422 protein-coding genes, 7 tRNA genes, 2 other RNA genes, 16 pseudogenes, 2 riboswitches and 1 other annotated feature (2 of these 450 cut by a window edge) are annotated in these 455044 nt (G+C 64.1%); of the genes and pseudogenes, 208 read left to right on the top strand and 239 right to left on the bottom strand.

Annotated elements, in window-relative coordinates; all coding sequences use genetic code 11:
• Positions 1 to 544, bottom strand: partial view of a gamma-glutamyltransferase gene (locus GWK63_RS02975; protein ID WP_034929007.1) — the beginning only. 878 nt of this gene lie to the left of the window's left edge; the window shows 544 of its 1422 coding nt (coding positions 1-544); it begins with the start codon at positions 542 to 544; its stop codon lies off the left edge, out of view.
• Between the two features lie 239 nt (positions 545 to 783).
• Here GWK63_RS02975 and GWK63_RS02970 point away from each other — a divergent pair, with 239 nt between their 5' ends.
• Positions 784 to 1572, top strand: coding sequence for a DsbA family protein (locus GWK63_RS02970; RefSeq protein ID WP_007399022.1), 789 nt, complete (start codon positions 784 to 786; stop codon positions 1570 to 1572).
• 85 nt (positions 1573 to 1657) lie between these two features.
• Here GWK63_RS02970 and hemA read toward each other — a convergent pair whose 3' ends face one another.
• On the bottom strand, positions 1658 to 2941 hold the full coding sequence (gene hemA, locus GWK63_RS02965) for a 5-aminolevulinate synthase (protein ID WP_007399021.1): 1284 nt from the start codon (positions 2939 to 2941) through the stop codon (positions 1658 to 1660).
• Between the two features lie 190 nt (positions 2942 to 3131).
• Complete coding sequence (locus GWK63_RS02960) at positions 3132 to 3596, bottom strand: hypothetical protein (RefSeq protein ID WP_034928999.1); 465 nt, start codon at positions 3594 to 3596, stop codon at positions 3132 to 3134.
• A gap of 133 nt (positions 3597 to 3729) precedes the next feature.
• Between GWK63_RS02960 and GWK63_RS02955 the strand changes: the two genes are divergently transcribed.
• The 3 genes from GWK63_RS02955 to GWK63_RS02945 are packed head-to-tail and all read left to right on the top strand — an operon-like array spanning position 3730 to position 7936.
• Positions 3730 to 5658: a transketolase-like TK C-terminal-containing protein gene (locus tag GWK63_RS02955; protein ID WP_007399018.1), complete on the top strand. Its 1929-nt coding sequence runs from the start codon at positions 3730 to 3732 to the stop codon at positions 5656 to 5658.
• Between the two features lie 32 nt (positions 5659 to 5690).
• Positions 5691 to 6713, top strand: a complete 1023-nt coding sequence (gene gap / locus GWK63_RS02950; RefSeq protein WP_034928996.1) for a type I glyceraldehyde-3-phosphate dehydrogenase — start codon at positions 5691 to 5693, stop codon at positions 6711 to 6713.
• On the top strand, positions 6713 to 7936 hold the full coding sequence (locus tag GWK63_RS02945; RefSeq protein WP_007399016.1) for a phosphoglycerate kinase: 1224 nt from the start codon (positions 6713 to 6715) through the stop codon (positions 7934 to 7936). Before gap ends, GWK63_RS02945 begins: the two co-directional genes overlap by 1 nt.
• A 213-nt stretch (positions 7937 to 8149) precedes the next feature.
• Here GWK63_RS02945 and GWK63_RS02940 read toward each other — a convergent pair whose 3' ends face one another.
• The 5 genes from GWK63_RS02940 to GWK63_RS02920 form a co-directional block, all read right to left on the bottom strand.
• On the bottom strand, positions 8150 to 8776 hold the full coding sequence (locus GWK63_RS02940) for a LysE family translocator (RefSeq protein WP_039999322.1): 627 nt from the start codon (positions 8774 to 8776) through the stop codon (positions 8150 to 8152).
• Positions 8777 to 8945: 169 nt separating this feature from the next.
• Positions 8946 to 9950: a signal recognition particle-docking protein FtsY gene (ftsY, locus tag GWK63_RS02935; protein ID WP_007399013.1), complete on the bottom strand. Its 1005-nt coding sequence runs from the start codon at positions 9948 to 9950 to the stop codon at positions 8946 to 8948.
• Position 9951: 1 nt separating this feature from the next.
• Positions 9952 to 11199 carry a tRNA (N(6)-L-threonylcarbamoyladenosine(37)-C(2))-methylthiotransferase MtaB gene (gene mtaB / locus GWK63_RS02930; RefSeq protein ID WP_099963267.1) on the bottom strand — a complete coding sequence of 416 codons (1248 nt, stop codon included), beginning with the start codon at positions 11197 to 11199 and terminating at the stop codon, positions 9952 to 9954.
• Positions 11196 to 12020 (bottom strand): diaminopimelate epimerase, encoded by an 825-nt coding sequence (dapF, locus tag GWK63_RS02925; protein WP_007399012.1) that lies wholly within the window; start codon positions 12018 to 12020, stop codon positions 11196 to 11198. The genes mtaB and dapF overlap by 4 nt, the downstream gene beginning before the upstream one ends.
• 73 nt (positions 12021 to 12093) lie before the next feature.
• Positions 12094 to 12495 (bottom strand): VOC family protein, encoded by a 402-nt coding sequence (locus GWK63_RS02920; RefSeq protein WP_007399011.1) that lies wholly within the window; start codon positions 12493 to 12495, stop codon positions 12094 to 12096.
• Between the two features lie 87 nt (positions 12496 to 12582).
• Here GWK63_RS02920 and GWK63_RS02915 point away from each other — a divergent pair, with 87 nt between their 5' ends.
• The 3 genes from GWK63_RS02915 to GWK63_RS02905 all read left to right on the top strand — a co-directional run bounded on the left by GWK63_RS02915 (position 12583) and on the right by GWK63_RS02905 (position 15760).
• On the top strand, positions 12583 to 13227 hold the full coding sequence (locus tag GWK63_RS02915) for a class I SAM-dependent methyltransferase (RefSeq protein WP_007399009.1): 645 nt from the start codon (positions 12583 to 12585) through the stop codon (positions 13225 to 13227).
• 174 nt (positions 13228 to 13401) lie between these two features.
• Positions 13402 to 15297: a hypothetical protein gene (locus tag GWK63_RS02910; protein ID WP_039999299.1), complete on the top strand. Its 1896-nt coding sequence runs from the start codon at positions 13402 to 13404 to the stop codon at positions 15295 to 15297.
• 115 nt (positions 15298 to 15412) lie between these two features.
• Complete coding sequence (locus GWK63_RS02905) at positions 15413 to 15760, top strand: hypothetical protein (RefSeq protein ID WP_007399006.1); 348 nt, start codon at positions 15413 to 15415, stop codon at positions 15758 to 15760.
• 218 nt (positions 15761 to 15978) lie between these two features.
• Here the strand turns inward: GWK63_RS02905 and GWK63_RS02900 are convergent, their stop codons facing one another.
• The 6 genes from GWK63_RS02900 to gcvT all read right to left on the bottom strand — a co-directional run bounded on the left by GWK63_RS02900 (position 15979) and on the right by gcvT (position 23327).
• Positions 15979 to 16713, bottom strand: coding sequence for an ABC transporter ATP-binding protein (locus GWK63_RS02900; protein WP_039999297.1), 735 nt, complete (start codon positions 16711 to 16713; stop codon positions 15979 to 15981).
• Positions 16710 to 17717, bottom strand: coding sequence for a FecCD family ABC transporter permease (locus GWK63_RS02895; RefSeq protein ID WP_007399004.1), 1008 nt, complete (start codon positions 17715 to 17717; stop codon positions 16710 to 16712). The genes GWK63_RS02900 and GWK63_RS02895 overlap by 4 nt, the downstream gene beginning before the upstream one ends.
• Entirely contained in the window at positions 17714 to 18781 is a 1068-nt protein-coding gene (locus tag GWK63_RS02890; RefSeq protein ID WP_112209877.1) for an ABC transporter substrate-binding protein, read from the bottom strand. Before GWK63_RS02890 ends, GWK63_RS02895 begins: the two co-directional genes overlap by 4 nt.
• 71 nt (positions 18782 to 18852) lie before the next feature.
• The gene (gene gcvP, locus GWK63_RS02885; RefSeq protein WP_007399001.1) at positions 18853 to 21747 is read right to left on the bottom strand and encodes an aminomethyl-transferring glycine dehydrogenase; all 2895 of its coding nucleotides are present in this window, start codon (positions 21745 to 21747) and stop codon (positions 18853 to 18855) included.
• 31 nt (positions 21748 to 21778) lie between these two features.
• Positions 21779 to 22144 carry a glycine cleavage system protein GcvH gene (gcvH, locus tag GWK63_RS02880; RefSeq protein WP_110581039.1) on the bottom strand — a complete coding sequence of 122 codons (366 nt, stop codon included), beginning with the start codon at positions 22142 to 22144 and terminating at the stop codon, positions 21779 to 21781.
• Positions 22145 to 22193: 49 nt separating this feature from the next.
• The gene (gene gcvT, locus GWK63_RS02875; protein WP_007398999.1) at positions 22194 to 23327 is read right to left on the bottom strand and encodes a glycine cleavage system aminomethyltransferase GcvT; all 1134 of its coding nucleotides are present in this window, start codon (positions 23325 to 23327) and stop codon (positions 22194 to 22196) included.
• A gap of 252 nt (positions 23328 to 23579) precedes the next feature.
• Positions 23580 to 23669: riboswitch (glycine riboswitch) on the bottom strand.
• A gap of 126 nt (positions 23670 to 23795) precedes the next feature.
• Here gcvT and GWK63_RS02870 point away from each other — a divergent pair.
• Positions 23796 to 24107 carry a putative quinol monooxygenase gene (locus tag GWK63_RS02870; RefSeq protein ID WP_034928965.1) on the top strand — a complete coding sequence of 104 codons (312 nt, stop codon included), beginning with the start codon at positions 23796 to 23798 and terminating at the stop codon, positions 24105 to 24107.
• A 166-nt stretch (positions 24108 to 24273) separates the two neighbouring features.
• Here GWK63_RS02870 and speE read toward each other — a convergent pair whose 3' ends face one another.
• From speE to uvrA, 3 genes are all read right to left on the bottom strand, one after another.
• Positions 24274 to 25146, bottom strand: coding sequence for a polyamine aminopropyltransferase (gene speE / locus GWK63_RS02865; RefSeq protein ID WP_007398996.1), 873 nt, complete (start codon positions 25144 to 25146; stop codon positions 24274 to 24276).
• 131 nt (positions 25147 to 25277) lie between these two features.
• Positions 25278 to 25742: an adenosylmethionine decarboxylase gene (speD, locus tag GWK63_RS02860; protein ID WP_034928959.1), complete on the bottom strand. Its 465-nt coding sequence runs from the start codon at positions 25740 to 25742 to the stop codon at positions 25278 to 25280.
• Between the two features lie 159 nt (positions 25743 to 25901).
• The gene (uvrA, locus tag GWK63_RS02855) at positions 25902 to 28931 is read right to left on the bottom strand and encodes an excinuclease ABC subunit UvrA (protein ID WP_039999308.1); all 3030 of its coding nucleotides are present in this window, start codon (positions 28929 to 28931) and stop codon (positions 25902 to 25904) included.
• A gap of 344 nt (positions 28932 to 29275) precedes the next feature.
• Here uvrA and ssb point away from each other — a divergent pair, with 344 nt between their 5' ends.
• The 7 genes from ssb to eda all read left to right on the top strand — a co-directional run bounded on the left by ssb (position 29276) and on the right by eda (position 37097).
• A complete protein-coding gene (gene ssb, locus GWK63_RS02850; RefSeq protein WP_007398992.1) occupies positions 29276 to 29830 on the top strand; it encodes a single-stranded DNA-binding protein in 555 nt (184 codons plus the stop codon).
• A 158-nt stretch (positions 29831 to 29988) separates the two neighbouring features.
• A complete protein-coding gene (gene gyrA, locus GWK63_RS02845) occupies positions 29989 to 32790 on the top strand; it encodes a DNA gyrase subunit A (RefSeq protein ID WP_007398991.1) in 2802 nt (933 codons plus the stop codon).
• Positions 32780 to 33295, top strand: a complete 516-nt coding sequence (gene coaD / locus GWK63_RS02840) for a pantetheine-phosphate adenylyltransferase (protein ID WP_172459700.1) — start codon at positions 32780 to 32782, stop codon at positions 33293 to 33295. The genes gyrA and coaD overlap by 11 nt, the downstream gene beginning before the upstream one ends.
• Positions 33296 to 33355: 60 nt before the next feature.
• Positions 33356 to 33847 (top strand): peptidylprolyl isomerase, encoded by a 492-nt coding sequence (locus GWK63_RS02835; RefSeq protein WP_007398989.1) that lies wholly within the window; start codon positions 33356 to 33358, stop codon positions 33845 to 33847.
• 216 nt (positions 33848 to 34063) lie between these two features.
• A tRNA-Lys gene (locus GWK63_RS02830) sits at positions 34064 to 34139 on the top strand.
• Between the two features lie 456 nt (positions 34140 to 34595).
• Positions 34596 to 36434, top strand: coding sequence for a phosphogluconate dehydratase (edd, locus tag GWK63_RS02825; protein ID WP_039999294.1), 1839 nt, complete (start codon positions 34596 to 34598; stop codon positions 36432 to 36434).
• Positions 36435 to 36482: 48 nt separating this feature from the next.
• Complete coding sequence (gene eda, locus GWK63_RS02820; RefSeq protein ID WP_007398984.1) at positions 36483 to 37097, top strand: bifunctional 4-hydroxy-2-oxoglutarate aldolase/2-dehydro-3-deoxy-phosphogluconate aldolase; 615 nt, start codon at positions 36483 to 36485, stop codon at positions 37095 to 37097.
• Between the two features lie 106 nt (positions 37098 to 37203).
• Here the strand turns inward: eda and alkB are convergent, their stop codons facing one another.
• Together alkB and GWK63_RS02810 are read right to left on the bottom strand one after the other, a co-directional pair.
• Complete coding sequence (alkB, locus tag GWK63_RS02815) at positions 37204 to 37860, bottom strand: DNA oxidative demethylase AlkB (RefSeq protein WP_007398983.1); 657 nt, start codon at positions 37858 to 37860, stop codon at positions 37204 to 37206.
• Between the two features lie 66 nt (positions 37861 to 37926).
• Positions 37927 to 38688: a DUF2076 domain-containing protein gene (locus GWK63_RS02810; protein WP_034928944.1), complete on the bottom strand. Its 762-nt coding sequence runs from the start codon at positions 38686 to 38688 to the stop codon at positions 37927 to 37929.
• 211 nt (positions 38689 to 38899) lie between these two features.
• On the opposite strand from GWK63_RS02810, the gene GWK63_RS02805 reads away from it, so the two are divergent.
• A complete protein-coding gene (locus tag GWK63_RS02805; RefSeq protein ID WP_007398981.1) occupies positions 38900 to 39790 on the top strand; it encodes a glycine--tRNA ligase subunit alpha in 891 nt (296 codons plus the stop codon).
• 6 nt (positions 39791 to 39796) lie between these two features.
• Positions 39797 to 41857, top strand: coding sequence for a glycine--tRNA ligase subunit beta (gene glyS, locus GWK63_RS02800; RefSeq protein WP_007398980.1), 2061 nt, complete (start codon positions 39797 to 39799; stop codon positions 41855 to 41857).
• A 216-nt stretch (positions 41858 to 42073) separates the two neighbouring features.
• On the opposite strand, the gene GWK63_RS02795 is transcribed toward glyS, so the two are convergent.
• The 6 genes from GWK63_RS02795 to GWK63_RS02770 all read right to left on the bottom strand — a co-directional run bounded on the left by GWK63_RS02795 (position 42074) and on the right by GWK63_RS02770 (position 48296).
• Positions 42074 to 42466: a DUF3293 domain-containing protein gene (locus tag GWK63_RS02795; protein WP_007398979.1), complete on the bottom strand. Its 393-nt coding sequence runs from the start codon at positions 42464 to 42466 to the stop codon at positions 42074 to 42076.
• Positions 42466 to 43623, bottom strand: coding sequence for a rod shape-determining protein RodA (gene rodA / locus GWK63_RS02790; protein ID WP_039999292.1), 1158 nt, complete (start codon positions 43621 to 43623; stop codon positions 42466 to 42468). The genes GWK63_RS02795 and rodA overlap by 1 nt, the downstream gene beginning before the upstream one ends.
• A 46-nt stretch (positions 43624 to 43669) precedes the next feature.
• Positions 43670 to 45589 (bottom strand): penicillin-binding protein 2, encoded by a 1920-nt coding sequence (mrdA, locus tag GWK63_RS02785; RefSeq protein WP_034928933.1) that lies wholly within the window; start codon positions 45587 to 45589, stop codon positions 43670 to 43672.
• Positions 45590 to 45625: 36 nt separating this feature from the next.
• A complete protein-coding gene (locus tag GWK63_RS02780; protein ID WP_007398976.1) occupies positions 45626 to 46192 on the bottom strand; it encodes a rod shape-determining protein MreD in 567 nt (188 codons plus the stop codon).
• Positions 46189 to 47106, bottom strand: a complete 918-nt coding sequence (mreC, locus tag GWK63_RS02775) for a rod shape-determining protein MreC (RefSeq protein WP_007398975.1) — start codon at positions 47104 to 47106, stop codon at positions 46189 to 46191. The genes GWK63_RS02780 and mreC overlap by 4 nt, the downstream gene beginning before the upstream one ends.
• Positions 47107 to 47249: 143 nt before the next feature.
• The gene (locus GWK63_RS02770) at positions 47250 to 48296 is read right to left on the bottom strand and encodes a rod shape-determining protein (RefSeq protein WP_007398974.1); all 1047 of its coding nucleotides are present in this window, start codon (positions 48294 to 48296) and stop codon (positions 47250 to 47252) included.
• Between the two features lie 305 nt (positions 48297 to 48601).
• Between GWK63_RS02770 and GWK63_RS02765 the strand changes: the two genes are divergently transcribed.
• Entirely contained in the window at positions 48602 to 49132 is a 531-nt protein-coding gene (locus GWK63_RS02765) for a hypothetical protein (RefSeq protein ID WP_083824470.1), read from the top strand.
• 179 nt (positions 49133 to 49311) lie between these two features.
• Here the strand turns inward: GWK63_RS02765 and GWK63_RS02760 are convergent, their stop codons facing one another.
• Positions 49312 to 50886: a 2-isopropylmalate synthase gene (locus tag GWK63_RS02760; protein WP_007398972.1), complete on the bottom strand. Its 1575-nt coding sequence runs from the start codon at positions 50884 to 50886 to the stop codon at positions 49312 to 49314.
• A gap of 305 nt (positions 50887 to 51191) precedes the next feature.
• Positions 51192 to 52112 carry an N-acetylmuramoyl-L-alanine amidase family protein gene (locus GWK63_RS02755; RefSeq protein ID WP_039999289.1) on the bottom strand — a complete coding sequence of 307 codons (921 nt, stop codon included), beginning with the start codon at positions 52110 to 52112 and terminating at the stop codon, positions 51192 to 51194.
• Positions 52113 to 52772: 660 nt separating this feature from the next.
• Between GWK63_RS02755 and GWK63_RS02750 the strand changes: the two genes are divergently transcribed.
• Entirely contained in the window at positions 52773 to 55763 is a 2991-nt protein-coding gene (locus GWK63_RS02750; RefSeq protein WP_007398966.1) for an Rne/Rng family ribonuclease, read from the top strand.
• 522 nt (positions 55764 to 56285) lie between these two features.
• Here GWK63_RS02750 and GWK63_RS02745 read toward each other — a convergent pair.
• The 4 genes from GWK63_RS02745 to GWK63_RS02730 form a co-directional block, all read right to left on the bottom strand.
• Positions 56286 to 57806, bottom strand: coding sequence for an ATP-binding protein (locus GWK63_RS02745; protein WP_007398964.1), 1521 nt, complete (start codon positions 57804 to 57806; stop codon positions 56286 to 56288).
• Positions 57803 to 59059 carry a BaiN/RdsA family NAD(P)/FAD-dependent oxidoreductase gene (locus tag GWK63_RS02740; protein ID WP_007398963.1) on the bottom strand — a complete coding sequence of 419 codons (1257 nt, stop codon included), beginning with the start codon at positions 59057 to 59059 and terminating at the stop codon, positions 57803 to 57805. Before GWK63_RS02740 ends, GWK63_RS02745 begins: the two co-directional genes overlap by 4 nt.
• Positions 59060 to 59062: 3 nt before the next feature.
• Entirely contained in the window at positions 59063 to 59872 is an 810-nt protein-coding gene (gene cysE / locus GWK63_RS02735; protein ID WP_007398962.1) for a serine O-acetyltransferase, read from the bottom strand.
• Between the two features lie 113 nt (positions 59873 to 59985).
• On the bottom strand, positions 59986 to 61218 hold the full coding sequence (locus GWK63_RS02730) for a UbiH/UbiF/VisC/COQ6 family ubiquinone biosynthesis hydroxylase (RefSeq protein ID WP_007398960.1): 1233 nt from the start codon (positions 61216 to 61218) through the stop codon (positions 59986 to 59988).
• A gap of 203 nt (positions 61219 to 61421) precedes the next feature.
• On the opposite strand from GWK63_RS02730, the gene GWK63_RS02725 reads away from it, so the two are divergent.
• Both GWK63_RS02725 and GWK63_RS02720 read left to right on the top strand, forming a co-directional pair.
• On the top strand, positions 61422 to 61760 hold the full coding sequence (locus tag GWK63_RS02725; protein ID WP_007398958.1) for a P-II family nitrogen regulator: 339 nt from the start codon (positions 61422 to 61424) through the stop codon (positions 61758 to 61760).
• A 40-nt stretch (positions 61761 to 61800) separates the two neighbouring features.
• Positions 61801 to 62280, top strand: coding sequence for a hypothetical protein (locus tag GWK63_RS02720; RefSeq protein WP_034928908.1), 480 nt, complete (start codon positions 61801 to 61803; stop codon positions 62278 to 62280).
• Between the two features lie 40 nt (positions 62281 to 62320).
• On the opposite strand, the gene GWK63_RS02715 is transcribed toward GWK63_RS02720, so the two are convergent.
• The 3 genes from GWK63_RS02715 to GWK63_RS02705 are packed head-to-tail and all read right to left on the bottom strand — an operon-like array spanning position 62321 to position 65232.
• Entirely contained in the window at positions 62321 to 63217 is an 897-nt protein-coding gene (locus GWK63_RS02715) for a retroviral-like aspartic protease family protein (protein WP_050800728.1), read from the bottom strand.
• Positions 63218 to 63273: 56 nt separating this feature from the next.
• Positions 63274 to 64230, bottom strand: a complete 957-nt coding sequence (gene pip, locus GWK63_RS02710; protein ID WP_007398954.1) for a prolyl aminopeptidase — start codon at positions 64228 to 64230, stop codon at positions 63274 to 63276.
• Between the two features lie 12 nt (positions 64231 to 64242).
• Complete coding sequence (locus GWK63_RS02705; protein ID WP_039999306.1) at positions 64243 to 65232, bottom strand: tyrosine recombinase XerC; 990 nt, start codon at positions 65230 to 65232, stop codon at positions 64243 to 64245.
• Between the two features lie 120 nt (positions 65233 to 65352).
• On the opposite strand from GWK63_RS02705, the gene GWK63_RS02700 reads away from it, so the two are divergent.
• Positions 65353 to 67599: a primosomal protein N' gene (locus GWK63_RS02700; protein ID WP_039999304.1), complete on the top strand. Its 2247-nt coding sequence runs from the start codon at positions 65353 to 65355 to the stop codon at positions 67597 to 67599.
• Between the two features lie 113 nt (positions 67600 to 67712).
• On the opposite strand, the gene GWK63_RS02695 is transcribed toward GWK63_RS02700, so the two are convergent.
• Entirely contained in the window at positions 67713 to 69398 is a 1686-nt protein-coding gene (locus GWK63_RS02695) for an NAD(P)/FAD-dependent oxidoreductase (RefSeq protein ID WP_007398951.1), read from the bottom strand.
• A 148-nt stretch (positions 69399 to 69546) separates the two neighbouring features.
• Here GWK63_RS02695 and GWK63_RS02690 point away from each other — a divergent pair, with 148 nt between their 5' ends.
• From GWK63_RS02690 to GWK63_RS02680, 3 genes are all read left to right on the top strand, one after another.
• Entirely contained in the window at positions 69547 to 70638 is a 1092-nt protein-coding gene (locus GWK63_RS02690; RefSeq protein ID WP_039999286.1) for a cation diffusion facilitator family transporter, read from the top strand.
• 22 nt (positions 70639 to 70660) lie between these two features.
• A complete protein-coding gene (locus GWK63_RS02685) occupies positions 70661 to 71563 on the top strand; it encodes a cation diffusion facilitator family transporter (protein ID WP_007398948.1) in 903 nt (300 codons plus the stop codon).
• A 168-nt stretch (positions 71564 to 71731) separates the two neighbouring features.
• Complete coding sequence (locus tag GWK63_RS02680; protein WP_007398947.1) at positions 71732 to 73087, top strand: chloride channel protein; 1356 nt, start codon at positions 71732 to 71734, stop codon at positions 73085 to 73087.
• Here the strand turns inward: GWK63_RS02680 and GWK63_RS02675 are convergent.
• From GWK63_RS02675 to GWK63_RS02635, 9 genes are all read right to left on the bottom strand, one after another.
• On the bottom strand, positions 73064 to 74107 hold the full coding sequence (locus GWK63_RS02675) for a glycosyltransferase (RefSeq protein WP_099963317.1): 1044 nt from the start codon (positions 74105 to 74107) through the stop codon (positions 73064 to 73066). The genes GWK63_RS02680 and GWK63_RS02675 overlap by 24 nt on opposite strands.
• Positions 74108 to 74142: 35 nt before the next feature.
• Positions 74143 to 75210, bottom strand: coding sequence for a WD40 repeat domain-containing protein (locus GWK63_RS02670; protein WP_039999245.1), 1068 nt, complete (start codon positions 75208 to 75210; stop codon positions 74143 to 74145).
• Positions 75207 to 76208: a CobW family GTP-binding protein gene (locus GWK63_RS02665; RefSeq protein WP_007398945.1), complete on the bottom strand. Its 1002-nt coding sequence runs from the start codon at positions 76206 to 76208 to the stop codon at positions 75207 to 75209. Before GWK63_RS02665 ends, GWK63_RS02670 begins: the two co-directional genes overlap by 4 nt.
• Positions 76209 to 76327: 119 nt before the next feature.
• Positions 76328 to 77425: a glycosyltransferase family 4 protein gene (locus GWK63_RS02660; protein ID WP_039999243.1), complete on the bottom strand. Its 1098-nt coding sequence runs from the start codon at positions 77423 to 77425 to the stop codon at positions 76328 to 76330.
• A gap of 14 nt (positions 77426 to 77439) precedes the next feature.
• On the bottom strand, positions 77440 to 78108 hold the full coding sequence (locus tag GWK63_RS02655) for a glutathione S-transferase family protein (protein WP_007398943.1): 669 nt from the start codon (positions 78106 to 78108) through the stop codon (positions 77440 to 77442).
• The gene (mnmA, locus tag GWK63_RS02650; RefSeq protein ID WP_039999242.1) at positions 78101 to 79201 is read right to left on the bottom strand and encodes a tRNA 2-thiouridine(34) synthase MnmA; all 1101 of its coding nucleotides are present in this window, start codon (positions 79199 to 79201) and stop codon (positions 78101 to 78103) included. Before mnmA ends, GWK63_RS02655 begins: the two co-directional genes overlap by 8 nt.
• Before the next feature lie 120 nt (positions 79202 to 79321).
• Positions 79322 to 79636: a ferredoxin family 2Fe-2S iron-sulfur cluster binding protein gene (locus GWK63_RS02645; RefSeq protein ID WP_034928884.1), complete on the bottom strand. Its 315-nt coding sequence runs from the start codon at positions 79634 to 79636 to the stop codon at positions 79322 to 79324.
• Positions 79637 to 79640: 4 nt separating this feature from the next.
• Positions 79641 to 80846, bottom strand: coding sequence for a cysteine desulfurase family protein (locus GWK63_RS02640; protein ID WP_039999240.1), 1206 nt, complete (start codon positions 80844 to 80846; stop codon positions 79641 to 79643).
• Complete coding sequence (locus GWK63_RS02635) at positions 80843 to 81979, bottom strand: cysteine desulfurase family protein (RefSeq protein WP_039999277.1); 1137 nt, start codon at positions 81977 to 81979, stop codon at positions 80843 to 80845. The genes GWK63_RS02640 and GWK63_RS02635 overlap by 4 nt, the downstream gene beginning before the upstream one ends.
• A gap of 583 nt (positions 81980 to 82562) precedes the next feature.
• Here GWK63_RS02635 and GWK63_RS02630 point away from each other — a divergent pair.
• The 3 genes from GWK63_RS02630 to GWK63_RS02620 all read left to right on the top strand — a co-directional run bounded on the left by GWK63_RS02630 (position 82563) and on the right by GWK63_RS02620 (position 85122).
• On the top strand, positions 82563 to 83228 hold the full coding sequence (locus GWK63_RS02630; protein ID WP_007398938.1) for an alpha/beta hydrolase: 666 nt from the start codon (positions 82563 to 82565) through the stop codon (positions 83226 to 83228).
• Positions 83229 to 83337: 109 nt separating this feature from the next.
• Complete coding sequence (gene tyrS, locus GWK63_RS02625) at positions 83338 to 84585, top strand: tyrosine--tRNA ligase (protein ID WP_039999275.1); 1248 nt, start codon at positions 83338 to 83340, stop codon at positions 84583 to 84585.
• Positions 84586 to 84600: 15 nt separating this feature from the next.
• Positions 84601 to 85122 (top strand): DUF4186 domain-containing protein, encoded by a 522-nt coding sequence (locus GWK63_RS02620; protein ID WP_007398935.1) that lies wholly within the window; start codon positions 84601 to 84603, stop codon positions 85120 to 85122.
• Here GWK63_RS02620 and GWK63_RS02615 read toward each other — a convergent pair.
• Positions 85091 to 85423 carry a Rieske (2Fe-2S) protein gene (locus tag GWK63_RS02615; RefSeq protein WP_034928881.1) on the bottom strand — a complete coding sequence of 111 codons (333 nt, stop codon included), beginning with the start codon at positions 85421 to 85423 and terminating at the stop codon, positions 85091 to 85093. The two genes, GWK63_RS02620 and GWK63_RS02615, sit on opposite strands and share 32 nt — an antisense overlap.
• Positions 85424 to 85544: 121 nt before the next feature.
• Between GWK63_RS02615 and GWK63_RS02610 the strand changes: the two genes are divergently transcribed.
• Positions 85545 to 86792 carry an aminopeptidase gene (locus tag GWK63_RS02610; protein ID WP_007398932.1) on the top strand — a complete coding sequence of 416 codons (1248 nt, stop codon included), beginning with the start codon at positions 85545 to 85547 and terminating at the stop codon, positions 86790 to 86792.
• The gene (locus GWK63_RS02605) at positions 86789 to 87370 is read left to right on the top strand and encodes a hypothetical protein (protein ID WP_039999238.1); all 582 of its coding nucleotides are present in this window, start codon (positions 86789 to 86791) and stop codon (positions 87368 to 87370) included. Before GWK63_RS02610 ends, GWK63_RS02605 begins: the two co-directional genes overlap by 4 nt.
• A 117-nt stretch (positions 87371 to 87487) precedes the next feature.
• Here the strand turns inward: GWK63_RS02605 and GWK63_RS02600 are convergent, their stop codons facing one another.
• From GWK63_RS02600 to GWK63_RS02585, 4 genes are all read right to left on the bottom strand, one after another.
• On the bottom strand, positions 87488 to 88606 hold the full coding sequence (locus GWK63_RS02600) for a glycosyltransferase family 4 protein (protein WP_007398930.1): 1119 nt from the start codon (positions 88604 to 88606) through the stop codon (positions 87488 to 87490).
• A complete protein-coding gene (locus GWK63_RS02595) occupies positions 88603 to 90297 on the bottom strand; it encodes a heparinase II/III family protein (protein ID WP_007398929.1) in 1695 nt (564 codons plus the stop codon). Before GWK63_RS02595 ends, GWK63_RS02600 begins: the two co-directional genes overlap by 4 nt.
• A 37-nt stretch (positions 90298 to 90334) precedes the next feature.
• Positions 90335 to 91012: a ribulose-phosphate 3-epimerase gene (rpe, locus tag GWK63_RS02590; RefSeq protein ID WP_007398928.1), complete on the bottom strand. Its 678-nt coding sequence runs from the start codon at positions 91010 to 91012 to the stop codon at positions 90335 to 90337.
• A 61-nt stretch (positions 91013 to 91073) separates the two neighbouring features.
• Positions 91074 to 92408 carry an RsmB/NOP family class I SAM-dependent RNA methyltransferase gene (locus tag GWK63_RS02585; RefSeq protein WP_034928869.1) on the bottom strand — a complete coding sequence of 445 codons (1335 nt, stop codon included), beginning with the start codon at positions 92406 to 92408 and terminating at the stop codon, positions 91074 to 91076.
• An 80-nt stretch (positions 92409 to 92488) separates the two neighbouring features.
• Between GWK63_RS02585 and GWK63_RS02580 the strand changes: the two genes are divergently transcribed.
• The 6 genes from GWK63_RS02580 to GWK63_RS02555 all read left to right on the top strand — a co-directional run bounded on the left by GWK63_RS02580 (position 92489) and on the right by GWK63_RS02555 (position 99226).
• Positions 92489 to 93196, top strand: coding sequence for a YggS family pyridoxal phosphate-dependent enzyme (locus GWK63_RS02580; RefSeq protein WP_034928866.1), 708 nt, complete (start codon positions 92489 to 92491; stop codon positions 93194 to 93196).
• 105 nt (positions 93197 to 93301) lie between these two features.
• Entirely contained in the window at positions 93302 to 95293 is a 1992-nt protein-coding gene (locus tag GWK63_RS02575) for a potassium transporter Kup (protein WP_112209874.1), read from the top strand.
• Between the two features lie 5 nt (positions 95294 to 95298).
• Entirely contained in the window at positions 95299 to 96489 is a 1191-nt protein-coding gene (gene hemW / locus GWK63_RS02570; protein ID WP_007398923.1) for a radical SAM family heme chaperone HemW, read from the top strand.
• Positions 96490 to 96541: 52 nt separating this feature from the next.
• The gene (locus tag GWK63_RS02565; RefSeq protein ID WP_007398922.1) at positions 96542 to 97669 is read left to right on the top strand and encodes a nucleoside hydrolase; all 1128 of its coding nucleotides are present in this window, start codon (positions 96542 to 96544) and stop codon (positions 97667 to 97669) included.
• 16 nt (positions 97670 to 97685) lie between these two features.
• Entirely contained in the window at positions 97686 to 98129 is a 444-nt protein-coding gene (locus GWK63_RS02560) for a DUF1489 family protein (protein ID WP_039999237.1), read from the top strand.
• A 32-nt stretch (positions 98130 to 98161) separates the two neighbouring features.
• The gene (locus tag GWK63_RS02555) at positions 98162 to 99226 is read left to right on the top strand and encodes a lytic transglycosylase domain-containing protein (RefSeq protein ID WP_039999236.1); all 1065 of its coding nucleotides are present in this window, start codon (positions 98162 to 98164) and stop codon (positions 99224 to 99226) included.
• Between the two features lie 21 nt (positions 99227 to 99247).
• On the opposite strand, the gene GWK63_RS02550 is transcribed toward GWK63_RS02555, so the two are convergent.
• Entirely contained in the window at positions 99248 to 101287 is a 2040-nt protein-coding gene (locus tag GWK63_RS02550) for a glycoside hydrolase family 3 protein (RefSeq protein ID WP_039999233.1), read from the bottom strand.
• Between the two features lie 228 nt (positions 101288 to 101515).
• On the opposite strand from GWK63_RS02550, the gene GWK63_RS02545 reads away from it, so the two are divergent.
• The 4 genes from GWK63_RS02545 to holA all read left to right on the top strand — a co-directional run bounded on the left by GWK63_RS02545 (position 101516) and on the right by holA (position 106675).
• Positions 101516 to 102061, top strand: coding sequence for a DUF3576 domain-containing protein (locus GWK63_RS02545; protein WP_007398916.1), 546 nt, complete (start codon positions 101516 to 101518; stop codon positions 102059 to 102061).
• A gap of 106 nt (positions 102062 to 102167) precedes the next feature.
• Complete coding sequence (gene leuS / locus GWK63_RS02540) at positions 102168 to 104801, top strand: leucine--tRNA ligase (protein ID WP_007398915.1); 2634 nt, start codon at positions 102168 to 102170, stop codon at positions 104799 to 104801.
• 3 nt (positions 104802 to 104804) lie between these two features.
• Entirely contained in the window at positions 104805 to 105656 is an 852-nt protein-coding gene (locus tag GWK63_RS02535) for an LPS assembly lipoprotein LptE (protein WP_007398914.1), read from the top strand.
• Complete coding sequence (gene holA, locus GWK63_RS02530; RefSeq protein ID WP_007398913.1) at positions 105653 to 106675, top strand: DNA polymerase III subunit delta; 1023 nt, start codon at positions 105653 to 105655, stop codon at positions 106673 to 106675. The genes GWK63_RS02535 and holA overlap by 4 nt, the downstream gene beginning before the upstream one ends.
• Before the next feature lie 775 nt (positions 106676 to 107450).
• Here holA and GWK63_RS02525 read toward each other — a convergent pair.
• Positions 107451 to 107603 carry a hypothetical protein gene (locus GWK63_RS02525; protein WP_157772014.1) on the bottom strand — a complete coding sequence of 51 codons (153 nt, stop codon included), beginning with the start codon at positions 107601 to 107603 and terminating at the stop codon, positions 107451 to 107453.
• A 527-nt stretch (positions 107604 to 108130) separates the two neighbouring features.
• Here GWK63_RS02525 and GWK63_RS02520 point away from each other — a divergent pair.
• Positions 108131 to 109351: an NAD(P)-binding domain-containing protein gene (locus GWK63_RS02520; protein WP_112209872.1), complete on the top strand. Its 1221-nt coding sequence runs from the start codon at positions 108131 to 108133 to the stop codon at positions 109349 to 109351.
• Positions 109352 to 109411: 60 nt separating this feature from the next.
• On the opposite strand, the gene istA (GWK63_RS02515) is transcribed toward GWK63_RS02520, so the two are convergent.
• Complete coding sequence (gene istA, locus GWK63_RS02515) at positions 109412 to 110596, bottom strand: IS21 family transposase (RefSeq protein WP_408885786.1); 1185 nt, start codon at positions 110594 to 110596, stop codon at positions 109412 to 109414.
• A 253-nt stretch (positions 110597 to 110849) separates the two neighbouring features.
• On the opposite strand from istA (GWK63_RS02515), the gene GWK63_RS02510 reads away from it, so the two are divergent.
• Entirely contained in the window at positions 110850 to 112196 is a 1347-nt protein-coding gene (locus GWK63_RS02510) for an ATP-grasp domain-containing protein (protein WP_007398906.1), read from the top strand.
• 201 nt (positions 112197 to 112397) lie between these two features.
• Here the strand turns inward: GWK63_RS02510 and pstS are convergent, their stop codons facing one another.
• The 3 genes from pstS to GWK63_RS02495 all read right to left on the bottom strand — a co-directional run bounded on the left by pstS (position 112398) and on the right by GWK63_RS02495 (position 115953).
• Positions 112398 to 113390 (bottom strand): phosphate ABC transporter substrate-binding protein PstS, encoded by a 993-nt coding sequence (pstS, locus tag GWK63_RS02505; RefSeq protein ID WP_034928845.1) that lies wholly within the window; start codon positions 113388 to 113390, stop codon positions 112398 to 112400.
• Positions 113391 to 113755: 365 nt separating this feature from the next.
• On the bottom strand, positions 113756 to 115213 hold the full coding sequence (locus GWK63_RS02500) for a mannose-1-phosphate guanylyltransferase/mannose-6-phosphate isomerase (protein ID WP_050800722.1): 1458 nt from the start codon (positions 115211 to 115213) through the stop codon (positions 113756 to 113758).
• Positions 115214 to 115284: 71 nt separating this feature from the next.
• Complete coding sequence (locus GWK63_RS02495; protein WP_007398900.1) at positions 115285 to 115953, bottom strand: hypothetical protein; 669 nt, start codon at positions 115951 to 115953, stop codon at positions 115285 to 115287.
• A 639-nt stretch (positions 115954 to 116592) separates the two neighbouring features.
• Here GWK63_RS02495 and GWK63_RS02490 point away from each other — a divergent pair.
• Genes GWK63_RS02490 through GWK63_RS02480 form a run of 3 tightly spaced genes read left to right on the top strand, consistent with a single transcriptional unit; the run spans position 116593 to position 119954 of the window.
• On the top strand, positions 116593 to 118161 hold the full coding sequence (locus GWK63_RS02490; protein ID WP_007398898.1) for a CgeB family protein: 1569 nt from the start codon (positions 116593 to 116595) through the stop codon (positions 118159 to 118161).
• Entirely contained in the window at positions 118158 to 118961 is an 804-nt protein-coding gene (locus tag GWK63_RS02485; RefSeq protein WP_039999229.1) for a glycosyltransferase family 2 protein, read from the top strand. Before GWK63_RS02490 ends, GWK63_RS02485 begins: the two co-directional genes overlap by 4 nt.
• Before the next feature lie 45 nt (positions 118962 to 119006).
• The gene (locus GWK63_RS02480; RefSeq protein ID WP_007398896.1) at positions 119007 to 119954 is read left to right on the top strand and encodes a hypothetical protein; all 948 of its coding nucleotides are present in this window, start codon (positions 119007 to 119009) and stop codon (positions 119952 to 119954) included.
• On the opposite strand, the gene GWK63_RS02475 is transcribed toward GWK63_RS02480, so the two are convergent.
• The 3 genes from GWK63_RS02475 to GWK63_RS02465 are packed head-to-tail and all read right to left on the bottom strand — an operon-like array spanning position 119928 to position 120698.
• On the bottom strand, positions 119928 to 120203 hold the full coding sequence (locus GWK63_RS02475) for a hypothetical protein (protein ID WP_007398895.1): 276 nt from the start codon (positions 120201 to 120203) through the stop codon (positions 119928 to 119930). The genes GWK63_RS02480 and GWK63_RS02475 overlap by 27 nt on opposite strands.
• 27 nt (positions 120204 to 120230) lie before the next feature.
• Positions 120231 to 120386: a hypothetical protein gene (locus GWK63_RS02470; RefSeq protein ID WP_007398894.1), complete on the bottom strand. Its 156-nt coding sequence runs from the start codon at positions 120384 to 120386 to the stop codon at positions 120231 to 120233.
• Between the two features lie 21 nt (positions 120387 to 120407).
• A complete protein-coding gene (locus GWK63_RS02465) occupies positions 120408 to 120698 on the bottom strand; it encodes a hypothetical protein (RefSeq protein WP_007398893.1) in 291 nt (96 codons plus the stop codon).
• A 127-nt stretch (positions 120699 to 120825) separates the two neighbouring features.
• Between GWK63_RS02465 and arfB the strand changes: the two genes are divergently transcribed.
• From arfB to GWK63_RS02450, 3 genes are all read left to right on the top strand, one after another.
• Entirely contained in the window at positions 120826 to 121233 is a 408-nt protein-coding gene (gene arfB / locus GWK63_RS02460) for an alternative ribosome rescue aminoacyl-tRNA hydrolase ArfB (protein WP_034928830.1), read from the top strand.
• A gap of 624 nt (positions 121234 to 121857) precedes the next feature.
• Positions 121858 to 123804 carry a hypothetical protein gene (locus tag GWK63_RS02455; RefSeq protein WP_166498124.1) on the top strand — a complete coding sequence of 649 codons (1947 nt, stop codon included), beginning with the start codon at positions 121858 to 121860 and terminating at the stop codon, positions 123802 to 123804.
• Positions 123758 to 124030: a hypothetical protein gene (locus tag GWK63_RS02450; protein WP_039999226.1), complete on the top strand. Its 273-nt coding sequence runs from the start codon at positions 123758 to 123760 to the stop codon at positions 124028 to 124030. The genes GWK63_RS02455 and GWK63_RS02450 overlap by 47 nt, the downstream gene beginning before the upstream one ends.
• Before the next feature lie 220 nt (positions 124031 to 124250).
• Here GWK63_RS02450 and GWK63_RS02445 read toward each other — a convergent pair whose 3' ends face one another.
• Genes GWK63_RS02445 through GWK63_RS02435 form a run of 3 tightly spaced genes read right to left on the bottom strand, consistent with a single transcriptional unit; the run spans position 124251 to position 130032 of the window.
• Positions 124251 to 125750, bottom strand: coding sequence for an efflux transporter outer membrane subunit (locus GWK63_RS02445; protein ID WP_007398887.1), 1500 nt, complete (start codon positions 125748 to 125750; stop codon positions 124251 to 124253).
• A 4-nt stretch (positions 125751 to 125754) separates the two neighbouring features.
• Positions 125755 to 128880 (bottom strand): efflux RND transporter permease subunit, encoded by a 3126-nt coding sequence (locus GWK63_RS02440; protein WP_112209868.1) that lies wholly within the window; start codon positions 128878 to 128880, stop codon positions 125755 to 125757.
• 6 nt (positions 128881 to 128886) lie between these two features.
• Positions 128887 to 130032, bottom strand: a complete 1146-nt coding sequence (locus GWK63_RS02435) for an efflux RND transporter periplasmic adaptor subunit (protein ID WP_034927676.1) — start codon at positions 130030 to 130032, stop codon at positions 128887 to 128889.
• A 189-nt stretch (positions 130033 to 130221) separates the two neighbouring features.
• On the opposite strand from GWK63_RS02435, the gene GWK63_RS02430 reads away from it, so the two are divergent.
• The 4 genes from GWK63_RS02430 to GWK63_RS02415 all read left to right on the top strand — a co-directional run bounded on the left by GWK63_RS02430 (position 130222) and on the right by GWK63_RS02415 (position 135595).
• The gene (locus GWK63_RS02430; RefSeq protein WP_007398883.1) at positions 130222 to 130917 is read left to right on the top strand and encodes a TetR/AcrR family transcriptional regulator; all 696 of its coding nucleotides are present in this window, start codon (positions 130222 to 130224) and stop codon (positions 130915 to 130917) included.
• Between the two features lie 1318 nt (positions 130918 to 132235).
• Entirely contained in the window at positions 132236 to 133765 is a 1530-nt protein-coding gene (locus GWK63_RS02425) for a recombinase family protein (protein ID WP_050800720.1), read from the top strand.
• On the top strand, positions 133765 to 134667 hold the full coding sequence (locus GWK63_RS02420) for a plasmid partitioning protein RepB C-terminal domain-containing protein (protein ID WP_007398877.1): 903 nt from the start codon (positions 133765 to 133767) through the stop codon (positions 134665 to 134667). Before GWK63_RS02425 ends, GWK63_RS02420 begins: the two co-directional genes overlap by 1 nt.
• Complete coding sequence (locus GWK63_RS02415) at positions 134657 to 135595, top strand: plasmid partitioning protein RepB C-terminal domain-containing protein (protein ID WP_034933861.1); 939 nt, start codon at positions 134657 to 134659, stop codon at positions 135593 to 135595. The genes GWK63_RS02420 and GWK63_RS02415 overlap by 11 nt, the downstream gene beginning before the upstream one ends.
• 136 nt (positions 135596 to 135731) lie before the next feature.
• Here the strand turns inward: GWK63_RS02415 and GWK63_RS02410 are convergent.
• A pseudogene (locus GWK63_RS02410) lies at positions 135732 to 136137 on the bottom strand (integrase core domain-containing protein); the annotation flags it as partial.
• A 46-nt stretch (positions 136138 to 136183) separates the two neighbouring features.
• Here GWK63_RS02410 and GWK63_RS02405 point away from each other — a divergent pair.
• Positions 136184 to 136993 (top strand): IS5 family transposase, encoded by an 810-nt coding sequence (locus GWK63_RS02405; protein WP_039999222.1) that lies wholly within the window; start codon positions 136184 to 136186, stop codon positions 136991 to 136993.
• A gap of 53 nt (positions 136994 to 137046) precedes the next feature.
• Here GWK63_RS02405 and GWK63_RS02400 read toward each other — a convergent pair whose 3' ends face one another.
• Positions 137047 to 138015 (bottom strand): HNH endonuclease, encoded by a 969-nt coding sequence (locus tag GWK63_RS02400; protein WP_083824464.1) that lies wholly within the window; start codon positions 138013 to 138015, stop codon positions 137047 to 137049.
• A 62-nt stretch (positions 138016 to 138077) separates the two neighbouring features.
• On the opposite strand from GWK63_RS02400, the pseudogene GWK63_RS02395 reads away from it, so the two are divergent.
• Positions 138078 to 138173: pseudogene (locus tag GWK63_RS02395) on the top strand (IS5/IS1182 family transposase); the annotation flags it as partial.
• Between the two features lie 29 nt (positions 138174 to 138202).
• On the opposite strand, the gene GWK63_RS02390 reads toward GWK63_RS02395, so the two are convergent.
• Both GWK63_RS02390 and GWK63_RS02385 read right to left on the bottom strand, forming a co-directional pair.
• Positions 138203 to 138472 carry a hypothetical protein gene (locus GWK63_RS02390; protein ID WP_130732960.1) on the bottom strand — a complete coding sequence of 90 codons (270 nt, stop codon included), beginning with the start codon at positions 138470 to 138472 and terminating at the stop codon, positions 138203 to 138205.
• Between the two features lie 64 nt (positions 138473 to 138536).
• The gene (locus GWK63_RS02385) at positions 138537 to 140153 is read right to left on the bottom strand and encodes a hypothetical protein (protein WP_223846623.1); all 1617 of its coding nucleotides are present in this window, start codon (positions 140151 to 140153) and stop codon (positions 138537 to 138539) included.
• 479 nt (positions 140154 to 140632) lie between these two features.
• Here GWK63_RS02385 and GWK63_RS02380 point away from each other — a divergent pair, with 479 nt between their 5' ends.
• The 5 genes and pseudogenes from GWK63_RS02380 (at position 140633) to GWK63_RS02360 (ending at position 145640) form a co-directional block, all read left to right on the top strand.
• A complete protein-coding gene (locus GWK63_RS02380) occupies positions 140633 to 141712 on the top strand; it encodes an IS5 family transposase (RefSeq protein ID WP_007396201.1) in 1080 nt (359 codons plus the stop codon).
• A gap of 122 nt (positions 141713 to 141834) precedes the next feature.
• Positions 141835 to 142566, top strand: a pseudogene (gene istA / locus GWK63_RS02375) (IS21 family transposase); the annotation flags it as partial.
• A gap of 8 nt (positions 142567 to 142574) precedes the next feature.
• Complete coding sequence (gene istB, locus GWK63_RS02370; protein WP_166498123.1) at positions 142575 to 143354, top strand: IS21-like element helper ATPase IstB; 780 nt, start codon at positions 142575 to 142577, stop codon at positions 143352 to 143354.
• A gap of 86 nt (positions 143355 to 143440) precedes the next feature.
• Positions 143441 to 144542 (top strand): annotated as a pseudogene (locus tag GWK63_RS02365) (IS91 family transposase); the annotation flags it as partial.
• A gap of 435 nt (positions 144543 to 144977) precedes the next feature.
• Complete coding sequence (locus GWK63_RS02360) at positions 144978 to 145640, top strand: tyrosine-type recombinase/integrase (protein ID WP_223846622.1); 663 nt, start codon at positions 144978 to 144980, stop codon at positions 145638 to 145640.
• A gap of 78 nt (positions 145641 to 145718) precedes the next feature.
• On the opposite strand, the gene istB (GWK63_RS02355) is transcribed toward GWK63_RS02360, so the two are convergent.
• Both istB (GWK63_RS02355) and istA (GWK63_RS02350) read right to left on the bottom strand, forming a co-directional pair.
• Positions 145719 to 146558: an IS21-like element helper ATPase IstB gene (istB, locus tag GWK63_RS02355; protein WP_166498122.1), complete on the bottom strand. Its 840-nt coding sequence runs from the start codon at positions 146556 to 146558 to the stop codon at positions 145719 to 145721.
• Positions 146555 to 148087 carry an IS21 family transposase gene (istA, locus tag GWK63_RS02350; RefSeq protein ID WP_456305973.1) on the bottom strand — a complete coding sequence of 511 codons (1533 nt, stop codon included), beginning with the start codon at positions 148085 to 148087 and terminating at the stop codon, positions 146555 to 146557. The genes istB (GWK63_RS02355) and istA (GWK63_RS02350) overlap by 4 nt, the downstream gene beginning before the upstream one ends.
• A 189-nt stretch (positions 148088 to 148276) precedes the next feature.
• Here istA (GWK63_RS02350) and GWK63_RS02345 point away from each other — a divergent pair, with 189 nt between their 5' ends.
• The gene (locus tag GWK63_RS02345; protein ID WP_276510565.1) at positions 148277 to 148528 is read left to right on the top strand and encodes a tyrosine-type recombinase/integrase; all 252 of its coding nucleotides are present in this window, start codon (positions 148277 to 148279) and stop codon (positions 148526 to 148528) included.
• Positions 148529 to 148547: 19 nt separating this feature from the next.
• Positions 148548 to 149738, top strand: a complete 1191-nt coding sequence (locus tag GWK63_RS02340) for an IS91 family transposase (protein ID WP_039906093.1) — start codon at positions 148548 to 148550, stop codon at positions 149736 to 149738.
• Positions 149739 to 150180: 442 nt separating this feature from the next.
• On the opposite strand, the gene fghA is transcribed toward GWK63_RS02340, so the two are convergent.
• From fghA to GWK63_RS02310, 6 genes and pseudogenes are all read right to left on the bottom strand, one after another.
• Positions 150181 to 151008, bottom strand: coding sequence for an S-formylglutathione hydrolase (fghA, locus tag GWK63_RS02335; RefSeq protein WP_166498121.1), 828 nt, complete (start codon positions 151006 to 151008; stop codon positions 150181 to 150183).
• Between the two features lie 24 nt (positions 151009 to 151032).
• Complete coding sequence (locus GWK63_RS02330) at positions 151033 to 151434, bottom strand: VOC family protein (protein ID WP_003618982.1); 402 nt, start codon at positions 151432 to 151434, stop codon at positions 151033 to 151035.
• Between the two features lie 59 nt (positions 151435 to 151493).
• Positions 151494 to 152602: pseudogene (locus tag GWK63_RS02325) on the bottom strand (S-(hydroxymethyl)glutathione dehydrogenase/class III alcohol dehydrogenase).
• A gap of 40 nt (positions 152603 to 152642) precedes the next feature.
• Positions 152643 to 152918, bottom strand: a complete 276-nt coding sequence (frmR, locus tag GWK63_RS02320; RefSeq protein ID WP_003626675.1) for a formaldehyde-responsive transcriptional repressor FrmR — start codon at positions 152916 to 152918, stop codon at positions 152643 to 152645.
• Between the two features lie 372 nt (positions 152919 to 153290).
• Complete coding sequence (locus GWK63_RS02315) at positions 153291 to 153791, bottom strand: hypothetical protein (protein ID WP_166498120.1); 501 nt, start codon at positions 153789 to 153791, stop codon at positions 153291 to 153293.
• A 158-nt stretch (positions 153792 to 153949) separates the two neighbouring features.
• Complete coding sequence (locus tag GWK63_RS02310; RefSeq protein ID WP_166498119.1) at positions 153950 to 154558, bottom strand: hypothetical protein; 609 nt, start codon at positions 154556 to 154558, stop codon at positions 153950 to 153952.
• A 294-nt stretch (positions 154559 to 154852) separates the two neighbouring features.
• On the opposite strand from GWK63_RS02310, the gene GWK63_RS02305 reads away from it, so the two are divergent.
• The 22 genes from GWK63_RS02305 to GWK63_RS02200 all read left to right on the top strand — a co-directional run bounded on the left by GWK63_RS02305 (position 154853) and on the right by GWK63_RS02200 (position 172188).
• The gene (locus GWK63_RS02305) at positions 154853 to 155572 is read left to right on the top strand and encodes a hypothetical protein (RefSeq protein ID WP_166498118.1); all 720 of its coding nucleotides are present in this window, start codon (positions 154853 to 154855) and stop codon (positions 155570 to 155572) included.
• Positions 155573 to 155673: 101 nt separating this feature from the next.
• Positions 155674 to 155931 carry a type II toxin-antitoxin system Phd/YefM family antitoxin gene (locus tag GWK63_RS02300; RefSeq protein ID WP_166498117.1) on the top strand — a complete coding sequence of 86 codons (258 nt, stop codon included), beginning with the start codon at positions 155674 to 155676 and terminating at the stop codon, positions 155929 to 155931.
• Positions 155928 to 156326, top strand: coding sequence for a type II toxin-antitoxin system VapC family toxin (locus GWK63_RS02295; RefSeq protein ID WP_166498116.1), 399 nt, complete (start codon positions 155928 to 155930; stop codon positions 156324 to 156326). The genes GWK63_RS02300 and GWK63_RS02295 overlap by 4 nt, the downstream gene beginning before the upstream one ends.
• Positions 156327 to 156349: 23 nt before the next feature.
• Entirely contained in the window at positions 156350 to 156619 is a 270-nt protein-coding gene (locus GWK63_RS02290) for a hypothetical protein (RefSeq protein ID WP_166498115.1), read from the top strand.
• Positions 156620 to 156991: 372 nt separating this feature from the next.
• The gene (locus tag GWK63_RS02285; RefSeq protein WP_223846621.1) at positions 156992 to 157312 is read left to right on the top strand and encodes an integrative conjugative element protein, RAQPRD family; all 321 of its coding nucleotides are present in this window, start codon (positions 156992 to 156994) and stop codon (positions 157310 to 157312) included.
• Entirely contained in the window at positions 157309 to 157548 is a 240-nt protein-coding gene (locus tag GWK63_RS02280) for a TIGR03758 family integrating conjugative element protein (RefSeq protein WP_166498113.1), read from the top strand. The genes GWK63_RS02285 and GWK63_RS02280 overlap by 4 nt, the downstream gene beginning before the upstream one ends.
• Before the next feature lie 23 nt (positions 157549 to 157571).
• A complete protein-coding gene (locus GWK63_RS02275) occupies positions 157572 to 157940 on the top strand; it encodes a TIGR03745 family integrating conjugative element membrane protein (RefSeq protein ID WP_166498112.1) in 369 nt (122 codons plus the stop codon).
• A 15-nt stretch (positions 157941 to 157955) separates the two neighbouring features.
• Entirely contained in the window at positions 157956 to 158387 is a 432-nt protein-coding gene (locus GWK63_RS02270; RefSeq protein WP_166498111.1) for a TIGR03750 family conjugal transfer protein, read from the top strand.
• On the top strand, positions 158384 to 159076 hold the full coding sequence (locus GWK63_RS02265) for a PFL_4703 family integrating conjugative element protein (RefSeq protein WP_166498110.1): 693 nt from the start codon (positions 158384 to 158386) through the stop codon (positions 159074 to 159076). Before GWK63_RS02270 ends, GWK63_RS02265 begins: the two co-directional genes overlap by 4 nt.
• On the top strand, positions 159073 to 159987 hold the full coding sequence (locus GWK63_RS02260; protein WP_166498109.1) for a TIGR03749 family integrating conjugative element protein: 915 nt from the start codon (positions 159073 to 159075) through the stop codon (positions 159985 to 159987). The genes GWK63_RS02265 and GWK63_RS02260 overlap by 4 nt, the downstream gene beginning before the upstream one ends.
• Entirely contained in the window at positions 159962 to 161428 is a 1467-nt protein-coding gene (locus GWK63_RS02255) for a TIGR03752 family integrating conjugative element protein (RefSeq protein ID WP_456305972.1), read from the top strand. Before GWK63_RS02260 ends, GWK63_RS02255 begins: the two co-directional genes overlap by 26 nt.
• A complete protein-coding gene (locus GWK63_RS02250) occupies positions 161409 to 161849 on the top strand; it encodes a TIGR03751 family conjugal transfer lipoprotein (protein WP_166498108.1) in 441 nt (146 codons plus the stop codon). Before GWK63_RS02255 ends, GWK63_RS02250 begins: the two co-directional genes overlap by 20 nt.
• Entirely contained in the window at positions 161849 to 164725 is a 2877-nt protein-coding gene (locus tag GWK63_RS02245; protein WP_166498107.1) for a conjugative transfer ATPase, read from the top strand. The genes GWK63_RS02250 and GWK63_RS02245 overlap by 1 nt, the downstream gene beginning before the upstream one ends.
• 9 nt (positions 164726 to 164734) lie before the next feature.
• Positions 164735 to 165481, top strand: coding sequence for a DsbA family protein (locus GWK63_RS02240; RefSeq protein ID WP_166498106.1), 747 nt, complete (start codon positions 164735 to 164737; stop codon positions 165479 to 165481).
• Positions 165482 to 165595: 114 nt separating this feature from the next.
• A complete protein-coding gene (locus GWK63_RS02235; RefSeq protein WP_166498105.1) occupies positions 165596 to 165829 on the top strand; it encodes an AbrB/MazE/SpoVT family DNA-binding domain-containing protein in 234 nt (77 codons plus the stop codon).
• A gap of 12 nt (positions 165830 to 165841) precedes the next feature.
• Complete coding sequence (locus GWK63_RS02230) at positions 165842 to 166237, top strand: type II toxin-antitoxin system VapC family toxin (RefSeq protein WP_240919164.1); 396 nt, start codon at positions 165842 to 165844, stop codon at positions 166235 to 166237.
• Between the two features lie 538 nt (positions 166238 to 166775).
• Positions 166776 to 167345 carry a hypothetical protein gene (locus tag GWK63_RS02225; RefSeq protein ID WP_166498103.1) on the top strand — a complete coding sequence of 190 codons (570 nt, stop codon included), beginning with the start codon at positions 166776 to 166778 and terminating at the stop codon, positions 167343 to 167345.
• Between the two features lie 188 nt (positions 167346 to 167533).
• Positions 167534 to 167929 (top strand): TIGR03757 family integrating conjugative element protein, encoded by a 396-nt coding sequence (locus GWK63_RS02220; RefSeq protein WP_223846620.1) that lies wholly within the window; start codon positions 167534 to 167536, stop codon positions 167927 to 167929.
• Entirely contained in the window at positions 167926 to 168876 is a 951-nt protein-coding gene (locus GWK63_RS02215) for a TIGR03756 family integrating conjugative element protein (protein WP_166498101.1), read from the top strand. The genes GWK63_RS02220 and GWK63_RS02215 overlap by 4 nt, the downstream gene beginning before the upstream one ends.
• Positions 168877 to 168929: 53 nt before the next feature.
• Positions 168930 to 170300, top strand: coding sequence for an integrating conjugative element protein (locus GWK63_RS02210; RefSeq protein WP_396415483.1), 1371 nt, complete (start codon positions 168930 to 168932; stop codon positions 170298 to 170300).
• Complete coding sequence (locus GWK63_RS02205; RefSeq protein WP_166498099.1) at positions 170297 to 170668, top strand: hypothetical protein; 372 nt, start codon at positions 170297 to 170299, stop codon at positions 170666 to 170668. The genes GWK63_RS02210 and GWK63_RS02205 overlap by 4 nt, the downstream gene beginning before the upstream one ends.
• Complete coding sequence (locus GWK63_RS02200) at positions 170665 to 172188, top strand: conjugal transfer protein TraG N-terminal domain-containing protein (RefSeq protein WP_166498098.1); 1524 nt, start codon at positions 170665 to 170667, stop codon at positions 172186 to 172188. The genes GWK63_RS02205 and GWK63_RS02200 overlap by 4 nt, the downstream gene beginning before the upstream one ends.
• Before the next feature lies 1 nt (position 172189).
• Here GWK63_RS02200 and GWK63_RS02195 read toward each other — a convergent pair whose 3' ends face one another.
• Positions 172190 to 172561, bottom strand: a complete 372-nt coding sequence (locus tag GWK63_RS02195; protein WP_166498097.1) for a DUF3742 family protein — start codon at positions 172559 to 172561, stop codon at positions 172190 to 172192.
• Positions 172562 to 172816: 255 nt separating this feature from the next.
• Here GWK63_RS02195 and mobH point away from each other — a divergent pair, with 255 nt between their 5' ends.
• Together mobH and GWK63_RS02185 are read left to right on the top strand one after the other, a co-directional pair.
• Positions 172817 to 174610, top strand: a complete 1794-nt coding sequence (gene mobH, locus GWK63_RS02190; protein ID WP_166498096.1) for a MobH family relaxase — start codon at positions 172817 to 172819, stop codon at positions 174608 to 174610.
• 192 nt (positions 174611 to 174802) lie between these two features.
• A pseudogene (locus tag GWK63_RS02185) lies at positions 174803 to 175457 on the top strand (Tn3 family transposase); the annotation flags it as partial.
• 135 nt (positions 175458 to 175592) lie between these two features.
• Here the strand turns inward: GWK63_RS02185 and GWK63_RS02180 are convergent.
• Positions 175593 to 176820: pseudogene (locus GWK63_RS02180) on the bottom strand (IS3 family transposase).
• Positions 176425 to 176539, bottom strand: a sequence feature (AL1L pseudoknot). It overlaps the preceding pseudogene by 115 nt.
• A gap of 298 nt (positions 176821 to 177118) precedes the next feature.
• Between GWK63_RS02180 and tnpB the strand changes: the two are divergent.
• On the top strand, positions 177119 to 177310 hold the full coding sequence (tnpB, locus tag GWK63_RS17520; protein ID WP_083824534.1) for an IS66 family insertion sequence element accessory protein TnpB: 192 nt from the start codon (positions 177119 to 177121) through the stop codon (positions 177308 to 177310).
• Positions 177311 to 177357: 47 nt separating this feature from the next.
• Here tnpB and GWK63_RS02170 read toward each other — a convergent pair whose 3' ends face one another.
• The 12 genes from GWK63_RS02170 to GWK63_RS17515 all read right to left on the bottom strand — a co-directional run bounded on the left by GWK63_RS02170 (position 177358) and on the right by GWK63_RS17515 (position 197656).
• A complete protein-coding gene (locus GWK63_RS02170; RefSeq protein WP_223846619.1) occupies positions 177358 to 178506 on the bottom strand; it encodes a hemagglutinin repeat-containing protein in 1149 nt (382 codons plus the stop codon).
• Positions 178507 to 178799: 293 nt separating this feature from the next.
• Positions 178800 to 179522 carry a hypothetical protein gene (locus GWK63_RS17170; RefSeq protein WP_223846618.1) on the bottom strand — a complete coding sequence of 241 codons (723 nt, stop codon included), beginning with the start codon at positions 179520 to 179522 and terminating at the stop codon, positions 178800 to 178802.
• Positions 179523 to 179531: 9 nt separating this feature from the next.
• Positions 179532 to 189398 carry a beta strand repeat-containing protein gene (locus GWK63_RS02160; RefSeq protein ID WP_166498095.1) on the bottom strand — a complete coding sequence of 3289 codons (9867 nt, stop codon included), beginning with the start codon at positions 189396 to 189398 and terminating at the stop codon, positions 179532 to 179534.
• On the bottom strand, positions 189395 to 191131 hold the full coding sequence (locus GWK63_RS02155; RefSeq protein ID WP_166498094.1) for a ShlB/FhaC/HecB family hemolysin secretion/activation protein: 1737 nt from the start codon (positions 191129 to 191131) through the stop codon (positions 189395 to 189397). Before GWK63_RS02155 ends, GWK63_RS02160 begins: the two co-directional genes overlap by 4 nt.
• Before the next feature lie 29 nt (positions 191132 to 191160).
• The gene (locus tag GWK63_RS02150) at positions 191161 to 191802 is read right to left on the bottom strand and encodes an invasion associated locus B family protein (protein WP_166498093.1); all 642 of its coding nucleotides are present in this window, start codon (positions 191800 to 191802) and stop codon (positions 191161 to 191163) included.
• 340 nt (positions 191803 to 192142) lie between these two features.
• A protein-coding gene (locus tag GWK63_RS02145) for an IS5 family transposase (protein ID WP_166498092.1) occupies positions 192143 to 192899 on the bottom strand; the annotation gives its coding sequence in 2 pieces (ribosomal slippage) (positions 192143 to 192574 and positions 192576 to 192899; 756 coding nt in all).
• Between the two features lie 236 nt (positions 192900 to 193135).
• Positions 193136 to 195352 (bottom strand): sensor domain-containing protein, encoded by a 2217-nt coding sequence (locus tag GWK63_RS02140; protein WP_166498091.1) that lies wholly within the window; start codon positions 195350 to 195352, stop codon positions 193136 to 193138.
• Between the two features lie 27 nt (positions 195353 to 195379).
• Complete coding sequence (locus GWK63_RS02135; RefSeq protein WP_166498090.1) at positions 195380 to 195802, bottom strand: hypothetical protein; 423 nt, start codon at positions 195800 to 195802, stop codon at positions 195380 to 195382.
• A gap of 274 nt (positions 195803 to 196076) precedes the next feature.
• Positions 196077 to 196421, bottom strand: a complete 345-nt coding sequence (locus GWK63_RS02130) for a type II toxin-antitoxin system RelE family toxin (RefSeq protein ID WP_006559873.1) — start codon at positions 196419 to 196421, stop codon at positions 196077 to 196079.
• Entirely contained in the window at positions 196414 to 196677 is a 264-nt protein-coding gene (locus GWK63_RS02125; protein WP_010511780.1) for a type II toxin-antitoxin system RelB/DinJ family antitoxin, read from the bottom strand. The genes GWK63_RS02130 and GWK63_RS02125 overlap by 8 nt, the downstream gene beginning before the upstream one ends.
• Positions 196678 to 196785: 108 nt before the next feature.
• The gene (locus GWK63_RS02120; RefSeq protein WP_010511782.1) at positions 196786 to 197034 is read right to left on the bottom strand and encodes a hypothetical protein; all 249 of its coding nucleotides are present in this window, start codon (positions 197032 to 197034) and stop codon (positions 196786 to 196788) included.
• 520 nt (positions 197035 to 197554) lie between these two features.
• A complete protein-coding gene (locus tag GWK63_RS17515; RefSeq protein WP_124296136.1) occupies positions 197555 to 197656 on the bottom strand; it encodes a YXWGXW repeat-containing protein in 102 nt (33 codons plus the stop codon).
• A gap of 160 nt (positions 197657 to 197816) precedes the next feature.
• Here GWK63_RS17515 and GWK63_RS02110 point away from each other — a divergent pair, with 160 nt between their 5' ends.
• Entirely contained in the window at positions 197817 to 198098 is a 282-nt protein-coding gene (locus GWK63_RS02110) for a hypothetical protein (RefSeq protein ID WP_112209841.1), read from the top strand.
• A gap of 35 nt (positions 198099 to 198133) precedes the next feature.
• Complete coding sequence (locus GWK63_RS02105) at positions 198134 to 198616, top strand: Hsp20 family protein (protein WP_112210156.1); 483 nt, start codon at positions 198134 to 198136, stop codon at positions 198614 to 198616.
• A gap of 465 nt (positions 198617 to 199081) precedes the next feature.
• On the opposite strand, the gene GWK63_RS02100 is transcribed toward GWK63_RS02105, so the two are convergent.
• Positions 199082 to 199639, bottom strand: coding sequence for a phosphate-starvation-inducible PsiE family protein (locus tag GWK63_RS02100; RefSeq protein WP_112209845.1), 558 nt, complete (start codon positions 199637 to 199639; stop codon positions 199082 to 199084).
• An 80-nt stretch (positions 199640 to 199719) separates the two neighbouring features.
• Here GWK63_RS02100 and GWK63_RS02095 point away from each other — a divergent pair, with 80 nt between their 5' ends.
• From GWK63_RS02095 to GWK63_RS02080, 4 genes and pseudogenes are all read left to right on the top strand, one after another.
• Positions 199720 to 199908, top strand: a complete 189-nt coding sequence (locus GWK63_RS02095; RefSeq protein WP_112209847.1) for a hypothetical protein — start codon at positions 199720 to 199722, stop codon at positions 199906 to 199908.
• 339 nt (positions 199909 to 200247) lie between these two features.
• Positions 200248 to 201269: pseudogene (locus tag GWK63_RS02090) on the top strand (IS110 family RNA-guided transposase).
• 267 nt (positions 201270 to 201536) lie between these two features.
• A pseudogene (locus tag GWK63_RS02085) lies at positions 201537 to 201920 on the top strand (integrase core domain-containing protein); the annotation flags it as partial.
• Between the two features lie 41 nt (positions 201921 to 201961).
• Positions 201962 to 203677, top strand: coding sequence for a molybdopterin-dependent oxidoreductase (locus GWK63_RS02080; RefSeq protein ID WP_276510564.1), 1716 nt, complete (start codon positions 201962 to 201964; stop codon positions 203675 to 203677).
• 258 nt (positions 203678 to 203935) lie between these two features.
• On the opposite strand, the gene GWK63_RS02075 is transcribed toward GWK63_RS02080, so the two are convergent.
• The 5 genes from GWK63_RS02075 to traA (GWK63_RS02055) form a co-directional block, all read right to left on the bottom strand.
• Positions 203936 to 204607: a DUF6118 family protein gene (locus GWK63_RS02075; protein WP_039998275.1), complete on the bottom strand. Its 672-nt coding sequence runs from the start codon at positions 204605 to 204607 to the stop codon at positions 203936 to 203938.
• A gap of 132 nt (positions 204608 to 204739) precedes the next feature.
• Positions 204740 to 204877 (bottom strand): hypothetical protein, encoded by a 138-nt coding sequence (locus GWK63_RS02070; protein WP_039998276.1) that lies wholly within the window; start codon positions 204875 to 204877, stop codon positions 204740 to 204742.
• 25 nt (positions 204878 to 204902) lie between these two features.
• A complete protein-coding gene (gene vapC / locus GWK63_RS02065; RefSeq protein WP_007396245.1) occupies positions 204903 to 205295 on the bottom strand; it encodes a type II toxin-antitoxin system VapC family toxin in 393 nt (130 codons plus the stop codon).
• On the bottom strand, positions 205292 to 205486 hold the full coding sequence (locus GWK63_RS02060) for a type II toxin-antitoxin system VapB family antitoxin (RefSeq protein ID WP_007396246.1): 195 nt from the start codon (positions 205484 to 205486) through the stop codon (positions 205292 to 205294). Before GWK63_RS02060 ends, vapC (GWK63_RS02065) begins: the two co-directional genes overlap by 4 nt.
• Before the next feature lie 54 nt (positions 205487 to 205540).
• Entirely contained in the window at positions 205541 to 208627 is a 3087-nt protein-coding gene (gene traA, locus GWK63_RS02055; RefSeq protein WP_166498089.1) for a Ti-type conjugative transfer relaxase TraA, read from the bottom strand.
• A 96-nt stretch (positions 208628 to 208723) separates the two neighbouring features.
• On the opposite strand from traA (GWK63_RS02055), the gene GWK63_RS02050 reads away from it, so the two are divergent.
• A complete protein-coding gene (locus tag GWK63_RS02050; protein ID WP_039998277.1) occupies positions 208724 to 209083 on the top strand; it encodes a conjugal transfer protein TraD in 360 nt (119 codons plus the stop codon).
• Between the two features lie 64 nt (positions 209084 to 209147).
• Positions 209148 to 209387 (top strand): conjugal transfer protein TraD, encoded by a 240-nt coding sequence (locus tag GWK63_RS02045; protein WP_007396251.1) that lies wholly within the window; start codon positions 209148 to 209150, stop codon positions 209385 to 209387.
• 96 nt (positions 209388 to 209483) lie between these two features.
• Here GWK63_RS02045 and GWK63_RS02040 read toward each other — a convergent pair whose 3' ends face one another.
• The 3 genes from GWK63_RS02040 to GWK63_RS02030 form a co-directional block, all read right to left on the bottom strand.
• Positions 209484 to 209738: a hypothetical protein gene (locus GWK63_RS02040; protein ID WP_007396253.1), complete on the bottom strand. Its 255-nt coding sequence runs from the start codon at positions 209736 to 209738 to the stop codon at positions 209484 to 209486.
• 85 nt (positions 209739 to 209823) lie between these two features.
• Positions 209824 to 210066, bottom strand: a complete 243-nt coding sequence (locus tag GWK63_RS02035; RefSeq protein ID WP_191011410.1) for a BrnA antitoxin family protein — start codon at positions 210064 to 210066, stop codon at positions 209824 to 209826.
• A 4-nt stretch (positions 210067 to 210070) separates the two neighbouring features.
• Positions 210071 to 210355: a BrnT family toxin gene (locus GWK63_RS02030; RefSeq protein WP_007396255.1), complete on the bottom strand. Its 285-nt coding sequence runs from the start codon at positions 210353 to 210355 to the stop codon at positions 210071 to 210073.
• A 778-nt stretch (positions 210356 to 211133) separates the two neighbouring features.
• On the opposite strand from GWK63_RS02030, the gene GWK63_RS02025 reads away from it, so the two are divergent.
• Positions 211134 to 212186 (top strand): replication initiator protein A, encoded by a 1053-nt coding sequence (locus GWK63_RS02025; RefSeq protein WP_039998278.1) that lies wholly within the window; start codon positions 211134 to 211136, stop codon positions 212184 to 212186.
• Here GWK63_RS02025 and GWK63_RS02020 read toward each other — a convergent pair.
• The 11 genes from GWK63_RS02020 to traA (GWK63_RS01970) form a co-directional block, all read right to left on the bottom strand.
• Positions 212183 to 212512, bottom strand: a complete 330-nt coding sequence (locus tag GWK63_RS02020) for a transposase (RefSeq protein ID WP_240919163.1) — start codon at positions 212510 to 212512, stop codon at positions 212183 to 212185. The two genes, GWK63_RS02025 and GWK63_RS02020, sit on opposite strands and share 4 nt — an antisense overlap.
• Positions 212513 to 212597: 85 nt before the next feature.
• On the bottom strand, positions 212598 to 213047 hold the full coding sequence (locus GWK63_RS02015; RefSeq protein ID WP_240919162.1) for a hypothetical protein: 450 nt from the start codon (positions 213045 to 213047) through the stop codon (positions 212598 to 212600).
• A 163-nt stretch (positions 213048 to 213210) separates the two neighbouring features.
• Positions 213211 to 213918: a Fic family protein gene (locus GWK63_RS02010; RefSeq protein WP_223846617.1), complete on the bottom strand. Its 708-nt coding sequence runs from the start codon at positions 213916 to 213918 to the stop codon at positions 213211 to 213213.
• A 314-nt stretch (positions 213919 to 214232) separates the two neighbouring features.
• Positions 214233 to 214901, bottom strand: a complete 669-nt coding sequence (locus GWK63_RS02005) for a DUF6118 family protein (RefSeq protein WP_025439951.1) — start codon at positions 214899 to 214901, stop codon at positions 214233 to 214235.
• Between the two features lie 292 nt (positions 214902 to 215193).
• Complete coding sequence (gene vapC / locus GWK63_RS02000) at positions 215194 to 215586, bottom strand: type II toxin-antitoxin system VapC family toxin (RefSeq protein ID WP_007396299.1); 393 nt, start codon at positions 215584 to 215586, stop codon at positions 215194 to 215196.
• Entirely contained in the window at positions 215583 to 215777 is a 195-nt protein-coding gene (locus GWK63_RS01995) for a type II toxin-antitoxin system VapB family antitoxin (protein ID WP_010512461.1), read from the bottom strand. Before GWK63_RS01995 ends, vapC (GWK63_RS02000) begins: the two co-directional genes overlap by 4 nt.
• Positions 215778 to 215841: 64 nt before the next feature.
• Positions 215842 to 216264: a type II toxin-antitoxin system VapC family toxin gene (locus tag GWK63_RS01990; protein ID WP_007396297.1), complete on the bottom strand. Its 423-nt coding sequence runs from the start codon at positions 216262 to 216264 to the stop codon at positions 215842 to 215844.
• Positions 216261 to 216512, bottom strand: coding sequence for a FitA-like ribbon-helix-helix domain-containing protein (locus GWK63_RS01985; protein WP_039733231.1), 252 nt, complete (start codon positions 216510 to 216512; stop codon positions 216261 to 216263). Before GWK63_RS01985 ends, GWK63_RS01990 begins: the two co-directional genes overlap by 4 nt.
• 86 nt (positions 216513 to 216598) lie before the next feature.
• The gene (locus GWK63_RS01980; protein ID WP_240471409.1) at positions 216599 to 216778 is read right to left on the bottom strand and encodes a toxin-antitoxin system HicB family antitoxin; all 180 of its coding nucleotides are present in this window, start codon (positions 216776 to 216778) and stop codon (positions 216599 to 216601) included.
• An 80-nt stretch (positions 216779 to 216858) separates the two neighbouring features.
• A complete protein-coding gene (locus GWK63_RS01975; RefSeq protein WP_007396294.1) occupies positions 216859 to 217281 on the bottom strand; it encodes a putative toxin-antitoxin system toxin component, PIN family in 423 nt (140 codons plus the stop codon).
• A 46-nt stretch (positions 217282 to 217327) separates the two neighbouring features.
• Positions 217328 to 220705, bottom strand: a complete 3378-nt coding sequence (traA, locus tag GWK63_RS01970) for a Ti-type conjugative transfer relaxase TraA (protein ID WP_166498088.1) — start codon at positions 220703 to 220705, stop codon at positions 217328 to 217330.
• Between the two features lie 96 nt (positions 220706 to 220801).
• Here traA (GWK63_RS01970) and GWK63_RS01965 point away from each other — a divergent pair, with 96 nt between their 5' ends.
• From GWK63_RS01965 to GWK63_RS01955, 3 genes and pseudogenes are all read left to right on the top strand, one after another.
• On the top strand, positions 220802 to 221161 hold the full coding sequence (locus GWK63_RS01965; RefSeq protein ID WP_191011408.1) for a conjugal transfer protein TraD: 360 nt from the start codon (positions 220802 to 220804) through the stop codon (positions 221159 to 221161).
• Positions 221162 to 221225: 64 nt separating this feature from the next.
• The gene (locus tag GWK63_RS01960) at positions 221226 to 221492 is read left to right on the top strand and encodes a conjugal transfer protein TraD (protein WP_053323887.1); all 267 of its coding nucleotides are present in this window, start codon (positions 221226 to 221228) and stop codon (positions 221490 to 221492) included.
• Positions 221485 to 221987, top strand: a pseudogene (locus GWK63_RS01955) (MucR family transcriptional regulator). Before GWK63_RS01960 ends, GWK63_RS01955 begins: the two are co-directional and overlap by 8 nt.
• A gap of 301 nt (positions 221988 to 222288) precedes the next feature.
• Here GWK63_RS01955 and GWK63_RS01950 read toward each other — a convergent pair.
• The 3 genes from GWK63_RS01950 to GWK63_RS01940 all read right to left on the bottom strand — a co-directional run bounded on the left by GWK63_RS01950 (position 222289) and on the right by GWK63_RS01940 (position 223361).
• Positions 222289 to 222630 (bottom strand): BrnA antitoxin family protein, encoded by a 342-nt coding sequence (locus GWK63_RS01950; RefSeq protein ID WP_007396313.1) that lies wholly within the window; start codon positions 222628 to 222630, stop codon positions 222289 to 222291.
• Entirely contained in the window at positions 222599 to 222895 is a 297-nt protein-coding gene (locus GWK63_RS01945) for a BrnT family toxin (protein WP_010518357.1), read from the bottom strand. Before GWK63_RS01945 ends, GWK63_RS01950 begins: the two co-directional genes overlap by 32 nt.
• Before the next feature lie 139 nt (positions 222896 to 223034).
• Complete coding sequence (locus GWK63_RS01940; RefSeq protein WP_139064245.1) at positions 223035 to 223361, bottom strand: hypothetical protein; 327 nt, start codon at positions 223359 to 223361, stop codon at positions 223035 to 223037.
• Here GWK63_RS01940 and GWK63_RS01935 point away from each other — a divergent pair.
• Positions 223360 to 223524 carry a hypothetical protein gene (locus GWK63_RS01935; RefSeq protein WP_166498087.1) on the top strand — a complete coding sequence of 55 codons (165 nt, stop codon included), beginning with the start codon at positions 223360 to 223362 and terminating at the stop codon, positions 223522 to 223524. The two genes, GWK63_RS01940 and GWK63_RS01935, sit on opposite strands and share 2 nt — an antisense overlap.
• 356 nt (positions 223525 to 223880) lie before the next feature.
• Here GWK63_RS01935 and GWK63_RS17390 read toward each other — a convergent pair whose 3' ends face one another.
• The 4 genes and pseudogenes from GWK63_RS17390 to GWK63_RS01920 all read right to left on the bottom strand — a co-directional run bounded on the left by GWK63_RS17390 (position 223881) and on the right by GWK63_RS01920 (position 225667).
• A complete protein-coding gene (locus GWK63_RS17390; RefSeq protein ID WP_317983811.1) occupies positions 223881 to 224645 on the bottom strand; it encodes an isopenicillin N synthase family dioxygenase in 765 nt (254 codons plus the stop codon).
• 73 nt (positions 224646 to 224718) lie between these two features.
• Positions 224719 to 224796, bottom strand: a pseudogene (locus tag GWK63_RS17445) (hypothetical protein); the annotation flags it as partial.
• Positions 224797 to 225030: 234 nt separating this feature from the next.
• The gene (locus tag GWK63_RS01925; RefSeq protein WP_007396285.1) at positions 225031 to 225435 is read right to left on the bottom strand and encodes a DUF2442 domain-containing protein; all 405 of its coding nucleotides are present in this window, start codon (positions 225433 to 225435) and stop codon (positions 225031 to 225033) included.
• Entirely contained in the window at positions 225419 to 225667 is a 249-nt protein-coding gene (locus GWK63_RS01920) for a DUF4160 domain-containing protein (RefSeq protein ID WP_223846616.1), read from the bottom strand. The genes GWK63_RS01925 and GWK63_RS01920 overlap by 17 nt, the downstream gene beginning before the upstream one ends.
• Positions 225668 to 225742: 75 nt before the next feature.
• On the opposite strand from GWK63_RS01920, the pseudogene GWK63_RS01915 reads away from it, so the two are divergent.
• Positions 225743 to 226144: pseudogene (locus GWK63_RS01915) on the top strand (transposase); the annotation flags it as partial.
• 422 nt (positions 226145 to 226566) lie between these two features.
• Here GWK63_RS01915 and GWK63_RS01910 read toward each other — a convergent pair.
• Together GWK63_RS01910 and GWK63_RS01905 are read right to left on the bottom strand one after the other, a co-directional pair.
• Entirely contained in the window at positions 226567 to 226974 is a 408-nt protein-coding gene (locus tag GWK63_RS01910) for a DUF2442 domain-containing protein (protein WP_007396288.1), read from the bottom strand.
• On the bottom strand, positions 226964 to 227200 hold the full coding sequence (locus GWK63_RS01905) for a DUF4160 domain-containing protein (RefSeq protein WP_083824341.1): 237 nt from the start codon (positions 227198 to 227200) through the stop codon (positions 226964 to 226966). Before GWK63_RS01905 ends, GWK63_RS01910 begins: the two co-directional genes overlap by 11 nt.
• Before the next feature lie 995 nt (positions 227201 to 228195).
• Between GWK63_RS01905 and GWK63_RS01900 the strand changes: the two genes are divergently transcribed.
• Entirely contained in the window at positions 228196 to 229296 is a 1101-nt protein-coding gene (locus tag GWK63_RS01900; protein ID WP_039998297.1) for a replication initiator protein A, read from the top strand.
• A gap of 61 nt (positions 229297 to 229357) precedes the next feature.
• Here GWK63_RS01900 and GWK63_RS01895 read toward each other — a convergent pair whose 3' ends face one another.
• From GWK63_RS01895 to GWK63_RS01885, 3 genes are all read right to left on the bottom strand, one after another.
• Positions 229358 to 229648, bottom strand: coding sequence for a ribbon-helix-helix domain-containing protein (locus GWK63_RS01895; protein ID WP_039998296.1), 291 nt, complete (start codon positions 229646 to 229648; stop codon positions 229358 to 229360).
• Positions 229645 to 230298, bottom strand: coding sequence for a ParA family partition ATPase (gene parA, locus GWK63_RS01890; RefSeq protein WP_082086140.1), 654 nt, complete (start codon positions 230296 to 230298; stop codon positions 229645 to 229647). The genes GWK63_RS01895 and parA overlap by 4 nt, the downstream gene beginning before the upstream one ends.
• Before the next feature lie 82 nt (positions 230299 to 230380).
• Positions 230381 to 230599 (bottom strand): tyrosine-type recombinase/integrase, encoded by a 219-nt coding sequence (locus GWK63_RS01885; RefSeq protein WP_240919161.1) that lies wholly within the window; start codon positions 230597 to 230599, stop codon positions 230381 to 230383.
• A 95-nt stretch (positions 230600 to 230694) separates the two neighbouring features.
• On the opposite strand from GWK63_RS01885, the gene GWK63_RS01880 reads away from it, so the two are divergent.
• Entirely contained in the window at positions 230695 to 232308 is a 1614-nt protein-coding gene (locus tag GWK63_RS01880; protein WP_166498086.1) for an ISL3 family transposase, read from the top strand.
• 187 nt (positions 232309 to 232495) lie between these two features.
• Here GWK63_RS01880 and GWK63_RS01875 read toward each other — a convergent pair whose 3' ends face one another.
• The 3 genes from GWK63_RS01875 to GWK63_RS01865 all read right to left on the bottom strand — a co-directional run bounded on the left by GWK63_RS01875 (position 232496) and on the right by GWK63_RS01865 (position 234155).
• The gene (locus tag GWK63_RS01875) at positions 232496 to 233008 is read right to left on the bottom strand and encodes a DUF192 domain-containing protein (protein ID WP_034927229.1); all 513 of its coding nucleotides are present in this window, start codon (positions 233006 to 233008) and stop codon (positions 232496 to 232498) included.
• A gap of 34 nt (positions 233009 to 233042) precedes the next feature.
• Positions 233043 to 233702, bottom strand: a complete 660-nt coding sequence (locus GWK63_RS01870; protein ID WP_007398846.1) for an MBL fold metallo-hydrolase — start codon at positions 233700 to 233702, stop codon at positions 233043 to 233045.
• Between the two features lie 72 nt (positions 233703 to 233774).
• Positions 233775 to 234155 carry a host attachment protein gene (locus tag GWK63_RS01865; protein WP_039999211.1) on the bottom strand — a complete coding sequence of 127 codons (381 nt, stop codon included), beginning with the start codon at positions 234153 to 234155 and terminating at the stop codon, positions 233775 to 233777.
• A 127-nt stretch (positions 234156 to 234282) separates the two neighbouring features.
• Here GWK63_RS01865 and GWK63_RS01860 point away from each other — a divergent pair, with 127 nt between their 5' ends.
• The 4 genes from GWK63_RS01860 (at position 234283) to GWK63_RS01845 (ending at position 237517) form a co-directional block, all read left to right on the top strand.
• A complete protein-coding gene (locus tag GWK63_RS01860; protein WP_039999208.1) occupies positions 234283 to 235371 on the top strand; it encodes an XdhC family protein in 1089 nt (362 codons plus the stop codon).
• Positions 235368 to 236003 (top strand): nucleotidyltransferase family protein, encoded by a 636-nt coding sequence (locus tag GWK63_RS01855; protein WP_007398842.1) that lies wholly within the window; start codon positions 235368 to 235370, stop codon positions 236001 to 236003. The genes GWK63_RS01860 and GWK63_RS01855 overlap by 4 nt, the downstream gene beginning before the upstream one ends.
• A gap of 81 nt (positions 236004 to 236084) precedes the next feature.
• On the top strand, positions 236085 to 236435 hold the full coding sequence (locus GWK63_RS01850) for a RidA family protein (protein WP_007398841.1): 351 nt from the start codon (positions 236085 to 236087) through the stop codon (positions 236433 to 236435).
• Between the two features lie 335 nt (positions 236436 to 236770).
• Entirely contained in the window at positions 236771 to 237517 is a 747-nt protein-coding gene (locus GWK63_RS01845; RefSeq protein ID WP_083824463.1) for a CHAP domain-containing protein, read from the top strand.
• 13 nt (positions 237518 to 237530) lie between these two features.
• Here the strand turns inward: GWK63_RS01845 and GWK63_RS01840 are convergent, their stop codons facing one another.
• The 14 genes from GWK63_RS01840 to rfaD all read right to left on the bottom strand — a co-directional run bounded on the left by GWK63_RS01840 (position 237531) and on the right by rfaD (position 249978).
• Positions 237531 to 237989: a 23S rRNA (pseudouridine(1915)-N(3))-methyltransferase RlmH gene (locus GWK63_RS01840; protein ID WP_039999206.1), complete on the bottom strand. Its 459-nt coding sequence runs from the start codon at positions 237987 to 237989 to the stop codon at positions 237531 to 237533.
• Between the two features lie 2 nt (positions 237990 to 237991).
• Positions 237992 to 238429 (bottom strand): ribosome silencing factor, encoded by a 438-nt coding sequence (gene rsfS, locus GWK63_RS01835; protein ID WP_034927312.1) that lies wholly within the window; start codon positions 238427 to 238429, stop codon positions 237992 to 237994.
• A gap of 107 nt (positions 238430 to 238536) precedes the next feature.
• On the bottom strand, positions 238537 to 239130 hold the full coding sequence (locus GWK63_RS01830) for a nicotinate-nucleotide adenylyltransferase (RefSeq protein WP_051671976.1): 594 nt from the start codon (positions 239128 to 239130) through the stop codon (positions 238537 to 238539).
• A gap of 53 nt (positions 239131 to 239183) precedes the next feature.
• Positions 239184 to 240467: a glutamate-5-semialdehyde dehydrogenase gene (locus GWK63_RS01825; protein ID WP_007398835.1), complete on the bottom strand. Its 1284-nt coding sequence runs from the start codon at positions 240465 to 240467 to the stop codon at positions 239184 to 239186.
• A 55-nt stretch (positions 240468 to 240522) separates the two neighbouring features.
• Positions 240523 to 241617: a redox-regulated ATPase YchF gene (gene ychF / locus GWK63_RS01820; protein WP_007398834.1), complete on the bottom strand. Its 1095-nt coding sequence runs from the start codon at positions 241615 to 241617 to the stop codon at positions 240523 to 240525.
• A 6-nt stretch (positions 241618 to 241623) separates the two neighbouring features.
• Positions 241624 to 242196 (bottom strand): aminoacyl-tRNA hydrolase, encoded by a 573-nt coding sequence (gene pth / locus GWK63_RS01815; protein WP_007398833.1) that lies wholly within the window; start codon positions 242194 to 242196, stop codon positions 241624 to 241626.
• A gap of 38 nt (positions 242197 to 242234) precedes the next feature.
• Complete coding sequence (locus GWK63_RS01810) at positions 242235 to 242852, bottom strand: 50S ribosomal protein L25/general stress protein Ctc (protein WP_007398832.1); 618 nt, start codon at positions 242850 to 242852, stop codon at positions 242235 to 242237.
• Between the two features lie 115 nt (positions 242853 to 242967).
• On the bottom strand, positions 242968 to 243558 hold the full coding sequence (locus tag GWK63_RS01805; RefSeq protein ID WP_007398831.1) for a histidine phosphatase family protein: 591 nt from the start codon (positions 243556 to 243558) through the stop codon (positions 242968 to 242970).
• Between the two features lie 67 nt (positions 243559 to 243625).
• The gene (locus GWK63_RS01800; RefSeq protein WP_034927308.1) at positions 243626 to 244615 is read right to left on the bottom strand and encodes a ribose-phosphate pyrophosphokinase; all 990 of its coding nucleotides are present in this window, start codon (positions 244613 to 244615) and stop codon (positions 243626 to 243628) included.
• Positions 244616 to 244714: 99 nt separating this feature from the next.
• A complete protein-coding gene (locus GWK63_RS01795; protein WP_007398829.1) occupies positions 244715 to 246223 on the bottom strand; it encodes a hypothetical protein in 1509 nt (502 codons plus the stop codon).
• A 7-nt stretch (positions 246224 to 246230) separates the two neighbouring features.
• Positions 246231 to 247025, bottom strand: coding sequence for a peptidoglycan editing factor PgeF (gene pgeF / locus GWK63_RS01790; RefSeq protein WP_007398828.1), 795 nt, complete (start codon positions 247023 to 247025; stop codon positions 246231 to 246233).
• The gene (locus GWK63_RS01785; RefSeq protein ID WP_039999248.1) at positions 247022 to 248041 is read right to left on the bottom strand and encodes a class I SAM-dependent methyltransferase; all 1020 of its coding nucleotides are present in this window, start codon (positions 248039 to 248041) and stop codon (positions 247022 to 247024) included. Before GWK63_RS01785 ends, pgeF begins: the two co-directional genes overlap by 4 nt.
• Before the next feature lie 29 nt (positions 248042 to 248070).
• The gene (gene lgt, locus GWK63_RS01780) at positions 248071 to 248937 is read right to left on the bottom strand and encodes a prolipoprotein diacylglyceryl transferase (RefSeq protein ID WP_007398826.1); all 867 of its coding nucleotides are present in this window, start codon (positions 248935 to 248937) and stop codon (positions 248071 to 248073) included.
• Between the two features lie 60 nt (positions 248938 to 248997).
• On the bottom strand, positions 248998 to 249978 hold the full coding sequence (gene rfaD, locus GWK63_RS01775) for an ADP-glyceromanno-heptose 6-epimerase (protein WP_007398825.1): 981 nt from the start codon (positions 249976 to 249978) through the stop codon (positions 248998 to 249000).
• A 168-nt stretch (positions 249979 to 250146) separates the two neighbouring features.
• Between rfaD and GWK63_RS01770 the strand changes: the two genes are divergently transcribed.
• From GWK63_RS01770 to GWK63_RS01750, 5 genes are all read left to right on the top strand, one after another.
• Positions 250147 to 250437 carry an accessory factor UbiK family protein gene (locus GWK63_RS01770; RefSeq protein ID WP_007398824.1) on the top strand — a complete coding sequence of 97 codons (291 nt, stop codon included), beginning with the start codon at positions 250147 to 250149 and terminating at the stop codon, positions 250435 to 250437.
• 164 nt (positions 250438 to 250601) lie between these two features.
• Positions 250602 to 251105 (top strand): type III secretion system chaperone family protein, encoded by a 504-nt coding sequence (locus tag GWK63_RS01765; RefSeq protein WP_014106114.1) that lies wholly within the window; start codon positions 250602 to 250604, stop codon positions 251103 to 251105.
• Positions 251105 to 251941 (top strand): pyrroline-5-carboxylate reductase, encoded by an 837-nt coding sequence (gene proC / locus GWK63_RS01760; RefSeq protein ID WP_007398822.1) that lies wholly within the window; start codon positions 251105 to 251107, stop codon positions 251939 to 251941. The genes GWK63_RS01765 and proC overlap by 1 nt, the downstream gene beginning before the upstream one ends.
• A 60-nt stretch (positions 251942 to 252001) precedes the next feature.
• A complete protein-coding gene (locus tag GWK63_RS01755) occupies positions 252002 to 252640 on the top strand; it encodes a hypothetical protein (protein ID WP_007398821.1) in 639 nt (212 codons plus the stop codon).
• Positions 252641 to 252732: 92 nt separating this feature from the next.
• Positions 252733 to 252807, top strand: a tRNA-Gln gene (locus GWK63_RS01750).
• Positions 252808 to 252936: 129 nt separating this feature from the next.
• Here GWK63_RS01750 and GWK63_RS01745 read toward each other — a convergent pair.
• Together GWK63_RS01745 and GWK63_RS01740 are read right to left on the bottom strand one after the other, a co-directional pair.
• The gene (locus GWK63_RS01745; RefSeq protein WP_034927193.1) at positions 252937 to 253959 is read right to left on the bottom strand and encodes an alpha-E domain-containing protein; all 1023 of its coding nucleotides are present in this window, start codon (positions 253957 to 253959) and stop codon (positions 252937 to 252939) included.
• A complete protein-coding gene (locus GWK63_RS01740) occupies positions 253941 to 255407 on the bottom strand; it encodes a circularly permuted type 2 ATP-grasp protein (RefSeq protein WP_007398819.1) in 1467 nt (488 codons plus the stop codon). The genes GWK63_RS01745 and GWK63_RS01740 overlap by 19 nt, the downstream gene beginning before the upstream one ends.
• 288 nt (positions 255408 to 255695) lie before the next feature.
• On the opposite strand from GWK63_RS01740, the gene GWK63_RS01735 reads away from it, so the two are divergent.
• The 3 genes from GWK63_RS01735 to GWK63_RS17025 all read left to right on the top strand — a co-directional run bounded on the left by GWK63_RS01735 (position 255696) and on the right by GWK63_RS17025 (position 258079).
• Positions 255696 to 256613 carry a transglutaminase family protein gene (locus GWK63_RS01735; protein WP_039999198.1) on the top strand — a complete coding sequence of 306 codons (918 nt, stop codon included), beginning with the start codon at positions 255696 to 255698 and terminating at the stop codon, positions 256611 to 256613.
• Positions 256610 to 257695 carry a zinc-binding metallopeptidase family protein gene (locus GWK63_RS01730; RefSeq protein WP_007398817.1) on the top strand — a complete coding sequence of 362 codons (1086 nt, stop codon included), beginning with the start codon at positions 256610 to 256612 and terminating at the stop codon, positions 257693 to 257695. The genes GWK63_RS01735 and GWK63_RS01730 overlap by 4 nt, the downstream gene beginning before the upstream one ends.
• A 114-nt stretch (positions 257696 to 257809) precedes the next feature.
• Entirely contained in the window at positions 257810 to 258079 is a 270-nt protein-coding gene (locus GWK63_RS17025; protein WP_172459697.1) for a hypothetical protein, read from the top strand.
• Between the two features lie 9 nt (positions 258080 to 258088).
• Here the strand turns inward: GWK63_RS17025 and GWK63_RS01720 are convergent.
• Both GWK63_RS01720 and GWK63_RS01715 read right to left on the bottom strand, forming a co-directional pair.
• A pseudogene (locus GWK63_RS01720) lies at positions 258089 to 258485 on the bottom strand (transposase).
• A 164-nt stretch (positions 258486 to 258649) separates the two neighbouring features.
• A complete protein-coding gene (locus GWK63_RS01715) occupies positions 258650 to 259597 on the bottom strand; it encodes a LysR family transcriptional regulator (protein WP_039999195.1) in 948 nt (315 codons plus the stop codon).
• A gap of 106 nt (positions 259598 to 259703) precedes the next feature.
• Here GWK63_RS01715 and GWK63_RS01710 point away from each other — a divergent pair, with 106 nt between their 5' ends.
• From GWK63_RS01710 to GWK63_RS01700, 3 genes are read left to right on the top strand one after another with little or no spacing between them, the layout of a single operon-like run.
• Positions 259704 to 260447, top strand: a complete 744-nt coding sequence (locus GWK63_RS01710; RefSeq protein WP_007398814.1) for a (Fe-S)-binding protein — start codon at positions 259704 to 259706, stop codon at positions 260445 to 260447.
• On the top strand, positions 260444 to 261853 hold the full coding sequence (locus GWK63_RS01705) for a lactate utilization protein B (RefSeq protein ID WP_007398813.1): 1410 nt from the start codon (positions 260444 to 260446) through the stop codon (positions 261851 to 261853). Before GWK63_RS01710 ends, GWK63_RS01705 begins: the two co-directional genes overlap by 4 nt.
• Positions 261850 to 262437, top strand: coding sequence for a LutC/YkgG family protein (locus GWK63_RS01700; RefSeq protein WP_034927182.1), 588 nt, complete (start codon positions 261850 to 261852; stop codon positions 262435 to 262437). The genes GWK63_RS01705 and GWK63_RS01700 overlap by 4 nt, the downstream gene beginning before the upstream one ends.
• A 44-nt stretch (positions 262438 to 262481) precedes the next feature.
• Here the strand turns inward: GWK63_RS01700 and GWK63_RS01695 are convergent, their stop codons facing one another.
• The 3 genes from GWK63_RS01695 to GWK63_RS01685 form a co-directional block, all read right to left on the bottom strand.
• Positions 262482 to 262751 carry an HU family DNA-binding protein gene (locus GWK63_RS01695; RefSeq protein WP_007398811.1) on the bottom strand — a complete coding sequence of 90 codons (270 nt, stop codon included), beginning with the start codon at positions 262749 to 262751 and terminating at the stop codon, positions 262482 to 262484.
• Positions 262752 to 263104: 353 nt separating this feature from the next.
• Complete coding sequence (locus GWK63_RS01690; RefSeq protein ID WP_007398809.1) at positions 263105 to 264529, bottom strand: calcium-binding protein; 1425 nt, start codon at positions 264527 to 264529, stop codon at positions 263105 to 263107.
• Between the two features lie 167 nt (positions 264530 to 264696).
• The gene (locus GWK63_RS01685) at positions 264697 to 266760 is read right to left on the bottom strand and encodes an NAD(+) synthase (RefSeq protein ID WP_039999192.1); all 2064 of its coding nucleotides are present in this window, start codon (positions 266758 to 266760) and stop codon (positions 264697 to 264699) included.
• 129 nt (positions 266761 to 266889) lie between these two features.
• On the opposite strand from GWK63_RS01685, the gene GWK63_RS01680 reads away from it, so the two are divergent.
• Positions 266890 to 267066, top strand: a complete 177-nt coding sequence (locus GWK63_RS01680) for a DUF1328 domain-containing protein (protein ID WP_007398807.1) — start codon at positions 266890 to 266892, stop codon at positions 267064 to 267066.
• Here the strand turns inward: GWK63_RS01680 and GWK63_RS01675 are convergent.
• From GWK63_RS01675 to GWK63_RS01645, 7 genes are all read right to left on the bottom strand, one after another.
• Complete coding sequence (locus GWK63_RS01675; RefSeq protein WP_007398806.1) at positions 267020 to 267508, bottom strand: disulfide bond formation protein B; 489 nt, start codon at positions 267506 to 267508, stop codon at positions 267020 to 267022. The genes GWK63_RS01680 and GWK63_RS01675 overlap by 47 nt on opposite strands.
• Before the next feature lie 26 nt (positions 267509 to 267534).
• On the bottom strand, positions 267535 to 268887 hold the full coding sequence (locus GWK63_RS01670; RefSeq protein WP_007398805.1) for an alpha,alpha-trehalose-phosphate synthase (UDP-forming): 1353 nt from the start codon (positions 268885 to 268887) through the stop codon (positions 267535 to 267537).
• Positions 268875 to 269630 carry a trehalose-phosphatase gene (otsB, locus tag GWK63_RS01665; RefSeq protein ID WP_007398804.1) on the bottom strand — a complete coding sequence of 252 codons (756 nt, stop codon included), beginning with the start codon at positions 269628 to 269630 and terminating at the stop codon, positions 268875 to 268877. The genes GWK63_RS01670 and otsB overlap by 13 nt, the downstream gene beginning before the upstream one ends.
• Positions 269631 to 269726: 96 nt before the next feature.
• Positions 269727 to 270383, bottom strand: coding sequence for a DUF2155 domain-containing protein (locus tag GWK63_RS01660; RefSeq protein ID WP_099963269.1), 657 nt, complete (start codon positions 270381 to 270383; stop codon positions 269727 to 269729).
• Positions 270380 to 270610 (bottom strand): hypothetical protein, encoded by a 231-nt coding sequence (locus tag GWK63_RS01655; RefSeq protein ID WP_007398803.1) that lies wholly within the window; start codon positions 270608 to 270610, stop codon positions 270380 to 270382. The genes GWK63_RS01660 and GWK63_RS01655 overlap by 4 nt, the downstream gene beginning before the upstream one ends.
• Positions 270607 to 271143 (bottom strand): outer membrane lipid asymmetry maintenance protein MlaD, encoded by a 537-nt coding sequence (mlaD, locus tag GWK63_RS01650; protein ID WP_039999183.1) that lies wholly within the window; start codon positions 271141 to 271143, stop codon positions 270607 to 270609. The genes GWK63_RS01655 and mlaD overlap by 4 nt, the downstream gene beginning before the upstream one ends.
• Before the next feature lie 59 nt (positions 271144 to 271202).
• Positions 271203 to 271571 carry an NADH-ubiquinone oxidoreductase subunit NDUFA12 family protein gene (locus GWK63_RS01645; protein WP_007398801.1) on the bottom strand — a complete coding sequence of 123 codons (369 nt, stop codon included), beginning with the start codon at positions 271569 to 271571 and terminating at the stop codon, positions 271203 to 271205.
• Positions 271572 to 271826: 255 nt separating this feature from the next.
• Here GWK63_RS01645 and GWK63_RS01640 point away from each other — a divergent pair, with 255 nt between their 5' ends.
• From GWK63_RS01640 to GWK63_RS01615, 6 genes are all read left to right on the top strand, one after another.
• A complete protein-coding gene (locus tag GWK63_RS01640; protein WP_172459696.1) occupies positions 271827 to 273386 on the top strand; it encodes a TSCPD domain-containing protein in 1560 nt (519 codons plus the stop codon).
• Positions 273387 to 273433: 47 nt separating this feature from the next.
• Positions 273434 to 273901 (top strand): RidA family protein, encoded by a 468-nt coding sequence (locus GWK63_RS01635; RefSeq protein ID WP_007398798.1) that lies wholly within the window; start codon positions 273434 to 273436, stop codon positions 273899 to 273901.
• Between the two features lie 79 nt (positions 273902 to 273980).
• Positions 273981 to 275135, top strand: coding sequence for a GNAT family N-acetyltransferase (locus GWK63_RS01630; protein WP_007398797.1), 1155 nt, complete (start codon positions 273981 to 273983; stop codon positions 275133 to 275135).
• An 86-nt stretch (positions 275136 to 275221) separates the two neighbouring features.
• Entirely contained in the window at positions 275222 to 276208 is a 987-nt protein-coding gene (locus GWK63_RS01625; RefSeq protein ID WP_039999180.1) for a zinc-dependent alcohol dehydrogenase family protein, read from the top strand.
• Positions 276209 to 276378: 170 nt separating this feature from the next.
• A complete protein-coding gene (locus tag GWK63_RS01620) occupies positions 276379 to 278151 on the top strand; it encodes a DEAD/DEAH box helicase (RefSeq protein WP_099963270.1) in 1773 nt (590 codons plus the stop codon).
• A gap of 87 nt (positions 278152 to 278238) precedes the next feature.
• Positions 278239 to 279006: a hypothetical protein gene (locus tag GWK63_RS01615; RefSeq protein ID WP_007398794.1), complete on the top strand. Its 768-nt coding sequence runs from the start codon at positions 278239 to 278241 to the stop codon at positions 279004 to 279006.
• 80 nt (positions 279007 to 279086) lie between these two features.
• Here the strand turns inward: GWK63_RS01615 and GWK63_RS01610 are convergent, their stop codons facing one another.
• Positions 279087 to 279593, bottom strand: coding sequence for a hypothetical protein (locus GWK63_RS01610; RefSeq protein ID WP_039999175.1), 507 nt, complete (start codon positions 279591 to 279593; stop codon positions 279087 to 279089).
• 307 nt (positions 279594 to 279900) lie between these two features.
• Between GWK63_RS01610 and GWK63_RS01605 the strand changes: the two genes are divergently transcribed.
• From GWK63_RS01605 to GWK63_RS01580, 7 genes and pseudogenes are all read left to right on the top strand, one after another.
• Positions 279901 to 280122 (top strand): hypothetical protein, encoded by a 222-nt coding sequence (locus tag GWK63_RS01605; protein WP_034927156.1) that lies wholly within the window; start codon positions 279901 to 279903, stop codon positions 280120 to 280122.
• Positions 280119 to 280790 carry a helix-turn-helix transcriptional regulator gene (locus GWK63_RS01600; RefSeq protein ID WP_007398789.1) on the top strand — a complete coding sequence of 224 codons (672 nt, stop codon included), beginning with the start codon at positions 280119 to 280121 and terminating at the stop codon, positions 280788 to 280790. Before GWK63_RS01605 ends, GWK63_RS01600 begins: the two co-directional genes overlap by 4 nt.
• Before the next feature lie 93 nt (positions 280791 to 280883).
• Positions 280884 to 282689: a translation elongation factor 4 gene (lepA, locus tag GWK63_RS01595; protein WP_007398788.1), complete on the top strand. Its 1806-nt coding sequence runs from the start codon at positions 280884 to 280886 to the stop codon at positions 282687 to 282689.
• A 144-nt stretch (positions 282690 to 282833) separates the two neighbouring features.
• Positions 282834 to 282924 (top strand) — tRNA-Ser (locus tag GWK63_RS01590).
• Positions 282925 to 283092: 168 nt separating this feature from the next.
• Positions 283093 to 283146: pseudogene (locus tag GWK63_RS17440) on the top strand (hypothetical protein); the annotation flags it as partial.
• Positions 283147 to 283212: 66 nt separating this feature from the next.
• Positions 283213 to 284661, top strand: coding sequence for a tyrosine-type recombinase/integrase (locus GWK63_RS01585; protein ID WP_007398786.1), 1449 nt, complete (start codon positions 283213 to 283215; stop codon positions 284659 to 284661).
• Positions 284662 to 284986: 325 nt separating this feature from the next.
• Entirely contained in the window at positions 284987 to 285418 is a 432-nt protein-coding gene (locus GWK63_RS01580) for a hypothetical protein (RefSeq protein ID WP_146750218.1), read from the top strand.
• Here the strand turns inward: GWK63_RS01580 and GWK63_RS01575 are convergent.
• The 3 genes and pseudogenes from GWK63_RS01575 to GWK63_RS01565 form a co-directional block, all read right to left on the bottom strand.
• Positions 285347 to 285508: pseudogene (locus GWK63_RS01575) on the bottom strand (transposase); the annotation flags it as partial. The gene GWK63_RS01580 and the pseudogene GWK63_RS01575 sit on opposite strands and share 72 nt — an antisense overlap.
• Positions 285480 to 285617 (bottom strand): annotated as a pseudogene (locus GWK63_RS17150) (helix-turn-helix domain-containing protein); the annotation flags it as partial. The pseudogenes GWK63_RS17150 and GWK63_RS01575, both read right to left, overlap by 29 nt.
• Before the next feature lie 337 nt (positions 285618 to 285954).
• On the bottom strand, positions 285955 to 286122 hold the full coding sequence (locus GWK63_RS01565; protein WP_157772020.1) for a hypothetical protein: 168 nt from the start codon (positions 286120 to 286122) through the stop codon (positions 285955 to 285957).
• A 253-nt stretch (positions 286123 to 286375) separates the two neighbouring features.
• Between GWK63_RS01565 and GWK63_RS01560 the strand changes: the two genes are divergently transcribed.
• Positions 286376 to 287149 carry an SDR family NAD(P)-dependent oxidoreductase gene (locus GWK63_RS01560; protein ID WP_223846613.1) on the top strand — a complete coding sequence of 258 codons (774 nt, stop codon included), beginning with the start codon at positions 286376 to 286378 and terminating at the stop codon, positions 287147 to 287149.
• 179 nt (positions 287150 to 287328) lie between these two features.
• On the opposite strand, the gene GWK63_RS01555 is transcribed toward GWK63_RS01560, so the two are convergent.
• Positions 287329 to 288693: an 8-oxoguanine deaminase gene (locus GWK63_RS01555; RefSeq protein WP_083824377.1), complete on the bottom strand. Its 1365-nt coding sequence runs from the start codon at positions 288691 to 288693 to the stop codon at positions 287329 to 287331.
• Between the two features lie 154 nt (positions 288694 to 288847).
• Here GWK63_RS01555 and GWK63_RS01550 point away from each other — a divergent pair, with 154 nt between their 5' ends.
• A complete protein-coding gene (locus tag GWK63_RS01550) occupies positions 288848 to 289405 on the top strand; it encodes a DsbA family protein (RefSeq protein WP_039998497.1) in 558 nt (185 codons plus the stop codon).
• A gap of 122 nt (positions 289406 to 289527) precedes the next feature.
• Here GWK63_RS01550 and GWK63_RS01545 read toward each other — a convergent pair.
• A tRNA-Thr gene (locus GWK63_RS01545) sits at positions 289528 to 289602 on the bottom strand.
• Positions 289603 to 289697: 95 nt separating this feature from the next.
• Positions 289698 to 291848, bottom strand: a complete 2151-nt coding sequence (locus tag GWK63_RS01540) for an AsmA family protein (protein ID WP_007396868.1) — start codon at positions 291846 to 291848, stop codon at positions 289698 to 289700.
• A gap of 206 nt (positions 291849 to 292054) precedes the next feature.
• On the opposite strand from GWK63_RS01540, the gene ilvD reads away from it, so the two are divergent.
• On the top strand, positions 292055 to 293917 hold the full coding sequence (ilvD, locus tag GWK63_RS01535; protein ID WP_039998473.1) for a dihydroxy-acid dehydratase: 1863 nt from the start codon (positions 292055 to 292057) through the stop codon (positions 293915 to 293917).
• Positions 293918 to 294143: 226 nt separating this feature from the next.
• Here the strand turns inward: ilvD and GWK63_RS01530 are convergent, their stop codons facing one another.
• Positions 294144 to 294356: a hypothetical protein gene (locus GWK63_RS01530; protein WP_007396870.1), complete on the bottom strand. Its 213-nt coding sequence runs from the start codon at positions 294354 to 294356 to the stop codon at positions 294144 to 294146.
• A gap of 408 nt (positions 294357 to 294764) precedes the next feature.
• On the opposite strand from GWK63_RS01530, the gene GWK63_RS01525 reads away from it, so the two are divergent.
• Positions 294765 to 295505: a hypothetical protein gene (locus GWK63_RS01525; RefSeq protein ID WP_223846612.1), complete on the top strand. Its 741-nt coding sequence runs from the start codon at positions 294765 to 294767 to the stop codon at positions 295503 to 295505.
• A 233-nt stretch (positions 295506 to 295738) separates the two neighbouring features.
• On the opposite strand, the gene GWK63_RS01520 is transcribed toward GWK63_RS01525, so the two are convergent.
• A complete protein-coding gene (locus GWK63_RS01520; RefSeq protein ID WP_166498085.1) occupies positions 295739 to 295912 on the bottom strand; it encodes a hypothetical protein in 174 nt (57 codons plus the stop codon).
• 66 nt (positions 295913 to 295978) lie between these two features.
• Here GWK63_RS01520 and GWK63_RS01515 point away from each other — a divergent pair, with 66 nt between their 5' ends.
• Positions 295979 to 296821 carry a DNA/RNA non-specific endonuclease gene (locus GWK63_RS01515; protein ID WP_007396876.1) on the top strand — a complete coding sequence of 281 codons (843 nt, stop codon included), beginning with the start codon at positions 295979 to 295981 and terminating at the stop codon, positions 296819 to 296821.
• Between the two features lie 29 nt (positions 296822 to 296850).
• A complete protein-coding gene (locus GWK63_RS01510; RefSeq protein WP_007396877.1) occupies positions 296851 to 297135 on the top strand; it encodes a hypothetical protein in 285 nt (94 codons plus the stop codon).
• A 183-nt stretch (positions 297136 to 297318) separates the two neighbouring features.
• Here the strand turns inward: GWK63_RS01510 and rpsI are convergent, their stop codons facing one another.
• Both rpsI and rplM read right to left on the bottom strand, forming a co-directional pair.
• Complete coding sequence (gene rpsI, locus GWK63_RS01505) at positions 297319 to 297822, bottom strand: 30S ribosomal protein S9 (protein WP_007396878.1); 504 nt, start codon at positions 297820 to 297822, stop codon at positions 297319 to 297321.
• Between the two features lie 5 nt (positions 297823 to 297827).
• Positions 297828 to 298310, bottom strand: a complete 483-nt coding sequence (gene rplM, locus GWK63_RS01500) for a 50S ribosomal protein L13 (protein ID WP_007396879.1) — start codon at positions 298308 to 298310, stop codon at positions 297828 to 297830.
• Between the two features lie 231 nt (positions 298311 to 298541).
• On the opposite strand from rplM, the gene GWK63_RS01495 reads away from it, so the two are divergent.
• Both GWK63_RS01495 and GWK63_RS01490 read left to right on the top strand, forming a co-directional pair.
• Positions 298542 to 299888, top strand: coding sequence for a hypothetical protein (locus GWK63_RS01495; protein ID WP_007396880.1), 1347 nt, complete (start codon positions 298542 to 298544; stop codon positions 299886 to 299888).
• Complete coding sequence (locus tag GWK63_RS01490; RefSeq protein ID WP_039998475.1) at positions 299888 to 300748, top strand: NAD(P)H-binding protein; 861 nt, start codon at positions 299888 to 299890, stop codon at positions 300746 to 300748. The genes GWK63_RS01495 and GWK63_RS01490 overlap by 1 nt, the downstream gene beginning before the upstream one ends.
• Before the next feature lie 21 nt (positions 300749 to 300769).
• Here GWK63_RS01490 and GWK63_RS01485 read toward each other — a convergent pair.
• Together GWK63_RS01485 and GWK63_RS01480 are read right to left on the bottom strand one after the other, a co-directional pair.
• A tRNA-His gene (locus GWK63_RS01485) sits at positions 300770 to 300845 on the bottom strand.
• 43 nt (positions 300846 to 300888) lie between these two features.
• On the bottom strand, positions 300889 to 302094 hold the full coding sequence (locus tag GWK63_RS01480; RefSeq protein ID WP_007396882.1) for an aminotransferase: 1206 nt from the start codon (positions 302092 to 302094) through the stop codon (positions 300889 to 300891).
• A gap of 159 nt (positions 302095 to 302253) precedes the next feature.
• On the opposite strand from GWK63_RS01480, the gene GWK63_RS01475 reads away from it, so the two are divergent.
• From GWK63_RS01475 to GWK63_RS01450, 6 genes are all read left to right on the top strand, one after another.
• A complete protein-coding gene (locus GWK63_RS01475; RefSeq protein WP_034927296.1) occupies positions 302254 to 302592 on the top strand; it encodes a P-II family nitrogen regulator in 339 nt (112 codons plus the stop codon).
• 121 nt (positions 302593 to 302713) lie between these two features.
• Positions 302714 to 304174, top strand: a complete 1461-nt coding sequence (glnA, locus tag GWK63_RS01470; RefSeq protein ID WP_007396884.1) for a type I glutamate--ammonia ligase — start codon at positions 302714 to 302716, stop codon at positions 304172 to 304174.
• Between the two features lie 227 nt (positions 304175 to 304401).
• On the top strand, positions 304402 to 305442 hold the full coding sequence (locus GWK63_RS01465) for an NAD(P)H-quinone oxidoreductase (protein WP_172459695.1): 1041 nt from the start codon (positions 304402 to 304404) through the stop codon (positions 305440 to 305442).
• Between the two features lie 15 nt (positions 305443 to 305457).
• On the top strand, positions 305458 to 306249 hold the full coding sequence (locus GWK63_RS01460) for an alpha/beta fold hydrolase (RefSeq protein WP_007396887.1): 792 nt from the start codon (positions 305458 to 305460) through the stop codon (positions 306247 to 306249).
• Between the two features lie 126 nt (positions 306250 to 306375).
• Positions 306376 to 307533, top strand: a complete 1158-nt coding sequence (locus GWK63_RS01455; RefSeq protein ID WP_039998476.1) for an energy transducer TonB — start codon at positions 306376 to 306378, stop codon at positions 307531 to 307533.
• A 29-nt stretch (positions 307534 to 307562) separates the two neighbouring features.
• Positions 307563 to 309017, top strand: a complete 1455-nt coding sequence (locus tag GWK63_RS01450; RefSeq protein WP_034927117.1) for an AMP nucleosidase — start codon at positions 307563 to 307565, stop codon at positions 309015 to 309017.
• Positions 309018 to 309113: 96 nt separating this feature from the next.
• On the opposite strand, the gene GWK63_RS01445 is transcribed toward GWK63_RS01450, so the two are convergent.
• From GWK63_RS01445 to GWK63_RS01425, 5 genes are all read right to left on the bottom strand, one after another.
• Positions 309114 to 309929 carry a TIGR00282 family metallophosphoesterase gene (locus GWK63_RS01445; protein ID WP_007396892.1) on the bottom strand — a complete coding sequence of 272 codons (816 nt, stop codon included), beginning with the start codon at positions 309927 to 309929 and terminating at the stop codon, positions 309114 to 309116.
• 14 nt (positions 309930 to 309943) lie between these two features.
• Positions 309944 to 310555, bottom strand: coding sequence for a 5-formyltetrahydrofolate cyclo-ligase (locus GWK63_RS01440; RefSeq protein WP_007396893.1), 612 nt, complete (start codon positions 310553 to 310555; stop codon positions 309944 to 309946).
• Between the two features lie 9 nt (positions 310556 to 310564).
• Positions 310565 to 310723, bottom strand: a non-coding RNA gene (ssrS, locus tag GWK63_RS01435) — 6S RNA.
• A gap of 9 nt (positions 310724 to 310732) precedes the next feature.
• Positions 310733 to 311074, bottom strand: a complete 342-nt coding sequence (locus GWK63_RS01430; protein WP_007396894.1) for a cell division protein ZapA — start codon at positions 311072 to 311074, stop codon at positions 310733 to 310735.
• A gap of 3 nt (positions 311075 to 311077) precedes the next feature.
• Positions 311078 to 311341 carry a hypothetical protein gene (locus GWK63_RS01425; protein WP_034927110.1) on the bottom strand — a complete coding sequence of 88 codons (264 nt, stop codon included), beginning with the start codon at positions 311339 to 311341 and terminating at the stop codon, positions 311078 to 311080.
• Between the two features lie 56 nt (positions 311342 to 311397).
• On the opposite strand from GWK63_RS01425, the gene GWK63_RS01420 reads away from it, so the two are divergent.
• Together GWK63_RS01420 and thiE are read left to right on the top strand one after the other, a co-directional pair.
• Positions 311398 to 311814 carry a hypothetical protein gene (locus GWK63_RS01420; protein WP_223846611.1) on the top strand — a complete coding sequence of 139 codons (417 nt, stop codon included), beginning with the start codon at positions 311398 to 311400 and terminating at the stop codon, positions 311812 to 311814.
• 62 nt (positions 311815 to 311876) lie between these two features.
• The gene (gene thiE, locus GWK63_RS01415; protein ID WP_007396898.1) at positions 311877 to 312512 is read left to right on the top strand and encodes a thiamine phosphate synthase; all 636 of its coding nucleotides are present in this window, start codon (positions 311877 to 311879) and stop codon (positions 312510 to 312512) included.
• A 123-nt stretch (positions 312513 to 312635) separates the two neighbouring features.
• Here thiE and epmA read toward each other — a convergent pair whose 3' ends face one another.
• Positions 312636 to 313655 (bottom strand): EF-P lysine aminoacylase EpmA, encoded by a 1020-nt coding sequence (gene epmA, locus GWK63_RS01410; RefSeq protein ID WP_007396899.1) that lies wholly within the window; start codon positions 313653 to 313655, stop codon positions 312636 to 312638.
• Between the two features lie 51 nt (positions 313656 to 313706).
• Here epmA and GWK63_RS01405 point away from each other — a divergent pair, with 51 nt between their 5' ends.
• From GWK63_RS01405 to GWK63_RS01380, 6 genes are all read left to right on the top strand, one after another.
• Positions 313707 to 314786, top strand: coding sequence for a lysine-2,3-aminomutase-like protein (locus GWK63_RS01405; protein ID WP_007396900.1), 1080 nt, complete (start codon positions 313707 to 313709; stop codon positions 314784 to 314786).
• An 86-nt stretch (positions 314787 to 314872) separates the two neighbouring features.
• Positions 314873 to 315439 carry an elongation factor P gene (gene efp, locus GWK63_RS01400; protein ID WP_007396901.1) on the top strand — a complete coding sequence of 189 codons (567 nt, stop codon included), beginning with the start codon at positions 314873 to 314875 and terminating at the stop codon, positions 315437 to 315439.
• 108 nt (positions 315440 to 315547) lie between these two features.
• Positions 315548 to 316369 (top strand): inositol monophosphatase family protein, encoded by an 822-nt coding sequence (locus GWK63_RS01395; RefSeq protein WP_039998477.1) that lies wholly within the window; start codon positions 315548 to 315550, stop codon positions 316367 to 316369.
• Between the two features lie 79 nt (positions 316370 to 316448).
• Positions 316449 to 317234, top strand: coding sequence for an OmpA family protein (locus GWK63_RS01390; protein WP_223846610.1), 786 nt, complete (start codon positions 316449 to 316451; stop codon positions 317232 to 317234).
• Positions 317235 to 317246: 12 nt separating this feature from the next.
• The gene (locus tag GWK63_RS01385; protein ID WP_007396905.1) at positions 317247 to 318293 is read left to right on the top strand and encodes a hypothetical protein; all 1047 of its coding nucleotides are present in this window, start codon (positions 317247 to 317249) and stop codon (positions 318291 to 318293) included.
• A gap of 26 nt (positions 318294 to 318319) precedes the next feature.
• On the top strand, positions 318320 to 319282 hold the full coding sequence (locus GWK63_RS01380) for a peptidoglycan -binding protein (RefSeq protein ID WP_007396906.1): 963 nt from the start codon (positions 318320 to 318322) through the stop codon (positions 319280 to 319282).
• Positions 319283 to 319449: 167 nt separating this feature from the next.
• Here the strand turns inward: GWK63_RS01380 and GWK63_RS01375 are convergent, their stop codons facing one another.
• The 3 genes from GWK63_RS01375 to GWK63_RS01365 all read right to left on the bottom strand — a co-directional run bounded on the left by GWK63_RS01375 (position 319450) and on the right by GWK63_RS01365 (position 321309).
• Positions 319450 to 320085 (bottom strand): tetratricopeptide repeat protein, encoded by a 636-nt coding sequence (locus GWK63_RS01375; protein ID WP_007396907.1) that lies wholly within the window; start codon positions 320083 to 320085, stop codon positions 319450 to 319452.
• A gap of 64 nt (positions 320086 to 320149) precedes the next feature.
• A complete protein-coding gene (gene ykgO / locus GWK63_RS01370; RefSeq protein ID WP_003617324.1) occupies positions 320150 to 320275 on the bottom strand; it encodes a type B 50S ribosomal protein L36 in 126 nt (41 codons plus the stop codon).
• A 98-nt stretch (positions 320276 to 320373) separates the two neighbouring features.
• Positions 320374 to 321309, bottom strand: coding sequence for a hydrogen peroxide-inducible genes activator (locus tag GWK63_RS01365; protein WP_007396909.1), 936 nt, complete (start codon positions 321307 to 321309; stop codon positions 320374 to 320376).
• 129 nt (positions 321310 to 321438) lie between these two features.
• Between GWK63_RS01365 and GWK63_RS01360 the strand changes: the two genes are divergently transcribed.
• The 3 genes from GWK63_RS01360 (at position 321439) to GWK63_RS01350 (ending at position 322852) form a co-directional block, all read left to right on the top strand.
• Entirely contained in the window at positions 321439 to 321981 is a 543-nt protein-coding gene (locus tag GWK63_RS01360; RefSeq protein ID WP_007396910.1) for a peroxiredoxin, read from the top strand.
• A 130-nt stretch (positions 321982 to 322111) separates the two neighbouring features.
• Positions 322112 to 322639, top strand: a complete 528-nt coding sequence (locus GWK63_RS01355; RefSeq protein WP_007396911.1) for a carboxymuconolactone decarboxylase family protein — start codon at positions 322112 to 322114, stop codon at positions 322637 to 322639.
• Between the two features lie 136 nt (positions 322640 to 322775).
• Positions 322776 to 322852: transfer RNA gene (locus GWK63_RS01350), tRNA-Asp, on the top strand.
• A 169-nt stretch (positions 322853 to 323021) separates the two neighbouring features.
• Here GWK63_RS01350 and GWK63_RS01345 read toward each other — a convergent pair.
• The 11 genes from GWK63_RS01345 to tkt form a co-directional block, all read right to left on the bottom strand.
• The gene (locus GWK63_RS01345) at positions 323022 to 323843 is read right to left on the bottom strand and encodes a fructosamine kinase family protein (protein ID WP_007396912.1); all 822 of its coding nucleotides are present in this window, start codon (positions 323841 to 323843) and stop codon (positions 323022 to 323024) included.
• Complete coding sequence (locus GWK63_RS01340) at positions 323840 to 324313, bottom strand: low molecular weight protein-tyrosine-phosphatase (RefSeq protein WP_039998478.1); 474 nt, start codon at positions 324311 to 324313, stop codon at positions 323840 to 323842. The genes GWK63_RS01345 and GWK63_RS01340 overlap by 4 nt, the downstream gene beginning before the upstream one ends.
• Before the next feature lie 153 nt (positions 324314 to 324466).
• Positions 324467 to 325018, bottom strand: a complete 552-nt coding sequence (locus GWK63_RS01335; protein ID WP_007396915.1) for a gluconokinase — start codon at positions 325016 to 325018, stop codon at positions 324467 to 324469.
• A complete protein-coding gene (gene rpiA / locus GWK63_RS01330) occupies positions 325015 to 325719 on the bottom strand; it encodes a ribose-5-phosphate isomerase RpiA (protein ID WP_007396916.1) in 705 nt (234 codons plus the stop codon). The genes GWK63_RS01335 and rpiA overlap by 4 nt, the downstream gene beginning before the upstream one ends.
• 95 nt (positions 325720 to 325814) lie before the next feature.
• The gene (gene pgl / locus GWK63_RS01325; protein ID WP_034927080.1) at positions 325815 to 326564 is read right to left on the bottom strand and encodes a 6-phosphogluconolactonase; all 750 of its coding nucleotides are present in this window, start codon (positions 326562 to 326564) and stop codon (positions 325815 to 325817) included.
• The gene (locus tag GWK63_RS01320) at positions 326557 to 327387 is read right to left on the bottom strand and encodes a Cof-type HAD-IIB family hydrolase (protein ID WP_039998502.1); all 831 of its coding nucleotides are present in this window, start codon (positions 327385 to 327387) and stop codon (positions 326557 to 326559) included. Before GWK63_RS01320 ends, pgl begins: the two co-directional genes overlap by 8 nt.
• 27 nt (positions 327388 to 327414) lie before the next feature.
• Positions 327415 to 328251: a Cof-type HAD-IIB family hydrolase gene (locus GWK63_RS01315; protein WP_034927074.1), complete on the bottom strand. Its 837-nt coding sequence runs from the start codon at positions 328249 to 328251 to the stop codon at positions 327415 to 327417.
• Positions 328248 to 329777 carry a glucose-6-phosphate dehydrogenase gene (gene zwf, locus GWK63_RS01310; RefSeq protein WP_007396920.1) on the bottom strand — a complete coding sequence of 510 codons (1530 nt, stop codon included), beginning with the start codon at positions 329775 to 329777 and terminating at the stop codon, positions 328248 to 328250. The genes GWK63_RS01315 and zwf (GWK63_RS01310) overlap by 4 nt, the downstream gene beginning before the upstream one ends.
• A 150-nt stretch (positions 329778 to 329927) precedes the next feature.
• Positions 329928 to 330926 carry a phosphogluconate dehydrogenase (NAD(+)-dependent, decarboxylating) gene (gene gnd, locus GWK63_RS01305; protein WP_039998479.1) on the bottom strand — a complete coding sequence of 333 codons (999 nt, stop codon included), beginning with the start codon at positions 330924 to 330926 and terminating at the stop codon, positions 329928 to 329930.
• Positions 330927 to 331047: 121 nt separating this feature from the next.
• Entirely contained in the window at positions 331048 to 333906 is a 2859-nt protein-coding gene (locus GWK63_RS01300; RefSeq protein WP_007396922.1) for a bifunctional transaldolase/phosoglucose isomerase, read from the bottom strand.
• A gap of 109 nt (positions 333907 to 334015) precedes the next feature.
• Positions 334016 to 336127, bottom strand: a complete 2112-nt coding sequence (tkt, locus tag GWK63_RS01295) for a transketolase (protein ID WP_007396923.1) — start codon at positions 336125 to 336127, stop codon at positions 334016 to 334018.
• 348 nt (positions 336128 to 336475) lie between these two features.
• Between tkt and GWK63_RS01290 the strand changes: the two genes are divergently transcribed.
• The 4 genes from GWK63_RS01290 (at position 336476) to GWK63_RS01275 (ending at position 339711) form a co-directional block, all read left to right on the top strand.
• Positions 336476 to 337483, top strand: coding sequence for an MBL fold metallo-hydrolase (locus GWK63_RS01290; RefSeq protein ID WP_007396924.1), 1008 nt, complete (start codon positions 336476 to 336478; stop codon positions 337481 to 337483).
• Between the two features lie 120 nt (positions 337484 to 337603).
• Positions 337604 to 338131: an ankyrin repeat domain-containing protein gene (locus GWK63_RS01285; RefSeq protein ID WP_007396926.1), complete on the top strand. Its 528-nt coding sequence runs from the start codon at positions 337604 to 337606 to the stop codon at positions 338129 to 338131.
• Between the two features lie 93 nt (positions 338132 to 338224).
• A complete protein-coding gene (gene hisC, locus GWK63_RS01280; RefSeq protein WP_039998480.1) occupies positions 338225 to 339295 on the top strand; it encodes a histidinol-phosphate transaminase in 1071 nt (356 codons plus the stop codon).
• 134 nt (positions 339296 to 339429) lie between these two features.
• Complete coding sequence (locus GWK63_RS01275; RefSeq protein ID WP_039998481.1) at positions 339430 to 339711, top strand: hypothetical protein; 282 nt, start codon at positions 339430 to 339432, stop codon at positions 339709 to 339711.
• A gap of 247 nt (positions 339712 to 339958) precedes the next feature.
• On the opposite strand, the gene GWK63_RS01270 is transcribed toward GWK63_RS01275, so the two are convergent.
• The gene (locus tag GWK63_RS01270; RefSeq protein ID WP_007396930.1) at positions 339959 to 341275 is read right to left on the bottom strand and encodes an MFS transporter; all 1317 of its coding nucleotides are present in this window, start codon (positions 341273 to 341275) and stop codon (positions 339959 to 339961) included.
• Between the two features lie 610 nt (positions 341276 to 341885).
• Between GWK63_RS01270 and GWK63_RS01265 the strand changes: the two genes are divergently transcribed.
• The gene (locus GWK63_RS01265; protein WP_223846609.1) at positions 341886 to 342482 is read left to right on the top strand and encodes a hypothetical protein; all 597 of its coding nucleotides are present in this window, start codon (positions 341886 to 341888) and stop codon (positions 342480 to 342482) included.
• A gap of 12 nt (positions 342483 to 342494) precedes the next feature.
• Here the strand turns inward: GWK63_RS01265 and mdoH are convergent, their stop codons facing one another.
• From mdoH to GWK63_RS01250, 3 genes are all read right to left on the bottom strand, one after another.
• The gene (mdoH, locus tag GWK63_RS01260) at positions 342495 to 344681 is read right to left on the bottom strand and encodes a glucans biosynthesis glucosyltransferase MdoH (RefSeq protein ID WP_007396934.1); all 2187 of its coding nucleotides are present in this window, start codon (positions 344679 to 344681) and stop codon (positions 342495 to 342497) included.
• Entirely contained in the window at positions 344669 to 346174 is a 1506-nt protein-coding gene (locus tag GWK63_RS01255) for a glucan biosynthesis protein (RefSeq protein WP_007396935.1), read from the bottom strand. Before GWK63_RS01255 ends, mdoH begins: the two co-directional genes overlap by 13 nt.
• A gap of 108 nt (positions 346175 to 346282) precedes the next feature.
• Entirely contained in the window at positions 346283 to 346648 is a 366-nt protein-coding gene (locus GWK63_RS01250) for a winged helix-turn-helix domain-containing protein (protein ID WP_039998482.1), read from the bottom strand.
• A gap of 81 nt (positions 346649 to 346729) precedes the next feature.
• Here GWK63_RS01250 and GWK63_RS01245 point away from each other — a divergent pair, with 81 nt between their 5' ends.
• Positions 346730 to 347278: a GNAT family N-acetyltransferase gene (locus tag GWK63_RS01245; RefSeq protein ID WP_050800537.1), complete on the top strand. Its 549-nt coding sequence runs from the start codon at positions 346730 to 346732 to the stop codon at positions 347276 to 347278.
• A 9-nt stretch (positions 347279 to 347287) separates the two neighbouring features.
• Here GWK63_RS01245 and GWK63_RS01240 read toward each other — a convergent pair whose 3' ends face one another.
• From GWK63_RS01240 to GWK63_RS01225, 4 genes are all read right to left on the bottom strand, one after another.
• Positions 347288 to 348751 (bottom strand): mannitol dehydrogenase family protein, encoded by a 1464-nt coding sequence (locus GWK63_RS01240; RefSeq protein WP_112209830.1) that lies wholly within the window; start codon positions 348749 to 348751, stop codon positions 347288 to 347290.
• Between the two features lie 43 nt (positions 348752 to 348794).
• Positions 348795 to 349910, bottom strand: a complete 1116-nt coding sequence (locus tag GWK63_RS01235) for an FUSC family protein (protein ID WP_007396940.1) — start codon at positions 349908 to 349910, stop codon at positions 348795 to 348797.
• A 5-nt stretch (positions 349911 to 349915) separates the two neighbouring features.
• Positions 349916 to 351487 (bottom strand): DegQ family serine endoprotease, encoded by a 1572-nt coding sequence (locus GWK63_RS01230; RefSeq protein WP_039998483.1) that lies wholly within the window; start codon positions 351485 to 351487, stop codon positions 349916 to 349918.
• Between the two features lie 78 nt (positions 351488 to 351565).
• Complete coding sequence (locus GWK63_RS01225) at positions 351566 to 352726, bottom strand: OpgC family protein (protein WP_039998503.1); 1161 nt, start codon at positions 352724 to 352726, stop codon at positions 351566 to 351568.
• A 246-nt stretch (positions 352727 to 352972) separates the two neighbouring features.
• Between GWK63_RS01225 and GWK63_RS01220 the strand changes: the two genes are divergently transcribed.
• On the top strand, positions 352973 to 354124 hold the full coding sequence (locus GWK63_RS01220; RefSeq protein ID WP_007396943.1) for an Mrp/NBP35 family ATP-binding protein: 1152 nt from the start codon (positions 352973 to 352975) through the stop codon (positions 354122 to 354124).
• A gap of 97 nt (positions 354125 to 354221) precedes the next feature.
• On the opposite strand, the gene GWK63_RS01215 is transcribed toward GWK63_RS01220, so the two are convergent.
• Genes GWK63_RS01215 through queA form a run of 5 tightly spaced genes read right to left on the bottom strand, consistent with a single transcriptional unit; the run spans position 354222 to position 358648 of the window.
• Positions 354222 to 355037, bottom strand: a complete 816-nt coding sequence (locus GWK63_RS01215; RefSeq protein WP_034927041.1) for a TerB family tellurite resistance protein — start codon at positions 355035 to 355037, stop codon at positions 354222 to 354224.
• A gap of 26 nt (positions 355038 to 355063) precedes the next feature.
• Complete coding sequence (locus GWK63_RS01210) at positions 355064 to 355363, bottom strand: ribbon-helix-helix domain-containing protein (protein ID WP_051671974.1); 300 nt, start codon at positions 355361 to 355363, stop codon at positions 355064 to 355066.
• Entirely contained in the window at positions 355360 to 356433 is a 1074-nt protein-coding gene (gene queG, locus GWK63_RS01205) for a tRNA epoxyqueuosine(34) reductase QueG (protein WP_034927038.1), read from the bottom strand. The genes GWK63_RS01210 and queG overlap by 4 nt, the downstream gene beginning before the upstream one ends.
• Positions 356433 to 357593, bottom strand: coding sequence for a tRNA guanosine(34) transglycosylase Tgt (tgt, locus tag GWK63_RS01200; protein WP_007396947.1), 1161 nt, complete (start codon positions 357591 to 357593; stop codon positions 356433 to 356435). The genes queG and tgt overlap by 1 nt, the downstream gene beginning before the upstream one ends.
• Positions 357590 to 358648, bottom strand: a complete 1059-nt coding sequence (queA, locus tag GWK63_RS01195) for a tRNA preQ1(34) S-adenosylmethionine ribosyltransferase-isomerase QueA (protein ID WP_034927285.1) — start codon at positions 358646 to 358648, stop codon at positions 357590 to 357592. The genes tgt and queA overlap by 4 nt, the downstream gene beginning before the upstream one ends.
• A gap of 180 nt (positions 358649 to 358828) precedes the next feature.
• Between queA and GWK63_RS01190 the strand changes: the two genes are divergently transcribed.
• Complete coding sequence (locus GWK63_RS01190) at positions 358829 to 359056, top strand: hypothetical protein (protein WP_007396949.1); 228 nt, start codon at positions 358829 to 358831, stop codon at positions 359054 to 359056.
• Positions 359057 to 359133: 77 nt separating this feature from the next.
• Complete coding sequence (locus GWK63_RS01185; protein ID WP_034927036.1) at positions 359134 to 359628, top strand: kinase inhibitor; 495 nt, start codon at positions 359134 to 359136, stop codon at positions 359626 to 359628.
• A gap of 138 nt (positions 359629 to 359766) precedes the next feature.
• Here the strand turns inward: GWK63_RS01185 and GWK63_RS01180 are convergent, their stop codons facing one another.
• The 4 genes from GWK63_RS01180 to ssrA all read right to left on the bottom strand — a co-directional run bounded on the left by GWK63_RS01180 (position 359767) and on the right by ssrA (position 363074).
• Entirely contained in the window at positions 359767 to 360159 is a 393-nt protein-coding gene (locus GWK63_RS01180) for a VOC family protein (RefSeq protein ID WP_007396951.1), read from the bottom strand.
• A gap of 69 nt (positions 360160 to 360228) precedes the next feature.
• Positions 360229 to 361881, bottom strand: a complete 1653-nt coding sequence (locus GWK63_RS01175) for a fumarate hydratase (RefSeq protein ID WP_034927033.1) — start codon at positions 361879 to 361881, stop codon at positions 360229 to 360231.
• A gap of 100 nt (positions 361882 to 361981) precedes the next feature.
• Positions 361982 to 362560: an SspB family protein gene (locus tag GWK63_RS01170; protein WP_034927030.1), complete on the bottom strand. Its 579-nt coding sequence runs from the start codon at positions 362558 to 362560 to the stop codon at positions 361982 to 361984.
• A gap of 191 nt (positions 362561 to 362751) precedes the next feature.
• Positions 362752 to 363074, bottom strand: a transfer-messenger RNA (tmRNA) gene (gene ssrA / locus GWK63_RS01165).
• Positions 363075 to 363412: 338 nt separating this feature from the next.
• Between ssrA and thyX the strand changes: the two genes are divergently transcribed.
• From thyX to GWK63_RS01150, 3 genes are all read left to right on the top strand, one after another.
• Positions 363413 to 364363 (top strand): FAD-dependent thymidylate synthase, encoded by a 951-nt coding sequence (gene thyX, locus GWK63_RS01160; RefSeq protein WP_039998484.1) that lies wholly within the window; start codon positions 363413 to 363415, stop codon positions 364361 to 364363.
• A gap of 400 nt (positions 364364 to 364763) precedes the next feature.
• On the top strand, positions 364764 to 365519 hold the full coding sequence (locus tag GWK63_RS01155) for an MlaA family lipoprotein (RefSeq protein WP_007396958.1): 756 nt from the start codon (positions 364764 to 364766) through the stop codon (positions 365517 to 365519).
• Between the two features lie 19 nt (positions 365520 to 365538).
• Complete coding sequence (locus GWK63_RS01150) at positions 365539 to 366156, top strand: MlaC/ttg2D family ABC transporter substrate-binding protein (RefSeq protein WP_007396959.1); 618 nt, start codon at positions 365539 to 365541, stop codon at positions 366154 to 366156.
• A gap of 213 nt (positions 366157 to 366369) precedes the next feature.
• Here the strand turns inward: GWK63_RS01150 and GWK63_RS01145 are convergent, their stop codons facing one another.
• From GWK63_RS01145 to GWK63_RS01135, 3 genes are all read right to left on the bottom strand, one after another.
• Positions 366370 to 366909: a GNAT family N-acetyltransferase gene (locus GWK63_RS01145; RefSeq protein WP_007396961.1), complete on the bottom strand. Its 540-nt coding sequence runs from the start codon at positions 366907 to 366909 to the stop codon at positions 366370 to 366372.
• 62 nt (positions 366910 to 366971) lie between these two features.
• Positions 366972 to 368651, bottom strand: a complete 1680-nt coding sequence (gene ettA, locus GWK63_RS01140; RefSeq protein WP_007396962.1) for an energy-dependent translational throttle protein EttA — start codon at positions 368649 to 368651, stop codon at positions 366972 to 366974.
• 92 nt (positions 368652 to 368743) lie between these two features.
• Positions 368744 to 368817, bottom strand: a tRNA-Ile gene (locus GWK63_RS01135).
• A gap of 262 nt (positions 368818 to 369079) precedes the next feature.
• Between GWK63_RS01135 and ppa the strand changes: the two genes are divergently transcribed.
• On the top strand, positions 369080 to 369607 hold the full coding sequence (ppa, locus tag GWK63_RS01130) for an inorganic diphosphatase (RefSeq protein ID WP_034927021.1): 528 nt from the start codon (positions 369080 to 369082) through the stop codon (positions 369605 to 369607).
• 167 nt (positions 369608 to 369774) lie between these two features.
• On the opposite strand, the gene GWK63_RS01125 is transcribed toward ppa, so the two are convergent.
• The 7 genes from GWK63_RS01125 to GWK63_RS01095 form a co-directional block, all read right to left on the bottom strand.
• Positions 369775 to 371028: a glycosyltransferase family 4 protein gene (locus tag GWK63_RS01125; RefSeq protein WP_007396966.1), complete on the bottom strand. Its 1254-nt coding sequence runs from the start codon at positions 371026 to 371028 to the stop codon at positions 369775 to 369777.
• A gap of 41 nt (positions 371029 to 371069) precedes the next feature.
• Positions 371070 to 372260 carry a hypothetical protein gene (locus tag GWK63_RS01120; protein WP_039998485.1) on the bottom strand — a complete coding sequence of 397 codons (1191 nt, stop codon included), beginning with the start codon at positions 372258 to 372260 and terminating at the stop codon, positions 371070 to 371072.
• Positions 372261 to 372343: 83 nt separating this feature from the next.
• On the bottom strand, positions 372344 to 375265 hold the full coding sequence (locus GWK63_RS01115; RefSeq protein WP_050800540.1) for a glycosyltransferase: 2922 nt from the start codon (positions 375263 to 375265) through the stop codon (positions 372344 to 372346).
• Positions 375258 to 377027 (bottom strand): tetratricopeptide repeat protein, encoded by a 1770-nt coding sequence (locus GWK63_RS01110; RefSeq protein WP_039998486.1) that lies wholly within the window; start codon positions 377025 to 377027, stop codon positions 375258 to 375260. The genes GWK63_RS01115 and GWK63_RS01110 overlap by 8 nt, the downstream gene beginning before the upstream one ends.
• A gap of 11 nt (positions 377028 to 377038) precedes the next feature.
• Complete coding sequence (locus GWK63_RS01105; RefSeq protein WP_007396970.1) at positions 377039 to 378493, bottom strand: HlyD family type I secretion periplasmic adaptor subunit; 1455 nt, start codon at positions 378491 to 378493, stop codon at positions 377039 to 377041.
• Positions 378490 to 380736: a peptidase domain-containing ABC transporter gene (locus GWK63_RS01100; protein ID WP_007396971.1), complete on the bottom strand. Its 2247-nt coding sequence runs from the start codon at positions 380734 to 380736 to the stop codon at positions 378490 to 378492. Before GWK63_RS01100 ends, GWK63_RS01105 begins: the two co-directional genes overlap by 4 nt.
• Positions 380737 to 380819: 83 nt before the next feature.
• Positions 380820 to 381200: a P-loop NTPase family protein gene (locus GWK63_RS01095; protein WP_007396972.1), complete on the bottom strand. Its 381-nt coding sequence runs from the start codon at positions 381198 to 381200 to the stop codon at positions 380820 to 380822.
• 195 nt (positions 381201 to 381395) lie between these two features.
• Here GWK63_RS01095 and metH point away from each other — a divergent pair, with 195 nt between their 5' ends.
• From metH to ybaK, 6 genes are all read left to right on the top strand, one after another.
• Positions 381396 to 384905 carry a methionine synthase gene (metH, locus tag GWK63_RS01090; protein WP_039998487.1) on the top strand — a complete coding sequence of 1170 codons (3510 nt, stop codon included), beginning with the start codon at positions 381396 to 381398 and terminating at the stop codon, positions 384903 to 384905.
• Between the two features lie 66 nt (positions 384906 to 384971).
• Entirely contained in the window at positions 384972 to 385376 is a 405-nt protein-coding gene (locus GWK63_RS01085; protein ID WP_034927005.1) for a phosphoribosyl-ATP pyrophosphatase, read from the top strand.
• Positions 385377 to 385510: 134 nt separating this feature from the next.
• Entirely contained in the window at positions 385511 to 386077 is a 567-nt protein-coding gene (locus tag GWK63_RS01080) for a CvpA family protein (RefSeq protein ID WP_007396975.1), read from the top strand.
• Between the two features lie 51 nt (positions 386078 to 386128).
• Positions 386129 to 387643: an amidophosphoribosyltransferase gene (gene purF / locus GWK63_RS01075; RefSeq protein ID WP_007396976.1), complete on the top strand. Its 1515-nt coding sequence runs from the start codon at positions 386129 to 386131 to the stop codon at positions 387641 to 387643.
• Positions 387640 to 388389 (top strand): SDR family NAD(P)-dependent oxidoreductase, encoded by a 750-nt coding sequence (locus tag GWK63_RS01070; RefSeq protein ID WP_007396977.1) that lies wholly within the window; start codon positions 387640 to 387642, stop codon positions 388387 to 388389. The genes purF and GWK63_RS01070 overlap by 4 nt, the downstream gene beginning before the upstream one ends.
• Entirely contained in the window at positions 388386 to 388859 is a 474-nt protein-coding gene (gene ybaK / locus GWK63_RS01065) for a Cys-tRNA(Pro) deacylase (RefSeq protein WP_007396978.1), read from the top strand. The genes GWK63_RS01070 and ybaK overlap by 4 nt, the downstream gene beginning before the upstream one ends.
• Positions 388860 to 388993: 134 nt before the next feature.
• On the opposite strand, the gene GWK63_RS01060 is transcribed toward ybaK, so the two are convergent.
• The 4 genes from GWK63_RS01060 to xseA form a co-directional block, all read right to left on the bottom strand.
• On the bottom strand, positions 388994 to 389716 hold the full coding sequence (locus GWK63_RS01060) for an OmpH family outer membrane protein (RefSeq protein ID WP_034926996.1): 723 nt from the start codon (positions 389714 to 389716) through the stop codon (positions 388994 to 388996).
• 126 nt (positions 389717 to 389842) lie between these two features.
• A complete protein-coding gene (locus tag GWK63_RS01055) occupies positions 389843 to 390250 on the bottom strand; it encodes a hypothetical protein (RefSeq protein ID WP_034927271.1) in 408 nt (135 codons plus the stop codon).
• 161 nt (positions 390251 to 390411) lie between these two features.
• On the bottom strand, positions 390412 to 390789 hold the full coding sequence (locus tag GWK63_RS01050; RefSeq protein ID WP_223846604.1) for a hypothetical protein: 378 nt from the start codon (positions 390787 to 390789) through the stop codon (positions 390412 to 390414).
• 20 nt (positions 390790 to 390809) lie between these two features.
• The gene (xseA, locus tag GWK63_RS01045; RefSeq protein ID WP_007396982.1) at positions 390810 to 392270 is read right to left on the bottom strand and encodes an exodeoxyribonuclease VII large subunit; all 1461 of its coding nucleotides are present in this window, start codon (positions 392268 to 392270) and stop codon (positions 390810 to 390812) included.
• Positions 392271 to 392337: 67 nt separating this feature from the next.
• Here xseA and purD point away from each other — a divergent pair, with 67 nt between their 5' ends.
• Positions 392338 to 393618, top strand: coding sequence for a phosphoribosylamine--glycine ligase (purD, locus tag GWK63_RS01040; protein ID WP_034926990.1), 1281 nt, complete (start codon positions 392338 to 392340; stop codon positions 393616 to 393618).
• A gap of 117 nt (positions 393619 to 393735) precedes the next feature.
• Positions 393736 to 395136 (top strand): MFS transporter, encoded by a 1401-nt coding sequence (locus GWK63_RS01035; protein ID WP_007396985.1) that lies wholly within the window; start codon positions 393736 to 393738, stop codon positions 395134 to 395136.
• Between the two features lie 81 nt (positions 395137 to 395217).
• On the opposite strand, the gene GWK63_RS01030 is transcribed toward GWK63_RS01035, so the two are convergent.
• From GWK63_RS01030 to ade, 9 genes are all read right to left on the bottom strand, one after another.
• Positions 395218 to 396585, bottom strand: a complete 1368-nt coding sequence (locus GWK63_RS01030) for a uracil-xanthine permease family protein (RefSeq protein WP_007396986.1) — start codon at positions 396583 to 396585, stop codon at positions 395218 to 395220.
• A 367-nt stretch (positions 396586 to 396952) separates the two neighbouring features.
• Positions 396953 to 397390, bottom strand: coding sequence for an ExbD/TolR family protein (locus GWK63_RS01025; protein WP_034926987.1), 438 nt, complete (start codon positions 397388 to 397390; stop codon positions 396953 to 396955).
• Positions 397391 to 397444: 54 nt separating this feature from the next.
• On the bottom strand, positions 397445 to 397867 hold the full coding sequence (locus tag GWK63_RS01020) for an ExbD/TolR family protein (protein ID WP_034926984.1): 423 nt from the start codon (positions 397865 to 397867) through the stop codon (positions 397445 to 397447).
• Positions 397868 to 397869: 2 nt separating this feature from the next.
• Positions 397870 to 398922: a MotA/TolQ/ExbB proton channel family protein gene (locus tag GWK63_RS01015; protein ID WP_007396991.1), complete on the bottom strand. Its 1053-nt coding sequence runs from the start codon at positions 398920 to 398922 to the stop codon at positions 397870 to 397872.
• An 87-nt stretch (positions 398923 to 399009) separates the two neighbouring features.
• Positions 399010 to 399678 carry an energy transducer TonB gene (locus tag GWK63_RS01010; protein WP_034926981.1) on the bottom strand — a complete coding sequence of 223 codons (669 nt, stop codon included), beginning with the start codon at positions 399676 to 399678 and terminating at the stop codon, positions 399010 to 399012.
• A 599-nt stretch (positions 399679 to 400277) separates the two neighbouring features.
• Complete coding sequence (locus tag GWK63_RS01005; protein WP_007396995.1) at positions 400278 to 401126, bottom strand: hypothetical protein; 849 nt, start codon at positions 401124 to 401126, stop codon at positions 400278 to 400280.
• Positions 401123 to 401827, bottom strand: a complete 705-nt coding sequence (locus GWK63_RS01000) for a hypothetical protein (protein ID WP_007396996.1) — start codon at positions 401825 to 401827, stop codon at positions 401123 to 401125. The genes GWK63_RS01005 and GWK63_RS01000 overlap by 4 nt, the downstream gene beginning before the upstream one ends.
• A complete protein-coding gene (locus GWK63_RS00995; RefSeq protein ID WP_007396997.1) occupies positions 401820 to 402695 on the bottom strand; it encodes a site-specific integrase in 876 nt (291 codons plus the stop codon). Before GWK63_RS00995 ends, GWK63_RS01000 begins: the two co-directional genes overlap by 8 nt.
• A 25-nt stretch (positions 402696 to 402720) precedes the next feature.
• A complete protein-coding gene (gene ade / locus GWK63_RS00990) occupies positions 402721 to 404421 on the bottom strand; it encodes an adenine deaminase (RefSeq protein WP_007396998.1) in 1701 nt (566 codons plus the stop codon).
• A gap of 394 nt (positions 404422 to 404815) precedes the next feature.
• On the opposite strand from ade, the gene thiC reads away from it, so the two are divergent.
• Positions 404816 to 406657, top strand: a complete 1842-nt coding sequence (gene thiC, locus GWK63_RS00985) for a phosphomethylpyrimidine synthase ThiC (protein WP_007397000.1) — start codon at positions 404816 to 404818, stop codon at positions 406655 to 406657.
• A gap of 164 nt (positions 406658 to 406821) precedes the next feature.
• On the opposite strand, the gene GWK63_RS00980 is transcribed toward thiC, so the two are convergent.
• The 3 genes from GWK63_RS00980 to GWK63_RS00970 form a co-directional block, all read right to left on the bottom strand.
• Positions 406822 to 407220, bottom strand: coding sequence for a hypothetical protein (locus GWK63_RS00980; RefSeq protein WP_007397002.1), 399 nt, complete (start codon positions 407218 to 407220; stop codon positions 406822 to 406824).
• Between the two features lie 176 nt (positions 407221 to 407396).
• Entirely contained in the window at positions 407397 to 408488 is a 1092-nt protein-coding gene (locus GWK63_RS00975) for a branched-chain amino acid aminotransferase (RefSeq protein ID WP_007397003.1), read from the bottom strand.
• Positions 408489 to 408628: 140 nt separating this feature from the next.
• Positions 408629 to 409489, bottom strand: coding sequence for a nitroreductase family protein (locus GWK63_RS00970; RefSeq protein ID WP_007397004.1), 861 nt, complete (start codon positions 409487 to 409489; stop codon positions 408629 to 408631).
• A gap of 327 nt (positions 409490 to 409816) precedes the next feature.
• Between GWK63_RS00970 and acuI the strand changes: the two genes are divergently transcribed.
• Entirely contained in the window at positions 409817 to 410797 is a 981-nt protein-coding gene (gene acuI, locus GWK63_RS00965; protein WP_034926962.1) for an acrylyl-CoA reductase (NADPH), read from the top strand.
• Positions 410798 to 410862: 65 nt separating this feature from the next.
• Here the strand turns inward: acuI and GWK63_RS00960 are convergent, their stop codons facing one another.
• A complete protein-coding gene (locus GWK63_RS00960; RefSeq protein ID WP_007397007.1) occupies positions 410863 to 411087 on the bottom strand; it encodes a CbtB domain-containing protein in 225 nt (74 codons plus the stop codon).
• Between the two features lie 166 nt (positions 411088 to 411253).
• Between GWK63_RS00960 and GWK63_RS00955 the strand changes: the two genes are divergently transcribed.
• The 9 genes from GWK63_RS00955 to cobJ all read left to right on the top strand — a co-directional run bounded on the left by GWK63_RS00955 (position 411254) and on the right by cobJ (position 420559).
• Positions 411254 to 411781, top strand: coding sequence for a histidine phosphatase family protein (locus tag GWK63_RS00955; RefSeq protein WP_007397009.1), 528 nt, complete (start codon positions 411254 to 411256; stop codon positions 411779 to 411781).
• 54 nt (positions 411782 to 411835) lie between these two features.
• Positions 411836 to 412069: riboswitch (cobalamin riboswitch) on the top strand.
• A 16-nt stretch (positions 412070 to 412085) separates the two neighbouring features.
• Complete coding sequence (locus tag GWK63_RS17385) at positions 412086 to 412214, top strand: hypothetical protein (RefSeq protein ID WP_258365819.1); 129 nt, start codon at positions 412086 to 412088, stop codon at positions 412212 to 412214.
• A 12-nt stretch (positions 412215 to 412226) separates the two neighbouring features.
• A complete protein-coding gene (locus GWK63_RS00950; protein ID WP_007397011.1) occupies positions 412227 to 412625 on the top strand; it encodes a DUF1636 domain-containing protein in 399 nt (132 codons plus the stop codon).
• A 5-nt stretch (positions 412626 to 412630) separates the two neighbouring features.
• Complete coding sequence (gene cobW / locus GWK63_RS00945; protein ID WP_007397012.1) at positions 412631 to 413677, top strand: cobalamin biosynthesis protein CobW; 1047 nt, start codon at positions 412631 to 412633, stop codon at positions 413675 to 413677.
• Between the two features lie 136 nt (positions 413678 to 413813).
• A complete protein-coding gene (gene cobN, locus GWK63_RS00940; protein WP_007397013.1) occupies positions 413814 to 417185 on the top strand; it encodes a cobaltochelatase subunit CobN in 3372 nt (1123 codons plus the stop codon).
• Positions 417182 to 418417: a precorrin-3B synthase gene (gene cobG, locus GWK63_RS00935; protein ID WP_007397014.1), complete on the top strand. Its 1236-nt coding sequence runs from the start codon at positions 417182 to 417184 to the stop codon at positions 418415 to 418417. The genes cobN and cobG overlap by 4 nt, the downstream gene beginning before the upstream one ends.
• A complete protein-coding gene (locus GWK63_RS00930; protein ID WP_007397015.1) occupies positions 418414 to 419055 on the top strand; it encodes a precorrin-8X methylmutase in 642 nt (213 codons plus the stop codon). Before cobG ends, GWK63_RS00930 begins: the two co-directional genes overlap by 4 nt.
• Positions 419052 to 419789 (top strand): precorrin-2 C(20)-methyltransferase, encoded by a 738-nt coding sequence (locus tag GWK63_RS00925; protein WP_007397016.1) that lies wholly within the window; start codon positions 419052 to 419054, stop codon positions 419787 to 419789. Before GWK63_RS00930 ends, GWK63_RS00925 begins: the two co-directional genes overlap by 4 nt.
• The gene (cobJ, locus tag GWK63_RS00920; protein ID WP_007397017.1) at positions 419786 to 420559 is read left to right on the top strand and encodes a precorrin-3B C(17)-methyltransferase; all 774 of its coding nucleotides are present in this window, start codon (positions 419786 to 419788) and stop codon (positions 420557 to 420559) included. Before GWK63_RS00925 ends, cobJ begins: the two co-directional genes overlap by 4 nt.
• Here cobJ and GWK63_RS00915 read toward each other — a convergent pair.
• Positions 420523 to 421293, bottom strand: a complete 771-nt coding sequence (locus tag GWK63_RS00915; protein ID WP_112209828.1) for a cobalt-precorrin-6A reductase — start codon at positions 421291 to 421293, stop codon at positions 420523 to 420525. The genes cobJ and GWK63_RS00915 overlap by 37 nt on opposite strands.
• 32 nt (positions 421294 to 421325) lie before the next feature.
• Here GWK63_RS00915 and GWK63_RS00910 point away from each other — a divergent pair, with 32 nt between their 5' ends.
• Genes GWK63_RS00910 through cobM form a run of 3 tightly spaced genes read left to right on the top strand, consistent with a single transcriptional unit; the run spans position 421326 to position 423693 of the window.
• Positions 421326 to 422573, top strand: coding sequence for a bifunctional cobalt-precorrin-7 (C(5))-methyltransferase/cobalt-precorrin-6B (C(15))-methyltransferase (locus tag GWK63_RS00910; protein ID WP_034926941.1), 1248 nt, complete (start codon positions 421326 to 421328; stop codon positions 422571 to 422573).
• The gene (locus GWK63_RS00905; RefSeq protein WP_034926939.1) at positions 422570 to 422944 is read left to right on the top strand and encodes a cobalamin biosynthesis protein; all 375 of its coding nucleotides are present in this window, start codon (positions 422570 to 422572) and stop codon (positions 422942 to 422944) included. The genes GWK63_RS00910 and GWK63_RS00905 overlap by 4 nt, the downstream gene beginning before the upstream one ends.
• Positions 422941 to 423693, top strand: a complete 753-nt coding sequence (gene cobM, locus GWK63_RS00900; protein ID WP_007397021.1) for a precorrin-4 C(11)-methyltransferase — start codon at positions 422941 to 422943, stop codon at positions 423691 to 423693. The genes GWK63_RS00905 and cobM overlap by 4 nt, the downstream gene beginning before the upstream one ends.
• A gap of 107 nt (positions 423694 to 423800) precedes the next feature.
• Here cobM and GWK63_RS00895 read toward each other — a convergent pair whose 3' ends face one another.
• A complete protein-coding gene (locus GWK63_RS00895; protein WP_034926937.1) occupies positions 423801 to 424892 on the bottom strand; it encodes a cobalt-precorrin-5B (C(1))-methyltransferase in 1092 nt (363 codons plus the stop codon).
• Positions 424893 to 424960: 68 nt separating this feature from the next.
• Between GWK63_RS00895 and GWK63_RS00890 the strand changes: the two genes are divergently transcribed.
• From GWK63_RS00890 to GWK63_RS00865, 6 genes are all read left to right on the top strand, one after another.
• Complete coding sequence (locus GWK63_RS00890; RefSeq protein WP_172459693.1) at positions 424961 to 426295, top strand: cobyrinate a,c-diamide synthase; 1335 nt, start codon at positions 424961 to 424963, stop codon at positions 426293 to 426295.
• 129 nt (positions 426296 to 426424) lie between these two features.
• The gene (locus GWK63_RS00885; RefSeq protein ID WP_034926933.1) at positions 426425 to 426673 is read left to right on the top strand and encodes a FeoA family protein; all 249 of its coding nucleotides are present in this window, start codon (positions 426425 to 426427) and stop codon (positions 426671 to 426673) included.
• On the top strand, positions 426670 to 428505 hold the full coding sequence (gene feoB, locus GWK63_RS00880) for a ferrous iron transport protein B (RefSeq protein ID WP_007397026.1): 1836 nt from the start codon (positions 426670 to 426672) through the stop codon (positions 428503 to 428505). Before GWK63_RS00885 ends, feoB begins: the two co-directional genes overlap by 4 nt.
• Before the next feature lie 14 nt (positions 428506 to 428519).
• Positions 428520 to 428762, top strand: coding sequence for a DUF6587 family protein (locus tag GWK63_RS00875; protein WP_223846603.1), 243 nt, complete (start codon positions 428520 to 428522; stop codon positions 428760 to 428762).
• 315 nt (positions 428763 to 429077) lie between these two features.
• Positions 429078 to 431300 carry an EAL domain-containing protein gene (locus tag GWK63_RS00870; protein WP_112209826.1) on the top strand — a complete coding sequence of 741 codons (2223 nt, stop codon included), beginning with the start codon at positions 429078 to 429080 and terminating at the stop codon, positions 431298 to 431300.
• A 50-nt stretch (positions 431301 to 431350) separates the two neighbouring features.
• A complete protein-coding gene (locus GWK63_RS00865; RefSeq protein WP_007397029.1) occupies positions 431351 to 433078 on the top strand; it encodes a putative bifunctional diguanylate cyclase/phosphodiesterase in 1728 nt (575 codons plus the stop codon).
• A 258-nt stretch (positions 433079 to 433336) separates the two neighbouring features.
• On the opposite strand, the gene lpdA is transcribed toward GWK63_RS00865, so the two are convergent.
• The 4 genes from lpdA to zapE all read right to left on the bottom strand — a co-directional run bounded on the left by lpdA (position 433337) and on the right by zapE (position 440942).
• Positions 433337 to 435070, bottom strand: coding sequence for a dihydrolipoyl dehydrogenase (gene lpdA / locus GWK63_RS00860; protein ID WP_039998490.1), 1734 nt, complete (start codon positions 435068 to 435070; stop codon positions 433337 to 433339).
• Between the two features lie 69 nt (positions 435071 to 435139).
• Positions 435140 to 436399 (bottom strand): 2-oxoglutarate dehydrogenase complex dihydrolipoyllysine-residue succinyltransferase, encoded by a 1260-nt coding sequence (gene odhB / locus GWK63_RS00855; protein WP_007397032.1) that lies wholly within the window; start codon positions 436397 to 436399, stop codon positions 435140 to 435142.
• A 123-nt stretch (positions 436400 to 436522) separates the two neighbouring features.
• The gene (locus GWK63_RS00850) at positions 436523 to 439396 is read right to left on the bottom strand and encodes a 2-oxoglutarate dehydrogenase E1 component (RefSeq protein WP_007397033.1); all 2874 of its coding nucleotides are present in this window, start codon (positions 439394 to 439396) and stop codon (positions 436523 to 436525) included.
• Between the two features lie 343 nt (positions 439397 to 439739).
• Entirely contained in the window at positions 439740 to 440942 is a 1203-nt protein-coding gene (zapE, locus tag GWK63_RS00845; RefSeq protein WP_039998491.1) for a cell division protein ZapE, read from the bottom strand.
• Between the two features lie 120 nt (positions 440943 to 441062).
• Here zapE and GWK63_RS00840 point away from each other — a divergent pair, with 120 nt between their 5' ends.
• From GWK63_RS00840 to GWK63_RS00825, 4 genes are all read left to right on the top strand, one after another.
• Positions 441063 to 441401, top strand: a complete 339-nt coding sequence (locus GWK63_RS00840) for a carboxymuconolactone decarboxylase family protein (protein ID WP_039998492.1) — start codon at positions 441063 to 441065, stop codon at positions 441399 to 441401.
• Positions 441402 to 441481: 80 nt separating this feature from the next.
• Positions 441482 to 442129 carry a 2OG-Fe(II) oxygenase gene (locus GWK63_RS00835; RefSeq protein WP_034926912.1) on the top strand — a complete coding sequence of 216 codons (648 nt, stop codon included), beginning with the start codon at positions 441482 to 441484 and terminating at the stop codon, positions 442127 to 442129.
• A gap of 86 nt (positions 442130 to 442215) precedes the next feature.
• Entirely contained in the window at positions 442216 to 442551 is a 336-nt protein-coding gene (locus tag GWK63_RS17380; RefSeq protein ID WP_099963272.1) for a hypothetical protein, read from the top strand.
• A 58-nt stretch (positions 442552 to 442609) separates the two neighbouring features.
• On the top strand, positions 442610 to 443146 hold the full coding sequence (locus GWK63_RS00825; protein WP_007397039.1) for a Spy/CpxP family protein refolding chaperone: 537 nt from the start codon (positions 442610 to 442612) through the stop codon (positions 443144 to 443146).
• Between the two features lie 224 nt (positions 443147 to 443370).
• Here GWK63_RS00825 and zwf (GWK63_RS00820) read toward each other — a convergent pair whose 3' ends face one another.
• Complete coding sequence (zwf, locus tag GWK63_RS00820; RefSeq protein ID WP_034926906.1) at positions 443371 to 444921, bottom strand: glucose-6-phosphate dehydrogenase; 1551 nt, start codon at positions 444919 to 444921, stop codon at positions 443371 to 443373.
• Between the two features lie 281 nt (positions 444922 to 445202).
• On the opposite strand from zwf (GWK63_RS00820), the gene GWK63_RS00815 reads away from it, so the two are divergent.
• From GWK63_RS00815 to GWK63_RS00790, 6 genes are all read left to right on the top strand, one after another.
• Entirely contained in the window at positions 445203 to 446222 is a 1020-nt protein-coding gene (locus GWK63_RS00815; RefSeq protein WP_007397043.1) for an aspartate-semialdehyde dehydrogenase, read from the top strand.
• A 253-nt stretch (positions 446223 to 446475) separates the two neighbouring features.
• Positions 446476 to 446868: a succinate dehydrogenase, cytochrome b556 subunit gene (gene sdhC, locus GWK63_RS00810; protein WP_007397044.1), complete on the top strand. Its 393-nt coding sequence runs from the start codon at positions 446476 to 446478 to the stop codon at positions 446866 to 446868.
• Between the two features lie 2 nt (positions 446869 to 446870).
• Entirely contained in the window at positions 446871 to 447302 is a 432-nt protein-coding gene (gene sdhD, locus GWK63_RS00805; RefSeq protein ID WP_007397045.1) for a succinate dehydrogenase, hydrophobic membrane anchor protein, read from the top strand.
• A 100-nt stretch (positions 447303 to 447402) separates the two neighbouring features.
• Positions 447403 to 449214: a succinate dehydrogenase flavoprotein subunit gene (sdhA, locus tag GWK63_RS00800; protein ID WP_112209822.1), complete on the top strand. Its 1812-nt coding sequence runs from the start codon at positions 447403 to 447405 to the stop codon at positions 449212 to 449214.
• A gap of 26 nt (positions 449215 to 449240) precedes the next feature.
• Positions 449241 to 450023, top strand: a complete 783-nt coding sequence (locus GWK63_RS00795) for a succinate dehydrogenase iron-sulfur subunit (protein ID WP_007397047.1) — start codon at positions 449241 to 449243, stop codon at positions 450021 to 450023.
• 94 nt (positions 450024 to 450117) lie between these two features.
• Positions 450118 to 450780 (top strand): tyrosine-protein phosphatase, encoded by a 663-nt coding sequence (locus GWK63_RS00790; protein ID WP_007397048.1) that lies wholly within the window; start codon positions 450118 to 450120, stop codon positions 450778 to 450780.
• 10 nt (positions 450781 to 450790) lie between these two features.
• On the opposite strand, the gene GWK63_RS00785 is transcribed toward GWK63_RS00790, so the two are convergent.
• The 5 genes from GWK63_RS00785 to GWK63_RS00765 all read right to left on the bottom strand — a co-directional run bounded on the left by GWK63_RS00785 (position 450791) and on the right by GWK63_RS00765 (position 454902).
• Positions 450791 to 451255: a helix-turn-helix domain-containing protein gene (locus GWK63_RS00785; protein WP_034926898.1), complete on the bottom strand. Its 465-nt coding sequence runs from the start codon at positions 451253 to 451255 to the stop codon at positions 450791 to 450793.
• A gap of 245 nt (positions 451256 to 451500) precedes the next feature.
• A complete protein-coding gene (gene lnt, locus GWK63_RS00780) occupies positions 451501 to 453063 on the bottom strand; it encodes an apolipoprotein N-acyltransferase (protein WP_039998510.1) in 1563 nt (520 codons plus the stop codon).
• 39 nt (positions 453064 to 453102) lie between these two features.
• Complete coding sequence (locus GWK63_RS00775; protein WP_007397052.1) at positions 453103 to 453948, bottom strand: GNAT family N-acetyltransferase; 846 nt, start codon at positions 453946 to 453948, stop codon at positions 453103 to 453105.
• The gene (locus GWK63_RS00770) at positions 453945 to 454436 is read right to left on the bottom strand and encodes a Fur family transcriptional regulator (protein ID WP_034926890.1); all 492 of its coding nucleotides are present in this window, start codon (positions 454434 to 454436) and stop codon (positions 453945 to 453947) included. The genes GWK63_RS00775 and GWK63_RS00770 overlap by 4 nt, the downstream gene beginning before the upstream one ends.
• 58 nt (positions 454437 to 454494) lie before the next feature.
• Positions 454495 to 454902 (bottom strand): MucR family transcriptional regulator, encoded by a 408-nt coding sequence (locus GWK63_RS00765; RefSeq protein ID WP_034926887.1) that lies wholly within the window; start codon positions 454900 to 454902, stop codon positions 454495 to 454497.
• Positions 454903 to 454995: 93 nt separating this feature from the next.
• Here GWK63_RS00765 and GWK63_RS00760 point away from each other — a divergent pair, with 93 nt between their 5' ends.
• Positions 454996 to 455044, top strand: the start of a protein-coding gene (locus GWK63_RS00760) for a sulfurtransferase TusA family protein (protein ID WP_007397055.1). 191 nt of this gene lie beyond the right edge of the window; the window shows 49 of its 240 coding nt (coding positions 1-49); its start codon is at positions 454996 to 454998; its stop codon lies off the right edge, out of view.

Genomic DNA, 455044 nt, shown 5'->3' with positions numbered 1-455044 from the left:
CATCGGCCAGCAGCGGCACCTGCACGGCCGCAAGGTCGCCCGCAAGCTGGCGGCTGACGTTGATGCCGTTGGAAGCCAGCGTGATCGCGCCGGGCAGCAGTTCGGAAAAGGCGACCGACCCGTATTGCAGATGCATGAGATACAGCCCGCGCGCCATCATCGGGACGGCTGCCGGACGGTCGGCGCGCGGCATGCCCGTGGCCGCCACCGTGCCCGCGACAGGCAGGAACATGAACGCCCGGCCGCCATTCTGGTCACCCGGCCTGTAGGCCAGGCAGGCCCCGCCCGCGCCAAGCGAGGCGCGCGAGGGCAGCGTGACCGAAAGTGCCATGCCCATGGCCGTCGCCGCATCCGCGGCATTGCCGCCACGCTGGAGAATGTCGCGGCCCACCAGTGTCGCCTGCGGCTCATCAGCCGAGACCGTGCCGATCAGCGCCCCGGGTGAAGGACCGAACATGTGCGACACGATCTTCACGGGGGAATACTTGTTGAGGGAACACCCCGTAACCGAAATGGCCAGCACCGCCGAGACTGCATGACGCATGTACCGGCGGGCGACAGGTGTTATCGAATGCTCAGGCACGCAACGCTTCTCCAATGGCAGGTCGGCTTGAATTCATTGAACGGCTCGTACCACGGCCACGCGATCGCCGCAGACCCGTTACGACTTAGCGGCCTTGGGGGCCATGGGCAACAGGCATGCCAGCCACCATGACCCATTCCTTTCCCGTGCCCGATCCTTTACAGAAGCACCCTATCGCGACATGACAACGGAGCAAACCCGTGACATTCATTTCCCCCCGCCGGTACCGTCCGCGCCTGCTGCCCATCCTGCTGGCCACGGGGGCCGTCATGATCGCCCGCCCCGGCACGGGCCATGCCGCCGATCCCGCCGCGACCTTCACCCCCGCCCAGCGGCAGGAAATCGTGGAGATCATGCGCAACGCCCTGAAAACCGATCCCACCATCCTGTCCGATGCCATTGCCGCCCTGCGCAGCACCGCCAATGCGGCCCAGCAGAACGCGGCCCGCAGCGCGCTGGAAAGCCACCGCGCCGACCTGCTCACACCCGCTGCCAGCGACGCCATACTGGGCAACCCGCAGGGGCACACCACAGTGGTGGAATTCTATGACCCGCGCTGCCCCTATTGCCGCAAGGTGCTGCCCGACCTGGACCGCCTTGCGCGGGAGGACAGGGACCTGCGCATTGTGGAGAAGGTCATTCCCGTACTGGGCCAGGGCAGCCTGATCACCTCGCAGGCGTTGGTGGCGGCCTTCGTGCAGGGGGGACAGGCCGCCTATTTCCGCATGCAGGCGGCGGTGATGGGGGATTCCGCCGCCCCCACGGCTGAACGCATGCGCACGCTGGCCACCCAGTCGGGCCTGAACGCCGCAACACTGGCCACGGACATGAATGGCGCCAGGGTCACCGCCATCCTGCAGGCCAACATGGAACTGGCCCGCGCCATCGGGCTGGACGGCACGCCCACCTTCGTGTTCAACGCCCGCCAGATCATTCCCGGCGCCGTGGGCTATGACGACCTGAAGAAAGCCATTGCCCAGAGCCGCTGAGGGCCGGTCATGCCCCACATGAAATAAGGCCGGTCGCACACAGCGACCGGCCTTTTTCATCAGGAGCGGCCTGCCTGTCCCGCAATCAGGCCATGGCCGCGACGGGCGGTGCCTCCGTCAGGTCATTGAGGCGCAGCAGATGCGTCAGCGCCGCCACCATGTCGTCCATCATCTGGTCGGTATGGTACGGCCCCGGCGTCAGGCGCAGGCGCTCGGTGCCACGGGGCACGGTGGGATAGTTGATGGGGGTGGCATAGATCCCGTAATCATTGAGCAGCCTGTCGCTCAGTTCACGGCAGCGCTCGGCATTGCCCACCGGGATCGGCACGATATGGCTCGGCGTCATGGTAAAGGGCACGCCCGCCCGGCGCAGCTTGTCACGGAAGGTATTGACACGTTCGAACATGCGCTCGCGCCGCCAGCCATCCTTGCGCACCTGCTGCACGCTGGCCAGCGCCGCGGCCACCACCGCGGGCGGCAGCGACGTGGTGAAGATGAAACCCGAGGCGGACAGGCGCAGGTATTCCACGATGTCGCTGGACGCGGTGATGTAGCCGCCATGCACGCCAAAGCCCTTGGCCAGCGTGCCCTCGATGATGTCCACCTGCTCCGCGACCCCGTCGCGCTGCGATACGCCACCGCCCTGCGCGCCATACAGGCCCACGGCATGGACTTCATCAAGATAGGTCATGGCGCCATATTTGCGGGCCAGCGCGCAGGTGGCGGCAATGTCGGAAATGTCGCCATCCATGGAATACACGCTCTCGAACGCGATAAGCTTGGGCGCATCGGCGGGGGCTGCGGCCAGCTTGGCTTCCAGGTCGGCCAGGTCGTTATGTTCGTAGATGACGGTGGTGGACCCGCGCGCGCCCTTGATGCCCGCGATCATGGAGGCATGGTTCAGCCGGTCGGAAAAGCAGATCCAGCCCGGCATGCTGGTCAGGATGGTCTGCAGCGATGCCTGGTTGGACACGTAGCCCGATACGAACAGCAGGCCCGCTTCCTTGCCATGCAGGTCGGCCAGTTCCGCCTCCAGCGCGGTATGGACGGGGCTGGTACCCGCGATGTTGCGCGTGCCGCCGGCACCCGCGCCATGTTCATGGATGGCCTGGATGGCGGCCTCGACCACAACGGGGTCAACGCCCATGCCAAGGTAATCGTTGGAAGACCAGACCACCACTTCCCGGTCCCGCGGGCAGGCGGGGGTGGCGGGGGTGGCCGCTGCTTCGGGCTGTTCGTAAAGCGGATACCGCTCGGCCTGGCGTGCCAGTGGGGTGAACTGCCGGTATCGTCCCTGTGCGCGGATATTTTCCAGTGCCGTGCGGCAGAACCGGAAGAACGGATGCCCATCCACATGATTACTGGACACTGCTGCTTTTCTCCATGCACACCACCCGCCTGTTGTGCGCGGGGGCTTCATTCATTACGGCCATGCACTGGCATGGCCCTTCACGCGGGGGCGTGTTTTCCCCGTCACGTGGCGCTGTCGCTGGCGGTTAACCACCGGCGGGCCAGCCTTTATGGCATGAGGGAGGCGGTAATTGCAAAACCGCATTCGGCTACTCGACGTAGATGCAGACCTGCATTGCACTGCCGGAGGAGATGGTACGGGCATCCATCTCGGTCTGGCTGCCCCCCGCACCCGCATCCATGACCGCCTGGAGCACCGGCTGGCCGCTGGCCGCCACCACGCCGCTCAGGTCGCCCGGCGTGCCGTCCGCCCTGTCGGGCACGTTGACGACAATGGTGAACAGGGCATTGGGCTTGCGCGCCAGCGCATCGGTCACGGCGGCCATAACCGCCGGGCGCCACTGGCTTTGTGGCGTACCGGCCACGATGGTCACCAGCGCCGGACGGTCCATGCCCGGCACGGGCGGCGGTGGCGCCTGGGGCAGGCGGGGCGGGTCGCCCGCATGGCGGTTGAAGGTTTTCTGGCTGACCAGCGCGCACCCGCCCAGCACCGGCAGGCACAGGGCGGCGGCAAGAAGGGCACGGCGGGCGGGGCGGGCGCGGGGAGGGTGCATGGCCCGCTACAGATACAGTATCGCCCCCGCCGGGCATAGTGGGCAGCGCTGCAATGTTGCCGCCATGCGCGCGGCGCAGTAGTACAGGCCAGGCGGCTCCAAGCGATCCTGCCCCGACATATGGACGATGCCGATGCCAGAAGATCAAGCCTGTGCTTCCCTGCCCGATGGTGGCCCCCCGGCCGCCCCCAGCATGCCCGAACGCCTGATAACGGCAATCCGCCACGCCATTGGCGTACATGAACCCGACCGGCGCTATGCCCCGCATGCGCGGGTCATGGCCGGTTTCTGCGCTGTGCTGTGGAGTCGCTTCCTGCGCTTCGACCCCGCAAGCCCGGAATGGCCGGACCGCGACCGCTTTGTCGTCTCCTCCCCGCGCTACCGCGTGCTGCCCACCATCATGGCCGAACTGTCCGGGCAGGCCCCCCTGCCCCCGCACGGCGCCCACCCCGACACCCCGCCCCATGAACGCCAGGCCTGCGGCCCCAACGGGCAGGGGCTGGGGGCGGCCATCGGCATGGCGCTGGCCGAACACAGGCTGGCGGCCCGTTTTGGCCGCTCGCTGGTCAACCACCGCATCTGGGCGCTGGGATGCTGGACGGAACTCTCCACCGGGGTGGCGCTGGAAACGGCGGCGCTGGCGGGGGAAATGACGCTGGACCGCGTGACACTGGTGGTGGGCCTGTGGCACAGCGAACGCGAACAGGTGGACGCCATCCTGCCACGCTACAGTGCATCGGGCTGGTCCGTGCGCAAGGTGGATGCGGGCAATCCCGAACAGATCGCAACCGCCATCGCTTCTTCCCAACGCACGCACAAACCCTGCCTGATCGCCTGCATCGCCACCGCCGAAACCGGGCCACAGCCCCCCTTTGTCGATGATCCGGGCCTGTGGGCGGGTGCCGCGCGGCGCGGCGCCAGCGCCCGGCGTTCGTGGCTGCGGCGGCTGCTCAAGGACCGGCAGAAGGCGGAATTCGAGCGCATGGCCCGCAACCAGCGCCCCGCCTTCTGGCAACCCGACTGGCAGCGTACCTGGCGCGAGGAAGGGACGGCCATTGCCCGGGTTTCCCCCGCCTTCGCCGCGCGGCGCGGACTCGAGACACTGCATGAACTCCTGCCCGAACTGATCTGCCTGCGTTCACGCCAGGGCATGCTGGCCGACCTGTCGGCCCACCGGCGCAGCAGTGGCGAGGCAGAGCTGAACTGCGGCACCCAGGTCCATGGCATGGCGGCCCTGCTGAATGGTATTGCGCTGCATGGCGGGCTGCTGGCCTTCGGGGCATCCACCATCATCGCGGTGGACCGCATGCGCCCCGCCCTGCGCTACGCCGCCATGACCGACCAGCAGGTGATCTACCTGCTGACCGATGACAACATGCTCAGCGGCGACAACACGGGCGGCTGGCGCCCGGTGGAACAGCTTGCCAGCCTGCGCGCCATGCCCAATATGGCGGTTTTCCGTCCCGCCGACCACCGCGAGACCATGGAATGCCTGGAACTGGCGCTGCGCCGCACCACCGGGCCAAGCCTGCTGACGCTGGAATCCACCCCCATCCTGTCCGCCCCCGCGCCCGAGCGCGAACTGCACGGGCTAACCAACCTGTGCGCGCGCGGCGGCTATGTGCTGGCCGAGGCACAGGGACCACGGCAGGTAACGCTGGTCGCCACGGGGCATGAGGCGATCATGGCGCTGGCCGCGCGCAAACTGCTGAAGGAAGCGGGGATTGCCGCGGCTGTCGTATCCCTTCCATGCTGGGAACTGTTCGCCGCCCAAAAAATGACGTATCGTGCTGCCGTGCTGGGAACGGCACCCCGGATCGGGATAGAGGCCGCATCGGGGTTTGGATGGGAACGCTGGCTTGGCGCAGACGGAATTTTCGTTGGCATTGACGGGTTCGGGGCATCCCCGGACCAGCCCGGCAGCCCGGCTGACATCACGCCGGAACGGATCTGCCGCGATGCCATGCGGCTGCTCGCCCCCCTGTCCGACACCCTGCCTGGAACCGCGGGAGGAAACGGCGCGCCTCCACCCGGAATGGCATCGGTCGATGCCAGTGTGTGAACATGTCTGACCCTTACGGAGAAAATAAGAAAATGGCTGTTAAAGTCGCAATAAACGGTTTTGGTCGCATTGGTCGCCTCGTGCTGCGTGGCATTATCGAAAGCGGGCGCACGGATGTCGTGCCCGTTGCCATCAATGACCTCGGCAGCGTGGAAGACAACGCACACCTGCTGTCCTATGACAGCGTGCACGGCCGGTTCCCCGCCGATGTGAAGGTGAATGGCAACCAGATCATCATCACCGCCAATGGCCGCACCTACGCCCCCATCACCGTCTCGGCCGAGGCCGACCCGACAAAGGTCCCCTTCCAGGGCGTTGATGTGGCCATGGAATGCACCGGCCGCTTCACGGACAAGGAAAAGGCCGCCCAGCTGATCAAGGCGGGCGCGCGCAAGGTAATCGTCTCCGCCCCCGCGTCGGGCGTGGATGCCACCATCGTGTTCGGCGTGAACCAGGACGTGCTGACACCGGACATGACCGTCATCTCCAATGCCTCGTGCACCACCAACTGCCTGGCCCCGGTGGCCAAGGTGCTGGATGACGCATTCGGCATCGAATGCGGCTACATGGTCACCATCCATTCCTATACCGGCGACCAGCGCACGGTGGACACCCTGCACAAGGACCTGCGCCGCGCACGCGGGGCGGCGCTGAACATGATCCCGACCTCCACCGGGGCCGCGCGCGCCGTGGGGCTGGTGCTGCCGCACCTCAAGGGCAAGCTGGACGGCACCGCCATCCGCGTGCCCACGCCCAATGTCTCGCTCGTCTCGCTGGACTTCGTGCCCAAGACCGCCCCCGCTTCCGTCGAGGCGGTGAACGAAGCCGTGCGCAAGGCGTCCGAATCCGGGCCGCTCAAGGGCATCCTTGCCTACAACACGGCACCGCTGGTCAGCACGGATTTCAACCACTCCATCGCGTCCTCCACCTTTGATGCCACCCAGACGGCGGTGATCGATGGGGGCCGGCTGGTGCGCATCTGCAGCTGGTATGACAACGAATGGGGCTTCTCCAACCGCATGGCCGACACGGCCGCCGTGTTCGGGGCACTGTAATGGCCGCCGCTTCATTCAAGACGCTGGACAGCCTTGATGCCACCGGCAAGAAGGTACTCCTGCGCGCCGACCTGAACGTGCCCGTGCGCAACCGGCAGATCACCGATGCGACACGGATCATCCGCCTGCTGCCCACCATACAGGAACTGGCGCAGAAGGGTGCCAGGGTGATCGTGGTCAGTCACTTCGACCGCCCGAAGGGCCAGCGCGTGCCCGAAATGTCGCTTGGCCCCATTGCCGACGCGCTGGGTGACGCGCTGGGCCGCCCGGTCACCTTTGTCGATGACTGCATCGGCCCCAAGGCGCAGCAGGCCGTGGACGCCATGCAGGACGGTGACGTGGTGGTGCTGGAAAACACCCGCTTCTACCCCGGTGAGGAGCAGAACGATCCCGAACTGGCCAAGGGGTTCGCGGCCCTGGCCGATTACTACGTGAACGATGCCTTCTCGGCCGCCCACCGTGCCCATGCCTCGACCGAGGGCGTGGCCCGCCTGCTGCCGTCCTTTGCCGGGCGACTTATGGAGACGGAACTCAACGCGCTCAACATCGCGCTGGAAAACCCCGCGCGCCCGGTGGGCGCGATCGTGGGGGGGGCCAAGATCTCGACCAAGCTCGACCTGATCGGCAACCTGCTTGAAAAAGTGGACATGCTGATCATCGGCGGGGCCATGGCCAACACCTTCCTTGCCGCACAGGGCGTGAATGTCGGCCGTTCGCTGCAGGAAGCGGACATGCACGACACCGCGCGCGCCATCATGGCCAAGGCAAGGGAAAAGGGCTGCGAGATCGTACTGCCGGTCGATGCCGTGACCGCGACCGACTTCCAGGCCAATGTGCCGACCCGCACGGTAGCCATCAGCGCCATCCCGGCCGATGCGATGGTACTGGACGTAGGGCCGGAGACGGTGATGCTGATCAACCAGAAGATCACCACCCTGAAGACCCTGGTCTGGAACGGCCCGCTGGGTGCGTTCGAGATCCCGCCCTTCGATACCGCGACCAATGCCGTGGCAAAGGAAGTGGCAAGGCTGACCGATGCGGGCGTGCTGAAAAGCATTGCCGGTGGCGGGGACACGGTCTCCGCCCTGCGCCATGCGGGGGTGGAAAAGCACATCTCCTACATCTCCAGCGCTGGCGGTGCCTTTCTGGAGTGGCTGGAAGGCAAGACCCTGCCGGGTATCATGGCGCTGGAAAGCGTGTTTGACCGCGCCATGCCGATCTGACCTGCGGCAGGCCGCCACGGTCCGGAGGAAAAGGGATCACCCCCAGGTGGTCCCTTTTTTCATGGCCAGTGTTCATGCCCTCGGGGAGGGTCCGCCATAAGGGCGTCCTGGGTGAGGCTTTTTTCAGAAAGCCTCAGGAAACGTTGCCTTTTTTCAAAAAGCTGGCACCAAAAATCTTCATTTCCCATCAATGCGCTTCATTTCATCAGTTTCTCAGCCGCGTGAAAGGCCGAGCCTGAGACCGAAGCCTATGAACACGCATCCGGTCAACCGGTCCATGGCCCGCATGATGGACGCGCGCCGCAGCAGGCGGCCAAGGGAATGGCCGGTAAACGCTACCAGGACCAGCCATCCGCAGCTCAGGGCCGCCTGCAGGCCCGAAAGCAGGAAAAGGTAAGGCCCTGCCTGCACGTTGCCGGGCACGAACTGCGGCAGGAAGGAAATATAGAAAACCCCCACCTTGGGGTTGAGCAGGTTCTGCAGCATCCCGCGCAGGAAATAACCATGCCGCCCGCCATCCGGCACCGCGCCAGCCAGCTGGCTGCCATCACGGCGGGGAAACAGGAGCATCCTGCCCCCGGCCCATAACAGATAGGCCGCACCCGTTATCCTGATGGCATCAAATGCCGGGCGGGAAGCCGCCAGCAGCGCCCCCAGCCCGGTGGCCACCGCCACACCCCATGCAAGGCAGCCACATACCACGCCAAGGGCCGCCAGCACCGCTTTTTCCCGCCCTGCCGTAGTGGCCGTGCGCAGCACCAGCGCGGTATCCAGTCCCGGCGTAATGGCCATGACAAACGCGGTGAGCGCGAAGGAAAGAAGGGATTGCGATATCGTCATGATCATGCCTCCAGACCTGCCTGTCAGGGTGCGCGGATACGGAACAAAGGTTTCCGGGCGCCACTTTTCCCCAAAAAGGCGGCGTTCCCCGAAGCTTTTTGAAAAAAGCTTCGCCAAAAACTTCCCTCTGCCCTGCCACGCACTTCTGGGCGCGCTGTCAGGCCGACCCTCAGCCCTGATGCGCGGGGGGCTGCTCGCTGCCCGCCGCCTGTCCGTCGGGTGCGGACTGCGCGTCATCACGCTCGATGACTTTTATGCTGTCGCCCACCAGTCCCCTGGCAAACGCCTCGGCGGAGAAGGGACGCAGGTCGTCCGCCTGCTCGCCCACGCCCACCAGATGCACCGGCAGGCCGAACGCATCGGCCAGCGCCACCACAATACCGCCGCGGGCCGAGCCATCCAGCTTGGTCACGACCAGCCCGGTCACGTTGACCAGTTCCTTGAACACCCGCACCTGTTCCACCGCGTTCTGCCCGGTGGTGGCATCCAGCACCAGCAGCACGGAATGGGGTGCTGTTTCGTCAAACTTGCGCATGACGCGGATGATCTTGGCCAGTTCCTCCATCAGCGCGCTCTTGTTGTGCAGGCGGCCGGCCGTATCAACCAGCAGCAGGTCGGCCTGTTCCGCGGTGGCGCGCTTGAGCGCCTCGAACGCCAGCCCCGCCGCATCGGCATTGGGCCTGCCCGCGATCACGGGCGCCCCCGTGCGCTCGCCCCATACCTGTAACTGCTCGACGGCTGCGGCGCGGAAGGTATCGCCCGCCACCATCATCACCTTCTTGCCCTGCTCCCCATAAAAGCGGGCCATCTTGCCGATGGTGGTGGTCTTGCCCGTGCCGTTCACCCCCACCACAAGCACCACATGCGGCTTGTGCTTCGGATCAGGTTCAAACGGAATGGCGACGGGCTGGAGGATATTGGCAATCTCCTCCGCCAGGGCGGCGCGCACTTCCTCATCCGTCACTTCCTTGCCGAATTTGGCGCGGCGGAAGGAGTCGATCACCTTTTCGGCCACGCTGGGACCCAGGTCGGCGGAGATCAGCAGGTCCTCAAGTTCCTCCAGCGCCTCGTCATCCAGCTTGCGCCGGGTGAACACGGCGGTAATGCCGCCGCTGAGTTTCTGGGTGGAGCGGGACAGTCCCGCCTTGAGCCGTGAGAAGAAGCCAAGAGCCATATCAGAGAATTTCCGCAACCAGTCCGTTATCGTCAACCGCCACCGGCCGCACCGTCTCGATGCGCCCGGCCACGGACACCGCGTCGTCCACCAGCCTGACGGGGGCAAATTCCTCGGAATGGCCCGCCGTGTCCGTTTCCATCAATACGCGCAGGGATTGCCCCAGCAGGCGAGTATGGAAGGCCCGCGCCGCCTCCGCCCCCGCGGCCCGCAGCCGGGCCGCGCGTTCCCTGCGCGCGGGCACCGCAATGGCGGGCATGCGGGCCGCGGGCGTGCCCGGCCGCTCACTATAGGGAAAGACATGCAGGTAGGGCAGTGCGTTGTCCCGTACAAAAGCGAGTGTCTGCGCGAACAGTTCCTCATCCTCGGTCGGGAAACCGGCGATGATGTCCGCCCCGATGCCAATATCGGGCCGCAGCGCCCGCGCCCGCGCCACCACACCTGCCGCATCCGCTGTCAGATGCCGGCGCTTCATGCGCTTGAGGATGATGTCACTCCCCGCCTGCAGCGACAGGTGCAGATAGGGCATGAAGCGCGGCTCGGCTTCCAGCAGCTTCCAGATATCCTCATCAATTTCCACCGGATCGACCGAGGACAGGCGCAGCCGCTCCAGTTCCGGCACCAGGGCAAGCAGCCTGCGGCACAGCTGCCCCAGCAGCGGCCTGCCCGGCAGGTCGCCGCCCCATGAGGTGATGTCCACCCCCGTCAGCACCACTTCGCGGTAGCCGGACTGCACAAGGGCGCGCACCTGTTCCACCACCGCACCGACCGGCACCGAGCGTGACGGCCCGCGCCCGAAGGGGATGATGCAGAAGGTGCAGCGATGGTCACAGCCCTGCTGCACCTCCACGAACGCACGGGTGCGGCCCGCGAACTCGGTCACCAGATGGGGTGCTGTCTCGCGCGCGGCCATGATGTCGGACACGGCATTGCCCTGCCCCAGCGCCATCTCGCTCCAGCTTGCGGCCTCCAGCTTTTCACGGTTGCCCAGCACGCGGGTCACACCGGGCAGGGCCGCCCAGCGTTCGGGGTCGATCTGGGCGGCGCAGCCGGTTACCACAATGCGCGCGTCAGGGCGTTCGCGATGGGCGCGGCGCACGGCCTGGCGCGCCTGTCGCTCCGCCTCGCCCGTCACCGCGCAGGTGTTCACGATCACCACATTGTCCAGCCCTGCGGCATGGCTGCGCATCACCTCGCTCTCATAGGTGTTGAGGCGGCAGCCGAAGGTCAGGATTTCCGGCTTCTTCATCGGGGGTAGTCTTCCGGGCTGAACGTGCCGGTAAAGCTGGTGGTGGCCGGGCCGGTCATGAGCACATGGCCATCATCGCCACGCCATGTGATTTCCAGTTTGCCCCCATCCATTTCCACCGTGCAGGTACGGTCCACCAGCCCGCGCCGCACGGCGTTGACCACGGCGGCGCACGCGCCCGAACCGCAGGCCCGCGTCAGCCCGCTGCCGCGTTCCCACACCCGCAGGCGCATGGACCCGCGCGACGTGACATGCGCAAAGCCAATGTTGGCGCGCTGGGGGAACAGGGGGTGGTGTTCCAGTTCCGGCCCCGCAACACACGGGTCCATGCCGTCGGGCGCGGGCAGGAAGAACGTGGCGTGCGGGTTGCCCATGGAGACGGCCGCCGGGTCACCCGCCATGGGCAGGTGAAGCGTATCCATGGCTTCGGCCAGCGGCACATCGGCCCAGCCCTGCGCGGGCACGCCCATGTCCACCGTTACCACGCCCGGGCGCACAAGGGTGGCGGACAGCACGCCCGCGCGCGTCTGCAACCCGACCTGCGCCCGCCCGCTCTCCCGCGCCACAAGGTCGGCCACGCAGCGTGAGGCATTGCCACACGCGCCGGATTCCGAACCATCGGCATTGAAGAAGCGTACGAACACATCCGCCCCTTCGGCGCAGGCCGGGCGCAGGGTCACGAACTGGTCACAGCCAATGCCCGTATGCCGGTCACACAGGGCGGCGATACGCGCGGGTGTAAGATCATGGCGATGGGTGCGTTCATCCACCACCACGAAGTCATTGCCAAGCCCGTGCATCTTGAGAAAACCGGTCATCATCCGTCCTGTATAAGGCCAAGCCGCCCCCGTTTGCGAGCGGGATGGCACCACAGGCGCCCGCTTGCAAGCCCGATCAGACAAAACGCCCCGGCCTGCCGCGCTGCAGGACCTCGATCCGGTAGCCGTCGGGGTCGGTCACGAAGAAGAACCGGCCCACGAACCGCTCCCCGCACGACATGTCCTTCACCGCAAGCGGTGACAGGCCCGCGGCGGTAAGGCGTGCATGTTCCGCGTCCACATCCGCAACCGACACCGCCAGATGGCCATAGCCATCCCCCAGGTCATAGGGCGCGGTCCGGTCGTGGTTTACGGTCAGTTCCAGTTCGAATGTCTGTTCGTCATTGGACAGGTAGATAAGGGTAAAGGTGTCAAAAACAAGCCGGTCGGCCACCGTCAGGCCAAAGGCCGTTTCATAAAAGGCAAGGCTTGCCGCCGCGTCACGCACGCGGATCATGGAATGGATCATGCGGGCCATCTGTTTTTCTCCTGTCACACATGCGCGGGCGCATGATAATACGCCCCCCAATCGGGCGTTGTTTCATCTGTACTGTCTGGCACATCCATGAATGACCTGCACGGGTTCCACCCGCAATCCTTTACTGCCGCATCGGGGGAATCCGACACGGCATTCTATTCGCGCAGACCCGCCGGCCCCATGCTGGACCAGGGCGCGCAGGCCGCCATCACCGCGCTGTACCGCACCCTGCTGCCCGAGGGCGGCGACATCCTTGACCTTATGGCCGGTCCCGACAGCCACCTGCCGCCCGATATGGAATTCGGCAGCGTGATCGGCATTGGCGTGAATGCCCAGGCGCTGGACAGCAACACCCGCCTGACCGACCGCGTGGTGGAAGACCTGAACGAGACCCCCGAGCTGCCGCTGGCCGATGAAAGCATGGATGCCGTGCTGCTGTGCGACGTGGCCCCCTACCTGCGCCAGCCCGTGGCCCTGCTGCGCGAGGCAGCCCGCGTGCTGCAGCCCGGCGGCCTGATCATCCTGACATCCGGCACGCGCTTCATACCGCACAAGGCCACCGCCCTGTGGCAGGCGCTGGATGAAACCGACCGCCGCCGCATGCTGGAAACCCTGCTGGCGCGCGCGGGTTTTGGCCCGGTGGACAACGGCACCGTCACCCCCGCGCCAGAGGACCTGTTCTGGCACGACGCGGTCCATGCCATGACCGCCCGCCGCCCGGATGTCGTGTAACACCACGTCATGTAACGCCACCACGCGGGGCTGCCCACGGCCCCGGACAGGAAGAATGGACGGGACGGGCCATGGACCCGGGCATTCTTAAAAGAAAATATTATTTACCTGTTTATCCGGAAATGTTTTGACATATATAGTCTGAAACCTAACCGTGGGGCCTCCTGACCTTAAATGCGGATTCCGTCCTTTTCCATGCATCGGCGCGCCAGCATTGCAGGCATGCTGATGGTGTGTTCCTTCCTGGCACCCGCATGCGCGGCATGGGCCGATGATGATCCGGAATCGCTGGATATCATGGAACGCCAGATGGAACATCTGCAGCAGCAGCAGATGGCGCTCCAGAACGATCTCATGGCCATGCGCCAGCAGATCGCCCGTCACCGCGCCCAGATGGGGGGCAGCAGCGCGGCCACGGGCCATCCGCTGCAGGTCACCGGGTCGGGCGGGCATGTGCGTGGCGGCTGGGTACCCAGCGAAGGCCATGCCACCGCCATGAGTGTGGCCGGCACCGGGGCGGAGATGGAAACACGCGGGCGCATGCCGCATATCGGTGGCCGTTCCGCCCCCGCCACGTTCGAACCCGTTGACCAGCCGACGCTGGAATCCGTCGTGGCCCACCGGGAGGAAGACCTGATCTCCCACATGGCCAACAACAATGTCGGCCCCCACAACCGCGAGACGGTGGGCGCGCAGTCCGCCGGCGCGCTGGGCAGCAAGGTGTTCCACCTTGGTCCCGTCTCCATCATCCTGGGCGGGTTCTTCGATGCGGCGGCGCTGGTGGAAAACCGGCAGGTCTCGTCTGGCATATTCAATTACTGGAACGCCATTCCCTTCCGTGACAGCTCGAACTTCCACACCACGAACTTCAATGGGGATGCGCGGTATTCGCGCTTCTCGCTCATGGCGCGCGGGCAGCTCAATCCGCACCTGACCGTAGCGGGATTCGTGGAAACCGATTTTGGCGCCAGTGCCGAGACCACCAACCCGTATGAGAGCAATTCCTATGTGCCCCGCCTGCGGCAGGCCTATCTGACACTGGATGATTCGCGCGCGAACACGCATTTCCTGATCGGTCAGGCCTGGACCATGCTCACGCCTGACCGCGTGGGCATCGTGCCCCGTCAGGAAAGCCTGCCCGAAACCATCGAATCCTCCATCCTGGCGGGCCAGACCTGGTCGCGGCAGTGGCAGGTGCGCATTGTCAAGGACTACCTGCAGCACCGGCTGTGGACGGGCCTGTCCATCGAGAATCCGGCCACGATCTATGACACCACCGGCTTTGGCGATGACCTGGGCAATGGTGAATACGCCCTGCCCAACGGGGGGTATGCCAAGATCGGGTCCAACGGCGTGGGGCTGAGCAGCGCCACCACCAACTATTCCAACGAAATAGCGCCCGACGTGATCGGCAAACTGGCATGGGACCCCCACTGGGGCCATTACGAAGTGGAAGGCGTGGTCCACTTCCCGCATGACCGTTCGGTCATAAACGGCGTGGGTGAAAACCATACCGCCGTTGCCTGGGGCGTTGGCGGATCGATGATCCTGCCGGTCATCCCGCACCGGCTGGAAGTGCGGCTGGCGGGGCTTACGGGGCGGGGCATCGGGCGCTATGGTTCGGTGCTGCTGCCCGATGCGACACTGCGTGCCAACGGCGCGCCGGCCCTGCTGTCCTCGGCCCAGACCACGGCTGGCGTGATCGCGCACCCCAACAAGATGCTCGACGTATACGGCTATTTCGGCATGCAGCGTTCGGGCCGCAGCTATTTTGACGAAGGCGGCAATGCCTATGGCTATGGCAACCCGCTGGCGGACAATACCGGGTGCATGACGGAGGGCTCGGACCTCAACACCGCGGCACTGGGCGGCTGCACCGCCAACATCCGCTCGGTGGAGGAGTTTACCATCGGTGCCTGGTACCGCTTCATCCACGGGCAGTACGGCACGGTGCAGGCGGGCACGCAGCTGGCCTATTCGCGCGTGCATACATGGGGTGGCATGGGGGGCGCGCCCACCACCAGCCTGAGCGAGATCTTCTTCGACTTCCGCTACCTGCCCTTCCAGTAAGGGCATCCCGCGCCGGGGCGGGATATTGCGTCGCGCCGGGAAAAGGAGGATGGTGACCCCGCTATGGGGAACGAAGGAAGGGCCTGCGCTCATGTCAATCAGGTTGCGGCGGTGGATGGTGTGGGGGTGGCTGTGCGTGGGCCTGATGCCCGGCGTAGCACTGGCTGAAGGTGGCCATGCCGACGCAGGCAACGAAGACCCCGGCGAGGCCTCGCAGCGCCATGCCTCCATGCACCAGCTTTCCAAGCGGCCGCCCCTGCCCCGGCTGCACATGGATTACAGCCAGTACCGTTATATTCCGCACGGCGACAGGATAAAGGAACAGCCGGACCTGAACCGCCTGCTGTTCTGGACACCCACGGGGGAACCGGATGGCTATGCCGAAAAACGCGGCACCGCCATCCTGTATTATGACCGCACGGGCAAGGCCGTGCGCGTCGACACCAACCCCATGGGGCGCTAGGCGCGCCAGTCCGGCCGCCTGATGAAAAACGATAAAAGTTTCTGGGTGCCGCCTTTTTTCGAAGCTTTTGCAAAAAGCTTCACCAGAAACTTCCTTTTCTTTTAAAGCGCCATCATGCGCTGACTTATCAGACAGTCTCTAGACGTTTCTGATTACCGTCTTTTTTCAACAGGGCGGCATGCCTTGAAGCTTCCTGAAAAAGCGTCCCCGGATGATTTTCAGATCGGGGCATAAAGCCGCTCCAGCATGGCGGGGCCAAGCAGGGCGGCCGCCGGGCCATCCGCCATGACGTGCCCATGGCGCAGCAGGATGGCGCGGTCAAATACACAGGCTGCCTGGATCGGGTCATGCGTGGTGGCGATAACGGCATGCCCCTGTCCCGCCAGCCTGCGCAGCAGGGCATACAGCCGCTGCTTCTGCCCGTAATCCAGCCCGGTTTCCGGTTCATCCAGCACAAGGATGGCCGCCCCCTGCGCCAGGGCGCGCGCCAGCAGCACGGCCTGCCGCTCGCCCCCCGAAAGGTCGGTATAGGCCCGGTCCGCCAGATGGGCAATGGCCAGTGCCCCCAGCGCATGGGCCACCGCATCACGATCGGCTTCCCGCAGGCGGGGGGCAAAGGGGGTTTCCGCCAACCGCCCCATGCCCACGATGTCCCGCACGCTGTAGGGAAACAGCGGCACATGCCCCTGCGGCACATAGGCGATACGGCGCGCGATCTCGCGCCGCGACCAGGTGGCCATGGGCCGGCCTTCCAGCCAGACCTGCCCGCTGCCGGGCGGCACAAGGCCCAGCAGCAGGCGCAGGAGCGTGGTCTTGCCCGCGCCATTCGGCCCCAGCAGGGCCACAAGTTCACCCCGTTTTATGGAAAAGGACAGATCATGCAGCACTCCCCGCCTGCCACGGTGAAAGCCCGCATGGTCCATACGCAGCAGGGCACCGGCCCCGCCGCTCATGCCCGCCACCCCCGCCGCAGCAGCGGCAGCACCGCCATGAACACCACCACCCCCAGCAGGTCGGCAATCAGGCCCACGGGGATTTCCTCGGCCGAGAGGGTGCGCGCCAGGTCATCGCAGGCCAGCAGGAACATCGCGCCAATACACGCGCTGACCGGCAGCACCCGCATGTTGCACGGCCCCACCAGCAGGCGCGCCACATGCGGCACCACCAGGCCAACCCAGCCAATCATGCCCGCGACCGATACGGTCAGCGCCGCCAGCACCGTGGCGCCACCAATCACCCCATAACGCAGCGCCACGACCGGAATGCCCAGCGTGCGCGCTTCCTCATCCCCCATGGCCAGCCCGTCCAGCATCCGGCCACAGGCGGACAGCAGCACGATTCCCGCCACCACCGGCCCGGCCAGCACGCCCAATGCCCCCGGTGTGACCTGTGTCAGGCTGCCCAGCAGCCAGAACACGATATCGGGCAGCTGGTTCTGCGGGTCCGCCACGTATTTGAGCAGCGACAGCAATGCGGTGAACAGCGCCGAACTGATCAGCCCGCCAAAGACCAGCATCATCATCGAGGTCGCATCGAAGACCTGCGCAATCCCCACGCCCACGCCCACGGCCACCAGCCCGCCAAGGAAGGACAGACCGACCACACCCCCATGCCCCAGATTCCACACAATGCCCAGCGCGGCCCCGGTGCCTGCCCCCGCCAGCACGCCCAGCAGCCCGGGCGAGACCAGCGGGTTGCGGAACACGGCCTGATACGCCGCCCCCGCCACCGACAGTGCCGCCCCCACGCACACCGCCCCGCCAATACGCGGCAGGCGCGCGCCGAACAGGATGGTATGCACCATCTCCGCCCCGCCGCCAGTGGCCTGCGGGGCCAGCAGTGCCTGCAGCACCTGCCCCGCAGGCAGCGCAAGCCGCCCGACACAGGCCGAAACCAGCACCAGGACCAGCAGCCCCCCGCTGCACAGCCCCCCCACCAGCAGCGCGCGCAGGCTCACGGATGCGTACCGGACGGGGCCTGCGGCAGGGGTTGGGGCGGTTGGGCGGCAAGGATCTGCTGCGCCTGTGCCGTGCTCAGGTCATAATGGAACCAGGTGCGGTAGAAATCCCGCGTCATGCCAACGGGATCAAGATCGGTAAACAGTTCGGGATGCAGGGTCTTTGCCGCCCAGCGGATCTGGAGCGGCAGTTCGCTGCCATACCGGTCCCATGTAAACACACCGGAGGGGTTCTGGTGCACATGCCCCGCCCGCACCGCGCGCAGGTGCTGCCATGTCGCCTGCATGCCGGCATCAGGCTGGCCGCTATCGGGGCCAAGGATGATCACATCCGGGTCCCATGCCGCCACCTGTTCGATGGAGACGGGCTTCATGTTCCCGCTCACACCCGTTGCCGCATTGCGGCCACCGGCAAGCGTGATCCATTCATCCACAATACTGTCCGCCCCATCCACACGCAGCGGGTGGAGCGACTGCACATGCAGCACACGGGGCCGTGCCGCCGCCGTGACATGCGCAAGGGGGTCGCGCACGTCATTGACGGTCTGCATCATCATCTGGCGGTAACGGGTGGCGGTATCGTGCGCCTGCGGGGTGCCCAGCGCCGTTGCGGTCATATCCACCACCCGCAGCAGCCCGTCCACATCACGGAACGAAGCGACAAGGGTCGGCACGCCTACACCACGGAAAGCCGTGATGGTGGCCGTGGCATCCGGCACGAAGACCAGATCGACCCTGTCCTGCAACAGGGCCTCGGCATTGACCTGTGGCCCGTTGACGGCACGCGCCTGAAACAGCGCGGGAAAGACGGTATACATCCACGGCCGCGCCTGCGGGCGGTCCACGGTCATGACAACCTGGCCCGCGCCCCCCAGCATGAGCACCAGCTCGTTATGGGCAAACCACAGATCGGCAATCCGTGCCGGGTGGTCCGGCACGGACTGGGTGGTGCCCGCCATGTCGGTCACGTCCCGTGCCATGGCCGGCGGGATGGCGGCCATACCCGCCGCAAGGAAGCAGGCCAGCGCCCCGATTCCCGCACGCCCCTTGACCCAGTCCACCATGCTGCCCCCCCTATTGGTCCATATTATATCGTGTCAGATATATACATGAACCACGGGGGCGCAATCAGTCCCTAGTCGGCATAGGTACTCATATCGGGGCATGAGCAGACAAGATTGCGATCACCATAGGCATTATCCAGCCGGTTGACGGGCGACCAGTATTTGCTGGCGGGGTGCACGCCGTCCGGCAGGCAGGCGGCCGCGCGGTCATAGGACCGTGACCAGTCCGGGTCGGTCAGATCGCGCACGGTGTGCGGGGCGTGGCGCAGCGGGCTGTCCTCAATGGTCAGCGCGCCTTTTTCCACCGCGTCGATTTCCGCGCGGATGGCGATCATCGCATCACAGAAACGGTCCAGCTCGGCCCGGCTTTCGGATTCCGTCGGCTCGATCATGAACGTGCCCGCAACGGGAAAGCTGACGGTAGGCGCATGGAAACCATGGTCGATCAGGCGCTTGGCAATATCATCCACCGTCACCCCGGTCGCATCCTTGAGCGGCCGCAGGTCCAGGATGCATTCATGCGCCACCCGCCCGTTCGCCCCCCGGTAGAGCACCGGGTAATGATCCGACAGGCGGGCGGCAATGTAGTTGGAGTTCAGGATCGCGACCTCGGTCGCGCGCTTCAGCCCCGCATCGCCCATCATGACCATGTACATCCATGAGATGGGCAGCACATCGGCGGAGCCGAAGGGGGCTGCGGAAATGGCATTGTTCCCCCCAAGCTGCGGCGCGCCCGGCAGGTAGGGCGCCAGATGCGCGCCCACACCGATCGGCCCCATGCCGGGACCACCGCCACCATGGGGAATGCAGAAGGTCTTGTGCAGGTTGAAGTGGCTGACATCGCCGCCATACACGCCCGGCTGCGCAAGGCCGACCTGCGCGTTCAGGTTGGCGCCATCCACGTAAACCTGCCCGCCCGCCGCGTGCACCAGTTCACAGATCTCGCGCACGTTCTCCTCGAACACGCCGTGGGTGGAGGGATAGGTAATCATGATGGCGGCAAGCTGGTCGGCGTGTTTCGCAATCCTGGCCTTTAGGTCCGCCACATCCACGTTGCCCTGCGCGTCACATGCCACAACCACCACCTTCATCCCCGCCATCTGGGCGGAAGCGGGGTTGGTGCCGTGCGCGGAAGCCGGGATCAGGCACACGTCACGCCCCATGTCACCACGCGCGCGATGGTAGCCGCGAATGGCCATAAGCCCCGCGAATTCCCCCTGCGCACCGGAATTGGGCTGGAGCGAGACCGCCGCATACCCGCTGATCCGGCACAGCATGCGCTCCAGATCGGCAAACAGGCGGGTATAGCCGCGCATCTGGTCGACCGGGGCAAAGGGATGGATGTCACAGAATTCGGGCCAGGTGATCGGCAGCATTTCCGCCGTGGCGTTGAGCTTCATGGTGCATGAACCCAGCGGGATCATGGAACGGTCCAGCGCCAGGTCACGATCGGCCAGGCGGCGCAGGTAGCGCAGCATATCGGTCTCGGACCGGCAGGCGGAAAAGACCGGCTGCGCCAGCAGGCCGCCGGTACGGGCCAGATCGGCGGGAATGGTGCCGGCCACATCCCCAAGGCCAGATTCGATGGCCGGCACACGCGCGGCATCACCACTCACGCTGGCCCATACGGCGCGGACGGTTTCAGGCGTGGTGGTCTCGTCAAGGCTTATGCCCACATGGGCATCATCCACCCGGCGCAGGTTCATGCCCGCCGCCAGCGCCCGCGCCATGACCGCATCGGTACCGGCACCCGTGTTGAGCGTAATCGTGTCAAAAAACGCCTGTGTCACCACATCCACACCCAGCGCACGCAGCCCGGCGGCAAGGATGCAGGCCAGCCGGTGCACGCGGGTTGCGATGGCCTTCAGCCCCACCGGCCCGTGATAGAGCGCATACATGGAAGAGACGATGGCCGGCAGCGCCTGGGCGGTGCAGATGTTCGAGGTCGCCTTCTCGCGCCGTATGTGCTGCTCGCGCGTCTGGAGCGCCAGGCGGTAGGCGGGCCTGCCGCGCGAATCGATGGACACGCCCACGATCCGGCCGGGAATGTTGCGGCGGAACGCATCGCGCACCGCCATATAGGCCGCATGCGGCCCGCCCGCCCCCATGGGCATGCCGTAACGCTGCATGGAACCCACCGCAATATCCGCCCCCAGTGCGCCGGGGCTTTGCAGCAGCATGAGCGCCAGCGGGTCGGCGCACAGGGCGGCCACCGCACCGGCAGCGTGCAGTGCCGCGATCCAGTCACGCGGGTCACGGATCTGACCTGATGAGCCGGGATACTGGAACACCGCGCCAAACACGGCCGCCGCATCCAGATCGGTCGCGGGGTCGCCCACCACGACCTGCCAGCCCATCGGCTCGGCCCGGGTGCGGATGACCGCGATGGTCTGCGGATGGCAGTCGGCATCGACAAAGAAGGCGCTGGCCTTGCTCTTTGCCACGCGGCGCGCCATGGCCATGGCCTCGGCGGCGGCCGTGCCTTCATCCAGCAGGGACGCGTTGGCCACGTCCAGCCCGGTCAGTTCGATGACCAGTGTCTGGAAATTGAGCAGCGCTTCCAGCCGCCCCTGGCTGATCTCGGGCTGATAGGGGGTATAGGCCGTGTACCAGGCCGGGTTTTCCAGCACGTTGCGCTGGATCACGCCGGGCAGGATGGTGCCGTAATAGCCCTGCCCGATAAGGGAGGTCAGCACCCGGTTCCCGCGCGCGATGGCCCGCAGGCGCTCCAGCGCCACGGATTCGGACACGCCCGCGCCCAGACCCATCGCACCATTCAGGCGGATGCTGCCCGGCACGGTCTGCGCCATCAGGCCGTCAAGCGTGTCGGCCCCCACCACGCGCAGCATGTCGGCCACGTCACGCGCATCGGGGCCGACATGCCGGGTACAGAACGCCCCGCCATCATCACCCACATCATGCCACAGGGAAGAAGAACCACGGGAGGAAGACGTCACGGCCAGCATACTCCGTAAAGGCGGGACAGAAGGGAAAAGATCAGCCAACCAGCGCGATATAGGTGGCGTGGTCCAGCAGGCCCTCAAGCTGGGCGGCATCGGCCACGGTCATGCGCACGATCCAGCCCTCGCCTTCGGGGTCACGGTTGACCAGCGCCGCGTCATCGGTCAGCGCATCATTGAAGGCCAGCACATCACCCGTGACCGGGGCATAGATGTCCGACGCCGCCTTGACGGATTCAACCACGGCAACACTGTCGCCCTGCTCCACCGTGGTGCCGGGGTCACGGGCTTCGGCAAAGACCAGTTCGCCCAGTTCATTCGCCGCATGCGCCGTAATGCCCACCACCGCGACATCACCTTCGACGCGCAGCCACTCATGTTCCTTCGTGTAATAGACAGTCATTTCATTTCCTCCATTGTGCCTGAATTGCGGGCTGAAAAACGGGACGCCCCTAGCGTTTGAACGTGGGGGCCACAAACGGCAGGGCACTGACCTGCACGGGCAGCAGCCGCCCGCGCACGGCGGCAAAAAGCCGCGTGCCCACACCCGCGTGGTCGGCCGCGACATACCCCATGGCCACGGGACCGCCCGCGCTGGGACCGAACGCGCCAGAGGTGACGCGGCCCACGGGCTGCGCGCCGGCTTCATCGGCAAACAGGTCGGTGCCGCCCCGCACCGGTGCACGGCCTTCGGCGCGCAGGCCCACGCGGCGGCGCGTGGTGCCATCGGCCAGCTGGTCAGCCACGATGGCGGCACCGGGATACCCCCCCGCGCGCACGCCGCCGGGTTTGCGGCTTTTCTGGATGGACCATTCAAGGGCGGCCTCGACCGGGGTCGTGGTCAGGTCGATATCGGCCCCATACAGGCACAGCCCGGCCTCCAGCCGCAGGCTGTCACGCGCGCCAAGACCGGCGGGGGCGACATCGGGGCAGGCCAGCAGGGCGCGGGCCACCGTGAGGGCATCGCCACTGGCCATGCCGATCTCGTAACCATCTTCCCCCGTGTAACCCGAGCGCGAGATGATGCAGGCCATACCTGCAAGCTCCATCTCCACCACATCCATGAAACGCATTCCGGCGGCCCTGGGGTTGAGGCTGGCAAGGGCTACCTCCGCCGCCGGTCCCTGCAGTGCCATCAGCGCACGGCCATCCAGCATCTCCACCGTGCAGGTCTGTGCAAGGGCTGCATGCACATGGGCGAAATCCGCCTGCTTGCAGGCGGCATTGACCACCAGCAGCAGCCATTCCCCCATATTGGCGACCATCAGGTCATCGCTTATGCCGCCATCGGGCGTGGTGAACAGGGCATAGCGCTGGCGGCCGGGCCTGAGCGCCACGATATCGGCGGGCACCAGCGTTTCCAGCGCGCGGGCGGCATCCGTGTTCCGGCCGGATTTCGGGCGGATGCGGACCTGACCCATGTGCGAGACATCGAACAGCCCCGCTTTGGCACGGGTATGCAGGTGCTCGGCCATGACGCCGGCGGGATACTGCACCGGCATGTCGTAGCCTGCGAATGGCACCATACGGGCGCCAAGTTCAATGTGCAGGTCGTATAACGGGGTACGCAGCAATGGCTGGTTCATGCGGGCAGGGCCTTGTGCGGGTCCGCATGCGCGCAGGCAGCCCCACATGCAGGGCACGCGGGCGACATGGCACGATACGCGCCAGCGGAACGGGGGTGGGGAAACACGGGCGGTACGGGGGCAGGCAACAGCGTGGACATGCGGGACTCCTGTCGAATCCGTAAGGACCCTGAAGTGCCCCTTCTGTCGCATGTGCCTGAGATCGCTATCCCGTCGGCGGGCATCCCTTGCGGGCTGCCTCTTTCCAGAAGTCTTGTTCGACCGGTCCTTTGGCCTGAGAGTTTCCGGGGCGGTTGCTCCTTCGGCGCCAGCGCTGGGCTGGTCTCTCCCGTATCGACACTCCCGACTTGACATGACCCGCCGGGCCAAGTCAATCCATGAAAAGCGCCCCACGGCACAACGGCATGGCCCGTGCCCCACCGGCAATACGTTCTGACGACGCAACACAAACCCGAGGATGATCCAGCCATGACCACAAGCCCGCTGACCATCGTGGCCGAATTCCGCATTCCGGCCGGAAACCGCGCGCATTTCCTTGAACTCTGCGCCTATGACAGCGCGCATTCCGTAGCGGATGAGAAAGGCTGCCAGCGCTTTGAGGCCATAAGCCCGCTGGATGATCCGCAGACCGTCATCCTGGTGGAAGTATATGATGACGAAGAGGCGTTCGAGGCGCATCTCGCCACCCCGCATTTCAAGGTTTTCGAAACCGGGGTGAAGGAACTGGACGCTGAACTGGTCAGCCTGCGCAAGGCCGCGCGCATGGCGCCCGTTGCCTGAACGGCCGGATCACGACAGATGCCAGAAAGGCCGGGGAGCGGACTGCCCCCCGGCCTTTTTCATGCCGTCCTGTCTGGTGCCCCATGCCGGGGCCGTGTGGAACAGCCCGCCCGGAAGGCTTGCGGGAACGCCGCCTTACTGAAAAAAGGGCGGCACCCCAAAACCCTTATTCCTTATCAGCCTGCGGCAGGTTGCGGGCAATGTAGGGCGGCAGGACGAAGGCTGCGGCATGCATCTCCGGCGTCCAGTAGCGTGTATCCTTTATGCCCGCCTTTTCCGCGCGCGCACGGATCACATCCACCGCCTGCCGGCCCGGCACGCAGCCCTTGGCGGCAACGCCCAGCGTCATGAAACCACCAACATAGGTGGGCACCGCCGCGACATAGGCGGATACATGGTCAAAGAACCGCGCGCGCCGCACGCTGGTGTCGCGCAGTTCATCGGCCTGCATGAAGGGCACGCCGCACTGGTTCACGATAATGCCGCGGGCGCTGAGGATGCGCGCGCAGTTTTCGTAAAACGAGTCGGTAAACAGCACCTCCCCCACGCCAATCGGGTCGGTGCTGTCCACGATGATCACGTCAAACGACCCATCGGCGGCGTTGGTGACGTATTCAATCCCGTCGCCCACGATCACTTCGGCACGCGGGTTGGTCCAGGCATCGCCCGCAATGGCGGGCAGGAACTTCTTGGACAGGTCGATCACGTCGCCATCGATCTCGACCATCACCGCCTTTTCCACCGTGGCGTGTTCCAGCACGCGGCGCAGCACGCCACCATCACCGGCCCCGATGATCAGCACGCGCCTGGCATCGCCATGCTCCAGCAGGGGCACATGGGTCAGCATTTCCTGATAGACGAATTCATCACGTTCCGTGATCTGGACCACGCCATCAAGCATCAGCACGCGGCCAAGATCGACGTTCTCGAACACGGCAATATCCTGGAACGCGCTTTTGGTGCGCGCCAGCATCCGGTCCACACGCAGTTCCTGCCGCCAGCCTTCGTACAGGCCCTCGCTGATCCACTCACGGGACATTGCGATCCCCTTTCCGTCCTAATCAGTGCACATGAAAAAGCACGGGCCGGAAATCAATCCGGCCCGATACTTCGTATACCTTGTAAAAGACAGGCCGGGACGCCACATGGCCATGCCCCGGCCACAGCTGCCTAAAGCTGCACGCGCCCGCGGCGCTGTTCATCCACCTCGATCCGGCCCGCCTGGAACAGGCGCTGCATGACCGGGATCGCAAGATGCGGATCACAGGCGCCACACATGAAAATATCCACGGCGGCAAAGTTGCGCTCGGGCCATGTGTGGATGGAAATATGGCTTTCCGCCAGCACCACAACACCCGACACGCCGCCATTGGGCGTGAAATGATGGAAGTGGCTGTGCAGGATCGTAGCCCCGGCCGTCACGGCGGCCTCACACAGGGTACGGTCGATCTGCGCGGGATCATCAAGATTCCGGGCATCCCAAAGATCGACAAGAAGATGCGTTCCCGCAAACTTCATCCCGTCTTTTTCGACAAAATAATCTTTCCGGTCGTCCTCGGACGAAAACGGCGCTGAAGAGATCTGGTTATTGCTCGGGTGTTCCGAGACCATCCCCAGTTGAGCAAGTGCGTTCATCACGTACCCCCAAACCAGTAGACAGCCTGTTGGGCAAGATTGCCCCCTTGGGCCAAGAAAAGCGCTGATAGAGCCAGTGGCCCGCGCAGTGCAAGTGTTTTCAGCATGATGGGACAAGTTTTTTTGCCCCCCTCATGCCACCTCGGCGCAAACTGGCGTCTATTTTGCCCCTTTACGGCCGGTTTTCGCGGCTTTCGCCGGTTTTGCGGGCTTTTTCGCGCTGGCGGCCGCCCTGGGTGCCGTGGCTTTTTTGCGGCGGGGCGCGGGCGGGGCCGGGTCCGGCACCAGCGGCCGGTTTTCCAGCAGCGGGCGCAGGAATCGCCCGGTGTGGCTGTCCGGGCTTGCCGCCACGTCCTCCGGCGTGCCGCAGGCGACAATCCGGCCACCGCCGTCCCCCCCTTCCGGCCCCATGTCGATGACCCAGTCCGCCGTCTTGATGACCTCGAGGTTATGCTCGATCACCACGACCGTGTTGCCCTGGTCCACCAGCGCATGCAGCACTTCCAGCAGCTTGCGCACATCCTCGGTATGCAGGCCGGTGGTGGGTTCATCAAGGATGTAGAGCGTGCGGCCCGTGGCCCGGCGCGCCAGTTCCTTGGACAGCTTGACACGCTGCGCCTCACCCCCCGACAGCGTGGTCGCCTGCTGGCCAAGGGCCACGTAACCCAGCCCCACCTTCTGCAATATGGCCAGCCGGTCACGGATGCGCGGCACGGCGGAGAAATAGGGCAGCGCCTCATCCACCGACATGGCCAGCACATCGGCAATCGACTTGCCCCGGAACTTCACGTCCAGCGTCTCGCGGTTGTAGCGGGCCCCCTTGCAGGTATCGCAGGTGACGAACACGTCGGGCAGGAAGTGCATCTCGATCTTCAGCACCCCGTCACCCTGACACGCCTCGCACCGCCCCCCCTTGACGTTGAAGGAAAAGCGGCCCGGCCTGTAGCCGCGCGCCTTGCTTTCGGGCAGTTCGGCAAACCAGTCCCGGATGGGGCCGAACAGGTCGGTATAGGTGGCGGGATTGGAACGCGGCGTGCGGCCGATGGGGGACTGGTCGATGTCGATGATCTTGTCCAGCTGCTCCAGCCCGTCGATGGCCACATAGGGTGCCGGGTTCTGCCCCGACCCCATAAGCCGGCGCGACAGGGCCTTGTACAGCGTGTCGATCACCAGCGTGGACTTGCCGCCACCCGAAACCCCGGTAACACAGGTAAAGGTGCCCAGCGGGAATCGGGCCGTCACGTCCTTGAGGTTGTTGCCCGTTGCCCCGCGCAGCACCAGTTCGCGCTCCGGGTCGATTTTCCGGCGTTTTTCCGGAACGGGAATGCACCTGCGACCCGACAGGTAATCCCCCGTCAGGCTGTCGGGATTGGCCGCGACTTCCGCGGGCGTGCCCGCCGCGACAACATTGCCGCCATTCACGCCCGCCCCCGGCCCCATGTCGATCAGCCAGTCGGCGGCGCGGATCGCGTCCTCGTCATGCTCGACCACGATCAGGGTGTTGCCCAGCTTCTTCAGCCGGTCCAGCGTACCCAGCAGGCGTTCGTTATCGCGCTGGTGCAGCCCAATGGAAGGCTCGTCCAGCACATACAGCACGCCGGTCAGGCCGGACCCGATCTGGCTGGCCAGGCGGATGCGCTGGCTCTCGCCCCCCGAAAGCGTGGCCGACCCGCGTGAGAGCGTGAGGTAATCCAGCCCCACATCATCAAGGAAGCGCAGCCGGTCCAGAATCTCACGCAATATGCGGTGCGCGATTTCGGCACGCTGGGGGGTGAGCGTCGCCTCCACCGTGCCAAACCAGTCCAGCGCCCTGCGAATCGGCATGTCGGATGCCTGGGCGATGTTCAGCCCCGCGACCTTTACCGAAAGCGCCTCCGGCCGCAGGCGCGCGCCATGGCAGACATGGCAGGGCTTTTCCGACTGGTAGCGCGAGAGTTCCTCGCGCACCCATACGCTGTCGGTTTCCGCCATGCGGCGGCGCAGGTTGGTCACTACGCCCTCGAACGGCTTGGTCAGGCTGTAGGCGCGCCGGTCGTCACGGTACGTGAACTCGATCGGGTCCCTGCCCCCCTCAAGGATCACGTCGCGCACGCCTTCGGGCAGGTCTTCCCACGGTGTGTCCATCGACACGCCGTAATGCTTCGCTATGGAAGCCAGAGTCTGGGTGTAGTACGGGCTCTGGCTGTTGCGCCATGGCGCGATGGCCCCGGCACCCAGCGAGAGCGAGTCGTCGGGCACGATCAGGCGCGGGTCGAAAAAGGTTTCCTGCCCGATCCCGTCACAGGCCGGGCACGCGCCCTGCGGCGCGTTGAAGGAGAACAGGCGGGGTTCCACCTCCTCCAGCGTAAAGCCGCTGACCGGGCAGGCGAAGCGGGAGGAAAAGACCGTGCGCGGTGCCTCCCCGCCCTCGAGCAGGGTCTTCACCACCTCTTCGGCATAGACCAGCCCGTCGGACAGGCCGAGTGCGGTCTCGAAGCTGTCGGCCAGCCGGCTTTCAATGCCTTCCTTGACCACGATGCGGTCCACCACCGCTTCCACCGTGTGGCGCAGGCGGCGGTTGAGTTCGGGTACCTCGTCAATCGTGTACAGCGTGCCGTCCACCTTGGCGCGGGTGAAGCCCCTGCGCTGGAGTTCGGCCAGTTCCTTCTTGCATTCGCCCTTGCGGTCGCGCAGCACCGGGGCCAGCAGCATCAGCCGCGTGCCCTCGGGCATGGCCATGACACGATCGACCATCTGGCTGATCGTCTGCGCCTCGATCGGCAGGCCGGTGGCGGGTGAATACGGCACGCCCGCGCGCGCCCAGAGCAGGCGCATGTAGTCATGCACCTCCGTCACCGTGCCGACGGTGGAGCGGGGATTCTTCGATGTGGTCTTCTGCTCGATGGAGATGGCAGGCGACAGCCCCTCGATCGAATCGACGTCCGGCTTGCCCATCAGTTCAAGGAACTGCCGGGCATAGGCCGACAGGCTTTCCACATAGCGGCGCTGGCCTTCGGCATAGATGGTATCGAACGCAAGCGACGACTTGCCCGAACCCGACAGGCCGGTCATGACCGTCAGCGCATCGCGCGGGATGTCCACATCCACATTTTTCAGGTTATGCGCACGCGCGCCCCGCACGCGGATGGACTGCTGGCTGACATGCTGGCCCGCCGGAACCTTCTGCCCCGGACGTGAAGAAACGTTCATGAACTCTCCCTGTTCCGCCCCCGCGCGGGGGAGCCGGATGCCGGCCGCCATTGTCGGCCTGTCCTGATATCTGGTCCCGTCCGTCCATGACGACAAGGGTTGCACGGCCGGCCCGCATACCGTCCTGACACAACGCACCCTGTGCGGGTAGCGGCATTTTTGGGGCCGGATTGCCCCATCCCGCGCAGACTGCCTTTGAGGGCTATGCATTTCAGGGGCCAATCCGGTAAGATCGCCACATCTAATTTCGCCACGGCAGCCCACAGGCGGCCATCGTGGCACCCGGCAGGGGCTTCCGGCCCGCATTCTGCCGGTCCCATACTCGAACTGCAGCAGGACAGCACATGGCGGGCAGCGTCAACAAGGTCATTCTGGTCGGCAACCTGGGCAAGGACCCCGAAATCCGCAACAGCCAGAACGGGGCGAAAATCGTCTCGCTGACATTGGCCACAAGCGACACATGGAATGACCGCGCATCGGGCGAGCGGCGCGAGCGGACGGAATGGCACCGGGTTGTCATCTTCAATGAACGTCTGGGCGACGTGGCCGAGCGCTTCCTGCGCAAGGGCCGCAAGGTCTATCTGGAAGGCTCGCTCCAGACCCGCAAATGGACCGACCAGAGCGGACAGGACCGTTACACGACCGAGGTGGTGGTCGACCGCTTCCGTGGCGAACTGGTGCTGCTGGACAGCAACCGGGGCGGTGACGCCGGTGGCGATGACGCCGGCGGCGGTTACGGTGGTGGCTATGGCGGTGGCAGCGGCGGTGGTGGCGGATACGGCGCGCCCGCACGCCAGCAGCCCCAGCGCAGCGAGCGCCCGGCGACCGGCGGCGGTAGCGGCGGTGGCTGGGACGCGCCGGGTGGCGGCAGCGACCTGGACGACGAAATTCCGTTCTGACCCGCCGCCTTCCCCGGCGCCCGTACTTCGCGCCGGGGGGCAAGCCATGCTATTGTACAGGCAGTGACATGATGCCCCCGCGCGCTGCCTGCCTTCCGTCCCGTCCATGCGCCAGCGCGGCCGCGTGGGCAGGATAACCCTGACATGACGGAACTGCCTTGACCGAGATACCCGACGATCCCCTGCCCCCGTCCGACATGCTGCCGGTCACGATCGAGGAGGAGATGCGTTCCTCCTACCTCGCCTATGCCATGTCCGTCATTGTCAGCCGCGCCCTGCCGGACGTGCGCGACGGGCTGAAGCCGGTGCATCGCCGCATCCTGTATTCCATGCGCGAAAGCGGCTTCACCCACGACAAGCCCTACCGCAAATCGGCCCGCGCGGTGGGTGACGTGATGGGTAAATACCATCCGCATGGCGATTCCTCGATCTATGACGCCATGGTCCGCATGGCGCAGTCGTGGTCGATGCGGGTGAAGCTGATCGACGGGCAGGGCAATTTCGGCTCGGTGGATGGCGATTCCCCCGCCGCCATGCGTTATACCGAAGCGCGTCTGGCCAAGGCCGCGTCCTTCCTGCTGGATGACATTGACCGCGACACGGTCGACTTCCAGCCCAACTACGATGAAAGCGAGCAGGAACCCAAGATCCTGCCCGCCGCCTTCCCCAACCTGCTGGTCAATGGCGCATCCGGCATCGCGGTGGGCATGGCGACCAACATCCCGCCGCACAATCCCGGCGAGATCATCGACGCCACCCTGGCCATGATCGAACGCCCGGACATGACGCTGGATGACCTGCTGGACTACGTGCCCGGCCCGGACTTCCCGACCGGTGGCACCATCCTGGGGCGCGCGGGCATCCGCAGCGCGTTCGAGACGGGACGTGGTTCGGTCATCATCCGCGCGAAGGCCGAGATCGAGGAGATCCGCAAGGACCGCAGGGCGATCATCGTGACCGAGATCCCCTACCAGGTGAACAAGGCCACGCTGCAGGAACGCATTGCCGACCTGGTGCGCACCAAGCAGGTGGAAGGCATTTCCGACATCCGTGACGAAAGCGACCGCTCGGGCATGCGCATCGTCATCGAGATCAAGCGCGAGGCGACGCCGGAGGTGGTGCTCAACCAGCTCTACCGCTTCACCCAGCTCCAGACCTCGTTTGGCGTGAACATGCTGGCCCTTGATGGCGGGCAGCCACGGCTGATGGGGCTGAAGGACGTGCTGGAAGCGTTCATCCGCTTCCGTGAGGACGTGATCCTGCGCCGCGCGCGCTTTGACCTGAACAAGGCGCGTGACCGGGCGCACCTGCTGGTTGGCCTGGTCATTGCGGTGGCCAATATCGATGCGGTCATTGCCCTGATCCGCGCGGCACCCGACACCGCCGCCGCGCGTGCGGCACTTATGGCGCGCGGGTGGGATGCCGCCGACGTGGCGCCGCTGCTGGAACTGATCCATGACGAGGGCAATGTCATCGTGGACGGCAAGGTCCACCTGACCGAGGCACAGGCACGCGGCATACTGGAACTGCGCCTGCAGCGCCTGACCGGGCTGGAGCGCGACAAGATCCAGCAGGAACTTTCCGAAGTGGCGGTGCGCATCAACGACCTGCTGGAGATCATCGCCAGCCGCCCCCGCCGCATGGAGGTCATGCGCAACGAACTGGTTTCCATCCGTGCCGAACTGGCCACCCCGCGCGCGACCGACATTGCCGACTACGCGGGCGACCAGACCGATGAAAGCCTGATCGAGCCGGGGCAGATGGTGGTCACCATCACGCGCGAGGGCTTCATCAAGCGCACGCCGCTGGACGTGTTCCGCGCCCAGAACCGTGGTGGACGCGGCCGCACGGCGGCCGGGCGGCGGGGGGATGACATCATCGTCCGCTCGTTCAACGCGCATACCCACCAGTGGGTGCTGTTCTTCTCGTCCGGGGGCAAGGCGTATCGGGAAAAGGTCTGGCGCCTGCCCGAGGCCAGCCCCACCGCCAAGGGCCGCGCGCTGGTCAACCTGCTGCCCGACCTGGGCAGCGACACGATCACCGCCGTGCTGCCCCTGCCGCAGGATGAGGATCTGTGGGAAAACCTGCACCTTGTCTTTGCCACGGCATCGGGCAGCGTGCGGCGCAACCGGCTGAGTGATTTCCGCAACATCCGCGCATCCGGCCTGATCGCCATGAAGCTGGAGGGCGATGACCGCCTGATCGGCGTCGCCACCTGCCGCGAGGGGCAGGACGTGTTCCTGGGCACGCGCAATGCGCGCTGCATCCGCTTCCAGATCACCGATGACACGCTGCGCGTCTTCGCGGGGCGGGGCAGTTCGGGCGTGCGCGGCATCAGGCTGGCCGAAGGCGACAGCGTGAACAGCCTGTGCGTGCTCAACCATGTTGACGCCACGGTGGAGGAACGCGCCGCCTACCTGCGCATGGCCAATGCCCGCCGCCGCGCGGAAGCCGCGCAGGAAGACGAGGAGACGGACGAGATAACGGCGGGGGATGACGCCGAAATCCCGGCCGATGACCTGCCGCTCACCCCCGAGCGCTTTGCCGAACTGGAAGCGGCGGAAGAGGTGCTGCTGATCGTCAGCAACGCGGGCTTCGGCCGCCGTTCCTCGGCCTATGACTACCGTGTCAGCGGGCGTGGCGGGCAGGGCATCAACAACATGACCTTCTCCGCCAACAAGCGCGGCAACGCGGTGGTGGCGACCCTGCCGGTGCTGGAGGGCACCGATGTCATGCTGGTGACCGATGCGGGCCGCCTGATCCGCCTGCCCATCGGGCAGGTGCGCATCATGTCCCGCCAGGCCAGCGGCGTCACCCTGTTCCGCCTGAACGACACCGAGGAAGTGACCAGCGTCTTCCCCGTGATGGATGACGGCGAGGACGGTGGCGAGGACAGCGACATGGGCGGCACGGACGCCACCGGCGCAGCCCCCTCCACCGATGCAGGCCATGATGACTGACACCCCCGCCCCCCGCACCGGGTTCTATCCGGGCACGTTCGACCCCGTGACCAGCGGGCACATGGATATTATCGAACGGGCGGCGGGGCTGGTGGACCGGCTGGTGATCGGCGTTGCCGAAAACCGGGAGAAGCACCCGCTCCTCCCGCTGGAAGAACGGCTGTTATGCCTGCGCACCGATATCGAGCCGCTCAATATCGGCCGCGCCACCCCCATTACCGTGGTCGGGTTTACCGGGCTGGTGGTACATGCGGCGCGTACGCATGGGGCGCATGCAATCATTCGCGGGCTGCGGGCGGTTGCGGATTTCGAGTATGAGAACCAGATGTTCGGTATGAACCAGCATATGGCACCGGACATTGACGCGCTCTTCCTCATGGCGCGGGAGGGGCATCAGTACATCTCCTCCCGGCTGGTGAAGGAGATCGCGCGGCTGGATGGGGACATTTCCGGTTTTGTCCCCCCCTTTACCCGCAGGCACATCCTCGCGCGCCTGCGCGGCTGACGGGGCGGGGCGTACGCGCGCCCTACCTCTCCCACACCCCAATTTACGAAACGGATCACGATGTCTGCTACAGAAAACAAGTCCGACCTGATCAATGTCGATCTCAAGACAGGACGGGTGGTGATCCGCCTGCGTCCCGATCTGGCGCCGCTGGCGGCCGAACGCATCCGCACGCTGGCGGCGGAAGGCTTTTATGACAACACGCCCTTCCACCGCGTGATCCATGGCTTCATGGCGCAGGGCGGCGACCCGACGGGCACCGGCACGTCGGGCAGCAAGCTGCCGGACCTGAAGGCCGAGTTCACCAACAAGGCGAAGTTCGAACGCGGCACGGTGGGCATGGCGCGGACCATGAACCCGGACAGCGCGAACAGCCAGTTCTTCATCATGTTCGAACCCTCCCCGCACCTTGACGGCCAGTACACCATCGTGGGCCAGGTGATCGAGGGCATGGACCATATCGACCAGATCAAGCGCGGCGCGGGCCAGAGCGGCATGGTGCAGGACCCCGACCGCATCATCAAGATGCGCCCGGCCGACGCGCAAGCCTGATCCCATGCCGGCCGGATGGTGCCCGCGGGCCACCATCCGGCCGGGCATGGCGGCATGCGGGCGGCCCGCCCGCCCCACGGGGCGGACACCGCCCGTGACACCCGCACCGGGACACGCACCGGTTGACACTCCCGCCCCGTATGTTTAGAGACCTGCCCAAGGCGCCATGCCGCAGGCCACAGGCCTGTCAGGCCGGCCCCTTGATACGGATGATGTGAGCCGGTAGCTCAGTCGGTAGAGCATTCGACTTTTAATCGAATGGTCGTGGGTTCGAATCCCACCCGGCTCACCATTTCCCGTCCTTTCCCATGCCACGCCCCCATATGCCCGCCCCGCGACGGGGAACCGTCAGGCCCCCGCAGGTCACGACTGGCATATTCGCACGCCCTGCGGCGAACCTTCGGCATGCCGCATCCCTTCCTGCATGATGACAGACGCCAGCCACCCTTTCCTGCCATTCCCCTGGCGGACAGGACCGGGGAACAGGCACCCCGTGGCAGGCAAACCGGGGCGGATCTGGCGCGTTCATACGCAGGGGAATATTCGGTATAATAATTATGTTATACTATTTATATTTTTTTTATAATTTTATGTCTTGATCTGGACGTATTTTTTACAATAGATGACCGGGTGCCCTGCGGTCACAGGATAATCGCACATCCGGCCGCTTTCAAACCCGCTGTCGTTTGCAAACGGATGGCGGCCCCACCCCGCTGCGGGGCGGGGCATATAATGTCTGTGAGTGTTCATGAGCCTGCACCCCGTCCTGACCGCCGTGACCGAACGGGTCATCACCCGTTCGGCCCGTAGCCGCCGTACCTACCTGGACCTGATTGCCCGCGAGCGTGAAAACGGCATAAGCCGCCCCCGCCTGGCCTGCGGCAACCTGGCCCACGCCATCGCGGCATCGGATGGGGACAAGGCGGGCCTGCGCGCGGCATCCGGCATGAATGTGGGCATCATCACGTCCTATAACGACATGCTTTCCGCCCATCAGCCCTATGGCCGCTATCCCGACCAGATCAAGCTCTTCGCGCGTGAGGTGGGGAGCACAGCACAGGTGGCGGGGGGCACGCCCGCCATGTGCGACGGCGTGACCCAGGGCCAGCCGGGCATGGAAATCTCGCTGTTCAGCCGCGATGTCATCGCGCTGTCCACGGCAGTGGGGCTGAGCCATGGCATGTACGAAGGCGTGGCCATGCTGGGCATATGCGACAAGATCGTGCCCGGCCTGCTGATCGGCGCGCTGCGCTTTGGCCATCTGCCTGCCATCCTCATTCCCTCCGGCCCCATGCCCTCGGGCCTGCCCAACAGCGAGAAGCAGCGCATCCGCCAGCTCTATGCCGAAGGCAAGGTGGGCAAGGACAGGCTGATGGATGCGGAATCCGAATCCTACCACGCCGCGGGCACCTGCACCTTCTACGGCACGGCCAACACAAACCAGATGCTGATGGAAGTGATGGGGCTGCACCTGCCCGGCTCTTCCTTCGTGCCCCCCAATACGCAGTTGCGGCAGGAACTGACCCGTGCGGCCATCCACCGCCTGAGCGAGATCGGCGCACGCGGCGACGATTACCGCCCGCTGGGCCTGTGCGTGGACGAGCGCGCCATCGTGAATGCCGCGGTCGGCCTGCTGGCCACCGGCGGGTCCACCAACCTTGCCATTCACCTGCCCGCCATGGCGCGGGCGGCGGGCATTGTGATCGACTGGAACGATCTGGACCAGCTTTCCGCCATCGTGCCGCAACTGACGCGCGTCTATCCCAACGGATCGGAAGACGTGAACGCCTTCCATGCCGTGGGCGGCATGCCCAGCCTGATCGGCTCGCTGCTTGATGCGGGGCTGCTGCATCCCGATATCCTGTCCGTCGCCCGTGGCGGCTTTGCGGAATACCGCAAGAAGCCCGCGCTGCAGGACGGCGCACTGGTATGGGAAGAAGCCGGTCCCTCCACCAACGAGACCATCCTGCGCGCGCCCGCCAACCCCTTCCGCGCCGATGGCGGGATGAAGGTGATGGAGGGCAATCTGGGGCGCGGCATCTACAAGACCAGTTCCGTCGCCCCCGAGCGCTGGACCATCGAGGCCCCGGCCGCCGTATTCGACCATCAGGAAGACGTGCTGCACGCCTTCCGGGACGGGAAACTGGACCGCGACGTGGTAGTTGTGGTGCGCTTCCAGGGGCCTGCCGCCAATGGCATGCCGGAACTGCACAAGCTGACCCCCACCCTTGCGGTGCTGCAGGACCGTGGGCACAAGGTGGCGCTGGTGACCGATGGCCGCATGTCGGGTGCGTCAGGCAAGGTGCCCGCCGCCATCCATATCGGTCCCGAAGCCTATGTGGGTGGCCCGCTTTCGCTGCTGCGCGATGGGGATATGGTGCGCGTGTGCGCCCGCACCGGCCGGATCGAGGCGATGGTGCCACAGGCCACGCTGGCCGACCGTACCCCTGCCCGCCCCCCCGCGCCGCAGTCCGGCACCGGGCGGGAACTGTTCGCGCTCATGCGCGGGGGGGTGGATACACCCGAGCGTGGGGCATCGGCCATCCTTGCCGCCATGGACCATATGGCGGCACAAGAGAGCGCATGAACACGGCCACACGCCGCCCGAAAAGCCATACAGGACAGGAAGCCAGCCATGGCCCAGATTGAAGACATCATGACGATAGCCCCGGTCATCCCGGTGCTGATCATCAACGACCCCGCCCATGCCCGCCCGGTGGCGGAAGCCCTGGTGGCCGGTGGCCTGCGCGCGCTGGAAGTCACGCTGCGCACGCCGTGCGCGCTGGACGTGATTGCCGAAATGGCCAAGGTGGAAGGCGCCGTTGTGGGTGCGGGCACCGTGCTGAACGGCGATGACCTGAAGCGCTCGGTCGATGCCGGTGCGCGCTTTATCGTAAGCCCCGGCCTGACCGCCAACGTGGCCCATGCCGCGCGTGCCGCCGATGTGCCGCTGCTGCCCGGCACCGCCAATGCCAGTGACATCATGCGCGGGCTGGATCTGGGGCTGACGCATTTCAAGTTCTTCCCCGCCGTTGCGGCAGGGGGCATCCCGGCGCTCAAGGCCCTGTCCGCCCCGTTCGGGCAGGCCCGGTTCTGCCCCACCGGCGGCATCAAGGCCGAGACGGCGGCCGACTGGCTGGCGCTGCCTTCCGTACTGTGTGTGGGCGGATCGTGGCTGGTTCCCGCCGGCACGCCGGATGTGGCGGCCATTACCGCGCGCGCCCGGCAGGCTACAGCCGGCAGATCATAAAGAAGTTTTGGGTGAAGCTTGTTCCAGAAAGCTTCAGGGGACGCCGCCTTTTTGAAAAAAGGCGGCACCCGGAACCTCTTGCCCCCTGTCCAGATACGCCAGTGCCCTACCACACCCGCCGGAATGTCAGGTTATAGCGGCACGGCCCCGTAACCGGGTGCTGGCCCGCACGCAGCGGGGCAATGCCGTGGAACACCAGCCGCGACGGGCCACCCCACACCACAACATCCCCATGCAGCAGGGGAATGCGGCGTAGCGGGTCCCCCCGTTGCAGGCCGCCCCACTGGAAGATTGCGGGTAGCCCGAAGGAAAGCGAAACCACCGGCGCGTCCAGCCGCTCGCCCCGGTCCTGATGCAGGCCCATGCGCGCGCCGGGCCGGTAGCCGTTGATCAGGCAGACATCGGGCACGAACCCCGCATACCCCGCGCACGCGGCCACATGGGTGGCAAGGTCACGCCACATATCCGGCAGCGGCGGCCATGGCTGGCCCGTGCGCGGGTCATGCGCCACGTAACGGTAGCCATCCGCATCGCTACACCATCCGCCCGCCCCACAGCATGTCATGGCAACCGACATCATGCCGCCGCCGGGTGTGGGCATGCGGCGGAACGGGGCGGCGCGCGCAATCCGCCTTATGCCCCCGATCATCTCCACCGCATGACCGGCCGCATGGCCCCGCAGCACGCAGGCCCCCGTATCCAGCCATTCCGGTGCGGTGGAAGCCGGTTGCGACGCGTCCAGTGCGAATTCCTGCTGCGCCATCTCCCCGCCTCATGAAAAAAGGGGCATCCGTGACGGATGCCCCTGCCGCGCCGTCCGTGCGGATGATCAGAAGCTGTTGTCGTCGCCCGCGTCAAACCCGCCGCCGTCAAACCCGCCCGAATCGCCACCGCCGGCATCAAAACCGGAATCGGCGCTGGTGCCGCCACCCGCAAACGGGTCGGCGCCGCCGGTCCCGGCGGTGCTGTCGCCGTAGTTGTTGTTGATGATGGTCTCGCCCCCGGCCTGCGGCATGCCACTGGCAAAGCCGCCGCCCGCAGCATCATGATGTCCGCTGAACAGGTCGGTCAGCGCATTGCCCACCATCATGCCACCCGCCACACCGGCCGCCGTGGTCAGCGCGGAACCAAGGAAGCCCGAACCACGCGCGGGGAACATGCCTGGCTGCATGCCCTGCGGGTAGACCGGCTGCGGCGGCGGAGCAGACGGGGCGGCCCCACCCCAGCCCGGCGGCGGGGCCGCCTGCGCACGCTGGCCACCACCGAACATGCCGCTGAAGAAACCGCCGCCGCCGCTGGGCTGCTGGGGGGCGGCCTGCTGCTGCTGGAGCTGCTGCTGCGCCTGCTGGAGCTGCCACTGGAGCTGGCGAATCCGGTTCTGTGCCTCGGCCAGAGCCGCCTCCTGCACCACGGCCATCTGGGTGATGCGGTAGCGGGCTTCAGGATATTTCTGGAACATCTGCCCGATATACTGATCGGCCTGCGGGTCGATCGGCGGAAGGGAAGATGTCGTCTGCGGCACGCTGCCTGTGGTGGTGCCACCCACACGGGCAAAAAACTGTGTGATCAGATCACGTTCCTGGTCATTCATCCTGTCTGTCCTGCCTTGGGCTGGGGATACCGTCTCCCCTGCCGATGTGGCCCGTAAGAGTGCAATGCGCAAGGCCCACCCCCGCCATGCGGGGCGGATTTGGGCCATGGGCACGCCCTCCCTTCCGGTCGGGGCGGCATAACGGTATGCTGCCGCGCGATTTTGCGCCAGATGGTGCATACCTGACCCCGTTTAGCGGAGCATCCCGTTCATGGACCCGGCCCCCGTGCCCCGATCACCCACATCCCCGCGCCCCCTATCGTTCCAGGGCCTGATCCTCAAGCTGCACCAGTTCTGGTCCGACCAAGGCTGCGCCATTCTCCAGCCCTATGATACGGAAGTGGGGGCGGGCACGCTCTCGCCGCACACCACGCTGCGCGCGCTGGGCAAAAAGCCGTGGAAGGCCGCCTACGTGCAGCCCTGCCGCCGCCCGTCCGATGGCCGCTATGGCGAGAACCCGAACCGCCTGCAGCATTATTACCAGTATCAGGTACTGCTCAAGCCCACGCCGGAAGACAGCCAGAAACTGCTGCTGGACAGCTACCGCGCCATTGGCATCGACCCGCTGGAACACGACATCCGCTTTGTTGAAGATGACTGGGAAAATCCCACCATCGGCGCCTGGGGCCTGGGGTGGGAAGTCTGGTGCGACGGGATGGAAGTAACCCAGTTCACCTACTTCCAGCAGGTGGGCGGCATTCCCACCGTCATGCCCTCGACCGAACTGACCTACGGGCTGGAACGGCTGGCGATGTACGTGCAGGGGATCGAGAATGTCTATGACCTCGACTTCAATGGCCAGGGCCTGAAATACGGCGATGTGTTCCTGCGCGCGGAACAGGACTACTCCCGCCACAATTTTGAAGTCGCGGATGTGGAGATGCTGCACCGCCACTTCATCGATGCCGAGCACGAATCCATCGCCCTGGCCGAAGCGGGCCTGGCCCAGCCCGCCTATGACCAGTGCCTGAAGGCCAGCCACCTGTTCAACCTGCTCGACGCGCGTGGCGTGATCAGCGTAAGCGAGCGCGCCTCCTATATCGGCCGCGTGCGCGCACTGGCAAAACGCTGCTGCGAAACGTGGCTGGCGGGCGAGGAATAAGAGATCATGCCCGAACTTCTGATCGAACTCTTCTCCGAGGAAATTCCCGCCCGCATGCAGGCGCGCGCGGCCTCCGACCTGGAACGCCTGCTCTGCGAGGCGCTTGCCCCGCTCAAACCGCGCGATGCCACTGCCTATGCCGGCCCGCGCCGCATCGCGCTTGCACTGACGGTGGATGCCACGGTGCCCGGCGGCACGGTGGATGAACGTGGCCCGCGGGAAAGTGCCCCGGAAAAGGCGCTGGCAGGCTTCATGCGCAAGCATGGCGTGGAGCGTGACGCGCTGGTGCTGGAAAACGGCTTCTGGGTCCTGCACCGCACCATCCCGCCCGTGGATGCGGCAAAACAGATAGCCGATATCCTGCCCGGCCTGCTGCGCCGCTTCCCCTGGCCCAAATCCATGCGCTGGGGTGTGGGCAGCGCCTTTACATGGGTGCGCCCGCTGCGCCGCATCGTATGCCTGCTTGATGGGAAAGTGGTCGATTTCACGCTGGCGGAAGGCGAGGATAACGGCCACGGCCTGAAATCGGCCAACCTGACCGAAGGCCACCGCTTTACCGCGCCCGGCGCCTTTGCCGTGACCGGCCGGCAGGACTGGCTGGACGGCCTGCGCGCCCGGCAGGTGGAACCTGACGCGGCCGCCCGCCGCACCACCATTGCCGAAGGCGTTGCCCGCCTTGCGCGTGAGGAAGGGCTGAACGTGGTGGCCGATCCCGGCCTGATTGACGAGGTGGCGGGGCTGACCGAATGGCCGGTTCCCTTCCTGGGCCAGATCGATGACGCGTTCATGACCCTGCCGCCCGAGGTGATGCAGGTTTCCATGCGCGTGAACCAGCGCTACTTCGCGCTGCGCAATGCCGATGGCTCGGCCGCACCCCGCTTTGCGTTTGTTGCCAACCTGCTGCCCGACGATGGCGGGGCGCTGACCATTGCGGGCAACGAGCGCGTGCTGCGCGCCCGCTTTGCCGATGCCCGCCATTTCTGGGACCTGGACCGCGCCCGCACGCTGGCAGGCCGCGTGCCCGGGCTTGACCGGATCGTCTTCCACGCATCCCTTGGCAGCCAGGGCGCACGGGTACAGCGCCTTGTCCGCCTTGCTGGCGTGCTGGCGGGCATGACCGGGGCTGACGTGGCGCAGGCGGAACGCGCGGCCCTGCTGTGCAAGGCCGACCTGACCACCGGCATGGTGGGCGAGTTCCCCGAGCTTCAGGGCATCATGGGGGCCTATTACGCCCGCCATGACGGGGAGCCGGACGCGGTGGCCGATGCCATTGGCGCGCATTACATGCCACGCGGGCCGCAGGATGACGTGCCCACGGCCCCGGTATCGGTTGCCGTGGCGCTGGCTGACAAGATCGACATGCTGGTCGCCTTCTTCGCGGTGGGTGAAAAGCCGGGCGGGTCGGGCGACCCGTATGCCCTGCGGCGTGCGGCGCTGGGCGTGATCCGCATCATCCGTGAAAACGGGCTGCGGCTGGATCTGGCAAAAGTGCTGTGGGACGCGGCACAGGGCCTGCCCGAAGCCCTGCGCCTTGCGCCCGATCTGGACGTACTGCCCGAATTCATTGCCGAGCGCCTGCGCGTGCAGCTACGTGGCGAGGGCGCGCGCCATGACATCCTGGCCGCCGTATCGGTGGGCAATACCGATACCGACATCGTGCGCCTGCTGGCGCGTGCCACGGCCATTGCCGACATGCTGGCCACCGATGACGGGCGCAACATGCTGGCGGCGACCAAGCGCGCGGCCAACATCCTGCGCATCGAGGACCGCAAGGACGGCCCGCATGAGGGCACGCCCAACCCCGCGCTGTACACCCAGCCCGAGGAAAAGGCGCTGGCCGATGCACTGGAAAAGACCACGCCGGAAGTGGAACAGGCCACCGCGCAGGAACGCTATGCCGATGCCATGCGGGACGTGGCCAGCCTGCGCCCCGTGCTGGACCGCTTTTTCGAGAAGGTCACGGTCAACGACCCCGATCCGGCGGTCCGTGCCAACCGCCTGCGCCTGCTGTCCGAACTGCGCCGCATGACGGTGCTGATTGCGGATTTCAGCCAGATTGAAGGCTAGAAGACCGTTTAAAAAACAATAGAAGGTTCTGGGTGCCGCCTTTTTTCAAAAAGGCGGCATTCTTTTTAAGGTTTCCAAAAAGCTACCCGGCAAACGGCCTGTAATCATACAAAAGTTTCTGGTGAAGCTTTTTTCAAAAAGCTGCTGAATACGTCACCTTTTTGAAAAAAGGCGACACCCAAAAACGTCTTTCCGGTTATCCGGTTTTTTTCAGAATCAGGCCAGATATACCAGCCGCGCGGGCCTGTTGCCGTGCAGCACGACCACGGCGTTCTGCCGGAACCGCCGCGCCAGCACGAGCCCGCGCGCCAGCGGCACCCGGACAGCATAAAGCGGTTCGGACCACCGCCCCAGCCGTCCTTCCCCCAATACATGCGGCAGCCCGGCCAGAGCGCTGGCCAGCCGCCGCATCATGCGCCGGTTCCAGCCATCGGCGCGCCGCCTGCCACCGGGATTGCAGGCACTGAGCAGGACAATATCACCCCGTGGCACCATCCCCCGCCAGTGCGGCCTGTGGCCAATATGCACAACCGGCAGGCCGGGCACATGGTAGGTGCTGAGCCGATAGGAACGATGCACCGCAGGCGTTGGCGGCAGGATGGCCGCCATCAGTCCTCCTCCCCCGGTGTCGTCTCCCCGAAGGTGGCGTTGCGATGCACCCATGCGGACATGAGCAGCCCGAAGCCGAACATGACCATGAGCATGGCCGACCCGCCATAGGAAATGAGTGGCAGCGGCACACCCCCCACCGGGATCGCCCCCATCACCATGGACAGGTTGACCGCGCAGTACAGGAAGAAGTTCATCGAAATGCCCAGTCCCAGCAGGCGGCCGAACTGGTTGCGGCTGCGCATGGCGATCAGCATGCCGCCAAAGACCAGCAGCAGCAGCATGCCGATAACGGTAATCCCCCCCACGTAGCCCCATTCCTCGGCAATCATGGTGAAGATGAAGTCCGTCTGCTTTTCAGGCAGGAAGTTGAGCTGCCCCTGCGTGCCATGCAGGTAGCCCTGCCCCCACATGCCACCCGACCCCAGTGCGATCTTGGACTGGATGATGTTGTAGCCCGCCCCCAGCGGGTCACTCTCGGGGTGCAGGAATGTGGTGACCCGCGCCTTCTGGTAGTCATGCAGGTGGCTGTAGGCGACCTTGGCCAGCATGGGTACCGGCAGGATGAGCAGCGCGATCTGCCACAGCCGCATGCCCGCGCCAAAGAACATGCTCGCCCCCACCGTGCCGATGATGACGGCGGTACCCAGATTGGGCTCCTTGAGCACAAGGGCCACGGGGGCAAGCACCATCAGCGCCGGCGGGACCAGCAGCAGCGGGTTGCCCATGCTGCGGTAGCTGATCTTGTGAAACCACGCCGCCAGCATCAGCACCAGCGCGATCTTGGCCAGTTCCGACGGCTGGACCTGCATGCCACCCAGCATGAGCCACCGCTCCGCCCCCTTGCCCACATGCCCCATGCGCAGTACCGCCACCAGCAGGATGAGCGAGAAAATATAGAGCGGCCATGCCATGCGTACCAGAATGGCCGGGCTCATCAGTGCAATCCCCAGCATCATGACCACGCCAAAGCAGAAGCGGATGGACTGTGGCCCGGCAAACGGGCGCGACGTGCCGCCGCCTGCGGAATACAGCGCGACATACCCCACCACCGCCAGCGCGCAGATCAGGATGACATACAGCCAGTTGACCTGCCACAGCTTGGTCAGGATCTGGAAATTGGGTTCGGCGCGCAGCAGACGCTTCTGGAATTTCATTCCATTCTCCACAACAGGCATGGCAGGGCGCGGGCCACGGGGGTGTTCAGTCCACCTCGGCCTGCGCCACTTCCTGCCCCGGCGGTTCACGGTGGTTGACCGGGTCACGACGCAGGGTATCGGTCATGATGTCACGCGCAAGGGGCGCGGCCACATCCGCACCCGCATTGCCGTGCTCGATCACCACCGCCGTGGCGTAGCGCGGCGCGTCATACGGCGCGTAGCATATGAACAGCGCATGGGGGCGATATTCCCACGGCAGGTTGGCGGAATTGAAGTGCCCGCTCTCACGCATCGCGCGCGAGACACGGCGCACCTGCGCCGAGCCGGTCTTGCCCGCCATCTGCACGCCCGGAATATCCAGCCGGGCCTTGGGCGCGGTGCCCCCTTCCTCGTTCACCACGGCGTACATGCCCGCGCGGATGTCTTCAAAGAAATTCTCGGGCATGTCCATGCCCGTCGCGTGGCCCAGGTCGGTCAGCCCCGCAAGGCGCCCGGCCACCGAGCGGATCAGGTGCGGCTGCACGTTGCGCCCCGTTGCGATGCGCGAGGCATAGGTGGCCAGCTGCAGCGGCGTCACCTGCACGAATCCCTGCCCGATGCCGCTGACAATGGTGTCGCCCCCATTCCAGTGGTGACCATGCGCGCGCCGCCATGTGGGGGTGGGAATAAGGCCCTGACGCACATGCGGCAGTTCGATCTCGGGCAGTTTCGCACCCAGACCGAACAGTTCGGATGTGGCGGCGATCACATCCATGCCCGTACGGCGCGCGACTTCGTAGAAGAACACGTCACACGAATATTTCAGCCCCTGGCGCAGGTTGATCGAACCATGCCCGTAGCGCGACCAGCAGTGGAAGCGCGTGCCGCCCACGTCGATATAGCCCGGGCAGCTGATCCGGTCGCTGGGCGAAAGCGTGCCCGCGCGCAGCGCCGCCATGGCCACGGCGGGCTTGAAGGTGGAACCGGGCGGATACAGCCCCGATACCGCCTTGTTGATCAGCGGTGTCTGGCTGTTGTTGGTCCATTCGATCCACTGCGCCTGACTGACACCGCTGTCGAACAGCGAGGGATCGAAGGAGGGATTGCTGACCATGGCCAGCACCTCGCCATTGCGGCAGTCCATCACCACGGCGCTGGCCGACTGGTCGGCAATGCGGCCCAGCACCTGCTGCTGCAGGCCGCTGTCGATGGTCAGTGCGATCTCGTCACCCGCCAGCCCCTCATCACGGTCCAGCTCGGCCATGACGCGGCCCACGGCATTGACCTCCATCTCCACCGAACCGACCTGCCCGCGCAGGCTCGCATCCTGTGTCTGCTCGATGCCCGAGCGGCCAACGCGCATGCCCGGCAGGGCCAGTTCGGCATTATGCACCACGTCCTTTTCCGCAGGCGGGGCAACATAGCCCACCACATGCGCCAGCAGCGGGCCAAAGGGGTAGACCCGCGTGGTGCCCACATCAATCAGCACGCCCGGCAGGGACGGCATGTTGAGTTCCAGCCGCGCCATGTCATCCCATGACAGGAAATCACGCAGCATGATGGGAATGAACCGCCGTTTGTGGCGCAGTTCATGTTCGATGCGCGTGGTATCGCGCGGCTCCAGCGGCACAAGCTGGGCAAAACGCTCCAGCGTGCCGGGAATGTCGCTGGTTTCCTCGGCCAGCAGCAGGGCACGCCAGTTCACGCGGTTGGCCGCGACCGAAATGCCGAAACGGTCGGTAATCCGCCCGCGTGGCGGCGCGAAGAAGCGTTTGCTCAGCCGGTTGTTTTCCGCAAGCTTCGCATAATGACTGCCGTTGAGAACCTGAAGCCCGTACAGACGTTCACCCAATGCACCCAGTACCGCCCCCTGGGCCGCCATAAGCAGCAGGGCACGACGGGTAAAGACACCACGGGAGGGATTCTTGCCTTCCTCGGGGCGGGACATGAGCCGGGCGCCGGATTTCTTCTTACGCAACTTCATGCACTCATCCGGCACGGACGCACGACAACACCCGCTTCAGGATCGGTCCGTGTTATTGACGACAAAACGGTAGGTCCAGACAAACCCTGCATACAGGACAGGAAAACTGCCAAAGGACAGGACTGTCTCGAAAACAAAAGGCAGAAACTCCACAATATGCAAGGCCAGTGCGGAACACAGCACCCATTGTAGCGCCGTAACCCCCACCATCACCACGCCAAACACAAGCCAGAGTACAAAAAAATTAACCCGTGCCAGCGTATAACGTCCCGACAGGGCCACGCCATGCACGATCAGCATCATGAGCAGCATGACACCGGCCGGCCCGAAACTGAGCACATCCGCCCACAGCCCCAGCACGAACACCGCGATGGAGGGCATGAGCGCGGGCACGAAAACCGACCACAGGAACACCGTGCCCATGACCAGCGCGGGCATGAGTTCAACCTGCCCCGGCAGGTTGAGCGGCGCGGACAGCACAAGGGTTGCAAAGAACACGAACAGGCATGGCGCCGCGCTGCGCACCCCGTGGTCGATGCGGTAACCCAGCCCGGTACGGGGGTGGATGCCGGGACGGATGGGGGGCGGGGTGAAATTCTTCATCCATGCAGCCCCTGGTCCGCATGCGGCTGGAACTGCGCCGGCAGGGACAGCGTGCCCCCCACGGGGGGCGGCAGGGGCACACGGCCCGGCGCGTCGGGCGGGGCCACGCTGTCGGCATAATCGAATATGCGCAGGATATCGACATGGTCCAGCGCCGCGGCGGGCACCACCACGGGCTGGCCGGGGCGCACATAGTGCACATGCCCCACCGGCAGGCCGGCGGGCAGGCTCTCGATCTCGCCATTGGTCACGACGCGCTCCCCTTCGATCGGCACATTGTCCTGCGGATAGAAGATGATACGCGGCAGGGGTGAATTGTCGCCCGCCATGATGGCGGCGGCATGGCTGGATTCCAGCGTCACGGGCAGGCGGCTGGACGAGTCGGTAATCAGCAGCACACGCGCCGAGCGCTTGCCCACCTCGGTCACACGCCCGACCAGTCCCGCGCCATCAAGTGCTATGCCCCCCTTGCGCACCGATGTATCGGCATTGATCGCCAGCAGCACCGCGCGCGCGTACAGCCCGCTTGTATCGCGCACCACGCGGCCACTGACGAAGGTGGGCGCGTTATCGGGAATCCAGTGCAGGTTGGCTTTCAGCGTGCCGTTTTCATCCGCCAGCGCCGCCGCCACGTCATACCAGTGGCGCAGCGACTCGTTTTCGGCACGCAGGCGGATGTTCTCGGCTTCAAGGTTGCGGATATCCTGCAGGTTGCCCGACAGCCAGCGCAGCTTGGCCTGCGGCCACGCCACCAGACTGTAGGCGGGGGCCAGCAGGTCGGCCGTCTGCATGCGCAGGCGTTCAACCAGCGCGCGATCCGCCTTGCCCAGCAGGATGACGCCACAGGCCACAAGGATCAGCGCGGGCAGGACCAGCTTGCCCAGCGCCTGACGGAACTGGATGGATACAGGCATCAGTCCGCCGCTCCAGTCGTGACGCTGGCGTCACGCCTGCCGGGTTGTCCAATACTGCCTGGTCGCCGGACCTGCATCGTCCTGCGTCTCCCCTTCGGCACGCTGCCCTCCACACGCAGCAGGCAGCGTATCTGTCCCGTCCGTCAGTACATACTTGTCAGTACATTGCGCAGGCGCTTCATTTCCTCAAGCGCCCGCCCCGTGCCCATCGCCACACAGGACAGCGCATCCTCCCCCACCGTAACCGGCAGGCCCGTCGCGCGCCGCAGTACCTCATCCAGCCGATACAGCAGGGCGCCGCCGCCGGTCAGGACAATGCCCTTGTCCACGATGTCGGCCGCCAGTTCCGGCGGCGTGTTTTCCAGGGCGGTGGTCACCGCATCCAGGATCTGGCTGACCGGCTCGGCCAGGCTTTCGGCAATCTGCGCCTGCGAGACCACGACCTCACGCGGGACGCCGTTGATCAGGTCACGCCCCTTGACCTCACGCCATGGCCCCGGGTCCTCGGGGTCATCAGGCGGCATGGCGGAGCCAAGGTGGATCTTGATCTGCTCGGCCGAGCTTTCACCGATCAGCAGGTTATGGTTGCGGCGGATGTAGGAGATGATCGCCTCGTCCATCTTGTCACCGCCCACCCGCACCGAGCGGGCATAGACAATGCCACCCAGCGAGATGACCGCAACTTCCGTCGTGCCCCCGCCGATATCGACGATCATGCTGCCCGAAGGCTCGGTTACCGGCAGGCCGGCACCTATGGCCGCGGCCATGGGTTCCTCGATCAGGAAGACCTTGCGCGCGCCGGCACTCTCGGCACTTTCCTGAATGGCGCGCCGCTCGACCGCGGTGGAGCCGGAGGGCACACACACGATAATGAGGGGGCTTGCAAACATGCGGCGATTATGCACCTTGCGGATGAAATGCTTGATCATTTCCTCCGCAACCTCAAAATCGGCAATCACGCCATCGCGCAGCGGACGGATGGCCGTAATGTTGCCCGGCGTGCGGCCAACCATCTGCTTGGCTTCCTCACCCACCGCGAGCACCTGCTTCTTGCCCCGTACCTCTGCCAGCGCGACGACCGAAGGTTCATTCAGGACGATACCCCGTCCCTTGACGTAAACCAGCGTATTCGCCGTGCCGAGGTCGATCGCCATGTCAGCGGAAAGCAGACCCAGTACACGAGCAAACATCCAGAACTCCCGACAGTAACACCAGACCGGACCGTCCTACATCCCGACCGGCACCGCATGCCCTCATGACATGCCTGCGTACTGTCGGGAACCGTCTGGGTAAGCCCGAGGGATTACCGGCGCAGGCAGGCAGGGGCAAGAGGCCAGATGATTTTAATTCATTAAAATCTCCACGGCAGGGATGATTGTTACAAATTGCCCCTCTTTGGCCATGGCCAAACCGGATCTGGCATACCATCTTACCTTCATTCACCCGCCCGTGATGCCCACCGGGCATTCACGGCGCAAGAGCGGAAAAAACCTGTATGAAAACATCATTCCCCCGCATGCCCATCCGCCCCGCCGTCCTGCTGGCCGCCGGGCTGTGCCTTGGGCTGGGTGCGTGCGAGAACACCCGTGATCCCGGCCAGCGCGCCATTGGCGGCGGACTGCTGGGCGCGGGTGGCGGTGCCCTGATCGGCGGGCTGGCTGGCGGTGGCCAGGGAGCGGCCATCGGCGCGCTGGCCGGTGCGGCTGGCGGTGCGGCCATCGGCGCGGCCACGACACCTTCCCGCCGCCCGAGGGGGGAAGGCGCTTCCACCATCTGTCCCGATGGCCGCGTGCTACCGCAGGGCTACCCGCCACAGAGCTGCCAGCAGGCGGCAGGCGGCGGCCGCGCGGCCTATCCGCAGCAGCAGGGCTATGCCCAGCCCAGCTATCCCCGGCAGGGCGGCTATTATGGGCAGGACAGTGGCTATTATTCCCAGCAGCCCTATGGCTATGGCCAGAGTGGCTACGGACAGGGCGAATACCCGCAGCAGGAAGGCGCCTATCCCGAAGGGTATGGCGGCTACTGAAAACCGCCCCCGCCTGAATGCACCACACCCCACGGACAGAAACCTGACCGTGGGGTGTGGCACAAGATACCGGCAGGCAGCCAGACAGGGCCTGCGGGGCCGCCCCTTTCCCGAAAAGGCGGCGTTCTTTCAGACGTGCCGCGAAAGCCTCGCCCTAAACCGCTTCCGCTTTCTGGCCGTCAGGCGTCCAGCGCGGCGGGTTCGGCACGATCGCGCTTGACCAGCAGCTTGTTCAGCGCATGCACGTAGGCCCGCACGGCAGAGACCAGCGTATCCGCATCAGCACCCTGCCCGTCCACCAGCTTGCCATCTTCCTCCAGCCGGACCGAGGTACGGGCCTGCGCGTCGCTGCCTTCGGTCACGGCCCCCACGGAATACAGCTGCAACGTCGCGTCATGCGCAACAATGGCGCGGATGGCGTTGAACGCGGCATCGACCGGCCCCTGCCCTTCGGCGTGGCCTTCCCTGCGCGCGCCATCGACATCCAGCACCAGGTCGGCGGTAGCGGGGCGGCGGGAACCCGCGGTCACATCCAGCGCCACGAAGCGGATGCGCGCATGGTCGCGCACTTCGTCATCCACCAGCGCCACCAGATCCTCGTCGTAGATGACCTTCTTGCGGTCGGCCAGATCCTTGAAGCGGCTGAAGGCTTCGTTGAACTGGGCTTCTTCGAGGTTTTCGTACCCCATCGCCTTCAGCTTGTCGCGGAAGGCCGCGCGCCCCGAATGCTTGCCCAGTACCAGTGAGGTACGGTTCCAGCCCACGCTTTCGGGCGTCATGATCTCGTAGGTCGCGGCGTTTTTCAGGATCCCGTCCTGATGGATGCCGCTTTCATGCGCAAAGGCATTGCGGCCGACAATGGCCTTGTTGGGCTGCACATCGAAGCCGGTGATGGTGGACAGCATGCGCGAGGTACGCAGCAGGCGTTCGGTATGGATGCCGGTGGTATAGGGCAGCACGTCATGGCGCGTGCGCAGCACCATGATGATTTCCTCCAGCGCCGCATTGCCCGCGCGCTCGCCAATGCCGTTGATGGTGCATTCCACCTGCCGCGCGCCCGCATTCAGCGCCGCCACCGTGTTGGCCACAGCCAGGCCCAGGTCATTGTGGTTGTGGGTGGAGAAGATCACCCGGTCCGCCCCCGGCACGCGGGTGCGCAGGTCGGTGAAGATGCGGGCCATGTCCTCGGGCGTGGAATAGCCGACCGTATCGGGGATGTTGATGGTGGTGGCCCCCGCGCGGATGGCGGTCTCGACACAGCGGCACAGGAAATCGGGGTCGGTGCGCGAGCCGTCCTCGGCCGACCATTCCACGTCATCGGTGAACTGGCGCGAGGCGCGGTTGCCCGCCTCGATCAGTTCCAGAACCGTCTCCGGCTCCATGCGCAGCTTGTATTTCATGTGCAGCGGCGAGGTGGAGATGAAGTTGTGGATACGCCCGCGCTTCGCGGGCCTGATCGCCTCGCCCGCGCTGGTGATGTCATTCCTGCCGCCGCTGCGCGCCAGTGCGCACACGACGGTGTTCCTGACCTTCTGCGCGATCTGGTGGACGCTGTCGAAATCCCCTTTCGACGCCACGGGAAAGCCCGCTTCCATCACGTCCACGCCCAGTTCTTCCAGTGCTTCGGCCATGCGCAGCTTTTCCGCCAGGTTCATGGAAAAACCGGGGGACTGCTCGCCATCACGCAGCGTGGTGTCAAAGATGATGACGCGGTTGGGGTCAATCCGGCCAAAGGAAGGGTGGTCGATGCTCATGGTAGTAACCTCGGGACTTGGGTCCTGTGTGGGAGGCGGCACAAAGGCGTGCGCCCGTCATTCGTGTTCGCGAACCGGCAGGGCCGGTCCGATCAATCCCCTGGGCGCGCCGGCACGCAGCCGGCCCTGATCGCTCAGGGGCGGGTAAGTCGAAGACGAAGAAGCCCCGCACCGGCACATGCGCGCGCGGACGGATGCGCGCATGCGCCCGATCCAATCCCCACGATGTGCGCTGTCGTTACCATGCCGCGCACAATACAGGCAGCCGCCCTGATTGCAACCGCTAAAACACCCGGGCCGCCCCTTCAGCCGGTGGCATGGGTCACCATGCTGTCGGTGGCGAAATAGCGGTCGATCGCCTGCACCATGGCACCCGCCACCACCATGCGGTGGGCGGCCTGGCGCAGGGCGGCTTCATCCATGTGGTTGGACATGAATCCCATCTCCACCAGCACGGAGGGGATATCGGCCGATTTGAGCACCACGAAGGAGGCATGGCGCGCGGGATGCGGCAGAAGCCCGATGCGCGGGCGAAAGGAGGAAACGATGCTGCTGGCCATGTGGGCGGCACCATGGCGTGTCTCCTCGGTAACGAGGCTGGCCAGGATTTCCTGCACTTCCGGCGAATCCGCATGCACCTGCGGGCCGCCAAAGCGGTCGGCGCTGTTTTCGGTACGGGCCAGCATGGCGGTCTGCCGGTCCGACGCCTTTGCCGCGAGCGTGTAAACACTGGCACCCCGCACCCCCCGGTCCACCAGCGCATCGGCATGCATGGAAATGAACAGCGCGGCCTTGTGGCTGTGGGCGATGTCCACCCGCCCCTCCAACGGGATGAAGCGGTCATCGGCGCGGGTCATGGCCACGCGGTAGCGGCCACTGGCCTCAAGCTGGCGCTGCAGTTCGCTGGCGGCGGCTTCGGCCACATGTTTTTCATACGTGCCGGACACGCCAATGGCGCCGGGGTCCTTGCCCCCGTGCCCCGGGTCCAGTATGATCAGTGGCCTGGGCTGTGCCGCGCGCCCCACGATGGCGGGCGCGTGCAGCACGGGATGCGCCGCGTGGGCCGTGGCGTGGTGGGCCACCGCCGCATGGGCAGCCGGGTGCGCGGGCGTGCGGGCCATGCCGGTTGCGGGCACCAGCAGGCCAAGGCCGCCCAGCACGGTGCGGCGGCCAGGCCCGCGGCCAGCGGGGACCACGTCGTTTCCATCAGGCCGGGATGGGGGCATGCGTGTTGCTTCCGGTCATAACAGTTGGGGGCATACCCGTTCCCATTACCACCATATGGGCGGCGCGTCAGCGGGATAAACACACGCGGGCCTTGCAGGAAGGGCTACATTGCGTCATGCTGCCCAGCCGTGATGGACCATGCCAGATCCGGCTGCCATGAAGGCAGGCCAGACTGGCGGGATGCCCGCAGGGCATGATTTTCTCCATCCGGCATGCATCATGCATGCGCGGCATACGCTGACCGGCCCTTTTTTCCGGCCACGCCACGGCGTGGGAGCACATGCGGCGCACGACCTGAAGCTGCCGCGCCGGTGTTCCCCATCGACAGGAAACCGGATGGCATACCCGTCGATACGGAGGCCCCGCCCCGGCAATCAGGCCGGCCGGCACCTCCCCAGCCATGACCGAGGATGGATTGGACACCACGCGGACCTTCTTCCGCACATGCGATGACACCATGCCTGACCGTGGGCGGCCGCTGCAGGCTGCATCCGGTCGCCATGCATGGCCTGTCCGCCCGCGCGCCGCGCGGTGGTGTCCCGTCCGGGTCCGGTCGCGTTATTTTTAATATTTCCGTCCGTTCCTCCCGCTCCCTCCTGCCGCCACATGGTGCGCGCAGCCCGGATGCCGGAACGTGACACACCGGAGTGCGCCTATTTATGAGCAAACGCATGCTGATCGACACGACCCACGCGGAAGAAACCCGCGTGGTCGTGATGGATGGTCACCACCTTGAGGATTACGATGTCGAGGCCGCTTCCAAGAAGCAGCTCAAGGGCAACATCTACCTTGCCAAGGTCATCCGCGTGGAGCCAAGCCTCCAGGCCGCGTTCGTGGATTACGGCGGGAACCGCCACGGCTTCCTGGCCTTCAGTGAAATCCACCCCGACTATTACCAGATCCCCGTAGCCGACCGCGAAAAACTGCTGGCGCTTCAGGAAGAGGAACGCCGCGCCGAGGAAGAACGCCGCGCGCGTGACGACGAGGAAGAAGACGCCCCCGCCGCCGCCACGGCCGAGGAAGGCGAGGAGGCCGCCGAAGACGACGAGCCCGAGACCGTGGGCGGCGAGAACGACACCGGCGACGAGGCCCAGGCCCAGCGCCGCATCGCGCGCTTCCTGCGCAACTACAAGATCCAGGAAGTCATCCGCCGCCGCCAGATCCTGCTGGTGCAGGTGGTCAAGGAAGAGCGCGGCAACAAGGGTGCCGCGCTGACCACCTATGTCTCGCTGGCGGGTCGCTACTGCGTGCTCATGCCCAACTCGCTGCGTGGGGGCGGTGTCTCGCGCAAGATCACGTCGGTGGCCGACCGCCGCCGCCTGCGCGACATCATTACCGAACTGCAGATCCCGCGCGGCATGGCCATGATCGTGCGCACCGCCGGCGCCCAGCGCCCGCGCGCCGAGATCATGCGCGACTGCGAATACCTGCTGCGCCTGTGGGACGACATCCGCCAGCACACGCTGGAATCCGTCGCCCCCGCCCTGATCTATGAGGAAGCGAGCCTGATCAAGCGCGCCATCCGCGACATCTACACGCGCGAGGTGAGCGAGATCCTGATCGATGGCGAGCCGGGCTGGAAGTCCGCGCGCGAGTTCATGCGCATGCTCATGCCGCAGAACGCGCAGAAGGTGCGCCTGTGGCAGGACCACGAGCAGACCCTGTTCTCGCACTACAAGGTGGAGGGGCTGCTGGATTCCATGCTCTCGCCTTCCGTACAGCTCAAGTCCGGTGGCTATCTGGTCATCAACCAGACCGAGGCGCTGGTCGCGATCGACGTGAACTCGGGCCGCGCCACGCGTGAGCGCAATATCGAGGAAACGGCGCTGCGCACCAACCTGGAAGCGGCCGAGGAAGTCGCCCGCCAGCTGCGCCTGCGTGACCTGGCCGGGCTGATCGTGATCGACTTCATCGACATGGAAAGCCGCAAGCACAACGGCATGGTCGAGCGCAAGCTCAAGGACGCGCTGCGCAACGACCGCGCGCGCATCCAGGTTGGCCAGATCTCGCATTTCGGCCTGCTGGAAATGTCGCGCCAGCGCCTGCGCCCCTCCATTGCCGAATCCGCCTTCATGCCCTGCCCGCACTGCCAGGGCACCGGCATCGTGCGCGGGATCGAAAGCTCGGCGCTGCACGTACTGCGCGCGATCGAGGACGAAGGCATGCAGCGCAAGGCCGCCGAGATCTCGGTTGCCGTCGCGCCGGAAATCGCGTTCTACATCCTCAACAACAAGCGTAGCTGGCTTGGCGAGATCGAGGCCCGGCACAAGATGCATGTCGTCTTTGCCCCCGATGCCGCCCTGCAGCCGCAGGACTGCACCATCGAGCGCGTGCGCCCGCAGACGGCCCGCTTCGAGGCCCCGGTCATCGAACATGCCCCGGCCGAGGGCAGCCATGTGCGCGAAATCCAGATCCAGGCCGAGCCGCCTGCCGCCGAGGCCACCCCCGACGAGCACGCCACCGGCACGGAGGAGGACGAGGACATCGCATCGGGGACCGACCACCGCCGCCGCCGTCGCCGCCGTCGCCGCCGTGGCGGTTCCCAGACCGGCCAGACGGCCGCGCAGGAAGGCACGGAAGACACAACGCAGGCCGCAGCGGACACGGACATCGTGGCTCCCGTACCGGCAGCCCCCGCGCCAGAGGCCTATCGTGGCCCGACCCCGGCCGACCCGTATGGGGATGCGATCATCGACATCTTCGATGTGATCGAACAGACCACCGCCCCCGCCGAACAGGTGGTGGAAGATGTGGTGGAAGCCGATCCCGTCGTGGTTGAGGTGGTGGAAACCCCCGATGCGGTCGTGGCGGAAGATGCCGCGCCCAGGCCGCGCCGTTCGCGCCGCCGTTCACGCCGCCGCACCCCGTCCGAAAGCAGCGTGACGGAAACCGGTGCCGTGGAAAGCAAGGCCGCACCCGCCGCATCCGCAGAGGTGGCCCCGGCCCCCGCAGCGACGCCGGTGGCCGAAACGGCACCAGAACCGGAAGCCGCACCGGCACCGGCCGAAACCGTGGAGGAAGCGCCCAGGCCGCGCCGCCGCCGTGCCACCAGCACGACGACCGCACGCCGCAGCACCGCCAGCCGTAGCAAGGCGGCCACTGAAACGGCGGAAGCAACCCCGGCCCCGGTCGCCGAGGCACCCGCTGCGGAAGCACCGGCCGAGGAGCCAGCCGCCAAAACGGAAGCCAAGCCTGCCCGCAAGCGCGCCAGCAGCAAGGCCACGGGCACGACGGCCACCACACGCCGCCGCACCACCCGCAAGACGGCCAAGGCGGACGAACCCGCCGAAGCCGTGGCGGAAGCACCGGCCCCGACCCCGGACGCCGAAGCTACGGAAGAAGCCCCCAAGCGCCGCCGTGTGACGCGCCGCAAGAAGGCTGAACCCGAAGCCGAGGCGCCTGTGGCGGAAACCGTAGCCGAAACGGTGGACACGGCAGCTGAAGCCGCGCCGAAGCCCGCGCCGCGCAAACGGGCCACCACCCGCAAGACGGCAACGGCCACGCCCGCAGCCGCCACCCGTGCCCGCCGCCGCAAGAAAGCGGATGAAACAGCGGAAACGGCCGCGGATGACACGGCACAGCCTGCCGCATCAGCCGAAGCGGACGCCACACCGGCACCCCGCCGCCGCACGGGCTGGTGGAAGCGCTGAAGCGCAGGTCCATAGCCTGACCAGTAAAAAACCTGCCTTCGCAAGAAGGCAGGTTTTTTCATGCCCGCGACCCGATGCAGCGTGAGGCACCTGCCCTGCCTGCAATATCCGCCTTTCTGGAACCCGGCCTTCTGGGCCGTCCATGATGCCATGCTGTTTTACACGGACGTGCCGCCGTCCCATCGATGACGATGCAGGATGCGGGGAAGAACGGGACCCTGGCACAATCCGGCCAGACGCAATCCGGCAGGTTCCCGGTCGCCCCGGACGATTGAAGGTTCACCCGACAAGGGCTGGTTGCCAGATCAGCGGTTCCTTCCGCACGACCCATGAAGGCCGGCACCGGCCGCGCCCGGCCCCAATCCGATCGAACAGGTCCTTGCCGCACCCAGGACCCTGCTGCGAAAAGCGGCAGAACGATCCGTCGAGGCGACATGGAAACGCATCGGCTCGCCCCTCAATTACCTGTCACCACACGAATGTGCCAGTTACCTCAGGAACTCAGGGCATGCGGCCATCTCATCACGGAACATTCTGGCCGCCATTGCCACCATCGGGCATGGCGGGCGCGGTCTCCCAGCCGGGGCCGATAATGGCGGCACTGCGGCGGCCCAGACCGTCATGGCGGAGCACGATCATGTTCTGCTCCTCCAGATAGGTCAGCTGGCGGCGGGCCCGGCCCAGGGAATGGGTGCCGTAAGTGCGCGCGATCAGGCTGTCCGACGGGCAGGGCTGCCCCTGCAGTGCGGCACGCGCGATGAGCAGGAAGATGCCCTGCACGTCATCGGGCAGCACGGCGGCCATCTGCTCGGCCTGCTGCCACTGGCCGGTTTCCGCCGTCCGGGCATCCACGCCCGCACGCGCCACCGCCAGCAGGCGGCGGAAGCGCGGCATGTCCAGCGCATCGCGGCCCATGCCCTCTATGCGGCAGCGCACCAGAAAATCCTGATAGAGCACATGCACGGGGCGGAACCCCGCATCCTCATCGCGCAATATGTCGGTCAGGATTTCCAGAAAGCGCTGTTTCTGGGCAGCCGCATCCACCGGGGGTGCCTCTTCCATTTCCGCCGTCCCGGCCTCCACCGCCGCGGTCCCGGCATGGGCGGCAAGCTGGGCCAGGATATCGGGCGGCGGGCTGAAGCTGCGTGGCGGGCGGGGGGCCATCTCACGTTCGGGCACCGGGGTCAGGATCAGTTCACGGATTTCCTCCCCCACCGCCGCCGGTTCGAACGGCATGAGGGTGGGACCCGCCGAGCGGCTTTCGGTCTCGACCGGGCCGATCTTCACCGCCAGCGGCCTGCGCGATACGGCGGGGCCAAGGGCCACGAAATACCCCCGCTCCAGATCACGGAAGCTTTCGGCCTGCCTGCGCTCCATGCCCAGCAGGTCGGCCGCGCGCATCATGTCGATATCGAGAAAGGTCCGGCCCATGAGGAAATTGGACGCTTCGGCGGCCACATTCTTGGCCAGCTTGGCCAGGCGCTGGGTGGCGATCACACCCGCAAGCCCGCGCTTGCGGCCACGGCACATGAGGTTGGTCATGGCCCCCAGCGCGGCCCGGCGCGCCTCATCCGAGACCTCGCCCGCCGCCGCAGGCGCGAAAAGCTGGGCTTCATCCACCACCACCAGCACGGGGTACCAGTAGTCGCGCGGTACCTCGAACATGCCGCCCAGAAAGGCTGCGGCGCGGCGCATCTGCACCTCCGCATCCACGCCCTCAAGGTTCAGCACGACGGAAGCCCGATGCATGCGCATGCGCTCGCCCGCCGCCTGCAGGGCAGCCTCGGTATGTTCGGCGGCATCAATGACCAGATGGCCGAAGCGGTCTGCCAGGCTTACAAAATCGCCTTCGGGGTCAATGATCGCCTGCTGCACCATGCGGGCCGACTGTTCCAGCAGGCGGCGCAGCAGGTGCGACTTGCCGGAACCGGAATTGCCCTGCACCAGCAGGCGGGTGGACAGCAGTTCGGCCAGATCCATGGTTACCGGGGCATCGCCCGCCACGGCCCCGCGCCGGTCCCCGATCGTGATTGCAACACTCATGGCGCTGACGGATACCGCCCGCGCAGCGAGTCCCGCAACCATTCCCATGCGCCCTCACCCGCCAGCCGGCCGGTGGCCATGCAGCCCTGCAGCAGATAACCGCCGGTAGGCGCTTCCCAATCCAGCATCTCGCCCCCGGCAAACACACCGGGCCGCGCGCGCAGCATGAGCCGTTCGTCCAGCGCGGACCATGCAATCCCGCCTGCAACCGATATGGCGCGGTCCAGCGCAGCGGGCGCACGCAGCACGACCGGCACGGCCTTGACCCGCCGGGCCAGGGCTGTCGGGTCGCGTGGCGGCGGTCCATCACCGCCTTCGCGCAGCAGGGCAATGGCTTCCGGTGTAAGCCGCAGTGCCTTGCGCAGGGTATTGGACAGGCTTTCGCGCGCCCGCACGCGGGCCAGACGGGTGGCGATATCCGCCACATCCAGCGCGGGCCGCAGGTCAACATGAACCAGCGCGTGCCCATCACGGGCAATCCGGTCACGAATCGCAGCCGACAGGGCATAGACCGCACCGCCTTCAATCCCCGCCTGTGTCACCACCGCCTCACCACGCACGGATGGGCCGCCTTCCAGCGCAAGGCTTATGCCGCGCAGGGGCGTGCCCGCGAACCGGGTGGTGAAATCCGTGCCCCAGTCGGTCACGAAGCCACAATTGGCGGGGGCAAAAGGCGTAACATCCACACCCAGCCCCAGCAGACGCTCACGCCACGCACCATCCGACCCCAGTCGCGCCCAGCTTGCGCCCCCCATGGCCAGCACGGTGGCGTTGACCCGCCAGCAGGCCGGGCCACCGGGGCCGGTGACGCGCAGCCTGCCCGCCGCGTCCCATCCTTCCCAGCGGTGGCGGGTCAGCAGGCGCACGCCCCGCCCCGCCAGCCGCGCCAGCCATGCGCGCAGCAGGGGGGATGCCTTCATGGCGCGCGGGAACACCCGCCCGCTGCTGCCGGTAAAGCAGGGCTGGCCCAGCCCTTCGGCCCAGGCCACCATGTCCTGCGGGGTGAAGGCGGCCAGGGCGCGCGCCAGCATGGGCCGTGCCGCGCCGTAGCGGGTGGCGAACCGTTCGGCCGCCTCGCCATGGGTCAGGTTCAGCCCGCCACGCCCGGCCATGAGCAGCTTGCGGCCCATGGTGGGCATCTGCTCCACCACGCTGACAGCACACCCCCGGGCGGACAGGATCTCGGCACAGGCAAGCCCGGCGGGGCCGCCACCAATAACCGCGACATGCGGCCTGAAAACGAATTCGGTCATACGTCAGATAATATAGTCAATGGGCGGCAGCATCTGGTCCATGGTGAAGGCGGGCAGGCCGGAATGCCGCGTGCCCACCGGCCGGGCCGGGTTGCCCACCACCGTGGTGTAGGGGGAGACGGATTCCAGCACGATGGACCCTGCCCCCACCTTTGCCCCCTCGCCAATCTCGATATTGCCCAGGATCTTGGCCCCCGCCCCGATCAGCACGCCACGGCGCACCTTGGGGTGGCGGTCGCCCACGTTCTTGCCGGTGCCGCCCAGCGTCACCCCCTGCAGCAGCGAGACATCATCCTCCAGCACCGAGGTCTCGCCAATCACGATCCCCGTGCCATGGTCCAGCAGGATGCGCCGCCCCAGCCGGGCGGCGGGGTGGATATCCACCGCGAACAGTTCGGAACACCGGCTCTGCAGGTGCAGGGCAAGGTAGCCCCGCCCGTTATGCCACAGCCAGTGCGCCACGCGGTAGCTCTGCACGGCGTGGTAGCCCTTGAAGAACAGGAATGGCGTGACGTATTCCGCCGTGGCGGGATCGCGCTCACGGATGGCCACAAGATCGGCGGCGGCAGCCGACACGATATCGGGGTCCGCGTCGAATACTTCCGTCACCAGTTCGGCCAGCGCGTCATCCGCCACCGAACGGTCACCCAGCTTGCGCCCGATCAGGGCCGCCAGCGCGCCACGGAACGAGCCATGGTTGCGGATGCCGGTAGCCAGCAGCCCCTTGACCAGCGGGTCATTGCAGCCACACGCGCCACTGACGATTTCCTGCCACAGGGCATGGGGGTCCACATGCCCCAGCGTTGGCGGCATGACGGGCTGCCGGCGAGGCGGCATGGAAAGGGCAGCGGGCTGCTTTTCAGACATGACAGATCCGTTCCGGCCATTTGGCCCAGTTGAATACGTGCGGGCGGTGTGGCTGGCGCCTACAGCCCCATAGCGTGGCGGGCAAAGCTGCGGCGCAGCGGCGTGATGCGGTTGACGGCCGCAAGCCCCACGTCGCGCGCCAGCCGCAGCACGGGGTTGTCATTGCCAAACAACCGCTCCAGCGCATCGGTTGCGGCCAGCATGAGCATGTTGGCCGGCCGGCAGCGCGCCTGATAGGCCCGCAGCACGTCGGGCGCGCCCACATCGCCCCCGCGTGCATGCACGTCCATCAGGATATCGGCCATGGCAATGACATCGCGGAAGCCAAGGTTAAGCCCCTGCCCCGCAATGGGGTGAATGCCATGCGCCGCATCCCCCACCAGCGCCAGCCGGACATCAGTATAACGCTGCGCGTACTGCGCGGAAAGCGGATACACCCAGCGCTGCCCCACGGGGGTGACGGCGCCCAGCCATTCATCGCCCATGCGGCGACGGATTTCATGGGCAAAGGCTTCATGCGGCAGTTCGGCCAGACGATGGGCCACCTTCTCGCCCTCGGTCCAGACCAGGGCGGACAGGTTGGGATATTCCGCCGTGCCCGCCATGGGCAGCTGGGCAAAGGGGCCGGCGGGCAGGAAATGCTCCAGCGCGCGCCCGCCATGCGGGCGTTCATGCGCCACGGCGCACACGATGCCGCACTGGTTATAGGGCAGGCGGGTGACGGCAATGCGCGCCTGTTCACGCAGCGGGCTGCGCCGCCCTTCGGCCGCGACCACAAGGCGGGCATGGATCACACGCCCGCTGGCGGTGCGGATTTCCGCCCCTTCGGGCCTGCGGGTCACGGTCCCTTCATCGGGGGCGAATACATGCACGCCGGGCGTGGCATACAGGCTGGCATTCAGCGCCACGCGCAGGGCACGCGCCTCGATCATGGCGCCAAAGGGCTGGTCGGCATCATCGGGGCCGAATTCAAGGAACAGGCGTGAGGGCGGCCGCCCCGGCCTGCCATCGGTCACGCGGATTTCGCGTATGTCGCACGACTCCATGGGCAGGCGCTGCCACACGCCCGCTTCCTCCAGCAGGCGGCGCGAGCCTGCGGCAATGGCATAGGCCCGGCCATCAAAGGCCGGATGTTCCATGGGGGGCAGGGCCGCACGGTCGATAATGGCAACCTGCAGCCCCGCCGCCGCCAGGCGGCAGGCCAGTGTCGCCCCCACGGGCCCGGCCCCCACAATGCAGACATCGACCCCGATGGCCCCGGATGCGGTGGAGGATGGCGTGTTCGCGTTCATGTCGTTTCCTGTTCTGGACCCAGTGCGGGCGGCAAGCCCACCGGATTTACTCCCCCCCGGTGGCAGCGCACAAGCATGGCCGCCTGCCCGGACGGTGCGAAGGCGGATGACATACATCATCCGATCAGGGTATAGACGGAGCGGTTACCCTATCCTTCACACACGGTCAGCCGGCCGGTACAGCAAAATGGAGACCCGGTGCGATGAAGCTTGTCACAGCCATCATCAAGCCTTTCAAGCTCGACGACGTGCGTGAGGCCCTGACCCCCCTGGGGATACAGGGACTGACCGTATCGGAAGTCAAGGGCTTTGGCCGCCAGAAGGGACAGACCGAGATCTATCGCGGCGCGGAATATCATGTAAGCTTCCTGCCCAAGATCAAGATCGAGGTTGCCGTAACCGACGAAATGGTCGAACAGGCCGTGGAAACGATTCTGGAAGCCGCCCATACCGGCAAGATCGGCGATGGCAAGATCTTCATCTCCCCGCTGGACAGCGTCATCCGCATCCGCACGCGCGAGACGGGTGACAGCGCACTTTGAGCCTTCTTTTTTTCCGTCATTTCAGGATTGATACCGCATCATGACTTCATCCCTCCGCTTCAAGATCGCAGCCGCGTCGGTTCTGGCGCTGACCCTTTCCGCCGGTGCGGCGCAGGCCCGCGATACATCCAAGGCCTGCCACCAGAAATTCGTGGCCGCCCGCACCGCGGGCAGCCTGAATGGCCAGAGCTACAAGGAATTCAAGACCGCCCAGTGCGGTGACACCGCCAGCGCCGACACCACCGCCAAGCCGGCCGAAGCCCCTGCCGCGGCCCCGAGCGCCCCGGCCGCCAAGCCTGCCGCACCCGTAGCGGCAGCAGCGCCCGCCACAGCGACAAACGCCACCATGCCCAGCGCCATTGCCGAGAAATACAGCAAGGAATCGGCAGGCAAGGCCCGCATGCACACCTGCCTTGACCAGTACAACGCCAACAAGGCCACCAACGCCAATGGCGGCCTGCGCTGGATTCAGGCAGGCGGCGGCTACTACAGCGTGTGCAACGCGAAGCTCAAGGGCTGAACGGCCTTTCATCCGGCCCCATGACCCCGGGCCGGACGGGTCAGCCGCCCGGCCTGCGCGCGGGGCGGACGAAGGCCTGGTTCGTGGCATAGGAGATCCAGACCCTGTGGCCCGCGAACCAGTCCGAGCCGAGCAGCATTTCCAGATGCTCGCGCAGCGGGGCCACGGTCAGCGTGACATTGCGCTCAAGCTCGTGGCCGACCTGCAGGGTGGCAAAACGGTGCCAGTGATAGATATCCTGATGCCCGTCCACCCCCGCCGTGACCCCGCCGGGGTCACGCGCAAGTTCCGACTGGGTGATACCCGCGCGATGCGCGATTTCGGGCGAGACGATGCGTGAACGCGCGCCACTGTCCAGCAGGGCCGTGACCGGCCGGCCCGCAAGCTGGACTTCCAGCAGGAAGCGGTTGTCCTGCCTGCGCAGCGGCAGCGTTTCATACGGCCCGTCCCATGCCGGCAGCCGCGCGCAGGCGACTGACGCGTGCCGGATGTCCCAAAGCGCCAGCGTGCCGCCCGCCACATCCATGTCCAGGTCGAAGCGCGACAGGATATCCCCCCCCAGCAGCCCCGCGACCGGCGGGTGGATCATCGGCTGGCCCGGCAGTTCGCCCACCGGCACGGAGCGCGCGCCAAAATCCACGCCGCCCACCCGCAGGTCGGGCACGATGGCATTGGGAGTGGCCTGCGCGACACCGCCGGTTCCGTGCACGACCGTCTCGTGCTCGGGGTCCAGCCTCAGGCGCAGGTAACCCACCATTTCCGGTGTAAGCAGGCCGCCATCGGAACCCGTATCCACCAGCGCGCTCAGGCTGTGGCCCGCAATACTGACCACGATGGACAGGTACCCCCCGTCATCGCGCAGCGGCACCTGGGCCACACGTTCGTGGCTGCACAGACGCGGCGCCTCCTGCGCCATGGCACTGGCCATGCACAGCATGCCGCCCGCCAGCAGGGCCAGCAGGCGGCAGGAAAACCGGGCGGGGGCACCTGCCATCAGGCAAGACGCCGGGCCATGGCATCCGTCGCCGCCAGCAGGGCGGACTGGATGCCGGGTTCGGTCATGGCATGGCCCGCGTCCTCCACAAGCTGGAAATCCGCCTCCGGCCAGGCACGGTGCAGGTCCCATGCGGTCCGCACCGGGGTGGCCACATCATAGCGCCCCTGCACGATCACGGCGGGAACATGCCGGATGCGCGCCACGTCACGGATCAGCTGGCCTTCCGCCAGCCAGCCGGCATTGACGAAGTAGTGGTTCTCGATGCGCGAGAACGCCAGCGCGTAACGCGGGTCGGCATGGCGCGTGAGCGTGCCCTCGACCGTACGCAGGGTTATGGTGCGCCCTTCCCACATGCTCCAGGCGATGGCCGCCTTCATCTGCTCATCCGCGTCATGCCCGGTCAGGCGGCGGCTGTAGGCTGCCATCAGGTCGGCACGTTCTTCGGGCGGGATGGGGGCCACGAACTGCTCCCACAGGTCGGGGAACAGCCATGACGCGCCATCCTGATAGTACCACAGCAGTTCCGACCGCCGCAGGGTGAAGATGCCGCGCATGACCAGTGCCGTCACCCGCCGCGGGTGCGCCTGCGCATAGGCCAGCGCCAGCGTGGACCCCCATGAACCGCCAAAGACCATCCATGACCCGGCCCCCGTCAGTTCGCGCAGCCGCTCGATATCGGCCACGAGATGCCATGTGGTGTTGTTCTCAAGCGATGCATGCGGGGTGGAACGCCCGCAGCCACGCTGGTCGAACAGCAGGATACGGTAGCGCGCGGGGTCGAACATCTGGCGCTGGAAGGCCGAACACCCGCCGCCGGGGCCGCCATGCAGGAACACGACCGGAATGCCGTCGGGATTGCCGCACAGTTCCCAGTACACGCGATGCCCCTCACCCGTATCAAGCCAGCCATGGTCATATGGGTCGATCGGGGGATAGGCGAACCGCTGGGCCATGGGCATTCCTGTTCAACGTACTGTATCGGGCGGGGTATCGGTGGCATGGGGATGGGCGCGTGTCCAGACATCCATGAGCCGCGCCTCATCGGCAAGGGTATAGCGCTGGGTGGTGGACAGGCTGGCATGGCCCAGCAGGTCCTGTATCACCCGCAGGTCAGCCCCCCCTTCCATCAGGTGGGTGGCGAATGAATGCCGCAGGGCGTGCGGGGTTGCATGCTCCGGCAGGCCCGCCATGTGCCGCCAGGTGCGCATGGCGCGCTGGGCAATGCCCGCCTGCAGCCGCCCGCCGCGCACGCCCACGAACAGCGGCGCATCCGCCTGCGGCAGCGGATGGACACCGCGCCAGCGCCGGAGCGCCGCCATGACCTGCGGCAGCACCGGCACCATGCGCTCACGCCCGCCCTTGCCCTGGATGCGCAGCACGCCATCGCCCTTTGTGCCTTCCCCCAGCGCCTGCGCCCGGTCAAGATCGCGCACGTCCAGTCCCAGCGCCTCCGAAATACGCAGCCCGCAGCCGTACAGCAGCATGAACAGCGCGCCATCGCGCACGCGGGCAAGCGGGGTATGGGCAATGTCGGCAACACCTTCGGGCACGTCCAGCGCCTGCGCGGTTGGCAGCGGGCGTGGCAGCGGGCGGCGCGTGCGCGGGGTTGCCAGCAGGCCGGGGGCCGGATTGTCCACCCCATGGTAGCGGGCAAGGTAGCGGTAGAAAGACCGCAGGGCCGAAACCCGGCGCGCGCGCGTGCGGGCCGCGCGGTCCTGCGTGGTGGCGCGGCGGCCGCTCAGGGCGGCGGCATGTTCATGCGCAAGCCATGCCCGCAGGTCGGCCAGCGACAGGCCGGCCAGTGCCGCAAGATCCGGCCCGGCCCCCAGGTGCCCGACCAGAAAGGCAAGGAAACGGTCCAGGTCACCCCGATAGGCCGCAAGCGTAAGGGGGGAAGCCCGGCGTTCGGTTTCCATCCAGTGCAGAAAGGCGTCCCGCGCGCCGGTTGCCATCATGTCTGCCATTGCCTGCCCGATCCCCGTTTTCATGCCCCTGTCACGGACTGCCGGGGCCATGTGCGCGCCACACATGACCAATGGACAAGACACGGGCGACGCATGACGGTAGAAAAACGCATGCCCGACCGCAATCCCATACAGACGGACCTGCTGCCCCCCCCTGGCGGAAGCGCGCGCGTGCGGGTCATGCTGACCCTGCCCTTTGCCGGGCCGCTGGACTATACGCTGCCGCCCCGGCTGGCGGGGGCGATGCCGGGGGATATTGTTACCGTGCCGCTGGGCCGCCGCACGGAAACGGGGGTGATATGGGACGCCACATCCCGCCTGCCGCCGGAATTCACGCCGCCCCCACAAAAGGACGTGCCCACCAGCCGCCTCAAGCCCGTGGCCGCACGGCTTGACCTGCCGCCGCTACCTGCCCAGCTGCGCCGGTTCGTGGACTGGGTGGCGGCCTATACCCTCTCGCCGCCGGGCATGGTGCTGGCCATGGCGCTGCGGGCCAATGCACTCGCACCGCTGCCCAGACCGGCCACGGGCTGGATCGCCGCCCCCACCGTGCCGTCCGGGCTGCGCCTGACCCCTGCGCGCCAGAAGGTGCTGGAACTGGCCACCACCGCCCTGCCCACGGCGGAACTGGCGCGCCGTGCCGGGGTCGGGGCCGCGGTGATTCGCGGGCTTGCGCAGGCCGGGGCACTGACGGCGGTGGAAATCCTGCCCCCTCCCCCCTTCGCCCTGCCCGATCCCGCCCACTGCCCCCCGCAACTGGAGGGCGAGCAGGCCGAGGTCGCAGCCCAGCTGCGCGCACGGGTGGACGAAAACGGTTTTTCCATCACCCTGCTCGAAGGGGTAACGGGATCAGGCAAGACCGAAATCTACATGGAGGCGATTGCCGCCTGTGTGGCGGCAGGGCGACAGGCGCTGGTGCTGCTGCCTGAAATCGCCCTTTCCGCCCAGTGGACGGGCCGCTTCGCCCGCCGTTTTGGCGCGGAACCGGCCCTGTGGCATTCCGATCTGGGCGCACGCCTGCGCAGGGTGACGTGGCGGGCGGTGGCCGATGGTACGGCGCGCGTGGTGGTGGGCGCGCGCTCGGCGCTGTTCCTGCCGTTTGACCAGCTTGGCCTGATCATTGTGGATGAGGAACACGAAACCGCCTTCAAGCAGGAAGATGGCGTAACCTATCATGCCCGCGACATGGCGGTGGTGCGCGCGCGCATGAGCCAGGCGCCCATCGTGCTGGTTTCGGCCACCCCCAGCCTTGAAAGCCTGGCCAATGTGGGCGCGGGCCGATACCGGCACCTGAAGCTGAACGCCCGCCATGGCAACGCCAGCATGCCGGATGTGGAAACGCTGGACATGCGCGCCGACCCGCCCGAGCGCGGGCTGTTCCTCTCCCCCATGCTGACCGGCGCGATCAATGACGCGATCGGGCGCGGCGAACAGGCCATGCTGTTCCTCAACCGCCGGGGCTATGCGCCGCTTACGCTGTGCCGCACCTGCGGCCACCGCATGCAATGCCCCAACTGCACCGCGTGGCTGGTGGAACACCGCGCGCGCCATATCCTGACCTGCCACCATTGCGGGTATGACGAACCCATTCCCCAGACCTGCCCCAAATGCGCCGATGCCGACAGCCTGACCCCCATCGGCCCCGGCGTGGAACGCATAACCGAGGAAGCACGCGCCACCTTCCCCGATGCGCGGATACTGGTCATGGCCAGTGACACCCTGAATGGTCCCGCCGCCACCGCCGCTGCCGTGGAGCGCATAGCCCGGCGTGAGATCGACCTTGTGATCGGCACCCAGATCGTGGCCAAGGGCTGGCATTTCCCGCATCTGACACTGGTGGGCATCGTGGATGCGGACCTTGGGCTGGGCGGTGGCGACCTGCGGGCATCCGAGCGCACGGTGCAGCTGCTCCACCAGGTGGCGGGCCGCGCGGGGCGGGCGGAGGCGCCGGGGCGCGTGCTGTTGCAGAGCTACGTGCCCGACCACCCGGTCATGCAGGCGCTGGTATCGGGCGACTTTGCCAGTTTCATGCAGCAGGAGGCCGAACAGCGCCGCCCCGGCTTCTGGCCCCCTTATGGCCGGCTGGCCGCCGTGATTGTCAGTGCGGAGGCACCGGATGCGGCCGACCTGACCGCCCGCGCGCTGGGCCAGAACGCGCCCCGGCTGGATGGCGTGCAGGTGCTTGGCCCCGCACCCGCGCCGCTGGCCATCCTGCGCGGGCGGCACCGCTTCCGCCTGCTGCTGCGCGCGCGGCGCAACATTGCGGTGCAGCCGATCATGCGCGAATGGCTCTCACGCGTGAAACCCGAGCGCGGGGCGCGGATTGATGTGGATATCGACCCGGTCTCGTTCCTGTAAGAAACCAGACGATTTAAAATACAAAAGTTTCCGGGTGCCGCCTTTTTTCAAGAAGGCGGTGTTCTTCGAAGCTTTTTGAAAAAAGCTTCACCAAAAACTTTTATCCGTTTTCATTACTGCGCTTCCGTCGCGTGCGTCATGCCGCGCTGGAGCGCCTGTTCCACCTTGCGGCCCGCAAGCGACAGGGCCACGGCCTCGGCAATGCGGATGCCGTCAATCCCGGCGGACAGGATGCCACCGGCATAACCCGCCCCCTCACCCGCCGGGAACAGGCCGCGCACGTTGATGCCCTGCCCATCCGCCCCGCGCGGAATGCGCAGCGGCGAGGAGGTGCGCGTCTCCACCCCGGTCATGACCGCATCGCGCATGGAAAAACCGGCCAGTTTGCGATCAAAATGGGGCAGGGCCTCGCGTATGGCATCGATGGCAAAACCGGGCAGGCAGCGCGCAAGGTCGGTGGGGGTGACACCGGGGCGATAGGACGGCACGACATCCCCCAGTGCGGTGGACGGCCTGCCATCAAGGAAATCCCCCACCGTCTGGGCCGGGGCGAAATAGGCGCCGCCACCGGCTTCATACGCCTTGCGTTCCCACTCGCGCTGGAAGGCAATGCCCGCCAACGGGCCGCCGGGGTAATCCTGTTCCGGTGTCACGCCCACCACGATGCCCGCATTGGCATTGCGCTCGGCACGGGAATACTGGCTCATGCCGTTGGTCACCACCTGCCCCGGCTCGGACGTGGCGGCCACCACCGTGCCGCCGGGGCACATGCAGAAGGAATAGACTGCGCGGCCATTGCCGGCATGGTGCACCAGCTTGTAATCGGCCGCCCCCAGCAGGGGAATCGGCTCGGGCTGGCTGTAGCGCGCGGTATTGATGACGGATTGCGGATGCTCGATCCGCACCCCGATCGAGAACGGCTTGGCCACCATGGCCACCCCCGCCGCATGCAGCGACTCAAACGTATCCCGCGCGCTGTGGCCTATGGCCAGCACCACATGGCCGGTCACGATTTCCGCCCCGTCCGCCAGCCGCAGGGCGGCGATGCGCTGGCCGCCCGCCCCGTCATCGCGCATCACGAAGTCACGCACATGCGCGCCAAAGCGGTATTCGCCACCAAGGGATTCAATCTCGGCCCGGATATGCTCCACCATCGAGACCAGCCGGAACGTGCCGATATGCGGGCGGGAGAGGTATTCAATTTCCTCCGGCGCGCCGGCACGCACGAATTCGGCCAGCACCTTGCGCCCGTAATGGCGCGGGTCACTGACCTGGCTGTACAGCTTGCCATCCGAGAAGGTACCCGCCCCCCCTTCGCCAAACTGCACGTTGCTTTCCGGTGTCAGGATGGATCTGCGCCACAGGGCAAAGGTATCGACCGTGCGCTCACGCACCACCTTGCCGCGTTCCAGCACCAGCGGGCGCAGGCCCATCTGCGCCAGCACCAGGGCTGCCATCAGCCCGCACGGCCCGGCCCCGATCACCACCGGCCGCGTAAAACCGGGCCGGGCGGCGATCCGCGCGCCATCATCGATGACGAAGCGGTAGGCGGTATCGGGGGCCGGCATGATATCCCGCGCGCCGCCATGGGCGGCCAGGACAGTGGCCTCGTCCCGCACGGTACAGTCAACGGTATAGACCAGCATGATCCGCCCCCGCCTGCGGGCATCGTGCCCCCGGCGGAATATGGTGATCTGCCCCACGTCCTCCACCGCCACGCCCAGCCGTCCGGCCACGGCGCCACGCAGCGCGTCCTCCGCATGGCCAAGGGGCAGGCGCAGTTCGGTCAGTCGGATCATGGGGCGTGTCCTTGCTGGCAGGAGGCGGGTGGAGGTGACTTATCACGCCCCCGCCCCGCGCAAAACGTGCTAAGTGGTGGTGACAGGGCCTGACCTTCTGCTAGGAAGGCACGCGACCCTTGTCTTCCCTGCAGACGGACACAGCCCCATGGGCGAATGCCAACACAATCATGGCCCTGACGGCCATGCCCACATGGCCGCGCACAACCACGCGCATGACGGCCACGCGGCCCATGGCCATACGGGGCACGACCATGACGGGCATGAGGGGGACAGCCACAACCATGCGGGCCATGACTGCGGGCATGACCACGGCCATGGCGGGCTGTTCGGCCACCACCATGTGCACACGCCTGAGTCCTACGGGCGGGCATTCGCCATCGGCATCGCCCTCAACCTTGTCTATGTCATCGGGGAAGCGGCATGGGGCGTGCGCAGCCATGCGCTCTCGCTGCTGGCGGATGCGGGGCACAACCTGTCCGACGTGCTGGCGCTGGGGGCGGCATGGCTGGCCGAAGCGCTCTCACGCCGCGCGCCCACCACCAATTTCACCTACGGGCTGCGCCGGTCCTCCATCCTGGCCGCCCTTGGCAACGCCATCGCCCTGCTGGTGGTGACGGGGGGCATCATGTGGGAAGCCGTGCTGCGCCTGATCCACCCGCACCCGGTGGCCGGGGTGGCGGTCATGGTGGTGGCGGGCATCGGGATCGTGGTGAATGGCGCAACCGCGCTGCTGTTCGCCAGCGGGGGCAGGAAGGACCTCAACCTGCATGGCGCGTTCCTGCACATGGCGTCGGACGCGGTGATGTCACTGGCGGTGGTGGCGGGCGGTGGCGTGATCCTGCTGACGGGATGGCTGCGAATCGACCCTGTCATCTGTCTTGTCGTCTCGCTGTCCATCATCCTGGCCACATGGTCGCTTCTGCGGGATTCACTGGACATGGCGCTGGACCGCGTGCCGCGCGGCATCGACCCGGCACAGGTGGCCGCCTTCCTGCGCACGCTGCCCGGCGTGTGCGACCTGCATGACCTGCATATCTGGCCGATCAGCACGACCGAGACGGCGCTGACCGTCCATCTGGTGCGTGACGCGCGTGAAAGCGGCCACCCGGCCGAAGGGCTGCTGAACCTGGCCGCGCGCGAACTGGACGCACGCTTTGGCATCGTGCATCCCACTTTCCAGATCGAGACCCTGAGCGATGCCGACAGCTGCATCCTTGCCAGTGCCCACACCATCTGAGAACAAGGACCGCCCGGCCGGCATGTCAGCAGAACCCGATACCAAGATCCTGGCTGCATGGTGCAGCGTTGCCATAAGCCTTGTGGCCCTGGGCATGAAATACGCGGCGTGGCGGGTGACGGATTCCATCGCGCTGTATTCCGACGCGGTGGAGACGATCATCAACGTGGTTTCCGCCGTGGCGGGACTATGGGCGCTGCGGGTGGCCAGCCTGCCGCCCGACCACAACCACACCTATGGCCATTACAAGGCCGAATACCTGTCCGCCGTGGCCGAAGGGGTGCTGGTTGTCATCACCTCCATCACCATCGCGCATGAGGCATGGATCGGCTTTGCCCACATGCACGCGCCCGAGGATTCGCTGCTGGGCATAAGCCTTAATGGCGGGGCGGGAGTGCTCAACCTGGGGTGGGGGCTGGTGCTGCTGCGCCTTGGGCGCGCGCACCATTCGCCAGCCCTGGTGGCAAGCGGGCACCATGTCCTGTCCGATGTATGGACATCCGCCGTGCTGATCTGCGGGTTCATCCTGATCCCGCTGACCGGCTGGCTGTGGCTTGACCCGCTGCTGGCGGCCATGATCTCGCTCAACGTGCTGCGCACGGGGTGGGACATGATGCGCACCTCCATCGCGGGGCTTATGGATGAAGCCCCCAATTCCGAGACCCTGGCCGAGATCCGTTCCATCATCTCCCACACCGCCACCGGCGCGATGGAAGCCCATGACATCCGCGCGCGCATCGTGGGGGCGATGACCTTCATCGAATTCCATCTTGTCGTGCCCGGCACGATGAGCGTGGAGGACGCCCACCACATCTGTGACCGTGTGGAGGAAGGGCTGCGCGCGGGCGTGGGGGACGCATTGATCAACATCCACGTCGAACCCGAACGCAAGGCCAAGCATACCGGCGTGCTGGTCCTGCCCTGAACCTGCGGCCGACCCGGCCGCCATTATGAAAATGCCCGGCTGGCCTGCGATAAAAACCCCCCTTGTCGCGCAACCGGGCTGCTACCCCCCGGTTTACCAGTCAGTGCTGTTGCTGAAAGTTCCCTGCCGGTCATGCGAACCGACCTAACCGAGATCCGCCGACGGCACATGCGCCACCTGCGCCGTTCCGCCCGCATCACCACCGAACAGTGGCGGCGCAAGCTTGCCTGCTGGGCGGCCGCCGTGGTGGTGGGGGTGGTGGCCGTGGGCTTTGCCATGGCGGCCGATGCCGCGGCCACCGTGCGCGGCCATATCATTGCCGTAAGCCCATGGATCATGCTGGGCCTTACCCCTGCGGGGCTGGCGCTTTCCACATGGCTGACCCGCACATGGTTCCGCGGCGCGCAGGGCAGCGGCATACCGCAGACCATCGCCACCCTGCACCTTGAAAACTTCGCCATCATCGACCGGCTGCTCTCGCTGCGGGTGGCGGCGGGCAAGATCGTGCTGACCACGCTGGGGCTGGTGGCCGGTGGCTCCATCGGGCGTGAGGGGCCGAGCGTGCAGATTGGCGCCGCCATCATGCATGCCTGCGGGCGGTGGCTCAACCTGTCCACCGTCAGCATGCGGCGCGGGCTGATCCTGGCGGGGGGCGCATCCGGCGTGTCGGCGGCATTCAACACGCCGCTGGCCGGAATCGTCTTTGCCATCGAGGAACTGAGCCACTCGTTCGAGCAGCGCACCAGCGGCACCATGCTGACCGGCGTGATCCTGTCGGGTGTGACCGCCATCGCGCTGGTGGGCAATTACAGTTATTTCGGCCACACCGACGTGGTGGTGCCCATTGGCATAAGCTGGATCGCGGTACCGACCTGCGGCATTCTGGGCGGGATTGGCGGCGGGGTGTTCTCCGCCATCCTGATCCGCGCGACCCGTGGGCTGCCGGGGGGACTGGGCCGGTTCGCGCGCGGCAGGCCGGTGGCGTTCGCCGCCACCTGCGGGCTGCTGCTGGCCGTGATCGGCATTGCGTCGGATGGCATCACCTACGGCACGGGCTACGAACAGGCGCATGAAATCATAGATGGCAGGACGCACTATCCTGCGTCTTTCTTCATCCTGAAGTTCATCGCCACCATCATTTCCTACTGTTCGGGCATACCGGGGGGGCTGTTCGCGCCCTCGCTGGCCATTGGCGCGGGTTTCGGGGGATGGGTGGCGCAGTTCCTGCCGCATACCACGCCCGGCGCGGTGGTGCTGCTGGGCACGGTGGCCTATTTCTCCGCCGTGGTGCAGTCACCGCTTACCGCATCGGTCATCGTGATGGAAATGTGCGATAACCAGCAGGTCACACTCGCGCTGCTGGCCACGTCGTTCCTGGCCTATGGCGTCTCGCGCATGATCTGCTCGCAGCCGCTTTATGCCGCGCTGGCCGAAGCCTTCCTGGATGGCATGGCCACGGCACCGCGCGCGCCTGCGGCCGCGCCGCCGCCTGCCCCGCCGCTACCGGCCCCCGCCGCGCGCTGACAGCACGCGGTCGTACAGCGCCAGCCACTGGCGGGTCACCGCCTGCGGGGTGAAACCCGCATCATACTCCCGCCTGCCGCCCGCCACGATGCGCGCGGCAAGCGCCGGGTCATCCAGCACCCGCCGCAGGGCGGCCGCCAGCGCCGGTGCATCGTCAATGGGCACCAGCATGCCGTTTTCCCCGTCACGCACATGGGCGCGCGGGCCTGCGGCGGCACAGGCCACCAGCGGCACATCCATCGACCAGGCATCCAGGATGACGGTGCCAAACGGTTCGTAACGCGAGGGCAGGACACAGATGTCGGCCGCCGCCAGCAAGGCCCCCCGATCCGTGCGCCAGCCCAGGAAATGCACCCGCCCCGCCACCCCCAGCCTTGCCGCCCGCGCCGCAAGGGCCGCATGCAGTTCCCCTTCGCCCGCCAGCCAGACATGGCAGTCCGGCAGGTCCGGCAGGGCATCGAGCAGCGTTTCCAGCCCCTTGGCCGGATGCAGGCGCGAGAGCACCAGCAGCACGCGGGCATCGGGCGGGGTATCAAGGGCGTGCCGCGTCACCGGCGCCGCCGGTGTGACGGAGGAAAAGGTGGGCACATAGGCCACCCGGTCCGCCGGGGCGCCGCGTTCGCGCATGGACTGCGCCATGTCCGGCGTGCAGCCGACAAACCAGTCACAATGCGCGAAGGGGCGCAGGTCCTTGTAATTGCCAAACCAGCCAATGACCGGCACGCCGGTATGGGCGGGCACCAGTTCCGCCGCGCGGCGCAGCCAGCAATGGATCAGGTCGGGCCGCATGCGCGTGATCAGCTGGCGCATGGCGTGGCGGGCCAGCGGCCGGAAGGGAAGGCGCAGCGGCAGGGTATCCACCGCCACGCCCCCGGCGCGCATTTCCGCCAGCCGGGGGGCGGCGGGGTGCAGCACGGCGCATTGCGCAGGCCCGGCCTGCTGCAGGCCCAGCATGGCATCGGTGGCGTAAAGCTCCGCCCCGCCATTGCCGCGTGCCGCCATGACATGGAGTACCCGCATGACCGTGTTTTCCCCTTCCGCGTGGCGGGGCACCTTCAGCGCGCCGAAAGGTCCACCACGCTCGCACGGCCGTCTTCCGTGCCGAAGGCAAGAGCGCAGCCATCGGGGCTGAAGGCCAGTGCGGAAACCGCCTCCCCGCCCCCCATGCACACCGGCAGGATGCGCTGCGCCCCGGTATCGGCCATGAGCACCGAGCCATCGGCAAAGCCCGCCGCCACGATATCATGCACCGGATGGCAGGCCACGCGGGTGCACATCACGCCGGGAATGCCGCCAGCCTCCGCCGGGGGCTTGCCCATCGGGCCGCCACCGAAGAACGGCCACATGACAATCGTGTCCGCCCCGCTGGTCACCAGCCATTTGCCATTGCGGGTGAACGCCATGGACTGCACCTTGGACGGGTAGCCGCTCATGCGCATGTTGTGCCCGTCCGACAGCCGCCAGCCATGCAGTTCCGATTCCTGCATGGACGTGACCAGCGCCTCGCCGCCCGGGTGGATGGCAATGCCGATATGGCTGCCCTTCCATTCCAGCGGGCGCACGGTATCCACCTTTGCCTGCACGAACCACATCGACGCGCCGTTGTAGTGCGAGGCCGCGATGCGCTTGCCCTTGGCATCGAACACGATGCCGCTGACGGTGGAAGGGTGCTCCAGCACCTTGAGCGTCCCGTGGCCACCCGCATCCCGCAGTTCGACCTGCCTGCCGGATGCAAACGCGATCACCCCGCCCTTGCCCTTGTCGTCGCACCATGTGGTGACGTGCTCGATCCAGCGGCGGCCGCGCACAAGGTCGCTTACGCTGCCATCAGCCGCCATCCGGCGCAGGGTATTGTCATCCCCGCCGGTCAGGAAGCCGGTCGGCGCGGCATCGGGGGCCACGGCCAGGATCGCGCCGTCATGCACGGTCTGGACAGTCCATGCATCCCCGCGGCCCCAGTCCGCCCGGTCGGCCAGCACCACGTCCCCTTCCGCCGTAACAAAGGCAACCTGCTGGCTGTCACGCGCAATGGCGCAGCCGGTCACATGGCCTTCAAGCTGGCGGATGGCCCCACGGCGTTCAAGCAGGGTGGGGCCCATGGCATCATTCACGGTATCGCTCATTTCGCACGGCAGCTTTCAAAACCACGGCGCAGTTGCGGGCGGTTGAGGTTGCGGCCAATGAATACAAGACGCGAGGCACGCGGCTCGCCTTCCTTCCACGGGCCGATAAAGCCGCCATCGGCCATCATGTGCACGGCCTGGAAGGCAAAGCGCTGGTCCTCGCCCGCATAGTTCAGGATGCCCTTGGCGCGCAGGATATCGGCCCCCTGCTCCTGCAGCACGGCACCGATCCATGCCTGGAACTTGGCGGCATCCAGCGGTTCCTCCACCTCATAGGACAGGGAGGTCACGTCCGCCTCATGCGAATGGCTGGTGTCCTCAAGGAAATGCGGCGCATGTTCAAGCGCGCGCTGCAGGTCAAAGCCGCCCTGGTCCAGCACATCGGACAGCTTCACATCCCCGCGCCGCGCGCGGTGGAGGCGGGCGACGGCATTGATGGAACGGATGCGCTTTTCTATCGCCTCAAGGCCCGCTTCATCGACAAGGTCGGTCTTGTTGAGGATGATGACATCGGCAAAGGCGATCTGGTTGACCGCCTCGGGGCTTTCCTCAAGCGTCTGGATGACGTTGTAGGCATCCACCACCGTGACAACGGCATCGAGCCGGGTCCTGCCGCGCACGTCCTCGTCCACGAAGAAGGTCTGGGCCACGGGGGCGGGATCGGCCAGGCCCGTGGTCTCGACAATGATGCCATCGAATTTGGCGCGCCGCTTCATCAGGTTGCCAAGGATGCGGATCAGGTCGCCACGCACGGTGCAGCAGATGCAGCCGTTGTTCATCTCGAACACTTCCTCGTCGGCATCCACCACAAGGTCGTTATCCACGCCAAGTTCACCGAACTCGTTCACCACCACCGCGTATTTGCGGCCATGCTGGGCGGTCAGGATGTGGTTGAGCAGCGTGGTCTTGCCCGCACCCAGAAAGCCCGTCAGCACCGTAACCGGCACAAGGGCGTTCTGGGCTGCGGCATCGGGCGCTGCCTGGGCGGTATCGGACATGGGGCCTCCGGTCTTTCAGTGTTATCTGGCAACTGTGCAGGATGCTGGCGTAAGCCGTGTTCCGACCAGATATAGGGCCATGGGCCGGCCTGTCCCATACCCGACGGTGCAGAAAAATGTCAGCCGGGGTGGCGGTGCAGGCATGCCATGCGCAATGCGGCGCGGTGGGCACGGGCGTGGGCCATGCCAAAACGCGCGGCCTGCTGGCGCCCGCGCGCGGCAAGGGCCGCGCGGGCGTCCGGGTCCGCCATCAGCCCGCCCACCACCCGCGCAAGCCCGGATGCGGGTTCTGGCGGGCACAGCATGCCCCCTTCGCCCACCACTTCGGGCAGGCCGCCATGGGGGGCGGCCACAAGGGCCGCGCCTGCCGCCATGGCCTCCAGCGCGGTCATGCCAAAGGGTTCGGGCCAGCGGCTGGGCACGACCACAATGGCGGCCCGTCCCATGGCCGCCAGCACATCCGCGTGCGGGCGGTAGCCTGTCATGTCCACCCCTGCCGCGCGGGCCTGCGGCAAAAGGCCGGTCACAAAGGGGGTGGGCTGTGCATCGGGGCGGAATCGGTCGGCCCCGATCATGCCAAAGCGCCAGCCCGGATGGGCCGGGGCCAGCAGCCCGCAGGCGGCCACGAACAGGTCCGCCCCCTTATCCGCCACCACACGGCCCGCAAACAGCACGTACGGGTCACGCTGCGCCATGGGCGTGACCCGTTCGGGCAGCGCAACCCCGTTGGGCGAGACGCCAACCCGTTGCGCGCACGCGGCCGGCAGGCCATCCAGGAACCGCGCCCTGAGCCAGCCCGACACACAGGCCACATCCATCACCCGCAGCAGGTCACGCCGCAATGCGGGCGTGTCGGCCCCACGCATGCCCTGCGGGTCGTTATGCAGCACCAGCAGCACGCGCTGGCCGGGCCTGCGGCGGGCAATGTAGTGGGCGGTATCGGGGCGGTTATGCACCTCCACCACGGCGGGGCCGATGCTGGCCACGGCACGCAGGGCGGCCGCGGCATAACGCAGGCTGCGGCTGCCCGGGGGCCACAGGCCGGGCTGGATGGCGCGGTATTCATGGTCGGGCAGCAGGGAAGGCCCCGCAGGCGGCGGCCCCACGATCACATCCTGCGCCCCGGCAAGGGCCGCCACCTGCAGGCCGATCGCGCCAACCGCGCCGGGGCTGAACCCCTCACGCGCGGGCAGCACCACGGCCACGCGCCATGGCATGGGCGCGGGCGGGTTCAGGCGATATCCTCAAAGCGGGACTGCTGCCAGGCTACCGGCTCGTCCGCCGCCTGCGCGTACCACTGCGCCACCAGCGGATGGGCGCGCACGGCGGCCATGTAAGCCTGCGCGGGCGCGGACGGGCTGACCCCATAGGACAGGAAGCGCGAGACGATGGGCGCGAACATGGCATCCGCCATGCCGAATTCCGCACCGAACAGGAAATCCCCCCCCTTGCCGAAATCCAGCCGCGCCTCGGTCCAGATGGCGTCGATGCGGGTGATGTCGGCATCGATATCGGGTGTGGTGCCACCTGCCAGCGGGCGGTTGTCACGCCCGGTATTCATGGGCATGGCCTGACGCAGGGCACGGAAGCCCGCATGCATCTCGGATGCGATGCTGCGGGCATAGGCACGCGCGCGCGCATCGGCGGGCCACAGGCCGGGGGCCTGCTCGGCGCAGTATTCGCACAGGGCAAGGCTTTCCCATACCGCAATGCCGTTGTGCTCCAGATAGGGCACCTTGCCATTGGGCGAGAGGGTCGCGATGGCCGCCGTCTGCCCGTTATCGGCCAGCGGGATCAGCTGTTCCCGTACATCCAGCCCCGCCAGCCTGACGGCAAGCCAGCCCCGCAGTGACCATGAGGAATACCGCCGCGTGCCGATCACCAGCATGCCATCACGCATCCGACACGCCCTTTTCTTCACTGTCGGGCCGGCGGATGAAACCGCCGCCCAGCACCCTGCTGCCATCGTACAGGACACAGGCCTGCCCCGGCGCGGGCACGGCCCCTTCATCCAGTTCCACCCGCGCGCCCCCATTCCCGGCCTGCCATATGGTGGCCGGGCGCGCGGCCTCCCGCGCGCGGATCTGGACCGCGCAGCGCAGGCCATCCGGCCCCGGCGGGGACACAAGCCAGTTCATGTCGCGCAGCATGAGCGTGCGCGTGACCGCCTGCGCGCGCGGGCCGATCACGACCCGCCTGCTGGCGGGCTGGATACCCACCACCATCTGGCGCGCGCCATCACGCATGGCGGCGTTGCCCAGCCGCCTGCTCTGGCCCACGGTATAGCGGGTCACACCTTCATGCCGGCCGACCACCTGGCCCGACTGGTCCACGATCTCACCCGCCCCCGTCACATCAGGGCGCAGTTTCTCCACCAGCCCGGCATAGGACCCGTCGGTCACGAAGCACAGGTCCTGGCTGTCGGGCTTGGCGGCAACAGCCAGGCCAAAGCGCTCGGCCTCCGCCCGCACGGCCGCCTTGTCGGGCATGTCGCCCAGCGGGAAACGCAGGAAATCAAGCTGGTCACGGGTCGTGGCGAACAGGAACCATGACTGGTCACGCCCGGCATCGACCGGGCGGTGCATCTCGGGGCCATCGGGGCCTTCCACGCGGCGCACGTAATGCCCGGTGGCCATGGCATCCACCCCCAGCTCGCGCGCCATGCCCAGAAGGTCGGTAAACTTCACGCCCTGATTGCAGGCCACGCAGGGCACGGGGGTTTCACCCGCCGCATAGGCATCGGCGAAGGTGCCGATCACGCTGTCATGGAAACGGCGCTCGGCATCGATCACATAATGTGGGATGCCCAGCCGGTCGGCCACGCGGCGGGCATCGTGAATGTCACGACCCGCGCAGCACGCGCCCTTTTTCGTGCTTTCGCGTGAATCATAAAGCTGGAGGGTCGCACCGATCACCTCGTGCCCCTCGTCCACCAGACGGGCGGCAACGACGGAACTGTCCACCCCGCCGGACATGGCCACAAGAATGCGCATGGCTTGGTTCCACTTCCCGATGACAGGCAATGCCCGCAGGACTATCCGCCCCCGGGCATCGCACGTCAAACATCATGTTGCGCGCACGTCACGACGCGCGGTGTATCATGGCGACTGCCGTCAGGACGTGCGCGGCAGGCGCACCACCAGGCCGTCCAGCGCCTCGGTCATCACGATCTGGCAGCCCAGGCGCGATGTCTTTTCCAGCCCGAAGGCCAGGTCGAGCATGTCTTCCTCGTCCTCGGTCGGCGGCGTGAGCCTGGGTGCCCATTCCGGGTCCACCACCACATGGCAGGTGGCGCAGGCCAGCGAGCCTTCGCACGCGCCTTCAAGGTCGATCCCGTTTTTATGAGCGATTTCCAGAACGGACAGGCCCAGCGGGGCCGCGACTTCGCGGCGGCTGCCGTCACGCTCGATGAATGTTATATGCGCCATCTTTTCATCCTGCCTGTGCTGTTTGCCCGTCATGGGGCGAAACACTGCCTTGCGCGCGGCACCGTGCCACGGCCTGGCACAGGATCGCCGCCGCGCGCTCCACATCGGCGGGTGACGTATAGCGTCCGACGGCCAGACGCAAGCCTTCCGCCGCCGCGGCACCGTCCAGCCCCATGGCCGTCAGCACGTAGGAGGGCACCACATCGGCCGAGGAACAGGCCGACCCGGTGGACAGGCACAACTGCGGCACCGCCGCCAGCAGGTCCATCGCCCGCACCCCCGCAAAACGCAGGTTGAGGTTGCCCGCAAGCCGTCCCTCCATGCGCCCGTGCACCTGCACGCCGCCGCAACCCGCCCGCAATGCCGCGAGCATCCGGTCACGCAGGCCCGCAATGCGCGCGCGTTCCGCCGCCCCTTCGGCCCGGGCAATGCGGCACGCCGCGCCAAAGCCGATGATCAGGGGCGCAGGCAACGTGCCTGAACGCAGCCCGCGCTCCTGCCCGCCCCCCGAGAACAGCGGGGCCAGCCGCACCCGGGGCCTGCGGCGCACGAACAGCGCACCCACCCCCTTGGGCCCATACAGCTTGTGGGCGGAGACGGAAGCCAGGTCCAGATCCCACGCCCTTACGTCCACATCCACCTTGCCCGCCGCCTGCGCCAGGTCACTGTGCAGCAGCGCGCCCGCACGGCGGACAAGGGGCGCGAGGGCGGCGATGTCCTGCAGCACGCCCGTCTCGTTATTGGCGGCCATGATGCTGACCAGCAGGGTGGGCACGTCCAGCGCGCGGGCCAGCACGTCCGGGTCCAGCGTGCCATCGGGGCGGACGGGCAGGATCACCGGCTCACAGCCCTCACTGGCCAGGTCGCGCACCGATTCCAGCACGCATTTATGCTCGGTTGCCAGCGTGATGACCCGCCTGCGCGCATCGCCGCGCGCCAGCAGGTGACGGACCGCGCCCTTGATGGCCAGGTTGTTGGCCTCGGTCGCACCCGAGGTGAACACGATCTCACGCGCTTCCGCCCCCAGCAGGGCGGCGACTTCGGCGCGGGCGTGCTCCACCGCCTCATGCACGGCGCGGCCGGCCGCGTGGTCAAGGCTGTGCGGATTGGCGAAGCTTTGGGTGAACCACGGCAGCATCTCCGCCATCACGCGCGGGTCACAGGGCGTGGTGGCCTGATAGTCGAGATAGATCAGGTCGGTCCCGCTCATGCCACGACTCCGGGCCGGGCGGGCAGGCGGGCCACCATGGCGGCATAGGCGGCGATGAACCCGTCCACGTCCGCCTCTGTGACCGACCACGGCAGGGAAACGCGGATGGCGCAGCCCGCGCCTTCCCCCAGCCCCATGGCATCCAGCACATGCGAGCGCGCGACCTTGCCCGATGAACAGGCCGAACCGGCCGATACGCCATATCCGGCCATGTCAAGCGCGATCAGCTGGGTCTGCGCGCGCCGCCCGGGCAGCAGCAGGCAGGTCGTATTGGCCAGCCGGGGGGCGGCCGCACCACACACCACGGCCCCGAGGGGGGTTGCGGCGCGCTCGATCCGGTCACGCAGCACGCCCAGCCTTGCGGCCTGTACGGACTGGGCCGCCAGCGCGGCACGGGCGGCGGCGACCATGCCGGCAATGGCGGGCAGGGCCGGCGTGCCGCCACGGCGCCCCTGTTCCTGCCCACCGCCCGCCAGCAGCGGCGTGAGCGCGCGGAACCGCTCCCCCGCCAGCAACAATGCCCCCGCCCCCTTTGGCCCGCCGAATTTATGGCCCGAAAGCGCGATGCTGTCGGCCCCCAGCCCCGCCATGTCAAAGCCGATCCGCCCTGCCGCCTGCACCGCATCAACATGCAGCAGCGCGCCATGGGCGTGGCACAAATCGGCAATTTCGCGCACGGGGCTGATCACGCCGGTCTCGTTATTGGCCAGCATGACACACACCAGCGCCGGGGCCGCGCCCGGCACCGCCAGCAGGCGTTCAAGTGCCGCCCCGTCGACCACGCCATCGGCCGTTACGGGAATGGTCTGGCCGGGTGCCGCCTGCCGCACGGCATCATGCTCGGTCGCCCCCACCATGATGCGCCTGCCCTGCCCCTGCCCGGTTATGGCCAGCACATTGGCTTCCGTCCCGCCGGAAGTGAAAATGCAGTTTTCGGCCTGCACGCCAAAAATGGTGGCCAGATCTTCCCGCGCGGTTTCAAGCAGCGCCCGCGCGGCGCGCCCCGCACGGTGCACGGATGCGGGATTACCCACCGCTTCGGCCGCATCCGTCATGGCCGCCAGCGCCTGCGGCCGGATCGGTTCGGAGGCGTTCGCGTCAAGATATGTAAAACGGTCGCGTGCAGTACTCATGCTGTCCAGCCATATGGGTTGCGCCAAGTCAATTTGCGATGGGAATTACGATTTATCTGGCATTTTGTGAATCCACACCGCTATAAGGCAGCGCAACACAATATTTATTGCAACGTGTTATGGGAACGCCTGCACCGTTTCCATGCCGTGGCCGTAATGTCGCCAGGCCCGCCTGCGGGCATGGCAAGGAGAGCGAACCAGCACGACAGCGCCCGCCCTGGCAGGAAAACCGCCAGCCCCCGATGGCGGGCCGACCCGTCCACCCATCCCATATCTGCCCCCCACGCAGGGCACGCCTGCCGAAGATGCACTGCTATCCGGTAGGCGGAATGCCCATTATCAGGCGGGTTGGTATGGGTTTACTTTCGGCTTGGCACGCCAGACCGGATCAGTTCTGTCTTTCGTGCCATCCTGACCGGATGAATACAGGAGCACTTCGTGCATCCGGTGGGGCGGTGCCGAAAAAACAGTGTTTTCTCCGCCTGCCGACCTGACGGGGCATCGCCGGTCAGGCAGGCTGTTACAGTAACCGTTCCCGATGCAATGCCTGGAATGCACGGGGAGATGCAAATGCGGGATACCTATGCCTGAGGTCATGTTTGCCGGCCCTGATGGCCGCCTGGAAGGTCGATACCACCACTCAAGCGCGCCCAACGCGCCGCTTGCGCTGGTGCTCCATCCCCACCCGCTGCATGGCGGGACCATGAACAACCGCATCACCTACGCGATGTACCGTGCGTTCGAGAAGATGGGCTTTTCGGTCATGCGCTACAATTCGCGCGGCGTCGGGCGCTCGCAGGGGCGCTATGATGGGGGCATTGGCGAGATTTCGGATGCCGCCGCCGCCCTTGACTGGATGCAGATGATCAACCCCAATGCCAGCGGGCTGTGGATTGCGGGCTATTCCTTCGGTGCGTTCGTGGGCATGCAGCTGCTCATGCGCCGGCCCGAAATCACGGGCTGGATCAGTGTCGCCCCGCCCGCCAACCATTATGATTTCGGCTTCCTGGCCCCGTGTCCGTGTGGCGGGCTGATGATTGCGGGGGAGAACGACGAACTCGTGCCCGAACCCGCCGTGCGCAAGCTGGTGGACAAGCTGAACACCCAGAAGGGCGTGAGCGTGGATTACCGCATCTTCAAGGGTGCCGACCACGTCTTCGCCAATCAGGCCGAACAGGTGGCCGAGGCGCTGGAAGACCATGTCAGCACGGTCATGAACCGCAAGACACTGGCGCTGGCCGCCGACTGACCAGTCCGCCCGCCGCCGGGTGGTTCCCTGCCGCGCCGTGAACATGCTAGAGGCTGGTCCGCGCCGGGGAAACCCGGCCAGCCAGGCCCATCACAGCGCGGAACAGATCATGCCCAAGAGCGAATTCCTCCGGGAGGCCGAAGCACGCGGCTTCATATTCCAGTGCACCGACATGGAGGCGCTGGACACCGCCATGCAGGCCGGGCCGGTCGGGGGCTATATCGGGTTTGATCCCACGGCGGACAGCCTGCATGTGGGCAGCCTGATCCAGATCATGCTGCTGCGGCTCATGCACCGCCATGGCCACCGCCCGGTTGCCCTGATGGGCGGCGGCACGGCAAGGATCGGTGACCCCTCCTTCCGTGAGGAAGCCCGCAGGCTGATGACGGCAGAGACCATTGCCACCAACCTGCGCGGGGTGGAAGGCTGCCTGCGGCAGTTCCTGCCGCTGGGCACTGGCCCGTCGGACCCGCTGCTGGCCAACAATGCCGACTGGCTGGACCGGCTGTCCTACATCGACCTGCTGCGCGATGTGGGCATCCATTTTTCCGTCAACCGCATGCTGTCGTTCGACTCGGTGCGCTCGCGGCTTGAACGTGAACAGGGGCTGACGTTCCTGGAGTTCAATTACTCCATCCTCCAGTCCTACGATTTCCGTGAACTCAATCTCCGTCATGGCGTGACCCTTCAGATGGGGGGATCGGACCAGTGGGGCAACATCGTATCGGGGATTGACCTGGTGCGCCGGATGAACGGCGCGCAGGTCTTTGGCCTGACAACGCCGCTGCTCACCACCAGTTCCGGCGCCAAGATGGGCAAGACGGCGCAGGGCGCGGTCTGGCTTTCGGCCGCCCGGCTGCCGGTTTTCGATTACTGGCAGTTCTGGCGCAATGTGGAGGATGCGGATGTGGGCCGCTTCCTCCGGCTGTTCACCGAACTGCCGCTTGCGGAATGTGACCGGCTGGCCGCCCTTGGCGGTGCCGAGATCAACGAGGCGAAAAAGGTGCTGGCCACCGAGGCCACTTCCCTGTGCCATGGCCGCGCGGCGGCACAGGAAGCCGCCGACGCCGCCCGCCGCACGTTCGAGGAAGGCGCCGTGACCGCCGCCGCCCTGCCCACCGTGCAGGTGCCCGCCGCCCTGCTGGCCGAAGGCGTGCCCGCCTTCCGCCTGTTTGTCGAAGCCGGTTTTGCCGCCAGCAATGGCGAAGCCCGCCGCCTGATCCGTGGCGGGGGCGCACGGGTGAATGACGTGGTCGTCGGGGATGAGGCGCAGGTCGTCTCCACGGCGGACCTGATTGATGGCGCGCTCAAGCTCTCCTCGGGCCGCAAGCGCCACATCCTGGTCCAGCCGGGCTGAACGGACAGCAGCCCCATGCCCCCCAGGCGCGCGGGCAGGAAGCCTGCCCCCCACCAGCAGGCGGATCTGTTCGCGCCCCCGCAGCTGCCCGCTGCAACCACGCCGAAGCCCGCCGCACGGGTGGCCCCGGCCCTGCCGCCGCTACCCGCCGTGCCGCCAGAGTTATGGGAACGGCTGGGCTATTCGCGGTTCCGCGCCCGGTTCCATCTGGGGGCGAAGGAGCGCGCCTATCTGGATGCGCGTGGCCTGCCGGAAGTCATGGCGCATGCGGCCGATTTCGTGGCGACACGGCTGGCCCCGGCCCAGCCGGACAGGGATGGCCGGCAGACACCATGGCGCGGCCACCCGGTTTTCATTGCCCAGCATGCCACGGGCACCTGCTGCCGGGGCTGCATTGCCAAATGGCATGCCATGCCCGCGGGCCAGAAGCTGGACGCGGCGCAGCAGGCCCATATCCTTGCGGTGATACAGGAATGGCTGAAGCGCGAGGACAGCCGCCCCGCGCCTACACCCGCGCCCAGACCTGATCCCCGCTGATCCAGCAGTCATAGGCGCGCGGGGCGGGGCCTGCCGCCTCGGTCCGGCCGCCGGGGGCCTGCGCGCGCCCGTCGGGGCCGAATGTCCACATATGCAGCGGGCAGACAATCCGGCCATACAGCACGTAACCGGCGGAAAGCCGGGCATTGCCGTGGGGGCAGCGGTCATCGATCACGCCTGGCCGATCCTCATCCACCATCCACACCACCAGCGCCCGGCCATCGCACAGCACGCGCTGCGGGGCTTCGCGCGCGGCTTCCAGCGCGCACAGGGCACGGGAACCTGAGGGCACCTGTTTCATTGACTGCATGCTCCCGCCGGGTTTCGGTTATCATCTTACCTAAAGGGGGCGTGTCGTCTATCCTGCACCAACCCCGCGGGCATGCGGCACATGGCCCGCTTCTTACAGGATATGATGACGCATGGCTCTTTCCCCCCAGCATGAACATCTTCTGGACCGCCTGGCTGAAGTGGCCGTGCGCGTTGGCGTGAACATCGCCCATGGCCAGCAGCTTCTCATCACCGCACCACTGGACGCCGTGCCGCTGGTACGCCGGATTACGGAACATGCCTACCGGGCCGGTGCCTCGCTGGTCACGCCCTTCTATGCCGATGACGCGGCAACCCTGGCCCGCTTCCACCACGCCGCCGACGACACGCTTGATACCGCCGCCGACTGGCTGCAGGACGGCATGGCCACCGCCTATCGCAAGGGGGCGGCCCGCATGGCGATTACCGGCGGCAACCCCGTGCTGCTGGCCAATGAGGACCCCGAGCGCGTCTCCCGCGTGGCGCGCGCGGCCTCCCGCGCGGGGCGCCCGGCGATGGAACTGATCACGCGCTTTGCCATCAACTGGAACATCGTGGCCTTTGCCACCCCCGCATGGGCGGCGCAGGTCTTTCCCGACATGCCGGAAGATGAAGCCGTCAGCCGCCTGTGGGATGCAATCTTCCAGGCATCGCGCGTGATGGTGGATGACCCGGTGGCGGAATGGGAATCCCATAATGCCCGCCTGCACAGGCGCGCGACATGGCTCAATGACCGCCGTTTCGCCGCCCTGCACTTTACCGGGCCGGATACGGACCTGACCGTGGGGCTGGCCGATGGCCATGCCTGGGCGGGCGGGGCCGAGCCTGCGGGCAACGGCATTGTCTGCAACCCCAACATCCCCACCGAGGAAGTGTTCACCACCCCCCATGCCCGCAAGGTCAGCGGCACGGTGCGCGCGACCAAGCCGCTGTTCCATCAGGGCACGCTGATTGACGACATTGCCGTACGCTTCGAGGAAGGCCGCATTGTCGAAGCCCGTGCCAGCAGCGGGCAGGCGGTGCTGGAACGCATCCTTGATACCGATGAAGGCGCGCGCAGGCTGGGTGAAGTGGCGCTTGTGCCCGCCTCCTCCCCCATTTCCGAAAGCGGCATCCTGTTCCGCAACACCCTGTTTGACGAGAACGCGGCCAGCCACATCGCGCTGGGCCAGTCCTATGCCAAGTGCATGCTTGATACCGACAGCCTGACCGAGGCGCATCTGGCCCGGCAGGGTGCCAACAGCAGTTTCATCCATATTGACTGGATGATCGGGTCCGGCAAGATCGATGTGGATGCCATAAACCATGATGGCACCCGCGAACCCCTGATGCGACAGGGCGAATGGAGTCACCAGCCATGAATGCTTCCTTCCTCCGCACGGCGCTTGCCGCCTCCACCTGCGCGCTGGCACTGGCCTGCCTGCCCGCGGCCCTGACCCCGGCGCGGGCACAGGACCAGCAGCCCGCCACCACCCAGCAGCAGGCCCCCAGCGCCGCCCAGCAGGCCGCAATCCAGCGCGACATGCAGACAGTGGCGCAATACAGGCTTCCCAAGGACTTCTTCACGCGCATGACGCCCGTGATCGAGCAGATCCGCGAGTCGCGCATCTCGCCGCCCGAAACCCCCAACATGTCGCTGGAGGACACCATCAAGCGCACGGAAGCCATGCCGCAGCTCCAGCCGATCCTGAAGAAATATGGCATGTCGGCGCGTGAGTTCGTGATGGGCATCACCACATTCGGCATGACCACCGCCATCATGCAGCACCCGGCACAGGACAGCCGCTCCATGCCCCCGCTCAACCCCGACAATGTCCGGCTGATCAAGGCGCATGAAGCCCAGACCCAGGCGCTGATCCAGGCCATGGGGGGCGAAGGCGGTGGCAGCCAGACCGTGGAACAGCCCGAAATGCAGCCCCAGGCCACGCCGCATCGCTAATGGCGCCTGGCAGAACAACGCATTGACGAAAAAAACAGAAGTTTCCCGGTGCCGCCTTTTTTCAGAAAGGCGGCGTTCCCTGAAGCTTTTTGAAAAAAGCTTCACCAGAAACTTCTTTTATTTGCGGGCGGTGAGCAGGGCGACCGTGCGGGCCATGACGGCAGCCTGCGTATAGCGCGCCAGCGCCCGCGCCCGGCCAGCGGCCCCCATGCGCCGGCGCAGGGTGCCATCCCTTACCAGCCGGCCGAGTGCCACCGCCAGGTCGGGCACGTTGGCAGGGGGCACCAGCAGCCCGGTTTCCCCCGCCACTACCTGTTCACGCGGGCCGGAAATATCGGTGGAGATCACGGGCAGGCCACACAGCATGGCCTCGATCACGCTCATCGGCAGGCCCTCGAAATGACTGGGCAGCACGAACATGTCCGCCGCCGCCATGATCGCCGCCACGTCCTCACGATAGCCCAGGAAAACCAGCCTTGGCCCCAGAGCCGCGCGGGCGGCGGCAAAGCATGGCGCCAGATCCGCGCCCCGGTCACTGGGCAAGCGCGTGCCCACAATCCACAGCACCGCATTGCCCGGCACCGCGCGCATGGCTTCCAGCAGTTCGGGATAGCCCTTGCTGCGCACCAGACGGGAGACCGCCAGAATGACCACCTGCCCCTCGCCCACCCCCTGTTGCGCGCGCAGGCGGGCACGGGCGGCGGGATCGGGGTGGAAAGTGGCGGGGTCACGCCCGTTGCCAATGCCGGTGGCGTGGCGGTGGATGCCCAGCCTGCGGGCATCGCGGGCCTCTTCCTCCGACACGGTCAGGTAGATATCCGTCACTTTCCCCGCCAGCCATTCCAGCACCAGGGCCGCGACCCGCCGCAGCCGCGACCCGGGCTGGTTGAACAGAAAGCCGTGGCAGGTATAGGCCACGCACGGCACCCCGCAACGCCAGGCGGCAAACCGCCCCAGCAGGCCGCTTATGGGCATGTGGGCATGCACAAGATCGGGTTTTTCCGCCCGGATCAGGCGCACGAGCGCCCGCCACGCCCGCCATTGCGCGCGCGGGGAAAGGGTGCGCGACAGGGGCACCCCCACCACGCGCAGCCCGTCCGCGCGCATGGCATCCAGCAGCGGGCCTTCGGCGCAGGCCCCCGTTACGTCATGCCCCTGTTCGCGCAGCGCCTGCATGAGTGGAAAGAGAAACTGCCGCATCGAGAAATCGACATTGGTGATTTCAAGTATCTTCATGCCAGCAGCAGCAGCTTTTCACGCCTTAGTGCCCAGCGCACCACCTGCCGCACCCGGCCCGGCGTTCCCGCGCCGCGCAGCGTGACATCGTGCGTGTCCGCCCCCTCCGCTGGCGGTGCGGTGGCATCCTGCCCCCCCGCCCGCGCCGCCGGGTCCACCCGCACCACAATCTGCAGCGCGCGGCGGGGGGCCGGACCGCCGTGGTATACGCTTTCCTCTATCCCCACCGTGCCGCCCATGGCACGGAAGCGCCAGTGCTGCTCACCCGCTTCCAGCAGGATCGAACCGTCAGGCCCTTCCACGGCGGTGACGGATGGATGCAGGTGCAGGCGCAGCACGAAGGCCAGTTCCCGCTCGCCTTCCAGCATTTCCTCCCCGCGCAGGATCTCGCCATCGCCACCAAGGTAGAGCCTGCGGTAATACGTGACCCCGGCAGAGGCATGATAGCCGTCATGGGACAGGTTGAGCCAGTGCGCCCCCTCGGCCACGGCATGTTCCACCCCCACATGCGTGGGCCTGCGGCGCACCGAACCGTCTTCCCCGAATTCGGAGGAGGACATCCCCTCCACCACCACAACGGAATGGGCCGCCGTCTGCCGCAGGGCCTCTTTCCAGATGGGCAGCACCCCACCACCGCAATTGACGATCAGGCGCTGACGCGCGCAGGAAAACTCGAACGCCAGCGTGCCGGCATGCGCATCGCGGTCATGGCCGGCCGGGGCGGGAACACCCACATCCACCAGCATGAGCGAACGCCCGGCCTGCACGCGCACGAATCCTCCGTCGGGCATGCTGCTTGCCACCACCCGCGTGCGCGTGGCCTGGGAGAGTACCATCTCGACCAGCGCCGCACTGCGCTCGTGGCTGCCATTGAACAGGGCAAGCCCCCCATCGCCATGGCGCATGGCGCGCAGCACCGGACTCATCTTGTCCAGCGCCAGCGCCACCGAATGGGGCAGCGCATGCTGGACCGCCTGCATCATGGCCCGCATTTCCGCCAGTTCCCGCAGGGCGCGCAGCTGCACCTCCGGGCTGCGCTCGACATGCCAGCCATCAGGCAGGATCTGGCTTTCCACCACGCTGTCGATATAGCGGCGATAGCGGGCCAGAAAACCGGTATATTCCGGCATGGCCACCGCCACCGCCAGCAGCCCCTTCAGGGCGGCCAGCGCCTGCCAGCCATGCTGTTCGGGCGGCATCAGGGCCGCGATCGTGCGTCCTTCCACCAGAATGCGGGCCATAAGGCGCTGGCGGAAGGCGTCGCTGGCGGATGCGGCAAAGAAATCGTAATGCCCCAGCCATGCCGCGACACGCGCGCCAATCACCCCGCATTCCAGTGCCTGCGGACTCTGGGCGGGGTGATGCAGCCAGTCATCAACCAGCGCGCGCGCCTTCAGCCGCGCGGCATCGGTGCCCACCGCACGCAGGTCGCGCAACCAGCGGAAACCGAGCAGCCCCTCACGGAAAGCCGGTTCGAATTCGGGCGAATCCCACATTCCCGGCCCAACGGGGTGGGTATAGCCCGCCCAGGTCAGGCTGCCACGGGCAAGCTGGGCACCTGCCGCCGGGTCACCCGGCCACAGGTCGCGCACATTATGGACCGGCGACGGCGGCAGGCGCCTGCCACCACCCAGTAGCGGCAGCCGCGCCAGGGACAGCCGCGCCCCGCGTTTCAGGCGCTTCAGCGGCATGACGCATCACCCCTGCGCTGTATCGGGGGGCCATCCCTCACGCCGGGATATGCGCCCCGCTCCGTAAATCCCTTATGGCGGCGGCATAGTCATCCTGCCCGTAGACGGACGTGCCCGCGATCAGCACATCCGCGCCCGCCGCCACCGCCAGCGGCGCGGTGTGGGCGGTAATGCCGCCATCCACCCCGATGCGGATGTCACGCCCGGTGGCATCCGCCATGCGGCGCAGGGTGGTGATCTTGCGCAGCTGGCTGGTCAGGAATTTCTGGCCGCCAAAACCGGGGTTGACCGTCATGACCAGAATCATGTCCACCAGGTCCAGCACTTCCCCCACCGCTTCAGGCGGGGTGGCGGGGCAGATGGCGATGCCGGGCTTGACCCCATGGTCACGCACATGCTGGAGCGAACGGTGCGTGTGCGGCCCCGCCTCCACATGCAGGTGGATATGGTCGGCCCCCGCCTTTGCGAAGGCTTCGATATACGGGTCGACCGGCGCGATCATGAGATGCACGTCAAACGCCAGCTTAGACTTCGGCCGCAGCGCCTGGACCAGTTGCGGCCCCATGGACAGGTTGGGCACGAAATGCCCGTCCATGACATCCAGGTGCAGCCAGTCGGCGCCGCCACGTTCGACGGCGGCGACTTCATCTGCCGCGCGTGAGAAATCCGCAGCCAGCAGGCTCGGTGCGATGAGGGGGGTCTTGAGAGCAGCCATGCCTGTTTTTTAACAGAAGTCCATGACTTGCGCCAATATTTCCTGAAACCCCCGCCCCGTATCAGGCCCGGCGGAAACGGGCGGCGAAAAACCCGTCCATGCCCCCCCGTGCCCCCAGCATGCCGGGATGGGTGCGCAGCCAGCCCTCCGGCGTGCGGGCCTGCGGCAGGAAGGCCAGTTCATCTGGCGTGAAGGGATCGGCAATCAGGCCCAGCGCTTCGGCCGCGCGGGCACGCTGCTCGCCTTCCTCGGGCTGGAGCGAGCACACGGCATAGACCAGCCGCCCGCCGGGACGCAGCATGTCGCGTGCTGCCGCCAGCAGGCGGTCCTGCCCTTCGGTCATGGTGGCAATGTCACGCAGGCGCTTGATCCACATGGCATCGGGATGACGGCGGATGGTGCCGGTGGCCGAGCACGGGGCATCAAGCAGGATCGCGTCCAGCGGCATTTCGGGCCGCCATGTGGCGGCATCCGCATGGATCACATGTACGCCACCCAGCCCCAGCCGGGCCAGATTGGCGCGCAGGCGCTCGATCCGCCTGCCTTCGCGCTCGATGGCGAAGACCTCCGCCCCCGCGCAGGCCAGCTGGGCGGTCTTGCCACCCGGCGCCGCGCACAGGTCGGCCACGCGCTCACCCGGTTTCACGTCCAGCAGGCGCGCGGGCAGGCTGGCCGCCATGTCCTGCACCCACCATGCCCCCTCGGCAAAGCCGGGCAGGTCGGCAACCTTTGCCGTACCTGCCGCAAAGCGCACGCTGCCACCGGGCATCAGTTCGCCCCCCGGCGGCGGTTCGCCGCCGGGGCGGATGGTCAGGTCAAGCGGCGGTTCATGGCCAAGGGCGGTGGCGATGGGCCGCGCCAGCCGCCCCCAGGACTGCCACAGCCATGGCGGCACATCGAGGCGTGGCTGGTCCAGCCCCTCAAGCGCCTGCGCGCCGCCCGCGGCCACGCGGCGCAGCACGGCGTTGACCAGCCCCGCGAACGGCACCAGCCCCCGCCTGCGTGCCAGGGCCACGGATGTGGCCACGGCGGCATGCGGCGGCGTATCAAGGAACAGGAGCTGCGCCACCCCGATCAGCAGCACCACGCGCACCGGCTCGGGCGGTTCACGCTTGAGGAAGGGGGCCAGCACTTCATTCGCCGTGCCCATGTGGCGCAGCACGGTGGCGGCCAGCCTGTGGGCGGCGGCACGGTCACGCGGTTCGGCCGTGCGGGCGGCGGCGGAGTGTTCAAGCGATGTATCGAGCATGCGCCGGTGCGCGATCACCCCCTCGACAATATCAAAGGCGATATCGCGCGTGGGGTCCGCGCTGGCGCCCTGACGGTCCGGGCGGCCCGCGGGGCGGCCAGTCCTGGCCCTGCGGCCTGTGGGGGAAGGTGATGGGGAAGACTTCATGTAATCCTGACCTGAAAACTGCGGCACGCACGGGCACACGGGGGCTTGACCGGGGAGGTATTCATGCCAAGCCTAGAGCCATGTCAACATCATCCTCCATAGCACAGGCCCTGACGGGCATCCGCACCCGTATCGAAGCCAGCGCCCGGGCGGCGGGAAGACCCGCTTCCGGCGTGGACCTGGTGGCCGTATCCAAATTCCATCCGCAGGCCAGCGTCATCGCGGCGCTGGAAGCGGGGCAGCGCCTGTTCGGTGAGAACCGGGTGCAGGAGGCGGCGGCCAAATTCCCCGCCCTGCGCACCCGCTGGCCCGACCTGCGGCTGCACATCATTGGCGGGTTGCAGACCAACAAGGCGCTGGAGGCGGTGCGCATTGCCGACATGATCGAAAGCCTCGACCGCCCCGCCCTGTCCGACGCCCTTGCGCGCGCGGCGGACAGGGCGGGCCGGCTGCCCGGCCTGCTGGTGCAGGTCAATACCGGTGATGAAGGCCAGAAATCCGGTGTGCGGCTGGAAGAGGCGGATGCCTTCATCAACGCAAGCCTGGAGCGCTTCGGCCCCGCCGTCGTGCGCGGGCTGATGTGCATCCCGCCGCATGACCGGGACCCGACGCCGCATTTCCGCACGCTGGCCACCATGGCGCACAGGCACGGGCTGGATGTCGTATCGATGGGCATGTCGGCCGATTTCGAGCGCGCCATTGCCTGCGGCGCCACGCTGGTACGGGTGGGCAGCGCCATTTTCGGGGCGCGCCCGGCAACGCCACAGACCGCACCGAATGGCACCTGAGCGGATACGGGCCTTGCTGCGCATGGGGCGAGGCGGTAATGCGGAACTATCCGGCCGCGACGAAATGCCGGTTTTCAGTCTTCATTGCCGCGGAGCCATCACGACATGACGCAACCCACGGGGCCCGATGCCCCCGGACCCTCGACGACCCCGGATGGCAGCACCCATGCCGGCCCTGCCACCAGCACGCCCCCCAAGATTACCGAATACGGGGCGGACCAGCACGAACACGCGGCCAACCCCGTAGGCTTCGCGGCCCTGCTGGGGGTGCTGGGGGTGGTGTTTGGCGATATCGGCACAAGCCCGATCTACGCCCTGCGCTCGACCATCATGGTGGTCTCGCAGCATCACCGGATCGAACCGTGGGAGGTGCTGGGCGTCCTGAGCCTGATCATCTGGTCGCTGCTGCTGATCGTGACGGTCAAATACGTCATCCTGATCATGCGCGCCGACCATAATGGCGAAGGCGGCATCATCTCGCTCATGTCACTGGCCCAGCGCGTCGCACCCAGCAACCGCATGCGCATTGCCCTGGGCATGGTGGGAATCGGGGGGGCCTGCCTGTTCTTTGGCGATGGCATGATCACGCCCGCCATTTCCGTGCTCTCGGCGGTGGAGGGGCTGGAAGTCAGCTTCCCCGCCGCGCGCGACCTGGTCATTCCCATAGCACTTCTGGTGCTGGTGGGCCTGTTCTCGGTGCAGAGCTACGGCACGGGCAAGGTCGGCACCATATTCGGGCCGATCATGCTGGTCTGGTTCAGCCTGCTGGGCATACTGGGGGGGCTGCAGATACTGCATCACCCCGCCGTGCTGCTGGCCATATCGCCCACCTATGCGGTGCAGTTCATCATCTTCCATGGCTGGCTTTCGTTCATCGCGCTGGGTTCGGTCGTGCTGTCGGTTACGGGGGCGGAAGCGCTTTATGCCGATATGGGGCATTTCGGCCGCCAGCCCATCCGCTATGCGTGGCTGTTCTGCGTGCTGCCGTGCCTTGCGCTCAACTACCTTGGTCAGGGCGCCCTGATCATTGCCGACCCCAAGGCGCTGGAAAACCCGTTCTTCCTGCTCGGGCCGCACTGGTTGCAGGTACCGATGATCATCCTGTCCACCATGGCGACCGTCATTGCCAGCCAGGCGTGCATTTCGGGCGGGTTCTCGCTGTGCCGCCAGATCATCCAGCTGGGCTACCTGCCGCGCATGCGCGTGACCCATACGAACGCGGAGGAGGAAGGCCAGATCTACCTGCCCGAATTCAACCGCTTCCTTATGGTGGGCGCGCTGCTGCTGGTGCTGGCCTTCCGCAGTTCGGATGCGCTGGCTTCGGCCTACGGCATTGCGGTGACGGGCACGTTCATGTGCACCTGCGTGCTGGCGATGGTGGTCTTCCGCAGGCTGTACCACTGGTCGCGCCCCGCGGCGATCGCGACGTTTGGCGGCTTCTTCCTGCTTGATACGACGTTCTTTGCCTCCAACGCGCTCAAGATCCCGCAGGGCGGCTGGGTGCCGGTGCTGCTGGGCATCGTGCTGACACTGATGATGACGACGTGGAAAAAGGGCCGCCAGCTGATCATGAACCGGCAGAAGCAGGACAGCATGCCGATGAACTCGTTCCTGGCGCGCCTGCCGCAGTCCCGCATCATCCGCGTGCCGGGCACGGCGGTGTACATGACCGGCAACCCCGATTTCGTGCCTGCCTGCCTGCTGCACAACCTCAAGCACAACAAGGTGCTGCATGACCATGTGCTGTTCGTGACCGTGCAGACGCTGGACCAGCCCGAAGCCGACCATGGCCACCGCGTGGCGCTGCAGGAACTGGCGCCCGACATCTACCGTATCATCCTGCGCTACGGCTTCATGGAAATGCCCAACCTGCCGCGCGCGCTGGAGGACCTGAAGGCCAACGGCCTTGATTTCGATGCCTTGCAGGCCTCCTACTTCACCAGCCGCGAACTGCTGGTCCGCTCCTCGGTGCCCAAGCTGTCGCGCTGGCGGATGTCGCTGTTCCTGTTCATGGCGCGCAATGCCACACCGGCGACCGAGTTCTTCCGCATCCCGCCCGACCGGGCGGTTGAACTGGGTGTGCGGCTGGGGATCTGACCCCCATGCACCCGGACACGGGCAGGGCAGAACCGCTGGCACTGTACGTGCACTGGCCGTTCTGCCTGTCCAAATGCCCGTACTGTGACTTCAACAGCCATGTGCGCGACGTGATCCCGCGCGCGCGCTTTGGCGCGGCACTCAGGCGCGAGCTGGCGTTCGAGGCCGCGCGCATGGGCGACAGCCCGGCCGAGCGGCCCCGCATCGGCTCGATCTTCTTTGGCGGCGGCACGCCCTCCCTCATGGCGCCGGAAACCGTGGCGGGGCTGATTGCCGATGCGCGCACGCTGTTCGGCCTGACGGACACGGCTGAAATCACGCTGGAAGCCAATCCCACCAGTGTGGAAACCGGGCTGCTGCGCGCCTTCCGTGACGCCGGGGTCAACCGCATTTCGGTCGGTGTGCAGAGCCTTGATGCCGAGGCCCTGCGCTTCCTGGGCCGCGAACATGACGCAGGCCAGGCCATTGCCGCGCTGGAGACGGCGCGCGGCCTGTTCGATCGCATTTCATTCGACCTGATCTATGCCCGGCCGGGGCAGGATGCGCGTGCCTGGCGGGCAGAGCTTGAGGCGGCCCTTGCGCTGGTGTCCGACCATCTCTCGCTGTACCAGCTGACCATCGAACCCGGCACCCGCTTCGAGGGCCTGTACCGCCAGGGCCGCTTCCGCCTGCCCGATGGCGATGACGCGGCGCAGCTGTATGAACTGACCGCCGAAGTGGCGGCCCGGCATGGGCTGCTGGGCTACGAGATTTCGAACTACGCCCGCCCCGGCGCCGAAAGCCGCCATAACCTGACCTACTGGCGCTATGGCGACTATATGGGCATCGGTCCCGGCGCGCATGGGCGGCTGACCTGCAACGGGGTCACGTCGGCCACCCGCCGCCACCGGGCACCCGAGCCATGGGCCGAGCGCGTGGAGCGCACCGGCACCGGCGCCCACCCCGATGAACCGCTGGACAACCGCGACCGCGCGCGTGAGATGCTGCTGATGGGCCTGCGGCTGGCAGAGGGCATTGCCACCCCCCGCTTTGCCCGGCGCACCGGCATGACCATTACGGAGGCCACGGACCCCGCCACGATGCGGGCAGCGGTGGAGGAAGGCTATCTGGTCCACGATACCACGCGCCAGACCCTGCGCGCCACGGCGGAAGGCCGCCTGCGGCTGGAAAGCCTGCTTGCCGCGCTGGTGCTTTAGGAATTTAGGCAATACGATGGCGCCACGGCATTCATGGCAAGGAGCATGCTGCGTGTTTTCATCCGTTCTTTCGCTGTCCCGCCGGCTTGCAGCATGCGCCGCGGGCCTGACACTTCTGGCCACCACCGCCCATGCGGCCCCTGCACCGGCCCCCGCCACGGCCGGGCCGGAACTGGTGATCGAGGATAACGACTTTCTGGGCCCCGGCGGGTCGGACCAGCTTTCCATCATCCCGCTCCTGTTCAACCCACATGTGCGCGTGCTGGGCTTTACCGTAGCCAGCGGCGACGGGTGGGAAAATGCCGAATCGGCCCATCTGCGCCGCCTGCTGGAAATCATCGGCCGCACGGACGTGCCGGTAGCCGATGGCGCGGTCTACCCGCTGGTCAACACCCGCGCCGAGATGCGCCTGCATGAGATGCAGTACGGCACCATACCGTGGAAGGGGGCGTGGGGCGGCCTTGGTTCGATCGACAGGGCAACGGACACCCAGCCCGCCATCGGCCCGATGAAGGAAGGCATGCCCCACACGGCCCCGGTGGCGCAGAGTGCGGCGCAGTTCCTGATCGAGCAGGTGCATGCCCACCCGCACCAGGTCACGATCGTGGCGGCCGGGCCGCTGACCAACCTGGCCCTGGCCATCCGGCAGGACCCGACCTTTGCCGAGACGGCCAAGCAGCTCATCTTCATGGGCGGCATGCTGGACACCAGCATGATGTCGGTTACCGGCAACGCGGATTTCGCCTCCGACTTCAACATGATCTTCGACCCCGAAGCCGCCCACATCACCCTGACCGCGCCATGGAAGGCGATCACGGTGGTGGGCAGCGTCTCGAACGATCTCATGCTGTCGCGTGAATACCTGGCGAAGCTGACGGACCGGAAAACGCCACTGACCAGCTATATCGGCAGCTATTACGATCCGCTGCCCATGTGGGATGAAATGACGACGGCCATCGCGGCGGACCCCACGCTCATCACCTCGGCGGTGGATGCGCATCTGGATATCGACACCAGCCGTGGCCCGCATTACGGCCATGCCTTCGTGGTGCCGGACGCCCTCGTGCCCCATGACAGCCCGATGCAGCGCATGCATATCGTGCGCAGCATTGACGAACAGCGCTTCCGGGACACCTTCGCGCAGGAAGCCCGGAGCGACCTGCCCGCGCACGGGCAGTAAGCGGGCCGCGCGCTTCATGCTGCATATGGTCAAACTGGCGGTTGGCATCGGGTCCATCGAGGACCTGGCCCGCCGCCAGTCCCACCAGACCCCGCCGGTCGATGACCTGGATGGCACGGACCCCACGGGCCTGCCATGGTTCCGCACCCGCATGTATCCCCGGCGGGCGGCCGAAATACTGGATGGGGGTTCGATCTACCGCGTGATTGGCGGCCGCATCCTGTGCCGCCAGCGCATTACCGCCATACAGCCCGACACGCGGGAGGACGGGACCCCCTGCGCGCTGGTGGTCATGGCGCCCGAAATCATTCCCGTAAGCCCGCGGGCCATGCGCCCCTTCCAGGGCTGGCGCTACCTCCGCCCCGAGGACGCGCCCCCCGACCTGCGGGCCAGCAGCCACGGTGGCGACGTGCTGCCCGAGGCCCTGCGCAACAAACTGGCGGAACTGTGCCTGATCTGAACAAACGACCAAGCCTGCCCACACGCGCCGACATGGCGCGCCTTTTCATGCTGGGGGTCGTGGGACTGGGACTGGCCGCCTGTGCCGGTTCCGGCGGCGGGGGGGGAAGTGCCTCCCACTACAATCGCTATTATCAGGGCAAGGCCGCCTACCGCCCGCCGGGACCGGCCAGTGACCCGTGGCAGCCCTACATTGCCGATGCCTCCGCCCGCTTCGCCGTGCCACAGCAGTGGATCCGGGCGGTCATCCAGAAGGAATCGGGCGGCAATGAATATATTGACGGCCACCTGACCCGTTCGGCCAGCGGGGCGATCGGGCTCATGCAGCTCATGCCGCCCACCTATGCCGACATGCGGCGCCGCAACCATCTCGGCTCCGATCCGTATGACCCGCACAACAATATCCTCGCGGGCACCGCCTATATCCGCATCCTGTACGGGCTATATGGCGCGCCGGGCTTCCTGGCCGCCTACAATGCGGGCACCCTGCGCGTGAACGACTATCTGGAAAACGGCCGCCCCCTGCCCAGCCAGACCGTGCGCTACCTGCGCATCATCACCCCCAACCTGGGCAACGAAGTGGCACTTAGCGGGCCGCTGGCGGTCTATGGCTCCTCTAGCCAGCGCGTGAGCGCCACGCCACCGCCGCTAGGCACGGGCAGCCCCACCCCCACCATCCAGCCGGGGCATACCTATGTCCAGTACGCCACCCTCAACCCGCCGGCCCCCGTGCAGCGCCGCACCGCCTGCGTGCAGGACGTCAACGCGGCCTACGACCCGACCGGCACCACCTGCCGCACCGATACCCGTACCACGGCGGCCCCCGCCACCAGCGCCGGGACAGGGTACGGGGCCTGGATGGTGCAGGTGGGCGCCTTCTCGGCGGAAGGGCAGGCCCGGTTCGCCAATTCCATGGCGCGGCAGGGTGATTTCGCGGCCCTGCAGGGCGCGCGCAGCATGGTCATTCCGGTCAGCAGGCCCACGGGCGTGATCTATCGGGCGCGTCTGGCCGGCCTGTCACAGGCGGCCGCGACAGGGGCCTGCGCCACACTCAAGGAACAGGGGCTGCCCTGCACGGTCATACGGCCGGGCCAGTAGCCACCGCCCGGGCATGGGGCATCAGTCTGCCGCCATGTCCAGCGCGGCGGGCAGGTGCATGGCGGGCAGGCGCACATCCGCATGCCGCACCAGCATGACCGACGAAAACCCGAGCGAGAACGCATAATCCCCCGCCGCCACCGCCCAGTTGGCGGCCGGTGCGTTCCACTGCGCCAGCAGCCGCAGGCTGACCGGCAGGGTCAGCCGCAGCGTATGCCCCGGCGCCACCATGATGCTGCGCCACGCGGCCAGCCTGCGCGGCGCCGCCTGATCGGATGACGGGCTGACATAAAGCTGCGGTATGGCCCGCACGGCGGTACCGTCGGGGTTGGTTACCGAAAAGCTGGCATTCAGATGCGTGCCCTCGCGCACCACATGCAGGTCGCTCAGCGTCAGGTGCCCGCGTGCCGACAGGCCATAGCCGAAGGGAAACAGTGGCGCGACATGCGCGCGTTCAAAGGCGCGGTAATCCGCATCCACCATGCCGGGCGGATAGAAACCGCCGGTCAGGGTCACGGGCAGGTGGCCCGAAAACTCCTGCTGCCCGGACAGCAGCGCCGCAAGCGGGCGGGCATGCGCGTCACGCCAGGCCCAGGCCTGCACCACGCTGTCCACCATATCAAGCCAGGGCATCTGCCGGTCCGGGTCATCGCCAGTCAGCACCACGACAACATGGCCACCCAGATCCGCCAGGGTGGAAATCATCCGGTTGTCCGCATCCGTGCCGCTGAGCACCAGCGTGCGCGCGGCCTGCGCCGTGGCAGGCGGCAGGGTGCCCGGCGCGTTCGCGCCATCCGCCGCCACCACCACACTGACGCCAAGCCCCGCATGACGCAGTTCATCGGCCAGCAGGTCCGCCGCGTGCCGCATGGGCGCCCGCACCAGCACCAGCACCGGGCCAAGGGCGGGATCGAACGGCAGGACCCGGTTTTCATTCTGCAGCAGGACCGCCCCTTCCGCTTCCACATCGCTGACCAGCGTATCGGCCACCGGCGGCGACGCGGCCGCGTGCGCGGGGGTAAAGGCCGGCGGATGGTCAAGACTTCCGGCCATGTAGAAGGAGGCAAGGACATGCATGCCCATGGCCTGAAGCTGGGCGGGCCTGACGGCGCCATCCCTGACCGCCTGCCGCAGGGGGGCGCCGAACATGTCGTGGCCGCCTTCCCGGCTGGAAACCTGTTCCATATCCACGCCCGTGCCCAGAGCGCCGGGCAGCAGGGAGGCGTCATCGGGGCGTGCCGGGCCCAGGCCGCCGGGCGTCGCCATGACCATGCCGGGGAAATGCCAGGCATCATGCACCATGGCCCCCAGCCCCGTCACCGTCTGGCAGACCGCCAGGCCACCGCACAGCAGGGCGCCGCCATGCGCGACCTCAAGCGCCATGGCCACGCCCAGCAGGCTGCCATCGGCCAGCCACGCGGCGGGGACCGGCGCGGTGCGTCCGGGCACGGCCCCATCGGCACGGGCCTGTTCATCGCCCGCGACCGAACCGAACACCGGCAGCACATGGCCCGACAGCAGGCCCGCGCCGATCATGCCCGCCATGGTACCCGCAAGCACCTGGTCCTCGCCAGCCTGCAGGCGGCCCGACGGCAGCAGGTCAATCCCCCCCACCCGCACCACGGCACGCCCCTGTTCCCATTCGGCACGGGCACGCGCGCCGCCCGCGCGGCGGGCAAGGTCAGGGTCCCATGTCGCGGCCAGCGCCAGCCACGGCAGCATGGGATGCCCCCCTTCGTCGGCGGGCCGGGCCGGGCTGGAAAAATCGGGCATGCGCAGCGCGGGCAGGCCCAGCCGGGCCACGCCCGGCCAGGCCAGCAGGCCATCCGCCGCAGCCTGCGTGGCGCCCTCCCCACCCCCGATGGGACGGGCCTGCAGCACGGCCTGCTGCTCGGCGGGCTGCATGCGGGCCGCCATGTCCGCCGCATGGGCGGACCCCGCACTGCCCCCCGCCGCGGCCCGGGCCTGCACGGGCAGAGCGGACAGGACCAGTCCCCCCATGCACAGGGCGATCAGGCAACGGAGCGCGGACAGTCCATACCGGAGGCTTGCGTATTTCATCACGATCCATTGCTGTGGCGGGAAGGGGGTATTTTTGCGCCCTAATGCCCGGATTGTCACGCAAGGCAGGGTAAAGTGCCCGTGCGACTTGGCGGGACAGGCCGGGCGCGATATGAAGAACGGACAACGCGACAGGCCGCAACGCCCCCTGCCCGGCACCACCGGCGGATCGGGCGCGTGGCCGGATTACCACCTGCGGGGGCCATCCCCGGCGTCCATAGAGGCATCATGACCCTTCGCCCGCCCAATCCAGTCCCCTCCGCCGCGTCCCTGGCCACAGCGCCCCCGGGCCGTCCCCTGCTGCCGCGCGCGACCCTTGCCCTGCTGGCCGCCGGCCTGCTGGCGGGCTGCGGCAGCGCGCCGCAGCATGACAGAAGCGGGCTGGCCATTCCGCAGAATCGCCTGCTCAAGGAAGACCGTGGGGCCAATGGTGGCTCGACACCGCTGGAAAGCAACGGGGTCAATGCCTTCCTGTGGCGCGGTGCGCTGGATACGCTGTCCTTCATGCCGTTTGCCTCCGCCGATGCCGTGGCGGGCGTGATCCTGACGGACTGGTACACGCCCCCCGCCACCAAGGACGAACGCTTCAAGATCACCTGCTTCATCCTTTCGCGCAGCCTGCGCTCGGATGCGGTGCGGGTATCGGTCTTCCGCCAGGCCTATGAGGATAACCAGTGGGTCGATACCCCCGTCGCGGCCAATACGGTATCCGACATCACGGCCCGCATCCTGACCCGCGCGCGCCAGCTGCGTACCGATAGCGGCCAGCACTAGCACCGCCCAGCCCGATCCTTTTTTCCGCCCGCCGGGTGGCACCAGCCGCCCGCGCCCCCTGTCCGCAGGCCCCAGCCGCCTGCCCCGCACACCGAACCAGAAGAAGATGACCGAAACCAGCACCCCACCGGACAGCGCCCTTCCCGCCTATGATTTCAGCACGGCAGAACCGCAGTGGCAGGAACGCTGGGCCGCGTCCGGCATCTTCGACGTTCCCGACGTGCCGCCCGCCGACCGGCCCAAATACTATGTGCTGGAAATGTTTCCCTACCCGTCAGGGCAGCTGCACATGGGCCATGTGCGCAACTATACGCTGGGTGACGTGGTGGCGCGTTACAAGCGCGCGCGCGGCTTCAGCGTGCTGCACCCGATGGGGTGGGATGCCTTTGGCCTGCCGGCGGAAAATGCTGCGCGTGAACGCGGCGTGCATCCCGGCCAGTGGACGATGGACAACATCGCCGCCATGCGGACCACGCTCAAGCGGCTGGGCTTTTCCTTCAACTGGGACCGCGAGATCGCGACCTGCCTGCCCGAATATTATGGCAGGCAGCAGAAGCTGTTCCTGGACATGCTCAGGGGCGGGCTGGTCGAGCGGCGGGAAAGCTGGGTCAACTGGGACCCCGTGGACAACACCGTGCTGGCCAACGAACAGGTGGTGGACGGGCGCGGCTGGCGCTCGGGCGCGCTGATCGAGCAGAAAAAGCTGTCGCAGTGGTTCCTGAAAATCACGAAATTCGCGCCGCAACTGCTTGATGGCCTGTCCACCCTGCCGCGCTGGCCCGAACGCGTGCGCACCATGCAGGAGCGCTGGATCGGCCGGTCCGAAGGGGCGAAGGTCCGCTTCGGCCTGCATGAACCGCCTGCCGGTTTCGATACCGACCTTGATTCGGTGGAGGTGTTCACCACCCGTCCCGACACGCTGTTCGGCATGTCCTTCCTCGCCATTGCCGCCGACCATCCGCTGGCGGCCAAGGTTGCGGCGAAAAACGCGGCGGCAGGCGAATTCATTGCCGAATGCCAGCGCCTGGGCACATCGGAAGAAGCGATTGAAACGGCGGAAAAGCGCGGGTTCGATACCGGGCTGCGGGTCACCCACCCGTTCATGCCCGATAAGTCCTTCCCGGTCTGGATCGCGAATTTCGTGCTGATGGATTATGGCACGGGGGCGGTGTTCGGCTGCCCGTGCGGGGACCAGCGCGACCTTGATTTCGCGCGCAGGTACAACCTGCCCGTCACCCCCGTCATCCTGCCGCCGGGGGCGGAGGCCGCCACCTTCACCATGACCGACAGGGCCTGTGACGGCCACGGCACGCTGTTCAATTCCGGCTTCCTGGACGGGCTGGATACGGAGGCCGCGAAGAAGGAAGCCATCACCCGGCTGGAAGGCATGGGAATTGGCCGGGGCGTGGTCAACTGGCGGCTGCGCGACTGGGGCATTTCGCGCCAGCGCTACTGGGGCTGCCCCATTCCCGTCATCCACTGCACCGATTGCGGCGCCCAGCCCGTGCCCGATGACCAGCTGCCCGTAAAACTGCCCGAGGACGTAACCTTCGACCGCCCCGGCAACCCGCTGGAACATCACCCGACATGGAAGCACGTGGCCTGCCCGAAATGCGGCAAGGCCGCCCTGCGCGAGACCGATACCTGCGACACGTTTGTGGACAGTTCATGGTATTTCGCCCGCTTCACCGCGCCCCATGCCGACCAGCCCACGCTTCCCGCCGCCGCCGATGGCTGGCTGCCGGTTGACCAGTATATCGGCGGCATCGAGCACGCGATCTTGCACCTGCTCTATGCCCGCTTCTTCACCCGCGCCATGCACGAGACCGGGCACCTGCATGTGGACGAACCCTTTGACGGGCTGTTCACCCAGGGCATGGTCAACCACGAAAGCTACCGTGACGCGCAGGGCAACTGGCTCTACCCCGAGGAAGTCGAGCGCCGGGGCGACAGTGCCGTGCGCCGCGACAACGGTCAGGCCGTGACCATCGGGCGTGTGGAAAAGATGTCCAAGTCCAAGCGCAACACGGTGGCGCCCGTCGCCATCATCGAGCGCTTCGGCGCGGATACGGCACGGTGGTTCGTGCTGTCCGACAGCCCGCCCGAACGCGACATGGAATGGACGGAATCCGGCGTGGCGGCTGCCGCCCGCTTCCTCCAGCGCGTGTTCCGCATTGTCCGCACGGTGGCCGAGCAGGTCCCGGCTGGCACGGCATGCCCCGCAACGCTGTCACGCAGCGCGGATGCGCTGCGCCGCGCCACCCACCGGACCATCGCCGCCGTGACCGAAGCGCTGGAAAGCTTCAGCGCCAACGTGGCGGTAGCCCGCCTGCACGAACTGACCTCCGCCCTGGCCGATGCCGAGAAGGCGGCGGGAGAAGATGGCATGGACTTTGCCCGGCGCGAGGCTGCTACCATCATCTCCCTGCTGGTCGCCCCCATGGTCCCCCATCAGGCCGAAGCGATGATGGCGCTGCTGGAACCCGGCGGCCAGCCGGTGGTGGAGCGTGCATGGCCCACCGCCACCCCCGAACTGCTCAAGGCCAGTGAACTGACCATTGCGGTGCAGATCATGGGCAAGCTGCGCGGCACGATCGCGGTCGCGCCCGACCTGCCGGCGGATCAGGTCATTGCCATGGCGGAAGCCGAGCCGAACGTGGCCCGCCTGCTGGAAGGGGCGCGGATTGTAAAGCGTATCCATGTGCCGGGCCGGATCGTCAATTTCGTGGTGGCGAAATAGGCCATGGCCTATCCCGTCCGCCATACCGCCGTGCTGTGCGGCCTGCTTGTGCTGGCGGGATGTGGCTTTTCACCCATGTACAAGACAACGGGCACCCATATCGGCGCGGACGGGCAGCCCACCGTATCGAACGTGCTGGCCGAACTGAAGCAGGTCTATGTCCCGCTCATCCCCGAGCGGTACGGCCAGCAGCTACGGCAGTTCCTGCAGCAGGACCTGAGCGGGGCGGGGCCGGAAAAACCGACCCGCTACGCGCTGCAGATCAAAAGCTACATCATGAACGAGGCAGTGGACATCCACGCGGACAATACCTCCGGCCGCACGCGCACCACCGCCTTTGCCCACTGGCAGCTCTATACGCTGGGTGACAGCCCGCAGCTTCTGGCCGGTGGCGATGCCTCGGTTGTGGATGGGGTGAACAATACATACGAACAGTATTTTGCGCTGACCCTGAACCTGGAGACCGTGCGCGGCCGCGTGGCTAAGAACCTGGCCGAACAGATCACCCAGCAGGTGGCCGTATGGTTCCGCACCCATGCCAAGCCCGCGGTGGACGGATCGGTCGCGGGGCAGAACCAGCCGCGCTATACCGACCCCAACAGCATCGTCAATCCCAACAACCAGCTGCCCGCCCAGATGCCCGGTGCCGATGGCATGCCCGCCATGGCCACGGGCCGGACCGATTCGCAGTTGAACGAACAGAACCACGGCGGGGATGACACGGCGCCGGAAAGCAGCCCGATCGACAATATTCCCGCCTCCACCTCCCGCTATGTCCAGCCTGATGCGAAAAAGAGTGACGGCACCACGGACGACATGTCCGGCATCAGCATCGGGGGACAGGGCAGCCAGTGAAAGTCAGCCCGCGCAATATCGGCGCCACGCTTCAGGCACCGGGCAACCTGCGTGTCATCATGCTGCACGGCGATGATGTGGGGCTGATCCGCGAACGCGCCACGACGGCGGCAAAGGCCATCTGCCCCGACCTGCACGACCCCTTCCGCGTGGCCATGCTGGGGCGTGCGGACCATGCCCGGCTGGAGGAGGAGATGACCGCCCTCTCCCTGACCGGCGGCAGGCGCGTGATCTGGCTGCGCGAGGGTACGGATGAGGGCCTGCTGGAAGCGCTGAAGCGCGGTCTGGCGCAACAGTCCGATGCGCTGGTGATCGTGGAGGCACCGGGGCTTGACTCCCGCTCCAGGCTGCGTGGCTTTGTGGAAAAGGACGCGCAGTGCGCCCTGATCGGCTGCTACCCCGAGGAGGGGCGCGCGCTGGAAGGGGCCATCCGCCAGATGCTGGCCGCGCAGGATGTGGGCATAGACCCCGATGCGCTGGGCTGGATGGTCGAACGCGCGGGCCCCGACCGGGCCGCGACCCGCAGCGAGGTGGAAAAACTGGCCCTGTTCGCAGGCCGTGGCGGGCGGCTGGGGCTGGAGGACGTGCGGGCCTGCGTCGGGGATGCGGCCGGTGTCTCGATGGAGGACGCGGCCTTTGCCGCCATGGCGGGCCAGCGCCGGGAAGCCGATGCCGCCGCCCAGCGCGCGCTGACGGTGGATGGCAGCAGCCCCTCCAACCTGACCCGCGCCCTGATGTCCCACATTCACCGCCTGCGCCGCGCGCGGCTGGCCATGGATGCGGGCATGAGCCGGGCCGATGCCATGCGCCAGCTGCAGCCGCCGGTCTTTTTCAAGCGCACGGACAGTTTTGGCCAGGCGCTGGGCCTGTGGCCGGCCGATGCCCTGCTGCGCGCGGCACAGGACACACAGACCCTGGAACTGGCATGCAGGCAGACCGGCAGCCCTGACATCGTTCTGTGCCTGCGCCATGTCGCCCGCCTGTGCGGCCTGGCACAGCAGGCGCGCAGGCGGCGCTGACCGGTAAAATATTCCCCCCGGCCCACAGGAAACACCCTTGCCGCGACGCGTGGGCTCGGTTACAAAACCCCGGTGTGTCCGCGTAGCTCAGCCGGATAGAGCACAGGATTCCTGGTTTTCAATTGGGCGCCACGATGGGAAACCGCGTGGCGGATCTGCTCAAATTCGGGGAACGCTCTGGCAATCCGTTGCCGTGCCAATCCCGAGCCAAGGCCGGCCTGACCGGCAAGGTGTAGAGACTGGATGGGCAGCACCTGTCAACCGCGCGCGGTTTATGGTGAAGGGACAGTCCAGACCACGAACGTCATGCCCGGCATGGCGGCGGTGAAAGCCGAAGTGGTATGAATCCTGGGGCCGTGGGTTCGAATCCCGCCGCGGACACCAGCACACAGGCCCGATCGGTTCCAGGGAACCGGCTGGCCCTCGCAGGCAATCATAATACAGGGCCCCTGATACCGCTTCTGGCGGCAGGCCCTGGGGGTACCCGCCTTTTTGAAAAAAGGCTTCACCCCTACTGACGGCGTGTGGCCTGCCGGAAGAACCGGGCTTATGACCACGCGGGCCGCAGGGCCACCAACCGCATCAACATCCCTGATCCCCCAGATGGGGCCGCTCCTGTGGCAGTGGCATGCCGGTCGTGGCTGGCACCGTGCCACGGGCTTCGGCAGCAGGCCCCTTTCATGGTCCGGCCTGCCGCACCCGGCGTCAGGTCATCCTCGCGGCACACAGGTGGCCGCAACCGTGCCCCTGAAGCAGCGTTCGGCCATGGCGGCATTCACCCCCCTATCCCCCCACCGCAGATACCCGATACGCCCATGCGGCTTTCATCAATAAAGCCAAAGGATATCAGGCCACCGGCGGCGTGACGGAAATCCTCGACACGCAGAGGCGGCGCTTCCAGATAGCGGCCCTCCGGCACAATCCGCATTGCCACCCCACCCGACGCGCCGCATGACTATGATGTTTATTTTGTATGAAACGAACGGGCATAGCCTAAATGAAACGGACTGAAATACTTTGAAAATAAAGGCACGACGAACTATACCCGGACGAATTCGCCAGAACCGTGCAATAAATAAACAGATTCAACCACAACGTGTCCTGAATGATTTCCATATGGATGAAAAAGTTCCATGCCTTTTTGATATTGATCAAACATAGATCGTCTTCTGAAAACAAATATCAAACCACATGAAGGAAACTGTGTGATTCTTGCAAGATAACGCCACCAACATCACGACTGTTTTTTTTGTGATTGCTGTCAGACCAAAGGTAAATGTATGGTTAACATGTGGCAGGATGACGCATCCATCCCCCCTGTTTCCTCAATTCCTGATTGGTATGGAGCAAGCAACATGTGTGGATTCAGTTAAAACCCTGAATGAATAACCGTGTGTTTCCTTAATATCATTAAATAAAGCGCCGTCTCATGACGTGCTGGCTGGTGGATTTCGCATGAATACCGACATAGCCATTATCGGGGCCGGCCCCTACGGTCTTTCCCTTGCAGCCCATCTGCGTGAAAAAGGGGTGGATTTCCGTATTTTCGGGCGACCGATGGCCTTCTGGCGTGACCATGTTCCAGATGAACTGCGCCTGAAGGCGGAAGGTTTTGCCATGAACCTGTTCGACCCGAAGCAGCGCTTCACCCTCCAGCAGTTCTGCGCGGAACGGGGCTATCCATACGCCCATACTGGCGTGCCCATTCCCGCCCATGTGTTCAGGGAATATGGCGAGGCCTTCCAGAAAGCCCACGTGCCCCAGATCCAGCCCGACCGGGTGACCGGACTTTCGCGCACAGCAGACGGATTTGCCCTGGAACTGGAAAACGGCGGGCGCGTGATGGCGCGCAAGGTGGTCATGGCAATCGGGATCGGGGATTTTGCCCATGTTCCCCCCGCCATGCGCACCCTGCCCCCCGAACGGGTCAGCCATACATTTGATGAAACCGCCTTCACCCGCTTCGCGGGCAGGCGGGTGGCGGTGATCGGGGCGGGGTCCTCGGCGGTGGATACGGCCTGTTTCCTGCATGAAGTGGGGGCGGAAACCTTTATCTGCACCCGTCGGCCCAAGATATGGATCAACCACCCGCCACGCACGCTCCCGCCGCTCAAACTGCTGCTGACGCGCATCAGAAAGCCCCTGTCCGGGCTGGGCACGGGCTGGCGCTCACGCATGGCGTGTGATTTGCCCGATGTCTTTCACATGCTGCCGGCACGCCTGCGTCTGCGCATAACGCGGGGTCATCTGGGGCCGGCGGCAGGATGGGTGACCGGGCAGGTGGTGCGTGAGAAAGTACCCATCTGCCTTAATCTCGACCTGCAGCGCGCCAGCATGCGCCAGCAGGCCATCCATCTGGAATTCCTTGAGACCAGCACGGGTGAAATGCGGGAGATGGATGTGGACCACGTATTCCTGGGCACCGGGGTACAGGTTGACGTGGCACGCATCCCGTTTGTGGACCCTGCATTGGCGCGCGACATCCATACAGAAGGCAACATGCCCGCGCTGTCGCGCCACTTCGAATCAAGCGTGCCGGGGCTCTATTTCATCGGGCCGCTGGCAGCAGGCAGCTTTGGCCCCCTGCTACGCTTTGCGTTCGGTGCACGCTTTGCCGCACGCCGCCTGTCGGCACGGTTGCGGCGGCAGACGGCCGCCGTGCGGCAGCCCCTGTAAATGCTGTTTCAAAATTCCCCACATGTGCTGTCGGAAAATTCCCCAGCACGGATATGGTGATCAGCCATTGAGGTGATCGATAGCTCCATGCTTTGGGGGCCTACCGCGGCGCTTTGGCGCTGCCGGTGGCATCAGATTGGCGTGGGCCCGTGTATGCTCGGGGATCAGATCGGCATGCTGGCGCAGGCGATAGCTGGCACCTTCGATGTGGACGACGACAGCATTGAAGATCAGGACTTCATGTGTATGGTGCTGGATCTCGACCACGCGACGGCGGGCAGTGTCAGGCACACTGTAATAATTGCCGGCCACCGCCACCATCCCCTCGCGGCTGATCCGCCGCTCGACGCTCAGAACAGCATCGTAGCGCAGGGCAGGCAATGGATGCAGATGGGGCTGCTCCTGTGCAAAATGCTCCTGCACGATCCGCCCGGTGGTGGCATGTGCCCGCGCGTTGGCGATATCCGCGCGCCAGACGTCGAACTGGGCGTTGAGGTCATCGAGATCATGGAAGCTGCGGCCAAGGAAGAAGTCCTGACGGATGTAGCGGAAGGGTCGCTCGACCTTGCCCTTGGTCTTGGCGCGATAGGGCTGGCAGGCTCTGGGGGCGCTGCCATAATGGGCCAGAAGCGCCACCAGCGAGGCATTGTAGGTCACCACGCCCGCATCATCCTCACCGATGACAGCGGTCTTCATGCGATCGTAGAGAATTTCCGTGCAGCAGCCCGCCATCGCCTCGAAGGCGGCGATGTGGCAACGCATCACTGTTTCCAGACCCTGGTTCGGGCAGAAACGTCCCCACAGCCAGCGACTGTGCCCCAGCACCATGCTGAACAACCAGACCTTGCGCACGATGCCTGGCTCGCCGGTGAAGACTGTCTGGAATTCCGCAAAATCGACCTGCGCCTGAACGCCGGCTCCGGTCTCGAAGCGCCGCTCATAAGGCCTGGGCAGCGGGGGGCGGATTTGCCGGAGATATTCCGTCAGCGATGAATAGGCACCGTCATATCCCATGTCGCGAATTTCACGATGCAGCCTGCGCGATGAAAGTCCGGGATAACTTGCCATCCGCTCCAACAGATAGGTTCGATAAGGTTCTGCTGCGCTGGCCACCGGTTTACGCGGTGCATAGGCTGGAGTCTCCAGCCCATTGGCCAGATACTTCTTCACTGTCTTGCGATCGAGCCCTGTCTGGCGCGCGATGGCGCTGATGCTGAGCCCCTGTCTTTTGAGTTCCTGGATCAAAACGACCTCCCTGAGTCCTATCACCTGCTCGCCCTTCCTTTGGCATCAGCAGGGATAAATGTGCCGCGTGATCGTCATGGGGGCATGCCCCCATGACGATCACGCACAGTCCTCAAACTGGGGAATTTTCAACCAGCACATTTGGGGAGATTACAACCAGCACTCACAGCCCCGGTCCCAGCCCGCTTTCGCTCAGTGAATATTCCGCCGGTCATGGTGTGACAGCCAGACCTGAACTGGAAAGTCCCTACCCATGAAAAATGATTTTACAGTTCTCATCATCTCCTCGGTCTGGTGGTCGGCCATTACACGGGCGGCACTGGAGTTTCTGGAAAGCGGGGTCAGGGTGCATGCAATCTGCCCGCCCGGGCATTCGCTTCGCTGCATCCGGGGACTGGACTCCCTGCGCAGCTACCCCTGCGTTGCCGCCATTTCCACATTGTCCACCATCATTACGGAAATCAGGCCGGACCTGATCGTACCTGCCGATGACCGGGTCGTGGGTGCCCTGCATCAGGTCCATGACGCTGCCGACCCCACGACGCAGGCGGGCCGGGCGTGCCAAGCCATCATCAAAACCTCACTGGGCCAGCCGGACTGCTTTGCCTATGCCCGGACCCGGCTCAGGCTGATCGATGCGCTTCGCGCGCGCGGTATCCCGACCCCGGCCGCCGCCAGCATGGCCACGGTGGAAGATGTGCGGCAATGGTGCGCGACCACGCCCGGTCCGTGGGTGCTCAAGCGTGACCGCAGCTGGGGCGGTTCCGGCGTGGTCATTGCCGATACGGTGCGGGAAGCCGAAAGCAGCTTCCGCCGCCTGTCGCAGCCGGTCCGGATGGCCTGCGCGCTGCGTGTGCTGCTGGCGGACCGTGACATCTATTCCTTCATGGAAGCCACGGCACGCCAGTCCATGCCGGTCATTGCGCAGGCCCATATAAGTGGCATGCCCGCCAATATCATGGTCGCCTGCTGGAAGGGGGAAGTGATTGGCACGCTGGGGGTGGATGTCGTGTCCTACCAGGGGCGGACGGGGGCGGCGACGGTGGTCGAGATCACCCGCTCCGCCGATATGGAGCGCGCGGCACGGGTGACCTGTGCTGCGCTGAACCTGTCGGGCTTCTTCGGGCTGGATTTTGTCCGCTGCGCGCGCACCGGCACCTATCATTTCATAGAAATGAACCCGCGCCTGACCCAGATCGGCCATCTGTGCCATGGCGGCACGACCCTGATCCGCCGCCTGCTGCAACATGTGCAGGGAAGCGCCCTGGCCACACGCCCCCATCCGGGCCAGGAAGTGGGCGAGCGCAGCGTGATTGCCCTGTTCCCGCAGATCCTGCGCGCCGATGCCGCCAGCCTGCACAATGCGGGCGCATGGATCGACATCCCCTGGCGCTACCCCGAACTGGTGGAGGAACTGCTGCGCCGCCCCTGGCCACGCCGTGGTTCCGTGGCCCGGCTGGAGGAACGGCTGCGACCCAACATGCCCTATGGCAAATCGGTGGACCGGGGCGAAGCCCTGGGCAAGCTGTCCACCCTGCTGCAGGGCGGCATGATGACGGACAGTTCGCCCATGGCGGCGTTACGGACCAGCCATATATAAAAGGGGCCTGAATTACCCTGCAATCATAGGGAAGTTTTTGGAGAAGCTTTTTTCAAGAAGCTTCAAGGAACGCCGCCTTTTTGAAAAAAGGCGACACCCAGAAACTTTTATTTTTTCAAAGCATTGTTTCAAAAATATGCTCTTAAAAAAGCCGCCCGGAAAGCCGGGCGGCCCTGTCATGCCCTTACGCGGGGCAATGGATTATTTCGCGCTATCCCACTGCTGCAGGATATCGGCCTTCACGCTGGCGGGCACCGGCACGTAATCAAGGCGATAGGCTGCGGCATCACCGCTTTTAAGCGCATAGCCAAAGAACCTGCGCACATCCGCGCCATGGGCGGTCTTGCCCGTCGGCACGGGAACCAGCACATAGGTGGGGGACATGATCGGCCACGCACCCGCACCGGCGGTATCCAGCAGGTCAACCGCGAAATGGGACGCATCCTTCCAGTCCGCTGCCGCGGCGGCGCTGTTGAAGCTGTCCATGTTGGGGGCCACAAAGGCACCGCTATGGTTCTTCAGCTTGACGGTAATCATGTGCGCGTTGGCGGCAAAGGCGTATTCAACATAACCGATCGCGCCTTCGGTATTGCGCACGGAAGCCGCCACGCCGTCATTGCCACGCGCGCCAATGCCACCGGGCCATGCGATGGAAGCCCCCGCACCCTGCCCTTCGCGCCATTCAGGCGAGACATGGGCCAGATAACCGGTGAAAACCGCCGTCGTGCCCGACCCATCGGCACGATGCACGGTGGCAATCGCGGTATCGGGCAGCTTCAGGCCGGGGTTGAGGGCCGCGATGCGGGGGTTGTTCCACTGGTCGATCTCACCCCGGTAGATGGCGGCAAGCGTGGGACCATCAAGCTGGATCTGGTTGGCGGCAATGCCGGGCAGATTGATGACGGGCACGATCCCGCCCATGACAGTGGGAAACTGGAACAGATGCGCCGATTCCAGCTTCTGGCGTTCCATCGGCACATCGGATGCACCAAAATCAACCGTACCGGCCAGGATCTGGTTCTGGCCCGCGCTGGAACCCACGGTCTGATAATTCAGGTTAACGCCAGCCGCACTCCGACCGTCTGCCCCCCAGGCTCCATAAATGGGCGCGGCAAAGCTGGAACCGGCACCCGTGATATCAGCAGCATGCGCCATGACCGGCAGGGCGGTTGCCAACAGGGCACATGTAAGCATTCGAGCAGGAAAGTACATAATACTCATGTTCTCCGACATGAAAATACAGACGCGTCTGGCCGTGAAGCCGACAGGCCAGACAATAAAAAAATGACCGTGTAAAATAAAATGATAAGTCCATGACAGTTTTATGAAGGAAATATGAATTCTTCCCGACTCTGTCCGGATGCCTGCGCCGGATAAATCCCAAAGGCGTTTCCGGCGACGCCTTTTCCCAAAACCGCGCAGACACTGCCTTTGTAAAAAAAGGCGGCACCCGGGTCCTTTTATCTTTTTTTACCAATCCGTTGTTTTGCAACGCGCCCAATAAAAAAGGGCGCGGTGTGTGCAACACCACGCCCCGATAACACGCCCCTGCCGTCGGGTCAGGCACGGCTGTAGATGTCTTCCACACGCACGATGTCATCTTCCCCCAGATAGGGACCGGACTGGACTTCGATCAGGGTCAGGGGAATACGGCCGGGATTTTCCAGCCGGTGCAGGGCACCAAGCGGCAGGTAGACACTCTCGTTCTCACGCACAAGGATCTTCTCCTCATTGCGAGTGACCTGTGCCGTGCCTTCCACCACAACCCAGTGCTCGGCGCGATGGTAATGCTTCTGCAGTGACAGCTTCCCGCCCGGGTCCACCACGATGCGCTTGACCTGGAAGCGGCTGCCCTCGATCAGGCTCTCGTAAAAGCCCCACGGACGATAGCACCGTGTATGGCTTGCCGCCTCCTTGCGCCCGGCCTTCTTGAGCAGGGAGACAATGGCCTTCACATCCTGCGCATGCTGGCGGTGCGTAACCAGGACCGCGTCATCATTGACCACGACCAGCAGGTCCTCCACCCCGGTCACGGCGGTCAGGACGCCGTCGCTGCGCACGTAGCTGCCCGATGTATTATGCATGAACACATCGCCAATGCTGACATTGCCCGCGCTGTCCTTGGGGCTGAGTTCCCACAACGCATCCCAACTGCCCACATCGGACCAGCCGAAATCACCGGGAATGACGGTCATGAGCGTGGTCCGTTCCGCCACGGCATAGTCAATCGAGATATCGGGGCAGGCATCGAAGGCCGCTTCGTCCAGCCGTTCGAAATCAATGTCGGAACGCCGCTCGCGCACGGCCTGCGTCACGGCGGCGATGATGGCGGGTTCAAACTTTTCCATCTCGGCCAGCATGGTGCGGGCGGTAAAGACGAACATGCCCGAATTCCACAGGAACCGGCCCGATTCGAACATGCGCGTGGCATTTTCGGCATCCGGCTTTTCAACGAATTTGGCAACGGAAAAGGCACCCGCGTACCCATCCAGCGCCGCGCCCTTTTCAATATAGCCATAGCCGGTTTCCGCCTTGGTTGGCGTCATGCCGAAGGTCACGATGCGGCCCGCGCGCGCGACCTGGGCCGCAATGGCCAGGGCGGGGGCGATATTCTCGGGCTTCTGCATCGCGGCATCGGCCGCCATGACCCACAAGACCGCATCGGGATCGGTTTCGGCCGCAAGCAGGGCCGCCGCGGCGATGGCGGGTGCCGAATTGCGCCCCACCGGCTCAAGCAGGATGCGCGCCTGCGTGATCCCCACTTCCTTCAGCTGCTCGGCCATGATGAAGCGGTGCTCGTTGTTGCACACCACGATCGGGGCGCTGAAGCCCGGTCCGTGGCTGCGCAGGGCGGTTTCCTGCACCATCGTATGCTTCGTGACCAGTGGCCAGAACTGCTTGGGATAGGAACTGCGCGAGACAGGCCACAGCCGGCTGCCACTTCCACCCGACAGGATAACCGGAACCACGGGAATCTGCCCCGGCTGCTGCGCTGTATGCGTCATGGAAGTGCCCATCGTAACTCCTTGGAAAAAACCGCCATCTACGTGAAGCGGCATGAATGAACCTGTTTTTCCATTCTGTCGCGCTAATGTAGCTTCTGCGTGGCCTGCCGCAAGACGTCGAGCGAGGCGCGAAGCTGCATCGTCTTCTCGTAATCACTGATCTGCTGGTGATAGGCGGCGAACAGGATGGCATCGACACGGATGACCAGCTTGCGCAGCCGCCAGAACTGTTCGGAATCGATGATCAGCGTGCGCGAGGTGTCCTCCAGCGCGCCAACCTGGACATATTTCAGGTTACGGACGGGGTCATCGTGCAGTTCCTCCACGAAGATGGGGATGAAGCACAAGGGACCGGGACAGGGGGCGGGCACATAGGGACGTGTCTCATGCCCGTCATACAGTTTCACGCGGCTGATATCGAATTTCTGGTATTCCCTGACCAGCCATGCCATCTGCGCGGGTGGCGCGACACGCGCGAAATCCGCGCGCGTGATATCCAGAAAGACACGACGGTTCTGTATGATCGTCGCGTCATATTCGGCAAGCTGGCGGGCATAGGCCGCTTCTTCCTGCGAATGCTTCATAAGCACATTGTGGCGGGCAAATCGGGCATCACTGTGGTTGTTCCAGCTCAGGTATCCCGCAATGCTGCCCAGCAGGGCCAGCAGCACCGGCAGCGCCATGCAGGCCCAGCGATGCCGCCTGATAAAGCCTGGTACATCCGTATGCCCGTAAATATGGACCGGATACATGCGACGCCTCCCAATCCGCGCGCCGTCTGCCACGCGCCCTCTTCATCCATGATGGAAAGGCTCCAGGCCAGCGGGGCGTGCCCCTCCCCCTGCGCGAAACCCGTTCCGGAGCTCCACCCTAACAGAGACCCCACATTTCCGCCATGCATGCCCCCCCAGGCCACCCATCCGTGACCGGGGCCAAGGCGCTGCTTCAGGCACACATGGGCAGTCCGCCTGCCGCCGCCTGACCGGCCGGCAGAAATGAAGCCCTGCCGCGTGCGGGTATCCGCCATCCGGCATTCCGCCCCCGAAGGCATGGCTACGGATGCGCGCAGCAGTGCGGGGGGGCACCTTCCGGCATGAACATTATATGCATCATGATTGATAATATCATTATTCCGGCCCATGGACGGGCGGGCGGCAATGCCGGGCCGCCGTGCGACAGGATGTCAGGGGACAGACCGCGCCATCCCGGACGGAAATTTATGATGATCCGGTACAGCATATGCCCGGCATCCCGCACAAAGCCGCGAATTCCCGGTCGGAAATAAACGGCTGGAATAATCAATTATTAATTGATCTGCCTTAGCCGGAAAGCAGTGCGGTCCATCGAAGCATCGGTCCGCTCCGTGCCAAGCCCCAGCCAAGGTAAAGACATTGTCCGCGGACCTGCTCCTGACACTGACCCCTACGGAACAACAGGATATCAAGATCATCCGGGAATCCGGCCAGTTCGACACGGAATTCTACCTTGCCACCAATCAGGACATAGCCGGGTCGGGCTATGAGCCGCTGGTGCATTATGTCAAATACGGCTTCCGTGAAGGGCGGCGGCCCAACCGCAATTTCCGCCCCGCCCTGTACGTGGCGCAGCACCCTGATGCCGGGCTGGACAGCCGCAACCCGTTCATCCACTTCCTGCAGACCCATAATGGCTGCCATATCGCCCATCACGGGCTGCTGACACGCTTCCGGCTGGAGGACCTCAGCCTTGGGGTCAGGACACTTGAGCAGCTGCCCTTCTTTGAAGCCGGGGACTATCACGACCTGAACCGCGACGTGGCGCGTGATACGACCGACCTTGCCGAACATGCACTGCTGTATGGCGTGCCGGAGGGGCGGCGCCTGTTCAAGGCCCTGCGCGTGTCCGAAACACTGGGCACGCTGTGTATCGGCACCGAGCCAGATCATGCCACCCAGACGCTGCCCGATGGGCCGGTGCCTGACAGTATCGGCATTTTCTATAATTCAGGTGGCAATGTCTTCATTCATGAAATCGCGGCCGACCTGCACCGCACCCTGACGGAAGCGGGGCTGAACTGTGTCCTGCTGGATGAAAACACCGATCCCGACCAGCGCCCCGACCTGTGCATCTTCGTTGCCCCGCATGAATTCTTCCATATCGGGCGCGGGCAGGTCTGGGCCACGGGCAGCATCATCCAGGATGCCATCATGTTCAATACCGAGCAGCCACAGACCCTGTGGTTCGAGCGCGGCATCCCCTTCCTGCTCATGTCCGCCGGTGTGATCGACATCTGCCACCAGATGGCCCGGAGCTTCCATCAGGCCGGGATGCCCGCCATCCATTTCACGCCCAATATCGACACCACGCGCGGCTACCTGCTCAAGGAGGACATGACCCACCCCATGGTGCGCGTCCTGCCGCCTGCCTGCCGCAAGCGGCCCGACCCGCTTGCCCCCTTTGCCCGGCGGCCACTGGACATCAGTTTTTTTGGCGGCAGTTCCGCCCACCGCGAGAAGTTCTTTGCCCGCAATGCCGGTTTCCTCGCGCAGTACCGCAATTACTTCTACTACCGCAAATTCACCACACCGATCGACAGCAGCCCGCGCGACAGGCTGCTCTCCCGCCTTGCCGCCCATGTAGCGGGGCATTCGCGCATCGCGCTGAACATCCACCGCGATGAATACGGTTTTTTTGAATGGCACCGCATCGTCAAGGGCGCGATGGCCAATGGCAGCGTGGTGGTGTCCGAACCCTGCCTGCCGCACCCGGTGTTCCGTCCCGGTATCCATTTCCTGGAGGAAACCGGCCGCCACATCCCCAACCTGATCGAATGGCTGCTGCACACGCCCGATGGCCAGGCGCGGGCGGAAGAAATCCGCACGGCCACATGGCAGCTGATCGGCACCTCCGCCGGAAACCGCGCCCGCTGCGCGCGAATCCGTGGATTCATCTCGTATGTATGGAGCACGCCGGAAGCATGAGCCTCAACGCCCCATGGATGGCCACCGGCCAGTCCGCCCGCACGTTCAAAAGCCGCCGCAAGAAGCCGACCGACCTGATCAGCATATGCCTGACCAACTACAATTACGGCTGCTACATCATCGATGCACTGGACTCCATTGCCGCCCAGACCCATACGGCCCTGGACCTGGTGGTGGTGGACGACCATTCCACGAAGGACGGGTCGGTTGACCTGATCACCGCCTGGATGGAAGCCAACCAGAAGCGGTTCTGGCGCGCCAGCCTGATCGTGCATGCGCGCAACCTGGGTCCCTCCGCCGCGCGCAACACGGCCTTCGGGCATGCCATGGGCACGTTCGTATTCGTAATGGATGCGGACAACACCATCTATCCCCGCGCCCTTGCCCGCCTGCACGAAGCCGCGCGGGATGGCGGGTTTGACGCCACGTACAGCCAGATCGAGTTCTTCGGCCGCGAGCAGCGCCTTGGCCTGGCCGACATATGGGACCCGATGCAGATGGCGCGCGAGAACTATGTGGATGTCATGGCGCTGGTCCGCCGGCAGGCCTGGATGGATGTGGATGGCTACAGCCATATTGACGCAGGATGGGAAGATTACGATTTCTGGCTGAAATTCATGGATCATGGGCTGGAAGCGGGCTACGTGCCCGAAATCCTGTGCCGCTACCGCGTGCATGGCGATTCCCGCACCACGAACGATGCCTGGGCCGCGCATGAAAGCCTGCGTGCCATCATGGCCTTCCGCCACCCCGAACTGACCGCCCGCGCCCGCATGGCCACACAGGTGGTGAAAGCATGACCGGGACATATTTCCGCCAGCGCCCCCTGCCCCTATGATGGGAGCATGACAGCACCCGCTTCCCCTGCCACACAGACATGCACGGACCACCGGATCATCGTGACCGGTTGCGACAGCACATATTTCGTACTGGTGGCGGAACTGGTCGCCTCCATCCGCGCGTACAGGCCCACCCCCATCGGGGTGATCGACTGCGGCATGACGCCAGACCAGCGCGCCACGCTGCACGCGCAGGGCATACGGGTCCTGCCCCCCTTTATTCCCGATTACGCACCCCGCCGCGCGCTACGCCGCCGCCCCAGCCTGGGCATCAACATATCCAAGCTGTGGCTGGACCGGATGCTGCCGGAATTCGACCTGATCCTGTGGCTGGACGCCGATACATGGGTGCAGGACGGCATGGCGGTCGAACGCCTGTTTGCCGCGGCACGCAGCGGCACACTGGCCATCGTGCCCGAAATCGGGGCCAAGCGGGCCGACCTGCTGGGCGTGCGCTGGATCTGCCCCGGCTGGATGCAGATCCGTTCGTTTCTGTACAAGAACGCGGCCCGTGCGCGCCTGCCCTTTTCCATACGCAGGCGCATTGGCGCGAAGCCCCTGCTCAATGCTGGCGTGTTCTGCCTGCACCGCCAGGCGCCGATCTGGCCTGTCCTGCGGCGCTGGCAGGCACTGATCCTGCCCCGGCGCAACATGGCCTTCACGCAGGACCAGCTCTGCATGGCGCTGGCGGTCTATATCGACGGGCTGCCGGTCACATTCCTGGACAACAGCCACAACTACCTTGGCCCCTGGCTGCTGGATGAGGCTACGGGCCAGCTGGCCAACCTGTTCTTTCCCCACGCGCCTGTCGGCATCGTACACATGGCCTCGCAGAAGGCCATGCGCGCGGCACTGGACAACACCATGCCCGTGCCCACCGTGCAGGGCGGGCAGGTGGCGCTCAACCTGCGTTACGGCGCCATGCGCCTATGCCGGACGGCGGCTGTCGGGTGATGCGGGAGCAGCCTTTGCAGCACGGGCGGCCTGCACCTTCCCGGCGGCTGCGGTCAGCTGCCGGGCAAGGTTGAGGGCAAGCTCCGGCGGCAGCACGGTCACGACCCGCCTGTCACCCTTTGGCATATGTTCGGGTGCAGTGGCCATGAACAGGTCCATGACCACAATGGAATCCTGCACCGCTTCCGCCCCGCAGCTTACGGTGGGATAGACCACGGCGCGGCCGGTGGCGTCACGTTCTTCTGTCATGATCGTGTATTTCCTGTCATATGGACCCTAGCGCGTGGTGGGCGTACGGGCCTGTTCACGCCGCAGCTTGAGGTTCAGGTCCTGTATGGTCTTGCGGGCGACCGTCAGTTCGTCGCGCACACGCGCAAGTTCCGTCCTGAGTGCGGCGATTTCAGCCCGAAGGGCAGGAGGATGATCAGCCATCTGCATACATTCCTTACACTATCAGGCGGTTCGGGCCGCGGCGGCAAAGCGGGTCCGCACCTGCTCGAACAGCGTGCGCGCCGCCATGTCCCTGGGGTCGGTATGCTCCATGTGGTGACGCATGCGGGCCGCGATCTCGTCGGCATGCAGCACCTTTGCCTCCACCAGCATCTGCATGAGATCCATGACCACAAGCTGCTGGGCCGCAATCATCTTCACGACAGGCATGACCTTGGCCTGCGCCGCATCACCCGCCGCCTGTGCAAGCGCCTTGCGCAACTGGTCGGTTATCGCCTGTTCGGTCATGAGCATGCTACTCCATTCCTGTCATCATGTGGCATACATGGTGATGGCAAACCACCAGCACAGCAATGCTGCCCACGCAGGGCGGGCCATGAGCCTGCGCCATATCTCCCCCATCCCAGGACCGTAAACCGCCATGTCGCCGCCCGTCATTCCCGATGATGAATTACATGTGACCTATATCCTGGCCTCCGGCCCGGGGGGGCAGAACGTCAACAAGGTGGCAACGGCGGCCCAGTTGCGCTTTGACGTGCGCAATTCCCCCTCCCTGCCACCACGCACCAAGCACAGGCTGGTTGCGGTGGCGGGCAGCCGGATGACGGGCGATGGCGTGATCGTGCTGACCGCGCGCCGCTTCCGCAGCCAGACCCGCAACCGCGAGGATGCCATCAACCGCCTGCATGAAATGATCGGGGAAGCCAGCACGGTGCAGGCCCATCGCGTACCCACCCGCCCGTCACGCAGCCAGCGCCGCAGGCGGCTGGACAACAAGCAGCACCGCAGTCGCATCAAGCAGGGACGCAGCGGCCGCTTTACGGACTGAGGGCGCACGCCCGACGCCAGCAGTACCTCATGCCAGCCCCCACGGCCATGATCCCGGCCCCGTACACTGACGGCCATGCGGGCCATCGGGTCCTCCGGCATTGCAGCCGCCGCCCTGAGTGCATCAGGTGTCGCACCGCATGACACAGGTAATGCTTACCAGCACTCTGGTGTGACTTCATACGGATAATATGCCTGCACCAAGGCCTATTGGTAAACATGTGGTAATCAGTCTATCATCTGCCAGCGTCCATCGCAGATCCGATTTGATATTACCTATTAATAAATCTGATATGAAGGCTATATAATTATGAATGAAAAGGTCCGCCTTGTTGTTTGGGATCTTGATGAGACATTCTGGCGTGGAACCCTGACGGAAGGCGGAATAGATTATCTGCCGGAGCACCATAATATTGTAATCGAACTGGCCAGACGCGGGATAGTCTCATCAATCTGCTCGCGCAACGACCATCAGACCATTGAGAATTTATTAAAGGAAAAGGGCCTCTGGGACTATTTTGTATTCCCGAGCATTGACTGGACCGCAAAGGGACCGCGCCTGCAGGCACTGGTTCAGGCATCCCAGTTACGGGCACCGACCGTTCTTTTCATAGATGACAACCCCATGAACCTGGCTGAAGCCCAGGCCTTCGTGGAGGGAATACAGGTTGCCGATCCGTCAGTTATCAAGGGCATGCTGGACAATCCCCTGCTTCAGGGCAAGGACGACCACGATCTTTCCCGCCTGAAGCATTACCAGATTCTCGAACGCCGCGCCGGTGAGATGTCCCATGCCGCCGATCCTGCTGATTTCCTGCGCGGGAGCGATATTCAGGTTGCAATAGATTATGATATCGAACCCCATATCGACCGGGCCATCGAACTGATCAACCGTACGAACCAGCTTAACTTTACCAAGGTACGGCTGTCCGAAAACATGGAAGACGCAAGGCGGGAATTAAGAAGCCTGCTGGCCGACCCGGCAAACGCGGCCGGACTGGTACATGTCAGGGACCGTTATGGCGATTACGGCCATGTCGGGTTTTATGTCCTTTCCCAGGGATTTAATGGGCCGCCTGCCTTGCATCACTACTGCTTTTCATGCCGGACACTCGGCATGCAGGTGGAAACATGGCTTTACCAGAGACTGGGCCGCCCCGATATCACCATTGCGGGGAATGTTGTGACCGATATCCTGGCTGAAACACCCATTGACTGGATTCATTCGGGTCATCAGGTCACGGTTGACAATGCAGACGCAGGATCGAAGCAGGTTTCCCGCATTGTCCTGCGCGGCGGTTGCGAAATGGTGGCGTTATCACACTATTTCCGTGAAATATCAGATACAGTCATTGAAGAGACAGCCAATGTCCGTGACGGGATGGTGTTCCGTCCCGACGCGCCCGAGATGGCGCATCTGGCCCTGTCCTCCCTGTCCCAACCCATGCTGGAAAGCCTGCTCCGGCTTGGATACCAGCCATCCCATTTCGAGACCGCGCTGAGCGGGGAACATTCCGGTCCACAGGTCTGGGTTCTGTCTTTCTGGCATGTGATGGATTACTGGAAGCACAGGGATTTTGATATCAGGGTCAACATCCACTTCCCTGACCTGCTCGGGGTTCCGGATATCTGGCCGTCCCACCTGCCAGTGCTCGATCCTTCAGATTACGCGCCCCGGGCGGCCACGGCCATTTCTGAACTGCAGGCACATTATGACCACGTTCCGCAGACCAGCCACCGCCGGAGCCTGGAAGCCGCCCTGCGAATCCTGCGCCTGCTGCCGCGCGACAGCCATGCCTTTGTCCTGGGCCTGTCAACCAGGATACTGGGGAAGGACGGAACCGTAACGGTGTGCCAGGAGCGTGTGGCCTACAACAACGCCATGCGTGTGATTACGGATGCGTATGACAATGTTTCCTTCATTCTGGTCGATGATTACGTGTTTGACGACCTGCGGGAACGTGAACATGATCCCAACCACTTCAACCGGATCGTCTATTTCCGTGTATTCGATGAGATCCGGCGCCAGATCAACGCGCTGGATCTGACACTGGCCGGCCCCAGTCCCACAGACCATGACCATGGCGAATCCCGCCTGCTTCATAATTTTGACATGGCCAACCCGCAGGCATGGCTGGTGCGGGGGGAACTTGCCCTGATCAACAAAAAACCCGACGAAGCCGAACAGGCTTTCGGTCAGGCACTCAGGCTGGCTCCCGATGACCAGTGGGTTTCCTGCCGCTTTTTCAGTACGTTCCGTTTCAATGCCGCCTACTGGCAACGCCTGCCCGCGGTCAGGGGGGGTGGGAAAAGGAACGGCGTGCCGCATGCGGACACGCCCCTTCACTGGCATTTCACCGCGGATAATCCTGCCCTGCTGACTGACTGCGCCACGCGTGTCGATGGCGTTCTTCGGGTCACCGGGCAGAAGGGATGCGCGCTTTTCGGTCCTTACATAGACCTGCCAGCCGGGCATTATACGGTCACGGTCATCCTGTCAGGAAAGACACTCAGGCAGGGTACGGATGGATATATCCGCAGATCAGGGCAACAGGGTGATTGCCGCGCGTGACTTCAATCTGTCCACCACTTGGAAAAGAAAACTCGTTCTCTGCGCGGACGTGGCTGAAGATATCAGTCTTTTTGAAGTCCGCCTGTTTACCGATACCGGGGCCCGGCTTGATATTGCAGCCATCAGGATCACCATCACGCGCCCCCCATTGAAAATGGCCACCAGGTTCAGGGCCATGCTCGGGAAGGGCATGACATATTCTGGCGCAGGCATCACGAGCGCATGAATAACGCGATACCGTAGGGGCCTTCTGACCACCTGCGACAGGACAGGCCATGGCGCATCGTCCTGATGACAGCGCAGAACGGCTGAGTTTTACCCCCGGACGGCCCCGGCCGCCGTCCCCCCCAATCCGGGACAGGAGGTGGCGGGAGAAGGGACGGGCAGCCCCTGTCCAGACACCCGTACCGCCCATTTGTACGCCCCCATGGCCTGGCAAAACTGGCCTACCCCCTGCGGGTTGCGGTTTTCTGCCCCCCGGCGGCCGGGGGCTGCGGCGTATGCTCGGTCCAGCCACCACCCAGCGCGCGATAGAGCGTGACAAGGTTCTGGTAGCGCGAGACCGCGATGCTGATCTGCCACTGCTGCGCCTGCAGGTAATTCCGCTGCGAGACCAGCGCGGTCAGGTACGAATCCGTCCCCGCCCTGTAGCGCATCATTGCCAGGCGGTAGGCATCTCCGGTGGTCGAGACATACCTGTCCATCTGTCCCGTCTCGTCACGATAGGTATCGCGCGCGGCCAGTGCATCCGCCACTTCGCGGAAGGCGGACTGCACCGTCTTTTCATACGCCGCCGCCTTGGAGGCCCGCATGGCGCGCGAGGCCTTCAGGTTGCCGCTGTTCTGCCCCCAGTTGAGCAGGGGCACCTGCAGCTGGGGCGAGACACCCCATGTCGTCGCGGCCGATGTGAACAGCCTGTGCGGCTGCAGGCTGCTGATCCCGTCCGATGCCGTAAGGGTAATGCGTGGATAGAAGGCGGCCTTGGCGGCACCGATATCGGCATTGGCAGCCAGCAGGTCATGCTCGGCGGACATGATGTCGGGCCGGTGTTCCAGCACCTCGGCCGGCAGGCCCGGCGGCAGGTCCTGCATGATGGTCTGTTCCCCCAGCGGGCGGGCGGGGGGCAGGTTGTCGGGGATTGGCTGACCGATCAGCAGCGTGATCAGGTTTTCATCCTGTGCGACATGCCGGCGCGATTCATCGCGGAAGGCGCCGCTCTGCGCCACCTGTGTCTCGGTCTGGCGCACGGTCATCTCATCCGTCTCGCCATGGGCGAAACGGGCCTTGACCATATCCAGCGTGGCCTGCTGGGAGGCCATGGTCTCGTCGGACAGACGCAGCGCGGCTTGGTCCCCCAGCCATGAGATATAGGCCGTGGCCACCTGCGAGATGATGCTGATCAGCATGGAACGCGCATTCTCGCGCTGCATCAGCGCATGTTCCGCCGCCTCACGCGACAGGCTGCGGATGCGGCCGAACAGGTCGATCTCGTAGGAGGAGACACCAACCCCCATCTGGAAATACTTGAACATGGGCGGGTTGCCGGTATCCAGACCCGGCGCGAAGCTCAGGCCCGCCGCACCCGATGGCCCCTGGAACATCGCCTCGCCCCCGCCACCGATGGCGGGGAACAGGCCGGCATGCTGGATATCGAATTGCCCCTGCGCACGGCGGATATCGGCCGCGGCCTGACGCAGGTCGCGGTTCTCACGGATGGCAATGGCAATCAGCGCGCGAAGCCGGGGGTCGGTAAAGAACTCCGCCCAGCCCAGATCCGCCGCCAGCGGGTTTTCAATGACCGGCTGCCCGGTATTGGCATAGGCAGGCCAGGTTCTGGCCAGCGGCGGCGTGGGGCGCTTGTAATGCGGGATCATGGTGCAGCCCGCCAGCAGCATCATGGCCATGCCGGCGGTACCGGCCCGCCTGACTGTGGAGAGAAGGGTCATCGGATTACTCTCCCTTTGCCCGTTCGGACAGGCGCTTCACCCGGAACAGGCGCAGGACCACTACAAAGAACAGCGGCACGAAATACACGGCCAGCAGGGTTGCCGTCACCATGCCCCCCACCACGGCGGTGCCGATGGCCACACGCGCGGCGGAACCCGCCCCCGTGGCGATGGCCAGCGGAAACACACCCACCACGAAGGCGATGGATGTCATGAGGATGGGCCGCAGGCGCTCACGCCCGGCTTCCAGCACCGATTCCTCCAGCGTGGCCCCGTTCTCGAAAAACGCCTTGGCGAATTCCACGATCAGGATGGCGTTCTTCACCGCCAGCCCCACCGTGGTCAGCAGGCCGACCTGGAAATACACGTCATTGGCCAGCCCGCGCCCCAATGTGGCGACAATCGCCCCCAGCACGCCCAGCGGAATGACCAGCAGCACGGCAAACGGGATGGCCCAGCTTTCATACAGCGCCGCCAGACAGAACAGGATGACAATCAGCGCCAGCGCATAGAGCGGGCCGGTGGCGGCGCCGGATGCCATCTGCTCATAGGACAGGCCGGTCCATTCATACCCGACACCCGCGGGCAGCTTGGCCAGCACATCCTTGATGGCGGCTATGGAATCGCCCGAACTGTAGCCTGCGGCGGGCTGGCCCAGGATTTCATAGGCGTTGAGGCCGTTATAGTCCTCCACCTTCTGCGGCCCCATGATCCACTGCCCGGATACGAAGGCGTTGAACGGCACCATCCCGCCAGTCGCGTTGCGGATGTACCATTTGTTCAGGTCATCGGGGATCATGCGCGCATCGGGTTCGCCCTGGATATAGACCTGCTTCACACGGTCATCGCGCAGGAACTGGTTGACATAGATCGACCCCAGCGCGCCCTCGATGGTGGTGTTGATATCGGCAATGGTAATGCCAAGGGCATTGGCCTTCTCACGGTCGATATCCAGATGGAACTGCGGCGCGTCCTCCATGCCGTTGGGGCGCACGGCGGTCAGCCGATGGTCCTTTGCCGCAAGGCCCAGCACCATGTTGCGCGCTTCCAGCATCCTGGCATGGCCAAGATGCCCACGGTCTTCCAGTTCCACGTCAAAACCCGTGGCGTTACCCAGTTCCAGCACGGCGGGCGGGTTGATGGCAAAGATCTGGGCGACGGGATTCATCCAGAAATGCATCATGATGCGCATGGCGATCGCGGCCGATGTCTGGCTGGCGGCGGGGCGGTCATCCCAGTCCTTGAGCCGGATGAAGAAGGCGCCCGCACTCTGCCCCTGGCCCGCGAAGTTGAAGCCGTTCATGGAATAGACGGATTCAACATTCCTGCCTTCGGTCTTGAGGATATAGTCCGCCACCATGTGGTTGACGTCCGCCGTCTGCTCCAGGGTGGCGCTGGGCGGCATGGTGACCTGGCCAAAGATCAGGCCCTGGTCCTCATCAGGCAGGAAGCCCGCGGGCAGGCGCATGAACAGGAAGCCCACACCCGCCGTAATCACCACGAATACCAGCATGGACAGGCCGGTATGGCCCAGCACGCGGGTCACCCCCTTCTGGTAGCCATTGGTCAGGCGGGTGAAGTGGCGGTTGAACCAGCCCGCGGCCCCGGTTGTCTTTTCATGCGTGCCGGGCTTGAGCATGGTGGCGCACAGGGCCGGTGTCATGACCATGGCCACCAGCACCGAAAGCCACATGGCCGCGACAATGGTGATGGAGAACTGGCGGTAGATCACCCCCGTGGAGCCACCAAAGGCGGCCATGGGCAGGAACACCGCCGTCAGCACCAGCACGATGCCGACCAGAGCACCCGAGATTTCATCCATCGACTGACGGGCGGCCTCGGCCGGGGAGAGCTTCTTCTCCGTCATCACGCGCTCGACATTCTCGACCACGACAATGGCGTCATCCACCAGCAGGCCCACCGCCAGCACCATGGCCAGCATGGTCAGCGTGTTGATGGAAAAGCCAAGGACGGCCAGGATGCCGAACGTGCCCAGCAGGACCACCGGCACGGCGATGGTGGGAATGAGCGTCGCGCGGAAGTTCTGCAAGAAGACCAGCATCACCAGGAACACCAGCACGATCGCTTCCGCCAGCGTGATGACCACTTCCTTGATCGACAGGACGATGAACGGCTCGGTATCCAGCGGATAGACCGTCTTCAGCCCCGGCGGGAAGAACTGCTCCAGTTCCTTGATCTGCGCGCGCACCGCCGTTTCGGTCTGGAGCTGGTTCGCACCCGGCGCCAGCTTCAGCGCCATGCCCGAAGCCGGCATGTTGTTATAGAAGGAATGGGTATTGTAGGTCTGCGGCCCCAGTTCCACGCGGGCCACGTCACGAATGCGCACCTGCGAGCCATCCTGCTGCACCTTGAGCAGGATCCTGCCGAATTCCTCGGGCGAATGCAGGCGGGTCGGGCCGATGATGGTGGCATCCAGCCGCGCGCCCTTCACTGCGGGAACGCCCCCCAGTTCACCCGACGAGACCTGGATGTTCTGTGTCTGGATGGCGGTCTGCACGTCGCCCACCGTCAGGCTGTATTTGTACAGCTTCGAGGGGTCGAGCCAGATGCGCATGGCATATTCCGCGCCGAACAGCGTATGATCGCCCACGCCGGTCACGCGGCTGAGCGGGTCGGAGATGTTCGAGGCCACGTAATCGGCAATATCAGCACCCGTCATGCTGTTATCGGTCGAGATGAAGGCAATGACCATCATGAAGTTCTTGACGGCCTTGGTAATGCTCAGGCCCTGCGCCGTGACTTCCTGCGGCAGCTTGGGCTGGGCCAGCTGCAGCTTGTTCTGCACCTGCACCTGCGCGATGTCGGGGTTGGTACCCTGCGCGAAGGTCAGGTCGATTTCCATCTGCCCCGAGGCATAGGACTGCGCGGAAATATACTCCAGATGGTCAAGACCGAACATCTGCTGCAGGATGGGCCGGACGACCGTGTCATTCACCGTATCGGCGGACGCACCGGGATAGGTGACCGTTATGGCGATCTGTGGCGGCGCGATGGAGGGATACTGCGCAATGGGCAGCCGGAAGATGGAAACCCCGCCCACCAGCATGATGATCAGCCCGATCACCCATGCAAAGACAGGCCGGTCGATAAAGAAGCGCGACAGTGACATGGGGTATTATCCTGCCTTGGCCGGAGGCGCGGCGGCATCGACCGGGGCCACCGTGTCGCCTGCGTGAATTTTCAGCACCCCTTCCACCACCACGCGCTCGCCGTTCTTCAGCCCGCCCGTCACCAGCCAGCTGGTGCCGATGGCCTGGCCCACGGTCACGGGGCGGAGAGCGACCCTGTTATCGGCATCCACCACCCAGACCTGCGGGTCCCCGTGGGAATTGCGCTGCACCCCTTCCTGCGGCACCAGCATGGCGTTGGGGTCCGTGCCTTCGGCCAGCTGGGCATGCACGTACATGCCCGGCAGCAGCAGCCGGTCGGGATTGGGCATGACCGCCCGCACCACGACGGTTGCGGTCGCCTCATCCACATTGACTTCGGAGAATTCCATGCGCCCGGTGTGTTCGTATGTCGTGCCGTCCTCCAGCGCTATGGTGATGCTGGCCGCGTTGTCACCCGCACGGGTCAGCCGCCCTTCCGCCAGTTCGCGCCTGAAGCGCAGCAGTTCGGTCGCGGGCAGGTTCACATCGACATAAATCGGGTCCAGCCGGGTCACGATCGCCACGTTGTTGGTCTGGTTGGCCGTGACCAGCGCGCCCACGGTCAGGATCGAACGGCCGATCCGGCCGGTAATGGGCGCGTTCATGTGGGTATAGCCCAGGTCGACCATCGCGCGTTCAAGCTGGCCCTTTGCCGACTCGATATCACCCTGCGCCGCGCGTTCGGTGGCCAGGGCGTCATCATATTCCTGCTGGCTTACGGCATGGGCCTTGAGCAGCGGCCCGTAGCGGTTGAGCTTGGCGCGGGCCGTGACCTCGCTGGCCTGGGCGTGCAGCAGCTGGCCCTGCGCCGTATCCACGGCGGCCTGATAGATGCCGGGGTCGATCTGGTACAGCTGCTGGCCGGCCTGTACGTCCGTGCCTTCCTGGAACAGGCGCTTCTGGATCACGCCGCTGACCTGCGGGCGCACCTGCGCGATCTCGAACGCCTCCGTACGGCCGGGCAGCAGGGTCGTGATCCGTACCGGCTGGGCCTGGAGCGTCACGACCCTGACCGGCTGCGGCGGCAGCTTGGGGGCTGCGGCGTGCCGCTGGCAGGCCGCGAGAGACAGTATCAGCGCCGCCGGGGCTACGATACGGGAGTAATGCATCATGGTCACCAACCGGCCTGTCCGCCGCTATGTAGTATGTTTCCGAACAACGTCCGTGTCGTTTGCCGCACATGGCCGCCATAAGAAAGCCAAATAACGAAACCATTTGGTTTTCAATGAATAGAAAACTATATCGTCTCCATAAGGCGGTCAAGCTGGGCTTCCGTGCAAAATGGTCGGAGCATGTTACGAATGAGTAAGAATGGACATGAAGTGCAACTGTCCGCCGCCACCGGATGCGACAGCCGCAGGCGTGGTCCGGGCCGGCCGCCGGAAATGGAGGAATGTGAACGCCGTGAACGGATACTGGACGCGGCCAGCACGGTGCTGCAGGAATGCGGCTACCATGCCGCATCCATGGACAAGGTGGCGCAGCATTCCGCCATGTCCAAGCGCACGCTGTACCAGATGTTCAATTCCAAGCAGGACCTGTTCCACACCCTGGTCAGCAGCAGGCTGTTCAATGTGACGGCCCCGTTCTGCCATGACATAACCGACCCGGCGCGGGAGCTGACGGACCTGCTGCTTGCACTGGGGGAGATCATTCTCCGCCCCGACCGGATGAGCCTGATCCGGGCGCTGATCACCGAATCACAGGAATCGGCCGACATCCGCCAGATCCTGACCAGCCTGCGCTGTGGCGGCCGGGACAATGTACTGACCAGCTGGCTGTCGTGCTACGTGCACCGCGAGGGATATGTGGTCGAAGATGTCGCGATGTATGGCAACATGCTGTTCGGCATGACGATCGGGGACCTGATGCTGCAAAGCCTGGCCTGTGCGTCGGAAGCATCATGGATCGAGCGCATGATGCGCCCGCGCTTTGAATGCGCGGTGCGGATTTTCCTTGCGGGTTTCGGGCAGGCGGAAGCCACGCCGGGCGGGTAAGGCCCCGGCCGTGAGCATGCGGTCGGAAGCCGCCCGGGATGCGGGGCCGTCCGCTTTCCATCCAACCCAGACCCCTGGAAAACAGCCCGGCAGGTCACTGGCCGTGCGCCATCATGGCGCAGGCCCGTGGGAACAGGCCTTCTACCTGTTCAGATGGGGGCTGCTGTCAAAATCCCTGCGCCCGGGGCACTGCGCACGGAATTATACACCCTGACGCGCACGGCCCGCCCCCATCAAGCGCTGTCATATGTGCCCTTCATGCTGGCCGGTCCGGTGCCTCTCCACCCGGGGCCTGACTGCCATGTCCTGTCGAACCGATGCGTTGCCCGGGTCTGGCAAATGCTGGCATGCGTAACGCTGATCGACAGTTCAGCCCCCCGTCCGGCAATAATGGTCCCAACGTCCTGCGCCAGCCGTTCCGTCCCACGCAGTCTGCCGACGCGAAACCTGGTTGCGACCTTCATGGCCAAAGCCATGCTTACGGCAGTGACGCTGGTTTCATCCGCCATGACTTCTTGGCGGCGGCTCATGCCTTTGCTTTCCGATAATATCTCCCTTTCCTGCATGATCCGACATACTCTACAAGTTGCGCTTTCTGAAGACCTCCAATGTCCCTGCGTGCGGTCTTCAGGCTTACATTCCATACAGCCATGATGTCTGTGGCTCTGCATCTGCTTCCTCGCTCGAGTCGTAGCAGGAACCACCGTTGCCGTTCATTCAGTTCCCAATGATCAGGGACAGTTGCAGGGTCATGTTCAGGGACATGTCCACGATCATTCACCCTTGCAGGCATAGCCTGTCCGCCACCTGCCGCCACGCCAAGCCGATAAGCCTCTCTGGCTGCAGTGAGTGAGGAACATTCTGTCGACCGTATCGTGATATCAACCTCAAGCCCGCCGGCCAGCCCGTAAACGAATGCCCGGATGACCGGCGACGAAACAACAAGACGCAGGAAATATATCGTATCCGGTCCATGCCGCGCTGAAAGCCAGTGTTTGACACTTTTTTCACTGGCACCTGTCTGCCGCATAAGTCTCTTGATCACACCGTGGCTGTTTTCATGCTCTCCGCGCAACAGTTCGGAAACCGCCCTGGCATAGTTTTCACGATGTCCGAGAACGCCTTTCCACAGAGGTAATGTCCTACCCTTTTTCGGCAACATCTTCCGGTTCTTCCGCTGCTAGAATAATCCCGTTTCAGAATGACGGAACAGACTCGTTCTCACTGCGGGGAAAGATGTCCGGGCCTCCGTTATCGGCCTGGGAAAGGGCAAAACGTGACAAGCCGGAAATGCTACGATGATGATCGTACCGAGCCGATGGAACGCATCGTTCGGGCTGCCGAATACGTCCGGATGTCAACGGATCTTCAGAAATATTCGACAGAAAATCAGTCGGAAGCGATCAGGAATTATGCCGGGGAGCGCGGGATCGGAATTGTTCGAACTTATGCCGATTCTGGAAAAAGTGGCCTGAAAATTGACGGGCGCAACGCCCTCAAACAACTTATTGAGGACGTTGAGACAGGAAACACTGATTTCACATTGGTTCTTGTTTACGACATCAGCCGTTGGGGACGATTCCAGGATGCGGATGAGAGCGCTTACTACGAATATATCTGCCGCCGCGCGGGCATTTCGGTCGAATATTGCGCCGAACAGTTCGAGAATGATGGAAGTCCCGTATCAACCATCGTCAAGGGCGTCAAGCGTGCCATGGCTGGTGAATACAGCCGCGAACTTTCCACCAAAGTATTCGCAGGCCAGGGAAGGCTGATCGAGAAGGGCTATCGTCAGGGAGGGCAGGCTGGATTCGGCTTACGTCGCACCCTGATCGACGAGAACGGCGCCATCAAGGGCATTCTTGGGCGGGGCGAACATAAAAGCATCCAGACCGACCGCGTTATCCTGACACCCGGCCCCGCTGATGAAATCAACCTGGTCCGCACCATCTATCAGTCTTTCGTTCATCAGGGACGTAGCGAGAACGAAATTGCCGCCGATCTCAACAGACGTGGCATTTTGACAGATCTCGGACGTCTCTGGACCAGAGGAACAGTACATCAATTACTGATCAATGAGAAATACGTTGGTGACAACGTGTGGAATCGTTGTTCCTTCAAGCTAAAAAAGAAACGTGTCCGCAATGAACCAGAAATGTGGATCAAAGCGCGCAATGCATTCGAGGCCATCGTTGAGCGAGAGCTATTCGAATCTGCAAGGCACATCATCCATGCGCGCTCTTCCCGTCTGACTGATGAAGAAATGCTGCATTCCCTGAAGGAACTCTATCATCAGAAGGGCCTATTATCGGGTATAATCATTGATGAATGTGATGACTTGCCCTCCAGCGGCGCCTATAGCGCCCGTTTCGGCAGCTTGCTTCGCGCCTATCATCTTGTCGGGTTCAGGCCGGATCGTGACTATCGTTACATCACGATAAACCGTCAGCTACGCAGGCTTCATCCGGAAATCATTCGACAAATAATCACTGAATTGCGGACTAATGGTAGTGATGTATGGCAGGCCCCTCAGGACGACCGTATCATCGTCAATGACGAATTCAGTCTTTCCGTAACGATTGCACGCTGCGTTGAAACACCTACCGGCCTGCTGCGCTGGAAGATGCATTTCGATACCTCGCTCATACCTGACATCACGGTCGTCGTGCGTATGAACGCCACAAATCGTACACCGCTGGACTACTATCTATTTCCACGCATCGACATGATGTCCGGGAAACTCCGCCTGTCCGAGGACAACGGCCTTGCTCTTGATGCCTATCGTTTCGACAATCTTGAACTCCTGTACGACATCGTTACTCCTATTTCCATCGCAGAGGTCGCCTGATGTCTGTCATTCGTCCGGGCAGGATCGAAATGATCCCGATCAGCCAGATTACAGTCGTAAATCCACGCGCCCGCAACAAGCGCCAGCATCGGGAAATTGTTAACAACATCAAAGCCATCGGTCTGAAACGACCCATCACCGTAAGGCGCCGTGATACGGCCGATGGACCCGGATATGACCTCGTTTGTGGCGAAGGGCGGCTGGAAGCCTTTCAGATACTGGGCCAGCCAGAGATCCCGGCAGTCGTCATCAAGGCGAGCGAGAGCGAGTGCCTCGTGATGAGCCTGGTCGAAAACATCGCCCGACGCATACCGCGCCCCATTGATCTCATGCGCGAGGTCGGCGCCTTACGATCACGCGGTTATAGTGATGCGGCTATCGGTACGAAAATCGGTGTCGGGGCCTCCTGGGTCAACATGGTCGCGTCCCTTCTTGATCGGGGTGAGGAACGGCTGCTCGCCGCCGTCGAAACCGGCCTTATTCCGATTACCCTAGCGATGGAAATTTCCAGGGCCGAAACGGAAGAAGCCCAGAACCTGCTCCTTGATGCCTATGAAACCGGCAGGCTGAGGGGCAAGAAGCTTGCAGCGGCCCGGCGGATGCTCGAGATGCGCTTGCAAAGCCAGCGTAAAGGTCCACCTGCAGGGCGTTTGGGACGCAAAACGAACACCCGGAGAATGACGGCCGCCGATCTGATGCAGGTCTACCAACGTGAGGCCGAAAAGCAGCGCCTTCTGGTCAAGAAATCGGATTTCACCCAGGCACGACTGCTTTTCATCGTTGAAGCCCTGAAGGATCTGCTCACGAACGACGGCTTTATAAACCTGCTCAGGGCTGAGGGACTGGCGACCATGCCTCGCGCCCTTGCAGTCAGGGTATCAGGAAACAATCATGACCGATGAAGTGAACAATCGGGGACATAGCCGTATTCATATGGCTTTCGGCATGGATTTCCTCACGGTTCCTGTAGCATCAGTCATTCCACTCAAGACATTGCCGCCCGATATCAGATCGAGCCGCACCTACTGCCAGATATTGACCTCCATAAAAGCGATCGGACAGCCGATCGAATCACCGGTCGTGACGGCTGATACGACGAACGCGGAACGATGGTTCCTGCTTGACGGTCATTTAAGAATTGAAGCCCTGAAAGACCTTGGCTTTACAGAAGTCGAATGTCTTCTGGCTCCTGACGATGATACCTATACCTACAATAAACGGGTCAATCGTATCCCACCGATCCAGGAGCATCGGATGATCGCACGCGCCATGGAGCGCGGGGTTTCGTCGGCTGATATCGCTACCGCACTCAATATTCAGGTAGAAGCGGTATTGAGACGTTTCCGGCTACTGGATGGTATCAGTACCGAAGCAGCTGAAATGCTTAAAGATACCCCCTGCTCCATGAAGGTATTCGATATCCTGCGCCAGATGACGGCCGTACGACAGATCGAATCCGCCGACCTCATGATCGGCCAGAACAACTTCACGGTCATGTTTGCCCGCGCCTTGCGGGCCGCAACGTCAGAAAATCAGCTTGTACCGAACAGGAGAGGAAAAAAGGAAGGTAGAACGACACCATCAGGTCAGCAGATTGCCCGCATGGAACGAGAACTCGCCGCACTTCAGACGCAGGTCAAATCTGTCGAGGAAACCTACGGCATTGATAATCTGCATCTGACCGTGGCACGCAGCTATATCGCCAAACTCCTTGCAAACAAACGGATAGCCCGATGGATGGCCACCCATCAGCAGGATTACCTGGGTGAATTCCAGAAGATCGCCGAAATCGACCCCCTTGGCTCGATTGGCGCGGAAACGAACACCTGAACTAAAAAGAGAAATCCGATAAGCGTGGGGACCATGGAACAAGCAGCCGCTCCGTGAAGCGGATCAAGCCTGATGGGGGCTATGGCAGCAAACCCGTGGCCCAGCGCCTGACCCTGCCCCGAACATGCCCTCAGATTTAAGTTAGGGTCTGTGGGTTGTTGTATGCCGTTTTGGCGTGTTGAGCGAAAGCCTCTGGCGTCATGCCATTGAGGCTGGTGTGGGCCTAAAACAGCGTTGTAGTCGGCCCGCCAGGCGTCGATGACCGTCCGAGCGTGGGCGATGTTGCGGAACAGGTGTTCGTTGAGACATTCGTCATGGAACCGGCTGTTGAAGCTCTCGACGAACCCGTTCTGCTGCGGCTTGCCTGGTGCGATGTAGTGCCACAGCACCGACCGTTTTTCCTGCCAGGCCAGGATCGCGTCCGAGGTCATCTCGGTGCCATTGTCGCTGACGATCATCACGAGAAAGCCGCGATGTTCCCCGATCCGGTCGAGTTCGCGGCCGAGCCGTTCACCTGACAGCGACGTATCCACCACCAGGCTAGAGGGTGTTATGTACCTTCGTGCGTGATTGGTTCAGTAATGCTGAATGACGCAAGTTCGGAAGCCGTATCCCTCTGACGTATCAGACGAAGAATGGTCGTTGATTGTCCCGTATCTGGTTCTGATGCGAGAGGACGCGGAACAGCGGCGGCATGATCTGCGCGAACTGTTCAACGGGTTGCGCTACGTGATCCGCTACGGGATTGCCTGGCGCGCCATGCCGAACGATCTGCTGCCCTGGTCGGCGGTCTATCAGCAATCCCGTCGCTGGATGGAGGCAGGCTGCTTCGAGGCACTGGCATCTGACCTGCGGGCTGTGCTGCGCATGGCCTCCGGCCGCAAGGCGGAACCCACGGCGGCCATCCTCGACAGCCGAACCTTGCGTTCGACACCAGAGAGCGGACCGCGCGCTGGATATGATGGAGCCAAACGCAAAAAAGGCTCAAAACTGCATATGGCCGTGGACACATTTGGCTATCTGCTGGCCCTGCACGTCACGCCAGCCAGTCGGGATTATCGCGCCGAGGTCGGACGCCTCGCTGCCGCCATTCAGGAGGTGACGGACGAAAGCGTCGAACTGGCCTATGTCGATCAGGGATACACGGGCGAGAGGCCGGCCGAGGCAGCCCGCACCCACGGTAGCATGCTTGAAGTCGTCAAGTTGCCCGAAGCCAAGCGCGGCTTTGTCCTGCTGCCTCGCCGATGGGTCGTAGAACGGTCTTTCGCATGGGCCACACGATGCCGCAGACTCGTTAAGGATTACGAGCGCTACGCTTCAACGCTCGCAAGTCTTCATGTCGTCGCTTTCGCATGCTTCATGCTTAGAAACGCCGCCATACTTACTCAAGGTGCATAACACCCTCTAGCAACATGCTGACATCATCATTACATTAGGAAATAAAAACTTTTTTATCTATTATTTTTAATAATTTTATTTTCCAGAACTTTCAATTCTTCATTAAAGGTATTTTCCCAACCATTAGGTAGATCAAAGACAAGAGATAGATGATGCTGCCCGGAGAGATCATCTTTACAAAATATATCATTCATAAATGAGGAGACTTTCGACATTTCATCAATGACTCTCCCCACAATCCCAAATAATAGCCCCTGACATTTCTCAAACAGATTATCAACAACACAAAATCGAACACTCTCCTCCCAAGCTAACGCCCGACTGCAAGCTTCTGCAACCAAACGACATGTTGCAACAATCGCCTTGTCATCCCCCGGCACCCCTGCTTCTCCCCATGCCCTCACAAACTCAAAGTTTGCCAGGGTAGAAAGTGAATGGATGATTTTCATCATTTCCGAAAATTTCATATGTATCCATGACATAAATTCCTCTTCTGGAATTTTTGTTAACGCCCTTGTATAAAGTCCCCTCTGAAGAGCGCTCCATCTTTGTGTAACAGGCCCCATTTCATAACGAAGTACCTCACATGTGAGTCTATATTCCCACAAATCCCCTTTCTCTAAAATAATTCTCTCTGAAAGATAACTGAGCTTTCCGAACTCTTCTAAATGTCTCCGCTCGTATCTTTGTCGGACTACTGCACCAGCTTTTCCTATTTGAGCAGAAACCACAGACTCGTGATCTTTCTGCCATTCGAATAGTAAGCCCGCTGGATAACGCAAAGGATCGTCATCAACCAATTTATGGCAATTCGAGCATAGCCAGATTGCGTTTGTAATATCCGCACGTTCTGCCGATGTCATCTGTGCATCAAAGCGAGCGGAACCAGGATTCGCTCCATATATATGAGCGGCTTCTCCAACATTCACAGACGAAGTTCTGCAAGCAGCCGGACCACTTGTAGTCGCCCCGCAGTCAGGATTGGAGCAACGGTACGCGGCACGCTTTGCCAACGTCGTCACTGTATTTTTCTTAGTGTCTGACCGAAAATGAGTTGAGTGATTTCAGTGGATTATGATTCATGGATTGGGAACAATCCATTGCGTCCTCAACCGCATGGACATTGATCGCCTCGATCCGAATGCTCACACGACGGACTGCAAAGCATTGTCAGGGTTAAAGAACTTTCGAATCAGGCTCTAAAAAATATTATGCATTCCCTTCTGGATAGGATTTTTTCAATATTTCCATTTCCATTAATTCTGAAAATTTTCTAGTTCCAGATTTTGCTATTTCGCTACCTATTTCAGCGAATTTTTCTTTCATCCATGGTTTTTCTGTGAATAAAGAAAAACATATGGCGTAAGCCGCACCAGCTAAATATAAATCTAAATCATCGATATTTCTGTTTTCAAGAAAACATTGGTGGGCCACTTGCTCACCAATATAAGAAATATCTATTTTTACTCTTATTTTCATAGCGCCCTAATATGAATTTAATTTTTATTAATGTAATAAATTATATTTTTTGTAAATTAAAAAATTATTGAAATGGCAGATATCGAAGGGATAAGAAAGCCATATTATCGTCTGTATGCGGCGTTCCTCCATATCCTGAGAATCCAGCAACATCGGTGTGAGAGAATTGTGCGCCAAATGATAATGTGCCATAATCTCCCTGAAAGTAACGCCACCAAAAACCTATTGTTCCTTGAGAAACTCGACGAATGTTGGCATTACAGGCCATAGCGCTTGGAGCATTTTCAATTTGGCATCCTGAGACATTGTACCCTATATTACCATAGCCATATGGAGTTCCATTAACATTGTAAGAACTGCGAGAAAGTATATTTTCCATACCACCGTATGCATATATATCAACTGATTTATATGGGTGTCCGATCAACCCTATTAATACTTGAGCTTCAGGGAGTAGGGCTGGAGATCCATGAATATTAGTTGTGGCATCAGGTAAATTTGTTGTTCCATAACGACCTATTCCGTAACCAGCCAACCCAGATGCTTGAAAGTCGAAATACTTTTTCACAACAGGAATAACCATTCCGCCGCCACCACCACCAGCGAATTTGGTATGACTTTTTCCTGTTCCAATGTAACTGACCCGATCATGTATGAATCTACCAATTCCGAAAGCTTCAAAATGACCAAATTTGGGATCTGCTGATCCTTTTAAAATAATGTCGGGCGCGACATCATCTGAATAAGTTGTGGAAACATTTTCAACTTGTCCACCAGAATTGTTGTATGTTATTTTTTCTTCACTTGGAGTGTATATTGTTCCTCCCCATACCGATTGCGGGTTTTCTAGGGATAGACCAATATGATATTCATGATTATGGAATCCTTTTACAATACGAATTCCTGTATTTCGTGTCCATGTAAAACCAGGAACATATTGAGCATCAATAACAAGTGGTATTTGCTCACTTCTTGTATCCATACCCTTCTTAAAAAGAGTGGCTAAGGACCATGACTGTCCTCCCATAATATAAAAATCATCTATTTTATTTTCAAATTCGCCATACATTACTCGTGATCTTAAAACATAGCTATTGCTTTGTCGTGAGTTTGATGCAGATCCAGCCCCTTGAAAATCGACTTCTGTATAACCAGATACATGCCACTTATCGGTGATATCTGCACCAACTAGTGCTGAGAACCTACTTTGCCTTTCTGTTTCATGGAATTCATTCATATGCGCATTTGGCGAGTTCATCCATGGTATAGAAGAGAAATTTGAACTAATATCAGCGGTTTCATTTCTCGATCTAAATATACCTGCCATTTCTACATATCCACCCAAAATAATAGATATGCGGCCTACATTAAATTGACCTTTGTGGAACAGTCCATTTGTGGTATTCCCAGAAGGAGAAACTGGCATTCCTGTTATTTGACCATAGGTTGTGGGTTCACTCCGAGGGTCTGTTCCTCCAATTGTAATCCATGGACGATTTATTGCATAATTATCTGCATTAGGATTGCCAATTATAATTGGCCTATTATAGGCAGGATCTGTCGATATTTTCTCACGATTCAAAGCAGTTTCTTTAACTAAACGAACTTCATTATCTTGTTTAACCTGCTGAATTTTCATATATTGAATTTGTTTCTGTAAATAATTGATTTGTTTTTCCATTATGCTTATTTGCCTTGACGCTGTTTGTGAATGAGCGCTATGTAAACAAAATGAATACACACAAGAAAAAGCGCCTGACATCAATAGCATATTTTTTGCATACATAGACACAGGAATATCCTAACAATATTATTTATAGATAATATTTAATACATGCTGTGATAATCGCCTAAAGAACTTATTATGAATCTTATATGAATCTTATATGAATTTATGAAAATATCAGTGGAAGTTCATAAACTGGAGGGTTCGAAGAACCCCTGATTGATGTGCTTGGCCGGTAATTTCTGGGTTTTGGCGATTTGATTGACGGTTTGGAATTGGGACGGATCATCGAGACGGCGGAAACCGGGATTGAGCCTCTGGTCGTGGAGACGGCCCGCATCTATCTCGATCAGATGGAGGGTTCGAAAAACCCTTTGGCTCCGAGCTGTTCTGTGTGATTCCATTTCTTCGGCGTTGATTGGGGATGGTGGAAGATGAAGCAGCCTGGTTTCTTTGACGTTGAAGAGCGGCTTGCCCGATTGAGCGGGCTTGGCGATCAGCTCGAAGCGTTTTCCCGGACTGTGGATTTTGAAGTCTTCCGCCCTGATCTGGAGCAGGCTTTGGCGTATTCAGACGGCAGTAAAGGCGGGCGTCCGCCGTTTGATCCGGTACTGATGTTCAAGATCCTGATGATCCAGACGCTGAACAATTTGTCTGATGAGCGGACAGAGTATCTGATCAATGACCGCCTGTCGTTCATGCGTTTCCTTGGCCTGGGGCTGTCGGACCGTGTGCCGGATGCCAAAACGGTCTGGCTGTTCCGTGAACGCCTGACCCAGGCGGGAGCCATTGAAAGACTGTTTGGCCGGTTTGATGCAACTCTGCGGAACGCCGGTTATCTCCCGATGTCCGGCCAGATCCTGGATGCCACACTGGTGGCTGCTCCCAAGCAACGCAATACGAACGCTGAGAAAGCCGATCTTCGGGAAGGGCGTATTCCTGAAGACTGGCAGGACAAACCCGCAAAGCTGTCGCACAAGGACCGTCATGCGCGCTGGACACTGAAGTTCACCAAAGCAAAGCGGCAGGATGATGGAACCATGCCATCCAGCGATCTCGCCATCCCGTTCTTTGGCTATAAATCGCACATTTCCATCGATCGGAAATTCCGGTTCATCCGAAAATGGAAGACGACGGATGCCGCCGCCAGTGATGGTGCGCGATTGAGAGAAGGGCTGCTGGATAAAACCAATACGGCCTCAAGCGTTTGGGCCGACACGGCGTACCGCTCCAAAGCCAACGAAGACTTCATGGAAAAGCAGGGTTTTGTCTCAAAGGTTCACAGAAAAAAGCCGCATCTCAAGCCTATGCCCCAACATATCCAGAAATCGAATGCTGGAAAGTCGGTCATCCGCTCGCGTGTCGAGCATGTCTTTGCCGATCAGAAATCGCAAATGGGTTTGTTCGTCCGAACTATCGGTATCACCCGGGCCACCATGAGGATCGGCCTGGCCAATATCGTCTATAATATGCGCCGCTTCCTCTTCTTGGAGCGGATGAACGCGAGCGCGTAGTCATCCAGCCGGACAGCAGTCCCCGATCTGCTCAAAGCGCAGATCAAAAGCCAACCAAAAACCATCAATCAAAGCGCCAAAAGCCTTAAATCACCAGCCAAGAACATCAATCAACGGTTCTTCGATCCCTCCACCTTGTGGCGCTGGGTTATGATGGCTCCTACGGACGGGTGGCCGCTTTTATCCGGCAATGGAAACACGAACAGCACCAGGCACGCCAGACAACGGGTCGAGGTGTTTTTGTCCCCCTGCGCTTCCAGCCCGGAGAAGCCTTCCAGTTCGACTGGGGTGAGGACTGGGCGGTGATTGCCGGGCATCGCGTCAAGCTGCAGGTTGCCCACACCAAACTGTCCTTTAGCCGGGCCTTCATACTCAGGGCCTATCCCCTGCAGACCCACGAAATGCTTTTCGATGCGCTTACCGAGGCCTTCCGCGTGCTCGGTGGTGTTCCGCGGCGGGGTATTTTTGACAACATGAAGACCGCCGTGGACCGGATTGGGTCAGGCAAGGCACGTCAGGTCAATCTGCGCTTCATGGCTCTGGCCAGCCATTATCTGTTCGAAGCGACTTTTTGCAATCCGGCAGCGGGATGGGAGAAAGGGCAGATTGAGAAGACCGTGCAGGATGCCCGGCGCCATATCTGGCAGGATCTGCCTGCCTTTGCGGATCTGGGGGCGCTGAATGCCTGGCTGGAAGCCCGCTGCCTGGACTGCTGGGAACGGCTGCAGCATATCGAACTGGCCCGGACCATCGCCGAGGTCCATGCCAGTGAGCGTCCACACCTCATGGTCCCGGGGCGTCCCTTTGACGGTTTTGTCGAACAGACCAAGCGCGTCTCGCCAACCTGCCTGATCCAGCCGTCATGCGTCATGATCCTGCAGCCGCTTCACTTGTCATCATGCTCCGTGGACTGCGGATGTATGGCATGGCCCAGGCTACGGCTGACCTCATAGAGCAGGGCGCGCCAGCTTTTGAGGCGGCCATCCCCATCCTCTCGCAACTTCTGAAGGCGGAGCTGGCCGAACGCGAAGTGCGCTCCATCGCCTACCAGACAAAGACAGCCTGGTTCCCTGCCTACAAAGACCTGTCCGGGTTCTCTTTTGCCGATACGCAGATCAACGAGCCCATGGTCCGCCAGCTCCATGGCGGGGACTTCATCGAGCGTGCTGAAAATGTCGTGCTGATCGGCGGTCCGGGAACCGGGAAAACCCACCTGGCGACCGCGCTGGCCATCCAGGCGATCACCCATCACCGCAAGAAGGCACGCTTCTGGTCAACGGTTGACCTCGTCAATGCGCTCGAACAGGAAAAGGCCGCCAATCGGGCCGGGCAGATTGCCGACAGGCTGCTCCGCCTGGATCTCGTGATCCTTGATGAACTCGGTTATCTCCCCTTCAGCGCGTCTGGGGGCGCCCTGCTGTTCCATCTGCTCAGCCGCCTCTATGAGCGCACCAGTGTCATCATCACAACCAATCTGAGCTTCAGTGAATGGGGAGACGTCTTTGGTGACCCGAAGATGACGACGGCGCTCCTCGATCGGCTGACCCATCACTGTCATATCCTCGAGACAGGAAATGACAGCTACAGGTTCCGCGCCAGCACCGCCGCGTCAAAAAACAGGAAGGACAGATCTCCTTCTTGACCGCCCGCATAACTATACCTGAAATAGCATCTGGCTGGGTCAATTCCTGATGAAAAACCCGGGTCAGTTCTCAGTGAAAATCAACAATGTCGGCAATCGAACACTGTCGCACCGCAGCCCTTGGTGGTCATGTCGCAGCGTGCGGGGACTGTGGACACAGGCGGATCGCCTATAACAGTTGCCGCAACCGTCATTGTCCGCGCTGTCAGGGGAACGCCGCACGGACATGGCTGGCCGAACGTGAGGCCGATCTGCTGCCGGTCGGGTATTTCCATGTCGTCTTCACCCTGCCGGCGCGGATCGCCGACATCGCGCTGCAGAACAAGGCCGTTCTCTACGCCCTGCTGTTCCAGGCGGCCTCGGAGACGATGATGACGATCGCCGCCGATCGCCGCCGATCCCCGGCATCTGGGTGCCCGCATCGGCATCACCGCCGTGCTGCACAGTTGGGGTTCGGCGCTGACCCACCATCCCCATGTGCACATGATCGTGCCAGGTGGCGGGCTCTCGCCCGATGCCCAGCGCTGGATCTCGTCGCGCCCGGCTTTCCTGCTGCCCGTCCGGGTGCTGGGCAAGCTGTTCCGCCGTCTGTTCCTCACCCGGCTTCTGGCATTTTTCGACGCCGACCGGCTGGCCTTTCGGGGCCAGCTTGCTTTCCTGGCAGACCGCCGTGCCTTTCTGCGGTATCTGGCCCCCGTGCGCAGCCGACGCTGGGTTGTCTACGCCAAACCACCTTTTGCGGGTCCCAAAGCGGTGCTGGCCTACCTGTCGCGCTATACCCACCGCGTTGCCATCTCGAACCGTCGCCTTCTGGCGTTCAACGAAAACGGCGTGACGTTTCGCTACAAGGACTACCGACGGGACACGGCCCACCAGCAGCAGGTCATGACACTCGCCACGGATGAGTTCATCCGCCGTTTCATGCTGCATGTCCTGCCACGGGGATTTCATCGCATCCGCCATTATGGCCTGCTGGCCAGTTCCAATCGCAAGGCCAGCCTCGCTCGGGTGCGGGACCTGCTGAAGGTCATACCCATGCCAGCACCAGAAGTCACGGAACCCGAACCGGTCATGCCACCGCCCTGCCCATGCTGTGGTGGTCCGATGGTCGTCATCCCGATCCTTCCCCGCTGGTGCCAGCCCAGAGGACCGCCACGGACGACTGATCTGGCCGGGAGATCAGCATGATGATCGGCAGACATGACCCTATAACCCGATGCCTGCCGGAACCGTCTCGTTCCGGCGCACCGACAGGCTTACGTAAAACGCGAAAAAACGACGGAAAGCGCGCACCTGGCCCTGAAGATCCTGTCATCTTCATGTGTAGGATCAGCGGGAAACACCCTTTGTCGCGTCACGAATGTCGCCACGTGACCCCGCTCAGAGGCGCCTCAGGGCAGCGCCAGTTGCAAATTCCCCATAACTGAGTCTCGGTGTCGCGGGTTCGGTCTTCCCAGACTTTCGTACGCCTCGCGGCGCCCGAAACCCTTCAGGAAGAACGAACCCGCTACGCGGGATTGGTGCGGTGTGCAGGTCTGTCACCACGGCGTGAGCGATCTGTTTTATTTGGAACTGTCCTGATCGGGCCAAGCACTCTGGCTTCTTCCCACTAGAAGGAGCCAGATGATGACAGAGTCCCTGTGCATTGCTGCAATCAGTCCCCTTCGCCAGCGCCTGCTTGATGACATGGCGGTGCGGCGGTTCTCCCGGGAGACGCAGCGCAATTACCTTCGAGATGTCGGCCGTTTCGCCACGTTTCTGGGCCGCTCACCCCACACGGCAACAGTCGAGGATGTGCGCCAGTTCCAGATTGCTCAGAACGCGGCTGGCATGCCGACACCGACCATGAATGCCATCGTGTCGGCGCTGCGGTTTTTCTTCACCCAGACGCTCGACCGCCCCGACCTTGCACGCAAGCTGGTCCGGGTAGCGCAGCCCCGCAACCTGCCCGTCGTGCTGAGCCGTGATGAAGTTGCCCGGTTGCTCAACGCGACCGTATGCCTCAAGCATCAGGCCGCCCTGTCGGTCGCCTATGGGGCAGGCCTGCGGGTGGCCGAGGTCGCAGCTCTCAAGATCAGCGATATCGACAGCGAGCGCATGCTGCTCAGGGTCGAACGGGGCAAAGGGGGACGATATCGCAACGCCATGCTTCCGGCAGACCTTCTGCCCCTGCTGCGGGAGTGGTGGAAGGCCGGACGCCAGCAGGGCGTGATGCATTCCGGTGGCTGGCTTTTTCCCGGGCAGGACACCATGAGGCCCATCAGTGTAGCGCGACAATCTGGATGAGGGGGCGCGACAATCAAGGTGAGAATGGATTGTCGTGGCGCGACAATCAGAGCGCGGTTTGATTGTCGCTGGCAAGGGTTATGTACTGGTCTGATTGTCGGTTGCGACGAGGTCGCGCTCGTGAGGGGTCATTCTGGCGGGCGGTCGGCCTGATTTTCGCTTTCGTTCCAGGGCTGCGCGCCGTCGGTAGCTTTCGACGTTCATCTCGAGGATGTTGGCGTGGTGGACGAGACGATCGACGGCGGCGAGCGTCATGGCGGGGTCGGGGAAGACCTTGTTCCATTCGGCGAAAGGCTGGTTGGCGGTGATGAGGATGGATCTTCGCTCATATCGCGCGGAGATCAGCTCGAAGAGAACGGCGGTCTCGGCCTGATCCTTGGTGACGTAGGCGAGATCGTCGAGGATGAGCAGGTGATAGCGATCCAGCCTGTTGATGGCGGCTTCCAGTGCGAGTTCGCGGCGGGCGATCTGGAGTTTCTGGACGAGATCGGAGGTGCGGGTGAAGAGGACGCGCCAGCCGCGCTCGACCAGGGCGAGGCCGATGGCCGCCGCGAGATGGGACTTTCCGCCGCCTGGCGGTCCGAACATGATCAGGTTGGCGCTGCTGGTCAGCCAGGTATCGCCTGAGCACAGCGCCATGATCTGGGCTTTGGAGATCATGGGCACGGCGTCGAAATCGAAATTGTCGATTGTTTTTCCGGGCGGCAGGCGGGCCTCGGTGAGATGGCGCTCGATGCGGCGCCTGTCACGCTCGGCAAGTTCGTGTTCGGCCAGAGCCGCGAGCAGGCGCGCCGCAGGCCAGCCCTCCTTGTCCGCGCGTTGCGCGAACTGGGGCCAGAACTGCCGGATGGCCGGCAGGCGGAGTTCGTTGAGGATGAGGTCGAGCCGGGCGGCGTCGATGCTGGTTTGCGGGGTCATGCGCCGCACTCCGCGGCTGTGGCCGTCCCTGTGGCAGGGGTGTCGAGCAGGAGCTGGTAATCGGCGAGGGGAACGGTACGGACATGGACATCGGGCAGGCTGGCGCTACGGGGGGCGAAACGCGCACGCAGGATATCGAGGTCGGGCAGGCGTTTGGCTCGCAGATCGTCGTCGAGAGCCTGTGCGAGTTCGGCCTCGCAGGCGTGCTCGTGCGCCAGGACCAGGAGGGCGACGGTGATCTTGCAGGCCTGCCGCTCGGCGAGCTTGCCACAGAGCAACTCGAACATGCGTCGATAGGCCTCGCGCGGGAAGAGCTGATCACGATAGACGAGGCGCGCGAGCGCTGCGGGCTTGCGGCGCAGTGCATGGATGACGTGGCGATAATCGACGACATGGCCGTGCTTGTCGTGTGATTTGGGCCGGCCACGCGGCAGCGTCATCAGCAGGGTTCCGCCGAGGAAGAGGTCGAGTCGGTCGTCGAACAGCCTGGCGCGCAGCCGGTGGCCGATCAGGCGGGACGGCACGGTGTAGAAGACGCGCTTGAGGGTGAAACCGCCCGCCGACGTGACGGTGACGACATGATCCTCCCCATCGCCGGAACGGCGGGCGGGCAGCTTGAGGAGCGTTGCGCGCTCGACGTCGATGCGCTTTGCATGATGGGCGTTATGCCGCGCCGCATTCTCGTCGATGAAGCGGCGATAGTCCGCGATCGTTGGGAAATCCCGGTTGCCGCGCAGGAGCAGCGCATCGGCGAGGCGACTCTTGAAATGGCCGTGGGCGCTCTCGATCGAGCCATTCTCGTGCGCCTCGCCGGGATTGTTGCGTGATGGGGTCATGCCGTAATGCGCGCAGAGGGCCTCGTATCGGCGGGTCAGATCCTCGCGCATCGGCGCGTCAAGGTTGCGGAAGGCCGCCGACAGGCTGTCGGTGCGGTGCTCGCCCGGCGCGCCGCCCAGCGCCCAGAGCGCGTTTTGCATTCCCTCCGCCAGAGCGACGAAGCTCTCGCCGCCGAGGATGACATGAGCATGCTCGTAACCGGAGAAGGGCAGCCGGAAATGATAGAGCCGGTGCGAAAGCGCCTCGCCCGCGACCGTGACGGCGAGATCGTCCATGACGGTGAAATCGGACAGCCCGATCCGGCCGGGCTCATGCTCCTGGCGGAAGATCACGTCCCGCTCGGGGCCGTGCAGCGCGCGCCAGGAACGGATCCGCCGCTCCAGCGTGCGGCGGATGCCCTCGGGCAGATCGGGATGACGCCGCCGCATCTCGGCATAGATCGCGATCGGCCGCAGACCGGGCGATGCGTGCAGTAGCGGGACGACCTCCGTGTCGAAAATATCGGCCAGAGGATCGGGCCGCCGCCGACTGCGCGGCACGGTCTTCTCCGAAGGCAGGCGTCGATCGCGCTCGAGACGATAGGCGCTGGCCACGCTGATCGCGGCCTTTGCAGCGGAAGCGGCAATGGAAAACTGGCGTCGGGAGTTCATGAAGAGCCTCACCTGATGATCGTTGATGTGACGCCCCGGCACCGGAACCTCCCCGCGAGGGAAAAATCCCAGTATCGGCGCGGCCACGATCCCCGGCCAAAAGAAGGCCACCGGCTGGGCGGTGCTGCGGGCTACGCCCTCCGCACCGCCCAGCCGGAATTCTCACCCTGATCGACGCCGATTCTTACCCAGATTGTCGCGCAGCACATCAGCACACGGCAGCTCCATCGTGTGGTTGTCGATGCCGCGCGGGCTGCTTCGATCACCAGACGTGTGGGGCCTCATACCCTGCGGCACAGCTTTGCCACGCACCTGCTTGAGGATGGTGTTGATGTCCGCGTGATCCAGGTTCTGCTGGGTCATTCCCGCCTGGAGACCACGGCCCTTTATACAAAAGTTGCGACACGGACCGTGCGGGCCGTCATCAGTCCGCTCGACAGACTGGGCATGCTGGCGACAACGCAGGCGAGGCCCGACGGCTGATCCCCGGGCGGGGGCGGTCATGTCCGCCTCCCTCGAACTGGGGGACATCTTCCGGGCTGCCGGCCCTGCCTGGCGGTCAGCCCATGCCGGCCGTCTCCCCCTGCAGCAGCTCAAGGTCATGTCGGCGATCGAACACTGTCGCACGGCGGCCCTTGGTGGTCATGTCGCGGCCTGCGGGGACTGTGGACACTGGCGGATCGCCTATAACAGCTGTCGCAACCGTCATTGTCCGCGCTGTCAGGGAAACGCCGCGCGGACATGGCTGGCCGAGCGGGAGGCCGATCTGCTGCCGGTCGGGTATTTTCATGTCGTCTTCACCCTGCCTGCGCGGATCGCCGACATCGCGCTCCAGAACAAGGCCGTTCTCTACGCCCTGCTGTTCCAGGCCGCCTCGGAGACGATGATGACGATCGCCGCCGATCCCCGGCATCTGGGGGCGCGCATCGGCATCACCGCCGTGCTGCACAGCTGGGGTTCGGCGCTGACCCACCATCCCCATGTGCACATGATCGTGCCGGGTGGCGGTCTCTCGCCCGATGGCCAGCGCTGGATCTCATCGCGACCGGCTTTCCTGCTGCCCGTTCGCGTGCTGGGCAAACTGTTCCGCCGCCTGTTCCTGACCCGGCTGCGCGCACTTTTCGATGCCGACCGGCTGGCCTTTCGGGGGCAGCTTGCCCCTCTGGCAGACCGCCGTGCCTTTATGCGGTATCTGGCCCCTGTGCGCAGCACGCGCTGGGTCGTCTACGCCAAACCGCCTTTTGCCGGTCCTAAAGCAGTGCTGGCCTACCTGTCGCGCTATACCCACCGTGTCGCCATCTCGAACCGCCGCCTCCTGGCGTTCAACGAAAACGGCGTGACGTTCCGCTACAAGGACTACCGGCGGGACACGGCCCACCAGCAGCAGGTCATGACACTCGCCACGGATGAGTTCATCCGCCGCTTCATGCTGCATGTCCTGCCACGGGGATTTCATCGCATCCGCCATTATGGCCTACTGGCCAGTTCCAGCCGCAAGGCCAGCCTCGCCCGGGTGCGGGAACTGCTGAATGTCATATCCACACCAGCGCCAGAAGTCCCGGAAGCCGAACCGGTCACGCCACCGCCGTGCCCATGCTGTGGTGGTCCGATGGTCGTCATCCAGATCCTTCCCCGATGGTGCCAGCCCCGAGGGCCGCCACAGGCGAGTGATCCAACCAAGGGATCACCATGACAGCCCGCAGATACGACAGCATGACCGATCCCGATGTCGGAGTGGCTCCGCGCCGGCAAACCGAGGCTCCTGTACGCATCACTGAAAAAATCGGGAAAATTGCTGCCTGCACCGCCAGTTCTGACATCGCGTCATGCAGATCCGGTCACAAAAACCCGTTCCAGTTCCACAAACGCACCTGTATGCTCTGGCTCAGGCTCTCCCACGGGGTGGCGCCAGTTGCAAATTCTCCATAACTGAGTCCCGGTGTCGCGGGTTCGGTCTTCCCAGACTTTCGTACGCCTCGCGGCGCCCGAAACCCTTCAGGCAAACGGAATGTCTGCTTCCGGACAAAAGATGCAGAAAGCCGCCAGTTAATTCCACAGTTTCCAAGACGCCCCTAACAGATTTCGTCTCCACCCGAAGCCAGAAAAGCGCGGATCCAAAAAATCTGACAATCTGTTCATCCTAGTTTACTCACGAAATGTCTGAGATGATCTGCAATGAAACTGGCTATAAAATAATAACTGTGATCGTAATCAGGACGAAGATTCAGAATGAGTTCCTGCCCTGCGTTCTGTGCGGCTGCCTGGAACAGTTGTGGCCTGAGTTGTTCTTTCAGAAATTGATCTGCCAAACCCTGATCTATCAGGACAGGCAGTCTTTCCGTTGCTGTCCGCACAAGTTCAAGCGGATCATAGGCCGCCCAACTGGCACGATCCGGACCAAGATAAGCGCTGAACGCTTTTTCACCCCATGGTACCTGCGTTGGCGCCACAATGGGTGAAAAGGCTGACACAGAACGATAGCGGCCAGGATTACGCAGCGCGATCATGATGGCGCCAAATCCACCCATCGAATGTCCCGCAATGCCTCGCTGCTGCGTAACCGGAAAGCTCGCCTCAATCAGCGCAGGAAGTTCCGTGACGACGTAATCATACATCCGATAATGCGCAGCCCACGGCTCCTGCGTCGCATTGAGGTAAAATCCGGCACCCTGTCCAAGATCGTACGCATCGTCATCAGCCACACCCACGCCCCGTGGACTGGTATCCGACGCGACAATGGCGATGCCCAGTTCTGCGGCCACGCGTTGCGCGCCAGCCTTGCCAATGAAATTCTGCTCCGTACATGTCAGACCGGAGAGCCAGTAAAGAACGGGAACCTTTTCAGTTTTTGCCTGCGGCGGCAGGTAGATCGCGAAGTTTGATTCCACACCCAACGACACGGACTTGTGTCGCCAGACTTCCTGCACCCCCCCAAAAGAGGCGTGTGTTTCCTTGCGTTCCATGGCTCTCACTGCCTTTTGCGCATGTCAGTTACCGTCCGTGAAGGTATAACTGCAGATCTTGTTCCCTGCCGGATCCCGGAGATAGGCAGCGTAAGCGCCCGGTAAGTGGCTTCGCGGGCCGGGTGCGCCTTCATCGGTTCCCCCATTGGCAAGACCTGCGGCATGAAAAGCCTCCACTTCGGCGGGTGTCGCTGCTGCAAAACCGATGGTGACACCGTTGCTTGAGGGCGCTTCACCGTTGCCTGGACGTGCAATGATGAAGGCTGGCTTTTCGCGGCCATACAGAATCCACCCATGCCCGAACGGCCCCAGGTTTTTTATGCCCAGAGCCGCAAGCGCGGCGTCATAGAATTTCGCGGATACCGCAGTATCCACTGCCCCAAGAAAAACGTGAGAGAAAACACCGTCACCGGAAATAACTGCCATGATCGTTCTCCTGTAATTTCCAACCATTGGAAATGATGTTGCGCGGTGAGACGCAGACCTTAGAAATGAATGACGGAACGGATGGATTTTCCTTCATGCATCAGATCGAAGGCCGTATTGATGTCTTCGAGCGGCATGGTGTGGGTTACGAAAGGCGCAAGTTCGATATCGCCACGCATGGCATCTTCGACCATGCCGGGAAGCTGGCTGCGTCCCTTGACCCCACCGAAAGCCGAGCCGCGCCACGAACGCCCCGTCACAAGCTGGAAGGGACGGGTCGAAATTTCCTGACCGGCCCCTGCCACCCCGATGACGATCGACTGCCCCCACCCACGATGCGCGGCTTCTAACGCCGCGCGCATGACGTTGACGTTTCCGATACATTCAAATGTATGATCAATACCCCAGCCGGTCATTTCCACAAGAACCTGCTGAATCGGTTTGTCATAATCCTCGGATTAAGGAACTCCGTGGCGCCGAACGCCCTGGCAAGTTCAAATTTTTCCGGATTGGTATCAATAGCGAAAATCCGGCCAGCCTTTGCTTGTCGCGCTCCCTGAATCACCGCTAGACCGATCCCGCCCAGTCCGAAGACGGCAACCGTATCTCCCGGCTGTACCTTGGCCGTGTTGTGTACCGCACCGATCCCGGTGGTGACGCCACATCCCAGCAAACAGACATGCTCTGGATTGGATGCGGAGTTGATTTTAGCCAAAGAAACCTCGGCGACAACCGTGTATTCGCTAAACGTCGAACACCCCATGTAATGATGGATCGGCTGACCTTTGTAGGAAAAACGCGTCGTACCATCCGGCATCACACCCTTACCCTGTGTGGCGCGCACTGAAATGCAGAGATTGGTTTTTCCAGACTTACAGAACAGACATTCACCACATTCAGCCGTGTAAAGCGGAATGACGTGGTCGCCGGGGGCAACGCTGGTCACCCCTTCCCCGACCTCGATCACAATTCCCGCGCCTTCGTGACCCAAAACGACCGGGAACAGTCCTTCGGGATCATCCCCTGACAGAGTAAACGCATCGGTGTGGCAGACACCCGTATGTGTGATCTGCACGAGCACCTCACCCGCACGAGGAGGCGCTACGTCGATCTCGACAATCTCAAGGGGCTTACCCGCCTCGAAAGCAACTGCGGCCCGTGATTTCATGATTTTTCTCCAAATAACCTGTCAGTCAGCGTCGTGAGCATTACCGGAGATAGGATCGAACGAGTGACACCACATTCTCGATCGAACCACTGGCAGCATCACGATCACCGGCGCATTCAACAAATTCTTCCCGCAGGTGGCTTTCAAGAACACCGGCCATTAATCCGTTGATCGCTCCTCGGATAGCCGCAACCTGTTGCAGTACCGGACCGCAATCAGCCCCCTTCTCCAGAGCCTGTTCCAGCGCATCAAGTTGCCCGCGAATACGGCGCACGCGGGTCAGAACGCGCTTTTTCTCAGCTGGTGTGTGCGGCACGAAACGTTTACTCCGAATATACTGCCCTTGAGTATCCTTTCATACTATGGGGCAGTATGACAAGGATACATACTATGGGGCAGTATGACAAGGATATAAGGATGTGCTTGTCATATGATCCGATCAAAAGTCCGTATCGCCGAAATTTTCACCGTAACGTCCATGGGGGGACTGCCTGTGTCTTGGAATCATTCAATAGGTGTAATCAGTGAAATCCAGACAAGCTCTACAACGAGGCTTTGAAGCGCTGATGTCCGCTATTTGACAAATAATCTTGTGGTCCAAACGACCGAGATGAAGGCGAAAGCTGCCTTTCTGCTTGGCGTACGCCAACTCTCCCTCTCTAACGAGAAGGAGAGCCGGTTCATCAGTCTACCCGTTTTGAACTTTCACCCAAAAGCGTTCTGTAGCTGACCGCCGTGGCTCCCATCCAGCCTCTTTGAGCTGAAGAGGCAACTCCTTTTCGGCGGCATCAGGGACGGCCTTCAGGATTTCGCCGATTGTCGTCCGGTTTCGCCCCGCAAGATAGGTATCGAGTGCTGAGAACGAAGGCATCGGGATTTCCTCAATCTGGATGCATTCCTTCTCCTCCAGATACTCTGCCACCCTGTGTAAGCCAAGGAATTTTACTCCGGCCAACCGGTCCTCAGCATAGAAGCCCGCCCCTGCCGCGTCGGCGAACATGTCCCAAAGCCTCTCCACCACCAGGGGTGGAAGATGCTGGAGCATGGTGAGCCGGTTGATCGGCTCCCACCGGAGAAGTTCATCCGGCGCACCGACGATCACTTCAATCCGATCTGTGGCTACATTAAACCGGATCCGGCCCTTCATTCGGGCACGGATTTCCTCGCGCATTTCCTGATCTTCAGACATTGTCTGGTTTCCTTCGATGAATATTGAACAAACGATCGGAGAAACCGGTTGAGGCGGCCCTGTGGACCATGGCATGATGAAGACGCACGAGATCGCCCGACCCTCTTTTGAGGGTCGGGACGTGTTTAAGTGTCTGATAAGCCCGTATTTCATGGCGATCAGACGTCGATTTGTAGGGATTTATGATAGAAGTGGTTGCGGGGGCTCCCCATGTCACACAGAATTAAAGGTTCCCTCGAGACCGCCCGGCCTTGCGGATGGCTCTCCCAGGCCGCCCGGCCACGCAGTCGCGCCGCGCATCCCCCGGCAGTGACGATTTCCTGTTCGAGTGCATCGCTGGTCCAGCCTGCCACGGCCTCGGCGACCATTTCGCGCGTCGCGCTGCACCCGAGCACAGCCAAAGCCGCGCGTTTATGACGTGCGGCATTGGTGTGGAGTTTGATCCAGCCATCGCGTGCGCGGTAATCACCGGCGATGGCGTCCCACGCAGCCGGAAGCGTCCAGCCCTGCGGCCGGATCGAAAACCGGAACCAGAGCGACGCCAGGCGATGATCGACCGCCACCGGCAATGACAAACCGTCCGCCTCCAGAAGGTCCGCGACAGCGCGACAAGCCGCCCCGATCGTCGCCGCCGCGAGTTGCGTCACCGGAAAGCAGGAGGGCAGACGATCATTCCCTGTGAACACCACCCGATCGGCCACCTCGGGAGCGAGCCCGATCGAAGCGGCAATGTCCTTGAGCAGAAGCCGGGATATGTTCCGCGTCATGCAATGATTTCCTGTCGACGGATGAGGTCGGGACGCACGATCAACATTGGTTCCGACACCTCGATACCCCCCGGTGCGGCGACGGCGAGTGCGCCCGGAGGGGCTTCGACCCGTGAGCATGGGAAAATCCGTCGGGCCTGCCAACTGGATCAGTGTCCACTCGCAGGCATCTGTGGAGCGCATGTTCGCGCTGAACGGCAGACCGGACATATAACCCGCGAGCGGCTTCTCCATGTCGGAATTTCTGGAAATCTCCGCCGGTCGCTGACAGTATAAGTGACGGGAGGATTCGACATGAGCGAAACATCTGTCCCCACGCGCCCCGCTGAAATCATCGTGACCGATAGTGAACCTCTGGTCCATCTTGCCCGTCACGACAGGCTCGATCGCCTCTATCTGATGGGCCAGCAGGTCGTCATGCCGGACATGGCCCTTGTCTCCGTCCGCGAACAGGCTCCACGCCGGGAAGCGCGCATCATCAACCAGTGGATCACGGACCAGCGCTATCCGAACGGCGCACAGACTGTCAGGGTCGAACCGACGAGCGTCGGCCGTGCCTTCAAACTGGCGCGGAAAGCGTCCACGGGATTCCAGTGGCCCGAAGCCTCCGATCTGGCGATCGTTGAATGGCTTCCGGTCCAGTTCAGCCGGATCAGGGAACCGACCCTGTTTCTGTATTCAAGCAACAAGGCCCGCGCGCTGGGGCGCTTCGCTTCGCCAAGCCACGCCTTTCGGACGGCCAGCGCCTACATCGAGATGACCGCGACGCCGGAACTTTGCGAAAGCCAGCTTGCCGGCGTCAGCCGAACACGTCAGACGAACCCGGACACCCGTTATGTCCGTGGTCTGCCTATCCCGGCATGGGATACGCCCGGATGGGAACTGACCATGATGCTGCCACCTGACATATGCGCCGAACTGGACAAGATGGTCGACGAACTCGGAGAAGACGCGGACCCCGAGGCGTTATACGACCAGATTATCGGTAATGCCCGACCACCGACAACCCATTGACGAAAGCCATTCACGTCATCCACCCCAAGAGAATGGACCATTGAATGGTCCATTTCATTCGACTATAGTTCCCCTGTCACACCAGCAAGGGAATTCCGCTCATGCAGATTTCCGTCACGGAAGCCAAAGGTCAGCTGACCGAACTGGTCCGCCGCGCCGAAGAAGGTGACGAGGTCATCCTGACCCGTCACGGACGCGCTATTGTGCGTCTCTCTCCCATACGCCCCAGATCCAGCCCTGACACACGGCGTGCCTTGATGGAGCGACTTGCGGCTGCTGGTGCCGCAAAGACAGCGTCCGGTCCGGATGCCGCGCGCAGCCAGGATTTTCTCTATGGCGATGACGGCATGCCGGAATGATTGCCGTCGATACATCCGCGCTGGTAGCCATTGCCCTCAATGAGTCCGCCGCCAGCCGCTGTCGCACCGTTCTCGAAACCGAAGCCGACCTCCTGATTGCCGCGCCCACCGTCACCGAAACCCTGATCGTTGCGGATCGGCGCGGGTTCGGCGCGGAAATGCGTGCGCTGATCGATAATTTCGGTTTCACCGTGGTCAGCTTCACCGACGCTGACGCGAAGAAAGTGGCACACGCCTATGGGATGTGGGGGAAAGGCATGCACCCTGCCGGATTGAATTTCGGTGACTGTTTTTCCTATGTCATCGCCCGCGACCATGAATGTCCGCTCCTGTTCGTCGGCGATGATTTCAGCCAGACCGATATCCAGGCAGCATTTCCCGCTCCGTCCGAATAGACCTTCCTCCGAAAGACATGAACATGGACCATGATCCCGACATCATCACGTCCGGACTGTCCGGCCCCTTCACACGGGACGGCGAGACCGTGGAGGTGCAGATTTACCGGATCGAGACGGACCCTCAATGGGTGCTGGAGGTCATCAACAGGAACGGGACCTCGATCGTGTGGGAGGACCATTTCGAGACAGCCGAAGACGCAAGGGCGGCCTTTGACGCGACCATCGACAGCGAAGGTATCGGCACCTTCCTGGACACGACGAATATTGTTCCCTTCCCGACACGGCACTGAAAACCCGCCGGTATAAAGAGAAAAGCCGGACTTTCACGCTCGGGCGAACGAAGGTTCGCCGCGACGTGCTTTCGTGAGGCAGCGCCACCGACCGGCAGGGATTCCGCTGAGAGCAATCCGGTGCTTCAGCACCAAGAGCATCCCGCGGGCGTCTGACACCTCCACCGAATGCCGGTGAGGGCCCGAGGGCTGACCGGCCGACCGCCGCGCACTGTCCGAATTCGCGGGACAACAATCAGGGCGCGTCATACGCCGCGTTGTCAGCGGCGCAGGCGCGTCCGCTTTTGCAACGTTCGCCATCCCGTTCTTCTCTGCGGAGAAAACCCGATGGCATGCACCGTCTGTCCCGGTCCACCAGCATATCTTTCTGTCATGACTGCGCTGCTGGCGCTCTTCAGTGCATCGTCGGCCGTGGCGGCGGATGCGCCTGCGGAGCGCGAGCAGCTTGCGGGGGTCATCCGCCAATTGGAACTGGCGGATCGGCTCGCCGCCCAGGCCGCCCATGTCACGCCTGACGGGCGTACACGGTATCATTTCGATTTTCAGCGCCTGGACACGGATCTCAAAGCCGTCCGTGTGGGCATCGCCGATTACCTGACGCCCCAGCGGGCACAGCCGCGTGATCCGCTCCGCCTGAACGGCGACTATGCGCGTGAGGGATCGGCAACCCCGACGGGCGCGCGCAATCCATGACGCTGTCCTCCGATCAGAGCACCGCCTTCCAGGCCAATGCCGGCTTTACGCCGGCCAGCGTGTCAACGGCTGCGACCGGCATGGTCTTCGCCGTACTCCTTCTCTGGGGCGCGTGGGCCACCCATGCCGCCTGGGCGGGCTGGGCCGGACGCAAACTGACGGAGCGCCAGTTCCTGGGCGTGATCACGCGCTTCGTCGCGATGTACCTGGCGCTCGGTGTCCTCCTCCTTTCCTGACTCAAACCACGGGCATGACGATCATGAAGACCATTTCGCGCTCCCGCCCTGTTCCCACATGGCCTGTCGTCTCCTGTGCGGCGCTGACGGCCGCCCTGGCACCGGCCAGCGCGTTCGCCGTCGGCCTTCCGACCATGGAAGACCCGTCACGCGGGACCGGCAGCGGGATCATCCAGACCCTGCAAAATTACGGTTATGACATCGTGACCCTGATCGCGCTGCTGGTGATCGCGTCGATGTTCATCGGTGTCTGCTACCACGCCTACACACGCTATTCGGAGATCCATACCGGGCGCGCGACCTGGGGCCAGTTCGGCCTGACCGTCTCCGTCGGCGCCGTGCTGCTGGTGATCGGCATCTGGCTCCTCACCAAGGCCACCGGCATCCTCTAATCCCGGCACCCGGCCATGACCGCTCCGAACACCCCTCATGAACCACAGAACGGGCTCGTGACGTTCCTGCCACATCGCCTGAACCGGCAGCCTGTCGTCGTGCGTGGCCTCACCGCCGACGAGCTGTGGATCTGCGCCGGCCTGTCCGGTGTCGCCGGTCTGCTGCTCGGGATCCCGCTCGCGGGCGTCACCCACAGCATCGCCATGATTCCGACCATGGCCGTGCTCGGCATCACGACGGGCATCTTCGCGGGCGGCGGTTTCCTGCGCCGCCAGAAGCGGGGACGGCCCGACACCTGGCTGCACCGGCAGATCCAGTGGTGGCTGGCCGTCCGCCATCCGTCGCTTGGAGCGGCTCTGGGCGCCCGCGCCCTGATCACCCGCACAGGGGTCTGGAACACGCGGCGTCCGGCCCGAAAGACCATGCCGTCGCAGGGTGGATCATGAGCCGCTTTCGCAATGAGGTCGCGCATCTTCAGGCGCATGTCCGGTCACTGCGCCTGGCGGCCGGCGCCTTGTTCGTCATCGTGCTGCTGCTCTCGTTCGGCTGGTGGAGCGCACCGCGCAATCTGACCATTCATGTACCGCCCGATCTGCGCTCGGGCAGCACGCGCCGCTGGTGGGATGTGCCACCGGAGAGCGTGTACACCTTCGCCTTCTACGTCTGGCAGCAGATCCAGCGCTGGCCCTCGGACGGAGAAGCCGACTATGCGCGCAACCTCCGCACCCTTTCGCCCTACCTGACGCCGAGTTGCCTCGCGTTCCTGCAACAGGACGACCTCTACCGGGCGCGGAACGGCGAGCTCCGGAAACGGGTACGCGGGATCTACGAGATTCCGGGTCGCGGCTACGGCGAGGATCCGACATTGCGCGTCAGGACGGTCTCGAACGACGAATGGGTGGTCACACTCGACGTCACCGCCGATGAATATTACGGCGCCGAGCAGGTCAAACGCGCCTTCGTGCGCTATCCGCTCAAGGTCGTGCGTATGGATGTCGATCCCGAACACAACCCGTTCGGCCTCGCGCTCGACTGCTACGCCGGCACACCGCAACGGATCGAGGTCGCCCCCGTGGCTCCCGCCGCCAATCCGTCCGGCGGCAATCCCCTCAAGTCGCAGGGAGACGCCCCGTGAAACGGTTTGTCGTGCCGGCCCTGTCCGGCCTCGCCCTTGCCGTCGGGCTGGCGCCCGAGAGCCGAGCCGTCGAGATCCTGCACTGGGCACGCCTGCCGCTCGCCGTCCCGCTGGTCGTCGGTCAGGAGCGGGTGGTCTTCGTCGATCGCAACGTCCGGGTCGGCGTCCCGCCGGCCATCGCCGATCATCTGCGTGTGCAGAGCGCCGGGGGCGCCATCTATCTGCGTGCCAGCGATCCGATCGCACCGACACGGCTGCAAGTGCAGGACGTGGCGACCGGGACGCTGATCCTGATCGATATCGCCGCCCAGCCCGCGAAGGACAGCCAGCCGCCGTTGGAGCCGGTGCGCATCGTGGAGGACGAGATGCCCGCGCCCCGTTATGGCGAAACGGACGGCGCCACCACCGCCGGTCCCGGCATCGCCTCCGGCGAAGCGAGCACCGCCGCGCGTGAGACGCCCGTTGCCGTCGTGCTGACCCGCTATGCCGCGCAAAGCCTATATGCGCCCCTGCGCACCATCGAACCGGTGGCGGGGATCGGCCGCGCGACGCTCCGTCCTGACCTTTCGCTCGGAATGCTGCTGCCGACGCTGCCCGTTCATGCGCATGCCCTGGCCGCCTGGCGTCTGGACGACCAATGGGTGACCGCGATCCGGCTCACCAACCTGTCCGGCAATTGGCTGGACCTCGACCCCCGCGCGCTGCAGGGCGATTTCGTGGCGGCGGCCTTCCAGCATCCGAACCTTGGCCCGGCGGGACAATCCACGGACACGACGGTGGTCTATCTGGTCACCCGCGGTCACGGCCTGGCCGAATCACTGCTCCCGGCGATCGCGCCCATCGATCCGGTCGTGAACCTGCCCCCCGCCGGGGCGGCCGGCCAGCGTGGGGGAGGCCACGGTGAAAAGTAACGGTCTGCTCAAATGGCTGATGATCCCGATGGCGCTCGCCGTGCTGTTCGTCGCGATCCGCCTGTTCTCCGGTCACTCCGCCCCTTCGGCCGGGTCGCAGAACACCAGCCAGCTCACCCCGGAAGAGATGAAGGCGCTGGGCATTGAAGGCGATACGCCGCGCGACACGGTGGCGACGCTGGTCGCGCAGGTGAAGCAACTGCGCAATGAATTGCAGACCGCGCTGAACGACAACACAAACGCCAAGGCGGAGAACGACCGCCTGCGGGCACGGGAGAGCACCATCGACCAGCGCATCCAGGGCGCAATCGACGGCGAGCGCGACCATCTGCGTGAGGAGCGCGATCAGGTCAGCAGCGACCACCAACAGACCCAGACCCTGCTGCAGGATCTGCAAAAGCGCCTCGACGGGCTGAGCGGCAAGCCAGGCCAGAGCGATCTTCCGGTCGGCCTCGGGCTCCAGGACGGCGATGGCAAGAGCTTCGACAGCACCCGCTGGGTCGAGCCGGACGATCCACGCCCCGACGACAGGAAGGGGAACGGCGCAAGTGCCGGGACGCACGCCTTCGCCACCAGTTTCGGTCCCGCGCAGACGACGCTGACGGGTCCCGCCGCGGATACCGCCGCCAATAGCGGCACGCCATCCCGGAACAGCGGGACGCCGGTCTATACGGTGCCGGCGAACGCGACCCTCATGGGATCCGTCGCCATGACCGCGCTGATCGGACGCGTGCCCATCGACGGCACCGTCAACGATCCCTATCCCTTCAAAGTACTGATCGGCCCGGACAATCTGACCGCCAACGGCATCGACTTGCCGGACGTGGCCGGCGCCGTCGTCAGCGGCACGGCGTCGGGCGACTGGACCCTGTCCTGCGTGCGCGGACAGATCCGCAGCGTCACCTTCGTCTTTCAGGATGGCACGATCCGCACCATGCCGGAGGACAGAGGGGACGCGAATGGCAATACGAGCAACACGACGACCTCCACAGGACAGAACGGCAACACCAACGCCATCCAGGGCGGGCTTGGCTGGATCAGCGATCCCTTCGGCATTCCCTGCGTGGCCGGCGAGCGGCACAGCAACGCCGAGCAATATCTCGGCTCACAGCTGCTCATCACGGCAGCCGGTGCCGGAGCCGCATCGCTGATCCCCAAGGGCGACAATGACTATTCGTTCGTCAACGGCGCCAATGGCTCGACCATCGGCACGGTCGGCATCACCGGCAATCAGGCCATGGGCCGTATCCTCGCCGGCGGCGTGCAGGAAATGTCGCAATGGGTGGACAAGCTATACGGCCAGGCCTTTGCCGCGATCTACGTGCCGCCGGGCGCCAAGGTGGCGGTCCATATCGATCACCCGCTCAACATCGACTACGATCCGAAAGGACGCCGGGTCAACCATCGTATCGGAGAAGCCCATGCGTCCGACCTGGACTGACGCCAGCTTCCTGCTCGCCGCCTCGCTGCTCGTCGCCCTCGGCGGCTGCTCGACCAGCAAGGACGCGGTGCTGCCGCATGGCGACAGCACGATGCTCGACATCTGGAATCAGGAAACCGGCGGTGGCGCGAGCAGCAGTCAGGCGTCGCGGCGGTTGCTGGACGCGCGCCAGAGCCTGCGCCGTCCCCTCACCGAGGGCGATATCCGCGCCGAGCAGGCCGTGAACAGCACCTACACCCGTACGGCGGCCAATGAGATCTATCGGCAGTTCCACCGGCTGCCCAATCCGGATCTGGTGATGTACGTCTTCCCGCATCTTGCCGGCACCGACCCCGCGCCTGTCCCCGGCTACACGACCGTCTTTCCCCTGTATCAGCGAGTCCAGTACGCCATGCCAGGCGAGCGGCTGGAAGCATATTGATGGCGTGGTCATTCCCCTGGTCGGCTCCGGGCGCACTGCCCGCAAGCGGTGAGGCCGATGCGCCAGATGCATGGGATCGCTATGTCTCGGCCCTGACGGGATCTGGTATTCCATCGCCGGGCGAGGTCCTGCGTCGCGGCAAACGAAAACCGGCGACCCAGGCGGATGCCGAGGCGCTCTACGACGTCGCGCCGTCCTTCGTCGAACTGCTGCCCTGGGCCGAATATCTGCCCGCCTCGCAGAGCCTGCTGCTCGAAGACGGCCGCTCGGTCGCCGCCTTCTTCGAATTGACGCCCGTGGGCACCGAGGGGCGCGAGATGGCGTGGCTGTGGCATGCCCGCGACGTGGTCGAGAACGCGCTTCAGGATTCGTTCGATGAATTCGACGAGCATCCCTGGGTGGTGCAGTTCTATGCCCAGGACGAACCGAGCTTCGACGACTACCTGCACGGCCTACGCGACTACATCCGGCCGCGCGCACAAGACAGCGCGTTCACGGAGTTCTACCTGCGCTTTTTCGCCCATCATCTGAACGCCGTCGCCAAGCCGGGCGGCCTGTTCGAGGACAGGACCGTGACGCGCCTGGCCTGGCGCGGGCAGGAGCGGCGCGTCCGTATGGTCGTCTACCGGCGCACGCCAGCCGGCGCGAGTGTCCGTCGCGGCCAGTCTCCCGAACAGACGCTGACCACGATCTGCGACCGGCTGACAGGCGGCCTGGCCAACGCGGGCGTACGGACCCGCCGCCTTGACGCCGCCGCCATCCACGCCTGGCTGCTCCGCTGGTTCAACCCGGCCCCGACGCATCTCGGCAGCACAGCCGAGGACCGCGAACGCTTCTACGCGCTGACCCGCTATCCTGACGGCGAGGAGGACGGCGCACTCGAACTGGCCAGCGGTGTCGATTTCGCGCAGCGCCTGTTCTTCGCGCCGCCGCGCTCGGACGTTACGCACGGCACCTGGATCTTCGATGGCATGCCTCATCGCGTCGTCGTCATGGACCGGCTGCGCACGCCGCCCTCAACCGGACATCTGACCGGCGAGACCCGCAAGGGCGACGCGCTCAATGCACTGCTCGACCAGATGCCCGAGGATACGGTGCTGTGCCTGACCATGGTCGCCACGCCGCAGGATGTGCTGGAGGCGCATCTCAATCATCTGAGCCGGAAGTCGGTCGGCGAGACGCTGGCCTCGGAGCAGACCCGGCAGGACGTGCAGCAGGCCCGCCAGTTGATCGGCAGCGCGCACAAGCTCTATCGCGGAGCGGTGGCCTTCTATCTCCGTGGCCGCGATCAGGAGGAGCTGGACGCGCGCGGCCTGCACCTGACCAATGTGATGCTCAACGCCGGCGTGCAGCCCGTGCGCGAGGACGACGAGGTGGCCCCGCTCAACAGCTATCTCCGCTGGCTCCCCGCCACCTTCGATCCGGCGGCCGACAGGCGGCAATGGTACACGCAGCTGATGTTCGCCCAGCATGTCGCGAACCTCGCTCCGGTCTGGGGGCGCAGCCGTGGCACCGGCCATCCCGGCTTCACCCTGTTCAATCGCGGCGGCGGCACCATCACCTTCGATCCGCTGAATCGCCTGGACCGGCAGATGAATGCACATCTGTTCCTGTTCGGCCCGACCGGCTCCGGCAAAAGCGCCACGCTCAACAACCTGCTCAACCAGCTGGTGGCGATCTACCGCCCGCGGCTGTTCATCGTCGAGGCGGGCAATTCCTTCGGTCTGTTCGGGGATTTCGCCGGCCGCCTCGGTCTTTCCGTGCATCGTGTCAAGCTCTCCCCCGGCTCGGGTGTCAGCCTGGCGCCCTTCGCGGATGCGTGGCGCCTGGTCGCAACACCCGGTCAGGTGCAGACCCTCGACGCCGACGTTCTGGACGAACCGCAGGACACCAGCGCCGCCGATGGAGACGAGCAGCGTGATGTGCTCGGCGAGCTGGAAATCACCGCGCGGCTGATGATCACCGGCGGCGAGGACAAGGAGGAAGCGCGGATGACCCGCGCCGACCGTAGCCTGATCCGCCAGTGCATCCTTGATGCGGCCCGGCGCTGCGTGACCGACAATCGTCCCGTCCTGACCCGGGATGTCCGCGACGCGCTGCGCGAGCGTGGCGGCGACGCGACCCTGCCGGAGATCCGGCGCGGCCGCCTGCTGGAAATGGCCGATGCGATGACCCTGTTCTGCCAGGGTGTCGACGGCGAGATGTTCGACCGCCCCGGCACCCCCTGGCCGGAGGCGGATATCACCATCGTGGATCTGGCGACCTTCGCGCGAGAGGGCTACAGCGCGCAGCTCTCGATCGCCTACATCTCGCTCATCAACACCGTGAACAATATCGCCGAGCGCGACCAGTTTCTCGGCCGGCCAATCGTCAACGTCACCGATGAAGGCCATATCATCACCAAGAATCCGCTGCTGGCGCCCTATGTCGTCAAGATCACCAAGATGTGGCGCAAGCTCGGGGCCTGGTACTGGCTGGCAACGCAGAATGTCGACGATCTCCCCAGAGCGGCCGAGCCGATGCTCAACATGATCGAATGGTGGATCTGCCTGAACATGCCGCCGGACGAGGTCGAGAAGATCGCGCGCTTCCGCGAACTCACCCCCGCTCAGAAGGCGCTGATGCTCTCTGCCCGCAAGGAGGCCGGGAAATTCAGCGAGGGCGTGATCCTGTCGAAATCCATGGAGCTGCTGTTCAGGGCCGTGCCGCCGAGCCTGTATCTCGCGATGGCGATGACCGAGCCTGAAGAGAAGGCCGAGCGCTACCAGCTGATGCAGCAATACGGCATCAGCGAGCTGGATGCGGCCTTCAAGGTGGCCGAGAAGATCGATCGCGCACGCGGCATCACGCCGCTGGCCATGGATCTGCCGGAGTAAGGGGAAGCGATGCGCTCGCCCTGGTCCGCTGCGATCGCGCGCCGCCTTCTTCTGTGGATCCTGGCGATTGCGCCGGTCCTTGGAGGCGGTGGGTGGCTCGCCCTCCATGCGCGGCCCCATGCGGCGCCGCAAGACGCCCCGTCCATGGCAGAAAGTCCATCGAAAGCAGGGCCGCCATGGATTTACGGCCGCCGTGATGCACGCTTCACGGTGATCGAATACGCCGATCTGGAATGCCCGTATTGCCGGGCATATTTCCCGGTGCTCAGGCGTTGGATCGGCGCCCATCCCGATGTGGATTGGCAATGGCGGCACCTGCCGCTGCCCATGCACCAGCCGGCGGCACTCGATGAGGCGCGCCTCGCCGAATGCGCCGGGGAAGTCGGCGGGGTTGCCGCGTTCTGGAACGCGGTGGCCTGGATTTACGGGCACACGCGGGGCGATGGCCAGGGCCTTCCCTCGGACGCGCGGCTACCATTTTCCGGAGCCGCGATTCAACGCTGCCTCAGCAGCGCCCGCCCAGACGGGTTCATCCGCGAACAAGCTGCAGAGGCGGCACGAGCCGGGATCGCCGCGACGCCGACGCTGCGCCTTCTGGACAGGCGGACCGGAAGGATGCTCCTGTTGCCCGGCCCGGTTGACGGCGACGCCCTGCTCTCGGCCATCGATCTGCTCTCGGAACGCGACATACGTCATACCGCCGGGGGATTGTCTTCTCCGTCGCCGGCCACGCTTCCAAACGATACATCCAGATAGCTCACAATCTTCCCCATCGGGGTCGCGTTGCACCACCACGCACCCGACCCAAGACGCCCTTGCGGAAGAGCGCCAGATTTCTTACTCTTACCCGTAAGAGATGGAGATCCGATCATGCGCATTACCTCCAAGGGGCAGGTCACCATTCCGGCCGGAATTCGCGAGAAAGCCGGGCTACTGCCGCATACCGACGTCGATTTCGAGTTCGACGGCGAGGTCGTACGTCTGATACGCGCCACGCCTCGCCACGGCGACACACGCGGCGCGAGGCTTGTCGCGCATCTGCGTGGCCGCGGTGACGTGTCCATGAGCACCGACGCCATAATGGCTCTGACCCGGCACGACTGAATGACATCGGTCTTGGTCGATGCCAACGTCCTGCTCGACATCATGACGGAGGACGAACATTGGCTTGAATGGTCGGCCGACGCTGTTGCGCGTGCCGCCGATCGCTCGCGTCTCGTCATCAACCCGATTGTCTATGCCGAGGTCTCAATCCGCTATTCCCGTATTGAAGACCTCGAAGCCGCCCTCCCCCGGACACTGTTCGACCGGGAGGACGTTCCCTACGAAGCGGCTTTTCTCGCGGGCAAGTCCTTCCTCGCCTATAAGCGGCGTGGCGGCGCGAGGCATTCCCCCTTGCCGGATTTCTTCATTGGGGCCCACGCCGCCATCGCCGGATACGAATTGCTGACCCGCGATGTGGCGCGCTACCGTACATATTTCCCGACACTGAGACTGATCGCCCCGGCGTGAGCATTCTGGCATAGGACTGAGCGCCACCGCCGTCGAAATGTTCGCGCCGCCTGAACGACCGCAAGGCCCCACAGTCGGGTGCGGCAACAACCGTAGGACGCTGGGCTCCGTTCTCCAATGATCGGCCCACCGAGCTGGGATGCCAAGCGCCCGGCTCGTAGTGCTTGATCCAGGCACAACGGATCGCATACAAATTTCAACAGGCTCATCGTCTTTGACGATGCCCCGCCGGTCCTGTCGGCGAGATGCCCAGGTGGCCTATGATCTTCAAGGCCACGGCGCGACGCCATCGCGTTGATCGAGCCGCTCGCATCGCATCCCCCGGCGAGCAACCATCCTGCGTGATGGCGGATGCTATCTTCCTCATGTCGTCTGACCGTCCGTAAAGAGCCCCCCTCTCCCGGACAGTCTGCATCTTGAGACACCCCCCGCCATCACGGCGGCTTTCCCGAAAATCTTCCTCCTCAACCCGCGTGGGTCACCATGACCCGACGGGTCTGCTGTGGCTCCGCGCATGTTCCTTGCCCAGGAGTCCACCATGTCAGAGCCCAAGATCCATCTGTTCGATGGTATTCCCTTCGTCGCATCTCCGTACGAGAGAGGCCTTGTTCGTCACGACGTGTTCTCGTCCCAGTTCCGAATCATCTGCCAGGGTCTGCTCGAATTTCCGGAGGATGACCCGGCCTATGGAACGTGGTGGACAGCCGCCACCTTGCTGCTGGGTGAATGCGGTCTGATCGAAGAAGCCGTACAACTCGCCCAGGACCTGGTGTCGAACCACACATTCGACCTCGATCAAGCCAGCGGAGAGCTTGATTTTGTTCCCCAAGTGATTCGCATCCGCGACCGGCATGACCGGCTCGTTCTTGCCGGTGACGCCAGGTGCCGCACTATATCCTGGTTTGCGCCGGTCGGCTCGGACGAGGAAGCGGCCACCATCGCCACGCAGGCCCGCACATTGCACGATGAAGGCAGTGTCGAGCAGGGGTGGGACAACTACGAGACCGCCAAGGGTCTGTGGCTGCAAGCCGATCTTCTCCGAGGGCGACTGGTCGACCCGCTTTGGCGCGAACACGCGCGCAGGGCGATCACAGTCCCTTCCACCTGAAATCGTTCGCGGGAGCTTCGGCTCCTGCTTCTTTCTTCATCCGGCAACAAAGCGGCATTCACGCAGTGCGGCTTCCTGGTCGCTACGACGCGCCCGAGACGATCAAGTGGCTAACCCGATCGACTCCCGGAACCCCTGACATGCGGAATTCTCCTCACCAGCGCCTTCGACGCCGTGCAACAGCGATTATGATGCTCGCCGTGCTCGCAAGCGTCGCGGTTTGGAGCCCCAGCGGCCGCGCCGAAGTGCTGGTCGTCACCGACAGCCACCATCCGGTCGAACCGACTGCCAACGCCACCGTGGTGGAACTGGACGCGCCGACATGGATCGAAGACGAACTCGCAGAACGCCTGCCCGGGGATCCCGAGCAAGCCGCCACGCTTGTCCGCCAGCGTCTGCACGACGGTGGCCCGGCATTGCAGCAGCGTTTCGAACAGGCCTACCAGGGCGTCGGCATGGCATTCGGACTGGGCGTCGCAAGGATTCCCGCAGTCGTCGTCGACCATCGCTACGTCGTTTACGGCGACCCCGATGTCGCACGTGCCGTGACACGCATCGAGCGCTTTCGGGGCAGCCGGCCATGAACCGCCGCCGGGTCGCACGGGCCACGCGCCTGCGGCTCGCCGCCGCGGTCATGCTCCTGGCCGGCTCCGCCTCGGCATCCACCCTGAGCACCGCCACCATCACCATGTCGGCTCTCTCGCCGGACTGCCTCGACTACCGTATCGTCGGGATTTGCTACTGGCTCCATTGCTCCTGGTATGGCTGCTCGGTACGCACGTCGGTGAAGATCCGGCACTACGTTCCGGATGCGGTGGTTTCAAGCTATGCGAACACTGGTGCGAATCCGTGGATCGATGTCCGGCCCCTAAGCCTGCCCAACCCCACGGCGCAGGCCGGCGGCGACGGCACGACCAGCCACAGCAACGAGAACGACATCGCGCGGTTCAAGAACGCCGATGTGATCGGCGACCCCGCCGGTGTGCTGTTCAGCCGCTTCGCCGGCGGTTTCGGATTTGCCTGTTCGGGCTCCGCCACGCCGCTGATGCCGTATCTGCTCAGCACGCTCGACACCGTAGCGTGGCGCTACAACATTCCCGAATCGGTCTATCCGGAGGCGCTGATTCCGGGGATACGGGAGATCGGCAGCCGCGCCGCGCTCGACCTTTGGGGCAACGTCTATCCGCGGGGCGGCTTCCTGCACGAGACCGACGATTACATGACAGGCGCCGTTGTGGCCCAGCGGGCCGGGGACATCGTGACACGCCGCGGGCAGTTGCATGTCTACCAGCCTCTCCTCGCGACGGCCCACGACGGCTACTGGCCGGCCGGCGCCCTCAAGGAAGGCGATGCCTCCACGGGCAAGTGGCAGGAGCTGACGCCAACCCTCTCGTCCCATTGTGCCGTCTTTCCCAACAGCGAGACGCACTTACAGGCCACAGACGGCGCCTATGCCTGGGCCCTCTGGCGCCCCTATACCTGCTGCAAACGCATGGGCGAGATCTTCCTCGGCAGCACCGATTTCAACTGAGCGAGGCGCCGATGCGGTATCCGTCTTTCTACGTCCTTGGCGGTGCCATGTTCATGAGATTGGTCCTCGCAAGCGCCTGTCTGCTCCTCAGCGGCAATGCGGCTCAGGCACAGCAAGTTCACCTGGACAGCAATGGCGCCAGCATCCAGGGCAGCGTGATCGGAGATGACGTGCTCTACAGCATCGGCGGCGGGCGGGCCGTCTCGATGGGCAGCGCCAGCAACATGCAGAGCATCGGCGTGGGCCTTGGATGGAACAGCAACCTGATCTGCGGGAACATGAATCTGGCGACGACGCTGCAAAACCAGCTGAACGGCGTCACCAACGGCTTCCAGACCATCATGTCCTCTGTCATCCAGAGCGCCACCAGTGCGGTCGCGTCACTACCCGCCCTGATCCTGCAACGGGCCGATCCCGGGCTCTACAATCTGCTGACCAACGGCATCCTGCAGGCGCGACTGGACTTCGACCGCTCGAAACTGACCTGCCGGAATATCGCCAATCGTATGGCCGACGTCGCAGGAGGCCAGGTGAGCTGGGATCAGCTTGCCGAAGGCATGACCCTGAAAAACGTGCTCGGCACCGGGAATGGAGACGCTGTCTCGGCGGTCAGCCAGGCCGAGTCCAGCCACGGCAATAATGGTGTGCCGTGGGTCGGCGGCAGCAACGCCGGCGGCAGCGGCCAGTCCGCGATCAAGGTCGTGAGTGATGTGACCCGCGCCGGCTACAACCTCCTCAACGGCCGCGGCGTCACCGATACCTCGTCGATCGACAGTTCAACCTGCGGCAACCGCCTGACCTGCCAGACATGGGCGTCGCCGCAGGCGGCCTCGGACTGGGCGACGCGGGTGCTGGGCGAGCGCGAACAACAGACCTGCGAGAGCTGCACCAAGACGCAGACCACACCGGGCGTGGGCCTGACTCCGGTCATCCAGGAAGAATACGAAACCAAACTCAAGGCCTTGCAGGATTTGGTGACCGGCGCCAAGCCGACGACCACCGCCAATCTCGAAGCGGCGGGCAGCGACGCGCTGCCGGTTACCCGCGGCGTGGTCGAAGCCCTGCGCGACGAGCAGGACCAGGACCTGCTGGGACAGCGCCTGGCCTCGGAAGTGGCGTTGTCCAGCGTGCTGGAGAAGGCGCTCCTGTTGCAACGCACGATGCTGACCGGCGCGAAGGAGCCCAACGTCGCCGCGAACGATCTGGCCGCGAAGGCGGTCGACCAGGAAAATACCACGCTGGAGCAGGAGATCAGCAACCTCAAGACCGAACTGGAACTGCGACGGGAACTGGCGGGCGATTCAGCGATGACCCTCATCGGACGGCACAACGCACGGGCCGACGGTTCACGCGGCATCTTCCAGGGAGATGCCGTACCGGATCGCCTTGATCAGATCCAGAAAGCGCGGAGCGGCACGCCATGACGCCGCTCCCCTGGCGGCGAATCGCCTGGCTCATCAACCGCCGTATCGGCCTATCGCTCGCATGGTGCGGACTGATCGCCGGCGCCGCGGTAGCCGCCAACGTCGCCGGCGTCCGGGTTGTCGGAGACGTCGCCGGGTGGGAGCGCTGGATGCGGGTACATGCGGGTGTCTTTCTGGCGTGGCGGCTCTGCCTTTACGCCATCACCGCGCGCGGGTGGTGGTGGATGCGCCAGCGTGTGCTGATGCGCGAGCCGTCCGCAGAAACGCGCCAACGCTTCGTGCGCATCGAAATCGCAGCCGTCGCGGCCATCGGCCTCATGGAAGGCAGCGCCTGGCTGCAAGACGGCCAAGGCGGCCACCAGCCATGACCCTCTACACGACCGATTACCTGGACTATTACCTGACTCTGGTCGGCTGGCTCGTCAGCAATGGCATCTGGAATACGCTCGTCACTAGCGGCGTGTTCGCCCTGCCCTTTCTGAGCATCATTATCCAGGAATGGCTGCGCGCGCGAGCCGAGGGCGCGGATGAGGGCAACAAGGGCGTGCTGTCCTCCATGCGTATCGAGAACCGGGTGTTCGTCGCGATCGTGGTCATCATGTTCGCCGGCATCCCGTTCATCCCGGTGAGCCTGTCAACGATCCAGTTCGACACGACCCGTTCGCAGCAATGCCAGGTCAGCACCCCACAGCCGGCCAGCACCGGTTGGACGACGTCCTTTACCGCGCTCAACAACCAGAGCGCCCTGGTTCCGGTCTGGTGGTTCTTCATGCACGCGATTTCCAAGGCGATCACCGGGGCGGCCGTCGCGGCGATCCCCTGCGGAACGGACCTCCAGCAGATCCGGATGGATGTGAACGCCACCCGCATCAATGATCCGGTGCTGGCGCAGGAGGTCGCGGACTTCACGCATGACTGCTACGGTCCGGCGCGAGCCAAGCTGTTCATGAACCGTCCCACGCTGTCCGACAGCCAGATGAATGATGTTACCTGGATCGGCTCCAGCTACTTCACCAGCACCAGCGGTTTTTACGACAGCTATCATTCCGAGACACCCCGGACCGCCTGGCCCTATGATTCGACCCGCGATGCGGGGCTGGCTCAGGTGAGCAGCGACGGCGGCTATCCCACCTGCAAGCAGTGGTGGTCGGATGGCAGCCAGGGACTGCGCGGCCGGATTCTGGCCCAGGTCGATCCTGGTCTGTTGTCGCGCATCGGCAAATGGGCCGGCTTCCTGTCGCAGGACGACGTCAACAACTCGGTCATCCGGACGGTCGTCTCGCCCCGGCAGCAGATCATGAACCAGGGGCAGGTCTATTCCGACTATGGCGGACAGATCGGCATGACCTTGCCGAATGTCGTCTCACGGGGCGTTGGCGATGTCGGGCTGACCGTGGGGGCGACGGGCTTTTTCCCGGCCATGGATGCCGTGCGCCAAGCCCTTCCAATGGTGCTTTCCATGCTCAAGATGGCGCTGGTGATTTGCATCCCGCTGGTGCTGGTGGTCGGAACCTATGAACTGAAGGCGGTCATGGCCGTCAGCTGCGTGGAGTTCGCGCTCTTCTTCGTCGAGTTCTGGTTCCAGCTCGCACGCTGGATCGACAGCACGATTCTCGACGCACTCTACGGGTCAGGGATCTCCGCAACGAGTCCTCATGTCAATTTCGATCCGCTGATCGGCCTCAGCAACGCATTCGGGGACATGCTGCTGAACTTCGTCATGGCGACGATGTTCATCGTGCTGCCGACGTTCTGGGTTTCAGCGCTAGGCTGGGTTGGCGTCCGCGCAGGAACAGCGCTCCAAGGGTTGGCAGCAGGTACGAAAGACGTTCAGACCGCCGGAGCCAAAGGGACAGATTCCATCATGAAGGCGGTAAAGCAGATATAATCTAATCCTGCTCTTCATCTGGATCATGCGGATCCACTCGATATCCATCGTATGTGTATAGTCCATGCCCCAGCGGACCGTATCGCCACTCGGTTCCCGTGGGCTCGTCCTGACAGGTGTCGCTAGTCGAGATCATCCCTGCCGCGACCAGCCCGAAAACGAGTAGCAGTGTCAGCCAGAATGCCACATGGCACAGCATCGCAAGAACGCCCAGCCTGACGATCCACGACGACGCGATAACAACACCCGAAGGCAGCCCATGAGCCTTCAGCCACGCCATAGTCTGCCGCTCGCGACGCGCATAGGCGCGCCACACTTTGCCCAGCCATCGGCCCATCCGCTCCGCGTTGTTGCTCTGGGTTTTCGGTGTCATGGTGAGTATTGTGCCATAGATGCATTCGTCGGTTCCACATTTCTTGTGGCCGCCAACCGTCTTGGTGCAGTCCGTTTTCTAAACACGGAACTGTCCTCTCCCTTATTGGCTACCGGAATTTTTCTGCCGCTCGCCCTAAGCTCAAAAGGTTAGGGCAAAAGGGCCAGGAAGGGGCAAGGGAATGGAGGTCAAGGGGAAAGGCCCTACCTGAAAAGGCCAAAAGGCTCGCCTCCTCGCCGATCTTCGGGATACACCATGCTCCTGCCATTCCGACGCAAAGGCGTCTTCACCAACCTTACATCGTCCGCTCGGCCAGAAACGGACAAAGGGCTGCTGATGCCCCTGCCGGCCTCTAGGCTGCTGGCCACACCGCGCAGGCAAATCCTGATCGAGCATATTTGGCAGCGCACCTCGCTCTCGCGGCAGCAGTTCGGAAAACTCTACCGCGGTCCCATCGAGCGCTATGCGGAACTGGTCCAGCAAATCCCGGCCTCTGAAAGTCATCATCATGCCTATGCTGGCGGCATGCTGGATCACGGCCTCGAAATCGTCGCATATGCGCTGAAGCTGCGCCAGTCACACCTTCTGCCCGCCGGCGCCACGCCCGAAACCCAGGCCGAACAATCCGAAGCATGGACCGCTGGCATCGCTTATGCGGCTCTTCTGCACGATCTCGGTAAGATCGCCGTCGATCTGGATGTGGAAGACGATACAGGTCGTGTCTGGCACCCGTGGAATGGCCCGCTACAATCTCCCTACCGTTTCCGCTACCGAAAGGACCGTGACTACCATCTGCACGGTGCCGCCACCGGCTTGCTTTACACGCGCGTGATCGATCCCATCCATCTGGATTGGCTCAGTGGATACGCTGAACTTTGGGCTGCCTTGCTGTTCGTGCTGGCGGGGCAGTACGAACGGGCCGGCATGATCGGCGAACTGGTCACGAAGGCAGACCAGGCTTCGGTCGCCCAGGCGCTCGGCGGCGACCCGGCCAAGGCGACCACGGCCCCCCAACACGCGCTGCAACGTAAGTTGCTCGACGGCCTGCGGTACCTCGTGCGGGAGGAACTCAAGCTGAACCAGCCAGAGGCGTCCGATGGCTGGCTGACGCAGGATGCCTTGTGGCTGGTCAGTAAAACCGTGTCCGACAAGCTGCGGGCCTATCTGCTGGGACAGGGCATCGATGGTATTCCCGCCAACAATACGGCCGTCTTCAATGTCCTTCAGGACCATGGCGTCGCGCAGCCCTCAGCGGACGGCAAAGCCATCTGGAAGGCCACCGTAGCGAGCGACACTGGCTGGTCGCACAGCTTCACTTTCCTGAAGCTCTCCCCAGCCATGGTCTGGTCGTCAGCCGAGCGACCGGAACCGTTCGCCGGAACAGTGACAGCCGACGAACCGTCTGCGGAGCACACGTCATCCGCAGCCGCACCTCCGGTATCTGATATCGCGTCCTCTTCGAATGTCGAGTTCGCCCAGGACGCCGTATCCGATCTGCTATCAATGCTTGGCGGAGCCGCCGAACTCGAGCCGCAGCCCCAACCGGCTGAAGAACCATCCGTGCTACCTGGCGAGCCGCCGTTTGTCTCCACTCCGGTCTCCCCGGCTCAGACACCAGCCCCCTCTCCGGACGGCTCCTCCCCGTCAGGAGAGCATTTTGTTTGCTGGCTCAGAAACAGCATTCTGTCGCACCGCCTTATCATCAATGACGCGAAGGCCGTCGTTCATACCGTGGCAGGTACCATCTATCTGGTCAGTCCTGGCGTGTTTCAGCGGTACGCCCAGGAACACCCTGACCTATCGGCGCTTGCCAAACTGAGTCAGCTTCCCGACTGGCAATGCGTACAAAAGGCCTTCGAAAAGCTTCATCTCCATCGTAAGCAAACAAATGGATTGAATATTTGGACCTGCGAGGTTCAAGGGCCTAGAAAAACCAAGCGTCTACATGGATATCTTTTGGTCGACGCGACTCTCATCATTGCGCAACCATTTACGGACAACCCTTACGTAAAGCTCACGGAAGAGAGCGTTGTGGGAAAGAGACCTTGATTCCATCTCGACCCGGCCACGGCGCAGCAATTCATCCCAAGCCGCAGAGGCTTCGACGGCATCACCATTTGGCCTACTCTGCACCACTCAAATTCACTACAAGAATACGCTGCTGGCTCGGTATATCCGCCGGTAAACTACGCCATGTCCTGGGACGGGGTTCGGTTATGACCACGGGCGATCCCATAACGCCTGCCGGCCATCGGAATCACCGATCTGCTGGCCGACGTGGATCGCTGGACGGGATTTGCCGACTGCTTCACGCATTTGACTACCGGCCGGGCCCACGATGATCCCCGCGCGATCCTTACCGCCGTTCTTGCCGATGCGACCAATCTCGGCCACGCCCGCATGGCCGAGGCCTGTGGGTTGGTAACTCGGCGTCAGCTCGGCTGGCTCTCGGCCTGGCACCTTGCGCGAGGATAGTTACGGCGCGGCGCTGGCGAGGCTGGTCGAGGCGCAGCATCGGCTGCCGCTTGCCGCCTTGTTCGGCGACGGCACCGCGTCCCGCTCGGACGGGCAGCACTTCCCGCTCGATCGGCCTGCGCAGGCGACCGGCGCCGTCAATCCGCACAAGGGCAGCGAACCCGCCATCTCCTTCTACACCCATGTCTCCGATCGCTACGCGCCGTTCCATTCTACAGTCATCTCCGCCGGTGCCAGCGAGGCCGCGCATGTACTCGACGGCCTGCTCCATCATGGCGCCGACCTTGCGATCGAGCGTCACCATACCGATGGCGGGGGCGTTTCGGATCATGTGTTCGCCCTATGCCATCTCCTCGGTTTCCGTTTCGCCCCGCGCATCCCCAACATCGGTAACAGACGCCTGCATCTGTTCGGTGGGGTGGTGCACCGTTTTCTGAGACATCGCGGAGCGCTACGAACCTTGTGTGTCAATCGGCATTGAACTTTGACCCCCCACAAGAACGGACGATCGAGACCGTGAAGCGTCCCGGGTTTTCCGGAGGCTGTTTGGTTTGAGTCACGCAGCCATATCGATGTTCTCAAGGGCTGCATAGTAGTTGGCTTCAGCCTCGGCGGGTGGGATATAGCCGATGGGGCCGAAGAGGCGGTGGTTGTTGAACCAATCGACCCAGCGCAGCGTTGCCATTTCTACGGCCGATACCCCCGGCCAAGAGCGCTGCCGCCAGATGACCTCGGCCTTGTAGAGGCCGTTGATGGTCTCGGCCAAGGCGTTGTCGTAGGAATCACCGACGCTGCCGACCGAGGGCACCAGATTGGCCTCGGCCAGGCGTTGGGTGTAGTTCATGGCGAGGTATTGAACGCCCCTGTCGCTGTGGTGGATCAGGCCATCCTCGGGGCCGGGCCTGCGAGCATGGATTGCTTGCTCCAGGGCGTCCAGCACGAACCCGGCGGTGGCGCTGGTGCTGACCTTCCAGCCCACGATGCGCCGGGCATAGGCGTCGATCACGAAGGCGACGTAGACGAAGCCGCTCCACGTGTGGACGTAGGTAAAATCGACCACCCACAGGGCATTCGGTCGGCTCACGCGGAATTCGCGGTTCACCTTGTCCAGCGGGCATGAGGCCTTGGGATTGCTGATGGTCGTGACCGTCTTCTTCCCTCGCCGAATGCCAGCCAAACCCATAGCGCGCATCAGGCGTTCCACGGTGCACTTGGCCACCTGAATGCCTTCACGGCGCATCTGATGCCAGACTTTGCGAGTCCCATAGAGCCTCGAACTGGCCTCATACACCCGCTGATCTCGTCCTTCAGTTCGGCATCGCGCCGGGCACGGGCAGGCCGCCTGCCAGGATCGACAAGGCGTCGGGCATGCTCGTGATAGGAAGACGGGGCGATCGCCAGTTCGCGGCAGATCGGCTCGATACCCAAGTCCTCGCGATGGGCGTCTATGAACGCCATCATCATTTCCCGTGGCGGTCGAGCTCCGCCATCGCAAAATACGCCGACGCCTTGCGCAGGATCTCGTTGGCCCGCCGCAATTCCTTTACCTCGCGCTCAAGCTCCTTGAGCCGAACGCGGTCGTCCCCGGTTTGCGCCGCGGGACCCGCTCGCCGGCTCGCCTCCTCGCGGCACCAACGGCGCAAAGTCTCGGCCGTGCAGCCGATCTTGGCAGAAATCGAGGTCATCGCGGCCCACTCCGAGCCGTAATCGACGCGATGCTCGCCAACCATACGGACAGCACGCTCCCGGATCTCAGGCGAAAACTTCTTGGTCATGTTGTTCATGGTAGCTCCTTCTCACAGATAGGAGCCTCCGGAAAACCCGGGACGCTTCAATCCATCCAAGTCTGGTGTTTCGCTGGCGGCGAGAGGCTCGGGCCAAAGCGCAAGCCAAAGGCGGGACATCGTTCATACCTGTCATGGTGGCCCCGGTCCCCGAGCCGCCGCCATTGGAGCGTCGGAGAGAACAGGGAACGCTGTCCGGCCGAGCCGTCAGCCTGGTCTTTCCGGACGGTGTGCGGCTGGAGTTCGACACAGGGCTGTCCGCTGATCGTCTGCGTGAGATTGTGGGCGCACTGCGGTCATGATCCCGCTTCCTTCCACGCTGAGGATATGGCTGGCGGCCGGCGTGACCGATATGCGCTTGGGGATGCCCGGACTGGCGTTGAAGGTCCAGGAAGCACTGGGTCGTGACCCTTTCGCGGGTGACGTCTATGCCTTCAGATTCCATGAGGAGTGGATAGCGAGCCGCGCCGTGTCAGAGTGTGCTTGCTGAACTGGGGAATTTTCAACCAGCACATTTGGGGAGATTACAACCAGCACTCACACCATTCCCCCGACCTGTCCCACGACCTGCGATCCGACCTGCTGGATCTGCAGGTCGTTCTGCATCTGCTGGGCATCAAAGGTGTTGGTCAGCGGATGGCTGGACGTGGAGGGCGAGCGGGAGAGGTCGCCATTGGTGCTGCCGGCTGCGATCTGCACGTTCGACCCGATCGCCGACTGCGTGACCGAACTGGCGTCCTGATGGGTCGCGGCCCCCAGCAGGCCACCGGCATTAGCCGCCATGCCCGCGCCGATCGCCGTCATCGTCCCGCCCGTGCCACCGCCCGTAGCCCCTTCGGGATTCATGACGTTGGCCTGGTAGCCCATCGTCTTCGCCGTGGCGTCGGCATGGTTGGCGATGTCATTGGCCACCAGCGTGCCCGTGGACAGCTGGTTGAGCGCGGCCGCCGCCGTACTCTCGATCACGCCCCCGTTCAGGGTCGTCGTGCCGCTCGCCGTGACATCAAGACCGCCACTGCCCGCATACAGCCCGGACTGGGTCGCCTCGGTCGAGGCATAGCTGTCCTTGACGGTCGTGTGACTGAAACTCGCGCTGCCCCCGATGTCACCCGCGCCCCAGACCGGCACCGAGAAGCTGGCGTCGATGCCCGTGGTCTTCGAATTGTAGCCCGACGTGTCCTGCGCCGTGGTGATGGTCAGGTCTTTCGTCGCGACATCAATCGACCCGCCGCTGATCTCCGCCCCGTTCAGGGTCGTCGTGCCGGTCGCGTTGGCAATGGTGACATTGTCCGTGCCGCTGACCGTGCTGTCCACCGCCGTGCTGGACGCGGCATTGGTGTTGGTCTTCGAGGCGCCGAATTCGCCTTCGATGCTGACACCGGCCCCTTTCGTGCCGATGCTGGCCGAGGCCCCCACGCTCGCCTCGATCGATTTCGAGCTGGCGACCTCGTGCGTCGTGTCATACCCCGCCTGCAGCGTCACCTGCCCCGGCGCGGTCAGGGTCACGTCCTGGCCCGAAAGCTGGGACGCCGTCGCCACGATATTGCCCGACTGGCTGTCGGTCGGCACGCCGCCTGTCGCGGTCACGGCCAGCGTGTTGCCAGCCGCCGCCGTCGAACCCTGCACCGTGCCCGTCGTCAGCGTCGTGCTCGACTTCTCGAGGTCAAAGCCGATATTCGACTGCACCGCAATCAGGTCGATATTGCCCTCGGGAGTATCGCCTTTCTCGAACAGGCTGGAAACGGACTCGACCTACCGTGACGCCTGCGGCAACCCCAGCCGTCACGCCCGTTGTCGATGCCTGTGCATCACCACCGAAGCCAACTGGTTACGTTTTTGTCACTCGGATGAGCGGTACGTCTACGCCGCCAAACCAAAAGCCAAAACCAAGAGGGCAATATTTATGTAGGCACTCTGCAATTTGTGCCTAATTGTGTGTATTTCCATTAACGACTGCTACGTTATGTTAAAAAGCAACCTCAAACGGAGACGTAACCTTTTTCCTGCCATGATTTTTCCATCTGAGGAAGGCACGCTATGATTTTATCTAAATCTTCTGTCATTTTTGGAAATATAGTCTTATATTCATTGCTTCGATAACGCTTAACAAATTCGAAGTCACCAAGGATACACCGAACGATACAAAGCATAACTCCACGCTCTTGCTCGTATTCTTTATACCCTCCAGACGCTGTTACAGCATACCGCGCAGGAAGTTCTTCGAGCATGTCTTTTTCGCTATTAAAATTATAATGACTTTCAAAGAATGCAATGCCTTGAAGAAATATTCTTTTAATCACATCTTTAAATTCGTTTGCGTCGCGCCAATACGGCTTATCCAGCCCGCCGGCTTCTATAAACATCGCTCTATTTTGAATAAACCGTGGCGTAGATTGCAAAAATTCTGGCAACATGTTTAGCGAGCCTCTGATATCCGAAAACGTTACGCGCGATGTATGGACAGATGTTCCTAATATTTTTTTATATAACCGCATTGTTTTTTTATTATCTAGAAATAGCACAGGAAAAGGCATTACTTCTCCAAAGGGCCCAACCCGGTCAAATCGGAGTCCTGGCTCGACGATTAAAGTCGTATGTTTTAGAGATTTATTCTTAAACTGGTCGGATACGAATTCCCAACCGTCATACCCTTCAACAGCCTCTTGGCATAATGCTAGGATATCATTCTTAAATACTGACATTTTATAACCTCATGGTGCACGTAATACGATAACAGGTACAGCAGTCTTTTTTCCATTAATCCCTGCAGCCCCAGCACGTTTTTCACCCACTGCGGTCGCACTGCCTTGCGCCACCTTCGGATACACCAAATTCTGTCCCCTGGTAAGTTCGGCCTTCCCCGTTTTGATCTCTACAACAAGCCGACCGTTTGCATCTAAAGTCAGGATACTAACTGGGTTACCGTGAAAATCCAGCAACCGATTCCCTTGCAAGTCCTCTACAACGAACCCGGATGGAACGTTTACATTTTGATTAGGTTGGCCGTTAACGATTGTACAGTCCGCTACACAACGGGTTCCATTTTCGTCTTTGAATGTAATACTGGGAACAACTTCGAGTCCTTGTTTTTGAAGATCGTCGATCACCTCGGCTTCTGCAGCTTTCCCGGTCGCAAAATTCGTACGAATCTGGAAATTCGACGGATCAAGATTTTTTTCTACACTGCCCTCAGCATGAACGCTCTTAACTGTAGTGACCGCCAGACCACTTGCGCCTTCATCATTTGCGGGTTCCTGCTGTGCATAATGCCAATCAGACTCTGAATTCAGCAATGAACTTTTTAGATGAAAAGGGTCGTTATCATGATTGTACTGTTCGACACCCGAAGCCGCGTCGGCGGCGGACAGGGCATTGACGGACATATCGCCCTGCCCTGATATCGCACCGCCAATAATGCCGCCCAATGCCCCTTCCCCTGAAGCCAGGCCGTTGGTCAGGACGCCGGCGAAAGTCTTCTGGGCATCGGGATCATCCGGAAACAGGCTGTTCGCCATCGAAGCAGCGATCGGATCGGTCAGTCTATATAAAGATCCAGACAACGCGGTACCAACCGCCGCTCCCAGAACATTGCCATTTCCTAATGCGGCGACGACGGCGTTACCTGCGGCTTCAAGCCCAGCCCGGCCCACGCCCCCTTCTCCAAAAGCGTTTTTGTCAACGGACTCCAGGCCGGTCGAGACCATATCCCCGACCTGTCCCACGACCTGCGATCCGACCTGCTGTATCTGCAGGTCGTTCTGCATCTGCTGGGCATCGAAGGTATTGGTCAGCGGATGGCTGGACGTGGAGGGCGAGCGGGAGAGGTCGCCACTGGTGCTGCTGGCTGCAACCTGCACGTTCGACCCGATCGCCGACTGCGTGACCGAGCTGGCATCCTCATGGGTCGCGGCGCCCAGCAGGCCACCGGCATTGGCCGCCATGCCCGCACCGATCGCAGTGGCGAAGCTGCCTGTGCCACCGCCCGTAGCCCCTTCGGGATTCATGACGTTGGCCTGGTAGCCCATCGTCTTCGCCGTGGCGTCGGCATGGTTGGCGATGTCATTGGCCACCAGCGTGCCCGTGGACAGCTGGTTGAGCGCGGCCGCCGCCGTGCTCTCGATCACGCCCCCGTTCAGGGTCGTCGTCCCGCTCGCCGTGACATCAAGACCGCCACTGCCCGCATACAGCCCGGACTGCGTCGCCTCGGTCGAGGCATAGCTGTCCTTGACGGTCGTGTGACTGAAACTCGCGCTGCCCCCGATGTCACCCGCGCCCCAGACCGGCACCGAGAAGCTGGCGTCGATGCCCGTGGTCTTCGAATTGTAGCCCGACGTGTCCTGCGCCGTGGTGATGGTCAGGTCTTTCGTCGCGACATCAATCGACCCGCCGCTGATCTCTGCCCCGTTCAGGGTTGTCGTGCCGGTCGCGTTGGCGATGGTGACGTTGTCCGTGCCGCTGACCGTGCTGTCCACCGCCGTGCTGGACGCGGCATTGGTGTTGGTCTTCGAGGCGCCGAATTCGCCCTCGATGCTGACGCCGGCCCCCTTCGTGCCGATGCTGGCCGAAGCCCCGACGCTCGCCTCGATCGATTTCGAACTGGCGACCTCGTGCGTCGTGTCATACCCCGCCTGCAGCGTCACCTGCCCTGGCGCGGTCAGGGTCACGTCCTGGCCCGAAAGCTGGGACGCCGTCGCCACGATATTGCCCGACTGGCTGTCGGTCGGCACGCCGCCTGTCGCGGTCACGGCCAGCGTGTTGCCAGCCGCCGCCGTCGAACCCTGCACCGTGCCCGTCGTCAGTGTCGTGCTCGACTTCTCGAGGTCAAAGCCGATATTCGACTGCACCGCAATCAGGTCGATGTTGCCTTTTGGGGTCTTGCCTTCCTCGAACAGGCTCGACAGGGATTTCACCTGTGTAATCCCGCCCTTCATGCTAGCCATGACCCCGGTCGAGACGCCCGTCATCGCCGCCTGCGCACCATCCAGGGCCGCAAGCTTCCCACTATCCTTGCCACTCGCCTGGGAGGCGGACAGGGCGATATCCACCATCTGTCCCACCACCGAGTTCGGGTTGAGCCCCGTGGTATCGCCGATGAACAGCGACTTGTGCGTCTGGGTCTGGGTGGCGACATCCTCAAGCGCATTGAATGACACCGACGATCCCGTGACCGTCGCATCCTTCGCCGCCCCGAGGTCGGATCCGTTGATCGTGACCGGCCCGTTCGCGGTAATGCTCAGATTGCCGCCGGTCGACGCGATCTCGCTGGGGGTCCAGCTGGTCTGGGAATAGGTGTCGGTATCGGTCGTCTTGCCAAAGCCGATCTTGGCCGAAGCCCCGCTGGTGCCAAGGAACAGTCCGGACGATTTCTGCTCATAGAAGGCGTTGGCCGTATCCTTCAGGGCGTTTTCGGTGAACTTTCCACCTGCCTGGAGCGTGACGTTGCCGCCGCCTGCAACCGTACCCGCCACGGACATATCCCCGCCCGAGACCATGGTGACATTGTCATTGGCCGCCACCGTGCTGCCGACCTGGTCGGTGGAACTCTCGCTCGAGGTCGTGGTGGTCTTGTTCAGGAAGCCGTGCTCGACGGTACGGGTATAGGAGGACTGGCTGTCGGTGACCGCGTTGAGGTTCACGTTGCCCGTCGCCATCAGCGTGGCCGACTTCCCGGCCGCGACCGTGGCGCCCGCCAGGGTGAGGTCGCCGCCGAGGGCGGCCGCCGTCAGGTTCCCGCCCGTGCTGATCGACGCCCCGAAATTCTCCGTCTCGGCCGCGCGGTGGCTGTAATCATGCTGCTCGATGTCCTGCGACGCGCTCGCCGCAACCGAACCCAGCGTGATCCCCTGCCCTGCCACAAGCGTGGTATCACCCAGCGCGCTGAGCGACCCGCCATCAAACGTGATGTCCTTCGCCGCATAGATCTGCGCATCGCCCCCCGAGGTGATGGTGCCCTGCGCGCCCAGAGACTGCGCCTTCCCGCCATCGACCATGAAGGTGTTGAGCTGGTCCTCGTTGACGACCGAGCCGTTCAGCGCCGCCAGCGCCACGCTGCCGCCCGACAGCGTCCCGCCCGCATTGACGATATCCCCGCTGGTCGCGGTCAGCGACAGCGCGTTGCTGGCGTTGATCGTGCCGGTATTGTTGATGCTCGAGCCGGTCAGCGACACGTTGGTCGCCGAGATCTCCGCCCCGTCCGTAAGCGTCGCCTGGCCCGGCGCCAGATACAGCTTCGGCGCCAGCACACTGCGCCCGTCCACCGTCTCGGGCACATACCAGACAATGTTCTGCGTCAGCGCCGCCTGCTGGCTGGCCGTCAGCGCCACGCCAAAGGTCAGGTCAAGCGCATTGGATTCCGAGACCGCGTTGTTGAGCAGCAGTTCCATCTGCTCGTTGGCCGTCTCGTAGCTGCTGCCAAGGAAGGTCTGGCCCGTCGACGCCACGATCTGCTGCTGGATGAACTCGGTATCGAAATACGAATCCCCCAGGAACTCGTAATCCGCCGTGTTGTCACCCAGCCGGTTGACCAGGTACTGCGAGCCGTAGAAGCCGCTGAAGGTCGCGTATTTCGGGTTGGTCTCGATCAGGTAATGCGCGCTGGGGTCCGGATCGGCGATGAACAGCGCGCTGCCGCCCGGAATGGCCGAGATCACCGTCGGGATGGTCGGGTCGCTGCTGGTGGCAAAGCCCGGCAGCGTCATCGCGGCTTCCTGGGCCGTGGCCGACGCCTTCACCTGCGCGGTCTCGACCCCCTGATAGGCCAGGGAGCCACCCGCCGTGGCGGGCGCCGCCGCACTGCTCCGCGTGCCGGCCGCCCCCGCGACCCCGGTGCTCACATCCGCCAGGGCCGCCATCGCCCCGCCGTTCAGCGCGGCGTCAGCCGCAACCCCGGACGCAGACGAAGCCGCAGCCACCGGAGACAGGCCGCCCGGCGTCTCGCCGGTATAGCTGGTATATTCACTGGAACTCGCATTGGCGATTTCCGTCTGGTTGTTGATCGTGCCCGTGAAGGTGCCCGTGATATTGTCTTTGGCAACGATGGTGCCGGTCGGGCCGTAATAGGTTTCGGTCGCGCCCCACTGTTCCGGGTTCTCAGGTGCCTGGGTCCAGTAGTGACCGATCGTAATGGGGCCAAGCTTCTTCTTGTGCCTTACGGCAGACGTCGGACCGCCCGTGAAGGCCGGGTCGGACTGACTGGTCCAGCTACAGCCATAGAACGCCTTGCAGGTTACATAAAAGGCATGCTGGACCGCATAGCCGATATTGTCGAGGCTGCCCCCGCTGAGATTGATGTCGCGCCCTGCCGCGATATGACTGGCATCGTTGATGATGCCACCTGTGGTTGTAATATCCACATCACGCCCGGCCGAGATCAGGGAGGCGGCGTTGTTGAGCGTGGCGCGCCCCCCATCTTCCTGCACATAGATCGTGCCCCCCTGGGAATGACCGACAAGCTGGCCCGTGCCCTGTGCGCCGGTCACGGTATCCAGCAGGCCAGCCGGGACGGGAATATCGACATTGCTGCCGCCGCCATAACTATGGCTCCACAGAACGGTACTGGCGACAACCGTCACCCCACCCAGGACATCATTGGTGACCGTGCCAGCGTTGATCAGGACATCCCCGCTGGCGCTGTCAGCAACAATTTCGCCGGAACGGTTGAACACGGCGGTGGCCGCCCCGCTGGCGCCATTGCCGATCCCGATCGACCCGTTATCCGAAAGGATGGCCCCGAGCTGGTTGGTCAGGGTGCCGGGCAGGTCCAGGGCCACACCGGCCACACCATCAATGAGGCCGGTATTGGTGATTGCTCCGCCCGAGGAGACGTCCAGGACGCCGCCTTCGGCCATCAGGGCGCCGTTATTGGTGACCGATGCCGCCGTGATGGTGGCATTGCCCCCGGCCAGCACGCCGCCACCGGCCTCGGCCGTATAGTCGCCCCCGACCCGCAGCAGCGTATCGCCACCGGACTGGAACAGCATGCCACTGTCGAGGTCCCCCGTGAGCGTCACGGCCAGCGCGTTCCCCGCGACCAGCTGCGCAGCACCACCGAGCGAGGTCGCATCAAGCGAGAGATTGCCCGCCGCCTGCACCACGCCGTCCGTATCGCTGAACCCGGTCATGGCGCCGCCGCCGGCATTTGCAAGCGACAGGGTATTCTGGCCGGTGCGTTCGATCACGCTGCCGCCGTCATTGTCCAGCCCGCCCGCCACCAGGGTCAGGTCGCCCCATGACTGCAGCGTGCCGCCCGCGTTATTGATGCTGGCGGCAGCCTGCGTGCCGCCGGCGGAGACCAGCAGGCTGCCATCGGCCGCGTTGACCAGGCCGCCCGACCCGTTGGTCAGGCTGTCGGCAACCAGCGTGATATCCTGGCCCGCCTGAAGCGCGCCGCCATCATTGGCAAGCTGCGCCATCGCACCGCCGCCTGCATTGCGGACATCCAGCGTGCCGCCGGTGCTGACGATCCGGCCGGCGCTGGTGTTATCGAGCGATGCCGCCGCCAGCACGACATTGCCCGCACCCTGGATCGCACCGCCTTCATTGCCCACCGCGCCGGTCGTGGTGACGCTCACGGTGCCCGCACCCGAGATGACCGCGCCGGATGTGTTGGTCAGGCTGGCCCCCGAAAGGGCGACCGCGCCATTGCCCCCGATCCGTCCATCGGTATCGTCGATCGCGCCGCCACTCTTCAGTGTCACGCCCTGCGTGCCGTAGACCAGGCCGGAATTCGACACGGAGCCGGACAGGGTCGCGTTCATCTGGTCGGACGCCACCAGCGTCCCGGTATTGGCAAGGGAGGCCGCGTTGAGGTCCACCAGGCCAGCCAGCGCACCGATCTCGCCGCTATTGGTCACGCCCTGCGCCGCAAGGGTGACATCCCCCTGCGAGACGAGCGTGCCACCATTGGCCAGGGCCGCCTGCGTCGTGACGTCAAGGGTGGCGCCACGGCCTTCGGCCTCGATCCGCCCGACATTGGACAGGCCATCACCGCTGCCCGTTCCGGTCAGGACGAGGGCGAGCACGCCGTTTTCGGTCGCCACCAACCCGCTGGAGGCGGTCGTCAGGCCAGCGGCCGTAAGGCCCAGCCCCTGCCCGCCCACCAGCGTGCCCGCAACACCCATGTCGCCCGCCGCCACCACGGACAGGTCCTGCCCGGCACTCATGACGCCCGTGGCATCATCGGACCAGGTCCCCGTCACCAGCGACAGGTTTCCGGCCGCCTTGACCGCGCCACCGGCGTTCGAGAAGGCCAGGGCGGATGCGGGTGCGCTGTCGGCATCCAGCGCGATGTTGCCATCGAGTGCGAGGATGCGGCCATTGTCATTGCCGATCGTCTCGGCCGCGACCGAGACACTCCCGGCCGCCTGGATGATGCCACCCGACGTATTGTCCAGCGTCGCCATCAATGTGGCGGGAGCCCCGGCGGAGAGCGTCACGTTGCCGCCCACGCTGACCAGGGTGCCGGCGGTGTTGGCGAGGCTGGCCGCCGCAATGGTCAGGGTGCCGCCCGCCTGCACCGCGCCGCTGCGGTTATCAAGGGCGGTCAGCGGCGTCGTGGCATCGCCATTGCGGATCCCGATGGCGCCTCCCGCGAGGATCGTGCCGGCTTCGTTATCGAGGCCTGTGGCGGAAAGCGCGAGGCTGGTCCCGGCCTGGATCGTGCCATTGTCATTGGCGACCTGTGCCGCCGTCATGGCCAGCGCGCCCGCAGCCCCCGTGCCGATGGTCCCGCCCTGATTGGACGTTGTGCCCCCTGACCCAAGCGTCAGTCCGGTCGCGCCATACAGCGTGCCGGTATTGATCAGGTCATCCGTCGTGGACACGTCAAGCCCTGCCGCAGTTGCGATCAGGCCGCTATTGGTCAGGTCGGTCGCCACAAGCGCGCTACTTCCCCCGAGGGAAGCAATCTCACCGCCATTGAGCATGAGGCCGTCGGCGTCGACGCTCTGGTTCCCCTGCGAGATGATCGTACCCGTGTTGGCGAGCGACGTCGCATCAACCTTCAGGATACCGGCCGCATCCGCGTCCTCGATGGCGCCAGCGTTGGACAGGGCGGGCGATGCCGCATTCCCATGGACGGCAATCATCGTGTCACCGGCGAGGGCGCCAATGGTGCCCTTCGCGCCATTGACCAGGCTGGCCGCCGAAAGGCTTAGCCCGTCACCTGCCGTGATCGCCCCTTCGTTATCGGCCGCCCCCGTGACCGACAGGCCAAGCGCGGTTCCTGCCTGAAGGGCAGCAGATGTGTTGCTGGCATACTGGCCGGTCGCAAGCGTCAGCGCGCCACCCGCCTGGACCGCGCCATCCGTATTGGTGAACCGCCCCTGCCCCGACCCGTTATCGGTGATGGCAACAGAACCGGTTTTCCCGACCAGGCCACCGGATGTATTGTCAACGCTCACCGCGCTGATCGTGAGGTCATTGCTGGCCTCGACCAGGCCCGATGCGTTCGTCAGGTGGTCAAGGGCCGCACCCGTCGCATCGCGGGCAAGGGTGACGGATGTCCCGCCCAGCACTGTCCCGCCGGTATTGTCGAGGGCGGTCGTCACGATGGACATGAGGGCGGCTGCCTGCAGCCAGCCGTTATTGTTGGCGACACTGGCGGCATCGATGTTCAGGCCACCATCCGTCGCGATGATTTTGCCCCCGGTATTGTCGAGGCTGGCGGCGGCAAGCTGCACCACGCCGGTATCACTGCCAAGCTGCCCGCCCCTGTTGGACAGGGCGCCACCCGCAGCAAGGCTCAGGCCGCCTGCCCCATATAACGTACCCGTATTGGTCACCGTACCCGCCGTGCGCACGCCAAGCGTGCCGGCGGCAAGGATGCTATCACTGTTGGCCAGCGTGGCGGCGTCGATCGTCAGGCTGCCCAATGCCGACTGGGATTTTATGATCCCCGTATTGGCCAGGCCACCAGTCCCCGCCGCGTTGAGGGTAAGGTTGCCCGCGGTTGCAACCAGCAGGGCGGATGCCCCGTTGGCGATGTGGTCCGCCGTCACGCTCACGCCCGTGCCGCCACCCAGCGTGCCTTCGTTATCGACCGCCCCCGTGGCGGTGACGGCAAGGGCCTGCTGCGCCGTCAGCGAAGCCGTGGTGTCGGATGTATAGCTGGCCAGTGCAGCAGTCAGGCTGCCCCCACCCTGGATGGCCCCGCCATTATTGGTGACGGCCTGCGCCGACAGCGTCATGTCACCCGACTGGTCGAGGATCTTCCCGCCCGTATTATCCAACGCCCCCACGGCGGCAATCGAGGCCAGACCGGTCGTGCTCGATATCTGGCCACCGGCATTGGACAGCGTGCTGGCGCTGGCCAGCGTCAGCCCCGCCTGGGCTGCGATCGTGCCGGTATTGGCGAGCGACCCTGCCCGGGCGGACAGGGCGCCACCGGATGCGCCGATGCCGCCACTGTTATCGAGCACACCGGTCGCAGAAAGCGACAGCGCGCCAGCCCCGGCCGTCACCGTCCCGCTATTGCCGATCGCAGCCGCCCGGGCGGCCAGGGTCGTACCGCCGCCAATGGTCCCGCTGTTATTCAGGGCGCCGCCTGCCGCCAGCTGCATCCCGCCACCTGACTGCAGCGTCCCGGCATTGCTGACCTGCCCGCCCACCTGCGCCTGCAGGTCGCCCGAAGCCGCCATGGAACCGTTGAGCACAAGGTCGCCGGCATCGGTCAGCGTCATGTCGCCTGCATTGGCCGCCATGGTGCCGTCAACCCGCACGCCGGCGCCGGCCTCGTTGACCACCATGTAGATCCGGTTGGCGTACATCCCGCCAAGGGCCGCCGTATCAATCGCGAATTCCGGGGCGGCCGTGCCGTCGGACGCCAGCGGATGGGCCGCGTTGGTGCCGTAATCGACCCGGTTGCGCCCGGCCACGATAGTGGCCGTCTCCGCATTGACCTGCGCCTTGAGCGTCACCGAGCGCGACAGGATGTCGAGCACCGGCACGGTGGTGAAGTCCCCGCCCTTCCCCTCGAAGGTGATGTTGCCGCCCCGGACGACGATGTCCTTCAGGTTGCCGCTGGCATCCATCTCCGGCGTGCCGGTGGCAAGGGTCACATGGGCGGTGTTGATGAACCCGCATCCCGCACAGGTGATGCCGTTGGGGTTGGCCACCACCACCGAGGCCTGGTGCCCCGCCACTTCCGTATAGCCCAACATCTGTGTCGGCAGGTTGCCGGTCACCTCGTTGAGGATCAGGCTGGCGGCATGGCCGTCAAGATTGGTGTTGCCATACACCACGCCCCCGATCTTCGTCTCGGTCGCCGTAGTGGCGTTGTTCAGGATCACGCCGCTTTCGGGCACGCCATACTGGATGAAGTCATTATGCGACACGCCCGCCGCGTTGGGGGTGGCGATATTGACCTGGTCGATGCCGTTCTGGGTCTTGTCCAGCGTCGGCTCGGGGCCGCCGGCATGGGGATCGACCACGATCTGCGGCTCCGCCTGCTGGGCGGATGCGGCGGACACGGTCGAGGCCAGGAACAGGGAGACGGCGGCAAAGACATGCACGCAGCGCTGAAGACGTGACGGACCCGGAATGATATCGGGTGCGGCAACCCTGCGGGGCGTCTTCATCATATCTTCGCTCCAACCTGAAACAGCGGGATCAGCCCTTCCGAGGGAAGCGGGCCGGTATACATGGAATGGGTCAGGGAGACGTTCCAGAAGAACGGCCCCGTGGTCTTGCGCAGCCCCAGGCCGCCGCCCGCCATCTCGCCGCCCTTCAGCGCAGGCGGCGTGGAGGACGAGGCGAAGCCCGCGCGCACGACGCCGACATCAAGGGCGGCGTAAAGCTGGGTGCCCTCGATGACCTGGTGGCAGATGAAGGCGAACTTCCCGCACTTCAGGCCCTTTGTGGGCAGCTGCCACGAGAAGTCGTTGCGCATGTAGCCGCCGTCATTGCCCAGCAGGATCTGTTCGAGGAAGCCGCGCACTGAATAGGGGCCGCCTACCTGCAGTTCATTGGTGGGGAACTGGTCGCGCGTGCTGTATTCGCCGTGCAGCGTGGTATGCCACAGCACGCCGCGCGCAAGCGGCTTGTAGCCGTCAATGTCGAGCGAGGGCTTGAGGTAGGACGAGTGCGGGTCCTGCCAGCCGGGACGGGTGAAGTTCGACCACGTGCCCGCGCCATCCACCGCAACCTTGAGGCCGCCGGTGATGTACCACACCCCGCCCCAGCCCTTGAGCGATTCACTGACCTGCACGTTGACGAAGGCCTGCCGCGCCGTCTCGGTGTCGATCACCGTATGGTTGATCTCCGAGCCGAACGACTTGCGCTCGTAGCTGGCCTGGAAGGTGGTCACGCCAATGCGGTTGCGCAGCAGCACGCGCGAGATGCCAAGGCGCCAGTCACGACGGCTGCCGCCCAGGTGGTAGACATCGGTCAGGGCCAGCAGGGGATAGTCGTCCTGCGAGCGCCACCAAGACCCGAACACGGTCCAGTAGCCGAACGGGATCGACCCGTTGACAGACAGGTAGGACGTGCCGCGCTGCCCGGCATGGCCGACAAGCGAATGGTCGTATTCCACCGACCACAGGTCCAGCAGCCCCAGCGGGTTTTCCGCCGTGAGCATGGCATGGCCCGTCTCCTGGCCGGTAATCTGCTGGCCGTAATTATCGAACCAGACCTGGCCGTGCAGCACGCCACGCTTTGGCGCGGTGACCACCACGGTGGACGCCCCTGCCCTGCCGCCGGGGGCGATGCGCATGCGCGCGCCCCAGTGGCTCAGCCGGTTCATGTCCTCGATCCCCTGTTCCAGGTCCCGCAGGTTGAGGATCTTCCCGTGCAGCCCGGGGAAGGCCATGACGGTCGCCAGCCGGGCCGGGCGGCCCTGTAACTGGACACCCGCCAGTTTCCCTTCGATCACCACGATCCGCAGGTGCCCGCTGGAGAGCTTCTGCTCGGGCAGGTAGGCCCGCGAGGTGATGAAACCCTGGCGGATATAGGCGGCATTGAGCGCGTTGATCAGTCCGTTGAGATCGCGCACCGACATGCAGGTGCCGACATGGGGACCGGTGATCGCATCCGTCGTCGCGCGCGACAGGTGCTGCGCACCTTCGACCGTGATGTCATGCACCGTAACACAGGTTTTTGATGCCTGTGGCAGGGCGGACGGCCTCTGGATCTGGATGTCGTTTGACGGTGGCGGCAGCGCGTCAAGCTGCTCCTGGTGCTGCTCGAAGCGCTGGAACTGGTCCTGCGACGAGCCCGGCCCCGCCGGCATCACGCCGCCGGGCAGGCCCGGCACCTGGGCCATTGCCACACCGGGCAGCGCCATCATGGCCGCCGCCGCCCCAACCTGCCAGCGCATCACGCGCATTCCGGACTATGCGGCCGGCTTCAGGCAGGCGCTTTCTGGCTGGACCAGGTCTCGATTGCGCCAAAGGCGTCGGAGAAATGACTCATGTCATAATTGATCGTGACCGTGCCGCCGCCCTGCGCGGGCACGCGGCTGACGCGGATGTGGCCGGTCTTGCCCGCCTTCAGTGCCGTGATCATGGCGGGCGTCGCCTGCAGCGTCGACAGGCAGCCCGATGCGTTGCACACCAGATAGGGCAGGCTGACCGGCTTGCCGTTATCCATCGACAGGGTCGCAGGCTTCGTGAGGTCGAAGCCCAGCGGGGTCATGACGCTCAGCTCGTAGGGACGCGCGGTAATCGCCACCTTGTCCGTCGCGGCCCGGGCGACGATCACCATGCCCAGCGGCACGGCCTTGCCCTGCTGCTGCATGCTCAGCTGCTGGGCCGCCACGCACAGCGAAGCCGCGCGTGTCGCGGGCGCATAGGTGCAGTTGGCCTGCCAGGCGCCAAAAGTCTGCTGCGTGGTGATCGGCGAGGGCTGGGCCGGGGCCTGCGGAGAAGCAGGGGCCCCTTTTGCGGGCGATGGCGCGGCAGACTGGGCCGCTGCCGTTCCTGCAGCATGGGATACGCCCGTCAGGGCCGCAGAAAAAAGAAAAGCACACGCCACGGCCCTGAACTGCATCAGTAACCCCCCGAACGGTCAGCCTGACCGGCGATCACCGGTCGGTCCTGTATTGAATGGAACGTCGCCTTTAAAACGACATATTTCGTTATTCATGGATACAGTTTGACATGGAAGGCAGCAACAGAAGAATTCCGATGTCTCTGGTGGCATGGTCCAATTCCAGTAATAAGGCCAATCTGAAATTTGCCCAATTCCACTGGATGATTTGAGAATACTCAATTATTCATAAATTATATACATATAATATATTCTATTTGAAAATATATTACGTAGCCACGCACAATTGTCCTGCCCAATAAAGCCGCCCATAAGTTGTATCGTCGGTTAGGGCGTGTCGTCAGTTAATTCCGATGATGGCGGAGACGAGTTGCACTGCTGCGCGGAATGTTGACTTCAGCTTGTCGTAGCGTGTTGCAATGCCCCTGAACTGCTTCAGCCTGGCGAAGAAGCGTTCAATGATGTTTCTGTTTTTGTAGAGCTGAAAGCTGATTTTTCGTGGATTGCATCGGTTTTTCCTTGAAGGGATAACCGATGTGATCTGCCGTTCTTCGATCTTTTCGATAAGCGGATCGGCATCATAAGCCTTGTCCGCGATAAAGGCTTTGGGATCGACTTCATCCAGCAGGGAGGCTGCTTCCGTGATGTCCGCTCTCTGCCCGGGCGTCAGGGACAGGGCGACCGCCTTTCCTGCGGCATCGACAATGGCGTGGATTTTCGAAGTCAGTCCGCCACGGGACCGCCCGATGGCCTGATCCGCGCGCCCTTTTTTTACGGGCACCCGCACTGTGCTGGCGAGCCCGGACAATCGTGCTGTCGATCATCATGTATTCGTTGTCGCGATCGGCGGCCAGATGCCGGAAAATCCGTTCGATCACGCCATCTTCGCACCAGCGACGCAGTCGCCGATGGACGTTTTTCCAGTCACCAAAACGGACAGGCAGGTCACGCCAGGGAATGCCGGCACGGTAACGATACAGAACCGCTTCCACAAACGGACGGTTATCGGCAGCCGTTCTGCCGACATGGCCTTCACGACCCGGGAGAAGATCTTTTATCCGTTCCCACTGGCTGTCACTCAGGCCATATCGTCGCATTCATTCTCTCCCTGAAAACAGGGAGAAAACATCACAGATCAAACGGAAGTACAAGCCTCATAGCGCCAGATGCCAACTGACGACACGCCCTAGAAAACTCGGGGCTATTCAGTCAGGCTGCCGCTCTTGCCAGCCTCGCCCCGATCACCCGCCGGTCAGTCCGGAACATGGAGGGGAAGAAGCTTCATTCAGGGCGGCAAGGTGCCTCATTGCCATCGGGGGACGTTACTCCTTTACTATTGGGCGCCGTCTTTTTTCATGGCGGGCATCAACTTGCGTGGCTTGCGATACCATGTTTCCAGATCGGCAGCCGACATCGGTTTTGCGAACAGATATCCCTGCAGCACATCGCAATGAAGCCTCTCCAGCAGGTCATACTGGGCTTCCGTTTCCACCCCTTCGGTCACGACCGTCATGCCCAGCCGATTGCCGATGCCGATCACGGCGGTGGTCACGGCCTGGGCATTCGCATCATGCTCAAGATTCATGATGAAACTACGGTCAATCTTGATTTCTGTCAGGGGCAGGCGTGTCAGCCGCGACAGGCTGGAAAAGCCCGTGCCGAAATCATCCATGGACAGCCCCACACCCAGCTTGCGAATGGCGGAGAGGACGTTCATCGTCTCATCACTCTCATCCATCATGACGCTTTCGGTAATCTCCACCGTCAGCCGCTCGGGCGCAAGTCCGTATTTGCGTAGCAGATCCGCAATCATCGGCACCAGGCTGCGGTTATGGAAATGACCGGCAGACAGGTTGACCGACACAACCGGGATGTGCACGCCGTCGCGTTCCCACTGTGTGATCTGGCGACACGACTCTTCGAGTGACCATCGGCCGATCGCCTCGATCTGTCCTGTTTCCTCCGCTACGGCAATAAAGCGGGAGGGAAAGATATTGCCAAGGGTGGGATGGTTCCAGCGTGAGAGGGCCTCCACGCCATAGATCTCGCCCGTCCTGGCTTCGATCTGTGGCTGGTAATGCAGGTTGAGCAGTCCCTTGGACAGGGAGTCCCGCAACGCGCTGCCCAGTACGAGCCGCTCCTGCGCTTCCTTCGTGTCGATCGTGCTGACCAGACGGTAGCTGCCGCGCGCTTCCTTCTTGGCCTGCCGCATGGCCACTTCCGCATGACTTATCAGGGATTCCCCGTCCGGACCATTCTCGGGGAAGGTGGCAATCCCGGTACTGAACGACGCGGAAAGATGATTGCCGGCGACCTCAAGCGGACGCTGCATGGCGTCCGTCACGGTTTTTATGAAATCGACTGCAACTTCAGGTGTGGCATTGGGAATGACAACAACGAAATCATCACCACCAGACCGGCTGAGGATATAGTTACTGCGGCAGAGTGTCTTCAGGCGCTCGGCAATGGCTTTGAGGAATGTATCCCCCTGGATGTGACCCAGTGCGTCATTGATGTCCCGAAACCGATCCAGATCCAGAAGCAGCACGGCGAAACGGTTATCGCCTGGTTGGCTGATCATGGTCTTGAGGACCTTGTGAAGCGACGAACGATTGAGGAAGCCTGTCAGCGGATCATAATTGGCCAGTTGCGAAATATGCTGCCTGGCTTCGTACTGCTCGATCACGACGCCGCAGAACGGAACGGCCCCTGAGACGATCTTCCTGGGCCAGTCCGCCACCTTGTGCTGGTTGCGTGAGTAGAGTGCTAGAATGCCCGATATCTTGCCATTGGGTGCCTTGATCGCCGAGGCCCAGCAGTCGTGCAGGCCCAGCGAGATCCCGACCGACCGATAGCTTTCCCACACAATGGAACTGGCTTCGTCCAGATCATTCGCCAGCGCCGTAAGGTCAGCTTCCGTCAGGGTCATTGCCTCCAACGCCGAAACAAACCGGCGCGGCATGCCCGACCCTGACAGAACCTGCAGGTGATGCTCTGGTGTGAGCAGCATCAGAACGGCTACCGAGTTGGGTACGAATTCTTCGACGCCGTTGCAAACCAGATCCGCCACGTCCTGGATCAGCATGTCCCCTGAGAGGGAGCGGAAAACCGTGTTCTGCAGGTCCAGCAGTTTCTTGCGGTGGCTTTCGTCCGTTATGCTCTTGATACTGGCCAGATAGTATTTTTCTCCGTCAGGAGGCATCTCGACCGCGGATATCGCCAGCTCAGCGGGAATAAGTTTTCCAGCCCTGTCCTGGAACATGATTTCACGTGATGTTCCGACGATCGTATTGACGCCGGTCTGCCGATTGCGGCTGATGAATGCGTCGTGTTCGGATCTCATGCCGCTCGGCAGCAGCATGGCAACATTATGCCCGATAACGTCAGCCTGCTGGTAGCCCCACAACGCCTCGGCCGCAGCGTTGAAGAACACGATATTGTTCCGGGTGTCGATGACAACGGTCCCGTCCGAGACGCCCTGAAGCAGGTGCAGGGCGTGGTCTCCCGAAAAGGCCACTTCCGGCGCGGGAAGAAGAAGCTGTTTATTCATAAAGTATATTTCACAATATTGTTTATATTATTGTTTTTTTCTTATGGTTATATATGTATCTTCTGAATTTTTCGCTATGAAACCATGCATATACAACTCGGAACGTCCGTCATCGCTCATGATGAGTTCGCTGTTTTCTGGTGAAAGTCCGCAGACATTTCCGGGCAACCGCACAACAGACCAGACATTCCGATCCAGACCGGACACCCCGTTCCCCAGCAGGCCAATCAGGGTTACGTTCGCAATACCGTCATAGGTTGCGGTAACGCGAGTAACCTGCCTGAATACAATCTCAAGCTGTATTCGTGTAAGATCGGCATGAAATGTCAGGTCCACCAGAAGTAATCCGGCGTCTGGAGTCCTACGTCCCAGGACCAAAGTACCCCCAGGCTCTTCCACACCCACGCGCGTCCAGAGCACGTGCAGCGGCCCCTTGCTGTCAAACTCCATTGTCCCACCGCGCAGGATATAGTCCCGCTCGGGGACTGCCCGAGTTCCTGCACACTCGCGCGCAGCCACGAACCAGGCCCGGCGACCAATCGTGCCACAGCCCCACCCTGACCCGGCTGCCGCGACAGGGAGGCACCCTGAGCCACGCCGACCAGGGCATGCGCAAGCACGAAGAACCCGCCCCGGATCTCGGTCTCCAGCGGATTGCTGGTCAGACCCGGCAGATTGTCGGTCCGGCATCCCATGATCTCATCACCTCAATTTCGCAAAACTCTTACCTTTTGCGACTTTTGCCGCTGGGCTGTTTTATCCGGTCGGCTGGCGTCTCCGGGATGCGCCCGGTTGCCGTCGTGTAGATTTCGCTGTCCTCACGGCGTCCGACCGCGATGACAAAAATGACGATCCGCTGTTCCACGACCTGATAGACGAGGCGGTAGCCGTCCTGGCGCAGTTTGATCTTGTAGAATCCCGCGAGATCGCCGTGCAGTTCGTTACCGGGAGAATGCGGGTTCAGAACCAGTTTTTCGAGCTTTTTCTCGAACTTCCTGCGAATGCTGCCGTCAAGCCCGTCCCATTCCCGAAGTGCGCGATCATCGAATTCGATCGCGTATTCAGTCATCCGGATGGCGGGCCTTGAGTTCCGCCAGCGTCATGCGGTGGCGGGGGGCGGGATCGGCGAGGCGTTCTCGGACGATTTCGATCAGCCTTGCATCTTCGTCGGTCACAAGCCGCCGCTTGACCGGTGGCTGGCCGGTCTCGGCGATATAGGCCAGGGTATCGCGCAGGACGTCGGAGAGAGACAGGCCGTGCGCGGAGAGTTTGGCGACAGCGGCGGATTTGAGGGCGTCATCGACACGGAACGTCACGGCGGACATGGCTTCCTCCTGATTGCATGACAAACGTAATACATTTGTACGAATAGAGGAAGCGCAAAAGTGGGTGATACCGGCCTCCCTGAAATGGTCCCATGGATAGGACAGGCATCATTCATCCGGTTCCTCCCGACTTGCCGTACTGCGGCCCGACGGATCGTTGTCGTTGGCGGTGTCAATCTCACCCAGCCGCCGTTCGAATTCCTCGCGGGCGATCTGGCGTCCCAACATCCTGGCGAGGATGAATACCAGTTCGTCCATCCGCGCTTTCATCGCCGGATCGGATGAGGTTCCCGATGGGTTGTTATCATTGGCCGGCGCGATCGGCCCAGTCGTCGCCGTGCGATCCTTGTCCGTCATCGTCCTGCCTTTTCCGTCTGGAGAGAACCAGATCATGGGGCATAAAAAACGAATACTTCAAGGCGAGCACATTGTACTTTTGAGGTGGGACAATAGTACTGGTGTCGGCAATTGTCGGCGTGTGCGTACTCTGGCGTATCCGGGCGTAATCCGGCGGACGACAAAAGCAGAACATTCGGTGATATGATGAATAACTATTAATTATTCTGAGGGTTTTGTGAATGAGGTGAGGCGTCAGAAGCACGGAATCGTCAGTTGAGCGCCGCGTAATTCACGGCGTTGCTACACCTGCTTTTACCATCGGGCCGGATCGTGACGGGGCAGGTAAGCCCCTTGGTTTTTCTGCCCCAAAACGCCGCCTGGAGACCAGGTGAGCCGAGCGCCGTGCTGGGCGTGGCCCAACTTGCACGCGATGTGGTCGCTCGCGTTGGTAGAGGTTCCCCTCCGTTACGCGAGGCTCTTTATCACGGAAAGCATGCAAGAGTTCAACGGGTCTTCGCGACATCATAGACGGCAGAGTTCACCAGCGCCGCCACCAGCCTCTCCGCCAGATGTAGCCGCGCGGAGTCCAGAACCAGCGGCCCGGCTCCCAGACATAGCCTCGGCGTGGCAATGGCACCATTTCGTAGGGTGGCACCGGTGGTGGGGGGCGAATGATCGTGAGGGGAGGCGGTGCAATCACGACAGGCGGAGGTGGCGGCGCGACCACGACTGGTGGTGGAACGACAACTGGAGGTCCAGCATAAATCCACGGCCTGGCCTCCGCCGGAGCGGCACTCAGCATGGTCGCGGCGAAAGCCGCGGCCCGCAACTTCCATCTGATGCTATCAGGCATTGTCCTGGTCCACTCTGAACACGCGATGATGCTTTATAGCACGATGCTCGTGAAACGGGCATGGGTCCGTCTCACTCGCGAAGACGCGCAGGCAATGAAAACGCGAACGATAGAGGACGCCCAAACCAGCCTTTCTGCATTTTTGATGCCTCTTGACACCATGCACGGAGTTCCCAGATTGAATTTGCCGGCCGCCGAAGGGGTCGGCAGACAGAACTATCAGTTTTGATCTTGTGTCCATGTTGCTCAAAGGAGGATATGGCTATGAGAGCCACCGTTGATTTTGCTCCCCTGTTCCGTTCGAGCGTGGGTTTTGACAGAATGCTCAATGCCCTTGATCTCGCCAGCCGGATTCCGACGGTCGATAACTGGCCGCCTTACGATATCGTCAAGACCGGTGAGGATGATTACCGGATCGACATGGCGGTTGCCGGACTTGCCGAGAATGACCTTACGATCACACAGGAGCGTAATACTCTTGTCGTGACAGGACGAAAGGCGCTGGAGCCGCAAAGCGCCGCCGAATATCTCCATCGGGGTATTGCGGGCAGAGAATTCGAACGCCGCTTCGATCTGGCCGAGCATATGAAAGTCACCGGTGCGCACTTCGAGAACGGACTTCTGTCCATTACCCTGAAACGTGAGATACCCGAAGCGATGAAGCCGCGTCGTATCGCGATTACGTCCTCTACAACACGTGCGGAGGAAGCCGTGCCCCAGATCGAGGTGCGGAAAGAGGCAGCCTGATGGCGTGACGAAAACTCTTCCCCGGCCATTCATCCGGCCGGGGAAGAATCTCGAAAGGTCATGAGCATGAAGAGGATGAAAATATCTCTGTCGTGCGCTGCTCTGGGCTTGTCTCTACTGAGCCAGTCGGTCGCACATGCTGGTGATATTGTCCGGACGGCTGCAACATCGTTCGATGCGAGGGCGACTGAGGGAACGTCCACAATCCCCAAAACCGGGGCTCGCACTCATTACGAAGACGGCACAGGTGATATGCTGGTCGACAGCTTGAACGCAAGCCAGTTGGATCAGAACTACAAGGGGCCGGTCTATTATCCCGGACAACCCATTCCGCCGTTCCGGCCCATCGACACAGATCATCTGGCACCGTCAGGGTCAGAGACGGCGAAGAAGACGTCCTCATCGCACGGGACGTAGTGGGGATTGAGTAAAGGCGGCGTTATAGACCGCCTTTACCTCGATTCTTCAGGATGAAGACCGTTCAGGCTCATAGCCGGCCGCAGGATTATCTTCGAGATGGGCCTGTTCCCTGGCATCGCGCGCGACACGCGCATCCTGCTCGCGGACCAGCCAGTAGACGACGCCCAGCGCCAGAACAGCCGCCGAGAGAGCGAACAGTTCCATGGCAGTCACATCATGCAGATCCAGCAGGATGAATTTGCGGGCAATCGCCAGGAGGGCGATCAGGACGATGGTCCGCACCCGGATGACGTTCTCATGCTGGGCAAGAACGACCAGCAGGGAGTGTTTGAACTCAAGAGCGATGATAACAGTAAAGATCGCGCCAAAAATCGCCTGGAAGACCGTCTGGTTGATCGGATCGATTCCGACATCGACGACCAGATGCCATACCGCGCCGATCAGATGAATCGTCGCGATGGCGGTGACCAGCATGATGAGCGCAATCAGGGTCAGAATGACCGCCTGTTCAAAACGCTCGTAGAATGTCAGGCCCCTGAACAGCTTGATGAAACGAGACCAGTCCCTGCTCTGCCAGGAACGTTTCATGGAGAGGTCTTCCATAGCCGTTTTCCCATCTATGAATTGAGTTATAGTTCCCACGTCCTGGGTCTGATTTTTCTTTCCGTGATGGAGAATACCCCATGCAGGATACGTTACAGATCATGGGCGCTCACCGCCCGTTCGAACCGCCTCCGCTTCCTTCTCCGGAGAAGGAACAGCGCCCGCGTCCGGCGCCTGACGAAGAGGAGCCACCAATTGATCCGGACAAGGAAAGACTGGTCGAACCGCTCGATCCCTCGGATGTGGATGCGGACCCCCATGCGGATTGAATCAGTGTCCGGAAGGGCTCGTGGCCCTTCCGGCGCACATCCGGTTCAAAGCCGCTGCCAGCGTGGCAGGCGACAGGACAATGTTCTGGCATGATCTCGCACGGCCTTTGGCAAGGCCGATGTCAGCTGGTTTTCGAGGTCTCCCAACGACCAGCCCAGGGCCTTGGCCATGTGCGTGCGGTCAGCGACAGGCAGGAGTCTTCTGACCACGGCGACGGTCGTCGCTTCCGGATATGACGCGGTTCTCCAGCGAGATGGGGTGGTTGCCGTCCTCCCCGCACGGCATCGCAATGTGCCAGAATGGTCGTTGGAAGAAACGACTGCGCGAAAGGACGGCAGATGAAGGATACAGTGATAGGCGTTGATCTGGCAAAGAACATTTTCCAGGTTCATGGAGCTTCGCGTGCGGGCGAGGTGATGTTTCGCAAAAAGCTGCGTCGTCAGCAGTTTATGCAGTTCATGGCCACGCAGCCGCCTGCTCTGGTCGTTCTTGAAGCGTGCGGGAGCGCGCATTACTGGGCTCGCGAACTGGCAGGAGCTGGTCACGAGGTCAGACTGATCGCTCCGCAGTATGTGAAGCCTTTCGTGAAGCGCCAGAAGAACGATGCTGCTGATGCGGAAGCGATCGTCATTGCGGCCCGTCAGCCGGAAATGCGCTTTGTCGAACCACGCACTGAAGCGCAGCAGGCGCGTGGCGTTCTTTTCCGGGCCCGGCAGCGTCTGGTGCACCAGCGCACGGAACTGGTGAATGCCCTGCGTGCCGTTCTGTATGAATTCGGTCTCGTCGTGCCACAGGGGATTGCGCATATCAGACACATTGAAGCCATGCTGGATGAGGCGGTTCTGCCAGAGGCTGTGAAGCAGGAATGCCTTGATCTGCTGCGACAGATTTCGGAGCAGAGTGTGCGGATTGATGTCAGAACAAAGAAGATCAGGATGCTTGCCCAGGAAAGTGAAAACACCTGCAGATTGCAGAGCATGCCTGGAGTGGGTCCTCTGACCGCTCTTGCGATTGAAGCTTTTGCGCCTGACCTGCAGAGCTTCCGGCGCGGGCGCGACTTTGCTGCGTGGCTGGGGCTGGTGCCCCGTCAGTTCTCATCTGGCGGAAAGGAAAGGCTGGGGAAGATATCAAAAGCCGGGCAGGCTGATATCCGCAGGCTTCTCATCATGGGCGCCATGACCCAGGTGAACTGGGCCAGCCGTAAGGCCCCTGCACCGGGAAGCTGGCTGGCACGGATGCTGGCCCGCAAGCCCGTATGCTGGTAGCCATTGCGCTGGCCAACAGGATGGCACGAGCCATCTGGGCCATGGCAACAAAACAGGAGGATTATCGGGATCCGGCCCTGTCCCTGGCAGCCTGAGCGATGGCTCGGCTCCCGCGGATGGAACCGGTAGGGGTGTGAGAGGGCGATGACCTGAATGGGCGCATGATCGTCTGATCCGGATCGGAAAAACCAGTGGATTTCTCTGTGCTTTAAAGCACGCCTGTGAGATTTGGATCTGATCCGCTGATCACCATACTGGCCAGTGGCTTCTGAAAGGCCACATCAACAGGCCTTACAGAAGACCGCACACGATCACACGTCAATATGGGTCAGAAAACTCTTGCATAACGGACGGCAACCACAGAAGAAATCCGCGTCGAGGTTGATTTTTCCCTGCCGGCCTGTCGGGTTGTCCGCTGCCTGGAACAGGTTATGGAGTGGCGTGGCAGGCCAGAAGCCATCCGAATGGATAATGGCCCTGAATATGTCAGTCATACGTTGGTTTCATGGGCCGAAAAACAGGGGATTACCCTGATCTATACGCAACCGGGTAATCCGCAGCAGAACGCCTATATTGAACGCTACAACAGAACTGTCCGGCAGGAATGGCTGGAGCAGTATTTGTTTGAAAGCATTCAGGACGTGCAGGAGGTCGCAACACAATGGCTCTGGACATATAACCATGACAGACCCAACATGGGGAACAGCGGGCTAACCCCCGCCCAGAAACTAAAAACAGCTGCCTGAATTCTCATTCAACGCCCGACTAAAAATGGGGGGATTACCCTATGAGCCAACTCATCGACAGACTTCTCTTTTTCAAAAAATATCAAGGTAAGTTTGCGGGTGGCCATGGCGTCAATACAGATGAAAGCCGGGCATGGGAGGATACCTACCGGTCCCGGTGGGAGAGTGAGAAAATTGTCCGGTCAACGCATGGCGTGAACTGCACCGGCAGTTGCAGTTGGAAGATCTATGTTAAAAGTGGTCTGGTCACGTGGGAAACACAACAGACCGATTACCCGCGCACGCGACCAGATATGCCCAACCACGAACCACGTGGCTGCCCGCGTGGCGCAAGCTACTCATGGTATCTGTATAGCAGTAACCGTATTCGCTACCCGCTGGTGCGCAAACGGCTGGTTGAGTTGTGGCGCGAAAAACGTAAGACGCTGGATGCGGTCTCAGCTTGGGCAGCCATCCAAAACGACCCGGTCGCCCGTCAGAGTTATCAGGCACAGCGTGGGCTGGGGGGCTTTGTTCGGGTGTCTTGGGATGAGGCAAACGAACTGATTGCCGCAGCAAATATCCATACCATCAAAACATGGGGGCCTGACAGGCTTGTGGGCTTTTCGCCCATTCCAGCCATGTCTATGCTGAGTTACGCTGCCGGAACACGCTATTTAAGCCTTCTTGGCGGAACATGCCTGTCTTTTTATGACTGGTATTGTGACCTACCTCCCGCGTCCCCTCAGACATTTGGTGACCAGACAGACGTGCCAGAAAGTCTTGACTGGTATAATTCGGGCTATCTGCTGGTCTGGGGCTCCAATGTGTCCATGACCCGCACACCCGATGCTCATTTTTATACAGAAGCACGGTATCGGGGCGCAAAAAGTGTAGTCATTGCTCCGGACTATGTTGAAGTCGCTAAATTTGCAGATTTATGGCTGCACCCTCGCCAAGGAACGGACTCTGCACTGGCATTGGCCATGGTGCATGTCATTCTTCGTGAGTTCTATCTTGAACGTCAGGTCCCTTATTTTCAGGACTATGCAACCCGGTACACAGACCTTCCATTTCTGGTGATCCTGGACCCCAGCGATGCAGGTCAGAAACCCGGCAGGCTGCTCCGCGCGGCTGATCTGGCGGATGACCGGTACCACACCACAGAAGCTGACTGGAAGCCTCTGGTTTGGGACCGGGAACAGGCCTGCCCTGCTATGCCGCGCGGGTCTGCCGGTTTTCGGTGGGAAAACGAGGGGAAATGGAACCTTGAACCATTTGATGCCGTAACAGGTGCGCCCTTAACACCGTCTCTTTCTCTGGGTGAGAGTGGAGAGATGGCCACAGTACTGTTTCCATATTTTGGTGGAGACGGGCGCTTTGGTTTGAATGAGGCCGAGCCAGTTCATGCCCGTAAGGTTCCGGTACGAAGCATAGCCCTGAAAACAGGCGAGCATGTCCAGTGCGCCACTGTTTTTGATTTAATGACCGCACATTATGGGCTTTCTGCGGACGCTACCGCGTTGCCGGATTATGAGAGTAATGTGCCCGGTACGCCCGCTTGGCAGGAGGCCATTACCGGTGTGCCGCGTGAAAGATGTATTGCTGTAGCACGCGGCTTTGCCCGAAATGCGGAAGCTACGCAGGGGCGCTCCATGGTTATTCTGGGGGCAGGCCTCAACCATTGGTACAATATGGACATGACGTACCGTGCTATTCTGAACATGCTCATGCTGTGTGGGTGCATAGGGCAGAACGGCGGCGGCTGGGCGCACTGAGGTGGACCCGTCCGTTCGGACAGTTTTGTGGGCTTGATAAGCTATACCCGGTTCCGCAGAGTTCTGCGAAAAATCAATCAAACCGCTTTCTGATTCAGGCTCTGAGGCGGCAAAGGCCGAATAAGGTAGGTTGGCGTTAACATGACATCCCAACGTGGTAGCGATATGCGTTTTTTCTAACACGTCCGGATAATCCGTCAAAGAAATCCGGTTTCTTTGACACGTCATATTCTGCTATCGGCTTTTATCCCCTCAGAACTATTCCTGTTGTGCCGGAACAGTGATGATACAGGGTTTCTGAGTTTTTTCCTGACCCGATGCCGCTTTCTGGCAAGCTGCAATCCTGTCTCTGTTGGTCTCAACCAGCTGGCTGTCCTCACGTACACGTTGCCAGCCTTCAGGATTGCTGATCGCCATCATCATGGCCCCTGAGTTCCAGCGATCTTTCTCCCCAACGATAAAGGATGCCACCCGCGTCCCGACAGAAGAAGGCAGGAGATAAGCCAGCACAGGCGACAACCCGATCCCTACAACAAGACAGGCAAGACCCACCCCTAACAGCCACCAGTTCTGACGGTCCTGATGACGGGACTGACCAATAATATGAGCAAGCTTCTGACGCTCACCCTGAACCTCACCTATCGCTTCCTGAAACGCTGCCTGTATCTCCTGACTGGCAGAAAGCCCTGCCTGACGTATTCCCTGCCCATACGCCTGAGGCGTCATTTTCAGCGTTGGAGTGTCCTCGATCGCCTTCATCCGCGTACTAACCGCGTTCATGGCTTTTACAACGCGGGCCAGATCCTCCGTGTAATCCGGCGGCCGGTTCTCCCGCCACGCCTGCGGCAATGCTTCCATACTGCGCCGGAGCACCGATATTTCAGCACGCAGATCATCAAACGCGCGCTGCGCCGAACCTTCCTCTGACATCAGACGTCCTCCCATGGATTAAAAACCCGCACATCGGCTGCCTCGAAAGGCGACACGTCGTGGCTGGCAGAACACGCGGCTCCGGGACAGGCCTCCACGTCTCCAGGATCACGTTGGTATCAAGCAGCAGGATCATTCGAAGGACATTGCCTCGGCCGGGGTCTGATCGCGGGTCTGCAAGACCGCGACATCCTGATCACGCACACCGACCTCACGACCGATGGCCCCCAGAAGTGATCCCAGCCGAACGGCCGCTTCTTTTTTCTGCATGTCCTCTCCAGTCACCACGCTGAAATCAGACAACCCGCTCCAGCCCCAGATGTACCACAAACGGATCAAAGTCCCGGTCACTATAGAGAAGCCGATACCCACTTACGATGCATCGCGTGGCAATCAGGGTATCAATGGTCTTCCGGATGGTGATGCCTCTGCCGCGCAGATCACGGAAATATCGTGCCGCTTCGATCATGACGTCACGCCCCCCGATCTCGACCAGATCCAGAGCACCAAGCAGTCTCCGCGCCTTGTTGAAATCCCGTTCGCTCGCAAATCCCTGAAGAACTTCCGTCATCATCAGATCACCAATGGCGACCAGTTCCTCTCCCAGAAACCGGTCCAGAGCATCAACCTGTGGCGTCGCCGTACCCCGGAAAAAATCGATCCAGACCGATGAATCGACCAGAATCATGCGTCGGAACGCATGGCGTCGAGATCACCCTGCCACTCCAGCCTGCCCTTCATGGAACGCAGTTGCCGCTGCTGATTCAACCTGATCAGCGTCCGCAATCCGAGTTCGACGGCTTCTTTCTTGGTTTTGACCCCAGACGCCTTCAGCGCATCTGTCATGAGGGTATCGTCAATAATGATGTTGGTTCGCATGATGTGTATCTCCAGTGAAAATTATACACATCAACGTAGCCTCTCTCAAGCAGATTACATCCCCATATCCATACCGCGCGACCTGGACCGCGACAGGGAGTGCTCCCGCTGATGGGGATGCAGCCCGTGATCGAGCGTCGATCCCTTCCGGATGCCCAGCTCGCGACTTTTCTCCCGCAGGATGGACTCAAGCTGCACGTCCCGCTTCAGCTCCTTCAGCGCCACACCCTGCTGCTCGCGGCTCAGCTCGTCCCACGTCTTCACAAACCGCGCCGCCCGCAATTCCGGACTCTTCCGCACCCTGTCCTCATGCTCCAGCCCCTCGACCAGCCTGCGCGCCCGCGCCGGCCCTTCCAGACCATACAACGCCTGCCGGATCTCCGGCTGATGCTTCAGCGCCGCCCGCAGATCCGCCTCACCGCCACGCCGGACCCGCTCCAGATCCCGCCCGGCTTCAAATAGCGCCTTCTTCTGATGCTCCAGCACCGGCAGCTCCTGACGCACCATGCGCTCGGCATCCACCCAGGCCCGCGCATATCGCTCCACCGCCTGGTGAAGCGGATCACTCCCCGGCACAAACCCGTCCAGACCAGCCGGCACCGGCCCACGCTGCACACGTGGCAACCTCAAACCCGCAAAGGGAGAGGCCGGAGCCTCACGCTCAACCTCACCCCTCTCCTTCCCGGCCTCAGCCTCCTGCCCGGCCGATACGTCTTTCTCCGCCGCACGACGCCCCGGCCGCACGGACAGGTCCAGCCCGTCGAACATCCCGCGCGTCCGCTGCGCCGGTGCCGGATCTGGCGTACGGACCGCTTCGGTCTGCCTGTCCTTCTGGGGGCCAGAGGCCGCCTTGCCACGCCCCACCACGATCTCGCTCTCGGGGACAGACAGCCCGCGCCGCCGCGCGAACCCGGCACCCCGATCCCGGATCTGCGGGTAATCCAGCGTGGTATCCTTCAGGCGCTCGCGCGACAGCCGCTTCACCAGCCCGTCCCGGTCACCCACATCATCCCGGCCCCAATGGACGGCCACACTCTCCCGATGCCTTGAGAGCGCCACATACGCCCCGTGCCGGTCCATGCTGCCCGTCGCCAGCACATGCGCACGGTCCACCGTCACACCCTGCGATTTATGGATGGTGGCCGCATAGCCATGATCCAGTGCGTCATAATCCGCCACTGACACGGACACGACCCGGCCACGCCCGGCACCACCTGCCCCGTCGAGCTGCACCGACAGTGACAGATCTCCGGCCTCGACCGACCCCACGATGCCCCGCACCGTACCCAACGTGCCGTTCTTCACCCCCAGCTCCCGGTCATTGCGCAGGAAGTAGACACGTTCCCCGTCCGCAAACACCCGCTCGCCCTGCGCGGTCGGCACCAGCACGTCCTCGCCCAGCTCACCCGCGTCCCTGCGGATCTCGCGCGCCGCCTCGTTCAGCGCCCGCATATCGACACGCCGGTGCGCCAGCATGATCTGGCTTTCCTCTGGCGCGGCCTGACGGGCTTCATCCCACCCCGCCACCACCCCGGCCCGCGCCTCTTCCAGGGTCTCATGCCCGCGCACAAGGCCAGCCGCCTCATAACGCCCTAGCGCCTCACCGGTGCGCCCGGTCGCCAGCTCCTTCGTGGCCGCCTGCTGCCAGCCTTCACGCTGCCGGCGTACGGTTGTGATCTCCACCGACCCGACACGCTCGGCCACTGCCCGGAACGCACCACCCGCCTCGATCGCCTGCAACTGCTCGGGATCGCCCACCAGCACCACCTTGGCTCCGGCATCGCGTGCGACTGACAGCACCCGCTCCATCTGCCGTGACCCCACCATGCCGGCCTCGTCCACCACCAGCACGTCCCCGCGTTCCAGCAGGTCGAACCCACGTTCCCACGCGCGCTCCAGGGAGGCGAGCGTCCGGCTCTCGATCCCGGACCCGGCCTCCAGACCTTCCGCCGCAATCCCCGACAGCGCCGCTCCACGCACCCGATACCCGGCCTCTTCCCACGCCTCACGGGCCACACCCAGCATGGTGCTCTTCCCCGTCCCGGCATAGCCCACCACCACGGACAGGTCGCGGGACTTCGTGACCTCGCCCACCGCCAGCGCCTGCTCGTCACCCAACCCTTCCCGTGCCATTGCCGCCCGACGCACCGCCAGCGGCACCGCATGCCCCTGGGACTGCCCCATCGCAAGCGATGCTTCTTCCAGACGCTGCTCGACCCCGATCATCTCCCGCGTAGAGAACCGCTCCCGCCCATGACCGTCTTTCCCGAGGGCGACCAGTTCCGGACACGCCTCCACCCGCACCATGACCGCACTGAACTGTTCAGCATCCGCCGTATGCCGGTCCAAGAACCGCGCCAGGTCCTGCCGGGTAAACGTGCTCTGCTGCCGCGTCAGCGCCTCCAGCGCCACATGCGGTTCCGCCAGCAGCCTCTCGCCATTGCGCCGCGCGATCTCCAGATGATCGGCAGCCCGTTCCGCGTCCTCGCCCCGCTCCTCCCGGCGCATCCCGGCCGGACCGATCTTGTTCTGCGGCTCAAGGTCGATCCCCTGCGCGGCAAATGACCGATGATCGATCCGCACATCCAGATCCAGCTCAGCCAGCCGTTCATTAGCAAGCGACGCCCATCGCTCACGCCACGTCAGCAGGAGTTCCCTGTCGTTCCACGAGCGTTCTTTCGCACCAAACCCGTTCTCGTCCACTAACCGCGTGGATAGCATCACATGCGCATGGGGCTTCGCCTGTCCGTCTTCGCCAATATCCCAATGCACATTGAGATCGGCCACCATGCCGCGTTCCACGAACTGCTCCCGCACGAAATCCTGTGCCAGCGCAATCCCCTGTGCCTGGGTCATTTCGCGCGGGATTGAAAACTCCACCTCGCGGGCAAGCTGGGCATCCTTACGCTTCTCGATCTCCTCGAGCTCGTTCCACAGAATAGACCGATCAAGAAACCGCTCCGGCGCACCATCGGGCAGCAGGATCTCGGAATGCACCACGCCGCTCTTGTTCGTGAAGTCATGGGAGCGATCAAGGCGGTCGTCATGCAGGCGCGAGGCCGAGCGATAGGCCGCCGCTGCCACCGCGCTCCGGCCGGTGGCACGGCTGATGACCTTTGCATGCAGGTGATAGATCGCCATGAGCGCGATCCTATCACACCACTTAAGCGCACGTCACGAAGTGACGTATAAGCGCGCACTTACATTTTACTGCGCTACAAGGATTGATCTGTCCGGATGAGTGACGCGGTTCTCTCCTGTGTGGTAGAGTATGGCACAGATTGCGAAAGCAGGGGACCAGAAATGCGCAGGCCACGGGACATTGATGCGGAACTGAAGGCTCTTCAGGAAAAGACGAAGCAACTTAAGGTGCAACGGACCATCCAGCTCGGTGAACTGGTTGAGGCAACGGGAGCCGATACCCTGTCGATCGAGGCTCTGGCCGGTGTACTGCTGGCGGCTGTTGAACAGGCGGATGGCAAACCCGAAGCCGTCGTGAGGTGGACCGAACGGGGGACGGCGTTCTTTCAGACAGGCGGAAAAAAGGGTAGCCGGAAAGGAACTGGAAACGATCAAAACGGAGCTTCTGACGCTTGAAAGACGGATCAGGAAGCAGGCAGCCCTGATCTATCGCCATCAGGCACGAAAGGCACGCACCGACATGCGCGACTGGGCAAAAGCGCGACGGGAACGCACCCATCATCTGATCGAACTGGGTGGGCTGGTCCAGAAGGCGGGACTGGTCGATCTGACCGATGATGACCGCGCCACCCTGCTCGGGGCGTTTCTGGATATTGCGGGGCAGATTCAGGGAAAAAATGATACCGCTTCGACTGACCTGAAAACACGCTGGAGACGTGCGGGGCTTCATGTTTTCGATGCAGACCGTGAGCATGATTGATGAGGGTGTTGGTGTCGAGAACGATCATCCCCCGAAATCCACGTCCCTGATGGCCTCGCGGGACACGGGAACGAAAGATCGTTCCCGTGCTGAAGATTACCAGTAATATTCATGGGGGCGCCGGGTTCCGGTATACGGAAAGACCGCTTCGAGAGGATCAAGGTCGCCCTTGATGATCAGGTGGGCAACATGCCTGTCATGATGACGGCCAGGACGGATATCGTGCAGATGGCTGTACCAGTTGGGGGATTCAGAGGCATCACGTGAGCCTCCATAGCCACAGCGATCCGGCCGGCTGGCCCAGCGATGGTCCCGGCCGTGTTTGCGGCTGTGATGATAGGTGCGAGACATGGGAGCTTTCCCTCCATGACGCGCGGAGTGATTTCCGAGCGTACCTACATCGCCCGATCTCCTCTGTTCTGGTCGGAATACAGCTTTACCGCGCCTGAGCGACATCGGTCTCCAGCAGCATCCGGACATAGCGTGTGTAAGGGATGCCCTTTGCCTTCGCCCTGGCTTTCACGGCGTCCAGCAGAGACGCTGGCAGGCGCATGTTGAGGGCAGCCGCCTTGGGTTCGATTTCAAAGCGCATCGGCTTGAAGCCGGACAGGTCATATTGGGTCAGATCGGCTGTCGCGACGAAATCCTCAGCCGCTTTGTCACTGTTCAGCGAGGGCATGGACCTATGTTTGCTGCTCATAGTGATCGATCTCCTTCTGATGCATGTAACGGGCACTGATGGGACGTAACCGGGTCTGGTTGCTGATCGTTCTGAACATGAAGACCAGAAAGACGTGACGCCCGGCTTCAGTTTTGCCAATGGCCCGCATCCGGGGCTCACCTGGATGCGGATCAGCCATGACGGCAGGTTCTCCCAGCAGGACCTGCTCGATTTCCGCACGGGAGACACCATGCTTGCCACATTTCGGCCAGTTGCCGTCATCCCAGTCGAAACCCGCAATCTTCATGTAGGTAAGATAGGCATTTGTCTACACAGATGCAACACAATTAGAACCCAATGGTCCCCGTTCCGTTCCCACAGTGTTCCCTTTGAATTTCGCGCTGGAATACATCCATGATGGCGGCAAACCCTCTGGGAGGAGCTTACAAGACGCAATTCCTGTTATGGGACAACCAACCAGCCACCACGCATGATAACGCCTGTACGGCCATTCTGTGCCGTCTGGAGGGCATGTTGCGACACGTGAGCTGCCGAAAGATCGCCGAAACTCTGATGTGTCTTGAGCAGATTACGGTCTTGCCCGGTTCTTCTGGTGTTGCAGGCGTCGGGCGAGCGCGGAGCGGGAGCCCCGTAGGGCGCCAAAGGCGCCGACGCGGGAGAGGAAGATGCTGGTGGAAAGACGATGCGGAATGCATCGTCAGATTATGATTTCACGCCGTAGGCGTGTCCGTTTAGCGCAGCCCTGAAAGGGCGAGCAGGGGGATGCCGGGTGGCAGATCGTGCTATGCACGATCGGGGCGGCCGTAGGCCGCGAGCCGGCGGGGGCGGAGCCCCCAAGAGGCGGTGCTTGGGTTCAATTTTCCTGGAAATTTTAGGGAATAAAAAGTTATCCACAGATTAGATGGTCAAAGAAGGTGTTAAATAGGTGTCAGATTCTGTGTTAAGCGATTTTAGTATCCATTTAACACATTGATATAAAATAGAAATTTCTCATTTTTTTTCCAGTTTGGTATTTAAAACCCCGAATCACTTGACGCAAGTATGTAAAACCCCGAACTTGAGGCATGGTATCTGAAACCCCGAATCTGCCTGTTATCCATGAGGCTCTCCTGCCGGAGCGTCATCCGCAGCATGACTTATTCATCTGCGACGTGGCAGATGCCGTGCTTAAGGACGTGATGCCGCAAATGGAGCATCCGTTCTATTCCTTATCGAAAAAACCCGAGACTTCCGTTCGTCGCTATGAACATAATGGGCAATGGCTGGAAATCACGCCAAGCGTGAAGGGCCTTGCTACAATCTACGATAAAGATATTCTGATCTACTGTATTTCGCAGATTATGGCGAAACTAAAGGCCGGGGAAAAAGTATCGCAACGGGTACGGATCAGCAGCCGTGACTTACTCATTTTCACCAATCGCGGGACGGCAGGTAAGGACTACAAAGCCCTTATCGAAGCCCTCGACCGCCTTGAAGGCACACGTATCCGCACTAACATTGTCACAGGCGACGAAGAACAGGTAGACGGTTTTGGCCTGATCGACGCTTCATCCATCCGCCGCAAACTTGGCCTCGACGGTCGCCTGTTGCATTGCGAGATCAAGCTGTCGGATTGGGTCTTTAATGCAATTAAGAGTAATGATGTTCTGACACTGAATCGTGATTATTTCCGGCTACGCAAACCGCTGGAACGACGCGTTTACGAACTAGCCCGCAAACATTGCGGTCAGCAAGTGGCATGGAAAGCCTCTCTTGAGATCCTACTGAAAAAATCAGGCTCTCAAAGCCCAGAAAAATTGTTCCGACAGATGATAAAGAACCTCGCTGCAAGCGATCATCTACCGGATTACCGTGTCGAATTCGATCCTCAGAAAGACATGGTAACATTCATCAATCGCGGCACAATGAAAGCTGCCGAACCAGCAACCGAGGCTTGGATGGGGGCGCTTGATCCTGATATTTACGGGGACGCTCGGAACATCGCGCCAGGGTGGGATGTGCATCATCTCGAAAGAGAATGGCGCATGTGGCTGGGTGATAACGAGATCGCTCCGAAGAATCCTGAGCGACATTTTATCAAATTCTGCGAGACGTGGTTTGCTAGCAACTGTGTTTAAGCGGCGGAGCTAATGCGCCATGGCAGGCCTGTTTTGAGGACAGCATTTGCGATTGTGATGAGACGCCGTGCGATAGCGACGATCACCAGTTTATGTGGCTTACCCCGCTGTTTCATGCGTTTGGCGACAGCTTTCAGAACAGGATTATGGGAGGCAGCTGCCAATCCTGCTTGGAACAGGACGTGACGGAGAGATCTTCTTCCCCCTGAAATGACACGTTTCCCCCGCATCGCGCCACTATCGTGAGCCATTGGTGCAAGTCCGGCCATGGCAGCAGCTTCTGTCGCCGTCATACGGCCGAGTTCCGGCATTTCTGCGAGAAGCATGGAGACTGATACCGGGCCGATACCAGGAATGGAGCGGAGAAGTTCTGCTTTCGCGGAGAGTTCTTCTGCCTCTGCGATAACGCTTTCAATCCGTTGTTCGAGCTTGCCCCAGCACCATGCTGAACAACCAGACCTTGCGCACGATGCCTGGCTCGCCGGTGAAGACTGTCTGGAATTCCGCAAAATCGACCTGCGCCTGAACGCCGGCTCCGGTCTCGAAGCGCCGCTCATAAGGCCTGGGCAGCGGGGGGCGGATTTGCCGGAGATATTCCGTCAGCGATGAATAGGCACCGTCATATCCCATGTCGCGAATTTCACGATGCAGCCTGCGCGATGAAAGTCCGGGATAACTTGCCATCCGCTCCAACAGATAGGTTCGATAAGGTTCTGCTGCGCTGGCCACCGGTTTACGCGGTGCATAGGCTGGAGTCTCCAGCCCATTGGCCAGATACTTCTTCACTGTCTTGCGATCGAGCCCTGTCTGGCGCGCGATGGCGCTGATGCTGAGCCCCTGTCTTTTGAGTTCCTGGATCAAAACGACCTCCCTGAGTCCTATCACCTGCTCGCCCTTCCTTTGGCATCAGCAGGGATAAATGTGCCGCGTGATCGTCATGGGGGCATGCCCCCATGACGATCACGCACAGTCCTCAAACTGGGGAATTTTCAACCAGCACATTTGGGGAGATTACAACCAGCACTCACAACTTATGACGGGTGATGTAGCGCGACAGATAGAGGATCGGGATATCTAGAAGTTCTGTCCGGGTCAGATACAGCACGTTCAGGATCCGTCCGATCCGGCCATTTCCGTCCGGAAAGGGATGGATACTCTCAAACTGATGGTGGATCAGGGCCATCTTGATGAGGGGATCCAGATCACACAGCCCGTCATCATTCACGAACCGCTCCAGATCCGACATGTACCGGATGATTTCCCGGGCATCCTGGGGTGGCACAAACACAACTTCACCCGTCCGTTCGTTCTTCAGGGCTGTTCCTGGCGTGGTCCGAAATCCATCTTCCCGTCTCTTGAGCATCTGGAAAATCGCGATCAGCCCCGTGTTCAGAAGCAGACCGTCCGTCACCTTCAACTGCCGGAAGCCCAGATGCAGGGCATCGCGATACAGGGCGACTTCCTTGGCCGCGACAGAGTCCGGTCCTTCAGGAAACAGTTCCGCCTGAAAGAGCTCATCCTGGGTCGTGACGATGTTCTCCACCTCGGATGACGCCTTTGCTTCCTGCAAGGCCAGCGTATCGATCAGGATCCCCTGATTGGGAATGGTCGCAGCCCGTCCCTTCAGTTCTGCTAGCGCCCGGTTAGCCTTGGCCAAGGCCTTGAGGACTGGAACCGTTTCCAGATCCACCTGAGGTGGCAAGCGATGAATCTCGTAGGTGGGCGTTAACATGATCATTCTTACGTGTTAGAAAAACAGGTAATTAATAACACGTTTTCCTGCCATGTAAAAGAAACCGAAGTTCCTTTAACGCGACATTTCTCCGCCATTCCATTGTTGCAACCTGGGTTATGGCTAAAGGGGCTCGGGTTTTCGCAGCCCCTTTCCTGCATGCCCGTACCAACGGTGCAATGATGTATGAAGACCAGATATTTATGGGTAGGCGTAGTGTCGGTTCCGGGTATGTCTATGAGTCGTAGTCGAGAAGACCGTCAGGTCGCAAAACGGTTGGTCTGTCCAATACGGTTGTCAGGGCCACGTTCGTCCTACGACCCACCCGGCCGGATGGTCAGGACACAGGGCTGATCCACCTTCGTCTCGTTGGCTGTTTTCTGGCAGGCGGCGATCCGGTCCTGACTGGCATCCACAAGCCGGTTGGCCCGGACCATATGCCGCAGGCTTTCGGGATTGTCGGCCTCCATCATCAACGCACCGGATTCCCACCGATCCTGCCCGCCCACGATAAAGGAGGCCACGCGCGTCCCCAGTGATGACGGCAGGAGATAGGTCAGGATAGGCGAGAACCCGATCCCGACAGCCAGACAGGCCAGCCCGACCTTCAGCACCCACCAGTTCTGACGGTCCTGGGTGCGCGCCTGCCCGACAATGTCGGTCAGCTGCTGCCGCTCCACCTGCACCGCACGGATCGCGGTATGAAAGGCAGCCTGCATGTCCTGACTGACAGAAAGCCCTGCCTGGCGTACCCCCTGCCCATAGGCCTGCGGCGTCATCTTCAGCGTCGGACTGGCCTCGATCGCCTTCATGCGCGCGCCCACTTCATTCAGGGCTTTCACCAGTCTGGCCAGGTCCGGTGTGTAGTCTGGCGGCCGGTTGTCCCGCCATGCCTGGGGCAGCGCTTCCACGCTGCGCCGGAGCACCGTCATTTCGGCGCACAGATCCTCAAAGGCGCGCGCGGCCGGATCCGTCTCGCTCATGATGGAAAGCCCCCTCATCCAGATTCAGTTTTCCGGCACGTCCAGACGATCATCATCCTGACCAGCCTCTTGCGTTCCGGCCCTTTCCTGCTTCCCGAAAAGCAGCCGCCTTCGCCCTTCTTCCATTGCCAGGAGCGTAAGCCTGTTTGGCCGACTGTCTGAAGCCGCGTTCTGAATAGTCCGTCGCAATCTTTCCGCATTACGCGGACTACTCAGAAGATGCGCTGTCTCCTGACAAACGGCTTGTTCTTCTTCCTGCACAACATCCCTCCCCCGGTAGCCTGCCCCCCGATCAGGCAGCCCGTTCCAGCCCCAGATGTGTCACAAACGGATCAAAGTCCCGGTCACTGTAAAGAAGCCGATACCCGCTTACGATGCATCGTGTGGCAATCAGGGTATCAATGGTCTTCCGGATGGTGATGCCTCTGCCGCGCAGGTCACGAAAATATCGTGCCGCCTCGATCATGACATCACGTCCCCCGATCTCCACCAGATCCAGGGCACCAAGCATCCGCCGTGCCGTGTTGAAATCCCGCTCACTCGCAAATCCCTGGAGAACTTCCGTCATCATCAGATCCCCAATGGCGACAGGTTCTTCTCCCAGAAGCCGGTCCAGAACATCAACCTGTGGCGTCACCGTACCCCGGAAAAAATCGATCCAGACCGAGGAATCCACCAGGATCATGCGTCGGAACGCATGGCATCCAGATCACCCTGCCAGTCGAGCTTCCCCCGCAAGGTACGGAGTTCCCGCTGCTGCTTCAGCCTGATCAGCGTCCGCAACCCGAGTTCGACCGCTTCCTTCTTGGTTTTGACACCAGACGCCTTCAGCGCATCTGTCATGAGGGCATCGTCAATGATGATGTTTGTTCGCATGATGTGTATCTCCAATAGAAATCATACACATTAAATCATCCGCTCTCAAGCATGCCGCAGGACATCAGGTATCCTCCCACGGATTGAGAACCCGCACACCAGCCGCCTCGAAAGGAGACACGTCGCGGCTGGCCACGACATAACCCCGGGATGCAGCGGTTGCTGCAATATAGCCATCTGCCTTGCCAATCGCCCGACCTTCTGACCTGGCCCGCACCATCAGTTCGGCATAGGCCTGGGACGCCGCCAGATCGAACGACAGGACACGCCCCGCGAACAAGGGCAATACCTCCTGTTCCAGCCGCTCATGCAGTACAGAACGCCGCCGACCAGACGGCATCGCCCCGATCCCGAAACGCAGTTCCGCCACCGTGACGGCAGACAGAAAAAGCGTCTCGATCGCCTGTCCATCGATCCAGGCCAGAACACGCTGCTCCGGGACGGGCTTCCACGGCTCCGAGATCACATTTGTATCGAGCAGGATCATTCGAAGGACATCGGCTCGGCCGGGGTCTGATCGCGGCTCTGCAAGGCCGCAATATCCTGATCACACACACCGGCCTCCCGACCGATGGACGCCAGAAGCGATCCCAGCCGGACCCGCTGCGGCGGCCGGACGGCCGCTTCCAGAATGGTCCGGATCTCCGCTTCCGTACTGCGTCCATGCAGCATGGCCTGCGCCTTCAGCGCCCGATGCGTCTCTTCCGGAAGATTACGAATAACCACAGAAGACATGACAGGACTCCTCATTTCTCAAGATTGATATCATAAATATCATTTCGATATTTTTCCAGAAAAACCCTATATCCCCTCATCCAGATTCAGTTTTCCGGCACGTCCAGACGATCATCGTCCCTGATCTGCCCCTTTGTTCCGATCCGCTCCAGAAGCGCTTTGGCACGAGCAGGCGTGGTCCGTGTCGCCCGTGCGGAAAAATACCGTTCCGCTTCTGCCTGCCCACCCAGCCGGGCCGCGACAGCCGTCGCAACAAAAAGGTTCATGCTGACACCTGAAAGCGCCGCCTGACGCGTTGCGGCTTCCCGCATATCTTCCGGAAGCCGAAGCTGGATTTTACTGCTACTCATCCTCTCATCCTTCGCAAAAGAACACCTGGCCGCACTGCTGGAATACCGAACCGTGATACGGCCCGCTGCATGTCTTTCAGATTGAACGTGGCGATCGCATCCGCATTCCCGTTGATCGCTGTCTCAACCACAAGTTCATCATCACCATGCGCACCTGTCGGTCGCCACCTGTAATCAAAAGAAACCGGCACGCAGCACCCTGCAAGTCCATCAAGAACCTCCAGAACTTCATCCCCCTGAACGCCCATTCGGAAAAGATTTTCAGAGCGACGCAACACCGCCTCGTATTCGACCAGGAGGGTCGTGGAGAGCAGCAGACTGAAATTCCCATCCAAGGCCCCCAGCAAAAGCTGCCGGGACGCTCCGTCCGGTGACATGAATCCCGAAAGAACAACATCCGTATCAAGAACAACGCGCATAGTGACATCATATATGACGTCACTGGTTAACGTAAATCAAAATCTCCTACATCCCCATATCCATATCCCGCCCCCTGGAGCGCGACAGCGAGCGCGTGCGCTGCGGCTGCAATCCATGATCGAGCGTCGATCCCTTCCGGACGCCCAGTTCGTGCCCCTTCTGCCGCAGGAGGGACTCAAGCGGCGCGTCCCGCTGCAGCTCCTTAAGCGCCACACCCTGCTGCTCGCGGCTCAGCCCGTCCCACGCCTTCACGAACCGCGCAGCCCGCAACTCGGGGGAATGCCGCACCTTGTCCTCGTGCTCCAGCCCCTCGACCAGCCTGCGCGCCCGTGCCGGCCCTTCCAGCCCGTACAGGGCCTGCCGGATCTCCGGCTCATGCTTCACGGCGGTTTCCAGAGCGATCACCGCCCCGGGCCGTAGCCGTTCCAGGGCCGTGCTGGCGTCAAGCCATGCCTTCTTCTGGTGCTCCAGCACCGGCAGGTCCTGCTCCACCATGCGCCCGATGTCCCGCACCGCCCGCGCATACTGCTCCACCGCCTGGTGGAGCGGATCACCACCCGGCACAAACCCGCCCAGCCCGGCAGGCACCTGCGCGCGCTGCACACGCGGCAGCCGCAACCCGGCAAAGGGCGAGGCGGGAGCTTCACGCTCAACCCCACTTTCCCCCTTACTGGCCCCGGCATTCATCCCGGCCGACACGTCTTTTTCCGATGTGCGACGACCAAGCCTCACGGACAGGTCCAGCCCGTCGAACATCCCACGCTTCCGCTGTGCCGGTGCCGGATCTGGCGTACGGACAGCTTCGGCCTGCCTGTCCTTCTGGGGGCCAGAGGCAGCCTTCTCACGCTCCACCACGATCTCGCTCTCGGGGACATGCAGCTCGCGTCGTCGCGCAAACCCGGCATCCCGATCCCGGACATGCAGGTAATCCAGCGTGGTATCCTTCAGCCGCTCGCGCGACAGCCGCCGCACCAGCCCGTCCCGGTCGCCGACATCATCCCGGCCCCAATGAACGGACACGCTCTCCCGGTGGCGCGACAGCGCCACATAGGCCCCGTGCCGGTCCAGGCTCCCCGTCGCCAGCACATGCGCCCGGTCCACCGTCACACCCTGCGATTTGTGAATGGTGGCCGCATAGCCATGATCCAGCGCGTCATAATCAGCCACCGACACGGACACGACCCGGCCAGTCCCGGCACCACCCGGCCCGTCGAGCTGCACCGACAGCACGAGATCCCCGGCCTCGACCGACCCCGTGATGCCCCGCACCGTGCCCAGCGTGCCGTTCTTCACCCCCAGCGCCCGGTCATTGCGCAGGAAGTAGATACGCTCCCCGTCCGCGAACACCCGCTCGCCCTGGGCGGTCGGCACCAGCACATCATCACCCAGTTCACCCGCGTCCCGCCGGATCTCCCGCGCCGCCTCGTTCAGCGCCCGCACATCGACACGCCGATGCGCCAGCATGATCTGGCTTTCCTCTGGCGCGGCCTGACGCGCTTCATCCCACCCGGCCACTACCCCGGCCCGCGCCTCTTCCAGCGTGTCATGCCCGCACACCAGGCCGGCCGCCTCATAGCGCTCCAGCGCCCTATCCGTCCGCCCGGTTGCAAGCTCTTTCGTGGCCGCCTGCTGCCAGCCTTCACGCTGCCGGCGCACCGTCGTGATTTCCACAGACCCGACCCGCTCGGCTACCGCCCGGAACGCACCACCAGCCTCGATCGCCTGCAACTGCTCGGGATCACCCACCAGCACCACCTTGGCCCCGGCACCACGCGCGGCCGACAGCACCCGCTCCATCTGCCGTGACCCCACCATGCCGGCCTCATCCACCACCAGCACATCCCCGCGCTCCAGCAGGTCGAACCCACGCGCCCACGCACGCTCCAGGGAGGCCAGCGTCCGGCTCTCGATCCCGGACCCGGATTCCAGCCCTTCCGCTGCAATCCCCGACAGCGCTGCCCCGCGCACCCGATACCCGGCCTCTTCCCATGCCGCGCGGGCGACACCCAGCATGGTGCTCTTCCCCGTCCCGGCATACCCGACCACCACGGACAGGTCGCGGGACTTCGTGACCTCGCCCACCGCCAGCGCCTGCTCGTCCCCAAGCCCGTCCCGCGCCATCGCCGCCCGACGCACCGCCAGCGGCACCGCATGACCCTGGGACTGTCCCATCGCGAGCGATGCCTCTTCCAGACGCTGCTCGACCCCGATCATCTCCCATGTGGAGAACCGTTCCCGCCCATGACCATCTTTCCCGAGCGCGACCAACTCTGGACACGCCTCCACCCGAACCATGACAGCACTGAACTGTTCTGCGTCTGCCGTATGCCGGTCCACGAACCGCGCCAGGTCCCGCCGGGTAAACGTGCTCTGCTGTCGCGTCAGCGCCTCCAGCGCCACATGCGGCTCGGCCAGCAACCTTTCCCCATTGCGCCGCGCGATCTCCAGATGATCGGCAACCCGCTCCGCGTCCTCGCCCCGCTCTTCCCGGCGCATCCCGGCCGGACCGATCTTGTTCTGTGGCTCAAGGTCGATCCCCTGTGCGGCGAACGACCGATGGTCGATCCGCACATCGAGGTCCAGCTCGGCCAGCCGTTCATTGGCGAGCGACGCCCACCGCTCCCGCCATGTCAGCAGCAGATCCCTGTCATTCCATGAACGCTCTTTCGCACCGAACCCGATGGAAGGCTGATCCTGCGCCAGCCCCAGGCCTTCATGCCGCAACCGTGCCGCAGCAATCAGTCGCGCTGTTCTTCCAGCCGCTGCAAGCGCTTCTCCAGCGTCGAGAGCTTCAGCAGGATGCCGCGCTGCGTCTCCCGAATTTCCGTCAGCAGACGGATCATGAGCTTGAGTGGATCGTCCTCCCCTTTCTGCTCCATCAGGTCCAGGATCCGGCGTGATGTCGTATGCGCCCCCGCCGCCTCGTTCAGGATGCGGGATTCCGTCTCGTCTTCCATGCACAGCCTCTCCGGTTCTGACTTCGATCCGCCGCGTGGACAGCATCACATGGGCATGGGGCTTCGCCTGTCCGTCTTCGCCAATATCCCAATGCACATTGAGATCGGCCACCATGCCGCGTTCCACGAACTGCTCCCGCACGAAATCCCGTGCCAGCGCGATCCCCTGCGCCTGGGTCATTTCGCGCGGGATTGAAAACTCTACTTCGCGGGCAAGCTGGGCATCCCTGCGCTTCTCGATCGCCTCGACCTCGTTCCATAGGGTCGCACGATCAAGAAACCGTTCCGGCGCGCCATCGGGCAGCAGGATCTCGGAATGCACCACGCCGCTCTTGTTGGAAAAGTCATGGTCGCGATCTAGCCGCAAATCATGCAGGCGGGACGCTGCACGATAGGCTGCCGCCGCCACGGCGCTCCGGCCGGTGGCACGGCTGATGACCTTTGCATGCAGGTGATAGATCGCCATGGACGCGATCTTATCACATCCTTTAAGCGCATGTCACGAAGTGACATATAAGCGCGCACTCACATTTTACTGTGCCACAAGGGTTGATTGCTCTGGATGAGTGACGCGGTTCTCGCCTGTGTGATAGAGTATGGCACAGACCAGCAGGACAGAGGACCGGAAATGCGCAGGCCACGGGACATTGATGCGGAACTGAAGGCGCTTCAGGAAAAGACCAGGCAGCTTAAGGCGCAAAAAACCCTCCAGCTCGGTGAACTGGTCGAGGCGACGGGAGCCGATACCCTGTCCATCGAGGCGCTGGCCGGGGTGCTGCTTGCGGCTGTCGAACAGGCGGACGGCAAACCCGAAGCCGTCGCGAGGTGGACCGAACGGGGGACGGCGTTCTTTCAGGCCTGTGCAAAAAAGGGCGGCCGGAAAGGAACCGGAAACGATCAGAACGGAGCTTCTGGCGCTTGAAAGACGGATCAGGAAGCAGGAAGCCCTGATCCATCGCTATCAGGCACGAAAGGCACGCACCGACATGCGCGACTGGGCGAAGGCGCGACGGGAACGCACCCATCATCTGATCGAACTGGGCGGCCTGGTCCAGAAGGCGGGACTGGTCGATCTGACCGATGATGACCGCGCCACCCTGCTCGGGGCTTTTCTGGATATTGCAGGACAGCTCCAGGGCAGCAATGATACTGCTCCGGTTGACCTGAAAGCACGCTGGAGACGTGCGGGGCTTCATGCCTTCGACAGGGACCGGGAACATGACAGGACAACAGGCAGACGTGACCATGACTGACCACGAGACACGATCATCCGAAGCTGACACGCTGCGGGAGCTTACGACCCGGATTGTCGCTGCCTATGTCAGCAGCAATACGGTTCCGGCGGATACCCTGCCAGGCCTCATCGCCTCGGTATTTCAGGCGCTTGGCGGTCCGGGACAGGCGACGACCGGAACACCGGATATGGTGCCGGCCGTACCTGTGAAAAAATCCGTGTTTCCAGACTACATTGTCTGTCTGGAGGACGGGAAAAAAATGAAGATGCTCAAGCGCCATCTTCGTACTGTCTATGGCATGACACCCGAGCAGTATCGGGAAAAATGGGGCCTGCCTGAAAGCTACCCGATGACCCCCCATCCTACGCAGCCCGACGCTCTGCCCTGGCACAGGAGATTGGACTAGGGCGGGTCATCAAGGCGACACCGGCCCCTTCGGAAACATCAGGAACTGGGGTGCCGGTCACACGCCTGCCAGAGAAGAAACGCGGACGCAGGCCAAAACTGGCCTGAAGGTCCAGACCGGGAGAAACGGGACATGAAGGCATGGGCCGCCAGCCTCGGCAGGGATAACCCGCTCCCCCTGCCACAACCCGGGCAATAAGGGGGACGCTCTCGCACACCGCAGGAAGGTAACGAGGCGTACATTGGTCACGGCTATCCGTCAGGTCATACCGGATCAGATCGGTGGTTACGACGAAATCCTCGGCCGCTTCGTCACTGTGCAGCGAGGGCATGGACCTGTTTTTGCTGCTCATGGTGGTCGATCTCCTTCTCGTGCAGGAAAGTGGGCAAAGAAAGGCCACAGCCACTCTTATGCGTGTACCGTCTTCCCGCGCCGTGAAGATCGTGCAGATCCCGCGTCTGTTTTCGTGGGCGCCTTACGTAAGGCGCGATTCATAATTTCACGCAGCGCATCATTCATACGTGTCTGATAGCCAGGCCCGTCCTTCTCGAAGAAAGCCACGACATCAGCGTCAAACCGCACGGTTTTCTGCACTTTACGGGGTCGATAGAAGCGCCCCCGTTCCGCATGTGACCAGTCACGAATTTCTGGGGCTTCATCATCCGTCACAATCTGATTGTCAGGCATGGCCTCCACAGCCCGTAACGCCTGAAGCAGTTCAGAGTCCATTTTCGTATGCTTTGCGCTCATGGGCAGTTGCCTTTCTTACGCTGATAATACGACCGTATTCTTCGCCATCCTCCTCGTCTTCCACGGGTTCTGTATGAACGACGAAGAGAGTTGTGATGCCCCGTATCTTCCCTATGGTTCGCCACCTGTCCCCATCTGGATGGGGATCAGGGACAGACAATGCGAGCGGATCGCCGTCGAGAACAAACCTGCCGGTTTCCAGAGGTAGCTTATGCTTCTCCCTGTTTTTTGAATCCTTTTCAGGATCCCATACCCATATGGTCACAATCCGCTCCAGTAGTTACGGAATTGTAGTTACAACAGTATGATTTTTCAAGCCCGCATTCCTGCAACGGATTAACTCAATTCCCGATGACAGGATTCTACCACAGGCTCCCAATGTTCTCTGCCGAAGCAAGAAAAACTCAGTCTTCCTGTTGAGATATCAGCCGGATCTGGGCGATCATTTCATCGGCTGTGATCTCTCCGCACTGGCGGGCATCCATGATTGCGGTGAGCGAGCGTATATCTGTGCCCACCTTATGTAACGATAACGTAATAATTATCTGCGGGTTTCCTGTGGCCGGAAAACTCATATCCCTCCCTTCCCCTGCTTCAGCGAAACGTCCTGATCCCATCGAACATGGACATTGTCGATGACGCACAGGGTTCTCGGGCGCTGCGGTCACCAGAAACACGTGGACACAGACCGGAACGGGCCTGATGATCCGGCCTGGGAGGAACACCATCATGGAAACAGGTCATTCCGATCGGGAAGCCGAAAAGAACGAAGCGACACGCCAGGCACTGGCCCAGGCGGATGCCGGATTGTTCATCAGTGGTGAAGCGGTGAAGGCATGGGCGGCCAGCCTCGGGACCGATCATCCCCTTCCCCTGCCTGAACCCGGGCAATAAGGCGGTCGGAGTTCCGTAGAAGGGTGAATGTGACGGTCTATCGCAGGCCGGTGACAAGGACCGCTGCGCCTGGCGCCAGGGCAGCTGTCGGTTTTCTGGATCCTGACCCTTCGATTTCGTCCTCCCAATTATGGAAAATCATTGGAAAGCCGCCATTGTCAGTGTCGCTAATCGGACCCCCCTTTAATATGTCTGTCCATGGCCTACACCTTTCTCCAGTCCCGGCACCCCACAACGGTCGGGCGGGAAAAAAGAGTCACTGGCCCACCTCCACAGACCAGTCTGCCAGCCTTACGACAGACCATTCCTGATCGCATCCCACGGACCACCCACCCGCACGATGGAAGCCTTCTGCCTCAGTGGCGCTGGTTTTTGTGCCCGTATGTCGCTTGCAGTCTTTCCTGCAGGTAGTCATGCCCGGTGACAGGCGGATAATGCGCATGCTCGCCGGAACGGGTTACGATCGGCTCGACCAATGCATCCGCATCGGGATCGAGGAAGAAAGCGATCGAATACCGCTCGCCTGCAGGGCGCAATACCCGATGCGGGGTCGAGACATACACATCATTGCTCCACCGCATCAGGCAGTCACCGATATTGCAGATGAACGTGCTGGGAATCAGCGGGGCGTCTGTCCAGTCGCTACCGCGCGGACGTACCTGCAGACCCGATACGCCATTAACCGCAAGGATCGTGACATTGCCGTAATCGGTATGGGCACCCGCCCCCGGTGCCGTGCTGGCCTGTTGCGCGGGCGGATAGCGCAGCAGGCGTAGCGTGGCCATGGGATGCCTGAATTTATCGACAAAGAAATCCTCATCTACCCCCAGATCACGGGCAAAACCGCGATGCAGTGCCGCGCCGATATCGAGGCAGGTGGCGAAATATGCCATCATCAGATCCTGCCATCCCGGTAGAGCAGGCCATGCGTCCTGGCCACCAGGCTGGTTAGGGCTGATGTTGAAGGCCTCCTTACGGTCGGGCAGGGAAGTCGTATCAAGCCGTTCGACCCCCAGCCCCACATAGCCCCGATTCCGGCCCACGCGGCTCATGGCCACGGCTTCCTTGGCGGCGGCGGGCTGGGCGAAGAACGTGTGCGAGGCCTCGAAGAGCTTCGCTATCTATCGTATCGGGAGATACCCCGTGGCCGGTAATGTAGAAAAAGCCGGTCTCGCGGCAGGCCCTGCCGATGGCGCTGGCCACGGCCTCCCGCTCCGCATCGTTACCCTGGCGCAGGGGGGCAATGTCGATAACAGGAATGTTATGGGTCATGGGACTGCTCCTATTTACCTCAGGACCGGCACAAAACCGTTACAGGTCCAAAATGCATAAGAGTATTTTTTTAAATCTTACATAATGGAATTTTAAATGTATACATTCGTTATTTATATATCTTTTAGTAATTTTTGCTATTTTTTTGGTGTCTGTGAACTTTGGTCTTGTATTGATACATTTTAATTGTGTGGTATTTTAAAAAAATAATTTATTATTACCTCAATATGTGAGTTATGCGACCTTTCTTGGTCGGCCGCCTTTGACACCATTTCGACGTGCCGCTGCGGCTTTTGCTGGCGATGCCTGTCGGCCTGCCTTTGCCGCCATGTAAGCACGGGACCCAAACAGGCCCGCCATCAGTTCCGGCACCAGTAGGTCAGCATCCAGTGCCTCCCAGTGCAGGCCGTAGCCACCCATGATTTCGACCTGGGCCAGTTGCTCTGGCGTTGCTCTCTCAAGGCCCTGAGCCTGTGAGGCAGGGAATTCAAAGCGGGTGCCATTGGACAGCTCAACGGTTACGCGCCCTGTCGTGGCATCGTACCCAGCAGCAATCGCCTGGGGCACTGTCTCACGCCGAATGCGACCACGTTCATAAGCGGCATCCATCTGCTTTTCGATGTCATGATCGTTGCGCATCAATCGTCCTCCATGCGGCCAATAGGGCTTCGCGTTGTTCCACCGCGATCCTGAACGCTTCGCGTACGTCTGCTCGCTTCACGCCGGGGGCAATCTCCCGGATCGTTGCCTCGGTTTCCCCAAGGTTGATGATGATTTCACGGCCATCATAGAACACATGGATATGGGCCGGATCATGGTCATTTGCATAGATCATGAACCTGAAGCGACCCACTCGGTGAACTGTTGGCATGGTCACATCCTACCACAAAACCCAACACGATGGGTATTTTTATTATGACCAGGGTAGGGATCGGTACATAGAACGGGCACAGATATACGCTGTGTCGTCACCAACCTGCGTGGCGGGAATGCCGGATGGCTTTACGACACCCTCTACTGCGCCCGGGGACAGGTGGGAAACCTGATCAGGCTGCACAAGGGGCAACTGGCCTCAGACCGGACAGGCTGTCGCTCGTCTCGCGCAAATCAGGTCCGCCTCGTGTTGCACACCGCCGCCTACTGGCTGATGCTGACGGTGCGCGAGGCCATCCCCAGACCCCAGCCGCTCGCTACGGCCGAATTCACCACGTTACGCATGCGCCTGATCAAGGTCGCCGGCCGGGTTATCGAGACCGCAACCCGGGTTCGCATCGCATTCGCCGCAGCATGCCCCGAAGCCGCACTCTGCGCCGGTATCGCCCGGGGTCTGCAACCCGTCGGACCGTGACAGGCGGGGCTGTCGCCCCCGAACCCGCCCCAGCCCGCCAACTCAAGCGCCGACCAATCCTCACTCTGAAATCAGCCTCCAGGATCGCGTAGACCCCGCGCGTCCAGAATCAGGAAACCTCAAAAAGTCACAACCCGTGAATAAGACGGGCTAGTCACTGCATACCCTCTCTTGGCACTGTCTCGGCCCCGTTCTGGTACCTGACTGACACCGCATTCGGGGCTGCATTGGACCCGGCCTACTAGGGGCTCTTCATACACCATTGCACCGTTGGTGCGGGCATGCCCAAAGGGCTTGGAAAACCCGAGCCCCTTCAGCCAAAGGGTAGACCGATACGGTCCACCCTTTCGGCAAGAATGGTCGTTGCAGCGAGCAGACGTGATACGACAGTTCCCCCTACCGCCTGAAAAGCGGTGACTATCTTACGCGACGTTCCTTGGCCGACCGCCTTTAGCACCATTCCGGCGTGCCGCCGCCGCCTTTGCCTGGCTGGCGGACGATCCGCCCACGCGTCCCATCTGTGCAGCCATCCAGCTTCGGGAACCGTAGATACCGTGGATCAGACCTTCGACCAGAACATCGGCGTCGAGACGGGGCCAGTGAAGGCCATTACCCAGCGGAGTGATCTCGATCTCGGCCAGATCATTCAGGGAAGCGTCCTGCAGATCTTGTATCAGACCCACAGGCACGCTCATCTCAACACCGTTGGAGAGCGTGACGTGAAGAGCGCGGCGAGCACGGATAAACCGTGCGGAGACCGCATGAGGAATTGCCGCTCTATGAAGCGCGTCTGCTTCACGAGCGGCCTGATAGTTCATGTCATTCGCCATGTATCTTCTCCCATGCTTCAGCCAACATCTCAGCGTGGTCCTGCACGATGACAAGGGCTTCCTGTATGACCCTATCTTTCATGCCACCTGCTCGTATCAGTCGGGCTTTCCTGCCAATTTCAATCACCGCTTCTCCATCCGCGCTTATGACGTGAACGTGCATTGGCACATGATCTGCCGTGTAAATCACGACACGAAATCCATTGATGCGTAGAAGCGTCGGCATAATGCACCATATCCCTAACGCTTGGGTTTTTCAATCAGAACCATCCCGCTGAAAGTCAGGAGGAGGATATCTGGACGGACGAACAGGAAATGGCCAGCCCATCAATCCCTGACAAAGCCAGCAGAGCGCCTTGGGAGGCCGCACAAAGCGCAATTCCCGTTACCGCTCACAAACTAGCCACCACACGCGGTAATGCCTGTACGGCCACCCTGTGGCGTCTGATGGGCATGCTGCGACACGTGAGCTGCTGAATGATCGCCTGAACACCGGTGCGCCTTGAGCAGATTACGGTCTTGTGTAACCGGCCGCTCTGGGCCGCCTTGATTATGCGGCCTGTCTGTGCAGTGTATTAAGTTACCAGTCACAATCCTCAATCATAAGGCGGCCTCAAACGGCCGGTTACGTCTTGTCCGGTTTTTCTGGTGTTGCAGGCGTCGGGCGAGCGCAGAGCGGGAGCCCTGTAGGGCGTCGAAGGCGCCGACGCAGGAGAGGAAGATGCTGGTGGAGAGACGATGCGTTACCGCATCGTCAGATTATGATTTCGCGCCGTAGGCGTGTCTGCGTAGCGCAGCCCGGAAAGGACGAGCAGGGGGATGCCAGGTGGGAAATCGCGCAAAGCGCGATTGGGCCGGCCGTAGGCCGCGAGCCGGCGGGGGCGTAGCCCCCAAGAGGCGGTGCTTGGTGGCAGTTTGGCTGTAAATTTCAGGAAATAAAAAGTTATCCACAACATTAGAGTGTTTAAGTAGGTGTTTAAATGGTGTTACGGATTTTTATAGTCCAAATAACATACTGAATAATAAAGGTTTTATCGAGAGATTCTATCGTCCTGTGAATCCACTATGACGATAAACTGAATCCACTATGACGATAAACTGAATCTAATATGACGATAGCAAGTATGCGTAATTGAAATGACGATAAGCTCAGCCTGAATCTAAAATGACGATAATTGGCTTGCGTATGTGAAGTGACGATAGTAGCTGTCTGTAATTGAAATGACGATAGAATCTTCTCCTTCCTTGTTCGACATTGCGCCTTCTCTGACTGTGGAAGGTGATGATCGCACGCCCCTCCTTCCAGTCCGCCATCCAAATCAGGATCTATTCATCTGTGACGTGCTCGATGCCATTCCCAAAGATGATATGGCGTCAATGGAGCATCCAGTTTTTTCGCTCTCGACCAAGCCAGACAACCGGATGCGACGCTATGAACACAATGGGAATATCATAGAGATCATCCCGTCTGGCAAAGGGCTGGCAACGATCCATGACAAGGATATCCTAATCTACTGCATCTCTCAGCTCGTTGCGAAAATGAATCACGGCGAACAACCTGGCCGAACACTCCGCCTTCAAGCCTATGACATGCTGGTCGCTACCAATCGTCAAACCAGCGGAGCAGGCTATAGGCTACTGACCGACGCGTTGACACGCTTGCGCGGAACAACCGTGCGAACCAACATTCAAACAGGCGGCATTGAAGAAACTCGAATTTTCGGTTTGATCGAAGAAGCTAGAATCACCCGTAAGACGTTTGACGGCCGAATGCTTGATCTTGAAATCACTCTGTCAGATTGGGTCTATCGTTCAGTCATCAGCAAGAATGTCCTCACACTTCACCGAGACTATTTCCGACTTCGTAAACCGTTCGAACGACGCATGTACGAACTAGCCCGCAAACACTGCGGTATGAAAGATGAATGGAAGATCGGATTAGAGCTGCTGCAAAAAAAATGTGGCTCAAATAGCCCGCTTCGCGTCTTTCGATCCTTGGTTAAGAAAGTTTGTGCGCATGACACCAGTCATGCTCATTTTCCTGACTATGCCATCACAATGGCCGACGACATCATTCTATTTCGCAACCGTTTGAGCCTTAAAACAAAGGTCGATGTTATCGCCCCCATGAGGGATGCTCCCTACATCGACCCCGAAACCATGCATGACGCTAAAACCGTTGCGCCAGGATATGACATCTATGCTCTCCATGACGAATGGGTTTCATGGTGGCACGACATGGGAAAACCAGAGCTTAAAAGCCCTGCCGGAGCCTTTATTGGCTTTTGTAAAAAACGGCACGAACGCAACCCAATACGCTGATTCCGGCATACGCCAGCAAGTGTACATGCTTACATGCAAACATGACCGCACGTAAACATGCCTACTTGCCCACAGGACTTTCTCCCATCTTGCGTAGCCAGTCGTTAAACGCGTCGGCCATCGCATCCTGTAAACTCATCCCATGCTTTCTGGCGGTCATGTGCATAGCAAATGACATTTCCGGACTAAAATAGCCGGTCATGGCTTTCTTGCCCTGACGGCTCGGCGCAACCTGCTTGCTGGCTGTACCAACAACATTGGTAGCAGCAACCTTGCCTTCTGATGCAACTGCAACCGGCGATATTGCGGAATCACGATCCCGCAACGACAGTAGAGACCCCTTCCGGCTCATGCACTAGCTCTCCGCTTCCTTGATGATTGCATGTTTACATGCTTGCATGTCCACTTGTAAAGCAGCCTTACCTCATCAGACGCCTTGCCTTTAGGCTCTACTTCCATTGCAGTTTTTCCTTCCGCCGCAGCATGACGGAAAACTGCACGATCAGCGATAATATGTGGACATGCGTTCAGTCCGTAACTTTGTACGAGTTGTGTGGCCTCCTCATACATACGTGGAGCAGTCGGACTTCCCGCTGTAAAAACGACGAAGGCTGGTTTGCCACGCATTTTTATAAGGCTGGCAGTCGTTTTGATTGCTGCCAGATCGAACGCACTCGGCCGACATGGAATTAATACCAAATCGGCGACTTCAACGGCAGCACTAGCCGCACTATCAGCGTGAGGCGGAGTATCAATCACGATGAACTCAGCACCCTGACTCATTGCCTGTCCGATCTTAGCCGCGAGACGAGGCGGAGCACTGTCAATTACAACCGGCGGAGCATCCTTACGCCATGCGGCCCATTGGCTCGCCGTCGCCTGTGGGTCCACATCAATCACCAATGCTGTATGGCCAGCATCCTCAGCCGCAGCAGCCAGATGCAAGGCCAGAGTGGTTTTTCCAGCCCCACCCTTCTGGCTGATAATCGCTATTGTTGGCATGCGAACGTCCTTACATGACCTCATGTTTGCATGTGGTCATACGTGAAAATCTGCTCTATCTACAAGAGAGAATGACAGAAAATCACTCCCACATTTTCCGTGCGATATCCTGCTCCTCGGCGCCGACGGCATCGGCGTAGATGGCGGTGGTGGAGAGCTGGGCGTGGCCGAGCCATTTCTGCACCATGTTGAGGGGGATGCCGCTGGAGACGGCGGCGACGCCGAAGGCATGGCGCAGGCCCTTGGGGGACGCGGCCGGGCCGGACAGGCCGGCCCCCTTGCAAGACAGAGCCGTCCACATATGGGTTCTTCCGCACTTTTCGTGATGGGTATCTTGTACTGTGGTTCTGGAACTGGGAAATCCTGAAAGTCGCCCACTTTCATGGATATTCCCCAGTGTCACGCCTTCGGATCCCTGATCTTCCCCGTTCCCTCGTCGTTCGTCGTGTTGTTGCACTGGACAACAGAGTGGAGATCGAAGTCGGTCTGCGCAAGCGGAGTGTACTGTGTCCGGACTGTCAGTGCCCGACACAACGCATTCACAGCTTCTATCAGAGAAAACTTGCGGATCTTCCATGGCAGGGCCGTCCGGCCACGCTGATCGTTTCTGTACCACGCTTTTTCTGTCAGGCTGCGGTCTGTCCACGTCGGACCTTTGTGATGCCCCTTGACGGGATAACCGTGCGTCATGGCAGACAGACCACGCGTCTTACCGATCTTCATTATTATATCGCCCATACCCTGGGCGGTTCCGCTGGTGCACGAATGACCGTGCGCCTGTGTTGCCCCATCAGCCCGGACACTCTCATTCGCCGCCTCCTGTCCCGGGTACGGAACACCAGGAAAGACACGCCCCCTACACGCGTGGTAGGGGTGGATGACTGGGCATGGCGACGGGGACATCACTATGGAACGATTGTGGTCGATCTTGAGAAAAATGATGTCATTGACCTCCTGCCAGATCGGGAGGCTGCGACCCTGGCCCAATGGCTGCAGGCCCACCCCGGTGTTGAAATCATTGCCAGAGACCGTGCTGGTGCTTATGCAGATGGATGCCACAGAGGCGCGCCATCAGCTCTTCAGGTGACGGACCGCTGGCATCTGCTGAAGAACCTGTCAGAGGCTTTTGTCAGCATACTGGGCCGTTTCACGACAACAGTCAGAACCCTGACACGACAGATGAACGTATCAACGGTCGTAAGCAAAATATCTGAAACAATCAGAGCGCATCCAGAAGAGGCGCAGGCGGTCGTCAGGTCAGCCTCTGGGGAACGGCGTGACATTCTTTTCAAGGAAGCTCTTGCCCTGAAAGCAGCGGGACACAGCATTCAGGCTATCGCCACAACGATCGGGGTAGAGAGAAAAACCGTGCGGCGCTGGTTTCAGCGGGGCCATGCACCACCATGGAAAAGAACGGTTCCGTCACGCAGCATACTCGTGCCTTACACAGCCCACCTGGAAAAGAGATGGTCCGAAGGATGTCGCAATAGTCGTCAGCTATGGCGGGAACTCCTGGAGCAGGGCTTTGCAGGACAATATGGCACCGTCTGGAAATGGGTGGCGACGCGACAGGGATGTTCCGCGAAACCCGTTCCTTCCGCGCATGTCGTTGCACCTCGGGGACGCAAACTTGCGCGGCTTCTCCTCGCAGAGGATCCGTTATCTGCCGGACAGGAGGGACTGCTGGTTCCTGCCCTTCTGGAAGCTGAACCGCACCTTGCCGTCACACTCTGCTGGCTCAGGAAAATGCAGACCCTGCTCTGTAAAAGGGGTGACACCTGCACGGGAGGCGATCTGAAGGCTCTGCTGGAAGAAGGAAAGACGACGCTGCTGTCACGTCTGATTCCCGCGCTTGAACGGGATGCGGCTGCCATTGAAGCGTCTCTTGTCACACCTTGGACAACCAGCCCGGTTGAAGGACAGATCAGCCGACTGAAAATGATCAAGCGAACCATGTTCGGAAGAGCAGGCTTCGAACTCCTCAGGGCGCGTGTCCTTCAGCCCGCATAATCAAAAAACATCATCACGAAAAGTACGGAAGAACCCATATGTGGACGGCTCTGTCTTGCAAGGGGGCGCCGCCGGTGAGTGCGGATATAGGTCCCACCCCCAAAACCGTCAATCAGAAAATACACCTAAAAGGAAAAATATCTCAGGGAAAAATCAAAAAACGGCAGGAAACCAACAAATATTAGACTTACTTGGATGATGGTCCATTGTTCAGCACGGCCGAATCCACCCGGTCTCCCACCACGATTCCCAGCTTTTCGGTAATACCGGCCTGCAATTCCAGCGTTGCGCGCACGGGACCGTGACTGCTGATTCGGGCCAGACTGAGGGGGACGGCGTTCTCGACAATGGAGGAAACGCGATTATCGGCGCCGATAAAAACGATATCGAGCGAAGCCCTGGTGTTTTCCATCCACATGTCGCTCTGGCGCGGGTACGGCCAGACAAAGATCATGCCCCCGTCAGCCGGGACGGACGGGCGGAACATCTCGCCCACCTGCTGTTCACGCGGGGTCATCGCCTTTTCCACCGTAAAGGCGTGTTTCGTACCATTGGCCGACGTGATGGTCAGCGCCACGGTGGGCAGCGGGGCCTGGGCGTGGGTGGGTTCCCCCGTTTCTTCCGCTGCCATGGCGGGAACGGAAACGGCGGCCATGCATGCGGCCAGAGCCAGCCACCGGCCGGGCTTGAGGGACATCATAAGCTGTTTTTCTCCTGCACCCTGTTATCCATGGTCACGTCAGGAAGGGATTGCCTGCACGTTCAGCACCGATTGTCGTTGCCGGGCCATGACCGGGCAGGATCGTGACATCATCGCCCAGCGGAAGCAATTGGTCACGGATGGCCGCGATCAGCTGGTCATGGTCACCATAGGGGAAATCCGTCCGCCCCACGCCGCCACGGAACAGCGTATCCCCCACAAAGGCAAAGCGGGATGCGGGATCATAAAATATGACATGCCCCGGCGTATGACCGGGCACATGGCGGACCTCGAAACTGTGGCCCAGTGCCTCCAGCGTTTCACCATGGCTGACAAATCGGTCAGGCCGCACGCTTTCCAGGCCCGTCACGCCAAACAGCGCCGCCTGCTGCGGGATGGCGGACAGCAGCGGCTCATCCGCCCTGTCCGGCCCGATCACGGGCACGGCCTTTCCCTGCCGGGCCGTCAGTTCCCGCCGCAGGGCATCCGCCCCGCCGGCATGGTCCAGATGGCCATGGGTCAGCCATATGGAGTCCACCACCAGGTCCTTCGCGGCAATGAACGCCATGATGCGCGGCACATCCCCACCCGGATCGACCACCACGGCGTGAAGTGTGGCGGGATTCCATAAGATGGAACAGTTCTGCCCGAATGCGGTAACGGGCACGATTTCGAGCGACAGGGGAGCCTGCATGGAATGACCCTAACTCTAATAAAAATGCGCCCCACGTTACCGCAGGGCGCATCAACCGGCCAGTGAAGCGGATCAGCGCTCCTTGGCCAGCGGCCAGCCGGTGGCCGGAATATCAAAATGCGATGCAAGGTTATGGTCGGGGGTGTTGGTCAGGTCGTGCTCGACCTCCTTTACCACCAGCGGGCGGGCTTGCACATCCAGATGGGTGCGGATCTGGTGCATCACCTCCCCCGGTGCCGCAATGGCCAGACCCGGCGTTTCCTTCGCACGCACGGCCCTGTTCAGGAATTCGGCAATGACCTTGCCATAAGCCCCATTGCGCGGGGCATCCATGCCCCTCGCATCATCGCTCTTGAGATGGGTGAAGGTGGCCAGCCCATGTTCACCATGCTTGAGGATACGGGCATGAATGCTATCGGCAACAACATACCAGACGGGATCCACATAACTCATTTCATTACTCCATTCATGCACCGGCCCGATGCGGGGCGGCAGCGTGTTGTGACACAACATGGGGTGGCGGCCCGCGCATGTCTACCGGCTGGCATGCCTGCATGCGTGCTGATAGAGTAGCCCTGCCATGACAAAGATTTCATCCCTGCAGGATCCGCTGGATCTGCTGATCGACTGGGCACGGGCGGGACAGCCCTGCGCCATGGCGACAGTAACCTCGACATGGGGCAGTTCCCCCCGCCCGGCCGGCAGCATGATGGCCGTATGCGCCAATGGCCGCATAGAAGGGTCGGTCAGCGGGGGATGCGTTGAAGGCGCCGTGATCGAGGAAGCCCGCACCGTAATGGACACGGGCCGGCCCGTCGCCCTGTCCTATGGCGTATCCAGCGACGAGGCGTGGGCGGTCGGCCTTGCGTGTGGCGGACTGCTGGATGTGTACGTGACCGCCATCCGCACCCCCGGACATCCGCAGGGCACGCTGGATCTGGAGTTGCTGGAAACGGTGGCCGCAAAACGCCACGCGCGCGTACCGGTCATCATGGCGACCGAACTGGCAACAGGCCGCACGCGGCTGCTGTACCGGGATGCCGCCCCACCCGGACCGCAGCCGGACAACGGGCTGGAGACGAAACTCCACGCCCGGGCGGCGGAAGTCTTTGCAACCGGCCGCAGCCTGCGGCTGGAGGACGATACGGGGCAGGCCCTGTGGTTCCTCCACCTTGTGCCCATGCAGCCCCGCCTGCTGGTTGTGGGCGCCGTGCATATTGCACAGGTGCTGGCACCCATGGCGCAGACGACCGGCTTTGACGTAACGGTGGTTGACCCCCGCACCCAGCTTGCGACAGCCGAGCGTTTTCCCGGCATCACACTGCACACCGACTGGCCGGATGAGGCTATGGCGCAGATGGGGGTCGATAACCAGACCGCCATCGTGACCCTGACCCACGACGCCAAGCTTGATGACCCGACACTGCACTACGCGCTGGGCAGTGATGCTTTTTATATTGGCGCGCTGGGTTCGCGCAAAACCCAGGCTTCCCGCGTGAAACGGCTGGGGGATGCCGGTTTCACGCCCGCGCAGATCGCCCGCATCCATGGCCCCGTGGGGCTTGCCATCGGCGCGGTGGGAGCAGCCGAGATTGCCCTTTCCATCCTGGCCGAAATCGTGGCCGTGCGCCATGACAGGCCGCTGGGGCGCGTATCGGGCTGGGCGTGAGCAGGGCCGGCCCCCGTGTCGCGGCCATTGTGCTGGCGGCGGGGGCCTCCAGCCGCACGGCGCCCGCGCACAAGCTGCTGGCCCCCGATGCAACCGGCCTGCCCATGATCGCCCGCACGCTGCGCGCGGTAGCCGCCTGCCAGGCCGATCCGCTTGTGATCGTGTTCGGACATCGCAGCACCGAAATCCAGGCCGCCGCCCTGCGGGGCATCCCGCCAGAGCGCATGCCGCTATGCATCAGCGCGCGCGACCATGAAGCCGGGCTTTCGCGCACGCTGGCCGCCGGCATGGCGGTGGCGGCACAGCACGACGTGACGGGCACGCTGATCTGCCTGGGGGACATGCCCCTGATTTCCTCCACCCTGCTGGACCGCATGATCGCTGCCTTTGCCGCCCATCCGGCCTGTCCGGGCGTGATGCCGGTGCACGCGGGACGGCGCGGAAACCCGATCCTGTGGAGCCGCCGCCTGTTCCCCGCCCTGATGACGCAGGCGGGCGACAGGGGGGCACGCGCATTGCTGGACCGGTACGGGGCGGACATGCCGCAGGTCGCGGCCGGCCCGGAAATAACCGAGGATTTCGATACCCCTGCCCGGCTGGCTGATTACGCACGTCTTTTTGCAGGCGGTTGACCTTGGCCCGGACCGGCGCAAAGAGAGAGGGCAGCACATGCGGCATGCCCGCATGCCTGCCAACCAACTAGGACCAATGACATGAGCAAGATCATCCGCACCGAGCCCAACGCCATCCTGTCCAAGGTTGTGGAATATCATGGCTTCCTGTTCACGCAGGGATTCGTGGCCCGCGACCTGTCCGCCGACATCACGGCGCAGACCAGGGACATCCTGACCCAGATCGATGAGGCGCTGGAACTGCACGGCACCGACAACACCCGCCTGCTGCAGGCCCAGATCTGGCTGAAGGACATCAACGACCGTGATGCCATGAACGCCGTATGGAGCCCCTGGCTGCCCAAGGGCGGCGCCCCTGCCCGCGCCTGCGTGGAAGCCAAGATGGCCCATCCGGACGTACTGGTCGAAATCATGGTGATCGCCACCAAATAAGACATATGGGAAGACAGGTGGGGCAGTGCAAAACATGTCACATTTTTGCAACTTTCCTGTCTTCCCAGAATCATTCCACTTCTGTTCTCACTGACTGTTTACGGCCTTTTTATGCCCAAAAAACAGGGGCTGACTGGTCCGAATAAAGAATTTATTCCTATTTTTTTGTTAAGGTGCCCTTTTTAGGGGAAATCTGTCCTGTTGCTGTTCATCCTTCACAGCGCAGGCTTGTCAGACTTGCAACGGGCTTGCTACTCGATGAACACGATGTGAGCCAGTTATTAAAGAATCACCCCAATGCGGTGGAGAGATTGTAGAAAATGTGGATCAGAAACATGAAGCGTGGCCTCCTGCTTTCCGTCCTTGGCGCCACGTTCGGATTCATGTTTTCGGAACAGGGGCAGGCCCATACAACCCGGCATGCCAGCCACATCCATCCCGCCGCAGCCACCGCCACGCACGGCCATGCCATTCACCATGCAGCCCTGCGCCGCGGGCACGGACATGAGCGGGGTCATGTGATCCAGTGCGTGGCCTTTGCCAAATCGGCATCGGATGTCGAAATCCGCGGCAACGCGGTCGACTGGTGGTATAACGCAGCCGGGCGCTACGCCCGTGGCAGCGCGCCCGAGGAAGGCAGCGTACTCAACTTCCGTGGCACGCGCCGCATGCCGCTGGGCCATGTAGCCGTGGTGCGGCAGCTGGTCAACAGCCGCACGATCATCATTGATCAGTCGCATTGGGGCCAGGGCGGCATCAGCCGCGCGGTTCCTGTCATTGACGTTTCCCCCAACAATGACTGGTCGGCCGTGCGCGTGGCACTGAACAACCATAGCGGCGGGTTTGGCAGCATCTATCCCACCTACGGCTTCATTTACGCCCGCCCGGCCGCAGGTTCGGACGTGATGCTGACCACGTATCAGAAAGCCATGCACAGCAACCCCACCGTGATGGCGCAGGCGCAGCCCCGTACCCGCCACAACAGCACGGAAGTGGCGGAAGCGCCCGAGGGCATTGCCGCGGGCCGTGCAACGTCTTCACTGGCCTATACGGATGACGTGCCGAATCGTTCCCTGCGCTAGGGTCTAAAAAACGTCAGGGCCGACCAGCCCGATGATAGGGATGGCCGGCCGAAATGGCGCGGGCGCGATAGAGCTGTTCGGCCAGCATGCCGCGCACCAGCATGTGCGGCCAGGTCATCCTGCCAAGCGACAGTGTATGATCGGCGCGCTGTACGACGGGGGCATCAAGCCCCTCGGCTCCACCAATCACGAAACATAATGGCCTTGGGGTTTCGACCCACTGCTCCACCGCGCGTGAAAAGGCCAGACTGTCATAGGTCCGGCCCCCTTCGTCCATGGCAACAACCAGTGCGCGTTCGGGCAGCGCCGCAAGAATGGCCTGTCCTTCGCGGCGCTTGATCTCATTGGATGCCCCACGCCCTTCCGCCAGTTCGGTCAGCCTGATGCGGGGGGAAAGCCGGGTGGCATAGCGTTCAAACAGGTCACGCTCCACCCGGTCCTTCATACGGCCTACGGCAATCAGGTGAAACAAGATTATTCCACCGGGGTGGCTGGCGCATCCGGCGGCACATCCAGGTCAGCGCCCCACATCCGCTCCAGCCCGTACAGTGCACGCGCTTCGGCCTTGAACAGATGCACCACGATGTCACCCGCATCCAGCAGCACCCAGTCGGAACCGCCTGCCCCTTCGGTGCGGATGCGCTTCAGCCCCGCTTCCCCCAGCTTACGGTCGATATGGGCGGCCATGGCCGCGATCTGCCGGTCCGCAAGGCCGGTTGCGATCACCATCCGGTCAGCGAAGGAAGCCCGTCCGGTCAGGTCGATCACCACGATATCCTCGGCCTTGTCATCTTCCAGGCTGGTGGTGATGATTTCCAGAAACTGGTCGACACGGGGGTCGGGTTCGCGCGTCCGGGTGGCGGTGGGACCAGCCACGGCTGCCTTCTTGCGTGGCGTGCCCGGCACCTGCATGGCGCTGCCCAGCGCGCCTGTGGTCACGCGCGGCTGCCCGGCGGAGAGGGGGCTGCCGGTGCGGTGCCTGGCGCTGCCCTCGGCTGTAGGCTTTCTGGTTATGGCTGTTACTCCCGTCGGTGGCCGGACCCGGCCTGCGATGCACGTATTTCTGTAGCTGATATAGCGTTCTGTGGCGCGGGAAGAAAGACCCATGCCGGTGGCGTGCACAGGGCAAGCCTTCCCGCTTCCCGCGCGGGGCGGCGCCAGGGTGCCATGATATGGGCGATCTGCCCGTGCAGTGCCGGGCCATTATAACCCGGTCGTGGCAGAACCGCGAGCGGAACCATGCGGACCAGATCGGTCCAGCGCCGCCACCGCCCCATCTGGGCCAGCCCGTCCGCCCCCATGAGCCAGACAAACCGCACATGCGGGAAAAGCCGTTTCAGGCGCGCCAGCGTATCGACCGTATAGCGTGTGCCGATATGGCGCTCGATATCGGTTGCAACCAGCCTGCGCGTGCCCAGCCCCCGCAGGCGCGCCCGCACCCCGGCCAGCCGCTGCGCCAGCGGCGCCATGCCCGCCGCGGGCTTGAGCGGATTGCCCGGCGAGACCAGGAACCAGACCTGATCAAGCCGGAGCTGGCGCAACGCCCGGCAGGCCAGCTGGATATGGCCTTCATGCACCGGGTTGAACGATCCCCCCAGCAGGCCCACGCGCATGGACCGCCCGTCCCCCCGGACCGACGGGACTGCCCCCGTGCCGCGCAACAGGCTCAGGCCCGGACCTGTCCGGTGCCGATCACTTCGTAGCGGTAGGTGGTCAGCTGCTCCAGCCCGACCGGCCCACGGGCATGGAAACGCCCGGTGGCTATGCCGATCTCGGCCCCGAAACCGAACTCTCCCCCATCACAGAACTGGGTGGAGGCATTCCACATGACCACCGCGCTGTCCGTTCCGTTCAGGAACGTCGTGGCCGCGGTTTCGTCTTCCGTCACGATGGCCTCGGTATGCGCGCTGCCGTAGCGGGCGATATGCGCCAGCGCATCCTCCACGCCATCCACCACACCAACGGACAGGACCGCGTCCAGCCATTCGGTGGCAAAATCCGCATCCGTCGCGGCGGGAAGGTCGGGCACGACCGCGCGCGCGCGCTCATCGGCACGGAAGGTGCAGCCACGGGTGGCCAGATCCTCGATCAGGCCGGGCAGGATCCTGGGCGCGATCGCCTGATCCACCAGCAGCGTCTCGGTCGCACCGCATATGCCCGGCCGGCGCAGCTTGGCGTTCAGCACGATGCGCCGCGCCATTTCCAGATCGGCGGCGGCATGGACATAGGTGTGGCACAGCCCTTCGGCATGGGCCAGTACCGGCACGCGGGCCTCGGCACAGACCCGTTCGACCAGCGACTTGCCGCCACGGGGAATGATCAGGTCGATCAGCCCCGCCGCCCCCAGCATGGCGGCCACATGCGCGCGATCCGCATCGGGCGGGATCTGCACGCAGTCCACCGGCAAGCCGGCGGCCTTCAGCCCGGCCTGCATGGCAGTATGGATGACGCGCGCGCTGTTCAGGCTGTCCGATCCGCCCCGCAGGATGACCGCGTTGCCGGACTTGATGCACAGCGCCGCCGCGTCCGCGCCCACGTTGGGACGGCTTTCATAGATCATGCCGATGACACCCACCGGGGTGGCGACCCGACGGATACGCAGCCCGTTGGGCCGGTCCCATTCCGCCATGACATGGCCCACCGGGTCCGGCAGGCCGGCCACCTGCTCCAGCCCCAGCGCCATGGCCTCGACCCGTTCGGGGTTGAGCGTCAGCCGGTCACGGAACGCACTGGCGCCGGTAAAGGCGGCAAGGTCACGCGCATTGGCCGCCAGCAGTTCAGGCTGGGCCGCACGCAGCGCCTGGGCCGCGGCCATCAGGGCGGCGTTGCGGGTGGTGGTGCTGCTGCGGGCCAGCACACGCCCGGCCTGGCGCGCGGCAAGGGCCATGGCGCGGATCACGTCCGGCTGCGGTGCATCAGCCCGCGCGGGGGTTGCAACAGCCTTGTCCATGATCCGTTACTCCTTGCATGATGGCCAACCGGGACATCCCGTATCGGCCCCTGTATCAGACGTTGAAGCGGAACAGCAGGACATCCCCGTCCTGCACCACGTAATCCCGCCCCTCGATGCGCAGCCTGCCCGCCTCACGCGCGCCCGCTTCGCCATTGCAGGCAATGTAATCATCATATGCAATGGTCTCGCAGGCAATGAAGCCACGCTCGAAATCATTGTGAATGATGGCGGCCGCCTGCGGGGCCCTGGTACCTTCGGTAATGGTCCAGGCCCGCGTTTCCTTGGGGCCTACCGTAAAGTAGGTGTTCAGCCCCAGCAGGCGGTAGCCCGCCGCGATCACCCGGTCCAGCCCGCTATCCTTCAGGCCCAGGCCCTCAAGGAATTCCACGCGGTCTTCCGCCCCAAGCTGGCTGACCTCGGCCTCGATCGCGGCGGAGACGACAACCATCGCCGCCCCTTCCGCTTCGGCGCGGGCGCGGACGCGCTCGGAAAATTCGTTGCCCGTTGCCGCCGATGCCTCATCGACATTGCAGACATACAGCACCGGCTTCGATGTCATGAGCTGGAGGCGGCGCACCGCTTCCTCCTGCCCCGCCGGGATCGCCTCACGCGCGGGGCGGCCTTCGCGCAGGGCCGCGATCAGCGGTTCCATCAGTTCGACCTGGGCCGCCGCCTCACGATCATTGCCGCGCGCCTTCTTCTGCAGCGCCACGATCCGCTTTTCCAGCGATTCAAGGTCGGCCAGCATGAGTTCGGTCTCGATGATCTCCGCATCGCGGATGGGATCAACACCGCCTTCGACATGGGTGATGTCGTCATCCTCGAAGCAGCGCAGCACATGGATGATCGCATCCACCTCGCGGATATTGGCCAGGAACTGGTTGCCCAGGCCTTCCCCGCGTGACGCGCCGCGCACCAGGCCCGCGATATCGACGAATTCAAGGCTGGTGGGCAGGATCTTCTGCGACTTGCCGATACGCGCCAGATTGGCCAGCCGCGCATCGGGCACCGCCACGCGCCCGACATTGGGCTCGATGGTGCAGAACGGATAGTTCGCGGCCTGCGCCGAAGCGGTCTCGGTCAGGGCGTTGAACAGCGTCGATTTGCCGACATTCGGCAGGCCCACGATGCCACAGTTGAAGCCCATACGCCCTTACTCCCCGGCCTGCGCGGCCATTCTTGTCATGAACAGTTCCGGCTTCCCGTCCGCAAGCAGCGTGGCCTCATCGGCCAGCGTATCCAGCATCGGGTCAAGCCACTCGTGGTCCGCGCGGGAAAAGTCACCCAGCACATGACCCGTCACACGCTCACGGCTGCCCGGATGACCGATGCCCAGCCGCACGCGCCAGTATTCTTTCGTGCCCAGCATGCGGTCCATCGACCGCAGGCCGTTATGGCCCGCCGCCCCGCCGCCACGCTTCACGCGGATGCGCCCGGGGTCCAGGTCCAGTTCATCATGGAACGCCGTGATGGATTCGGCTGGCAGTTTATAGAAGGCGGCCGCCTGCTGAACACTCTCCCCCGAGAGGTTCATGTAGGTCATGGGCCTGAGCAGCAGCACCTTGTGCCGCCCCACCATGCCTTCGGCCACCTCGCCACGGAAGCGCCTGCGCCACGGGGCGAACCCGTGGCGCGCGGCAATCCGGTCCACCGCCATGAACCCGACATTGTGACGATTCCGGCTCATCCCCGGCTCGGGGTTACCAAGACCGGTCCAGAGCAGCATCGTTCATCTCCTGTCGTGTATCCGGGCGGTGGGGGGGATCAGCCCTCGGTGGTGGCTTCGGCTTCAGCGGCCTCGGCGTCCTCGTCAATGCTCGGGGGGGCCACGTTGGCGATGACGAAGTTGTTGTCATGCTGCACGGGGGTCACGTTCTCCGTGCCCTTCAGGTCTTCCCAGCGCACGTTGTCGTGGAAGTCGAGCTTGGACAGGTCGGCGGTAAAGAACTCGGGGATGTTGGCCGGATCGACCACCACGTCCACCGTGTGGCGAACAATGTTCATCACGCCACCACGCTTGACACCGGGGGAGACTTCTTCACCCTCGAAGCGGATTTCCACTTCCACATGCACCTTGTGGCCAGCAGCCAGGCGCTGGTAGTCCACATGGATCGGCGCGTCGGACACGGGGTGCAGCTGCACTTCACGCAGCAGGGCATGCACGGAGGCGCCCTTCTCCACCGAGATGTCATAGATGCGCGAGCGCCAGCCGGACTTGTGCAGTTCACGGTAGACGATGCGGGGGTCAAGCGCGATCAGGACGGGTTCCTGGCCTGCGCCATAGATGACACCGGGCACCAGCCCGGCACGCCTCGTTGCACGCGCTGCCCCCTTACCAGCCTTCGCGCGCGAAGAGACTTCGATTTTCGTGAATTTGGTCACTTGTTTGCTCCTGAAACACAAGCGCGCGGGCCTCCAGGGGTGCCAGCGCGTGCGCGGCCTTTAACGGAAAACCGCGTCCGATGCAATCACCCAGGCCTTACCCGTGCCCGGTTTTTCAGGAAAGGGCGCTCAGGCTCCAGACCGGCGTGGGGCCGGGTTCGACCCACATGGGGGTGGCATTGGGCAGGCGCACATTGGGCTTGAGATGCATGGCCGCGCGCAGGGCACGGAACATGGCGCCATGGCAGACGATCAGCGGCACGCCCTCATGCTCCAGCGCACGGTTGACGGCCGATACCGCGCGCGCGCGGAGGTCGGCGAAGCTTTCGCCATTGGCGGGCGTGTAGTCCCCTGCGATCCAGCTGTCGTACCATGTGCCCATCGGCTTGCCTTCCTCGTCCCCGAAGCAGACTTCCTTCAGCCCGTCATCCACCGCCACGTCAAAACGGGGGGCGCCATGGGCGGCAAGCTGGTCAGCCACGATTTCAGCCGTGCGGCGCGCGCGCACCAGCGGCGAGGATACGATGCGCACGATCGGCGCATGGTCACGCCAGTGCCGCGCCAGAAGCAGGCCCGCCGCCTCCGCCTGCGCAATGCCGGTGGCATTGAGCGGGATATCCGTGCGCCCCTGTGACCGGCCCTGTGCATTCCAGTCGGTTTCCCCATGGCGCAGATACCAGTAGGGCCGGGAAATCAGGTCGGTCATGGGGCGTTCCTTCTTGATACAACCCCTTGGGGGTAACGCCCCGCGCCAGCCATGGTCAATGCCACCGTCAGTCAAACAGCGAGGAAACCGAACTTTCATCCGAGATGGCCTGCATCGCGCGCGAGATCAGGCCCGCCGTGCTGATCTGGCGGATATTGGCCGATTCCTTGACCGCCTCGGTCGCCATGATGCTGTCGGTCAGGGTCAGCATCCCCAGCGGGGACTGGCCCACGCGGCTGACCGCGCTGCCGGTCAGCACACCATGGGTCACGTAGGCTTCCACCGCGGCCGCACCATGCTTCATCAGCGCTTCCGCCGCGTTGCACAGCGAACCGCCGCTATCGACGATATCATCCACCAGAATACAGTAGCGGCCGCGCACGTCACCGATCACGTTCATGACTTCGGACACACCGGCGCGCTCACGCCGCTTGTCGATGATGGCCAGATCCACGTTCAGCCGCTGCGCCAGCTGGCGCGCACGCACCACGCCGCCCACGTCGGGCGAGACGATCATGAGATTGTGCGGCCCGCCGGGAATGTCCATCGGCGGCGCGTCATAGGGCAGCGGCGGCTCGCCCTGAAGCTTCATGCGGCCCCGGATGTCGCGCGTGAACAGGGGGGCTGCGTACAGGTTGTCCACCGGGATATCGAAGAAGCCCTGGATCTGCATGGCGTGCAGGTCCATGGTCAGCAGGCGGTTGGCGCCGGCCTCGACCAGGATGTTGGCGACCAGCTTGGCGCTGATGGGTGTGCGGGGGCCGGATTTGCGGTCCTGCCGGGCATAGCCGAAATACGGCATGACCGCCGTGATGCGCCGTGCCGACCCGCGACGCAGCGCGTCAAGCATGATCAGCAGTTCCATCAGGTTGTCATTGGTGGGGGAACAGGTGCTCTGGATGACAAACACGTCCTCGCCACGCACGTTCTCATGAATCTCGACAAAGATTTCCATATCGGCAAAACGCCGCACGGTCGCATTGCAGAGCGGCAACCCCAGTTCCATCGCGACCTTTTCGGCCAGAGGCAGGTTGCTGTTACAGGCGACAATTTTCATCGTATGGCGCTCCCGGGCGGCGATACTGGCGATGGGGCAGGCATTTTTCCGCACCCCCGTTCTTTATGTGCCGCCTTCTAACAACCGGCACATAACCTGTCACCTGTCTATGGCGGGCGGCAGCCGCACACCAGCCCGTCGTTGCTGATCCGTCACACCGGCGCCAGTTGGCGGCAGGACCACACCGGGGAAGGGATGCGGCGCCACCGGACGTGCCACCGTTACGGGCGTGCCACTGATTTCATGCACGGTGGCCGTGCCCGCATCGGGGACGGGGGTGGCGGTAGCACTGGGCATGGGTGGCCACAGATCCGGCTGCCGCAGGGCGGGAGCCGCGGGTTTTGCCACCGGCCGGGGGACGGATGCCGGAGGCCTGGCGGCCACCGGCGCCGTGGCAGGAACCACCGGGGTGGCGACAGGCCCGGCCGCCATTGCAGGTGCTACAGCAGGGCGTGACGTGGGTACCGTCACGGCAGGGGCCACGGGAACGGCAACGGGAGCCGCCACCGGGGTCACCACTGGCGCAGGCGGCACGACGGCGACCACCGGTGCAGGCGTGCCAGCCGCTACGGGAACAGGCACAGAGGGAACGGCCGGCGTGCCGGGCGCAGGTGCCACGGTGGCGGCCGGCGGCGCCCCCCTTCCCCCCGCCGCCAGCCGGGACGGGACAGGCTGCTGCGGCGCGGCCAGCGTGCCATCCGCCGCCAGCGGCGCATTCGCCCGGCCGGAATAACGGGTTATGATCTGCCGGGCGGCCCCTGCCGCCTCATCGGCGGCCGATACCGCGACCGCTCCCCATTTCCTGTCCAGGGAATGGGCCGCGATGTCATGGATCTGGGTGGCGGCCCCTGCTTCCTTGCCCTGCGCGTCAACCACCTGCCATGTCAGCACGATATGCTGCTGGCGGGTGAGCGATGTCGTGGTCACGGCATCATTGAGCACTACGGTGCACCCCACGGTGTAATCAGCCCCCGCCGCCGTATGCCGGATATCCTCATGCGCATCGGGGAAGGCCGCGATGAAGGCCTGCGCCAGGGCATGGTCCCCATCGCCCGGCGCGCCACGCACGCCTGCGAAATACACATGCGCCGGACGGTTCTTGAGGCTGTTGGGGTCCTTCTGCATCTGTGCCGCCTGAATCCCGGTCAGCAGTTCGGCCACGCCGGGTGCCGCCACCTGTGCCGAACGGGCGGCGGCCTGTCCATCCGCCGCCTGCCACTGGGCCGCGGGAACGGGCGCGCCCGCCATATGGCCACGTTCCTCGCCCTTGGGGGTCATGACGGCATAGATGGGCACGATCGCGCCATTGCTGGTGGTGGCCGTCATCTTCAGCCACCAGTCACCGGGGCGCACGGGCTGGGCCATGGCGGGCACGGACTGCGCCAGCAGGGCATCGACCATGGCATGCTGCCAGACCTGTGCCGCCGCCGCGTCCGTGCCCGACCCGGTCGAGACCGGCACCGCCAGCCGCGCGGTCGGTGCCTGCGCCACACTGCCCGCGCCCGTGGGGCGGAAAGGATGCGGCATGTTCACGCAGCCACCAAGGGCGCCAAGCGCGGCGACGGCTGACATCATGACCAGCCGCCGGGCAAAAACTTCTGACATCATGATCCTTCTATATCGCCCGGCAGGCAATAACGGAAATCTGGTGGCCAATCGGGCCACCGCCGGCCAGCGTGCGGCGGCGATGGCTGAAAAACCGGGCTTCATCATGCAATGTGTCGAGTCCCACCGCCACGGCCCGCCCCACACCGCAACGCGCCAGCCGCCCGACACAGTAGCCGGGCAGGTCGAACATGAAATGCCCCTGCCGGCTGGCCGGCGTGAAAAAGCGGGCGGCGGATGCATCCCATGCCAGCACGGCATCACGCATGTCCGGTCCCACCTCATAACTGTTGGGGGCGATGCAGGGCCCGACCACCGCGCTGATCCCGTCCGCCGCGCAGCCCAGCGCGCCCATGGCGGCCACCACCGACTCCACAATACCCCCACATGCCCCGCGCCAGCCCGCATGCGCGGCCCCCACCACCGTGCCCTGTGCGTTGCTGAACAGGATGGGCGCGCAATCGGCGGTAATCACACCCAGCGCAAGGCCCGGCTGGCTGGTCACCAGCCCGTCCCCCTCCGGCCCGGCACCTGTCGGCCATGGGCTGGTCACGGTCAGGGTGCGCGCGCCATGCACCTGCGTCAGGCCCAGCAGGTTCCCCGGCGGCACATCCATGTACTGCGCCACGCGGCGGCGGTTCTCACGCAGCGCTTCGGGCGCATCGGCCGAGCGGGTGGAACAGTTCAGGCTGGCATACGGGCCGGTCGAAACACCCCCCTGCCGGGTAAAGAACCCGTGCCGGGCGGCTGCCAGAAGCGGTGCGCGCACGACCTGTGCATCCGTAATGGCGCTGTCCGTCATCATCGTGTTCCCCCGTTGGGTGTTGTCCCGTCGTCATCCATGCGTCGGCCCGCAAAGCCCGGCAGGTCACCCGCAAGCCCCGCCGCAAGCCCGAGCACGCGAAAAAGCTGGCCCATGCGCTCCGGCGCCGCAAGCCTTGCCGCCGCGTCACGGGTTGCCGCCGCCTGGTCCGGGGCCGCGCGTTCAAGCCGCGCGCACCGCGCCGCAAGCCCCAGCGCGGACAAAAACCGCCCCTGCGGCACGCTGCCCCATACATCCACGCCATGCGCGGCCTGTGCGATGGAGCGGAAATCAACATGCGCGGTCAGGTCCGCCGTGCCGGGATCGCGCAACAGGTCCGCCGGGCGGCCATCACGCAGGGCCTGCAGGCTGTCCCCCCACGCGGGCGCGTCATAACCATAATCGATCAGCAGTGCCGCACCCGACCATCGCCGCAGCCGAGCGGCAAGGGCCTGCGTGAAATCCAGCGCGGGCTGGCAGGTTTCCAGCACCGCCCCCTCCGGCACCGCCCGCCCGCGGGCGGGATGGGTGGCGGGAAAGGATGCGGGCGCCCCCACGAACGCGCCATGATGCACAAACCGTTCCTCCCACCCCCCTGCCCGCCTTGTGAACTGGCGGATGGGCAGCGCATCAAGGAATTCGTTGGCCAGCAGGATCATCGGGCCATCCGGCACGGTGGCAAGGCTGTCATGCCAGCAGGGCGGAAGCAGGGTGCCCCCCTCCAGCGCATGCGCCTGCACGCCGCGCAGGCGCGGTGATGTCTCGATCAGGTGAAGCCGCACGGCCCGGTGGCAGGCCGGGGCGACACGGCGCACAAGGCGCAGCGCATCGGCCATGAGCGTGCCCCGGCCCGGCCCGGCCTCCACCAGCATGAACGGGTCCGGGCTGCCAAGCTGCCCCCATGCAACGGCAACCCACGCCCCCAGCAGTTCACCAAACATCTGCGATATTTCAGGTGACGTGATGAAATCGGCAAACGGGTCGCAGCCCGCGTAATAGGCGGCATTGGCCCGGGCCATGAAATGGTCCAGGCGTTCCGCCCCGTCCCTCACCGCGCTGCTCCGCCATCCACGGCTTTCGGCTCCGGTTCCGGCGCGGCCATGACGGATGTGCGCGCCGGCCGCAGGCAGGCATTGAGCATGAGCCCCGCCCCGCCAATGGCCATGGGCACGCACAGCACCTGCCCCATGGTCACGCCAAAGGGCAGGAAGCCGATGAAGGCATCAGGCTCGCGGAAGCATTCGCACACCGTGCGCGCCACGGCATAACCGAACAGGAACAGCCCCGCGATGAACCCCGGATGCTGCCGCGCGCGCAGGCTGCGCGAGACGCACCACAGCACGGTGAACAGCACCAGCCCCTCGGCAAAGGCCTCGTACAGTTCGGACGGGTGGCGTGGTTCCGGCCCGGCGTCGGGAAAGATCATGGCCCATGGCAGGGAGGACGGCGCGGGACGCCCCCACAGTTCGCCATTGATGAAATTGGCAATGCGCCCCAGCCCCAGCCCGATGGGCACCACCGTCGTGATGCGGTCCGAAAAGGCAAGGAAGCTCAACCCGTTGAGGCGTGTGAACACGATCAGCGCGATGATCACCCCCGCCGCCCCCCCATGGAACGACATGCCGCCATGCCAGACCTGCAGGATATTGAGCGGATGGGCCAGGTAATAGCCCGGCTGGTAGAACAGGATGTAGCCAAGCCGCCCCCCCAGCACCACGCCCAGCGTGGCCCATGTCAGGAAGTCATCCACCTGCACCGTGGTCGCGGCCCGTGGTGGCAGGGCCACCAGATGGCGCGCGATCCGCCACCCCGCCACCAGTGCGACAATATAGGCCATGGCGTACCAGCGGATGGCGAACGGCCCGAAATGGACCATTACCGGATCGAACTGCGGAAAGATCAGGACAGGCAGCATCGGCCCACTTTCATGTCAGGGTTGCGGCGGCACCAGGCAGGACGCCCACGGGCAGGGTACCTAAAGATAGGGGTCGGGGCGGGCAAGATAGTCCTGCACGTAGCGGCGCACGCCATCCTCCAGCGTGGTGAAGGGGCGGCTGTAGCCCGCGGCGCGCAACCTGCGCATGTCCGCGCAGGTAAAGGACTGGTACTGGCCGCGCAGGCTTTCGGGCATGTCGATGAATTCGATCTGGCGGGCGACACCCGCCGCGTCACACACCGCATGCGCCAGATCGGCATAGGTACGCGCCACCCCCGTGCCGCAGTTGAACAGCCCGCTGACATGCCCGTGGTCCAGCAGCCAGAGCATGACATCGACCACGTCTCCCACCCATATGAAGTCGCGCGCCTGCGCCCCGTCGGCCAGGCCCGGCACGTCGGAGCGGAACAGGCGCAGCGGCTGGCCCGCGCGGGCTTCGTCATACTTGACCCTGACCACCGAGATCATGCGGCCCTTATGGTATTCGTTGGGACCATAGACATTGAAAAACTTCAGCCCCGCCCAGGACAGGCCGGGCAGTTCCCCCTTTTCCAGCCGGTGCAGCAGGCCAGTGTCGAATGCCTGCTTGGACCAGCCATACAGGTTGAGCGGGCTGAGGTGGTCCAGCGCCCCCGGGTCATCGCTGAACTGCTCCACCCGGTCGGCGGCCCCATAGGTGGCGGCGGACGAGGCATAGATGAAGCGCACGCCCGCATGCGCGCACCATGACGCCAGACGGTGGGACAGGTCCACGTTGGTGCGCCATACCAGATCCCCGTCCGTGGCCGTGGTCTCGCTTATGGCGCCAAGATGGATCACGGCCCCCACATCCGGCCCGCTGGCCAGCCATGCGTCAAGCGCCTCGGGGGCGATGATCCGGCCGGGGGCGTGATGGCGCAGGTTGCGCCACTTGCCCGCGCTGCCCAGCCAGTCCACCACCACCGTCTCCACGCCACGCGCATGAAGGGCCTGCTGCATGCACGAACCGATAAAGCCCGCGCCACCCGTAATCACGATCACTGTCCCGCACCCCGCCTGTTGCCGCCTGGAAGTCGGTGGCGCGGCCCATGCGCGCCCATGACTATCGTGCGGATAGCCCTGAGGCGGCAATGTGTCTATAGTGGCGGCTTTCATCCCGCCCGTGGCCTGACAGAAGACGCGGCGCGGTCCGTTCATGGAGTACCCATTATGTCCGACAGGCCCCGCATTCTTGATGACCTTGCCGGTGTGGCCGGTGGGGCGTTTTCCGCCCTTGCCGGCGTGCGTGAGGAAATCGGCGCCATCGTCCGCGCCCGTGTGGACGAGACGCTGGGCAGCCTGAACCTCGTGCGCCGCGACGAATTCGAGGTGGTGCGCGAAGTGGCCACCCGCGCCCGGCTGGCCCAGTCCGAAATGGAAAACCGGATTGCCCGGCTGGAAGAACGCGTATCCGACCTGGAAGCCAGCCTGACCGCGCCCACCCCCCGGCCGCACGCCTGATCACCCCGCCCCAGCACAACGCTTGCAGCCGGTGCCCGCGCGCCATAGGGTATCAGGACGGTCCGCGCCCTGATTCCCCGCAACAGGACACGGACCGGGTTGCAGAGACACGGAATCCGGCCAGCACGCCGGATTTCCTCCACGACGGCTTCGGGGAGTGCCACATGCCTGCTCTGACTCAGACAACACGCACACGCAATACGAATCCACTCGATCTGATGGAACAGATCGTGGGCGGATACGACTGGAATTTCGAACGCCGCAGCGATTCGGAAATGGCTGCCGAGGCACCGGGCAAATGGTGCGATTACGGGCTGTTCTTCTGCTGGTCGGAAGAAGTCAGCGCCATGCATTTTACCTGCACGTTCGACCTCAAGGTCCCCGCCGAGCAGCGCCAGAACCTGTTCGAACTGGTGGCCCTGGCCAATGAGCGGCTGTGGATCGGCCATTTCGGCATGGATCTGGAGCATGGCACCCCGGTCTTCCGCCATGCCGTGCTGCTGCGCGGATCACGCGGGGCCTCCATGGAAAGCCTGGAGGACATGATCGACATCGCCCTGACGGAATGCGAACGCTTCTACCCCGCCTTCCAGTTCGTGCTGTGGGGCGGCAAGAAACCCGCCGAGGCGCTGGAAGCCGCCATGCTGGACTGCGCGGGCATGGCCTGATGGCGGACATGCTTCCCCCCGTGCTGCTTGTCGGCTGCGGCAACATGGGTGGCGCCATGCTTGATGGATGGCTGAAGGAAGGGCTTGCCCCTTCCTTCATCATCGACCGGCACCGCCCTTCCGTCCCCGCCCCGCACCATCTGGTGCGCAGCGCGGACGAGGTTCCCGACAGCTTCCATCCCGGCATGATCGTACTGGCCACCAAACCGCAGAAGGTGGACGCCGTCATGTCCGCCATCGCCCCCTTCGCGCTGCGCGCGCCGGTGCTGTCGGTTCTGGCGGGCCGCCGGTCGGGCGACCTGGCCGACCGGCTGACCGATGCCCTGCCCGCGGGCAGCCCGATGCCGGTGGTGATCCGCGCCATGCCCAACACGCCCAGCAGCATTGGCCAGGGCATGAGCGTATGCTACGCCCTCCCCGCCGCGACACCCACGCAGCGTGCCCTGTGCACGCGCCTGCTGCGCGCGGTGGGCGACGTGGCCTGGATAGACCATGAAGACCAGATGGACGTGGTGACCGCCATATCCGGCAGTGGACCGGCCTATGTCTTCCTGCTGGCCGAACTGCTGGAGGAAACCGGCGTGGCCCAGGGCCTTCCCCCCGCCCTGGCCCGCCAGATCGCCCGCCAGACGGTGGCGGGCGCGGGCGCGCTCATGATACAGGGCGGCATGGACGCCGCCACCCTGCGCCGCAACGTGACCAGTCCCGGCGGCACCACACAGCAGGCGCTTGAGGTGCTGATGGCCCCGGACGCCTGGCCTGCCGCCCTTGCCACCGCCGTACGGGCGGCGGCGCGCCGGTCACGCGAACTGTCGGGCGCATCACCCGTTTCATGACCATGCGTGCCCGCATGGTTTGCCCTTGCTGAACCCCCAACCCGGAAGACCAGGCCCTCTATGGATAACGACCAGTTTGACGCCACCCTTCTCCGCTCCGCCCTGGAACGTGCCGCCCTGCACGGCTGGCGCCGCACGACGGTCGTGGACGCCGCGCGCGAGGCGGGGCTGAGCCTGGATACCGCACGCAAGCGTTTTGGGTGCAAGACCATGCTCCTGCTGACACTGGGGCGGCTGGCCGATGAGGCGGCCCTGGTCGAGGACGGGTCCGAAGGCAGCGTGCGCGAAAAGCTGTTCGACATGATCATGCGCCGCCTTGATGTATTCCAGCAGTACCGCGAGGGCGTGCGCGCCGTCCTGCGCGCCGTGCCGCTGGACCCGCCGCTCGCACTCCTGCTGGGCGGGGCCACGATGGAAAGCATGAAGTGGCTTGCGGATGCCGCGGGGCTGGACACGGCGGGCCTTGCCGGTGTGGTGCGCCTGCAGGCGCTGCTGGGTGTATGGACCCTGACCCTGCGTGCCTGGGACAGGGATGACAGTCAGGACATGGGCCTGACCATGGCCGCCCTGGATCAGGCGCTGGACCGCGCGGCCCGCTTTACCGGACTGGCGCCCGTCACCCCGCAATCCCCCGCCGGCACCACCCCGGACGCGGGCACCGACCCGATGGTCGACCTGCCGCTGGAACCTTCCGCCTGAATGATGGTACCGGGTGCTGCCCCCTTTACGGCACCGCCCTTTAGACATTAGAAGATCCCCGGATCATGCGAATCGCGTGATCCGTGATCTGGTGGGGCGTAGCCAAGTGGTAAGGCAGCGGATTTTGATTCCGCCATGCGGAGGTTCGAACCCTCCCGCCCCAGCCAGTTTCCGGCATCTGGAAATTACAGACGTTTCGGACGAAGCTTTTCCCGCAAAGCGCCGGGAACTGCCGCCTTCCTGAAATAAAGGCGGCATCCGGAAATGTTCATCCGGTCCCGACAGACGGCGCGGCCCTATGCCTGCACGGACACAACCGGCGGCCAGAAGGCATTGGCAATATCGTTCTGGATCTGCCTGAGCTGGCGCTGGATCCAGTCCATGTATTCATGCAGGCCACGCATGATGATGTCCTCCACCGTCTGCTCGACCAGTGTCACGCGCAGTTCCTCCACCCGCTCCTGGCTTGGGCTGCAATGGCGCAGCCGGTATTCCCCCGCAAGGGAGGCCAGCGCGCAGTCCACACTGCGCAGGCTGGCGGAAAGCGAGCGTGGGAATCCGTCGTTCTTGAGCATGAAGCCCACGATATTGGCTGGCGTCATGCCTTCGGGCAGCACCCGGCGGAAGGCATGATAGGCCGCCGCCGAACGCAGGACCGATGTCCACTGGCTCATGTCGATATCCGACCCCACGCCCGCCCCACTGGGCAGCAGGGTATGGTATTTTATGTCGATCAGCCGGGTGATCTGGTCCGCGCGTTCCAGGTTCTTGCCCAGAATGTAGAACAGCCATGCCTGGTCACGGTACAGCGTGCCTTCGGTAATGCCGAAATGGGTCTGGCAGTCCTGCTTGAGCCGGGTGCACAGGGTGGACAGGTATCCCGCGCCAGTATCATCCGGCCCCAGTTCCATGACCCAGCGGGTAAAAACGTTGAGATGCATCCACATCTCCGTCGAGATCAGCGGGCGCAGCACGCGGGCATTCTCACGCGCGCAACGCGCCATGGACACGATGGAGTCCGGGTTGTCGCGGTCGGTAATGTAGAAGGACACCACGCTGCGCTCGGTCACGCTCTTGTGGTGCTGGAAGAACAGCGCATCATCGGCATTGATGCGGATGACGCTGTCCCACCCCGCATCCATGTTGCTGGCCTGCACGGATGTGCTGGTCACCTCGATCAGGCGCGCCATGTTCTCGATGCGCTCCATGTAGCGCGCCAGCCACATCGTGCTTTCGGCATAGCGTGAAAGCAGGTTGCGCAGGCCCGGCAGCACCGGGGGGGGAAAGGCTGAAACCTGTGTCATGATGCCAGAACCCATGTATCCTTTGCCCCGCCACCCTGCGAGGAATTGACCACCAGCGACCCCTTGCGCAGCGCGACCCGCGACAGGCCACCGGGCAGGACCCATGTATCGCGCCCGGTCACGGCAAAGGGCCGCAGGTCCACATGCCGCCCCTCCACCCCCGCCGGGCACAGCGTGGGCGAGACGGACAGGCTGATGACGGGCTGGCTGATGTAATTGGCCGGGTCGGCACGCAGCAGCGTGCGGAATTCATCCAGCTGCGCCTGTGTCGCATGCGGGCCGATCAGCAGCCCGTAGCCACCGGATTCACCCACCGGCTTGACCACCAGATGCTCCAGGTTGGCCAGCGTGTAGGCCAGCCCCTCGGGCTCGCCACATATATGGGTTTCCACATTGGTCAGGATCGGCTCCTGGTCCAGGTAGTAGCGGATGATGCGCGGCATGTAGGCATAGACCGCCTTGTCATCGGCAACGCCGGTGCCAAGGGCGTTGGCCAGCGTCACGTTGCCCCGGCGGTAGGCATCCACCAGTCCCGGCACGCCCAGCAGGCTGTCGGGGTTGAAGACCAGCGGGTCAAGGAAGTCGTCATTGAGCCTGCGGTAGATGGAATGGACCGGCCGCGGGCCGCCCACCGTGCGCATGTAGACGCGCCCGTCCTCCACCATGAGGTCGCGGCCCTCGACAAGCGGAATGCCCATCTCGCGCGCCAGGAACACATGTTCGAAATACGCGGCGTTGTAGATGCCCGGCGAAAGCAGGACCACCTGCGGGTCCGCAACGCCCGTGGGGGCGACCTCCGCCAGCGCGCGGTGCAGGCGGGGGCCGTATTCATCCACCGGGCGAATGTCCAGCCCGGTGGCAAGGTCGGGCATGAGGCGCAGCATCATCTGCCGGTCCTCCAGCACGTAGGACACACCCGAGGGGGTGCGGGCATTGTCCTCCAGCACCAGGAAACGGCCATCGCGGTCGCGCACAAGGTCGGTGCCATTGATGTGCACGTAAACCCCGCCGGGCACATCCAGCCCCACCATGGCCTGACAGTAATTGGAATTGCCCAGCACCAGATCCGCCGGCACCACGTTATCACGCAGGATATGGCGGTCGTGATAGATGTCATGCAGGAACAGGTTGATCGCCTGCACGCGCTGCTGCACGCCGCGTTCCACATGATCCCACTCGGCCGCGGTCAGCACGCGGGGGATGACGTCGAAGGGCAGGACGCGGTCGATCGCCTCGCGGTCGGAATAGACGGTAAAGGTAATGCCCAGGCGGTAGAACTGGGCTTCCACCGCCGCCGCCCTGCGGCGCAGTTCAGCCAGATCGAAACGCGCCAGGCGCTCGCGCACCAGTTGCAGGCCGGGGGGCGGGATGTCCCTACGGTTGAGCAGTTCACAGAAAAAATCCGGAACGTCATACGTCGCGAACAGCCCGGCCGCCTGTGCCGCCATTTTCATGTCATTCATGCCCTACCCCCGCTGGAATGGAGGTGGATCAGGGGCGAAGGAATCATATCCACCCACCTGCCGTTAATCATTTCGATCCATGACTACGGGAGCAAGAAAATCGTCTCTTGCCAAGAACGAATCTTGCCCGACCTTCCCTTTCGGGCGCAAATCGCTGAAAAATACGATATTGCTGCCACCGCCAATCCTGATAGCGTGGGGGCGGCACACTGCAACCATGTCCGAACCGTACCATCGTCGGGTCTCGATGGCAGGCATGCGGGACTGTTTTCCGGGGCTCAAGAGTACATGAACGCGCATGCCATGCTGGTCCACCACACACGCTACCGCTACGACCGGCCCGTTCACCTTGGTCCCCAGACAATCCGCCTGCATCCCGTGCCCGACTGTCCGGGCGTGCTGTCCTACAGCATGGACATAAGCCCCACACCGCACGGCTGTACATGGGAGCACGATCCTTTCGGCAACCGGATCGCCCGCGTCACCTTTACCCGGCGGGTCACGCATTTCGACATTACCATCCGCCTTGCCACGGACCAGACGCCCACCAATCCCTTCCATTTCACCATCGCCCCGGCGGCCCGCCTGTGGCCCGCGCCGGCACCGGACAGGGGTGCTGACCCCGCCCTGGCCCCCTACCTGCAGCCCGCCTGCCCGCCCGGCAGCCCCACCCCGCTGCTGGATGCGCTGGTACGGACGTGGCGCGCCACCCTGCCGCGCCCCACGCTGGAGATGCTGGTGGAACTGACGCGCGCCATCGCCACCCGCGTCACCTACCGCATCCGGCTTGAGGCGGGCGTATGGTCACCGGAGGAAACCCTGCGCAACGGTGCCGGTTCATGCCGGGACAGTGCATGGCTGCTGATCGCGGTACTGCGCGGGCTGGGCGTTGCCGCACGCTTCGTGTCCGGCTACCTGCTCCAGCCGCGTGCCGGTGCGCCGGGGCAGTATGGCGGTGAACTGCATGCCTGGGCGCAGGCATACGTGCCCGGCGCGGGATGGATCGGGCTGGATACGACATCGGGCCTGCTGGCGGCACAGGGCCATGTACCCCTGGCCGTGGCGGCCGCCCCCCATCAGGCCGCCCCCGTAAGCGGGCTGCTGGACCACTGCGTGGCCACATTCGAGGCGGTGATGGAAACCATTCCCCTGCCCCCCGCTACCAATGCCCGCCCCCCCCTGCGGCGAACCCATATCTCCTCATGAAGCTGTTTTTCTGCCAGTCGTGCGAACAGGTCCTGTTTTTCGAGAATACGGCCTGCGAACGCTGTGGCCATACGCTGGGCTACCTGCCACAGGATACCGAACTGTATGCACTGGATGCGATGGGCGACGGGCTGTGGCGGCCGCTGGGCGCGGGTGCGCACCACACACCCCGCGCCCTGTGCGCCAACAATGCCCATAGCGCGTGCAACTGGCTGGCCGAGCCGGGGCAGGTCTACTGTATTGCGTGCAGCTTCAACCGCACCATTCCCAACCTGTCGGTGCCGGGCAACATCGCGCGGTGGCAGAAGCTGGAAGTGGCCAAGCACCGGCTGTTCTATACCCTGCTGCGTCTGGGCCTGCCCATGCGCAACCGGCGCGAAGACCCGGCAAACGGACTGGCCTTCGACTTTCTGGACAGCCTGCCCGATGGCACGCCCGCCATGACCGGCCACATGAATGGCATCATCACCATCGCCATGAACGAGACGGATGATGCCCAGCGCGAGAAAATGCGCCAGGAAATGGGGGAATACTACCGCACCCTGCTGGGCCATTTCCGCCACGAGATCGGGCATTATTACTGGAACGTCCTGATCCGCGATGCCAGGCCGGACCGGCTGGACGCCTGCCGCGCGGTGTTTGGCGATGAACGACAGGACTACGCCGCAAGCCTGCAGGCCCATTACAATACGCCGTCCAGCACCGACTGGCGTGGCCGCTATGTCAGCCACTACGCCACATCCCACCCGTGGGAGGACTTTGCCGAGACATGGGCGCATTACCTGCACATCATCTCGACACTGGAAACCGCATGGGCCTACCGCATTTCCATTGATGCGGCGGGCGCGCATGCCCCGCCGCTATCCACCAGCATCCGGCGTGACCCCTATACCGAAATGTCCTTTGACGAAATCACGCAGGGCTGGCTGCCGCTGACCTATGCGGTCAACAGCCTCAACCGCTCCATGGGGCTGCCGGATTTCTATCCCTTCGTGCTGACGCCCGAGATCCTGCGCAAGCTGTCCTTCATCCATGACCTGATCCGCGAAAGCCGCGTGGCACAGGCGCCTGCCGGGGCCTGATCGACTGTCAGAATTTTATAATTTTAAAAATGTCCATTTTGGTTTATATTAAGATTTCGATGAATATCTATGTTAAAATTTCTAGCATAAAAAGTATTTACGAAAAGAGATAAAATGGGAATAGCCATACTTTCTTCTGAAGCAATATTTGCTTTTTTACTTGTATTTCTGGGCCTTTTCATTCCATTTTTATTCAGAATTATTGTGTATACAATCCGTTTTACATATCATATTTTCATATATTTCATCAGCGGTGAATATAAAAAAGATATGGCAAAAATAGATCAGGAAGATGCAGAAAAAGCCAAGGCCGAAGCCGCAAAAAGGAAGAAACCGAACAGTCGTGGCTTTGAAGACGAGTTAAGAAAACAATATAACCTCTAAGAGCCTGAATCAGAAAGCGGTTTGATTGATTTTTCGCAGAACTCTGCGGATATGGGCAATCATCAACCACGCGTGGGATGAAGAGATTGTTGCCTCGACATCCTTCGTGAGGCGACGGCAGCGTCCGAGCCATGCAAAGCTGCGCTCCACGATCCAGCGTTTGGGCAGGACGACGAAGCCTTCGGCCCGATCGCTACGCTTGACGATCTCGATCGTCCATCGGCCGAGTTCAGCCAGCGCACCACGCAACTTCTCGCCGGCATAAATCCGTACGTCGTGGTCTCCCCAGTCGTTTCTTCTCGGGCATCAAAGGCGCAATCAGCGCCCACTCCGCATCGCGAAGGTCGCTTGCATACTCCAGGTCGTCCCGGCGATACTGCGCGCGGGTGATTTCAGTCCAGGCCATCTTGATCTCATCAGGTTATCGCAAACCCATGAATCATAATCCACTGAAATCACTCAACTCATTTTCGGTCAGACACTAAGGCCCCGGCGTCACGTCAGCACACTGCATGGCCCGCAAGGCCAAGCCCGAAAACCTGTGGCATTTCCGTATAATGGGTGGGGCAGCTAAGCTTCTTCCTCCCCCTGATCCCCCCTGGAAAGGTCGGCCTGCGCGCCCGCATGCATGTCACGGCAGCAGGCCCGCAGGGTCGAGATGAAATTGGACAGCAGCGGCACATGCTGGCCTGCCCGCATGGCAATGGCCAGTTCCGCGCGCGGCGCCTTCGCCCCCAGTGAATGATAGGTCACGCCACCGGAATGGATCTGGTGTAGTGAACGCGGCACGACCGATACCCCAAGCCCGGCTGCCACCAGCGGCACGGTGGAGGCGATCTGCGGCGCCTGCTGGCCCATGCGCGGCGTAAAGCCGGCATTATGGCAGGCGGACAGGATGGCATCATGAAAGCCCGGCCCCAGTTCACGCGGGAAGATGATGAAGGGCTCATCCGCCAGCATGTCCAGTTCCAGATGCCGGTGGATAGCCAGCTTGTGCCCCTTGGGCAGGGCCACAACCGTCTCCTCCTCCAGCAGGGGAGAAACCAGCAGCCCCGCACCATCGGGCACGGGGGGGCGGACGATGGCAATGTCGATGGCGCGGTCATGCAGCCCCTTGCGCAGGGCGGGGGTGTTGCTTTCCTCAAGATAGATCGTGACATCGGGCCAGAGTTCGCGGAACCGCCGCACGGTCAGCGGGATCATGGGCAGCAGCGATACCGCACCGGCCAGCCCCACGCGGATATGCCCCTTCTCGCCACGCGCCAGACCATGGGCTGTGGCCACGAACTGCTGCTGCATGCCCAGCAGGGCGCGCGCCTGGTCCAGCAGTACCAGCCCCACATCGGTCAGCCGGACCCCGCGCGTCAGCCGCTGGAACAGCAGTACACCCAGTTCATTTTCCAGATGCTTGATCTGCTGGCTCAGAGGGGGCTGTTCTATGCCTAGCTGCTCTGCAGCACGCGTGAAGCTTCCGTTCTCGGCAACGGCCACAAAATAACGTAAATGCCTTAGATCCATGCCGCATATAAATTATATATGGGATCGTCTTTCAATATATATTTGACGAAATAACATAGCTTGCGCCACGTTTCGCGCCAATCGTGCTGAGGATGAGTGCCCAACAATGAAAATCGGCCTGTTCGTTCCATGTTATATCGACGCATTCTACCCCGAGGCAGGAATTGCCACGCTGGAACTGCTGGAAAAGCTGGGGCAGGATGTTGAATATCCGCTGGACCAGACCTGCTGTGGCCAGCCCATGGGCAATTCCGGGTGCAATTCGGATGCGGCGGCGGCGGAAGCCCTGTTTGTCCGCAACTTTGCCAAATACGACAAGATCGTCATGCCCTCGGGCAGCTGCACGCATCATGTCCGCGACAATTTCGATGCGATCGAGCAGACGGATGAAGTCCGCCATGTGCGCGAGAATACCTTCGAACTGGTGGAATTCCTCCATGACATCCTGAAGGTCGATGCCTTTCCATGGGCCGAGTTCAACCACACCGTGGGCCTGCACAACAGCTGCGGCACGCTGCGCGCGCTGCGCACGGCCAGCATGTCCGAACTGGGGGAAAAGCCCTTCTCCAAGCCGATGGACCTGCTGGGCAAGGTCAGGGGCATCCGCTTCGTCACCCCCAGGCGGCCGGATGAATGCTGTGGCTTCGGTGGCACCTTCTCGGTCACGGAAGAGGCCGTGTCCTCGCAGATGGGTCTGGACAAGGTGCGCGATCACCACGAGGCGGGAGCGGAATACATCGTCTCGGCCGATTCCTCGTGCATGATGCACCAGCAGGGCTGCGCGGAACGCGCGGGCGTACCCATCCGCTTCATCCATATCGCACAGATCCTGAACGGAGCAGCGCAATGAGCGAACGGCCCGTCAATCACGCCAGGGCGGCGGAACACTTCCTGGAAGACAAGCCCCACCTGCAGTTCCATGATGAACGCCTGTGGGACATGCGCCAGAAGCGCGATGCCCAGATGCACATCCTGCCCGAATGGCAGGAACTGCGCGAGGAGGCTTCGCGCATCAAGGAACACACGCTCTCCCGCCTGCCCGAATACCTTGAGCAGTTCGAGGAAAACGCGAAGAAGAACGGCATCCATGTCCACTGGGCGCGCGACGGGGCGGAGCACAACCGCATCGTAGGCGAGATCCTGAAGGCCCATGGCGCGCACAACCTGATCAAGAGCAAGTCCATGGTCACCGAGGAATGTGACATGCGGCCCTATCTTGAAAAACAGGGCGTGCGCGTGACCGAGACGGATCTGGGCGAACGCATCCAGCAGCTTGATGACCAGCTGCCCAGCCACATCGTGGTGCCCGCCGTACACAAGCTGACATCGGACGTGGCGAAGATATTCGCCAAGGACTACAACACCGACCCGAACATCCGGGACCCGCACCTGCTGGCCGAAGCCCAGCGCCAGGCCGCGCGCCCGGTCATACTGGGCGCCGATTCGGGCATGACCGGCGGCAATTTCGTGGTGGCGGAGACCGGCACCTTTGTCGTGTGCACCAACGAAGGCAATGCCGACCTGAGTGCGACGGTGCCCAACCTGCACATCGCCACCATCGGCATCGAACGCCTCGTGCCGCGCATGGCCGATCTGGGCGTGTTCGTGCGCCTGCTTTCCCGCAGTGCGCTGGGTTCCCCCATCACGCAGTACACCACCCATTTCCGTGGCCCGCAGAAGGGGGGCGAGATGCATGTGGTGCTGGTGGACAATGGCCGTTCCGCCCGCCTGGGGATGGAAGATTTCTGGACCTCGCTCAAATGCATCCGCTGTGGCGCGTGCATGAATACGTGCCCGGTCTACCGCCGCTCTGGCGGGCTGTCCTATGGCGCGGTGTATTCCGGCCCGATCGGCGCGATCATCGACCCCACCTTCAACGAGCGCAAATACAGCACGCTTCCCTACGCCTCCACGCTGAACGGAAGCTGCACCAATGTCTGCCCGGTCAAGATCAACATTCACGAGCAGCTTTACAAATGGCGCCGCGTGCTGGTGCAGCACCATGAAATGCCCTTCGTCAAGCGTGAGATCATGCACATGGCGGGCAAGCTCATGGGCCAGCCCAAGCTGTACCGCGCCGCCATCAAGGCGACCGAGGTATCACTCAGCACCATGCCGCGCTTCGTGCTGTATAACTGGCTGAACCCGTGGGGCAGGCACCGCGAAAACCCCCATCCGGTCAAGCAGACCTTCAATGACTGGTACCGCAAGAACCGCAAGCCCGGCAAAGAGGGTACACCGGAGGCCAAGAAATGAGCGCACGCGACGAGATCCTGCAGGCGTTGCGGGCCAATCGCCCCACGCCCGAAAACCATCCGCTGCCACCGGTCGCAACACTGGGCGACATGGATGCCAGCCGGGAACGCTTCATTGCCAGCCTGAAGATACTGGGCGGCGATGTGCTGGAACCGGCAACACCGGGCGAGACGCTGGATGAAGCCATCGCGCGCCGCCATCCCGATGCGAAGATCATCTGCTCCAACGTGCCCGAAGCCCGTGGCACCCTGCCGGTGGAGAAGATCAGGACGCCGCAGGACGCGGCCATGATTGACGTGACCGTGGTGCGCGCGCCCTTCGGCATTGCGGAGATGGGGTCCATTTTCCTGAGCGAGGCCCAGCTGCCGATCAATTCATTCGCGCATCTGGGGCAGCATATCGTGGTGCTGCTGTCCGCCAGTGAACTGACGGCCAACATGCACACCGCCTACCAGCAGCGGCCGGAATTCCGGTCCGCCAATTATGGCGTGCTGATGAGCGGTCCCTCCGCCACGGCGGATATCCAGGGCGTGCTGATCCGTGGCGCACAGGGCGTGCGCTCACTTTCGGTCTGGTTCACCTGACCCGATGGGCTGCCCGGCATGATGGCCGGGCGGCCTTACCCTATTCAGACCGCCTTTTTCAGGTTCGGACTGGCCTTGAAGCGTACCGTCTTGCCGGCCTTGACCTTAACCGGCTCACCCGTGCGGGGGTTGAGTGCCTGACGCGCCTTGGTTTTCTTGACGGTAAACGTGCCGAATGATGGCAGCGTGAAACCACCCTCACGCTTGAGTTCCTTGACAATGGCCTGAATCAGGTCAGCAGCAGCCTGATTGGCAGCGACGCCGGTACAATCGATCGAATCCTGTATAACGGCTGCAATGAAGGCTTTACTCATCGGAACGGCCTGCTCCCTGCTGGCTAAAAACGACTCTCGAAAATATCCGTGACCCGCATTGGACAAGGGCTTGTGCCATCCTCCGGGCGGGATGGACGCGGCTTGTAACCCGCTGATCGGGGTTAGACCAGCAATTTTTTGTTATCACATAAAAATTCTTGTTGATGTCATCAGCAAGAACGCCATCCATGACAGAAATGCCCGTATGGATGGGCAGAAATGGCCAGTACGGAAAATTCATATCGGAATTGAATCTTTCCGCCTAACAGGCCCGTTCCCCGCCATCAGGCCATCATGACGGGCGGCGTCCCATCCCTGCACGCAGGCAGGGGACGTACCGCCTGCCTGTCTTTTCAGCTCTTGAAATTCTGTACTTTCAGGTCCGTAACACCCACAAAGGTGATTTTGGTGCTGTCACCCAGGCTTATGGTCGTATTGCCCCCGGCAATGGTTGCGTTATCCAGCATGGACTGGATGGTGGCCGGAGTCGCATCAAAGCCGGACAGGTTGACGACATTGGCGGCCGACTTGCCAAAATCCTGGATCAGGTCATTGCCCCCGTCCTTGCCCTTGATGAAGTCGAATTCCGTCGTACCGCTACCGGCCTTGAGCAGGTCGTTCCCCGTTCCCGCCTGAAGCGTGTCCTGCCCGCTGCCTCCAACCAGCGTGTCATTCCCGCTACCGGCCACCGCATAGAGCCTGCCCGTGGACAGGCCGCCATCAAGCGTCTCGTTGCCGCTACTGGCATAATAGGTGGTGGTGCCGGAGGTACTGGCAGTCAGGTCCAGTCCCGCCGTGCCAAAAATGGTGGCATTGCCCCCGGTCACGGTATCGGCAATGCCACTGGCCCCGTTGATGAACTGCAGCGTGCCCGGCACACTGACTGAAATCGTGCTGTCATCCACGCCGGACAGCAGGGCGGAGGCACTGGCCGAAATCGTGTCCCCGCTGCCCCCGGTCACACTCAGGCCGCTATCCGCCGTAATGGAACTGCCGCTGACCGATTCCACCGCCAGGGCCCCGTCACCATTGATGGTATCGGCCAGGCCATCCTGGATGATGTTGACCTGGGCGCCCTCATCTTCAAAAAACGTGGTGTTGACAAAGGCATTGATGGTGGAATGGCTGATATCCTGAACCACTTCGCCATCAATGGCGGTAAGGGTCGTGCCCGCACCGTTAAAGAGCGCCGTGGTACTGCCCGCCGCATCCCAGTCCCCCGTGACCGTGGGCGTGCTGTCAAAGGCATAGACGGTATCGGACCCGGCCATCAGGTTGACGTCATCACTGGGCCTGCCGCTGAAGAACAGCGTATCCCCACCCGCCGCGTCGTAATTCACGCTGCCTGAACCGGCATGATAGTCCACCGTCCCGGCATCGCCATCCACCACGTCGGTGGGATTGCTGCCGCCGTACAGGAAAAGCTGCTGGTCAAGCACGGTGGCGGTGGTGCTGCCGATCTCGACCGCGCGGCCTGTCACGTCATAGCTGCCGCCCGAGGTAATTTCCTGCAGCAGGGGACCGGCCGCATCGTCCATGCCGTAATCAATCCCGGCCACCCCGAGAAGACGCGCTTCCTGAAAGGCACTGTCACTGAAATCACCCTTAAGGGACACGATCTCCGTGCCCGTGACATCCTCATTCACCGCAAACTGGTCAAGCTGGCTCAGCGCGGCTTCTTCCCCAACGGTCTTCAGCGCCAGTATGATGTCGCTGCTATCCGGATTGACATCAAGCGTAAGCCCTGTGGCCCCGGTTACGGTCACGTATCCCATCATGCAATTCATTCCTTCCTGCACGCTGGGGATCAGGCCATGTTACCGCCCCATCGCGCCGCTTCTGTGCCACCGCCCGTGCTGTCGTGACCGCAGCGTGAGCCGGGAAGCTTTCAGGACCGTATTTGTCAGGAATGGGTTAAGAAATTCGGAATCGGACCCCGATTGGTTCAGTCCGTCGGCACGCGGCTTTCAAGCTCCTCCACCCAGATACGGGCATTGCCATCCGATGGCGCGCGCCAGTCGCCACGCGGCGAGAGCGCGCCACCAGCCAGTACCTTTGGCCCGTTGGGCATGGCCGAGCGCTTGAACTGGCTGAAACCGAAGAACCGGTTAAGGAAAACCCCCAGCCAGTGCCGGATTTCCGACAGGGCATAGACCTTCCTGCCCCCTTCGGGGAATCCCGGCGGCCAGTCCCCGCGCGCGGCATCCCCCCAGGCATGCAGCGCCATGAAGGCGATTTTCGAGGGGCGGAATCCGTAACGCAGCACATGGAACAGCGTGAAATCATGCAGCGCGTAGGGGCCGATAAGCGATTCCGTGCTCTGCACCGCCTGCCCCGCCGTGGCGGGCACCAGTTCGGGCGAGATCTCGGTGGCAAGGATGGCGTCCAGCACGGTACAGGTCCGCGCCGTCTCCCGCCCATGGGCCATGACCCAGCGGATCAGGTGCTGGATCAGCGTCTTGGGCAGCCCGGCATTGACGTTGTAATGCGCCATCTGGTCACCCACGCCATAGGTACACCACCCCAGCGCCAGTTCCGACAGGTCACCCGTGCCAATCACGATGCCACCGGACTGGTTGGCCAGGCGGAACAGGAAATCGGTGCGCAGGCCCGCCTGCACGTTCTCGAACGTGACATCATACACGGCCTCCCCCCCGGCAAAGGGATGGCCCATCTGTTCAAGCATGAGGCGCGCTGCGGGGCGGATGTCAATCTCATGCGCCTGCACGCCAAGGGCGGCCATGAGTTCATGCGCATTGTCGCGCGTGCCGCCGCTGGTGCCAAAACCGGGCATGGTGTAGCCCAGCACCGCCTGCCGCCCCAGCCCGCATTCATCGGCCGCACGCGCCGCGACCAGCAGGGCATGCGTGGAATCCAGCCCGCCCGAGACCCCGATCACCAGCGTCTTCGCCCGCGATGCCAGTACCCGCCGCTTCAGGGCGGTAACCTGGATGGTAAAGGCTTCGTAGCAGTCCTGGTCCAGCAGCGCCGGATCGCTGGGCACGAACGGAAAACGGGGGATGGCGCGCTTCAGGCCCAGATCGGTGGACGGCGGGCTCAGGACCAGTTCGACAGACCGCCACTCCGCCGCCGCCGCCACATGGGCGCGGTTATCGGCAAAGGTGCCCATGCGCAGCCGTTCCTGACGCAGCAGGTCCAGATCCACATCCGCCAGCAGCGTGACCAGCCCGGTGGGAAAGCGCGCGCTCTGCGCCAGGGTCACACCGTTTTCAAAGATCGAGGCCTGCCCGTCCCATGCCACATCGGTGGTGGATTCACCCTCCCCCGCCGCGGCATAGACATAGGCGCACAGGCAGCGTGCGGAATGGGACTGGCACAGCAGCGTACGCGTACGCGCCTTGCCCACCGTGATGTTGCTGGCGGACAGGTTGGCAATGACCGTGGCCCCCGCAAGGGCGGCATGGACGGCGGGTGGCTGGGGCACCCACATGTCCTCACACAGTTCAGCGGCGATCACCAGTCCGCGCACGCCCCGCGCCCTGAACAGCAGGTCGGTGCCAAACGGGACCGCGCGCGCCCCCAGCATGATATGCCCGCCCCGCAGCCCGGCCCCGGCGGTGAACTGCCGGGCCTCATAGAACTCACGGTAATTGGGCAGGTAGGACTTGGGTATGACACCCACGATATGCCCGTCATGCAGGGCAATGGCGCAGTTGTACAGCGCGCCTTCCCATACAACCGGCGCCCCGACCAGCACCAGCGGCAGCAGGCCCGCCGTCTGCCGTGCAAGCCAGGCCGCCGCTTCCATGACCTGATCCAGCAGCACGTCCTGCTGGCGCAGGTCCTCGATCGCGTAGCCCGACAGGCCCAGTTCGGGAAACACGGCCAGCACCGCCCCCGCCTGATGGCAGGCCACGATTCCTTCGTGGATGCGGCGGGCGTTTTCCATCGGGTCGGCCAGCGCAACGGGCAGGGTACAGGCGGCCACGCGCGCGAAACCCTGCTGGTACAAACCATGAAAACCAGCCATACCACTGCCTGCCGTCATGTCCGGGTCTCCCGCGCTGCTTCAGCCAAAATAACCATCCGTGATGAACCGGGGCCCATCTGGCGCATTGTTATGGGGCGGATGGCATGCCCCGCCTGTCCCAACCCCTTACCTGAAGGAAACCGGATCATGGACCTGTTACGCTGGACCATCACATTCCTTGTCCTGGCCCTGATCGCCGCGGTCTTTGGCTTCGGCGGCATCTCTGACACCTTTGCCTATTTTGGCAAGGTCCTGTTCTTCATCTTCATCGTGCTGTTCATCCTTGGATTGATTTTCGGCCGCGGCCGCGGAACCTTGTCCTGACCTGCGTTCCACGCCGCACGAAGGGAATCAGCCCAAGCGCGTAAAGACTGCCCAGTGCCGCCATGGAAAGCGGCACGCCGGGCAGAAGATAGGTCGGTGCGTCACACGGCTTGGCGGGACGTGCCGGCATGGATGCCAGACGCTGCGCGAAACTGCCGCCATGGAACGTGGGCGCACGGCATTCGGGCAGCGGGCTGGGCCACCACCCCTGCTCCACCCCCACATGCATAAATCCCAGGCCCGCCGCAACCAGCAGCACCGGCACGCACATGACCACCGCGCCGCGCGCCACGTCACGCGGCAGAACCATGCCAAGCAGCCCGAACCCCACCAGGATACGGTAGGGCCAGCGCTCCCACAGGCACAGCCCGCAGGGCACATGACCCAAGATGTGTTCGCTCCACCACGCGACACCAAGGGCGGCACAACCAGCCAGCACCATCAACAGGGCAGTCTGTCGCATGATGCCTACGACCGCTCCGCGACAGGGGCCGCTTCAAGCGCGCGCAGGAAATCGGCTGCCCAGCTTACCGCCGTGGTGCTGCTGACCTCGCGCTCCAGCGCGCGCCAGCGCGTGCGCCGCTCCGCCAGCCCCATGGTCAGGGCGGCGTGCAGGGCATCGGCAATTTCATCCGGGTCATACGGATTGACCAGAATTCCCTCATCCATTTCCGGCGCGGCACCGGCGAAATGCGACAGGATCAGCACGCCGGGGTTGGCCGGGTCCTGGGCTGCGACATATTCCTTGGCCACCAGATTCATGCCATCGCGCAGCGGGGTGATCAGCGCGGCCTCCGCCCGGCGATAGAACCCGGCCAGCACTTCCCGCGGAAGGGGGCGGGTGATGTAGCGGATCGGTGTCCAGTCGAATTCGGAATAGGCACCATTGATGCGCCCGGTCAGTTCATCCAGCTGGCGGCGCAGCTGGCGGTATTCCTCCACGCTGCCGCGAGAGATCGGGGCCACCTGCAGGAACGTGACCTTGCCCCGATGCTCGGGGTAGCGCGCCAGCAGCGCTTCATAGCCACGGAACCGCTCGGGCAGGCCCTTGGAATAATCCAGCCGGTCCACCCCCAGCACCAGCCTGGCCCCGCGCAGGCTGCCTTCCAGCCGCTCCACTTCCTCGCCCTGCATGCTTTTTTCCGCCTGGGCACGGAATTCATCGGGGTCGATGCCGATGGGAAAGGCCTGTCCGCGCGCGGGCAGGCCGTTGGCTTCCAGCGAATGGTTCAGGTTCTCGGCATCCTCGGGGGTCTGCACGCCCACCAGATCGTAGGCCTGCATGTCCTCAAGCAGCAGTTCGGCGCCGGGCAGCGAGCGGACAAGGCTCCATGGCGGGAACGGAATGTGCAGGAAGAAGCCGATGCGGCAGTTCACCCCCAGGTCACGCAGCGCCTGACCCAGCGGGAACAGATGGTAGTCGTGCACCCATATCACGTCATCGGGCCGCAGCAGTGGCAGCAGCGTGCGGGCGAACATGGCGTTGACCGCCAGATAGGTTTCCCAGTCCGTGCGGGAATAGTTCATCAGCCCGACACGGTAATGGAACAGGGGCCACAGGATGCCGTTGGAGAAGTTCTGGTAAAATCCCTCATACTGCAGCGGTGTCAGGTCGATGGTGGCGTAGGTTACGTTATCGACCCGGTCCAGCCGGGGCACGGGGTCGCCCCCATGCAGCTGCACCTGCTTGCCCGACCAGCCGAACCACAGGGATTCCCCTTCCCGCAGCGCGTCCTTCAGCCCTACGGCCAGACCACCGGCAGGCTGGCTGCGCTCACGCGGGGAGGGGACGCGGTTGGAAACGATGATCAGCCGCCCCATGCGCCGTCCCCCCCCTGAGCCAGTCGGGCCAGCCAGCCACGGAAGGCGGCCGGATCGGGAAAGTCGGCGGGAATGCGGAAACCCGCCCCCCCCAGATGCACCGCCATGCGGATGCCATCCTCATCCGTCACGTCATCCCCGACAAAGATCGGGGAACGCCCGGCAAAGGGTGCCGCCTGCATGAGGGCTTCCACCGCATGGCCCTTGTCTATGCCCGCGGGGCGGATTTCCCACGCCATCTTGGCCGCCTGCACATGAAAGGCGCCGTGCGTGGCCGCCACCCATTCATCCGCGATCCGGCCCAGCGCGTCCCCCGCGTCGGGGGCGCCACGGTAATGCAGCACAAGCCCCGCCTTCTTGCGCTCGACCCGCATGCCGGGATGGGCCTGCGCCAGCCGGTCGGCCTGTTCCAGCCAGGCCGGGGGCACGGGGGGCAGCGGCGCGCGCGCGATGGGCTGGCCCGGTGCATGGCGGATGGCGATGCCATGTTCCCCCGCCACCGCATAGGGCACACCGGGCAGGAAATGGTCGATCTGCTCGATCGGCCGGCCGGATATGACCGCCAGCGCATTGCCACATTTTTCCCGCAGGCGCAGGAGCGTATCGATCAGGCCGGGCGCCACGACCACGGATTCAGGCGTGGGGGCGATATCAACCAGCGTACCATCAAAATCCAGCAGGAATGCCGCGCGGGCGGGCGGAGGCAGCCGATCGAGCGAAGGAAGGGTGGAGATCTTGCTCATGGTTGTTCTAGCCTCCGGCAAAGCTGGGGAATGCGCAAGCCCGGAACCGCGCTGTGCAGACCTGCAGCATTGATACGATATAAATTAAACTGTTTTCTAATGCAGCATCAGCGGGGCGGCCCCTTCATCGGCCGGGTCGGCCGGGGGCACGGGCAGCGGCGGGGAAAGCGGGCGCGCGACAGGCGGCGGCTGGGGCGCCGGTGTCCCACCTGGCGCAGCCGTGCCGGGCACGGGCGGCACGCTGCCATCGGGCAGGGGCGGCGCGCCCGTGCCATCGGGGCCGGCAGCGGGGGCGGTGGCTGGGGCCTGCGCGGCCGCGACACTTAACGGGGGCGGGACGGGGGCGACCGCATCCCCCCCGCAACTGGCAAGCTGCACGTCATAGAGCGGGTTCTGGAACACGCCGGTGGACGGTTCGGCGATGGCCATCCAGCCCTGGAAGGCGGCCATGCCCTCATGCGCGTCATGGACTTCCAGCCATGCGGCACTGTCGGCCGCCAGCGTGGCCGGACGCTGGAGGCATGACGTGGCATGTAGCGTCAGGCTCTTGTAAGGCACATCCTGCCCCACCGGAATCTCGACCTGCTGCACATGCGCGTCCAGCTTGTCCAGCACGCGCACCACGGCAACCGTGCGGCCCTGCCAGGTATCGGGCGGGTACATGGCGGGCGGGGTCAGCCATTCGGCGGCATGGGCGGCACCGGGCAGGGTGGCAAGCACAAGGGCGGGCAGGCAGAACGCGGGCAGCCTCATGCCTTCGGGCTCCGCAGGCCATCCACCACGCCGTGCAGGATGCGCCGCATGGCCCCCTCGTCCACGCCCATTATGATCGCATCCTCGAACGCATCGCGCAGGATGCCCTGCAGTTCGGCATGGTTTTCACGCAGGACCAGCAGCTTGTCCCGGCACGAGACCGGCGTGCCATCGGGCTGAGGCCAGATTTCAGGCATGGTTACGTCATCCGTCCCGTCATGGCTCATGGCGCGGCATCCCCTGCCGGGGCAGCGGGGGTCTGCGCCGCCTTGTCCTGCCGGTTCCTGGTCAGTGTATCGGTGACGGAGAAGATGAACTTGCTCAGCAGCTGCTCCAGGCTGATCGCGCCCTGCGTCTGGCCGATCGTGCCACCGGGGGCGAGCATCTTCTCATCCCCGCCGGGCGAGAGGGCGATGTATTTGCCCCCCAGCAGGCTGTCGCTGGTAATGATGGCCGCCGTATCATCGGGCAGCCTGATATCGGGACGCACGGTAAAGGTCACCTGCGCGGCATAGGTTTTCGGGTCGACCCGTTCCGCCACCACCTGACCCACCGTAATCCCGGCCAGCCGCACGTCGGAACCGATGGACAGGCCATCGATATGGGCAAAGCCCGCGTTCAGCCTGTACCCGGTCTCATGCGTGCGGCCCTTGTCCAGCACCGCATAGGCCAGCATGCCGGCCAGCGCGGCCAGCACGGCAAAGCCCGCAAGAAGTTCCGCTGGCTGGTGGCCCGCGCGCCGTGAAACAGCAGCAACCATGATGGCAATGCTTCCCCAATATCCGATGGCGCGCACCCTAGCAGGTTACGCCACGGGTTTCATCCCTCGGGGTACCATGCCTCATAATCACTGGTGGTAGAAGCCCGCTGGCCACCACGCAGGTCGCTGCCGGGCGGGTGATAGGCCTGTGCCGTCCCGGTCCGGTTGGGCTGCCAGGGCTGCTGCCAGGGCTGGCGCGCGCTCTCGGGCAGGGGGGCTGCGTCCATATGGTGCAGCCAGCCCCACCATTCGGGCGGCACGGCGGACGCGTCCTCCCCCTTATGATAGATGACCCAGCGCTCATGCCGCTTTTCCCCGCCGCCGGTGCGGTTGGGGGTCCGGGCCTCATAATAACACCGGCCATCGGCGTCCCTGCCGACCAGCCGCCCCCTGAAACGGGTATAGATACGGGTGCCTAGATTTGCCATGCCCCAAGCCTAGTCCGCGCGCGGCCGCGCGGTCCACGCGGATATGCGCCCCCGCCCCTCACATCTGCGGGATCGTGGCGTCACGGCAGGGTACCCGCGGGCCATGGCATCCCGATCACGGGAAGTTATCCCCCATATCCACTGTACCCAGTGGGATGTATAGTTGCGACTCCGTCCCGAACGGGTTCCGCACCGCCCCTGCCCCCCGGTAAAACGGAAGGCATGACAGCACGAAGCCACTGGAACGGCGTGCGCATGCGTACCACAGAGGCCGCAGCGGACCCTGACGACACACCCCGTTCCGTTACCCTGCCCGCCGACTGGGATGACACGGCAGCCGAGGCCCTGGCCCGGCTGGCCCCCGGTCATGGTCCCGCAAGCCTGCCCGAGGAAGCGGCGCACTGGATAGATGACCTGTGCACGGGCGAATGCTCCGGCCCGGTCGTCCGCCCCGTGGCGCGGGCGCTGTCGTGCCTGCTGCTCATGCGTCAGGCGGCCCCCACGCGGGACCTGTGGCACGGCCATCATGACCGCAGGCCCGGCTTCGTGGTCAACCTGGCCGCCTTCGTGGAGGCCGACAACAGCTTCATGGCGCGCGACTTCGTGGCCGCCCTGCGGCTGCTGGCACGCGTGCTGCGCGTGATCGCGCAGCAGAAGCGGCACATGTGCAATGGCGAACTGCCCCTGCCCGACCCCACGGGGCAGGCGGCCACGCATCTGCGCGCCGTCCCCCCCGCCCCGCAGCCGGGGCAGGAGCGCCCGGTCATTGCCGGCTCCGTGCTGCTGACCAACCTTGATGCCTGTCTGGCCGGGCTGGGCTTCGATTATGACAGCGAGGCCGGGCGCGACGCCGCGTGCAGCATCGTGGCGCTGGCCACCCTGGTCGCCCATGCGGGCGAGGGCGCGGACGCCATGCCGCTGCCCCCCGTGCGCAGCATCCTGCCCGGTGTCAGCCAGATCGCACGCAGCGTCTGGCAGGAGGCCGCCGTGGAGACCGACCAGCCCGCGGCACGGGTGGAAACCGGGTTTTCCACCCCCGGCCCGATCGATGCGCTGCTGGGCGTGGAAGCCTGCGGCCTGGCCCCCGTGTTCTCGCCACTGCGCGCCGACGGGCGGCTGGCCACAAGCACGCTGGCGCGCCTGGCCTGCCGTGGGCTGACCCTGGAAGCCGCCTTTGCCGCGACCCTTGCGGGTGAAAACGTGCTGGCCCTGCCCGGTGCGGCCTCCCATCAGGCGATGCACCGCGCGCTGAGCGGCTTCGTGGACCGCGCCCCGCCACGCCCCGACGCCACGCGTGACGTGCTGGCCACCCGCGCGGGGCTGGAGCGCGGCGTGCGCCGCCCGCTGCCCGCCCGCCATGGCGGCTTTACGCAGAAGGCCAGCGTGGGCGGCCACCGCCTGTTCCTGCGCACGGGCGAATACGCCGATGGCGCGCTGGGCGAGATCAGCCTGACGCCAACGCGCGAAAGCCCGATGGTGCGCGGGCTCATGGACACGCTGGGCCAGGCGGTCAGCATCGGACTGCAGTACGGCGCGCCGCTGGAAAGCTATGTCGAGGCCTTCGCCTACACCCAGTTCGGCCCCGCCGGCACGGTGGAGGGCGACCCGGTTGCGTCCTATGCCACATCCATGCTGGACTATGCCTTCCGGGCGCTGTCCGATGCGTATCTGGGGCGCAGGCTGCCCGATGCCCCGCATGAGGACATGATGGCGGACAGTCCCGCCCCCATGCTGCCACTGGACCTGCCCCGGTCCGGCAATGATGATGGCGATGACACGCCCCCACGGCGGCGCGGGCTGCGCCTGGTCGGCTGACCGGCCACGCAGGCACCCGCCCCCGAGACAGTAAAAAGGACGACCCGATGCCCGACACCACGCCCGAACAGCGCCTCAAGCAGCTTGGTATCATCCTGCCCACCCCCGCCGCCCCGGTTGCCAATTATGTGGGGGCCGTGATCAGCGGGTCATCGCTGGTCGTGTCCGGCCAGCTGCCGCTGGTTGATGGCAAGCTGCTCACCACCGGCAAGCTGGGTGGTACCGTGCCGGTGGAACTGGCGGTCGAGGCCGCGCGCTACAGCATGATCAACGTGATCGCACAGGTTAAGGCCGCCCTTGGCGACCTGTCGCGCGTGAAGCGCGTGGTGCGGCTGGGCGGCTTCATTGCCTGCACGCCGGACTTCACGCAGCATGCCAGTGTCATGAACGGGGCATCCGACCTGGCGGTGGCGGTGTTTGGCGATGCGGGCCGCCACGCCCGCTCCACCGTGGGCGTGCCCTCGCTGCCGCTCGATTCGGCGGTTGAGGTCGAGGGCCTGTTCGAGATCGGCTGAACACGGATGTAACACCACATGGGAGGGAGCCAGTCATGACCCCAGCACGCCATCCCGCCGGTATCACGCGGCGCCCGTCATGACCGGCACCACCATGATCCTGCACCGCAGGATTGCCGAAATCCCGGCACGGGAATGGGATGCCTGCGCGGGTGATGCCAATCCCTTTGTCAGCCACGCCTTCCTTTCGGCGCTGGAGGACAGCGGCTCCACCGGCCCCGCCACGGGCTGGCTGCCCCAGCATCTTGCCCTGCGCGATGGCGCGGGCCAGCTTCTGGCGGTGGCCCCGCTTTACGCCAAGAGCCATTCCTTTGGGGAATACGTGTTTGACCAGCAATGGGCGCAGGCCTTCACGCAGGCGGGCGGGCAGTATTATCCCAAGCTGCAGGTGGCCGTTCCCTTCTCCCCCGTGCCGGGGCCACGCCTGCTGGTAGGCGACGCACCCGATGCCGATGCCCGCCGCCTGCTGGCCGGCCGTGCGCTGCGGCAGGCCTGCGGGGAGCTGGATCTCTCTTCCGTCCACATCACCTTCTGCACGGAGCATGAACAGGCGCTGCTGGGGGAAAGTGGCTGGCTGTCCCGGCTGGGCGTGCAGTACCACTGGGATAATGACGGCTACACCGGTTTTGATGATTTCCTCGAAGCCCTCGCCTCACGCAAGCGCAAGGCCATCCGGCGTGAACGGCGCGACGCCAATGCCTGCGGGCTGACCTTCCATACCTATCGCGGCACGGAGATTACCGAATCCCTGTGGCAGGATTTCTACCAGTTCTACCTGTCCACCGTGGACCGCAAATGGGGCAGCGCCTACCTGCAGCCCGGATTCTTTCCCCTGCTGTCGGAACGGCTGGGGGAGCGGGTCGTGCTGATGATCGCCCGCAGTGAGGGCGTGCCGGTGGCCGGTGCGCTCAACCTCATGGGGCGCGATACGCTATATGGCCGCAACTGGGGGCGGCTGGCGGGCCATGACTGGCCCTTCCTGCATTTCGAACTGTGCTATTACCGCGCCATCGACTTTGCCATCGCGCACGGGCTGAAGCGGGTGGAAGCGGGCGCACAGGGCGAGCACAAGCTCCAGCGCGGCTATCGCCCCTGCCTGACCCATTCCGCCCACTGGATCAGCCACCCCGGCCTGCGGGCGGCGGTGGCCGAATTCCTGGGGCAGGAACGCGCGGCCATCATGGCCGGACTGCCGGCCCTTGATGCGCTGACCCCCTACCGCTGCGGGTCGTGAACCCGTGATGATACAGGTCATGCCCCCTGTGGCTGCGGGCATGGTAGCATGGGGTGACAGGCACCCTGCCACTAAAGGAGCGGACCATGTACGCAATGCGACTGCTTGCCCCCCACACCCCCCTGCAATGGACCGAACTGCCCGACCCGCAGCCGGGGCCGGGGCAGATCCGCGTCAGGGTAGGGGCGTGTGGCGTCTGCCGCACCGACCTGCATGTGGTGGATGCGGACCTGCCCTTTCCCGGCCATGCCCTGACGCCGGGGCACGAGATCGTGGGCCGGATCGATGCGATCGGCCCGAATGTGGAAGGGCTGCACATGGGCCAGCGCGTGGGCATCCCGTGGCTGGGCCATACCTGCGGCTGCTGCCATTACTGCCAGACCGAGCACGAAAACCTGTGCGACCACCCGCTGTTTACCGGCTACACGCGTGATGGCGGCTACGCCACGCTGGCGGTGGCCGACGCGCATTTCGCCTTCCCCCTGCCCGATGGCGATGACGACGTGGCCACCGCGCCCCTGCTGTGCGCGGGGCTGATCGGCTGGCGCTCGCTGGTCATGGCGGGGAAGGAGGCGCGCAGCATCGGGCTGTACGGCTTTGGGGCTGCGGCCCACATCATTGCGCAGGTGGCGCTGTGGCAGGGGCGCTCCGTCTATGCCTTTACCCGGCCGGGCGATACGAAAACCCAAGACTTCGCCCGCTCGCTGGGCTGCACCTGGGCTGGTGGTTCGGACGAAATGCCACCCGAGCAGCTGGATGCCACCATCATCTTCGCCCCCGTGGGCGCGCTGGTGCCCGCGGCGCTGAAGGCCGTGCACAAGGCCGGGCGCGTGGTCTGCGCGGGCATTCACATGAGCGAAATCCCCGCCTTTTCCTATGACCTGCTGTGGGAGGAGCGGCAGATCGTGTCGGTTGCAAACCTGACCCGGCAGGACGGGCTGGACTTTCTGGAAATCGTGCCCCGGGCGGGAATCCGCACCACGACAACGCCCTATCCGCTGCGTGACGCCAACAGGGCACTGGATGACCTGCGCCACGGCCGTTTTGAAGGGGCAGCGGTGCTGGTGCCCTGATTGCCCCGCCCGTGCCGGGGTAAAATACCCCGCCTGGTTATTATTTCTGGCTTTTGGGGCAATCATTCTTTATGGACCGGCGTTCTCCCTGACGCATGAACACGGGCCGGCGGCCAGTTTCCTTCCTGCGTCGCCCATGTTCTTCATGCTTTGTCCGGATTGCCCGATACATGCCGTTTCCTGAAACCCACCCCGCCCTGCAACGCGCGCTGGACGAGCGTGGGTACGATAACCCGACCCCCGTCCAGAAAGCTGTCCTGGATGTCGCCGCCGAAGGGCGTGACCTGCTTGTCTCCGCCCAGACGGGTTCCGGCAAGACCGTTGCCTTCGGCCTTGCCATGGCCGACACCCTGCTTGGCGGGGCCGAGCATTTTGGCCCGGCGGGTCCGCCGCTGGCCGTGATCATCGCGCCGACGCGTGAACTGGCCATGCAGGTAACCCGTGAGCTGACGTGGCTGTACGCACCGGCCGGCGGGCGCATCGTCTCGTGCATTGGCGGCATGGACGCCCGGCGTGAAGCCCGGGCGCTGCAGCTTGGCGCGCATATCGTGGTCGGCACGCCGGGACGGCTGTGCGACCATCAGTCCCGTGGCCGCCTGGACATGTCGGACCTGCGCGTGGTCGTGCTGGATGAAGCGGACGAAATGCTCGACCTGGGCTTCCGTGACGAGCTTGAGCAGCTTCTGGACGCCATGCCCAAGACGCGGCGCACGCTGCTGTTCTCGGCCACCATCGCCAAGGAAATCGCATCGCTGGCGCGCCGCTACCAGAACGACGCCGTGCGCATCGATACCCTGTCGGGCGCCAAGCAGCATGCCGATATCGAATACCGCGCCGTCGTGGCCGATGCGCGGGAACTGATCCCCGCCGTGGTCAACGTGCTGCGCTATACCGACAGCCAGACCACCATGGTGTTCTGCGCCACGCGCGAGATGGTACGCCACATGCAGGCGGCACTGGTCGAGCGCGGCTTCTCCTCGGTCGCCCTGTCGGGTGAACTGGGGCAGAACGAACGCACGCGCGCCATCGACAGCCTGCGCAAGGGCCAGGCCAATGTGTGCGTCGCCACCGACGTGGCCGCCCGTGGCATCGACATACCCGCGCTGGCGCTGGTGGTGCATGCCACCCTGCCCACCGATCCCGCCACCCTGCTGCACCGTTCGGGCCGCACGGGCCGCGCGGGGCGCAAGGGCGTATGCGTGCTGATGGTGCCCATGTCCCAGCGCCGCCGCGCCGAGCGGCTGATGCAGGGGGCCAAGATCACCGCCACATGGTCCGGCGTGCCCACGGCGGCTGAAATCCGCGCCAGTGACGCCAGGCGCCTGCTGGCCGATCCGGTGCTGAACCAGGACGTGGCGGAAGCCGACAACGAACTGGTGGGCCAACTGGTGGAAGGCCGCAGCAGCGAGCAGCTTGCCGCCGCGCTGCTGCAGATGTACCGCGCCCGCCTGCCCGCGCCCGAGAACGTGCGCCACATCACCCCCGATGCCCCACGCCCCGTGCGCGAGCGCCCCGAACGTGATGGCAGCCCCCGCCCCCCGCGTGAAAGCTATGGCAGTGGCGAGCCAGGCGCATGGTTCGCCATGAATGTGGGCCGGCAGGAAAAGGCTGATCCCAAATGGCTGATCCCGCTGATCTGCCGCCTGGGTGGCGTGCGCAAGGCGGATATCGGTGCCATCCGCATCAACGATACCCAGACCCTGTTCGAGATCACGCCGGAATCGACCGAAAAATTCCGCTCCTGCATCGCCGCGATCGAGAATGACGAGGTGCAGATCTCCCCCGCCAGCGCCCCGGCAGGTGGCCCGCCGCGCCGCAGTGGGCCGCCGCGTGGCGGTCGCCCGTTCGCCCCGCGCAAGCCCGGCGGCGCGGGACGGCCCGGTGGGTTTGGCGGGCCGCCGCGCGGGGGTGCGTCCTCCCGCAAGCGTCCGCCACGCGCCTGACAGATCGCCTCCGGGCACACCTTCCCCGCATGCCCGGCCCCGCGCCGGGCATGTGTTTTCCAATCGGCTGCAAACACAGGTTTCCCCGTGCCTGATTTCCGCCTTTTCCTTTGTGGCCTGTCAGGCCTGCTTGCCCTTGGCGCGTCCACAGCCCTTGCCGCGCCGCAGGCCCCCGACACGGCGCTGGCGCGGGAACTGGCCATGACGGCCGGGCAGTACGCACCCGACACCGGCCTGTTTGAAAAAGGGCCACTGGCCACGAGGCTCCGGCAGGAACTGGGCGCGCGCTACGCGACTTTCCTGTCAAACATGGAAGTGGCGGGACCATTGCAGCCCGCGGGCGACCTGCTGTTCATCACCGGCAACCGGCAGCACGAAGGCGGCAGCCGCATCGCCTGGCTGCTGACCGACCGGCAGGGCGTGAACATGACGGTGGGGATTCTTGATCCGGGGCGGCTCGATCTCCTCACGACCGGTCCCACACCACTCACCAAACCTGCCGACATCCGCGCCATGCTCGAAAACATGGGCGTGGTCGCCCCGCTGTGCAATCCGGCGCAGGACCTGGCACCGGGCCGGCGGCTGCACTGGCATGCGCGGATGGGACAGGACAGGACCTGCATCTACCGCGTGGGCCTGCACCGGGGCGAACAGGTGACGGCGCGACTGGAACCGGCGTCATCCGGGCTGGACATGCGGGTCATCGACCCGCATCCCGCGACAGCCATGACAGGCCCCGTACAGTCGTGGTACGTGCCGGAGGATGACCTCTATCTCGTGCAGGTCACGCAACGGCCACAGGCCAAGGCGGCCGGCCCGCGCGCCTTCAGCCTGAGCATAAGCGCGCGGCCATGAAAAAAGCCCGTTACCACCGGGGTAACGGGCCATGCCACCGACGTGTTCCCTGCCGGTCTGGCCGGCAGGAACACGAGATGCTACTGGTTGCCCTGCTGGCTGCCGCCACCGAGGAAACTGTCGATGTTCGAACGGGTGCCTTCCTTGAGATTATCCCAGCGCTGACGTTCCTGGCTGCCCGCGTTGCGCAGGTCGTTCAGCCGGTTCTTCGGTGCGTTGCGGATCGCGTCCAGCCGGTCACGACCGTTCTGGATCTTGTCATCAACGCGTGAGCGCTGGTCCGCCAGCTTCTGCTCGGCGTTGTCACGCGCGCTGTCCCACCTGCCAACCGTATCCTGCTTCATGTCGTTGACCCGGTTGTCATAGCCCTGCCGCAGGTTCTGCTCGCGATTCTGTACGTTCTGGTCCACGTTGTTGCGATAGGACTGAAGCCGGTTGTTGGCACAGTCCCCCGCCTGCGCCGCGCGGTCGAGCACATCCCAGCCGGGTGCGTTCTGGCTGCTGCAGTCAGCCGCCATTGCGCCGGCCGCCCCGGTAATGGTGGCGGCAGAAACGGAAAGAGCAAGAAGATATCTGCGGAATTTCATGGACACAACCTTGGTCAAAGGGGTTTTCTACCTGAATGCTGCGTAAGCCTGTGGCAGGGATCGGTCAAAAATATGACAATGCGCGACCATCCCGCGCTGGATATAGGGATCAATTGCTGAAAAACGTAACGCGCCGCGCACATGCCACCTACCATTCTGATGCAGGCAATGCCGCCCCGCGTGGTGGACATGCCGCAATAATGCCACTATGTGACAGGAGCAAGCATATCCGCCACATCTATCCAACCCGGCTGGCAGTAACATCATGCGATGGTGGTCATGCTGTCCCCTGTTTCCTGGCGGTCCCATGTGGAATGAACCTTATCTTGAATCCTGCTGCCGCTCCGCGCTGCACCGGCTGAAACTAAGCGGGCAGGCCGGCCGCCCCGCGGGCGTGGGGGATGCGCCATGCCTGCACCGGCTGGAAGGCATGGGACTGGCCAGCAGCAGCGGGGATGACCAGCGCTATACAATCACCACACAGGGCCATGCACGCCACAGAACGGAAATACTGAAACAGCCGACATGATCAGCCATGACGACATCTGGCGCGCCATCGACCGCCTGGCCGCCGAACGGGGGCTGACCCCCTCCGGCCTGGCCCGCGCGGCGGGACTGGACAGCACGACCTTCAACCCCTCCAAACGGATCACGCCTTCGGGGCGGCCGCGCTGGCCGGGCACGGAAAGCCTTGCGCGCACGCTGTCGGCCACCGGCATCTCCTTCGAGGGCTTCAGCCGCCTGCTGTCGGGCCATCACGACCCCGAAACCACGAACAGGGCACATCATTCGCACCTGAAGATCGCGCCCTTTTCCCAGCTTGCCCATCCCGAACTGTTTGATGAAACCGGACTGCCCGAAGGCGAACGGTGGGAGAAATGGGAATTCCACGGCATGGCGGACCACCATTCCTATGCCGTGCATGTGGATTGCGACACCATGGAGCCGATCTTTCGCAAGGGTGGCACGCTGGTCGTCTCCCCCACCGCCGCGATCCGGGTGCATGACCGGGTGCTGCTGCATACCCCGCAGGGCACGGCCTGCTGCGGCATGGTGACGGAGCGCTGGCATGATGCACCGGCCACCGCCCCCGTGCACGAACTTGTGCGCATAAAGGGACTTGCCGCCATAGAGGGGGAGGAAATCATCGTGGATGGCGCGACCCGTATCCACCGCATCACGATGGCCTGCATGTAACCTGCCCCGCCGCCCCGGCAGGCATGCGGATATTTTGCATGCGGGCCGCAGGTAGCGGCTGACTTTCTCCCGATTTTCAACTATGTCTCGCCCATGACCGACACGCCCCTCTCCCTGATCCGCAATTTCTCGATCATCGCGCATATCGACCACGGGAAATCCACCCTGGCCGACCGCCTGATCCAGGCCTGCGGCGCGCTGACCCAGCGGGAAATGACCAATCAGGTCCTGGACAACATGGACCTGGAACGTGAACGCGGCATCACCATCAAGGCGCAGACCGTGCGCCTGACCTACCCTGCTGAAGACGGCAGGACCTATGTCCTGAACCTGATGGACACGCCGGGCCATGTGGATTTTGCCTATGAGGTCAGCCGGTCGCTTGCCGCGTGCGAAGGCTCGCTGCTGGTGGTCGATGCATCCCAGGGGGTGGAAGCGCAGACACTGGCCAATGTGTACCAGGCCATCGACGCCAACCACGAGATCGTGCCGGTGCTGAACAAGGTGGACCTGCCCGCCGCCGACTGCCCGCGTGTGAAGGAACAGATCGAGGAAGTGGTGGGCATTCCCGCCGATGACGCGGTGGAGGTCTCGGCCAAGACCGGGCTGAACATCGAAGCCGTGCTGGAAGCGCTGGTCAAGCGCCTGCCGCCCCCCACGGGCGATGCCGAGGCCCCGCTCAAGGCCCTGCTGGTCGATAGCTGGTACGACCCGTATCTGGGCGTCATCACGCTGGTACGGGTGAAGGAAGGCCGTCTGAAACGCGGCATGCGCATCCGCATGATGTCCACCGGCGTGGTGCATCTGGTGGACCAGGTGGGCGTGTTCGCGCCGCGCATGACCAATGTGGCCGAACTGGGCCCGGGTGAGATCGGCTACATCAACGCCGCCATCAAGACCGTGGCCGATACCAATGTGGGCGATACCATTACCGATGACCGTCGCCCGGCCGATGCCCCGCTGGCGGGGTTCAAGCCCTCCATCCCCGTGGTGTGGTGCGGGATGTACCCCATTGTGGCCGATGATTTTGAAAAGCTGCGCGACAGTCTGGCCAAGCTGCGGCTGAACGATGCCTCCTTCCACTACGAGGCCGAGACATCGGCGGCCCTGGGCTTCGGTTTCCGCTGCGGCTTCCTGGGGCTGCTGCACCTGGAAATCATCCAGGAGCGGCTGAGCCGCGAATTCGACCTGGACCTGATCGCAACCGCCCCGTCGGTGGTGTACCGCATGCAGCTGACCAATGGCGAGCAGGCGGAACTGCACAACCCCGCCGACATGCCCGACCAGTCCCTGATCGAGAAGATCGAGGAACCGTGGATCCGCGCCACCATCATGGTGCCGGACGAATATCTGGGCGCGGTGCTGACCCTGTGCAGCGAACGGCGCGGCATGCAGGTGGACCTGACCTATGTCGGCAACCGCGCGATGGCGGTCTACCGCCTGCCCCTGAACGAGGTGGTGTTCGATTTCTATGACCGCCTGAAATCGGTCACCCGTGGCTATGCCAGCTTCGACTACCAGATGGACGGGTATGAAGAGAGCGACCTTGTGCGCATCTCCATCCTTGTCAACCAGGAGCCGGTGGATGCGCTGTCGTTCATCGCCCACCGTTCGGCCGCGGAGACGCGCGGGCGCTCGATCTGCGCCAAGCTCAAGGAACTGATCCCGCGCCAGCTGTTCAAGATCGCGGTGCAGGCCGCCATCGGCAGCCGCATCATCGCACGCGAGACCATTGGCGCCATGTCCAAGGACGTGACGGCCAAGTGCTATGGTGGCGACATCTCGCGCAAGCGCAAGCTGCTGGACAAGCAGAAGGAAGGCAAGAAGCGCATGCGCCAGTTCGGCAAGGTGGAAATACCGCAGAGCGCCTTCCTGGCCGCGCTCAAGATGGACCAGTAGGTCGCTGTCATGCCACCTGCCCCGCGCAATCGGGGCAGATGGCATGGGCGTGGCGTTTTCCCCTTGCGCCAATAAAATTTGATGATATGTTCCGCCGCATCGGGAACCACCATCCGCAGGATGGTCTGGAATCCGGTAGCGGCTGGAGAGATGGCCGAGCGGCTTAAGGCGCACGCTTGGAAAGCGTGTGTACGTTAATAGCGTACCGTGGGTTCGAATCCCACTCTCTCCGCCATGTTAACTCATTGAAATCGTTGAAGAATTTTCCATAATCGCTTGGTTGTGATGTGGTGTTCTCCAAAACCCTTCTCCATAACGCCATGGGAGAAGGTAGAGCGTGCTCACCCTTGTCAGAAGCCGTTATCATTTCCGGAGAACTGTCCCGGTCTCCATCAGAAAGGCCATGGGCCAACGGGAAATCTGGATATCGCTGGACACGTCATGCCGACGGACTGCAAAATCTCTTGCCTGTATGTTACAGGGTGAGACAGAGCGCGTTTTTTCAGTGGCAAGGACTGGTCGGTTGCCAGAAAAATTCAATCTAGGTGCTTACCTGCGGAAGATGATGCAAAATCATCCTTCGGATTTTGAAACGCGTGAGGAACACCTTTCCGCAAACATCAAGGCCCTTGCGGAATTCCTGCCTACCGGCAAAGAATCCATTGTCCAGCGCTTCATTTCAGAGGTTTCAGAGCGCCATGCGATCATGGCCACAACGATTGCAAACCTGACCAACGAAATAGACATCGCTAAAAAGACTGGGAATCAGGATCGCGAAGCGGAACTGATGTCCCTTCTTAAACAATCCCTGACAGTCAACCAAACGCTGGCTTCCCGCCCTGCTGCGGCGCCAGTAGCCCCGCTGACCGTCATTTCTGAACCTCTCGCACCGCCCTCGACCATACAGCAACCATCGAAACCCGTGGCCGAACCGCGTATGCGAATATCTTCTGTCATTGAGAAACACCTGAAGGATAAGAAAGCCACGGCGAAAGATACCCAGTCTTATGACAAGCTGTGCCGTGTCACGCGCACGAGCCTGCGCCTGTTTATCTCCTGCTTCGGGGATATGGATGTCCGGAAAATCAACGGTAACGTAGTTGGCGATTTCCGCGATGCTTTGTCATCGCTTCATGTCAACCATGGACGCGACCGGGCTGGCCGGTCCATTCAGGAAGAGATTGACAGGACACTGGTGGAAGGGCTGGAGCCGATATCCCAGAAGACTATCAAGAACCATCTGGCCGTCATATCTCCGGCATGGCGTGATCTGGTCAATCGCGAAATTGTGCCCCGTAATCCGTGGATAGGCTGGTCATTCGACACAAGTCAAAAGGTTGTCCGTCGCGCTTGGACCGATGCCGAACTCAAGACCCTGGCGCGTTCAAAGTGGACAACAACCGTCATGTCACAAAAAACCTATGCGGCCATGGTCATGATCGCCGCATATAGCGGTATGCGAATTGGAGAAATCGCATATCTGCGAAACGAAGACATCACGGAACTTAACGGCATCCCCTGCTTCCTGATCCGGGAACACGTTAAACATGGGATCACGACGTGGAAACCGAAATCAAAGGCAGGAATTCGCAAGGTTCCCATCCATTCCAAACTGCTTGCATGGGGCATTCTGGACCTTATGAAACCTAGCGAAGAATACCTGCTCCCTGAACTGAAAGGCGACGAAAGCCGGAGTCGCGGACAATCATTCTCATCAGAGTTTTCCCGACATAAAACGCGGATTGGCTTGCCTCTGGCTGTCACATTCCACGGTTTCCGGCATACCGTATCCACACGCCTGCGAAATGTGAAGGCCGATATCCGCGAAATATGGATTGACGCCATGCTGGGCCACGAACCCAGTCATAAAAGCATGGGGACCATAAATTACACGACGGAGATTGAAATTGAACATCTGCGCGATGTTATTGAGCTAATCGAATATCAGGATGATTTCATCATAAATATCTGATCAATATTATGCACTCCAATAAAGCATAAGAAATTGCGAATGTAAAGTCATAATTAAAACAATATTTGGCTTTGGACGATCTGGCAGTTTCTAGAACAAATCCTTTAGGTCCATGCTGTCTCGGCGGGCTTTTCACCCGCACAACCCTAATCGACCGTCACATCTGGAATGGTGGCGAGATGTCCGACTTGGGTACGATCATCCTGACTCACTCGCGTGCACATGCAGGTCAGACATAGGAAATGATGCAATAGACTTATGTTAAAAAGTTTGGCTTACTACAAGAAAGGAAATTAACGATTGCTTCAACATCAAGGTGTGGAAAGTGAGTTATAGAAGATGCTTCGTTCTGGTAGACTGGTGGTCACAGGTAAGATCTCATTTTTTACGAAACAAAACAGCATCAAGAGGTGAAAATAGCGAGATAGCGTTGCGTCATATTGAAGAAATTATTGAAGAAAAGCTAAAAATAGAAGCTCATCAACCAACCCAATGGGAAGTATCATTTCGACTCTACGCTGGATGGATGCGCGGGGGCACTCCCACAGCCGTGTTAATTGATTACGAAGCTATGTATGCTGGCTATGCAAGCAGGCGCCGTCGAGGTAATTGTCTAAAAAACTTAATATTTTTGCCCAGTTCTATCGGTATGCGCAGAGGTGATCGTCTAATATCAGAGCCTGAATCAGAAAGCGGTTTGATTGATTTTTCGCAGAACTCTGCGGATATGGGCAATCATCAACCACGCGTGGGATGAAGAGATTGTTGCCTCGACATCCTTCGTGAGGCGACGGCAGCGTCCGAGCCATGCAAAGCTGCGCTCCACGATCCAGCGCATTGGCCAGATACTTCTTCACTGTCTTGCGATCGAGCCCTGTCTGGCGCGCGATGGCGCTGATGCTGAGCCCCTGTCTTTTGAGTTCCTGGATCAAAACGACCTCCCTGAGTCCTATCACCTGCTCGCCCTTCCTTTGGCATCAGCAGGGATAAATGTGCCGCGTGATCGTCATGGGGGCATGCCCCCATGACGATCACGCACAGTCCTCAAACTGGGGAATTTTCAACCAGCACATTTGGGGAGATTACAACCAGCACTCACAAGAGCCTTTATTGTAGATATTTCTTTGCAGAAAGCTGTTTATAAATCCTTTCAGAACAAATATACTGAAATCATAATAAAAATTTATTATAGTAGTTGTGAAATTCTTTATCCGTGTAGATGAAAGAATTTGCATTACACGGAGCATCCGATTTCCTGCGGAAGAACATTCCATCTTCGGACATTGGTGGCTGTCAGTACTCGATCCAGATGGATGACAGCAGCGACAGGCCATTGAGGTCAGGCGTCCGATGCGTATCCCTTTCCAGCCAAAATCCATAACGGGATATCGGGAAGGTCATCGAGTCTGGCGCGGCCGCTGTCCAAGCCTTTCCTGACCATGGAACCGGCAGGCGTGTCATGCCGATCCCGTTTCCTTCGCCATCATCCCGTTTCCCCATAAACGCATCCGCTTACGCTTACCGATGGTCGCCATCGCGGGTTATCGACGGATTATTCCATTGCCGATACCATGGCCCCGGTCAGGCAACGGGAAAACATCTTGCGGACTATCCGGTCTGGCGCGTATCAGGCGCTACGACAGGCGTTGCGGTCAGGGAAGTATGCAGATCGTTGGAAAATAGTGATTTAAACGACAGGCCCGGTCGGGTTGCGGTGGTAACGGGGGCAACGGGCGGAATCGGGCGTGCACTGGTCCGGCGCATGCTGGGGTGTGGTTACAGGGTCATCATCCTTTCACGCCAGGGCACGGTGGACCTGCCCGCCGTCACCATTGTCCCCTGTGACCTGACGGACGGCAACAGCATCCGCGCGGCCGCACCCGTCATTGCCAGCCATGCGCCTGCCATAGACGTACTGGTGCATTGCGCGGGCGTGATTACCCCGCAGAGCGTGGGTGAACTGGACAGCGCGGTCACGGCTGACCAGATCGCGGTGGATCTGGTTGCCCCGATCGAACTGACCAATGCCCTGCTGCCCACAATGCGCGACGGCGGGCATATCGTGTTCGTCAACTCGATGGCGGCGGTCTTTCCGCTGGCGGGCAGCAGTGTCTACACGGCGGCAAAATTCGGCCTGCGCGGCTTTGCCCGCGCGCTGGAACAGGAACTCCGGCCCCGGCGCATACAGGTTTCTTCCCTTTATCCCGCCAGCGTCAACACCCCCATGCTAAGCCGGGAAATGAACGCCGGTGGCTCGATCTACAATTTCATTGACCCGCCGCAGGAACCTGATGTCACGGCCCGGCGCATCCTTGAATGCTGTAAACATCGCAGCCGCGAGCGCTTCAGTTCCGTATTCGACAAACTGTTCACCCATGCCTGCCTTGCCTCCATGCCGCTGCTCAACCTGAGCCTGCCCATCATGAAGATGCTGGGCCGGCGGGGCTACCGCGCCTACCTGCGCCGCCTGTCGCCCCCCCGACGCTAGGTGTTTAAAAATAACCCGTGGGTAGATGAAAATAAAAAATTTCCGGATGCTGCCTTTTCCTAAAAAGGCAGCGTTCCATGATGCCTTTTGAAAAAAGCTTCACCAGGAATTTCTTGATAATCCCGGGATGGTTCCTGAACAGGACCTGTAAACAGGCCGTGGAGTGACCCGCGGCCCGGTCAGCCCTGCAATAGCTGACGGGCCAGTTCATTATGCCGCCGGGCCAGCAGGGCGGGATCATGCGCGGTAAACACCCCGTCACGGATCAGCACCCGGCCATTGACAATGCTGCATGCCACCCGCCCCGGCGTGCAGAACACCAGGGCGGCCACGGGGTCCGACTGGGCACCGGCATGGTCGATCCCGCGCAGGTCAAACGCCACGATATCGGCCGCCATGCCCGGGGCAAGATGCCCTATGTCATCACGCCCCAGAACGCTGGCACCGCCGCGCGTGGCCAGTTCCAGCACTTCGCGCGCCTGCATCATCGAGCGGTTGTCCTCCGTTTCCAGCAGGCGGCCAAGCAGCATGGCCTGCCGGGCTTCGCCCAGCATGTGGCTACCATCGTTGGAGGCGGAGCCATCCACCCCCAGCCCCACCCGCATGCCCGCCGCCACCATGCGACGCACCGGCGCAATGCCGGACCCCAGCCGCATGTTGGAACACGGACAGTGGGCCATGCCGGTATGCGTCGCACCAAAGCGGTGAATGCCCGCATCATCCAGCCGCACGCAGTGCGCATGCCATACGTCGTGGCCCACCCAGCCGGTATCCTCGGCATATTCGGCGGGGGTCATGTTGAATTTTTCGCGGCTGTAGGCAATGTCGCTGGCATTCTCGGCCAGATGGGTATGCAGCATGGTGCCGGTTGCCCGTGCAAGGGCAGCAGCATTGCGCATGAGGTCACGACTGACGGAAAAGGGCGAACACGGCGCCACCACCACCCGCAGCATCGAAAAGCGGGCCGGGTCATGATAGGTTTCGATCACGCGCCGGGTATCGGCCAGAATGGTGTCCTCATCCTCCACCACACGGTCGGGCGGCAGGCCGCCCTGGCTTTCCCCCACGCTCATCGCCCCGCGCGCGGCATGAAAGCGCATACCCATCTGCGCTGCCGCCTCGATCTCGTCATCCAGCCGCGCCCCGTTGGGGAACAGGTAAAGGTGATCGCTGGTGGTAGTGCAGCCCGACCACAGCAGTTCCGTCATGGCGGTGCAGGCGGAAACGCGGATCATCTCGGGCGTCAGCCCCGCCCATATGGGATAGAGCGCCTGCAACCACCCGAACAGCGAGGCATCCTGTGCCGCCGGGATGGCGCGCGTGAGTGTCTGGTACATATGGTGGTGGGTATTGACCAGACCCGGCATCACCACATGGCCGGTCATGTCCAGCACCTCGTCCGCCACGGGCAGCGGATCGGCGGGGGTGCCGATGGCCGCCACCTGCCGGTCACGGACCAGTATCCATCCACCTTCGATTTCGCGTCTCTGCGCATCCATCGTGACCAGACGCAGTGCATTCTTGAGCAAAAGGGAGCGGGACATGATTCTCACCGGACGGAAACAGGGAAACATTCTCCTTATGCAGGCTTTCAGGGGGATTGCCTATATGCCCGCAACCACGGCAGACTCCGCACCATGCCACCGTACCGTGTGACACACGGCCGGGATGCCGACCATCAAAGGGAGAACCCTGACCATGCCCGCCACCCCACTGCGCGTCGCCCCGCTTGAATGGGGGCATGGCCCCAGGGTTTTTGAAGCCTTTCTGGAACCGACCTGCCCGTTCTCGGTGCGCGCGTTCGACAAGCTGCCGGACCTGCTGGCGCGCGCGGGGGAAGGGCGGATCACCATCAAAATCCGCCTGCAGTCCCAGCCGTGGCATATGTTCTCTGGTGTGATCGTGCGCTGCATCCTTGCGGCCGCAACACTGGAGGCCGGGCGTGAGGCCGCCCGCACTGTCATGGCCGCCGTGGGCGCGCACCGGGAGGAATTCGAGTTCACCGACCACTGTGCCGGCCCCAACATGGATGCGACACCCAATGACATCATAAAGCGGATCGAACGCTATAGCGGGCTTGAACTGGCGGCGGCGTTTGCCGTGCCGGACTTGCAGAAGGCCATCAAGTGGCAGTGCAGATATTCCCGCCAGAACGGCATTCACGTCTCCCCTACCTTCATGGTCGACGGGCTGATCGACCCCGCCATCAGCAGCGGCGATACGGTGGAAGCGTGGATGGAGCGGATTTTTGCGTAAATGCCTGCTTTGGCAATAACGGATGTATCGGGCACCGCCCTGTTCAGGAAAGGCGGTGTTTCCTGAAGCTTTTGGGAAAAAGCCTCACCAAAAACTTCTTCATGATTTTCAGGACGGAAGTCTGGTGCCGGGTGAGGGATTTGAACCCCCGGCCTTCGGTTTACAAAACCGCTGCACTACCACTGTGCTAACCCGGCATGGCGACAGGCGTGGCCCGCCTGTTGCGGGTTGCCTGCTGCACCCGTCCCTTTTTGCCGAAATGCCCCGCATGGTCAAGCGGGGATTCCATCCTTCAGTGCGCTGCCATCTTGCGCGCCCAGGCCGCGCGGATGCGCGCGCGTTCGGCGGCACCCAGCCCGTTCGCACCGCTCCCGCCGCCATCCGTATGGTCCGCTGTCGCGCCGTGCCGGGCGGAAGTGCTCCGGCCATGCGCGCCATGGCGCACCGGGTGGGAAGCATGGGGGGCAATGCCCGCGGCCGGGTTCTCGTTCACCTCCCGGATGGCACTGGCGCACGATGAGTTCCTGCCCACCCCCCCTTCAATGGTGGGCAGCAGGCCGACAGGCGAGAACACGAAACCCGTCAGCACCGACGCCACGGCCCGGCCAATGATTTCCGCCCCCGGCCGTATGCTGGGGTCCTTGAGCGGCCCGGTGATGTAAAGCGGGCCGGGGAAGGACGCGATGGCGAAGTGCCGCGAATGCGTCAGCAGCCTGTAGTCGATGGTATTGTTGCTGAACCGGATGTCACCACTGCCCACGGTGCGGGTATCACCCGTTTCCAGCAGCAGGGTACGGGTGTGGAACACACCATCCTGCAGGGGCATGTCGGCAATCAGGCATTTCAGGTCGGTCCGGGCGGGCAGGCCCAGCGCGGAAAGCAGCGCCTTGCCCAGTTCCAGCCCCAGCAGGTCGGGCAGGATTGCGGAAATATCACCCCCGTCATCCAGCGCCATGGTAATGCCGCCATCGCCATTGCCCACAATCTGGGCCAGCGACCGGCCATGGCCATGCACCACGATATGGCCGCCAATGATCCCCTGCCCATGCAGGTTGTGCCCCATGGCCTGCATCAGGCGGGCCAGGTCGATCTGCTCCATGTCGATGCGGATGCGCGCATCCATGCCATCGCCCTGTGGCACGAAGGTGCCGCTGCTGGCCAGCGTGCCCTTGCCCACGGCAAAGTTGAGATGATGGACATCGATCGTGCCGTCACGGATATCCGCCAGCACGTCGATGTTGTCGAGCGGGGTATGGCGGTTTTCGATATGGTCACCATGATAGGCAAGGTGAACATTGGTCGCCTTGAGCCGGGGCATGTTGATGGGCGTGGTGGGCAGTACGGCGCCACTCGCCGCATGCGCCTTTTCCTCCGCCGCCTGCTGCGTGGTGGAGGGATGCTCGCCCGGCGTCGCGCCAAAGAACCCGCCCAGATCCGCCAGGTCCACATGGCGTGAATGCAGGTCGGTATCGACAAACGTCACGGTCTGGTGGGGGTCCGCACTCAACGTGCCACCAAGGTCGCTGGAACCGACCACGCCTTCGAAATCACGGAAGCGCACCCGCCGGTCATGGTAATCCAGGCTGCCCGCCACATGGTAGGCGGGCGTCTGGGGGATCACCACGCCCGTCAGCGGATAGAGCAGTGACATGTCCGGCCCGGCCAGTGTCAGTCTAAGCCGTGCGCCCGCAAAGGACAGCGGATCATCCACCGTCCCCACCAGTGTCAGCCGCGTGGGGCCGTGGCGCACGTCCACATCAACCGGATACGGCCGGGTCCGGTCGGCCAGCGAGACCAGCGCCCCGCCCGAGAAATGCCCGGTCATGGCCTGCCCGGCATAGGTGCCGCGCACATCGGCCACGATCCGGGGCTGCACGTCCCCCTGCCCCGGCGTGGTGTGCACCTGCGCGCGCATGTCGCTGCGCAGGCCCGCATGGACAAGATGCATCTGGCCCGCATCGATATCCAGTTCGCCAATGCGCGGCATGGCGGTCGAACCGCCACCGCCACTGGCGGGGAACCGGTAGTTGGCGGTGCCATCACGCTTCCCGTTCAGTTCCACCACCGGCCTGTCCAGCGCGATGACCGGCAGGTCCACCGTCCCGCCCAGCAGGTGCCACAGGTTGAGGCCCACCATCAGGTGGTCGGCGGTGGCAAATGGCGGCAGGGTGGTGAAGCCGTCCGGTTCGTCAATCTTCACCCCGTCAGCCGTGATGCGGATCACGCGCCCGATACGCACATGCAGGTGCGCCAGCGTAACCCTGCGCCCCAGTGCCGCCCCGGCCCGGCGTTCCACCATGGGAATGAACCAGTCCCACGACCAGAAAATGACCAGCGCCATTACTGCAACCGCCAGCACCCCAAGGACCGGAAACCGTATCTGCGCAAGGACGCTGCGCCGCGCCGTTCCGGGCGGGACGGTGGAATGATCCGGTTGCGGCATGCTGCTGGTACTCCTTGTGCGGGGGCGGAGGGGATATCAGATGAACGGATGGTCGCACATGGAGTTGCGGCCCAGCCCTGCCCCCATCATGGCCGGGCACCGTTAACGGCAGGTTTGGACTGGCGCGACAGTCGCGCGTCCTGTATGCGGTCAGGCAACTTCATGCCCCTTTGATGCTAACCAGATTGACGCGAGAGGTCACTGTCATGCCCGCCTATCGTTCCCGCACTACGACCCATGGCCGCAACATGGCCGGTGCGCGCAGCCTGTGGCGTGCAACCGGCATGAAGGATGGTGATTTCGGCAAGCCGATCATCGCCATCGCCAATTCCTTCACGCAGTTCGTGCCCGGCCATGTCCACCTGAAGGACCTGGGCCAGCTGGTGGCCGGTGCCGTGGCGGATGCGGGCGGCATCGGGCGTGAGTTCAATACCATTGCCGTGGATGACGGCATTGCCATGGGCCATGGCGGCATGCTGTACAGCCTGCCTTCGCGCGAGCTGATTGCCGATGCGGTGGAATACATGGTCAATGCCCACTGCGCCGATGCGCTGGTGTGCATAAGCAACTGTGACAAGATCACGCCGGGCATGCTCATGGCGGCGATGCGGCTCAACATCCCCACCATCTTCGTCTCCGGCGGGCCGATGGAAGCGGGCAAGATCCTCAATAACGGTACCGAGCAGCGCGCCGACCTGATCACGTCCATGGTGGCGGCGGCCAATGCGGATGTCAGTGACGAACAGTCCGCCACCATCGAACGCTCGGCCTGCCCCACCTGCGGGTCGTGCTCGGGCATGTTTACCGCCAATTCCATGAACTGCCTGACCGAGGCGCTGGGCCTGGCGCTGCCGGGCAATGGCAGCCTTGTGGCCACCCATGCCGACCGGCGCGACCTGTTCATGCGCGCGGGCCGCGAGATCGTGGCCCTGGCACGCCGCTGGTATGAGAATGACGATGCCACCGCCCTGCCGCGCGGCATCGCCACCAAGCCCGCGTTCGAGAATGCGATGTCGGTCGATATCGCCATGGGGGGCTCGACCAATACGGTGCTGCACCTTCTGGCGGCGGCGCATGAGGGCAAGGTGCATTTCACCATGTCCGACATCGACCGGCTTTCCCACAAGGTGCCCAACCTGTGCAAGGTCTCGCCCTCACGCATGGACATCCATATGGAGGACGTGCACCGCGCCGGTGGCATTCCCGCCATCATGGGGGAACTGGCGCGCATGGGCCTGCTGCACCTGGACGCGCCCAGCGTGCATGCCCCCAGCGTGAGCACGGCGCTGGCAAAATGGGATATCAGCGCCAGTACGGCGGATGAGGCGGCGCGCACCTTCTTCCGCGCCGCCCCCGGCGGGGTGCGGACCACGCAGGCGTTCTCCCAGTCCAGCCGCTATGAAGCACTGGATACCGACCGGGCGAATGGCGCAATCCGGGATGCGGGGCATGCCTACAGCCAGGATGGCGGGCTTGCGGTGCTGTTTGGCAACCTGGCGGAAGACGGTGCGATCGTGAAGACCGCGGGCGTGGCCCCGAACCTGCTGACCTTTACCGGCCCTGCCCGTATCTTTGAAAGTCAGGATGCCGCCGTCTCGGCCATCCTGGGCAACGAAATCGTGGCGGGTGACGTGGTGGTGATCCGCTACGAAGGCCCCAAGGGCGGCCCCGGCATGCAGGAAATGCTGTATCCGACCAGCTATCTCAAATCCAAGGGGCTGGCGGAAAAATGCGCGCTGATTACCGATGGCCGCTTCTCGGGCGGCAGTTCGGGGCTGTCCATCGGCCATATCTCGCCCGAGGCGGCGGAAGGCGGCATTATCGGGCTGCTGGAGGAAGGCGACACCATCGAGATCGACATCCCCAACCGCATCCTGCGCACCACCGTAAGCGATGCGGACCTTGCCGCCCGCCGCGATGCGATGGAAGAGCGTGGCGACCGCGCCTGGCAGCCTGACCGCCAGCGTGAGGTCTCGGTCGCGCTGCAGGCCTACAGCGCGCTGACCACCAGCGCGGCAAAGGGTGCCGTGCGCGATGTCAGCCAGCTGGGCCGCCGCACCAGCCGGTAGCAGGGGAGACCCCGGGGCCGGGCCGCCGGGGTCTTTCCGTCAGGGGTTGCCTGAAAAGCCAGCCCCAGAAAATCCCGCAATCATGAGGAAGTTTCTGGTGGAGCTTTTTCAAAAAGCTTCAGAGAACGCCGCCTTTCCGCAAAAAGGCGACAGCCGGAAACTTCCATTCCTGTCAGCAGGCCACCCTTGGGCAGCCTGCTGGCCCACCCGTCCTGCGGGGCCGGCCTTACGCCTGACGCAGGCCCCGCCGTCCCTGCCCCATGCGCCGGAATGTGGCCGTGACACATGCACGCAGGGCCGCAAGGTCGGGCATGAGGGTATTGTGCAGTGAACGCACGCTCTCATGCGTGGCATAAAAGCGCAGCGATGTCGCAATGCCGGTTATGATGGCAGCCCCCACGAACACTCCATCAACTTCTATGATCTTTGAATCAAACATGGTTTCCTGACCTGAAGCGCCGGTTACGGCCGCGCATGGCGCTGTATGGCCATGCTGCCTGCCGGCGTCTTGCCGTTATCTGCATCACTTGCCCGCCAACGCGGCGAGGTGCTGGCGGTTCCCGCAAAAGGTTCTGAAAAAACATGCTGTAATAAGGACTTGCCTCCCCAAACCCATGTTTTTTCCTACCCTGTCGCACCCGTTTGGGCATGGGGTAAAAACCCGGTTATTATGTCATTTGAATGGCATTTTAAAATCTGTACAGATCGAATTCGTATCATTACAGAACAGATACATAATTTCATGAACATCTGTTCTTTTCATTACCTGTTCCAGAGTATCAGGACACGGCCATACTGTTTGCACGCACCCGGATGGCACGATGGGGGTGACAGCATGCGGCCCACCATGACAGAAACAGGGGCGGCGGTTGCGTACCATGGCCGCTCCCGTTTCCCTCAGTACGACTGGTGCCCGTCCTTGCCCTGCCCCGATGCCTTCCCCCCTGCCCCAACCCGTTCCCTGTCATGGTGCGCGCTGGCCCTGTGCCTGGCGCTGCCCGGCTGCATATGGGCTGCCACGGCCCACGCCGCGGGCACCGCGTCCTATCCCGCGCCACTGACGGATGCACGCAGCACCGCCCACGCATGGGGCGTGGAAACCCGCATTACCAGTGCGGTCCCCTGCCGGGTGGCATTTGGCATCAACCAGACCACCTTCATGGCGCATGTGCCTGAAATGGTGCGGGCGGGGCTGTTCAGCACGCAGGTGACCCCCGCGCTGCGGCAGGCGGCCCCGCATTATCTGATGAACGCGATGCAGACGGATGTGACCCCCGGCTTCGTCCATGCGCTGTTCACCCAGCGCGGCGCCCCCGCGCGCTGTCACTTCACCTGGTCCTATACCGCGCCCGATGGCCGGTCCCACCCCATGCTGGACTTTGACTTTACCCGCCAGGCCCATGACCGCATCGACTGGACCCACATGGAACTGGGCGCCATGACATCCGACATGCAGAACCCGGTGGTGGATCCGATATTTGATGCGCTGGTCAATCAGGAAACCGTGGATGTAACCATTGCCCTGGCCCATGGCCCCGACCCCGCCGATCTGCCCCCACCGGACCAGAAACCGGGCATGGTGCCTTAAAAGACCATGGCCTGCCCTTGAAGCATCCGGCGGATGATCAGGACGTTGCTGGTCAAGCTTTGCCCGAAAAGCCCCAGGGCACGCCGCCTTTTTTTAAAAGGCGGCGTTCTTTCGCAGCTTTTGCAAAAAGCTTCACCAAAAACTTTCTTTAATTTTAAAGCGCTATCATGAGCTGACTGATCAAACAGCCTCTTACTATTTTTTATCAATGGACTGCTCTGGAAACAGCCCTGTTATCCATGCCGGACAAGGCGGAACACAAGATCGGTCAACGCCGCCGCCAGCAGCACGACGGTCACCACACGCAGCCCGATACGCATCAGGCGCTCACGCCGGCTGGGCGGCAGTTCATTCCGACGCAGGACAAAACGGGGATCGGGACGGCCTGAACCGGATTGCTGCACCATTGCCCTGCCCTGCGGGATGTTTATGAATACACCCGTTTTACCAGAACAGATGGATAACACCAGTCCATGGCCCCATGCCACGCCGCCCGTTGCCTGCTCCATGCCGCCTTTGGCGTTCTGGCCCTGCTGGCCTGCCATGCCGCCCGGGCGCAGGACTGCACGGCCCTGGGCGCAGACGGCCAGTTGCCCGTTCTGGACAATCCCCGCATGGCACCACAGACCCGTATCCTGTGCAGCAGCCGGTTCGCGGTGCTGTATTCAGGTCTGGCGCGCGAACCGCTATGGGCGGCGGAACATCTGGATGAAGCAATGGTGCGGGCGGCCATGTCCACCCCGCGTGAGGGCACGTTCCACCCTGATGCCCGCATCCCCGCCGGGTCACGCGCGGAGCTGGAGGATTATGTCCGCTCCGGCTTCGACCGGGGGCACATGGCGCCTTCGGGCGACATGCCGGACCGGCAGACGCAGGAAGAAACCTTTGCCCTGTCCAATATCGTGCCCCAGCGCGCGGCGCTGAACCGGGAAAAATGGGCCATGATCGAATCGGACCTGCGCCGCCTGACCCTGCGTGCCGGGGAACTGTACGTGGTGACCGGCCCCGCCTTCCGTGGCAGCAGCCTGTCGGCCATAGGCCGCGACCGGGTGCTGGTGCCGACATCCACATGGAAAGCCGTCTATACGCCCGCCCGGCAGCAGACGGGGGTTTATGTATGCCATAATGTGGCCCGCAACCCCGGTTGCAGCCATGTCAGCGTAGCGGAACTGACGCGCATGACCGGGATCGATCCCTTTCCCGCCCTGCCCGCACGCATGAAACAGAACTGCATGACCCTGCCGTATGGCCGCGTGCGCACCACAACCCATACACGCCGCCACACCACACGGCGGCATGCCCATTACCGCTGGTAAAAGTCCCGCTGATAACAGGAGAGACAGCCATGACCACCCATTCCACCAGACCCGGCCCTGCCGCCACGGGGCTTGTGCCCTTTGCCGATAACGGCACCAGCCGCACCATTGGCGGCATGACGGTGGAAAATGGCACCGACAGCATCGCCTTTTATGGCCAGACCGATCTCAGCCGCGACAAGGCCGGGCTGGAACGCGCCCGCGCGCTGCTGGCGTTCCTGCAGCAGGTGGTCGATACGCTGGATGCACAGGCAGACCTGCCCGACAGCCTGCCGCCCCGCAAGGCGGCCAGGGTGCCCAATCCCTTCGCCTAAGGGGATATTGTAAATAATAACAAAAGTTTCTGGGTGCCGCCTTTTTGAAAAAAGGCGGCGTTCTTCTGAAGCGTCTTCATGTTCCGATGAACAGCAGGCCCAACGCAGAACGGGGCCGGTCCATTGCTGGACCGACCCCGTTGCGGAACCCGTATCCCGTGGCACGCCACGGGAAAAGCAGGATCAGCGCTTGCTGAACTGGAAGGAACGACGGGCCTTGGCGCGGCCGTACTTCTTACGTTCAACAACACGCGAATCGCGCGTCAGGAAGCCAGCGGCCTTCAGGATGCTGCGCAGCGCAGGCTCGTAATGGGTCAACGCACGGCTGATGCCGTGACGGACCGCACCGGCCTGGCCGGACAGGCCACCACCAACGACCGTGCAGTACACGTCGAACTGGTTGTAGCGGTCAGCCACCAGGAAAGGCTGCGTGATCAGCATACGCAGGACCGGACGGGCGAAATAGGTGCCGACCGGACGGCCGTTGACGATGATGTCGCCCTTGCCCGGCTTGATCCACACGCGGGCAACCGCGTCCTTACGGCGGCCCGTTGCATAGGAACGGCCCTGCGCATCGCGCTTGGCTTCATAGACGGGTGCCGCTTCCTGGGAGGAAACGACCTGGCCGGAAGCCACGGCTTCCTTCAGGTCAGCCAGCGTGCCTGTACGTTCTTGGGTTTCAGACATGTGGTTCAGCCCCCGACCTTCTGGGTGTTGACGGCATTCTTGCGGTTCAGCGCCGCGACATCGAGTACCTGCGGCTTCTGGCCTTCATGCGGGTGTTCGCTGCCGGCATAGACGTACAGGTGCTTCATCTGCGCACGCTGCAGCGGGCCGCGCGTGATCATGCGCTCGACCGCCTTGCGCACGACGTGACCGGGGTTCTTGCCGGTCAGGCGCTGGGTGATCGTGCGTTCCTTGATCCCGCCGGGGTAGCCGGTGTGGTAATGGAACAGCTTCTGGTCCACCTTGTTGCCGGTCAGGCGGACCTTCTCGGCGTTGATGACGACAATGTTGTCGCCGCAATCAACATGCGGGGTGAACTGCGGCTTGTGCTTGCCGCGCAGGCGCTGGGCGATGATGGCGGCCAGACGGCCCAGAACGAGGCCTTCGGCATCGATCAGGGTCCAGCCACGCGTCACCTCGGTGGGTTTCAGCGAAAGTGTGGTCTTCATGGATTCAGTGTTCCGTCCGGTAATGTAGCGGTAACAGGTGGCGCGTTATCATCCGTACGGCACACGAACGTCAAGCACATAATCCCGTATGGACGGCATTTTTCCGGTAAAAAATCGTGTGTGGTATCATGATACCACCATCTTTCCCGCCTCATCTTCCCCACGGGCGATTGCCGAGGGGGGCCGTAATGCGATAGCACTCGGTTCAAGGTCATTACGGATATCAGGCTCGTGAAGAAACTCTATCCCGCCATCCCCCTGCTCATACTTGTGCTACTGGTTGGCAGCTGGGGGGTGCATCACTTCGCCCAGCGCAGGCTGGAGGCCGGCATTGCCGACTTCCGTGCCTCCCTCGGGCCCGGCGCCACGTTCAGCTATGCCACGGCCCGGCCGCGCACGCTGGCGCGTGGCGCGCATTTTACCGCGGTGACCTATCACAACCCGGCCATGACGCTGGTCGCGGCCGATGTGCGGCTGGGCGGCCTGACCGGCAACAACGTGCAGGGCGAGAAGATTGGCAGCATCGTGCTGCGTGACGTGAAGGTCATGACGCAGGACAGCACCATCTCGCTTGACCAGGTGGCGCTGGGCAACCTTGTCATGCCCAATACCGCGCGCGTCACGGCGGAGACGGCCCGCCCGCTGGGCTTCGATTCGCTTGTGCTGGATACGGGCACCTTCACCAACCTGCACCTGGCCATACCCGCCAGCCAGACCGATGTGACCATCGGACGCATGACCATAGGCCAGTACGGGCTGGGCCGGTCCTCGCATCTCGATCTGGAGAAACTGGCAACCCAGATCAACCTGACCCCCACGCGCCGCATCGCGGTCGAGCACATACAGCTTGACGGCCCGGACTTCGCCAGCGAGGTGGCAAGCCTGATCCAGTCCGGCCACCTGGTCCATGAGCGCCATCCCCAGACCATGGACCTGAAGAAGGTGGAGATCGCCAGCACCCACCCCATGCTCCAGATCGACCATGTCACCACATCGCGTTTCTCCACCGAGACGGAGGACAAGATGGACACGAACCTGACCAACCTGACGCTCTGGTCCACCGGGACGGACAATCCCTCCATCCTCAATGCGTTCGGTTATGACCATTTTACCGGCAACATCCATGTCAACAGCACCAGCGACCGTAGTGCTGGCCATGTGCACCTGGAACCGCTGACAGTCGAGGCACCGGAAATGGGCAACCTGTCCGTGGTGGCGGAACTGGACCAGATCCCGTTTGACGACATGGCCATCATTCCCGAAACCGCGCGCATCGTCTCCGCCGCCATGACATGGGAAGACCGCTCACTGGCCAGCCATATCGTGGCGGGGCTGGCCAGAAGCCGCAACACGGATGTGGAGACCTACCGCCAGGGCCTGCTGGCCATGCTGGCCACGTCCGATGATGCCTCGATGCGCGCCATGGGCCGCTTCCTGCAGTCCCCGCAGGACCATCCGCTACAGATCGCGCTGCGCCCGATGAAGCCGGTCAACCTGATGATGCTGGGCGTTGCCCTGTCCATGGCGGGCGACCCGTCGGTCGCGGCCCCGCTGGGCCTGACCATTTCCACACCCTGATGGGGGGGATCGGTGGCCCGGTGCATGTCATCGGCGCGACCGGACGCTCGGGGCTGGCCGTGTGCCAGAGCCTGAGGCTGCGTGGGGACACGGTCGTGCCCATAGTCCGTAGCTTGCCCCACTGGCAGGCGGGCGGCATGGCCGGTCCCGCACGGGTGGCCGATCTTGAAGCGGGACAGGCCGGGCTGCGCGCAGCGCTGGCGGATGCCACCGCCATTGTCCTGACCGCCCATGCCCGCCATCTGCCCGCTGTCCTGGCGGCGGCACCGCCACGGGCGCGGATCGTGGCACTGGGCAGTACGCGCATCTTCACCCGCTGGCCCGATTCCCACGCACGCGGCGTGCAGGCGGGCGCGCGGGCCTTTGCCCGCTCGGGCCGCCGGGGCGTGCTGCTGCATCCCAGCATGATCTATGGCGCGCAGGGGGAGGATAACGTACAGCGCCTGGCCGCCCTGATGCGCCGCCTGCCGGTACTGCCCCTGCCTGGCGGCGGGCGGGCGCGTATCCAGCCGATCTGGCAGGGAGACGTAACGGATGCGATCATCGTGGCCCTGGGCCGGGAATGGGACGGGCCGCACAGCCTTGTCATTGCCGGGGGGGAGCAGGTTGCCTACCGGGATTTCACCCGCGCCGTCGCCCTGGCGGCGGGCCTGCGCCCGCGCCCGGTCGTGCCGGTACCGGGAGCGGCGCTGATGCTGCTGGCCCGCCTGCCCGTGCCGGGACTGCCCCGCATCAGGCCCGCCGAGATACGGCGGCTTATGGAAGACAAGATATTCGACATCGGCCCCATGCGGGCACGGCTTGGCCTGACGCCCACGCCACTGGCGACGGGTCTGGCGCGCACCTTTGCGGGTGCATGATTTCATAAGGGGAAAAGGCAGTGGGGCGAACGACGGGGATCGAACCCGCGACAACCGGTACCACAAACCGGCGCTCTACCGACTGAGCTACGTCCGCCACAACTGCGCTGCTATATAGAAAAGCCGTCCGGGCGCGTCAATTACCCTTTTTGGGTTTCGATGATTTTTCCCGTGCACAGCCGCTCACGCACCGTCTGGAGGCGCGCGACCGCTTCCGCGATCACGGCGGGCTGCTTGCAGAAGGCGAAGCGGACATAACGGTCGGGAATGTCCCTGCCCCGACTGTCATAGAAGGCGGAAACCGGGATGGCGGCAACGCCTGCACGCGCCGTCATCTGCTCGCAAAACGCCACATCGCCGCCCGCAAAGCCCAGCGGGGCGATATCGGCAATGATGAAGTAGCTGCCATCACACGGCAGCACGCCAAACCCGGCCTGGCGCAGGCCATCAGCCAGATGCTGGCTGCTTGCGCGCATGCCCTCGGCCAGCCGGGTGAAATAGGCGGTATCCTTCTCCAGCCCCACCGCCACGGCGCGCTGCAGGTTGGGGGCCACGGTAAAGGTCAGCAGCTGGTGGGCCTTGGCCACCAGGTCGGCCAGCGGCGCGGGGGCAGTGACATAACCCACCTTCCACCCGGTCATGGAAAAGCTCTTGCCCGCGCTGCCAATGCGAATCGTGCGCTCCCGCATGCCCGGCAGCGTCATGAGCGGCAGGTGCCGGGCGGGGGCGAAGGTCAGGTGCTCGTACACCTCGTCACACACCGCATAGGCATCGTACCGCGCAAGCAGCCCGGCAATGAAGGCCAGTTCATCGGCCGTGAACACCTTGCCGGTGGGGTTCATGGGGGTGTTGAGCACGATGGCCTTGGTGCGCGGGCCAAAGGCCGCCGCCAGTTCCGCGCGCGGCAGGTCCCACCGTGGCGGGGCCAGCCGCACCGTGCGTACGGTCGCGCCCAGCATTTCCAGCACCGGCAGGTAGGTGTCGTACAGCGGTTCGAACACCACCACCTCATCGCCCCGGTTGACCAGCGCCATGAGCGAGGCGGTGATGGCCTCCGTCGCGCCACAGGTCACGACCACCTCACGCGCGGGATCGACCTCGATTCCATAAAACCGCGCATTGGCGCGCGCGACCGCCGTGCGCAGTTCGGGCAGGCCGGCCAGGGGCGGGTACTGGTTGCGCCCGTCACGCAGCGCGCCGGCTGCCGCCTCCACCATGTCGGCCGGGCCTTCGGCATCGGGAAAGCCCTGGCCCAGGTTGATGGCGTCATGCCGGACCGCCAGGGCGGACATGACGGTAAAAATGGTTGTCGGCAGTCCCGAAAGCATCGCGTTCGCGGGTTTCATCGTATCAATCCTGTCCCAGCACCTGTGCGGCCGGTGCGCGCCTGTTCTTTTTGCCTTATCATCCGATTGCCTGAAACCGAAAGCCATGCAACCCTGCCCGGGCCAGACAGACGGCAACGTATGGCCCCGCGCCACAAGACGGAAGACAGATACAGCAGCATGAAAAAGATCGAGGCCATCATCAAGCCCTTCAAGCTCGACGAGGTGAAGGATGCCCTGCATGAAATCGGTCTGATGGGCATAACCGTGATCGAGGCCAAGGGCTTCGGACGGCAGAAAGGCCATACCGAGCTGTATCGTGGCGCTGAATACATCATCGACTTCCTGCCCAAGGTAAAGCTGGAGATCGTGTGCCCGGACGACATGACCGAACGCGCGATCGAAGCGATCATGGGCGCGGCCCGCACGGGCCGCATCGGGGATGGCAAGATTTTTGTCACCCCGGTGACCGATGTCATCCGCATCCGCACGGGAGAACGCGGGGCCGATGCGGTCTGAGCCGTCATGCAGACATGGGTCCCATGGCGGCAGGACTATCGACAGCAGCCTTGCGTTTCCGTAACCATAGCCACCGCGCCGCATGGAACGGCACACCAAAGTCAGGACAGGTAATTTAAACATGGCAAAAAAAGCACAGGCCCCGGCCGCGGCCTCCACGCCGTCACATTCCACCAAGGCCATCGCGAAGGTCTTTGAGATGATCAAGGAAAACGCGGTGGAGATGGTTGACCTGCGTTTCACCGATCCGCGTGGCAAGTGGCACCACACCACCCAGTATGTCACCACGATCGAAGAAGACACCTTCCGCGAAGGCTTCATGTTTGACGGCTCCTCCATCGCCGGATGGAAGGCCATCAACGAAAGTGACATGATCCTGCTGCCTGACCCGACCACCGCGGTTATGGACCCGTTCTCCGCCAAGCCGCAGCTCATCCTGATCTGTGACATCATCGAGCCGTCCACCGGGCAGTTCTACAACCGCGACCCGCGCGCGACCGCCAAGCTGGCCGAGCAGTACCTGCAGTCCACCGGCCTGGGTGACACCGCCTTCTTCGGCCCCGAAGCCGAATTCTTCATCTTTGACAGCGTGCGCTTTGGCACCGGCCCGAATTTCGGCAAATACGAGCTTGAAAGCATCGAAGGCCCCGGCGCCTCGCTGAAAGACTATCCCGAAGGCAACATGGGCCACCGCCCGACCGTAAAGGGTGGCTACTTCCCCGTGGCGCCGGTTGACAGCGAAAGCGACCTGCGCGCCGAAATGCTGACGACGATGGGCGAAATGGGCCTGCCGATCGAAAAGCACCACCACGAGGTGGCACAGTCGCAGCACGAGCTGGGCACCAAGTTCGAAACGCTGGTCCGCTCGGCCGACTTCATGCAGATCTACAAGTACTGCGTGCACAACGTTGCCCATTCCTATGGCAAGACGGCAACCTTCATGCCCAAGCCGATCTATGGCGACAACGGATCGGGCATGCATGTCCACCAGTCCATCTGGCGCGACGGCAAGCCCACGTTCGGCGGCAACGGCTATGCCGACCTGTCGGACGAGGCACTGTACTACATCGGCGGCATCATCAAGCACGCCAAGGCGCTGAACGCCTTCACCAACCCGTCCACCAACTCCTACAAGCGCCTGATCCCGGGCTTTGAAGCCCCCGTGCTGCTGGCCTACTCGGCCCGCAACCGCTCCGCTTCGTGCCGTATCCCCTACGCGACCAGCCCGAAGGCCAAGCGCGTCGAGGTCCGCTTCCCCGATCCGACCGCGAACCCCTACCTGGCGTTCTCCGCCATGCTCATGGCTGGCCTGGACGGGATCAAGAACAAGATCCACCCCGGCGAGGCGATGGACAAGGACCTGTACGACCTACCCCCCGAAGAGCTGAAGCAGATCCCGACCGTTGCCGGTTCCCTGCGTGAAGCCCTGACGGCGCTGGAAGCCGACCACGAGTTCCTGCTGGCTGGCGGCGTGTTCACCAAGGACCAGATCGAGAGCTACTGCGAAATCAAGTGGCAGGAAGTGTTCAAGTTCGAGCACACCCCGCATCCGGCCGAGTTCGAGATGTACTACTCCGTCTGATCCGCATCTCCCCTGCGGGAACACGGACACAGGCAAGGGCGCCGGGACCACACAGGTCCCGGCGCCTTTTTCATGTACACCCCGCCCGCCAGCCCCGCCATGCGCCGCAACCGGGACGGCCGCCACACGTTTGCTCGATTCCACGCCATGCGCACTGGTCCTGCGGCGCCTATCGCCTGCACCATGGTGCCCCACACGGCATGAGACATGCCCCAGAGGACACAGAAATGACGCAGAGCATTCCCGACACCATGCAGGCCATCACCTACAGTGAAGACGGCACACCCGATTCCCTGCGCGTCACCGCCCTGCCCGTCCCGCGCCCCGGCGCGGGTGAGGTGCTGGTACGGGTCATGGCGGCCGGCATCAACCGGCCCGACATCATGCAGCGCAAGGGGCTTTATCCCCCGCCGCCGGGCGCAAGCCCGCTGCTGGGCCTGGAAGTGGCGGGGGAAGTGGTGGCCATGGGCACGGACCTGCCCGCCAACGCGTTTCCAGCCCCGGGCGCGCGGGTCTGCGCGCTGACCAACGGGGGTGGCTACGCCCAGTACTGCACCGTGCCCGCCGGCCAGTGCCTGCCCTGGCCCACCGGATTCGACGCCATCCATGCCGCCAGCCTGCCCGAGACGTTTTTCACCGTCTGGTCCAACCTGTTCATGACCGCCGGGCTGAAACCGGGTGAGAGCGTGCTGGTGCATGGCGGCACCAGCGGCATCGGCACCACGGCCATCCAGCTTGTACGCGCCATGGGGGGCACGGTGTACGCCACCGCGGGCACAGCGGAAAAATGCGCCCTGTGTACGACGCTGGGTGCGAAAGCCGCCATAAACTACCGCACCGAGGACTTCCCCCAGCGCATAAGGGACCTGACCGGCGGGGCGGGCGTGAATGTCATACTGGACATGATCGGGGGGGCGTATCTGGATGGCAACCTGCGTGCGCTGGCAACCGCGGGGCGGCTGGTCATCATTGCCCTGCAGGGCGGGGCGAAGGCGGACGGGGTCAACCTGGCGCGCATCATGACGCGCCGGCTGGTGGTGACCGGCACCACGCTGCGCCCCCGCGACGCGGCCTACAAGGCCGAAATCGCCCGCCAGCTGGAAGACCACGTCTGGCCCCTGCTGGGCCGTCGCGCCATCCGCCCGCTCATCCATGCCACCTTCCCCTTTGCGCGGGTTGCCGATGCCCATAAACTCATGGAAAACGGAACGCATATGGGAAAGATCATGCTGGACCTTCAGCACCCGCCCACGGATACGATACGGTGATAGGGACAAAAGCTGGTGCTACTGAACGTCATTGAGCGTGGACCGGAAGAAATCATACCCGAACAGGTGGGCAGGCCGCCCATCGTGCTGCTGCACGGCCTGTTCGGGCGGGCGCGCAACCTTGGCTTCTTCCAGCGCCGGCTGGCACGCACGCGCCGCACGCTGGCCATTGACCTGCGCAACCATGGCGACAGCCCGCACGGGCTGATGGACTACAACGTCATGGCCGCCGACCTGCTGGAGACCCTGGCCCACCACAACGCGCTGCCCGCGACGCTTGTCGGCCATTCCATGGGGGGCAAGGTGGCCATGACGCTGGCGCTCTCGCGCCCGGGCATGGTGCACAGCCTGCTGGTGGCCGACATCCCGCCCGCCCATACCGGTCACGGGCAGTTCGGACTGGGCGAGCAGATGCTGCGCGTCTCCTTTCCCCCCTTTCTCAACCGCGCGGGGGCCGACCGGCTGCTCCAGCACTACATTGCCAATACCGATGTGCGCGCGCTGATGCTCCAGAACATCGAGGTGGGCGAGAACCCGCACTGGACCATCGGCCTGCGGGAAATCGTGGACTCGATGCCCAATGTGGAAAGCTGGCCCTACATACCCGAAGGCTATACCTATCCCGGCCCGACGCTGTTCCTGGCGGGCGGGAATTCGCCCTATATCCGCCGCGAGCATTATGCCACCATGCGCAGGCTGTTCCCGTGCTACCGGCTGGAACTGATCGAACATGCCGGTCACTGGCTACATGTCGAACACCCCCAGAAATTCGCGGAGCTGCTGGAAAATTTTACCGAAAGCACCTGAACCCCGTTTCATTGCGTACCCCGTCCTTGACAACCCGCCCCCTGACGTCAGTTATGCTGTCGATATAACAGGGCAGGCACGCGGCCCCCACGAACAGACCCCTATGGCGGAGACCCGTAGTCTTTCATGACGGTGACACTCAGTCCCTCCTCCCGGCGGCGCAATGCCGTGGAGCCCGTGCTGATCCCACGCCGCGCGGAACCCGGCGACAGCCCGCCCCCCGTGGCGACGGACCAGTACGTGCCCCCCCGGCGTGAACGCCTGCTGCCAGGGGCCTCCGTGCCACCCCCACCGGGCTACCGCAAGCTGCGCCCCACCCTGTCGGGCCTGATCCGCCCCGACACGATAGAAACCCCCGGCCCCGGCCGGGCCATGGCCGTATCGGGGCTGCTGCACGGTGTACTGCTGGCCGCCATCCTGATCGAATCCGCCCATCACAGCCAGCATGGCTCCCCCTACGCCACGCAGTCGGAACCGCAGGTGGAGATGGTGTTCTCGCCCCCCACCTCCAGCGGGCTGCAGGGCCAGTCCTCGCCCGACATGGCGGGTGGCCAGAACGCGCCGCGCCAGCAGCAGGAACAGAGCCAGCCCACCGCCCAGGACAACAGCCAGAACCCGCAGACGGCGGATGAGGAATCCTCCCCCTCCCCCAACACGCCCACGCCCGAGACCCCCTCCGCCCCCCCCATGAGCGAGGCGCCATCCGACCTGTCGGTGCCACAGGCCGACCGGCATGACGAGTTCAATCCCTCCATGCAGAATTCGGGCCATGGCAACCATCCGGCCCAGCAGTCGCACAGCCAGTCCTCGGCCGGGCGGTATGCCCCGCTGCAGCATCCGCGCAACTGGGCGCTTTCCTCCTCGCCACTGCCGCGCCGCAACCAGCATGGGCGCGCGGGAGGCACCGGCGGGCCGATCGACCTTTCGCTTGGCCCCGTGGTGCAGAATGGCAGGATCAATGCCCCCTATTCCACCAATACCCAGATCCGGGGTGTCAGCGATGATTACGGCAGCGAACTCGACCGCTGGATCCGCAGCCACATGTACTACCCCGAGGAAGCCGCCCGCGCGGGCGAGGAAGGCCCGTCCTCCGTCCATGTGGAACTGGACCGCGAGGGCCATGTGACCAAGGTGCGCCTGACCGGCCAGTCGGGGTCCTACTACCTTGATGCCGCAACGGTGGGCATGTTCCGCAACGCCCAGCTGCCCCCCGTGCCACCGGACATGCAGGGCGATACCTTCCCCATCGACCTGACCATCAACTACATCCTGATCCGCCGCTAGGCGGCCACGGACCAAGGGAGAAACGCCACATGGATACAGCCACCCTCCTGCACCGGGCCGGGCGTGACTTCCACGCCTTTGACAATGCCGACGATGCCGTGGCCCACATCACCCGGCTGTATGACCATGCGGGTGAGCTGATCCGCCATGCCTTCACCACGCGCGACACCACGGGGCTTGCGGATGCGGTCTATCCCTACCTTGCCTTCATGCCGCAGGCGGCCCTGCCGCCCGACGGGCCACGCCCGCCGTTCGATGTAGTGCTGGAGCCGGGTTTCTATGGCACGACCCTGACCCGCCCCGCCCTGTTTGCCGATTACTGGCGCGAACAGATCGCAAGCCTGCTGCACCACTACGGCACCCCGGTCCATGTCGGGCTGTCGCACCAGCCGATCCCGCTGTCCTATGTGATGGAAGAGGCGGTGACATCCCTTACGGAATCCGACCTGGCCTGGATCCAGTCGCATTTCGCCCTGCCCGACCTGCATGTGACCGATGATTCGATCGCCAACTGCGAATACATTCCCCGCCCCGACACGCCACGCCCGCTGGCCCTGTTCACGGCGGCGCGCACCGATTATTCTCTGGCGCGGCTGCACCATTACACCGGCACGGCCCCCCGGCATTTCCAGCGCTTCATCCTGCTGACCAACTACCAGCGCTATGTCGATGCCTTCCGTGAATATGGCCATGCGCAGGTGGATGCGGGATCGGAATACACCGCCTTTGTCGAACCGGGCGAGGTCGTCCACACCCGGGACACGCCGCACACCGCCCCCCACGGTGGCCAAAGCCTGCCACAGATGCCCGCCTACCACCTGTGCCGCCCCGATGGCGATGGCATCACGCTGATCAACATCGGCGTCGGCCCCGCCAATGCCAAGACCATTACCGACCACCTGGCGGTACTGCGCCCGCATTGCTGGCTGATGGTCGGGCACTGCGCGGGGCTGCGCCGCAGCCAGAAGCTGGGGGATTATGTGCTGGCGCATGGCTACCTGCGCGATGACCACGTGCTGGATGACGACCTGCCGCCATGGGTGCCCGTACCCCCCATTGCCGAAGTGCAGATGGCATTGCAGGACGTAACCGCCCGCGTGACCGGCCTGCATGATGCCGAGGTCAAGACCCGCCTGCGCACCGGCACGGTCATGACCACGGACAACCGCAACTGGGAACTGCGGCTGGGCGCCCTGTTCACCCGCATCAACACATCACGCGCCATTGCGGTGGACATGGAATCGGCCACTATTGCCGCCAACGGCTTCCGCTTCCGGGTGCCCTATGGCACGCTTCTATGCGTATCGGACAAGCCGCTGCATGGGGAACTGAAGCTGCGCGGCATGGCCAATGCCTTCTACCGCGAGCGGGTGCGCCAGCATCTGGTGGTGGGGATCGAGACCATGCAGCAGTTGCGCGCGCAGGGCGTGAACCGCCTGCATTCGCGCAAGCTGCGCGGGTTTGATGAACCCGCTTTCCGATAATGATTAAATAATAAAAGTTTTTGGGTGCCGCCTTTTTTCAAAAAGGCGGCATTTTTCGAAGCTTTTTGAAAAAAGCTTCACCAAAAACTTTTATCCTCAGAAATCAGGCAAAGTAGGGACCAGATGGCCCCCCTGCCGCACCGGGGCCATGCGGCGGGCAAGGCCGGTGGCATCATCGGTTTCCACCATCATGCCCGCGATGCTGGCCTCCCCCTCGGCGGGTTGTAGGCGGTCACCGGGCATCTTGCGCACGAAGCGGGCAATCGCCGCCTCCTTGCCCATGCCGATCACGCTGTCATAATCGCCACACATGCCCGCATCGGTCTGGAACGCGGTGCCGCCGGACAGGATGCGATGGTCCGCCGTGGGCGTGTGGGTATGGGTGCCGATGACCAGCGAGACCCGGCCATCAAGGAAATGACCCATGGCCCATTTCTCGCTTGTGGCCTCGGCATGCACGTCCACCACGGCGGCATGCATGGTCACACCCAGCCGGTGACGTGAGAGGATTTCAGTGACCGAGCGGAACGGGTCATCCATCGCATCCATGAACTGGCGGCCCATGATGCTGACCACAAGCGCCTTGCGCCCATCCACCAGTTCCACCACAACACTGCCCTGCCCCGGCGTGCCGGGCGGGTAATTGGCGGGGCGGATGATGCGGGGTTCGCTGCCGATATGGCCGATCAGGTCGCGCCGGTCCCAGCTATGGTTGCCCAGTGTTATGACATCGGCCCCGGCCTCCAGCAGGTCACGGCCGATGGCGGGAGAAAGACCGAAACCGTGGCTTGCGTTCTCCCCGTTCACCACCACCAGATCGAGTGCAAGGTCGCGCCGCAGGGTAGGCAGGCGGGAGATAACAGCCTCACGCCCCACGCGCCCGACAATGTCACCCAGAAACAGTATTCTCAAGAAAACAGCCTTTGTTACCGTGTACGCCCGTCGCCACGACACCGGATCCATTCGCGTTCGGTCACGATCGCGGGCAATGGCACATCATACAGGCCGGTCGGAATACATGTCACTTCCTGAAAGGACAGGCCGAACCCCACCGTCCGCGCACGCGGCAGGCGCGCCAGCGTGCGGTCATAGTATCCTCCGCCATAACCCAGCCGCATGCCCCGCCGGTCAAACGCCAGCAGTGGCACGCACACCACGTCGGGCTGCATGGGGGGGCCATCGGGGTGAAAGGTGCCGTATCGCCCCTGCTGCATGGGGCAGTCAGCCTGCCAGCGGCGAAAGATGAGGGGATGCCCGCGTGGCGGGGTTTCGGGCAGGGCGATGCACAGTCCGTCCGCATGCAGGGCCTGCATGACCGGGCGCAGGTCGCTTTCCCCCGGCAGGGGCCAGACAAGGGCGATACACGCCCCCGCCCCGGCCATGCCGCGCAGCCCGCGTACCATGCGGTGGCACAGGGCTTCTTCCGCCCCCGCGCGGGCGGGATCGGTGGCGAAAGCCTGCCGGCGTCGCGTCATATGATGACGCAGGGCCTGCTTGGCCCGCATTGTTGGCCACGCTTCGGGATCAAGGGATGTCATGAAAACATATACGGAGCCGCCATGGCCGTTGGTCGGATCAGCCCTCCCGGACCTGCTGACGCAGGTGGGCGCCAGGTAACGTGACCACGATCACGACAGTGCCAGCTCCCTAGGAAGTGCTTATCGGCCCAGGGGTTGAATCATGCCTGACGCACCCGGCAGCTCCGCCCTTCCTGTTTACTCTTCTTCCAGTGCGTCCGCAATGCTTTCCGCACGTTCGACCAGATGGGCCAGCTGCTCGCGGCGGCGTTCATTCTCGATTCGCGCCTGACGCCCCTCCGCCAGCTGGTGGGCGGTATCGGACGACATCTTCTCCGCCGTCAGGTCGTATATCTCATCAGCCATGAGCAGGGCCGCAAGGGCCAGCAGGCGCCCCTCCCCGCTATGGCCGCCCAGCGCGCGGATGCGGTCGATCCGGCGCTCGACTTCCTGCGCCATGGCCTGCAGATGCTTTTCCTGCCCCTCCTTGCAGCCCACGGCATAGGAAAAGCCGTTTATGCGTACGGTAACCTGGCTCATCGCCTATTCCTTCCGGCCTTCGGGGCTGTCTTCGCCCAGTACGTCCCGCACGCGGGCGATCAGCACATCGATATTGGCCGCCAGGGCCTGCAGGTCCGCCTCCGGCATGGGCGGCCGCGCAAGGGCCGCCTGTTCCCCGCGGCGGTCAAGGACGAAGGCAATGCGGTTGAGGGCAAGTTCAAGACGGTCTGCCGGGTCCTGCCCGGAGGCCGGGGGCGTGTAATCCGCTTCCTGTTCCGGTGGCATGATAATGTCAGACACGTTCATCCTTTCCCTCATTCCTCCCCTTGCACTGATCGCGCGGTGCGGTTTCAACGTCAAGCATGATCGACAAACATGACCATTCTGTGCCCGCAGCCCCCCCTGTAACCGTGACCTGCCGGGCCGATGTGGCGCTGGTCATGACGGTGGCCCTGTCGTTACGCGCGGAATGCACGCTGGTTTCCCCCGCTGGCGCCGGATGCTTCATGGGCGTGGGGTGGTGGCAGGCCATCGTGGCGGACTGCACGCTGCCAGCCCTGCTGGACTGCGGGCAGGCGGCGGGGTTCGCGGCCGTGGCGCTGCAGGCCGGGCTGGATGGCGTGATCGTGCAGGCCCCGCCCGCGCAGCAGCGCGCCCTGCTCTCGCTTGCCCGGGTTACGGGCGGGTGCGTACTGGCCGTGCGCCCCGTGGCACTGGACCTGCCCGCCCATGATGCGGGCAGCGCGCTGGCGCAGTACCTGCGCGCGCACCGGCCGTAATGGGCCGCACTACCATGCGGGGGCTGTTCGGCATCCCCGCCGTGGCATAGGATTGGCGTGACATGAACGATTGCCAGCTCTACCTCATCACCCCCGAATCGCTTGATCCCGCAGCCTTCGCCCCCCGGCTTGCCGAAGCGCTGGACGCAGGCCCGGTCGCGGCCGTGCAACTGCGCCTGAAAAACGTGCCGGATGATGCGATCCGCCATGCGGTGGACGTGCTCCAGCCCATTGCGCATGCGCGCAATGTGGCCTTCATCCTCAATGACCGTCCCGACCTTGCGGTCGCCTGCGGGTGCGATGGCGCGCATGTGGGCATGGACGATGGGGACGTGGCCACCGCGCGGCGCATCCTGGGGGCCGACCTGCAACTGGGCGTATCATGCTACGACAGCCGTGACATGGCGCTGCGCGCGGGTGAGGCCGGGGCGGATTACGTGGCGTTTGGCGCGTTCTTCCCCTCCCCCTCGAAGGAAACGGAAGTCCGTGCCGATCCGGCCCTGCTTACATGGTGGAGCAGCATGATCGAACTGCCCGTTGTGGCCATTGGCGGCATCACGCCCGACAATTGCGGCACGCTGGTACGGGCGGGGGCGGATTTCCTGTCGGTCATCAGCGCGGTCTGGTCCCACCCCGACGGGCCGGGTGCGGGCGTGCGGGCCATGAATACAGCCATCGCCGCGGCGGAAGACGCCTGAAACGTGTTTGGAAACAGGTAACCGGTAAAAAACAGGAAAAGTTTTCAGGCACCCCCCTCTCCCAAAAAAACGGGGTTTTGCAAAGCTTTTTGAAAAAAGCTTCACCAAAAACTTTTCCCGTTCTTATCCCTCTCCCAACCACTGCACATCGGCAATACGGCTTGTGCCCGCCGCCAGCATCACCAGCCGGTCAAACCCCAGCGCGATACCGGCACACGGCGGCAGGCGGTCCAGTGCCGCGAGAAAGGCTTCATCCATAGGCCAGTCCAGCCCCGACTCGTCAGGATAGAGCACGCGACGCCGCGCCCGGTCGGCCATGAAGCGCGCGCGCTGCTCGGCGCTGTCGGTCAGTTCCTCGAACGCATTGGCCAGTTCGATCCCCCCCGCATACAGTTCGAAACGCAGCGCCACGCGCGGGTCGGCCGGATCGCTACGGGCCAGGGCGGCCTGGCTTGCCGGCCAGTGGGTCAGGAAAGTGGGGCGTGTGCGGCCAATATGGGGTTCCACACGCGCCATCATCAGGCGGAAGAACAGGTCCTCCCACGTCTCGCCAGGGCGCAGGGCGCAGCCTGCGTCACGCGCCAGGGCCGGGCCGTCGCCCTCGGTCGCCAGAATGTCCACGCCCGCATGGCGGTGGAAGGCATCGGCCACACGCAGCCGTTCGAACGGGGCCGCAATTCCGATTGTATCATTCCCCACCCTGACCACCGGCGGCAGCACGGCACGCAGCAGGGCTTCGGTTTCATCCATCAGGCCAGCCAGCGTTGCACCGGGACGGTACCATTCCAGCATGGTGAATTCATGCGCATGCAGCCGACCGCCTTCCGCATTCCGCCAGACCCGTGCAAGCTGGTACACGGGCAGGCCGGTCGCCGCCACGATGCGCTTCATGGCGAATTCCGGACTGGTGTGCAGCCACAACTTCTGGCGGGTGCCATCCGCGCCCGCCCGCTCGGTGGCAAAGACCTTCAGGTGAACTTCCTCGCCCGGAGTCGGCACGGCACAGGGGGTTTCCACCTCCACATACCCGCGCGCGTCAAAAAATGCCCGTATGCCGCGCAGCACAAGGTTGCGCCGCAGCAGGAAGGGCAGGCGGTCCGCGATGCGGGCCGGATCGGAATGGCTGGGAATGGAATCGACCATGGGACAGGATCTCCGGTTGCGGCAAACTGGCCCGCGCAGTACAGCCCCGGCATGACATCCGCGGTCAATCCCCCTCCCCCCCGGCCGGCCACGGCATCCCGCACGCTGCGCAGCGTGACCGACCTGCTGGCGGCGGGGCTGGTCACACCCGCCCAGGTACCGGCGCTGGAGGACGTGGCCCGACATTACGCCACCGCCATTCCCCCCGCCTTTGCCGACCTGATCGAAACACCCGATGACCCGATCGGGCGTCAGGTCATCCCAGATGGCGCCGAAATCCATACCGATACGACGGAAGACCCGGACCCGATCGGGGATGACGCGCTCTCCCCTGTGCCGGGCATCGTCCACCGCTATGCCGACCGTGCGCTGCTCAAGCCGCTGCTGGTCTGCCCGCTGTACTGCCGCTTCTGTTTCCGCCGCGAACATGTCGGCCCCGGTGGCAGCGTGCTGGATGACGCGGCACTGGAACATGCGCTGGACTGGCTGCGCACGCATACCGGTATCCATGAAGTCGTGATGACCGGTGGCGACCCGCTCATGCTCTCGGCACGCCGCATGCGCGCGATCATGCAGGCGCTGGAAGGGATGGACCACATCCATACCATCCGCATCCATTCCCGCGTGCCGGTGGCCGACCCGGGGCGGCTGGATGACGAGATGGCCGATGCGCTGGAGACCACGCGCTCGATGTGGCTGGTGGTCCATGTCAACCATGCCCGCGAACTGACACCGCAGGCCCGCGCCGCCATCCGCCGCGTGCAGGCACGCGCCATTCCCGTGCTGGGCCAGTCCGTGCTGCTGCGCGGGGTGAATGATACGCCCCAGGCGCTGGAAGCCCTGCTGCGCGCGCAGGTGGCCGCCCGCATCCGCCCCTATTACCTGCACCAGCTTGACCCCGCGCCCGGCACCGCGCGCTTCCATGTCCCCATACGCGAGGGGCAGCGCCTGCTGGCCAGCCTGCGCGGGCGGGTGACGGGCATTGCCTGGCCGACCTATGTGCTGGATATTCCCGGTGGCCATGGCAAGGTGCCGATCGCGCCCGGCTACCTGCATGAAGGCCCGGACGGCACCCTGCATGCAACCGCACCCGATGGCACAATCCACCGCCTTGCGCGCGAACGGGGCTGAAAAGAACCGCGCCAAACCTTGCCCTTCCGCGCGCGGGGCGTTAGAAGCCGAACCGCCATACTTCCCACAACCATACAGGGACCACCATGAAGCAGCAGGCAAACCTGATCCGCGCCGGGCAGGTTATTGAGCACGACGGCCGTCGCTGGACGGTCCTGAAACAGCAGATCATCACCCCCGGCAAGGGCGGCGCGTTCATCCAGGTGGAGATGCGCGACCTCAAGACCGGCAACAAGACCAACGAGCGCTGGCGCACCGCCGACACCGTTGAACGCCTGATGACCGAGGAGAAGGAATACACCTACTCCTACATGGATGGCGACAACATCGTGCTGATGGACCCCGAGACGTTCGAGCAGCTGCTGCTGCCCCTGGACCTGCTGGGTGATCAGGCCCCCTTCCTGCAGGACAACATGACGCTGGTCCTGAACCTGGTGGAAGGCGACCCGGTTGGCGTCGTGCTGCCCGCGCAGGTGACACTGGAAGTGGTCGAGGCCGATCCCGTGGTCAAGGGCCAGACGGCAAGCTCCTCCTACAAGCCCGCGCGCCTGTCCAATGGTGTGAAGACCATGGTGCCCCCCTTCATCGAAGCGGGTGAGCACATCGTGGTCCGCACCGAGGACAGCAGCTACGTCGAGCGCGCCAAGTCCTGACCCTTCCCCGGCCCGTGCCGGGGTGTCCCCACCCCGCGCGGGCCGGTTCACCAGCCCCCAGCCCCCCAATTCCACCGCACGAACCAGACAGGACCGATCACCGTGGCAATGCGACTCTCTCCCCATATGACGGTGATGCAGAACGCTGCCCAGAAGGCCGCACGCCGTCTTCTGCGTGACTTCAACGAAGTCGAGCAGCTTCAGGTCAGCATCAAGGGCCCGGGCGATTTCGTGTCGCAGGCCGACCTGCGGGCCGAAACCACCATCCGCGAGGAACTGGCGCGCGCGCGCCCCGGCTATGCCTTCCTGATGGAGGAAAGCGGGGCCTCGGGGCATGAGGGATGGACATGGCGCTGGGTGGTCGACCCGCTGGACGGCACAAGCAACTTCCTGCACGGCATTCCGCACTGGGCCATTTCCATCGGCCTGCAGCGCCGCCTGCCCGATGGCACGATCGAGATCGTGGCAGGGCTGGTGTACAACCCCGCCGCCAACGAGATGTTCTGGGCGGAAAAGGGTGTCGGCAGCTTCCTCAACGACCGCAGGCTGCGCGTCTCGGGCCGCCGGTCGATGAACGAGGCGCTGTTCGCCACCGGCATCCCCTTTGCCAGGGTATCGGCGCGCAACCGCCTGTCATTTGCCCGCACGCTGGGCGCGCTCATGCCGCAGGTGGCGGGTATCCGCCGATTCGGTGCTGCCGCCCTCGACCTGGCCTGGGTTGCCGCCGGTCGGTACGATGGCTACTGGGAACTGGGTATCAGGCCGTGGGACTGCGCGGCGGGAATCCTGCTGGTACGTGAGGCCGGCGGCTACGCCACCGACCCCGAGGGCGTGGATCTCAACGATCTGGGGGCCTCGATAGACGCGGTTGCCGGCAATACCCACCTGCATGGCCCGCTGCGTGAACTGGTTGCCAGCAGCATTGGCTGAAGCCTGATGGGGCGGCCGGCCCGTTTGCCGATTGCGCCGCCCCCCATCGCCCGGTAGCCTGCCGGTCACGATGCAGCACATGATTCCTTTTCCCATCCGCCGGCCTGCCATCCGCCCCATCCTGCGCGGGCTTGCCCTGCCGGGCCTGATTGCCTGTGCCCTTGCCGGCACCGGGACGGATGCCCGTGCCCAGGTCACGACCAGCCAGAGCGCGCTGGACGCCCTTGGCGCGCCACCGAAGCATCCGGCCATGCTGCCCAGCGGCGCAAGCCTCTCCGCCTCGCAGGGTGATACGGACGCCACCGGCCCGCGCACCGACATCCCGGGCAGCCACGCGCCGGCCACCGCCATCGCTTCCCCCGCGGCGCTTGCCGCCCTCCCCCCCGTGGCTGCCCAGCCACCCGCCAATCCGGTGCTGCGCCCGCCCGAACTGCATGTGCCCGAACACCCCTTCCCCCCCCCGCCCGAAGTCAGGGCCGACCCGCAGGCCCGTGGCCGGGCGGAAAGGCTGACCGGGGGGACACGGCTGCACTTCACCACCCAGTCCGCCGACATGAATCCGCGCATGATCGCCGCCCTGCAGACATTTGCCACCGTCATGCAGAAGCTGCCCGACCAGCATGTGAGCATCGTCGCCTATGGCGAAGGGCGGCCCGATGATCCCTCCACCCCGCGCCGCGTGGCGCTGTCACGCGGGCTTGCGGTGCGTTCGGTGCTGATCCATGCCGGACTGGCCTCCACGCGCATCTATGTCCGCGCGGTGGGGCTGCCGGGGGAAAATGCGCAGGGCGCGGGCGCGGATTGTGTTGACGTCACCCGTTCCGGTGTGGTGGCCTCAACGTCTTCCACTCCACCCCCGCGTTAAGGACATCCCTGCGTGACACGACCGACGACCTACCTTGTACGCGTCCTGCTTTTCCTTCTGGCCGTCGGGGCTGTCACAGCCCTGCTTTCCACAACCCTGTATCAGGCTTTCTGCAACAACCCGTACCTGGACGGGCTGATCGTGGGCATCCTGCTGCTGGGCATCGTGTGGAACATCACCATGATCCTGCGCCTGATCCCCGAGGTACGCTGGGTCAACATCCTGCGCCACCCGCGTGAGGGGCTGACAACCCCCCCGCCGCCGCGCCTGCTGGCCCCCATGGCGTCGATGCTGGCCACCCATGACAAGGGCCGCAGGCTGACCCTGTCCGCCCCGGTGATGCAGTCGCTGCTCGACAGCCTGTCCGCCCGGCTGGACGAGGGGCGCGAGCTTTCGCGCTACCTGACCGGGCTGCTCATCTTCCTGGGCCTGCTGGGCACGTTCTATGGCCTGCTGCTGACCGTGGGGTCCATTGCCGATGTGATCGGCAACATGACCGTGGGCAGCGGGGACATGAATGTCATGTTCGACCAGCTCAAATCCGGGCTGGCCGGACCATTGCATGGCATGGGCACGGCGTTCTCCGGCTCCATGTTCGGGCTGGCGGGGGCACTGGTGCTGGGTTTCCTTGACCTGACGGCGGGGCAGGCACAGACGCGCTTCTTCAATGAACTGGAGGAATGGCTGGCCACCATCACCCGCCTTTCCGCGGGCGGGCTGCAGGTGGGCGGCAATGACGCCACGGTTCCGGCCTATGTGCAGGCGCTGCTGGAGCACACCGCCGAGAACATGGAAAAGCTGCAGGCCCTGCTGGCCCGCAGCGAGGAAACCCGCGCACAGGAACAGCGCCTGCTGACCGCGCTGAACGACCGCCTGGCCGCCCTTGCCGATAACCGGGGGGAGGAACACCTGCAGGGCATCGAATCGCTGCTGGCGCGGCTGGTACAGGAATCGGCGGCCGGGCGCGAGCAGATGGCAACCGACATCCGCAATGACCTGCGCCTGCTCGCGCGCACCATTGCCGCAAGCGCCCCCGGAACGAACCATTCCGCTTCCTGACCGCAAGACAAGGCAAGGTTCCCCCCATGGCGCGCCGTTCCCGTCGTTCTATCCGTTCCGAACTGAATGCATGGCCGGGCTATGTTGATGCGCTGTCAACGCTGCTCATGGTCATCATATTCGTCCTGCTTGTCTTCGTGCTGGGGCAGGCTTTCCTGTCGGTCGCGCTGAACAAGCGCCAGCAGGCGCTCAACCAGCTGGAGCACGAGGTGGCCCGGCTGGGGCAGATGCTCTCGCTGGAACACAGCCACACCACCGCCCTGCAGAACGAGGTGGCCAGCCTGCACAAGGCCCATGACGCGGATGTGGCCACCGCCACGTCGCTTACCGCCCAGCTCAACCAGCAGACCAGCGAGCGCGACAGCGCGCAGGCGCGCACCACCGCGCTGGATGAACAGGTTGCCCAGCTCAATGCCCAGCTTGCGGCCCTCAGCACGGTACTGGAAGCGACCGAGGACACGGTGCATGACCGTGACCGCCAGATCAGCAACCTGGGCATGCAGCTCAATGTGGCGCTGGCGAAGAAGGTGGAGCAGCTGCAGCAGTACCGCTCCGAATTCTTCGGCCGCCTGCGCAGCGTAATGCAGGACCACAAGGGCGTGCAGATCGTGGGCGACCGCTTCGTGTTCCAGAGCGAGGTGCTGTTCCCGCCCGGCGGGGCGGACCTCTCGCCCGAAGGCGTGCAGGAAATCAGGGTGCTGGCCAAGACGCTGCGGCAGGTTGCCCAGCAGATTCCGGCGGATGTGCCGTGGATCCTGCGCGTGGACGGCCATGCCGACCGCCAGCCCATCCATTCCGCCTTCCCCAGCAACTGGGAACTGTCATCGGCGCGCGCCATCACGGTGGTCAAGCTGCTGATTGCCGAAGGGATCGACCCGCACCATCTGGCCGCGACCGGCTTTTCGGACTACCAGCCGCTGGACAAAGGCACCACACCGGAAGCCTTTGCCCGTAACCGGCGCATCGAATTCCGCCTGACGGACCGCTGATATCGACCTGCCGGGTGGCGATGGCGCGCAACGCGCCGGACCTGCCCGGCATGATACGGGCACACAGGCGCGAAAACCCCGTAAGGCACAAGAAAGTTCCTGTTGACGCTTTTTTCAGGAAGCTTTGCAGGTCGCGGCCTTCTTGAAAAAAGCACGCCTGTTATCCATCAGGTTGGCTGGCCGAAAGCCTTCAGGCGCAGTTGCTCGGTCTGGTGGTCGGCATCGGGAATGGTGGGATCGAGTGCGCGGACATGCTGCCACGCTTTCCACGCGGCCTGCCAGTCGCCCCGCTGCTCCTCGGTATCCTCAAGGATCTTCCATGCCATGAGATCACGCCCGTCATGATTCAGGGCGACGCCAAGATCGGCCACCGCGCCATCGGGATTGCGGGCGGCAAGGCGCGCCTGCGCACGGTTGCGCCACAGCACTTCCACATCCGGCTGGAGCAGGAGCGCATCATCCATGTCCTGCACCGCATCAAGCGGGCGCTGGGCATCCAGGTCATCCTGCGCGCGCCGGACCAGCAGGGTGGTGGTGGGGGCCAGCGGCTTCAGCCGCAGCTGCTCGATCCGGCCCTGCAGGTCACGCGCGCCACGGGCGGTGGCGGCATGGGCCAGTTCCGTCTCAAGATTGTCGAGCGAGGGTTCGCCCGCAGCCTTCCCCCCGCCATGCGCGGCGGAAGCCGAGGGCGGGGCCGCATGCCTGTCCACCCCATGGCCGATGGACGAGTCCGCATGGGCAACCTGCCCTGCCAGCGCCCCAATCAGGGGTACGCACGCAAAGCCGCGCAGGCAGGTTGTCAAAAACCGGCCTGCGCGGCTTTGCCGCTGTTCGAAGATGAACCTGACGGTCAAGGCCGTCCGGCAATCAGCCCTGACGGGCCTTCATGCGCGGGTTCTTCTTGTTGATGACGTAGACCTTGCCACGGCGACGGACCACACGGCAGTCCTTGTCCCGAACCTTGGCCGATTTCAGGCTGTTTCTGATTTTCATGATCCGACCCTCGACTAGCGGCGATGTACCGCAAAAGAGGCGCCCGAATACCCTTCCCTGCGCCCTGAGTCAACTACACAGCCGGATTCCAGGGCATTTTACAGCAGGGAATTCGCCTGTGTGATCGAATCCGGCACGAAAAACGGGGCAATGGTATGGAAATCCGCGGCCCGGGGGGAACGCGGGCGCCATGACAGGCCGATGGTACGCCATGTCTGGGCACCCGTCACGGGCCGGACCGCAAGTTTCTGGCCATCCAGTAGCGGGGAATCGACCGCAAGCTGCGGCAGCAGGGCCAGCCCCATGCCCGCGGCCACCATTTCCACCATGGTATGCAGCGAGGTGACGGCGCATTCCGCCTCGTCCCCCGGCGGGGTCCAGCCACGGACCTGGCGGCACATGGCCAGCGTCTGGTCACGCAGGCAGTGCCCGTCTTCCAGCAGGATCATGCGCTCACGCACGATGCTGCGTACCGGCACCACCGGCAGCTGCGCCAGCGGGTGGTCATGCGGCATGACCAGCATGAACGGGTCGCGCCATAGCGGCAGGGTCTCGTTATCGGCGCAGTCCCACGGCATGGCCAGCAGCACCAGATCCAGCCGCCCCATGGCCAGCTTGGCCATGACACTATGGGTCACGTCCTCGTTCAGGGAAAGGCGCAGCTGCGGATAGGCCTGCGGCAGCCTGCGCACCAGCGAGGACATGACAAACGGCCCGATGGTGGGAATGACGCCGATGCGCAGCAACCCGCTCATCGGCTCCCGCGAGGCCACGGCCACGTCCAGCACGCCCTGCAGGGCTTCCAGCGCCGTACGGGCACGGGTCACGACCTTGTCCCCCACCGGGGTGAACACGACCTTCTTGCCCACGTCACGATCAAGCAGCCGGACATCCATCTGCCGCTCCAGCGCCAGGATACCGGCGGAAAGTGTTGACTGCGTTACCGCGCAGGCACGCGCCGCCCGGCCGAAATGGCGCATCTCGGCCAGGGTGACAAGGTAGCGCAGCTGCTGGGCAGAGGGCATCGGAAGCATCGATAATTCCGATCATGCATATATAAATAATTCACTGGTGTGATAGCACCATCACCGGCATAGATACAGGCTCCGGGGCGGCGGCACACCCTGCCCTACCCAACGATCCCCAACAGGAGCCTACTCGCGATGCTGACAATCGGTGACAAGTTTCCCGCCTTCAACCTGAGCGCCGTACCCGGTGGCCCCGAAGGGCTGAAGGGCGAATTCGTCCAGATCACGGACGAATCGGACGCGGGCAAGTGGAAGGTCGTCTTCTTCTGGCCGCTGGACTTCACCTTCGTCTGCCCGACCGAAATCGTGGCGTTTGGCAAGCTGGCCGGTGAGTTCAAGGACCGTGACACCGTGGTGTATGGTGTGTCGATCGACAGCGCCTTCGTGCACCTGAACTGGCGCCTGCACCATGACGAGCTGAAGACCCTTGAAATCCCGATGCTGTCCGACATCAAGCGCGAACTGATCGAAAGCTGTGGCGTAATGGCCCAGCAGGCGGGCGCGGCCCTACGCGCCACCTTCATCGTGGACCCGCAGGGCATCATCCGCCATGTCAGCGTCAATGACCTGTCGGTTGGCCGCAACCCGCAGGAAATCCTGCGCATCCTGGACGGCCTGCAGAGCGACGAGCTGTGCCCGTGCAACTGGAACAAGGGCGACGCCTTCATCAAGGCATGAAGACCCGGCGCGCATGGCACCTGCGGCCATGCGCGCCACGCCGCCCGGCCCCCCTTCATGCCCTGCCCGCCCCCGCGCCGGGACTGGCGCGAGGGGGCCGGCACAGCCCCCCAGCCCACGGACACGTTTCATGTCGATCGATTCCATCAAGGCCGCCCTACCCGACTACGCCAAAGACCTGAAGCTGAACCTCAGCTCGCTTGCCAATGACATCGTGCTGACGCCGCAGCAGCTTGGCGGCACGTTCATCGCCTGCGCCATCGCGGCGCGCAACCCGGCCGTGACCCATGCCCTGACCGCCGAATACGGCCCCCGCCTGGCCCCCGCGGCACTTGAGGCGGCGCGGGCGGCGGCGGCCATCATGGGCATGAACAATGTCTATTACCGTTTCGTGCACCTTGTGGGCGGGGATTATGCAAAGCTGCCCGCGCGCCTGCGGATGAACGTCATCAGCAATCCCGGCGTGGACAAGGTGGATTTCGAGCTGTGGGCCATGGCGGTTTCCGCCATCAATGGCTGCGGCCTGTGCATGGAAAGCCATGAGCGCCAGCTGCGCGCGGCGGGCCTGACCACCGAACATGTCCAGACCGCCGTGCGCATTGCCGCCACCGTCAACGCCATCGCCGTGACGCTGGAGGGTGTGGAACTGCCTGCCTGATCCGGCCCGGACCCGAAAAAACGCCATGAACGTCCCCGTCATGGCGTTTTTTTTTGCCTGCCCTGTTGCCATGTCGGGGGGAGCCTGTTATTTGCCCTTTCACCGAACGGTTGCAGCCCACAGGGCGGCAGCGGATGCGGGTGTAGCTCAGTTGGTTAGAGCGCCGGCCTGTCACGCCGGAGGTCGCGGGTTCGAGCCCCGTCACTCGCGCCATTCCATGGCACAGCTTTCATAAAGCCCTCCCTAAAAAATATCCTTGAAATCAAAGAAAATTTTTTGGTGAAGCTTTTGCCAAAAAGCTTCGAAGAAAATCGCCTTTCCGAAAAAAGGCGGCACCCAGAAACTTTTATTCCTTCAGCCCCGCATAAGGGCACGCACGCCCTTACCCCACGCCCGCGCCATCAAGGTAATGGGCCACAAGCGGCCGGTAGGTCGCGCCAAACAGCCGCAGATGCACCAGCGCGATCCAGAGCCGGTAGATGGCGAAACGCGCTTCATACCCTGCCTCCAGCGGCCCATGGGCCATGAAGAAAGCGGCAGGAGGCCGGTCGAACACCCCGGCGGTGGCAAGATCCACCTCCGCATGGCCATAGCAGCAGCACGGGTCGATCAGTCCCGTCACCCGCCGGGCATGGACCAGCACATTGCCACCCCACAGGTCGCCATGCAGCAGGCTGGGCGGCGGTGTGGCGGGCAGCAGTTCGGGCAGGCGGTGCATGAGGCGCTCAAGCTGGCGGGCAAGATCAATCCCCACATGCTCCAGATGGATGCCAATGCGGCGCTCGGCCCAGAAGCGGGGCCATGTGTCCGTCCATGCGTTGGGCACCGCCACGGTACCCAGTGCGTAATCGGTACCCCAGCCATAACGGGTTGCCCCATCTGGCGGCCTGCCGGTATGAACCTGCGCCAGCACGCGCCCCAGTTCGCCCCAGCAGGTGGCCAGCGGGCCATCGGCGGGCAGGTACTGCAGCACCAGCGCATCCTCATCCACCGCCAGCACATCGGGCACCGGCGCGCCGGTCTGGCCCAGCGCGCGCAGCATGGCGGCTTCCACCCGCGGGTCGGGACCATTCTTGACCACGACCCTGCGCCCATCATTGAGATAGACCAGCAGCGTCTGCGCCAGGTCACCGCCCTGCAACGGATGCCAGTTCCACAACTGCCCGCCCAGCAGGGCGGCCCCATGCCGGGCCAGGCGGGTCATGCGCCGCCCTTCAGTGCCGCCACCAGCGCGGCCGCCCCGGCGGCCACGTCGCGCCATGTGGTCTCGAACCCGCTGGCATCGCCATAATACGGATCAGCCACGGCATGGCCCTGCCGGCCGGGCACATGGTCCAGCAGCAGGGACAGCCGGGCCAGGCTGCCTGCGGGCCGCATGGCCTGCAGATGGGCAAGGTTGGCGTGATCCAGCGCCACGATATGGGTAAAGCGCTCAAAATCCGCAGGCCGGACCACACGCGCCCGGTAGCGGCTGATATCAATGCCGTGCCGCAGGGCAACAGCGCAGGCCCGCCGGTCGGGCGGCGAGCCGACATGCCAGTGCCCCGTGCCAGCCGAATCGATCACCGCATCAAGTCCCGCCCGCCGGGCCGCGTCACGGAACGCGGCCTCTGCCAGGGGGGAGCGGCAGATATTGCCCATGCACACGAACAGTACGGCAATGGAGGCAGTCATCGATTCCCTACCCACGAAACATCCCGCAAATCAGAAAAAATTTTTGGTAAAGCTTTTTTCAAAAAGCTTTGGAAGAACGCCGCCTTTTTGGAAAAAGGCGGCACCCAAAAACTTTTATCATTCTTTATCAGTTGATTACCTTGGGGAAACCCCTCAGCGTTCAGGAAATTTCTGTTTCAGCAGGCCAAGGGTCTCGGCAATCAGGTCCGCAGGTGTTGCTTCCAGATGCACCACGACCGGATGTTCATCCGCCGTCGGCACCTCAAGCGTTGCAAGCTGGCTGGGCAGCAGGCTGGGGGGCATGTAATGGCCCCGCCTGCGCTTCAGCCGGTCGGACAGCACATCCTCGGGGATTTCCAGATAGACGAAGACGATCCCGTCATTGCCATCCGCGCGCAGCAGGTCACGGTAGGACCGCCTGAGCGCCGAACAGGTCAGGATACCGCCCTGCCCCGACACCACACGCTCGTGCAGCCATTTCTGGCACAGTTCCAGCCACGGCAGGCGGTCGGCATCGGTCAGGGGGATGCCTGCCGCCATCTTCTCCACATTGGCGCGGGGATGCAGCAGGTCGCCTTCTTGATAGGGCCAGCCCAGCAGGTTGTGCAGCCCCTCCGCCAGCGTGGTCTTGCCGCAGCCCGATACCCCCATGATGACAAGGACCAGCGGCCTGACTCCCTGGTCCTGCAGGGCCTTGCCCGTCATGCCGCGCGCAGCCTCTGCAGGCCATCGGCGGTGGCCACGATCACCTCGGACGTACGACCGATGAACAGCCCGGTCTCGATCACGCCCACAACCCCGTCAAGCTGGCGCTGCAGGGCGGGGGAATCGGCAATCTCGCCAAAATGGCAGTCCAGGATCATGTTGCCCCCATCGGTCACGAACACATTGCCGCTGCGGTCCAGGCGCTGGACAACCTTCGCACCCAGCGCCTCGAGCTGGCGCGCGGTGGAGGTCCAGCCAAAATTGGCGACTTCCACCGGCACGGGCACGGCGGCCCCCAGCCGGTCGACCAGCTTGCTGTCATCCACCACCACCACGAACCGGCGCGAGGCGGCAGCCACGATCTTTTCACGGAACAGCGCACCACCCAGCCCCTTGATCAGGTTCAGGGTACCGCGTTCCACCTCATCCGCGCCATCGATGTCGATATCGATCTGCGGGTGGGTAGCGAATGTGACCAGCTTTATCCCGTGCGAGCGCGCCTGCTCGGCCGAGCGCTCGGATGTGGGAATGGCGCAGAACCGCAGCCCTTCCGCCCAGCGGCGGCCAAGTTCCTCGATCATGAAGGCCGACGTGCTGCCGGAGCCAAGGCCGACCACCATGCCGTCCTTTACCATGTCGGCAGCCTCGATCGCGGCCTTGCGCTTCAGTTCCGCCCTGGGGTCCGTGGTGTTGATGGACATGCGCTGTTTCCTCTCCTGCGGGGCATCCCTGTCCCGGGCACCCCGTCGTTCTTATTGGCCATGATGCATCCGCGCGGCCTGTACGCCCAACGCACTTATTGCCCTGCCGCTGCCTTGTCCATAAGCCAGATGAGTTCGCCTTCGGTCGTGATGGCGCTTGCGGGCTCTGCCGGGTCACCGGCGCGCACCTTTGCAAAGGCTTCACGCTTGCCCGCACCCGCCAGCATGAACACCACATGGCGGCTGGAATGGATGGCGGGATAGGTCAGCGTGATGCGGGTATGGGGCGCATCATCGGGCACGCAGGTCGAGACCCACAGCTTTTTTTCCCGCAGCACCGGCTGGCGCGGGAAGAGCGAGGCGGTATGCCCGTTATCGCCCAGCCCCAGCATCACCACGTCAAACAGCGGGCGGCCGGGTTGCAGCACGGTGCCGCCATAGACCTTTTCCAGTTCCGCCTGGTATGCGGCCGCCGCTTGTGCCGGGTCGCCCGATGTGGGCATGGGATGCACGTTGGCGGGCGGCACGCTGACATGCGCCAGCATCTCGGTCTCGACCATGTTGTAATTGCTGGCCGGATCACCTTCCGGCACGAAGCGTTCATCACCAAAGAAGAACTGCGTATTCGCCCATGGAAAACGGTCACGGTATTCAGCGGATGCCAGGATCTGGTACAGCCGCTTTGGCGTGGACCCGCCCGAGAGCGCGAGCACGAACGGCCCGTCCTTTTTCGCCAGCGCCTGCGCGGTCAGCCACTTCGCCATGTGTTGCGCAATGGCCTCGGCATCGGGCAGGACGACCATCGCGCCTGTTTTCACGTCATGTCCACCGGTCATCTCACGCATCTCCCAGCACGAATTTCTCGATACCATTGGCAAACCCTTCATCCTCGCACGATGTCGAGACATGGGTCGCCTGCTTCTGCACCTCCGGGCTGGCCTGCCCCATGGCAATGGACATGCCGCTCTTGCGGAACATCAGCACGTCGTTGGGCTGGTCGCCCAGTGTCACCATCTGGCTTGCCGGAATACCCAGCAGGCGTTCCAGCGCCATCACCACGCCGCCCTTGTTCGCATCCTTGTTGGTCACATCCACATAATACGGCTGTGACAGCGCGGCGGATGCCGCATCGCCCAGCGCCTGCTGCAGGTCGTGCTCAAGGCGCTTCATCAGGTCGAGATCATCACTTACGCCAGTAACCTTGACCACCTGGTCCAGCTTCGCCTCCACATTGCCGACCACGGGCGGGAACTTCACTGTCCACTGCTCACGCGCGACATGCGGGGCCTGGTCATTGGAGACGATCCAGTCATTGCCGTTATAGACCCACGGATCGGCCTTGTGGTCACGGATGATGCCAATCACCCTGCGCGCCGTATCGGCAGGCAGCGTGCGGGCCTCGATCACGGTGTAATCCGGCCGGACCATCATCCCGCCGTTGAAGCCTGCGATCGGCTCCGAAATCCTGAGCGGATCGATCACCATCTTCATGCCCTTGGGCGGGCGGCCACTGGTAATGGTGAACAGGATACCGCGTTCACGCAGGCGCTCGACGGCCCGGATGGCGCGCGGTGTCAGGATCTTGTCCTTCGTGACCAGTGTGCCATCCACATCGGCCAGCACCAGTCTGATCTGGCTGGCCGGTGTTCCGGCCGTATCCTGGGGCATGTTCACTCTCCCTTCTGTGCCGCACGCCTACGCGCGGGGCATGACAAAACTTTCCATGGCGAAGGCCCATCCATCTTCCGTGTTGGGCTTCGTCACGAAACGGGCATGGGCCTTCACGTTGTCCGGGGCATTGCCCATGGCAATGCTGACCCCGGCCTCCCGCAGCATGGGAATATCGTTGTTCATATCCCCGATACATGCCGTATCCCGGATATCAGTATCGAGCAGATGCGCCAGTTCTTTTGCCGCATAGCCCTTGTTCGCCCGGGGGTGCGTGATATCAAGGTAAATGGGTGAGGAACGGTGTACGCTGGCCTGCCCCGCCAGCAGGTTCGCAAGGTCACGCTCCACGCCCGGCAGGGCCGCAGGATCGGACGCGACCCCCATGATCTTGCCCACATCGGTATAATGCCCGGCAAAGTCATCCACCTGCACGGGCGTGGTCTGCACCACTTCGCGTTCATGGATGACCTGCGGCGTGTCCGCGCGGCGTACCAGCCAGTCATGACCGATGAACAGCCACGGCTCCACCCCGTGGGCAATCAGGAATTCCACCGCCGTGCGCGTGGCTTGCGGGTCAAGCGACAGCCGCTCGCGGATCGTACCATCGGGGTCGCAGATCAGGCCGCCATTCAGCCCGGCGATGGGGGTCTCGATCCGCAGGGCCCGGACATACTGCATCATCCCGCGCGGGGCGCGGCTGCTGACAAGGCTGAGGCGGATTCCGGCCGCACGCAGGTCATCCGCCGCCCTGTGCGCCGCGGGCGTGATCTCGCGCGCGGGTGTGATCAGGGTGCCATCGATATCGGACACGACAAGGCGCACATGGCCTGTGGGGGAAACGGGTGCGGTCATGGGCATCATCCGATCTTGAGCCAGTGGCGGTGGTCACGCGCAAGCAGGGCATCGGCGGCTTCCGGCCCCTCGCTGCCAGCGGCGTAGAAGGCAAGGCTGCGAGCATCCTGCCCCCAGTCCAGGACCGGCTGGACGGCACGCCACCCGGCTTCGATATTGTCAGCGCGCTGGAACAGCGTGGCATCGCCGATCATGCAGTCATAGATCAGGGTCTCGTAGCCGGTGCTGGGTCCTTCACTGAACCATTCGGCGTAGTCGAACTTCATGCGCACGCCACCCAGCCTGACCGCGGGGCCGGGCACCTTGGCCGAGAACTGCAGCGTCACCCCTTCGGTCGGCTGGATGTGGATGACCATGATGTTGGGGGTCAGCCTGTCCACCGGCGTATCGCGGAACAGGGCATAGGGGGCGGACTTGAAATGGATCGCGATTTCGGTCTTGCGGGCCGCCAGCCTCTTGCCCGTGCGCACATAGAACGGCACCCCGGCCCAGCGCCAGTTGTCGATGCGGAATTTCATGGCCATGTAGGTCTCGGTCAGGGAATGGGGATCAACCCCGGGTTCCTGCCGGTAGCCCGGCACCTCCTTCCCCCCCACAACGCCCGGCGCATACTGCCCGCGCACCACATCGGACGGCGCAAGGGGGTGGATGGCATCCAGCACCTTGGTCTTTTCGTTGCGCACGGCATCGGCCTCGAACGAGATCGGGGCTTCCATCGCGGTCATGGCCAGAAGCTGCATGACGTGATTGGGCACCATGTCGCGCAGGGCGCCGGTACTTTCATAGAACCGGGCGCGCTGTTCCACGCCCACCGTCTCGGCTGCGGTGATCTGTACGTGGTCGATGTTCTGGCGGTTCCAGAGCGGTTCGAAAAACCCGTTGGAAAACCGCAGCGCCATGATGTTCTGGACCGTTTCCTTGCCCAGGTAGTGATCGATCCGGTAGATCTGCTGTTCATCCAGCGTGCGCAGCAGGCGGGTATTGAGCGCGATGGCCGATGACAGGTCACTGCCGAAGGGTTTTTCCACGATGACCCGGCGGAAGGTATGCCGCCCCTCGCGCACCAGCCCCGCCTCACCCAGCCGGTCGACAATGGGGCCAAAGAAGCGGGCGGCCACGGCAAGGTAGAAAATGCAGTTCTGTTCCCCCACCATGCCCGCGATGTCGTGGTAGGTCTGCGGTTCCTCAAAATCGCCACGCACGTAGCGGATGCGGGGCTGCATCCATTCCCACACGTCCTCACGCAATGGCACGGCTTCCGCCCGGCGGCGGGCGGTAAAATCCTCAAGTGCCGCGCGCACGTTCTGGCGCAGCTGTTCATCACTCAGTTCCGCGCGGTCAACCGCCACGATGCCAAAGCCATCATCCAGCAGTCCCGCGCAGGCCAGGTTGTAGATGGCGGGCAGCAGCAGGCGGCGCGTCAGGTCCCCCCCACCCCCAAAGATGACAAACGAGCCGGGCGGACTGCGCCGGGGGCTGTAATCCTGCCCGCCGTCGCCAACCTGCGATATCGCCGAGGCAATGATGTTTTCCATTGTACTGCCGCTCCTGAACTGTTTCCGCTCGTATTCCTCCCCCGGCTGTTCCGGTTGCAGTCATTGGGCGCTGTCATCTCATCCATGAACAGTCAGGGTCCGCATGCGTAGCATCCGGGTGGCCCGGTCGGTTACCGACCGGGCAGCAGGTCAGTTATTCGTACCCTCAATGTGACCGCCAAAGCCGAAACGCATGGCAGACAGCATCTTTTCGGCAAAGTTGTTGCCCGTGCGCGACCGGAAGCGCGTGAACAGCGATGCGGTGATGACGGGCACCGGCACCGCTTCCTCGATCGCGGCCTCGATCGTCCAGCGGCCTTCGCCCGAATCGGCCACGTCGCCCTTGTAGTTCGACAGGTCCGGGTTGCCCGCCAGCGCGCTGGCCGAAAGGTCCAGCAGCCACGAGGAGACCACGCTGCCCCGGCGCCAGACTTCGGCAATATCCGCCATGTTCAGCTCGAAACGCTGGTCTTCGGGCAGGTCGGTGGAGTTCTTGGACTTCATCACGTCAAAGCCTTCGGCGAAGGCCTGCATGATGCCGTATTCGATGCCGTTATGGACCATCTTCACAAAATGGCCCGAACCGGCAGGGCCGCAATGCAGGTAGCCCTGCTCGGCACGCGGGTCGAAGCCGGGCCTGTCACGATTGGGCGTGCGCGGAATATCGCCAATCCCCGGCGCAAGGGCGGACAGGATGGGGTCGATATGATCGGTGGCTTCCTTCGTGCCGCCGTACATCATGCAGTAGCCACGCTCCAGCCCCCACACGCCGCCGGACGTGCCGACATCGACGTAATCGATGCCCTTCTTCACCAGTTCGGCTGCGCGGCGGATGTCATCCTTGTAGAAGGAATTGCCACCATCGATGATGATGTCGCCCTTGCCCATGAGGGTGCCGAGTTCCTGCACCGCCTGCTCGGTCACCTCACCTGCGGGCAGCATGAGCCAGATGATCCTGCGGCCCGACAGCTTGCCCACCATGTCCGCAAGGCCGGTGGCGGGGGTGCAGCGGCCGCCTTCGCCCTGCCCGCAGATCTTTGCGGTCACGGCCGGATCACGGTCATAGGCCACCACGTCATGACCGTGCCGGGTCAGGCGGACTGAAATATTGCCACCCATCTTGCCAAGACCAACAATACCGATTTGCATGATTAAACACTCCTGAAGCGGGGATGGAACCACCTGCCTATCCCCTGCCTGCCCTTTTCCCAATGACCACAATCAAGAAACCCGCCCCTCCGGGGGAGGGGCGGGTCCCGATAACCGCGGGTCAGACCGCGCGGGCTATATCCTGCCCCAGTTTTTCAAGGCCTGCCTTGAGGTCTCCATGGACATGCACCCGCAGCACGCGGCGGCCGCGTTCGGCCAGGACTTCCATGTCGCCACGCGCCTGGGCTTCCTTCACGATGCTGAAGGTATATTTCTCACCCGGCACCGGCAGGTTCACCTCGTCATCGCAGGTGATCTGCACGAACACGCCCGTGTCCGGACCGCCCTTGTAGGCCTGCCCGGTGGAATGCTGGAAGCGCGGGCCGAATTCGGCCGCCGTGGCCAGCTTCAGGCCGTCACGCAGTGCAAGCCGCGCCGTCTGGATCCATTCGCGCGTCCAGGTATCGCGGTCGATATAGGCCAGGAGCGCCACATAGTCGCCCGCCTTGCCACGGGCGAAATGCGCCTTGAGAATCGCCTCCGCCGTGGTGGCGCCACCCAGCGCCTGCACGTTTTTCGGGTCGGCATAGAAGGCGAAGGGGCCGTCCTTGGCAAACGGTTCGTACGGCGGCAGCCTGCCGGTTTCGTTATAGGCGGTGGTGATCTTCTTGGTCTCGATCTTCGATTCCTCGACATCGGGCTGGTCGAACGGGTTGATCCCGATCACCGCGCCCGCGACCGCCGTTGCGAACTCCCAGCGGAAGAACTCCTCCAGCACCTGACGGCGCTCGTGCAGTTCAATCGTCACCACGGGTTCACCCGCCTTCACCAGCGCCGCAAATGCCGCGTCCTGCTTCGGGCAGGGATCTTCGGCAAGGCGCAGATAGGTAAAGACCCGGTCCCTGCCATACACGCTGTCCTTGCCGATGGTCTCGTCATCGATGGGGATCAGGCCGCGACCCTCCTTGCCGGTGGACTCGGCAATAAGCTGCTCAAGCCACGCACCCATGTCATAAATGCCGGGGGAGGCGATGATGGTCACCTTGTCACGCCCGAAATCACGCGCGGCCACACCCAGCACCGCGCCCAGCACGGCGCCGGGATTCCGGGCGGGCGGCACGGACGCGGCACAGGACTTCTCGCCACGCTGGGCGGATTCCAGCAAAAGCTTCAGCGGCAGGCCCGCAACGGCGGCGGGGATCATCCCGAAATCAGACAGCACGGAATAGCGGCCGCCGATCTGCTTCTCACCGTAGAAGATTTTCCAGAACCCGTCCTTCTTCGCCACGTCTTCCATGTGCGAACCCGGATCGGTCACGGTGATGAAGTGCGCGCCCGCCTTCTCCCCCAGCACCTTTTTCGCCTGTTCGAAGAAATAGGCCTTGAGGATGTTCGGCTCCAGCGTGCCGCCCGACTTGGACGAGACGATGAACAGCGTCCTGCCGATATCGATTTTCTTTTCGAAATCGCGCACCTGCTGCGGGTCGGTGCTGTCGAGCACATACAGGTGGGGGAAGCCCTCATGCTTGCCGAATGTCTGGGCCAGCACTTCGGGGCCAAGGCTGGAACCCCCCATGCCCAGCAGCAGCGCGTCCTTGAAACCGCGCGCCTTCACGTCCGCCTGGAATTCCTCGAATTTGGACAGGGCGGCCACCTGGTCATCGGTAATATCCAGCCATTTCAGCCAGTTGGCCTCATCCTTGCCAGTCCACAGCGTGGCGTCCTTCTGCCACAGGCGGCGGATATTGCCCTTCTTGCGCCATTCTTCCAGTTCGGCATCGACCGCCTTCTGCAGGTCGGCGGGCAGCCTGAGGGCCGTGGAGGTCACCTTCTTGCCCAGGAATGCCGCCTGCTTGGCCGCGACCGAACCCAGCAGGTCATCGAACGCATCGGCAAAGGAGGCAACCCCTTCATCCACCAGCACCTTCGTCACGCCATCAAGGTCAAGGCCAAGGCTCTTCGCCTCCTCCAGCACCTTCTTCGCACCCGCCACGTCCTGCGTCAGGGTCTCGGCCACCTTGCCGTGGTCACGGAAGGCATCGAAGGTTGCGGGGGGGATGGTGTTGACCGTCTCGGGGCCGATCAGCCCGTCCACGTACACCACGTCGCTGAAGGTCTTGTCCTTGGTCCCGGTGCTGGCCCACAGCAGGCGCTGCGGCTGGGCCCCGGCATCGGCCAGCTTCTTCCAGCGCGGGCTGGCGGTGACTTCCTTCCAGTATTCATAGGCCATCTTGGCGTTGGCGATCGCAACCTTGCCGCGCAGCGCCTTCAGGCGGGCGGCGTCCCTGTCGCCCGCCGCGACACGGCGGTCGATTTCCTTGTCGATCTTCACGTCGATGCGGCTGACGAAGAAGGAGGCGACGGAAGCGATCCCGCTTACGCTCTCGCCACGGCCAAGACGGTCTTCCAGCCCGGTGATGTAGGCTTCCAGAACCTTCTTGTATGCCTCGTTCGAGAACAGCAGCGTGACGTTGATGCTCAGCCCTTCGGCAATGGCGGCGCGCACGGCGGGTACGCCCTCGTCCGTGCCGGGGATCTTGATCATGAGGTTGCGGGCATCGACCGCTTTCCACAGGCGCAGTGCCTCATGCAGCGTACCCTTGGTGTCGCGCGCCAGATAGGGGGAGACCTCCAGGCTGACATAGCCATCCACGCCCTTCGTCTGTTCATAGACGGGATAGAGCACCCTGGCCGCGGCACGGATGTCGTCAATGGCCAGCAGTTCGTACAGCGCACCGGCATCCAGCACCCTGTGCTCCAGCACCGAACGGATCTGGGCGTCGTAATCCGTGCCCTGTCCCATGGCCTTCTGGAAAATGGCGGGATTGGAGGTAACGCCCTTCAGGCCGTCCTCTTCCACCAGCTTCTTCAGGCTTCCGTTTTCAGTGTAGGAACGCTGGATGAAGTCCAGCCAGGGGGACTGGCCGTAACGGGCCAGTTCCTTTAACGGATTTTCTCCACCTGTTTCTCGCACGCTCATGCCTGTGCTTCCTTTGCTTGCCGGCGGAGGCACGGTGCATCCGTGCCGCCGGCCCTTCCGTTGCCTTGAAACAAGGCAGGCAGGGAATGATCCCTGCCTGCCGGTATCCTTATTTTCCTGCCTGCCTGCGGGCCGCGGCCACCACGGCCTCGACCGTAAAGCCGAACTTGACCTCCAGCTGCTCCGCCGGGGCGGAGGCGCCAAAGCCGTGCATGACGATCGTCTCGCCCGCAAGGCCGGTATAACGGTCCCAACCCAACTGGGCCGCCTGCTCCACCGCCACGCGCGCGGTGACATCGGGCGGGAGCACGCTGTCGCGGTAGGATCTGGGCTGGGCCTCGAACAGATCCCATGACGGCATGGAGACAAGGCGCACCCTGATCCCCTCCGCCTTCAGCTTCTCGGCCGCCTTGATGATCAGCCCCACTTCGCTACCCGTCGCCATAAGGATGACATCGGGACGCCCCTCGCCATCCGCAAGGACATAGGCCCCTTTTGCCAGACCCGTGGCGGGCGCATAGGTGCTGCGGCAGATGGTGGGCAGGTTCTGGCGGCTCAGCGCCAGCACGCTGGGACGGTCGGTCAGCTGGACCAGCGTGCGCCAGGCTTCCGCCACCTCGTTGGCATCGGCGGGGCGGATCAGCGTCACACCCGGCGTGGCACGCAGCTGGGCCAGCTGCTCGATGGGCTGGTGGGTCGGGCCGTCCTCGCCCACGCCGATCGAGTCATGGGTGAAGATATAGATCACCGGCAGCTTCATCAGCGCGGACAGGCGGATGGGCGGCTTCATGTAATCGGAAAAGATCAGGAAGCCCGAGCAGTAGGCCCGCAGCCCGTACAGCGCCATGCCGTTGCTGATCGATCCCATGGCATGCTCACGCACGCCAAAATGCAGGTTGCGCCCGCCATAGGTGCCATTCCACTGCGGCGGCTGGAAATCACCCGCCCCCGCGAAGGTCAGGTGTGTCTTGGTGGAGGGCGACAGGTCGGCCGAACCACCGAGCATCCACGGATAGTTCTTCGCAATCTCGTTCAGCACCTTGCCCGAGCTTGCGCGGGAGGCGATGCCCTTGGCATCCGCGTCAAAGACCGGGATGCCGCTGTCCCAGCCCTCGGGCAGGGTGCCGGCAAAGATATGGTCAAGCTGTGCGGCCTCGGCCGGGTACCTGGCCCGATAGGCGGCAAACAGGTCGCCCCATGTCCTGCTGGCCGCTGCCCCACGGGTGGCGATGCCGGCCTGGAAATGCTCGGGCACGCCCTCGGGCACGTAGAAGTCCTTATCTTCGGGCCAGCCGTAGAATTTCTTGGTCTCGCGCACTTCCTCCACACCCAGCGGGGCGCCATGGGCTTCCGCCGTGCCCGCCAGGTGCGGCGCGCCCCAGCCGATGATGGAATGGACGATGATCAGCGTGGGGCGTGATGTCTCGGCCTTCGCCTCGGCCAGCAGGCGGCGCATGGTGCCCGTGTCGTTGGCGTCCTTCAGTTCCAGCACATGCCAGCCATAGGCCTCGAAGCGTTTGTGCACGCTCTCGGTAAAGGCGATGTGGGTCGAGCCCTCGATGGAGATCTGGTTGCTGTCATAGATCCACGTCAGGTTGCCCAGCTTCAGGTGACCCGCGATGGAGGCCGCCTCGCTGGCGACACCTTCCATGTTGTCGCCATCACCGCACAGGGCATAGACGTGGTGGTCGAACAGCCTGAAGCCATCGCGGTTGTAGTGTTCGGCCAGCCATTTCTCGGCAATGGCCATGCCGACCGAGTTGCCGCAGCCCTGCCCCAGCGGGCCGGTCGTGGTCTCGACGCCCGCCGTGTGATGGTATTCCGGGTGGCCGGGGGTGAGCGAGTCCAGCTGGCGGAACCGCTCCAGGTCTTCCAGCGTCAGGGCAGGGCGGTCATGGGTGACGCCACCGGGGCGCACGTCACGGATTCCGGCAAGGTGGATCAGCGAATACAGCAGCATGGAGGCGTGCCCGATCGAGAGCACGAAACGGTCCCGGTTGGGCCAGAGCGGATTGGCGGGGTCATAGTTCAGCACATCGCGCCACAGCGTGTAGGCAACGGGGGCAAGCGCCATGGCGGTACCGGGATGGCCGGAATTCGCTTTCTGCACGGCATCCATGGACAGCGTGCGGATCGTGTTGATGCACAGCGTATCGATATTGGCGGGCATGCTGCCACCTCCTTCAGGGGCCATGGGAAGGGAACTAGACAGGGAACGCATGGGACCGGCCTCCTTACAGCCATGGTTGCAACCCCGGCCGGGCCCTACCTGTGCGGGCCGACGGGGCAACCTTCTTCGGTGTTCTTCTTTTTATGCCGCCTGCCCGCGGCCACCGGGCACAGGGACAATAGGCTTTTTACGGCACGCACCTTCTCACGACCGTCGGGACGGAACAAGCCATCTCGTCAAGCCGTTACCCGCGCCGCGCCATCAGGCGCCGTACAGCCTGTACCAGCGCGTGGCCGGAACCACGGTTGCACCGGCGGCCGGTACCGGGGCGGAATTTGACAGGTGCCTTCCCGTCCCTCACCTGTCACGCCAGCACATGCCGGCAGACGGAGACCATGCATGCCCCTGTTCCCCGCCAGCGACCACAGCGATGGCACCCGTTTCTTCAATCCGGCCGCCATCTGCCCCCCGGGTACGCAGCCTGCGCGCATGCGGCGCCTGGCAATCCTGAAATGGCAGTGGAACCGCCCGCGTTCCGACTGGCCGCAATGGATAGACAACCCGCCCCCCATCGGGGACCCGGCTGTCCGGCCCATGCAGGGCACGGTGGCGGTAACATTTATCGGGCACAGCACGTTCCTGATCCGCCTGCCCCGCGCCGATGGCACGGCAGTCACCATCCTGACCGACCCGATCTTCTCGAAACGCTGCTCGCCCTTTTCCTTCATCGGGCCGAAACGGGTGCGCGCGCCGGGGCGGCGGCTGGCCGACCTGCCAAAGGTGGACATCGTGCTGGTATCGCACGCGCATTATGACCATATGGACCTGCCATCCCTGCGCGCGCTGGCCCGGCGCGGCGATGACCCGCTGGTGGTGACACCGCTTGAAAACGCACGCTTCATGCGCGGGACCGGGCTGAAACGCATCATGGAACTGGACTGGTGGCAAGGTGTGGATGCGGATGGCATGCACGTAACCTGCACGCCCGCGCGCCACGGCGCCGCGCGCACGCCCTTTGACCGCAACAGAAGCCTGTGGGGCGGCTTCATGCTGCGCGACGGCGCGGGACACCGGCTGTTCTTTGCGGGCGATACCGCCGATGGCCGCCACTGGGGCCTGATCCGCGACCGTCTGGGCGCTCCAGACCTGGCGCTGCTGCCCATCGGGGCCTATGCGCCCCGCACGCTGATGGCGCGTGTACACGCCACCCCGGAGGAAGCGGTGTCCGGCCTGCGCCATCTGGAGGCGAAACAGGGAATCGGCATGCATTTCGGCACCTTCCGCCTGACGGATGAACCGATGGATGAACCCGTCCGGCGCATGCACGCCGCCACCCGCGCGCAGGGGCTTGCCCCGGGCAGCATGGACGTGCTGCACCATGGCGAATGCCGCACGCTGGTCTGGTGACATCGGGGTACGGCAGGATTGCCCGATGTTCTTTTTGGCCAAAGCGTACTATGATCACGCGCTTCCGACGGGGCCGGCCGCCGCCCCCGTTTTCCGCAACCCCACCAGCGAGGCAGGCACATGAACGATACAGTCGCCGCACCCGAATCCTTCAGTAACGCGGAAATCGAGACCCTGTTCCTGTCCGCGGCGCGGGATGGGCAGACAGACCTCGTCAGCGAATTCCTCAAGGCCGGCATCAACCCCGACACCCGTAACGACAAGGGTCATACCGCCCTGATCCTGGCCGCCTATAATGGCCATGCCGAGACCGTGCGCGCCCTGCTGGAAGGGGGCGCCAGCCCCGACCTGCAGGATGCCAAGGGGGCCACGGCGCTGGCGGGTGTGGCCTTCAAGGGGGACCTGCCCTGCGCGCGCCTGCTGGTGGCCCATGGCGCCAGCGTGGACGCACCCAATTCCGTCGGCCGCACGCCGCTGATCTTTGCCGTGATGTTCAACCGTGACCCGATGGTGACCTTCCTGCTTGAACAGGGCGCCAACCCTGACCTGCGTGATGGCGAGGGCGTGAGCGCGCGCATCCTGGCAACCCGGCAGGGCAATGCCGGCCTGCTGGCCGCCATGGGCCGCCCCGCACCCGCGCAGGGCTGAACCACCGGCCCGCACATGGGCCATCCCCCATCCGTTCACGCGCCCCCTACGGGAGGCGCCTTTCATGACCCTGACAGTCTGGAATTTCCCCTGATGAGCCGTTTCTGGAGCCCGATCGTGCATACCCTGACCCCGTACGTACCGGGGGAGCAGCCCAGACTGGCCAATCTCATCAAGCTCAACACCAATGAATGCCCCTACGGCCCCTCGCCGCGCGCGCTTGAGGCCATCCGCGCCGCGACGGACGATACGCTGCGCCTCTACCCCGACCCGACGGCCCACGCCCTGTGCGCCGCCATCGCCCACGCCCACGACGTGCCGGCCGATCATGTTTTCGTGGGCAATGGCTCGGACGAGGTACTGGCCCATGCCTTCCAGGGGCTGCTCAACCATGAAGCCCCCCTGCTGTTCCCCGACATCACCTACAGCTTCTACCCCGTCTATTGCGGGCTGTACGGCATCCGGCACGAAGCCGTGCCGCTGGACGACGGCATGCGGATCAACCTTGCGGATTATCGCAGGCCCTGCGGCGGCATCATCATTCCCAACCCCAACGCCCCCACCGGCATCGCCCTGGGGCTGGACGCCATCCGCACCCTGCTGGCCGACCATCCGGACGCGGTGGTGGTGGTGGATGAAGCCTATGTCGATTTTGGCGCGGAGACGGCCATCGGGCTGGTGGCGACGCATCCCAACCTGCTGGTGGTGCGCACCCTGTCCAAATCCAGTGCGCTGGCCGGGCTGCGGGTAGGCTACGCTGTTGGCCAGCCCGACCTGATCGCGGCACTGACCCGGGTGAAGGACAGTTTCAATTCCTATCCGCTTGACCGGCTGGCGCAGGCTGGCGCCATTGCCGCCATCGAGGATCGGGAATGGCTTGCCAAAACCCGTGAGAAGATCATAAGCTCCCGCAACAGGCTGACCGACAGCCTGGGAAAGATGGGGTTCGAGGTCCTGCCATCGCAGGCAAATTTCATATTTGTCCGCCACCCGGACCGTGATGCCGCCTGGCTCGCCGCAACCCTGAGGGAACGGGCGATCATCGTGCGTCATTTCCGGACCCCGCGCATCGCACAGTGGCTCCGTATCACCATTGGCACGGATGCCGAATGTCAGGCCCTGATAGATGGCCTGACGGATGTGCTTGCGCAGAACGGGGCGTAATACCCCCGGTTCATCACGTACCGGCCTGCCCCGCCTGCCATGCATGGCAGGCGGGGGCTGGTACGCGCTGTCCCTCTTTCCACCTGACCGTAGACAACTCATTTCCTGGACCCGAGGTCCACAGGATACCCATCATGCGCGCATTCCACGGACAGATGTCCGATAACCAGCCGATCCGTCGCACGCTTGCCGAAAAGCAGAAGCAGTTACGTGACCTGCGCGAAACGCTGGCCACCATGAAATCGCATACCGCCCCCGCCCTGCGTGAAAGCGTGCAGAAGCGCATCCGCCAGCTTGAAAGCGAAGTAAGCGCGGCCCCCGCGCTCAGGGCGGGGGAAAAGCGCCCCGCCCCCGGTGGCACCGCCCCGGGCGACCGTCCCCGCAGCCCGCGCAGGCGCCCCGAACGCGGGATCTGACACGACCCCCCGCAATACAGGAAAGGCCGGACCGCAAGGTTCCGGCCTTTTTTCATGCTCCTTGTCCCGACTGGCAAAAGTTTCCGGACGCCGGCTTTTTGAAAAAAGCCTCACCAAAAACCTCCTTCTTCTGAAATGGACAGCCTGCCGGGCGGGACATGAACAAAAAACGGGCCTGCTGTTGCCAGCAGGCCCGCTTTCGCGTGCGCCACCCGAAGATGGTCCACATGATTTCAGGGGATGGAAATCAGTGCCCCAGCGTCACTTCCTCGGCAATGTCACCACGGGCCGCGGCTTCATCAAGATAACGACGTGCTTCAGGCGAGATGGTCAGCACCAGCGTCATCAGGGCAGAGGCGATATACAGGCCGGAGAAGATCCAGATGATCCCCTCGATCCCACGCCAGGATTCGAACCACGTCACCACGGCCGGACCAACCCAGGTGCTTGCCCCCGCACCCAGACCAAGGGCGGACAGGGCGGCCGCCTTTTCCTTGGGGCAGATCTGCGGCACCAGACCGGACAGCGGCACGTAGGCCGCAATCGTCGCGCCATACAGCGCGCCCATCACGGCGGCAATCAGGAAGTTGCCGGGGAACATCTGCGGCACATAGTAGAACAGCGGCACGGTAATCGCGGCCCCCACGCCACCGAACAGCGCGACAACGGTACGGTGGCCCAGACGGTCCGCCGTGATGCCGGAGATCAGGTTCACAAGGATGTTCGACAGGAAGATGATCGACAGCAGCTGCAGCCACTGCGACAGCGAGAAGCCGATGACCTTCGTGAAGAACGCCGGCATGATCACCAGGAACGCATATTCGGACGACGTGTTGATCACGCGCACCAGCATGGCGATGAACGTCTTGGGTTCACGCCACAGGATGCTGATCGAGCTGAAGAAGATCGTGGCGGGTTTCGTACCCGCGGGGGCAAGACGGCGGGAGCCGGTCGGCTCATGCGTCATGAGCAGCGCCAGCAGGCCACCGAACATGACCAGCGCCAGCGAGGACCAGAACGTCGCCATCTCGCCAATTACCGGGATGGAGAAGCTGGCGAACAGCGAACCCAGCGTGGGCAGCCCGCCGGAGAAGGCAAACCAGAACCACCCGGCCGCCGAACCAAGCTGGCGCGGCGGGGTCGCCGCCGCGATCCAGACCAGGAAGCCATAGGTGAACAGCGGATAGCCGAAACCACGCATGGTATAGGCCGCCAGCATGATGGGATAGCTGTTGACCGCCACGCCAAAGGTCAGGAACACGATCTCGAACACGCCCCAGATGGCAAGGCCGATCCACATGACCCGCTTGGGGCCCCACAGGTCGGAAAGCGGCCCCGATGCCCACGAGGACAGCGAGACGGTCACGCCATAGATGGTGAACAAAAGGGCGGTGTCGCGCGATGAAATGCCCTGGCCTTCAAGATAGGGGGCCAGGTAGCCGGCTTCGACACCATCGCCGATCATGAAGAACAGCAGGCCCACGAACCCCCAGAACAGGGGTGCGGGAATGCCCAGCCGGTCAGCAAAGGACGTTGATTCGGACAGATTGTCTGTCTGTTTCAAGGGGAGATACTCCTCTTTCACAGGCAGCCGACACGAAGTTGAGGGGCTCCACCTCATTGCGGAGCGTCGATGCAGGCTGCGTCCTGCACTGTCCGGCGTTCCGGAAACACCAGTGCGGAACCTCAGTTTCAACAGGGTCGGGCGTGCAATCGCCCGGACCGGCCCAGTATGGGAAAGCATGGATGGCCCCAGCGCCAAAACGCCAGCGCATGATGCCTGGCAAACCTGCTTCCTCAGACGTGTTACCGGCCAAAAGTCATCAATCCGGCAGGAAAACGTGCCCCGTGGCACGACTTGCATAACAATTCGATGAAAAAACACCTGACCGCAGCCAAAATATGGCACGATCCCGTGATCTCCCGCCGCCAGAAAGACCAGAATTTGGCTAGATGTACAAAATCGTTGCGATATCGAACGATTTCACAATGATGGGATAGTTTCCAGCCTCCGCCAAAGCACAAAAAATATATTCAACGTTGGTAATCTATACTGCAAAACAGGTGTGAATGTAAGGGAATTTTCGAATTTTTGACACGATTCGTGTTTCTTTGTGATTATATCATGGTTTTTAAGGACGCATTTTTATGCATACGGAATATGCATTGACCAGATGCGCCATCTTTCGCGCGGCGGTGGTTCCTGCCATAGTCGGGACCCCGCCTCTCACGCCCGGCCGGGGCCGCACCCGCGTGCGGGTCAGGCACGGCCTGCGGCATCCACCCATGCCCGGACATGGACAAACGGAACGGTCACGGTGAACATCAACCTGTCTCTACGCCTTGCCGCACTGCCGGTTGCACTGCTGCTTTCACCCGCGCTGGCCTGCACCACCGCGCATGCCCAGAGCCTGGCCACGCAGAAGGTGCAGCGCGCGATGGAGGTGCTGCGTCTCAAGCCGGACATGGCCAGCAAGCCCTGCCTGGACAAGCTTGATGACCTGCACAAGATGGAAAAGGTGATCGAGGAAGCCAGCGAGCAGGCACACAACCCCAACCTGTCACTGGCACACGATGTGATGGAGTCGGATTACGAGGACGCGACCGAATCCTGCGTGCCCGATGCGGCCAAGCTGTGCGCCAGTCCCGGTTCGCTGGCCAGCGCCAACCAGAAAAAACTGTGCGACGCGCTGGATGCGATCATGTCCGTTGACGGATCGGATGAGGGGGAGGAAGCCGTCGCCCCCCCGCAGGGCACGTCATCCGACTGACGACGCGCGGACTCAGGGCAGCCGCGCCAGCAGCTGCAACCCTTCCGCATTGCCCAGAACGGCTGATTTTTCCGCACGGTTGAGCATACGCAGGGCGCTGGCCAGATCCGGGGCCTCCCGCACCTTGAGCAGTCCCACCAGCAGGGCGGGATTGATCGGGTCACCCGGCCGGCGCGGCGGGGGCAGCATGACCTCATGCACCCTGAGCAGCCCGGCCCGCGCGCGCAGGGCGGCTATCGCCTCCTGCACGGGATGGCCCGCCATCTGTCCCATATAGGTCACGGCCTCGGCCAGAACCGGCGGCGGGTCCGTCTCCTCGGGGATCAGCAGCAGGCGCGCCCGCCTGAACGCCTGCCCCACGGCGCTGCTGCCCGTCAGCACCGCCAGCGGAATGGCGCAGACCAGCCCCAGGGTAACCGGCAGCATCCACACAAACAGCGGCAGCGAGACACTCCACGCCGCCCCCGCCAGCAGCAGGCCCAGCACGGTGTGGATCATGTACAGCCGCACGTTCTGCATGACCTGCAGGCCGTCCGCGTCACGCCGCTGGGCATTCCAGCCGGAATCCCGCCCCAGCAGGATGGACAGCACGCCCCCGGTCTGGATCAGCATGGCGATGGGGGCCAGCAGGCCGCCCACCACCGTTTCCACCAGTATGGATGCCCCCGCCGCAATCGCCCCCCCGCAGCCACGCCGCAGCGGACCGTCAACCAGCAGCAGGATGTAGGCCAGTATCTTGGGGGCCAGCAGCACGCCCATGGTGCCGATGAACATGTATTCAGCCTGAACCGGGTCAACATGCGGCCAGTGCGGATAGAGCAGCTTGGTATCGCCAAAGTATTCGGGCTTGTAAAAACGGCTCTGGAGCGAAACCACGATACCCACCAGCAGGAACACCAGCCACAGCGGTGCCGTAACATAGGAGCCGATGCCCATGAGCATGTGCATGCGGCTGACCCAGTGCAGGCCGCGTGCCGACACCACCTTGGCATGCTGGAGGTTGCCCTGGCACCATCGCCGGTCCCGGATGGCGATATCGGTCAGCGAGGGGGGGCTTTCCTCATACGACCCACTCAGGGCGGGCACCATGTGGATCGCCCAGCCCCCCCGGCGCATCAGCGCGGCCTCCACGAAGTCATGGCTCATGATCGCGCCGCCAAAGGGCTTGCGCCCCGGCAGGTGCGGCATGCCCGCCTGCTCGGCAAAGGCGGCGGTGCGGATGACCGCGTTATGCCCCCAGTAATTCCCTTCCGATCCATGCCACCACGCAATGCCATGGGCAATCAGCGGCCCGTACACGCGCCCGGCGAACTGCTGCATGCGGGCGAACAGGGTGCGTCCGTTCACGATGACCGGCAGCGACTGGATCAGCGCAACACCGGGATTGCGCTCCATGGCCGATGTCAGCCGCACGATCACGTCACCGGACATGACGCTGTCGGCATCCAGCGTGATCATCTGCTGGTAGGCCGCGCCATAGGTGCGCACCCACTGGGCGATGTTGCCCGCCTTGCGGTCGGTATTGACCGCGCGCCTGCGGTAGAACAGCCGCCCGCCCCAGCCGGTGGCGCGGCACAGGGCCATGTAGGCCGCTTCCTCCGCCACCCATACATCGGGGTCCGTGGTGTCGGACAGGATGAACACGTCAAAGGCGCGTTCCTGCCGGGTTGCCGCAAGGCTGTCGATGGTCGCGCGCAGCCCGGCCATGACGCGGCCCGGGTCCTCGTTATAGGTCGGCATGAGCAGCGCCGTGCGGGTCAGCAGGCGCGGCAGTGGGCCGCCGCGCGCAATGCCCAGCCCCAGGCCGCCGCCCGCCAGCATCGAACAGAACCCCGCAATGGCAGAGGTAAAGGCCAGCGCGATCCACATGAACAGCAGCACGAACAGCACCAGCATCACCATGCCGGCCACCGAACGCTGCACGGCGTTGAACACCAGGTCCATCTCGTAGCCCGCGGCCCCGGTCATGGCCACGGCGCTGCCGATGACCAGCACGCGGCGCAGGCCGATCAGCCGCCATTCGGTCGGTGGCACATGGCTCCGGCCATGCAGGTCGGGCGTCTCTTCCAGCGGGTGGACGGGCATGTCCAGCGGGGCCGGACGCGGCAGCGCGCTCCAGCCCTGCGGCAGCCGCGTATCCGGCCCTGCATTGCCCGCGGGCGGTGGCTGCAGCGGGGCGCTGGCCGCTACGGTGTCCATCGATAGACCCATTCTTCCGATACCGGCCCGTTGTCATCGGCCAGTACGCAGTTCAGTTCCGCCACCTTGGCATCCCCCGGTGCGAACTCGAACGTACTGCGCCAGCCATGGATGGGGGGCACCGGCTCGACCACCACATTGCGGATCTCGCCCGCTGAAGTGCGGCACTGGAGATGGAAATGCGGGTTGTCGGGCAGCCTGTCGAACGGCGTGCCGGCAAAATCCAGGTCGAAGAAACGGGTATGCGAATCATCCGTCGCCTCGCCCACGCGGGTTGCAACGATACGGGCCAGCTTGGTGGGCCATGGCGTGTCCCACCCCCAGTACATGCGGTAGGTGAACACATATTCATGCCCCGCCGCCAGCGCATCCTGCGGGCGCCAGAAGGAGACGATGTTGTCGTTCACCTCGTTGGGGGTGGGAATTTCCACCAGATCCACCGCACCCGCGCCCCAGTCCCCGATCGGCTCGATCCACAGCGAGGGCCGTTTTTCGTAGTTGAGGGAGACATCCTCGAAATCGGTGAAGGCGCGCTTGCGCTGCATCAGGCCAAAACCATGTGGCCGCACGTCACTGAACGCCGAGAACTGCAGGTCACGCGGGTTGCGCAGCGGCCGCCACAGCTGCTGGCCGCTGCCGGTCCACATGGACAGACCCTCGCTGTCATGGGCGGCGGGGCGCCAGTCATCCACGCGCGTACGGTCGTTCGCATCAAAATAGAACATGCCCGTCAGCGGCGCGATGCCGGACTGGGCAATGGCCTTGCGCGGGTAGAGATAGGACTGGACGTCAAACACCGTCGTCTCGCCCGGGCGGATGGTAAAGCGGAACGCACCGGCCAGTGACGGGCTGTCCAGCAGGGCATGGATGACCACGCTGTCCACCCCCGCCTTGGGCTTTTCCAGCCAGAAGGCGCGGAACAGGGCGAATTCCTCGCCCGTCGGGTCACCCGTGCCATCGGCAAAGCCGCGCGCGGACAGGCCGTAGTTCTGCCCCTTGGCCACGGCACGGAAATAGGAGGCGCCAAGGAAGACGCAGAACTCCTCCATCACGCCGGGGGTGTTGATCGGCGCGCGCAGCCGCAGCCCGGCAAAGCCGATATCCTCGTTCACCCGCAGGGCGGGATCGTTATAGGTGAACATGTCGGCATTGAAGGCGATGGGACGGGACTGGCCATCGATTACCTCGTTCATCTCGATCCGGGGCGCGTACAGATAGCCACGGGGAAAGAACTCGACATCGAAACCCAGGTTCTCGCCATGCCACAGGGCCTGTTCCGAACGGAACGCCATGGAATTGTACTGGTCGAAATTCAGGTTACGCAGCGCGGACGGCAGGGTCTGGGATGGGGGCTGGTAGGGCTGCTGCGAGAGCTGGTGCGCCAGCGTGCGCACGGTTGTCGAATCAAAACTGGCGCCCTGTGCCGCGCGGGCGGCCCGCAGGGGCATGCCGGTCGCGCCATACAGGATACCAAGCGCCGTTCCCGCCTTCATGAAATCACGTCGTAACACCGAATTGAACTCCAGTTGTTTCTTCTTGGTCAGGCATAATGACACACGACGTCCCGCCGGTGGCCACGCAGGCCACCGGCGGGACCGTGATCAGGGTGTCTCATGGCTTTGTGAAGGCGGGGATGAACACATGGCCGCCAATGTTTCCAGCGGGCCACGGGCGGCCGCCCGCGTGGCCTGCTCGATCTCACGGTACAGCCGCAGCACCGCCTCCCCTTCCGCGGAAAGACCGGCCCCGCCGCCGCCACCGGGGCGTGCGGCCACCAGCGGGCGCACGAAGGCGTTGTTCATCGATTCAACCAGCAGCCAGGCCCGCCGGTAGGACATGCCCATTGCCCGGGCTGCACCGGAAATGGAGCCGGTTTCCCCGATCTGTTCGAGCAGCCGGATCTTGCCATGCCCAAGCAATGGCATGCCATTGGCGTCCAGCCTTAATGTCAGACGCATTTCCGTCATGGTGTTCCATACTCCCGCCAGCAGCTATACCATCGGCCCTTTCTACCGGAAACGATGTTATCTGGAACGGTTTTTCCTGTCATGGACCCAGCAATACCCCGATCCACGACCACGCACGGTCCGCTTTTACCTGCCTGGCGCCCCCTGCGCGTGGCGGATCTGGGCACGGTCATGACGCTGGCGGACCGGCTGCACCCCGCCTGCCCCGAACGCATGGATGTCCTGGCCGAACGCCACCGGCTCTGTCCCGAAGGCTGCCTGATCATGCCGGATGCGCAGGGTACGGCGGGGGGATACCTCCTCAGCCATCCCTGGCGCATGGGCACGCCACCGGCGCTGGATACCTATCTGGGCCACCTGCCCGAACGGCCTGACTGCTGGTACCTGCATGACATCGCCCTCCTTCCCGCCCTGCGCGGGCGCGGGGCCACGCAGGCCGCATTACAAATCATGACACGCCTGGCATGTGCGCGGGGAATACGGTGGCTGGCGCTGGTGGCGACCGAAGGGGCCGGGCCGGTCTGGACGCATCTGGGTTTTGCGCCCATGCCCGGCATCTCTCCCGCCATTACCGCCACTTACGGGGCGGATGCCTGCCCCATGCGCCGCAGGATCGATCAGGCCGCGTGACAGCCACGTCTAGCGTGGCAGGCCGGCCCTTACGCCATGTTCACGGATGGCCCTGCGTGCCCTGACCACCGCCTGGTCCAGTGCGGTCGTGTCCATGTCCCGCCAGCCATCAAAGGCAGGCAGGGCAAGGGCGGCAGCCAGGTCCGTGGCGTTGACAAGCGCCAGCTGGTCGGCATCCAGCGTGGGTTCGACGGGGCTGTAGGTTTCGCCGCGCTCGTCCCTGCCACGCAGCATTTCCAGATAGGCCGCGATGCCGAAGGCAATGCGCTCCAGGTCATGCCCGCGGGCCAGCGCGCGGCGCACGGTATCCGTCCAGAACACCTGCACCTTGGAGGCACCATCGCTGCAGATGCGCAGCAGCGTATCCGCCACGGCACGGTTGGAAAAACGGCTGAGCAGGCGCCTGCGATAGACATCCAGATCCACCCCGGCGGGCGCGTCGATCAGCGGCATGGCATCAAGGGTCCAGTAGGCATTGGCGAAACGCTCCAGATCCGCGTCCTCCACCGTTTCATGCGCGTAGCGGTAGCCCAGCAGCAGCCCCAGCGCGCCCAGCAGGATGTGCCCGGCATTGAGCATGCGGACCTTCACCTGCTCGTAGCCTGCCACGTCATCCACGAATTCCACCCCCACCTTTTCCAGCGCGGGGCGGCCGTTGCAGAATCTGTCCTCCAGCACCCACTGGCTGAAATCCTCCGCCAGCACGGGCAGGTCGTCCTCCAGACCGCTGGCTTCGTTCAGGGCATTGCGGGTGGCCGTATCCACGCCGGGGGTAATGCGGTCCACCATGGAACAGGGGAAGGTGACATTGGCATTGATCCATGCCGCCAGATCCGCATCAAGGGCGCGCGCATACCCCACGAAGGCGGTATGGGCGATATGGCCATTGCTGCGCAGGTTATCGCACGACAGGACGGTGAATGGCGCCACCCCGGCCTCCCGCCTGCGGCGCAGCCCCTCCACCACATAGCCGAACACCGTGGCCGGGCGGCGCGGATTGGCCAGGTCGGCCTGTATGGCGGGGGTATCAAGACGGAATTCGCCGGTTTTTTCGTTAATGTTGTAGCCGCCTTCCGTAATCGTCATGCTCACGATCCGGGTCCCGGGATCGGCCAGGCGGCGCAGCACGGCTTCGGGGTCGGCGGGGGCAAGCAGGTATTCCCGCGGCGCCCCGATAACGGACACCCTGCGCGCGCCGTCAGCCGCGACCTCGGTCAGGGAATACAGGCCGTCCTGCTGCTGGAATTCATGGGCCTTGGCCTCGCCACGCCTGCCGCCGTTCAGCCCCACGCCCACAATGCCCCAGGCGGACTGGCCCGGCAGGGCCAGGCAGCGGTCCACATACCAGGCTTCATGCGCGCGGAAGAAGTTACCGACACCAAAGTGAACGATCCCTCGCCCCACTTCCGCCCGTCTGTACTGTGGCGCCTGCACGCCGGCGGGAAGGTGGTTGAGGGTTGTTTCCTTCAGCATGGTGTCTCTTGCACTCCGTTGTTGGTGGTGGCCGCCCCCTGCCCTATCGCCTTGCACCGCCGCCCGGATTGGCGGGGGCCAGGTCTGCCTCGGCCAGAACCGGATGCGCCGGGAGCGGGAACGGACCATCATCCGTATGGCCGTCCGACCAGATATTGCGCACCGCAAGCCGCATGTCCGCATGCAGCAGGCCAATGGCGAAACGCATGACAGGGGTCCAGTGTTCCCCCGGCGGCTGCAGATGGTCCAGAATATCGCACAGCCCCCCGTCGGGCAGGGCCCGGCCGCGCCGGGTGGCGGCAAGCTGGTCGCAGCGCGCGGCCATCTGTCCCAGCACCGTGCCCAGCATGTCGCGCTCATGGGCCAGGATGTCGCCCGTGCGGGCGGTCTCTCCCTCCACCGCGGCACGGGAGATGAAGATGGCGTCCGAACGGATCCGGCGCAGCAGCCCCGGCAGGCGCGCCACCAGCGGATCATGCCGCGCAAGCGATGCCGGATGCTCGACCTCCGCCTCCTGCACGCCGTCATTGATGTCCTGCAGCAGGGAGCGGCACATCCCGTCGACCGTGGCCAGCGCATCATTGTCGGGATGCTGGTGCAGCGCCCCGGTAAGCAGATCGGCCAGGCGGCGCAGCAGGCTTGCGGCATTGCCCAGCACTTCGCGCCGCGCCTCGTTACGCAGGACGAAAAAGGAGACCGCGAACGACACCACCACCCCGGTCATGATCGAGGCGATGCGCTGCAGCGGGCGCGAAAACGGCTCCCCCGTGGCGGGAAACAGCAGCACGACCATCAACGTGACAATGGCCACCCGCATCTTGGGCCGCAGCGCCACCAGCACCGCCAGTGGCATCAGCATGACCCAGAACACCATGCCGACCGAAAGCGCACACCACTGTTCCAGTGCGATGGCGGACATGCCCGCCATAGCCCCGACCAGCGTGCCCACGATCTGCTCCCGCCCGGTGGAGAGCGTCTGGGTCAGCCGGGTCTGGGTTATGACGATGACCGAGGTGATCAGCGCCCAGACCGGCTCGTCCAGATGGATGATGGTAGCGACAATGCCAGACAGGATGAGCGAGACATTCATCCGCACGACCTGCCGCCACGTACCGCGCCGGGTAATGGACAGCAGAAGATTCTTCAGCCGTTCATGCATGCGGCTCAGTGCCCGCCCCCTTCCGGCAGGGGAAAGGGCACCCAGCGCAGGCCATCGGCATTCTGTACCAGGAACAGCACGGTCTTGCGGTGCTGGCTGCGCGCGGCATCCAGCTGGCGGCGCAGGTCGGCGGGCGTGTTCACCGCTGACTGCTGCACCTCGGTCACCACATCGCCGGGGCGCAGGCCGCGCTCGGCGGCCGGGCTGTCGTCGGTCACGCCCGTGACCAGCACGCCCTTCTGCCCGTCGGCCATGTTGTATTTCTGGCGCGCGATGTCATCAATCTCGCCCACCGTAAAGCCCATGCCCTCAACAGCCATGCTGCCCAAAGCCGAATTCCTGGCGGCCGGATGGGCGCTGTCGGCCCTGTCGGTCTTTTCCTCGGGCAGGGCGCCGATGGTGATGTTGACGTTCATCTGCTGGCCCCTGCGCCAGATGCCCAGATGCGCCACGCTGCCGCCCGCAAGTTCCGCCACAAGGCGCGGCAGGGCACGGCCATCAATGTCCTTGCCGTTCAGGCTCTGGATCACGTCGCCTGTCTGCAGGTGGGCGTTTGCAGCCGGGCCCTTGGGCTCGACGCCCGCGATCAGCGCGCCATGGGCGCTTTTCAGGCCAAGGCCGTCGGCAATTTCCTGTGTCACGTCCTGAATGCGCACGCCAATCCACCCGCGCGTGACCCGGCCATGCTGGCGCAGCTGGGCGATGATGCCCTGCGCTTCGGCCGAGGGGATGGAAAACCCGATGCCGATCGACCCGCCCGAGGGCGAGAAGATGGCGGTGTTGATGCCGATCACCTCCCCATGCAGGTTGAACAGCGGGCCGCCGGAATTGCCCTTGTTGATGGGGGCATCGGTCTGGATGAAGTCATCATACGGTCCCTGCTCGATATTGCGCCCGCGTGAGGAGACGATACCCGCCGTAACCGTCCCCGACAGGCCGAACGGGTTGCCGATCGCCAGCACCCAGTCACCCACGCGGGCATTGTCGCTGTCACCAAAGGGCACGGCGGGCAGTGGCCTGGGGCTGTCCACCTTCAGCACGGCAAGGTCGGTGCGGTCATCATGGCCCAGCAGGCGTGCCTTGAGCACGGTATTGTCCTGCAGCGTGATGGTGATCTGGTCGGCATGGCGGACGACGTGGTTGTTGGTCACGATCACGCCCGAGGGATCGATGATGAAGCCCGAGCCCAGCGCCTGCATCTTGCGCGGGGGGGCGTTGGGGCTGTCCTGACGGTTCATGAAGTCGTGGAAGAATTTCTCGAAGGGCGAGCCTTCGGGGAAATTGGGGACCTGGGGCGTGCTGTCGCCGTCATCGCCGTCATCGCCGTCGTCCTCGCCGGGGCGGACCATCTCGGTGGTGGAGACATTGACCACGGCGGGCAGCAGCCGGGCGGCAAGGTCGGCAAAGCTGTCGGGCATGTTGCGTCCCTCACCGGGCAGGTGCAGGGGCGTGGCCGAAGCGGGTGCAGGTGCCGGGGCGGGCGCTGGATCAGCCGCCCGCGCGGCGTGCCCCCCCAGGACCGTGGCCAGCCCTACGGCAAGGCAGGAGCGGGAAAAGGCAGCGGCACGAAGGGACATGGGGCTCATACATCCTGCTGAACGGGATCGGGACGGAGCACCTATATCACGCCCTTTACGCGCGCGGAAACCACGGCATCAGTTCCGGCACAGCGGCACGCCCGGCGGCACCCCGCCACCATGGGCGGGACGCGGCTGGCGGGCGGCCACCCGCGCGCGTTCGCGGTTGCGCGCGACAGCCAGCAGCACGGCAAACCCCACCACATTGACCGCCACCTGCATGGCCCAGCCAGTGCCGAAACTGGTCAGCGCCAGGCGGGCGTACAGGTCGATCAGGGTGCCGGCGGTAAAGATTTCCAGTGAATGCCGCCCGAACAGCGCCATGAGCTGCCCGCCCCGCGTTGCCGCCAGCGCCGCCGCCCGGCCCGATGACTGGACAAGGTAGAACAGCGCCAGCACATCCAGCAGCCGCCATGGCGAGAGGATCATCTTGTCCGGCACGGTCATGGCCAGCAGGCGCAGGTCCGCCAGCCCCCAGTCCGTCCATGGAAAGGACTGCACGGCGGAAAATGCCAGATAGCCCCCGCACACCCATGCCAGCCCCGCCACGCGCGGCAGGCTGCCCCCGTTCCGGCCCGCAACACGGGCCGCGCACACCCCCAGCACGAACAGGAACTGCCAGGCCAGCGGATCGAAATACCAGCCATCGGGGTCCAGCCAGTTGGGAAAGTTCAGGCGCGGGTCAAAATTGACCACAAGCCACACGGCGGCACTCAACCCCAGCACCACAGGCGTGCCCAGGCCACGCAGCAACGCGAACAGCGGCCCGAATCCCAGCAGCAGCACGATATAGAGCGGCAGGATGTTCAGGTTGCCCGGCAGCGCCTGAAGCGAGAGCACCCGCCACGCCGCATCCAGCCCATGCGCCAGTTCGGGTTCAAGGAAATCAACCGGCACCGGCCAGAAATGCCGCCAGATGCGGATGGTGGAAATGCACACCACCACCATCACCATCTGGTACACATAAAGCTGCCAGCACCGCCGCCCGATACGCCCCAGTACGGTACCCACCGGCTTCTTGCCAAAGGCCCGCCCGTAGGCCAGCCACGAGGCATAGCCCGCCAGCAGCACGAACACCTCCGCCGCATCGGCAAAGCCTATGTTGCGCATGGTGAAGCGGTTAAGCACATCCTGCGGGATATGGTCGATGCATATCATGAGCAGCGCCACGCCCCGCAGGGCATCGATTCTGTGGTCGCGCCGATGGGGTGCCCCCGCTGGCGAAGTGGAAATGCCCATGATGGTCCTGTCAGCCTGAACAATGCCGCCACACGCCGGAACCCGCATGGCTACCGGCCCAGCGTAAAGCAGCAAACCCGTCCGGGGGCCATTCCCGCCGGGCAGGGATGCCCCGCATGCGTGGCATGACGGCCCGCGCGCAATGCCATGCCGCCGGACATGCCGCCCGGCCGTTTCATGACTCGACCACCATGCCCCGCGCCTTCTATACCCGCACGGGTGCGAGAAACAGAGAAGTGCATGCCCATGACCAGTCCCGACCGGACAACCATAGAAAACGTGCTGCGGCACGTCCGTACAACCGACGGCACCGCCAGCGTGGCTGATCTGGGCAGGCTGGATGCCTTCATGCTGCGCGATGGCGTGCTGCATGTTGCCATTGCAACCGAACGCGGCCATGCGCCCGCCCTGCAGCCGCTCCTGCCTGAACTGGAACGGGGCCTTGTCCATGCGGTTCCCGGCTGCACCGGTGCCAGCGTGATCCTGACCGCGCACCGCGCCACCCCTTCGCCCGCGCCTGCGCCCACGGCGCCCGCGCCCGCCGGCGGGGGGCATCGCCCGCTCAATCTTGGGGGGGGCGCACCAAAGCCCGCCACCGGCCCGCTGCCCCCCGGTGTGGGGGTGGTCATTGCCGTGGCCTCGGGCAAGGGGGGGGTGGGCAAGTCCACCACCGCCGTGAACCTGGCCGTGGGGCTGGGGCTGGAAGGGCTGAAGGTCGGGCTTATGGATGCGGACGTGCATGGCCCCTCCCTGCCGCGCATGATGGGCATGAACGCGCAGCCCGAAGTGCGCGACAGCCGCCTGATCCCGCCCCATAAATGGGGCATCAGCGCCATGTCGATCGGCATGCTGGTGGATGAGGGCAAGGCCATGATCTGGCGCGGGCCCATGGTCATGGGGGCGATCAACCAGCTGCTGGGGGATGTGGACTGGGGTGCGCTGGACGTGCTGGTGGTGGACATGCCCCCCGGCACGGGCGACGCGCAGCTTACCCTGGCGCAGAAGACCGCGCTGGCGGGTGCCGTGATCGTTTCCACCCCGCAGGACATTGCCCTGCTGGATGCCCGGCGCGGCATTGCCATGTTCGAGAAGATGAACGTGCCGGTGCTGGGCATGGTGGAGAACATGTCCTATTTCTGCTGCCCCAACTGCAACCACCGCACCGAACTGTTCGGCCATGGCGGCGCACGGGCGGAAGCGGAAAAGATGGGCGTGCCCTTCCTGGGTGAGGTCCCGCTGCTGGCCGATATCCGCGCCAGCGCCGACGCGGGCGCGCCCATTGTCATTGCAGCACCCGACAGTGCGGCAGGCCAGGCCTACCGCGCGCTGGCCCACACGGTGGCGGGCGCGCTGCGCAGGCTGCTGGACAAGAAGCCAAAAACCACGAATGAAAAATAACAGAAGTTTTTCGGGTGCCGCCTTTTTTCAAGAAGGCGGCGTCCTTTGAAGCTTTTTGGAAAAAGCTTCACCAAAAACTTTCTGATGTTTTAAGAAGCTACAGCCTGCGGTCGCGCTTGATGCGGTCCCATGCCGCATTGATCCGGGCAATGCGGGCCGCCCCCTGCGCCTGCTGGGCGGGTGTGGCCCCGCGCGCGCTCAGCACATCGGGGTGGTGTTCACGCACAAGGCGGCGCCAGACCATGCGCACTTCCTCATCACTGGTATCCCGCGCCACACCCAGCACGGCGTAGGCGTCCACCTCGCTCACGCCGGGGCGGGCCCCCCCATCACGCGCGCGGTCCCACGCACCGGGGCTGAGGTTGAAGGCCCTGTGCACGCCGCGCAGGAAGGCTTCCTCCCGCGCATTGATCTCACCATCCGCGCGCGCGATCACGAACAGGGCGGCCAATGCCTCCTCCAGCATGCCGGTCCTGTTGGCGAAGGCACGGCCCAGTTCGGTGGCGAACTGCCTGTAATCATCCGTCCGCTGGCGCGCGCTGTCGAACAGGCGGCCGACTTCCTTCATGTTCTCGGGCGGCAGGTTGAAGCGGCGCTTGAAGGCATCGATCTCGGCCCGGTTCACCGCGCCATCGCATTTCGCCATCTTGGCCGAAAGGATGATGATGACAAGGCCATACATCTGGTCACGCTTGCCCATGACCGCCGCCATCTTGGCCGCCATGAAGGTGGCCGCCCCGTTGGGATCGGCATTGAGCCGGGGGCCCCAGCGGTCGGTCCAGCCACCTACCGGGGTTTCCAGCAGGGACCCGTTATCCGCCGCATGCCCCAGCGCCGTGCCCACAACGGCGCCCATGGGGCCGCCGACCGCGAACCCCGCAACGCCACCAAAGATTTTGCCCCAGATTGCCATGCCCCACTGCTAGCACGGATGGACGGTCAACCCAACCAGTCTTCCCTGTCGCTACCTGCCATTTCCGGCAGGGCAGGCATCCATTCGCGCAATGCCTCCACCCGCAGTGCGGATGCCAGCGGGCGGTCGGGCGGGCGCGTCCCGTCCACCTGCCCCACAAGCCCCGCCAGTGTCAGGCCACGCCTTTGCGCAATCAGGCGCAGGGCATGCCAGAACTCCGGCTCCAGCGCCACGCTGGTGCGGTGACCCGACAGGTTCAGGCTGCGCTTGCGCAACAGCCGCGCGCCGCGCTGGGTGGGCAGCGGCAGGGGGGTAGTGCCACTCATCGGGGCAGGCGCGCCACCGCCCACCGCGCCGCCTCCGCCACCACGGGGTCGGGGTCCGAGCACAGGGCCATGGCTGCGGGACGGAGTGCAGGCTGCCCGCTATTGCCAATGGCCACCGCCACGTTGCGCACGAAACGCTCCCGCCCGATCCTCTTGATGGGCGAGCCGGAAAACCGGCGGCGGAATCCGCCATCATCCAGTGCGGCCAGTTCACGCAGCGCGGGGGCCCGCAGGTCGTCACGCGCGGCCAGTTTCATATGGCGGGTCGCCTGTGCAAAACGGTTCCACGGGCAGGCGGCCAGGCAGTCATCACAGCCATAGATGCGGTTGCCCATGGCGGGGCGCAGCGCATGGGGAATCGGCCCCCGGTTCTCGATGGTCAGGTAGGACAGGCAGCGCCGCGCATCCATCACGCCGGGGGCGGGAAAGGCATCGGTCGGGCAGGCCACGAGGCAGCGCGTGCAGGTGCCGCATCCCCCGCCCGAGGGGGCGGATTGCGGCAGGTCCAGCGTGGTATACACCTCCCCTAAAAACAGCCAGCTTCCATGCTGGCGCGAGACAAGGGAGGTATGCTTGCCCTGCCATCCCAGGCCCGCATCCCGCGCCAGCGGTTTTTCCATGACCGGGGCGGTATCGACAAACACCTTCACTTCCGTGTCGCTCCCCTGCCTGCGCCCTTCATTGACCACGAACTGCGCCAGATGCTTGAGCATGCCCTTGACCACATCATGATAGTCACGGTTGCGGGCATAGACGGAAATGTTGCCCGCATCGGGCACACGGGTGGTGGCCAGCGGGTCGCCATCGGGCGTGTAGCTGACCCCGAGGGCGATCACGCTGCGCACCTCGGGCCACAGGCCGCGCGGGTCGCCGCGCTGTTCCATGCGCTGCGCCATCCAGCCCATGCTGCCGGCAAAACCGTTTTCCACAAACGCCGCAAGGCGGGCGCGCGTGCCGTCATCCAGCCGGGCGGGGGTGAATCCCACCGCATCAAAGCCCAGCCTGCGCGCATGATCGGCAATGCGCGCGGCAAGGGCCGCCGGATCATGCGCGCAGGCGGCGCGGGCCATCAGGGCACCGGGGGGAAGTCGGGATAGGGCATTTCATCACCGCTCCAGTCATCCATCGCCCACTGCGCGCGCAGGTGGTCGGCATGGGCGGCGAACGCACCATCGACAATCGCCGCCCGCATCCCGCGCATCAGGCGCTGGTAATAGGCTAGGTTATGCCATGTCAGCAGCATCGGGCCGAGGATTTCATTGGCGCGGAACAGGTGGTGCAGGTAGGCGCGGCTGTGGCGCGAACAGGCCAGGCAGTCGCAATGCGGCGAAATGGGCCGGGAATCGGTGGCATGGCGCGCATTGCGCAGGTTGAGCGTGCCGCGCTCGGTATAGGCGCGCGCCGTGCGCCCCGCGCGCGTGGGCATGACGCAGTCGAACATGTCCACGCCGCGTTCCACCGCGCCCAGCAGGTCATCGGGCGTGCCCACCCCCATCAGGTAGCGCGGGCTGGCATCGGGGATCAGCGGCACGGTGGAATCAAGGGTGGCGAACATCAGTTCCTGCCCCTCTCCGACCGCAAGGCCACCAATGGCATAGCCCTCAAACCCGATGCCGGTCAGCGCCCTGACACTTTCGGCGCGCAGTTCCGGCTCGGTGCCGCCCTGGATGATGCCGTACTGCGCATAACCGGGGCGCTGGACAAATGCCGTGCGGCACCGCTCCGCCCAGCGCATGGACATGCGCATGGATCTTGCAATCACATCGGGTGCCGCGGGCAGGGCCGGGCATTCGTCAAAGCACATGCTGATGGTGGCATCGAGCGCATGCTGGATATCGGTCGAGCGTTCGGGTGTGAGTCGATGCTTCGAGCCATCGATATGGGAGCGGAAGGTCACCCCGTCCTGGTCCAGCTTGCGCAGCGGGCCGAGCGACATGACCTGGAACCCGCCCGAATCGGTCAGGATCGGGCCGGGCCAGTCCATGAAGCGGTGCAGCCCCCCCAGTTGGCGCACCCGTTCGGCACCGGGGCGGAGCATGAGGTGATAGGTATTGCCCAGCACGATGCCCGCCCCCGTGGCGCGCACGTTGTCCATGGTCATGGCCTTGACGGTGCCCACCGTGCCCACGGGCATGAAGGTGGGGGTGGGCACGCTGCCATGCGCGGTATCCAGCCAGCCTGCGCGGGCATGGCCAGTGCGGGCTTCGGGCCGCCAGCGGAATGTGGTCATGGCAGGTCTCCCTCACTGCGATGCAGCAGGCAGGCATCGCCATATGAATAAAAACGGTAACCCTTTGCTATGGCATGGGCATAGGCCGCCTGCATGCGGTGGTAGCCGCCAAAGGCGCAGACCAGCATGAACAGCGTGGAGCGCGGCAGGTGGAAATTGGTCAGCAGCATGTCCACCGCGCGGAAACGGTAGCCGGGCTTGATGAAAATGGCGGTCTCGCCATGGAAGGGATGCACCACGCCGTCCTCATCCGTCGCACTTTCCAAAAGGCGCAGCGACGTGGTGCCCACGGCAATGATCCGCCCCCCCGCCGCACGGGCGGCGTTGATGCGCCGGGCGGCATGCGGGGTGATGGTGCCCCGTTCGGCATGCATGCGGTGGGCGGAAATCTGTTCGCTGCGCATGGGCAGGAAGGTGCCTGCCCCCACATGCAGCGTCAGCGTCTGGCGCAGCACGCCAGCGTGGTCGAGTGCCGCCAGCAGGTCGGGGGTAAAATGCAGCCCCGCCGTGGGGGCGGCTACCGCGCCCCGGTGCTGGGCGAAGATGGTGGCGTAGTCCTTGCGGTCCTGCTCGGTCGGGCCTTCGGGGCGGGCAATGTAGGGGGGCAGCGCCAGATGTCCCGTATCATGCAGGAACTGGTCGAACGCGGCCCCTTCCACGCTGAAGCGCAGGGTCACGTCGCCCGCATCGCCACACGCCAGTACGTCCGCCGTGACGGGGCTTGCGCCAAAGGCCAGCCTATCACCGGGATGCAGGCGGCGGGCATTGCGGGCCAGCACGTGCCATGACCCGTCGGGCAGGATACGGTCAAGCGTGATGCCGATCCTGGCCGCCCCCCGCGTGGCTGAAAGCTGGGCGGGAATGACCGCCGTATCATTGGCCACCAGAATGTCGCCCGCGCGCAGGCAGCCCGGCAGGTCGCGCACATGGCGGTCCATGATCGGACCTGCCACCGGCACGTCAAGCAGCCGCGCGCTGTCACGCGGGCGGGCCGGGTGGTCGGCTATCCGGTCGGGGGGCAGGGTGAAGTCGAAATCAGAAACCAGGTCCGTCATGCGGCTCCCTTTACGGAATCCCCACGGCTCTTGCCAGTCCGAACTGTGCGCGGGGGCCGCATGCAGCCCGATGTTGGACAGAAGCGGCGGGGGAAGCCAGAATGACATGGCGATTCCCGTACGGGAATTTTTCATCCCGCCCCCATGCCGGGCGGGCGAACCTTATGGAGACACAGACCCATGTCCTACGCTGCACTTGATGCCGTCCGTATTGCCAAGGCCTGCAAGACCGCACTGCATGTGCTGGAAACGGTCGAGGAAAAGGACCGCAACGAAACCTACCAGCGCAAGACGCTGATGATCCAGCGCATCGAGGCCCTGGCCCGCGCCGCCGCCGAAAGCAAGAACGGTGATCAGGCCATTACCCTGACATCGGAAGAATTCTGGCTGATCAGCCAGAACTGGTAAGACCGGCCACGCGCGGGGCAACCCCGCCATCGCTGACCCCGATCCGCCCGCCCCCGCGCGGAAAGCAGGAAACCGACATGACGTTCACACTGACAAGCCGCTCCTTCCACGACGGGGACCGCCTGCCCGAAGCCCAGGTGTTCGAGGGCATGGGCTATTGCGGCGGCAACATCTCGCCCCCGCTGGCATGGCAGGACCCGCCCGCCGGGACCAAGAGCTTTGCCATAACGCTGTACGACCCCGATGCGCCCACCGGCTCGGGCTGGTGGCACTGGGTGGTCATCAACATTCCCGCCACCGTCTCCTCCCTGCCCGCCGGCGCGGGATCGGGGGATAACAACCTGCCCGAACCCGCCGAAATGACGCGCACCGATTTTGGCGGCAACGTGTATGGTGGCGCCGCCCCCCCGCCGGGGCCGGACCATCATTACATCTTCACCATCCATGCGCTCGATATTGAACGCATCGAACTGCCCAGTGACGCTTCGGGCGCGATGGTGGGCTTTGTCATCAACCAGCACCGCCTTGGCTCGGCCACGCTGACCGCCGTGTATGGCAAGAAGCCGAAATAAGGCGCCCTGGTAAAAGCCTGAATGTTTTCGGGTGCCGCCTTTTTTCAGAAAGGCGGCGTTCCCTGAAGCTTCTTGAAAAAAGCTTCACCAAAAACTTTTCTATGATTTGCAGGCCATGGAGAGCGCACGCCCCCTGCCCTATCCCTGGTAGGATGCGATCTCGATCAGGTTGCCATCGGGATCGTTGCAGTAGACGGACGTGACCGGCCCCAGCGCCCCAAGCCGGGCCACGGGGCCTTCGGTCACGCGCACACCGCACTGTTCAAGATGCTCGATCACATCGGCACTGCTCAGCGCGGTGGTAAAGCACAGGTCATTGGTGCCCGGCAGCGCATCTTCCGCCGTGGTCCAGCCTTCCGCCCCGTGCGGGCGCAGGTTGATCTTCTGGCCGCCGAATTTCAGGGCCGTGCGGTTGTTGCGCCCGTATTCCTCACGCTCCATGCCCAGCACGCGCTGGAACCACGAGGCCGAGACCTCAAGGTCACGGACACTCACCACAAGGTGGTCAAGACGATCGACGGTAAAACGCATGGCGCTCCCAAACCTCCGCTATGTCCGGCCCGCCGGGCAGGCCGGACGCAACGCCCGCGGCGGTTACGTTCAGCCGGTCAGGCCGTCGTAAAAATCATTACCCTTGTCGTCGATCACGATAAAGGCCGGAAAATTCTCGACCTCGATCTTCCAGACCGCTTCCATACCCAGTTCGGGATATTCCAGCACCTCCACCTTGCGGATGCAGTCCTGCGCCAGGCGGGCGGCAGGGCCACCTACGGAGCCAAGGTAGAAGCCGCCATATTCCTTGCATGCCTCCCGCACGGCCCTGGAGCGGTTACCCTTGGCCAGCATGACGTAGGAGCCGCCCGCCTTCTGCAACATGGCAACATAGCTGTCCATGCGGCCCGCCGTGGTGGGACCGAAGGAGCCGGTGGGCATGCCCTCCGGCGTCTTGGCGGGGCCGGCGTAATAGACGGGATGGTCCTTGAGGTACTGGGGCAGGCCCTCGCCCTTTTCCAGCCGCTCGCGGAACTTGGCATGGGCGATGTCGCGCGCCACCACCATCGTACCGGTCAGGGACAGGCGGGTGCGCACCGGATATTTCGAGAGCGTGCGGCGGATCTCGTCCATCGGCTGGTTCAGGTCGATCTGGACCGCCTCGCCCTCCAGGTCGCCATCCGTGGTTTCGGGCAGGAAGCGGGCCGGGTCGGTCTCAAGCTGTTCAAGGAAGACGCCATCGGCGGTGATCCGTGCCTTGACCTGACGGTCGGCCGAGCATGAAACCCCGATTCCCACCGGCAGTGACGCGCCATGGCGCGGCAGGCGCACCACGCGTACGTCATGGCAGAAATACTTGCCGCCAAACTGCGCGCCAATGCCCAGGCGCTGGGTCAGCCTGTGGATTTCCTCTTCCATTTCCAGGTCACGGAAGGCGTGGCCCAGCGGGCTGCCCTGTGTCGGCAGGCTGTCCAGCCAGCGGGTGGAGGCAAGCTTTACGGTTTCCAGATTCTGTTCGGCTGACATGCCGCCGATCACCACCGCCAGATGGTACGGCGGGCAGGCCGACGTACCCAGCGTGCGGATCTTGCCATCCAGCCATTTCAGCAGGTTTTCCTTGCCCGACAGCAGGGCGCGGGTTTCCTGGAACAGGAAGGTCTTGTTGGCCGACCCGCCCCCCTTGGCGATGAACATGAGATCCATCTGCTCGGCATGGTAGTCACCGGGGGTCGCCGAGATGTGGAACTGCACGGGCAGGTTGGTGCCGGTGTTCACTTCCTCGAACATCGAGACCGGCGCCATCTGCGAATAGCGCAGCGAGGTGCCGGTATAGGTATCGTACACCCCGCGTGAGAAGGCTTCCTCCTCATTGCCATCCACCCATACGCGCTGGCCCTTCTTGCCGTACACGATGGCGGTGCCGGTATCCTGGCACATGGGCAGCACGCCGCCCGCGGCAATGCAGGCGTTCTTGAGCAGGTCCATGGCCACGAAGCGGTCGTTTTCCGATGCTTCGGGGTCTTTGAGGATCTTGGCAAGCTGCGCCAGGTGGCCGGGGCGCAGCAGGTGCGCCACATCGTTGAACGCGCGGGCGGCCAGCGCGGTCAGGGCTTCGGGGCGGACATGGACCACCGTGCGCCCGCCAAGGACCGAGGTGGTAATCCCCTCGATCTCCAGTTTCTTCCACGGTGTGTCATCATCATGCAGCGGAAAGAGCGGGCCATAGACAAATGGCTTGCGCGTGGGTGCAGATACATTCAACGGACGTCTCCTGCCTGTTCCCCCGGATTGTTTCCGGGTGGCGGCGTTCAGGTTCAGGGCGCGCCCGGCGCATCCGGCGCGCCCGGATGGAAGATGTGGCTCAGCCCGGTCCCCCCGGCCCCTTCTTGCGGAAGGCGGCAAGACTTACGACCTGCGGGCTGTCGTCCTTTTCCGCATCCGTGCCGTCGGCACCGCCCTGGACGGGGGCGGCATCATGCGCGGTGGCGGGCTGTACCGCCACCACATTGGGCGCGCCACCGGCCACCGGCGGGTGTTCGGGCACGCTGAAGCGCAGGGCAAGGCGGATATGCGGATCGGCAAAGGCCGACACGGCGGCCACCGGAATGACCAGCGTGGACGCAACCCCGCCAAAGGACAGCCCGACCGAGATGACCTGCCGGGCGCGATCCACCTTCAGGTCCCAGAACTGGTGCTGGAGCACGATCGTGATCTCGTGCGGGTACTGGGCACGCAGGCGGTCGGGCATGCCGACGCCGGGCCAGTCGGTGCGGAAGGTCAGGTAGAAATGATGATCACCCGGCAGGCCATGTTCGGCGGCATGTTCAAGCGCGCGCAGCATGACCTGGCGGTAGGCATCCTCGATCCAGGAATCATAGGGCATGAGGCTGTCGGGGAGGGCGGTGTCAAAACCGTTTTCCTCGTCATGATCATCAGACATTTCGGACTTCTCCGTACATCCGCCCGGACGATGAACCGCCGGACCGGACTTTTGCAGACATGCGGGTTCAGACCACGCCGTGCCACAGCTTCAAGCTGTGCGTCAAACTTCGGGGCGTGGCAAGCCACTGGCGTGCGCCGTCCCTTCACGAAGCGGATACCACGGCCCGCGCCGGACACGAGAGAAAAAGAAGTGGGAGGGCTTCTGTTGCCCGGTGCCCTCCCGAACCGCGCTTATCGCTTATGCAGCGACAGCGAGCACCTCAGAGTTATCATTGGCACTTGTGATTTAGCCCGATAACGGTGGTACAATGCCGGGCAAAAGGCGGGTCTTTACCATGCGTGTCGAGCCTGTTTCGTCCCCATGTTCCCCATCAGGGGAAAACTGGTGGAGACGCCGGGTACCGCCCCCGGGTCCACAACACTTATTCCACGCGCCGTTTATCGCCATAGCCAAGGGGCAAGCCCCTCCGGCACCTGTGGATATAGGCTTTCCCCCCGTCTCTGGCAAGGGGTGCGCGGGGCGGGTCGGACAGGGGCGCAACACCGCCCGCGCCTGCCGCCCGGCCGCCCCTTTCCCGGCTGGTCACGTCGGAACAACCATCTGACAGAGAATGAAAGTTTCCGGACATTACCCTTTTCCAGGCCGGTGGCCGCCGTGGAGACTTCCCCAAAGGACTTCCTTCTTTCCGGAACTGTCCCTTATATGACCGGGAACCGGCTGCGCCATGATGCCGCCACAGCCGTGGCGCACAGGCGGGACCGGATGGCGGACCACCATACTTTATGGGGCAGGACCCATATGGTATGCCCTGCCTCCTCCACCTAATGATCGACACGGACGGGACGGCACATGTTTTCCAGTGAGCAGAAATCGGCAATCGAGGCAGCCCGCGCCGGATGGGCACAGACCCGCCGCCTGGTCGTGCCCGCGGTGGAAGACATGCTCTATTCCCCCATTCCCGTGCTGGGGAGCGGATTCGTGCGCGCGGTGGACTATATGGGCGGTGACAGCGGCATCGTGCAGGGGGCGCGTGTTTCCTACGGCAAGGGCACGCGCAGCACATCCGATGACCGGGGGCTGATCCGCTACCTCATGCGCCACCGCCACACCAGCCCGTTCGAACTGGCGGTGCTGAAGCTGCATGTGCGCGCGCCCATTTTCGTCACCCGCCAGTGGTTCCGCCACCGCACCGCCAGCATCAACGAATACTCCGCCCGCTATTCCGTGCTGGAGAAGGAATTCTACTTCCCCCGCCCCGAGGACATCGCCACCCAGTCCACAAACAACAAGCAGGGCCGTGCCGACGCCCTGCCGCCCGAGCAGGCGCAACAGGTGCTCGACATCCTGCGCGATGACGCCGCGCGCTGCTATGACCACTACCTTGACCTGCTCAACGAGGACGAGAACGGCGAACGGCGCGACCCCAGCCGCCCCGCCATCGCGCGCGAGCTTGCGCGCATGAACCTGCCGGTCAACATCATGACCCAGTTCTACTGGCAGATTAACCTGTGGAACCTGCTGCATTTCCTGCGCCTGCGCGCGGACAGCCACGCCCAGTACGAAATCCGCGCCTATGCCGACGCCATCCTGCAGATCGTGGAAAAATGGGCGCCGCTGACCTTCGAGGCCTTTACCGACTACATGCGCGATGCGGTGCTGCTGTCCGGCCCGGCGCTGCGCGTGCTGCGCGCGGCCATGGGGGGCGGGACCGTCAATCCGGCGGCGGAAGGGCTGTCGAAGCGGGAAATACGCGAACTGGCTGACATGTTTCCCGAAATTGCGCCCCGCCTGCATGGCTGAAGGGGTACGGGAACTTCAACAAACCGTGATTTCGCGCCACCCTCCCCGTGCCGTGGCGTTTGGAGCGTGTGGATTCCATATCACACTCAACGCGGCAATTCTGCCAGCATCCTTCCCTTACGGGCGGCATGGGGCCGCATCCGCGCCCATGTGCCCCATGCAGGGCAGGCACAATCTTCCCCTGTAATCAGGCAAGCGGATTGCACAACAGCGATCCCATGCTAGAGAGTGACGCAAGAAAGGGCGTCATCGCCCGGTTCAGGATTCTTGCAAACGCATTGAGCCACCCCGCCATGCCATGGCGGGCAAGCGAAGACAGAGGGAAGCGGAAACGAGTATGCGCGCAGAGACAGGATCGAATTCTTGGTCGTCCCGCCCGTTCCCTTCCCCGCGTCGTTCGATGCTGCGCGTCGCGGGGGTGGCTCTTGGACTGCTTGGCCTTGCCTCATGCGCGGCCCCGCCGCCAAAGGACCCCGACGCGCTGGCGGAATACAAGGAAGCCAACGACCGGTACGAAAAGCTCAACCGCAAGGCCTTCGGCCTGACCATGTGGGCCAACAAATACACCCTGCGCCCCGTGGCCAAGGCCTATATCTGGGCCGTGCCGCGCCCGCTGCGCAATTCGTTCGGCAGCCTGTACCAGACCATGAACGAACCGGTCGTGTTCTTCAACGACGTGGGGGCCGGCAAGCCCCGCCGCGCGGGCGATGCCTTCGTACGCTGGTGCATCAACATGACCGCCGGGCTGGGCGGCCTGATCGATGTGGCCAATTACGCGGGCTACAAGCATCATGACAATGACGGTGGCCTGACGCTGGCCACATGGGGCGTGCCGTCAGGCCCCTACCTGTTCCTGCCTGCCCTTGGCCCGTCTTCCTTCCGTGACGGCCTGGGCTACGGGCTGGATGTCGGCCTGTCGCCATGGAACTACGTGCCCCGCGGTTATGGGCTGTTAACCTTCAACTGGGCCTATAACATCATGGGCACCATCAACGGCATGGCGACCAATGTCGACGCGCTGGACCAGGTCATGAAGGATTCGCTTGATCCCTACGCCACCATCCGCAGTGCCTACCAGCAGCAGCGCAAGGCGATGGCGGAAGCCATAAAGAACGACCATCGGGCCACCGTGCCCGACTGGTACCACACCAGATAATAAAACAAGGGACAAAGCGATGCAGTCATCCATCCCCCGTCGCCACGCACTGGCTCTGCTGGCAGCAACGTCCGCCGCCATGCCTGTTGCTTCAGCATGGGCGGTTGATGCCGGCGCGCAGGCGCGTTCCTTTGTCACCATGTTCGGTAACAAGCTTGTCGCCATCGTCAACAGCGATATCGCGCTGGAAAAGAAGAAGCAGGACATCCTGCCGCTGCTGGGCCAGTACGTGGATGTGGACGCCATCGGCCGCTACTGCCTGGGCCGCTACTGGCGCACCGCAACACCCGAACAGCAGGACCGCTACCTCAAGCTGTTCCACCAGGTGCTGGTCAACGCCATTACCGACAAGATCGGTGACTACCGTGGCGTGACCTTCGTGGTGGGGTCCAGCGCGCCGTCAGGCGATGACACGGCCGTCTCCACCGTCATCAACCGCCCCGGCCAGCCGGGCGCCGATACGCAATGGATCATAAGCACCGCCAGCGGCAGCCCCAAGGTGGTGGACGTGGTGGGCGAAGGCGCCAGCCTGCGCCTGACCCAGCGCGGTGACTACACATCCTTCATCGCGCGCAATGGCGGTAATCTTGACGGGCTGCTGCGTGCGCTGGACAAGCAGATCGCGAACCACCACTAATCCCCATTCGTGCCGGCAGACAGGGCATGCAGCATAACAGCCGGTAGCAATACCGGCTTTTTTGTCATACCCCGCGCATCATGGAAAAGTTTCTGGTGAAGCTTTTGTCGGGAAGCATCAGGCCATGCCGCCTTTGGGAAAAAAGGGGCATCCGGAAACTTTCATCATCCTTCATCAACGCGTTATTTTGCACCCGTCGCATGTCCATGCCCTTCAGTGCAGGCGTGCCCGCTCCATGCGCGGCCGGGTACTATGGTAAAGTAGGATATCGGGCCGCCCGGCCTGCGGGACCGCACAGGCCCGCATGCCAGCCCCCCCGAAAACCTGCCGGGCCACGATATCTTCCGCCCTGACATAGGCGATGACACGCTCCACACCCCCCGCATGCGCGAAGGCCAGTGCGGTACTCGCCGCCTCCCGCGTCAGGGTGGTATCATGGGCCTGCGGGACGATGGCGAACTGCATTTCGTGACAGTCGGGTAGCGTGGTGGAAGGCTGCACCCCCGCAAGGCCAATGAAATGACCCTGCTGGCGTATGGTGAACATACCAACGCCCTCCCGCCCCCATGTCATGAGGTCGGTCATCATGTCCTGCTCACTCAGGGCGCGGTTGCACACACCCCCCGCCAGCCGCCCGGTTACGCCGGCGCTGGCCTTGAGCCGGACCACATCTTCCAGATCGGTCCATGACACGGGATCAAGCTGCAGGCGCGCCGTCCGTATGCTGTTCCTACACCCCATGGCTGCCTCCATAACGGCAGGAGTAAAGACCTGAGCGTTATTGAGACAGATAACATTCCGGATGGCAAATGGAATCAGCGTTCGATGGGGCGGTACTTGATCCGGCTGGGTTCGGTCGCATCCGGGCCAAGGCGGCGGCGCTTGTCTTCCTCATACGCCTGGAAGTTGCCTTCGAACCACTCAACGTGGCTGTCGCCTTCAAAGGCAAGGATATGGGTGGCCAGACGGTCAAGGAACCAGCGGTCATGGCTGATGATCACCGCACAGCCCGCGAATTCGGCCAGGGCCTCCTCCAGCGCGCGCAGCGTATCGACATCCAGGTCGTTGGTCGGCTCATCCAGCAGGATGACATTGCTTTCCTGCCGCAGCATCTTGGCCAGGTGCACGCGGTTGCGCTCACCACCCGACAGCACGCCCACCTTCTTCTGCTGGTCCGGCCCCTTGAAGTTGAAGGCACCGACATAGGCACGCGACGGCACGGCGCGCTTGCCCAGATAGATGACATCCGTCCCGCCGGAGATTTCCTCCCACACGGTCTTGTTGTCATCCAGGCTGAAGCGCGACTGGTCCACATAGCCCAGCTTGACCGTCTCACCGATGGTAAGCGACCCGCCATCGGGCGTTTCCTGCCCCATGATCATCTTGAACAGGGTGGACTTGCCCGCGCCGTTCGGCCCGATCACGCCCACGATGCCGCCAGGCGGCAGCTTGAAGTTCAGGTCATCGATCAGCAGGCGGTTGCCGAAGCCCTTGCGCAGGTCCTGCGCCTCGATCACGGTGCCCCCCAGACGCGGGCCGGGCGGGATGACGATATCGGCCACACCACCGGACTTCTCGGCATTCTGGGCCAGCATTTCCTCATACCGCGCGATACGGGACTTGCTCTTGGCCTGACGGGCCTTGGGGGAGGAGCCGATCCATTCCTGCTCGGCGGCAAGGGCGCGCTGGCGGGCACTTTCTTCCTTTTCTTCCTGCGCCAGGCGCTTGCGCTTCTGGGTCAGCCAGGAGGAGTAATTGCCCTCGAACGGATAGCCCCGGCCACGCTCAAGCTCAAGGATCCAGTTGGTGACGTTATCAAGGAAGTAACGGTCATGGGTAATGACCATCACGGTGCCTTCGTAGTCACGCAGGGTCTTTTCCAGCCATGACACGCTTTCCGCATCCAGATGGTTGGTCGGCTCATCCAGCAGCAGCAGGTCGGGCTTTTCCAGCAGCAGGCGGCACAGCGCCACACGGCGGCGCTCACCACCGGAAAGCTTGTCCACCGGGCTGTCGGCGGGCGGACAGCGCAGGGCCTCGAGCGCGATCTCCAGCTTGCGGTCCAGTTCCCAGCCGTCGCCGGCATCGATCACTTCCTGCAGTTCGGCCTGTTCGGCCAGCAGGGTGTTCATCTCGTCATCGGACATGGGTTCGGCGAACTTCATCGAGATCTCGTTGAAGCGGTCCACGGCCTTTTTCAGCGCGCCAAAGCCCAGCGCCACGTTCTCGCCAACCGTCAGGCTTTCATCCAGCTTGGGTTCCTGCTCCAGGTAGCCCACGCGCGCGCCTTCGGCGGCCCAGGCCTCGCCACCGAATTCCTTTTCCACGCCCGCCATGATCTTGAGCAGGGTGGACTTGCCCGCGCCGTTCACACCCAGCACGCCAATCTTCACGCCCGGCAGGAAGGACAGGGTAATGCCCTTGAAGACCTCACGCCCACCCGGATACGCCTTGGTCAGGTCCTTCATCACATAGACATATTGCGTGGCGGCCATGACGGTCGGCTCCTGATCAATGAGGAAGTGGGCAGGTCATCCGCACGGCATGGTCGGGCGCGCGTGCGGGTACTGCATGCAAAGAGCCTGCCTGCGCCCGGCAGGACTTGAACCCGCAACCAAGCCGTTATGAGCGGCCCGCTCTAACCAATTGAGCTACGGGCGCGCAGGCAGCCCCTGATCTCGCGCATGTGGAGGGATTTGGCAAGATCCACATGCTTTTTTCCACGTAATTTTTTCCGCGCCAGAGGCGGCATTGCCATAAAAAAAACAGGTTCATGATCTGGCTCATGGTCGGGGTCCATGCCACGGAACATGACTTGCACAGGAAACGGGGGGAGCTATACGGTCATTCCCCGTTAAATCACGCCGCCACGCTTCGGGGTGGCCCTTAACGCACACACAGGCAGCAGGAGGCCTGAACAGCAATGGACGTATCGAAGATTTCCCCCGGCAAGGACGTACCCAACGACATCAACGTCGTGATCGAGATCCCGCAGGGTTCAGGCGTCAAATACGAGATCGACAAGGACAGCGGCGCACTGGTGGTGGACCGCATCCTGTTCACGCCCATGGTCTATCCCGCTGCCTATGGCTTCATTCCCAACACCCTGGCCGCCGATGGCGACCCGACCGACGCGCTGGTGCTGATGCCCGCCGCCGTCGTGCCCGGCGTTGTGGTGCGTGCCCGCCCCATTGGCGTGCTGCGGATGGAAGACGAGAGCGGACAGGATGAAAAGATCATCTGCGTACCCCACGACAAGGTGCACCCATACTATTCCAAGGTGGAGAAGCTGGAAGACCTGCCCGAGATCGTGCTGAAGGAGATCGAGCACTTCTTCACCCGCTACAAGGATCTGGAAAAGGGCAAGTGGGTCAAGGTGTCCGGCTGGGCCGACAAGAATGTCGCAGGCGAGATCATTGTTGAGTCCATCAAGGCCGTGGCCGGCAAGTAAGGGCCTGCCCGAAAACATTGGCTTCATAAAAAACGGCAGAACGGCCGGGTGCTGCCCCTGTCCCGACGGATGGCAGCGCCCGGGCCCTGCCGGGCTGGCGGTTTCCTGACGCCCCACGGGGCATGACGGCCCGCCCGGCCGGCCGGATGCGGGATGACGCCGGGTAATCATGCCACACCGCGCAGGGCCACATGCCCGCCACCGGCCACAAGCCGGCCGATCAGGCCATGATAGCGCGCCATGTAGCTGCCCATGTCCAGCGTGCGTTCCGCCTGCCTGCGCACATTGACGCGCAGCCTGCGGGCCAGCCGTCCGTCCTCCAGCAGTTCCAGCACGCCATCGGCGATACGGTGCGGGTCAAGGAACGGGACCAGCCGCGCCGTCCGGCCATCTTGCAGGAATTCCTCCACCGGCGGGGTCCGGCTGGCCACGATGGCACAGCCACACGCCATGGCTTCACGCAGCGACCATGACACCACGAACGGGTATGTCAGGTACACATGCGCGTCCGAGCGCTGGAGCAGCCGGCAGAAACGGTCATACCCCACCCGCCCCGCAAAATGGACGCGCGCGGGATCGATCCGCCCCTTCAGTTCAGCCAGCATATGCTCCCGCCATGAGCCGCCACCCGGCGCACGGCCGCCATAGCTGACACCATCCCCCCCCACCAGGACCACCCGCGCATCCGGCCGCCCGGCCAGGATACGGGGCAGCGCGCGCATGAACACATGGAAGCCACGATAGGGTTCCAGATCGCGCGCAACATAGGTAACCAGCTTTTCCGTGGGCAGGATTTCAATATCCCCCAGCGTAAAGACCCGCCTGCGCGCCTGCGGGTCGGGCGCGCAGCGGTTCAGGTCCACGCCTTCGGGCAGGCAGGTCAGGCGTGCCCGCGCCCAGTCGGGATAGGTGTCGCGCTGGAAGCGGGTGGGCGTATGCCCCCAGCCGGGACCGGCAAGGGCCAGCAGGTTGAGCGTGTTGCGCGCACGGACCAGCGGGGCCACGTCCGGCCCGGGGGCGAATTCGGGGTCGAACCCCACATCCAGCCCGGTGGGATGATAGAAGAATTCGTAATAGCCCAGCATCGGCACACCGGGATAGACATCGGCCAGTTCCAGCATCTCGCCCCAGCCATGGTGGCCGATGATGATATCGGGCACATAACCCAGACCGCGCAGCGTGCGCGCCGCACGCGCCACTTCGGCCGCGCGCTGCATGCCACGCGCCAGTTCCGCTACCGGGGCGGGACCCGGCGCGCGCGGGGCCGGGGGCATGCGGTAGGCAACGCGCCGCACGCCCGCCATCTGCGCACGCCCCGATTCACTTATGAAAACAATCTCGTTGCCGCTCCCCGCGCACAGGTCACGCAGCAGATGCACGAACTGGGCCGGAAAATTCTGGTGCACGAACAGGTATTTCATACCCGGCACGGCCCGTACCGCCCCGGTGCGCGCGCCCGCACTCACGCATCCGCCCGGTCACGGGGCCGGCGGGCAGCCTTGCCCCTACGGCCCGACGCGGGGACTGGTGGGGGGGAACCGGCGCCAGCCCGCTCAGGCCTGCGGTTCCACCACGGCACGACAGGGGAGGCCGCGGCCTTTTTTGCGTCCCCCTTCCCTGTCGCGGCGGCTTCCCCCGCCTCTGCGGGCACGATGTCCTCCCCTTGCGGGGTTCCGGCCTGCATACCCGACGCACCGGGCCGCGCTTCCTGCCGTGCCGGAAGCCTGGCCGGACGGCCACGCCTGCCACGCCGCCCCCGGCCCGGTGCCGGGGCCTGTGCATCGGCCCCGGCGCAGGCGGCCAGCAGGCTGTCCTCGGCCGCGTTATCGGATGGCACGGGCTGTTGTTCCCCACTGGCCCGCGGCACGATTTCAATACGGAAGGCTTCCAGCGGGGCGCGTGTGGTGGCCATAAGCGGCTCGTCCTCCACCGGGCCCAGACGGGTTCCATCGGTAAAACTGGCCTCGACGCGACAGGCAAGGCTTTCGGCCACCGCCGCCTTCAGGCGCACGCGCAGCCCCAGCAGCGGCAGCGCCATGCCACGACTGCCACAATACTGGCCACCTTCCACCCAGGGTGAATACCAGTCCTGCCCCAGTATGGCCTGATATTCGATATCGGACGCGGCAAGGCCGCTGGCAGGGCTGATCATGAACCCTTCCAGCCACTGGCCACTGCCACTTCTGCCCATCCATGCCCCCAGCGGCGCCTTTACGTCGCCCCGGCGCTGGATATGGGCCACCATGCTGCCGGCTTCGGCCTGCACCGCCGCCCTGACGGGCACGGGGGCACGGGACGCGGGCGCGGATGCGCCATTCCCCAGACGGACCACCTGCAACCCCGGCAGTTCGGGCGCTTCCTCCGCGTGGTAGGTCGTGACCAGCACAACCCCACCGGGAGGCGGTACCCGCACCAGCGCCGCGCCGTTCTGGCTGCCAATCCAGCCATCGGCATCGAATGTACTCACCCGCACCCCGCTTTCACCCGGTGGCGGACTGATCCGCATGCCCGATAGCGGCCCGCATGCACCCGGCAGGGGGCCGGGCGCATGGAAAATGCAGTATGTGCCCGCTTCCAGCCGCATGAGCCGGGCAGTCGCCTGGATACCACCCGCCTGCGCGCGGGGCATGGGGGCCGGTTCGGTTTCCATCATCCCCTCCCCACATGGAAGGGCGACAGGGCACGCGGGCCGACAGGGATGGCAGGGGTCAAGACGGGTGGCCTCTTCTATGGTCATCAGGAACACGCTTGCCGGGCATAAGACAGCAAAAACGTATTCAATTGGTGAACGGGCAGCCCCAGCGGCACACAGGTCCCCCGCCCCGTGGCGTGGATACGCGCGGCCACGGCACCCAGGTCAAAGGCCACACCGCGCAGGCCCGCACGCCACAGCTGCGTCAGGGTGAAACACCATGTCTCGGGACAGACGGAGGGCACGAAACCGACATGCCCCCCGCAGCCGCGCAGCAGGCCGATCGCGTCCGCCGGCCCGTACGGGCCGGTCATGAACACCCGTCCGGTTTCCAGCAGGGGTGCGTCGTCCGAGGTATGGCCCACCACCACGAATTCCAGCGCCAGATCCCGCACCCGCGCATCGCGTGCGGCGGCAAGCAGCACGCCATGTCCCTTTTCCGGTCCGATTCCGCCCGCCACCACCACGCGGTACCGGCCCGTGGGCGGCGGCAGGCCGGAAGCAGGCGCCGTGGTGACAGCGGCGGCAAACTGGCGCAGGGACTGATCGGGACGGTCATCCTCCAGCGCCGCGACATGACAGGGGACGGCAGGGAAATAACGCGCCAGCCGCGTCGCCACATCGGCGGACGGGACCACCACATGCCGGGCGCCGGCCAGTTCGCGCGCCGTATCACGCCGCAGGCGGGCCACATCCGTCTCCCCCACCAGCGAGCCAAGGCTGCCCACACACGCACGGCAGGCGGCAGGGCCCGGCTCGCCACAATAGCGCCCCGCTGGTCCCACCAGCGTCACGCGCGGGCAGATCCCGGCATAGTCATGCACATGCACCATATAGGGCACGCCCAGCATCGCACACAGTTCACGCGCCCGCGGGCCATGGCCCATGTGGTGGTGAATCTCGATCTGCCGCAGGTCCAGCGCCTGCAGGAACGTGACCAGCACACCAGCCTGCGCGGGCCATGCAAAACGCAGCGGGGGACAGGGCGCATCCTCCCTGCCATCACGCAGGCGGAAGCCGCCGTCTTCCGGCTCCAGCACCACCGGCAGCAGGCCCGCCGCCGCCCATCGCCGCGCCCGCGCCGCCACGACACGGGCCACGCCACCGGCCCCCCCATGGGTCACCAGCAGCACGGCCCCGTTCACGCCGGCCTGCCGCGCCGCCCGGTGCCAGACCAGCAGCGACAGCCGCAACCGCCCCGCCGCCAGCGGGTCGGCGGCAACATGGGCCTGCACCAGCGCGTCATAACCGGGGAACAGCCGGTTCAGCACCCATAGGTTGCGCTGCTGCAGGGCCTTGCGCGTCGCGCCAAAGGAGACGCCCCCCACATGCCCCACGAATACCCCCAGCGCCGCCCTGTGCCGCCAGCCAGCCAGCCGGGCACGCATGGAAAAATCATTTTCCTCCCCATAGCCCCGCCCATACAGTTCGGGCCGGAACGGGCCGGTGCGGGCCAGGCAGTCATGGCGGATCAGCATGCAGAAGCCATGCGCCGTGGGGATCTCGACATCCCGGCCCCCGCTGGCGCGCAGGCTGGCGGCCATGAGGGCACGCACGCGCTCCATTCCGCCAGACAGGGGCGCGGGACGGGACGGGTCTGGCCATGTCAGGATCGAGGCATCATTGGACAATGGCGAGACCGTGCCCGTATCGGCGCGCGCATAGGCCACGCGCCGCATTTCCCCCAGCCAGCCGGGAGCGACGAGCGTGTCGCTGTTGAGCAGCACGACATCCATGCCCGTCGCGTCATCCAGCGCGGTATTGATGGCGGCGGGATAGCCCCTGTTGGCATCATGCCGCCGCAGGATGATCCGCCCCCGTGCGGCAAGTGCGTCCAGTGCGGTGGCCAGACCGGCATCGGGCGTTGCGTCATCCACCACCATGATCTCGACCGCAGGGCCGCAATCCGGTGCAAGGCATGTCTCCATCACGCTCTTCAGGCAGGCCAGCGTGCCCGCGCAGTCGGCATAGACCGGCACCACGATCCGGCAGCGCCCCGCCGGGCGCGGCATGGGCGCGGCAGCCCTGTCCCGCATCCGCATGGCGGGAAACACGGGCCGCGCGCGGGGCAGGCGCACGGGCAGGGGGGAGCCGGTCAGGTCCCGCCCATCCGCAAAGGTCACGCGCACGCTGCCCTGCGGCGCGATTTCATCCCATTTCAGGTCAAAACCCCAGACCGGCATGGCGGGACCGGCGGGGCTGCCATGCGCGGCCCCTTCCGTCCGGTGCAGTGCCAGTTCGCGCCTGCCCCTGTCGTCACACAGGTACAGCACGGGCGCGCGTTCGGGCTGCGCGGGCAGACAGGCCCAGCCCGCAAGCCCATCGTCACCCGGCAGCACGGCACCGGCCACGCGTGCAAGGGCCGTCCGCTCCGGCCTGCCCCCCAGCAGCAGTTGCCCCGCATGGCGCACCTCGACCGCGCCAGAACCGCTACGGGGCAGCGCCATGGCACAGGCTCCCGACTGGCGTGGAGCGGCAAAGGGCCGCCCCCCCAGCCATATATCGGGCACGCAACCCGCAGGCAGGCCACCCCAGTGCAGCGTGCCCCGCGCATCCAGCGCGCACCATCCCGGCCAGCCCGCATGCCGGCAGACCAGCCCCGCCGCAACGGACAGCGCCGGGTCGAACCCGTAGCCGGTCAGGAAACGTTCCAGCACCGGAACCGCCCGCGTCCAGTCCCGCGCCATGCAGCACGCCAGAACCAGCAGGCGCAGCCCCGCACGGGATTCCTGACCGGCCAGCACGGCCTCCGCCGCGTCGGCCGCGCCCGCCCCATCACCGGCCCCCAGCCGGGCGGCCGCCAGCGCGAAGCGTACGCGCGGGTCATCGGGGGCCTGCCGGGCCGCGCGCTCCATCCAGGCCAGCGCCAGCAGGGGCTGGCCCTGTCGCGCCAGATGACGGGCATGGCGCAGGCATGTGGCCGGTACGGCGCCGTCGCCTGCGAGTACCCACGGGTCATCAGGCATTATGGCCATCCGCCACCGCCATCCCGGCCAGTGCGGCACGGGCCGCCGCCACTCCCTGCCCTGCGGCCTGCGCGAACCAGTACCGGGCCTGCGCCATGTCCACCGGGCCTGCCAGCCCACGGGCCAGATAGCGGCCCAGCATGAACTGCGCGGGCGCATTGCCCGCCTGCGCCCCCTGCGTGAACCAGTGCAGTGCCTGTGCCCGGTCGGGGGCCACGTCATGGCCACCGCCATACATCGCCCCAAGGGAGAACATGGCCTCTGCCCGGCCCGCCGCCGCCGCGCGGTGATAGAGGGCCAGCGCGCCCGCGTGGTCGCGTGGGCCGCCATGGCCTTCCAGCCGGATCTGGGCGGCGGCAATGCAGGCTTCGGGCAGACCATGGCTGGCCGCGCGTTCCAGCCAGTACCGGGCCTGTGACGGGCTGGCCACCATGCCCTCGCCCGCAAGCAGCATGCGCCCGTACCAGTACTGCGCGTTCACCACGCCCGCGCCGGCCGCGCGTTCCATCCACACCGCCGCCTGTGCATGATCGGGCGCGCAGCCCATGCCCCTGTGCAGGCTGACCGCCAGGTTGAAGGCCGCGACCGGGTCGCCCGCCTGCGCCATGGGCCGGAAATCAATGCATACTCCATCCGGTGGCGCGGTACCGGGGGAAACCTCGGGCAGCAGGGTAGCGGCAAGGTCGGTCATGGCGGCTGCGTCACCCAGTGCCGCCGCGCGCGCCAGCCAGTGGCGCGCCTGTGCCGGATCGGCCGCGACCCCCCGCCCCTGTACATAAAGCAGGGCCAGCATGCGGCAGGCAACGGCGTGACCGTGTTCGGCCGCCATGCGGTACCAGGTCACGGCCTCATGGTCACCGGGCAGGGCCGCCTCACCGCGCGCATGCAGATCACCCAGCAGGGCCGCGGCTTCCCGGTCACCCGCCAGGGCGGCGCGGCGCAGCCATGTCTCCGCCGCCATGATGGCGCGCGGGCTGTCCGCCCCGTTGCGCAGCAGCATGACACCATAACGCGCCTGCGCGGGGCGCACGCCACCGGCCGCCGCACGTGCGTACCATTCTTCGGCCCCGGCGGTATTGCGCGCCATGCCCCAGCCGCGTTCGTTCAGCAGGCCCAGCATGTACTGCGCGGTGGGCAGGCCGCTTTCCGCCGCCCGCAGCAGGGCCGCCACCGCATCGGGGTCGCTGCCCGGCGGCTGGTCGGGCGCGGACAGATGGGTCACCGCCAGCGCCAGATCCCCCTGCGGACAGCCCGCCTGTGCCGCGCGCGCGCACCATGCCGCGGCTTCCTGCGGGTTACGCACGCTGTCCGGCCCGGTGGCCAGCAGGTAGCCGTACAGGGCCTGCGCATCGGGCAGCCCTGCCCGCGCCGCCTGCCCGGCCCAGCCGGCGGCGGCCACCGGGTCGGGCCATGCCGTGATTCCATCGGGCCACATAGCGGGCAGCAGGCCATCGGCCCCACCCTGCCCCGGCGGGTCAACCAGCAGCATGAGGGCAAGGGAAAAACAGGCCTCCACATGGCCCGCGCTGGCCGCGCGATGCATCCAGCGCACGCCCTCCAGCGGACTGCGGGGTACGCCACTGCCCTCCAGATAGGCACGGGCCACCTGGTACTGCGCCGCCACCATGCCCGCCCCGGCCATCTGCCCGAGGCGGGCGAAGCCCCGTGCCGAATGGCCTTCATCCTCCAGCAGGCGACAGGCATGGCGGAAGCGGCCGGCAGGCGTCATGCCATCCAGCAGGCCGGACAGGAGCTTGCGCATGGACACCCCGGTCAGGGTTCGCGCATGCCGTCGGTCACGGCGGGAATCAGGCGGTTGAGCAGGTATTGCATCACGGTCCGCCGCCCCACATGGATATCGGCTTCCACCGGCATGCCGGGCTGGGGATGGAAGAAGGCGGGCACGCCGTGCAGGGTGTAGCGGTCAATGGACAGGCGCACCCGGTAATAGGCATTCATCGAATCCCCCGGGGCGCTGCCCTGCTGGGCGCCGCCGCCCGGCCCGTCACCCGGCTGTGCAAACGAATCGGGGCTTATGACGCGGACGGATGCCTCCGCCCCGCCATACTGGGTGTAGGGGAAGGCCGCGAATTTGAGCAGGGCATGATCCCCTGCCCGCACGTAGCCCGCATCCACCCCGCGCAGCGTGGCCTCCATGTCCAGATGGCTGCCGGCCGGCACCAGCGTCAGCAGCGGGCTGGCCGCCTGGATGACGGAACCGGCCGAAAGATGGGCAATGCTGAGCACCGTCGCATCGCGGTCGGCGCGCATGATGATGAGTTCATGCTGCAAGATGGCCTTGCTGTAGCTGCCATCGGCATCCGCCAGCCGGTGCTGGGCCAGTGCCAGGTCCTGGTACACGGTGGCATGCCAGTTGCTGGCGTAGCCATCGCGCTGGGCCTTCATGGCGTCCAGCCGGGCGCGGGTGCTGTCGGCCTCGTGCCGGGCGGCAACCTGTGAGCGCGTGACCTCCATGAGCGTATCCTGCGCCGCCAGCGTGGACAGGCGGCTGCCCACCTGCTCGTGCTGGAGCTGCAGGCGCATGTCCTGCACGTCATGCGCCACGCGCGCACGGGCGGCATACATGGCGGCGCTGGCCTCATAGCCCTGCAGTTCGCTCTGCAATCCCGCCACCTGCCGGTCGTAGCTGGACATCTGGGCATTGTATTCCGCCTGCCGGCGCAGGTAGGCCGCCGCTTCCTGCACCGAAGCGGGGTCGCTTACATCCGCCACATAGGGCCGGCCCGCCGCTTCCGCCGTGCGGCGCGCGACCTCGGCACGGTAGGCCGTGACCTGCCGGCGCAGGTTGTTCACGTCCGCATCGGTCATGGTGGGGTCCAGCCGGGCCAGGATCTGGCCCTTGTGCACGGTATCGCCCTCATGCACCTCGATCGAACGGATGATGGAGGTTTCCAGCGGCTGGAGGACCATCGTCTCGTCAAACGGGGTCAGCCTGCCGTTCACGCTCACCACCCGGTCCAGCGGGAAGAACGTCATGACCGCAAGCCCCATGCCCGCAAGGGCCGCGACCAGCCAGATCACATAGCGCGCCGCGTCGGATGGCGGCAGTTCGACCAGCGCCGCACTGGGGGAATAGAACGCCAGCAGCGCGGGCGGCAGGTCGGTTGGCATGTCCGCTTCCGGCGGGGGCAGTACCGACAGGATGCCGCCCGCGCCTTCCCCGTCCCCATCATCTGGGGTGGGGGGAACAAGGTCGTGCCCGTTCATGCCGCGTCCCCCTGCGCATGGTCCGGTGGCGGGATGCCGTCATCCCCTTCCATATGCCGGTTCTGCTGCCGCCACAGCGTGCGGTAGATGGCGCAGCGCGCCAGCAGTTCGTCATGCGTGCCGATATCGGCCACCCGTCCCTGATCCATCACGCAGATCCTGTGACACGCCACAAGGGACGCAAGCCGGTGCGAGACGATGACCATCGTGCGCCCCTGCGCCAGATGGCGCAGGTTGGCGTTGACCACGGCCTCGCTTTCCGGATCGAGGGCGGAGGTCGCTTCATCGAGGATCATGAGCTTCGGGTCGGAAATCACCGCGCGCGCAATGGCAAGACGCTGGCGCTGACCGCCGGAGATGTTGGTGGAACCTTCCTCGATCCAGGTATCGAAACCCGCGGGCATGCGCTCGATGAACTCCTCCGCGCCGGCCATGCGGGCGGCGCGGACCACATCCTCCAGCGTCAGGCCGGGGCGGCCGGCTATGATGTTGTCGCGGATGGTGCCACGGAAGAGGAAATTGTCCTGCAGCACCACCCCGCAGGAGCGGCGCAGGTAGGTCAGGTTGATCTCGCGCAGGTCAATCCCGTCCAGCCGCAGCTGGCCGGTATAGCTGCGGCTGACCCCCTGCAGCAGCCGGGTGATGGTGGACTTGCCCGACCCGCTGCGCCCGACCAGTCCCAGCATGGTGCCCGCGGGCACGCTGAAGGTGACATCGGACAGCGCGGGCGTGGCGCCACCGGGATAGGTGAAGCCCACATCCACAAAGGACAGCGCGCCATGGATGGGCGGGCGCAGGCCGGTGGTCAGCGCGCGGGTTTCGGTCGGGCGGTTGAGCACGGAACCGGCCTCGGCCAGCGCGGTGCGCACCTCGTTCAGGTCATCGATCAGCCGGGCCATGCCGACCAGCGGGGCCGCAACCCGGTTGCCCAGCATCATGAACGCCATAAGCGCGCCCGCCTCCATGCCCGACGTGGTGGAGGTGATGGCCAGGTACGCGCCGATCAGGATGATGCCACGATTGATGAACAGGTCCAGCGGCATGACGGCGGTGGACACCCAGTTGCCCATGCGCCCCGAATCCAGCGAGGCCCCGACCACATCGGCGGTCCGCTCGTCCCATACCGCGCGCCGCACCGGCTCCAGCGCCAGCGTCTTGACCGTGCGGATACCGGCCACCGTTTCATACAGCGCGGCACTGCGCGCCATCTCGGCGCGGACCTGCCTGCCCATGAGCCGCCCCATGGTGGGCATGGCCACCAGGATCACCAGCCCGATCAGGGCGGCGGCCACCACCGTCATCCAGGCCAGCGCCCCGCTGAGCCAGAACAGGAAGGGCAGCACCACAAGCAGGGTGAACAGGTCGAGAAAGGTGCTGAGCAGCCGCCCGGTCATGAACTGGCGCACCTTGTAGATGGCGCTGACACGCCCGATCACGTTGCCCGCCTGCTCGCGCTCGAAAAACTCCAGCGGCAGGGCCAGCAGGCGGTCAAAGACCGCAAGCGAGATGCGCGTGTCCAGCCGCGTGGTCAGCACCAGCGTGATCTCGCGCCGGGCATGGCCCAGCAGGATTTCGTAAAACGCCATGACCGTCACCATCACGCTCAGGGAAATGAGCGTGGACAGGGAATGGAAGTTCACCACCCGGTCGATCACCTGCATGACGATAAGCGGGGGGAAGATGGCCAGCACGCTCATGACCATGGACGCGATGACCACGTCGCGCAGCAGCACGCGCTCCCCCGCCACCAGCCGCCGCAGCCAGGCGAAGTCGATGCGCTCCTCCGCCGGCCCCGTGCCATGGCGGCCGCGCACCAGCAGCACATCCCCCGTCCACACGGCGTTCAGCCGCAGTTCATCCACCGCCACGGGCGGCATGTCGGGGCTGGCGAAGGGATCGACCAGCCAGATCACGCCATTGGTGTCATCCGCCCCCACCATCAGCCCCGCCGAGCCATCGGCGAACATCAGGGCGACCGGCGGCACGTCGCGCAGGCGCACCAGTTCGCGCCATTGCAGGTGCATGCCCTGTGTTGCGCCCCCGCTTTCCTCCACCCAGCGCGCCAGGGCGGGGATGGAGGGCGTGGCCTCGCCCGGTTCACCGGCAAAATCACGTATGTCGAGGTCGATGCCATGGAAACGGGCCGCACGCAGCACCGCCTGCAGGCGGATCAGTTCCGGCGCGGGGCGGGCCGCCTGCGGCCCGCTGGCCGATGGGTCCTCTGATTGGTCTGGATGGCCCACTTCATCCCTTTGCTTTGCATGTGTTTGCTGACACGCCAGAGCCTAGGGACAGAAAGCAAAATGTTCCTTAACGCCCCCGTCTTTCACCCCACGGGTGCGGGCTGCAGCGCAAAACGGGCCGTGACCAGCACATCCCTTTCCAGCGCCATGCGCCACGCGCCCGCCTGCCCCGGCGGGGCGACCAGGACCACGCGGTCGAACCAGGGCAGCGCGCCGGTCGCCCGCCTGCGGAAAACATCGGCCAGCACGGCGGCAACGCCCCCGCCGCGCCCCGTGCAGCACGCGCATCCCGCCCCGTGCGCCGCCGTGGCGAAGGCAGTGGAGGCGGGCACGGCCACGACCCCGGCCCAGCCCGACACGACGGCCGGCAACCGGTCCGCCCCCACCACCAGCAGCGTATCGCCGCGCGGCGGCCCCACCGGGCTGGCAGGAAATTCCAGCATGATACGCCGGTCGTCACTCATCGCCTTCTCCTTGCCGTCTTGCGGCCCTTCGTGCCCGCGCAGGGGATACGGGTGCTGGACACAGGGCGGAAGTTAAGGGAATAAGGAACCCCCGGCATAGTCCCCTCATGCCGGACAGGCCCGAACATGCCAGCCGTGGATACAGGACGGCATCAGGGTATGCCCTGTCCCCTGTCAGCAGATTTCAGGATAACAATGACCATTCGCCCCCATCTTCTCGACGCCCTTCGCGACCAGGTCCTGCTCTGTGATGGCGGGATGGGATCGCGCGTGCAGCTTCTGGACCTTGAGGTCGAGCGCGATTACTGGGGGCAGGAAAACTGCACCGAGATCCTGAACCTCTCGCGCCCCGAACTGGTGCGCGAGATCCATCGCGGCTATTTCGAGGCCGGGGCGGACATGGTGGAAACCAACAGCTTTGGCGGCTCGCCCATAACGCTGGCCGAATTCGGGCTGGCCGACCGCGCGCGTGAGATCAACCGCACGGCGGGCCATCTGGCGCGCGAGGCCGCCGAGACCTTTGCCGATGGCCGCCACCGCTATGTGGTCGGCTCCATCGGGCCGGGGACCAAGCTGCCCTCGCTGGGCAATATCGATTACGACACGCTGGAAGCGGGCCTGACCGAACAGTGCCGGGGCCTGATCGAAGGCGGCGTTGACTGCTTCCTGATCGAGACATGCCAGGACACGCTGCAGATCAAGGCCGCCGTCAATGGTGCGAAGATCGCACGCGCCGAGATGGGCGTGGACACCCCCATTTTCGTGCAGGTCACGGTCGAGACCACCGGCACGCTGCTGGTCGGCCCGGACATTGCGGCCGCCGCCACCGTCATCAACGCGCTGGATGTGCCGCTGATGGGCCTGAACTGCGCCACTGGCCCGCAGGAAATGGCGGAACACGTTCGCTGGCTGGCCGAGAACTGGCCCGGCCTGCTCTCGGTCCAGCCCAATGCGGGCCTGCCCGAACTGGTCAATGGCACGACGCATTACCCGCTGACACCCGCCGAGATGGCAAGCTGGGTCGAGCGCTTCATTACCGAGGACGGGCTGAACCTGATTGGCGGGTGCTGTGGCACGTCGACGCCGCACACGCAGGCGCTGGACCAGATGCTCCGTAAGCGCGCCGAGGGCACCGGCCGCATCCGCCCCGCCCCCGTGCCGCGCAGGCCGGTCTGGATCCCGTCGGTCGCCAGCCTGTATTCGCAGGTGCCGCTGCGGCAGGAAAACAGCTATTTCTCCATTGGCGAGCGCTGCAACGCCAACGGGTCGAAAAAATGGCGGCAGTTGCAGGAAGCAGGCGACTGGGATGGCTGTGTGGCCCTGGGCCGCGAACAGGTGGCCGAAGGCTCGAACGCGCTCGATATCTGCACCGCCTTCGTCGGCCGCGACGAAATGCGTGAAATGAACGCGGTCGTGACCCGCTTCACATCCTCGGTCAACGCGCCGCTGGTCATCGATTCCACCGAAACCCCGGTGATCGAGGCGGCCCTGAAGCTGCATGGCGGCAAGCCGATCATCAACTCCATCAATTTCGAGGATGGCGAGGCGATTGCCACCGAGCGCATGCTGCTGGCGCGCAAGTTCGGTGCCTCCGTCATTGCGCTCACCATTGATGAGGTGGGCATGGCCAAGACGGCGGAAGACAAGCTGCGCATTGCCACAAGGCTGGTCGAATTCGCCTGTGAAAAGCATGGCCTGCCGCAATCCGACCTGATGATCGACCCGCTGACATTCACCATCGGCACCGGCACGGAAGATGACCGCAAGCTGGGGGAATGGACGCTGGAGGGCATCCGCCTGATCCGCGAACGCTTCCCCGATATCCAGATCGTGCTGGGGCTGTCCAACATCTCGTTCGGGCTGAATCCGGCGGCACGCGCGGTTCTGAACTCGGTCTTCCTTGACCACGCGGTGCGCGCGGGCATGACGGCGGCGATCGTGCATGTCTCGAAAATCCGCCCGCTGCACCTGATCCCCGCCGAGGAAGTGAAGGTGGCCGAGGACCTGATCTTCGACCGCCGCGCGGAAGGCTATGACCCGCTACAGCGCATCCTTGAAATCTTTGCCGACCGCAAGGCCGCCGATGCGGTAAAGAAGGCCCGGGCCGAAACCGCCCCCGAACGCCTGAAGGACCGCATTGTCGACGGCGACCGCAAGGGGCTGGAAGACGATCTGGCGGAAGCCATGCGCGACATGGCGCCGCTGGACATCATCAACACCGTGCTGCTCGATGGCATGAAGGTGGTGGGGGAACTGTTTGGCGCGGGCAAGATGCAGCTGCCCTTCGTGCTCCAGTCCGCCGAGACGATGAAAGCCGCCGTGGCGTGGCTGGAACCCCACATGGAACGCACCGAAGGCCAGGCCCGGGGCACCATGGTGCTGGCCACGGTGAAGGGCGACGTGCATGATATCGGCAAGAACCTGGTCGACATCATCCTGACCAATAACGGCTATCAGGTGATCAACCTTGGCATCAAGGTGCCGGTGGCGGACATGATCGCGGCCGCGCGCGCGCATAAGGCGGATGCCATCGGCATGTCCGGCCTGCTGGTCAAGTCCACCGTCATCATGCGTGAAAACCTTGAGGAAATGCAGCGCCAGGGCCTTGATGTGCCCGTGATGCTGGGCGGTGCGGCGCTGACGCGCAATTACGTGGAGGAAGACTGCACCGCAGCCTATGGCGAGGGCGGGCGGGTGGCCTATGCGCGTGATGCGTTCGACGGGCTGTCGCTGATGGACAAGGTGGTGCAGGGCGAGTTCGACACCTACCTTGCCGCCATCCAGTCCCGCCGCGCGGGCAAGGCCACGCGCACCAGCCGCACGCAGGATATCGAGGCCGCCGAAACCCGTGGCTTCGGCCCGGTTGACGTGGCGGCCGCCCGCGCGCGGCGCGAAAAGCTGACGGCGGACGAACCCGTTCTGGTCCCGCCCTTCTGGGGGCCGCGCGTGCTGGAGGCGACACCGGAGGCGGTGCTGCCGTTCCTCAATGAACGCTCGCTCTACCAGTTCCAGTGGGGCTTCCGTAAGCAGGGCCGCTCGCTGGATGACTTCATGGTCTGGGCGCGCAAGGAACTGCGCCCGGTGCTGCGCCATATGCTGGCGCTGTGCGCGGAGCAGGACATCCTGCACCCCCGCGCCAGCTACGGCTACTGGAAGGCGGCGGGCGAGGGCAACGACCTGGTGCTGTTTGGCGAGGACGGCACGAACGCGGTCGCCCGCTTCACCCTGCCCCGCCAGCCACGCGCGGACGGGGCCTGCATTGCGGACTTCGTGCGCGATATTGACGATGCACAGCGCGACGTGATCGGCCTGCAGGTGGTGACCGTGGGGCAGGATGCATCGGACCGCGCGCGCGAATGGTTCGAGGCGGATCGCTACAAGGACTACCTCTACCTGCATGGCCTGTCGGTGGAGATGGCGGAAGCCATGGCGGAATACACCCACAAGCGCATCCGCGCCGAGATGGGCTTCGCCGCCGAGGACGACCGCGACATGGCGAAACTGCTCCAGCAGGGCTACCGGGGTTCGCGCTATTCCTTCGGCTACCCCGCCTGCCCCCGGCTGGAGGAACAGGAGCCGATCCTGAAGCTGCTGGATGCGGAAAGGATCGGCGTCTCGCTGACCGATGGCTTCCAGCTCCATCCCGAGCAGTCAACGTCGGCACTGGTGATCCTGAACCCGCACGCCAAGTATTTCTCGATCTGAGGGCGGGCGGCTGCCACCCGGCGGGGCCGGTTGACCGGGGGGCGAAATAATGTCCATCATCGCGGCATGTCCCGCTCCCACCCCGCGCCGGAAAAAGCCCCCGATGCGCTGACCGCCACTACCGCACTTGGCCCGCTTCAGGCCAGGATGGCGGCGCGTGCGCCCACGGCGGGGCCGGGCAATGACCACCACGCCGCCGGGCGGGCCTTTACCTGTGCCGCGGAAGAATGCGTGATGGACCTGATTGCCCGCGACCATGCGGGACTGGTGGCGCACAGTGCCGACGTACTGGCCGAGCTGCTGCGGATCTGGGCCGAACAGGGTGTCGATGCCGAAGAGGTCTGGACCGAACTCGACCGCCGTACCCGCATGGGCAACCTGCTGCTGAGCCTGAACATGACCCGGCGCCGTGCAACGCCCGCCACCGCGCGCAAGCGGTCATGGAAAATCCGCACCACCAAACTACCCTGAGCCCACGCGGGCCGGCCCGTATCGCCACCAAATCGCAACAGGCCCCTTTTTGGCCTATGCTATGGGGCGTGCCGGTGGCATAAGCTGGCCGCAGGCGGAACAGCAGGGAATGTCGCGATCGATGGACCGGGTCCATGCCTGTTACATGCCTGTCGGCCCCCTCCGGTCTGGCACGCATGAACTGGATTGACATAGCAGCCACCATCATTGTCGGGCTTTCGGCACTGGTGGGTGTGGTTCGCGGGTTCTCGCGCGAAATACTGGGGCTGGCCGCATGGATCATGGCCTTCATCCTGGCGGTGGCCTGGCATGGCGCGCTCATGCCCTATGCCACGCAGTGGATCAGCAGCCACACCCTGGCCGGCCTTGCCTCCTTCGCGGTGCTGTTCCTTGTGCTTCTTGTCATCTTCACCACGACTGCCCATCTTTCGGGACGGGCGGTGCAGGGTTCCATCCTGTCGGGGCTGGACCGCGTCCTGGGCCTGCTGTTCGGGGCCGTGCGTGGCTATATCTGCCTTGTCATCCTTTACGCGGGCATTACGGCACTGGTGCCCGCAGCCGAATGGCCCGATGTCATGCGATCGAGCCGGATCATGCCCCTTATTGGCAACAGTGTGACCTACCTGAACGCCCATGGGGCGGATAACTTGCCCGCGCACCTTGCGCAACCCGCCCGGACGCGGCATGACGCGCCCATCTGAGCCTTCTGTCGGTACCCGCCGCCTCCGTCCGTCAAGGAAAGATCGCTGATCATGTCCCGCACCACCTTCCATGCTGTTTCCGGTACGCCCCTCCCCCAGCACGAACGTGATGATATCGCCGCCCAGTGGCGGCATGATGATGACAAGCCGCATGAGGAATGCGGAGTCTTTGGCGTCTGGAACGTCAATGACGCCTCCGCGCTGACGGCACTCGGCCTGCATGCGCTCCAGCATCGCGGGCAGGAGGCATCGGGCATCGTGTCGTATGACGGCACGCGCTTCCATACCCACAAGGGGCTGGGGCTGGTGGGGGACGTATTCGGGGATTCACGCGTCATGGCCACGCTGCCCGGCACCTGTGCCGTGGGCCATAACCGCTATGCCACCACGGGTGCGACGCTGATCCGCAACGTGCAGCCGCTCTTTGCCGATTTTGAATTCGGTGGCCTGGCGGTGGCCCATAACGGCAACCTGACCAATGCCGAGACCCTGCGCAAGGCACTGGTGCGGCGCGGGTGCATCTTCCAGTCCACCACCGACAGCGAGGTGTTCATCCACCTTATCGCCATTTCGCTGTATTCCAACGTGGTGGACCGGCTGATCGACGCGCTCAAGCAGGTGCTGGGCGCCTATTCGCTGATCGTGCTGTCGCGCAATGAACTGATTGGCGTGCGGGACCCGCTGGGCGTGCGCCCGCTCATCCTTGGCCGCCTGCGGGAAGAAGATGGCTCGGACGGCAGATGGGTCCTGGCCAGCGAGACCTGCGCGCTTGATATCGTGGGCGCCGAGTTCGTGCGCGATGTCGAACCGGGCGAGATCGTGATCATCAATGACGAGGGCATCCGCTCGCTCAAGCCCTTCGACAGCAGGCAGTCACGCTTCTGCGTGTTTGAATACATCTACTTCGCCCGCCCCGATTCCATCATGGACGGCAAGGCCGTGTATGACACCCGCAAGCAGATCGGAGTGGAACTGGCGCGCGAAAGCGCGGTGGATGCCGATGTGATCGTGCCCGTGCCCGATTCAGGCGTGCCCTCGGCCATGGGCTTTGCCGCCGCGAGCGGCATTCCGTTCGAACTGGGCATCATCCGCAACCATTACGTGGGCCGCACCTTCATCGAACCGACCGACCAGATCCGCAACCTGGGCGTCAAGATGAAGCATTCCACCAACCGCCCGGTGCTGGATGGCAAGCGGGTGGTGCTGGTGGATGATTCCATCGTACGCGGCACCACATCACGCAAGATCGTCGACATGGTGCGCGCGGCCGGGGCGAAGGAAGTGCACATGCGCATCTCCTCCCCCCCCACCACGCATTCGTGCTTCTACGGCATCGACACGCCCGAACGCAGCCAGCTTCTGGCCGCCCAGCATAATGTGGAGGAAATGGCCAGGCTGATCGGGGTGGACAGCCTGGCCTTCATCTCGTTTGACGGGCTGTACCGCGCGCTGGGCTACAAGGACCGCAAGGATGCATGCAACCGCTACTGCGATGCCTGCTTTACCGGCGACTATCCGATCGAACTGGTTGATTACGAAGCCGAACACCACCCCGAACCCGCATGACCATCGTGCCGGGCACGCCGCTTGCCGGGCGCGTGGCCCTGGTTACCGGCGCCAGCCGTGGCATCGGTCGCGCGGTGGCCGTGGCCCTGGCGCGGGCGGGTGCGCGCTGCATCATCACCGCCCGCACGCAGGGTGCGCTGGAACAGACCGATGACCTGATCCGCCAGCATACCGGACAGGGGGCGACCCTGCTGCCGCTGGATCTGGGTGACGGCGACCGGGTGGATACACTTGGCCCCTCCATCATGGCGCAGGAAGGCAGGCTGGACTGCGCGGTCCACTGCGCGGGTGAACTGGGCGTGCTCTCCCCACTGGTCCACCTGCAGCCACAGGACTGGGAACGCGGGCTGCAGGCAGGCCCCATGACGACATGGCGGCTGATCCGCACGCTGGCCCCCCTGCTTGAGCGGGCACCCGCGGGGCGGGCGGTCTTCCTGACCGACCGCCATGGCCGCGCGCCGGAACCCTTCTGGGGGCTGGTTGCCGCCACCCGCGCGGCACAGGATGCCATTGTACGGACATGGGTGCGCGAACTGCCCGCGCACAGCCCGCTGCGCATCAACCTGTTTGAACCCGGCATGGTGGCCACCCGCCTGCGCAGGCTGGCCATGCCCGCGCTGGACATGACCAGCCTGCCCGCCCCCGATGCCATCGCCCCCCATATCGTGCGGCTATGCCTGCCTGGCCCCCAGTCACAGGGGGCCTGCCTTCATGCCGATGCACCAGTACAGGAAGCCAGCACATGAGCCGGGCAACCCCCGCCACCGCGGCACTGCAAAAGGCGGGAATCGCCTTTGACGTGGTGGAATATGAATACGACCCCACCGCCGGGCAGACCGGCAACCATGCCGCCGCCTCCATCGGGGAAAATCCCGACCGGGTCTTCAAGACGCTGATGGTACTGGTGGACCGCAAGCCCGCCTGCGTGGTGGTGCCGGTGGCAGCCACGATCAGCATGAAGAAAGTGGCGGCGGCCTTTGGTGGCAAGTCCGCCGAGATGATGCCCCCCACGGATGCCGAGCGCGCCACGGGGTACCACGTGGGCGGGATCAGCCCCTTTGGCCAGCGCAGGCGCGTCACGACCGCACTGGCGCGGGAAGCGCTGGACCAGCCCCATGTCATCATAAACGGGGGAAAACGTGGTTATCTGGTACGCCTGTCGGCCGCCGATGCGATCAGGGCCACCAGCGCGCTGACGGCGGACCTGCTGGCCTGACGCATATCGTGTACCCATAAAAAGTTTTTGGTGAAGCTTGTTGTAAAAAGCATAAAAAATGCCGCCTTTTTTGAAAAAAGGCGGCATCCGGAAACTTTTATGCTGTCATAAACACGTTGTTTCCAAACAACGGTTTACTCGCCACCATTATCGGAAGGCTGGAACGGCATGACCGGATACTTGCCGCTCTTGGCAATGTCCTCGGGGTCTTCCGTCGGGCCGGGCAGGTAGACGGTGGGCAGCGCCTGGTTCAGGTAGGTTACGACCTGGTCGCTGATATCAAGACTGTTGTCGTGCAGGGCGGCGGTGCCGGCCTGCAGCACCAGCGTCATCCCGCGTGAGGCGGCAATGGCGCTGACAATCTGCTGCATTTCACGCTGGACCTGATTCAGGGCGACCTGCGCGTCCTCTTCAAGGATGCGGTTGCGGTTGCCGAACTTGGTGCGGTCGGCCATCACGCGCTTCTGCAGGTCCTGCTGCTGCTCCGGCGTGGGGGCCTTGCCTGCCTTGATGATGGACTGGCGCAGCGCCTGAAGCTGGCCATCCTCGGCCCGCACGTCCTTCACCAGCGCTTCGCGCCGGGCGCCCAGTTCGGTCTGCAGCTTCTGCACGGCAGTGGACTGCGCCATGATCTGCTGGGTGTTGAAAATGCCGATAACAGGCGCGGCCGGATGCGCGCCCGCGGGCAGCGGCTTGAATTCCGGCACGGGCGGCATGGGCAGGATGGGGTTCTGCTGGGGCTGTCCACCGCCGGCATCCTGCGCCATGGCAAGGGCCGGAGCAAGGGCAAGAGCCAGCCCGCAAAGTGCGCCCCGCAGGCCCACCTTACCTGTACGGGCCATGATGCTGCTGCGCATACCTGTCATCATACGATCCATTATTGTTCCGCTATCGTGGTTTCTGCGTAGCGGATCGTATGGCGAAAGAACATACCCGCACAGGCAAAAAAAGCGCATTTGCCACGAAATGCGCCCCCGCCCGCCCTACAGCCGCCAGATCAGCGGTGTATGGGACAGGAAAATAAGGCACAGCCCCCCCAGGAACAGGACGCGGAAACCCCGGTTCGCGCCTTTTTCCAGCAGTTCGTCGCGCGTCACGATCTGCATGAAGGAATCGGTCAGTCCGGTACGCGCCGCTTCCGGCACGGCCGCGACCCGCCCGCGCCACGCATTGCGGTGGCGGGCCTGCTCGGTATGCGAGATGTCGGCACGGCGGTAGAGGCCGTCCACATACTCGTCAAGATCCTCGATGCGGAACATGACCCCGCCCTTGTTGCGCATGGCGGCATGCGGCCCCGCGCCGACAAGGCGCAGGGCACGCAGCCGCAGTACGGTAATGCCCAGGTGTCCCGCCGCCTCACGCAGGGAAAGCATGCGCTTGAGGGGAAACATGTGCACCGTCGCCTGCGGGTCACCTGCCGGGCCGGGTGGTGGGGGAAGGTTCATGATGGGCCAAAGGTCCACCATCGCCGCGCGGCAAGTCAATCGGAATATGGGGCGTTCCTGCCCACATCCGGCATATGACCCATGCAGGACGGCGGAAACCGGATGCGCTAGCGGCAGACCCTGCGGCTGCCGTCATCGGCAATATAGGTGCCGGTCTGCGGGTCCAGGCAGGCATTGGCGGCGCAGGGACTGGCGGCAGGCGTCATGTCCGGGTGGACGGTGGCGCCAAGGGCATTGGCCTCACGCGCAGCATGGCCGCACAGGGGCGTATCGGCCGGAGCGGAGGGGTCGTTCGTCAGCACGACGCCCGATGGCGCCGTTTCCTCCCCCGTCATGCCGGGGGCGAAGTCCTGCGGCGGGATGCGGCCGGGTGTCGTGGCCTGTGCCGCGATGACGGAGTCCGGCTTCTGGCGCGCGGGCTGCGCCGCGCAGCCAGCCAGCAGCACGGCCGCGCCGATGGTGCAGAGTCGTAAGCGTATTGTCATGTATCCTGCCGGTATGTGCATTACAGATCCAGAAGCCCCTGCGTGCGTGATGCCTCCCCGAGCGGCCGGGCGGCCACCTTGCCATCGGCAAAGGTCATGACCACTTCCGGCGCCCCGCGGGCCTGTGCCGCGTGCGCAAGCGGCCTGCCCGCGCTGTCGGTCACCAGTACGTAGCCCCGCTCCAGCACCGCCCGGGGAGAAAGCGCGTCCAGCCTGCCGCCGGTACCCGCCAGGCGGCTGGTGCTGGCGCGCAATTGCGACACCAGGACCGCAGGCGGCACACGCAGACCGGCCAGTATCGCCTCCCGTCGCCGCAGCAGGGCACCCATCGCCTGCTGGCTGGCGGTGCCAACGCGGGCCAGATCCGCCCGGCGCAGCGCAAGGAGCATGTGGGGTGCCGGCAACCGGTCGGACGCATTCTGCAACCGTCCCCGCATGGCGTGCACGCGCGCGGGCAGTGCCAGGTCCAGCCGGTAGCCAAGGTCATCGAGCCGCCTGCGCGCGTTTTCCACCACACCGGGCAGGTCAGGCAGCCCCGCCGCCGCCCGGTCCAGACGCGCGCGCGCCAGTTGCAGGCAGCGCCCGAGGCCGCCACGCAGCCGCGCGTCGCGCTGGGCCAGGGCCGCTTCCAGTTCCGCGCGCACCGGCACCGCCATTTCGGCGGCGGCGGTGGGCGTGGGGGCACGGCAGTCGGATACGAAATCGACCAGCGTGGTATCCGTCTCGTGCCCCACGGCGGAAATGACCGGAATGCGGCACGCGGCCACGGCACGCAGCACGCCCTCGTCATTGAAGGCCATCAGGTCTTCCAGTGAGCCACCCCCGCGCGCCACGATCAGCACATCGGGGCGGGGCAGCGCCGGACTCCCTTCAATCCTGTCGAATCCGGCAATGGCCTGCGCAATCCGTTCGGCGGCCCCGTCCCCCTGCACCGGCACGGGCCAGACCAGAACGCGATGGGGGAAGCGGCGGGCGATGGTGGTGCGGATATCATGCAGCACCGCCCCCTGCGCCGATGTGACCACCCCGATCACGCGCGGCAGGAAGGGCAGCGGGCGCTTGCGTGCCGAATCGAACAGCCCTTCCTCCGCCAGACTCAGCCGCAGGCGTTCGATGCGGGCCAGCAGCGCGCCCTCGCCCGCATATTCCAGCCGGTCGATCACCATCTGGTAGGACGAGCGCTCGCCATAGGCCGAAATCTTGCCCGTGGCGATGACCTCCACCCCGTTTTCCGGCTTCAGCCCCAGCCGCGACACCGTCCCGCGCCACACGACGGAGGACAGCTTGCCCCCCTCGTCCTTGAGCGAGAAATAGAGATGACCGGAAGGGTAGCGCTTGAACTCCGTAATCTCGCCGCGCACGCGGATGCGGCCGAACGTGCCCTCCAGCGTGCGGCGGATCGCGCCTGAAATCTCGGCTACCGAGAATTCGGGCGTATTGCCGCCCATGACGCGGCCGGAGTCGGGAAACTGTTCATCCATCCGCCCAAGGTATGATAGAGACGGCCACCCCGAAAGGGCAGATATGAAAAACGGGAGAAACAGAGTGATGCGGGTGCTGCTGGTTGGATCGGGCGGACGGGAACATGCCATGGCCGCTGCCATTGCGCGCTCTCCCCTGCTCGATGCCCTGTTCATTGCGCCGGGCAATCCCGGCACCGCCGCCCTGGGCACCAACTGCGCGGTAAAGGCTGATGACGTGGCGGGCCTGATCGCGCTGGCACGGCGCGAGCGCATCGATCTGGTCGTCCCCGGCCCCGAAGCCCCGCTGGTGGCGGGCATTGCCGATGCCTGCAAGGCTGCCGGCATTGCCTGCGCGGGGCCCGCCCGGGCGGCGGCGGCGCTGGAAGGCAGCAAGACCTTCACCAAGGAAGTGTGTGACGCGGCGGGCATTCCCACCGCACGCTGGGCCCGCTTTGACGCGGCCGCCCCCGCGCTGGACTACGTACGCCGCCATGGCGCGCCGGTTGTGGTCAAGGCGGACGGGCTGGCGGCGGGCAAGGGCGTGGTGGTGGCCCAGAGTGTTGCCGAGGCCGAACAGGCCATTACCGACATGATGACGGGGGGCACGCTGGGCCAGGCAGGCCACAGCGTGGTGATCGAGGACTGCCTTGTCGGCGATGAGGTCTCGCTCTTCGCCTTCTGCGCGGGCGAGACCGCCGTGCTGATCGGCGCGGCACAGGACCACAAGCGCATTGGTGATGGCGATACCGGCCCCAACACCGGCGGCATGGGCGCGGTCTCGCCCCCCACGGGCTTTGACCGCGCGGCGCAGGAAGCCGCCCTTGACCTGCTGGTACGTCCCATGCTGCGTGAAATGGCGCGGCGGGGCACGCCGTTTACCGGCATCATCTTCGCGGGCCTCATGCTGACCCCGTCCGGCCCGCAGCTGATCGAATACAATGTCCGCCTGGGTGACCCGGAGGCGCAGGCCCTGCTGATCCGGCTGGAAAGCGACCTGCTGGCCGCGCTGGCCGCCGTGGCGAAGGGAGACCTGGCCCGCACCGACATCCGCTTTTCCAGCCAGTCCGCCATAAGCGTGGTGATGGCGGCGCGCGGCTATCCCGGCACGCCGGTCACTGGCGGGGTCATCCGCAACATTGCGGAGGCCGAGGCCGTGCCGGGCGTACGCGTGTTCCAGGCGGGCACGAAGCTGGATGCCGCCGGCGCGCTTGTGGCGGCGGGCGGGCGCGTGCTGGCCGTATGCGCCACGGCCGACACACTGGCCCAGGCCCGTGACAGGGCCTATGCCGCCATAGGGAAAATCGACTGGCCCGATGGCGTCTACCGCCACGACATCGGCCAGCGCGCGCTGGACGCCGCGGGCTGACCACACGGGGGGGGGACCGGGCCAGCCGGCGGCGGGGCAGGTTGCCGTATCCATCCCGCGCCGGTTATCATTGTTTTTCCGAAACATGACGTTCCCCCGCCCGAAAAGCCCCTGCCCATGCCCCCCCCATCCAAACCCGTCCTGACAGAAGGCGAAGGCCTGCATGGCGCCGCGCGCGTACGCGCGGTGACCGCCGTGGCGCTGTCGGTGCTGCTGGCGCTGCTGGATTACGCCATTGCCAATGTCGCCCTGCCCACCATAGCGGGGGACCTGCATGTCTCGCCCGCATCCGCGGTCTGGATCGTCAATGCCTACCAGCTGGCCAGCGTGGTTTCGCTGCTGCCCATGGCCGCCCTTGGCACGCGCATCGGGTTTGCGCGGCTGTGCCAGATCGGGCTGGCGCTGCTGACCGTAGCCTCCCTGTTCTGCGCGCTGTCGCACAGCCTGCTGGCACTGGCACTGGCGCGCGCGGTGCAGGGCGTGGGCGGCGCATGCATCATGAGCGTCAGCATCGCGCTGATCCGCTTCATCTACCCGCATGCCATACTGGGGCGGGGAATCGCGCTTAACGGCGTGATGGTGGCGCTGGGCGTGGGGGGCGGGCCGACCGTGGCCTCCATCATCCTGTCCTTCGCCAGCTGGCCCTGGCTGTTCCTGATCAACATCCCGCTGGGGGCGACCGCGCTTGTGCTGGCGCTGGTTTCCCTGCCGCGCACACCGGTCAGCCCCGGCTCGTTTGATGGCGCCAGCGCGCTGCTCAACGTGCTGGCCTTCGGTGCGCTGATCATGGCGGGGGATTCGATCGCCCACCATGCCGGGGCAGTGCAGGTGACCGCGCTGGCCATCACCGGCCTGGCCGCGGGCTGGCTGCTGGTGCGCCGCCAGCATGGGCAGACGCACCCCATGTTTCCCATCGACATGCTGCGTATCCGGGCCTTCCGCAACGGCACGCTGGTGGGGTTCGTGGCGTTCGTGGCCTCGAACCTGTTCATGATCTCGTTCCCCTTCACGCTCCAGTCCATGTTCCACTACCCGCCTTCCATCGTCGGCCTGCTCATGACACCGTGGCCGGTCGGCATCATGGCGGTGGCCCCGCTCATCAGCAGGCTGTCAGACCGGGTACCGGCGGCCATCCTGTCCTCGGTCGGGCTGGGCATGACATCCCTTGGGTTCCTGGCGCTGTATCTGCTGCCCGCCGCTCCCGCCTGGTTCGACATCGCCTGGCGCATCGCCCTGGGGGGGATGGGGTTCGGGGTGTTCCAGCCGCCCAACAACCGCATCATGATGGTGACCGCCCCCCCCGGGCGTTCGGGCAGCGCGTCGGGCATGGTGCAGATCGCGCGGCAGTGCGGACAGGCCACGGGGGCCATGTTCGTGGCCATGGCCTTTGGCCTGATCACGCATGACGCGGAACGGAGCTGCCTGGGCTTTGGCGCCATTGTCGCCTTTATCGGCATGCTGTGCAGCGCGGCCCGGCTGCTGGGTCCGCGCCCGACCGCGCGCACGCACGCCACCTGAAGCCGGAACGTTCCTGGTGAAGCTTTTTTCGAAAATCTTACGAGACCACCGCCTTTGTGAAAAAAGGGCCCCCAAAAACTTTTATCTTTTTATCAAGACGTTATCAGGACCAGACGATGGTGGCATGGGGTCCACGGCATCCACCACATCCGGTGCGCGGCTGCCCACCAGCAGGTTGAGCAGCACCCCCGACAGGATACACAGCAACACCCCGTTACCCAGTAGCAGCCGCCACAGCCCGCCCAGATGCACGAACAGGTCCGGGCATGCCATGGGCAGCACGCCCAGCCCCATGGATACAGCCGCGATCAGGGCATTGCGCGTGCCCTCGAAGCGCACATGCAGCAGTTCACGTATGCCGCCTACCGTGGTCATGCCGAACATGACCACGCCGCACCCGCCCAGCACTGGCGGCGGCAGGGCCGCGATCAGCGCGCCCAGCTTGGGGAACAGACCCAGCCCGATCATGATCACGCCCGCCCCCGCCACGACAAAACGGCTGCGGATATCGGTCATGGCGATCAGCCCGGTATTCTGGGTAAAGGCATTATAGGGAAAACTGTTGAACGCGCCGCCCAGCAGGGTGGACAGTCCATCGGCGCGCAGGGCGCCCGCTATGGTGGCATCGGTCACGGGCACATCCACCACCCGGCCAATGGCCAGGCAGTTGCCGGTGGTTTCGGCCACAATGATGATCATGCTCAGCAACACGATAACGACCGGCATGACATGAAATTCCGGCATGCCGAAGACAAAGGGCATGCTCACGGCAAACCATGGGGCCTGTGCCACCATCCCGTAATGGCCCATGCCGCATAGCGCGGCCACGATACTGCCCGCCACAAGCCCCACCAGAACGCTGATATTGACCATGAACCCCCGGCCCCACGCCTGCACCGCAACGGTCATGAGAATGGTGACGAATGCCAGCAGCAGGTTGGCGACACTGCCAAAACCGGGTGCCCCCGGCGTGCCACCCCCCACCCAGCGCCCCGCGACCGGCATGAGCGTAAGCCCGATGGTGGTGATCAGGCAGCCAATCACCACCGGCGGGAAAAAGCGCATGAGCCGCGCCATGACCGGCGCCAGCACCACCATGGCCAGCCCCGCCCCCATGACCGCGCCGAAAACCGAACGCAGGCCGTAGACCTGCCCGATCAGCAGTAAGGATGCCAGCATGGCAAACGAAGACCCCTGCACGATGGGCAGGCGCGAGCCGAATTTCCACACCCCCACACTCTGCACGATGGTGGCGACGCCCGATGTCATCAGCCCGCAGTTGATCAGTAATATCGTCTGTGCCGCGGACATGTGCATCGCGGCGGCAAAGACCAGTGGCACGGCCACGGTGCCGGCATACATGACCAGGGCATGTTGCAGCCCGAAGGCAAACAGCATGCCGGCTGGCAGCATTTCATCCACCGGATGGGGTATTATCTCTGCTGTCACGCGCCATTCCTCCATGCAGGCAGGCCCATGCCCACCTTGCGGGGCGGTGGCCATGCAGGGAACCCCACTTTTTGGAAAAAGGGAGCGCGTGCCATGCATGTGGATGTCCGGAACACGACGGCCCGGTCACAAACGGGTCTCCCGCCCTGAAGCACCCTGAACAAAACTTCACCGGAAACTTCCTGATGATGACCGGGTATTTCCCCGCAATCCGGCACATCCCCGCCCGCTACCATGCCAGACCGCCCCATGAGAATGGACTGTCAGCATATGGCACGACAGGCATGAAAAAACGGCCCTTCCCATAGGAAGAGCCGTTCTAAAACGCTGTCCATAAGCACAATCAGGGCCACGTCGCCGTGTTACCTTACTGCGCATCCATGAACTGATCGCTACCCATGATACCCAGCTTGCTTACGCCCAGACGCTGCGCGTCCGCCAGCACCCTGGCCACGACCTTGTAGCTGGCCAGACGGTCGGGGTGGATATGCATTTCCGGCTGGACGGGCTGCGCTGCCGCATCCTTGAAGCGTTCCTGCAGGGCTGCCTCATCGGGGACAGGCTCACCATTCCAGGTGATGGTATTGTCAAAATCGATCGCCACCGTGTCCACAACCGGGTCTGGCGCGGTGGACGGCGGCGGATTGCCCTGCGGCAGATCGATGGAAACCGAATGCGTCTGGAGCGGAATGGTGATGATCAGCATGATCAACAGCACCAGCATGACGTCAATCAGGGGCGTGGTATTGATATCGACAATACCTTCGTCCTCTGTGGTGCTGTCTGAGCCGACATTCATGCCCATGGTGTCTACTCTCCCAGGAATGGCCGGGGCATGTGCCCCAGCCGGGAATGGATATCAGCCGTGCGGCTGCTCGGTAATGAAATCAATGTGGACGATACCCGCCTGCTGACAGGCCGCGATCACCTTGCCCACCCCCTCGTATTTCGCCATCTGGTCACCACGGATCTGGATCTGTGGCTGCGGATTTTCCGCAGCCACATGCTCCAGGTGGGATTCCAGGTCGGCATAGCTGGTCAGGGGTGTCTCGTTCCAGTAGGCCTGCCCGGTTGGCGTCACCGCGATGACGATGTTGTTCATCATCGTGCGGGTCGGCTGGTTGGCATCCATCGGAAGGTTGACCTTGATGGTGTGTGTCGCGACGGGGATGGTGATCAGGAAGATGATCAGCAGCACCAGCATGACGTCGACAAGCGGTGTGGTGTTGATGGCCGACACCACCTCGTCTTCATCGCCGCCACCTCCAACTTGCATACCCATGATCAGCCCACCCGGTTGTCGATAGTCGTTGTGGTCGGGGAGTTGTCGGGGTGCACCACGATCTCGGCACCATGACGATAACCACCCATAAGGATCGACTGCACGTCAGCCGCGAAGTTGCGCACCTTGTCAATGGCGCCCTTGTTGCGGCGGACCAGCAGGTTGTAGCCCAGCACCGCCGGCACCGCGGTGCCCAGGCCGATGGCGGTCATGATCAGCGATTCACCAACCGGGCCGGCAACCTTGTCGATCGAGGCCTGGCCTGCAATGCCGATGGCCGTCAGCGCATGATAGATACCCCACACCGTGCCGAACAGACCCACGAACGGAGAGGTGGAACCCACGGTGCCGAGGAAGGCCAGGCCGCCCTGCAGCTTGGTCTGGATCACGTCAACCGAACGCTGGATGGACATGGTGGTCCAGGAATGCAGGTCGATGGATTCCTGCATCGTGCCTTCGTGGTGTTCCGCCGCCTTCACGCCGGTATCGGCAATATAGCGGAAGGGGGAGTTCGCGGGCAGGGCCGCGGCACCTTCCTTGATGGAACCCTTGGTCCAGAAATCGGTCATCACCTGCTTGGCGGCGGCCATGACGCGGGCCTGCTCGAAGAACTTGGTGATCATGATATACCAGGTGCCAAGCGACATGAAGACCATGATCAGCAGGACGCCACGGGCAATGAAGTCACCATTGGCCCACAGCGCGCCCAGACCGTAGGGGTTGCCCTCGGGGGCCTTGGGGGCATCGGCCGGGGGAGCTGCATCCGCTGCGGGAGCGGGAGCAGGAGCAGGCGCGGGTGGCGCTTCGGCCGGGGCTGCCGGTGCGGCATCGGTGGCGGCGGGAGCCTGCACGGCCGGGGCATCGGCACCCGGTGCCGGAGTGGCCGGGGCGCCATTGCCATCGGTCGGGGGCGCGGAAACCGCAGGCGCCGTGGCCGCATCGCTAGCGGCCGGGGCGGCATCCTGTGCAAGCGCAGCGAGCGGGGAAGCCGCGCACAGCATGGCAGCGAAAGCAGCCGAGGCAACAAGAGTGTGTTTACGATGCAGTCTGATCATTTAACCAAAATCCTCTGGAGCAGGATGTTTTTTCCGAGGCGGCGGGGTGCTGCCGGCCCCCGCCGTGCCTGACCTTGATACTCAGGCTCAGTCATTCAGACTGAACGTGATCGTATAGAGATGATGGAATTCCTTTACGGGAACGCCATTCTTGACAGCCGGTGCATAGCGTGAGCGACGGACCGCCTTCAGCGCGGCATCGGCAAATGCCTGGCCACCCTTTACACTCACTACCTGGCAGTTGCTGGTGACGCCGCTGGGTTCCACGTCACAGGCGACGGACACAACGCCTTCACGGCCTTCTTCCGACATCTCTTCCGGGTATTCCGGCACCACATGGTTCAGCGGCGACGTTCCGGCCATGTGGTCGGGCACGGGCGGCGCGTTGGACACGGGCGCATCGGACGGCGGGGTCGCCCGGGCGGGCGGCATCGCCTTCGGCGGCTTCGTGTGCGTCACCTTCATCGGCGGCGGCGGTGTCGGCACCTGGATCTTCGGCGGCGGAATGTACGGCGGCGGCGGCTGCGTAATCTCCGGCGGCGGTGGTGGTGGCGGCGGCGGCGGTGGCGGCGGTGGCGGCTCCTTGATCATGTGCACTTCGACCGGCGGCTTGGGCGGTTCCTTCGGGGCATCAGGCGCGGAGCCAAGCCCGTACAGGAGCGCCACAACCAGCAGTCCTTCAAATGCCAGGACAAGGGCGAAAACAATTACCTTTTGTAGTGTATTATCACTCTGTTCCGCATACGTCATACCCATACCTCACTCAGAACGGCATAGTTTTAGGAAGGAATTATTGGAAAATTTATTCTGGATGTTCTGATTTCACCAAATCTACTACGGGAGTATGACCAGATTTCTACGAAACGACTGATGCGATCCGCCTTGTTCTCCCCGGTTCAGCCGTGAAACATGGCCATCCCCTTTCCCGGCGGAACGGAAAAGCGTGATGGCCGCAGCCCCGGACAGTGCATATGCCAATGCACGGACACCGCATGCACCCTGCCCCAACTGGCCAAACCACTCATTCATCACGATTTATCCATAAACATTATTACCAACTCGAAATCAACCCTGATCTTGTCTGAAATAGTCTGTCTGAATGACCCGCCCGCCAGATCATGAACTGACGGGCCGACCGGACCAATGAAACTGACCCTTCCCGTGTCGGGCGGGGTCGTGAAAAACCGTTAATGCCAGCTTGATCAAAAAAAAATCCCAGTCAAGCAAACTGTTAAAAAAATAAGGAAAAAATCGATCCCGGCCCTTCGAAAGCCCTGTTTGCGCGCAATATTGTTATTGCAACATGGATGCCGGAACGGAAAGAACGCATTTCGAAACGATAGGCGGCTTTCACGTTATTTCTTGGTAAAAACAGATTCGGGTTCCTGCTCCCCGGCGGCCTCCACCCCGCTGAAGCGGGGCAGCATCCGCGCTTCGGGCTGGTAGGCCACGGCCTCCCCCTGCTTGACCATTTCCAGGCAGGCGGCGAACGTACTGCTCCATGCCGAACGGCGCTGCCCTGCCGACAGGCTGCTCCCCTCGCCTTCGCGCATGCACTCGGGCAGCATCCAGTCCAGCGGCACCGGCGTATGGCGCGCCTGTGCCAGGCAGGTGCGCACCCGCATGCGCGCATCCTCCACGGAAAACAGATCCAGCTGCACCGGCGCATAGAACGGGGTCTCGGCCGGCATGGCCCCCCAGTTGCCATCAAACACCGCAAGGCAACCCCACAGGAACTCGATCCGGTCCACTTCCCACTGGTCCGATTCGTCGCTTTCGGGCGGCCGTGCACCGCCAAAGCCATGCACGTCGCGCCCCAGCTGGGCGCGCGCGGCAAGCCAGCCCGCAAGGGCTGACGCGCCCTCGGCGGCCAGCAGGCGCGTGCGCAGGTCGGCGGCTTCCTGCGTGGCCTGCTGCTGGCGGGGATCATCTTCGGGCAGCATGAGGCGCGAGCGCAGCAGCAGCAGCCCCGACGCCATGACCGCCCACTGCGCCTTCTGCCCCAGCGGCAGGGTGGTGCATGCCCGCACGGCTTCGGCCAACTGGTCGATCAGGGTTACGATATCCAGCCGGGCCAGGTCGATTTCACGCGCATGGGCCAGTTCCAGCAGGTGCGACAGGCTGCCCTGATAGAGCGCGAGCCTGACAACCGGCTCCCCATCGGGCACCGCGCCACCGGCAAACAGCGTGAACTGGTCCGTCATGTCAGCGGGCGTTCCGTCAGGCCGAAGACAAGCCGGGGGTAATGTTCCTCCGCCCGACGCACCACGGGCATGGGGTTGCCCCCACGGGTAAAGAAACCGAAGACCATGGCCCGGTGCCCACGGGCCAGCCTGCGGCCCGCCTTGCGCCCGGGCAGGTACGTCACCTGCCGGGGGGCCTCGGCAATGCCCCAGTGGCGCTGCAGCCACGCGCGGGCATCAGGATGGGTGGCGCCCAGGGCCAGGATGGCATCGGGCACCGGCACAAGGCGATGGAAGTCCAGCGGGCAGGCACCGGCGGGCAGCAGGGTCAGCCGGGCATGGCGCGCTTCGGCCGCGGCACGGAACTGGCGCGCCAGGATGCGACAGCCTTCAACCGACAGTCCGGCCCGCCCGCGCGCGGGACCATTCCGGCCGATGGCGAGTGCGAACATGTCCTCCTCCATCCGTTCGGCATCGAAGGGCCATGGGATGAGACCGGGGCCAGCCGCTTCCGCCCCGAAGGCATCCATGGCCGCATCCGGTCCGTGTACCAGCAGGTGCCACCACTGCCATGGCACCGGGCCAGCCGGCTTGGGCCATGCCGAAAGCGGCCGCCGCCCGCGCCGGGCCGGTGGCCGGCGGAGGGCACCGGCCGGCGCTTCCCCGTCCCGCGTGGCGGGAGGGGGCAGTTCAGCCCAGGGCAGGCGCAGGTTTTCAGTCATTGGCAAGCTGGCATTCGTACGGCCGCAGGGCGCGGGGGTCACGGTAGCGGGTATGCCGGCACAGCGCCGTGATTTCCATGCCCTGCCGCAGCGCTTCCATGATGTAGCCCGAGCGCAGGGCGTGCGCGCTCAGGCGGGCCACCACATCGGGGGCCACTTCGGCCATCAGTGCGCGGCGTTGCAGGATGCGGGTCACGGCATAGGGCGTAAGCGCCCGGCCGCCCACGCGCCCGCCCTTGGAAATGGCGCGGAAGAGCGGCCCGGTCTGGCGGTGCGCGACCTGCTGCCATGCAGCCAGGGCGGCGGCGGGGCACGGCAGCCCTTCGGCCGACAGGGGCAGGCTGACAGGCTGGTGGCCATCGCCCTCGCGGATGTTCAGCACCAGCGCCGTGCGGCCGGGCACGGCGTCCTCCACCTGCAGGCCAACCAGTTCCGAACGGCGCAGGGCGCCGGCAAAGCCGAACAGCAGCAGGCAGCGGTCCCGCAGGCCACGGACGCCATCCTCGCACCGTTCCACCATGGCGCGCAGCATGCCCGGCGTCACCACTTCAGGGGCAGGTGCCGACACGCGGGGCAGGTCGAGCATGTGGGCCAGGGCCGCACGGATGCGGGTATCGGTCACATCCCATGCCATGTTGTTGAAGCGGTGCATCCTGCCAATCGCGGCCAGACGGCGGCGGATGGTGGCGGGGGCGAATTCCGCCAGGCTGCGCAGGTAGGCCGCAACCACATCCGGCGTTGCGGGAATGGGGGCCACGGCCTGCGCCGCGCACCAGCGGGTAAAATGCACCCAGTCCGCCCGGTAGGCGCGCAACGTGGCAACAGTCGCGCGCGCGGGCGGCGGGGCGGGATCGGTGGCCGTGGTCATGGGCGGGTTCCGTGTGCCACCAGTATCAGACCAGCGTCATCCGGTTGACATCCACCATGCCGAAATCCGTGATCTTGAGATGCGGGATGACCGGCAGCGGCAGGAACGCAAGCTGGAGGAACGGCTCATCCAGCCCGCAGCCCAGCGCGCGGGCGGCGGCGCGCAGCACCACAAGCTGGTCGCGCACGGTCTCGAACGGGGCATCGCTCATAAGCCCCGCCACCGGCAGCGGCATGTCGGCCATGACCTGTCCGCCCCGCACCACCACAAAGCCGCCCCCCGTCTTTTCCAGATGGTTGACCGCCAGCGCCATGTCCGCATCATCCATGCCGACCACGCAGATATTGTGGCTGTCATGCCCGACCGAGGATGCCAGCGCCCCGCCGGACAGGCCGAACCCCTTAACGAAGCCACGCCCGATATTGTCGTTATGCCCATGCCGCGCCACCACGCAGATGCGCGCGATATCCTGCGCCGGGTCGGGCTGGACAATCCCATCCACCACCGGCAGGTCGGCATGCAGGAAGGGCGTGATGATCTGTCCGGGCAGCAGGCCGATCACGGGGCGCCGCGTGCCGGAACCCGCCACCTGCATGTCCGCCGCACTGACGGGGCCGGGCAGGCTGACGCTGCCCGTGCCCACGGGGGGAATGATGTCACGGGCGGCAAACAGCGCGTCATCCACCAGCCTGCCCGCGCTGATCACGTCCGACACCCGGCATTCCCGCAGGTCATCCAGCAGCACGATATCCGCCCGCCTTCCCGGCACGATCAGGCCCCGGTCACGCAGGCCAAAGGCGTTGGCGGCACTGAGCGAGGCGCTGCGATAGGCGGCCAGCGGTTCCACCCCCAGCGAGATGGCCAGGCGGATCAGGTAGTCCAGATGCCCCTCATGCGCGATTTCCAGCGGGTTGCGGTCATCGGTGCAGAAGGCGAAGAACGGCGACGTAACCGGGTTGAGCAGCGGCACAAGGGCCCGCAGGTCCTTGCACACCGAGCCTTCGCGGATCAGCACCGTCATGCCCTTGCGCACCTTTTCCAGCGCTTCCTCCGCCGTGGTGGCTTCATGGTCGGTGGTGATGCCCGCACTCAGGTAGCCATTGAGCTTTCGCCCGCGCAGCAGCGGGGCATGGCCATCGATATGGCCGCCGGCAAAGGCTTCCAGCTTTTCCATGCAGACCGGGTCATTGTTCAGCACGCCGGGGATGTTCATGAACTCGGCCAGGCCAATGACCTTGGGGTGACCCCGATAGGCCAGCAGGTCCGCCGCCCCCAGCGCGGCCCCCGATGTTTCCAGATGGGTGGAGGGCACGCAGCTGGACAGGTTGACGCGCAGGTCCATGACCGTGCGCAGGGCGGCTTCGGTAAAATAGTCCAGCGCCGGGCGGCCCAGCACGTTGGCCATCTCGTGCGGGTCGCATATGGCGGTGGTCACGCCGTGCGGCAGGACGCAGCGATCGAACTCGAAGGGCGTGATGAGCGAGGATTCGACATGCAGGTGCGTGTCAATGAAGCCGGGCACGGCAATGCGCCCGCGCCCCTCGATCACGCGCGTCCCCTCGTAGCGGTCCAGCGTGCCGACAATGGTATCGCCACACAGCGCGATGTCGGTTGGCAGCAGTTCGCCCGTCACCAGATCGAACAGGCGCACGTCGCGGATGACGGTATCCGCCACCATGCGCCCGCTGCCCTGTGCAATCCGGTCGGAAATCACGCTGCCTGCCATACTGTCCCGCTTTCGTACCGTTGGTGATGGTGGACACCAGTCTATCACAACCCGCTGGCACGCAAGTCAGCACACGGATTCTTTTTCACCGCCACCCCTGTTGTCCCCACAGGTACGTTGACAAGGGCCACGTGTTTCCCGATCCTGAAGCGACCAAGGGGAGTCCCGACAAGGGGCTGAGAGACCGCTGGCATGGACCACCATGCGCGCGGAGACCCTGCCGGGCGCATCGTGCGTTCCGGGGAACCTGATCCGGCTCATACCGGCGGAGGGACTGGTGCAGACAATCGGCACAAGGCTGCGGCATAGCGCCCGCAGGTGAACACGCAAGCCGCGTGGCGCCCGGTTTTCTCCCCCACACCCCCCTGTCGGAGAGAACGCGAGGAGCATTGCCATGTCCACCGTTGCTTCGCCTTCATCTCCCGACCATGTCACCACCGGCCCCATCATGGGGTCCACCAAGGTCTGGTCCTCACCCGAGGGGCACGCGCATATCCGCGTGCCTTTCCGTGAAATCGCGCTGGAACCCGGCGCCAACGAACCCCCGGTGCGGGTGTACGACACATCCGGCCCCTATACCGACCCCGCCGCCCGCATTGACGTGCGCCACGGGCTGCCCCCCATCCGCGCGCCATGGATCGCGGCGCGCGACCTGCCCGCCATCACCCCGCGCGCCGTCCGCCCCGAGGATAACGGCTTTGCCAAGGGCGAGCACCTGATCCCGTCCTGCCCCGCCCCCCATACGGTGCATGAAGGCCGCCCCGGCCAGCGGGTCACGCAGTATGAATTTGCCCGCGCCGGCATCATTACCGAGGAAATGATCTACGCCGCCCACCGCGAGAACCTTGGCCGCGCCACGATGGTCGAGGGGGCTGCCGCCCGCCGTGCCGATGGCGAGGATTTCGGGGCGGACATACCCGAATTCGTCACCCCCGAATTCGTGCGCTCCGAAATTGCCGCCGGCCGCGCCATCCTGCCCGCCAACATCAACCACCCGGAACTGGAACCGATGGTGATCGGGCGCAACTTCCTGGTGAAGGTCAACGCCAATATCGGCAATTCCGCCGTCACGTCCTCGGTCGCGGAGGAAGTGGAAAAAATGGTCTGGGCCATCCGCTGGGGGGCCGATACGGTGATGGACCTGTCCACCGGACGCAACATCCACAACATCCGCGACTGGATCCTGCGCAACGCGCCGGTGCCCATCGGCACGGTGCCGCTGTACCAGGCGCTGGAAAAGGTGGGCGGCGTGCCCGAGGACCTGACATGGGAGATCTTCCGTGACACGCTGGTCGAACAGGCGGAACAGGGGGTGGACTACTTCACCATCCACGCCGGCGTGCGGCTGCGGCATGTGCCGCTTACGGTCGACCGTGTGACCGGCATCGTCTCGCGCGGCGGGTCGATCATGGCGGGATGGTGCCTGCACCACCACCGCGAGAGCTTCCTGTATGAACATTTCGAGGAAATATGCGACATCATGCGCCGCTATGATGTCTCGTTCTCGCTGGGTGACGGGCTGCGTCCCGGCTCCATTGCCGATGCGAATGACGCAGCCCAGTTCGCGGAACTGGAAACGCTGGGCGAACTGACAAAGATCGCATGGGCCAAAGGCTGCCAGGTCATGATCGAGGGGCCGGGCCATGTGCCCATGCACAAGATCAAGGTCAATGTGGAAAAGCAGCTGCGTGAATGCGGCGAAGCCCCCTTCTACACGCTTGGCCCGCTCACGACCGATATCGCACCGGGCTACGACCACATCACATCAGGCATCGGGGCGGCCATGATCGGCTGGTTCGGCACCGCCATGCTGTGTTACGTCACGCCGAAGGAACATCTCGGCCTGCCCGACCGTAATGACGTGAAGGTGGGGGTCGTGACCTACCGCATTGCCGCCCATGCCGCCGATCTGGCCAAGGGGCACCCGGCGGCGCGCATCCGCGATGACGCGATCAGCCGCGCGCGCTTCGACTTCCGCTGGAATGACCAGTTCAAGCTGTCCCTCGACCCGGACACGGCATGTTCGTACCACGACGAGACCCTGCCGCGTGAAGCGCACAAGAACGCGCATTTCTGTTCCATGTGCGGCCCCAAATTCTGCTCCATGCGCATAAGCCATGACCTGAAGGCCGATGCGCAGCGGCTGGCCGGGCTTGAGCAGAAGAAGGAAGAGTTCCGCAGCAACGGCAACCGGATCTATGTGCCGGTGGAAGAGGCCGTGACACCGGCGGAATAGGAGCGTATTTCAAAAATAACAAAAATTGCCGGGCGCCGCCTTTTTCCCAAAAAGGCGGCGTTCTTCCGAAGCTTTTTGAAAAAAGCTTCACCAAAAACCTGTCCATGACTTGCCACCCCCGCAGGCACCACCACATGCTGGCTGGTCGGGTGCGGGTAACAGGCTCAGTCGGTCAGGGCTTCTTCTGCCTGCCGCATGGTTGCAACACCCCCTCCGCTGCGGCGGAGCATGAGGAACCGGCCCGACCAGGAACCAGCGATACGCCATTCCCCCTCAATCTCGCTGCCATCAGCGTTCAGCGCGCCAGTATACAGCACGGCGTGCCGCCGGCCGCCACCTTCGTAGGTTTTGGTAAACCGCACGCTGGTCCCATGGCGCACGCCCCGGATGGTTGAGACAAAGCACGTCTCCCCCTGCCCATTGGCCGCGCGCTCCGTCACGGTGCCACCAAGACCGTCTGCTGTCTCGAACAGCGATGCGGAGAAAAACTCCGGCGGCAACGCATGGGGATAGCTGAACTGCCCGTCCCACTGTCCCGTTACATCCAGAGCCTTCTCAGCCATCGGACCTGTTCTTTCCCTTTGATAAAAATGACAAAAGCTTCCGGGGGCTGCCTTTTTTTCAAAAAGGCGGCATCTTTCCGAAGCTTTTTGAAAAAAAGCTTCACCAGAAACCTTCTTATGATTTGCCAGGCGTGGTCAGGGTCAGGGTGTTCTTCATCCCGGCCCTGACCATACGATCAGATGACTTTTTCCACCCAGCCATGGGGATCGGGTGCCGTGCCGCGCTGGATGGCAATCAGCGCGCTGCGCAGCTTCCCGGTCACGGGGCCGATGCCCCTGCCCTCACCAATGACCGCATCGCCCTTGGGGCCACGGAAGCGCCCGATGGGCGAGACCACCGCCGCCGTGCCACAGGCAAATACTTCGCGCAGGCGGCCGGACGCGGCATCGGCATATAGCTGGTCGATGGCGTAGGGCGCCTCGCGCACGCTCAAACCCTCCGCACGGGCCAGGGTCAGCAGCGAATCGCGGGTGATGCCACGCAGGATGGTGCCGGTCAGCGGCGGGGTGGCGATGGAGCCGTCATCAAACACGAAAAACACGTTCATGCCGCCCATTTCCTCAATCCAGCGGCGCTCGACCGCATCAAGGAACAGCACCTGCGCGCAGCCATGGCCCTTGGCTTCCTGCTGGGCCAGCAGGCTTGCGGCATAGTTGCCACCGCACTTGGCCTCCCCCGTGCCACCGGGGGCGGCGCGGCAGAAATCGGATACCCACACGCTCACCGCCTCTTCACCAAAATAGGCACCCACGGGGGAGGCAATGACCATGAACAGGTATTCCGACGCGGGCTTCACACCCAGGAAGGTCTCGCTCGCGATCATGAAGGGGCGGATGTACAGGCTTTCATCCGGCTTGCCCGGCACCCATTCATGATCCACGCGCACCAGCTGGCGCACCGCCTCGACAAACACTTCATCGGGCACTTCCGGCATGGCCAGGCGTTCGGCCGACTTGCGGAAGCGCGCGGCATTGGCATAGGGGCGGAACAGGGTGATGCCGCCTTCCGCCGTGCGGTAGGCTTTCATCCCCTCGAAAATTTCCTGCGCGTAGTGCAGCACGGCGCAGGCGGGGTTGAGCGTCAGCGGCGCGAAGGGCTGTACCCGGGCATCATGCCACCCCCTGCCTTCCTGATAGCGGATAACGACCATGTTATCTGTAAAGACACGCCCGAAACCGGGGCTGGCCAGAATCTGCGCCCGCTGCTGCGCCGGAACCGGCGACGCATTGGGGGAAAGGGTGAAGGGAAGGGAAGTGGCGCTGTCCATAGCCTTTATTTCTCTTTCATCATGGCGCGGGCACGCTTGTGAAAACGCGCGCCTGCCCGCTGCGGCAGCAGGCAGTGCTAGCAGAAGTTCACCAGAACATTCCGCCGGTCAACCCCGTGCACGGGGGGCAGGCCCGCATTTCATGCCTGATCCAGGCGGAAACCCATGGCCCGCAGCGCCTGCGGCAGGCGCTCGCGGCCATGCAGCGCCGATACGTCACCCAGCCGCGCCAGCATCGCTTCGCTCCAGCTGCGCGCGGGCTGCCCGGCACTGGCCCGGACGGCACGCAGGCGCTCGTCATAGGCCGCGATTTCCGCGCCGGTGGTCGCTGCCGCATCATAGCGTTCCCGGTGCAGCACGCTCTGCTGCGGCAGGCGTGGCTTGATGGTGGTGGGATGCCTGCGGTCGGGATAGCCCACGCTCATGCCAAAGACCGCCATCGTGCGGGGCGGCAGGCCCAGTTCGGCGGCAATGGCCTCGGGGTTGTTGCGCACCCCGCCCACATACACGATTCCCAGCCCGTAGGATTCCAGGCTGGCGGCTGCGTTCTGGGCGGCCAGCGCGGTATCCATCACCCCCGCCAGGAATGTATCCAGGCAGTCCAGCCCCGGCAGGACACGGTCATGGGCATGGCCCACCGCCGCCAGCCGCGCCAGATCCACCACCCAGGCCAGGAAAAGCGGTGCCTGGGCAATGAAGTCCTGCGCGCCCGCCAGTTCGGCAATCCGCGCCCGGCGTGGCCCGTCCTGCACGGCCACGACGCTCCAGGCCTGCATGTTAGAGGATGTGGACGCCGACTGCGCCGCCGCCACGGCCGCTTCCAGCACGCCATCGGGCAGCGGGGCGGAACTGAAGGCCCGTACGGAGCGATGCGCCATGAGGCTGCGCGCCACCGGGCTTTCGGGCAGGGCGGGAATGGCCGGCGGGGTGCCGTAGCGGGCCTGCCACAGGGCATTCATGGATGACAGGGCGGGAAAGGAAGAAAGGGTGATGTCGGACATTGGCATGCCTCCTGCCTGCACAACGGTGGCGGAGAGCGCAGCAGATCACACCACCCCATGCACGAAAAGCAGGCGAAACATCACACCAGCCCTGCGCATTCCGGCGGAAAGGCGGCGCGGGCGGAAACCATGGTGCCCCTTCATGGAATATACCATTTGGTCTTTTTAAAATTCCTTCTGAATCAAAGGATCTTTTCGTTTCCTGCCTTCACGTTCATGCGAAGTCCAGCCCCCGGCTATAGGAAGATAGACCTAAATAATGCATGAAATCACACCACGGGCGGCCCACACGCATCATCTTCCCTGCATCAAAGGAACCACGCCAGCATGTTCGAGGCCCTCATGATCCGCCGTGCCGACGGCGTTGTCACCACCCGGCTGGAACAGGTCGGACCCGATGCCCTGCCCGAGGGCGACGTGACCGTGCAGGTCAGCCATTCCAGCCTGAATTACAAGGATGCCCTGGCCATGACCCGTGGCGCGCCGGTGGTGCGGCGCTTCCCCATGGTGCCGGGCATCGACCTGGCCGGGCGCGTGGTGCAGTCGCACGATCCCGTCTACCAGCCGGGGGACCAGGTCATCGCCACCGGGTGGGGACTGGGGGAAAGCCACTGGGGCGGCCTTGCGGGCATGGCGCGCCTGCCGGGGCGGTGGCTCCTGCCGCGGCCCGGCGGCCTGTCCGCCCGCCAGGCGATGGGAATCGGCACCGCCGGCTTTACCGCCATGCTGTGTGTCATGGCACTGGAAGACGGGGGGCTGACCCCCGCCTCGGGGCCGATCATCGTCAATGGGGCCGGTGGGGGCGTGGGGGGCATGGCCATCATGCTGCTGGCCCAGCTTGGCTATGAAGTGGTGGCGGTAACGGGACGGCCCCAGCTCCATGCCTACCTGACCAGCCTGGGGGCGGCCGAGATCCTGCCCCGCGATACGCTCAGCCCGACCGGCAAGGCGCTGGAGACGGCGCGCTGGGCGGGCGGGATTGACGTGGTGGGCAACGATGCGCTGGCCACCATGTGCGCCTCGGTCATGCACGGGGGCACGGTTGCGGCCTGCGGGCTGGCCGGGGGGATGAACCTGCCGCTGACCGTGGCGCCCTTCATCCTGCGCAATGTACGCCTGCAGGGAATCGACAGTGTCATGTGCCCGCGTCCGCGCCGCATGGCGGCATGGGCACGGCTGGCGCGCGATCTTGACCCGACCCGGCTCGACAGCATGCTGCATGACGCGCCACTGGCCGATGCCATCGGCATAGCCCCCCGCATCCTGGCCGGTCACATCCGGGGGCGGACGGTCATTACCGTTGCCTGAACAGCGAAAAGGCGGCATTCCCGCAGGGGAACACCGCCTTTCCGCACGTAGCCGAAGCCTGCTGCCTAGTGGCAGGGGAAGCCCAGCAGGTGGCGGCCGTCATGTACGAATTCATGCACGTAATGGCCGGAAATGAGTGCGGTCGCCCCCTGTTCCGCGCCGACGAAATAAATCAGCAGCGACGCCAGTACCAGCCCGAACACACCCCACGGCAGCAGGTCACGCACCGGGATGGAAACCTGCGGTGCGGCAATGCCCGTGCTGGACAGGACGGATGTATCTTGGCTCATACCGGAAAACTCCATGGATCACGCACGACCCGGAGCAGTATGCCTGGAACCCGGCGCCCGCGCCTGCTCCCGTAACCCGGATCTGGCGGCATGTTTCCAAAATTGGCATGAAAGGTCAATCACTCCTTGCGCGTGCCGCCCTTTCGCCCCACGCAGGCCCCCTGCCATGAACCAGATCCTGACCTGCCTTGCCCTGCCCGCGCCCGACAGCCTGCGCCGGGGCGTCTTTCCCGACCCGGACGCACCCGTCACCCTGCCGCCTGCGACAGGCCGCGCCCTGTCCGCGGCACAACTGGCCCTTGTGCCGCCTGCCCTGCTCCCGGCCTGTCCCTCCGCCCGGCCGGATGCCAGCCTGAACGGCGTGGACATGGGCGCATGGCGGGGGATGCCGCTGAAGGACGTGCCCCCCACGGACCTTGCCCGCTGGGTGACCGACCCCGGCTTTGCCCCGCCGGGCGGCCAGAGCCGGGCGGCGCATCTGGGCCACATGCGGGCATGGCTTGCGGGCCTGCCCCGCGCGCCCGCGCATCTGTGTGTGGCGGCGGATGCGGCCGTAATACGCGCCATCGTGGTGGCGGCGCTGGGCGGCACACCCGCCATGCTGTCAAAGCTGGATATCGCCCCACCCAGCACCACGCGGCTGACCCGCCACACGGGCTGGCGCGTGGCGGTTGCGGGGGCACCCCTGTCATGATGGCACGGCATGCCCATGGCGGCGCCTGCCTTTGACAGCGCGGGGGCCAATCGTCTAGATCCAGCCCTTGATGGTTCCCCCTTGGGGAGAATAGGGAAGACGGTGCGCCCATGGGCAAGTCCGTCGCTGCCCCCGCAACTGTAGGTGGCTGTTTTCCGGCCCGCCCCCAAAACGGGGCTGGCAGCGTCACTGGTTGCCGCCGCAGGGCGGCACCGGGAAGGCCGCCGGAAAAGGGAGGGTTCACCCTCCGCCACAAGCCAGGAGACCTGCCATCCTTCCCGCCGCCCCATGGGCGGCGTGGAACATGACCGAATCCAATCGCATGGCTGGCGGGGTGCCCGGCACGCGACAGGCCACCGCCACGCAGGCCCTGCGGGCGGGGCCGCAACCGTGCACCCCATCACCCTGCCGCCCGCGCGGCAGACCGCATTGAGGGTACGCCGCCATGACCACGCCACCGCAGCCGGACCCTACGGGCACAGCGCCCGTTCACCTGCATGTCTGTGTGACGTGCCGCCGTGGGCTGCCCGCATCCGACAACCCGCAGGGGCGGCAGTTGCATGATGCGCTCATGGCGCTGGCGCGGGACAATCCGCAGGTCGTCATCCACGAAGTGTCCTGCCTTGCGGCCTGTGACGAAGGCTGCACCGCCGTGGTGGCCAGCCCCGGCAAATGGGGCTGGCTGCTCGCCCGGCTTGGCCCGGAGAAGGCCGCCGACCTGCTGGCCTATACCGCCGCCTATGCCGCCTCGCGCAGTGGCACCGTCATGCCGTCACGCCGCCCCGCCAGCCTGTCGGACATGGTGCGCGGCCGCTTTCCCGCATCGCTTTTTTCTGGAGCCTGACCGTCATGCCCCCTTCCCCCACCGCGCGCGCGCGCGTGCCCGTTACCGTCATCACCGGCTTTCTGGGTGCGGGCAAGACCACGCTGCTGCGCCATGTGCTGGCCAATGCAAAAGGCCAGCGCATTGCCATCGTGGTCAATGAATTCGGCACGCTGGGCATTGATGGCGACACGCTGCGCGCCTGCGGCGTGGAAGGCTGCCGCGATGAGGACATCGTGGAACTGACCAATGGCTGCCTGTGCTGCACGGTGGCGGATGACTTCCTGCCCACCATGGAGGCCCTGCTGGACCGCGCCAGCCCGCCGGATCACATCGTGATCGAGACATCGGGCCTGGCCCTGCCCAAGCCGCTGCTCAAGGCGTTCGGCTGGCCCACCATCCGCACGCGCATGACGGTGGATGGCGTGGTGACGGTGGTGGATGGCCCCGCCGTGGCCGTCGGCCGCTTTGCCGATGATCCGGAAGAAGTGGCCCGTCAGCAGGCCGCCGACCCCTCGCTCGACCACGACAACCCGCTGGCCGAAGTATACGAGGACCAGCTCCTGTGCGCCGATCTGGTGGTGCTGAACAAGACCGACCTCATGACCCCCGCACAGGCCGATGCGGTGGAAGCCGCGATCCGTGCCGAGATCCCGCGCGCGGTCAAGGTGGTACGCGCGACCGACGGGCAGGTGGACCCCGCCATCCTGCTGGGGCTGGATGCGGCGGCGGAAGACGACCTTGCGGCCCGCCCTTCCCACCACGATGCCGAGGGCGGCGAGCACGAGCATGATGATTTCGAGAGCTTCGTGCTGCCGGTTGCCGAGCAGGCCAGCGTGGAGGATTTCATCACCCGGCTGAAAACCGTGGCCGAGCAGCACGACATCCTGCGCATGAAGGGCTACGCCACGGTGGCAGGCAAGCCCATGCGGCTGGCGGTGCAGGGCGTGGGCAGCCGCTTCCGCCACCAGTTCGACCAGCCGCTGCCCCAGGATGGCCTGCGCGGCGGCAACCTTGTGGTGATTGGCCAGAAGGGGCTGGACCAGGCGGCGATTGCGGGCATGCTGGCATAAAATGTTTTAAACCAACTGATAAAAGTTTTTGGGTGCCGCCTTTTTCAAAAAGGCGGCGTTCTTCGAAGCTTTTTGGAAAAAAGCTTCACCAAAAACTTTTTTATGATTTCAAGGGTATGGAAACAGGGCGGGCACCATGCATCTGCTGGCACGCGAAATCCGCACGCTGGATGACGGCGATCAGGCGCAGGACCTGGGGCATGCCCCGGCCGATATCGTGTTCCTGTCCTTTTCCGACAGTGACCTCCTGTGCCTGAACGCGGCGCATACGGCACCGGATGCGCCCGCCGCCAGCCTGCGCAGCGCCAACCTGTCCTGCCTGCTGCACCCCATGTCCATCGACCTGTATGTGGCCGATACCATCATGGACTCGCGCTGCGTGGTGGTGCGGCTGCTGGGCGGGGTGGAATACTGGCGCTACGGGGCAGAGGAACTGGCCCGCGCCTGCCAGCAGGCCCGCATACCGCTGGCCTTTGTCGCGGGTGACGGGCGCGATGACCCGCGCCTTGCCGCACTTTCCACCGTGGATGAACCCGTCCGCGCCCGCCTTGATGCGCTGCTGCGCGCGGGTGGGGTGGCCAACACGGCCACCGCCCTGCGGCTCATGGCGCATCTGGCCGGGTGCGGGCCGGACGAGAACACGCCCCCCGAACCCCTGCCACCAGCCGGGCTGCTGCAGGCGGCTGATGCCGCCCTGCCGCTGCGCGCGATGGTGGTGTTCTACCGCGCGCACCTGCTGGCGTCGGATATCGACCCCATCATGGCGCTGGCGGCCGGACTGGCATGCCATGGCATGGGGGTGGACCTTGTCTATGTCACCTCGCTCAAGGATGCGGCATCCATGCGTGTCCTTGCCGCCCGCCTTGCGGTAGCACCGCCTGATGTGATCATCAACGCCACCTTCTTTTCCGCCCGCACGGGCGTGGAGAACGTCTCCCCGCTTGACCTGGCCGGGGTGCCGGTGCTGCAGGTCCAGCAGCCCGGCATTCCCTATACCTTATGGCGCGACAGCGTGCGCGGCCTGTCGCAGGCCGATCTGGCCATGCAGGTCGTGCTGCCTGAACTGGACGGGCGGATTCCCGCCTTCCCCATTTCCTTCAAGGAAGAAACCACACCCGGCCTGCCCGCACGCCATGTGCCCTATCCGCAGGGCGTGGAACTGACCTGCGCGCGCGCGGCAGGCTGGGCGCGGCTAGGCCACAGGCCGGCTGCCGGGCGGCGGGTGGGCATCGTGCTGTCCGACTATCCCGGCGCGCAGGGGGCCCCCACCGGGCAGGCGGCCCATGCGGTGGGGCTGGACAGTCTTGCAAGCCTTGAACACATCATGCACCTGCTGCACGGCGCGGGTTACGATACGGGCAGCCTTCCCCTGCCAACGGCGGACGGGCTGGCCCATGCACTGGCCCGCGCGCCTGCCCGGCCCTTCGTGTCCGTTGCCACATACAAAAACTGGCTGGCGGACCTGCCGCCCGCGCTACAGGCAGAACTTGAAGCCTGCTGGGGCGCGCCGGAGACGGACCCCGCCTGCACCGATGGCCAGTTCCACCTGCGCCATGTGCAACCGGGGCATATCCTTCTGGCGCTACAGCCCGATCGCGGCACGACCACCGACCGGCATGGCGGCTACCATGACCCCGATACACCCCCACGCCATGCCTATGTGGCCTTCTACCTGTGGTTGCAAAACATCCTGATGCTGGACGCCATGGTGCATCTGGGCACGCATGGCACGCTGGAATGGTTGCCGGGCAAGGCGGCGGCACCTTCGGCGGGGTGCTGGCCTTCGGTGCTGGTGGGCGGGATGCCGGTCATCTATCCCTTCATTGTCAACAACCCCGGCGAGGCGGCGGCCGCGCGGCGCAGGCTGGGGGCCGTCACCATCGGGCACCTCACCCCCCCCATCATGGCGGCGGGCCATGCGGGCAATGACACGGGCGAACTGGAACGCCTGATTGATGAATATGCCGCAGCCGACGGGCTGGACCGCAGGCGGGGCGCCATCCTGCGGGGCGAGATCCTGCAACGCGCCGACAGCCTTGGCCTGCTGGGCGAAAGCGGCGTGGACCGGACAGCGGACGAGGACGAGGCCCTTGCCCGCCTTGATGCCTATCTGTGTGACGTGAAGGACCTGCAGATCCGCGACGGGCTGCATGTCTTTGGCCGTCCCGCGCCGCACATGGCGGAACTGGCCCGCACCATCGCCCGCTCCTGCGGCACGCAGGCCCCGGCGGACATCCCGGCCCGGCTGCATGCCTGCGGGCAGGCGGAAAGCCGTGCCCTTCTGGCGGCACTGGACGGGCGCTTCATCCCCGCAGGCCCCGCCGGTGCCCCCACGCGCGGGCGGGCGGACGTGCTGCCCACGGGGCGCAACCTGTATGCCATGGACCCGCGCGCCATCCCCACCCGCTCGGCACTGGTTCTGGCGCAGCGCACCGCCGCACTGCTGCTGGAAGGCCATCTGCAGGATCAGGGCGAACCGCTGCGCAGCCTGGTGATCGACCTGTGGGGTTCGGCCAGCCTGCGCACCGGCGGCGAGGACCTGGCCCTCGCCCTGCTGCTGATGGGGGTAAAGCCGGTCTGGGATCAGGCTTCGGGGCGGGTTACGGGCATCGAGATCATTCCCATGGCGGAACTTGACCGCCCGCGCGTGGATGTGACGCTACGCCTGTCGGGCCTGTTCCGCGATGCCTTTCCCGGCCAGATCGCGCTGTTCGAACAGGCGGTGCAGGCCATTGCGGCCCGCACTTCCGAAGCCCCCGACCTGAACCCGCTGGCCGCCAGCACGGCGGGGCTGGAGGGGAACGCGCGACAGGCGGCCACGGCGCGCATGTTTGGCGCGGCACCGGGCACCTATGGCACCGGGATGGAGGACATGCTGGCCAGCGGCGCATGGCAGGCACATGACGAACTGGGCAAGGCCTGGCTGAACGGCTCCGCATGGGCTTATGGCGGCAACCGCGAGGGCACGCAGGCGCCCGACCTGCTGGCCGCGCGCATGGCACAGGCCGCCATCGTGCTGCATGTGCAGGACAACGCGGAAACCGACATACTGGAAAGCGTGGAGGCCGCCACCCATGAAGGCGGCATGGCCGCCGCCGCCGCCATGCTGGGCAACATGCCCCGCCTGCTGCATGGCGATACCTCGCGCCCTGACGCCCCCCGCCTGCGTACCACCGCGCAGGAAGTGGCACGTGTAGTACGCGGGCGGCTAGCCAATCCGGCATGGCTTGCGGGCATGCGCCGCCATGGCTACCGGGGCGCGGCCGAGATTGCCCGCACCGTTGAGGCCCTGCACGGCTTTGCGGCCACCCTGCCCACCCGGCTTGACAGGCAGTTCGACCTGACCTTCGCCGCCGTGCTGGATGACCCGCAGATGGATGCCTTCCTGCTGGATGCCAACCCCGACGCGCGTGATGCCATCCGCCGCCTGATGGCCGATGCCCTGCGCCGCGACCTGTGGCGCCCGCGCGCCAACAGCGCCGCCATGCTGCTGGACCTGGCACCATGACCGCACCCCCCGGCGTGCGCGGCTGGTGCCCCGGCCTGCATACCCCCATGGAAGCCGCCGATGGCTGGCTGGTGCGCGTGCGCCCGCCGCTTGGCCGCCTGTCGGGCCAGCAGGCGCATGCCATTGCCCAGGCGGCCCGGACGCACGGCAACGGGCTGATCGAACTGACCAGCCGGGGCAACCTGCAACTGCGTGGCCTGACACCGGACAGTGCCCGTGCCTTTGCCCGTGACATGCAGGTGGCGGGACTGGCCAGCACGGATGCCGCGACCGAGGCCCGGCGCGGCCTGCTGCTCTCGCCACTGGCCGGGATCGACCCGCGCGCCGCCCCCGATACGCCGGATGTCATCCGTGCGCTGGATGCCGCCCTTGCCGGTGCCATCACCCTGTGCGGCCTGCCCGCCAAATTCGTGATTGCGGTGGAATGCGGGGGCTACGTGCCCACCGGCACGCTACGGGCGGATATCACGCTGCGCGCCAGCGGCGCGGGCTGGCTGGTCATCTGTGGTACGCGGGCATGGCCCTGCACCGGAATGTCAGGGGTGGAAATGGTCCTGGCACTTGCCCATGCGCTGGCAGCGCTGGATGCGCCCGCCCGTCCGCTACGTGACCCGGCGCAGGCTGATGCCGCCCTTGCGGCCCTTGGCGTGCTGGATGCAACACAACCGGCACCGCAGGAACGCCATGAACCGCCCCCGCTGGCAGGCCCCCTGCCCGGCCACGCCATGGGTGCTGTCCTGCCGCCCGGCCCGATCAGCGCTGGCCTGCTGGATGACGTGGCCCGGTGGTGCACGGACCGGGGCAACGGCCAGATGCGCATTGCCCCGTGGCGGTCGATCATATTCGAACACTGCACAACGCCACCGCCCCAGACCGGCCTGATAACCGACCCGGCCGATCCGCGCCTGCGCATATGGGCGTGCATTGGCGCGCGCGGCTGCGGCTGCGCGCCACGTGACGTGACTGCCGATGCCCTGTACCTGGCCCCGGACCTGCCTGCATCCATGCGCCTGCATGTTTCGGGCTGCACCAAGGGCTGCGCCCATCCCGCCCCGGCGGACCTGACGCTGGTGGCCGGAACGGATGGCTACAGCCTGTGCCCGCATGGCCGGGCGGACGATACACCTGTAGACAGCGGGCTTTCGCTGGCACAGATACAGCAGATCCTGCGGGCATGGACCCCGCCCGCCCACGACGCCACCCACCCCAACGGGAGAACACGACCGGCATGACCCCGCAGACGGAACCGTATGACTACATCCACGATGGCGCGGCCATTTATGCCCGGTCCTTCGCCATTATCCGCGCCGAGGCCGATCTAGGCGGACTGACCGAGGCCGAGGCCCGCGTGGTCGTACGCATCATCCACGCCTGCGGCATGGTGGACGTGGCGAAATCCATCCGCATGTCGCCCGATTTCGTTACCCGCGCACGCGCCGCCCTGCTGGCGGGCAGGCCCGTGCTGTGTGATGCCAACATGGTGGCCCATGGCGTGACCCGCGCGCGCCTGCCGGCTGACAACCCGGTCATCTGCACGCTGCGCGACCCGCGCACGCCTGCGCTTGCAAAAGAAATTGGCAATACCCGCTCGGCCGCCGCCATGGACCTGTGGGGCGATGACCTGAAGGATGCCGTGGTGGCCATTGGCAATGCGCCGACCGCACTGTTCCACCTGCTGGAAATGCTCCGCGCGGGCGCACCCCGCCCGGCGGCCGTAATCGGCATGCCGGTGGGTTTTGTGGGCGCTGCCGAATCCAAGGAAGCCCTGGCGGAATTTGGCGACCTGCCCTTCATCATCGTACGCGGGCGACTGGGGGGCAGCGCCATGGCGGCGGCCACCGTCAATGCATTGGCGAGTGAAGCGGAATGACGCAGGGCACACAGGCAGGCCGCCTGTCCATACTTGGCATGGGACCGGGGGACCCGGAACTCATGACCGTAAAGGCCGCGCGTATCTTACGTGAAAGCCCGGTCATCGCCTGGTTCTGCCGCCATGACCGCCCCGGCCATGCGCGCCAGATCGCGGGCGACCTGCTGCCCCCCACGGCCACCACCCTGCGCTTCGCCTACCCCTTCACCACCGAGATCGCGGTCAGCGACCCGGCCTATCTGGTGCGCATGGCAGCCTTTTATGATGACTGCGCCCGGCAGGTGGCCGACCACCTGCTGGCCGGCACGGACGTGGCCCTGCTGTGCGAGGGCGATCCCTTCCTGTTCGGCTCGGCCATGTATGTGTTCGACCGGCTGCATGAACGCTTCGCATGCACCATCGTGCCCGGCATAACCGCCATGAGCGGCTGCTGGTCGGCGGCACAGCGCCCCATGGTGCATGGCGATGACGTGCTGTGCGTCATTCCCGGCACGCTGGATGAAGCGGCCCTGACGCAATGGCTGGAACAGGCCAATGCCGCCGTGATCATGAAGCTGGGCCGCAACCTGGAAAAAGTGCGCCGCGCGCTCCGTGCTGCGGGACGGGAGGCGCGTGCGATTTACGTCGAACGCGCGACCCAGCCGCAGCAGCGCAGCATGAAGCTTGCCGACATGACCGGGCCTGCTCCCTATTTCTCGATCATTCTCGTACCCGGACGGGAGGGCGCGCGATGACGGGCGGGACCGGGCGGATCTTTGTCGTGGGGCTTGGCCCGGGGAACGCGGCCCAGCGCACGCCGGAAGCCGACGCCGCGCTGGCGCAGGCCACCGACCTGATCGGCTACGCCCCCTATGTGGCGCGCGTTGAAGCCGGGCCGGACGTGGTGCGCCATGCCAGCGACAACCGCGTGGAACTGGACCGCGCGCGCCATGCGGTGGAACTTGCGCTGGCGGGACGGACCGTGGCGGTTGTCTCCGGCGGGGATGCCGGGGTCTTCGGCATGGCCAGCGCCGTGTTCGAGGCCATCGACCACGGTCCCGCCGCATGGCGCGGGGTGGAGGTCACGGTCATTCCCGGCCTGTCCGCCGTGCTGGCGGCGGCGGCCCGGCTGGGCGCGCCGCTGGGGGGGGATTTCTGTGTCATTTCACTGTCCGACAACCTCAAGCCGCGTGAGGTCGTCCACCGCAGGCTGGCGGCGGCGGCCGGGGCGGGACTGGTCGTGGCACTTTACAATCCGCGTTCAAGGGCCCGGCCGGACCAGCTGGGCGCGGCATTTGCCCTGCTGCGTACCATCCTGCCCGGCACGGTGCCGGTAGCGTTTGCCCGCGCCATAGGGCGTGCGGATGAGCGCGTGATCCTGACCGATATTGCCCATGCCGACCCCGAACAGGTGGATATGAGCACGCTGGTGCTGATCGGCTGCCCGCTCACCCACACCATTACCCGCGCGAACGGGGAAAAATGGCTTTATACATCCCGCAGCGTGGCGGCCCCGTGCGCGTGAAGCCCGTCCAGCCATGCCATGGCGGCGGTGGCATCCGCTACGGTCTGGGCCGCCGCCACGGGGGGGCGGGCCACCATGATCACCGCCACCCCCAGCCTGCGCGCCGCCGCCAGCTTGGCGTAAGTGGCGCTGCCGCCGGAATTCTTGGTCACGACTACATCAATGCGCTCATGGCGCAGCAGGGCTTCCTCCCCCGCCTCATCAAAGGGGCCACGGGCCAGCAGCACCCGGCAACCCGGGGGCAGCAGGCCGGCATCAGGCTGGTCCACGCTACGCAGCAGCCAGTCATGTGGCCTGGCGCTGGCAAAGGGCAGCAGGTCCTTGCGGCCGACCGTCAGCAGTACGCGCCGGGGCGCGGTGCCCAGCGCGCGGGCGGCGGCTTCCATATCCGGCACGATGGTCCAGCGATCACCCGCCACGGGTGTCCAGCCCGGCCGCTCCACGCGCAGCAGGGGTACGTGCGCCTGCATGCAGGCCCGCACCGCATTGCCGCTGATCCGGGTGGCAAAGGGGTGGGTGGCGTCCACCACCGCATCAGTGCGGTGCGCCAGCAGCCATTCCCGCAGCCCCTCCGCCCCGCCAAAGCCGCCAATGCGCACGTCCAGCGCGGGCAGGACGGGCGCGCGGGTCACGCCGGCAAGGGAGACGGTGGTGCGAAAACGCGCGGCCTGCTGCTCCAGCAGGCCGTAAAGCTGCCGTGCCTCCGTCGTGCCACCCAGAACCAGAACCCGCATCGTTTCCCCCTCCCCTCCAGCACGGCACGCGCATGACCATCCCGTGGCTGCATGTTATCGGCATTGGGGAAGACGGTGTCGAGGCCCTGCCCGCAACCCACCGCGCGCTGATCGCGGGGGCGGAACTGGTGGCTGGTGGCGCGCGCCACCTGGCCCTGGCCGCCCCGCTGGTCACGGGCCGGACACTGGCATGGCCGCACCCGCTGGCCGATGGCATGGCCGGACTGCTGGGCTGGCGTGGCAGGCGGGTCTGCGTGCTGGCATCGGGCGACCCGTTCCTGTTCGGCATTGGCACGACGTTGCGCCGCCATGTACCGATGGGGGAGATGGCATGCCTGCCCGTCCCCTCCTCGGTAGCGCTGGCGTGCAACCTGCTGGGCTGGGCGGAACAGGACATAACCCTGCTTTCCCTGTGTGGCCGCCCGATGGAGGCCACGGCCCCCGCCCTGCAACCCGGCGGCAGGCTGGTCGTGCTCTCGGCGGATGAACACACGCCCCATGCCTTCGCGCAATGGCTGGACGGGCGGGGCTTTGGCGGCTCCACCCTGCACATACTGGGCAGGCTGGGCGGCGGGGCGCAGACCCACCAGAGCGCACGGGTGGCCGACGTGGCACGGGCGAAGGGGCCGGATGTGCCGCGCCTCAACCTCATGGCGCTGGAAGTGGTGGCCGCGCGCGACGCGCTGGTCATTCCGCTGGCCTGCGGCCTGCCCGATGACCTGTTCGCCCATGACGGGCAGATCACCAAGCGCGAGATCCGGGCCGCCACCCTGTCCGCCCTTGCGCCACGCCGGGGGGAAGTGCTGTGGGATATTGGCGCGGGGTCTGGCTCCATCAGCATTGAATGGATGCTGCGCCACCCCGCCAACCGCGCCATTGCCGTTGAAAAATCGGCCATCCGCCGCGCCCGTATTGCCCATAATGCGCTCAACCTTGGCGTACCCGCACTTCAGGTTGTAGCGGGAGAGGCTCCGGCCTGTATTGCGCGGATGCGGGCCGACGGCCTGCCGGCACCCAATGCCATTTTCCTCGGCGGTGGCATCAGCAACCCCGGCATGCTGGAAGCCGCCTGGCAGGCCCTGCCCCCCGGCGGGCGGCTGGTGGCCAATGCCGTCACGCTGGAAAGCGAAGCCTGCGTGATGGCCGCGCACGCAAGATGGGGCGGCACGCTGACGCGCCTGCAGGTGGAGCGGCTGGAAGCCATCGGGCGCTTCAACACCTTCCGTCCCGGCATGACCGTAACCAGCTATGCCGTAACCCGCACGGAAGACCGGCCATGATCGTGGCGGGTCTTGGCCTGCGCAGCGGATGCGGGGCGGAAGGAATCATTGATCTGATCCACAGCGCACAGGCGCGCTGTGGCAGGCGGCCGGACCTTGTGGCCGTGCCCGCCTTCCGCTACCGCGAGGCGGGGCTACAGGCCGCGATGGCCCGGCTGGGGCTGGGCCTGCGGGCCATCACGCCCGAAGAACTGCTGGCTGTACAGCCACGCTGCGTTACCCGCTCGGCCCGCGCGCTGGCGGCCCTAGGCGTGGCCTCCGTGGCGGAAGGCTGCGCGCTGGCGGCGGCGGGCGGGAGCGCACGGCTGATCGTGCCGCGCCTGACCGGCCCGCACGCAACATGTGCCATGGCACAGGGAGAGGATGCATGACCGTACACTTCATTGGCGCAGGCCCCGGTGCCGCTGACCTGCTGACCCTGCGCGGGCGCGACCTGCTGGCAAAATGCCCGGTATGCCTGTACGCGGGCTCCATCGTGCCGCCCGAGATGCTGGAACACTGCCCGCCCGATGCACGGCTGGTCGATACCGCGCCGCTGACGCTGGACCTGATCGAGGCGGAATACATCCGCGCCCACGCGGCGGGGCAGGATGTGGCCCGCCTGCATTCGGGTGACCTTTCACTCTACAGCGCCGTGGCCGAACAGATCCGCCGGCTGGACCGCAACGGCATTCCATGGACCATGACACCGGGCGTGCCCGCCTTTGCCGCCGCCGCCTCCGTTCTGGGGCGGGAACTGACCGTGCCGGAAGTGGCCCAGAGCGTGGTGCTGACACGCGTGAGCGGCCGGGCCTCGGCCATGCCGGAGCGCGAGAAACTGGCCGCCTTTGGCGCCACGGGGGCGACGCTTGCCATCCATCTGGCCATTCATGTGCTGGACCGGATCGTGGCTGACCTGACGCCGTTCTATGGCGCGGACTGCCCGGTGGCCATCGTGGCGCGGGCGACATGGCCCGATCAGGTCGTGCTGCGGGGCACGCTGGGCGACATTTGTGAAAAACTGGCCGCAAATCCGATCGAACGCACAGCGCTGGTGCTGGTCGGGCGCGCGCTGGGGGCGCATGATTTCCGTGAAAGCGCGCTGTATGACGCTGATTACCACCGCCGTTTCCGGTCCTGAACCGGAAGCTACAGGAGAATAAAAGTTTCTGGGTGCCGCCTTTTTTCAAAAAGGCGGTATTTTCTGACGCTTTTTGAAAAAAGCTTCACCAAAAACTTCCTTACGGCTTACGGCACAGGGTGCGGGCCATGCCGGGCGACCAGCGTGCCCGCGCGGTCGAACAGCAGCACATCCAGCATGCACGGCGTTCCCGCCAGCACATCGGCTGCCTTCCGCCACGCATCCCGCGCCACAACCGGGCCAAGGGGACAGCCTGCATCCGCCGCCAGCGCGAAGGCACTGGCAACGGAATGGGCCTGCGCAATGGCTGCCACCAGCCCATCCGGTGCGCCAATACCATGTGCACGTTCCGCAAGGCGGGCCATGTCCGCCTGCCCCCGGCGGGAATGCAGGTCAAGGAACCCCTGCGCCAGCTTGGTCATCTTGGCCACACCGCCCCCGATGCTCACGCGGCCCACGGGGTGGCGGCGCAGGTATTTCAGCAGGCCACCGGCAAAATCCCCCATTTCCAGCATGGCCTCGGGCGGCAGGCCATACAGGGCCTGTGTGGCGCGTTCCGATACATCGCCGGTGCAGCCCGCCACATGGGGCAGGCCCAGCGCGCGCGCCACATCCACCCCACGGTGGATGCTGTCGATCCACGCCGCACAGGAAAACGGCACCACGATGCCCGTCGTACCCAGAATGGACAGCCCCCCCACAATGCCCAGCCGGGCATTGAGCGTATGGCGTGCCATGTCCTGGCCGCCGGCAATGGATATGGTAACGTCCACATCGGGTTCATGACCGTCCGCATCGCGCAGCGCCGTACGGATCATGTGCCGGGGCACGGGGTTGATGGCGGGCTGGCCGGGGGGAACGGGCAGGCCCGGCAGCGTGACCGTGCCCACTCCGCTGCCTGCGTGAAACACCACGCCGCTACCCCGCGCGCCCCGGCGCACGTCCACGCGCACATGGGCACCGTGGGTGACATCCGGGTCGTCGCCCGCATCCTTGACCACCTCCGCCCAGGCACCACCATCGCCCGCATGGCCATGGCCTGCCAGTGCAAATGCCACGTCCTGCCCACCGGGCAGCGTGATGGTGACCGGATCGGGAAATTCCCCCCCGCACAGCCCCCGCCACGCGGCACGGGCGGCGGCGGTGGCGCAGCTGCCTGTGGTCCATCCCCGGCGCAGGCTGTCATGGGTACGCTCCATCTGGGTGTTCTTCTTTCCCGACAGGGGTAAAAGGTGGTTCCGCTCACCACGGTCTAGCAGGAACGGACATGATGACACGAGGGCTGATGATCGCTGCCCCCCGCTCTGGCAGCGGCAAGACCACGCTGACGCTGGCCATCCTTGCGGCCCTGCGCCGCCGGGGCGTTGCCGTGCGCGGGGCCAAGACCGGGCCGGATTATATCGACCCGGCCTTCCATGAAGCCCTGACCGGGCTGTCCAGCCTCAACCTGGACAGCTGGGCCATGCCATTTCCCCTACTGGACAGCGTGATGGCGCAGGCCCATTCCAGCTGTGAAATCGTGGTGACCGAGGCTTCCATGGGGCTGTTCGATGGCCTGACGGGGCCACAGGGCGCGCGTGGCGCACCAGCCGATATCGCCGCGCGCTACGGCCTGCCGGTACTGCTGGTGCTGGACATTTCCGGGCAGGGCCAGTCGGCGGCGGCCACCGCGCTGGGCTTTGCCAGCCTGAACCCCGATGTACGGCTTGCCGGTGTCATCCTCAACCGTGTCGGCTCACCACGCCATGCCGCGATGGCCACGCAGGCAATCAATGCCGTGGGCCTGCCCGTACTGGGTGCGTTCGGGCGCGATGCGGGACTGCAACTGCCCGAACGCCATCTGGGGCTGGTACAGGCACGCGAGCATGACGGGCTGGACGCACTGGCCACGCGCCTTGCGGCACAGGCCGAACGCGACCTGGACCTGGACGCCATACTGGCCTGCGCCACCATGGCGGACCTGCCGCCAGCGGTGGGGCAGGCCCGCGCCCTGCCGCCGCCGGGCCAGCGGATTGCGGTGGCGAATGACGCCGCGTTTTCCTTCCTGTACGCCCATGTGGTGGCGGGATGGCAGGAAGCCGGAGCGGAACTGCGGCCTTTCTCCCCGCTTGCGGATGAAGGCCCGGCACCTGACTGCGATGCCTGCTGGCTGCCCGGGGGCTATCCGGAACTGCATGCCGGGCAACTGGCGCAGGCCGCGCGTTTCCGCGCCGGACTGGCCGATTTCGCCCGTACCCGCCCGGTGCATGGGGAGTGCGGCGGCTTCATGGTGCTGGGCGAAAGCCTGACGGACAAGGCAGGTGAGACCCATCGCATGGCCGGGCTGCTGGGACATGCCACATCCTTTGCCACGCGCCGCATGAACCTGGGCTACCGGAGTGCCACCCTGCGCCATGACTGTTCGATCGGCACCGCAGGCACAACCCTGCGCGGGCATGAATTCCACTACGCCACGCTGACACATCCCGGCCCGGACGCGCCGCTGGCCGACATGCATGACGGTTATGGCACCGCCCGGCCGCCGGGTGGCCTGCGGCGCGGGCTGGTATCGGGCACGTTTTTCCACGTTCTGGCCACCGGCATGACAGGCGGCGGTGCATGATGTACATGCACTGCAAACATGGCCGTACCGGTCACAGCGCAGGTATAGGGACAAACATGATGGACAGTGTGCCTGCGTATATTTAATAATAATTATTACTTGCTTTTATTATCTGGACAAGATCGCCTGATGCGACTGAGTGACCTGCCACGCGGGGCGGATGCCATAATCGACAGCGTAAATGACACCGCCAGCAACGACCCGGTGGCCCGGCGGCTGCGTGAACTGGGCTTCGTACCGGGTGAGCCGGTACGTATCATCGCAACCGCGCCGCTGGGGGGCGACCCGATGGCCGTGCGCATCGGCTTTACACGCTTCGCCCTGCGCCGCACCGAAGCCGACCGCGTTACCGTGCATATTGCGGAAAACCCGGCATGACCACGCTCAACATCGCCCTGGTTGGCAACCCGAACTGTGGCAAGACCGCCCTGTTCAACCTGCTGACCGGCAGCCGGCAGAAAGTGGCCAATTACGCGGGCGCCACCGTTGAACGCAAGGAAGGCTGGTTCACAACCCCCGCTGGCCGCGGCGTGCGGCTGCTGGACCTGCCCGGTGCCTACAGCCTGAACGCCACCAGCCCCGATGAGGCGGTGACCCGCGATGTCTGCGCGGGTACCTATCGTGGCGAGGCGGCACCCGACCTGCTGGTCTGCGTGGCCGATGCCACGAACCTGCGGCTGCACCTGCGCTTCGTGCTGGAAATGCGCGCACTGGGCCGTCCGGTGGTGCTGGCGCTGAACATGATTGACGCCGCAACGCGCAACGGGATGGAAATAGACCTGCCGCGCCTGCAGGCGGAAACCGGCATGCCCGTCATTCCCACCGTGGGCATAAAACGCGATGGCGCGCGCGCCCTGCTGGCGCAACTGGATGGCACGCCGCCCCCCGTCCCCACGCCCCTGCCGCCGGGCACGGACCTGCATGCCATGGTGCGCCAGATCCTGGCAGACTGCGTGACCCACACCACCCCCCTGTCCGACCGGGTGGAGGAACGGCTCGACCGCTGGGTACTGCATCCGGTCTGGGGGCCGGTCATTCTGGTCGTGCTGCTGTTCCTCATGTTCCAGGCGGTCTTTGCCTGGGCGCAGCCGCTCATGGACGCGATTGACGCAGGCATGGGCCTGCTGGGCCAGCAGGTGGGCCGGCTCCTGCCCGCGGGCGCGCTGCGCAGCCTGATCGTGGATGGCGTGATTGCCGGCGCGGGCAGCGTGGTGACCTTCCTGCCGCAGATCCTGATCCTGTTCGCGTGGATACTGGTGCTGGAGGAATCGGGCTACCTGCCGCGCGCCGCCTTCCTGCTGGACCGGCTCATGTCGTTTGCGGGTCTGAGCGGACGGTCCTTCATCCCGCTGCTGTCCAGCTTTGCCTGCGCGGTGCCCGGCATCATGGCCACGCGCACCATCCAGAACCCGCGTGACCGGCTGATCACCATCCTGATCGCCCCGCTCATGACCTGTTCGGCCCGGCTGCCGGTCTATACGCTGCTGATCGGGGCCTTCGTGCCGCACCGCACCGTGCTGGGATTCATGAACCTGCAGGGACTGGTGCTGTTCGGGCTGTATGCCGCGGGCATCGTCTCCGCCGTGCTGGTGGCGCTGGTACTGCGCTGGCGCAACGCCGACCGGCGGGAGGCAACCCTGCTCATGGAACTGCCCGCCTACCGCCTGCCCAACCCGCGTGACATCGCGCTGGGACTGTGGGAGCGCGCGCGCATCTTCCTGGTACGCGTGGGTACGACCATCGTCTCGCTGACCGTGCTACTGTGGGGGCTGTCCAGCTTTCCCCCGCCGCCCGCGGGCGCCACGGGGCCTGCCATCGACTGGAGCCTGGCGGGCCGGATCGGGCATCTTATGCTGCCCCTGTTCGCGCCGCTGGGGTTCAACTGGCAGATCTGTGTTGCCCTTATCCCCGGCCTTGCCGCGCGTGAGGTGGCGGTGGGCGCGCTGGCCACGGTCTATTCACTGGGGTCGGGTACCGATACCGATCAGGCGGCGGCACAGCTGGGGCAGATGCTGCCCACGCACTGGAGCCTGGCTACGGCGCTGTCACTGCTGGCGTGGTATGTATACGCCCCCCAATGCGTGGCGACACTGGCGGTCATCCGCCGCGAGACCACATCGTGGCGCGTGGTCGCGGTGACGGCGGGGTACCTGTTCGGGCTTGCCTATCTGGCGGCCTTTCTGACCTACCATATTGTGCGCGCACTCTGATGCATGTGGCATCCATGATCCAGATCATGGTCACGACACTGGTGGTCATGGCCTGTGCACTGTACTGGCTGGGACGGCTGTTCCCCGCTTTTGGCCACCGGTACTGGCTGGGCGCGGGCACGGTGCTGCGCAGGCTCCATGCGCCTGCCCGCCTTGTCGCCTATGCCACCCGGCGCGCCGGGCCACGCGCACGCAGGGGATGTGGCGGATGTTCGGGCTGCGGCGGCCCCGATGCCAGACAGCGCCCGCATGACTGAGCGCAGGACATGTTGTTTTAGGTAATGGATCGATGGCGTGGCAAATGGTATATAGACCATATGGTCATCAATCAGCATGACCCATGATGGTTCCTATTTATATAAATAAGGAAAGAGTATTATTTTTTTTGATATGTAATACATTTCCCCCGGTCGTATGATATGCCTGCGCCCGCCATAACCAGCCGGTATGCCTGTCCATGCCGCCCTTACGGGCAGTGTAGGGGCAACCATCAATTCAAGAGTGCATGAGCACTGACCGCCACCATGCCGGGTCGCGGCAGTCCGGCCTTGTCCCTTTTGCGAGGTAACCCGATGTCACAGCCCAACCTGAGTGCTGAAGTCCTGCTTTCGGCACTGGAACAGGCGATAGACGCAACCATTATTATCGATGACCGGAATGACGTCATCTTTTTCAATAATGCTGCGGCCAACCTATGGGGCATGGACAAGGCAGAGGTACTTGGTCAGAACGTGAACGTGCTGGTGCCCGCCCTGCATCGTGCCGGGCATGACGCCTTCATAGACCGCAATCGTGAAAGTGGGCTCAACCGCATTGTCGGTACATCGCGGGAAGTCGAGTTCACGCGCGCGAACGGGGAATATGTGTGTGGCGAGCTTTCGCTCTCCAAGGTCATCACGGATACCGGGCGCATTTTCTACATGGGGGTGATGAAGAATGTCACCGACGAGAGCCAGCAGCGCAAGATCCTGATCCTGCAGAACGACGTGCTGCAGGCGCTGGCCAGCGACATGCTGATCCAGGACGTGGCCGACCTGCTGTGCCGCCGCGTGGAAAGCTTCGTGCCCGGCACGGTGGCCGTGCTCATGCTGATCGCCCCCAGCGGGCAGTTGCGTGTCCTGGCCAGCCCAACCCTGCCCAAACGGTATCGTACCTCGCTTGAAAGCCTGTTCATTTCCCCGTCCGAACAGGAAAAACTGCGGCTTGACCCCAATTACACCACCCGCCTGATATGGGACAGCTACCGCTCGCTGGGCATATCGCTGGGGCTGCAGCAGTGTTTCTGCACGCCGGTCAAGACGCGGTCGGGACAGGTGCAGGGCATTTTCGCCCTCTATGCGCGTGAGGACCAGGGCCGCAACACATGGCCACAGCGCATTGTCGATTCGTGCATTCCCTTCTGCGCGCTGGCCTTTGAGCAGAATGCAACGAAGGAACATATTTCCCACCTTGCCAATTTTGACAGCCTGACCGGCCTGCTCAACCGATCTTCGGTGCACAAGGTGATCGAGAGCATGATCAGCAAGCAGGATGGCAACCGGCAGTTCGCCATCTTCATGCTCGATATCGACCGCTTCCGTGATATCAACGACGCGCTGGGCCATGTCTATGCCGACCAGTTCCTGGTCGAGATCGCGGCCCGCATCCGTGCCATTTCGCTTGATGGCTACGTGGTCAGCCGCTCTGGCGGGGACGAGTTCGTGGTCGTGGTACCCAACTGCCCCAACAAGGAAGCCACCGCCTTTGCCGAGCGCCTGCTCGCCACCATCGCCAAGCCGATGCAGATTGGTGAAAACACGCTCACCATCTCGTGCAGCATCGGCATCAGCACCTATCCCGACAACGGACCGGACAGCGAGTCCCTGCTGAGCACTGCCGACGTGGCCCTTCGCCAGGCCAAGGAAGACGGGCGCGGCACCTTCCGCTTCGCCAACCTGGAAAAGAACCAGGTGGCGCAGGACCGGCTGGTGCTGGGTTCCGCCCTGCGCGATTCCCTGGCCAAGGGCATGCTGAACCTGCACTACCAGCCGCAGGTGCGCACCCATACGCTGGAACTGAGCGGGGTGGAGGCCCTGTCGCGCTGGCACCATCCGCATCTGGGCAACATCTTCCCCTCCCGCTTCATCGCCGTGGCGGAGGAAACCGGGCAGATCGAGGCCATTGGCCGGTGGTCCCTGCTGGAAGCGTGCCGCCAGATCGTGAAATGGGATGGCGACGGGGTGTACGTGCCGACCGTGGCGGTCAACCTGTCGGCGGTGCATTTCCGCAACCGCGCGCTGCCCGAGCATATTGCCGCCCTGCTCAAGGACCACAACCTCAAGCCCTCGCGCCTGACGGTGGAAATTACCGAGAGCGTGATGATGGACAGCAGCAGCGACACCGAGGAGGTGCTCCAGTCCATCCGCAACCTGGGCTGCGGGCTGTCGATGGATGATTTTGGCACCGGCTATTCATCGCTTTCGCGCCTGACGCGCCTGCCGCTGACCGAGATCAAGATCGACCGCAGCTTCATCAACGATTTCGAATACGACACCAATGCCCAGGCCGTGACCATGGCGGTGATCGGCATCGGCTCGCGCCTTGGCATGACCGTGGTGACCGAGGGGGTCGAGACCGAGCAGCAGCGCGCCCTGCTGGAGGAACTGAACTGCGACGTGATGCAGGGCTACCTGTTCGCCAAGCCGCTGGCGCCCGATGACCTGGAAAAATGGGTGAAGCACCACCAGACGATCCGCGCCATCCTGCCCGATACCAAGGCTGCCAAAACTGTTTCAACCAAGAAGAAACCGTCCTAATTTATCATCAGGCCCGCCCCGGTTTTCCGATCCGTTTTCGAGGTAACAGAATGTCCGCCCAGCATGATAACAGGCTTCGCGCCCTTACGCATGAAGATGCCGACTTCTGGGCGGACGTGGTTGATAACGTACTGATCGTGGCCGTAACCGACCGCCGGGGCATCATTACCTATGTCAATGACAAGTTCTGCCAGATCAGCCAGTATTCCCGTCAGGAACTGCTGGGCCATACCCACCGCATCCTGAATTCGGGGGAGCACGGCAAGTCTTTCTTCCGTGACATGTACCGCACGCTTTACGCGGGCAAGACGTGGCATGGCAACCTGTGCAACCGGGCCAAGGATGGCAGCCACTACTGGGTGGCCACCACCATCATTCCCCACCATGACGCACGGGGCGAGATCAGCGGGTTCGTCGCGACCCGTTTCGAGATCACCGAACTCATGAACACCAAGGTCCGGCTGAAAAAACAGGCCGCGACCGACATGCTGACCGGGCTGCTCAACCGCGGCGGCTTCAATGCCAGCCTGGTCGCGGCGGTGGAAGCCAGCAAGCGGCGCGATCCCGACCCGCAGGTCCTGGTCATGTTCGACCTGGACGGGTTCAAGCCGGTCAATGACATCCATGGCCACCATGCGGGTGACGAAGTACTCAAGACCATCGCGACACGCCTGATCGAACTGGTGGGCACGCAGGACGCCATAAGCCGGCTGGGCGGGGATGAATTCGCCCTGATCCTGCATAAAAGCCTGAAGATCACGCCACTTGAGACCATCCTGACCAAACTGCAGAACCTGCTGGAAGAACCGATCATGCTGGAAAGTGCCACTGTGCGCATTTCCGGCAGTATCGGCGCGACCCCCATCACCAGCGAGGACACGATGGAGGGCCTGCAGAAAAATGCCGACGTGGCGGTCTATGCCGCCAAGCAGGCAGGCGGCAAGCAGGCGCGCATGTTCACGCCCAGCCTGCACAAGACCACGATGGAGCGCGCCAAGATACTGGAAGAAGCCCGCAAGGGCGTGGTGCAGAAACAGTTCGAGGTTTACTACCAGCCCATTCTCAATGCCCGTACCGGCCGCATCGAGCAGGCAGAAGCGCTGATGCGCTGGCACCACCCCGAGCGCGGGCTGCTGTCGGCCGGTGCCTTTACCGATGTCTTTGCCGATTCCGCCCTGGCCCAGATCATGGAGACGCATCTGGTACAGTCCTTCCATGATGATATCCAGAAATGGAAGGAAGCGGGCCTGCCCAGCCTGCGGCTGGCGGTCAACCTGTCGCATCTGGACCTGCTTAACCTGGAGCAGCAGATCGACCTGTTCAGCGAGATCCGGCAGCTCAACCTTGACCCCAGCACCTTCATGCTGGAAGTGACCGAACAGATGCTGCAGGGACGGCGCGCGGAAAAAAGCCGCCTGCGCCTGCGCGGACTGGCGGAAGACGGGTTCGGGCTGGCGATGGACAATTTCGGCTATGGCACGGTGCGCCTGTCCACCCTGCGCGAGTTGCCATTGCAGTCGCTCAAGCTTGACCGCTGCCTGGTGCGCAATATCGATACCGATGACAAGGCGCGCAGCCTTCTGGCTTCCCTCATCAAGCTGGGCCATGGCTACAATCTGGCCGTGACGGTGGAAGGGGTTGAAACGCAGGAAGAATTCGATACCGTGCGCCAGCTGGGCGTGGATTACGTGCAGGGTTTCTTCATCTCACGCGCGGTTTCGGCCAGCGAACTGATCCGTATCACGCACGAGGAAGCCTGGAACCCCGTGCTGAACTGAACCATTCCGTAAAATACCTGACAAGTAATAGAGAAGTTTTTGGTGAAGCTTTTTGCAAAGCTTCGAAAGAACGCCGCCTTTTTAAAAAAGGGCAGCACCCAAAAACTGTTATTTTTTTGTCAATGAGTTGTTTTCAAACAATTTCTTATCGACACCTGACAGGCATGCCGACATGGCTGCAGGGATATAGTACCCTGTAAAAAACCACCCGGCAGGGATACCTGCCGGGTGGTTCCGATTTACGCCCGGGTCTTGTGGTCAGATATGGATGGCGCGCTTGTCCACATCCAGCGCCGCTTCCTTCACCGCCTCGCTCAGCGTGGGGTGGGCGTGGCAGGTACGCGCGATATCTTCCGACGAAGCACCGAACTCGATCGCCATGGTGCATTCAGCAATCAGTTCGCCCGCCATCGGGCCGATGATGTGCACGCCCAGTACCTGATCGGTAGTGGAATCCGCCAGCACCTTTACAAACCCGTCCGTCATGCCGATGGCGCGCGCGCGACCATTGGCGGTGAAGGGGAATTTGCCAACCTTGTAGGAAACGCCTTCTTCCTTCAGGTTTTCCTCGGTCTTGCCCACGGTCGCGACCTCCGGCCAGGTGTAGACCACGGCGGGAATGGCGCCGTAATTCACATGGCCCGCCTGCCCTGCCAGCAGTTCGGCCACGGCAACACCTTCTTCCTCGGCCTTGTGGGCCAGCATCGGGCCTGCAATCACGTCGCCAATGGCGTAGATGCCCGGCACGCTGGTGGCGTAATGCGCATCGGTCACGATCCGGCCACGCTTGTCCAGTTCGATGCCCGCTTCCTCCAGCCCGAAGCCCTTGCTGGCTGCCGTGCGGCCTATGGCCAGCAGCACCACGTCAGCTTCCAGCGTTTCGGCAGCACCCCCCTTGGCCGGTTCCACGGTCAGGGTGACGCCCTTGGCACCCTTTTCCGCCTTTGTCACCTTGTGGCCCAGCTTCATCTTGAGGCCCTGCTTGGTCAGGATGCGCTGGAAGGTCTTGGCCACCTCGTTATCCGTGCCGGGGACCAGGCGGTCGAGATATTCGATCACCGTCACATCCGCGCCAAGGCGGTGCCACACGCTGCCCAGCTCCAGGCCGATCACGCCACCGCCAATGACCACCAGCTTCTTGGGAACGGCGGAAAGTTCCAGCGCCCCGGTGGAAGTGACGATCTGCTTTTCGTCCACTTCAACACCCGGCAGGCCCGCACTGTCACTGCCGCTGGCAATGACGATATGCCTGGCCGTGACCGGCTTGCCGTCAACCGTGATCCGGCCGGTGCCCTCAACCTTGCCGGTGCCCTTGAGCCAGGTGACCTTGTTCTTCTTGAACAGGAACTCGACACCCTTCACATTGGCTTCGACCACGGACTGCTTGCGCGCCATCATCTTCGCCAGATCCAGCTTCACGCTGTCGATGATGATGCCCATCTCGCCATATTCATCCTTGGCGGCATGGAAGTTCTCGGACTGCTGCAGCAGCGCCTTGGAGGGGATACAGCCCACATTGAGGCAGGTGCCCCCCAGCGTCGCGCGCTTTTCCACGCACGCCACCCTGAAGCCAAGCTGGGCGGCGCGGATGGCGCATACATACCCGCCCGGACCCGCGCCGATCACGATCACATCGTAATCCGTCTCCGCCGGCGGCTGCGCGGCAGGCTTGGCGGCAGCGGGTGCCGCGGCCGGTGCCGCGGGCTGGGCCGGTTTGGCAGCAGCGGGTGCGGGTGCAGCCGCCGTGCCACCGGCACCGGGCGTGAGCGTGGTCAGTACGGTGCCGACCTCGACCTCATCCCCTTCCTTTACGGCATGGGCACCCAGCACGCCCGCCTGCGGGGCGGGTACTTCCACGCTGACCTTGTCGGTTTCCAGTTCGGCGATGGGGTCATCGGCGTTCACGCTGTCACCGGGCTGCTTCAGCCATTTGGCAACCGTGGCCGTGGTCACACTCTCGCCCAGCGTGGGCACCTTGATGTCGATTGTCATGTCTCTTCTGTCCTGCTTGCGTTGCGGTTGCGCTTGGGGGCCATGCACGCGCACGGCCCCGGCAGGCAATCAGACCTGCAGCAGCAGACGGCGCGGGTCTTCCACGTTCTGCTTGACGCGCACAAGGAAGCTCACCGCTTCCTTGCCATCCACGATACGGTGGTCATAGGTCAGCGCGATATACATCATCGGGCGGATCACCACCTGCCCGTTCACGGCAACCGGGCGGTCCTGGATGGCATGCATGCCCAGGATGGCCGACTGCGGCGCGTTGATGATGGGCGTGGACATGAGCGAGCCATAGATACCGCCATTGGTGATCGAGAACGTGCCACCGGACAGTTCATCAATCTTCAGCGTGCCTTCGCGCGCCTTCCTGCCAAAGCCCGCGATGGCCCCTTCGATCTGGGCGAAGCTCATCTTGTCGGCATCGCGGATCACGGGAACGACCAGCCCGTTGGGGCCGCCCACGGCAATGCCAAGGTTGACGAACTCACGATAGATCACGTCATCGCCGTCGATCTCGGCATTGATGGCCGGGAATTCCTGCAACGCGGCAATCGCGGCACGGCTGAAGATGGACATGAAGCCCAGCTTCACGCCGTTATGCTTCTTGATGAACAGGTCCTTGTATTCGGCGCGCATCTGCATCACGCCGGACATGTCCACCTCGTTGAAGGTGGTCAGCAGGGCGGCGGTGTTCTGGGCGTCCTTCAGGCGGCGCGCGATGGTGCGGCGCAGGCGCGTCATCTTCACGCGTTCCTCACGCGGGTCATCCTGCCGGGGCGGACGCGGGGCGGCGGCGGGCTGGGCCGCGCGCGGCTGGGCCAGGAAGCTCTGCACGTCACCCTTGGTGATGCGGCCATCCTTGCCGGTGCCGGTGCCGACCTGCGCCGGGGAAACACCCTGCTCGGCCATGATCTTGCGCGCGCTGGGGAAAGCAACGGCGGCGGCGCCCTGTGCCGCGATGTCGGAGGCCGGGGTGGCCGGACGGGCAACCGGACCGCTGGCCACGGGCTGGGCCTGCACGCCGGTGGGCGCGGCTTCCTTCTTCGGGGCCGGAGCGGCGGCGGCCTTCGGGGCCGCGCCACTGCCTGCCTCGATGGTGGAGAGCACGGTGCCCACTTCCACTTCCTCACCCTCGGGCACCAGCAGCGGGCCAAGCACACCGGCCTGCGGGGCGGGCACTTCCACGCTGACCTTGTCGGTTTCCAGTTCCACCAACGGATCGTCTTCGTTCACCGCATCGCCCGGATGCTTCAGCCATTTGGCGACGGTTGCTGTGGTAACACTTTCACCCAGTGTCGGTACCTTGATCTCGGCAGACATCTCTTGTTTCCCAATCCCTTGCCGTCCTGACGCCTCAATGACGCGCCGGGACGGCCTTATCATTATTCAGGGGAACGGCCGGACCGCCGCCCCCGTACGCTTTATGGTTCCGTCCGCTGGCGGTCAGGCGCTGACACCCAGCGCCCTGTTCACCAGCGCCGCCTGCTCGGCAACATGCACCCTGGCCAGACCCGTGGCCGGGCTTGCGGCCGCCACGCGCCCGACATAGGTGGGCCGCGTGCTCCTGTGGCCCACGGAAGTCAGCACGCCTTCGATCAGGCGATCGACAAAGTTCCAGCCCCCCATGTTTTCCGGTTCTTCCTGGCACCAGATCACCTTGGCCTGCTTGTAGCGGGCCAGTTCCTCGGCCAGCATCTTTTCGGGGAACGGATAGAACTGCTCCAGGCGCAGGATGGCCACATTGTCCAGCTTGCGCTCGCGGCGCTCGGTCAGCAGGTCGTAATAGACCTTGCCCGAGCAGATCACCACGCGCTCGACCTTGTCCGGCGCGGCAATCGGGTCGATCTCGCCAATCACCGGCAGGAAGCGCGTGCCCGGCCCGAAATCCTTCAGCTCCGACACCGCCAGCTTGTTGCGCAGCAGTGACTTGGGCGTCATGATGATCAGCGGCTTGCGGTAGTCCAGGAACAGCTGGCGGCGCAGCGCATGGTAATAGTTGGCGGGCGTGGTCAGGTTGCACACGCGCATGTTGTTCTCGGCGCACAGCTGGAGGTAGCGCTCAAGACGTGCGGAGGAATGCTCCGGCCCCTGCCCCTCGTAACCATGCGGCAGCAGCATCACCAGACCGGACATGCGCAGCCACTTGGTCTCGCCCGATGCGATGAACTGGTCGATGATGACCTGCGCGCCGTTGGCAAAGTCACCGAACTGCGCTTCCCACAGCACCAGCGCGTTGGGATCGGCCAGCGAATAGCCGTATTCAAAGCCCAGCACGCCGAACTCGGACAGGAGCGAGTTGTAGATCTCGATTGCCGCCTGGTCCTTGGCAATGTTGTTGAGCGGGACATAGGTGTTCTGGTTGACCTGATCGATCAGCACCGCATGGCGCTGGCTGAAGGTGCCGCGCTGGCAGTCCTCGCCCGACAGGCGGACCTTGTGGCTGTCCAGCAGCAGGGTGCCGAAGCCGAGCGCCTCACCCGTTGCCCAGTCGATCCCCTCACCCGTCTCGAACATCCTGGCCTTGGCCTTGAGCTGGCGGACGATCTTGGGGTTGGCGTTGAAATCATCGGGCACATGGGCCAGCGCCGCACCGACTTCCTTCAGCCGGTCAATGGCCACACCGGTTTCCGGCGCGGGCAGTGTCGTGTCCACCGGTGGCGGCTTGAGGCCCTTCCACGCGCCTTCCAGCCAGTCGGCCTTGTTGGGCTTGTAGCCCTGTGCCGCCTGATAGGCTTCTTCCAGCTTGTTGTGGAAGCCATCCCACTCGGCCGTGACGTCCGCCTCGGTCACGACGCCTTCGCGCACCAGACGGTCGGAATACAGCGTGCGGATGGTCGGGCGCGCGGCAATGGCCTTGTACATGGTGGGCTGGGTGAAGGACGGCTCATCGGACTCGTTATGGCCGTGGCGGCGGTAGCCCACGATGTCCAGCACCACGTCGGATGCGAATTTCTGGCGGAACTCGGCCGCAAGGCGCGAACAGTAGATCACCGCTTCCGGCTCGTCGCCATTCACATGCAGGATCGGGGCCTGCACCGCCTTGGCCACGTCCGTGCAGTACAGACCCGAGAAGGAATGGACCGATACGGTGGTGAAGCCGATCTGGTTGTTGACCACAACGTGGATCGTGCCACCCGTGCGGTAGCCGATCAGCTGCGACATGGCCAGCGTCTCGTACACGATGCCCTGGCCCGCGAATGCCGCGTCACCATGCAGCAGCACGCCCATGTGGCGGCCGCGCTGGGTGTGGTCATCGTCATCCTGCGTCGCGCGGACCTTGCCGATCACGACCGGGTCCACCGCCTCGAGATGCGAGGGGTTGGGCTGGAGCGAGATATGGACCGGCGTTCCGCCAATCTCGACATCGGTGGAGGTGCCGAGATGGTATTTCACATCGCCCGACCCCTGCACGTCATCGGGCTTGAAGGACGCACCGGCGAATTCGCTGAAGATGGCGGTGTAGGGCTTGCGCACGATGTTGACCAGCGTGTTCAGGCGACCACGGTGCGGCATGCCGATGGCCACCGAGCGCACGCCGCCGGCGGCCGCCTGGTCAATGATCGCGTGCAGGGCGGGGATGGTCACGTCCTCGCCCTCAAGGCCGAAGCGCTTGGTGCCGACGTAACGCTTCTGGCAGAAGGCCTCGAAACCTTCCGCTTCGGTCAGCTGCTGGAGGATGACCTTCTTCTGCTCCGGCGAGGCCCCCTTGCGCCAGTTGTCGCCTTCCAGCCGCGCCTGCACCCACATGCGCTGCTCGGGGTCCTGGATATGCATGAACTCGGCGCCGATCGGCCCGCAGTACACCGCGCGCAGGGCATCAAGCACCTGATTGATGGTGGCGGTGTCCGAACCGATCAGGCTGGCGACGATATGGCCAAGATAGATCGGGCGGTCCAGATCCTTGGGGCCGAAGCCGTAGGTGGCCGGGTCCAGGTCGGCATGGGGCTTGGGCACCTGCAGGCCCAGCGGGTCAAGCCGGGCCTCCAGGTGGCCGCGCACGCGGAAGGCGCGGATCAGCTGCGTTGCGCGCAGGCTGTCATCGGCCGCCGCCTTCAGCCCTTCGGCCGTGACGCCCGCCGGCCTGCCACCAGCCACGGGGGCCGGTTCATCGCCGGTGATGATATGCGGGCGCGGCGCCCAGGAGGCGCCTTCCGCATCATGAACGATTTCCGCCCCTTCCTCATGCAGTTCCTGGAACAGGGAGGCAAAGGAAGGATCGACACTGTTGGGATCGGCCACCCAGCGTGCATACAATTCGGCCAGATAGGCCGTATTGGCACCGCTGAATGCGGTCGAAAGAATATCTACGCCCGCCATATTGAAGACATCTCCTCGCTGGCGGCCTTTGTGGCCGCGCTATTTTCGGGTCCGGCCAGACTTCCACCGGCCCGATTTGTATCGCTACCCTAGCCGCACCCTTGGCCGGGTGCCGCCATCATTCATCAGGAGCAGGTCTGCTTGCCGCGCATACTGACATTTTCGTGCCTGCCCCGGATGGCGGGACGGGGCGCTGCAAAACATCCTTATCCGCAGCCACGCGCCCGGCTGATGCGAACTTGCCCATACCCAAGCAAAGACGGTGCCGCTTGCCTACCGCCCCGGCAGTCACACCACCGCCATAACCGTCACGATGGCGTGACCCTGCCGCCATTCCAGCCGCCTAGGCGTTCAGGTGCGGCAGCCGCATGTAGGCGGCACTCTGCATCTCCTCCAGCCGCGAGGCCGTGCGCTCGAAGGCGGTCGCCCCCTGGCCCTTCGCATAGATGGCGTCGGGCCTGTCCTGGGCGGAGGCGAACAGCTTGACGTTCTGTTCGTACAACGTGTCGATCAGGACGATGAACCGCCTGGCTTCGTCAAAATTGTCCGGCCCCATACGGGGCACGCCGTCCAGCACAAGGTTGGGGAAGCGCGTGGCCAGCGCCAGATAGTCCCCCGCCCCAAGCGGCCTGCCGCACAGATCGGCGAAGGAGAAGCGGGCGACCGGGCCTGCCGCCTGCGCCACCCTCAGGCTGCGGCCCATCACGTCAAGCGTGACGGGAATAACCGGCGCACCGGCGGCAAGACGGGTAAAGACGGAGTCGAGCGCCCTGCGCGCCGCGTCATCGGCGGGGATGATCCATGTCTGGATGCCATGCGCGTTGCCGCGCCGGTAATCACGCGGGGAATCGAGGATGACGGTATCCACTTCCTTCAGGATGGCGGCGATGAAGGGCTTGAAGGCATCGGCGCCGGGACGGTCCTGGAACAGGTCCTCGGGCCGGGTGTTGGACGTGGCCACCACCACCACGCCATCGGCGAACAGGTAGTCGAACAGGCGGCCAAGGATCATGGCGTCGGCTATGTCATTGACCTGGAATTCATCAAAGCACAGCAGCCACGCCTCCTGCGCGATCTGGCGGGCCAGCGGCGGGATGGGATCGGCAAGGTCCGGGTCGGCTTCCTTCATATCGTGCAGGCGCTGGTGCACGTCCTGCATGAAGCGGTGGAAATGCACCCGGCGCTTGTGCTCCACCGGGGCAAGGCTGAAGAACAGGTCCATGAGCATGGTCTTGCCCCGCCCCACCTGCCCCACCATGTAGACGCCGCGCGGACGGGGTTTTTCGGTGGCGGGGCGCGGGGCCAGGCCCAGGCGCGCCTTCAGCCCGCCCAGCCAGCCCGTGGCCTGTGGCGCGGCCTGCTGGACCACGGGGTGGTAGTCACGCAGTTCCCGCCACAGGCGGTCAAGCCTGCGGGCAGCCTTTTCCTGCTCGGGATCACGATCAAGACGGCCAGAAGCCACGCGGGCCTCATAGGCGGCGAAGGGGCCGGTGCCTGCGGGCAGCGCCGCAGTGGACGGGCGGGCGGGGGCTATGTCCGTATCCATAATAATCTGGCGATAGTCCGTTAAAAAAACCCCATCAAGGGCACAAACTCGCCAAACTGTGTCTTGACAGGGGTTCTCTCCATCTGGTGAACTCAAAGGGTCCGAAATGGAGAGTTTGTGATGACTGACTGGAACGCCTACCGCGCCCATCTGGGCGAGTCCATCCACGCCTTTGCCACCCTGTCCCCCGACACGCTGAAGGGACTCCAGACGCTGGACGGCGCGGCCACGAAAACCGGCCGGCTGGATGCCAAGACCCGTGAACTGATCGCACTGGCGGTTGCCGTCACCACGCGGTGCGACGGATGCATCTCCGTCCATTCCACCGCCGCCGTGAAGGCGGGCGCCAGCAGGGAGGAAATTGCCGAGGCCCTGGGCGTTGCCGTGGCGCTGAACGCGGGTGCCGCCGTGGTCTATTCCAGCCGCGTGCTGGACGCGGTGGATACGGTCGTGCCGTAAGCCGCGCGGTCATGCCTTGCGGGGGAGCCGATCTGGCCGTAGTCTCGGCCCTGTCCACCAACCCCCGCCTGCAGGATGGCATGATCCAGCCCGTCACCCCCGACTATGCGGCGTTCGAGGCGGCACCCGTCTCCCGCACGCCATTCGCCCATGTGGTGGTGCCGCATTTCATCGGGGCGGCGGACCTGCACGCCCTTGCGGCCAGCCTGCCCCTGATCCGCTCCGGCGGGTCTTTCCCACCCGAGGCGCTGGACCTTTCCCCGCTCATGTCACGGCTTGTGACAGAGCTGGAGGGTCCACGCCTGCGCGGGCTGATCGCGGGCAAGTTCGGGCTGGACCTTGATACCGCGCCCACCATGCTGACCCTGCGCGGCCGCACGCGGGCGCGGGACGGGCGCATCCACCGCGATTCCGACAGCAAGCGGGTGACCGTGCTGCTGTACCTGAACGGGGACAGCGAAGGAGAGGCCTGGTCACGCCACGAAGGCTGCCTGCGCCTGCTGCGCGGCCCGGATGACCTGGAAGACTTCGCCGCCGAGATCCCGCCCGTGAACGGCACGCTGCTGGTCTTCCCCAACGGGCCGGATACCTGGCATGGCCACCGGCCCTATGTCGGGCCGCGCTACACCATCCAGCTCAATTACATGACAAACGACGCCCGTGCGCGCAGCGAACTGCGCCGCCACCGGCTCTCCGCCCTGACAAAACGGTTGCCATGGGTGGCGTAGGCCCGCACGGCCATCGTTTCGACACGAGCACGGACCATTGTGGTCCCGTTACCCGGTTTTACGACATGTCGAGGTTTTCAAGCGCCATGCACCTGCACAAACTTACAGCATCCCTCCTTTCCGCCAGTCTGGCGCTGGGCATCATGGCAGCGGCCGCGCCCGCGGCCCATGCCCAGCCCTTCCGGGGTGGTCGGGAGTGGCATGGCGGGCCGCCGCCCGGACGGGGCGGCTGGCATGATGGCCGCCGGGGCGGCGGTGCGGGCCTGGCGGTGGGCAGCGGACTTGCGGGGCTTGCGGTCGGTGCCATGCTGGGCAGCGCCATGGCGGAACGTGGCGCGGTAGCGCCCCCGCCCGCCTATTACCCCGCGCCGCCCCCGCCCCCGCCGCCGCCGGCCTATTACCCGTATGGTGGTGGCTACTGAGCGCGCGGCGCCAGCCAGCCCCTCTTCCTCCAATATCCCGCCAAGGACACTACACATCATGATGTTCCGTCGTTTCCTGCCTGCCGCCGCCCTGTTCATGCTGCCTGCCCTTGCCATGGCCCAGACACCGGGCACCCAGGCACCGGCCACCCAGACGCAGGCCCCCCAGGCCAACCCGACCGCCTCCCTCGCGCATACCCCGCGTGACCCGGAGCCCGAGCAGGTGGAAGCCCATATCAAGGCCCTGCATGACCAGCTCCGCATCACCAAAAAGCAGGAAGCCCTCTGGACTCCCTTCGCCGAGGACATGCGCACCAACGGCCAGCGCCTGCATGACGCCATCGAGACGCGCCGCGAAAAACTGCCGCAGATGAACGCGGTGGAGAACATGCAGTCCTATGCCGAACTGGTGGAAGAGCGCGCGCATGACATGCAGACCCTGAATTCCGCCTTCGCCACGCTGTACCAGAGCTTCAGCAAGAAGCAGCGCAAGAACGCCGACACCCTGTTCACGCAGGGGGACGCCGAGCATGCCGAACAGCAGCAGGCCCGCGCGGCGGCCCAGACCGGCACGGCCGCGCCCGCCGCCCAGTAATACCGGGCCGGAAACAGGCGGGATGACCCGCCGCCGTACAAAAAGCCCACCCTGTAACGGGGTGGGCTTTTTTCATATCAGGTTGGGAAAATAAGAGACTGTCTGATAAGTCAGCTCATGATAGCGCTTTAAAATCAAAGAAGGTTTTTGGTGCAGCTTTTTGCAGAAGCTTCGAAAGAACGCCGCCTTTTTAAAAAAAGGCGACACCCAGAAACTTCCGTCATTCAGGCTCCGTCAAGCGGGTACCATGCCCGCCCGTCGCGCTGGAGCAGGTCGTCCGCCCCCTTCGGGCCGGTCGTACCGGCGGCATACGGTTCCGGCCCCGCCCGGTCCTGCGCCCAGGCCTGCAGCACGGGGTCAACCGCCTTCCAGGCCGCCTCGATGTTATCGGCGCGCTGGAACAGCGTCTCATCACCAATCAGGCAGTCATACAGCAGGGTCTCGTAGCCGACATTGGGGCTGGCGGCAAAAACGTCCTCGTAACGGAAGCGGGCCTGCACGTCGGTCAGGTCCATTTCCGGTCCCGGCTTCTTGGCCCCCAGTTCCACCGTCAGCCCCTGCGCAGGCTGGATGTTGAGGATGATGCGGTTGGGCGGCAGGTCAGCCGTCTCGGTATTGCGGAACATCAGCATGGGCGGCTTGCGGAACTGGACCACCACCTCGGTGCGGCGGCCACCCAGCCCCTTGCCGGTGCGCAGGTAGAACGGTACCCCCGCCCAGCGCCAGTTCTCCACATGCAGCTTGAGCGCCACATAGGTCTCGGTATTGCTGTGCGGGGAAACGCCCGGGCTTTCACGGTAGCCTACCATCGGCCTGCCTTCCACCGTGCCCGCCGCGTACTGCCCGCGCACCGCATCGCGCGGGTCGATCGGGGTCACGGCCTCGAACAGCTGTTCCTTGGCGTTGCGCACGCTTTCGGCATCGAAGGTGTTGGGCGGCTCCATCGCCACCATGGCAAAAAGCTGGAACAGGTGGTTGGGCACCATGTCGCGCAGCGCGCCGGTGGGTTCGTAAAACGCGCCGCGCTGTTCCACGCCAATGGTCTCGGCGGCGGTAATCTCGATATGGTCCACATATTCGTTGCGCCACAGCGGCTCGAAGATCAGGTTGCCGAATCGCATGGCCAGGATGTTCTGCACCGTCTCCTTGCCCAGGAAGTGGTCGATGCGGAAGACCTGCGACTCGTCCAGGACCGCCAGCACGCGGCGGTTGAGTTCCTGCGCGCTGGCCAGGTCGGAGCCAAAGGGCTTTTCAATCACCACGCGGCGGAACGCGCCATCCTTCTGCGCCACCACGCCCGCGCGGCCCAGCGTCTCCACCACGGGGGCGAAGAAGCGCGAGGGAATGGCAAGGTAGAAAATGGCATTGCCAGGCAGCTTTTCCCCCAGCGCGCGGATGGCATCCACATCCGTGAAATCCGCCCGCACGTATTCCAGCCGCTCCGCCAGCCAGCCCCACTGCGCGGCATCGATATGGGCGGGATGGAACTCGGCATTGGGGTCGGTGGTGAAGGACTGCATCATCGCGGCCAGCCCGTCGCGCCACTGTCCGGTGGTGCTGTCCACGCGGTCCACGCCGATGATGCGGAAATTCCCGTCCAGCAGCCGGTTGCCCGCCAGGTTGTAGAGTGCTGGCATGAGCAGCCGCTTGGTCAGGTCACCATGCGCGCCGAATATGACAAGGGTGCATGCGGGTGCGGGGCGCACGCCCGCGGGCGTTACCGGAAGCGGGGCCACGGGGGCGGATGTTGTGGAAGTGTCAGCTGATAGGGGCATGATCTCTCTAACCGTCCTTGCCTGTGCGCCGCATGGCGGACAGGCGGCATGAACCGCCCGCGCGCCGGCGCAATGGATCAAGCGTGCACCCGGCACGCACCGATGGGCAATGCCTACCACCGCATGGGGCATGCAACCTTGACCTTACCCCCGATTCGATTCCCGGTTTGACGCGGGTCGTGCTGCTTGCACCTTTGGGGCGCAGGCTCTAGGTGTCGCTAGAGTTACGGCGCATTCCGGTCTTGCGGATGGGCCGGCATGACAGGACAGGAAAGAAGATTATGGGTTACCGCGTTGCGGTGGTGGGCGCCACCGGCGCTGTGGGGCGCGAAATCCTCAAGACTCTGGCCGAGCGCCAGTTCCCTGTGGATGAGATCGTGGCCCTGGCATCCGCCCGTTCGGCGGGCAAGGAAGTCTCCTTTGGCGAAAAGAAGGTGCTGAAGGTCCAGAACCTGGAAACCTTTGACTTTACCGGATGGGATGTCGCCCTTTTCTCCCCCGGTGGGGCGGTTTCGGCCGTGCACGCGCCCCGCGCGGCCAAGGCGGGGTGCATCGTGATCGACAACACCTCGCATTTCCGCATGGAGCCGGATGTGCCGCTGGTGGTGCCCGAGGTCAATCCCAATGATGTGAAGAAGGCCAAGCGCGGCATCATCGCCAACCCCAACTGCTCGACCATCCAGATGGTGGTGGCGCTGAAGCCGCTGCATGACCTGTTCACGATCAGGCGCGTCGTGGTGGCCACCTATCAGGCGGTGGCGGGTGCGGGCAAAAGCGGCATGGACGAACTGTTCAACCAGTCACGCGGCAGCCTGGTGGGCGACCCGCTGAAGGGCGAGCAGTTCACCAAGCAGATCGCCTTCAACTGCATTCCCCACATCGACCGCTTCATGGATGACGGCGCGACCAAGGAAGAGTGGAAGATGGCGGTGGAAACCCGCAAGATCCTTGATCCCGACATCGCGGTTTTCGCCACCTGCGTGCGGGTTCCCGTGTTTATTGGCCATGCCGAGGCCGTAACGGTGGAATTCGAGGAACCCGTTGATATCGAACGCGCGCGCGCTGCATTGCGCACGGCCCCCGGCGTGGTGCTGCACGACAAGCGCGAGGATGGCGGTTACGCCACCCCGCTGGAAGTCGCGGGCGAGGATGCGACCTATGTCTCGCGCCTGCGCATCGACCCCACCGTGCCCAACGGACTCGGGTTCTGGTGCGTGGCCGACAACCTGCGCAAGGGGGCCGCGCTGAACGCGGTCCAGATTGCCGAGACCATGGTCGCACTCGACCTGCTCGGGCACTGAACGACACCCCGCCGGACGGGCCTGGATGGCAGTCTGGCGGGGCTGTACCGCCGTGGGGGCGGGCCTGTGTCTCTCAACCTCGTGTTCCGGGCGTGCGTTGACCCGGCCTTCCGCCAGGCGTAGGACCGAATTCAGACAAGGCAACGGAACAAACCGAAGCCATAACAGGGAAATTGACGAGACGACCATGCAGGATGTCCGTGATGCGCTCTATGTAGGGCAGCGAAGCGACGGAACTCTGACCAGGCGGCCTATGTCCCCACACCTCCAGGTCTACCGCTTCCGTCTTTCCATGTTCCTTTCAATCGCGAACCGCGCCGCCGGTGTTGCAGCCGCGGGCGGCTCGGCACTTGGCCTGTGCTGGATCAGCGCGGCGGCGAAGGGACCCAAATCTTTCAGCAAGGTGCAGAAGGTCACCGGCAACCCGCTGGGGCAGCTGCTGCTGGCCGGGTGGGCGCTGGCGCTGGTCTACCACTTCGTGGCGGGGCTGCGCCACCTTGCGTGGGACAGCGGCTACCGCTTCTCCAAGAAGGAAATCAACGAGGATGGCCCCGTGGCGGTGGGTGTGACGCTAGGCACCACGCTGGCGCTGGTCACCACCATCCTTGGTGTTGCGATCTGTCGTTCCCGCAAGAAGGCATCCTGACCATGAGCAACATGAAGAAGCCGCATATCACGGTCATGCGTTCCCAGCTGTCGCGCGCGCGCGGCCTGGGTTCGGGTCAGGCCGGGGTGGGCCACTGGTGGGCGGAACGCGCATCGGCGGTCGCGCTTGTGCCGCTGTCGGGCTGGTTCGTGATCCAGGTGTTCCGCCTGGCGGGCGCATCCCAGCCGGAAGTGGCGAAGTGGGGTGCCCGTCCGTTCAACACCACCATGATGCTGTCACTGGTGATCCTGACCTTCTATCACACCCAGCTTGGGCTGCAGGTCATCATCGATGACTACGTGCATGGCAAGGCGCACCTGCCCGCAGGGTTGCTGATGAAGGGGATCGTCTTCCTTCTTGGGCTGTTCGGCACGGTTTCCGTGCTGAAGCTGGCCCTTGCCGGTAGCACGAAGGGACGCGTCGCCGCGGGCTGAGGCCCCGGCGCCACCCTTTCGCGCAGAACATGACATTCGCGGGCCGGCAGGCGGCGCAGGCCGCTGGCCGTCCGAACGAGCATCGGGACACGTCCAAGAAATGAACGCGACCACTTCACCACTCACCGGCTCCTACAGGATTGTCGACCACGCATATGACGTGGTTGTCGTCGGCGCCGGCGGCTCCGGCCTCCGGGCCACGCTGGGCATGGGGGCCGCCGGCCTCAAGACCGCCTGCGTGACCAAGGTCTTCCCCACCCGCAGCCATACCGTGGCCGCACAGGGCGGCATCGGTGCCTCCCTTGGCAACATGGCCGAGGACAACTGGCGGTGGCACATGTACGATACCGTCAAGGGATCGGACTGGCTGGGCGACCAGGACGCCATCGAATACATGTGCCGCGAGGCCGTACCCGCCGTGCAGGAACTCGAGCACATGGGTGTGCCCTTTTCCCGCACGGAAGATGGCAAGATCTACCAGCGCCCCTTTGGTGGCCACATGCGCAACTATGGCGAGGCCCCCGTGCCCCGCGCCTGCGCCGCCGCCGACCGCACGGGCCATGCCATCCTGCACACGCTGTACCAGCAGTGCCTCAAGCATAACGTCGAATTCTTCGTCGAATACTTCGCCATCGACCTGATCATGGATGAAGAGGGCGCATGCCGTGGCGTCATGGCCTGGTGCCTGGAAGACGGCACGCTGCACCGCTTCCGCGCACAGAAGGTCGTGCTGGCCACAGGCGGCTATGGCCGCGCCTATCATTCCTGCACCTCCGCCCATACCTGCACGGGTGATGGCGGCGGCATGGCGATCCGTGCCGGACTGCCCATGCAGGACATGGAGTTCGTGCAGTTCCACCCCACCGGCATCTTCCCCGCGGGCTGCCTGCTGACGGAAGGCTGCCGTGGCGAGGGCGGCTACCTGACCAACTCCAAGGGCGAGCGCTTCATGGAACGCTATGCCCCCACGGCCAAGGACCTGGCATCGCGTGACGTGGTCTCGCGCGCCATGACCATCGAGATCAACGAAGGCCGTGGCTGCGGGCCGGAGAAGAACTACATCATGCTCCACCTGGAGCACCTCGGTCCCGAGATCCTGCATGAACGCCTGCCCGGCATTTCGGAAACGGCGCGCATCTTTGCCGGTATCGACGTGACCAAGGAACCGGTGCCGGTGCTGCCGACGGTGCATTACAACATGGGCGGCATTCCCACCAACTATCATGGCGAGGTCATCCGCCCCACGGCGGACGATGTCGATGCGGTGGTGCCCGGCCTGATGGCCGTGGGCGAAGCGGCCTGCGTGTCCGTGCATGGCGCGAACCGCCTTGGCACCAACTCGCTTCTGGACCTTGTGGTGTTTGGCCGTGCGGCAGCCCAGCGCGCCGCCGCCACCATCAAGAGCGAGGAGACCATCCGGCCGCTGCCGCCGGGTGCGGGTGATGCCGCGATCGCGCGCTTCGACCGCCTGCGTTACGCCAAGGGCGAGACGCATGTGGCCGACATGCGCGGCAAGCTCCAGCGCACCATGCAGAAGCATGCCGCCGTGTTCCGCAACACCGAAAGCCTGGCGCAGGGTGTGGAGAAGATCAAGGAAATCTGGTCCGAAATCCCTGACATCTCGATCAATGACCGCTCGCTGATCTGGAACAGCGACCTTATGGAAGCGCTCGAGTTCGAGAACCTGCTGGCCAACGCCACCGTCACCATGGCCGGCGCCGATGCCCGTCACGAAAGCCGGGGGGCCCAGGCCCATGACGACTATCCCGACCGTGACGACAAGAACTGGATGAAGCACACCGTCGCCCACATGAATGAGGCGGGCGATGTCACGCTTAGCTACCGCCCCGTGCACATGAAAACGCTGACCGACGATGTGCAGGTCTTCCCCCCCAAGAAGCGCGTCTACTGACGTAACGGCGGAAAAGGAACGAGACGATGGTCGAATTCAGACTGCCAAAGAACAGCACGGTGGGCAAAGGCCGCATTTTCACGGCCACCCCCGGCGCCAGCAATGTCAAGAACTTCCGGATCTATCGCTGGAGCCCGGATGACGACAGGAACCCCGTGGTCGATACCTACGAGATCGACCTGGACAAGATCGGGCCGATGGTGCTCGACGCGCTGATCCACATCAAGAACGATGTGGATTCAACCCTGACCTTCCGGCGTTCCTGCCGCGAGGGGATCTGCGGGTCATGCGCGATGAACATCGCGGGGGAAAACACGCTGGCCTGCCTCAAGCCCATCCGGGACATTGAGGGGGACATCGCGATCTACCCGCTGCCGCACATGCCGGTCATCAAGGATCTGGTGCCGGATCTGGACGGGGCGTACGCCCAGCTGCGCTCGATCGAGCCGTGGCTGAAATCCGACACCCTGCCGCCGCCGGATTCCGAGCGCCGCCAGAGCATCGAGGAACGGGCCGAGCTGGATGGCATGTGGGAATGCATCCTGTGCTTCTGCTGCTCCACCTCCTGTCCGTCCTACTGGTGGAATGGCGACCGCTACCTTGGCCCGGCAACGCTGCTTGCGGCCTATCGCTGGATTGCCGACAGCCGTGACGAGCACACGGGCGACCGGCTGGATGCGCTGGAAGATCCGCTCAAGCTCTATGCCTGCCGCACGATCATGAACTGCACCCAGACCTGCCCCAAGGGCCTGAACCCCGCCAAGGCGATCGGGCGGATCAAGGAACTGCAGCTTGAACGCAAGGCCTGATGCCCGGCTGATACATTCCTGATTGACGTGAAAGGCGCCGGATGTGAAAAATCCGGCGCCTTTTTCATATCCACCCAGCTGAAAGGACGGCCGGTTGTTTGAGGGAAACCTGTCCACCCCCGCCGGCCGTGGCCGTGCCTGGATTGACAGCCTGTTCGTGGACCATGCCATCCTGCGCCAGACATGGACCAACTTCCGCGTGGTCATTCCAGGGCGGGTTTACCGCTGCAACCACCCCACACCGTGGCGGCTGCGGCTGGCGACGCGGCGCTACGGGCTGAAAACGCTGGTCAACCTGCGCGGGCACCGCAGATGTGGCTCCGATGCACTGTCGCGCGAGGCGGCGCAGGCCCTTGGCCTGACCCATATCGACATGGCATTCGAAAGCCGCAATGCCCCGCATCGTGACCGCATAGAACGGTTCGAGCGGATCTACCGCACCATCCGCTTTCCCATGCTGATGCACTGCAAGTCGGGTGCCGACCGTACGGGACTGGCGGCAGGGCTTGTCATCCTGTTCGAAGGGGGTACGGCACGGCAGGCGCTCCGCCAGCTTTCATGGAAGAACGGCCACTTCAACAGTTCACGCACCGGGGTGCTGGACGCCTTCTTCCTGCGCTATCAGGCAGAAGCGGAAGGACGCATTCCCTTCATGGACTGGGTCCGCACCGAATATGACGAGGACCGCCTGCGCGCCGATTTCCGCGCGGGCCGGATCGCGGCCTTCATGAATGACAGGGTCCTGCGGCGGGAATGATGCCGCCGCCTCAGCACGCCCCCATCGAACGGACAAGGTCAAGTACGCGGCGGCGCGTGCTGCTATCCTCGATTCCGTAATAGGCCCGCACCAGTTCAATGGTTTCACGACGGGAAAACAGCGCCAGATCACCCGTATTCGTGGCAGGTGGCGGCATGTCTCCCACCGCCATGCTCCCGCCAAGCGGGACCGCGGGTTCCGACACGCCTTCCGGCCCGGACGGGCACGGTTCCATGCTGCCCACCGGGTCGGGCAGCCCGGCAAAGAAAAAGGCCACCGGAACATCCAGCACACAGGCCAGATCATAAAGCCGTGACGCCCCGACCCGGTTGCGACCGCGTTCATACTTCTGCACCTGCTGGAATGTAAGGCCCAGGGCATTGCCCAGCCGTTCCTGTGACATACCCAGCAATGTGCGCCGCAGACGGATACGGTTGCCAACATGCACATCAACAGGATTGGATGTCGTCGGCATTTTCCCGGTCACAATAATGGCCTTACCTTCCGTGTCTGATATTCTGTGATCCACTGAAAGTGAAAATAGATTTGATATCCATGCCGGATGTTAAGTCTTTCTACATCAAACCATGCTATAATATATGTTATTTTTGGCCATAACCATTCCACGACAGGTCAGGGATGCATAAAATTTGCCGGTCAAGTGGATGTGGGTAAAATTAGGAAAATATTCATGCATTTTATATGCATGAATAAAGGCCATCAATGGACTGGCAGGCTGTCCCGTGCCACGTTGGCCCGCGCGCAGGCACGCCAGAACCCGATCAGCCCCACGGCCAGTGCCAGAACCAGCGGAATCCAGCGACCAAAGCGGCCAAAAACCGTACAGGGCAGCGCATCGGGCATGGCATGAACCAGCACACCCTGCCGGTTCCAGCCCAGACGCGCCAGTTCATGGCCACGCCCGTCAAAAACCGCTGAGATACCGGTATTGGCGGCACGGGCCACCGGCAGGCCTTCCTCAACCGCCCGCATGCGCACGGCAGCCAGGTGCTGGCGTGGGCCGGCGCTGTTACCGTACCAGGCATCGTTCGTACTGTTCAGCAGCCATGCAGGCCGGTCATGGGGGTCAACCACCTGTCCCGAGAAGATCACCTCGTAACAGATCAGTGGCCCCACCGCGGCAATATCGGGCAGGTGCCATGTCTGTACCGCAGGGCCGGGGGTCATCCCTTCCCCCGGCACGACATGAAAGGGCAGGAAGGCGGGCTGGTACTCGCCAAAGGGCACCAGATGCGCCTTGTCATATATGGCCGCGGGCATGCCGTCGGGCGGCAGCAGGGCAACCATGCTGTTACGCCAGTGATGATCATCCTGCAGCCAGCGCACCGTGCCGATAACGCCGGCCGCCGCGCCCCTGCCTGCCTGGGTGATCATGGGGCGTGCGATATCGTCTTCCATCAGCAGGCCGGGAAATGCCGATTCCGGCCAGGCAAACACGACCGGCCGCCCCTGTGCCTGCGCCACGGCCTGCGTCACCCCCTGCCGGGTCAGGCCAAGATAGCGGCGGAAGATCGCCACATCCGCATTTCCCGCGATCTTTTCCGTCTCCGGCACATTACCCTGCACCAGCACGACCTCGGGGTTATGGTCGTAGGTATCGTGCAGGCTGCCCAGGCGCAGCGTGCCGCCTGCGATCCACAACACCGCCACCCCCAGACAGGCCAGCCGCCCCACGCGCCCGTACAGCGGCGCAAGCGAGAGCAGGCAGGTGAGCAGGGTCAGCCCGTCCACTCCGATCCAGGCGGCCGGCTGGATCATGACATCACCGGCCAGGCCGGGAAATTCCCAGACACTGCCGGGCGGATTCCAGGGGAAACCACTAAAGACATAGACCCGCGCCATATCCGTCAGGGTCCATAGCGCGGCCAGCACCGCAAGCCGTCCCGTCCCGCGTGGCACCAGTCGGCTCACACCCGCCGACAGCGCGCTCAGCGGTGCCAGGATCAGCGCGCAGCCGGGTGATGCCAGCGGCACCAGCCACCAGAAATCATCCGCCCGGAGCAGGATGGCATACATAAGCCAGTACAGCCCGGCGCTGTACAGCCCCATGGCGAACATGAAGCCCCGCCGCGCCGCCTCCCGCCAGCCCGTGGCATGATCGATGGCCAGGGCCAGCAGGCAGAAGGCAACAGGCAGCACGACCACCGCATGCACCGGCGGAAAGCCCAGCGCGTACAGCCCGCCCGCCATGACCATGGCCAGATCGGCACGCCAGCCGTGCAGACGCGCAAGGGCAACGTATTTCCGCAACAGGACTGTCATGAATCGCGGCGGCCCGCTGCCCGGCTGTGGCAGGCAGCACTAGTCCAGCGCGTCACGCAGGCGGCGCTCGTAATGACGGTAATACTTGTCGGCCAGCAGTTCGCTCTTGACCAGTACCGCGACATCGGTGGTGTTGAACTGCTCATCAATCACCGCGCCATCACCAACATAGCCACCCAGCCGCAGATACCCCTTTATCAGCGGTGGCAGACGGGCCAGCGAGCGCCGGTGGTCAAGCAGCTGCGGGTCGGAACGCAGCATTTCCACCCGCCGTTCCGGCAGTGCGCGCACACGCAGCGCGGGCGGGGCCAGGTGGTTGTGATAGAGGTAGGTCAGCTCATCGGACAGCGCATCGGGATTGGTGCCCGGCAGGCTGGCGCAGCCGAACAGCACATCGATGCGGTGCAGGAAGATGTAGGAGGCAATGCCCCGCCACAGCAGCTGCATGGCGGCCCGGCCACGATAGTTCCGGTCCACGCAGGACCGGCCGACTTCCAGCAGCCGACCGGGAAATTCGGTCAGTGGCGAAATGTCATATTCGCTGGAGGTATAGAATTTGCCCAGCTTCCTGGCCGCATCCCCCTGCATGAGCCGGTACGTGCCCACAACCCCCCGCGCGCCCGAGGAGATGGCATGGTCGATCACCAGAAGGTGATCGGCATAATCGTCGAATTCATCCACATCACGGCGCAGGCGGGCGGTACGGGAATCGGGGCGGGCGCCCATTTCCTCATAGAACACCCGGTAACGCAGCGCCTGTGCGGCATCGCGTTCTTCATCGGTCGCGGCAATCCTGACGCCAAGATTCCCCCCCCGCAGTTCAGGAAAACCGTTGCGTTCAAGGTCCAGTGTAGAAAGGGAGTGTATGGTCTTCTCGATACTCAAGGCCGTGATCTGCCTTTCCGCTCCGTTTGCGCCACCTGTGTCGTCTGTTCTTCTGGCACGTCCGGCAGCCTGCGCGCAAACAGTTCCAGCCGATGGGACACCAGATCGAACCCCAGTTCCGCCGTAATCCGGCGCAGCAGCTCGGCATGGGCGGCATGGGTGAACTCCACCACCTGCCCGCTTTCCACGTCGATCAGGTGATAGTGGTCGCCTTCCTCGGTGGCTTCGTAGCGGGCACGGCTGCCACCGAAGTCCCGGCGTTCAAGGATGCCGTTCTCCTCCAGCAGGCGTACGGTGCGGTACACCGTGGCGACCGATATGCGCGCATCCAGCATGGACGCACGGCGGTACAGTTCCTCCACATCCGGGTGGTCATGGGCCTCGGACAGGACACGCGCGATGACCCGGCGCTGGCCTGTCATCTTCAGGCCGCGCTCGATGCACATGCGCTCGATGCGCGTCTGTAATCCGTTACTGTCCATCACCATGCTTACGGGCGTAGCCGATCATGCAGATACCTGTCCACACTCCCACACACCGTGTGGCTCAGTCCTCACGCTGTTTCGTGCCAAGGCCGATCTTGCGGGCAAGGGTGGAACGGTGGCTGGCATAGCTGGGGGCCACCATGGGGTAGTCATGCGGCAGGCCCCAGCGCTCCCGGTATTCATCGGGGGTCATGTTATAGGCGGTCTTGAGGTGGCGCTTGAGCATTTTCAGCTTCTTGCCGTCCTCCAGGCAGACGATGTAATCGGGGAAGACCGATTTCTTCAGCGGAACGGCGGGCACCGGCTTTTCCGGCACGGGTTCCGTACGCCCCAGCGAGGCCACGGCATCATAGACCCGGTGAATCAGATCGGGCAGCATCTCCGCTTCCAGTTCATTGCGGGAGACATATGCCGAAACGATTTCGGCAGCCAGTTCACGCACTTCCACTTCTGCCGTTTCATCAGCCATCAATCTGATCCTGTCGCTCTGGAATAATGATGTATCCTATATAAATAATTCCGGACGGATCGCAACCGGCAACAACAGAGGTTTTGTGGTAATATGTCCGATATTGAGATGGCGGTACTAGATATCACCCATGAAGTATGCC

The sequence above is a fragment of the Komagataeibacter rhaeticus genome, from assembly GCF_011611525.1.
Lineage (GTDB): Bacteria > Pseudomonadota > Alphaproteobacteria > Acetobacterales > Acetobacteraceae > Komagataeibacter > Komagataeibacter rhaeticus.
Note: the sequence above shows the minus strand (reverse complement) of the source record. Positions and strands in the feature narration are given on the sequence as shown.

Excerpts from the sequence above, each read along its gene's own strand:
- GWK63_RS02665 (WP_007398945.1), bottom strand. The coding sequence starts at position 76,208 with ATGTCCGATACCGCCCAGGCAGCGCCCGATGCCGCAGCCCAGAACGCC.
- GWK63_RS02235 (WP_166498105.1), top strand. The coding sequence starts at position 165,596 with ATGCGCATTACCTCCAAGGGGCAGGTCACCATTCCGGCCGGAATTCGC.
- GWK63_RS02005 (WP_025439951.1), bottom strand. The coding sequence starts at position 214,901 with ATGAGCGAGACGGATCCGGCCGCGCGCGCCTTTGAGGATCTGTGCGCC.
- pgl (WP_034927080.1), bottom strand. The coding sequence starts at position 326,564 with ATGCGTGAGATGACCGGTGGACATGACGTGAAAACAGGCGCGATGGTC.
- GWK63_RS02095 (WP_112209847.1), top strand. The coding sequence starts at position 199,720 with ATGCAGGATACGTTACAGATCATGGGCGCTCACCGCCCGTTCGAACCG.
- GWK63_RS02605 (WP_039999238.1), top strand. The coding sequence starts at position 86,789 with ATGAATGCTTCCTTCCTCCGCACGGCGCTTGCCGCCTCCACCTGCGCG.
- zwf (WP_007396920.1), bottom strand. The coding sequence starts at position 329,777 with ATGGAAAACATCATTGCCTCGGCGATATCGCAGGTTGGCGACGGCGGG.
- GWK63_RS02770 (WP_007398974.1), bottom strand. The coding sequence starts at position 48,296 with ATGTTTGCTCGTGTACTGGGTCTGCTTTCCGCTGACATGGCGATCGAC.
- GWK63_RS02135 (WP_166498090.1), bottom strand. The coding sequence starts at position 195,802 with ATGGAGTTTGACAGCAAGGGGCCGCTGCACGTGCTCTGGACGCGCGTG.
- GWK63_RS02945 (WP_007399016.1), top strand. The coding sequence starts at position 6,713 with ATGGCCGCCGCTTCATTCAAGACGCTGGACAGCCTTGATGCCACCGGC.
- GWK63_RS01935 (WP_166498087.1), top strand. The coding sequence starts at position 223,360 with ATGGAAACAGGTCATTCCGATCGGGAAGCCGAAAAGAACGAAGCGACA.
- GWK63_RS02140 (WP_166498091.1), bottom strand. The coding sequence starts at position 195,352 with ATGAATAAACAGCTTCTTCTTCCCGCGCCGGAAGTGGCCTTTTCGGGA.
- zapE (WP_039998491.1), bottom strand. The coding sequence starts at position 440,942 with ATGGATACGGACATAGCCCCCGCCCGCCCGTCCACTGCGGCGCTGCCC.
- GWK63_RS01845 (WP_083824463.1), top strand. The coding sequence starts at position 236,771 with ATGAAGCGTGGCCTCCTGCTTTCCGTCCTTGGCGCCACGTTCGGATTC.
- GWK63_RS02470 (WP_007398894.1), bottom strand. The coding sequence starts at position 120,386 with ATGGCTGATCATCCTCCTGCCCTTCGGGCTGAAATCGCCGCACTCAGG.
- GWK63_RS01480 (WP_007396882.1), bottom strand. The coding sequence starts at position 302,094 with ATGAAACCCGCGAACGCGATGCTTTCGGGACTGCCGACAACCATTTTT.
- GWK63_RS02315 (WP_166498120.1), bottom strand. The coding sequence starts at position 153,791 with ATGTCTGAAGATCAGGAAATGCGCGAGGAAATCCGTGCCCGAATGAAG.
- gap (WP_034928996.1), top strand. The coding sequence starts at position 5,691 with ATGGCTGTTAAAGTCGCAATAAACGGTTTTGGTCGCATTGGTCGCCTC.
- GWK63_RS02600 (WP_007398930.1), bottom strand. The coding sequence starts at position 88,606 with ATGAAGATACTTGAAATCACCAATGTCGATTTCTCGATGCGGCAGTTT.
- GWK63_RS02910 (WP_039999299.1), top strand. The coding sequence starts at position 13,402 with ATGCGGATTCCGTCCTTTTCCATGCATCGGCGCGCCAGCATTGCAGGC.
- GWK63_RS01320 (WP_039998502.1), bottom strand. The coding sequence starts at position 327,387 with ATGCCCCAGGATACGGCCGGAACACCGGCCAGCCAGATCAGACTGGTG.
- GWK63_RS02585 (WP_034928869.1), bottom strand. The coding sequence starts at position 92,408 with ATGAAGTCTTCCCCATCACCTTCCCCCACAGGCCGCAGGGCCAGGACT.
- purD (WP_034926990.1), top strand. The coding sequence starts at position 392,338 with ATGCGGGTGCTGCTGGTTGGATCGGGCGGACGGGAACATGCCATGGCC.
- GWK63_RS02205 (WP_166498099.1), top strand. The coding sequence starts at position 170,297 with ATGACGCCGCTCCCCTGGCGGCGAATCGCCTGGCTCATCAACCGCCGT.
- GWK63_RS00970 (WP_007397004.1), bottom strand. The coding sequence starts at position 409,489 with ATGTCCGACATCACCCTTTCTTCCTTTCCCGCCCTGTCATCCATGAAT.
- GWK63_RS02025 (WP_039998278.1), top strand. The coding sequence starts at position 211,134 with ATGGTATCTGAAACCCCGAATCTGCCTGTTATCCATGAGGCTCTCCTG.
- GWK63_RS01230 (WP_039998483.1), bottom strand. The coding sequence starts at position 351,487 with ATGTCCCTTCGTGCCGCTGCCTTTTCCCGCTCCTGCCTTGCCGTAGGG.
- acuI (WP_034926962.1), top strand. The coding sequence starts at position 409,817 with ATGTTCGAGGCCCTCATGATCCGCCGTGCCGACGGCGTTGTCACCACC.
- GWK63_RS02560 (WP_039999237.1), top strand. The coding sequence starts at position 97,686 with ATGCTGCATATGGTCAAACTGGCGGTTGGCATCGGGTCCATCGAGGAC.
- thyX (WP_039998484.1), top strand. The coding sequence starts at position 363,413 with ATGTTTTCCAGTGAGCAGAAATCGGCAATCGAGGCAGCCCGCGCCGGA.
- hisC (WP_039998480.1), top strand. The coding sequence starts at position 338,225 with ATGAGCCGTTTCTGGAGCCCGATCGTGCATACCCTGACCCCGTACGTA.
- GWK63_RS02520 (WP_112209872.1), top strand. The coding sequence starts at position 108,131 with ATGAATACCGACATAGCCATTATCGGGGCCGGCCCCTACGGTCTTTCC.
- ade (WP_007396998.1), bottom strand. The coding sequence starts at position 404,421 with ATGGCAGGCAGCGTGATTTCCGACCGGATTGCACAGGGCAGCGGGCGC.
- GWK63_RS01600 (WP_007398789.1), top strand. The coding sequence starts at position 280,119 with ATGATCAGCCATGACGACATCTGGCGCGCCATCGACCGCCTGGCCGCC.
- GWK63_RS01520 (WP_166498085.1), bottom strand. The coding sequence starts at position 295,912 with ATGGTGCAGCAATCCGGTTCAGGCCGTCCCGATCCCCGTTTTGTCCTG.
- GWK63_RS01080 (WP_007396975.1), top strand. The coding sequence starts at position 385,511 with ATGCCTGTTACATGCCTGTCGGCCCCCTCCGGTCTGGCACGCATGAAC.
- dapF (WP_007399012.1), bottom strand. The coding sequence starts at position 12,020 with ATGATGACCGGTTTTCTCAAGATGCACGGGCTTGGCAATGACTTCGTG.
- GWK63_RS02615 (WP_034928881.1), bottom strand. The coding sequence starts at position 85,423 with ATGAAACAGGTGCCCTCAGGTTCCCGTGCCCTGTGCGCGCTGGAAGCC.
- ssb (WP_007398992.1), top strand. The coding sequence starts at position 29,276 with ATGGCGGGCAGCGTCAACAAGGTCATTCTGGTCGGCAACCTGGGCAAG.
- feoB (WP_007397026.1), top strand. The coding sequence starts at position 426,670 with ATGACCACGCTCAACATCGCCCTGGTTGGCAACCCGAACTGTGGCAAG.
- GWK63_RS01620 (WP_099963270.1), top strand. The coding sequence starts at position 276,379 with ATGCCGTTTCCTGAAACCCACCCCGCCCTGCAACGCGCGCTGGACGAG.
- GWK63_RS01745 (WP_034927193.1), bottom strand. The coding sequence starts at position 253,959 with ATGGGTTCTGGCATCATGACACAGGTTTCAGCCTTTCCCCCCCCGGTG.
- istB (WP_166498122.1), bottom strand. The coding sequence starts at position 146,558 with ATGACCCCGCAAACCAGCATCGACGCCGCCCGGCTCGACCTCATCCTC.
- GWK63_RS02705 (WP_039999306.1), bottom strand. The coding sequence starts at position 65,232 with ATGATGGCAACCGGCGCGCGGGACGCCTTTCTGCACTGGATGGAAACC.
- GWK63_RS02125 (WP_010511780.1), bottom strand. The coding sequence starts at position 196,677 with ATGTCCGCCGTGACGTTCCGTGTCGATGACGCCCTCAAATCCGCCGCT.
- GWK63_RS01870 (WP_007398846.1), bottom strand. The coding sequence starts at position 233,702 with ATGCAGGCTCCCCTGTCGCTCGAAATCGTGCCCGTTACCGCATTCGGG.
- GWK63_RS02920 (WP_007399011.1), bottom strand. The coding sequence starts at position 12,495 with ATGGCCCGCATGATCCATTCCATGATCCGCGTGCGTGACGCGGCGGCA.
- GWK63_RS01300 (WP_007396922.1), bottom strand. The coding sequence starts at position 333,906 with ATGAGCGTGCGAGAAACAGGTGGAGAAAATCCGTTAAAGGAACTGGCC.
- traA (WP_166498088.1), bottom strand. The coding sequence starts at position 220,705 with ATGGCGATCTATCACCTGCATGCAAAGGTCATCAGCCGTGCCACCGGC.
- GWK63_RS02215 (WP_166498101.1), top strand. The coding sequence starts at position 167,926 with ATGAACCGCCGCCGGGTCGCACGGGCCACGCGCCTGCGGCTCGCCGCC.
- GWK63_RS01180 (WP_007396951.1), bottom strand. The coding sequence starts at position 360,159 with ATGCGTTTTACCGTCGATCGTCTTGACCACCTTGTGGTGAGTGTCCGT.
- vapC (WP_007396299.1), bottom strand. The coding sequence starts at position 215,586 with ATGATCCTGGTGGATTCCTCGGTCTGGATCGATTTTTTCCGGGGTACG.
- GWK63_RS00850 (WP_007397033.1), bottom strand. The coding sequence starts at position 439,396 with ATGGCGGGCGTAGATATTCTTTCGACCGCATTCAGCGGTGCCAATACG.
- GWK63_RS00835 (WP_034926912.1), top strand. The coding sequence starts at position 441,482 with ATGATCCAGCCCGTCACCCCCGACTATGCGGCGTTCGAGGCGGCACCC.
- proC (WP_007398822.1), top strand. The coding sequence starts at position 251,105 with ATGGCGGACATGCTTCCCCCCGTGCTGCTTGTCGGCTGCGGCAACATG.
- GWK63_RS02805 (WP_007398981.1), top strand. The coding sequence starts at position 38,900 with ATGGACCCGGCCCCCGTGCCCCGATCACCCACATCCCCGCGCCCCCTA.
- GWK63_RS01900 (WP_039998297.1), top strand. The coding sequence starts at position 228,196 with ATGACGATAGAATCTTCTCCTTCCTTGTTCGACATTGCGCCTTCTCTG.
- GWK63_RS01005 (WP_007396995.1), bottom strand. The coding sequence starts at position 401,126 with ATGACGGACCAGTTCACGCTGTTTGCCGGTGGCGCGGTGCCCGATGGG.
- GWK63_RS01465 (WP_172459695.1), top strand. The coding sequence starts at position 304,402 with ATGACGCAGAGCATTCCCGACACCATGCAGGCCATCACCTACAGTGAA.
- GWK63_RS01265 (WP_223846609.1), top strand. The coding sequence starts at position 341,886 with ATGCGCCATCTTTCGCGCGGCGGTGGTTCCTGCCATAGTCGGGACCCC.
- GWK63_RS02195 (WP_166498097.1), bottom strand. The coding sequence starts at position 172,561 with ATGACACCGAAAACCCAGAGCAACAACGCGGAGCGGATGGGCCGATGG.
- GWK63_RS02450 (WP_039999226.1), top strand. The coding sequence starts at position 123,758 with ATGGATATATCCGCAGATCAGGGCAACAGGGTGATTGCCGCGCGTGAC.
- GWK63_RS01315 (WP_034927074.1), bottom strand. The coding sequence starts at position 328,251 with ATGATGCCCATGACCGCACCCGTTTCCCCCACAGGCCATGTGCGCCTT.
- ilvD (WP_039998473.1), top strand. The coding sequence starts at position 292,055 with ATGCCCGCCTATCGTTCCCGCACTACGACCCATGGCCGCAACATGGCC.
- GWK63_RS02765 (WP_083824470.1), top strand. The coding sequence starts at position 48,602 with ATGAAAACATCATTCCCCCGCATGCCCATCCGCCCCGCCGTCCTGCTG.
- GWK63_RS01825 (WP_007398835.1), bottom strand. The coding sequence starts at position 240,467 with ATGGACAAGGCTGTTGCAACCCCCGCGCGGGCTGATGCACCGCAGCCG.
- pgeF (WP_007398828.1), bottom strand. The coding sequence starts at position 247,025 with ATGATGACGGACAGCGCCATTACGGATGCACAGGTCGTGCGCGCACCG.
- GWK63_RS02510 (WP_007398906.1), top strand. The coding sequence starts at position 110,850 with ATGAAAAATGATTTTACAGTTCTCATCATCTCCTCGGTCTGGTGGTCG.
- GWK63_RS02640 (WP_039999240.1), bottom strand. The coding sequence starts at position 80,846 with ATGAGCGGGACCGACCTGATCTATCTCGACTATCAGGCCACCACGCCC.
- GWK63_RS02035 (WP_191011410.1), bottom strand. The coding sequence starts at position 210,066 with ATGCCCTCGCTGAACAGTGACAAAGCGGCTGAGGATTTCGTCGCGACA.
- GWK63_RS01730 (WP_007398817.1), top strand. The coding sequence starts at position 256,610 with ATGAAGCTGTTTTTCTGCCAGTCGTGCGAACAGGTCCTGTTTTTCGAG.
- GWK63_RS02915 (WP_007399009.1), top strand. The coding sequence starts at position 12,583 with ATGAATGACCTGCACGGGTTCCACCCGCAATCCTTTACTGCCGCATCG.
- lgt (WP_007398826.1), bottom strand. The coding sequence starts at position 248,937 with ATGCTGCCTGTCCTGATCTTTCCGCAGTTCGATCCGGTAATGGTCCAT.
- GWK63_RS02020 (WP_240919163.1), bottom strand. The coding sequence starts at position 212,512 with ATGCTTCTCGCAGAAATGCCGGAACTCGGCCGTATGACGGCGACAGAA.
- cobM (WP_007397021.1), top strand. The coding sequence starts at position 422,941 with ATGACCGTACACTTCATTGGCGCAGGCCCCGGTGCCGCTGACCTGCTG.
- GWK63_RS02425 (WP_050800720.1), top strand. The coding sequence starts at position 132,236 with ATGGAACGCATCGTTCGGGCTGCCGAATACGTCCGGATGTCAACGGAT.
- GWK63_RS02835 (WP_007398989.1), top strand. The coding sequence starts at position 33,356 with ATGTCTGCTACAGAAAACAAGTCCGACCTGATCAATGTCGATCTCAAG.
- cobJ (WP_007397017.1), top strand. The coding sequence starts at position 419,786 with ATGACGGGCGGGACCGGGCGGATCTTTGTCGTGGGGCTTGGCCCGGGG.
- GWK63_RS02715 (WP_050800728.1), bottom strand. The coding sequence starts at position 63,217 with ATGCTGTGCATGGCCAGTGCCATGGCGCAGGAGGCGCCGCGTCTGTGC.
- GWK63_RS01455 (WP_039998476.1), top strand. The coding sequence starts at position 306,376 with ATGACGGTGACACTCAGTCCCTCCTCCCGGCGGCGCAATGCCGTGGAG.
- GWK63_RS00980 (WP_007397002.1), bottom strand. The coding sequence starts at position 407,220 with ATGGCTGAGAAGGCTCTGGATGTAACGGGACAGTGGGACGGGCAGTTC.
- GWK63_RS01530 (WP_007396870.1), bottom strand. The coding sequence starts at position 294,356 with ATGTTTGATTCAAAGATCATAGAAGTTGATGGAGTGTTCGTGGGGGCT.
- GWK63_RS01215 (WP_034927041.1), bottom strand. The coding sequence starts at position 355,037 with ATGGCAATCTGGGGCAAAATCTTTGGTGGCGTTGCGGGGTTCGCGGTC.
- GWK63_RS02300 (WP_166498117.1), top strand. The coding sequence starts at position 155,674 with ATGCAGATTTCCGTCACGGAAGCCAAAGGTCAGCTGACCGAACTGGTC.
- GWK63_RS00925 (WP_007397016.1), top strand. The coding sequence starts at position 419,052 with ATGACGCAGGGCACACAGGCAGGCCGCCTGTCCATACTTGGCATGGGA.
- GWK63_RS01515 (WP_007396876.1), top strand. The coding sequence starts at position 295,979 with ATGGCCCCATGCCACGCCGCCCGTTGCCTGCTCCATGCCGCCTTTGGC.
- GWK63_RS00915 (WP_112209828.1), bottom strand. The coding sequence starts at position 421,293 with ATGCGGGTTCTGGTTCTGGGTGGCACGACGGAGGCACGGCAGCTTTAC.
- mnmA (WP_039999242.1), bottom strand. The coding sequence starts at position 79,201 with ATGCGCATTCTTGTGGCCATGTCCGGCGGGGTGGACAGTTCCGTCGTT.
- GWK63_RS02030 (WP_007396255.1), bottom strand. The coding sequence starts at position 210,355 with ATGAAGATTGCGGGTTTCGACTGGGATGACGGCAACTGGCCGAAATGT.
- GWK63_RS01770 (WP_007398824.1), top strand. The coding sequence starts at position 250,147 with ATGTCCGACAGGCCCCGCATTCTTGATGACCTTGCCGGTGTGGCCGGT.
- GWK63_RS01420 (WP_223846611.1), top strand. The coding sequence starts at position 311,398 with ATGATCGACAAACATGACCATTCTGTGCCCGCAGCCCCCCCTGTAACC.
- GWK63_RS02200 (WP_166498098.1), top strand. The coding sequence starts at position 170,665 with ATGACCCTCTACACGACCGATTACCTGGACTATTACCTGACTCTGGTC.
- GWK63_RS01905 (WP_083824341.1), bottom strand. The coding sequence starts at position 227,200 with ATGCCGACGCTTCTACGCATCAATGGATTTCGTGTCGTGATTTACACG.
- rpiA (WP_007396916.1), bottom strand. The coding sequence starts at position 325,719 with ATGTCCATCAACACCACGGACCCCAGGGCGGAACTGAAGCGCAAGGCC.
- GWK63_RS01335 (WP_007396915.1), bottom strand. The coding sequence starts at position 325,018 with ATGACGGGCAAGGCCCTGCAGGACCAGGGAGTCAGGCCGCTGGTCCTT.
- GWK63_RS01925 (WP_007396285.1), bottom strand. The coding sequence starts at position 225,435 with ATGCGCAACGATCATGACATCGAAAAGCAGATGGATGCCGCTTATGAA.
- GWK63_RS01685 (WP_039999192.1), bottom strand. The coding sequence starts at position 266,760 with ATGACGGCAGGCAGTGGTATGGCTGGTTTTCATGGTTTGTACCAGCAG.
- GWK63_RS02620 (WP_007398935.1), top strand. The coding sequence starts at position 84,601 with ATGCCCCCCAGGCGCGCGGGCAGGAAGCCTGCCCCCCACCAGCAGGCG.
- tgt (WP_007396947.1), bottom strand. The coding sequence starts at position 357,593 with ATGACCACATTCCGCTGGCGGCCCGAAGCCCGCACTGGCCATGCCCGC.
- GWK63_RS02870 (WP_034928965.1), top strand. The coding sequence starts at position 23,796 with ATGACCACAAGCCCGCTGACCATCGTGGCCGAATTCCGCATTCCGGCC.
- GWK63_RS02495 (WP_007398900.1), bottom strand. The coding sequence starts at position 115,953 with ATGTATCCGGTCCATATTTACGGGCATACGGATGTACCAGGCTTTATC.
- GWK63_RS01660 (WP_099963269.1), bottom strand. The coding sequence starts at position 270,383 with ATGAGGCTGCCCGCGTTCTGCCTGCCCGCCCTTGTGCTTGCCACCCTG.
- GWK63_RS01910 (WP_007396288.1), bottom strand. The coding sequence starts at position 226,974 with ATGGCGAATGACATGAACTATCAGGCCGCTCGTGAAGCAGACGCGCTT.
- GWK63_RS01715 (WP_039999195.1), bottom strand. The coding sequence starts at position 259,597 with ATGGATCTAAGGCATTTACGTTATTTTGTGGCCGTTGCCGAGAACGGA.
- GWK63_RS01995 (WP_010512461.1), bottom strand. The coding sequence starts at position 215,777 with ATGCGAACAAACATCATCATTGACGATGCCCTCATGACAGATGCGCTG.
- GWK63_RS01110 (WP_039998486.1), bottom strand. The coding sequence starts at position 377,027 with ATGCGCAAGCTCCTGTCCGGCCTGCTGGATGGCATGACGCCTGCCGGC.
- GWK63_RS02760 (WP_007398972.1), bottom strand. The coding sequence starts at position 50,886 with ATGAGCATCGACCACCCTTCCTTTGGCCGGATTGACCCCAACCGCGTC.
- GWK63_RS02405 (WP_039999222.1), top strand. The coding sequence starts at position 136,184 with ATGACGCAAGTTCGGAAGCCGTATCCCTCTGACGTATCAGACGAAGAA.
- tyrS (WP_039999275.1), top strand. The coding sequence starts at position 83,338 with ATGCCCAAGAGCGAATTCCTCCGGGAGGCCGAAGCACGCGGCTTCATA.
- GWK63_RS00875 (WP_223846603.1), top strand. The coding sequence starts at position 428,520 with ATGATCCAGATCATGGTCACGACACTGGTGGTCATGGCCTGTGCACTG.
- GWK63_RS02160 (WP_166498095.1), bottom strand. The coding sequence starts at position 189,398 with ATGATGAAGACGCCCCGCAGGGTTGCCGCACCCGATATCATTCCGGGT.
- GWK63_RS01740 (WP_007398819.1), bottom strand. The coding sequence starts at position 255,407 with ATGAATGACATGAAAATGGCGGCACAGGCGGCCGGGCTGTTCGCGACG.
- GWK63_RS17515 (WP_124296136.1), bottom strand. The coding sequence starts at position 197,656 with ATGGTGCCATTGCCACGCCGAGGCTATGTCTGGGAGCCGGGCCGCTGG.
- GWK63_RS01675 (WP_007398806.1), bottom strand. The coding sequence starts at position 267,508 with ATGGTGCTGGCTGGTTGTGCCGCCCTTGGTGTCGCGTGGTGGAGCGAA.
- tkt (WP_007396923.1), bottom strand. The coding sequence starts at position 336,127 with ATGCGTTCCCTGTCTAGTTCCCTTCCCATGGCCCCTGAAGGAGGTGGC.
- GWK63_RS01630 (WP_007398797.1), top strand. The coding sequence starts at position 273,981 with ATGACCGGCACCACCATGATCCTGCACCGCAGGATTGCCGAAATCCCG.
- GWK63_RS00795 (WP_007397047.1), top strand. The coding sequence starts at position 449,241 with ATGGTCGAATTCAGACTGCCAAAGAACAGCACGGTGGGCAAAGGCCGC.
- GWK63_RS01510 (WP_007396877.1), top strand. The coding sequence starts at position 296,851 with ATGACCACCCATTCCACCAGACCCGGCCCTGCCGCCACGGGGCTTGTG.
- GWK63_RS02695 (WP_007398951.1), bottom strand. The coding sequence starts at position 69,398 with ATGATCCGACTGACCGAACTGCGCCTGCCCCTTGGCCATGCGGAGGAC.
- GWK63_RS02130 (WP_006559873.1), bottom strand. The coding sequence starts at position 196,421 with ATGACTGAATACGCGATCGAATTCGATGATCGCGCACTTCGGGAATGG.
- GWK63_RS01170 (WP_034927030.1), bottom strand. The coding sequence starts at position 362,560 with ATGTCTGATGATCATGACGAGGAAAACGGTTTTGACACCGCCCTCCCC.
- GWK63_RS02075 (WP_039998275.1), bottom strand. The coding sequence starts at position 204,607 with ATGTCAGAGGAAGGTTCGGCGCAGCGCGCGTTTGATGATCTGCGTGCT.
- GWK63_RS01340 (WP_039998478.1), bottom strand. The coding sequence starts at position 324,313 with ATGACTGCCTCCATTGCCGTACTGTTCGTGTGCATGGGCAATATCTGC.
- GWK63_RS01985 (WP_039733231.1), bottom strand. The coding sequence starts at position 216,512 with ATGTCTTCTGTGGTTATTCGTAATCTTCCGGAAGAGACGCATCGGGCG.
- GWK63_RS00870 (WP_112209826.1), top strand. The coding sequence starts at position 429,078 with ATGTCACAGCCCAACCTGAGTGCTGAAGTCCTGCTTTCGGCACTGGAA.
- tnpB (WP_083824534.1), top strand. The coding sequence starts at position 177,119 with ATGATCCCGCTTCCTTCCACGCTGAGGATATGGCTGGCGGCCGGCGTG.
- GWK63_RS02010 (WP_223846617.1), bottom strand. The coding sequence starts at position 213,918 with ATGTTAACGCCCACCTACGAGATTCATCGCTTGCCACCTCAGGTGGAT.
- GWK63_RS02245 (WP_166498107.1), top strand. The coding sequence starts at position 161,849 with ATGGCGTGGTCATTCCCCTGGTCGGCTCCGGGCGCACTGCCCGCAAGC.
- GWK63_RS01405 (WP_007396900.1), top strand. The coding sequence starts at position 313,707 with ATGACATCCGCGGTCAATCCCCCTCCCCCCCGGCCGGCCACGGCATCC.
- rsfS (WP_034927312.1), bottom strand. The coding sequence starts at position 238,429 with ATGCAGGTGCCGGGCACGCCACGCAAGAAGGCAGCCGTGGCTGGTCCC.
- GWK63_RS01035 (WP_007396985.1), top strand. The coding sequence starts at position 393,736 with ATGCCCCCCCCATCCAAACCCGTCCTGACAGAAGGCGAAGGCCTGCAT.
- mtaB (WP_099963267.1), bottom strand. The coding sequence starts at position 11,199 with ATGAAGAAGCCGGAAATCCTGACCTTCGGCTGCCGCCTCAACACCTAT.
- GWK63_RS01115 (WP_050800540.1), bottom strand. The coding sequence starts at position 375,265 with ATGCCTGATGACCCGTGGGTACTCGCAGGCGACGGCGCCGTACCGGCC.
- GWK63_RS00865 (WP_007397029.1), top strand. The coding sequence starts at position 431,351 with ATGTCCGCCCAGCATGATAACAGGCTTCGCGCCCTTACGCATGAAGAT.
- GWK63_RS01395 (WP_039998477.1), top strand. The coding sequence starts at position 315,548 with ATGCGACTCTCTCCCCATATGACGGTGATGCAGAACGCTGCCCAGAAG.
- odhB (WP_007397032.1), bottom strand. The coding sequence starts at position 436,399 with ATGTCTGCCGAGATCAAGGTACCGACACTGGGTGAAAGTGTTACCACA.
- ybaK (WP_007396978.1), top strand. The coding sequence starts at position 388,386 with ATGAGCCGGGCAACCCCCGCCACCGCGGCACTGCAAAAGGCGGGAATC.
- GWK63_RS01225 (WP_039998503.1), bottom strand. The coding sequence starts at position 352,726 with ATGGGCATTTCCACTTCGCCAGCGGGGGCACCCCATCGGCGCGACCAC.
- GWK63_RS01555 (WP_083824377.1), bottom strand. The coding sequence starts at position 288,693 with ATGTCCCGCTCCCTTTTGCTCAAGAATGCACTGCGTCTGGTCACGATG.
- GWK63_RS02810 (WP_034928944.1), bottom strand. The coding sequence starts at position 38,688 with ATGAATGACCAGGAACGTGATCTGATCACACAGTTTTTTGCCCGTGTG.
- GWK63_RS02455 (WP_166498124.1), top strand. The coding sequence starts at position 121,858 with ATGAACCTGGCTGAAGCCCAGGCCTTCGTGGAGGGAATACAGGTTGCC.
- GWK63_RS00995 (WP_007396997.1), bottom strand. The coding sequence starts at position 402,695 with ATGACCACGGCCACCGATCCCGCCCCGCCGCCCGCGCGCGCGACTGTT.
- GWK63_RS01960 (WP_053323887.1), top strand. The coding sequence starts at position 221,226 with ATGCGCGACTGGGCGAAGGCGCGACGGGAACGCACCCATCATCTGATC.
- mrdA (WP_034928933.1), bottom strand. The coding sequence starts at position 45,589 with ATGAAGTTGCGTAAGAAGAAATCCGGCGCCCGGCTCATGTCCCGCCCC.
- GWK63_RS02550 (WP_039999233.1), bottom strand. The coding sequence starts at position 101,287 with ATGAAATACGCAAGCCTCCGGTATGGACTGTCCGCGCTCCGTTGCCTG.
- GWK63_RS01885 (WP_240919161.1), bottom strand. The coding sequence starts at position 230,599 with ATGTGGACGGCTCTGTCTTGCAAGGGGGCCGGCCTGTCCGGCCCGGCC.
- GWK63_RS01000 (WP_007396996.1), bottom strand. The coding sequence starts at position 401,827 with ATGACTGAAAACCTGCGCCTGCCCTGGGCTGAACTGCCCCCTCCCGCC.
- GWK63_RS02555 (WP_039999236.1), top strand. The coding sequence starts at position 98,162 with ATGGCGCGCCTTTTCATGCTGGGGGTCGTGGGACTGGGACTGGCCGCC.
- thiC (WP_007397000.1), top strand. The coding sequence starts at position 404,816 with ATGTCCACCGTTGCTTCGCCTTCATCTCCCGACCATGTCACCACCGGC.
- GWK63_RS01735 (WP_039999198.1), top strand. The coding sequence starts at position 255,696 with ATGAACGCGCATGCCATGCTGGTCCACCACACACGCTACCGCTACGAC.
- GWK63_RS02440 (WP_112209868.1), bottom strand. The coding sequence starts at position 128,880 with ATGTCACTGTCGCGCTTCTTTATCGACCGGCCTGTCTTTGCATGGGTG.
- GWK63_RS01975 (WP_007396294.1), bottom strand. The coding sequence starts at position 217,281 with ATGCGCGTTGTTCTTGATACGGATGTTGTTCTTTCGGGATTCATGTCA.
- GWK63_RS02750 (WP_007398966.1), top strand. The coding sequence starts at position 52,773 with ATGAGCAAACGCATGCTGATCGACACGACCCACGCGGAAGAAACCCGC.
- queA (WP_034927285.1), bottom strand. The coding sequence starts at position 358,648 with ATGACGGACCTGGTTTCTGATTTCGACTTCACCCTGCCCCCCGACCGG.
- GWK63_RS02045 (WP_007396251.1), top strand. The coding sequence starts at position 209,148 with ATGCGCGACTGGGCAAAAGCGCGACGGGAACGCACCCATCATCTGATC.
- GWK63_RS02645 (WP_034928884.1), bottom strand. The coding sequence starts at position 79,636 with ATGGCGCATATAACATTCATCGAGCGTGACGGCAGCCGCCGCGAAGTC.
- GWK63_RS02655 (WP_007398943.1), bottom strand. The coding sequence starts at position 78,108 with ATGCGTGATGGCATGCTGGTGATCGGCACGCGGCGGTATTCCTCATGG.
- GWK63_RS01150 (WP_007396959.1), top strand. The coding sequence starts at position 365,539 with ATGCAGTCATCCATCCCCCGTCGCCACGCACTGGCTCTGCTGGCAGCA.
- GWK63_RS01605 (WP_034927156.1), top strand. The coding sequence starts at position 279,901 with ATGTGGAATGAACCTTATCTTGAATCCTGCTGCCGCTCCGCGCTGCAC.
- GWK63_RS02415 (WP_034933861.1), top strand. The coding sequence starts at position 134,657 with ATGACCGATGAAGTGAACAATCGGGGACATAGCCGTATTCATATGGCT.
- ppa (WP_034927021.1), top strand. The coding sequence starts at position 369,080 with ATGGACGTATCGAAGATTTCCCCCGGCAAGGACGTACCCAACGACATC.
- GWK63_RS02250 (WP_166498108.1), top strand. The coding sequence starts at position 161,409 with ATGCGTCCGACCTGGACTGACGCCAGCTTCCTGCTCGCCGCCTCGCTG.
- GWK63_RS00950 (WP_007397011.1), top strand. The coding sequence starts at position 412,227 with ATGACCACGCCACCGCAGCCGGACCCTACGGGCACAGCGCCCGTTCAC.
- GWK63_RS01145 (WP_007396961.1), bottom strand. The coding sequence starts at position 366,909 with ATGGAGGCAGCCATGGGGTGTAGGAACAGCATACGGACGGCGCGCCTG.
- GWK63_RS02500 (WP_050800722.1), bottom strand. The coding sequence starts at position 115,213 with ATGGGCACTTCCATGACGCATACAGCGCAGCAGCCGGGGCAGATTCCC.
- GWK63_RS01805 (WP_007398831.1), bottom strand. The coding sequence starts at position 243,558 with ATGACCGACCTGATTTCCCGGCCCTACTGGTATCTGCGCCATGGGGAA.
- GWK63_RS02040 (WP_007396253.1), bottom strand. The coding sequence starts at position 209,738 with ATGTCTCGCACCTATCATCACAGCCGCAAACACGGCCGGGACCATCGC.
- ftsY (WP_007399013.1), bottom strand. The coding sequence starts at position 9,950 with ATGGCTCTTGGCTTCTTCTCACGGCTCAAGGCGGGACTGTCCCGCTCC.
- GWK63_RS01360 (WP_007396910.1), top strand. The coding sequence starts at position 321,439 with ATGCTGACAATCGGTGACAAGTTTCCCGCCTTCAACCTGAGCGCCGTA.
- cysE (WP_007398962.1), bottom strand. The coding sequence starts at position 59,872 with ATGCCGCCAACGCTGGGGCATGTGGACCCCCATGCCCTGTGGCAGGAA.
- GWK63_RS02475 (WP_007398895.1), bottom strand. The coding sequence starts at position 120,203 with ATGACAGAAGAACGTGACGCCACCGGCCGCGCCGTGGTCTATCCCACC.
- cobN (WP_007397013.1), top strand. The coding sequence starts at position 413,814 with ATGCATCTGCTGGCACGCGAAATCCGCACGCTGGATGACGGCGATCAG.
- GWK63_RS02120 (WP_010511782.1), bottom strand. The coding sequence starts at position 197,034 with ATGACGGACAAGGATCGCACGGCGACGACTGGGCCGATCGCGCCGGCC.
- GWK63_RS02955 (WP_007399018.1), top strand. The coding sequence starts at position 3,730 with ATGCCAGAAGATCAAGCCTGTGCTTCCCTGCCCGATGGTGGCCCCCCG.
- GWK63_RS02305 (WP_166498118.1), top strand. The coding sequence starts at position 154,853 with ATGAGCGAAACATCTGTCCCCACGCGCCCCGCTGAAATCATCGTGACC.
- GWK63_RS17385 (WP_258365819.1), top strand. The coding sequence starts at position 412,086 with ATGACCGAATCCAATCGCATGGCTGGCGGGGTGCCCGGCACGCGACAG.
- GWK63_RS01390 (WP_223846610.1), top strand. The coding sequence starts at position 316,449 with ATGATTCCTTTTCCCATCCGCCGGCCTGCCATCCGCCCCATCCTGCGC.
- rplM (WP_007396879.1), bottom strand. The coding sequence starts at position 298,310 with ATGAAGACCACACTTTCGCTGAAACCCACCGAGGTGACGCGTGGCTGG.
- zwf (WP_034926906.1), bottom strand. The coding sequence starts at position 444,921 with ATGCCCCTATCAGCTGACACTTCCACAACATCCGCCCCCGTGGCCCCG.
- GWK63_RS02670 (WP_039999245.1), bottom strand. The coding sequence starts at position 75,210 with ATGAGCGATACCGTGAATGATGCCATGGGCCCCACCCTGCTTGAACGC.
- GWK63_RS00765 (WP_034926887.1), bottom strand. The coding sequence starts at position 454,902 with ATGGCTGATGAAACGGCAGAAGTGGAAGTGCGTGAACTGGCTGCCGAA.
- alkB (WP_007398983.1), bottom strand. The coding sequence starts at position 37,860 with ATGGCGCAGCAGGAATTCGCACTGGACGCGTCGCAACCGGCTTCCACC.
- glyS (WP_007398980.1), top strand. The coding sequence starts at position 39,797 with ATGCCCGAACTTCTGATCGAACTCTTCTCCGAGGAAATTCCCGCCCGC.
- pstS (WP_034928845.1), bottom strand. The coding sequence starts at position 113,390 with ATGCTTACATGTGCCCTGTTGGCAACCGCCCTGCCGGTCATGGCGCAT.
- lepA (WP_007398788.1), top strand. The coding sequence starts at position 280,884 with ATGACCGACACGCCCCTCTCCCTGATCCGCAATTTCTCGATCATCGCG.
- GWK63_RS02340 (WP_039906093.1), top strand. The coding sequence starts at position 148,548 with ATGTCCGCCTCCCTCGAACTGGGGGACATCTTCCGGGCTGCCGGCCCT.
- GWK63_RS17170 (WP_223846618.1), bottom strand. The coding sequence starts at position 179,522 with ATGTCAGTATTTAAGAATGATATCCTAGCATTATGCCAAGAGGCTGTT.
- GWK63_RS02265 (WP_166498110.1), top strand. The coding sequence starts at position 158,384 with ATGAGCCGCTTTCGCAATGAGGTCGCGCATCTTCAGGCGCATGTCCGG.
- GWK63_RS02290 (WP_166498115.1), top strand. The coding sequence starts at position 156,350 with ATGGACCATGATCCCGACATCATCACGTCCGGACTGTCCGGCCCCTTC.
- GWK63_RS02690 (WP_039999286.1), top strand. The coding sequence starts at position 69,547 with ATGGGCGAATGCCAACACAATCATGGCCCTGACGGCCATGCCCACATG.
- GWK63_RS00930 (WP_007397015.1), top strand. The coding sequence starts at position 418,414 with ATGACCCCGCAGACGGAACCGTATGACTACATCCACGATGGCGCGGCC.
- GWK63_RS02480 (WP_007398896.1), top strand. The coding sequence starts at position 119,007 with ATGACAGCACCCGCTTCCCCTGCCACACAGACATGCACGGACCACCGG.
- GWK63_RS02630 (WP_007398938.1), top strand. The coding sequence starts at position 82,563 with ATGCCTGAGGTCATGTTTGCCGGCCCTGATGGCCGCCTGGAAGGTCGA.
- arfB (WP_034928830.1), top strand. The coding sequence starts at position 120,826 with ATGTCGCCGCCCGTCATTCCCGATGATGAATTACATGTGACCTATATC.
- GWK63_RS01290 (WP_007396924.1), top strand. The coding sequence starts at position 336,476 with ATGCCCCTGTTCCCCGCCAGCGACCACAGCGATGGCACCCGTTTCTTC.
- GWK63_RS02685 (WP_007398948.1), top strand. The coding sequence starts at position 70,661 with ATGTCAGCAGAACCCGATACCAAGATCCTGGCTGCATGGTGCAGCGTT.
- GWK63_RS02380 (WP_007396201.1), top strand. The coding sequence starts at position 140,633 with ATGAAGCAGCCTGGTTTCTTTGACGTTGAAGAGCGGCTTGCCCGATTG.
- GWK63_RS02285 (WP_223846621.1), top strand. The coding sequence starts at position 156,992 with ATGACTGCGCTGCTGGCGCTCTTCAGTGCATCGTCGGCCGTGGCGGCG.
- GWK63_RS01185 (WP_034927036.1), top strand. The coding sequence starts at position 359,134 with ATGACGTTCACACTGACAAGCCGCTCCTTCCACGACGGGGACCGCCTG.
- GWK63_RS02110 (WP_112209841.1), top strand. The coding sequence starts at position 197,817 with ATGGTCGCGGCGAAAGCCGCGGCCCGCAACTTCCATCTGATGCTATCA.
- GWK63_RS01795 (WP_007398829.1), bottom strand. The coding sequence starts at position 246,223 with ATGATGTCAGAAGTTTTTGCCCGGCGGCTGGTCATGATGTCAGCCGTC.
- GWK63_RS02080 (WP_276510564.1), top strand. The coding sequence starts at position 201,962 with ATGAGCCAACTCATCGACAGACTTCTCTTTTTCAAAAAATATCAAGGT.
- gnd (WP_039998479.1), bottom strand. The coding sequence starts at position 330,926 with ATGCAAATCGGTATTGTTGGTCTTGGCAAGATGGGTGGCAATATTTCA.
- GWK63_RS01700 (WP_034927182.1), top strand. The coding sequence starts at position 261,850 with ATGAGCGCACGCGACGAGATCCTGCAGGCGTTGCGGGCCAATCGCCCC.
- GWK63_RS01965 (WP_191011408.1), top strand. The coding sequence starts at position 220,802 with ATGAGTGACGCGGTTCTCGCCTGTGTGATAGAGTATGGCACAGACCAG.
- edd (WP_039999294.1), top strand. The coding sequence starts at position 34,596 with ATGAGCCTGCACCCCGTCCTGACCGCCGTGACCGAACGGGTCATCACC.
- GWK63_RS01635 (WP_007398798.1), top strand. The coding sequence starts at position 273,434 with ATGCCCGACACCACGCCCGAACAGCGCCTCAAGCAGCTTGGTATCATC.
- GWK63_RS01680 (WP_007398807.1), top strand. The coding sequence starts at position 266,890 with ATGGACCTGTTACGCTGGACCATCACATTCCTTGTCCTGGCCCTGATC.
- GWK63_RS02360 (WP_223846622.1), top strand. The coding sequence starts at position 144,978 with ATGATGACAGAGTCCCTGTGCATTGCTGCAATCAGTCCCCTTCGCCAG.
- xseA (WP_007396982.1), bottom strand. The coding sequence starts at position 392,270 with ATGGATGAACAGTTTCCCGACTCCGGCCGCGTCATGGGCGGCAATACG.
- sdhA (WP_112209822.1), top strand. The coding sequence starts at position 447,403 with ATGAACGCGACCACTTCACCACTCACCGGCTCCTACAGGATTGTCGAC.
- speD (WP_034928959.1), bottom strand. The coding sequence starts at position 25,742 with ATGAACGCACTTGCTCAACTGGGGATGGTCTCGGAACACCCGAGCAAT.
- GWK63_RS00890 (WP_172459693.1), top strand. The coding sequence starts at position 424,961 with ATGATGACACGAGGGCTGATGATCGCTGCCCCCCGCTCTGGCAGCGGC.
- GWK63_RS02525 (WP_157772014.1), bottom strand. The coding sequence starts at position 107,603 with ATGCGGATTGTGCCGGAGGGCCGCTATCTGGAAGCGCCGCCTCTGCGT.
- GWK63_RS01610 (WP_039999175.1), bottom strand. The coding sequence starts at position 279,593 with ATGAAATTCCGCAGATATCTTCTTGCTCTTTCCGTTTCTGCCGCCACC.
- leuS (WP_007398915.1), top strand. The coding sequence starts at position 102,168 with ATGACCGAAACCAGCACCCCACCGGACAGCGCCCTTCCCGCCTATGAT.
- GWK63_RS02740 (WP_007398963.1), bottom strand. The coding sequence starts at position 59,059 with ATGACCGAATTCGTTTTCAGGCCGCATGTCGCGGTTATTGGTGGCGGC.
- GWK63_RS01990 (WP_007396297.1), bottom strand. The coding sequence starts at position 216,264 with ATGATCCTGCTCGATACAAATGTGATCTCGGAGCCGTGGAAGCCCGTC.
- efp (WP_007396901.1), top strand. The coding sequence starts at position 314,873 with ATGAAGCAGCAGGCAAACCTGATCCGCGCCGGGCAGGTTATTGAGCAC.
- GWK63_RS01060 (WP_034926996.1), bottom strand. The coding sequence starts at position 389,716 with ATGCGCAGCAGCATCATGGCCCGTACAGGTAAGGTGGGCCTGCGGGGC.
- GWK63_RS01120 (WP_039998485.1), bottom strand. The coding sequence starts at position 372,260 with ATGATGGAAACCGAACCGGCCCCCATGCCCCGCGCGCAGGCGGGTGGT.
- lnt (WP_039998510.1), bottom strand. The coding sequence starts at position 453,063 with ATGACAGTCCTGTTGCGGAAATACGTTGCCCTTGCGCGTCTGCACGGC.
- GWK63_RS02100 (WP_112209845.1), bottom strand. The coding sequence starts at position 199,639 with ATGGAAGACCTCTCCATGAAACGTTCCTGGCAGAGCAGGGACTGGTCT.
- GWK63_RS01670 (WP_007398805.1), bottom strand. The coding sequence starts at position 268,887 with ATGGGGCGGCTGATCATCGTTTCCAACCGCGTCCCCTCCCCGCGTGAG.
- gcvH (WP_110581039.1), bottom strand. The coding sequence starts at position 22,144 with ATGACTGTCTATTACACGAAGGAACATGAGTGGCTGCGCGTCGAAGGT.
- GWK63_RS02280 (WP_166498113.1), top strand. The coding sequence starts at position 157,309 with ATGACGCTGTCCTCCGATCAGAGCACCGCCTTCCAGGCCAATGCCGGC.
- GWK63_RS02635 (WP_039999277.1), bottom strand. The coding sequence starts at position 81,979 with ATGAGTACTGCACGCGACCGTTTTACATATCTTGACGCGAACGCCTCC.
- GWK63_RS01450 (WP_034927117.1), top strand. The coding sequence starts at position 307,563 with ATGGATACAGCCACCCTCCTGCACCGGGCCGGGCGTGACTTCCACGCC.
- GWK63_RS00895 (WP_034926937.1), bottom strand. The coding sequence starts at position 424,892 with ATGGAGCGTACCCATGACAGCCTGCGCCGGGGATGGACCACAGGCAGC.
- GWK63_RS01050 (WP_223846604.1), bottom strand. The coding sequence starts at position 390,789 with ATGACAATACGCTTACGACTCTGCACCATCGGCGCGGCCGTGCTGCTG.
- glnA (WP_007396884.1), top strand. The coding sequence starts at position 302,714 with ATGGCAAAAAAAGCACAGGCCCCGGCCGCGGCCTCCACGCCGTCACAT.
- GWK63_RS02675 (WP_099963317.1), bottom strand. The coding sequence starts at position 74,107 with ATGCGGGTACTCCATGTCATGGCGGCACGCGGCAATGGCGGGGCGGAG.
- GWK63_RS01240 (WP_112209830.1), bottom strand. The coding sequence starts at position 348,751 with ATGCTGAAGGAAACAACCCTCAACCACCTTCCCGCCGGCGTGCAGGCG.
- GWK63_RS01550 (WP_039998497.1), top strand. The coding sequence starts at position 288,848 with ATGCCCGCCACCCCACTGCGCGTCGCCCCGCTTGAATGGGGGCATGGC.
- GWK63_RS00840 (WP_039998492.1), top strand. The coding sequence starts at position 441,063 with ATGACTGACTGGAACGCCTACCGCGCCCATCTGGGCGAGTCCATCCAC.
- GWK63_RS01250 (WP_039998482.1), bottom strand. The coding sequence starts at position 346,648 with ATGACGGAAATGCGTCTGACATTAAGGCTGGACGCCAATGGCATGCCA.
- cobW (WP_007397012.1), top strand. The coding sequence starts at position 412,631 with ATGCCCCCTTCCCCCACCGCGCGCGCGCGCGTGCCCGTTACCGTCATC.
- GWK63_RS01155 (WP_007396958.1), top strand. The coding sequence starts at position 364,764 with ATGCTGCGCGTCGCGGGGGTGGCTCTTGGACTGCTTGGCCTTGCCTCA.
- eda (WP_007398984.1), top strand. The coding sequence starts at position 36,483 with ATGGCCCAGATTGAAGACATCATGACGATAGCCCCGGTCATCCCGGTG.
- GWK63_RS01565 (WP_157772020.1), bottom strand. The coding sequence starts at position 286,122 with ATGACACGCCTGCCGGTTCCATGGTCAGGAAAGGCTTGGACAGCGGCC.
- GWK63_RS02890 (WP_112209877.1), bottom strand. The coding sequence starts at position 18,781 with ATGGTGGACTGGGTCAAGGGGCGTGCGGGAATCGGGGCGCTGGCCTGC.
- GWK63_RS01220 (WP_007396943.1), top strand. The coding sequence starts at position 352,973 with ATGACCAGTCCCGACCGGACAACCATAGAAAACGTGCTGCGGCACGTC.
- GWK63_RS01980 (WP_240471409.1), bottom strand. The coding sequence starts at position 216,778 with ATGAACCTTTTTGTTGCGACGGCTGTCGCGGCCCGGCTGGGTGGGCAG.
- GWK63_RS02275 (WP_166498112.1), top strand. The coding sequence starts at position 157,572 with ATGAAGACCATTTCGCGCTCCCGCCCTGTTCCCACATGGCCTGTCGTC.
- GWK63_RS00910 (WP_034926941.1), top strand. The coding sequence starts at position 421,326 with ATGACCATCCCGTGGCTGCATGTTATCGGCATTGGGGAAGACGGTGTC.
- GWK63_RS02070 (WP_039998276.1), bottom strand. The coding sequence starts at position 204,877 with ATGCAGAAAAAAGAAGCGGCCGTTCGGCTGGGATCACTTCTGGGGGCC.
- GWK63_RS02240 (WP_166498106.1), top strand. The coding sequence starts at position 164,735 with ATGCGCTCGCCCTGGTCCGCTGCGATCGCGCGCCGCCTTCTTCTGTGG.
- GWK63_RS02430 (WP_007398883.1), top strand. The coding sequence starts at position 130,222 with ATGAGTAAGAATGGACATGAAGTGCAACTGTCCGCCGCCACCGGATGC.
- GWK63_RS02330 (WP_003618982.1), bottom strand. The coding sequence starts at position 151,434 with ATGGCAGTTATTTCCGGTGACGGTGTTTTCTCTCACGTTTTTCTTGGG.
- GWK63_RS02210 (WP_396415483.1), top strand. The coding sequence starts at position 168,930 with ATGAGATTGGTCCTCGCAAGCGCCTGTCTGCTCCTCAGCGGCAATGCG.
- queG (WP_034927038.1), bottom strand. The coding sequence starts at position 356,433 with ATGGCCCGCGCCGCCTGCGCGCATGATCCGGCGGCCCTTGCCGCGCGC.
- coaD (WP_172459700.1), top strand. The coding sequence starts at position 32,780 with ATGATGACTGACACCCCCGCCCCCCGCACCGGGTTCTATCCGGGCACG.
- pip (WP_007398954.1), bottom strand. The coding sequence starts at position 64,230 with ATGGCCCAGCGGTTCGCCTATCCCCCGATCGACCCATATGACCATGGC.
- GWK63_RS00885 (WP_034926933.1), top strand. The coding sequence starts at position 426,425 with ATGCGACTGAGTGACCTGCCACGCGGGGCGGATGCCATAATCGACAGC.
- GWK63_RS00960 (WP_007397007.1), bottom strand. The coding sequence starts at position 411,087 with ATGAGCCAAGATACATCCGTCCTGTCCAGCACGGGCATTGCCGCACCG.
- GWK63_RS02105 (WP_112210156.1), top strand. The coding sequence starts at position 198,134 with ATGAGAGCCACCGTTGATTTTGCTCCCCTGTTCCGTTCGAGCGTGGGT.
- uvrA (WP_039999308.1), bottom strand. The coding sequence starts at position 28,931 with ATGAACGTTTCTTCACGTCCGGGGCAGAAGGTTCCGGCGGGCCAGCAT.
- GWK63_RS02720 (WP_034928908.1), top strand. The coding sequence starts at position 61,801 with ATGACTTCATCCCTCCGCTTCAAGATCGCAGCCGCGTCGGTTCTGGCG.
- GWK63_RS02610 (WP_007398932.1), top strand. The coding sequence starts at position 85,545 with ATGGCTCTTTCCCCCCAGCATGAACATCTTCTGGACCGCCTGGCTGAA.
- GWK63_RS02700 (WP_039999304.1), top strand. The coding sequence starts at position 65,353 with ATGCCCGACCGCAATCCCATACAGACGGACCTGCTGCCCCCCCCTGGC.
- GWK63_RS02060 (WP_007396246.1), bottom strand. The coding sequence starts at position 205,486 with ATGCGAACCAACATCATTATTGACGATACCCTCATGACAGATGCGCTG.
- GWK63_RS01785 (WP_039999248.1), bottom strand. The coding sequence starts at position 248,041 with ATGGCCCGGGCCAATGCCGCCTATTACGCGGGCTGCGACCCGTTTGCC.
- GWK63_RS02780 (WP_007398976.1), bottom strand. The coding sequence starts at position 46,192 with ATGAAGAATTTCACCCCGCCCCCCATCCGTCCCGGCATCCACCCCCGT.
- GWK63_RS02385 (WP_223846623.1), bottom strand. The coding sequence starts at position 140,153 with ATGGAAAAACAAATCAATTATTTACAGAAACAAATTCAATATATGAAA.
- purF (WP_007396976.1), top strand. The coding sequence starts at position 386,129 with ATGTCCCGCACCACCTTCCATGCTGTTTCCGGTACGCCCCTCCCCCAG.
- GWK63_RS01245 (WP_050800537.1), top strand. The coding sequence starts at position 346,730 with ATGGACCCAGCAATACCCCGATCCACGACCACGCACGGTCCGCTTTTA.
- GWK63_RS00785 (WP_034926898.1), bottom strand. The coding sequence starts at position 451,255 with ATGCCGACGACATCCAATCCTGTTGATGTGCATGTTGGCAACCGTATC.
- GWK63_RS01475 (WP_034927296.1), top strand. The coding sequence starts at position 302,254 with ATGAAAAAGATCGAGGCCATCATCAAGCCCTTCAAGCTCGACGAGGTG.
- GWK63_RS01015 (WP_007396991.1), bottom strand. The coding sequence starts at position 398,922 with ATGATCAGACTGCATCGTAAACACACTCTTGTTGCCTCGGCTGCTTTC.
- GWK63_RS01830 (WP_051671976.1), bottom strand. The coding sequence starts at position 239,130 with ATGCGCGTGGGCCTGCTGGGGGGATCGTTCAACCCGGTGCATGAAGGC.
- GWK63_RS01695 (WP_007398811.1), bottom strand. The coding sequence starts at position 262,751 with ATGAGTAAAGCCTTCATTGCAGCCGTTATACAGGATTCGATCGATTGT.
- GWK63_RS01655 (WP_007398803.1), bottom strand. The coding sequence starts at position 270,610 with ATGAGCCATGACGGGACGGATGACGTAACCATGCCTGAAATCTGGCCT.
- GWK63_RS01010 (WP_034926981.1), bottom strand. The coding sequence starts at position 399,678 with ATGGGTATGACGTATGCGGAACAGAGTGATAATACACTACAAAAGGTA.
- GWK63_RS01085 (WP_034927005.1), top strand. The coding sequence starts at position 384,972 with ATGTCCCGCTCCCACCCCGCGCCGGAAAAAGCCCCCGATGCGCTGACC.
- GWK63_RS01860 (WP_039999208.1), top strand. The coding sequence starts at position 234,283 with ATGACAAAGATTTCATCCCTGCAGGATCCGCTGGATCTGCTGATCGAC.
- GWK63_RS02575 (WP_112209874.1), top strand. The coding sequence starts at position 93,302 with ATGACGCAACCCACGGGGCCCGATGCCCCCGGACCCTCGACGACCCCG.
- pth (WP_007398833.1), bottom strand. The coding sequence starts at position 242,196 with ATGCTGCTCTGGACCGGTCTTGGTAACCCCGAGCCGGGGATGAGCCGG.
- GWK63_RS02295 (WP_166498116.1), top strand. The coding sequence starts at position 155,928 with ATGATTGCCGTCGATACATCCGCGCTGGTAGCCATTGCCCTCAATGAG.
- GWK63_RS02545 (WP_007398916.1), top strand. The coding sequence starts at position 101,516 with ATGACCCTTCGCCCGCCCAATCCAGTCCCCTCCGCCGCGTCCCTGGCC.
- GWK63_RS02445 (WP_007398887.1), bottom strand. The coding sequence starts at position 125,750 with ATGACCCTTCTCTCCACAGTCAGGCGGGCCGGTACCGCCGGCATGGCC.
- GWK63_RS01380 (WP_007396906.1), top strand. The coding sequence starts at position 318,320 with ATGGCGCGCCGTTCCCGTCGTTCTATCCGTTCCGAACTGAATGCATGG.
- vapC (WP_007396245.1), bottom strand. The coding sequence starts at position 205,295 with ATGATTCTGGTCGATTCATCGGTCTGGATCGATTTTTTCCGGGGTACG.
- GWK63_RS01345 (WP_007396912.1), bottom strand. The coding sequence starts at position 323,843 with ATGACCCGCCTGGCCCGGCATGGGGCCGCCCTGCTGGGCGGGCAGTTG.
- GWK63_RS00815 (WP_007397043.1), top strand. The coding sequence starts at position 445,203 with ATGGGTTACCGCGTTGCGGTGGTGGGCGCCACCGGCGCTGTGGGGCGC.
- GWK63_RS01950 (WP_007396313.1), bottom strand. The coding sequence starts at position 222,630 with ATGAGCGCAAAGCATACGAAAATGGACTCTGAACTGCTTCAGGCGTTA.
- epmA (WP_007396899.1), bottom strand. The coding sequence starts at position 313,655 with ATGGTCGATTCCATTCCCAGCCATTCCGATCCGGCCCGCATCGCGGAC.
- GWK63_RS02595 (WP_007398929.1), bottom strand. The coding sequence starts at position 90,297 with ATGCCGCTGAAGCGCCTGAAACGCGGGGCGCGGCTGTCCCTGGCGCGG.
- mobH (WP_166498096.1), top strand. The coding sequence starts at position 172,817 with ATGCTCCTGCCATTCCGACGCAAAGGCGTCTTCACCAACCTTACATCG.
- GWK63_RS01210 (WP_051671974.1), bottom strand. The coding sequence starts at position 355,363 with ATGAGTGGCACTACCCCCCTGCCGCTGCCCACCCAGCGCGGCGCGCGG.
- rpe (WP_007398928.1), bottom strand. The coding sequence starts at position 91,012 with ATGGCTGCTCTCAAGACCCCCCTCATCGCACCGAGCCTGCTGGCTGCG.
- fghA (WP_166498121.1), bottom strand. The coding sequence starts at position 151,008 with ATGGAACGCAAGGAAACACACGCCTCTTTTGGGGGGGTGCAGGAAGTC.
- GWK63_RS01850 (WP_007398841.1), top strand. The coding sequence starts at position 236,085 with ATGAGCAAGATCATCCGCACCGAGCCCAACGCCATCCTGTCCAAGGTT.
- ykgO (WP_003617324.1), bottom strand. The coding sequence starts at position 320,275 with ATGAAAATCAGAAACAGCCTGAAATCGGCCAAGGTTCGGGACAAGGAC.
- GWK63_RS01645 (WP_007398801.1), bottom strand. The coding sequence starts at position 271,571 with ATGGCAAATCTAGGCACCCGTATCTATACCCGTTTCAGGGGGCGGCTG.
- otsB (WP_007398804.1), bottom strand. The coding sequence starts at position 269,630 with ATGAGCAAGATCTCCACCCTTCCTTCGCTCGATCGGCTGCCTCCGCCC.
- GWK63_RS01705 (WP_007398813.1), top strand. The coding sequence starts at position 260,444 with ATGAGCGAACGGCCCGTCAATCACGCCAGGGCGGCGGAACACTTCCTG.
- hemW (WP_007398923.1), top strand. The coding sequence starts at position 95,299 with ATGCACCCGGACACGGGCAGGGCAGAACCGCTGGCACTGTACGTGCAC.
- parA (WP_082086140.1), bottom strand. The coding sequence starts at position 230,298 with ATGCCAACAATAGCGATTATCAGCCAGAAGGGTGGGGCTGGAAAAACC.
- ychF (WP_007398834.1), bottom strand. The coding sequence starts at position 241,617 with ATGGGCTTCAACTGTGGCATCGTGGGCCTGCCGAATGTCGGCAAATCG.
- GWK63_RS01025 (WP_034926987.1), bottom strand. The coding sequence starts at position 397,390 with ATGGGCATGAATGTCGGCTCAGACAGCACCACAGAGGACGAAGGTATT.
- GWK63_RS01765 (WP_014106114.1), top strand. The coding sequence starts at position 250,602 with ATGCCTGCTCTGACTCAGACAACACGCACACGCAATACGAATCCACTC.
- GWK63_RS01800 (WP_034927308.1), bottom strand. The coding sequence starts at position 244,615 with ATGAAAATTGTCGCCTGTAACAGCAACCTGCCTCTGGCCGAAAAGGTC.
- GWK63_RS02660 (WP_039999243.1), bottom strand. The coding sequence starts at position 77,425 with ATGCCATGGCGCGTGGCCGTGGTGCTGCCCGCGCGTGAGGGGTTCAGC.
- gcvP (WP_007399001.1), bottom strand. The coding sequence starts at position 21,747 with ATGCTGGCCGTGACGTCTTCCTCCCGTGGTTCTTCTTCCCTGTGGCAT.
- GWK63_RS01895 (WP_039998296.1), bottom strand. The coding sequence starts at position 229,648 with ATGAGCCGGAAGGGGTCTCTACTGTCGTTGCGGGATCGTGATTCCGCA.
- GWK63_RS02435 (WP_034927676.1), bottom strand. The coding sequence starts at position 130,032 with ATGATGCATTACTCCCGTATCGTAGCCCCGGCGGCGCTGATACTGTCT.
- GWK63_RS00905 (WP_034926939.1), top strand. The coding sequence starts at position 422,570 with ATGATCGTGGCGGGTCTTGGCCTGCGCAGCGGATGCGGGGCGGAAGGA.
- GWK63_RS02905 (WP_007399006.1), top strand. The coding sequence starts at position 15,413 with ATGGTGTGGGGGTGGCTGTGCGTGGGCCTGATGCCCGGCGTAGCACTG.
- GWK63_RS01940 (WP_139064245.1), bottom strand. The coding sequence starts at position 223,361 with ATGATGGTGTTCCTCCCAGGCCGGATCATCAGGCCCGTTCCGGTCTGT.
- GWK63_RS02485 (WP_039999229.1), top strand. The coding sequence starts at position 118,158 with ATGAGCCTCAACGCCCCATGGATGGCCACCGGCCAGTCCGCCCGCACG.
- lpdA (WP_039998490.1), bottom strand. The coding sequence starts at position 435,070 with ATGACAATCGACATCAAGGTGCCCACGCTGGGCGAGAGTGTGACCACG.
- thiE (WP_007396898.1), top strand. The coding sequence starts at position 311,877 with ATGAACGATTGCCAGCTCTACCTCATCACCCCCGAATCGCTTGATCCC.
- GWK63_RS01355 (WP_007396911.1), top strand. The coding sequence starts at position 322,112 with ATGTCGATCGATTCCATCAAGGCCGCCCTACCCGACTACGCCAAAGAC.
- cobG (WP_007397014.1), top strand. The coding sequence starts at position 417,182 with ATGACCGCACCCCCCGGCGTGCGCGGCTGGTGCCCCGGCCTGCATACC.
- sdhD (WP_007397045.1), top strand. The coding sequence starts at position 446,871 with ATGAGCAACATGAAGAAGCCGCATATCACGGTCATGCGTTCCCAGCTG.
- GWK63_RS01125 (WP_007396966.1), bottom strand. The coding sequence starts at position 371,028 with ATGAAATACCTGTTCGTGCACCAGAATTTTCCGGCCCAGTTCGTGCAT.
- GWK63_RS01690 (WP_007398809.1), bottom strand. The coding sequence starts at position 264,529 with ATGATGGGATACGTGACCGTAACCGGGGCCACAGGGCTTACGCTTGAT.
- GWK63_RS00770 (WP_034926890.1), bottom strand. The coding sequence starts at position 454,436 with ATGGTGATGGACAGTAACGGATTACAGACGCGCATCGAGCGCATGTGC.
- GWK63_RS01525 (WP_223846612.1), top strand. The coding sequence starts at position 294,765 with ATGACAGAAACAGGGGCGGCGGTTGCGTACCATGGCCGCTCCCGTTTC.
- GWK63_RS02755 (WP_039999289.1), bottom strand. The coding sequence starts at position 52,112 with ATGCCCCCATCCCGGCCTGATGGAAACGACGTGGTCCCCGCTGGCCGC.
- GWK63_RS00825 (WP_007397039.1), top strand. The coding sequence starts at position 442,610 with ATGATGTTCCGTCGTTTCCTGCCTGCCGCCGCCCTGTTCATGCTGCCT.
- GWK63_RS02725 (WP_007398958.1), top strand. The coding sequence starts at position 61,422 with ATGAAGCTTGTCACAGCCATCATCAAGCCTTTCAAGCTCGACGACGTG.
- GWK63_RS01430 (WP_007396894.1), bottom strand. The coding sequence starts at position 311,074 with ATGAGCCAGGTTACCGTACGCATAAACGGCTTTTCCTATGCCGTGGGC.
- metH (WP_039998487.1), top strand. The coding sequence starts at position 381,396 with ATGACCATTCGCCCCCATCTTCTCGACGCCCTTCGCGACCAGGTCCTG.
- istB (WP_166498123.1), top strand. The coding sequence starts at position 142,575 with ATGCGTCATGATCCTGCAGCCGCTTCACTTGTCATCATGCTCCGTGGA.
- GWK63_RS01275 (WP_039998481.1), top strand. The coding sequence starts at position 339,430 with ATGCGCGCATTCCACGGACAGATGTCCGATAACCAGCCGATCCGTCGC.
- speE (WP_007398996.1), bottom strand. The coding sequence starts at position 25,146 with ATGTCCCGTGAGTGGATCAGCGAGGGCCTGTACGAAGGCTGGCGGCAG.
- GWK63_RS01440 (WP_007396893.1), bottom strand. The coding sequence starts at position 310,555 with ATGACATCCCTTGATCCCGAAGCGTGGCCAACAATGCGGGCCAAGCAG.
- GWK63_RS01365 (WP_007396909.1), bottom strand. The coding sequence starts at position 321,309 with ATGCTTCCGATGCCCTCTGCCCAGCAGCTGCGCTACCTTGTCACCCTG.
- GWK63_RS01020 (WP_034926984.1), bottom strand. The coding sequence starts at position 397,867 with ATGGGTATGCAAGTTGGAGGTGGCGGCGATGAAGACGAGGTGGTGTCG.
- GWK63_RS01710 (WP_007398814.1), top strand. The coding sequence starts at position 259,704 with ATGAAAATCGGCCTGTTCGTTCCATGTTATATCGACGCATTCTACCCC.
- GWK63_RS01255 (WP_007396935.1), bottom strand. The coding sequence starts at position 346,174 with ATGAAGGCGGGAACGGCGCTTGGTATCCTGTATGGCGCGACCGGCATG.
- traA (WP_166498089.1), bottom strand. The coding sequence starts at position 208,627 with ATGGCGATCTATCACCTGCATGCAAAGGTCATCAGCCGTGCCACCGGC.
- GWK63_RS02795 (WP_007398979.1), bottom strand. The coding sequence starts at position 42,466 with ATGGCGGCCATCCTGCCGCCAACGCCTGCGGTGCATCGTTCCTATCGG.
- GWK63_RS01095 (WP_007396972.1), bottom strand. The coding sequence starts at position 381,200 with ATGAGTGACGACCGGCGTATCATGCTGGAATTTCCTGCCAGCCCGGTG.
- GWK63_RS01875 (WP_034927229.1), bottom strand. The coding sequence starts at position 233,008 with ATGATGTCCCTCAAGCCCGGCCGGTGGCTGGCTCTGGCCGCATGCATG.
- GWK63_RS01235 (WP_007396940.1), bottom strand. The coding sequence starts at position 349,910 with ATGCATGAACGGCTGAAGAATCTTCTGCTGTCCATTACCCGGCGCGGT.
- GWK63_RS02390 (WP_130732960.1), bottom strand. The coding sequence starts at position 138,472 with ATGAAAATAAGAGTAAAAATAGATATTTCTTATATTGGTGAGCAAGTG.
- mdoH (WP_007396934.1), bottom strand. The coding sequence starts at position 344,681 with ATGGACACCGTAGCGGCCAGCGCCCCGCTGCAGCCACCGCCCGCGGGC.
- GWK63_RS02580 (WP_034928866.1), top strand. The coding sequence starts at position 92,489 with ATGTCAACATCATCCTCCATAGCACAGGCCCTGACGGGCATCCGCACC.
- GWK63_RS01920 (WP_223846616.1), bottom strand. The coding sequence starts at position 225,667 with ATGCCAACAGTTCACCGAGTGGGTCGCTTCAGGTTCATGATCTATGCA.
- GWK63_RS01105 (WP_007396970.1), bottom strand. The coding sequence starts at position 378,493 with ATGAACGGGCACGACCTTGTTCCCCCCACCCCAGATGATGGGGACGGG.
- mlaD (WP_039999183.1), bottom strand. The coding sequence starts at position 271,143 with ATGGTTGCTGCTGTTTCACGGCGCGCGGGCCACCAGCCAGCGGAACTT.
- GWK63_RS01490 (WP_039998475.1), top strand. The coding sequence starts at position 299,888 with ATGGGGGGGATCGGTGGCCCGGTGCATGTCATCGGCGCGACCGGACGC.
- rodA (WP_039999292.1), bottom strand. The coding sequence starts at position 43,623 with ATGAAATTCCAGAAGCGTCTGCTGCGCGCCGAACCCAATTTCCAGATC.
- GWK63_RS02745 (WP_007398964.1), bottom strand. The coding sequence starts at position 57,806 with ATGAGTGTTGCAATCACGATCGGGGACCGGCGCGGGGCCGTGGCGGGC.
- GWK63_RS02050 (WP_039998277.1), top strand. The coding sequence starts at position 208,724 with ATGAGTGACGCGGTTCTCTCCTGTGTGGTAGAGTATGGCACAGATTGC.
- GWK63_RS01055 (WP_034927271.1), bottom strand. The coding sequence starts at position 390,250 with ATGTTTCCCCTCAAGCGCATGCTTTCCCTGCGTGAGGCGGCGGGACAC.
- GWK63_RS01190 (WP_007396949.1), top strand. The coding sequence starts at position 358,829 with ATGTCCTACGCTGCACTTGATGCCGTCCGTATTGCCAAGGCCTGCAAG.
- rpsI (WP_007396878.1), bottom strand. The coding sequence starts at position 297,822 with ATGTCTGAAACCCAAGAACGTACAGGCACGCTGGCTGACCTGAAGGAA.
- GWK63_RS17380 (WP_099963272.1), top strand. The coding sequence starts at position 442,216 with ATGCACCTGCACAAACTTACAGCATCCCTCCTTTCCGCCAGTCTGGCG.
- GWK63_RS01285 (WP_007396926.1), top strand. The coding sequence starts at position 337,604 with ATGAACGATACAGTCGCCGCACCCGAATCCTTCAGTAACGCGGAAATC.
- GWK63_RS00975 (WP_007397003.1), bottom strand. The coding sequence starts at position 408,488 with ATGGACAGCGCCACTTCCCTTCCCTTCACCCTTTCCCCCAATGCGTCG.
- ettA (WP_007396962.1), bottom strand. The coding sequence starts at position 368,651 with ATGGCCGCCACGCAATATGTCTATGTGATGAAGGACCTGACCAAGGCG.
- GWK63_RS02220 (WP_223846620.1), top strand. The coding sequence starts at position 167,534 with ATGATGCTCGCCGTGCTCGCAAGCGTCGCGGTTTGGAGCCCCAGCGGC.
- GWK63_RS01070 (WP_007396977.1), top strand. The coding sequence starts at position 387,640 with ATGACCATCGTGCCGGGCACGCCGCTTGCCGGGCGCGTGGCCCTGGTT.
- GWK63_RS01865 (WP_039999211.1), bottom strand. The coding sequence starts at position 234,155 with ATGAGTTATGTGGATCCCGTCTGGTATGTTGTTGCCGATAGCATTCAT.
- GWK63_RS02940 (WP_039999322.1), bottom strand. The coding sequence starts at position 8,776 with ATGACGATATCGCAATCCCTTCTTTCCTTCGCGCTCACCGCGTTTGTC.
- GWK63_RS02960 (WP_034928999.1), bottom strand. The coding sequence starts at position 3,596 with ATGCACCCTCCCCGCGCCCGCCCCGCCCGCCGTGCCCTTCTTGCCGCC.
- GWK63_RS00955 (WP_007397009.1), top strand. The coding sequence starts at position 411,254 with ATGAACCAGATCCTGACCTGCCTTGCCCTGCCCGCGCCCGACAGCCTG.
- GWK63_RS02680 (WP_007398947.1), top strand. The coding sequence starts at position 71,732 with ATGCGCCACCTGCGCCGTTCCGCCCGCATCACCACCGAACAGTGGCGG.
- GWK63_RS01755 (WP_007398821.1), top strand. The coding sequence starts at position 252,002 with ATGGATAACGACCAGTTTGACGCCACCCTTCTCCGCTCCGCCCTGGAA.
- sdhC (WP_007397044.1), top strand. The coding sequence starts at position 446,476 with ATGTCCCCACACCTCCAGGTCTACCGCTTCCGTCTTTCCATGTTCCTT.
- GWK63_RS02465 (WP_007398893.1), bottom strand. The coding sequence starts at position 120,698 with ATGCTCATGACCGAACAGGCGATAACCGACCAGTTGCGCAAGGCGCTT.
- GWK63_RS02310 (WP_166498119.1), bottom strand. The coding sequence starts at position 154,558 with ATGACGCGGAACATATCCCGGCTTCTGCTCAAGGACATTGCCGCTTCG.
- GWK63_RS02225 (WP_166498103.1), top strand. The coding sequence starts at position 166,776 with ATGTCAGAGCCCAAGATCCATCTGTTCGATGGTATTCCCTTCGTCGCA.
- GWK63_RS02900 (WP_039999297.1), bottom strand. The coding sequence starts at position 16,713 with ATGAGCGGCGGGGCCGGTGCCCTGCTGCGTATGGACCATGCGGGCTTT.
- GWK63_RS02150 (WP_166498093.1), bottom strand. The coding sequence starts at position 191,802 with ATGCAGTTCAGGGCCGTGGCGTGTGCTTTTCTTTTTTCTGCGGCCCTG.
- GWK63_RS02270 (WP_166498111.1), top strand. The coding sequence starts at position 157,956 with ATGACCGCTCCGAACACCCCTCATGAACCACAGAACGGGCTCGTGACG.
- GWK63_RS17025 (WP_172459697.1), top strand. The coding sequence starts at position 257,810 with ATGGGAATAGCCATACTTTCTTCTGAAGCAATATTTGCTTTTTTACTT.
- GWK63_RS02155 (WP_166498094.1), bottom strand. The coding sequence starts at position 191,131 with ATGCGCTGGCAGGTTGGGGCGGCGGCGGCCATGATGGCGCTGCCCGGT.
- GWK63_RS02420 (WP_007398877.1), top strand. The coding sequence starts at position 133,765 with ATGTCTGTCATTCGTCCGGGCAGGATCGAAATGATCCCGATCAGCCAG.
- GWK63_RS02535 (WP_007398914.1), top strand. The coding sequence starts at position 104,805 with ATGGCCTATCCCGTCCGCCATACCGCCGTGCTGTGCGGCCTGCTTGTG.
- mreC (WP_007398975.1), bottom strand. The coding sequence starts at position 47,106 with ATGCCTGTATCCATCCAGTTCCGTCAGGCGCTGGGCAAGCTGGTCCTG.
- gcvT (WP_007398999.1), bottom strand. The coding sequence starts at position 23,327 with ATGAACCAGCCATTGCTGCGTACCCCGTTATACGACCTGCACATTGAA.
- GWK63_RS01540 (WP_007396868.1), bottom strand. The coding sequence starts at position 291,848 with ATGCCGCAACCGGATCATTCCACCGTCCCGCCCGGAACGGCGCGGCGC.
- GWK63_RS01625 (WP_039999180.1), top strand. The coding sequence starts at position 275,222 with ATGTACGCAATGCGACTGCTTGCCCCCCACACCCCCCTGCAATGGACC.
- GWK63_RS01640 (WP_172459696.1), top strand. The coding sequence starts at position 271,827 with ATGCGTACCACAGAGGCCGCAGCGGACCCTGACGACACACCCCGTTCC.
- GWK63_RS01425 (WP_034927110.1), bottom strand. The coding sequence starts at position 311,341 with ATGAACGTGTCTGACATTATCATGCCACCGGAACAGGAAGCGGATTAC.
- GWK63_RS02730 (WP_007398960.1), bottom strand. The coding sequence starts at position 61,218 with ATGAACGCGAACACGCCATCCTCCACCGCATCCGGGGCCATCGGGGTC.